Source organism: Dactylosporangium sp. NPDC048998, assembly GCF_043197855.1.
In the GTDB taxonomy this organism is placed as follows: Bacteria; Actinomycetota; Actinomycetes; order Mycobacteriales; family Micromonosporaceae; genus Dactylosporangium.
Genome location: NZ_JBICTV010000004.1, coordinates 1 through 452941, shown reverse-complemented (window position 1 = coordinate 452941; position 452941 = coordinate 1). Strand labels below are relative to the sequence as shown.

Here is a 452941-nt window from a genome sequence, read left to right as displayed (position 1 = left end):
CCGCCTGTTCCGCCCCGAGCCCACCCGCGCCGCCCTTGTCGGCGGCATGCGCTGCGCCCAGCTCGTGATCCTGCGCGCTCTGGCTACCGGCGCGCGGGTCGTGGTCCAGTCGACGAGGCCGCACGCGTGGGAGTCGTTCCAGCGCGGCCTGGGCACCGCCGAGGCGCTGGCGTTCCTCCCCACGGGTCGGCTGGGCGAGCCGCCGGCGGCCACCGCGACCAGCCCCCAGCTGCTGGTCCTCGACGTGGGCCCGGTCCCCGGCCGCGCGGTCCCGGTCCCGGAGGGCGCCTGGCGCACCATCCTGTTCCTGCGCGACGACCTCACGACGGCCGACATCGACCTGCTGACCCGCTCCGACCTGGCCCTGCTCCAACCACTGACCCCGCACGAGGCCGCCCTGGCCGGCCAAGCCCTCGGCCTGGGCGACTCCCAAACCTGGCTGACAAAGATCTCCCCCGAAATGCTCGGCGTCGTCGTCAATCGCCAAACCGTCCGCTGGACCCGACTGTCAACAACCCCGATCGAACACCAACTGACCGGCGGCCCCGCCCGCTGAACCCCGCCAACCGACCCGACCCGGCGACCCCGCGGCCCCGCGCCACAGCGACCGACGGCGCGGCCTGGCACTGCACGGCACGGCGGCGGCGTAGCCCGGCGGCGCCGCGCGGCACGGCGGCGGCAGCCCGGCGGCAGCGGCACGGCGGCGGCAGCCCGGCGGCACGGCGACGGCTCAGAAGGCAGGGGGCCGTCGGCCGGCGCTCAGCGGGTGAGGCCGCCGGGCGGCCAGCTGGCGGGGCTCGCCGGCCCGGGCCCAGCTCACCGGGCCAACCGGGCGCCGCCTTGCTGTGCACCGCGCCGGGTCGCACCGCCAGCCTCGTGCCGCACTGCGGGGCCATGCCGCCAGCCCGGTGCCGCGCGGGGCCGCGCCAGGGGTCCGCGGCACCGGGCTGCGCCGCTGTGCCGGGTCGCCGGGCCGGCACCAGGGCCACGGGGCCGGCGGTGTGTGAGAACGGCGGGGTGACGCGAAGGGCAGGGCACGCGGCTCGCGAGGTGGACGATCGTCGGAGGGGTGGGTGGGCGATCGGCGGAAGAAGAGGTGATAGCGGGGTGTTCCGGGCTGGCGCGGGCATGGCACGATCACCCGCATGGGAATCCTCATCCGGCTCGCCGTGAGCGCGTTTACGGTCTGGCTGGCCACGCTGGTGATCTCGGGGATCACCGTCGAGGGTGACACCGGGCGCAAGGTGCTCACGCTGGTCGCGGTCGCGGTGATCTTCGGGGTCGTCAACGCCGTGTTGCGGCCGATCATCAAGACGATCGGGTGCTGGGCGTACATGCTGACCCTGGGGCTCGTGTCGCTCGTCGTGAATGGGGCGCTGCTGCTGCTCACCAGCAAGATCGCCGAGGCGCTCGACCTCTCGTTCCGTGTTGACAGGTTCTGGCCGACCGCCGTGCTCGGGGCGCTGTTCATCGGCGTGGTCAGCTGGCTCATCAACTTCCTGATCCCGGACCGCGGGGACAAGGATCGCAAGCGGAACGACCGCCGGCAGGTGGGGCCGCCTCGGCAGCAGTACGGCGGGGGGTACCAGAACTACCGGTGACGAACGCCATTGTGTGAGGGGTGGGCAGGCTCCTGCCCCTTACGGCGTCAAGGCCTACGGTGTAGGGCGTGGACCCGCTGCGCCGTGGTTATCTCTCCGCGTTCTCCGCCAACCTGCTCTGGGGCATCTTCCCGCTGTACTTCCATGCCCTGCGGCCCGCGGGAGCCGTCGAGGTGCTCGCGCACCGCATCGTGTGGTCGCTCGCCTGCATGGCGGTGCTGCTCGCCGTGGTCCGGCGCTGGCGCGAACTCGGCGCGCTGCTGCGAAACGGGCGCCTAGTCGCGGGCATTTCGGTCGCCGCGGTGTTCATCGCCGTGAACTGGGGCGTCTACATCTTCGCGGTAAACACCGACCGGGTCGTCGAGGCCTCCCTGGGATACTTCGTCAACCCCCTCTTCGTCATCCTGCTCGGCGTCCTCGTCCTGCGTGAGCAGCTCCGGGCCGCGCAGTGGGTCGCGCTCGGCGTCGGAACGGTCGCGGTGCTGATCCTGAGCGTCGACTACGGCCGGCTGCCGTGGATCGCGCTGACCCTCGCCGCCACGTTCGGCTGCTACGGGCTGATCAAGAAGCGGCTCGGGCTGCCGGCGGCCGAGGGGCTGTTCCTCGAGTCGGGCGTGCTCACGCTGCCGGCGCTCGGATACCTGGCGTGGCTGACCGCGCACCATCAGTCGACGTTCGGCACGGTGTCGACGGCACACACGATCATGCTTGCGGGCTGTGGCCTGCTCACCGCGATGCCGCTGCTGCTCTTCGCCGAGGCCGCCAACCGCGTGCCGCTGTCCGGGCTCGGCATCATGCAGTACCTGACGCCGACAATCCAACTGGTCCTCGGCGTCGTGGTGTTCGGCGAGCCGCTCCCGCCCGTGCGGCTGGTGGGGTTCGCGATCGTGTGGTGCGCGCTGGCGATCTTCACGTGGGACGCGTTCCGGGCGGCGCGCCGGAGCCGGGCCGAGCGCGGCGCCGGGGACGTCGGTGTGACCGAGCCGTCACCGCAGCGGGACACCGCCCCGGCCACAGAGTCGGTGTGAGCAGGGACAAAACTAGGCGGTGAGCGAGAGCAAGGGGGTGCCGTCGCCCTTGCGGATCTCGATCCGCTGAATGTCGGAGCGCGGGATCGAGCTGTGCACGGTCAGCTGCAGCTCGTCGCCCGAACGGGCCGTCCAGGTGTCGATCTCCTCGGGGTCCCCGGACTTCGGTACGACGACCAGCTTGTAGGTCCACTTCGCGTACTCGGGCCCCTCGCCGGCCTTGTACGCGCAGCGCATCCGCACCACCGTGCCGTCCGGCGCCGAGTCCAGCGCGAGCGACGCGGTCACCGGCACGGTCGCGGCGACCTCGCGCATCGCCTCGTAGTCCGGTTGCCCGATGCCCAGGGCTCGAACCCCGATCACCGCGACTACGCCCAGGAACGCGGCCACGAGCGCGGTGCCGGCCGTCCGCCAGCGGCGCCGCCGCCGCTCGGTGCGCCGGGCGCTGCGGGCCCGGTCGAGCACCCGCGGGAGCAGGGGGTCCACGGCCACGCCGTTGATCTTCGCGGCGGAGCCGGCAGCGACGGAGTCCCCGGACCCGGAGACCGTGGAGCCGGAGGTCGTGACGCTCGGCCCGGCCCAGCGGGACGGCGAAGGCGAGTCGGGCGGGTCCGACGCCAGGGCGATCTGCGCGGCGATCTCCGGATCCAGCCGGCCGAGCAGGCCCGGCAGGTCGGAGAACTCCGCCACCTCCGCACGGCACTCCGCACAATCGGCGAGATGCCGCTCGTATGCCTCGCGCTCGGGCGGCGACAACGCCCCCAGCACGTAGACAGCCGAGTCATGGAGGTGTTCACACCTCATCGCGTCACCCCCAACTCCTCCAGGACGACTTTCAGCGAACGCAGTGCGTAATACGTCCGCGACTTGACCGTGCCCGCCGGCACGCCCAGGCGCTCCGCCGCCTCGGCGACGGAACGGCCCTGGTAGAAGCACTCGACCAAGACCTCGCGGTGCGGTCGGGAGAGGCGGGTCAACGCCTCGGCGACGACCCAGGACTCCACCGCGCGCTCGGTCTCGTCGACCACCACCGGTGTCTCCGGCATCTGGTCGGTGAAAACCTCGCCCACCCGCGCGGAACGTCGCCGCCACGCGTCGATGGCGAGGTTCCGGGCGGTGGTGAAGAGCCACGCTCGGACCGAGCCACGGGCCGGGTCGAGCCTCTCCGGGTGTTGCCAGGCCCGCAGCAGGGTCTCCTGCACCAGGTCCTCGGCCCGTTGGCGGTCGCCGCCGGTCAGTCGCAAGGCATGGCCGAACAGCGCGTCTCCGTGCTCCGCATGGAGCGCCCTCAGCAGTTCAGCATCGTCTCTACTCACGCCTCGCTATGCTTCCGATCCCTTCCACCAGCTTGTACGCACGAATACGCACAGAGGTTCAGCCGGAGGAAACATGTCCCCGATGCGACATGACCTGAGCGTATGCCGAACGCGCCCTACTCGGCGAGCGCGGTCGCCAGGTGGTGGGCGGTGGCGAGCAGTCGGGTGCGCACGACCTTGGCCGACGACATCAGCTCAGCCGGCGGCAGCGCGCAGGCCAGCACGACCCGGCGGTCCGGGTCTCGGTCGTTGACGACCATGACGGCGGCGCAGGCCAGGCCCTGCCGGAACTGGCCGATCTCGATCTGCATGCCCCGGCGGTCACCGGCGGCCAGGTCGGCGTCGAGCGCCTCCGGCGACGTGAGGGTGGCCGAGGTGCAGGCGCGCATGCCGTACTCCTTGAGGAACCGCCACCGCTGGTCGGGGCTCATCGTGGCGAGCAGCGCCTTGCCCAGCGCGGTGGCGTGCGCGGCCTCGTCGTAGCCGGGCACCAGGTCGTCGAACGGCGGCGTGCGCGGGCCCTCGGCCATCGCGGTCACCGCGATCCGCCCGCCGACGAACCGGCCCAGATAGTGGCTGTACCCGGTCTCGGCGGCGGCTCGGCGCAGCCGGTCGATGACGGCGTCCGGCCCGCGGAAGGCCAGCACGAGCTCACGGTAGCGGTCGGCGATCTCCAGCCCGACCACGTAGGTGCCGTTCTCCCGGCGGATCACATAACCCTCGTAGGCCAGCGTCCGGACCAGGTGATAGGTGGTGGCCACGGTGAAGTCACATCGTCTCGCGATCTGCTTCACCGTCAGGCCGCGCGGCGACTGACCGACCGCTTCCAGCACTCGTAGGGCCCTCGAAACGCTCCGGATGAGATCCGAGGGTTCGGCTTGTGGATCTCGCACCGCCGCCCTCCCCAGCCGCAGCAGTAACTGGAGTCACACCATATGAAATCGGAGAGGGTCGAGGGAACAATCTGATCATTTGTGGCGCGAGGTGGGGGGATGCCGGCCGTCAGCACATAGCGATGAATACACCATACTGGACACTACGATCGTGATCGACCCGTGGCGACACGCCGAAGAACTTGAGTAGTACGTCACAGTCGATCTTCGCACCTGAGTAAGTAATGGTGCCGTGAGTGAGTGGTTGGACCCAAAGTGCGCATACGCCGCTCCGGCCCGTCATCGCGTCGTAGCGACTTGTCGTCGGCCCGGGTACCGCGCCAGATGGCATTGAGCAACGTGCACTCCGGCAGCAAAAATCGGTACATGCCGTGCGAAGGCACGAAAAATCCGACCGACGCCGAGTGAAATCAACATTGACCGGCGTCGGTCGGAGCGCTATTGCGTCAGTTGGTCCGATCGGCGATGAAGTCGCACAGGGAGTCGAGCGCGGCGCGGGCCGGCACGTCCGGCAGCACGGACAGCGCGGCGCGGGCCTTGTCGGCGTAGCCACGGACGGTCTCGCGGGCCTGCTTCAGGGCCGCGGACTCGCGCAGCAGGCCCAGCGCCTCGGCGTGCAGTGCGTCGTCGGTGACCGGGCCGGCCGAGAGGATCTCGCGCAGCCGCACGGCGGCCGCGTCGTCGTCGGAGGAGGCCAGCGCGTAGAGGACGGGCAGCGTGGGCACGCCCTCGCGCAGGTCCGTGCCGGGCGTCTTGCCCGACTGGCTGCCGTCGCTCGCGATGTCGATGAGGTCGTCGGAGAGCTGGAACGCGATGCCGAACGTCTCGGCGAAGGTCGCCAGGGCGTCGACCTGATCCGGGGTGCAGCCGCCGAACATCGCACCGAACCGGGCGCTGGCGGAGATCAGGGAGCCGGTCTTCTGCTCCAGCACGCGCAGGTAGTGGCGGATCGCGTCCTCGCCGTCGAGCGGGCCAGCGGTCTCGGCGATCTGGCCGTGCACGAGCCGCGAGAAGGTGCTCGCCTGGATCTTCACGGCCTCCAGGCCCAGCTCGGCGGCCAGGTCGGCGGCGCGCGAGAAGAGGTAGTCGCCGACCAGGATGGCCAGCGCGTTGCCCCAGCGGGAGTTGGCGCTGGGCGCGCCGCGGCGCACGGGGGCCTCATCCATGACGTCGTCGTGGTAGAGGGTCGCCAGGTGGGTCAGCTCGACCACGGCGCCGGCGATGACGACCTCGCGGGACTCGCGGGACGTCGGGTCGCCGAACTGCGCCGCAAGGCCGACCAGCATGGGGCGCATCCGCTTGCCGCCGGCGTCGACCAGGTGCCGGGCCGCCTCGGTGACCAGCGGGTTGGCGCTGTGCACGGAGTCGATCAGCACCGCCTCGACGTCCCGGAGGATCGCGGCGACGCTGCTCTCCAGCTCCGGATCGGCCAGGGTCAGGCCGACGGAGGCACTCGACTGCACGGTTCCCGTACTCACCACAGCTCCAACGATGCCATATGCACTTCGGTCTCCGGAGACAGGGACGTCCCCACGTGGAAGCCCACGGGGGACGTCGCTGTCGGTATTACACAAACAGCAGCTAACTGAGGAACTTTGCGGCGTTCTGCGTCACATCGAGCAGCGCGCCCGGCGCGACGCCCAGGACCAGCGTCGCGACCGTGCCGATGACCAGCGCGGCCGCCGTCATGGCGCCCGGGATGGACACGGCCGGCGTGGTCTCGCCCGGCTCCGACAGCCACATCATGACGACGACGCGCAGGTAAGGGAAGGCGAGGATGGCGGAGCTCACCACGCCGGCGATCACCAGCCAGGTCTGGTGGCCGTCGACCGCCGCCGCGAACACGCCCACCTTGGCGGTGAACCCGCTGGTCAGCGGCAAGCCGGCGAAGGCCAGCAGGATGAAGGTGAAGAGCGAGGCGTACAGCGGCGAGCGGCGGCCGAGCCCGGCCCAGCGTGACAGGTGGGTGGCCTCGCCGTCGGCGTCGCGCACCAGCGTGACCACGGCGAACGCGGCGAGCACCGTGAAGCCGTACGCCACCAGGTAGAACATCGAGCTGGACAGGCCCTTGTCGTTGAGCGAGATCACGCCGATGAGCAGGTAGCCGGCGTTCGCGATCGACGAGTAGGCGAGCAGGCGCTTGATGTCGGTCTGGGTGACCGCCAGGATCGCCCCGATGAGCATCGTCAGCACCGCGATCGTGCCCAGCACCGGCTGGATCGTCACCTTGGTGCCCTCAAATCCCACGTACACGAGGCGCAGCATCCCGCCGAACGCGGCGACCTTGGTGCAGGCCGCCATGAGCGCGGTGATCGGCGTCGGCGCGCCCTGGTACACGTCGGGCGTCCACACGTGGAACGGCACCGCCGCCGCCTTGAACAGCAGGCCGATCGCCAGCATCGCCAAGCCGACGTAGAGCAGGATGTCGTCCTTGCCGCTGCCGCCGGCATGGATCGCGGTGGAGATCGACTTGAAGTCCACCTGGCCCGCGTAGCCGTAGACCAGCGCGATGCCGAACAGGAAGAACGCCGAGGCGAACGAGCCGAGCAGGAAGTACTTCATCGCGGCCTCCTGCGACAGCAGCCGCCGGCGGCGAGCCAGCGCGCAGAGCAGGTACAGCGGCAGCGAGAAGACCTCGAGCGCGACGAACATGGTCAGCAGGTCGTTCGCGGTGCTGAACAGCAGCATGCCGCCCAGTGCGAACATCGCCAGCGGGAAGACCTCGGTCGCGCCGCCGACGCGGGCCGCCTGCTCGCGGTCGCGATCGGTGTTGGCGGTGACCGCGGCCTGCGCGACGAACGCGCCGCCCGGCTCCAGCGTGCGCTCGCCGATGAGCAGCAGCGCGACGATGCCCAGCACGATGATCGCGGCCGACAGGAACAGGCCCGGCTTGTCGACCGCGACCGCGGTCGAGGCGGTGATCACCGGCCTGTCGCTCTGCCGGATGACCATGACCAGCGCGGCGACCAGGCCGGCCAGGGCCAGCGTGAGCTGGACGCTGTGCCGCACCCGCCGGGGCACGAAGCCCTCGACGAGGACCCCGACGCAGGCGACGCCGAAGAGGATCAGCATCGGCGCGAGCGCCGCGTAATCCAGGTGCGGCAGTTGGAGAGTGTCGTTCACTTGCCGGCCTCCACGGTACCCACGGTGGCTTTAGGGTCGGTCTTGCCGACGTCGAGCATGGTCGCCTTCACCGCCGGGTTGATCACGTCGATCACCGGCTTGGGGTAGAAGCCCAGCAGCAGGATCAGGGCGATCAGCGGGGCGACCACGACGGCCTCGCGCAGCGAGAGGTCGCGGCCCATGGCCTTGATCTCGGCCAGCTTCGGGTTCGGGGTGCCCTGGGTGGTGCGCTGGATCATCCAGAGCACGTACCCGGCCGCCAGGATGATGCCGGCGGTGGCGATGATCGCGACCGTCTTGTTCACCGTGAACGTGCCGATCAGCACCAGGAACTCGGAGACGAAGGGCGAGGTGCCGGGCAGCGCCAGCGAGGCGAGACCGGCGATGAAGAAGACGCCGGCGAGCACCGGCATGAGCTTGCCCGCGCCGCCGAAGTCGGTCACCAGCGCGCTGCCCCGGCGGGCCACCAGCATGCCGACAACCAGGAACAGCAGGCCGGTCGCCAGGCCGTGGTTGACCATGTAGAGGACCGCGCCGGTGCCGGCCTGCGTGGTGAAGGCGAAGATGCCGATGCCGATGAAGCCGAAGTGCGCGATCGACGTGTACGACACCAGCCGCTTGAGGTCCTTCTGCCCGATCGCGACCAGGGCGCCGTAGATGATGCCGACGAGCGCGAGCGTGAGCCCGAGCCACGCGAAGTCCTTCGACGCGTTCGGGAAGAGCGGGATGCAGTACCGCAGGATCCCGAACGTCCCGACCTTGTCCAGGACGCCGACGAGCAGCGCGGCGGCACCGGCCGGCGCGGCGCCACCGGCGTCCGGCAGCCAGGTGTGGAACGGGAAGAACGGCGCCTTGATCGCGAACGCGATGAAGAACCCGAGGAACAGCCACCGCTCGGTGTTGGCCGAGAAGTCGGCGTGGACCAGGGTCTGCCAGTCGAACGTCTCCCCGCCCAGCACCCACAGCCCAACCAGCGCGGCCAGCATGAACAGGCCGCCGAGCAGCGAGTACAGGAAGAACTTCACCGCGGCGTACTGCTTGTGCTGCCCGCCGTAGGAGCCGATGAGGAAGTACATCGGCACGAGCATGACCTCGAAGAACACGTAGAACAGGAACACGTCCTGCGCGGCGAAGACGCCGATCATCGTGCACTCGAGCGCCAGCAACAGCGCGAAGTACGCCGGGACCGACCGCTTGCTGTTCTCCGCGTCGTGCCAGGAGGCCAGAATGACCAGCGGCACGAGCAGGGCGATCAGCGCGATCATGACGAGCGCTATGCCGTCGACGGCGAACGTGAACTTCGCGCCCCACTGCGGGATCCAGGTCCAGGAGTCGCGCAGCTGGAATCGGTCCCCGTTGGGCTTGAACTGCGCCCAAAGGCCGACGCCGAGCGCCAGGACCACGACCGACCAGGCCAGCGCGGCGCGCTTGGCGAGCTCGGGCTTGTCCTTGGGCAGCAGCGCGACCCCCGCCGCGCCGACGAGCGGCGCGGCCGTGAGGACGGTCAGGTAGGGGAAGTGGCTCATCCGAACCTCACCGCAAGCGTGGCGGCCACCACGAGCACCGCACCTCCGAGGATGGACAGGGCGTACGAGCGCACGAACCCGGTCTGGGCCCGGCGCAATCGGCCCGACCCGCCGCCGACGCCAGCGGCCAGGCCGTTGACCAGCCCGTCGATGCCGCGGTTGTCGAGGTAGACCAGGGCGCGGGTCAGATAGCGACCCGGCGCCTCGAACACGATCTCGTTGAACGAGTCGGTGTAGAGGTTGTTGCGCGCGGCGGTCACCAGCGGGCCGGCCGGCTGCTCCTCCAGGGCGGTGCCCTTGTTGAACAGCGCGATCGCGAGGCCGGCGCCGGCGAAGGTCAGCACGATCGACAGCGTGGTGATCAGCCAGTGGGCCATGACCGGCTCGTGCGCGACGCGCTCGGTGCCGTAGACCGGGGTCAGCCAGTCGGGCACCGAGGTCGACAGGAGCCAGCCGGCGAACACCGAGCCGACCGCCAGCAGGATCAGCGGGATCGTCATGACCCGCGGGGACTCGTGCGGGTGCTTGATGTCCTCGGTCCAGCGCTCCGGGCCGTGGAACGTCAGCCAGAACAGCCGCGTCATGTAGAACGCGGTCAGGCCCGCGCCGAGCAGCGCCGCCCCACCGAAGAGCCAGGCCGTCCAGCCCTCGCGCTCGAAGGCCGCGGCGATGATCGGCTCCTTCGAGAAGAAGCCGGACAGGCCGGGGAAGCCGATGATCGCGAGCCAGCCGAGGCCGAACGTGGCCCAGGTGATCGGCATGTACTTGCGCAGGTTGCCGAAGCGGCGGATGTCGGTCTGGTCGTGCATGCCGTGCATGACCGAGCCGGCGCCGAGGAACATGCCGGCCTTGAAGAAGCCGTGCGCGAGCAGGTGGATCAGGGCGAGCGCGTAGGCCGCGCCGCCGAGCCCGACGCCCAGGAACATGTAGCCGATCTGGCTGACCGTCGACCAGGCCAGGACCCGCTTGATGTCGTCCTTGGCGCAGCCGATGATGCAGCCGATCAGCAGCGTCAGCGCGCCGACGGCGACGACCACGGTCTGCGCGTCGGGCGACTGGTCGAAGATGGGGTGCGCGCGGGCGATCAGGTAGACGCCCGCGGTCACCATCGTCGCGGCGTGGATCAGGGCCGAGACCGGGGTCGGGCCCTCCATCGCGTCGGGCAGCCAGGCCTGCAGCGGGAACTGGCCGGACTTGCCGGCCGCGCCCAGCAGCAGCAGGAGGGCGATGGCGAGAACCACGCCGCTGCTCAGGGCGTGCACGTTGTTGGCGACGCCCGCGTAGTCGACGCGGCCGAGGTAGGCGAACATCATGAAGATCGCGATCGCGAAGCCCGCGTCACCGACGCGGTTCATCAGGAACGCCTTCTTGCCGGCCGTCGCCGCGCTGGGGCGCAGGTACCAGAAGGAGATCAGCAGGTAGGAGGCGAGGCCGACGCCCTCCCAGCCGAAGTACAGCATCACGTAGTTGTTGCCGAGGACCAGCAACAGCATCGCCGCGATGAACAGGTTGAAGTACCCGAAGAACTTCCGCCGGCCCGGGTCGTGCTCCATGTAGCCCACCGCGTAGAGGTGGATCAGGGAGCCGACGCCGGTGATGAGCAGGACGAACATCGCCGACAGCGGGTCGAAGAGCAGCCCCAGGTCGACGTGGAAGCTGCCGACGCCGATGTAGTCCCAGAGCTTGATCTCGACGCCGTTGCGGTTCTCCAGCCCGCGCAGCGAGAAGAAGTACGTCAGCCCGAGCACGAACGACGCGGCGACGCTGAGCACGCCGAGCCAGTGACCCCAGCGGTCGGCCCGCTTGCCGAGCAGCAGCAGCACTGCCGCGCTGGCCAGCGGGATCGTCGGGAGCAGCCAGAACGAGCCCAGCCACCCGCTCGCCGCCGAGTAGGCGATTGGTTCCACAACCCGCTCCTTAGTACTTCAGCAGGTTCGCGTCGTCGACGCTTGCCGAGCGCCGAGTCCGGAAGATCGACATGATGATCGCCAGGCCGACGACGACCTCGGCCGCCGCCACGACCATGACGAAGAACGCCATGATCTGCCCGTCGAGCGTGCCGTTGATCCGGCTGAACGTGACCAGCGCGAGGTTGGCCGAGTTCAGCATCAGTTCGATGCACATGAACAACACGATCGCGTTCCTGCGGACGAGCACGCCCACCGCGCCGATCGTGAACAGGATCGCCGCGAGGACGATGTAGTACGTCGGAGTCACTTCTCGGTCCCCTTCGGTGCGACGTCGGCGGACGTCAACTCCCGCGTCGGCAGGATCTTGGAGATGCTGCGCTCGGACGGCGTGCCGTCGGGCAGCCGGGCCGGGGTCGCCACCGAGTCCGAGCCGGCGAAGACGCCGGGGCCGGGCTTCGGCGCCGGGTAGTTGCCCGGGCGGAAGCGCGCCACCATGCGTTCCGGCTGGCCGACCTTGTCTTCCTTGCGCTTCTCGAGGTGCGCCAGGATCATCGCGCCGACCGCCGCCGTGATCAGCAGCGCCGACGTGATTTCGAAGACCCAGACGTACTTGGTGAACAGCAGCCGGGAGATGCCGACCACGTTGCCGGCCGCGTTGGCCTCGGCCAGGCCCTTCGGGCTGATGCCGCCCAGGGCCCGGTAGAGCCCGATGCCCAGCAGCAGCGCCAGGCCGAGGCCCAGGATGCTGGCCGCCATCCGCTGCCCGCGCAGCGTCTCGATCAGCGAGTCCGAGGAGTCGCGGCCGACGAGCATCAGCACGAACAGGAACAGCATCATGATGGCGCCGGTGTAGACGATGATCTGCACCATGCCGATGAACGGGCCGGCCTGCAGGACGTAGAACACGCCCAGGGACATCATCGTGATGATCAGCGACAGCGCCGAGTGCACCGCGTTGCGCGCCCAGACCATGCCGATCGCGCCGAGCACCGCGAGCGGGGCGAGGATCCAGAAGGTGACGGCCTCGCCGCCCTTCACCTCGCCGGCCGAGGCCAGCGTCTGCAGCGCCAGGGTTCCGGTCATGAGTGGACCCCCTTTGACCGTTCAGCGCCGGCGGAGGTGCCGGGGTTCTCCAGCGCGCCGACGTAGTAGTCCTTCTCGGAGTCGCCCAGGCGCATGTCGTGCGGCGGGCGCTCCATCCCCGGCAGCAGCGGAGCGAGCAGCTGCTCCTTGGTGAAGATCAGGTCGCGGCGGTTGTCGCGGGCCAGCTCGTACTCGTTGCTCATGGTCAGCGAGCGGGTCGGGCAGGCCTCGATGCACAGCCCGCAGAAGATGCAGCGGGCGTAGTTGATCTGGTACGTCTGGGCGTAGCGCTCACCGGGCGAGAACCGTGCGTCCTCGGTGTTGTCCGCGCCTTCGACGTAGATCGCGTCCGCGGGACACGCCCACGCGCACAGCTCGCACCCGATGCACTTCTCGAGCCCGTCCGGCCAGCGGTTGAGAATGTGCCGGCCGTGGTACCGCGGGGCGGGCGGCTTGCGCTGCTCCGGGTACTCCTCGGTGACCACCTTCTTGAACATGTGCGAGAAGGTGACCCCGAACCCCTTGAGGGTTCCACCAATAGACACGTCAGCTCTCCTTGCCGGTCGGGACGGTTTCCCGCTCGACGATCACGCGCTTGGCCCGCGGGCTGGGCGGCACCTCGAGGTTCAGCGGCGGCAACGGGAAGCCGTTCTCGCCACCGACGCGGCCACCCGGGTGCGGCTGCGGCAGGTCGGCCAGCGGGGCGCGGCGGGCGCGCTGCAGGCCGGCGAGCACCAGCACCAGCACGACCAGTGCGGCGATGCCCACGATCACTCCGGTGCGCGCGCCCGTGCTCAGGTCCCCGTGCGTCTGCACCAGCCGGATGCCGGACAGCGCCAGAATCCAGACCAGGTTGGCCGGGATGAGCACCTTCCAGCCGAAGCGCATGAACTGGTCGTAGCGCAGCCGGGGCAGCGTGCCGCGGAGCCAGACGAACACGAACAGCAGCAGCAGCAGCTTGATGGTGAACCACAGGACCGGCCACCAGCCGTGGTTCGCGCCGTCCCAGATCGAGATCGGCCACGGGGCGCGCCAGCCGCCGAGGAACAGCGTGGTGCACAGGCCCGAGACGGTGACCATGTTGACGTACTCGGCGAGGAAGAACAGCGCGAACTTCAGCGACGAGTACTCGGTGTGGAAGCCGCCGACGAGCTCGGACTCGGCCTCCGGCAGGTCGAAGGGCGCCCGGTTGGTCTCGCCGATCGCGGACGTGAAGTAGATCAGGAAGCTCGGGAGGAGCAGCACGGCGTACCAGGCCGGCAGGTGCCAGGTCATGCCGAACACGTCGGCGGTGCCGTTGCCCGCCTGCGCCGCGACGATCTCCGAGGTCGACATCGAGCCCGCCACCAGGAAGACCGAGACGATCGACAGGCCCATCGCGACCTCGTAGGAGATCATCTGGGCGGTCGAGCGCAGGCCGCCGAGCAGCGGGTACGTCGAGCCGGAGGCCCAGCCGCCCAGCACCACGCCGTAGATGCCCATCGAGGAGCAGGCCAGCACCAGCAGTACCGCCACCGGGATGTCGGTGAGCTGCAGCGGGGTATGCGTGCCGAACACCGACACCGACGGCCCGAACGGGATCACCGAGAACGCGGTGAACGCGCAGATCGTGGAGACGACCGGCGCGAAGAAGAAGACCACCTTATCCGCCAGGCGCGGCATGATGTCTTCCTTGAAGGCCAGCTTCAGGCCGTCGGCGAGCGACTGCAGCAGGCCGAACGGCCCGTTGCGGTTGGGGCCCGGGCGGACCTGCATGCGGGCCACGACCCGGCGCTCGTACCAGATGGCGAAGAGCGTCATGACGACCAGGAACGCGAAGATCACGATGACCTTCGCGATCACCAGCCACCAGGGGTCCTTGCCGAACTGGTCCAGGTTGCCGTAGGCGAGAGGCGTCATTTTGCGCTACCCCCAGTGCTGATCTCGACCAGCGCGCCCTCGGTGACGCCGAGCGTGCGCCGCAGGGTCGAGCCCGGTGAGTTCGTCGGGATCCAGACAACCCCGTCGACCATGTCGGTGACGAGCGCCGGCAGGGTGATCGCGCCCCGCTCGGTACCGACCGTCACCGCGTCCCCGTCCACCACGCCGAGGTCGGCCGCGGTGCTCTTGGAGATCCGGACCACGGCGGGGCGGGCGGTGCCGGCCAGGTGGCCGTCGCCGTCCTGCAGCGAGCCGCCGTCGAGCAGGTGGTGCCAAGAGGCCAGGATCGCCTGGCCGCTGCCCGGCTTGGCCGGCGCGGCCGGCTCGACGTCGGGCGCGGTGCCGCGAACGACGCTCGGGTTGCCGGCGCCGACGGTGCCGGGCAGCGGCAGCTGGGCCAGCGCGGCCAGCTGCGCCCGGACCGCCGTCACGTCGGCGACGCCGAGCTGGACGCCGAGCTCGCGGCCCAGCGTGTCGAGCACGCGGGCGTCGCTCATCGCCTGGGTCTTCAGCACGGTGCCGAACGGGCGGACCCGGCCCTCCCAGTTGACGTAGGAGCCGGACTTCTCGACCGCCGGGGCGATCGGCAGGACGACGTCGGCGCGCTTGGCGACGGCGCTCATCCGCAGCTCCAGGCTGACCAGGAAGCCGATCTTGTCCAGCGCCTCCTCGGCGGCGATCGGGTCGGCCAGGTCGGACGGGTCGACGCCGCCGACGACCAGCGCGCCGAGCCGGCCCTCGCGGGCCGCGGCGACGATGCCGTCGGTGTCGCGGCCCGAGGCGCTGGGCAGCACGCCCGCGTCCAGGCCCCAGGCGATGGCGACCTCGCTGCGCATGGCCGGGTCGAAGACCTGGCGGCCGCCCGGCAGCAGGGTCGGCAGGACGCCGGCCTCGACCGCGCCCCGGTCGCCGGCCCGGCGCGGCACCCAGGCGAGCCGGGCGCCGGTGGCCTCGGCCAGCCGCGCCGCGGCGGACAGGCCGCCCGGCACGCTCGCCAGCCGCTCGCCGACGAACAGGATCGCGCCCTCGGCCGACAGCGCCTCGCGCAGCTGCTCGGACGCGCCGAGCACCTCCGCCTCGGCGCCGGGAGCGGTGAGCAGGACGGTCGCGCCGAGCTTCTCGAAGCCGCGGCTCACGAACGGCGCCACCGCGTAGCTGGGCAGGGCCCGCTTGAGGTACGCCTTGCGCGCCCGCAGGAAGATGATCGGGCACTCCTCCTCGGGCTCCAGCCCGACGAAGACGACCGCGGGGGCCTGGTCGATGTCGGCGTAGGTGACCTCGGTCCGCCCGACGACGTGGGAGCCGAGGAACTCGGTCTCCTCCGCCGACAGCGGCCGGGCGCGGAAGTCGATGTCGTTGGTGCCGAGCGCGACCCGGGCGAACTTCGCGTACGCGTAGGCGTCCTCGACGGTCAGCCGGCCGCCGGCCAGCACGCCCACGCCGCCGTTGTCCTTCGCGGCGGCGAGCCCAGCCGCGGCGACCGTCAGCGCCTCCGGCCAACTGGCCGTGCGCAGCTCACCGGTCTTCTTGTCGCGGACCAGCGGGGTGGTGATGCGGTCGGTGGCGTTGACGTACTGGAACGCGAAGCGCCCCTTGTCGCAGTTCCACTCCTCGTTCACCGCCGGGTCGTCGCCGGCGAGGCGGCGCATGACCTTGCCCCGCCGGTGGTCGGCCCGCTGGTCGCAGCCCGCGGAGCAGTGCTCGCAGACGTTCGGCGTGGAGACCAGGTCGAAGGGGCGGGCCCGGAAGCGGTACTGCGAGCTCGTCAGCGCCCCGACCGGGCAGATCTGGATCGTGTTGCCGGAGAAGTAGCTGTTGAACGGCGCGTCGTCCTCGGGCGAGTCGGGGTCGCCGCGGAACACGCCGATCTGCTCGTTGGACGAGCGCTCCATCAGGTCGATGAACTTGTCGCCGGCGATCTCGTCGGAGAAGCGGGTGCAGCGCTGGCACAGCACGCACCGCTCGCGGTCGAGCAGCACCTGGGTGCTGATCGGCAGCGGCTTGGGGTACTCCCGCTTGTGTTCGACGAACCGGGACTCGGCCTGGCCGTTGCTCATCGCCTGGTTCTGCAGCGGGCATTCGCCGCCCTTGTCGCAGACCGGGCAGTCGAGCGGGTGGTTGATCAGGAGGAACTCCATGATTCCCTCCTGGGCCTTCTTGGCCACCTCGGAGGTCATCTGGGTCCGCACGACCATGCCCTCGGCCACCGGCTGCGTGCAGGAGGCCACCGGCTTGCGCTGGCCCTCGATGTCGACCAGGCACTGCCGGCAGGCACCGGCCGGGGCCAGCAGCGGGTGGTCGCAGAAGCGCGGGATCGAGATGCCCACCTGCTCGGCGGCCCGGATGACGAGCGCGCCCTTCGGCGCCTCGACCTCGATGCCGTCGATCGTGAGCTTCACCGTCTCCGTGTTGGGAACCACGTCGGTCATCAGTGGGCTCCTACCAGCTCGCCGGCGAACATCGGCGCCTTGCGGCCTTCGATGTAGTCCAGGTAGTCCTGCTTGAAGTACTTGATCGAGGACGTCACCGGGCTGGTCGCGCCGTCGCCGAGCGCGCAGAACGAGCGGCCCAGCAGGTTGTCGCAGGCGTCCAGCAGGGTGTCGAGGTCCTGGTGGGTGCCCTGGCCGGCCAGGATGCGGTGCAGGATGCGGACCATCCAGTAGTTGCCCTCGCGGCACGGGGTGCACTTGCCGCAGGACTCGTGGTGGTAGAACGCGATCCAGCGGTACGTGGCGTAGACGATGTCGTCCTGGTCGGAGAAGACCTGCACGGCGGTGGTGCCCAGCATCGTGCCGGCCCCGGCCATGCCCTCGAAGTCCATCGGCGTGTCGAGGTGCTCGTCGGTGAGCATCGGCGTCGACGAGCCGCCGGGCGTCCAGAACTTCAGCGTGTGCCCGGGCTGCATGCCGCCGGCCAGGTCGATGAGCTGCCGCAGCGTGACGCCGAGGCCGCACTCGTACTGCCCGGGCTGGTTCACGCGGCCGGAGATCGAGTAGATCTTCGGGCCCGGCGACTTCTCGGTGCCCATGCTGCGGAACCACGCGGAGCCGCCGAGCACGATGTACGGCACGCTGGCGATCGTCTCGACGTTGTTGACGACCGTCGGGGAGGCGTAGAGGCCGTGCGTCGCCGGGAACGGCGGGCGCAGCCGGGGCTGGCCGCGGTAGCCCTCCAGCGAGTCCAGCAGCGCGGTCTCCTCGCCGCAGATGTACGCGCCGGCGCCGCTGTGCACGACCAGGTCGAGGTCGAAGCCGCTGCCGAGGATGTTCGTGCCGAGGTACCCCTTGGCGTATGCCTGCCGGACCGCGGCGCGCAGCCGGCGGGCCGCGTGCACCGCCTCGCCGCGGATGTAGATCGCGGCGAAGTTGGCCCGGATCGCGTACGACGCGATGATGACGCCCTCGACCAGCGCGTGCGGGTCGGCCATCATCAGCGGCAGGTCCTTGCAGGTGCCCGGCTCGCCCTCGTCGGCGTTGACCACGAGGTAGTGCGGCTTGCCGTCGTTCTGCGGGATGAAGCCCCACTTCATGCCGGTCGGGAAGCCGGCGCCGCCGCGCCCGCGCAGGCCGGAGTCCTTGACCAGCTGGATCAGGTCGTCCGGGTGGGCCTTGAACGCCTTGCGCAGCGCCGTGTAGCCGTCGAGCCGCTCGTACACGTCGATCTTCCACGCGTCGGGCGACAGCCAGCGCTTGGTGAGCACCGGCGTCAGCTTCGACAGCGACTCCTGCGAGGGCTGGTGGTGGTCCAGCGTCATTTCTTCGCCTCGTCCTTCTTGGCGATGGGCGTCTCCGGGTCGAAGCCCGGCACCGAGATCCCGAAGCGCTCCGCGAGCCGGTTGCCGGCCAGCGTCGGCTCCCCGGCCGGCCCGTCGGCGATGACTTCGTCGCCCCGGTCGTCGGCGAAGCCCGCGAGCTGCACCGCCATCTCCTTGAGCGTGCAGAGGCGGGTGCCGCGGCTGGGCTGCGGGCGGTCGCCGTTCTGCAGCTGCTTGACCAGCGACAGCGCGCTGTCCTCGGTCACACCGTCGAAGAACTCGTAGTTGACCGTCATGACCGGCGCGTAGTCGCAGGCCGCGAGGCACTCGGCGTGCTCAAGGGTGATCTTGCCGTCGGCGGTCGTCTCGTCGTGCCCGACACCGAGATACTCGCTTAGCGCTTGATAGGCCTGGTCGCCGCCGAGCACGCCGCACATCGTGTTGGTGCAGACGCTCACCAGCCAGTCGCCGGTCGGCTTGCGCTTGTACATGGTGTAGAACGTCGCGACCGCGCCCACCTGGGCCTTGGTGATACCAAGGACCTCGGCGCAGAACGCGATGCCGTCCGGGGAGACGTACCCCTCCTCCGACTGCACCAGGTGCAGCAACGGCAGCAGCGCGGAGCGCGAGCGGCCCTCGGGGTAGCGCGCGATGATCTCACGCGCGCGCTCGCGCGTGACCTCACTGAACACCATTAACGATCACACCCACCCATGACGGGGTCGAGCGAGGCGCCACCCACGATGACGTCGGCGAGCAGACCGCCCTCCGCCATCGCCGGGATCGCCTGCAGATTGATGAAGCTGGGCTCCCGGTAGTGCACCCGGAACGGGCGCGTGCCACCGTCGGACACCGCGTGCACGCCGAGCTCGCCGCGGGGCGCCTCGATCGGCACGTACACCTGGCCGGCCGGCACCCGGAAGCCCTCGGTCACCAGCTTGAAGTGGTGGATCAGGGCCTCCATCGACTGGCCCATGATCTTCGCGACGTGCTCGAGCGAGTTGCCCAGGCCGTCGCCGCCGACCGCGAGCTGTGCCGGCCACGCGATCTTCTTGTCGGCGATCATGATCGGGCCGGGCTCCAGCCGGGCAAGCGCCTGCTCGATGATCCGCAGCGACTGGCGCATCTCATTGAGCCGGACCTTGTAGCGGCCCCACGCGTCGGCGGTCGTCTCGGTCGGGACCTCGAAGTCGTAGGTCTCGTACCCGAGGTACGGCTGCTGCTTGCGGATGTCCCACCCGAGCCCGGCCGAGCGCAGCACCGGGCCGGTGATGCCCAGCGCCAGGCAGCCGGTCACGTCGAGCACCGCGACACCCTGGGTGCGCTCGCGCCAGATCGTGTTGCCGGACAGCAGGTCCTCGTACATGTCGATGCGCTCGGGCATCCAGCCGAGCAGCTCGCGGATCTTGACGATCGCCTCGTCCGGCAGGTCCTGCGCGAGGCCGCCCGGGCGCACATACGCCATGTTCATCCGCAGGCCGGAGACGATCTCGAAGATGTCCAGGATGTACTCGCGCTCGCGGAACCCGTAGATCATCATCGACAGGGCGCCGAGCTCCATGCCGGTCGTGGCGAGCCAGACCAGGTGGGAGGAGATCCGGTTGAGCTCCATCATGAGGACGCGGATCGTCGTGGCGCGGGCGGTGATCTGGTCCTCGATGCCGAGCAGCTTCTCGACCGCCATGCAGTAGCCGGTCTCGTTGAAGATCGGCGCCAGGTAGTCCATCCGGGTCACGAAGGTGGTGCCCTGGGTCCAGTTGCGGAACTCCAGGTTCTTCTCGATGCCCGTGTGGAGGTACCCGACGACGGTCCTCGCCTCGGTGACGGTCTCGCCCTCGAGCTCGAGCACCAGGCGGAGCACGCCGTGCGTGGACGGGTGCTGCGGGCCCATGTTGACGACGATGCGCTCTTCGGAGCCGGCCTCGTTGACGACCGTGTCCCAGTCCCCGCCGGTGACGGTGAAGACCCGGCCCTCGGTGGTCTCGCGCGCGGCCGCGTAGTCGGTGGTCATCGGGATCCCTCGCTTCGCTCGGCGGTCCGATGACCTGACACCTGAGTCATCTGGTGACTCCGCATTCGCTCCGTCACTGGTAACTCCTCCGCTGGTCCGGCGGCGGGATCTCCGCACCCTTGTACTCGACCGGCACGCCGCCGAGCGGGTAGTCCTTCCGCTGCGGGAAGCCCTCCCAGTCGTCCGGCATGAGGATCCGGGTCAGGTTGGGGTGGCCGTCGAAGATGATGCCGAACATGTCGTAGGTCTCCCGCTCCTGCCAGTCGGCGGTGGGGTACACCTGAGTCACGCTCGGCAGGTGCGGGTCCTCGGCGGTGACCGCGGCCTCGAGGCGGATCCGGCGGCGGAAGGTCATCGACGTCAGGTGGTACACCGCGTGCAGCCGGCGCCCGTCGGAGCCGAGGTAGTCCACGCCCGACACCGAGGAGCACAGCTCGAAGCGCAGCGCCGGGTCGTCCCGCAGTGACTGGCAGACCTCGGCGATGCGCTCCGGCAGGATGTGCAGCGTGAGCTCGCCGCGGTCGACCACGATGCGCTCGATCGCGTCGTCGAAGCCCGGGTATGCCTCCTCGAGGGCGTCCACGACCTCGTCGAAGTCGCCGCCGAAGGGCCGCGGCGAGTCGAGCTCGGCCGCGCGCCGGCGGCGCAGGCCGCCGAAGCCCGAGGTGTCGCCGGTGCCCTGCACGCCGAACATGCCGCGCCCGGCCCCGTTGGACGGCGGGGTCTGGGCCGTGGCGCCGAGCTGCGCGCCGACCGGCTCTACGTCAGTCACTTGTTGCCCCCCTTGGTTGCGGGGTTCGTCAGGTTTGCCCGCTCTTCCATCCACTTCTGGATGCGCAGCTGCTCCTCGCGGCCCACGGCGGCGGCCTTCGTCCACTCGGCGCGCTTGACCTTGTCGAACCGGTAGCTCGACGGCATCGCGCCGGGCGCCACCACGGGCGCGCCCTCGCGCTCGACCCGCGCCTCGATCGCGCGACGGCGCCGGTCGCCCAGCGGCTCGGCCATGACCTTGTCGTGCAGGCGCAGGATCGCGTCGATGAGCATCTCCGGGCGCGGCGGGCAGCCCGGCAGATACATGTCCACGGGGACGATGTGGTCCACGCCCTGGACGATCGCGTAGTTGTTGAACATACCTCCGCTGGAGGCGCAGACGCCCATGGAGAGCACCCACTTGGGCTCCGGCATCTGGTCGTAGATCTGGCGCAGGACCGGGGCCATCTTCTGGCTCACGCGGCCCGCGACGATCATCAGGTCGGCCTGGCGAGGGCTCGCCCGGAAGACCTCCATGCCGAAGCGCGCCAGGTCGTAGCGGGCGGCGCCGGTCGCCATCATCTCGATGGCGCAGCAGGCCAGGCCGAAGGTGGCCGGCCAGAAGCTCGCCTTTCGCGACCAGTTGACCAGCTTCTCAACGGTGGTCAACAGGACGCCGGTCGGTACCTTTTCCTCGATGCCCATGGCTCAGTCCCAATCCAGCCCGCCGCGGCGCCACACATAGGCGAACGCGACAAACACGGTGACGATGAACAGCACCATCTCCACAAACCCGAAAAGGCCGAGCGCGTCGAAGTTCACGGCCCACGGGTACAGGAAGATGATCTCGATGTCGAAGACGATGAACAGCATCGCGGTCAGGTAGAACTTGACCGGGAAGCGGCCACCGCCGATGGGCTGGGGAGTCGGCTCGATGCCGCACTCGTAAGCGTCGAGCTTCGCCTTGTTGAACCGGCGCGGCCCGACGAACGGCGCGACCGCCACCGAGAACAGCGCGAATGCGGCGGCTAGGGCGAAGAGCCCGAGAATCGGTACGTACGGCGCGAGCGACATCGTGCTGCTCCGTCCTTTCGGCGAGCCCGCGGGCCGGTCAGCCCTCGGGACCACTCTGTATGCGGGTTTAACACTATTCGGTAATGCCTCGACGGCTTCGTCCGGGGCACCCCAAATGTGGCCTTGGCCAGTGCCTTTGGGGTCAGGCGGCCGGCGCCAGCCGGGTCATCGCGTTGATCACGCGGTCCATGGCGTCCCCACCCCGCGGGTCCGTGAGGTTGGCGAGGAGTTTCAGCACGAACCGCATAAGGGTCGGGTGTGGCATGCCGTGCTTGGTGGCGATCCGCATGATTTGCGGATTGCCGATGAGCTTCACGAACACGTTGCCGAGCCGGTAGTACCCGCCGTAGCGGGCCTTCAGCTCGGACGGATAGTTGGCGAGCACACGCTCGCGCGCGGTGCCCTGCGGCCGGGCCAGCGCCTGGATGGCGATCTCCGCCGCCAGCTCGCCGGACTCCATGGCGTAGGCGATCCCCTCGCCGTTGAAGGGGTTGACCATGCCGCCGGTGTCGCCGACGAGGAGCACGCCCCGGGTGTAGTGCGGCACCCGGTTGAACCCCATCGGCAGCGCCGCGCCCTGGGGTTTGCCGTCGGCGTTGGCCGGGTCGGACAGGCCCCAGTCGGCCGGGGTGTTGTCCAGCCAGTCGGCGAGCAGCGTCTTGTAGTTGGTCTTGCCGTAGGCGACGCTGCTGTTGAGCACGCCCAGGCCGACGTTGACCCGGCCGTCGCCCAGCCCGAAGATCCAGCCGTAGCCCGGCAGGAGCTTGTCGCCCGACTCCCGGCTGCGCAGCTCCAGCCACGACTCGAGGTAGTCGTCGTCATGGCGGGTCTGGCTGAAGAAATACTGCCGGACGGCCACACCCATCGGCCGGTCGTCGCGCTTGGCGATGCCCAGCGCCAGCGCGAACCGCCCGGAGACGCCGTCGGCGGCGATGACCAGCGGGGCGCGGAACTCCAGCGGCTCCCGGTCCTGGCCGGTGGCGGTCACGCCCACGACCCGGCCGGTGCGGTCGAGGATCGGGCCGGTCACGTTGGTCCCGCTGCGCAGCACGGCGCCCGCGTCGGTCGCGGCCGTGGCGAGCATGTGGTCGAAGTCCATGCGGGTGCGGGTCAGCCCGTAGTCCGGGAAGCTCGCGAGGTCGGGCCAGTCCAGCTCGAGGCGCACCCCACCGCCGATGACGCGCAGGCCGCGGTTGCGCAGCCAGCCCTTCTCCTCGGTGGTGTCGATGCCCATCTTGATCAGCTGCTTGACCGCGCGGGGCGTGAGCCCGTCGCCGCACACCTTCTCGCGCGGGAACTCGGTCTTCTCGAGCAGCAGGACCTGCAGCCCGTGACGGGCGAGGTGGAACGCGGCGGCCGAGCCGCCCGGCCCGGCGCCGACGACGATGACATCCGCATCCTTCGCGGTGTCGCTCATGGCCGTTACACCCCCTGCCCGTTCAGCAGTTGCCGGTTCAGCTTCTGCTCGTTTTGCGTTCGTGAAAGTCTTCACAAAGTCATCCGTGGAGCAGTCTAGAACCGTGAACAGCCCAGCTGTCGGTAAGGCGACCCTAATTTTTCACCCGGACGGTCATACCGCGGGTCGCATCCCCCGGCGCGGACGGGGTTGTCCACAGGCCCAGCTTGTACGTCGACAGGGCGTCACCGTCCGACGATCCTGAGTAGTCATGGATGTCGCAACCCGCCATCTGGCGACCCGCGCTCTGCGCCGGGCCGGCCTGTGGGCCTGGCGCTACGACCAGCCGATTGCCGACCGCTGGGGCGAGATCATGGTCGCGGACGTGGCGTTCGCCACGGCCCGCCTGGCCGTCGACCTGGGTATGTCCCACTTTGCCGGCGTTTTTCCGGACCTTCCGGGCGTCCAGGGCAACGCGGCACGCGCGCGGCTCCGCCTGGCCGCCGCGGGCTGGACGCTGGCCACCTTCGCGCGGGCCGACCTGGAGCAACGCCCCTCGGAGCTGGCCCGCGAGATCCGCGCCGTGCTGGACCGCCTGACCCCGACCCGCTTCCCGTTCTCTTGATCACTGCCAGGACGGCACGGGTTCGTCAGATGCGGAAGCCGCGGTGCAGCGCCACGACGCCGCCGGTCAGGTTGCGCCACGCGACCTTCCGCCAGCCGTTCTCGCCGATCCGCGCGGCCAGCCCGGCCTGGTCCGGCCAGGCGCGGATCGACTCGGCCAGGTACTCGTACGCGTCCGGGTTGCTCGAGACCCGCTTCGCGACCTGCGGAAGCGCGCCCACCAGGTAGCCCTGGTAGACGGCGCGGAACGGGCGCCACGTCGGGGTGCTGAACTCGCACACCACGAGCCGGCCGCCGGGTTTGGTCACGCGGGCCATCTCGCCCAGCGCCGCGTCCGTGTCGGCGATGTTGCGCAGCGCGAAGGAGATGGTCACCGCGTCGAAGGTCTCGTCGGCGAACGGCAGGTGCAGCGCGTCGGCGGCGAGCAGCGGCACCTCCGGGCGCTTCGCCCGGCCGGCCTGCAGCATGCCGACCGAGATGTCGGCGCCCACCGCGAGCGCGCCCGACCGGCCGAGCTCCAGCGTCGACACGCCGGTGCCCGCGCCCAGGTCGAGGACCTTCTCGCCGGGCTTGAGGCCCAGCGCGAGGCGCGTCTCGCGGCGCCACATGCGGTCGCGGCCGCCGGAGAGGACGGTGTTGGTGACGTCGTACCGGCGGGCCACGCCGTCGAACATCGCGGCGACCTCGCGCGGCTCCTTGTCCAGCGATGCACGCGTCATGCCGTCACCTCCGCTTCGCTCCGGCGCCGGCATGCCGGAAGACTGAGCACATGATGAGCGGCTCCTACGCTTCGCTCCGGACCGTTCATGCCGTCACCTCCGCTTCGCTCCGGACCGCTCATGAGTTCACCGGGGTCAGCGGGAGCGAGCGACCGGTGCCGCCGCCGGGGATGGCGATGGACGAGAAGTGCGACTGCACGCGCTCGTCGGTCGGATCGTCGGCCTCGGTCCAGTGGACCTTGAGGTGCCGGTACTGCGTGTCCCGCTGCGCCGGGATGCGGTCCGCGCCCCGGATCATCTGGACGAGCTCGGTGAGGCGGGAGCGGTGCCGGGCGCCGGCGGAGGAGATCACGTTCTCCTCGAGCATGATCGAGCCCAGGTCGTCGACGCCCAGGTGCAGCGAGACCTGGCCGACGTCCTTGCCCGTGGTCAGCCAGGACGACTGCAGGTGGGCGATGTTGTCGAAGAACAGCCGCGCGACCGCCACCAAACGCAGGTACTCCAGGCTCGTCGCCTGCGTGCGCCCCTTGAGGTGGTTGTTCTCCGGCTGGTACGTCCACGGGATGAAGGAGCGGAACCCGCCCACGGTCCCGGCCAGGTCCGCCTCGACGGAGTAGCCGTTGGCGATCGCGAGGTCCTGCACGTCCCGGATCAGCCGCAGGTGCTCGATGCGCTCGGCGTTGGTCTCGCCGGTGCCCATCATCATCGTCGCGGTCGACGAGACGCCCTGCCGGTGCGCGGCCGCCATGACCTCCAGCCAGCGCGCCCCCGACTCCTTCAGCGGCGCGATCGCCTGCCGAGGCCGTTCGGGCAGCATCTCCGCCCCGGCGCCGGCGATCGATGCCAGGCCGGCCGCCTTGATGCGGGCGATCGCGTCCTCGATCGACACCCCGGAGACCTTGGCCATGTGCAGCACCTCGGACGGGCCGATCGAGTGGATGACCAGGTCGGGGAACTCCGTGTGCACCGCCGAGAACAGCGACTCGTAGTACTCCACCCCGTACTCCGGGTGGTGCCCGCCCTGCAGCATCACCTGCGTGGCGCCCAGGTCGACCGCCTCCGCGCAGCGGCGCAGGATCTCCTCGGTGCCGTGCGTCCAGCCCTCGGCGTGCTTCGGCGCCCGGTAGAAGGCGCAGAACTTGCACGCCGTCACGCAGACGTTCGTGTAGTTGATGTTGCGGTCGATGATGTAGGTGACGACGTTGTCCGGGTAGCGGCGGCGGCGCACCGCGTCGGCGGCCTCGCCCAGCTCGTGGAACGGCGCGTCCGTGTAGAGCAGCAGCGCCTCGTCCGGGCCGATCCGCCCGCCTTCGGCGGCACGCTGCAGAATCTCGCTGATCACCGGAGTCGTCACACCCAGAGCGTACCCAGAGCGCCGCCGCCGTCGAGCGGGCGTGCCTAGGATCACGAGAGTGACTGACATGCACTACCGGCGCCTCGGGCGCTCGGGCCTCGCCGTCTCGGTGGTGGGCATCGGCTGCAACAACTTCGGCGGGCGGATCGACGCGGCCCGCAGCGCCGAGGTCGTGGACGCCGCCCTCGACCACGGCATCAACCTGTTCGACACCGCCGACGTGTACGGCACCACCGCCGGCGCGTCCGAGGAGGCGCTCGGCGCCGCCCTCCGCAAGCGCCGCGACGACGCGATCATCGCGACCAAGTTCGGCATGGACACCCGCGGCGCCAACGGGCCCGACTGGGGCGCGCGCGGCAGCCGGCGGTACATCCTGCGCGCCGCCGAGGCGTCGCTGCGCCGGCTCGGCACCGACTACATCGACCTGTACCAGATCCATCGCCCCGACCCGGAGACCCCGATCGAGGAGACGCTCGCCGCGCTCGACGACCTGGTCCGGGCGGGCAAGGTGCGGTACGTCGGTCACTCGAACTTCGCGGGCTGGCAGACCGCCGACGCGGCCTGGACGGCCGAGACCCACCACCTGACGCCGTTCGTGAGCGCGCAGAACCGGTACTCCCTGCTGGACCGCTCCGTCGAGGCCGACCTGGTGCCCGCGCTGGAGCGCTTCGGCCTGGGCCTGCTCCCCTTCTTCCCGCTCGAGCTGGGGCTGCTCACCGGCAAGTACCGGCGCGGCGACGCGCCGCCGCCGGGCTCCCGGCTGGCCCGCGACGGCTTCGACCGTGTGCTCGCCGAGGCGCCGTGGGACCGCATCGAGCGTCTCGCCGCGTTCGCCGAGGAGCGGGGCGTCGACCTGCTGACCGTCGCGATCGGCGGGCTGGCCGCGAAGCCGACCGTGGCCAGCGTGATCGCCGGCGCCACGTCGGCCGGGCAGGTCGCGGCCAACGCGGCGGCCGCCGCCTGGGTCCCCGGCGCCGAGGACCAGGCGGCGCTGGCTGAGATCTAGCGTCCCGACGACGTTGGCGTGATCCGCGTCATGCGTCGAAGTCGGCCACGACCCTTTCCGTGATCGGCATCGACTGGCAGGTCAGGACATACCCGGCGGCGAGCTCGTCCGGCTCGAGCGCGAAGTTGCGGGCCATCTCGACCTTGCCCTCGACGATCTTGGCCCGGCAGGTCGAGCAGACGCCGCCCTTGCACGCGTACGGCAGCTCCGGCCGCACCCGCAGCGCCGCGTCGAGGATCCGCTCGTCGTGCGCCATCGTGAAGGTGCTCTCGCGCCCGTCGAGCAGGATGCTGACCTCGGCGTCCTGCCCGGCGGCCTCGGGAGCGGCCGGGCGCGCGACCGGGGGCGCGTCGTCGACGTGGAAGAGCTCCGTGTGTACCGCGGCGTCGTCGACCCCGCGCACGCTCAGCGCCACCTTCGCGTCGAGCACCATCCCGTGCGGCCCGCACAGGAACCACTCGTCGACGGTGCCGGGCGGCAGCAGCGCGTCGAGGATCGCGCCGATGCGGGCCTCGTCCAGCCGGCCCGACAGCAGCGGGGACTCCTGCGCCTCGCGTGACAGCACGTGTACCACGTGCAGCCGCTCCGGATGGCGGTCCTTGAGGTCGGCGAGCTCCTCGGAGAACATCACGGTGCCGGCGGCCCGGTTGCCGTAGAGCAGCGTGACCCGGCTCCCCGGCTCGGTCTCCAGCGCGGTGGCGGCCAGCGACAGCACCGGCGTGATCCCCGAGCCGGCCACGATCGCCGCGTAGTGCCGCGCCCGGTCCGGGTCGAACGCGGTGGTGAAGTGGCCCAGCGGCGGCAGCACGTCGACCTCGTCGCCCGGGGCGAGCTCGGACAGCGCGAACGTGGAGAACGCACCGCCGGCGACCCGCTTGATGCCCACCCGCAGCAGGCCCTCGTCGCGCAGCAGCGCGGGGGTCGAGCAGATGGAGTACGACCGGCGGATCTCCTCCCCCGACTCCGGGTGGCGGCGCACGGTCAGATGCTGCCCCGCCCGGAACGCGAAAAGCTCCCGCAGCGCGGCCGGCACGTCGAAGGTCACCGCGACGGCGTCGTCGGTCAGCCGCTCGACGTCAAGGACCGCGAGGCGGTGGAACATCGGCCGGCGCTTCACGGGCCGCCGAATCGAAGAAACGGTCATGCCGTCACCTCCGCTTCGCTCCGACTGCGGCATGACCTGAGCCTGCGTTCATGATGACCGGCCCCTCCGCTTCGCTCCGGACCGGTCATATTGTCTTCACTCGCTCGAACGGCTCCCGGCACGCCCGGCACCGCCAGAGCGCCTTGCAGGCCGTGGCGCCGAAGCGGGACAGCTCTTCGGTGTCGGGCGACCCGCACCGGGGGCAGCGCACGGTGAGCGTGAGTGCCACTGCCGCGCCGCGCGCCGGCGGTGCGACGCCCGCCGCGGCCAGCTTCGCGAGCCCCTCGTCGGTGATCCAGTCGCTGGTCCAGGCCTCGGCGAGATCGGTGTCCACCTCGACGTCGTGGTATCCGCCGGCGTCCAGCGCCGCCTCGATGTCGGCGCGGATCGCGTCCATCGCCGGGCAGCCCGAATACGTCGGCGTGATCGTGACCGTGACTCGTCCGTCACGCTCTGCAACACCCCGCAGGATGCCCAGCTCCTCGATGGTGACCAGGGGCAGCTCCGGGTCGCGCACCGCTGCCACCAGCTCGCGCGCGCTCACCACGTCGCCCCGGGGTGCGCGCGGTGCAGCACCTGCATCTCGGCGAGCAGCTTGGACAGCTCCTCCGTGTGTACCCCGCGCCGCCCGCCCGAGGGCGCCCAGCCGTCGGCCGGCCGGGTCAGCGTCGCCTCGTCCAGTACCGCGGCGACCTCGGCCAGCCAGGGCTCGCGCAGCGCGGCCGCGTCGCCCTCGAAGAGCTCGTGCGTGTAGGGCCACAGCGCGTCGACGGCCGCCTGCATGCGCTGGTGCGACTCGTCGGTGCCGTCGCCGAGGCGCACGGTCCACAGCGCCGCGTGCTCGGCGTGGTACGCGGACTCCTTGCGCGCCTTCGCCGCGATCCCGGCCAGCCGCGCGTCCTCGCCGGCGCTCAGCCGCTGGTAGGCGAGCCGCTGGTAGACGGCGAGGAACAGCAGCTTGCCGATGGTGACCGCGAAGTCGCCGTTGTCGAGCTCGACCAGCAGCGCGTTGCGGAACTCTCCGTCGTCGCGCAGGTACGCCAGGTCGTCCTCGTCCCGCCCGCGCCCCTCGAGCTCGCCCGCATACGTAAGGAACAGCCGCGCGGCGCCGAGCTGGTCGAGCGCGATGTTGGCCAGCGCGATGTCCTCTTCCATCTCCGGCGCGCGCGAGCACCACTCAGCGAGGCGCTGCGCCGCGATGAGCGCGTCGTCGCCGAGCGCCAGCACCCGCTCGAAGTCCGTGCTCATGCCGACACCTCCGCTCCGCTCCGTACCGCTCATATGTGCTCCGCGCCTTCCGGTACGGCGTAGAAGGTCGGGTGGCGGTACACCTTGTCGGCCGCCGGCTCGAAGAACGCGTCCTTCTCGTCGGGGCTGCTCGCGGTGATCGCGGCGGCCTGCACGACCCAGATCGAGACGCCCTCCTGGCGGCGGGTGTAGACGTCGCGGGCGTTGCGCAGCGCCATCTCGGCGTCGGGGGCGTGCAGGGAGCCGACGTGCGCGTGCGACAGCCCGCGGCGGGGCCGGACGAACACCTCCCACAGCGGCTCGGACCGCAGCTCAGACATGGGCCACCGCCTTCTTGGCGGCGTGCGCCCGGGCCGCCTCGCGCACCCACGCGCCCTCCTCGTGAGCGCGGCGGCGGTGCGCCATGCGCTGACGGTTGCAGGGACCCTCGCCCTTGATCACGCGCATGAGCTCCTCATAGTCGGGCTGGGTGTAGTCGTACGCCCGGCGCTCCTCGTTCCAGCGCAGGTCCGGGTCGGGAAGGCGCAGGCCGAGCACCCCCGCCTGCTGCACGCACATGTCCACGAACCGCTGGCGCAGCTCGTCGTTGGAGAACCGCTTGATCTTCCAGGCCATCGAGCGCTCGGAGTGCGTCGATTCGCCGTCGGGCGGGCCGAACATCGCCAGCGACGGATACCACCAGCGGTCGACCGCGTCCTGCGCCATCTCCCGCTGCCGCGGGGTGCCGCTGGACAGCGTGTGCAGGATCTCGTACCCCTGCCGCTGGTGGAACGACTCCTCCTTGCAGATGCGGATCATCGCGCGCGCATACGGCCCGTAGGAGCAGCGGCACAGCGGCACCTGGTTGACGATCGCGGCGCCGTCGACGAGCCACCCGATCGCGCCGATGTCCGCCCAGGTCAGCGTCGGATAGTTGAAGATCGAGCTGTACTTCTGGCGGCCCTCGAGCAGCATCTCGACGAGCTCGTCGCGGGAGATCCCGAGCGTCTCGGCCGCGGCGTACAGATACAGCCCGTGGCCGGCCTCGTCCTGCACCTTCGCCAGCAGGATCGCCTTGCGCTTGAGCGAGGGGGCGCGGGAGATCCAGTTGCCCTCGGGCTGCATGCCGATGATCTCGGAGTGCGCGTGCTGCGCGATCTGGCGGATCAGCGTCTTGCGGTATGCCTCCGGCATCCAGTCCCGGGGCTCGATCTTCTGGTCGGCCGAGACGATCGCGTCGAAGTATTCCTGCAGCTCACCGCGGGCCTCGACGCTCACCTCGGAGGCCGCCTGAAGGTCCCGTTCGGCGCTGTCGACCTGGTCGAGCAAAGGGGCGAAGTCGTTGCCGTACACGCCCCAAGTGTTACAGCATCCGGCACTTCCGGCAAGGAGATGTCACATGGCATCGGGCCAACTACCAGGGACTTTTGAGGGCAGCCGGGATGTGGCACCGAGGGTTGAAGGCGAGACTCATCGGGCAAAACCACTCACGTCGGGTGACCCCCCAATCGCTGACGACGTGTTGACGCCGGCAAAACCCGCTCATGACCGGTGGCCGGTGGAGTGGGCGCCGACCGCCAGGGAAGGACCACCGACCCATGCGCAAGCGTGTCGGAATGACCACCTTCGTGCTGCTCGTCGCCGCCGCCCTGGTCGGCGTGCCCTTCGTCTGGGGCAGCGACATGCTCAGTGCTTACTCGGCCCACTCGGCCGACTCGGAGGCGGCCGAACCGGCGTCCGCCATCATCGAGAGCCCGGTCGCGAGCGAGTTGCCGACCCGCAAGGCGGCCCCGGCCGCGCCCACCGCCCCGACCCTGCCACCGGCGTTGCTGCACCCCGCGCCCGTGACCGTCGACGCGACCGGGTTCTGGTCCTGGACGGTGCTGGACCGGCGTACCGGCGCGACGGCCGGCTCACCGGACGCGAGCACCCCGCAGCGGACCGCCTCGATGATCAAGGCCTGGCTGGCGTCGGACTACCTGCGCCGCAACCCCGACCCGAGCAACTCGAACCTGTCCCAGCTCAGCCTCATGATCCGCACCAGCGACAACGACGCCGCCTCGTACTTCTGGGACCTCGACGGCAAGTTCGCGAGCATCTCCCGCCTCGTGCAGATCTGCGGCCTGACCGACTCGAAGGCCTACATTGACTGGGCCAGCACCCTGGTCTCGGCCCGCGACGCGGCGCGCATGGGCGCGTGCATCGGCGACGGCCGCGCGGCCGGCGCGAAGTGGACGGACTGGGTGCTCAACGAGATGCGCAACGTGGCGAAGGACCAGAAGTTCGGCATCACGCCGGCGCTGCCCGCCGCGGAGCAGGCCTCGACGGCGGTCAAGAACGGCTGGATCGCCCGCAGCGACGGCAAGTGGCACGTCAACTGCCTGGCGATCGGCACCGACTGGGTCCTGAGCGTGCTGACCGTGTACCCGACGTCGAAGGGCCAGGACTACGGGGCCGACATCTGTCAGAGCGTGACCCGGCAGCTCCAGGCCTGACCGGTCCTCAGCCCTCGAAGAACGCCGGACCGCCGTCCGGCAGCGGGGGCACGGCGCCGCGTGCCGCGGCCCGCCGGGCGAACTCGCGCACGCCGGCGACCTGGCGCTCGCCGAGGGAGAAGTCCAGCACCCGGAAGTAGGTCGCCAGCGTCTCGGCCGAGAGGGTCTCCCAGCGCGCCGCCGCGGTGGCCACCTCGTCCAGCTCCGTGAGGCACAGCTCCCGCGAGCGCAGAAACGCCTCGTGCACGTCCTTGACCAGGCCGGGGTGCGCGGCGGCGAAGTCGCGGCGCACCGCCCACGCGGCGAAGACCATCGGCAGGCCGGTCCACTCGCGCCAGGCCAGGCCCAGGTCGGTCACCCGCCAGCCGTGCTGCGGCGCGTCGTGCATCGCGCGCAGCGCCACGTCGCCGATGATCACGGCGGCGTCGGCCTCGTCGAGCATGCGGGCCACGTCGGGCGGGCTGTTGAAGTACTTGGGGCGCACACCGATGCTGGACTCGAGGTACATCTGCGCCAGCAGTACGCCGGTGCGGGAGGTCGCGCCGAGCGCCACGCGGCGGCCGTCGAGCGACTCCAGCGGTACCGTCGAAACGGCGTTGACGGACAACACGGGCCCGTCGCTGCCGACCGCGAGGTCGGGCAGGAGCAGCAGGTCGTCGGCGTTGCGCAGGTATTCGACGAGCGAGATCGGGCCGATGTCGAGGTCCCCGGCGACGAGCGCGGTGTTGAGGCGCTCCGGCGAGTCCTTGAACAGGTCGACGTCGATCAGCGCGCCCGATCGCATCAGGCCCCAGTAGATGGGCAGGCAGTTCAGAAACTGGATGTGGCCGACACGGGGCCGCTGCAATGCAGGCACTACGCCATGGTGCCCCAATCGCGGCCGCGCACACGGGCGGGGCGGTCATTGTCACAGCGGTTACCCTCGTGGGATGCGACGCCCCCTCGCTGTGCTCGGCCCTCCGCTCGCGCTCGCCCTGCTGCTCGTGGCCGGGTGCAAGCCCGCGGCACACGACGGCCGCACGCCCGCCGCGGCGACCGCTGTCGAGTCGCCGGACACGGTGCAGAGCGCCGACGAGAGCCCGAGCGCGGCGCCGTCGCCGTCGTTCACCGGGCCGCTGTTCACGCCGACGCAGCCGGTGACGATGAACGTGAAGGGGTTCTGGTCGTGGGCCTACTACGACCACACGACCGACCGGATGTACGGCTCGACGCCCTATACCACGAGCGACACCGCCTCGATGGCGAAGGCCTGGGTGGCCGCCGACTGGCTGCGCCGCCAGGGCGAGCAGAACAAGCAGCCCAGCAGCACCGCGCTCGCCGAGCTCAGCCGCATGATCCGCGACTCGGAGACGGAGAACACCTTCAAGTACCACGTCCAGAACGGCAACCTGACCTCGATCAAGCGCATGATCACGCTCTGCGGCCTGACCGAGACCAAGGGCACCCAGAACTCCTGGAGCCTGACCCAGATGTCCGCCCGCGACGTGGCCCGGCTGGCCAAGTGCATCGGCGACGGCCGCGCGGCCGGCCCGAAGTGGACCGGCTGGCTGCTCAACGAGATGCGCAACGTGCACGGCCCGGGCCGGTTCGGCCCGATCGAGGTGCTCCCGGCCGACGTGCAGAAGACCACGGCGATCAAGAACGGCTGGCTGGCCCGCGACGACGGCCAGTGGCACATCGCGTGCATGGCGGTCGGCGACGGCTGGAGCCTGGGCATCATGGCGCACTACCCGAGCTCCCTGGGCAAGGACTACGGCGTGAAAACCTGCCGCGAGGTGACGAAACAGCTCCTGACGAGGCACTGACTGGCCTCGGGCCGGACCGTTCGACTAGGTTGGGCCGGTCGATTCGAGGGGGTCCGTTGGCGCAGCCGAACCCGCCGTCGTTCGGACTGGACGACTTCAGCCTGGACGACCGGATGCGGCTGTTCAGCTACGTCACGGCGGACAACCGGACGGCCTACCTCTGGGTCCTGCGCTCCCTTGACGCCGCCCGCTCCAGCTATCAGGTGGTCCTGCACACCTCCGAGGTGGCATCCGCCATGACGGGGCTGGCGGCGACCTACCCCGAGTGTCCGGACCCCGCCGGGCTGGAGCTTCCGCGGCTGCTCGATGCGCTCGTCGACTGGGGTGTGCTGGATCGCGGGCAGGACGGCGCCCGCGCGGCGACGCTGGCGGAGTACCGCAACCGTCACTCGGTGTATCAGTTCACCGAGGCCGGCTACCGCGCGCACCGGGCAGTGGAGTCGGTGCTCGCCGCGGGTGTCGGTGACAGTTCCCTCTCCCGGCTGGTCTTCGCCGACCTGCTCGCCGACCTCAAGGCGCTCGCCGCGGCGAACGCCGAGGGCGACGCGGAAGAGGTCTACCGCAAGCTCAGCCGGCTGGACCGGGCGCTGGCGGACATCGCCGAACGCGCCGCCCGCTTCTACCACATGCTGGGCGACCTCGGCCGCACGCCGGACGTTCGGCCCGAGGCGTTCCTCGCGCACAAGGACGCGCTGCTGACACACCTGCGCGACTTCCACGACGAACTCCAGCGATACACCCCGCGGCTGCGGGAGGCGGTCCACGAGGTGGAGGCCACCGGCCTGGACCGCATGATCGAGGCGGCCGCCGAGGCGGACGAGCGGCTGTTCACCACTCCGGCCGAGCGGCTCGACGACTGGCGCCGCCGCTGGGCCGGCCTCCGGTCGTGGCTCGCGCCCCCGGCCGACGGGGCGCTCAGCGAGGCCGACCGGCTCGCCGGGGCGACGATGGCGGCGATCGGTGACGTGCTGGCCCTCCTGCGACGGGTCACCGAGGCCCGCCGGGGTGGGGTCAGCCGCGAGTCGCAGCTGCGTCACCTCGCCGCGTGGTTCACCCGCGTCGGCTCCGTCGAGGTCGCGCACGCCCTCTTCGACGTGGTCTTCGGTCTCGGCGCCCCCCGCCACGTCGGCGTCGCCCACGCCGACCCGGAGCTCATCCCGACCCGCCTGTCATGGTGGGAGGCGCCACCGGTCGAGCTGTCCCGCACGCTGGTGCAGTTCGGCCGCGCACCCGGACAGGGCAACGGCCGGCCGGCCCGGCTCGACCGGTCCCATGGGCAGCGCGACCGGCTCCGGGAACGGCAGCTCGCCGAGGAGCGCCGCAGCGCGGCGGCCGCGGCGCGACTCGTCGAGCAGCACGCCGGCGACGACCCCGCGGCCGACGTGCCGCCGCTCGACGAACCGCAGACCGCGGTATTGCGCCGGCTGCTGGACGTGGCCCTGTCAGCGCGGGCGGCCGGACGCGCCGACGCACCGCTGGCGGCGGCGGCCTACGGGGTGCGGCTCACCCTCACACCCACCCCGGGCCGCTTCACCACCGTGTCGACGACCACGGGGCGGCTGCACCTCGACGGATACGCGCTGAGCGTGTCGCCCGCGGAGCACACGGTGGCCAAGCGGGCCGAACCGGCGCCCGAGCTGGCGGTCGTGCCGTGAGGTTCGCGGCAGACGTGTCCGAGCTGGACCTGGCCGATTATCAGCGGGCGGTACGACTCGTCCTGCGCCACCCGCTGATCACCCCGACCTACCCGGACGAGCGGGCGCTCGTGCGGGTCCGGCGGTTCGCCGCTGAGCTGCGCCGCGACCTCGCGGAGGCGTTCGGGTACCGACTGGAGCTGCACGGGTCGACCGCCCGCCTCGTGCGGACCGCCGACCACCTCACTCCCGACCGGCCGGCCGCCAGCCGCACCGGCCGCCCGTTCGACCGGCAGCGCTACGCGTACCTCGCGCTGTGCCTGGCAGCGCTGGGCCGGGCCGGCATCCAGACCACGGTGAGCGAACTGGCCGACGCCGTTTCCGCCGACGCGAACCGGATCGGCGGCCTCGGACTCGACCCGGACTCCGGCGCCGACCGGCGCGCCTTCGTCGACGCGGTGACCTGGCTGGAGGAGCGGGGGGTACTCCGGCTGGCCGACGGGTCGAGCGCGTCGTGGGCCAGCGATCCCACGGCCGGCGAGGCGCTCTACGACATCGCGCGCGACGCCCTCGTCGCGCTGTTCCACCCGCCGCGCGTGTTGCAGCACGTCGACACCGTGACCGCCCTCCTGGAACGCCCGGCGACCACCAGCGGCAACGCCGAGCGGCGGGCGGCCGCGCAGGCCGCGCGCCGAGCCGTCGTCGAGTCGCCGATCGTGTACTTCGGCGACGTCGAGGCCGCCGTCGCGAACCATCTGCGCGGCGCGGCGCTGCCCGGCGACCTGCACCGGCTGACCGGCCTGCGGGTCGAGCGGCGCGCGGAGGGCGTGTTGCTCGTCGACACGCTCGGGTTCTCTGCGGAGCGGTTTCCGGGGACCGGTTCGGTGGCGCAGGCCGCGGTGCTGCTCGCGGTCGACCTGGCCGAGCGGGCGCTGGACCCGGACGGCCGGCGGGTCAGGCGGATGCCGGGCCCGGACCCCCGTGAGCGGCAGGCCGCGCTCGTGGCCGCCGCGGACGCCGGGCTGCCGGAGCCGACCCGGATGTTCGCGGACGACCGGGACCGCGCCGGCGACGCCGACCGGACGGACGACACCGGCGAGTCTGACACCGAGCCCGCACGGCTGCCGTTCGTCACCGACAGTTTTCTGCGCGAGGCCGTCGCGGCGATCCTGCAGCGCTACGGCTCGGCCTTCGGGGCCGCCTGGCACGCCGACCAGGAGCGTCTGCGCGTCGAAGCGGTCGAGCTGCTCGCGAGATTCGGCGCGGTGACGCCGGTGCCGGGCGGAGTGCTGGTCAGGCCGCTGATCGGACGGTACCGCGGAACCGTCGCCCGAATGCGCCAACGGACCCTCTTCTAGGAAGACGCGATGACGCGATTCACCCCGACCCGCGCCGGGATCATCAACCTGTGGGACTACCGCGACGAGGAGTTCATCTTCGTCGACGGCTGGCTGGTGCTGCGCGGGCCGAACGGGTCCGGCAAGACCAAGGCCCTGGAGGTGCTGTTCCCGTTCGTGCTCGACGGGCGGATCGAGCCGCGCCGGCTCAACCCGTTCGCCGGCGAGGACCGCACGATGAAGTCGAACCTGCTGTACCGCGGACAGGAGACCGCGCACGGGTACGTCTGGATGGAGTTCGGCGACGGCGCCTCGTTCGTGACGATCGGCATCGGCCTTCGCGCGCACCGGCACAACGATCGAGTCACCCGGTGGCACTTCGTCGCCGACGGCCGGATCGGTGTCGACCTTTCGCTGCTGGACGCCGAGGACCGGCCCGTGTCCCGCAAGGACCTCGTCGAGCAGCTCGGCGCCGACGCGATCCGCGACTCGACGGAGGAGTACCGCCAGCTGGTCGACGCGAAGCTGTTCGGTCTCGGTTCGGCCCGCTACGAGCAGCTGCTCGACCTGGTGCTGACCTTGCGGAAGCCGCAGCTGGCGAAGGACCTCAACCCGGCGGAGCTGTCCCGCACGCTCCAGCGCGGCCTGCGGCCCGTCGAGGACCACCTGCTCACCGAGGCCGCCCGGTCGTTCGACGACATGGAGGCGGTGGCCCGCACGCTGGAGGGCCTGGTCGCGGCGGACGCCGCCACGTCCGCGTTCCTCGGCGTGTACGCCACCTACCTGCGCACCCACGCCCGCGCCGCCGCCGACGCGCTGACCACGCGGCGCGCCGACGCCGACCGCCGTACCGGGGAGCTGGCCCGGGCCGAGGCGGCGTCCGAGGCGGCCGGGGAGGCGGCACGGACCGCACTCACGACGCTCCAGGCGGCCGAGACCGAGCCCGGCCGGTTGCGCGCACACCTCGACCGGTTGAAGAGCTCGGCCGCGTACCGGTCCCACGAGCAGCTCGCCGACCTCGAGCGGCACGTCGACGACCTCGCCGGGGCGGCTCGCGACGCCGAGGCGGCCGTGCGCGTCGAGGAGACCACCGAGCAGCGCCGGCGAGGCGAACGCGAACGGGCGGCCGTCGCGGCCCGTGACAGCCAGGCGCTGGTGAGCCGGCTGGCTGACGAGGTCGCCGGCGACGCCCACCTCGCCGGCATCGACTGGGGCGAGGGCGCCGCCGACGTCGACGGGCTGCCGGCCCGGCTCGCCGCCCGGTCGACCGCACGCCGCGACGACCTGCACACCGTGCGCGAGCACGTGGCCCGGCTCGCTCAGGCCGACCGCGACCACGAGCGCGCCGCCGAGGCCGACCGCGCCGCCCGGGCGGCGTCGGACGACGCCGCGCTCGCCGAGTCGCAGGCCGCCGCCGCGGTGGCGAACGCACACACCGCGCTGATCGACGACCTGCACACGTGGGCCGCGCGGTGGACCGCGCTGCTCGCCCAACTGGGCGTGGCGGACCTGCCGGATGCGCTCGTCGACGCCGCCGATCGAGTACCGCTCAAGGACGTCTACGCCGAGGCCGTGACGCCCGCGCTCGCCGGCCGCCGGGACACCCTGGCCGCACTGGCCGTTGAGCGCGCCGCGGTGGAGTCCGAGCACGCCGACGTCGCCGCCGAACGCGAACGGATCGCCGCCGAGCAGGACGATGCCCCGCCGCCGTCCACGACCCGCCCCGCGCGCCGCGACGGCCGTCCCGGCGCGCCGCTGTGGCGCCTGGTCCGCTTCGCCGATGACGTGTCCGAGGCCGACGCGGCCGGCATCGAGGCGGCGCTGCACGCCGCGGGGCTCCTCGACGCCTGGCTGTATCCGTCCGCCGGCGACACCGCCGAAGCGCTCGACGCGGGCGTGGAGGACAGCTACCTGAGCGCCGGCGCGCCGGTCGACGGCCCCAGCCTGGCCGACGTGCTCGTCGCCGAGACCCAGGAGTACGTGGCCGCGGCCCGGATCGACGCGGTGCTGGCATCGGTCACGCTCGGCGACCTGTCCACCCGATCGGGCGTCGACACGACGGGCCGATGGGCGCAGGCGCACGGCGCCGGCCGGCTGAGCAAGGGCAGGTGCGAGTACATCGGGGCCACCGCACGGGCCGCACGCCGCGCCGCGCGGCTCGCCGACTGCGACCGCCGGCTGCGCGCCCTCGAATCCGACCTGACCCGGCTCGACGGGGCACGCGCCGAACTGCTCGACGTCATCGACCAGGCCGACCGCGCCGGCAAGGCGCTGCCGACCCTCGACCGGCTTCAGGCAGCCCAGCGCGACCACGACCGGGCGGCCGCCGCGCTCGCGGTCCGCCGGGAAGCGGCCGTCGAGGCGGCCGGGCGCCTCGACGCCGCGGTCGCCGTCCGGGCCTCGGCCGGAGTCGCGCTGCAGCGCGCCGTCGCCGAGCGTTCCCTGCCCGTCGCGCAGCTCGAGGCCGTCGCCGAGGCAGTCACCCGGTTCGAACGGACCGGGCTGCGCCTGGAGGCCGCGCACCAGGCCGCCGCCACCGCCGCCGACCGGTCCGCCGAGGCCGGTGAGCGGCACGAGGAAGCCGTCGATCGGCTGGCGGCCGCGCGGGCCACGGCCTCCACGGCCGCCCGCCGACACCTGGAGAAGGACGAAGAGCGGCGTACCCTGCGCGACGCCATCGGCGCGGAGGCGAAGCAGATCCTGGCCGAAGTCGCCAAGGCGGGCGAGGACATCACCATCGCCGAGGCCGCTCTGGTCGCGGCCCGCGAGGCGTACACCGAGACGGTCCAGCAGCGCTCCGCCGCGCAGGCCAGGGTCGAGCTCGGCCAGCAGACCGTCGCCACCGCGCTGCGCGAGGCGCGACAGGACGCCCTGCGGCTGCGACCGTACGCCCGGCCCGACCTCTTGGGGCTGATCCGCTGCCCGACCCACCTCCAGTGGCCCGCCGTCGACACCGCCGGCGACGAGCTCGACCCGGCCGTCGTCGCCCTGCACGAGGCGGTGCTGGCCGCCACCCGGGAGCTGACCCCGACCGAGACCTCCCTGAAGCAGAGCGCGACGCGCCTCACCACGGCGCTCGGCGAGTTGCAGGCGCAGCTGCCGGCCGCCGGCCTCGACCATCGACCGGAGTGGGACACCGACGACGGTGTCATCGTCGTGCGCGTCGCCGACGAGCAGGGGCTGACGCCGGTCGCCCGGTTCGCGGAACGGATCGCCGCAGACCGCCGCGACCAGGAGCATTTGCTCACCGACGCCGAGCAGCGGGTCTTCGAAGACGCGCTCCTCGGCCAGCTCGCAGGGCAGATTCACCGGCGCACGATCGAGGCGCGAGACCTGGTCGCCGCAATGGACACACAGATGCGGGCCCGGCGCATGTCCTCCGGGCTCACGGTCGGCGTCGGCTGGCGACTCTCCGACGACCTCGACACCGAGCAACGCGAGATCTGCAAGCTGCTGGAGCGGGACCCGGCGCGGCTCGGACCGGCGCAGCTGACCTCGATGCGGCGACACTTCGCCGGCCGGATCAAGGCCGCCCGGTCCGCCGCCCCGGAGAAGCCCTACCGGGAGCTGCTGGCCGAGGTCCTCGACTACCGCCAGTGGCGGGAGTTCGCATTCACCCTGCACCGGCCGGGCGGTACCGCGGAACCGCTGACCCGCGCCCGGCACAGCCAGCTCTCCGGCGGCGAGCAGTCCGTGTCGCTGCACCTGCCGCTGTTCGCCGCCGCGAACGCGCTGTTCGGCTCGGCCCGGCCCGACGCGCCGCGCCTGCTCGGCCTCGACGAGGCGTTCGCCGGCGTCGACGACAACGGCCGAGGCGAGCTGATGTCGCTCGCGAAGCAGTTCGACCTGGATCTCTTCATGACCGGCTACGACCTGTGGGCCACCCATCCGGCGGTGACCGGTGCCGCGCACTACGATCTGTCCCACTCCGCGGTCGACCACACGGTCTCCGCCGTGCTGCTGGTGTGGGACGGCGCGATGAACATCGCCGACTTCGACGGCACCCTGGCGCGGGCGCTCGGCTCGCCGGAGACCCGGCATGCACCCACCCTCACCGCCTGATCCGGTGACCACGCCGGGCTGGCAGCGCCTGCTCGACGCGGCCCGGCGCAGCCTGGAACGCACCGGCGGCAGCCTCGACGGCAACGTTTCGATCGCCGCACCTACCGAGGACGAACGGCTGGTCGTCATCGGCATCACCGGGGTGTACCGCCCGACCGGCGTGGCCCGGCTCACCGTGCGCCTGGCCGATCTCGACGCGCACCTGCGGGCCGCCCACGGCGCCGGGCTCGTCGCGGTCCTCGGCCCGCTGCGCGACCGCCCCGGTGAGCGCCGGCGCGCCACCGTCGAGCGCGACGCGCTGCTGGCGGTGGCGGCCGGCAGCCGTCACGCCGCGTCACCCTGGTACGAGGAGTGGGTCGAAGGACTGCGCCGCGACGGTACCCTCACCCGGATCGCCCGCGGCGGGATCGACTTCCAGGCGGTCGTCACCGTGCTCGACGCCCTGCCCGCCGCCGAGGAACCGATGCCGGCGTTCGCCGAGCGACTCCTGGGCGACACCAAGGCGCTCGCCGACGGTCCCCTGCGTGGCCTGACGCTGCGCGCCCTGGCGTCCTGGCACCAGGTGCCCGTGCCGGCCGGCGCCGAGGAGGAACGGGCACTCTGGGACCTCGCCGGCGTCGTGCCCGACGACCTCGCCAGCCAGGTCCTGGTGCTCAACGTCCCGGCCGGCGGCGGGCTGCTCGGCTCGTGGCTGACCGACGCGGCCGCCGCGCGGGTCCCGGTGCGGGTGACCCTGCACCAACTGCGGCTCGCCCCGATCACGCTGACGTGCACGGAGGTCTTCGTCTGCGAGAATCCGGCGGTACTGCGGGCCGCCGTCGCCGCGACGTCACGGCCGCTGATCTGCACCGAAGGCGTGCCCTCCACCGCCGTCCACGCGCTGCTCAGAGCCGCCGGACCGGACACGGTGATCCGGTGGCGCAACGACTTCGACTGGACGGGAGTGCGGCTCACCGGCGCCGCACTCGCCCGCTACCCGACGGCCGTGCCGTGGCGTATGGACGCCGCCACGTACGCGGCCCACGCGGCGAGCGGCGTCCGGCTGTCCGGCACCTCAACCGCAACGCCGTGGGAGCCGGCGCTCGCCGACATGATGATCCGCTCCGGCCGCGCCGTCATGGAAGAACGGATTCTTCCGCTGTTGCTGCACGACCTGTCCTGAGTTGCCGTGGCGCGCTACGCATGGAATCCGGCGGCGTCGAGTGTCTTCATCAGGGTCGGCCTGCGGCGGTGTCGTTCGCGGAAATCGGCCAGGTAGGCGGCGAAACGATCGTCCTGTCCAGCCGCCCGGCAGGCCGCCTGCAAGGCCGAGAGCAGCGGCAGCGCCCGGCGGTACCGATCCTTGTCGCCGCTGTCGCCGACCTGCTCCTCGATGAGGTGCTGATACGGCTCGATCACCTCGGCCGGCTCGGTCGCGCTCCGCCGCTCGAGCAAGCCGAGCCAACGCTGCCGGCCGAGCCGGTCGGCGTTCGCCCGGCCGATCGTCCAGGCTTCGCCGTGGGCGCCGACCGCCGTCAGCACGTCGACCAGTTCGGACACGTAGAGGGGCTGCTCGGCGACGCGCTGCCGTAGCCGCTCGATCGCCGCCGGTGTCGGGTCGGCGGCGCCGGCCTGCACTGCGGTGCTCTCCCATGCCCGGAAGGCCTCGAGCGTCGGGTGCCGCTCGAACTCGGCCCGCCGCACCGCCAGCGCGGCCTCGCTGTCGCCCTGTTCGAGCAGCAACGCCACCAGCGTGTCGAGGAGCTGGTCGGCATGCGGCCAGCCGGCTTTCTCCGCCAGCCCGCGCCGCGCCCAGGCGATCGCCTCCACCGTCCGGCCGGCCGCACGCAGCGTGTCGACAATTCGCGCGTACTGCACGGCGTTGGTCAGATGCTCGGCCAGCACTTGGACCTGCCGGTCGATGTCGCCGGACACCTCGGCCAGCTGCTCGCGCAGATCCCGAATCGCGAACAGCCCCGTCCAAGACTCGGGATCCGCTGTCGCGGCCCGGTCGGCGACCAGCCGCTCCACCTCCGCCAGCCCGGACGCACCGAGCGCCGGGGCGAAGTCGCGCAGCACGATCCGCGGCCAGCCCGGGCCGTCGCACTCAAGTTTCACCAGCCAGCCGGCGAGCCGTCTCGGGTTCTGGGGCGCCGCGATGCAGGCCTGCGCGTACAGCTCCATGATCTGCTGCAGGTCGTCGCCGACGACACCGGACGAGTCGTCCATGTACATCAACGCGGCCGTCATCCGATCGACGGCCTTCCGCAGCACGGGAACCACCGTCGCCGCGGCCCCGGCGTCGATCAGTACGGCACACCGGTCGGCCAGATCGCGGGCCGCCTGCGAATATTCGCGCCGGCCCCGGTACGGATGCGTGCGGCGATCGCGACGGAGCCGATCGACCAGCCCGGTCAGATCTCCGGTGCCGTTATCCATGTGGTTGCATCCAGCAGGTCCAGGTAGCCGTGTGCCGCGTCCCAGAGGTGACTCCCCGGATAGGTTCCCATTCCGCGGTGGGCCGAGCGCCAGTTGCGCTCCCAGAAGCCTCCCTCGACCCGGCGTAGTGCGCAAGGCTCGCGGCCGGCTCGGCCGTCAATTCCACTCGACCGGGGCCATCGAGACCCGCGACTCCGCTGCTGCTCAGCGGCCTGATGTAACGCTTACCCGCTCGACTGCGCTCGTTCACGGACGTTGTGTTACAGCGCGACGTCGATCGGACAGTCCGACGGAAAGGTTCACCGTGAGACTATCTCGTCGCAAGGCACTGGCAGCCGCATCCGCCGCTGCGGTCGGTGCCGGCGTCCTGGCCGCCGCAGCGTTACCGACGCAGGCGTTGGCGGCAGGACCGGAAAACACGTACATCGTGCTCGCACCAAACGGTCAGTCAACGGCTCGTGCGGCAGACCGGGTCGTCGCGGCCGGCGGCACGGTCGTGGCGAACTACAACCAAATCGGCGTGCTCGTGGCCCGCTCGACCAACCCGGCGTTCGTGACCGCGGTATCGGGTTCGGGCGTGGACGCCGTCGCGTCCACCGCGGGCCTCGGCACCGCGCTCGACGACAGCGAAACCGTTGAGGTCACCGACCCCGCCGTGCTGCAGAGCACGGGCGACCCGACCGGCGAGCCGCTGTTCGGCCAGCAGTGGGACATGATCCAGATCAATGTTCCGCAGGCGCACAAGGTGACCATCGGCAGCCCGAACGTGGTCGTCGGGGTCCTCGACAGCGGCATCTCCAGCACCCACCCCGACCTTGCCACGCAGATCGCGAAGGACAAGAGCGCGTCCTGCATCGGTGGCGTGGTCAACACCTCCGAGGCCGCCTGGAACCCGACCACCTCCGACCACGGCACGCACGTCGCCGGCACCATCGCCGCCGCCATCAACGGGATCGGCGTCACCGGCGTGGCTCCCGGGGTGAAGGTCGCCTCCGTCAAGGTGGTGAACGACGACGGCTTCATCTACCCGGAGGCCGCGGTGTGCGGCTTCCTCTGGGCCGCCGACCACGGCATGCAGGTCACCAACAACAGCTACTACATCGACCCGTGGGAGTTCAACTGCCGTAACGACGTGCGGCAGCGCCCGGTCTGGCAGGCCGTCCAGCGCGCGATCCGGTACTCGCAGAACAAGGGCGTGCTCAACGTCGCCTCGGCGGGCAACTCCAACGTCGACCTGCAGCACAAGTTCATCGACAGCGGCAGCCCGAACGACGGCAGCTTCCCGGTCGAGGACCGCACGATCACCGGCGCCTGCCTCGACCTGCCGGCCGAGGCGCCCGGCGTGGTGACCGTGTCCGCGGTCGGCCCGACCCGGTCGAAGAGCTACTACTCGTCGTACGGCCAGGGGGTCGTGTCCGTCGCGGCGCCCGGTGGCGACACCCGGTTCCGGACGCTCGGCCGCTCGTCGACGCTGACCGACGCCGTCCTGTCGACCACCTTCAACACCACGACGAAGACCAACGGCTGGGGCTACAAGCAGGGCACGTCGATGGCCGGGCCGCACGTGGCCGGCGTCGCCGCACTGGCGCTCTCCGCCCACCCCAACATGCAGCCGGGGGCCCTGGCGTCCTTCCTGCAGCGCACCGCCGACGCGCTGCCCTGCCCCAGCGGCGTGTACAACCCGGTCCCTCTCCTGCAGGGCTACGAGGCCACGTGCTCGGGCGGGAACCGCAACGGCTTCTACGGTGCCGGTGAAATCAACGCGTACAACGTCGTGCGATAGCACTGGCAGTACCACGGTGGGGTCGCCTGCCCACAAGGCCGGCGACCCCATCCGCCGCCGTTTGCGGGTCAGGCGAGGCCGGACAGCGCCGCGTTGATCGCTTCGGCGTCGAACCGCTCAGGGGTGAAGTCGGCGATGTCGTCGATACCCACCCACGCCATGCGGTCGCGGTGCTCCGGATGATCGGGGTCGCGTAGCACGTCGACCAGCTCGAGATAGCCCCAGATGCCGCCGCAGTCGTCGGGTGGCGCGGCTCGCCGTCCGCCGGTGCACCTTGGATACCGTACCGCCGGGTCACGGTCGAAGACCTGCTCGACCAGCAGCTCGTGCTGCCAGTCGTCCCCGAAGTCGTAGACGTATCGGATCTTGCTCTTGACCGCCGGAGCGACCTGCTCGAGAGTGACCGACCCGTCCGAACGGTAGCCCAGATCACGATCCGCGACACCGAAATCCCCGAACGGCGTCTCGAACACGTGCAGGTGACTGTCGTTCCAGCCGAACGCCGCCTGGATGATGTTGTGCAGTCCCGCCAGGCTGACGTCCGCCGGCACTTCGAGGCGCCGCCAGATCGGCGGCTTCGCGCCCTTCAGCCCAACCTTGACCTGGTAGATCGGGGCCGGTCCGGCCAGCTTCCGCTGCTTGGGCGACAACTCGAGAGCCGCCGCGAAACCACCATGCGGCGCCGGAGGCTTGTCGGATTCGGGCAGCGCGGCCATGCGCGCACGGACCAGCGTCGCGAACACCGGATAACCGGGTCCCTCCGCACCGAACAGCTCCGACGAGTCCTCGTCGACGTCCTCGGCGTCGTGGACGTCCCGGGCATCGAGGGCGTTGTCGATCCACCAGCGCAGCTCCGCCGGCTCCATCGACTCGGTCCTGATGTCCAGGCCGTTCTTCCTGCCTGACGTCCGCATCGCCTGCAGTACCTCAGGGAGGTTCTCCGCGTCCACGAACGTGATGTCCACGGCGGCGTCACAATCGGTGTGGTCGACGGCCACCACGAGCGCGTGCCCGCGCTCCGCCCGCCGCAACGAGCAGACCAGCATGGACGCGTTGCCCTGCAGGTCGAAAACGCGACGACATTCCTCGACGGTGACCGGCTCGGCGATCTCGTCCGCCCATGCCGGTAGTGCGACCCCGGCCCGCGCCAGCCTCTCCGCCGCCGCGCGCGCCGCCGCGCCGACGTCACCCAGCGCGACCGACCCGACGGCCAGCAGCATCCCGAGCGTTCCCGCGTTTGCCCGGCTCTCGAACTCCACGAGCAGATCTGCCAGGGCTGCCTCGGCGTTCGCGGAACAGATCGCCAGCAGCGTCGCCGCACCGATTTCGGCGTCCAGCGGGTCATCGACGGCCGCCAGCCCCGACATGGCGTCGGCGAGTTCCCCGAAGGCCTGCTCCTGATCGAAGCCGGGGTCCGTGCAGGCCGGACAGTCACACGAAACCGGCTCACCGACAACGCGGAGCACCGCCGATCCTCGCCCGGCGTTCCGCTTCTGCCTGCCCTTACGGCCGCGACTGACAGGGCTCATAGGCCCAGTCTGTACCAAAGCTCACACCAAGGCGAACCGGGGGCGATGTCGAGTCGCCCGGCGCACGTCACGGGGTGACGGTTGCGTTCCAGTCGATCCGATAGCCGTGCACCGGACCGAACATCTTCTCCGGTTTGAGGAACGTCTTCATCGCGATGGGCATCAGCACACTCATCAGCGTGCTACCCACCGGGCCGAACGCCTTCTGCCTGTTGTTCTTCGCGGCGTTCGCGGCGATCTTCTCGACCCGGTCCCGGCGGAGTCGTTCGTAGACGGTGAAGGCGGTCGGCAGGTCGGGAAGGTCGCGCAGGCAGCGGGCCAGTTGGATCGCGCTCTCGATGGACAGCGACGCGCCCTGGCCGGAGCTGGAGGACGGTGCGTGCGCGGCGTCGCCGACCAGCACCATCCGGCCGCGATGCCAGTGCGGCACCTTCGGCAGGATCTCCAGCGAGCCTACGACGAGCAACTCGTCGGCGTTGGCCTGCTGGAGCACCTGGTGGGCGGGTACGTCGTCGGCGTGGATCTCCCGCAGCCGGCGTAGCCAGTCCGCAGGGGGTACCTCACGGGCCTGAGCCATCGTCATCGGCTGCCGGTGCGGGAGGTTGCTGAACCACATGGTGCGGCCGTCCGGCCCGGTCCAGTAGCCAAAGAACGCGCGCTTGCCGAAAGCGAAGTGCATGGCATCCGGCCGCGCCAGAGCGGCGCCCTCGACGACGTGGTCGCCCAACCCGCCGAACCCGAGCAGACCGACGTACTTCGGAGAAGGTGCGTCCGCATCGATGAGCGTCCGGACCGTGGACCGGATGCCGTCGGCGCCGATGAGCACGTCCGCGCTCGCGGTGCTGCCGTCGGCGAACCGCGCGGTGATGCCGCTCCCCGTCTCGTCGACGCCGATGAGGCGCTTGCCGTGCTCGATCCGGATGCCTTGTGCCACCGCATGCTCGTGCAGCACGCGGTGCAGATCGGCACGCCACATCGCGAGGCTGGGCAGGCCGGGCAGTCCGGCGAACTCACCGGACTGCTTGCCGCTGCCGTACTCCATGACCATGCGTTGGATCGGCTGTCCGATCGCCTGGACGGCTTCGTCCAGGCCGATGATGCGCAGTGCGTCCAGCCCGTTCGGCGCGACCATGAACACGCCGCCGACGCCGTCTGCCCGGCCCTCGTACGCCTCGTACACGCTCGCCTCGATGCCTGCCTTGGCTAGCGCCAACGCCGCCACCGGTCCGGCAATGCCTCCCCCGATGACCAGCGCGGTCTTGACCTGTGCCATGTTTCCTCCCGAGTTTTGGCGGATCACCGTGCGGCCGGGCGGGTGGGGTCGTCGACGGTCGGCATGTCACCGTCACGGTGCGCCCGCTTGAGATCTTCCAGGTACGCCCGGGAGAACATGGCGGACAGCGTCGCCATGCCGCCGCGGTGGATGCGGATCTCTCCGCCGTGCACGCGTCCGGTGATCCGCACCCGCCGACCGCCCTGGGCCCCGGGTGCCTCGCCGTCCTTGACCCTGCCGGCGCCGGTCCATTGGATGCCCCACTGGTCGACGGTGGCGTCGGCGGGCAGCAGCACCTTGAACATGCCGTGGTCGATGTCCACGTCCAGCTCGATGTCGCCATCGGCGATCTTCGGCGAGCGCAGGTCGATGACGGCCGCGCCGCGACGGACGCGGACCTGGAAGGTGCGCGCGGTCGTCCAGTGCCCCAGCTGCTTGGTCATGGCGTGGTCGGCGTGAACGCGGACCACCTCGGCGGTGGAGTGCGCAAGCGATGTCATGCAGAGATAGTGACACGGATACTAGTGTCATGGCAACTAGATATCTGGAGACTAGTGTAACTTCGACCTATGACCACGACCTTCCGTCGCTCGCCGCTGGCGCTGGCCATCCTTGGCCTTCTGGAGGACGGCCCCCTGCACCCGTACGCCATGCAGCAGCTGATCAAGCAATGGGGGAAGGATCAGGTCATCAACGTCGGGCAGCGCGCCAGCCTGTACAAAATGATCAACCGGCTGTGTGAGTCCGGCCTGATCAAGGTCCGCGAAACCACCCGCGACCACCAATATCCGGAACGTACGAGTTACGAACTGACCGACGCCGGGCGAGCCGCGAGCCGGCAGTGGATGGCCGAGATCCTGTCCACGCCCCGCAACGAGTTTCCGGAGTTCCCCGCGGCGCTGTCGTTCTTGCCCATGCTGACCCCGGACGCCACCTTGGGCCTTCTTGCCAACCGGCGGGAGCTGCTCGTCCAGCGTCTGGCCGAACGCGATGCGGCGATTGCGACGGAGCTCGAAGGCTTCCAGATTCCCCGCGTCACGATGCTGGAGACCGAATACCTACGCGCGGTCACCCAGGCCGAGCTGAACTGGATCGACGAAATCCTGGCCGGCCTGCGCGACGGAACCATCACCTGGAGCCGCGAGCAACTCCAAGCCGTCGCTGCGCAATGGGCAGACCACGCCCGGTAGGTCTGCCGGCTTCTGGGGGTTCGGGGTTCCCGGTTCCGCACCGGACGCCGATCGGCTCAGCGGGTCGTCATCCACGCGCGCAGGTTGCCGACGAGCAGAACGCAGGCTGCGAGGATCAGCACGGCAGCCGCTCCGGCCCGCCAGTTACGGACGACGACCTCGACGACGCCCAGAACGGCGAACACGGCGGCGCCGGCCGCAGCCATGGTTGCCGTGAACCGCACCAGCCGGCCGCGGGCGGCCGCCTCGATCGCGAGCATGAGCGCCATCAGCCCGGCGAACGACCAGACGACTCCGATGGGCGGGCTTATCACGACGAGCGCGACTCCGGCCAGCATGACCGACACCGATGCTGCCGACCATATCGCCAGGAACCGCCGGCGTGGGGCGTCGGCGGTGAGCGGAAGAGCACGGCGGCGCAGATGGGCGTGTGGAGCCTCGACAGGCGGCTGGGTTCTCGCGCGGACGATCGCATCGAGTTCCTCGCGGAGCGCGGTCTGCTCGGTGTGCAGCCGCGCGATGGTCTCCCTGCCCTCCCGGCCGTCGCCCGCCTTGTCACGGCGTTGGGTCTTGTCCGCACCGGCGTGGCTCGCGTAGGCCGCCACGGCCCGGTCGCCGGCACGCAACTCCCGCGACATCTGCCGATGGACGTCGATCTCGACGCCGATCTCGGCAAGGCGTCGTTCCAGCCGGCTCGCGCGGCGCTCCCGCAACACGGCACCGTGCTCGACGGTCGGGTACTCCTCGTCGAGGCCTGCCCACGCCACTGGGTTCGCCCAGCCCGGCCGGACCGTTCCGTCGCGCTCATACCGGGGCCCGGCCGGTGCCCGCTCGCCGCCGAAATGGTCCCGGGTGTCCAGCCCCCACAACCCTCGGTAGGCGCGAATCCATGGAGTGTGGTCGTCGATCAACACCGGATGCCACGCCCTGCGCTCGCCCACCCCGATGCCCGGGCCATCGCCGCGGTGGTAGTCGATGAACGGGATGCCGGCGGTCGTCTCCGGCATGTCCCTGGCCCAGGGCAGTAGCGTCCGGGCCACCTGCCGCAGCCCGGCCGCGAGGCGGTTCGGCCACGTCAGGGCGACGGTCGTCACGTATTCACCGGGTAGGTAGGCACCGGCGTGCGATCCGGCCCCCGCGTACACCACCGGATGCGTGCCGACGAACTCGATGTCCGGGTCGTCCCAGCGTCTACGCAGGTCGTCGCCGACCTCGTCGTGGGCCGAGAACGCCACCCAGGCCGGGCGCAAGGAGCCGCTGAGTGTCTCACCGAGAAAGATCGTCACCTGTTCCCAGTCGGCTTCATGGTCGTTGACGCCGCTGAACGTCGAGCGCCAATCGTTCATCGGGTAGAAGTACCAGTACTGCAGGGCGACGTAGCCGCCGTCTCGGGACACTCTCGCGTAGTAGGGATGGTCGTTCGCCTGCATGTGCGTGACGTACAGACGGTGCGCCGCCGCCCGGGTGCCGCCGGGTGTCGTCCCCCGCAGGAGCAGAGACAGGCGGAGCCCGGCGTCGACGAGCCGCGCGAACAGCCCGACGACGGCGAAGCGGCTACTCGGCCGGAACGACGGCTGCGCTCCCTCACGGCGCCACCGCCGGTACTCGGCACCATGCATCGGGCGGTCGACGAGGCGCAGGTACAGGCCGTCCCCGGCGAACCGCTCGCCCTCCGCGGCCAGACGCTCCAGCGTCAGCTCACCGGGCTGGGCCAGGCATTCGTCGCGCCGTTCACCTGGGCGCCGATGCCACAGACTGGCCTGGCCGACGTAGGCGTTGACGGCCGTCGGCAGGAACAGTTCACCGGCTGTGTACCGGATCACCGGCTCGTACGCGCGCAGCAGGGCAAGGTCACCCTCACGGGTACCAGGCTCGACGGAGATCTCCGGCCAGTCCCCCGCCTGCTTCGCCGGCTGATCAGCCCAGCGGTCCGGAGCGGGTCCAGCCCCTGGGCCACCATCGGCGGCAGGCACCGCATCATCCACGTCCATAACTCGACCTCTGACCGGATCGCGCCGATTCGGCCTGGTGGAGGATGCGTCCTACGCCCGAGCTCAGCCTCGACCCGGCCTGCTGCCGCCCCACGACGCCGACCATGCCGATCCCCTCCTCACGGTGGATTCGGCTCATCCCGCTACCCACGGCCAACTGGTTCATCCGTCCGGCAACCCACACCACGGATGCAAGGAGCGGATCCGACAGCAGCGGCAAAGCTTCTCGACGACGCGTCTTGACGCTGTCGCACCGGGTTCGTTCGGCTACGTGTGGGTGTCGCGCTGGTCGATCTGTGTCGCACCCAGCAGGTCCAGGTAGCCGTGTACCGCGTCCCACAGGTGATTCTCCGGGTAGATTCCCAATCCGCGGTGGGCCGAGCGCCAGTCGCGGTCCCAGAAGCCTCCTTCGACCCGGCGCAGGTGGGCAAGACTCGCAGCCAGTTCGGCCGTCAACTGCTCATGCAGTTCGGCGTCGGTTGGGGCTGGCAGGCGCAGGTCTTCTGCCTCACCGCGGTCGAGCGCGTCCAACGCGGCGGTGTCCGGCCCATCGAGCGACCAGACGCGCAGCGGGCGGCGAATGACATGGTTGGCGACCGGCCATTCCGACGGGCGCCAGTACCACTCCACCGGAGCCTTGTCGATCTCCAGCAGACTCGGCAACCCGACGCACGACTGCGGCTGCGCGCACCACGTCAACTCATCGGCAGGCATGTCCAGCACGAACGCCATCTGCACCACGGGCACGTCGGTGCCCGGCTCGAGGACCGCACCGAAGACATACACGCCGACCAGGACCGGCTCGCCACGCGAGAACTCGCTGAACCGCTGACAGCCTTCCACGACCGTTCGCACACGGCGTACCGCAGTCTGATAACGCACACGACCATCCTGCCGGAGGCCTGAGCAGGACGTGTTGGTCCGCGCCGACCTGGACGAATCCATCTGCGTGCAGGGGGCACCGGGGACCGGGAACCCGGAATTCGGCACTATTCCAGCAGGGCCCGGATGTCGGCGGCGGTCAGCCGGGCCGACGCGAAATCCCCTCCGTCGAGGACGCTGCTGAACAGTTCCGCCTTGCGTGCCTTCAGCGCCATGACCTTCTCTTCGATGGTGTCCTTCGCAACCAGCCGGTAGACCATGACCGGCCGCGTCTGTCCGATTCGGTGCGCCCGGTCGACCGCCTGAGCCTCCGTCGCGGGGTTCCACCACGGATCGAGCAGGATGCAGTAGTCGGCTTCCGTCAGATTGAGCCCGAACCCCCCGGCCTTGAGACTGATCAGGAAGACCGGATCGGTGCCGGTCTTGAACTCGTCAATCACCGTGGCCCGGTTGCGGGTCGACCCGTCAAGGTAGCAGCAGCGAACGCCGATCTGCTCGAGGCGGTTCCGCGCGGCGGTGAGGAAGGTGGTGAACTGGCTGAACACCAATGCTCGGTGTCCCTCGGCGACGAGCCCGGTGATCTGCTCCTCGAGCATGTCCAGCTTTGTGGAGGAAACGCCGTGGTGGCGAGGATCCACCAGGGTGACGTCCAGGCTCGCCTGGCGCAGGAGCGTCAACGACCGGAAGATCTCGAACCGGTTCTTCTCCAGATCGCCGAGCAGGCCGAGCACCTTCTGACGTTCCCGCTGCAGGTAGGTCTGGTACAAGCGGCGATGCTTCGCGTTGAGTTCGAGTTCGATCACCTGCTCCTGCTTCTCCGGCAGGTCACCGGCGACCTCGCCCTTTCCACGGCGTAGGACCAACGGGCGGATACGCCGCCGCAGCTGGGCGAGCCGACCGGAATCTTGGTGGCGTTCGATGGGGTTGCGGTAATACTCGGTGAACCGGTCCAGGCGCGGGAACAGGCCGGGCGCGGTCACCGCGCACAGCGACCACAACTCCGCCAGGTTGTTCTCCATCGGGGTGCCGGTGATGGCGAGCTTGAACGGTGCGGGCAGCCGCCGGGCGCACCGGTGCGCCTGGGACTGGGAATTCTTGATGAACTGGGCCTCGTCCAGCACCAGCCCGCTCCACTTGACGGCCTCGTAAGCGTCGTACTCGAGTCGGAACAGCGTGTACGAGGTGATCACCAGATCGGCGCCGTTGGCTACGTCGGCCATATCGATGCCTCGGCGCGTCCGGGCCTGGGTGACGACCCGGGCCGTGAGATCCGGCACGAACCGGTGCGCCTCTGCCGCCCAGTTGGACACGACGCTGGCGGGCGCGACGACGAGGAAGGGCCCTCCGGCACCGGGCTGCTCCCGGACGCTGCACATGAGCGCGAGCGCCTGAACGGTCTTGCCCAGGCCCATGTCGTCGGCGAGAATCCCGCCCAGGCCGCAGTCGTACAGGGCGGTCAGCCAGGCGAACCCGTCGCGCTGGTACGGGCGGAGGTCGGCGTCCAGCCCGGCCGGCTCCGGGCGCCCGACCGGCTCGACGTTGGTCAGTGCCCGGATCGATTCCTGCCACGCGCGGGCCCGGCCGTCGACCTCGCCCAGGTCCGCCAAGTCCTGCCAGACTCCGAGCTGGAAGCGCCCGACGCGAATCATCCCCGGCGGGACGTCCTCCAGCGCCCTCGACTCCTCGATCAGCTCGCGGAGCCGCTGGAATTCCGGACGGTCCAGCCGGAAGTACGCCCCGCTGGGCAGGGCGAGAAACCGGCGGTCCTCGGCCAGCGCGACGAACAGCTCGTTGAACGCGACATTCTCGCCGCCGACGGCGACCCGGATCGCGAGATCGAACCAGTCACTGCCATCGGCCCCGTCGGTGTCGACGAATGCGATGGCGGGTGACTCCTCGAACTCGCGGAACTCCGGCCCGGTCGTCCTCACCTCCACGCCGTCCAGTTCCGCGAGCCGGGGAAGTACGTCGGCCGACAGGTGGATGACCTCGTCTCCCGACACGACCGTCGCCGCGGCGAGCTGCATGCCGGTTGCGGCCGGCGCCAGCAGCGACGGCGCGTCTCCCGCAACGATCCCCGTCACCCGGTCGATCAAGGTCTGACGGCGTTGCACGTCCGAGGCCGCGGGTCCATTGAGCGGCTCGAGCCGGTCCTCGCCGCCGACGGTCCGCACCCAGTGCCAGCCGAGACTCATCCGCGGTCCAGACAGCCGTTCGACCGCGACCAGAAGTCGAACCGGGCCCTCCGTCGGTAGCCGAACCGCCGCGCTCGCGGCAACGACGGAGATCCTCCCGGTCAGCTCCGGATAGACGTCGCGGAAGAACCGATCCTCGTCCGCGGGCGGTATACGGATCGCCGGAGCATCAAGCGCCTTCGCCATCGCCGGGGTCAACGGCTCGGCCAGCGGCGCCAGTCGCAGCAGCCGCTCGCCCGGCCCGCGGCTGTCCCACCACGCGACGCCGTGCGGCGGTCGCCCGACGAACATGCGCCCCTCGTCGTCGATGGTCGCGCCGTCGACCACCAGCGCCGCAGACAGCACCATCGCATCATCGGCCCGGTCAGCAGCCAGCGACACGCGACCCGGCGACCTGGTCACCGTCACCGGCCCCTGCCCGCCGCTGGACTGCATCATCGGCAGGCCTACGTCCTGCGCCTCGGACAGCAGGTCCCAGATCCGCCGACCGACGAATCCGTCGAGGAAGATCGTCTGAGGTACGTAGCCGTAATATGAACTACCACCGTCGATGCTCGACAGTGTGACGATCTGCTGGAGTAGCCGCTTGTGGCGCTCGGCCCGGTTGCTGCTGCCGAATCGGGTGTAGCCGAGCGATGACCAGCTCACCCCGGTGCGCACCCAGCCCTTTCGCCCGGGTATCACAGGGCGTAGAACGATACGCCAGGACGGCGCCGCGCGGCCCGTGGCCGGCTGTTGCAGCGGTTCGAACTGCAAACCCAGAGTGGGTGGTTGCCCGTCATCCTCCTCGTTCCCTTGCGGGGGTGCGACGGCACTCACCAGCTTGGACACGGCACCTTCCCAGGCCGGCGCCTTGACCACGCGATCACGGCCGCGCGGCTGCTTCGCAACAGCGGGCCGGTCGGTCTCGCCGGGGCGAGCGCCCTCGGCCGACGCAAGCAGCGCCAATGCCTCGGGGTGGACGCAGTCGGACCGGTCGGCACACGTGCACGAGCCCTCGAACCGGATGCACTCACCGTTGTCGATCGAGAACGTCGCGGTCACCGACGCCGAGCGAGGGCTTGCCAACCGCCCCTCGTACCGTCCCTGCTCCGGCAGCCACCGGACCTCGACTACCTCGCCCCGCTCGGCGCTCTGCCGGGCACGCAGGAAACGCGCGGCGCCGAAAACCGCCCGTAGCGCTGCCTCCGCCTCGGACAGCAACAGCCGCATGATCCGGTACCTCCGTCGCTCCGCCGATCAGCCCCGACCACCGTAGCGACAACACCCAACGCTCATGACGCGACTCCTCGACCGAAATTCGGTGGAGCGGCGGACACACCGCGGCGTAAAAGGATGGCCGCTTGACGGCCGCGGTGAGGTAGGCACCGCAGCGGACGTCCCACGCGCCACGGTGTGTCACCGCTGGATACGCGAGCGAGCCGACCGATCTCGACCGAGGATCACCTGTGCCCGCACTGGAAGAACAGCTCGCCGCCGAGCGAGCACACCTCGACGCATCACGAACAGCGCTCCGCCGGATGCGCGAACGCGCCGAAGACCTCTACGCCACCGGCGACCAGGTCGCCGGAGACCCGTTCGCCGCCGAAACGCTCGGACGGGCCCTCGCCCGGCGCATCGCCGACCTCGCCGACAACCCCGACACCCCGCTGTTCTTCGGACGCCTCGACATCGACCACAGTCGCTACCACGTCGGACGCCGACACGTCACCGACACCGCCGGCGAACCCATGGTCCTCGACTGGCGCGCCCCACTCTCCCGCAAGTTCTACCAGGCCAGCGCCCACGACCCCCAAGACGTAGCAATACGCCGCCGCTTCGGCTTCGTCAAAGGCGAACTCACCAGCTTCGAAGACGAACACCTCGGCCGCGGCGAAGAACAGGCCGTCAGCCAGATCCTCCTCGAAGAGATCGAACGACCCCGCGTCGGGCCCATGCGCGACATCGTCGCCACCATCCAGCCCGAGCAGGACGTGCTGGTCCGCGCCGAGCTGGACGAATCCATCTGCGTGCAGGGAGCGCCGGGGACCGGGAACCCCAACCCCGGAATCAGGCACGCATTACGTGTGCGACCGTTGGTTCGAGTCCCGCGGTGTCGCCTTGTCACCTGGTACGCCGACGGTAGCAACAGTGGTAGGAAGGCGGTAAGATCGTAGGTATGAAGGTCAGCGTGAGCCTCCCCGAGGACGACATCGACTTCGTGGATCACTACGCCCGCGACCGTGGCACGACTCGGTCAGCCGTCATCCACGAAGCAGTCCAGACGCTTCGGCGCCGCGACCTTGTCATGGATTACGCGGCGGCCAGCGACGAATGGGTAACCAGTGGCGAGGCCGACGTCTGGGACGCTGTTACGGGTGACGGACTGCGGTGAGGCGGGGGGACGTGTTCCTCGCCGACCTCAATCCGGTGATCGGATCAGAGGCTGACAAGCGCCGGCCCGTGATCGTCGTCAGCAATAACGCGGCCAACCGCAGCGCCGTCTCGCGAGGACGTGGTGTCGTCACGGTCGTTCCAGTCACCAGCAACACGGCGCATGTGTATCCCTTCCAGGTACGACTGCCGGCAGATCCCGCGATCGGCTTGACCATCGAGTCAAAGGCCCAAGCTGAACAGGTCCGCTCGATCGACGTCACGCGCGTCGGCCGGCAGCTCGGCACACTTCCACCGGCTTTGACGCGTCAACTGGACGAGGCACTCCGGCTACACCTGGACCTTTAGCGCCGCCGACCTCTACGCCGCGCTGACCCGACGCGAAGACCGCCCCACGAGCAACACAAATTCGACGCCCGAGCGGCTCGGGCTGAGACGGGAGTGCCACCGCTCTGCTCGGAGCGGTGGCACCTGTTCGAATCCGGTGTGGCCGGCGGGGTGTGGGTCCAGGCTCGGCGACTCGGGCCCCGCACCTCGCTGGTGGGGTGTTGGAGGAGGGTCAGAGGAGGATGCGGGCCAGGAGCACGGTGTCCTGGCCGTCGCGGGCCGTGGTCAGGCCCATGGACTTGATCGGGGCCATGTCGGCGGAGCCGGGCACGTAGATCGCGGCCGTCGGGTTCTGGAGGGCGCCCTGCATCGTCTGCTTGAAGAGCGGGGTGGAGGAGAGGGGGGTCTGGGCGCCGGCGTACTTGGCGGTGCGCAGGATCAGGTGGTCGCCCTGGACGGTGCAGGTGGCCTTGGCGGTGGTCACCACGGTGGCCAGGTCGTTCTTGAGCTGAGTGGCGGCGGCCGCGGTGGGGAGCTGGAGGTCCAGCTGGACCGGGAGGCCGTGGTCGTCGGTGTCGGGGCCGGCGACGGTCAGGGTGAAGGACTTGGTGGTGGGGAGGGCCTTGGCCAGGGACTCGCCGCCCTTGAGTGCGGCGGGGTCGCCCATGGAGCCCGCGAGGAGGTCGGTGAAGAGCTCGGGGTGCTCGTTGAGGTACTTCTCGACGGCCTCGTCGTCGTTCGGGTCGATGTTCGGCGGAAGTTTGAACGGGGGCTCGGCGGAGGCGGTCGGCTCGGCGGCTCCCATGAGGGCTTCTGGGAACAGGAACGCGGTGAGGGTCATGCCCCCGGCGCCGAACGCGGACAGGTCGCCGGAGAGGCTGTCGGCCGCGGCGGCCATCCGCGCGTCGGAAGGGAGCGCACCGAGGTTGGCGATGAGGTCGGCGCCGTTGCCCGGACCGGTGAAGGGGATGTTCTTGGTGTTGATGAACCGGGCGCGCAGTTCGAGCGCGTCGTCGGTGGCCTGGAGGCCAGCGATCAGGGTGCCGGACATCTCGGGCAGGGGTGCGGCGCCCGCGGTGTCCGTGAGCTCGTTCGGCCCGCCGAACGGTGCGCCCGGGCCGCCGAGGGACTCGGCGAAGACCAGGTCGGAGACGGTGGACTCCAGGGCGGCGGCGCGGCTCAGGTCGGCCCAGGCGAGGCCGGGCTGGTCGGCTGGGAGCTTGGCGAGGGCGGCCGTGAAGGCCGGGTCGGCCGACAGGTGCGGGGCCTTCGCGGCGCCGTCGGCGGCCTGCTGGGAGTCCTTCTTCGCGAAGGCGAGCAGCGCGTAGCCGTCGAGCATGGCGAAGCCGAAGTGGTCCGATCCTTGCTTCTGCTGTACGGCGGCGAGGCTCTTCTTCGCCTTCTCCGAGTCCTTCGCGGCGACGGCGGCGAGCACCGTGGGCTTGCCGGCGGCGTCCGGCCAGACGGCGATGCCGATCCGGTCGTCGAACCAGGCGGCGACGTCGTCGTAGGAGATCGGGGCCTGGAGGTCGCCGAACGCCTGGCGCTTGGTCTCGTCGACCGACTTCGGGCCTCTGCCGCCCGTGCGGCGCAGCAGGGCGTCGAACTTGACCCGCTGCCCGATGCCGGGCGCCAGATCCAGGCGGGCGAACGCGGCGACCGAGGCCGGCATTACCGCCTCGGGAAGGGTGCCGACCGGGCCGCTCCAGTAGCGGACGACGGCGAACGCGCCGCCGGCCACGAGCACCGCGGTGGCGACGCCAGCGGCGGCCAGGATCGCGCCGAGGCGGCGGCGGGGCTTGAGCGGGGCCGGTGCGATGCCGTCCTGGAGCGGGGTTCCGTCCGCGAGCATCACCCCGGCGGACGCGGGGACGCCGGCGAGCAGGGCCGCGGCCCCCGGCGCCGGACTGTCACCGAACGCCGGACCGTTGCCGAACGCGGAGCCGTCGCCAAACGCCGGACCGTCGCCGGCCGCTGGAGCTTCGCTGGACGCCGGACCGAAGCCGGACGCCGGACCGGACGCGGGAGCCGGGGCACCTCCGGGCGACAGGTCGGCGCCGGGAAGGGCCGGGAAGTCGCCCGGTGCCGGGGCAGCGGCGGCCTGCGAAGCAGGAGGACCCTCAGGAGTTTCGGAACCGGGCATGGACATGCGGCGTTGCCTCCCCCGTGGAATGTGATCGGCATCGTAGCGAGGAACCTCCATGTCCGAGTCCCCCGAACAGTCACGTGTCAGCCGATGACGAGCCGAGCCAGCATCACCGTGTCGGCGCCGCCGGGCGTCGTGCTCAGCCCGAACGCCTTGAGCGGGATCCCGAACGCCTCGCCGTCGACATGGAAGAGCGCGGCCGTCGCCTGCTACAAGCAGGACATACCGACCGCCCGTGCCCGAAGGACGGTCGCGGAAATGGGTGGAGGGTGGGCACCTAGCGGCGTAGTCTCAATGGCCGCTTGACGGCCGCGGTGAGGTAGGCACCGCAGCGGACGTCCCACGCGCCACGGTGTGTCACCGCTGGATACGCGAGCGAGCCGACCGATCTCGACCGAGGATCACCTGTGCCCGCACTGGAAGAACAGCTCGCCGCCGAGCGAGCACACCTCGACGCATCACGAACAGCGCTCCGCCGGATGCGCGAACGCGCCGAAGACCTCTACGCCACCGGCGACCAGGTCGCCGGAGACCCGTTCGCCGCCGAAACGCTCGGACGGGCCCTCGCCCGGCGCATCGCCGACCTCGCCGACAACCCCGACACCCCGCTGTTCTTCGGACGCCTCGACATCGACCACAGTCGCTACCACGTCGGACGCCGACACGTCACCGACACCGCCGGCGAACCCATGGTCCTCGACTGGCGCGCCCCACTCTCCCGCAAGTTCTACCAGGCCAGCGCCCACGACCCCCAAGACGTAGCAATACGCCGCCGCTTCGGCTTCGTCAAAGGCGAACTCACCAGCTTCGAAGACGAACACCTCGGCCGCGGCGAAGAACAGGCCGTCAGCCAGATCCTCCTCGAAGAGATCGAACGACCCCGCGTCGGACCCATGCGCGACATCGTCGCCACCATCCAGCCCGAGCAGGACGTGCTGGTCCGCGCCGACCTGGACGAATCCATCTGCGTGCAGGGAGCGCCGGGGACCGGGAAGACGGCGGTCGGGCTGCACCGGGCCGCGTACCTGCTCTACCTGCACCGCGAGCGGCTGCGCCGCGCCGGGGTGCTGATCGTGGGGCCGAACGCCGCGTTCCTGCAGTACATCGCGAGCGTCCTGCCGACCCTCGGCGAGATCGAGGTCCGGCAGTCCACGATCGACGGGCTGCTCGGCACGCCCGTCCGGGCGGTGGACGACGAGCGCGCCGCCGAGGTGAAAAACCAGGACAAGATGGCGGTCGTACTGCAACAGAGGCTGCTCGCCAAGATCAAGCGGCCCGAGGAGCCGCTCACGGTCTCCGACGGCTCCTACCGCTGGCGGATCTCGGCCGACGCGCTGCGCCGGATCGTGGACGACGTGCGGCGGGAGGCGCCGCCGTACGCGATCGGCCGTGAACGCGTTCGGGCCCGGATCGTGTCGCTGCTCATGCGCCAGTCGGAGGCGCGGCGGGGCGACTCGCCGGGCGAGGCCTGGCAGCGGCGGATGGGGCGAGCGGCGCCGGTGGTCGAGCTGCTGGATCGGGTCTGGCCGGCGACGACCCCGGAGCAGCTGGTGTTCGAGCTGCTCAGCCGGCCGGACGACGAGCTGCTCGACGAGGCCGAACGGGAGGCGCTGCGCTGGGCGAAGCCGCCGAAGACGGCCAAGTCGGCGCGCTGGACCGCCGCCGACGCGGTGCTCATCGACGAGGCCGCCGGGCTCGTCGACCGGGTGCCGTCGTTCGGGCACGTCGTGGTCGACGAGGCGCAGGACCTCTCCCCGATGCAGGCCCGGGTGATCGCGCGGCGCAGTGAGCACGGCTCGATCACGCTGCTCGGCGACCTCGCGCAGGGCACCGCGCCGTGGGCCGCCCGCGACTGGCGCACGCTGCTGTCGCACCTCGGCAAGCCCGGCGCCCGGGTCGTGCCGCTGACCACCGGGTTCCGGGTGCCCGCCGCGGTGGTCGCGCTCGCGAACCGGCTGCTGCCGGCGCTGGGTGTGGACGTACCGGCGGCCCGGTCACTGCGCGCGGACGGCGCGCTGACCCTCAGTACCGTTGCCGAAATGGACGGATCCGTCGTCGACGCCGCGCGCGCGGCGCTGGACCACGCCGGCTCGGTCGGCGTCATCGCGGCCGACGCCGCCGTGGACGGGCTCGCCAAGGCGCTGCGGGTGGCCGGCCTCGCCGTCGCCGACCCCGCCGACACGGAAAGCGATGCCCGGGTGACGGTACTGCCGGCGAGCCTCGCGAAGGGCCTGGAGTACGACCACGTGATCGTGGTCGAGCCGGCCGACATCGTGGCCGCGGAGCCGCGCGGGCTCAACCGGCTCTTCGTCGTGCTGACCCGAGCCGTGTCGCGGCTCGACGTGCTCCATGTGCGGCCGCTTCCCGCACCGCTGGACAGGCTGTCGTGATCTCCGATGGGATGTCACTATCTCGAAACAGTGTTACAAGCGGAAGGACGCGGAATGCGAGTGCGGGGTTACGCACCGGGTACGCCGTGCTGGGCGGAGCTGGTCAGCCCTGAGCCGGCGGTGGCCGGCGAGTTCTACGCCGGGCTGTTCGGCTGGCGCCGTAACGACGACGGGCACTTCACGCTCAACGGCCGGGCCGCCGCCGGCCTGCGGCAGGGACGCCCCGACGGCCGGGCCGCCTGGCTGATCTCGATCTCCACCGACGACCCGGCCGGCACCGCCACCGTGGTCGAGCGGGCCGGGGGTGCCGTGCGCGTCCCGCCGGCCAGCGTGCGTGACCTCGGTACCGCCGCGACGTTCGCCGACGCCGGCGGCGCACTCTTCGGCACGTGGCTGCGCAGCCGCTTCGTCGGCGCCCAGGTCTCCTTCGAGCCGGGCGCCATCTGCTGGTACGAGCTGGCCGCGCACGACCTCGAGGCGACGGGCACCTTTTACAAGGAGGTCTTCGGCTGGCACACGGTCGAGGCCGACAGCGAGGGCGAGCCGTACTTCGAGCTGCACCACAACAACGACACCGTCGGCGGCCTGGTGCCGATAGACCACCGCTTCCCCGCCGGCGTGCCCGACCACTGGACCGTGTGCTTCATGGTCACCGACTGCGTCGCCGCGTGTGAGCGGGCCACCGAGCTCGGCGGCTCGGTGGCCCGGCGCCCGCACGCGGCCTCGGCCGGGTACTACGCGCGGCTCGCGGACCCGACCGGGGCGCACTTCGCGGTGATCGAGTTCACCGAGGACTGGATGCCCTAGCGCGGGCAGTACTGCTGCTTGCCGATGACGCGGTACGTGCAGTCGGCGTACTCGGCCAGCAGCAGGCTCGGACTTGTCGGACTCGCCTCGGCGGGGTTGACCGTGACGAGCGTCACCAACCCCACCACGGCGAGCGCCAGCACCGGAGCGACCTTGCGCCCCCTTGGAGTGACCAAGCACCATCCAAGGTTTAAAGGGCTTTAGTCCGCTTTGGTGGCGCTTTCGCCCCCATCATCATCCCCGTTGAGGGCGGCACGCAGCCGTTCCCGCTTATCCGCACGCCGCTGGGCCATCCCAACGGCCTGCACGGACGCCTCCTCGCGCAGCCCCTTCAACAGGAAGAAGGCCAGCACCGCGGAGACCAGCACGGCGATCATCAACTTGAGCGTCACGCTGACGTCGATCGGCACGGCGAGGACGGTGAGCGCGACGAGCCCGAACAACCCGAGGCGGGCCAGCGAGTACTTCACAAACGGTGACATGGTGTACCCAGCGTAGCCTCAGGCCCAGACCTGCTGCGGCTCGGAGCGGCGCTCGGCCAGCGGCGTCGGCTTGTCGTACTCCCGCACGACCTCGTATCGCGTGTTGCGCTCGACCGGCTGGAAGCCCGCGTCCCAGATCAGGTTGAGCAGGTCCTCGCGGTGCATGGTGTTGGGCGTGCCGTAGCTGTCGGCGTCGTGCGTGATCTTGTACTCGACGACCGAGCCGTCGAGGTCGTCGACGCCGAAGTTCAGCGACAGCTGCGCGACCGACAGGCCGTGCATCACCCAGAAGCACTTGACGTGCGGCACGTTGTCGAAGAGCAGGCGCGAGACGGCGAACGTCTTGAGGCTCTCCGCCGGCGAGGCCATCTTGGTGCGCGCCTGCAGCCGGTTGCGGATCTTGCCGTCCGCGGAGTCGACGAAGTCGTGCTGGTAGCGCAGCGGAATGAAGACGGTGAAGCCGCCCGTCTCGTCCTGCAGCTCACGCAGGCGCAGCACGTGGTCGACGCGGTGGCGGGGCTCCTCAATGTGGCCGTACAGCATCGTCGATGGCGTGCGCAGGCCCTTGCTGTGCGCGAGGCGGTGGATGCGCGACCAGTCCTCCCAGTGGGTCGCGTGGTCGACGATGTGCTGGCGGACCTCCCAGTCGAAGATCTCCGCGCCGCCGCCGGTCAGCGACTCCAGGCCGGCGTCCATGAGCTCGTCGAGGATCTCGTCGGCGGGCAGGCCGGAGATCTTCTCGAACCACTGGATCTCGGTCGCCGTGAACGCCTTGAGGTTCACGCCCGGCAGCGCGCCCTTCAGCTCGCGCAGGACCTTCGGGTAGTACTTCCACGGCAGCGTCGGGTGCAGGCCGTTGACGATGTGCAGCTCGGTGAGCTGCTCGCCCTCCATCTCCTTGGCCTTCGCGACGGCCTCGTGGATGCGCATGGTGTATGCGTCCTTCTCGCCCGGCTTGCGCTGAAACGAGCAGTACGCGCAGCTGGCCGAGCAGACGTTCGTCAGGTTGAGGTGCCGGTTGACGTTGAACATCACCCGGTCGCCGTTCTTCTCGCTGCGCACCTGGTGGGCCAGCCGGCCGAGCCAGACGAGATCGTCACTCTCATAGAGAGCGATGCCGTCTTCCCTGCTCAGCCGCTCCCCGGCGGTGACCTTGGCCTCGAGTTCGCGCTTCACACCTGCATCCACGCCGCCAGCGTACGTCGGCGTACTCGTTACCCTTGCATTCACCTGGCCTCGACGAACCTGACATTGATCACCCCTCGACGGGCGTCACCTCCGTACGGTAAGAAAAAACCTGGATAGGAACACGGTCGGGCGGCAGACCGACTGATCGATCGATAACGATCGACCATTGGCATGGCTAACCGACTGGGGACGGTGGCGATGAGCGGGCTGGTGCTGAGGGCGGCGTATCCGGGCGAGTTTCCGGCGTCACCACCGGTGGAGACGCCTGTTGTCAGGGCGAGCACGACCGAGCCGCGGCCCGGCGTGCGGTTCCGCCGCGGGCCCGTGGTGGCGGCCGCCGTCGTGTGCACGATGCTGTGCTCCCTCGTCACGCGCCCGGCCTATGCCGACCCGGGCGGCGATATCCCGGACACCGGCTCCCGCCCGATCGCCTCGGGCCAGCTCGTCCTGCCGGGCCAGGGCGCCACGACCGCCCCGCCGGCGAGCACCACGACCCGCGGCCCGAAGGCCGCCGAGCTGGCCCAGCTCGAGATCACCGTCGCCCAGCTCGGCGAGAAGCGCAACAGAGCCTCGCTCGACCTGGAGACGGCGCAGAGCTCGCTGACCGACGCCCAGGCCAAGCTCGACGCCGCGAGCCGGAAGGTCGAGGACCTCGAGGCGAAGGCCGACTCGGCCGCCGCCGAGGCCTACAAGCGCGCCGCCGGCCTGGGCCCCCTGGACGGATATGCGAACGACCTGCACCAGTTCGGGCTCCTCGCGCCCGGCCTCGGCGGCCAGCCGGGCGGGCAGGAAGCGGCCCGCGACCTGCTGCGCGCCCAGGAGGTCGAGTCCACCGCGCGCCAGGAGGTCCAGACCGCCCAGCAGGCGGTAGAGCTCGCGCAGACCGCCTACACGCCGATCGACGCCGACTTCCAGGCCCAGAACACCCACTACCTGCAGGTGCGCGCCGAGAACGACGCCCTGGTGCTGCAGATCGAGGCCCAGCAGGACGCCGCCGAGCAGGCGCTGAGCCCCGGCCTGGTCGACAACCCCATCGTCGACGGCATGGTGGCCAACCCCAAGGCCATCCAGGCGCTCAACTACGCGCTCAGCAAGGTCAACATCGCCTGGTACGTCTGGGGCGACGAGGGCCCCGACACGTTCGACTGCTCCGGCCTGGCGTACTGGGCGTACGGGCAGGTCGGCGTGCGCGTCCCGCGCGTGGCCGCCGACATGTACCACGGCACGCACGCGATCCTCCCGACGAAGAACAAGCTCGGCGATCAGCTGCTGCCCGGCGACCTCGTCTACTTCGCCACCGACAAGAGCGACTGGCGCACCATCTACCACATGGGCATCTACATCGGCGGCGGCAAGATGGTCAACGCCCCGACGAGCGGTCAGAAGGTCAAGATCGCGGAGGTGCGCTGGTCGAAGCTCTTCGGCGCCACCCGCATCTTCGACGCTGTGCCCGCGCCCGGCCACACCCAGCAGCCCTCCAACACCGCGACGACCACCGCCCCGGCCGGCGGCGGCTCCACCTCGGCGTCCCCGACCAACACGAAGTCGCCCACCCCGACCGGCAGCGCCTCCCCGACCGGCAGCGCCTCGCCGACCGGCAGCGCGACGCCGAGCACCAAGCCGTCGCAGTCGAGCTCGCCGTCGCCGACCGCCAAGCCGTCGACCTCGCCGTCCGCCGACCCGACGACACCGCCGCCGTCCCACGAGCCGAGCAACCCGGCGCCGGCCGCTTCGTCGCCGCCGGCCGCCGTGGAGTCCTCGGCCGCCGGCGCCAGCACCGCGGCTCAGGTGACGACCAGCGCCTCCGGCAACTGACGGCCCCGCGGGCAGGTTGAATCCCGGCGGTAGATCCAAAACCCGACGGACTCCGACCCGGCGCTGCGTGACTCGATGTGGCACCGTGGACCCGTGACCGACGAAAGGGGGCCGTCGGCCGCGCGATGATGCCCGTCTAGGGCACCGGTTCATGGAGGGCAGCGATGGACGAGCGCGAGACGCGCGACGGCGCACGCGGCGAGGCGGTTCCGACCGGCCCCACGTTCGGCGGCTCGCCCCCGGCGGGCGGCATGCCACCGGGCAGCCAGCCACCCCCGGAGGACAGCGCCGACCTGCCACCGCTGCCGCCCCCGCCGCCGGTCGGCGCGGAGCTGCCCCCCGAGCCGACGGACGAGGATCTTCCCGACCGGGCGTACGAGCCGCCGCCCACCCCGGTGGACGGCGCCCTGTGGCCGGGCGGCGACCCGTTCGGCGGCGCCGCGGACGAGGAGGAAGACCCCGAGGTTGCGGCCCTGATGGCCGCCTTCTCCGACGGCGGTACGGCGGGAGCCGCCTCCCCCGCGGACGTGCCGGCCGCCGCCCCCTCCACCGGCGCCGCCTCGGACGCGCTTTCCGTGAGCGAGCCGCCCCCCGCCGCCTTCACCATGCCGACCTCCGAGCCCTTCGCCGGTGTGCAGCCCGGATCGCCGGTTTCCGCTCCGCCCGTCTCTGGCCCGCCCGTCTCTGGCCCGCCTGCCTCCGGCGCGCCGGTTGCCGGTCCGCCCGTTGTCGCGGACGGGCCGGACGTGTTCGCCGCGCCGGGCGGGGAGCCCGACGAGGATGTGATCGCCGCGGCGGTCGACGGTGCCCCGGCCTATCAGCTGCCGGCCCTCGAGCCGGCCCCCGGCATCTACGGTCCGCCGCCCACCGACCCGACCCCGCTTCCCGCCGTTCCTCCGGCCCCTCGCGCCGAGGGCGAGGACTCGGGCGGCCTGGCCGACCCGTTCGGCCCGGCCGCGCTGGCCGCCTTCGCTCCCGCCGCCGACGGAGAACCGGACGGATCGGATTATTCCGAAATCTCCGGCCCGTCGGAGGACCCGGCGGCGGACACCCCGATCACCCCGACGCCGGTGGTGGGCCGCGCGACGGTCGCCTCCGTGAGCGCACCCGAGGGAGATCTCGCGGAGAGGCGGCACGAGGCCGGCACGTACCGCGCCGGAGCCTTCTCCATCCCCGGCATCGAGCCCCCGTCGGGCCCGATCGCCGCCTCGCCCGAGCCGCCCGCCGCCTTCGAACCCCCAGCCGCCACTCCTGAACCGCCGGCCGCCGCCTTCGAACCACCCGCTGGCGTGTCTGAACCGCCCGTCGCCGAGCCGCCCGCGCCGTTTTTCCAGCCCGCTGCCGCCGCTGAGCCGCCGGCGCCGGTCCAGCCGCCGGTCATCGGTACCGAGCCGCCGCTGCCGAGCCGTCTGCGGACCCCACGCGTGCCGATGGAGTCGTCCTGGGACGCGTTCGCGAAGCCTTGGACCGCGGCCGCCGCCGAGCCGCCCGAGGTCCCGCTGCCGCCGGAGCCGCCCGTGGTGCCGGCCCCGGCCGCGTATCCGCTGCCCACCAACGACCCGGCCCCCTCCTACGGTTCGCCGAGCGACGCCGCGCCCTCGTACGCGCCGCCCGCCGAGCCCCCCGCGTACGAGCCGCCGCCGGTCAGGCACCCGTTCGCGGTGCAGAGCCGCCCGACCTCGCCCGCCGCCCCGGAGCCGGCCGCTTTCCAGCCGCCGGTGGTCCCCGCGTTCCCGGGCACCTACCCGCCGCCGATCCCCGAGCCGTCGATCGCCGCAGCGGCCCCGCCCGCCGACCTCCCGGCATTCGACCCGCTCGCGGGCGACCCCGCACCCGTCTCGACGGCGGGCAGCGACGCACCGATCGCGGGCGGCGACGCCCTCGGAGTCGGTGCCGCCGCCGTGGTCGCGGCCGCCCGGGCCAGCGCCTCCGTGCCCGGCCTGCACACCGTCAGCGCCGAGGAGGCCGCTCAGGCCGCCCGGGGCGCGACGACGATCCCGAAGGTCTACCGCGGCGGCGCCGCGAGCGCCGAGCCCCCGGCCGCCGACCAGCCGCCGGCCGAGCCCGAGCCCGCCGACCCCGAGCCGGCCGAGCCCATCCCTGGCCCGACCCCCTCGCCGTTCCCGAGCCCCGAGCCCGTACCGCGGCCCGAGCCCACCCCGTTCCCGCCGGCACCGACCCCGGAGCCGATCCCGAAGCCGTTCCCACCGGCCCCCGAGCCCGAACCGATGCCCGAGCCGGAACCGACCCCGCAGCCGGGCCCGACGCCGGATCCGTTCCCGCACCCGCAGCCCCGGCCCGAGCCCCAGCCGTTCCCGTCGCCGTCGCCGTTCTCGCCCAGCCCGTTCCAGTCCCCGGACGCCCCGCCGGCCCCGCCGTTCGGCACCCAGGAGGCGCCGCAGGCCCCGTCCTACGGCGTCCCGGACGCGCAGCCGGCACCGTCGTTCGGCGCCGCACAACCGCCGCCACTCCCCGGCCCACCGCCGCTGCCCGGCCCACCGCCGATCCCCGGCACCGCCGGTGGATCGGCCGCGCCCGCCTACGGCATCCCGAACGCGCAACCGGCACCGTCATTCGGTGCCGCACAACCGCCGCCGCTGCCCGGCCCACCGCCGATCCCCGGCACGCCCGCGCCGGCCGCACCGGCGTACGGCGTCCCGGACGCGCAGCCCGCACCGTCGTTCGGCGCCGTGCAACCGCCGCCGCTGCCAGGTCCGCCGCCGATCCCCGGCACGCCCGCTCCGGCCGCGCCCGCCTACGGCATCCCGGACGCGCAGCCCGCGCCGTCGTTCGGTGGTGCGGGCGCGCCCGCGTACGGTGTTCCCGACGCGCAGCCCGCGCCGTCGTTCGGGGGTGTGCAGCCGCCGCCGATTCCGAGCGCGCCCGCGTACGGGATTCCGTCCGCGCAGCCGGCGCCGCCGTTCGGTGGGGCGGACCAGCCGCCGCCGCCCGTGTCCAGCTCGCCCTTCCTCGTGGCGGAGGAGCCGCCGCCGCTCCCGGCCGATGCCGCCCCTGACCAGCCGATCGGCGGGGCGGAGACCCCCGAGGCGCCGGCGGCGCCCGCGTACACGACGCCGTCGGCCGAGCATCCCTGGGGCCACAACGACTCCGCGGCGCCGGCCGAACAGGCGCCGCAGTGGCCGGGCGGACCCGCGCAGCAGGGCTGGAACCCGCCGCCCGGCCGGCCCGGATGGGGCGCGCCGCCGCAGGGTCAGCAGGGCTGGGCCCCGCCCAACACCGGACAGCCGGGCCAGCCCGGACAATCGGGACAGCCGGGACAGCCTGGCCAGCCGTGGCAGCCCGGCCAGGCCGCACACCCGGGCCAGCCCGGTCCCCTGGGTCAGCCAGGGCAGCCGTGGCAGCCCGGCCAGCCGGCCTACCCCGGGCAGCCGGGGCACCCCGGTCAGCTGGGGCATGCGGGCCAGCCGGGCTATCCGGGACAGCCAGGTCAGCCGGGCTACCCCGCCCATCCGGGCCAGCCCGGCCAGCCGGCCTGGGGTCAGCCTCCGGCCGCCCAGGGCTGGAACCCGCCGCCGCAGCAGGGCTGGCAGCAGCCGCAGACCCCGCCCGGACAGCCGGGCTGGAACCCGCCTCCGGGGCAGCCGGGTCAGCCCGGGCCGCAGCCGGGCTGGGGCCAGCCGCCGGCGTCGAGCCCGCCCGCACAACAGGCCTGGGGCCAGCCGGGCTGGAACCCGCCCGCGTCGGCGCCCCCGGCGCAGGGCTGGCAGCCCGGCGGCAACCCGCCGGCCCAGCAGAGCTGGACGCCGCCGCCCGCCTCCGTACCGCCGGCCCAGCCCGGCTGGAACCCACCGCCGGGACAGCCGGGCCAGCAACCCGTCTGGGCCCCGCCGCCCGCGCAGCAGGGCTGGACCCCGCCCCCGACCTCGACCCCGCCCGCGCAGGGCTGGGGCCAGCCGCCGACGTCCACCCCGCCGGCGCAACAGGCCTGGGGACAGCCGCCCACGTCGACCCCGCCGGCCCAGCAGGGCTGGGGACAACCTCCGACGTCCCCGCCGCCCGGGCAACAGGGCTGGGGACAGCCGCCCACTTCCACGCCGCCCTCGCCGCAGAGCGCGCCGCCGGCGTGGGCTCCACCCCCGATGCCGGGTACGGGCCCCGGTGCACCTGGAACGGAGAACGACGATCATGGCGTACAACATCAATGGCCCGGGCGTGGGGACTTCCCGCCGCCGGCCAACCGCGCGCCCGGCGGGGGCTACCCCTCGACCGGGGCGCCCGCGCAGCCCGCGCCGGAGCACCAGCAGCCCCCTGCGATCCCCCCGCCCGACGAGGAGCCCGCTGTAGAGAAGGCCCCAGCGGCCGAAAGCTACGGAACGTGGGCCCGGAACCAGCGGGCCTCCGCCGGCACTGTGTACGGCGGGAAGGGCGGCGCCTCGCCGTCGCCCCTCTCGACCGACGGCGGGGGCAGTCCCCTGGAGAACACCGGCTCGCTGACCGGGCACATCCTGAGTCAAGGCACAGCAGAGTCGGACGACGACGAGGAAACCCCGTCGAAGTCCGGCAATCGGCGGGTGATCATCATCATCGCGGTGATCGTGGTGGTGCTGGTCCTCGGCGGGTACTTCAGCGTCACCCTCGCACGGGACTACATCGACAGCGTGTTCGGCGGAGTACCGCAGAAGTGAGCCGCAGCACGGCGGCTGGGACCCGGCGACGGGGATCGGATAGCCTTAGCCGTTCTCCAATCGGAAGGTCCCAGCTCCTTGCTGCTCGCTGACCCCAGCTCATTCCCCTCGATCTTCGACACGGCCGATGCCCCGGCGGGCCACACCGGACCCGGTTTCGCGGGACTCGGCCTGCCCCACAAGCTGGTGCGGACGCTCGCGACCCAGGGCATCACCGAACCGTTCCCCATCCAGTCCGCGACCGTCCCCGACGTGCTCGCGGGCCGCGACGTGCTCGGCCGTGGCCGCACCGGCTCGGGCAAGACGCTCGCGTTCGGCCTGCCCATGCTCGCCCGCCTGGCCGCCTCGGGCCGCTCCCGGCCGCACGCGCCGAAGGCGCTCGTGCTGGTGCCGACGCGCGAGCTGGCGATGCAGGTCAACGACGCGCTGACCCCGCTGGCCAAGACCATGGGGCTGTACTGCAAGACCGCGGTCGGCGGCGTGCCGTACGACCGGCAGATCTGGTCGCTGGAGCGCGGCGTGGACGTGCTCGTGGCCACCCCGGGGCGGCTCGGCGACCTGATCAAGCGCGGCGCGTGCCGGCTCGACGCGGTGGAGATCACCGTGCTCGACGAGGCCGACCAGATGGCCGACATGGGCTTCCTGCCCGAGGTCACCGAGATCATGGCGCAGACGCCGGCGGCGGGGCAGCGGCTGCTGTTCTCCGCGACGCTGGACAAGGACGTCGACGCGCTGGTCGCGCGGTTCCTGATCGACCCGGTGACGCACTCGATCGAGCCGCCGGTGGCGTCCGTGGGCTCCATGGACCATCACGTACTGCTGGTGCCCCCGAACGACAAGGTGGCGATCGCGGCGTCGATCGCGGCGCGCAAGGGCCGGACGATCCTGTTCGTGAAGACCCAGATGGCCGTCGACGAGCTCGTGGAGCAGTTCGCCCGGGTGGGCGTGCGGGCCGGCGCGCTGCACGGCGGCAAGTCGCAGCGGGTGCGCACCCGCACGCTGGCCGAGTTCCGCGAGGGCACCGTGGACGTGCTTGTCGCGACGGACGTGGCCGCGCGCGGCATCCACATCGACGACGTGTCCCTGGTCGTACACGTCGATCTGCCCCGTGACCAGAAGGACTACCTGCACCGGGCCGGGCGCACCGCGCGGGCCGGCGCGGCGGGCACGGTCGTGACGCTGGTGCTGCCCCGCCAGCGGCGCCGGGCCGCGGCGCTGCTGGCCAAGGCCGGCGTGACCCCCAACGAGCTGCGCGTCCGCGCGGGCGACCCGGCGCTGGCCGAGGTCACCGGCGCCCGCCAGCCCAGCGGGGTGCCGGTGCGCGCCGTGCACCACGGCCCCGCCCCCGCACCGGGCCGCCGCCGGCAGAACGACCGCCGGCCGCCGCGGAGGCGCTGAGGGGCGAGCCGCCAAGGGCGAGGTTGGGGAGCAGCGCGAACGCACGCGGTCGGATACGGTCCGGGGATGACCGTGCTACCGCGGGCGTTCGCCTGGCAACGGACCGACACCACCGGCGGCGAGTTCGTCACCCTGGACGACAGGCGAGGCCTGCGCGCCAAGGGCCTCGCGTTCGCCTCGGACAACACGCTGTATTCCTGCCGATACGACCTGCACACCGATGACGCCTGGGCCAGCACCCGCCTGGAGGTGGCCGTCGAGGGCGGGGGCTGGCTGCGCACGCTGCGCATGGAGCGGGCGGCCGGCCGCTGGCGGGTGACCACCAGCGAGCAGGGCAACCTCGAGCGGGCGCTGCCCCACGCGCCGTGGTCGGGCATCGAGGAGCCCGACCGGCTGCACGCGGTGCTCGACGTGGACCTCTACAACTCGCCGCTGACCAACACGCTGCCGGTGCGCCGGCTCGGCCTGCACCGAGCGAGCCCGGGCACGGTGGTGCGGATCGAGGCCGCCTGGGTACTGCTGCCGAGCCTCGCCGTGCTGCCGGTGGAGCAGAGCTACGAGGTGCTCGGTCCGCGGCGGGTGCGGTACCGCTCGGAGAACTTCACCGCGGACCTCGAACTGACCGACGACGGCTACGTGGCCGAATATCCGGGACTGGCGACGCTTGCATGATGCGCTCAACTCGCCGGCTGCGCCCGGCCCTCCCATTTCGTGGAAAGCGCGACGGTGGTGCGGGTGCGCGCCACGCCCTTGACGCGGTTGAGATCGACAATCAGCCGCTCCAGATCACCGATCGTTTTCACCCTGGCCTTGCACAGAAACGATTCCTCGCCCGCCATGAAGTAGCAGGATTCGATCTCGTGGCGGGCGCGCAGGGCATCGAGCACCGCGTCGGTGTCGCCGCTGCTGTCCTGGACGATCCCGATCACGGCGGTGAGCGGAAGCCCCAGCGTCTCGGGCTCCACCTCGGCGCGGTATCCGCGGATCACCCCGGCGGATTCGAGCTTGCCGACACGCTCGTGCACGGCCGGGGCGGAGAGGCCGACCTGCCGGGCGAGCTCCGCATACGAGAGCCGGGCGTTCTCCCGCAGGAGGTCGATAAGCTGCCTGTCGATCGCGTCCATCGCGACAAGCCTAACGGTCCGGCTTTTAACACAGCTAATTACCCAGAAGTGCGTTTTCCTCGTTTCCCGGACACGGCACGTGAGCGGTGCTGTAATGGGCGTACATCCCAGGATGACTCGCGCTTTCAGCTTCGCAGCATGGGGGTGCGCGGACCCGGCGAGCCACCCAGGGTAAAGGAGGGGCCGTGGAGACGGGAGATCGTCTGCTGACGCCCGGTGAGGTCGCTGCCTTGTTTCGCGTCGATCCTAAGACGGTGACGCGTTGGGCCGCGGCGGGCCGGATCAGCAGCATCCGAACCCCGGGTGGACACCGGCGGTTCCGGGAATCTGAGGTGAGGGCATTGCTCGAAGGAGACGAAGCCCTGGATGACACCTCTAATGGGAACGGGAACGGCCGAGGTCACCCGACCAACGAGTGAAGAGGCTGTGCGATACGCCGGCGGCGTCGAGGACCTTGCCGGCGACGAAGTCGACCAGCTGGGCGGCCGTGGCCGCGGCGCCGGCGGCATAGAAGCCGGGGCTCGCGGGCAGGATCACCGCACCCGCGTCGTGTAGTGCGATGAGGTGCTCCAGGTGACTTCGGGTCACCGGGGTCTCGCGTGGCACGATCACGACCGGGCGGCGTTCCTTGAGGTTCACCTCAGCGGCGCGCTGAAGGAGGTCCTTGGACAGTCCGATGGCGATGCCGGCGCACGCCGCCGTGCTCGCCGGCACGATGAGCATGCCCTTGACCGGGTAGGACCCGCTGCTGGGGCCCGCGGCCAGGTCGCCGGCCGGCCAGTAGGCCGCGTCCGCGCCGTCCAGCGGGCGGCCGAGCCATGCCGCGAGGTCGTCCTTCCAGTGCGAGTCACGGAAGGACACGCCCGTCTCGTCGAGGACAGTCAGCCGTGCCGCGCGCGAAACGACGAGGTCGACGGCCTCGCCGGCGTCGAACAGCGCCCGGATCACGGCCGCCGCATACGGCGTGCCCGACGCCCCGGACACCCCGACGACCCACGGCCTGCGCTGATCCACGCACCAACTGTGCCATGGCGGAGGGGCGGTCCCCGGCCCGGAGCGCCCCCCTTGAACCGCTGAACCACGCGTCGCGCCCTATTCGACGCCGCCGTCCTTCGGCGCGACCAGGACTATCCGGCGCCGTCGGGCCGTCACGAACAGCGCCGCGCCGCCGGCGAGCAGCAGCGCGCCGACGACGGCGACCGTCGCGGTCTTCGCGCCGGTCACCGGCAGGCCGCCGCCTTCGCCGCCACCGTTGCCGGTCGGGTTGATGACGACCTCGGCGATGTCGTTCGCCGGGTTGTCGTCCTTGCGCTCGTACTGCAGGAAGGTGTTGTTGAACGACACGGTGCCGGTCGACCCGGCGATCACCTGGGTGATCTTCAGCCGGAACTCGGCCGTGAAGGACTCGCCCGGCGCGAACAGCTGGTCGTGGTTGCCGCACTCGTAGAACCGCCCGCCCGGCACGGGCTCGGCGCTGTTGCCGTTGTCGCCGTGCGACCAGGCGAGACAGTTGGCCGGCACGTCGAGGACCTCGGTGCCCTCCGGCACGACGAAGTCGAAGGACCAGGAGGGTTCGCCGCCCGTGTGGCTGACGTCGATCGTGGACGGGCCCACGTTCTTCGCGCCGACGGTGACCTTGACCACGTCGCCGACCTTGCCCGAGGCGGTGGCGCCGAGCGCGGCGACGTCCCTGGTGCTGGCGATGTTCCAGGTGGCCTCGTCGAGGTTGTCGTACTCGTTGAGGTCCTTCGGCTGGGCGGCGAGCGCGCCGAACCTCTTGCCGCTGGTCGCCTTCCTGGCCTGCAGCCTGGACAGCGGGTCGGCCTTCCCGGCGCTCGGGTCGGCGAGGAACACGCCCGCCTTGTGGCCACCCGCGGTGCCGGCGACCCTGACGCTCATGCCCGGGTGGCCGTCCTTGGTGCCGTCGTCGGTGACGAACTTGACGGCGTCGCCGGGCCCGATCGGCCGGTTGAAGGGGCAGACGACGGCGATGCCGAACGCCCAGGTGCCGTAGGTGCAGCCGGCGTACTGGTCCGGCACCAGCCCGTCGTCGAAGAAGAACACGAAGGCCCCGGTGCCCGCCGCTGGGCGGTTGCCCTCGTTGAAGACGACCGCCTGCATCCACAGGGTGTCGCCCGGCTTGGCCGGCTGGTCCTGCTCGTTGGCCGGAAACGCGACGAGGTCGGCGCCGTCGGCGATCGTGACGTCCAGGTGGCCGGCGCTCGGCATGTCGAAGCCGTCGGCCCTGGTCGCCAGGTCGACCGAGCCCTTGGCGCCCGCCGTCGAGCCGGCCGCGGAGGTCAGCGTGAACCACTCGACGCCCGTGTCGTAGGTGCCGTCCGGCAGCGCACAGGTGATCTTCGCGCCGGCCGTCTTGCAGGCCCCGGTGTCCCGCGGCGTCAGCGTGCCGACGCCCGACAGCTTCGACGTGTCGATGATCAGCTGCGGGTTCTTCGCGTTGCCGGCACTGACGAAGAACGCGACCGCCTTCTTCGCACCGTGGGAGCCGACCTGGACGGTGGGGTGGATCGGGTTGACGAACACGGAGGGGTCGGCGGCGTGGGCCGGGAGGGCGGGCGCCGCGACGAAGGCCAGCGTGGCCGCAGAGACGGTGGCCCCCAGGCGTACTGCACGGGAGCGGAAGGATTTGCTCATGCTCATCCTCGGGATCCGGGTCGGACGGCGGCATCGTAGACGAAAGCGAAACGTTCTCACCGTCCCGTGCGGGCGCCGATCGGATCGACCCTGCCGGCCGTTCGGGGGAGGCCGGGCGGGCGGGAGGAGGCCGCTGCGGGAAATGTCGTACCCGGTTGGGAGGATGACGGCATGGCGCGCGGATTTCCCTATGCAGACCTCAACGAGTTCCTGGCCGACCTGCAGAACGTGGGCGAGCTGCACCGGGTGGCCGCGCCCGTCGACCCGCACCTGGAGATCAGCGAGGTCGTCACCCGCACCGTCCGGGCCGGCGGGCCGGCCCTGCTGTTCGAGCGGCCGACCCGCGGCGACATGCCGGTCGCCATCAACCTGTTCGGCACCGAGCGGCGCACCGCCATGGCGCTCGGTGTCGAGCGGCTCGACGAGGTCGGGGCGCGGATCGGCGAGCTGGTGCGGCCCGAGCTCCCGGTCGGCTGGGCCGGGATCCGCGACGGCATCGGCAAGCTCATGCAGCTCAAGTCGGTGCCGCCGAAGCACGTCAAAACCGCGCCGTGCCAGGAGGTCGTCCACAAGGGCGACCAGGTCGACCTCAACCGGCTGCCCGGGCTGCAGGTGTGGCCGGACGACGGCGGGATCTACCACAACTTCGGCCTGACCCACACCAAGCACCCGGAGACCGGCAAGCGCAACCTGGGGCTTTACCGGCTGCAGCAGCACAGTCACAACACGCTGGGCATGCACTGGCAGATCCACAAGGACTCCACGGCGCACCACGCGGTCGCGGAGCGGCTCGGGCAGCGGCTGCCGGTGGCGATCGCGATCGGGGCCGACCCGGTGGTCTCCTACACGGCCAGCGCGCCGCTGCCGTCCGACATCGATGAATACCTGTTCGCCGGCTTCCTGCGCGGCGAGCGGGTCGAGATGGTCGACTGCCTGACCGTGCCGCTGCAGGTGCCGGCCAACGCGCAGATCGTGCTCGAGGGCTATCTGGAGCCGGGCGAGCGGCTGCCCGAGGGCCCGTTCGGCGACCACACCGGCTTCTACACGCCGGTCGAGGACTTCCCGGTGCTGCACGTGGAGTGCATGACGATGCGCCGCCAGCCGATCTACCACTCGATCATCACGTCGAAGCCGCCGCAGGAGGACCACGGCCTGGGCAAGGCGACCGAGCGCATCTTCCTGCCGCTGCTCAAGCTGCTGATCCCGGACATCGTGGACTACGACCTGCCGGCCGCCGGCGTGTTCCACAACTGCGTGATCGTCTCGATCCGCAAGCGGTATCCGAAGCACGCGCAGAAGGTGATGAGCGCGATCTGGGGCGCCCACCTGCTGTCGCTGTCGAAGCTCATCGTGGTCGTGGACGAGGACTGCGACGTGCACGACTACGCCGAGGTGGCCTTCCGCGCGTTCGGCAACGTCGACTACGCGCACGACCTGCTGCTCACGCAGGGCCCGGTCGACCACCTCGACCACGCCTCCTACCAGCAGTTCTGGGGCGGCAAGGCGGGGCTGGACGCGACGCGGAAGACGCCGGCCGAGGGCTACCATCGCGGCTGGCCGGAAGAGATGGTCATGTCGCCCGAGGTCGTGGCGCGGGTCGACAAGCGCTGGAGAGAGTATGGGTTCAAGTGACGCTCGCTGAGGCACCTGAGGCACCCTCGAGCCGGGTCAAGGCCTTCCTGCGGCTGGTCGCGATCGAGCACTCCGTGTTCGCGCTGCCGTTCGCCTATCTGGCCGCCCTGACGGCGATGACGACCGGCCCGCACGAGGGCGGCCACCCGCACGTCGCCTGGCTCGACCTGCTGCTGGTGACGATCGCCATGGTCGGCGCCCGCACGTTCGCGATGGCCGCCAACCGGATCATCGACCGGCGCATCGACGCGCGAAACCCGCGCACCGCCCGGCGCGAGCTGGTGACCGGCGCCGTGAGCGTGCGCACCGCGTGGACCGGCGCGGCCGTCGCCCTGGTCGTGTTCCTCGGCGCCGCGGCCCTGCTCAACCCGCTCTGCCTCGCGCTCGCGCCGCTGGCCGTGGTGCCCCTGGTCGTGTATCCGTACGGCAAGCGCTTCACCAACTGGCCCCACGCGATCCTGGGCCTGGCGCAGCTCGTCGGGCCGGTCGGCGCGTGGCTGGCGATCACCGGCGACCTGCGCGGCTCCGGCCCGGCCTGGGTGCTCGGCGCCGCGGTCGGGCTGTGGATCGGCGGCTTCGACCTGATCTACGCCTGCCAGGACACCGAGATCGACCGGGAGATCGGCGTGCACTCGGTCCCGGCCCGCTACGGCGTCCCGTTCGCCCTGCACCTGTCGACGATCGCGCACGTCGTGACCTTCGCCCTGTTCGCCTGGTTCGGCCAGCTGGTCGGCCTGGGCTGGCTGTGGTGGATCGGCCTGCTGGTGACCGCGGTGGCCTTCGTCTACGAGCACGCGATCGTGCGCCCCGGCGACCTGTCGCGGGTCAACCGGGCGTTCTTCACCGCCAACGGGTTCGTCGGCATCGCGCTGTTCGTGTTCGCCCTGCTCGACCTGGTCGTCCGCGGCGGGCTGAGGCCCTGACATGACCGGTCCGAAGCGACGTGCAGCGGCCGCTCATCGGGAGCCCCGGTCCTCGTGCCGCGGCCGGGGTGCAGTCGAGGTGGCCCGGTGAGCGCCTCGACCGTGCCGCAGCCGGATGCGGCGGAGGAGATCCGGGAGCCGGCTGCGCCGGAGGCGGCCGACCGGCCCTGGCGGCGGGCCGTGCTGTCCGGGCTCGGGATCTTCGCGGCGAGCAAGGCCGGGCTGGCCGCGGTGTCCACCTTCGCGTGGATCGGTGAGAAGCGGCCGAACGTGACCGCGACGTACGTCGCGGCGCAGTGGGCGGCCCAGTGGGACTCCGTGTGGTTCCGCGACGTCGCGAAGATGGGCTACTACGCGGATCCGTACAACGCGCCGGCGGCGTTCTTCCCGCTGTACCCCATGCTCATCCGCGCCCTCACGCCGCTGTGCCTGGGCAAGGACTGGGTCGCGGCGCTGCTGGTGGCCAACGTGGCGACGCTCGGGGCGCTGATCGTGCTGTACCGCCTCGTCGAGCACGAGTTCGACCGGTCCAGCGCCGGGCGCACCGTGTTCTACCTGGTGGCGTTCCCGACCGGGTTCTTCCTCACCGCCGCCTACAACGAGGGCCTGTTCATCGGCCTGATGGTCGCCACCGTGTACTGCCTACGCCGGCAGCACTGGTGGTGGGCCGGCGCGTTCGGGGGGCTCGCCGCCTTCACCCGCTCGGCCGGGATCCTGCTGGCCGGCGCGTTCGTCTACGAGTACGTCCGGGTCAACCGGCTCGCCGTCCGGCGCAACGCGCTGGCCGTGCTGCTCATCCCGCTGGGCGTGGTGGGCGTGGCCGCCGTTTCGCTACACGCGTACCACGAGCCGTTCGCGTTCCTGCGCGCCCAGCGCTACTGGGGCCGGCACCTGGACTGGCCGTGGGCGCCGGTCTGGCGCGGGTTCGGCTCCCTGCACAACGGGGCGAGCCTGCGCTTCGGCTTCAGCGACCTGTGGGTGCACAACCTGCTGGAGCTCGCGTCGGTACTGCTGATCGTCGCGATGCTGGTGCTGATGTTCGTCGGCCCGTGGAAGGTCCGCCGCGACCAGTGGATCCTGCCGCTGCTCGGCGTCGCGCTGACCCTGCTGATGATCAGCTTCCCGTCGTCGCACCAGCCCTATCCGCTGTACTCCGCCTCGCGCCTCGGGCTCGAGGTCTTTCCGGCGTTCATGCTGCTCGGCCGGCTCGGCGCGCGCCCGGCGCTCGATCGGGTCGTGCTCGCCCTGTTCCTCATGCTGCAGGGGATTCTTGCCGCTTACTTCGTGCGGGGCGGCTGGGTCGCGTAATCGTAGGAGTGTGCAAATGCGCAGCGGTGCCTTCTCCGAACAGCCCGCGGCGGCGCCGACCAGCCGTCGCTGGCGGGTGTCGCCGGGGTTCACGGCGCTCAAGTGCGCCCTCACCGTGGTGCTGGCGCTCGCCGCCGTCTTCCTCGCCGAGGACCGGCCGGCGCTGAGCGCCGCCCTGGTCGCCACCGTCGTCGCCGGCGCATACGCGCTGCGCGACCTGCTGGCCCCCGTCCGCCTGGAGGCCGACCCGGACGGCGTGACCGTCGTCGCCGGCTACGCGGGCCACCGCCGCCTCGAGTGGTCGCAGATCGAGCGGGTCCGGGCCGAGTCGCGGACCCGCGCCGGCCTGCGCAGCGAGCTCGTGGAGATCGACACCGGCGACACGCTGTACCTGCTCAGCAGCTACGACCTGAACGCCCGCCCGGCCGACGTCGCCGACGAGCTCGTCCGCATCCGGACCGCTGGTGGGAGCGGCTGACGGCCCCTGGCGGCGGGCGCTGCTGTCCGGCCTCGCTGTCTTCGCCGCGAGCAGGGCCGGCCTGGCCGCCGTCTCGGCGTTCGCCTGGATCGGCGACCAGGGCCAGAACCGCTCCGCCACGCAGGTCGCCCGGCTGTGGGCCGCGCAGTACGACTCGCCCTGGTTCATCGCGATCGCCGAGCACGGCTATCAGCGCACCGCGGACGACTCGCCGGCGGCGTTCTTCCCGCTGTACCCCGTGCTGATCCGGCTCTGCACGCCGCTGTGCCTGGGCCGTTCGTGGGTCGCGGCCCTTCTGGTCGCCAACGGCGCCCTGCTCGCGGCGCTGATCGTGCTGTTCCGGCTCACGGAGCACGAGCTCGGCCGCGCCGCCGCGGGCCGCACGATCTTCTCCCTGGTGGCCTTCCCGACCGGCTTCTTCCTGAGCGCCGCCTACAACGAGGGCCTGTTCATCGCCCTGCTGGCCGCGACGGTGTACTGCCTGCGCCGCGAGCACTGGTGGCGCGCCGGCGTCCTCGGCGCCCTGGCCGCGGCGACGCGCTCGGCCGGGATCCTGCTGCTGTTCGCGTTCGCCTTCGAGTACGCCCGCGCCCACGGCTATCTGCGCCCGCGGACCTATTTCCGCTCGCAGAGCTACTTCCGCACACGCATCTACGTCCGCGCTCGCGCCCTTGTGCTGAACCGGAAAAGCCGGATAAATCCGGACACATCATCATTGGCCGCCCCCGACGCCCGCGGTGCCATGTGGGAGGAAGACAGGCCCGGCACCCATGCCGCAGCGCGCGGGCCCCGCGCTGAAGCCGACTCACTCGGAGCCGGCGCATACGCTCCAGCACACAGGACCACCGCTGACGTCGCGGCGGAGGGCACCGACGCTCAGGTCGCGGCGCACGGGGGCGGGGCTGATGTCGCGGCGCACAGCGAAGGTGCGCATCGGGCCCGGACGGGGCTGCGCCAGCGGGTGGGGCCCGGCGGCCTGGAACGGCGCGAACGGCGCGAGATCGACCGACCCGCGCACGGCGGTCGCGAGACCCCGCGCGGCGACCGCGAGCAGGGCCGCCGCGGCCGCATCGCGGCGAGCGCGCCGGCCGCGCTGCTGATCCCGCTCGGCCTGGGCGCCGTGATGATCGCCGATCGGATCGCGTACGGCGACGCGCTCGCCTTCTCGCACACCCAGGCCGCGCACTGGGGCCGCCATGCGGCGTGGCCGTGGCGCGCCCCGATCGACGCCGCCCGGGCCCCGGGGCCGCCGTTCACCGAGATCTGGGCCCACAACCTCCTGGAGCTCGCCACGGTGGCGCTGCTGGGTGTACTGCTGGTGCTCGCCCTCGCCGGCCCCTGGCGCCTGCGCCGCGATCAGCTGCTGTTTCCGCTGCTCGGCGCCGCCCTGCTGATCTTCATGATCAGCTTTCCGAGCCGGTACACGGCCAACATCCCGTACCCGCTGTACTCCGCCTCGCGGATCGGCCTCGAGGTCTTCCCGGCGTTCATGATGCTCGGCCGGATGGGCCGCAACCCGTGGCTGGACCGGACGCTGCTCGCCGCGTTCCTGACCACCCAGGGCGTGCTGGCCGCCCACTTCCTGCACTCCGGTTGGGTGGCGTGACCCAGCGTGACTCAAGCGTGACTCAACCGTCGTTGCGCACCGCGAAGATGGCGATGTCGTCGCGCGGCGACTCGGGCGAGAAGCTCAGCGTGCGCGCCCGCAGCCGGGCCACCACCACGTCGGCCGAGAAGCCGGCCAGGTTGGCGGCCTCGTCGCGGAGCCGGTCGACGCCGAAGAGGTCGATGCCCCGGCGCCGCTCGGTGACACCGTCGGTGAAAAAGATGAGCGTGTCGCCGGGGTCGAGCGAGACCTGCGTGCGCGGGGTGCTGATGGTGTCGAGCAGGCCCAGGGCCGTACCGCATGCGCCGACGAGCTCGGTGCGCCCGTCCGCGCGCAGCAGGACCGGCTGATCGTGGCCCGCCAGGTGCAGCGTGACGTCGAGCCGCCCGTCCTGGCGGCGCAGCACCTGGGCCAGGCAGAGCGTGCAGAAGCGCCCGCCGCCGCGCTCCAGCAGGGTCTCGTTGAGGCGCAGCAGCACCTCCGGCAGCGGCCGGCCGTCGCGGACCAGCACCCGGGTCACGTCACGGACCAGGCCGGTGACGGTCGCGGCCTGCACGCCCTTGCCCGAGACGTCGCCCACCACGACCAGCCAGCGGCGGCTGGAGAGCGGGACCACGTCGTAGAAGTCGCCGCCGACCTCGACACCCTCGCCCGTGGGCACGTACTCGGCGCCGAACTCGACCCCCTCGGCCTTCGGCAGTTGGGGCGGCAGGAGGGAGCGCTGCAGGGCCTGGGCCACGCTGCGCCGCTCCGCGTGGATGTTGGCGTTGTCGATGGCGAGCGCGGCCCGGCGGGCCACGTCCTCGACGACCGCCACCTCCTCGGCGTGCTGCCAGGTGTCGCGGTTGCCGCCGACCGTCAGCGTGCCAAGGTGCTGGCCGCGGGCGATGAGAGCGACGACGTAGCCCTCCAGCGGCGGCGCCAGCGGTACGACGGCATCGGTCCCCATCGCCTCCTTCAGCTCCGGGGTGGCCTGGGCGAGCGCGTCGAGCAGGTCGCCGACCAGCGACTCGTCGGCGTGGGCGGCGGCGGCCAGGCGCAGCTCGCCCCCGGCGTCGGCGGTGTGGATCACGCACCACCGGCCGAGCCGCGGCACCATGAGCCGGGGGATCAGGGCCAGCGTGAGCTCGGCGTCGAGGGACTGGGCGAGCAGCTCGCTGGCCTCGGCGAGGAACGTGAGCCAGGTGCGCCGCTCGGCGTCGGCGCGGCGCAGCCGGTGGTTCTCGACCAGCAGCGTCAGGCGGTCGGCGACGAGGGCGGTGAGCGGGAGCGCATACGGGCTGTTCCCGCCGCCGGCCACGAGCAGCTCGGCGCGCCAGGGCCGGGCGACGCGCAGCGGCACGCGGCGGCCGGTGTCGGTGGAGCCGCCGACGCGCCCGTACGCCGCGGCGGTGCGCGGCCCCTCGCCCTCGTCGACGGTGAGCGCCGCGCCCTGCGCGCCGATCACCCGGCACAGCCGCTGCAGCAGCTCCTCGGAGATCTCCTCGAGCGAGGTACCTCGCCCCGACCAGGTCAGCGCGTCGACCGCCGACGGCAGGTCGATCGCGGGCGCGACGGCCGGCTCGCCCGCCGTGCCCGGCCGCGGCGACGGCCGGTCGAGCCGAAACCAGACGCCCTTGCCGCCGGGGAAGTGCAGCGTTCCCCAGGCGGTGGCCAGTTGCTCGACGAGCAGCAGGCCGCGGCCGCGCTCCGGCAGCTCGCCGGTGGAGTCGGGAAAGCTGGGCGTGACCGTGCCGGGCCGGAAGTCCAGCACCGATACCGTGAGCGAACCATCACTCGCCGTGATATCCAAATCGACCTCGGTGCCGGCGTGCACGACGCTGTTCGTGGTGAGTTCGGTGACGAGTAGCAGCGCCTCGTCCAGGACCGCGCCGAGGTCCCGTTCGTGCATGATCGTCCGGATCGCCTCGCGGGCCAGACCGGGAGAGCTATGGTCGGCCGGGAGCCTGATCCTCCGGACGGTCTGGGTTGTCACACATCGCAGTCTCCACTGAACGGTGGTAACAATCCAACCTGAAGGACGACGATGGGTGGACACCGCCTGCCCCCGACACCGGTGGAGACGTTATGACCACAGTCGAAGAAGTCACCCAGAAGAGTCCGGAAACACTGCTGCTGGAGGAGCTGTCTTCGGCGCTCGACCGATTGACGGCCGGCGATCTCAAGATCCGGTTGAGCCGGCGCGATGGGCTGCCTGGGGAGGTGGTCGAGCGCTTCAACCGGCTGGCGGAGATGAAGCAGCGGCACACGCGAGAGGTGCTGCGCATCAGCCGGGTCGTCGGGCGCGAGGGTCGCATGACCGAGCGGCTCGACGAGGAGGGCTTCGAGGGCGCCTGGCTGGACCGCATCCACGCGGTCAACTCGCTCATCGACGACCTGGGACGCCCGACCACGGAGATCGCCCGCGTGATCGTGGCGGTGGCCGAGGGCGACCTGTCGCAGCAGCTGGCGCTGGAGATCGACGGGCGGCCGCTGCGCGGCGAGTTCATGACGATCGGCCGCACGGTGAACACCATGGTCGACCAGCTCTCGTCGTTCGCCGACGAGGTCACCCGGGTGGCCCGCGAGGTCGGCACCGAAGGCAAGCTCGGCGGCCAGGCCCAGGTCACCGGCGTCGCCGGCACCTGGCGTGACCTCACCGACTCGGTGAACTCGATGGCGGCCAACCTGACCGGCCAGGTCCGGTCGATCTCGACGGCGGCGACGGCCGTGGCGCGCGGCGACCTGTCGCAGAAGATCACGGTGAGCGCGAAGGGCGAGGTCGCCGAGCTGGCGGAGACGATCAACTCGCTGGTCGACACGCTGCGGATCTTCGCCGAGCAGGTGACCCGGGTGGCCCGCGAGGTCGGCACCGAAGGCAAGCTCGGCGGCCAGGCCGACGTGCCGGGCGTGGCCGGCACCTGGAAGGACCTCACCGACAACGTCAACTCGATGGCGTCCAACCTGACCAGCCAGGTCCGCAACATCGCCCAGGTCGCCACCGCCGTGGCCCGCGGCGACCTGTCGCAGAAGATCACCGTCGCGGCGCAGGGCGAGATCCTGGAGCTCAAGGACACCGTCAACACGATGGTCGACCAGCTCTCCTCGTTCGCCGACGAGGTCACCCGCGTGGCCCGCGAGGTCGGCACCGAGGGCAAGCTCGGCGGCCAGGCCCAGGTCACCGGCGTCGCCGGCACCTGGCGAGACCTCACCGACAACGTCAACTTCATGGCGTCCAACCTGACCAGCCAGGTCCGCAACTTCGCCCAGGTCTCGACGGCGGTGGCGCGCGGCGACCTGTCGCAGAAGATCACGGTCGACGCCCGCGGCGAGATCCTCGAGCTCAAGTCCACCGTCAACACCATGGTCGACCAGCTCTCCTCCTTCGCCGACGAGGTCACCCGCGTGGCCCGCGAGGTCGGCACCGAAGGCAAGCTCGGCGGCCAGGCCCAGGTCACCGGCGTCGCCGGCACCTGGCGAGACCTCACCGACAACGTCAACTTCATGGCGTCCAACCTGACCAGCCAGGTCCGCAACATCGCCCAGGTCGCCACCGCCGTGGCCCGCGGCGACCTGTCCCAGAAGATCACGGTCGACGCCCGCGGCGAGATCCTCGAGCTCAAGTCCACCGTCAACACCATGGTCGACCAGCTCTCCTCCTTCGCCGACGAGGTCACCCGCGTGGCCCGCGAGGTCGGCACCGAAGGCAAGCTCGGCGGCCAGGCCCAGGTGCGGGGCGTCGCCGGCACCTGGCGGGACCTGACCGACAACGTGAACTTCATGGCGTCCAACCTGACCGCCCAGGTCCGCAACATCTCCCAGGTGGCGACGGCGGTGGCCCGCGGCGACCTGTCGCAGAAGATCACCGTCGACGCGCAGGGCGAGATCCTGGCTCTGAAGTCGACGGTGAACACGATGGTCGACCAGCTCTCCTCCTTCGCCGACGAGGTCACCCGCGTGGCCCGCGAGGTCGGCACCGAGGGCAAGCTCGGCGGCCAGGCCCAGGTGAAGGGCGTGTCGGGCACCTGGCGCGACCTGACCGGCAACGTCAACTCGATGGCGTCCAACCTCACCAGCCAGGTCCGCAACATCGCCCAGGTGACCACGGCGGTGGCCCGCGGCGACCTGTCCCAGAAGATCACGGTCGACGCGCACGGCGAGATCCTCGAGCTCAAGAACACCGTCAACACGATGGTCGACCAGCTCTCGTCGTTCGCCGACGAGGTCACCCGCGTGGCCCGCGAGGTCGGCTCGGAGGGCAAGCTCGGCGGCCAGGCCCAGGTGCGCGGCGTCTCCGGCACCTGGCGCGACCTCACCGAGAACGTCAACCAGCTCGCCTCGACGCTGACCACCCAGCTGCGCGCCATCTCGCAGGTGTCCACGGCGGTGACCCGAGGCGACCTGACCCAGCGGATCGCCGTGGAGGCGCTCGGCGAGGTGGCCGAGCTCAAGGACAACATCAACCAGATGATCGTGACCCTGCGCGAGACCACCAAGAAGAACGCCGAGCAGGGCTGGCTCGACTCCAACCTGGCCCGCGTCGGCGGCCTGCTGCAGGGCCAGCGCGACCTCGGCGAGGTCTGCCGCATGATCATGGCCGAGGTGACGCCCCTGGTCGACGCCCAGATCGGCACGTTCTTCCTGTCCGGCGCCGACGCCGAGAGCGGGCTGCGGCTGCGTCTCGAGGCTTCGTACGGCTTCGTGGCCCCCGGCACCGACATCAGCTTCGCCCCCGGCGAGGGGCTGATCGGGCAGGCGTCGCTCTCGCGCCGGGCGATCCGGGTGAAGGCCGCGCCGGACGGCCGCCTGCAGGTGCGCTCCGGCCTCGCCGAGACCCCGCCGACCGACCTGGTCGTGCTGCCCGTGCTGTTCGAGGGCGAGCCGCTCGGCGTAATCGAATTCGGCAGCGTGTCGCCGTTCAGCGACCTGCACCTGGCGTTCCTCGACCGGCTCGTGGTCACGATCGGCGTGGCGCTCAAGACGATCCTCGCCAACCGGCGCACCGAGGAGCTGCTGTCGCAGTCCCAGCGGCTGGCCCTCGAGCTGCAGGACCAGTCGGCGGAGCTGCAGCGCACCAACGCCGAGCTCGAGGAGAAGGCGACGCTGCTGTCGGAGCAGAAGGGCAACATCGAGAAGCAGAACCGCGAGATCGAGATGGCGCGCCTCGGCCTGGAGGAGAAGGCGCAGCAGCTCGCGCAGGCCTCGCAGTACAAGTCGGAGTTCCTGGCCAACATGAGCCACGAGCTGCGGACCCCGCTCAACTCGATGCTGCTGCTGTCCCGCCTGCTCGCCGACAACCCGGACAGCAACCTGACCGCCCGGCAGATCGAGTTCGCCGCGACGATCCACAACGCCGGCTCCGACCTGCTCGCGCTGATCGACGACATCCTGGACCTGTCGAAGATCGAGGCCGGCCGGATGGACGTCGAGCCGGGCGAGGTCTCGTTCGAGGAGATCCGGGCGTACGTCGAGCAGGCCTTCGCCCCGCAGGCCGAGGACAAGGGCCTCGACTTCACCGTGGTGGCCGACCCCGCGCTGCCCCCGGCGATCGTCACCGACCCCCAGCGGCTGCAGCAGATCCTGCGCAACCTCATCTCCAACGCGGTGAAGTTCACCGACCACGGCTCGGTGACGCTGACCATCGGGGTCGCGCCGGCCGGGCTCGTCTTCTCCGCGCCGACGCTGGCCGGCGCCCGCCGCGTGATCCAGTTCGCGGTCTCCGACACCGGCATCGGCATCTCCGACGACAAGGTGGCGCTGATCTTCGAGGCGTTCCAGCAGGCCGACGGGACGACGAGCCGCAAGTACGGCGGCACGGGGCTCGGCCTGTCGATCAGCCGCGAGCTGGCCCGCCTCCTCGGCGGCGCGATCGGCGTGACCTCCGAGATCGGGAGCGGGGCCACCTTCACGCTGTATCTGCCGGACGTCATCGCGACCGAGGTGATGCCGGCCATCCACCCGGTCCCGGCCCAGCCGCAGTCCCTGTCGCCGTCCGGCCGTCAGCTGCCCGCCGCCCCGGCGATGCTGCGCTCGCTGGGGACGCCGGAGCGCCGCCCCACGGCCGCGGCCCACCAGCTCGACGGCGCCACGGTGCTCATCGTCGACGACGACGTGCGCAACGTGTTCGCCCTGACCAGCGCGCTCGAGCTGCACGGGATGACGGTGCTGTACGCCGACAACGGCACCGACGGCGTCCGGATCCTCTCCGAGCACCCCGGCGTGGACATCGTGCTGATGGACGCGATGATGCCCGACCAGGACGGCAACGAGACGACCCGCGCGATCCGCCGCAACCGCCGCTTCGCCGACCTGCCGGTGGTGTTCCTGACCGCGAAGGCGATGCCCGGCGACCGGGAGTCGTCGCTGGCCGCGGGCGCGAGCGACTACATCACCAAGCCGGTCGACCTCGACGAGCTGCTTGACGTGATGGCCGCTTGGGTAAATGGAGAGGGTCGGGCGGTGTAGGTTGCCTCACGCGACACCGGGAGACTCTGCGAAGGGAGCGGCATCCTTGACTGGACCGGATCGGCCGGCGAAGGTGCTGCTCGTCGATGACCGGCGGGACAACCTGCTGGCCCTGGAGGCGATCCTGCAGGGCCTGCCGGTGCAGACCGTCGGCGCCGACAGCGGCGAGGACGCGCTCAAGTGCCTGCTCGTCGACGACTTCGCGTTGATCCTCCTCGACGCCCAGATGCCGACGATGGACGGCTTCGAGACGGCCCGGCACATCAAGCGCCGCGAGCGCACGCGCCACGTGCCGATCATCTTCCTCACGGCCGCCGACCGGGACTCGCATCTCGCGCTGCGCGGCTACGCCGCCGGGGCCGTGGACTACCTGACCAAGCCGTTCGATCCGTGGGTACTGCGCGCGAAGGTCTCCGTCTTCGTCGAGCTCTGGACGATGACGCAGCAGCTGGCCGCCCAGTCGGAGCTGGTCCGGATGCGCGAGACGGAGCTGCGCCACGCCAGCGTGGCCGTCGACGAGGCGACCGCGCTGCTGAAGGGCGCCCTGGCCGCGGACGGCGAGCTGGGCCGCGAGCAGGTCGAGAAGGCGATGTCCGCCCTGGCGAAGGCCCGGGCCAAACTCTGACCGCCGGCCTCCGAAGCAGGCGGGGCGCTATGCCTCTTGGATCATCAGCGCGTTGCGCAGGCCGGTGATGTCCAGGACGCGGATCAGGAAGGCGCCCACGTTGACCAGGACCAGATAGCTCTGCGCCAGGGTCGCCTTGCGGCTGAGCACCACCAGCGTCCCGAGCCCCTGCGAATCGCAGAATGTCACCCCGGCCATGTCCAGCACGACCCGTGCCGGGGGCTCGTTCAGCACGTCGTCCACGGCCGCGGCCAGCCGCGGCACCGTCGACATGTCGATCTCGCCCGTCAGCGACACCACGGTTTCGGTCGGGGTGCGGTGTACGGAAACGGAGAGATCGGGGCGATCCACCGCCACAGCCTATATCTGACCGGCCCCGCAGTGGTGTCGGGCACACGGGCGCGAGGGCCGCGCGTCGCCAGTCTGGCGAGGCTGTCAGAATGGGCAGGCTGTGACCGATTTTGACGCCGCCGGTCTCGGCCCGCACGCGGGTGACGCGCCGGCATCGCAGGCCCTGTTCGACCGTGCCCAGGCCATTGTGCCGGGTGGGGTGAATTCACCTGTCCGGGCCTTCCGGGCGGTGGGTGGCACCCCGCGCTTCATGGTCAGCGGCTCCGGCTGCTGGCTCACCGACGCCGACGACCGGCGCTACCTCGACCTGGTCTGCTCGTGGGGGCCGCTGATCCTCGGCCACGCGCACCCCGAGGTCGTCGCGGCGATCACCGCCGCGGCCGCGCGCGGCACCAGCTTCGGCACGCCGACGCCCGGCGAGGTCGCGCTCGCCGAGGAGATCGTCGCGCGCACGCCCGTCGACCAGGTGCGCCTGGTCAACTCCGGCACCGAGGCGACGATGAGCGCCCTGCGGCTGGCGCGCGGGTTCACCGGACGGCCGAAGGTGGTCAAGTTCTCCGGCTGCTACCACGGGCACGTCGACGCGCTGCTGGTCGCGGCCGGCTCCGGGGTGGCCACGCTCGCGCTGCCCGACTCGCCCGGCGTGACGGGCGCGGCGGCCGGCGACACGCTGGTGCTGCCGTTCAACGACGTCGCCGCGGTCGAGGCGGCCTTCGAGGCCCACGGGGACCAGATCGCCGCGGTCATCACCGAGGCGGCGGCCGGCAACATGGGCGTCGTCGCCCCGCGCGACGGGTTCAACGCGAAGCTCGCCGAGGTCGCGCACCGCCACGGCGCGCTGCTCATCCTCGACGAGGTCATGACCGGCTTCCGGGTCAGCCGCTCCGGCTGGGCGGGGCTCGAGCCGGTGGACGCGGATCTGTACACGTTCGGCAAGGTCATGGGCGGCGGCATGCCGGCCGCGGCGTTCGGCGGGCGCGCCGAGATCATGGGGCGGCTGGCCCCGGCCGGCCCGGTGTACCAGGCCGGGACCCTCTCCGGAAACCCGCTGGCCTGTGCCGCGGGCCTGGCGACGCTGCGCCTGGCCACCCCGGAGGTCTACGCCCGCCTGGATGCGACCGCGGTCACGGTCGGCAAGCTCGCCTCCGAGGCGCTTTCCTCCGCGGGTGTACCGCACGTGCTGTCCTCCGCCGGCAACATGTTCTCGATCTTCTTCACCGACCGGCCGGTGCACTCGTTCGCCGACGCGCAGACGCAGGACGTGGGCGCGTTCCGGGCCTTCTTCCACGAGATGCTCTCCCGCGGCGTGTATCTCCCGCCGAGCGCGTACGAGTCCTGGTTCGTCTCCACGGCGATCGACGACGAGGGGCTCTCGGTGCTCGAGGCGGCGCTGCCCCACGCGGCGCGGGCCGCGGCGCAGGCTGGGACCCCGCGGGCATGAAGACCGTCGTTCACATGCTGCGCCACGGCGAGGTGTACAACCCCGACAAGGTGCTCTACGGCCGCCTCCCCGGCTTCCGCCTCTCCGAGCTCGGCGTACAGATGGCCAAGGCCGCGGCCGAGTCGGTGGCCGGCCGCGACGTCACCTACCTGGTGGCGAGCCCGCTGGAGCGCGCCCAGCAGACCGCCGAGCCCTTCGCCGAGCAGCTCGGCCTGACGACCGCGATCGACGACCGGCTGATCGAAAGCGCCAACTTCTTCGAGGGCAAGCGGGTCGGCGTGGGTGACGGCGCGCTGCGCGACCCACGCAACTGGTGGGTGCTGCGCGACCCGGTGACCCCGTCCTGGGGTGAGGCGTATACGGCGATCGCGGCGCGCATGTTCGCCGCGCTGATGGCGGCCCGCGAGGCGGCGGAGGGGCATGAGGCCCTCTGCGTCTCGCACCAGTTGCCCATCTGGACCCTGCGCCGGCACGTGGAGAAGAAGCGGCTGTGGCACGACCCGCGCCGCCGCGAGTGCTCCCTGGCCAGCCTGACCAGCTTCCACTTCGAGGACGCCAAGATCGTCGGTATCGGGTACTCCGAGCCGGCCGCCCACCTCGTGGCGCTCTCCGCCTCGGCCCGCCAGGCCAAGGGGGCATGACGTGCGCCGCCTCCTCGCCGCCGTCGCGGTGACCGTGACCCTGCTGGCGCTCGCGGCCTGCGGCGGCAGCGCGCCGAAGAACGCGCTCGGCAGCCGCCAGATCGGGGTCGCCGACCGGGTCGCGGCGCCCGCGATGCGCGGCGAGCTCATGAACGGCGGCGGCCGGTTCGACCTGTCCCAGCACAAGGGCCAGGTCGTGGTCGTGAACTTCTGGGCCTCGTACTGCGCGCCGTGCCGCACGGAGGCGCCCGAGCTGGAGAAGGTGCTCGCCGCCACGAAGGACCAGGGCGTCGCCTTCATCGGCGTCAACGTCCACGACCAGCGCGACCCGGCCAACGCCTACCTGGCCGACATCAAGCCCACGTACGGCAGCATCTTCGACCCGTCCGCCTCGCTCGCGCTGGAGTTCGACGTGCCGCCCAACTCGATCCCGGCCACGCTGGTGATCGACAAGGCCGGCCGGATCGCCGCCGTCATACGCTCCGAGGTCGACCAGCGGCTGCTCGAACCGGTCGTCCGCGACCTGCTGGCCGAACGGTCCTGAGGATGGACTTCGGCAGCATCACCGCGGACGGACCCCTGCTGGGTGCGATGGCGGTGGCCGTGCTCGCCGGGCTGGCCAGCTTCCTGTCGCCCTGCATCCTGCCCCTGGTGCCGGGCTACCTCTCCTACGTGACCGGCCTGGCCGGCGCCGACCTCGACTCGGGTCAGCGCCGCGGCCGGGTGCTCGCCGGCGTCGGGCTCTTCATCGCCGGCTTCAGCGTGGTGTTCATCGCGCTCATCGTGCTCGCCACCCGCGCCGCGATGTCGGTAGCGCTGCACCGCCGGCTGGTCGAGGTGATCGCCGGCGTGGCCGTGATCGTGCTGGGCCTGGCCTTCATGGGCCTGGTGCCGGGCCTGGAGCGGCAGTGGCGCATCCGGCGGCTGCCGGCGGCCGGCCTCATCGGCGCGCCGGTCTTCGGCATGGTGTTCGCACTGTCCTGGGCGCCGTGCACCGGCCCGACGCTCGGCGCCGTGATCGCGCTCGGCTCGACCAGCGGCTCGCAGGCGCGCGCGGTCACGCTGGCCGTCGCGTACTCGCTGGGCATCGGCATCCCGTTCATCGCCGTCGGGCTGGGCTTTCAGCGGCTCATCGGGGTCGTCAAGTTCATCCGCCGCAACAGCCGCTGGGTGACCCGCGTCGGCGGCGCGCTGCTCGTGCTGGTCGGGCTCGCCCTGGTGACCGGCGTCTGGAGTTCCCTCATGATCGCGCTGCAGGCCAACATCGGGCCCGGATCGGTGCCGATCTGATGCGCTGGCTCTATCACACCGCCGTGGCCGTGAGCCGGCGCGCCTGGCGCCAACTGACCAGCATGCGCACCGCGCTCGTGCTGCTGTTCCTGCTCGCCGTGGCGGCGATCCCCGGCTCGGTGCTGCCCCAGCGCAACGTGTCGCCGGAGAAGGTCCGGACCTATCTGGACACGCACCGGCAGTGGGGGCCGACGCTCGACCGGCTCTTCTTCTTCGACGTGTACGGATCGCCGTGGTTCTCGGCGATCTACCTGCTGCTGTTCGTCTCGCTGGTCGGCTGCCTGGTGCCGCGGTTCCGCTCGCACATCACGGCGCTGGTGAAGCGGCCGCCGAAGGCTCCGAAGCACCTCGACCGGCTGCCCGCGCACGCCACGCTGCCCGGCCCGGCCACGCCGGAGACCGCCGAGCGCATCCGCCGGGTCCTGAAGCAGCGGCGGTTCCGCACGGCCGTGCGGCAGGACGGCGACGTCACCGAGATCTCGGCCGAGAAGGGCTACCTCAAGGAGACCGGCAACCTGGTCTTCCACTTCGCGCTGCTGTCGCTACTCATCGGCGTCGCGTACGGCTCGTGGTTCGGCTGGCACGGCAACCGCCTGCTGGTGCAGGGTGACGACTTCGCGTTCTGCAACACGCTGCTCAACTACGACGAGCACGCCCTGGGCGCGCAGGTCGGCGAGAACGACCTGCCCCGCTTCTGCCTGCGCCTGGACAAGTTCACCGCGACCTACCTGCCCAGCGGCCAGCCGGTCACGTACAAAGCCGACGTGAACGTCAAGCAGAACGGGCGCGAGAGCGAGAAGCTGCTGCAGGTCAACGACCCGCTGCGGCTCGACGGCGCGAACGTGTCGCTGCTCGGCCACGGATACGCGCCGATCCTGAAGTACACCGACAAGTACGGCAAGTCGTCGGTCAACGTGGCGCCGTTTCTGCCGAGCGACAAACTGCTCACGAGCAACGGCGTGGCGACCTTCCCGGACGTCAACATCAACCCGGAGACGCGCACCCGCGACGAGAAGTCGCAGGTCGGGTTCTCCGGCGTCTACGTGCCCACGCTCCCGTCCGACCCGTCGGTGAACTCCTCGGCGTTCCCGGCCGAGAACGACCCGAGGATCATGCTGCAGGCGTACCGCGGGGTGCTGGGCTTCGACGCCGGCGCGCCGCTGTCGGTGTACACGCTGGACACCCGCCAGATCGAGGCCGGCCGGCTCACGAAGTTCGGCGCCCCGATGGCGCTCAAGCCCGGCCAGACCGGCACCCTGCCGGACGGCACGACGGTCGAGTTCGCCGGCACGGTCCAGTGGATCAGCATCTCGATCCGCCACGACCCGGGCCAGCCGATCGTCCTCGGCGGCGCGGTCGCGCTGCTGGTCGGCCTGCTGGGCTCGCTGAGCGGCAAGCGCCGCCGGGTCTTCTTCCGCATCGCGCCCACCGGCGTCACGGCGGGCGGCCTGCCCCGCAGCGACTACCCCGGCTTCGCCGACGAGTTCGACGAGATCGTGCGCGCGGCCGCCCCTGCCGCGAGCGTCCCGCAGCAGGTGCCGCAGACTGAGAACGTCGAGGAGGTTGTGTGATGGGTGGGCTGTCCAACCAACTGCTGGTCGTCACGATCTTTTGCTACGTGCTCGCGATGATGGCGTACGCGATCGAGTACGCCTTCGGCGGCCGCAGTCTGGTCGCGCGCGCGGCGATGCGCGCGGCGGTCCCCGCCGCCGTCCCGGTCGGCGTCGGCGCGGGCGGCTCGCTCCCCCCGGCCGACCTGACCGAGATCCCCGAGAGCCCGGCGACCCTCCCGGAGGCGTCGGAGCGCTCGAGCGGCGCGCACCGGGCCGGCGTGGCCGCGGTCGTGCTGACCCTGCTCGGCTTCGCGGCCCACCTCGGCGCCCTGGTCACGCGCGGCATCGCGGCGGAGCGCGCCCCGTGGGGCAACATGTACGAGTTCGTCATGACGGCCACCCTGGTCGGCGTGACGGCGTGGCTGGTCGTGCTCGTCAAATGGACCAACCTGCGCCACCTGGGCCTGTTCGTCACGATGGTCGCCGCGATCCTGCTGTCGATCGCCGGCATGACCCTCTACGTCCAGGTCGGCCCGCTGGTCCCCGCCCTGCACTCGTACTGGCTGGTCATCCACGTCGGCGCCGCCTCGGTCGCGTCGGGCACCTTCCTGGTCGGCTTCGTGTCCGCCGCGATGCACCTGATCCGCTCGGGTCACGACGCCGGCAAGACCCGCTTCCCGTACTCCCTGGGCCAGCGCCTCCCGGAGGCCGCCGCGCTGGAACGCGTGACGTTCCGCGTCCACGCCTTCGGGTTCCCGATCTGGACCTTCGGCGTCATCGCGGGCGCCATCTGGGCCGAGGCCGCCTGGGGCCGCTACTGGAACTGGGACCCGAAGGAGGTCTGGTCCTTCGTCGCGTGGGTCGTCTACGCCTGCTACCTGCACGCCCGCTCAACCCCGAGCGTGAGCCGCCGCCTGACGAGCTGGATCGCCGTGGTCGGCTGGGCGACGATGCTGGTCAACCTGTTCGGCGTCAACCTGGTCGCCAACGGCCTGCACTCCTACGCCGGCGTCTGATCGGATCGGCCGCCGCTACCGCGCGGCCCCGTGCACCGCGACGTCATCGGCGCCGGCTGAACCACGGCGGGTCCGCGGGGTGATCGGCACGGCGCGGGGCGGCAGCCGTCGCACGACGCCGCGGCGCACGCGCAGCGCGGCGAGCACCAGGGCCCGGGCCGGCGCGGGTGGCGTCCGCAGCCCGACGGCGGCGCGCGTCGCCGGGGCGAGCAGGGTAGCGATCACCGGGCCCACCAGCGGGCGCAGCCACGGGCGGACTCGCGCGCGGGCCATCGCCAGCGTGCGGTCGCTGCACACGCGGCCCGCGGGGGTGTAGGCGAAGCCGGCCTCGCAGCGCTCGAGGTAGGCGGCCAGCCCGGCGTAGTCGCGCGGCAGGTCCGGGACGCCCATGCGGCGGCCCAGCTCGGCGTAGAAGGTGACGAGCGCGGCCCCGCCGAGCGTAAGAGGCGTCCCCAAACGAGAAAGGCGCTGCTACTTCGTCTTCGTGATCGACGTGGCGGTGACGGAGCCGTCGGCGCTCTGGCCCTGGACGGTGACCGTGGAGCCCGCGGTCAGGTCCTTCAGCGCACCGGGCGTCGAGACCGTCGTCGTGTCGCTGGTCTTGACGATGACCGTGTTGCCGTCCGCGGTCTCGATGTACACCGTGGTGCCGTCGACGAGCTTGACCGTGCCGGTGACGCCGCCACGGGTGCCGCCCCCGGTGCCGGTGCCGCCGTTGCCGCCGCCCGGGAAGCCCTGACCGCCTCCTGGGAAGCCCTGACCGCCGCGGTTGGCGAAGGCGCTCGCCAGGGCGGCCGGGTTGGCCCCGCCGGGGGTCGCCGCGGCCGGGGCGGTGCCGTAGCTCTTCTGCACCTGAGCGCCCCCGACGAAGCCGGCGACCACGAGCGCCAGGCCGGCCAGGACGTACGTGGCGCGGTTGGCCAGGCGCCGGGGCGCGGCCTTCGAGAGCCGGTCGTTGAGGTCGTCGTCGAGCGCCGGATCCGCGAGCAGATCCGGCTCATCCGGTACCACCGAAATATCCGAAAAATCGGGCACCGGCAGCATCTCCGTGTCCGCGTCGGCGTCCACGTGCGGCGGACGGCTGTACGGGGAGGAGTCGACGGACGGGTGCGCGTCCGGACGGCGGAAGGGCGAAGCGGCGTGGGTCACGGAAAACTCCTCGTCGACTGCCGCGCGGGTGGGACCGGGCCGCGGTGCCCGCGGGGAGTCGGGCACCGCGACCAGGACCCGCCCACACGGAGGCTGGTGTCACTCATAACGAAGGGCCTCGATGGGGCGGAGCCCCGCCGCCCGGCTGGCCGGGTAGCTGCCGAAGAACAGGCCGATCGCCACCGAGAAGCCCAGCGCGAGGGCGACCGAGCTCGGCACGATGACCGGCTTGATGCTGACGATCGTGAACTGGCTGCCGATGACCGCGGCGAGCACGCCGAGCAGGCCGCCGATGACCGAGAGCACCGTCGCCTCCACCAGGAACTGGGTGAGGACGGTGCGCTTCGGGGCGCCGAGCGCCTTGCGGATGCCGATCTCGCGGGTCCGCTCGGTGACGGTCACCATCATGATGTTGGTGATGCCGATCCCGCCGACCAGGAGGCTGATCCCGGCGACGGCGCCGAGCAGCAGCGTGAACGTCTGCGCGGTGTTCGCCCGGGTCTCCAGCAGCTGCGACTGATTGAGGATCCGGTACGCCGAGTTCGCCGACGAGCCGCTGATGTTGAGCTTCTCGTTGAGGATCGCCGTGATCTCCGCCTGCGCCGCGCTGACCGTGTCCGGCGAGGTGGCCTGCACGAGGAGCTGGTTCAGCGAGCCGTACCCGGTCAGCGACTCCTGCACCGCGCTCACCGGCGCCATGGCGACGTCGTTGGGGTCGTTGAAGCCGCTGCCGCCCTTCTCGGCGAGCACCCCGACGACGGTGAAGAGCTTGCCGGAGACGGTGATCTGCTTGGACAGCGGGTCGACGTTGCCGAAGAGCTCCTCGGCGACGGTCGAGCCGATCACGACGACCTTGCGGGACTCCTTGACGTCGTCGTCGGTGAAGAGCGCGCCCTTGGCGATCTTGAAGTTGGACGCGCCGACATATCCCGGATAGGTACCGACGAACTGCAGGATGGTGTGATCGGTGCCCTCGTAGGTCGCCGACTGCGACCCGTTGACCACCGGCGACACGCTCTTGACGTGCGGCGCCTCGTCCTTGTTCTCCAGCGCCGGCACGAGGTCCATGCTCAGCGCCGTGTTCTGCGTCGACGCGGCACCGCGGGCCCCGCCGCCGCCACCGGCCGTCACGGTCAGCGTGTTGGTGCCCAGCGACTCGATCTGCTGCTGCACCGCCTGCGCGGAGCCGTTGCCGACCGCGACGAGCAGGATGACGGCCGCCACGCCGATGAGGATGCCCAGCACGGTGAGGCTGGAGCGGAGCTTGTTCGCGGTGATCGCGCGAAGCGCGAAGCGGATGGTCTCGAAGATGTTCACTTCAGCCGCTCATCCTGGACGATGCGTCCGTCGACCAGCCTGATCAGTCGCTTCGCGCGCTCCGCGACGTCCGGCTCGTGGGTGATCAGCACGATGGTCCGGCCCGAGTGGCTGAGCCGGTCGAACACGGCCAGCACGTCGTTGGTGGACTGGGTGTCGAGGTTGCCGGTCGGCTCGTCGGCGAGCACCAGGGCCGGCGCGGTGACCAGCGCCCGGGCGACCGCGACGCGCTGCTGCTGGCCGCCGGAGAGCTGGTTGGGCTCGTGGTCCTCGCGGTCGGCCAGGCCGACCATGCCCAGCGCCGCCCGGGCCCGGCGGCGCCGCTCGGCCCCCTTCACGCCGGCGTAGGCGAGCGGCAGCTCGACGTTGGCCAGCGCGGTGGTGCGGGCGATGAGGTTGAACGCCTGAAACACGAACCCGATCCGCCGGTTGCGCACCAGGGCGAGCTGGCGGTCGGTGAGCCGGCTGACGTCGACGCCGTCGAGCAGGTACCGCCCGGTCGTCGGGATGTCGAGACAACCCAGGATGTTCATCAGCGTCGACTTGCCGGAGCCGGACGAGCCCATGATCGCGACGTAGTCGCCGCGCTCGACGGTGAGCGTCACGCCCCGCAGGGCGTGCACCTCGGTCTCGCCCTGCCCGTAGATCTTCTTGACGTTGCGGATGTCCAGCACCGGCTTCACGGCCGGCCCCGGCCAGGCACCCGCCTCGGCGATCGTCTCCACACTCATGTCAGTTGCCCCTACGAACCACGCCGCCGCCACCGCCCGGGAAGTTGCCACCGCCGCCGCCGGGGAAGTTGCCGCCGCCGGGGAACTGCTGGATGTTGGGGCCCGAGGTCGACGTGCTCGTCGTCGTGGTGATCACGACCTGGTCGCCGGCCTGCAGCCCGGACTTGACCTCGACGAAGCCGCCGCCGGTGATACCGACCTCGACCTGCCGGTCCTCGTTCTGCCCGTTGACCTGCACCGTGACCGTGCGCTGGCCGCCGGCGGTGCGCAGCGCCGTGCTCGGGATGCGCAGCACGTTCTGCGCCTCGGCGACCGTCACCACCGCGGTCGTGCTCTGCCCCAGCCGTACACCGGCGGGAAGGGAGTCCAGCGTGATCACCACCGCGTAGGAGTTGACGTTGTTGCTGGTCGTGGCCGTGGGCGAGATGGTGCTGACCTTGCCCGTCGCCCGCGTGCCGCTCAGCGCGCTCCACGTGATGTCGGCGGTCTGGCCCGCCTTGAGCTTGGTCGCGTCCGCCTCGGCGAAGCTCGCGTCGATCTGCATCGTCGACAGGTCCGCCAGCTGGATGAAGCCGCTGCCGGAACCCGAGCCGGAACCGGCGCCGGACGAGCCGTTGCTGCCGCCCCCGCCGCCCGACGAGGACGAGCCGGACGACGACGAGCCGACCGCGCCGTTGACCGCGGTGACGGTGCCGGCGATCGGCGCCGTCAGCACCGTGCCGTTGACCGTCGCCTGCGCCGAGGTGACGTTGGCCTGCGCGGTGGCGACCTGCGCCTCCGCGGAGGTGATCGTGGCGTCGTCGGCGCTGTTGTTCTGGTCGCGGGTCAGCGCGGCCTTCGCCGCGTTGAGGTTGGCCTTCGCGGTGTCCAGCGCGGCCTGCGCGGCGGTCGGGTCGACCTTCGCCAGCGTCTGGCCCTTGGTGACGACGTCGCCGACCTTCACGTCGACCTCGGTCACGGTGCCGGAGGTGGTGAAGTTGGCGTTGGCCGTGGAGGCGCTCGCCACCGAGCCGGACGCGGAGACGGTCTGCGAGACCGTGCCCTGCGTGACGGAGACGATGCGGGTGCGCGTGGTGGTCGTCCCCGTGTCGGCGCTGGCGGCCGGTCCGCTGATGATCTGGTACGCCCAGAAGGCGCCACCGGCCGCGGCGAGCACGAGCACGGTGTTCACGAGGGTCACGGAGTTGAGCCGTGGCCGGCGCAGAGACGGCAGCGACAAACGCATGAGGGGAATGGTCGTGGGCGTCGCTCGGAGCGACCCTCAGCGAACCTCGGAGTTCCCTCGGAATCCGGTTGCCCGCTTTTCAACGGATTCGTCCGAGGCCTCATCGAGTGCGTCATCGAGGTCGATGTCCGCCGCGTCGGCGGCGTATTCGTCCTCGTCGTCGCCGTCGTCGAACTCCGGCATGTCCAGGGCCGGCAGCAGTACCCGGAACGTCGCACCCTGCCCGGGCGCGGTCCACAGCTCGACGCGCCCGCGGTGCGCCTGCACGATCGACGCGACGATCGACAGCCCGAGGCCGGCGCCGCCGGTGCGCCGCGAGCGGGAGCTCTCCGCGCGGTACAGCCGCTCGAAGACGCGCACCGCGTCCTCCGGCCGCATCCCGGGCCCGGTGTCGGTGACCTCGATGGCGCCCAGCGCGACGCCCTCGGGCAGCACAGCGCCGACCGTCGCGATCGGCAGCATCTTCGGCGGCCCGGCGCGGCCGACCCGGACCACGATCCGGGTGTCCTCCGGCGTGTGCTGCAGCGCGTTGCTGATCAGGTTGGCCACGACCTGGCGCAGGCGCGCCTCGTCGCCCTCCACGGTCACCGGCTCGAAGGTCACCGAGCGCTCGTCGAGCGCGGCGAGCTGCACGAACCGGGTCGGCACCCGCACGTGCGCGTCGCGCACCGCGTCGGCGGCGACGGCGAGCAGGTCGACGGGGTGCTGCTGCAGCGGGCGCTCCTCGTCGAGCCGGGCCAGAGTCAGCAGGTCGTTGACGAGCAGCCGCATCCGGCTGACCTCGGCGTCGATGCACTCCATCGCCTCGTCGAGAGCCGGACCCGGCGGGGCGCCGCCCCGGCGGTACAACTCGGCGAACCCCTGAACGCTGGTGAGCGGCGTCCGCAGCTCGTGCGCGGCGTCGGCGAGAAACTGCCGGAGCCGCCGCTCCGAGGCGGAGCTTTCGTCGACCGCCCCCTCGATGCGGGTCATCATCGTGTTGAGCGCGATGCCGAGCCGCCCCGACTCGGTGTGCGAATCGGCGTCGTCGACGCGCCGGGACAGGTTGCCGGCGGCGATGTCGGCCGCTGCCTCCTCCATCCGGGTCAGCGGCGCCAGCCCGACGCGCACCAGCGTCGCGGTGGCGAGGCCGACGAGGATCAGCAGCGCCGCGCTGACCCCGGAGGTGTACTGGACCATCTGCTCCCGCGTCGCCTTGACGTCGGCGAGGGAGATGGCGAACGCCCAGTAGCCGGCCCCGTTCGGCGCCAGGAAGACCCGGACCCGCCACTGCGCCTTCGGCCCCTCGACGGTGAACGGCTCGGAGCGCGTCGCGCGCTCCTCGATGTCGCCGAACAGCTTGGGGTCGACCAGCGGCATCTCGGTGTTCTCCAACGCGCCGTCGGCGTTGAAGCGGTAGATCTGGAAGTCCGGGCCGGGCGAGAACACGCCCTCGGGCCGCTTGTTCTGCGCCGTGTATTGCGTCGCGCCGTTCACCGGCCGCACGCGTGGCGGGGCCATGAGCTGCTGGTCGACGCGCTGCATGAGGTACCAGTTGAGCAGCAGCACGCCGATGACGTTGGCGACGATCAGGGCTACCGCGGCGATGGACACGACGGAGACGACGATCCTGGTGCGGACCGTCCAGTGTCTCCACGGCCGCAGCGTCACGCCTCGGTTCTCGGCAATCGCAGCGCGTAGCCGACGCCGCGCACCGTGTGGATCAGCGGCGGGTCCCACTTGTCGATCTTGCGACGCAGGTAGTACACGTAGGACTCGACGATCCGCCCGTCGCCGCCGAAGTCGTAGTTCCAGACGCGGTCGAGGATCTGCGCCTTGCTCACCACGCGGCCCGCGTTGGTCAGCAGATACCGCAGCAGGTTGAACTCGGTCGGCGACAGGTCCACCCGGTTGCCGCCGCGGCGCACCTCGTGCGCGTCCTCGTCCATCTCCAGGTCGGCGTAGCGCAGCACGCCGCCGTCGACGAGCTGCTGCTGCTCGCCCAGGCTGCGGCGCAGGATCGCGCGGATCCGCAGCACGACCTCCTCGAGGCTGAACGGCTTGGCGACGTAGTCGTCGGCGCCGACCGTGAGCCCGGAGATGCGGTCCTCGACCGAGTCCCGCGCGGTCAGAAACAGCACCGGCACCGGCCGCCCGCTGGTGCGCAGCCGCTGCGCGACCTCGAAGCCGTCCAGGTCGGGCATCATCACGTCGAGCACGACGAGGTCCGGGCCGTACTCCGCGGCCGCGGCCAGTGCCTCGCGCCCGCCGGTCGCCACCCGCACCTCGAAGCCGGTCAGCCGCAGCGTGGCCGACAGCAGGGCGCGGATGCTCGCCTCGTCGTCGACGACGAGGACCTTCGGCTGGCGTTCGGTCGTCTGGGACACGGTTACGGGCATCGGCTCCATCGTCACTGACCCGCCGTCAGGATCTCGTCGCCTTGGGCAAGTCCGCTCTTGATCTCGGTGTTGACGTCGCCGCGCAGCCCGGTCTCGACGGCTCGCTCCTCGTCCTTGCCGTTGACCCGCACCGTCACATAGCCGTTGTGCACGGCGGTGGAGGGCACCGAGAGCACGTCGTCCACGGACGCGGTGACTACAGCGACAGTAGCGCTCTGACCGTACAGGAGCGTATCGGGCACCTTGTCGAAGGAGATCAGGGCCGCGTACCGCACGAGGCGGTTGGACACCGTGCCGGCGGGATCGATCTGCATGACCTTCCCGTCGTACTTCGAGCTGACGTCGTTCGGCAGCGTGATCGTCGAGACCTGGCCGACCTGCAGGTGGGCCACCTCGGCCTCGGTGAACTGCGCCGTGACGACCACGTCGCCGGCGCCGGCCAGCGTGATGACGCTGGAGCCGGCCTGGCTGCCGACGCTGCCGTTGACCGCGAGGATCTTGCCGCCGACGGGCGCCGTGATGACGGTGCCGGCGAGCTTGGCGTTGGCCTGGGTCAGGGAGAGCCGGGCGTTGTTGAGCCGCTGCTGGGCGTTCATCAGGTTGTCGCTGGTCGACTGGATCTGGTTGGACCGGTTCTGCGCGGCGTTCTGGGTGCCGGAGCCCCCCTGGGTGCCGTTCCCGCCGTTCCCACCGTTCCCGCCGTTCTGCCCGGTGCCGCCCTGCGGGGTGCCCGCTTGCGTGCCGCCGCTCTGTGCGCCACCGCTCTGGGTGCCACCGCCTGGGGTGCCGCCCGTGGTGCCGCCGGCGGCGCGGGAGGTGGCGGTCGACGGCGTCGGGTTCGCCGTCGGCAAGGCGAGCGCGGCATCGTGCGCCTGCTGGGCGCGGTCCAGCGAGTCCTGGGCGCTGGAGACGTTCTGCGAGGCCTGGTCGACCGCGTCCTGCGCGGACGAGGCGTCGATCTTCGCGAGCACCGCCCCGGCGGCGACCACGTCGCCGGCCTTGACGTTGAGCTCGGTGAGCGTGCCGTTCGACGTGAAGCCGAGGCTGCGGCTCGCCAGCGCCTGCACCGTGCCCGAGGCGGACACCGTGGTACTCACCTGACCACGCGTCACCTTCACGGTGCTGACCTTCACCGGAGCCGGCTTGTCGTCGCCGGTCAGCACGACCGCCGTCACGGCCGCGGCCGCGAGCACGGCGGCGCCTCCGGCCAGCCACCACACCTTCATGGGTCAGTAGTTCAGCCGGTTCTCCTCCCGGCTACCTTGGCCGGACCTCAAAGTTCCCTGAGAGCCGCGGGCCGGGTGGACGGCCGGGCAATTCGCCGCATACCCCAGCGGATCACCCCGCCGGTTGTGAGGCAATTTTGAGGTTCGGTCGACTTCGCGTCGAGGTTGGCGCCGTTCCATCACACGAGTGATGAACAAGCGGATCAGTGGCGCCGCGCTCGCGCTCGCCGCGGTGGCCCTCTTCGCCGCCGCCTGCGGCTCCTCCGACGACAAGGCTCCGGCCGCCGCGGGCGAGTCCGGCGGCAGCGACTACGCGTCGTGCCTGCGCAACAACGGCATCGACCTCCCGCAGTTCAACGCGTCGAACCGCCCGACGGCCCGCCCGTCCGGCTTCCCGACCAACCGCCCCTCCGGCGAGCCCCGCCCGTCGGGCGGCGGCTTCCGCGGTGGCGGCCCCGGCGGCTTCTTCGGCACGGCCGCCCCGAACGGCGTCGATCAGCAGACCTGGGAGAAGGCGCAGAAGGCGTGCGAGGCGCTGCGCCCGACGGCGTTCCCGGGCGGCGGCAACGGCAACGGCGGCGGGGGTGGTCGCGAGGCGGCGTACCGCAACTGCCTCACCGAGCACGGCGTCACCGTGACCGGCCCGACGGACCAGCTGGACACCGCGGACGCGAAGGTCGCCGCGGCGATGCAGGCCTGCGCACCGCTGAAGCCCAGCCCGCGGCCGGCGGCCTCCTGACCCGGCTCTGCTTCGACCGGCCCTCCTGTAGCCCGGGCGTTCGTGCTCTCCGCCGACGCTCGTCTCGGCCGCCCGCCCGGGCGGTCGCCGGACTCGACGGGACCCCTCCGTCGGGTCACTGCGCCCGGCGACCGCCCGGTCGGGCCTTCGGACTCGACGGTCCGCTCCCGGCGGGTCACCGGGAAGCCGGATCGCCGGTGGGCCGTCCGGGCAGGTCGCCGCTCCACCGGCGGCTTGCTCGGGCGGCCCGCACCACACCACGAGCCGCACGACACCTCAAAGGTCCGGACCTCAACGCGACAAGGCGTGGCAGGCTTCACTCGCGGGTGCGTCGGCGTCGCACCCCCTGTGCGCCGGTCTTGCGGCCGCAACCAGGCGTAATCCTGACATCGTGGGAGTGTCGGGACGCCGCGGTCGCGAGATCGGCGCCGGAAATGCGTGTCGGTCCGCGAGGCGGGTCGTTGCCCACGGTATGGAAGCGCTGGACACCTTCTCGCGGACGTTCCTGCCGGCCACGGCGCTGGCGAAGCTGTCGGGCACCACGGTCGCCCGGCACGTCCAGGTGCTGCGCCGCTGCGCCGGGGACCGTGACGCGGTCGCCGTCGTCGCGCGCTGCACCACGCGAGGGCGGCGCCGCAACGTGCTCGCGTGATCGAGCCGGTCCGCCAGACCGTCCGGCACGCCGCGGTGGCTACCCGCCCCGAACTCCGCCTCGCATAGCAGCGCGAGCGATTCCCGAACACGCTCCGAACACTGGACGCGCGCCGCAACCGTCAAAATGGGACGGTGGTGGATCAGGGCAAGGGCCTGGTGCTCGTCGTCGAGGACGAGAAGCCGATCGCCGACCTGCTGCGGATGTACCTCGCCCGCGAAGGCTTCGGCGTGCACGTCGAGCACGACGGCACCGCCGGGCTCGCCGCGGCGCGCAAGCTCCGGCCGGTCGCGTGCGTGCTCGACATCGCGCTGCCCGGCAGAGACGGCATGGACGGCACCGAGATCTGCCGCCGGCTGCGCGAGGCCGGCGACTGGACGCCCGTGCTCTTCCTGACCGCCCGCGACGACGAGGTCGACCGCATCCTCGGCCTGGAGCTCGGCGGCGACGACTACGTGACGAAGCCGTTCAGCCCGCGCGAGCTGGTGTCCAGGGTGAAGGCGGTGCTGCGCCGCACGCAGGGGCCGCCCGACGTGGCGCAGGTGCGCACGGTCGGGCCGATCACGATCGACCCCGCGCGCCGGGAGTGCCGGGTCGACGGCGCGCCGGTGAGCCTGACGTCGACCGAGTTCTCCTTGCTGGCACACCTGATGGGCCGGCCCGGCCGGGTGTTCACGCGCGAGGAGCTGCTGGGCTCGGTATGGGGGTACGCCGCACACAGCGGCACCCGCACCGTCGACGTCCACGTGGCCCAGGTGCGCGGCAAGCTGGGCGGCGCGGCCGCGGTGATCCGCACCGTGCGCGGCGTCGGGTACACCGCCGATGCTTAGGTCGCTCGCCGCCCGCACCGCGCTTGTCACCTGCATCGTGGCGGTGGTGTCGGTCCTGGTCACCGCCGCGGTCGGCATCCCGCTGACCGCGACGCAGGCCAACCGCGACGCCCGCAAGCGGCTCGCCGACGACACCGCGCTCACCGCCGAGCTGATGCGGCCGCGGTTCAACAACACGCCCCGTATCACCGCCGACGAGGAGACGATCGCCAAGCGACTCGGTGCGCGCGGGATCGCGGTGTACCTCATCCACGCCGGTCAGGCCGACCGGGCGGGCCTGCCGGCCGGCACGGTCAAGTCGATCGCGGCCGGGCGCAACGTCGAGGTCCACCTGACCCGGGTCGGCGGCAAGCTCCAGCTCGTGGCCGGGCAGGCGATCGGCCGGGACGGCAACGGGGTCGTGCTCACCGAGCCCCCGCCCGGCGGCATCCTGGCCCGGTTCTTCAGCCAGCTGTGGATCGCCCTGCTGGCGGGCCTCGCCGCCGGGCTGCTCGCCGGGCCGCTGCTGGCCCGGCGGATCTCGAGGCCGATCCGCACCGTCGCCGCAGCGGCGAAGCGGCTCGGCGACGGCGACCGGACCGTCACGCTCTCGCCCGAGGGGCCGACCGAGGTCGCCGAGCTCGCGCATGCGGTCAACGGGCTCACCGCGGCGCTGGCCACGAGCGAGGGGCGGGAGCGGGAGTTCCTGCTGTCGGTGTCGCACGAGCTGCGCACGCCGCTGACCACGATCCGCGGGTACGCCGAGGCGCTCGCCGACGGCGTGGTCGGCGAGGAGGGCGCGCAGCGGGCCGGCAAGACGGTGCTCGACGAGGCCGAGCGGCTCGACCGGCTCATCGCCGACCTGCTCGTGCTGGCCCGGCTCGAGGCGGCCGACCTGCCGATCGAGATGGTCGAGGTGGACCTCACGCAGCTGCTCGCAACGGCCGCGGAGGCGTGGGGCGGGCGGATCGCGGCGGCCGGGCTGGTGCTGCGCACGGAGCTGCCGCCGTTTCCGGTCCCGGTGGTCACGGACCCGGGGCGGATCCGGCAGATCATCGACGGCCTGCTGGAGAACGCACTCCGCGTGGTACCGGCGCAGGCTCCTCTGGTCTTGGCTCTCTACACCGGCCCGTCGGCCGCGTGGCTGGAGGTCCGCGACGGCGGCCCGGGCTTCACCGACGAGGACCTCGCGGTGGCGTTCGAGCGTGGCGCCCTGTCGCGGCGCTACCAGGGCGTCCGCAAGGTGGGCAGCGGCCTCGGACTGGCGCTGGCCGCCCGGCTGTCCCGCCGGCTCGGCGCGCGTATCGACGCCGGCCACGCGCCCGAGGGAGGGGCCAAATTCACGGTGACGTTCCGGTTGAGCGCCATGCCATGATGCATGCCTATGCATACCTGGTGGATGGTCCTGGGGCTCGGCGGCGCCGGCGCGTCGCTGGGCATCCTGCTCGTCCAGGTGCTCTTCTGGCAGCGCCTGCGCCGGGTGGGCACCGATCCGGTGGGTGTCTTCACCCAGGGCGTGGCGCTGCGCTGGGTCGGCGTACCGCTGGCCGCCCTGCACGTGGCGCTGTTCCTGCTCCTGACGCGGCTGGACCAGCCGGGCTGGTGGCTCGGCGGCGTGGTCATGGTGCTGTCGGTCCCGGTGCGCCGGCTGCTCAACCTCAAGGCGATCGCGGTGATCGTGCGCGGGCTCGACTACGAGCACGGCCCCGTCGTCGACCGTGACGGCGCCCAGGTCGACGCGCAGTCCTACTGGCGCCTGGTCCGCAGCTGGTTCCGCCACGAGTACACCGGCCGCGGCGTCGGCGACGTGATCACCATCAAGATCCTCGTCCTGCTGGTCCACCTGTTGTTCTGGCCGCTGGCCGCGGTCGGCGCCCAGGCCTCGCACGTGCTGATGTGCCAGGACCCGGCCGACGCCCTGGGGCACTCGACCGACGGCCACGAGCGCCCGGGCGACGCCTATCGGGCGCTGGGCACGCCTTATGTCAGGTTTGCCGCACGGGAACCGAGGTAATCGGGCCGGTCGGCCCGATTCCGAGGAAGTTGGTCCAATCGTCGTGACGACGGCTCACGAGACGACGCGAACGAAAAGTCCGGCGACCGCGGCCACCGGACTTTTCGGATATTTCACGATTTAACCGCGCAACTCGGCGACGCAGCACTTCACGCTGCCGCCGCCCTTCTTCAGCTCCGTGAGCTCCACCGGCAGCGGCGTGTAGCCCGCCTCCCGCAGCCGCGCCGCGAGCGCCGTAGCCTCGCTGCTCAGCACCACGTTGCGCCCGTCGGACACGAGGTTGAGGCCGAACGCGAGCGCGTCCTCCTCCGTGGCGAGGATCGCCGACGGGAACAGCTGCCGCAGCACGCGGCGCGACGACTCCGAGAACGCGCCCGGGTAGTACACGACGTTCTCGTCGTCCAGCGGCGCGAGCGCCACGTCGAGGTGGTAGAAGCGCGGGTCGACCAAGCGGAGCGAGACCACCGGCCGGCCCAGCGCCTCCTGCGCCTCGGCGTGCGCGGCGACCTCGGTGCGGAAGCCGTGGCCGGCCAGCACCAGCCCGCCGAGCGCCCCGGGCAGGTAGGTGAAGTCGCCCTCGCCCTCGTTGGTCTCGGACGGCGTGACGAACCGCCAGCCGAGCGTGTCGTAGAAGCGGCGGTGCGCGGCGGCCTCGGCCATGCGCTGCGGGTACTTGAACCGCGCGCCGAACACGACGCCGTCGACCGAGAACGCGCCGTTGGCCGCGTAGACCATGTCCGGCAGGCCGATCTCCGGCGTCAGAACGTGGACCTCGTGGCCGAGGCGGACCAGCGTCTCGCGCAGGCCCTCCCACTGCTTCACGGCCAGCTCAGTGTCCACCGGAGTGTTGGTGTCCATCCAGGGATTGATCGCATACTCCACCACGAAGTGCTCGGGTGGCGACATCAGGTACGACCGCGTCACGAGATCAAACGGTAGATACCCTGTGTTTCACAAAACAGCGAGAAAAGTTGCTTTCAAGGAGGGATTCGTTGCGCCTCGACATCATCGACCAGCGAATCATTGCGCTTCTGCAGGAGGACGCCCGTTCATCGTATGCGGAGATCGGCGAGAAGGTGGCGCTGTCCGCCCCGGCGGTGAAGCGACGCGTCGACCGGCTCCGATCCAGCGGAGTGATCCGCGGCTATACGGCCCTCATCGACCCCGGCGCGGTCGGATGGACCACCGAGGCGTTCGTCGAGCTGTTCTGCACCGGCCGCACCTCGCCGCAGCAGATCCGCGCGGCGGCCAAGCGCCACCCGGCGGTCGTCGGGGCGTACACGATCTCCGGCGAGGCCGACGCGCTCGTCCACCTGCGGGCGATGGACATGGCCGGGCTGGAGGAGGCACTGGAGAAGCTGCGCGCCGAGCCGTTCGTGACCTCCACGCGCAGCATGATCGTACTGTCTCGGCTGGTGGAGACCCTCGCACCGCGAATGGCGACGGAACCGGGAACCGCGGCGGCCCCGCCGCCGTCCTAGTGCCATGAACCGCGCCGCCGTCACGCTGAGCGCCGCCTGCCTGGTCCTGGCCGGCTGTACGCCGGGCCCCGCGACCGCCGAGAAGGCGGGCCCCGCCACCCAACCGGCCGGGCCCGCGCCCGCCCTCCGCCTCGTCGCGTACGACTCCTGCGACGACCTGCTCCGCGGCCTGCGGACGGCGACCCAGGAGGCGGTCACGCCGTGGGGGCTGCCGGGCGGCGTCCGCCTGTTCAGCGGCGGTCCGCTCACGAGGGCCGGCGGGCCGGAGGCCGCGGCGGCGCAGGCCGACACCGCGGGTGCGGCCGAGCGCCAGGCGGGCGCCGACCAGGCGTACTCCGGCACCAACACCCACGAGGCCGGCGTCGACGAGCCGGACATGGTCAAGACCGACGGCAGGCGGATCGTCACCATCACCCGCGGCGGCACGCTCACCGTCGTCGACGCCGCCTCGCGCAAGGTCGCCGGCACGCTGGCACTCTCCGGCACCGAGGAACAGCGCAAGGCGGCGGCGAGCGAGCTGCTGCTGTCCGGCGACCGCGCGCTCGTGCTCGGCTACGACTACTCCGACCCGCGGCTCGCCGGGGCGCTCCTGACCCTGGTCGACCTGGCCGGCGCGCCGAAGGTCGTGGGCAGCTACCGCATCGACGGCACGCTCGTCGATGCCCGGCAGGTCGGCAGCGTCGCCCGGGTCGTGATCCGCTCCAGCCCGCAGTTCGACTTTCCCGACTTCGCCAACATCGTGGATGGCGACGGCGACGAAGACGGCCGGCTGGCCGCCAACCGGTCCGTCGTCGCCGCCGCGCCGATCTCGGCCTGGCTGCCCCGGTGGGCCACGGTGGACGCGTCCGGCAAGCGCACCGAGGGCCGGGTCGACTGCGGCGCGGTGAGCCTGCCGGACACGTACTCGGGCACGTCCATGCTCACGATCGCCACCTTCGACCTGGCCGCGGCCGCGCTCGGCACCGGCGACCCGGTCTCGGTCGCGGCCGACGGCGGCTTCGTCTACGCCAACGGCCCCAGCCTGTACATCGCCAACGACGAGCGCTGGCGTACGGTCTCGCCGATGATGGCCGTGCGGGCCGGCGGCACCCCGGTGGCGCAGCGCACCCAGCTGTTCAAGTTCGCGATCGGGGGCGCCGCGCGGCCGCGGTACGTCGCCGCCGGCGAGGTGCCCGGCTGGCTGCTCAACCAGTACTCACTGTCGGAGTGGGACGGCCGCCTGCGGGTGGCGACGACCGGCAACGACGCATCGACCGTCTACGTGCTGGAGCAGCGCGGGGGCGCGCTCGCCGAGGCGGGCCGGGTCGGCGGGCTAGGCAAGGGCGAGCGCATCTACTCCGTACGCTTCATCGGCACCGCGGGCTACGTGGTCACATTCCGCCAGACCGACCCGCTCTACACGCTCGATCTCTCCGACCCGGCCCGGCCCCGCGCCGTCGGCGAACTGAAGATCACCGGCTACTCGGCGTATCTGCATCCGGCGGGCGGCGGCCGGCTCATCGGCGTCGGGCAGGAGGCCAACGAGAAGGGCCGCGTGCAGGGCCTGCAGGTGTCGCTCTTCGACGTGCACGACATGGCCGCCCCCGCCCGCCTGGCGCAGTTCCAGGTCCCGGGCGCGTCGTCACCCGCCGAGTTCGACCCGCACGCGTTCCTCTACTGGCCGGCGTCGGGCCTGCTCGTCGTGCCGACGTATGCCGGCGGGGGGCCGAAGGCCCTGGTCCTGACCGTGGCCGACCGGTCGCTCGCACAGGCGGGCGCCATCACCCATCCGGTTCAGCAGTCCGGGATCCAGCGCTCGCTCGTCATCGGCGGCACCCTGTGGACCCTGTCCGACCAGGGCCTGCAGGCGAACGACCTGGCGACGCTCGCCCAGCAGGCGTGGATCGCGTTCTCCTAGAGGTACATCCCGGTGCGCTCGCTGTCGCCGCTGATGGCCTGCTTCGGCTTGTCGCCCTCGCCGAAGAACCGCTTGCCGCCGAACTCGCCGTGCAGCCGGTCGTCGAGCTCGTCGGCCAGCCCGGTCATCACCTGCACCGCGAGCATGAGGTGTGTGGCCTGGAAGTCGCGCCCGAACACCGGGACGCTGGCCCAGACGGTGTCGTTGGTGCAGTACAGCCGGCCGATCGGCATCCGGTTGGTCAGCTCGGACAGCTTCACGTAAAGCCGCTCGGTCGGCTCGACCTCGGTGAGGATCGGCGAGAACACGTCGACCAGCGGCGGGTTGTCGCGCACGCGGACGAACACCATCGCCGAGCCGGACCGGATGCCGATGTCCCCGTCGGGGTCGATCGGCAGCTCCTCGGGCGTGGTCTTCATCAGCCGGGCGACGACGGTGGTGACCTTGTCGTACAGCGGGAGGTCCTCGGTCTCCGCCGCGATCTCGGCGAGGGCGCTGCCCGCCCCCGGCCGGACCACGTCGACGACCCCGTCCCCGTCGGCATCGACCAGCGACGCGAGCGACCGCGCGACCCCGAGCGACGGCACCGGGGCGACCCGCCCCTCGCCGTCGTGCGCCAGGTAAGTGAGGAACGCCGGGTGCGGCGCACCGTAGATGTCCCGCAGCGTGCGGGTGATCAGGCGGCTCAGCTGCGCCGAGTCGCTCTTGCCGACCCGCAGCCCGAACGACTCCCCCGACCCGGCCACGACCCCCGGCGGCGACCAGCCGAGCGCCACGATCTCCGCGATGACGGTGCGGTCGAGCCGATACGCGGCGGGCAGGTCCGCGTTGCTCACCGCGGTCGCCGCGAGCTGGTCGCCGTCCTCGCCGGTCACCTGGATCGAGTACACCGCATCGCCGGTGCCCGAGGCCGTGGGGTCCAGGGTCAGGTCGAGCGTGGTGCCGGCCGACAGGTCGCGCAGCCCGTCCACCAGGTGCCGCGCGAAGTCCCGCCACGCCTCGGCGACCTTCTCCTTGAGGTTGCCGCCCGCGGGGTCCTCGTCGTCGAACAGCGCGTTCTCAAACGACGCGGCGTCGTCCCGCTCACCAGCCATGATCGCCTCCCTATCCCCCGCCCTCACCCTATCCAGAGGCGATCGCTCACTCGGAACGGGTGGCCAACCGGCTCAGCTCCTCCCGCATACGCTGCAGGTCCGCCCCACGCCCCACGGCCACCCCCAGCAGGAACGCCGTCAGCGGCGCCCCCGGCCGGGCAACGTTGTGCGCCACGTCCCGGGCGAGGTCGAGCACCTCCGCCCGAGCCGCCGCGTCGGGCGCCTCGACCCCGAGCACGCTTGCGGCCTCGACCAACCACCGCTCCAGCACGTCGTCACTCACCCGCACTCATCCTTCGCAGATCCTCCTCGGTATCGCAGTCGAAGTAGGGCGGCCGCGGCCGCTCCCACAGCACTTCGCGCACATCGAGCCCCGCGAAGAGCGCGCGCAGCGAGGCCCCCTCCACGACGCCGTGCCGGGCGATCGCCTCCGCCAGGGCCGGGGTCCGCCAGACCCCGCACAGCAGCTGCCGCCGCCCCTCCCCGTCGAGGAACATCGCCCCGTCGACGCCGCCCTCGTCCACGGCCCGCACCAGCACCTCGAGGCTCTCGCCCGTGAGCAGCGGCAGATCCGCCGCGAGCAGGGCCACCAACCGGGGGGCGGCCCGATCGCGCCGAGGTGGCACGGGGCGCGCCAGGACGCCGAGCTCCGCGAGTCCGGCAGCGGCCGCGGCGACGGGCCCGCCCCCGGCCGGCTCCTCCCGCACGACTCGGACGTCACCGGGCAGCCCCTCCCGCCCCGGCCCCACGACGACCCGGGGCGCCGCGCCCACCTCGGTCACCGCGGCCAGCACGCGGTGGAGCATCGGCACCCCGCCGACGGCCACCATCGGCTTGTCCCGGCCACCGAGCCGCCGCGCCCGCCCACCCGCGAGAATCACCGCCGCGAGCCGCGCGGGCGCCGGATCCAGGTGGCCGTCGCGCATAGGCAGAACCTACCGTCGAGCGAGAACCGAAACACGCTCCGGCAGAAGGGCGGCACCATGGGCCGCGTCACGCAACGCCGCACCATCGTCCGCGTCACCATCGCCCCGGCCACCCCGCCCCTCGCTACGCCAGCACCGCACACCGAACAAGCCACAACGCCCGACAAAACGGACGCAACACCCGGCCAAGCGCAGTCCGAAGCGCACGGCGCAACGTCAGCCGGGCAGGCCGGGACGACGCAGGCGGGGCACGGTGGGACGCACGCGGTGGTTGTGGAGGCGCGGATCGGGCCCGACTCGCTCGCTGCCGAGGAGCCGCTCGAGATCCGCGTCGGGGGTCCGCTCGCGGTCACCATGCGCACGCCCGGGGACGACCTTGACCTGGCCATCGGCTTTCTGCTCACCGAGGGTGTCATCCGGCGGACCTCGGACGTGCTCACGGCCAAGCTGTGCTCCGGCGACGAGGAGCCCAACTCGTACAACGTTGTGGACGTCAGGCTCGACCCCAGCGTGCCGGCGCCGGACGCCGGGCCGGCGGCCCGGAACTTCTACACCACCTCCTCCTGCGGGGTCTGCGGCAAGGCGAGCATCGAGGCGGTGCGCACCCGGTCGGCGTTCGACGTCGCCGCCGACCCGGTCACCGTGGCGCCCGCCGTGCTCGCCGCGCTGCCCGACGCCCTGCGCCGCAGGCAGCGCGCGTTTGAGACGACCGGCGGGCTCCACGCGGCGGGCCTGTTCACCGCGGGCGGCGAGCTGGTTTGCCTGCGCGAGGACGTGGGCCGGCACAACGCGGTCGACAAGGTCGTCGGCTGGGCGGTGCGCCAGGAGCGCCTCCCCCTCGCCGGCCACGTGCTGATGGTGAGCGGCCGGGCCAGCTTCGAGCTCTGCCAGAAAGCGTGGATGGCCGGCATCCCGGTGCTCGCCGCCGTCTCGGCGCCGAGCACGCTCGCCGTCGACCTGGCGACCGAGGCCGGCCTCACCCTGGTCGGCTTCCTGCGCGGCCCGACGTTCAACGTCTACTCCGGCGCGCATCGCGTGCAGGGCGTCCCGGCTGCCCCGCCCGCCCGGCTCCTCCCGGCGGCCCGCCCCGCTCCGGCCCGTTGAGCCGCTCCGAGGCGTTTCCCGGCCCGCAGTCCCCGGCCGGTCCCGATCCCGGACCGGCGTCCGGGCCCGGCGCCTGACGGCGGTCGGGAGCGGCGCGGCGCGGGCGGGTCGGCAGGGTGCCGCGGCCCGGGCGGGTCGCGGCGCGGCGCGGCCTCCCCGGCGGGCGGCGCCGGCGGCGAGCCCCCGAGATGGCCGGCACCTGGGCCGGGGACAGGCCGCGGCCCAGGATCTCCGCCATCAGGCCGGCGGCGGAGTAGTCCGGGTCGGCGTCCAGCGCCCGGTCGAGCGCGATCGACGCGTGCAGGCCGTTGCCGTCGCGCCAGCTCAGGTAGGACAACAGCGTCGCCGCCGGCGCCACCGAGCACGGCTCGCAGCGGCGCACCAGGTCGGTCCACAGCAGGCGGTGGTGCTCCGCGCCGGCGCCCCCGCGGCGCACGTCCCGGTCGAGGCGCTCCCAGGCGCGGTCGCGGAAGGCGACCACGTGCAGCAGGACCTGCAGCCACGCCACCTCGTCGTCGGTCAGCCGGCGGCCCGCGGCGTAGCGGGCGAGCGCCGCTTCGAGCGCGGCCCGGCCCGCGGCCACCACGACCGCACGGACCGCGGCGGCGTCGCGGCCGGTGACCAGGCGCAGGATGCGCAGGTTGGCGCGGTTGCCCGCCTCCTCCATGGCCGCGAGCGCCGGGCCGGTCGGACCCGCGAACCGGGCCGCCATCGCATCGCGGTCGGGCAGCGCGACGAGCCCGGCGAGCGTGGCCTCGGCGGCGACGATCGACGTCTCGGGGTCGAACGGGCGACCCTCCGGCGGGCAGCAGCCCGGCGCGTCGCACAGCAGCGACCAGTAGCGGCCGTCGTGCGTGCGCAGCATGTCGAGGATGGCGATGCCGCGGCCGGCCAGCGCGGCGCCGACCGCTCGCAGGAACGGCTCCGCCCGGCCGGGTGGCCCGTATCCGATCAGCAGGGCGCCTTCGATGCCGTTTCGGCGGAAGAGGCGGGCGTAGTGCTCGGCCAGGACAGCGCCCGCGTCGCCGTCGTCGGGCAGGTCGCCGCGCAGCTGCAGGTGCAGCCCCGAGCCGCGCAGGCCGAGGGCGACAAGGCTGTCTGAGGGGTGGAAGCCCATGAGATAGGGCATGGCCGAGAGGAGTTCGGCGGGGCCGCGCAGGCGCATTGGGGAAGCCATGCACATGAGCCTGGCGCCGATCCGGCCGCGGGTGAACGACGGTTTTCGGCTGTGGATAACCTCGAAAATCCATCCACAGCCCTGGCGGGAACAGCGGCGAGCTGCTAACCGTCAGTACCGGAACCGAAGATCATGCAGGTCGATACCGTCCTGCCAGACCGAACCCTTACGCCTGAGATCGATCGCCAGGGTCACCCGGGACAGCGCGTCATACCCCGCCGCATGCAAGCACCGGATCGCGTCCCGGTTGCGCGCCGCCGGCGAGATGCTCAACTGCCCGAGTCCCCGCCGCCGGGCCTGATCGGCCACGTGCGACAGCAGCGCCCGCCCGATCCCCTCGCCGCGCCGCGCCGACGCGACGACCAGCGGCTCCACCTGCCCGCCGCGCCCGTCCAGCAGCAACCCCACCATGCCCACCACGAGGTGGGCGGCGTCCACGGCCACCCACATCCCGGACAGGTCGAGCCGCGTGAGGTACTCCTCGAACGCCGCCCCCGAGTCGTCGTTCGACGTCGCCCCGTAGAGCCCGGCGTCCGCCGCGGTCATCTCCGCCCACAGTTGGCGGCACTCCCGATGGTCGGTCGGGCGGTACGCCCGGATCGTGAGCGCCGACGCCTCGGTGGCCTGCGACACCTGAGAGGTCATAACCCATAGTTACCCCGTCGGCCCCCACCACGACACCCACATCGCAGGATTGCTACCGGGCCCGATTCGCAACTTTTTGCTGGATCGCGCACTGAAGAGCATGAAGTTTCGGCCACACCCAACCGGGCGTTAACATGAAAAACGGCTCGCAGCTACGACGAAGGGACGGCCGGTCGGGGCCGTCCCTTCGCTGTTAGCCATGCGGTTCAGCATCACTCCGAGCCGACGGGCCGGAGATCCCGGTTACGGAAGGCGGAACTCGCCGTCCTCGTCGACCGCGGCGAGGAAGGTGTCCCATTCCGCGCGGGTGAAACGCACCAGACCCGCGTCCGGGGCGTTGGAGTTGCGGACCTCGACGACGCCGTCGACGAACCGCGCCTCGACGCACTGTCCGTTGTTACCGCTCCGGGTGGGCTTGTGCCACCGCTCGTTCAGCGCAGCCATCTGCGCACTCCTTCGGGGTCAGGGCCGGGCTCAGTGCGCAGAATCCTCGATCATTTTGATCGACTCCAACGGGCTGAGCGCGGCAGCTCGCAGATTCTCGAACACGTCGTGATACCGCTGGACGTCGTCGGCTTCCGGGTAGATGTCGCCGGCCATGGCCTCGGCATATACGACGCTTGGTGCATCTTGGAACCTGAGGATCGCGAAGGATCCAGCCATGCCGGCATATGCCCCTCCGGAGAAGGGCAGGATCTGGACCGTCACGTTCCTCGCCCGGCCCATGTCGGCCAGGTGCTTGAGCTGCGACCGCATGACGTCGGGTCCGCCGATGCTGCGCCGGATGACGCTTTCGTCGAGGACCGCGATGAGCTGCAATGGCTGGCTGGGGCGGGTGAGCAGGTTCTGCCGCTCGCGGCGCGCCTTGACGTGCGCCTCCACGGCGTCCTCGGACTCCCCGGGCGAGGCGGCGAGCAGCGCCCGCGTGTACTCCTCGGTCTGGAGCATGCCGGGCACCACGAGCGCCTCGTAGTCGCGCATCTCGATGGCGTTGTACTCCAGCCCGATGTATCGGGAGTAGCTCGCCGGAAGGTCGCCGTAGCGGGCGAACCAGCCGCGCGTCTTTCCTTCTTTCGCCAGGATGACCAATGTGTCGATCAGTTCCTGATCATGGACCTCGTAAATCTCGAGGAGGCGCTCCAGCGTGCTGCGCCGGATCCCGACCTTCCCGCCTTCCATCCTGCTGATGGTGCTGGGGGAGCAATCCAGTTGCAGCCCGACGTCCTCAGTGGTGAGCCGCACGCGCTCGCGCAACTCGCGCAGTTGCTTACCCAACTGGAATCTAGGGAACGTGGGGCTGTGGGCGCTGGACACCGCTCACCTCCATTACTCAGGACGAGTGTGTCCGTTACCGGGTTGGTGCGCAAGCGTCCCCAGCGTCTGAGCGAAAGGCTTGCTCTACTCAACTTCACCGCGGCGTATTGCCGCCCGAAACCTGCACGTGCATTCTGGACGCGTCAGATCGCTCCCGGTCGGAGGGAGATCAGTGGTGTTCGAGGACGACACGCTCCTGCTCGAAGGCGCACCACGACTCTTCGGCATTGTCGCCGATCCACTCGACGACGACCACCCGCAGGTCGTCGCATGGGGCCACGAACTGCCCGATCAGGCCGTCCTCACCTGGCGCCTCGGCAACGGCAAGACCGAGGTGGCCGTGTTCCGATCGGCCGAGGCGGCACTCGCCACGGCGCAGCAGCTCTACAACGCCCGCCTGCTCTGGACCGCACCCGCGGCACAGGGCTTCTGAGGGGCATCAATGGCCATCATCTACGACCACGCGGTCACGGACGCGCGGCGCCGCGTCGAACGGCACCGGCCCGTTCGCGGCCGGCACGTCACGGCCTGCGCGGCGGGGTGCGCGCAGTGGCCCTGCAAGCCGTTCTCGACCGCATGGGCGGTCGTCACGCACAACTCCAACACGCGAGCCGGACGGTAGCCCCGAAGCGCCGGATCGGCCGACCGGAAATGACCGATCGACCGACCGCGATGGATACCGTATCTCCGAGGCAACGGGCCTTCGCCAGGCGACCGCGGACGACTCTTCCGTGCCCCGCAGCCCGCTGTCCCAGCCCGGCCAGGCCCGATCCTGCATCGGCGTCCCCGGTGGCGACATCTCCACGACCGCCGGCGGCGAGGACTGTGCGCGACGGGGCGGCCCACTCACGGTACCGCCGCCGGATCCACCGCCCGTCCCGCCGGAAAGCCGGGGAGTCACCCGCGGGCGGACCGGGCTGCGGATCGGCGACGACGGGCGACCGGATGGACGACGCGCTGTCCAGCGTCGCGCTGCCGGCCGCCACGACGATCATCGTCGGCAGCGAGGTCAGCAGCACCAGCAGCGCGGAGATCAGCAGGGGCCGCCGGTTGGGCGAGAACGGCCGATGGTTGCGCACGTCCGATGACAACGGGGCTCCAGACAAAAGAGAAGGCATCCGGACTAACGCGACGTAACCGCAAGAAGATCTGCCCGACTTAGGGGATTTTTCGGGATTAGCGCCTCGATGAGTCGGGACTCCATGGTGTCGATCGACGCGCCTTCTGCGATGCTGGACACACACCGGCAACGGGGCCGTAGCCTCCGCATACCCTGCGAGGCAGAGCCCGGGGCCGGCTCCCGGGCATGATCACGGTCATGCCCAACCGCGACGCGCCGACCCCACCGGGTCGCCGCGTGGCAGCCACCCCCGCTGCGCGGCAGGGTCACCCCCGCTGCCGACGCGAGAGACAACAGGGAGATACGGATGGCGAAGGGCGAAGTGAAGGCCCGGACGCACACGAAACGGGCCACGCCTGAACCCGCGTTCGTGCAGCTGCTCACCCCAGAGGGCGATCGTGTCGAACACCCCGACTACACGGTCGACTTCACCGACGAGGAGTACCGCTCGCTCTACCACGACCTCGTCGTGGTCCGGAAGCTCGATGCCGAGGCGACCGCCCTGCAGCGCCAGGGCGAGCTGGGCATCTGGGCCAGCCTGCTCGGCCAGGAGGCGGCCCAGGTGGGCTCGGGCCGGGCGCTGCGAGCGCAGGACATGGCATTCCCGACATACCGCGAACACGGCGTCCTCTACTGCCGCGGCATCGACCCGATCATGCCGCTGAGCCTCTTCCGCGGGGTCGACCAGGGCGCCTGGGACCCCAACGAGTTCAAGTTCAACATGTACACGATCGTCATCGGCGCGCAGACGCTGCACGCGACCGGCTATGCGATGGGCGTGGTCAAGGACGGCAAGGTCGGCTCCGACGACGGCGAGGCCGTGATCGCGTACTTCGGCGACGGCGCCACCAGCCAGGGCGACGTCAACGAGGCGTTCATCTGGGCGTCGGTGTTCAACGCGCCGCTGGTGTTCTTCTGCCAGAACAACCAGTACGCGATCTCCGAGCCCCTGGAGCGCCAGACCCGCGTGCCGCTCTACCACCGGGCCAGCGGCTTCGGCTTCCCCGGCCTGCGCGTCGACGGCAACGACGTGCTCGCCTGCTACGCGGTCACGCGCAAGGCGCTCGACGACGCCCGGCACGGCCAGGGCCCGTCGCTCATCGAGGCGTACACCTACCGCATGGGCGCGCACACCACCTCCGACGACCCGACCCGCTACCGCATCGCCAGCGAGGTCGAGGCCTGGCAGGCCAAGGACCCGATCAAGCGGCTCCGCGCGTTCCTGACCAAGCAGGGCATGGCGACGGACGACTACTTCGACGCCATCGACGAGGAGGCCCGCGTGGCCGCCGTGAGCCTGCGCGAGCGGGTGCTCGACATGCCCAACCCCGATCCCATGACGCTGTTCGACCACGTGTACCCGCACGGCTCCCCCGAGCTCGCGGAGCAGAAGGAACAGTTCGCCAAGTACCTTGCTTCGTTCGAGGGGAGTGGTCACTGATGGCCGCCGCGGAGAACCTGACCCTCGGCAAGGCGCTCAACACCGGCCTGCGCCGGGCGATGGAGCGCGACCCGAAGGTGCTCATCATGGGCGAGGACGTCGGCAAGCTCGGCGGCGTCTTCCGCATCACCGACGGACTGCAGAAGGACTTCGGCGACGATCGGGTCATCGACACCCCGCTGGCCGAGTCCGGCATCGTCGGCACCGCGGTCGGCCTCGCCATCCGCGGATACCGGCCGGTCTGCGAGATCCAGTTCGACGGCTTCGTGTACCCCGCGTACGACCAGATCGTGTCGCAGGTGGCGAAGCTGCACTATCGCTCGCAGGGCAAGGTCAGCCTGCCGATCGTCATCCGGATCCCATTCGGCGGCGGCATCGGCGCCGTCGAGCACCACTCCGAGTCGCCGGAGGCCTACTTCGCACACACGGCCGGCCTCAAGGTCGTCTCGTGCGCCAACCCCGACGACGCGTACTGGATGATCCAGCAGTCGATCGAGTCCGACGACCCGATCATCTTCCTGGAGCCCAAGCGCCGCTACTGGGAGAAGGGCCCGGTCAACGTCGACAGCGCGAGCCTGCCGCTGCACGCCTCCCGCGTCGCCCGGCCCGGCACCGACGTCACCGTGCTCGCCTACGGCCCGATGGTGCGCACCGCGCTCGACGCGGCCACCGCCGCCGCGGAGGACGGCCGCTCGCTGGAGGTCATCGACCTGCGCACGCTGTCGCCGCTGGACATGCGCCCGGTGTACGACTCGGTGCGCCGCACCGGCCGCGCGGTCGTCGTCCACGAGGCGCCCGGCAACGTGGGCCTCGGCGCCGAGGTCGCGGCCCGGATCACCGAGGAGTGCTTCTACTCCCTCGAGGCCCCGGTCCTGCGCGTCACCGGCTTCGACACGCCCTACCCGGCCGCCCGCATCGAGGAGGAGTACCTCCCCGACCTCGACCGGGTGCTCGACGCCGTCGACCGCTCGTTCGGGTTCTAGGGGGCGCACGGATGACCAGGGTCAAGGAGTTCAACCTGCCCGACCTGGGCGAGGGTCTCACCGAGGGCGAGATCCTCAAGTGGCTGGTCGGCGAGGGCGACACGATCGCGCTCAACCAGCCGATCGTCGAGGTGGAGACCGCGAAGGCCGCGGTCGAGATCCCGGCGAAGTGGGCCGGCAAGGTCACCAAGATCTTCCACCCCGAGGGCACCACGGTCGAGGTCGGCCAGCCGATCATCGCGATCGACACCGACCCGGGCGCGGGCGACCTGCCCGCCCCGTCCGCCGCGTCGCTCGCCGCCGTCGAGGTGGCCGGCGACGCGCCGGTCGAGCCCGGCCTGATCGGTGGTCCCGCCCCGGGCGGCCGCACCGCCGTCCTGGTGGGTTACGGCCCCAGGACGACCGTGGCCAAGCGCCGCCCGCGGGCCGAATCGGCGTCCGCGCCGGTTCAGCAGCCCCCGGCCGTACGGCGTGAGCCGGCCGCACCGGCGCCCGCACCCGCCCCGGAGCCGCGCCCGGCACCGGCCCCGGCGGCGGCGCCGCGCAGCGGGGCCGTCCTGGCCAAGCCGCCGGTGCGCAAGCTGGCCCGGGACCTCGGCATCGACCTGGTCGGCATCGAGGGCACCGGCCCCGGCGGCTCGATCACCCGCGACGACGTGCTGGGCGCGAAGTCGGCCCCGCCCGCCGCCGCGGCGGTGCGCGTCCCCGGCGAGCGCGAGGAGCGCATCCCGGTCAAGGGCGTGCGCAAGCTGACCGCCGAGAACATGGTGGCCAGCGCGTTCACCGCGCCGCACGTGACCGAGTTCCTCACGGTCGACGTCACCCGGTCGATGAAGGCGCTGGAGCGGCTCAAGGGCATGCGCGAGTGGCGGGACGTGCGCGTCTCCCCGCTGCTCATGGTGGCCAAGGCCGTGCTGCTGGCGCTGCGCCGGCACCCGATGGTCAACTCGACGTGGGCGGGCGACGAGATCGTCGTCAAGCACTACGTCAACCTCGGCATCGCCGCCGCCACCCAGCGCGGCCTGATCGTGCCGAACATCAAGGACGCCCAGGAGCTGACCACCCGGGAACTGGCCGACGCCATGACCGCGCTCGTCGGGACGGCCCGGGAGGGCAAGACTCCTCCCGCGGACATGGCCGGCGGCACGTTCACGATCACCAGCGTCGGCATGTTCGGCGTGGACTCCGGGACCCCGATCCTGCCCCCGGGCGAGTCGGCGATCCTGGTCTTCGGCGCCGTACGCGAACAGCCCTGGGTCCACAAGGGCAAGATCAAGGTTCGCCAGGTGACGACGCTGGGCCTGTCCTTCGACCACCGCATCATCGACGGCGAGCTGGGATCCAAGTTCCTGCGCGACGTCGCCGCGTTCCTGGAGGACCCGGAGGGCGCCCTGCTGGCCTGGGGCTGAGCAGGCCAATTCGCCCCCAGTGGCCCCGTGCTCCGGCACGGGGCCACTGTCATATGGCCGACGAACAGGGCGTTTGAGCCGCTCATCAGCCTACGAATCGTCGGCCGGTGTGCCGGATCACCTCATATTCGCTGGATTTGGATCTTCCTGCGGGCGTGTAATGGATGCGAACCAGACACCTCCTTACACCGACCCGCAGGAGCCGACCGTGAACACCTTCCTCGAGCGCTACAAGGCCCGCCGCAACGCCGCCCGCCGCCTGGCCGCCATCGAGCGCGCGATCGCCAAGAGCCCGTCCAGCGCCCTCCGCAACGAACTCCACGCCATGATCAGCCGCGGCTAGTCGTGGGTGTCACCCGAAAGACTTCTTCCGAACCGCCCCGGTCCGCTCCCTCCCCGGACCGGGGCGGTTTTCTATGCGTTGCCCGACCCTGGTTTGCTTGCTCCAACCGACGAACCTCGGTACCGGCTCTGCCATGGCCGTCCCCGGTCGACTACGGTCGCAAGGGTCTGACCAGAAGGGTCTGACCAACAGGAGGCGCGCATGACGTCCGACCAGCAGCACCCGTCCGAGCAGCCGGACGAGAGTGCGGCGAGCACGCCGCCGGTCGGCAGGGCGCCGGCCGTCCGCGCGAAGGCGTCGGTCCCCGTCCCGTCCTCACCCGCCCCGGCCCAGCCCCAGCCCGCGACGCCGGAGGCCGGCGCCGACGACCCGTCCACCCGCCCCGGCCCGTTCCCACCGGCCGGCCCGCTGCCGCCCCGCGTGCCGCAGATGCCCCCGAGCGCACCCACCTCGGGCGCGGGCGCGTCGGGCAAGGCCTCCGTGCCCGGCCAGTACGGCCAGGCGCCGCCCCCGGGCCCGGTCGGCAGTTTCCCCGGCTTCACCCCGGCGGCCCCCGCCGCCCCGCCACCGCCCGCCCCGGAGCCGAGCCCCTGGGGCGCCCCGCCCGCCCCGGAGCCCAGCCCCTGGGGCGCCCCGCCCGCGCCGCCCCAGGCCGCACCGTCCTCGGGCGCCGGCGCACCCGGCGCACCGGCCTCGGGCACCGCGCGCGTCCCGATCGGCAGCGCCCGAGTGCCGACCGGCAGCGCCCAGGTCCCGCCCCCCTCCGGCAGCGCCTCGGTCCCCACCGGCTCCGCCCAGGTCCCGAGCGGCAGCGCCCAGATCCCGACGGGCTCCGCCCAGGTCCCCTCCGGCAGCGCCCAGGTCCCGTCGTCCTCCGGTAGCGCCTCGGTTCCGACCGGGTCCGCGCAGGTGCCCGGCCCGGCCGCGCCCGGCGTGCCCACTTCGCCGATCCTCGGCCAGGTCCCGCCGGAGTCCGGCCAGCCGCCCCGCACGTACCAGGCCCGCGCCCAGGTCTCCGTCCCCGGCTCCCCCACCTCGGCCCCGCCCGCCGGCGCGTACCCGTCGTCCGCGCCGCCCGCATCCGGCTCGGCCGGCGTCTACCCGTCGTCGGCCCCGCCCGCATCCGGCTCCGCGGGGGTCTATCCCTCCTCCGCGCCACCCGCGTCCGGCTCGGCCGGGGTCTACCCGTCCTCCGCGCCGCCCGCATCCGGATCCGCCGGCGTCTACCCCTCTTCCACGCCGCCCGCGTCCGGCTCCGCGGGGGTCTACCCGTCCTCCGCGCCGCCCGCGTCCGGGTCGGCCGGGGTCTACCCGTCCTCCGCGCCACCCGCGTCCGGCTCCGCGGGGGTCTACCCGTCCTCCGCGCCTCCGTCGAGCGCGCCGCCGTTCGGCGCGCCGCCCGCCGCCGGGTCGGCGTCCGTCAGCGAGGCCGGCACCGGGATGTACCAGGCGTCCCCGCCGCCGGGCGCGTATCCGGGCTCGGTGCCGCCGGCAACCGGGGCCTACCAGGCCTTCGCGCCGCCTACGACCGCGGCGTCCTACCAGACCTCGGGGCCACCTACGACCGCCTCGGCGTACCAGACCTCGGCGCCGCCCGCGACCGGGGTTTACCAGGCATCGGCACCGAAGTACAGCGACCTGGTCACGATGCCGGTCGAGAACCCGCCGGACGCGCCGCTCGGCGGGGAGGCTCCGCCGCCGACGCCCGAGCCGCCCGCCAAGAGCCGGCGCGGGCTGCTCGTCGGGCTCGCCGTCGTGGTCGCGATATTCCTGATCGCCGTCGCGGGCACGGTTATGGTCGTCAAGCTCAGCAACGCCGGCGGCACCAGCTTCGCGGTCAACTCGTGCGTCAAGCAGGACGGCGAGTCGGCCAAGGGCGCCGACTGCGCCGACAAGGACGCGTTCCGGATCGTCTCGAAGGTCGAAAAGCCGGAGAGCTGCTCGGACGCGAGCCAGCCGTACATCGTGCTGCAGCACAAGGGGCAGAAGGAGCAGGTCCTCTGCCTCCGTCCGGCGAGCCAGAAGTGACCGCCGACTCGCCGCTGCTCAAGGCCCGCGTCCGCGCCCCCGAACTGCGCGGGCGCGGCTGGCTCAACACAAATGGGGAAAATCTCCATTTGTCCGACCTGCGCGGCAAGATCGTCCTGCTGGACTTCTGGACCTTCTGCTGCATCAACTGCCTCCACGTGCTGGACGAGCTGCGGCCGCTGGAGCAGCGCTACGCCGACGTGCTGGTGACGATCGGCGTGCACAGCCCCAAGTTCGAGCACGAGAAGGACGCCGGCGCGCTCGCCGCCGCGGTCGAGCGGTACGGGGTCGACCACCCGGTGCTGGACGACCCTGAGCTCGGGATGTGGCAGCAGTACGCCGCGAAGGCCTGGCCCACCCTCACGGTCATCGACCCCGAGGGGTACGTCGTGGCGAACATGGCCGGCGAGGGCCACGCCGAGGGGCTCGCCCGGCTCGTCGAGGAGCTGATCCGGGTCCACGAGGCCCGCGGGACGCTCCGGCGGGGCGATTCGCCTCATGCGGTACAAAATCCGGATCTGACGCTCCTGAGGTTTCCCGGCAAGGCCCTCGCGCTGCCCGACGGGCATTTCCTGGTCGCCGACTCCACGCATCAGTCGCTGGCCGAGCTCGACGCCGACAACGAGACGCTCGTGCGCCGCATCGGCACCGGCCGGCGCGGCCGCAAGGACGGCACCGAGCCCGAGTTCTCCGAGCCCGGCGGCCTGTGCCTGCTGCCGCCGCACGTCGCCGAGGTCGCCGGGTATGACGTCGTGGTCGCCGACACCGTCAACCACCTGCTGCGCGGCCTGAAGCTCGCCACCGGCGAGGTCACCACCGTCGCCGGCAGCGGCCGGCAGTGGCGCGGCACCGTCGACTTCGACGCGCACGACTCGCTGGCCGTGGACCTCTCCTCGCCGTGGGACGTGGCCTGGTACGACGACCGCGTGGTCGTCGCCATGGCCGGCGTCCACCAGCTGTGGTGGTTCGACCCGGTGAAGCGCACGGCCGGCATGTACGCGGGCACGACCGTCGAGGCGCTCAAGGACGGCCCGCTGCACGAGGTCTGGATGGCCCAGCCGTCCGGCCTGTCCGCCTCGCCCGACGGCCGGCGGCTGTGGATCGCCGACAGCGAGTCCTCGGCGGTGCGCTGGATCGAGGACGGCGAGATGCACACCGCCGCGGGCCAGGGCCTGTTCGACTTCGGGCACGTGGACGGCCCCGCCGACCAGGCGCTGCTGCAGCACCCGCTGGGCGTGCTGGCGCTGGCCGACGGCAGCGTGCTCGTCGCCGACACCTACAACGGGGCGGTGCGCCGCATCGCTGGCGGCCAAGTCTCGACCGTCGTCGATGGCCTGCGCGAGCCGAGCGACGTGGTGCTGACCGCGCAGGGCGACATCGTCGTGGTCGAGTCGGGCGCGCACCGCCTGGTCCGGCTGGGCGCCGGCACCCTGCAGGCGGCCGGGATCGACGTCACCGGCGTGCGGCACCGCACCGAGCGCCCGGCGACGATGCTCGCCCCGGGCGAGGTCGAGCTGGACCTGATCTTCGAGCCCGCGCCGGGCCAGAAGCTCGACGAGTCGTTCGGCCCGTCGACCCGCCTCGAGGTGTCGGCCTCGCCGCCGGAGCTGCTCCTGGAGGGCGCGGGCGTGAGCACGGACCTGCGCCGCCGCCTGGTGCTCTCGGCAGCTGTGGCCGAGGGTGTGCTCCAGGTGGTCGCCCAGGCCGCGACCTGCGACATCGACGCGGAGTTTCCGGCCTGCCACCTGACCCGCCAGGACTGGGGCGTGCCGATCCGCGTCACCGGCGACGGCGCGAGCCGGCTGCCCCTGATCCTGCGCGGCATGGACGCCTGAACAGACGCCTGAGCGGACCCTAGACGAACGGGGCGAGCGCCACGCCGGCCTCGGCCAGCGCGGCGCGCACCGCGAGCGCCATCTCGACCGCGCCCGGGGTGTCGCCGTGCACGCACAGCGACTCGACGGGCATCGGGATGAGCGACCCGTCGACCGCCTCGACCACGCCGTCGACGACCATGCGCACGGCCCGGGCGCTCACCGCGGCGACGTCGGTCACGAGCGCGCCCGGCGACGTGCGCGGGACGAGCCGGCCGTCGCGCTGGTAGGCGCGGTCGGCGAACCCCTCGGCCACGACCCGCAGCCCGCGCTCCGCGGCGTGCCGCGCCAGGACCGAGCCGGGCTGGCACAGCACGGGCAGGCCGCCGGCCTGCTCGGCGGCCGCGACGACCGCGGAAGCGTGGCCCGAGTCGACCGCCGCGGCGTTGTAGAGCGCGCCGTGCGGCTTGACGTAGGCGACCGGCCCGAACGCCGACAGCGCGCCGATCTGGTACAGCAGTTCATCGGCGAGTTCGTCCGGCGGCACCTCGATGCGCCGCCGGCCGAAGCCGACGAGGTCGTGATAGCTCACCTGCGCGCCGACGCGCACGCCGCGCCCGGCCGCGCCCGCGCTGACCCGCCGCATCGTGGACGGGTCACCGGCGTGGAAGCCGCAGGCCACGTTCGCGCTGGTCACGATCGTCAGGAGGGTCTCGTCGTCGCCGAGGCGCCACACGCCCAGGCCCTCGCCGAGGTCACTGTTGAGGTCTACCACGAAATCGAACGGTATCGCCCGGGCGCGCCTGTGCCAGCAGCGGCAGATCGGCGGCATCGACGACCGCGACCACCGGGTATCCGCCGGTGGTCGGATGGTCGGCGAGGAAGACCAGCGGCTGGCCGTCCGCCGGGACCTGCACCGCGCCGAGCACGATGCCCTCGCTCGGCAGTTCCCCGGCGTCCGCGCGGGTCAGGGCCGGACCGGACAGCCGGGCCCCGACCCGGTTGCTCTCGCTCCGGATTCGGTACTCCGTGGAGCCCAGCACCTCGACGTCGGTGAACCGGTCGGCTCGGGGCCCCCACGTGATCCCCAGGACGATCGGCCCGCCGAGCGCGGCCCGGGGGACCACGTCCACGGCGGCCGGTTCGCCGGCGGCGGGGCCGAGCGGCAGCCGGTCGCCGGGGCGGACCACGGGCGGGCCGAGCAGCGACAGCGTGTCGGTGGAGCGGCTGGACAGCACCGGCGCCGGGGCGAGCCCGCCGTCCGCGGCAAGGTACGCCCGCAGGCCCAACACCGCCCGCCCGACCTCGATCCGGTCTCCGGCCCGCACCGGCACCGGCGCGTTCAGCGGCGCCGGCCGCCCGCCCACGCGCAGCGGCGCGGCCGCCCCGGTGAGCGCGACGGTGCCGGCCCGGCACGCGACCGCCGCGAACGGCCCGAGCGTGATCTCCAGCCCGGCCGCGTCCGGCGGGTTGCCGACCAGGCGGTTGCCGAGCAGCAGCGCGGGCCGGTCGAGGGCGCCCGAGCGCGGGACGCCGAGGTGCGCGTACCCGGGCCGGCCGAGGTCCTGCACGGTGGTGAGCGGCCCGGCGACCTCGACCAGCAGGTGCGCGGCGCTCACGCGGCCCGGAACCGGACGGCGCGGCCGGGCGTCAGCAGCGCGGGCGGCCGCCGGTCCACGTCGAACAGCTCGGCGTCGCAGTGCCCGACGATGCGCCAGCCGCCCGGCGACGGGGTCGGGTAGATGCCGGCGAACCCGGCGGCCAGGGCGACCGATCCGGCCGGCACGCGGGTACGCGGGGTGTCCAGCCGCGGCACGTTCCACCGCAGCCCGCCGAGGTAGGCGAAGCCGGGCGCGAAGCCGCAGAACGCGACGGTCAGGTCGGTGCCGGTCAGCTCCTCGATCACGGCCTCGACCGTGGTCCCGGCGTGCTCGGCGACGAACGGCAGGTCGACGCCGTCGAAGCGGACGTCGACGAGGGCGGGGGGTTGATGCGCTGCCGAGGCCGGATCGATCGTCCAGTCGCGCAGCCGGCTCGCCAGCCCGGCGGGGTCGGCCACCCCGTCGAGCAGGACCGTGCGGGCGCCGGGCACGATGTCCATGACCGCCAACCGGCCGGCGGCCCGCTCCGCGTCCAGCGCGGCGAACCAGTCCAGCGGGGTGTCCACCTCGATGAGGAGCGCGTCGGCGCCGACAGGGCGAAGCTGCACTCCGTCACGATAGACGCCCGTATGATACTTACGAGTAACCTACGGTACCGTAACCTGGAGGGCGTGACCGTGAAGACCGAAACCCGCCTGCGCCCGGTCGACCTCGGCAAACCGCGGATGCGCGGCTGGCTGCACGCATACGCGGCCGGTGTCGCCGTCGTGTGCGGGATCGTGCTGTGCTCGCTCGCGGCCGCCCGCCCGGGTTGGGCGCCGTTCGTCAGCTGCGCTGTCTACAGCCTCACCGTGGTCGCCCTGTTCGGCACCAGCGCCCTGTACCACCGCCGCGTGTGGTCGGAGCGCGGCTACACGATCATGCGCCGGCTCGACCACTCGATGATTTTCGTCTTCATCGCCGGCACGTACACCCCGTTCAGCGTCCTGCTCCTGTCCGGAAACACCCGCGTGGCGATCCTGGCCACGGTCTGGAGCGGCGCCGTGCTGGGCGTGACCATGAAGCTGCTCGCGACGGCGATGAGCAAGCGCCGGTGGCTCTCCGCGCCGTTGTACATCGCGCTGGGCTGGGTCGCGGTGGCCGTACTGCCGGACATCCTGCACACGGGCGGCGTGACGGCGCTGGTGCTGACTCTGGCGGGCGGCGCGTTCTACACGGTGGGGGCGGTCTTCTACGCGCTGCGCCGCCCCAACCCGTGGCCGACGGTCTTCGGCCACCACGAGTTCTTCCACGCGTGCACACTGGTCGCCGCGATCTGCCACCACATCGCGATCTATTTCGCCCTGTACGCCCGCTGACGAAAATCCGGACGCCTTCGGCATCCGGATTTTTCGGACTTATCACGATTTAACAAGTCGTCTGGTGGCTGGGCGTCATTGCCCGGTTCAGTAGCGGCGCGTGCGGCGCTCGATGACCTCGTCCGCGGACGGCGGGATCGCGGTGCCGTCGACCGGCGGCGGGGGCGGCGCGGCGGTCACGACCGTGCGTCGGCGCGAGTTCCAGAAGTACAAGGTCAGGACTAGGCCGACAAACCCGGCAATCTGGAGGATCCAGCCGATCGTGTCGAGGTTGAACGGCCCGACATCCGTGTCCTTCAGCCCGAACGTCAGGACCGCGCCGACGACGATCAGAAGAATGCTTCCGCCGATACCCATCGAAGGCCTCCCGAGGCTGTCTGTGGGTTGCTGTCTGTTCGTGGGTACCCACGCGCGTCATTCTTCAATCGGGCAGGCTTGTTCCCATGACCGTGCGCACGCTCATCCTGCTCCGGCACGCCAAGGCGGCGAACCCGGACGACTACGCCACCGACATCGAGCGTCCCCTCACCGCGCGCGGGCACCGCGACGCCGCCGCGGCCGGGCACTGGCTGCGCAAGGCCGGCCTGGCGCCCGACGCCGTGCTGTGCTCGACCGCGGTACGCACCCGGCAGACCCTCGACGAGCTGCGCCTGGCCGGCGAGGTCCCGGTGACGTACGAGCACCGCATCTACGTCGGCCCGTCGGACGACACGCTCGACCTGATCCGGCACGTGGACGTGACGGTCGCAATCCTGCTGCTCGTCGGCCACAATCCCACTATTTCCGATTTATCCGACATGCTGGCGCCGCGCGCGCTCACCGACGGCGGGCTGGCCACCTCGGGCATCGCGGTGCACCGCTTCAAGGGTTCCTGGCGCGATCTGGAGTCCGCCGGGCTCACCGACGAGCACACGGCCCGCGGCTGACAGCGCGAAAAGGGGGGAGGGCGCCATTGCCCTCCCCCTTGGTCAGCGGTACGACCTAGAAGGCCGTCTCGTCCAGCTGCATCGCGTCGAGCGTGGTGGACTCGATCACGCGGCGGTCGGCGCCGATGCGCGGCAGCACCTCGTGCGCGAAGAACTTCGCCGCCGCGACCTTGCCCTCGTAGAAGGCCTTGTCCGCGGGCGACACGTCGCCGGCGAGGGCCTTGAGCGCCACCTCGGCCTGCCGCTGCAGCAGCCAGCCGACCAAGACGTCGCCGAGGCCGAGCAGGAACCGCCGCGAGTTGAGGCCGACCTTGTACAGCGCCTGCGGGTCGCCGGACTGCGCCTCGCCGAGCCAGCCGGTGAAGATGCCCAGGATCTGCTGTACCTCCGCGAGGGCCTTGCCCAGCGCGACCCGCTCGACCTTCAGCTGCCCGTTGCCGCCCTCGGCCTCCAGGAACTGCTGGATCTCGCCGGCGACGGTGAGCAGCGCCTTGCCCTGGTCCTTCACGATCTTGCGGAAGACGAGGTCGAGGCTCTGGATCGCGGTCGTGCCCTCGTACAGCGTGTCGATCTTCGAGTCGCGCACGTACTGCTCGAGCGGGTAGTCCTGCAGGAAGCCCGAGCCGCCGAAGGTCTGCAGCGACTCGTGGCCGAGCAGCTCGTACGCCCGCTCCGAGCCGACACCCTTGACCAGCGGGAGCAGCAGGTCGTTGACCCGCTTGGCGATCTTCGCGGCCTTCTCGGCGCCCGACGCCTCGGCCAGCGCCACCTTGTCCTGCCAGGTCGCCGTGTAGCAGACCAGGGCGCGCAGGCCCTCGGCATACGACTTCTGGATCAGCAGCGACCGGCGCACGTCCGGGTGGTTGATGATCGCGACCCGGGGGGCGGCCTTGTCGTTGCTGGTCAGGTCGGCGCCCTGGACGCGACTCTTGGCGTAGTCGAGCGCGTTGAGGTAGCCGGTCGACAGCGTCGCGATGGCCTTGGTGCCGACCATCATCCGGGCGTACTCGATGATGAGGAACATCTGCCGGATGCCCTCGTGCACATCGCCGAGCAGCCAGCCCTTTGCCGGCACGCCGTGCCCGCCGAAGGTGATCTCGCACGTGGTGGAGACCTTGAGGCCCATCTTGTGCTCGACGTTGGTCACGAACGCGCCATTGCGGTCCTTGAGCTCGCCGGTCTCGGCGTCGAAGTGGAACTTCGGCACCACGAAGAGCGAAAGGCCCTTGGTGCCGGGGCCGCCGGCACCGGGCGTGTCGACCGGCCGCGCCAGGACGTAGTGGACGATGTTCTCGGCCAGGTCGTGCTCGCCGCTGGTGATGAAGCGCTTGACGCCCTCGATGTGCCAGGAGCCGTCGGGCTGCGGGATCGCCCTGGTGCGGCCCGCGCCGACGTCCGAGCCCGCGTCCGGCTCGGTCAGCACCATCGTGGAGCCCCACTGCCTGTCGACGAAGAGCTTGGCCCACCGCTTCTGCTCCTCGGTGCCCTCGATCCGCAGCGTGTTGGCGAAGGAGGGGCCGGAGGCGTACATCCAGATGGGCGCGTTGGACCCGAGCACCAGCTCGGCGATGGACCACCACAGCGCGCGCGGCGCCGCGGTCCCGTCGAGCTCGGCCGGCAGGTCCAGCCGCCAGAACTCGGCGTCCATGAACGCCCGGTAGGACTTGCGGAACGACTCGGGCATCCGCACCGAGTGCGTGGCCGGGTCGAAGACGGGCGGGTTGCGGTCGCCGTCGGTGTAGCTGGCCGCGAGGTCCTCGCGCGCCATGCGGTCGACCTCGCCGAGGATGCTGCGGGCGGTGTCCACGTCGATGTCGCCGTAGGGGCCCTGACCCAGGACCTGGTCGACACCGAAGACCTCGAAGAGATTGAACTCGAGGTCCCGCAGGTTGCTCTTGTAATGGGTCATCGCGGAGTGGCCCCCGTCTCTGGGTCGCAGCTGTTCGATCGCGCCGTGTCGAGCATGGCCGACCGAGGTTACCAGTCGGTAACAGCCATCTTATTACTGACTGGTAACGTCGGACAACCCACACCGGCGAGTGAAGCGGGCCACATTCGCTCCTGCTACGTGCCCGCAGGGTGCAGATGAGTAGCGGACACGCCGTCACCGCCGGGTGACGCGGTCGTTGACCGGTTACTCGCAGTCAAGAGGAGGGCCGCGCGATGATCGTCCGTCTCATGGGCTCGCTCTTCGCCCCGAAATACCCGCGCTTCTACACCGGCCGACACCGCGCCCCGATGCGCCGCCCGGTCCCCCGCCAGCGCCCGATCGAGACCACATAGCACAGAGCCGCCATAACCGAAATTGCCGGCATTTTCTGACTCCGCCAGGAGTCGGGAAATGCCGGAAACAAGGGGTGCTACGAGGAGGCCACTCCCGCGCCACCGATCTCCCAGCTCGGGACCGGCGCCGGCGGCTTGACGCCCTGATACTCGACCAGCACCAGCGCGATGTCGTCGTCGAGCCGCCCGCGCACCCACTCCAGCAGCGCGCTCTCGAGCGACTTCAGCCCGTCGGCCACCGTGCCGTGCCCCAGCAGGCGCTGCGCCCGCTCCGCCGTCGGGAAGAACTCGCCGTCGCGGCGCGCCTCGGCCAGGCCGTCGGTGAAGAACAGCAGCCGGTCGCCCGGCTCCAGCCGCTCCACCCGCGGCTTGACCACCGGCATGAAGCCCAGCGGCGGCGCGTTCGCCGGCGGCTCGAGCGGCACCACCCGGCCGCGGCGCAGCAGCAGCGGCGCCGGATGGCCGCAGTTGACGATCGTCAGCGTGCCGCCGCGCTCCTCGATCAGCGCCGCGGTCACGAAGTCCTCGTCGCCGAGCGAGCGGGCCACCGCCCGGTCGAGGTCGGCCACGATCGCGCGCAGGTCGGCGCGCTCGAAGGCCACATGACGGTAGGACCCCAGGACGATACTCGCCAGGCGGACCGCGTCGAGGCCCTTGCCACGCACGTCGCCGATGATCATGCGGACGCCGTAGGGCGTGTCGAGCGCCTCGTAGAGGTCGCCGCCGATGTCGGCCGCCGCGCTGGCGGAGATGTACCGCGCGGCGACCGTGAGCGGGCCGACCTGCGGGCCGAGCGGGCGCAGGACCGCGCCCTGGGCCACGGAGGCGAGGCGGGACAGTTCGGCATACCGCGCGATCTGCCGCTGCCGGATCGCCCCCACGGCGGAGGCGATCCCGCTCGCCACGATCACGCCGCCCAGGTTGAGCATCAGCACCAGCGCGCGATCGCGGCTGTGCATCAGCTCGACCGAGCAGAACAACAACGCGAGCAGCGTCGAGGCGCCGCCGACGGCCAGCACCTCGGGCCAGGACGCGAAGGCCGCCGCCAGGAAGGGCGCCGCGGCCAGCAGGCCCACGTAGTCCGCCCGGAACCCGTCGGCCACCTCGGCGACGGTCACGAGCGCGAGCAGCACGAAGGCCGCGCCGACTCCGGCGCGGGCCTCGGGAAGCAGCTGACGTTTCATAGGTCCGGCCAACAGCATGCCACCAACCGACCCTCGGACCGCTCCATCAAACGGCCGGGTCTGTCTTACTTGAGTACCTCATACTTCGCGTTGATGACACCTGCGCTCACCGACGCGATCTTCACGAAGGCGCCGCGCGCCAGATCAAGGCAGCGGCCCGCTACGAAGGGTCCCCGATCGTTGATGCGTACGTCGACGGACTTGCCGTTGGCCAGGTTCGTGACCCGGACCATCGTGCCGAACTTCAGCGTCTTGTGCGCCGCGGTCAGCCCGTCGGGGTTGAAGGGCTCACCGCTGGCGGTCGTCTGGCCGTCGGCGTAGAACGACACCTCGCACGTGCCGCTGCTGGCGACCCCCGCCGGCGCGGTGGTGGTCGCGGCCGTCGTCGGCGACTTGGTCTTCGACGGGCTCTTGGTCGCGGCCGGCGAAACGGCCGCGAGCTGCTGGGTCGTCGCCCCGTCGGACGGGGCGAGGCTCGGCTCGGCCGACGGCGAGGGGCGCTGGCCGCGGTCGGCGCGCTCCTGTGGGCTGCGCGCGGCGTCGATGGCCGAGGTCGGCTTGTCGTTCGAACTGAGATTGACGGTCGCCACCGCCCCGCCCACGAGCACGACCACGGCACCGATACCGGCGATCAATGGGACGAGGTGACGGCGACGCGCGACGGAATGTCGGCCGGACAACGTCTACACCCTTCGTCGACAGCAAGGCCGTGACCGAACGTATCGGCCACTCCCGGACACCAGTCAAACCGAAGCGGGGTGCATATCCCAGTTTGCTCGCATAGGTCCGGCCGAACGGCTGACCCGACAAGGAGCCGTTCGGCCGATCCTGCAAGAACTCACCGTGAGGCGGTGACGGCGGCCTGTACCGCCGCGACGGCCCCGTCGGCCGCGACCTCCTCCTTGGACCCCGACCTGCGGTCGCGGATCTCGACCATGCCGTCGGCCAGCCGCTTGCCCACCACCACGATCGTCGGCACGCCCAGCAGCTCGGAGTCGTTGAACTTCACGCCCGGCGAGACGTCCTTGCGGTCGTCCAGCAGCACGGTCAGCCCCGCCGCCTCCAGCCGGGTGGCCAGCTGCTCGGCGCCGTCGCGGATCTCCTCGGTCTTGCCCGCCGCGACCACGTGCACGTCCGCCGGGGACAGCTCGCGGGGCCAGCACAGGCCGCGCTCGTCGGCGGTCTGCTCGGCGATCACGGCGAGCGCGCGGGTCACGCCGACGCCGTAGGAGCCCATCGTGACGATCTGCGCCTTGCCGTTCTGGTCCAGCACCGACAGACCGAGGGCCTGCGCGTATTTGCGGCCGAGCTGGAAGATGTGGCCGATCTCGATGCCGCGGGCCTGCTGGAGCACGCCGCCGTCGATCGGGCAGATGTCGCCGTCCTGGATGCGGACCGCCTCGACCGTGCCGTCGGGGGTGAAGTCCCGGCCGGCGACGAGGTGCACGACGTGCTTGCCCGGCTCGTCGGCGCCCGTGATCCAGCTCGTGCCGCCGACCACGCGGGGGTCCACGAGATACCGGATTCCGGAGGAGTTCTTCTCCCCGAGCACGCCGGGGCCGATGTAGCCCTTGACCAGCGCGGGGTGCTGCGCGAACTCGGCCTCCGACATCGGCGCCACCTCGGCCGGTGCCACCTGGGCCTCGAGCCGGCGCAGGTCGACCTCCCGGTCGCCGGGCACGCCGACGGCGAGGGGCTCGCGCTTGCCGTCGGGCAGGGTCAGCATGAGCATGACGTTCTTGAGCGTGTCGCCGGCGGCCCAGTCGCGGTCGGCCCGGCGCAGGTCCTCGCGGGTGTTGAAAAGGTCGACCAGCGTCTCGATCGTCGGCGTGCCGGGCGTGTCGACGACCTGCGCCGCCGGCCGGCCCTCGATGGGCTGGGCCGCGGGCGGCGGGGTCACGACCGCCTCGACGTTGGCCGCATAGTCGCCGTTGGCGCAGCGCACGAACGTGTCCTCGCCGATCTCGCAGATGGCCAGGAACTCCTCCGACGCGCTGCCGCCCATCGCGCCGCTCATCGCGGAGCAGACGACGTAGTCCAGGCCGAACCGGTCGAAGATCTTGATGTAGGCCTCGCGGTGGCGGGCGTAGGCGGCGCGCAGGCCGTCGTCGTCGACGTCGAAGGAGTACGAGTCCTTCATGACGAACTCACGGCCGCGCAGGACGCCGGCCCGGGGGCGCGCCTCGTCGCGGTACTTCGTCTGGATCTGGTACAGCGTGAGCGGAAGGTCCTTGTACGAGGAGCACATGTCCTTCACGGCGAGCGTGAACATCTCCTCGTGGGTGGGGCCGAGCAGGTAGTCGGCCTGCCGGCGGTCCTTGAGCCGGAAGAGGTTCGCGCCGTACTCCGTCCAGCGCCCGGTCGCCTCGTAGGGCTCGCGCGGCAGCAGCGCGGGGAACTCCAGCTCCTGGCCGCCGATCGCGTCCATCTCCTCGCGGATCACCTGCTCGATGTTGCGCAGCACGCGCAGGCCCATCGGCAGCATGGTGAAGATGCCCGGCGCGACGCGGCGCACGTAACCCGCGCGGACCAGCAGCCGGTGACTGGTCACCTCGGCGTCGGCGGGATCCTCGCGCAGCGTCCGGAGGAACAGCGAGGACATCTTCAGGACCATCTGTGTCCACCTTCTCAAGGCCGTTTCCGTCACGTTGGACGATACCGAACGTGCCCTTTTCCGGTCTTCCGGGCTTGCGGCCCGGAAGTACACCTGTTCATGTGCGACCTGTCATCGGGTTCCCGGGTGATGGCCCTGCTCGCCTACACTCCCACGGGTGACGATTCGGGGGCGAATTTCCGCCAAGGCAGTCGACGCACTGGTGATGCTGGGCTATGTCCTGGGCGCCGTCTACGTGTTGCATCGCCTCTGGGCCGATCCCAACGGGCGCTACCTGACGCTCAACTTCCAGGACAGCTTCACGTTCGAGTGGTTCCTGACCCACGCCACCCACCTGTTCACCCAGGGTGAGTCGCCGTTCTTCTCCGACGACATCAACTCGCCGCTCGGCGTGAACCTGATGGCGAACACGTCGATCCTGACGCTGGCGCTCCCGCTGACCCCGGTCACGCTCTGGCTCGGCACGGGCGTCACGTTCGCGATTATCTCCACGCTGGCGCTGGCCGGCACCGCCGCCGCCTGGTACTGGGTGCTCACCCGCGACTTCGGCCGCTCCCGCCTCGCCGCGGGCGTCGCCGGCGCCTTCCTCGGCTTCGCGCCGGGCATGATGTCGCAGGCGATCGGCCACCCGAACATCGCCGGGCAGTACCTGATCCCCCTCATCGTCGCCGCCGTACTGCGGATGCGGCAGCCCGGCAAGGTCTGGCGCCACGGCCTGGTCCTCGCCGCCCTCGTGGTCGCCCAGGCGGGCATCAACGAGGAGATGCTGTTCTTCACCGCGATGGCGCTGGCCGTGTTCATCCTCGCCTACGTGCCCTGGCGTGAGCTGCCCGCGCACGCGAAGGTCATGCTGCCCAAGTGCGGGGTGACCCTTCTCGCGGCCGGCGCGGTCCTGGCCTATCCGCTGTACTTCCAGTTCACCGGGCCCCAGGCGTACCACGGCCTCGACGAGGGCGTGCGCAGCATCAACCTCGACGTGCTCTCCTACGTCACCCTCGGCCGCTACTCGATCGCCGGCGATGTCGCCGAGGCCACCCGGATCAACCGCGGCAACGCGGCCGAGGAGAACAGCTTCTTCGGCTGGCCGCTCGTCCTGCTGCTGGTCGCCGGCGCGATCGCGCTCTGGCGCAACCGGCTCGCCCGGTCGCTGTTCGTCACCGGCTTCGTCTTCGTCGTCTGCTCGATCGGCAGCGTCCCCCGCTTCAACGCTGTCGAGCGCACCAACTACCACGGCCCGTGGTACTGGATCAGCCAGCTGCCGCTGTTCGACTCGGTCGTGCCGACCCGGCTGGGCCTCATCGTCACCACGGTCGTCGGCGTCAGCCTGGCGCTCATGATCGACCGGCTCGTCGTGGACCGCCTGCGGCCCGTCGCGGCACCGGTTGCCGAGCCCGTCGAGGCCCCCGAGCCCGAGCCGGACCCGGTCCCCGCGCTCGTCGGCTCGGGCCCGTCGAGCGACGGTCCGTCGGGCGACGGCGGGCTGCCGATGGTCGAGGCGTCCGTCGCCGCGCCCCGGCGCCCGGCGGCACCCGCCCCGGCCCCGGTGCGGCAGCGCCCGCTGGCCGCCGCCGTGTGGAGCGCCGCGATCCTCGCCGCGATCCTGCCGCTCGTCCCGAAGCCGCATCAGGTGTCCGAGCGCCCCGCGCTGCCGGCGCTGTTCACCGACGGCAACTGGCGCACGAAGCTGCCCCCCAACCCGGTGGTCGCGCCGCTGCCGGGCGGCTGGGGCGACGACATCCTGATGATGCGCTGGTCGACCGAGACCAACTTCGAGGTGAAGCTCACCGCCGGCTACTTCCTCGGCCCCAACGACACCAACCCGGACGACAAGTTCGCGCACTTCGGGCCGGGCGAGCGCAAGACCGTCGCGTACCTCACCCAGGTCAAGGGCCAGCTGACCTCGCCCGACGTCACCACGCAGGCGCGTGCCGACATGCGTGCCGACCTGCAGTTCTGGAAGGCGACCAACATCGTGATGGTCGTCGGCTACCCCAACGAGAACGTTATCCGCGAGACGATCGACAAGCTCGTCGCTCCTGAGGTGGCCCCCGGCCGCGCCGTCGACGGCGTCTGGGTGTGGGACGTGCGTGCGATCAGCGGCGCCGGCTGAGCACCAGCTCGGCGGCCCGGCGGGGGTGCAGCTCCGGGATCCAGTGGTTCACGCCGCGCAGGATCTCGAAGGTGTACTCCCCGTCGACCCATCCGCCGCAGCGGCGCGCCAGCCGCTCGGTCACGAACTCGTCCCGGTCGCCCCAGGCGTACAGGGTCGGCACGGTGACCCTGGGGAACCGCTTCCCCGGCAGGGTCATCGCGCGATACCAGTTGAGCGCCGCGTCCAGCCCGCCGCGCGCCCCGCGTTCGGCGTAGCGGCGGGCGTGCTCCTCGTCGAGCCCGCTACGACGCAGCCGGCCCGCGATGCCCCGGGCCAGCGCGCGCTCGGGCAGCGCGGGGAGCTGGAAGAAGCCGATGTACGCCGAGTGCCACAGCTGCGTGCTGCGCAGCGCCGCCTGGGCCCAGGCCCCGCGGTGCGGCACGGACAGCGCGGTCAGCGTGCGCACCCGGTCGGGGAAGGAACCGGCAACGTGGAACGCGAGCGCCGCGCCCCAGTCGTGCCCGACGAGGTCGAACCGCGCCAGCCCGGCCTGGTCGGCCAGCGCCAGCACGTCGGTGGCGAGGAGATCCAGGGTGTACTGCCGGCGGTCCCGCGGGCTGGCGCCGGGCGAGTAGCCGCGCAGGTCCGGCGCCAGCACCCGCAGGCCCTCGGCGACGAGCACCGGCGCCACGCCGGCCCACGCGGTGCGGTCCTGCGGAAACCCGTGCAGCAGCACGACGCCCGGCGCGCCGGGGTCGCCGAGATCGTCGACGTCGAAGACCAGCCCGCCATTGACGAACCGCGTGATCACGGCTCCATGAAACCACTGGCACGTTTCCGGGATTCGTCGTGATCTGCGCGCCCCTACTGTTCTTCTCAACGGCGACAACGAAGACTTCAGACTTCAAGGGGATACAGATGAGCGACATCGACACCGGCTACGACGGCGGGCACGACGTGGACTACGGTCACTACGAGGCGGGTCAGGAGCACGACGCTCTGAACCAGCTGCACCAGGCCCACGGCTCGGAGGCCGACTACAACAGCCAGTTCGGTCAGTACGAGCAGGACCACCACGCGGCGGAGTCCACGGACTTCTCGCAGGGCCACCACGTCGAGTACGACCAGCCGGGTGCGGTGCACTTCGAGTCGGACGACTACACCAACTACAGCCACAACGCCGAGGTCGACGACCACGTCTTCGCCGCCGAGGGCAGCGAGCACGCCCACCAGGCCGACTTCTCCCAGCTCGACGCCCTGCAGCACCGCTTCGACGCCGCCTTCGCCGAGGGCACCCAGTTCCACGGCGGCGCCGGCGAGCTCGGCATGGCCTCCAACTAAGCGTCTTGCGATCAGCCGGTCACCCCGTTCGGGGTGGCCGGCTCTTTGCTTTTGGCACCGCGGATCCGGCAGGGAGACGCGCCAGCGTCGACCGGTGTCTCACGGGAGGAACGGTCGTGCGTTGCACGGACCGGAGTCATATGACTCTGCCGTGTCATGCGGAAGGGCGACCGCGGGCCGGAACCACCGCGGCGGCCGCGCGGTTCGGGGAATCATGTCCGGTTATGCGCCGACAACGACGGTTGTTGCTGTATGCCGGGCTTGCCGCCCTCGTCATTGCCGCGCGGGCCCGCAGGGTTTCTCAATCCGGGGCGCGCGGAGTTCGGCTACGGCGCGAGTGTTCTGATCCGGTCCGATGAGACTTCCAAGGGCGCCAATGTCATGCAAAAAGGGTTCTCGATCGGTGACAGTCAGTTCAAGCTACAGGTCGACGGCGTGGCCGGTCGGCCGAGTTGTGTGATTGTCGGCACTGGGTCGCCTACCATTTTTGTAGCGCTGGCATCGCGGTCCGTCGCTGACGGGAGGTGGCACCGGATTGCGTGTTCACGCGGTAACGCGCTGCTCACGGTGGCCGTGGACGGGGCCGAGGTGGGACGGACCGCAATTCCTTCGTCACTGTCCATAGTGAACGACGATCCGCTGTCTATTGGCGGCAAGGGAACCAGCGCGAACAACGATCAGTTCGTGGGTGTAATCGACGACGTGTACGTCACTCGAATCGCGTGACCTTTCGGAACAAAACGGACAACAATCGATCGTTGACTTGAACCTGGGAACCGGTCCCCCTTAACGTGAATTCCCGTCGGCTGGATGTCCGCGCCCACCACGGGTGCGCCAGGCGGCACCGCCGAGTCGAATCCGAGCCGGGGACCCACGCGCTCAACCGGGGTGAATCCGCGAACTTGTGCGCGGTAGGGCGACCTTCCCGCCCGAACCCGTCAGCTAACCCGGTAGGCGGCCATGGAAGAAGGAGTAACTCCTCAGTGGAGACCCATCTGAGGTGGACGAGGCGGCCCCACCGTCTGGTACGGCTCCTCGTTGCCATCCTCGGCGGTCTGTCGCTCGCCGTCGGTATCACCGGGCTCGCGCATGCGGACCCGACCCCGGGCGAGATCGAGAAGCAGATCGACGACAAGTGGAACCAGATCGAGCCGATCATCGAGCAGCACAACCAGCTCAAGATCGAGCTCGCCGCCAACAAGACCAAGCAGAATAAGCTCGAGGCCCAGATCGCGCCGCTGCGCGAGCAGGTCGACGCCGCCTTCGACAAGGTGAGCGCGTTCGCCGTGATGCAGTACAAGACCGGGCGCATCTCCAAGCTCGACGCGATGCTCACGACCGGCTCGCCCGACACGTTCATCAACCAGATGACGATGCTCAACATGCTGGCCAAGGACGAGCAGGCGCGGATCCAGGACGTGATCACGGCCAAGGAGGAGTACGACTCCCAAAAGGCGCCGATCGACGAGCTGGTCGCCAAGCAGGCCGAGCAGGAGGCCGCGCTGGCGCAGCAGGAGCAGAAGATCAACGCCGACATCAAGACCCTCAACGACATGCGCATGAAGGCGTACGGGTCGAGCGGCGGGACCGGGAACCTGCGGCCGGTGGCATGCCCGTTCGAGTACACCGGCGGCCCGGGCGCGAAGGCGGCCCAGGTGGCGTGCGCGCAGATCGGCAAGAAGTACGTGTGGGCGACCGAGGGGCCGAACACGTTCGACTGCTCCGGCCTGACGCTGTACGCCTGGAAGCAGGCCGGCTACACCCTGCGGCACTACACCAAGTGGCAGTACCAGGACACCAAGCGCGTGTCGCGGAGCGACCTGAAGGCCGGCGACCTGGTCTTCTTCTACAGCGACCTGCATCACGTCGGCCTGTACGTCGGCGGCGGCTGGATGGTCCACGCACCGAACCCGAGCGCACCGGTGCAGATGAAAAAGATCGACGCTGAACCGATATCCGGCTACGGCCGGGTGGCATGAGCAGGGCGGGCCCGCGGGCCCGCCCTTTCACTTGGTGGGCTTCACTTGGTCGGCTTCACTTAGTCGGCCAAGTCCGCCAGTTCTGCCACGAGCGGCTCGGGGTAGGGCCGCGCTGGCCCTGGTACCGCGAGCCGTAGACCGCTGAGCCGTACGGGTGCTCGGACGGCGACGAGAGCCGGAAGATGCACAGCTGACCGATCTTCATCCCCGGCCAGAGCCGAATCGGCAGGTTGGCCACGTTGGACAGCTCCAGCGTCACGTGGCCGGAGAAGCCGGGGTCGATGAAGCCCGCCGTCGAGTGCGTGAGCAGCCCGAGCCGCCCGAGGCTGGACTTGCCCTCCAGGCGCCCGGCGAGCTGATCCCCGAGCGTGATCACCTCGAGCGTGGAGGCCAGCACGAACTCGCCGGGGTGCAGCACGAACGGCTCCCCGTCGTCGACCTCGACCATGGACGTGAGCTCGTCCTGCTGGATCGCGGGGTCGATGTGCGTGTACAGGTGGTTGTTGAACACCCGGAACCACCGGTCGAGCCGTACGTCGATGCTGGACGGCTGCACCAGCGCTGGATCGAACGGATCGAGGCGCAGCTGGCCGCCCTCGAGCTCCTTGTACAGGTCACGGTCGGATAGCAGCACCCTCTGAGGTTACGGTGTCGGCTTCATCCGCCGCCGCGCGAGCTTGCCGGCTGCCGTCACGGCCTCGGTTTGCCTCGTTCGGGCAACTTGGCCACGATAGAACAGATGTACGAGTAGATTTGATGCATGGCATCGTGGGCTGATTTCGCCGCGGCCGAGCCCGAGCTGGCGACGGCCATCCGCACCCTGGTCTGCCAATACGGCCCAGGCCTCGGCTACCTGGCCACCGTCCGCCCCGACGGCGGCCCGCGCATCCACCCCGTCTCCCCGGTCATCACGGACGAGGGCCTCTACTGCTTCGTCCTGGCCTCCCCGAAGCGCCACGACCTGGACCGCGACGGCCGCTATTCGCTGCACAGCTTCCCGTCCACGGACTCCGACGACGAGGCCTACCTGTCGGGCCACGCCACCCCGGTCACCGACGAGCCCCTGACGGCCCGCCTGGCCACGACGATGCGCGCCGCCCCAACAGTCGACTGGCGCCTGTACGAGCTGACCGTGGACGTCGCGATGGTCGTCCGCCACGAGACCCCGACGACCTCGACCCGCACCGTCTGGAAGGACCGCCCCAGCCACGTCCCAAAAGCAAGACAGAATGATCCGTGCACGGAGGCCGTGGATTCGGTACAGTAGGCGTCACTTGCGGGTGTAGTTCAATGGCAGAACATCAGCTTCCCAAGCTGACAGTGAGGGTTCGATTCCCTTCACCCGCTCCACCGGAAAAGCCCAGGCCAGGCGGCATGCCCGACCTGGGCTTTCGTTTATGCCGGTCGCTGTCGTTTCCCGGCGTGCCCGTTACGTGCCCGATCGCGCTGTCGGGTGATCTGCCCGCTGAGCGCGTCGGCGCGGCTTCGTCGTGGCGACCGGCGCCTGACGGCCGTGACTGTCGACCGTGATCCACGACGTCATCATTTTTCGCGTTGCCCGTAACCGGCGACCGACTGTCCCGGCGTCGTAAAGGTCATGACAATCGACTGGACACTCCGCCTGACCCACGGGCAGGGAGCGTCTCAGATGCTGCCGGTGGCGCCTGTTGGGTTCACCCCGCCCGTCGACCTGCACAATGCTGTCGCGGCCGGTAGCCGTCGTGCGGTTCCGGTCACCTTCACCTCGCCGACCGGTGCCGCCGTGCAGCAACTGTCGGTGGAATTCGCCTTCGACGACGGTGCCACCCGGCGGACGGTGCCGCGCGCGGCCGACGGCCAGGCCGTCGTGATCGACCCCGCGGCCGGTGCGCGGTTCGTGTCCCTCCAGGCACACGCCACCGACTCCGGTGGCTCCACTGCCCGCCGGACCGTGCTGCCCGCCTACCGGATCGCGGCGTCGTGAAGAACATCGACCGGGATTTCGAGGCGTTCGTCCAGTCCCGCGCCCATGCCCTGCTACGGGTGGCCTACCTCCTTGTCGGTGACGAGCAACTTGCGCAGGATCACCTGCAGGACGTGCTCATGCGGATGTACCAGCGGTGGCCGCGCGTCCAGCAGGAACCCGACCGGTACGCGCGAGCGGCCCTGGTCAACCGGACGACCGATCACTGGCGCCGGCGTAGTCGGCGCCGCGAGGCCCCGATGCCCGACGGACTCACGCTGGTGGCGGCCGACGACACGACCGCCATGATCGGTCGGCGAACCGTCCTCGACGCGCTGTCCGTCCTGACCGCGCGGCAGCGCGCCGTCATCGTGCTGCGCTACCTCGAGGACCTACCGGTGGTCGAGGTGGCCGCCATGCTGCGCTGTTCCGAGGGGGCGGTGCAGAGCCATGCCGGTCGCGGCCTCGCGAAGTTGCGCGAACTCCTCCCAAACCTTTCCGCCGCGTTGAACGGAGACTCTCATGCCTGAACTCAGCGAGCGAGACGATGAGCACCTGCGCGTGATGCTGCGTGACACGACCGATCACCTGCGCCTGCCCGAGCGGCTCACGGACACCGCCCGGACCGGTGCGGTGCGCCGCACCCGCCGCCACCGCGCGCTCGGGGCCGGGCTCGGCATCATCGCCGTGACCATGGCCGTGACCGCCGTGGCGATGTGGCCCGGGTCGGACGACGGGCCGACGACCGCGGCGGTCGGCGCGAACACCTCGCCCACGCCGCGTGGCACTCTGCCGGACAAATGCCTCCTGCACGTGCTGGCGACCCCGGCGAACGCCCAGTTCAGCTCCGTGACCGGCGGCGATCCGTCCGGTCGGTACCTGCTGACTCGCAGCAGCCAAGGTGCGGCGAAGCAGATCAGAATCTGGAACGGTGACTCGTCGCGCGTAGTGGCGATGACCGGCGAGGATGCCGAGTTGAATGACGTCAACGCTGCCGGGACCGCGGTCGGTTCCAGCTTCGTCAACGACTCGCCGACTGCCTGGCTGTACCGTAACGGCGCCGTCCAGCGGCTGGCCGGTGACAGCGTCAGCGCGAAGGCGATCAACAGCGGCAACCTCGTGGTCGGCCTCCGGGTGTCGGGCCCCGGTCTGGAGCAGCCCGTCGTCTGGCGAGCGCTCGACCGGCCGGCGGAGCAGCTACCGCTGCCCGACGGCGCCCTCGGCGGCAGGGCCGTCGACGTCGCCGAGGACGGCACCATCGTCGGCGTGGTGCACCTCCCGGGCGGCGCGAACCAGGGTTACGTCTGGCTGCCCAACGGCGAACACCGGCAGCTGCCGCCGCCCATGGTCGCAGGTCGCCAGGCCGCGGGTTACTGGCCGACCAGCATCCACGGCACCGTCATCGACGGCACCGCGGACGTCGCCTTCGATCAACCGAAACGGCGAGCTATGGAGCCGGTGATGTTCGACCTGACGACCGGCACGTTCACCCCCTACCCGGAGCACCTCGTGGAGCCGGTGGGTAACGGCCGCGGAATCCTGGCGGGCCAGGGCGACGGCGGCGCGCTGCTGTCCGACGGCCGGCGGCACGTGAGGCTGGACCCGCTAGCTACGCAGACCGGCGCGCCCACCGGCGTGCCCACCGACGCGCCCACCGCTCCCAGCCTGGTGCCGACGGTCGTCTTCATCAGCGACGACGCCCGTACGCTCGCCGGCCGGGCCGCCGACGCGAACGGCCTGACGAAAGCCGTCGTCTGGCGCTGCCAGTAAGCCTGTGGCGCACTGAGCGCGGCGGCGTCGAGGTACGACGCCGCCGCGCCTCCGTTCCACCTGCTGCCGATCAGTACAGCGGAAGCGGTGAGCCTCGACCGCTGGGAGCTGTCGGTCCTCAAGCTCCCCGGCATGGTGTGCTGGTGGTGGACGAGACGGGGTCAACCCGCCCCTCGACCGGCCGATCGCCTGCGCAGCACGTGATTCATCCGCACTCGGCCCCCTTTATGGGCACCCGCCGCGTGCGCGTCCGTTGTAGCGAGTCGTCGGAGCTCAACGACACCCCCGATGCCGGTCGCGGGAGCCCCGGATCAGGCCGTGGTGATCGCGGTGACGGTCAGCGTGGCGGAGTACAGGCCGGGCTGGGTTCTCGACGGAATCTTCAGGTCGATGGTGGCGCCGAGCGTGCTGGTGCCCAGGCCTCCCGCCGCCGGCGCGGCCGCCAGGACGCTGCCGGCGAGGACCGGGGACGGCTGGACCGGTTCGCCAGCCCGTCCAAGCCCTCCTCGCGATACCAACCGATCCAGCGATGCACCGCCTGCCGCGACACCCCGAACCGCTCCGCGACCTCGATCACCGGAATCCCGGCATCGACTTCCAGCACAGCCCGGTACCACTGTTCCGTCATGGTCAACTCCACCAGCACTCGGCGGAGTGTCACGCATGTCCTGATACCGATGTGTCACGCAGGTCCCGAGACCGGACAGCACCTGGTCACGTGCCGTGTGATGAATTTCTGTACGGGGTCAAGGCGCCGCTGACGCGGCGCACCGCGGCGCCTGGGGGTCGCTTCGCGCCCTGCCGCTTAAGCCTTCGGCGACGCGGCAGGCAAGCCCCCGCGCCCGCACCACATCAACGGCGCCGAGCAGAGAATAAGAGAAGAACAGCTTGCCGCGACCAGGCCCGGGACCGACCGCGCGCTCCGTGGACGCCAGTGGTTGCGGCCGGGCATCTCCCTCCCCGCCGCCATTGTTTTTGACGGAGAGCCGAGCACCAGTGAGGGAGCCGCCCTCAGTGCGAGACCGGCCCGGAAGAACCCTCGGTCGCCCACCGTCGCCGGCTTCGGCCTCGGCGCTGTCGGCAACGGCCGGAAGCTGTCAGATCTGGTGGATCTTCGCTGAGCGAGCCAGCTTGTGCTGAAGTTCCCGGAGGGTTCTGATCGTTGCTTCGTCGGAAAGCCCGGTGGTCGTAGACCACTCATAGCCGGATCCGAAGACGTCGCTAGCGAAGACAAACTCGGTTGCGATCAGGGCGCGTCGCCAGTCTCTGCGACTGAGTGACTCGTTCGTGCGGATGGAACGGGCAATGCGACGAACTTCAAGAAGCAGGTCTTCGGTGTTCTCGAAGCCCATCGCTACGGCGAGGCTGTCCGTGCTGTGAGCGGGTCCGCCCCACTCGGCGAGGGCTCGGACGAGCAGATGGCGCTCATCGTCGGTTAAGTCGATCGCCACGCGTTCCTCGGGCCCCATGATCTGATGATGGCGCATCCGTGCCCTGCGCGCGGTGCCTATCTCGCGAGGAGCATCCGTCGACAGGTGGTCAAGATTCAAGCCGCCCTTGGCGGGCGTCAACCAACAGTTGACACGTACGTGTCACGCGCGTCTGCTTGGAAGATCCAGGAGTCCGCACGTTTGACGGCCGACGCGGCGACAGCACGTGCCCGAACCGTGCCCGATCGCATGGGCTTTACGGGTCTCTAACGGTCAACGCACAGCCCGAACATCTACGCTCCGTGTCCGCAAATAGCGGCCGTCGGTCACTGACAGTAGAGATCAACGCGATTCCCAAGCTGACAGTGAGGGTTCGATTCCCTTCACCCGCTCGGACCTAGGGACCCTCTGTCCACGGAAAGCGTGGACCGGGGGTCCTCGCCATTTCTCCTAGGGCCCGAGCCCCAGACCCCACGGTGGGGTGGTCGCCGTACGAGCTCGCGGTTGGCCGCGAATGTCGCTCCCGGGTTCATGGTGCCCTGCGTCGCTGTCGGCTGGTGAGAGTTCGTACGGAAGCAGTACCATTTTCGTATGACTCGCACGATCGAACTCCCGGACGACCTGGCGGCGGCCCTGAAGGAGGTCGCGGCGGCTGAACATCGCTCGGTTCAGCAGACGCTGGTCCTGGCCGCTCAGGAGTACGTCGAGCGGCACAAGCTGCGTTCCCGGGTTCGGGAGAGTGGGCGCAGGATCATCGAGCAGGACAAGGAGTTGCTGGATCGGCTCGCCCAGTGATCGTCTACCTCGATCTACCGTCCCTGCTGGACCTCGCTGAGCTGATCCTTGACACGCCGCCACCGGTCCGCGACATGGGCCTGCTCGCTTCGGCCGCTGCGCGACCGGCGACGGTGGCGTTCGGTGTCGAGGCGTACGAGGACATCTGGACGAAGGCGGGCGCATTGCTCCAGTCCATTGCCCTGAACCATGCCCTGATCGATGGCAACAAGCGTCTCGCCTGGGTGGCTGCGCGTGTATTCCTGGACCTCAATGGCGTGCCGCCAGTCGTCGTTGACGTGGACCAGGCCGAAGCCTTCGTCATCCAGGTCGTCACGCATGAACTGGACACGGTTGAAGAGGTCGCGAAGGCTTTGATCGCGCTCTACGCCGACGGCGCGAACCAGTAAGAACACAGGTTGGGCGACGTGCCATTGGCGTGCCATTAACCGAGGCCACTGCGAGTCACTCCAGGCCACTCGTAACCGCAGCGACGTGCTGGTAGGTGCCTGTGGCAGGTGTATGTGTACGGTTCCCAAGCTGACAGTGAGGGTTCGATTCCCTTCACCCGCTCCAACGGTCAGGCCCTGGTCAGGACAGCCGTCCCGACCAGGGCCTCGTGCATGTCAGCCGACTCGAAACCACCCGTGCGCCATTAGTTGGGCCATGGCAGCGACTGTCAGCTGTGCCGCTGACGCTGACGGCGTCTGGGTGCCATCGCGACACTGCCGGGGTTGCCCGTCCGGCGATGCATTGGCGCGCCTCGGTGAGCGCCGCGATGACCTGGTCCAGGGCCTCGGCGTCGAGGAGTGCCCCGTATTGGTCAGTGTGCGGTAGGACGCGCAGGTCAACGGCGGCGCCGCCCCGATCCTGCTTAACCATGACGGTGATCAGGTTGAGCTGGCCCGGCGTCGGTTGGACGCTGATTGCGCCGGTCGCGCGGAGATGTGTTTCGTGGGGGTCGTCGCGTTCGATGGTGCACCAGGACGGGCACCGGGCCTGGAATGGCAAGACTGAGACAGGGGCATGCTCGACGGTGACGGCCTGGCGGCCCGGCAGCTGGGTGACGCTCATGCTGGATCCTGCACGGCGTGTGGACAAGTCGGTGAGCGTGGCGTGGACAGTCAAACCTCGGGCCTCCTGGGGCTCTGCCGAGGGTCCGGGTCCGGTTGATTGCCGTGCCTGGGCTTCCTCGACGTTTGTGGTGGGTTGCCTTCAAGGCCGACGGCAGCTCGCCGCCACCTATAGCATCGATGCTATGGCCTGGGGTACCGTTGAGTTGGAGCCAGAAGTTCGGAAGTGGCTCGAAGAGTTGGCGACTGTGCAGTTCGCGCGGGTGGCTTTCTACATCGACCTATTGGCGGCTAATGGACCACTGCTCGGCGAGCCGTACACGAAACAGCTCGACGGCAAGCTCCGGGAGCTGCGATTTCATCTTGAGGGTGAGGCGGTGCGGATCACCTACTGGATCGCCTCCGGGGAGCGGATCGTTCTCCTGACGGTGTTCCGGAAAACCCGCGACCGCGAGACTCGTGAAGTTCAGCGGGCTCGGCGGGCGCTAGCGAGGTGCGTCGCCGAGATGCATACCGTTGAGGAAGAGGTTGAGGGATGAGCGGCCGCAGCGATTGGAACGAACTGCGCAGCCGGCGAATGGCCGAGCCGGGGGCTGCCGAGGCATACGAGTCGACCAAGCTCGCGTTCGAGTTGGGGCGGGCGGTTCGGGAGCTTCGCGAGCGTCGCGGCTGGAGTCAAACCGAGTTGGCAGAGGCTGCCTCTATGACGCAGTCCGCGGTCGCGCGCTTCGAGGCTGGCGGCACGGTGCCGACGTTGCCGGTTCTGGAGCGGCTAGCTCGAGCCCTCGACGTTGAACTGGCGGTCGGATTTCAAGCCAGGTCCGATGCAGCATGATCGAGTCGACGTGCCATTAGCGTGCCATTACGACAGGCTCCGTGAGGTCGTTCCAGGCCGCTCCGGACAGGCTCGACAGTCGGTTGTGGGCGTTTGCGGCACAGGGCCTGTCCGGTTCCCAAGCTGACAGTGAGGGTTCGATTCCCTTCACCCGCTCCACACCGAAACGCCTGGTCACGGCCCATGCCCCTGACCAGGCGTTCGTCGTTCCTGACGACTGTCAGCTCCCGACGGGCCATTAGCCGGGCGCTTGGCGGCTGACAGCTGCGGGTGATCCCTCCGGCGCCTCGCTGGACCGGGGTTCGCCCGGTGATCGATTCGTAGATCTCGTCACCACTGGCCCGGCTAGCAGCCGGTCCACCTGCTCGCTCTCTAGGCCTCGGGGCCTCGCGGCCCGCGGCGTCGAGCGGGGCTACGAGCCACGACATTTCTCCGTTCGGAGGTAAACCTTTACCGGGGGTCTCGGCCTCTAGTCGGCGACATTTGCTGAGGGAGCCGACGATGGGACATGACCCTGCGGCCGAGCAGGAGTTTCGGGAGTTCGTGGCCGCGCGTTCCGCCGCGTTGCAGCGAACCGCCTACCTGCTGGTCGGCGACTGGGGGCTGGCCGAAGACCTCGTACAGACCGCACTGATCAAGACATACCTGGCCTGGCGCAGGCTGAGCGACAGTTCGGCCGCCGAGCCGTACGCCCGCAAGATCCTCGCCAATACCGCGATCCGCTGGTGGCGCAGGCGCTGGCGCGGCGAGCGCCCGACCGGGCAGCTGCCAGATCGGCCGATGTCCGTCGACGGCGTCGAGACCTGGATCGAGCGGAACCGGGTGTGGCAGCTCGTGCTGACCTTGCCCGCACGGCAGCGGGCGGTGCTGGTCTTGCGGTTCTACGAGGATCTCACCGAGGCCGACACCGCGCGGTTGCTGAACCTGTCGGTCGGCACGATCAAGAGCCATACGTCACGAGCGCTGGCGTCGTTGCGCCAGCGGATCGACGCGCCGGACCCGGTTGGCGCGGCGACGAAGGGAACGAAGCGATGAACATCCAGGACGTGGTGCGCGAATCGCTGCAGGCCCAGGTGTACCAGCCTCCGGCGATGCGCGACTCCGCCGACCGGGCGGTCCGAGGAGCGCAACGGATCCGGCGGAGGCGCTCGTACCTCACCGCCGGCTCGGCGGCCGTCGCGGTGGTCGCGATCGTGATCGGGCTCGCCGCGCTGCTCGATGGACAGCATCGGTCGACGCCGACCCCCGGTGTCAGCGCCGGACCGACCTCGTCAACGGTATCGGTGCCACCGTCGCCACCCGCGACGACACCGACCCTCCCGCGGGTCGGGGTGCCGCTACTGGAGCGCTCGACGATCGTGCTGCCAGACGGTCGCACGATCTCGCTCGGTGGCGTCGGCGGTGATGTGCTCAGCGCGTACCAAACAATGGACGGGTTCCTAGTGAACGTCTCCAACCCGGACGGGGCTACGACGTCGCTGTGGCTGGTCAAGCCGGACGGGACCACGCGCCGGCTGGTGGAGCGATCCGACGAGCCGGTGGCGGTGGCCGGTGACGGGCGGCATTTCGCCTGGCGCTTCAACGATCGCCTCCAGATTGCCTCGATGAACGGCGACGCGACGGTCACGGCGGGTCCGTCGACTCCGGCGCCCGCTCAGGGCCTGCCGCTGGCCATCGCCGACACGGCCGTGCTGCTTGGGTACTCGCAAACCGGCGGCGGCCTCGACACTTTCGATGTGTGGCTGTCGGCGAAGGGGGCGTACAGCGCGTCGTGGGACAAGACCACCCACGTGGTGGCGGTCTACGGCCCGTCGCCCGACCGAAAGTCCTTCCTCGGTCTCGTCGACGCCGGCGATGGCAGCAAGGCGGCCTGCCTCGCCCTGCTCGACCCGGCGAACCACCTGCGGGCCACCGCCAAGGCCTGCGGCGTGACCGGGCGGGTCGACGATCGCGGACCGGTCTCGCCGGACGGGCGCTACCTGGCATTGCAGGCGGAAAGCGCCGACGGTGCACCGCAGGTCGCGGTGGTGGACCTGGAGCGGGTGTTCCAGAAGCCCGAGGCGGCGACGGTGTGGGATGCCCAATGGCCGGGTGTCTGGGCGGACGCGACGACCATGGTCACGACGGCCAACAACGGGAGGCTCTGCCGATTCCGTGTCGGTCAGACCACCTGCGAGCAGGTGGCGGCGCCGGGCGTCGCGTCGGCACCGGCATACCAGTTGATACCTCGGCTGGCCGGCTGAAAGGGCTGGTGATCGCGACCGCAGGCGTGACGGTGGTGCCGGCGGCCGGCGGTTGTGCGGCGGTGACGATGGAGGTGGTGCTCACACGCATCGACGCCTAGAGCGAGCCCTTGGCTGCGACCCACTCGACAGGTTGGCCCGTGATAGCAGCGATGCGGTCGTAGTCGGCGTCGTAGTGCAGCACGATCGCACCGTGCAGTTCGGCGGTGGCCGCGATGATGAGGTCGGGCAGGCGGAAGTGGCGGTGTTGACTGGTCTCCGCGAGTGCGCGATGCGTATCAAGCGCTCGGGTCATCGCCTGTGCGGTGACGTCGATCCAGCGATGCCCGTGGAGTGCAGCCCACAGTGCTTCATAACTCTTCGGGTCGGGTGCGTTGTTGAGGTATTCAAGGGAGGTCATCTGGCAGGCGGCCAGTCGTCCCTCCGCAAGCAGCATTTCGAATCGGCGGCGGACTTGCGGGTGCCGGCCTTGCAGCACGTAGATCGACGTATCCGCCAGATAGATCGGGCCAGGCATTAGGCCGCGTCAGCCTCTCGCGCGTTCTCGGCGAGCTGGGACAGGTCACGCCCACCGCCGTAGTGCCAGCCCTGCCCTGAGTCGCTGAAGTCGATCTGCACGCTGTCGAACGCGGCAACGATCTCGGCGGCCTTACGCCGCATCGCGAACGCGTGAAGAGCGGCGTTGATTGTGGCGACCTTCGTGTCGGTGCCGAGCTCCTCGCGGGCCGCGTCCAACCACTCGTCGTTGACGTCAACAGTGATGCGTGTCATGAAGCAACTCTAGCACCAGAAATTCCGCTCCAGAGACACCAAGATCACAGAATTCGAAGCACCATCGCGCGACGGTGCGCTCCCGGCGGTCCAACCTGGTGGACAGTCGGGCCATGAGCGATCACCCTCCGTGTTGCGACGTTGATCAGTTGCGGTTCGCGGCCGGTGGGCGCGCCCAACTCAGGTGGGCGGTCAGTTGCGGTCGGCCGACGCGTTCATGAGGTCGTCGAGGCCTGCCCGGTACCACATGCGGTTGCGGAAGGCATGCAGGTCCGGTCCTCGGCAGGTGGAGCGCAGGCGCTGCGCCTCCATGCCGTCCGGAAGAACGAGCCGGCATTGCTGACCGGCCGCCTCGAAGCAGTCCTTGCGAAGACGAAACGGAGTAACCAGGTCGTATTCAGGTCCCGGGCCGTTGATCAACGCGCCGTCGCTGCCCTGGACGAGTAGGCCATGCGCCGACCGGTAGGGCGCGGCACCCCAATCGGTCGCAGTGTCGCCCTCGACGGAGACGAGATGGAAGTCGGTGTAGGCGCAGCAGTACGCGCGCTCTCCCTGGACATTGAGTGCGTAGCAGTCGAAGACGATGGGGAGCCCGGCGTCGAACGGATAGAGCCAGTCCGGGACGAGGTCCTGTGTGAAGCGAACCAGGCCATGGCCCTGCGGGCCGCCTCCGCCCAACGCCTCGTCAAAATAACCGACCCACACGTTGCCCGACGGCGTCGTCAGCAGCTCCTCGATGGCGTCGCCAAGATGACCGGTACGGACGAGGTGACCGTCGGCAGTCCACACCTGCGCGTTGGGCGTGCCATTGCGTTGGGTTCGCGCGTCGGCCAGGAGGATGCGCCGGTCGCGGACGTGGGCTGCGGGCCGGGGCACGTGACCGCGCACCTGCATGGGCTGGGCGTCGACGCGTTCGGGATCGACCTCTCGCCCGGGATGATCGACGTGGCTCGGCGGGACCATCCGGGTCTGCGGTTCCGGGTCGGCTCGATGACGGATCTCGACCTCGCCGGGCTGCTGGCCTTCTGGTCGTTGATCCACGTTCCCGACGACGAGGTCCCCGCGGTGTTCGGGCACTTCCATCGGGCACTACGTCCGGGCGGGCCGCTGCTGCTCGGCTTTCATGCCGGTGAAGGGTCGCGGCTCAAGACGCAGGGATACGGCGGCCACCCGATGCGGGTACACGTGCACCGCCGAGCGCCGGGCCGGGTGGTGGACTGGCTGCGCGACGCGGGGTTCACCGTCGAGACGCAGGTACTCCTCGCCCTTGACCAGAGCGTTCCGGGAGCAGCGCTGTTCGCGCGCAAGGGCTAGTTCAGGCGGGCTGCGTCGCCGGCCTCGGCTCGCGGGCCACCGGCTCGCCCACGACGGCGGTCAGGACGTCGTCCAGCGTCACCACGCCCAGCGGTATCCGGCCGTCGCTGACCAGGACGATGTGCTGGCGCTCGCGGCGCATCGACAGCAGGAGTTCGGCCAGGGTGCGGGTCGGGGGGACTATCCCCAGCGGTCGGATGAGCTCGGGCGGGATCGGGGCGCGGCGCTGCGGGCCGACGAAGCCCAGCACGTCCTTCACGTGGACGAAGCCCAGCACGCGGCGGCTGGCGCGCTCCACGACCGGGAAGCGCGAGCGGTTGGTGCGCGTGGCCAGGACCTCCAGGGAGGCCGGGGACACGTCCTCGGCGATCGTGGTGATCTCGGCCCAGGGGCGCAGGGCGTCGCGGGCCGTGCGCTGCGACAAGGCCAGGGCGCCCGCGATGCGCGCGTGCTCCTCTGGGGCCAGCAGGCCCTCGGTGGTGGCCTGCGCGGCCAGGCCGGCCAGCTCCTCGGCGGTGAAGACCGTCTTGACGGAGCCGGTCGCCTCGATGCGCCACAGGGACAGGATCGTGCGCGAGGCCCACTTCATGGCGACGAGGACGGGCCTGGTGGCCATGCAGAAGGTGTACATCGGCGGGCCGAGCCACAGCACCGCGCGCTCCGGGGAGGCCAGCGTCAGGTTTTTGGGCACCATCTCGCCGACGACCGTGTGGGCGAACACGACCACGCCCAGGGCCAGGCCGAACGCGACCGGGTGGACGAGGCGCTCCGGCACGCTCAGCGCCTCGAACGGGCCACGCAGGCCGTGCGCCAGGGCCGGCTCGGCCAGCGCGCCGAGGGCCAGCGTGCAGATTGTGACGCCGAGCTGGGCGCCGGCGATCATGAGCGGGATCTCGTTCATCGCGCGCAGCGCGGTGCGGGCGCGGCGCGAGGTGGCGGCCATGGGCTCGATCACCGTGCGGCGCGAGGCGATCAGCGAGAACTCGGCGGCGACGAAGAACGCGTTGCCGAACAACAGCAGGATCGTGACCAGCAGCTCAGTCATCGACCGGCACCTCCGGCCGCACGATGCGGACCTGCTCGATGCGGCGGCGGTCGACCTCGACGACGGTGAACTCCCAGCCGTCCTCGTTCCAGGTCTCGCCGACCGCCGGGATGTGGCCCAGCCGCGCCATGAGGAACCCCGCCAGCGTCTCGTACGGGCCCGGTGGCACATGGAACCCGGTCAGCTCCGCGAGCTCGTCCTCGCGCAGCACGCCGTCGACGAGCAGGGTGCGCTCGTCGCCGGGGGCGGTGAGGTCGGGCATGCCGTGCGCGGTGGTCGGCTCCTCCTCGACGTCGTGCTCGTCGACGATTTCGCCGACCAGCTCCTCGACGAGGTCCTCGACGGTCACGACGCCGTCGGTGCCGCCATACTCGTCCACGACGATCGCGACGTCCGAGTTGCCCTTGCGCAGGGCCTCGAGGACGCCGTCGAGGTCGAGGCTCTCCGGCACGAAGACCGGCTCGCGGGCGACCGCGGCGACCTTCGTCGTGGGGCGGCGCACCGGCGGAACGCTGAGCGCGTCGGTGACGGTGACGACGCCGGTGACCTGGTCGAGGGTCTGCACGTAGATCGGGAAGCGGCTGTAGCCGGTCTGCACCGAGGTCGCCAGCAGGTCGGCGACGGTGGCGTCGGCGCGCAGCGAGACGACGTCGACGCGCGGGGTCATCGCCTCCGCGGCGCGCTTGTCGCCGAAGCGGATCGTGCGCTGCAGCAGCACCGCGGTCTCCTTCGGCAGCGCGCCGGCCTGGGCCGAGATCGCGGCGAGCAGCCCGAGCTCCTCGGGCGAGCGGGCGCTGGCCAGCTCCTCCTGCGGCTCGACGCCGAAGCGCCGGACCACCCAGTTGGCGGTGCCGTTGAGCAGCGTGATGAGCCAGGAGAACAACCGGGAGAACATGCGCTGCGGGCCGGCGGTCGCGCGGGCCACCGGCATCGGCTTGGCCAGCGCGGCGTTCTTCGGCACCAGCTCGCCGAAGAGCATGGACAGCAGCGTGGCCACGATGAGGCTGGTGGCGTGCGCGGCGCCCTCGGTCACCGAGCCGAACACGGGGCGCAGCAGCGGCGAGAAGAGCCGGGACAGCGCGGGCTCGGCCAGGTAGCCCGTCAGCAGCCCGGCGAGGGTGATGCCGAGCTGTGCGCCGGAGAGCTGAAAGGACAGCTCGCGCAGCGCTTGGCGGACCGTGCGTGCCTTGCGGTCGCCGGCGTTGGCCCGCTGCTCGATCTCCGCCCGGTCGACGGTCACGAGCGAGAACTCGGCGGCGACGAAGCCCGCGTTCGCGGCGGTGAGCAGCGCGAACGCCAGCAGGGGCAACAGTGTGGTCAACACGCTCGCGCGACGATCCCTTCAGGTGTGCCCCGATTGTTCCACGTGAACCCAAACCCCGCCCATGGCAGCCCCGCAGATCAGGATCACAGTCCGGAGCCGTACGCGCCACGCAAAGATCGAGATATGTGGATCACCCTCCCACTTTCGGGGGCTTTGCGCCGACTTGCGCAGCACTGATGCCGATGCGAGCAGGCACGTCGAGGCGTTGAGGGAGGCCCGATGGGAGCGGCGCTGATCGGCGCGTGTATCGCGCTCGCGGCCGGCATTGCGATGGGCAGCGCGGGCGCGAAGGCCAAGCGGGCCCGCCTGGACTACGCGCGCACGAAGGCGCTGGTCCCGGGCGCGCGCAGGAACGCCTGGGTCGAGAGCCTGCGCGGCCTGCGGGTCGCCGCCACGGCGGCGGCCGTCCTGGTCGCGCTGGCGCTGGCCATGAACGTGATCGGCCAGCACTGAACCAGGACCAAACCCGCTAAATCATATGATTTGTCGGATTTGTCGCGGCGCGGAGCGCCCGACAAATCTGGACCGCCCGGCGAATCGAAGGCTGCCGGCAAATACGAAGAGCCCGGCGAAACCGGGCTCTTGGCACCGCGGACCTGGAGCCTCACGGGAGGAACGGTCGCAAGTTGTACGGACCGGAGCCATGAAATTCCTATTGTTGTACGGCCCGCAGCAGCACCGACGCCACGTCCACGACCTCGACGTCGTCCGGGGCCGCGCCCGCGGCCTTCTTGCCCGTGACGCCGTCACCGAGCATCGTCAGGCAGAACGGGCACGCGACCGCCACCGTCTTCGCGCCGGTCGACAGCGCCTCCTCGACCCGCTCGACGTTGATCCGCTTGCCGATGCGCTCCTCCATCCACATGCGTGCGCCGCCGGCGCCGCAGCAGAAGGAGCGTTCCGCGAACCGGTCCATCTCCACCAGGCCGGCCCCGTCCGCGGCCGGGCCCGCGACCGCGCCGAGCACCTCGCGCGGCGGCGCGAAGACGCGGTTGTGCCGGCCCAGGTAGCAGGGGTCGTGATAGGTCACGGCGCCGTCGAGCGGCTGGACGGGCGTGAGCTTGCCGGCCGCGACGAGCTGGGCGAGCAGCTGCGTGTGGTGAATGACGTCGTAGTGGCCGCCGAGCTGGCCGTACTCGTTCGACAGCGTGTTGAAGCAGTGCGGGCAGGTCGCCACGATCTTCTTCACGCCGGCCTCGTTGAGGGTCTCGACGTTCTGCTGGGCGAGCATCTGGAAGACGAACTCGTTGCCGATGCGCCGGGCCGGGTCGCCGGTGCAGGTCTCGCCCTGGCCGAGGATGGCGAACTTGACGCCGGCCTCGTGCAGCAGCGTGGCGACGGCCCGCGTGGTCTTCTTCGCCCGGTCCTCGAAGGCGCCGGCGCAGCCGACCCAGAAGAGGTACTCGAAGTCGCCGTCGTCCACCTCGGCGACGTTGGGCACCTCGAAGCCCAGCCCCTTGGTCCAGTCGTCGCGGGTGGACTGCGCCGCGCCCCACGGGTTGCCCTTGTTCTCGAGGTTGCGCAGCATCACGCCGGCCTCGGTCGGGAAGTTCGACTCGATGAGGACCTGGTAGCGCCGCATGTCCACGATGTGGTCGACGTGCTCGATGTCGACCGGGCACTGCTCCACGCACGCGCCGCAGGTGGTGCACGACCACAGCACGTCCGGGTCGATGACGCCGAGCTCGTCGGCGCCGCCGATGAGGGGCCGCTCCGCCTCCGCCAGCGCCAGCACGTCGATCTTGGCCAGCTGCTCTTGGGTAGCCTTCTCCTCGCCGGTGAGCGTCTTGCCACCACCGGCGAGCAGGTACGGCGCCTTCGCGTAGGCGTGGTCGCGCAGGTTGAGGATCAGCAGCTTCGGCGACAGCGGCTTGCCGGTGTTCCAGGCCGGGCACTGCGACTGGCACCGCCCGCACTCGGTGCAGGTGGTGAAGTCGAGCAGGCCCTTCCAGCTGAACTGTTCGACCTGGGCGACGCCGAACTGGTCCTTCTCCGGGTCGGCCTCCTCGAAGTCCAGCGGCTTGCCCTCGCTGGTCATCGGGCGCAGTGCGCCGAGGCCCGAGCCCTTCCGGCCGGGGCTGCGCTTGAAATAGATGTTGAAGAACGCCAGGAAGCGGTGCCACGCCACGCCCATCGTGATGTTGCTGGCGATGACGATGACCCAGGCCATCGAGACGATGATCTTCAGCATCGCGATCAGGCTGACCGCGGCCGGCCAGGCCGGCAGCACCGAGCCCAGCGCGTGGCTGACCGGCGCGGCCCAGGCCGGCCACTCCAGCTCGTCGTTGGCGGCCTTGAAGCCGCGGATGAAGAAGCCGCAGATCAGGACGGCGAGGATCGTGTACTCGACGTAGTACGCCTGCCACATCGTCGAGCCGGCGAAGCGCGACCGCCGCTCCGGTTTGCTCGGCAGGTTGCGCAGCCGGATGCCGATCAGCACCAGGATGCCGATGAAGCCCAGCACGCCGATCCACTCGGTGACCAGGCCGTAGATGTTCCAGGCGCCGACCAGCGGCAGGCCGTTGGAGGGCTTGACGACCTCGAAATAGGCCTCGAGGACCAGCAGGGACAGCACGATGAACGCGATCATCACGAACCAGTGCGCGGCGCCGATGACGGTCCACCGCAGCATCCGGGTGTGCCCGAGGGTCTCGGCCAGCATGTTCCGCAGCCGCAGGCCCTTGTCGCCGCCGCGGGTCGGGTCGGGCTGGCCCAGGCGTACCACGGCCAGCATCCGCCGCACGGTGCGCACGACGAGGATCACCGCGACGACGGTGATGGCCGCCGCGACGCTCGCAGCCACGATCTGCACTGCACCCATGCCGAAGCCTCCCACGGTCTTCACGGCCTTGGCCTGAACCACTCCTCAGGTGACCTTAGTCCCTGTTGTTACCCGTGGGTAACGTGAAGTTGGTCGCAGCAAACGCTAGGCCACCGGACGCGCGGGATCACTCCTACACGGCAAGATGTGACGCATTTGCCCCCTCGGCGGACCGAGGGGGCAAGCGGCTCAGTGGCTCAGCGCCACTTGGAGAAGACGCCGAGCGACGCCACCAGGAACCCGAAGCCGATGGCGAGGTTCCAGTACTTCAGGTCGGCGAGCGTCGACAGCCAGTCGACGTCGAAGAACCCCTGCGTCAGGTAATACGTCACGAGCCAGGCGATGCCGACCACGACGAACGCCACCGCAAGCGCCGGTACCCATACCGGGCTCGGCCGCCGCTGGGCTGCCGCCGTCTCCTGCGGGCGCAGCTCCGCGGGGGGCGTGTAGACCTTCTTCTTGCGAACTGTCGACTTCGGCACGGCGCTCTCCTGGAGGGGTTCGTCTGGCCAACACTATCCATTGACGCCGCCACCTCCGCCAGCGTCGGCCTGAATAATGTTCTGTGACTAGCGTAGTCAAGTCGGCACGCGCGCGTGGGGAGGGGTCGTGGTGGAGTACACATCGGGCGGCTCCTCGTGGACGCGCGCCCTGCGCCGGCTCGGTCGCGCTATGCTGCCCCACCGCCGCCCGAGGCGCAGTTTTGCCTGGTCGGTGCTGACTCCGGTGGTGCTCGCGGTGGCCGGGATGCTCTTCTCGCTGAGCGCCGCGACCGCCAAGGGCACCGACCTGCGCAACGACCGGCGGCCGGAGCTGACCAATCTGATCGGCGCGCGCAAGCAGGAGATCGCCGCCTCCCGGGAGCGGGCCGCCCGGCTACGCGCCGAGATCGACGCCCAGCAGCGGCGCCAGGCGGGCACCGACGGCCAGGTCGACGGGCAGCGCAAGCGCGGCGACGCCGAGCAGGCCGCCGCCGGGCTCACCGCCGTGCACGGCCCCGGCGTGGTGGTCGTGCTCGACGACGCCCCGCGCCGCGCCGACGGCTCCCGCCCGGCCGGCGCCACCCCCGATGATCTGGTCGTTCACCAGCAGGACGTACAGGCCGTGGTCAATGCGCTGTGGTCCGGCGGGGCCGAGGCGATGACGTTGATGGGCGTCCGAGTGATCGCGACGAGCGCGGTACGCTGCGTGGGTAACACGCTGCTGCTCGACGGGCAGGTCTATTCGCCGCCGTTCGAGATCGCCGCCATCGGCGACCAGGCAGGACTTCAGCGCGCGCTCGAAGCCTCCGAGGGGGTCCGGTTGTTCAGGGAGGCCGCCGATACCTTCGGGCTCGGCTACCAGGTGCGCGTGGAGGCGAACGTGCAGGCCAGGGCGTATGACGGCTCGACGGCGCTGCGCGCCGCGCGGTCCGGGTCGTGATCGGGGCGCCGGCATGGACCATCGCCCCCGCCACCGGGCGCTCGACCAGGACGACATCGCGACCGCGATGCTGCCCCGCATCAAGGCCGAGGATCCGGGCGACGCGACCGCGATAATTCCGAAAGTTGCCCCGGAGACCGGCGAAACCGCCTATATTCCGAAATTCAGTGAACCTTCCGCGGACCCGACCGCGGTGCTGACGAAACTTCCACCGAAGCCCCCCTCCGACAGGCCCGCCGAACCGGCCCCGCCCACCCCCGAGGACCAGCCGGACGCAGCCGCCGCGCCCAAGGGCGCCATCGTGGTGCCGCTGCGCCCGGTCCGCACCGAGGAAGGGTACCGGAGCGTGTACTCCGAATATACGAGGACCAGTTTCGGCTCGGTGGCGCGCGCCATCAGCCGGGGCACGGGCGAGGTGCTCATCACCTTCGGCCTCATCGTGCTGCTGTTCGCGGGCTACGAGGTCTGGGGCAAGACGGCGATCGTCGACGCGCACCAGGACGAGCTCAACCACCAGCTCGAGCAGCAGTGGGCGCGGCAGCCGACAGTCGGCCCCAGCGCGACGCCGACGGTGGTGAAGCCGCCCAACGGCGCCGTCATCGCCTCCGTGCACATCCCGCGGCTGCAGAAGAAGTGGGCGATCGTGCAGGGCGTCACGCCGGCCGACATCCGCTACGCGCCGGGCCACTACCCGGACACGGCCCTGCCGGGGCAGGTCGGCAACTTCTCCATGGCCGGGCACCGCACGCCGGCCATCTGGTGGGACCTCGACCAGCTCAAGCCCGGCGATCCGGTGATCGTCAAGACGGCCGACACCTGGTACGTCTACCTGGTCACCGGCCACGAGATCGTGCTGCCGACCGCCGTGCAGGTGGTGGCCCCCGTGCCCGACAAGCCCGGCGAGACGCCGACCAAGGCGATGCTGACGATGACCACCTGCAACCCGAAGTTCAACAACTACCAGCGGCTCGTCGTGCACGCCGAACTCAACCGCAGCCAGCCCGTCTCCGACGGCGACCCGGCCGAGCTGAAGGGCTGAGCGCGTGTACTCCTGGATCTGGCGGCACATCCCGTTCAAGCAGTGGCAGCTCAAGGCGCTGGTCTCGGCGGTGCTCATCACCGGCGCCGGCGCCCTGCTGTGGTATGAGATCTTCCCCGCCGTCGAGCCGATCCTGCCGTTCTACGACGTCCAGGTGGAGAGCACCGACCCCGGCGCGGACATCAACGTGGAGAGCCCGGCGCCGCCGCCCTCAACGGGCCCCACGGCCACGAACCCGCCCGTCGTACTACCGAGTTAGGTGAGCGGATTGCGCGTCCTCGTCATCGACAACTACGACTCCTTCGTCTTCAACCTGGTGCAGTACCTCGGCCAGCTCGGCGTGGAGTGCGACGTCCGCCGCAACGACGAGATCACCGTGGCCGACGTCGGTGCGGCGAGGCCGGCCGGCGTGCTGCTGTCCCCCGGCCCCGGCACGCCGGAGCGGGCCGGAATCTGCATGGCGGTAATCGAGCAGTACGCCGGAAAGCTGCCGATCTTCGGCGTCTGCCTCGGCCATCAGGCGTTCGGCGCGGCGTTCGGCGCCACCGTGACCCGCGCCCCGGAGCTCCTACACGGCAAGACCTCGCTCGTGGAGCACGAGGGCCAGGGCGTGCTCGCCGGGCTGCCGGACCCGTTCATCGCCACGCGGTACCACTCGCTCGCGGTCGTCGAGTCGACGCTCCCGCCGGAGATCGAGGTGACCGGCCGCACCGAGTCGGGCGTGGTGATGGCGATGCGCCACCGCGAGCTGCCGATCGAGGGCGTGCAGTTCCACCCGGAGTCGGTGCTCACCCAGGGCGGGCACCTGATGCTGGCCAACTGGCTGGCCGTCTGCGGGCTGCAGAACGCGCTGGAACGGGCCCCGCAGCTCGTCGCCGAGGTCGAGGCCCGGCGGGTCGCGGCGTTCGCCTAGCGGCCCCGGCTGTGCACAACCCTGTGGATAACTGGCCAGTTATCCACAGGGTACGCAACGTAGTGACGCCCCGGAATTGATCAGGGGGTCGCGCTGCCGCTCGGCTTGGCCGACCCCGACGGATTCGCGGTCGGCCCGCCGTCGTCGAACTGGCCGATCCGCAGCACGATCGGCTCGCTCTTCGCGAGGGCCTTGCCAGCCGGCTTGTTCGTACTGACCACGAGCCCGTCCTTCGCCTGGTCGGCGACCGAGACGTTCTGTGTGGTGACGTTGGTGAAGCCGGCCTGTTCGAGCGCCGCCTCGGCCTGCGCCAGGCTCTTGTCGACCACGTTGGGCATGGTCGCCTGGTTGTACTTCGACACGTAGATCGTGACCGTCGAACCCGCCTTGACCTGGGTGCCGGCCGGCGGGTCGGACTGGACGACCTCGTCCTTGGGCTCGACTCCGTCCCGCTCCTGCACGTCCGGCGTGAGCTTGAGCTGCCCCAGCTGCTGGATCGCCTGGTCCTTCGAGAGCCGGACCAGCGGCGGCACGGTCACCATCGCCGGCGCGCCGCACACCGTGTAGTCGATCTGCGTCCCCTGTTTGACCTGCTTGCCCGGCTCCGGGCTCTGCGTGAGCACGGTGCCGGTCTGGCAGTCCTGGGAGGGGTCCTGCCGCGGGTCGCCGCTCAGGTTGTTCTGCCGCAGCGTGTTGTCCGCCTCGGCCTGCGTTCGCCCGGTGATCCGCGGGACCGGCACCGTCTGATCCCGGTTGGCCAGGTAAAGGCCGATCGACAGCGCGGCGACGGCGAGCAGGGTGAGCGAGGTCAGCGCGACCACCACGCCGGTGGAGCTCTTGCGTTTCTGCCGCTGGTTGGCCCGGGCGGGCTGACGCGAGGCCGGCGGCGGCCGGTAGGCGGTGTTCTGCGCCGCCATGACCGAGGCCATCTCCTCCTCGGTCATCACCGGCGGCGCCGACACCGGACGTCCGGCGGCGGCACGCATGACGTCCGCGCGCATCTCGCCGGCGCTCTGGTACCGGTTGAGCGGGTTCTTCGCCAGCGCCTTGAGCACGACCGCGTCGATCTCGGGCGTGACGTCGCGGTTGCTGGTGCTCGGCGGCCGCGGGTCCTCCCGGACGTGCTGGTACGCCACCGACACCGGGTTGTCCCCGACGAACGGCGGATGGCCGCACAGCAGCTCGAACAGCACGCAGCCGGTCGCGTAGACGTCGGAGCGGGCGTCGACGGGCTCGCCGCGGGCCTGCTCCGGCGAGAGGTACTGCGCCGTGCCGATCACCGCCGACGTCTGCGTCATCGTCGTCGCACCGCTGGCCAGCGCCCGGGCGATGCCGAAGTCCATCACCTTGACCTGGCCGGTCTGCGTGAGCATCACGTTGCCCGGCTTGATGTCGCGGTGGATGATCCCGTGCCGGTGGCTGAACTCCAGCGCGGCGCAGATGTCCGCGGTGATCTCCAGGGCCCGCCGGGGCATGAGTCGCCCCTCGACCGCAAGTACCTCCTTGAGGGTGCGGCCGTTGACGAACTCCATGACGATGTACGGCAGTTCCTCGCCAGCCGGGCCGCGCTCCTCGCCGGTGTCGTAGACGGCGACGATCGCGGGGTGGTTGAGGGAGGCGGCGTTCTGCGCCTCCCTGCGGAACCGCAGCTGGAAGGTGGCGTCGCGAGCGAGGTCGGTGCGCAGCGTCTTGATCGCGACGTCGCGGCCGAGCCGCAGGTCGCGACCCCGATGGACCTCGGCCATTCCGCCATAGCCGAGCAACTCCCCGACCTGGTAACGGCCGCCGAGGAGGCGCGGCTGGGCGGTCATGTCGTGTCGTCCTTCGGTCATCGACTATTACCTTGCCACGTCTTGCGACAAGAAGACATTCGGGTCGTTCCGGTCAGTCTGGATCAGTCTTGATCGGTCTGGATCAGTATGGGTCAGTCTGACGCACTGGTCCGGGGCGCGGGGGACTGAGACTGACCGGTGTTGCCGGTCTGCTCGCCCGCGGGCTCCGAGGGCTGGTCGTCGATCGCGCCCCGGTTGGCGTAGACAGTGATCGTGGTGCCCTCCGCCACCGGGCCACATGGCTGGACATCGACGACGCTGTTCAACATGAAGCCCCGGGTGGGCTTGTCCTCGATGTTGACGATCATGCCCTTGCGCTCGAGATCCCTCTTGTAGAGTTCGGCCAGCTGAAACTTCGGATGGCAATCCACCGTCACCAGTTTGCCGGTCGCCTTGGCGCTGGTCGGCGCGACGGCGGACGCAGCGGGCGAGTTGGTGCCGCCGACCTGGTTGTCCGGCGTGCCGTCGTTCTTGGTGGCCAGGTAGATGCCGCCGATGCCGACCAGCACCAACAGCACGACCGCGGCGATGCCGACGAGCACCAGCCCGTTGCGGCCGCCGCTGGGCTTGCGCGAGCCCGAGTCCATCGGCGGGGGCGGCGGCTGGTAGCCGCCGGTCGAGCCGAGGAACGTCGCCGTGTCGCCGCTGGGCGGCGGCGGGGGCACGCCGGCCGCGCCGCGCGCCTGGTGGCCGCCGAGGCCCGCGGCCGCGCCGGGCGGCGGCGGCATGGCGCCGGGCATGATGCGCGTGCCGGCCGCGCCGGAGGTCGGCGGGCCGGACATCGGCGAGCCGGACGTCGGGTGCCCGTAGCCGGGCGAGACGGGCGAGCCGGAGATCGGCGGCCCGGAGACGGGGTTGCGCTGGCCCGCGGGCGACCCGGGCGGGCCCATCGGCATGCCGGCCGGCGGCGAGACCGCCGGGCCGGTGGCCGTGCCGCCGCCGGACAGCTGCGCGGAGACGCGCCGGGCGGCCTGGGCGAGCGCCGCGGCGCTGGGCCAGCGGGCGGCCGGGTCCTTGGCCATGGCCCGCTCGACCAGCTGCGCCACCGGCGGAGGGATGTCCGAGGGCAGCGGCGGCGGCATGTCGCGCACGTGCCGCATCGCGATCTCGAGCGGGTTTTCGCCCTCGAACGGCCGCACGCCGGACAGGCACTGGTAGGCCACGACGCCGAGCGCGTATACGTCGGACAGCGGGGTGGCCTGGGCGCCGGACGCCTGCTCGGGCGAGATGTAGGAGGCGGTGCCGAGCACCGAGCCGGCCGCGGTGAGCTGGGCGACAGCCGCCGAGCGGGCGATGCCGAAGTCGGTGAGCACCAGCGTGCCGTTGGGGCGCACGAGCAGGTTGCCGGGCTTGACGTCGCGGTGGACGATGCCCTTCTCGTGCGCGGCCTGCAGCGCGTCGGCGGCCTGGGCGATGAGCGCCATGGCGCGCGCCGGGGTGAGCCGGCCGACCCGGGAGAGGGTGCGGGAGAGCGCGTCGCCCTCCACATACTCCATGATCAGGAAGGCGGTGCCGTTCTCGCTGCCGTAGTCGTAGATGTCGACGACGCCCGGGTGGTTGATGGTCGCCATGGTGCGCGCCTCGCCCCGGAAGCGCTCGGCGAAGCCGGGCTCCTCCAGCAGCGCGGGCAGCAGCACCTTGATCGCGACCGTGCGGCCGAGCACCTCGTCGGTGCCGCGCCACACGTCACCCATACCGCCGCCGGCGATACGTTCGTCCAGGCGGTAGCGCCCACCCAGGGTGGTGCCGGCGCTCAACATATCGCGCACCTCATTATCGAATGCCCTTTTCGTCCGCGTATGCCTTCATGACCAGACCGGCGATGCGAGCCGCCTCGGCGCTGCCACCTTTGCCAGCGTTCTGGAGGAAAACCGCGACCGAGACGATCGGCTTGCCGTCCTTCAGGGCGAAACCGATGAACCAGCCGTGGTCTGCTGCCTCCTCACCGTCCTGCGCCGTACCGGTCTTACCACCGACCTGCAAGCCCGAGATGCGAGCGCTCTTGCCCGTGCCGTCGTCGGCCGACACGACGCTGAACATCATGTCCTGCAGTTCGTGGGCGACGTCGGCGGAGATGGGGGTGCGCAGCAACTTGGGCTCGGTGTGGTCGGCGATCGACAGGTCGGAGTTCTGCAGGCGGTCGACAACGTACGGGCGCATCTGCTTGCCGTCGTTGGCAACCGTCGACGCAATCATGGCGCCTTGCAGCGGGGACATCTTCACCTCGCGCTGTCCGATGCTCGACTGAGCAACGGCGGGCGGGTCGACGCGGTTGTCCGAGCCGGCGGTCATCGGGCCGGTGTGGCTGGCCACGATGCCGCAGTAGTTGCGGTCCTGGTCCTCGACGAGGCGGGGCTCCTGCTCGAAGCCGAAGGCCTGGGCCATCGACTTGAGCTTGTCGGCGCCGATCCGCTCGACGCCCATCCGGGCGAACACCGTGTTGCACGACACCGTCAGGGCCTGCTTCAAGGTGATCTGGTCGGGGCAGACGCCGGTGTGCGAGTTCTTGATCTGGAAGTCCGAGACCTGCGGCGGCTTGTAGAACTCGCCGCCCGGCACCACCGAATCGGGGGTCAGTGACGGGTCCGCGGTCATCGCCGCCGCCGAAGTGATGATCTTGAAGGTCGACCCGGGCGGATAGATTTCCGACACGGCCCGGTTCAGCAGCGGCTTGCCCGGGTCACCGTTGAGTGCCTTGTAGTTCGCCAGGGCCGTGCCGGCGTCGTGGGTGCTCAGCAGGTTGGGGTCGTAGCTCGGCAGCGACACCTCGGCGAGGATCGCGCCGGTCGTCGGGTCCATGGCCACGACCGCGCCGTTCTTGACCTTGAGCTTGTTGTTGCCCAGCGCCTGGTAGGCGGTGTCCTGCGTGGCCTTGGAGATGCTCAGCAGCACGTTGCCGCCGGCCGGCTCCTTGCCGGTGAACAGGGCAGCGATCCGGTCGGCCGCCTGCTTGTCCGAGGTGCCGGCGAGGAAGTCGTTGTTGAGCTTCTCCAGGCCGGTCGCCGACAGAGGATTGACCGGCTTGTAGCCCAGCACGTGCGCGTACTCCTCCTTGAGCGGGTATGTGCGCAGGTACTTCAGCGAGTCCCCGGTGGACTCGGCGTCGGCGAGCACGGTGCCCTTCGCGTCGGCGATCTTGCCGCGCGGCCGCGCGTATTCCGCCGACTGCACCCGCGTGTTGTGCGCGTTGGTGCGGTAGTCGTCGGCCTTGACCACCTGCCGGTAGTTCAGGTTCAGGAACAGCAGGGCGAACAGGACCATCACCACGACGCCGACCCGGCGCAGCGGGGCGTTCATCGCACAACCTCCGTGGGCATCTCTTTGATCTGGACCGGCGCGCCGCCGCCCCCTCCGGTCGCGATGCCGCCGAGCCCGATCGCCGGCGCCCCGCCGGCCGGGCGGCGACCCGCATCGGAGATCCGCAACAGCATGCCGATCAGCAGCCAGTTGGCCACCAGCGACGAGCCTCCCGCCGAGAGGAACGGCGTGGTCTGCCCGGTCAGCGGGATGAGCTGGCTGATGCCGCCCACGATGACGAACAGCTGCAGCGCGATTGTGAACGAGAGTCCGCCGGCGAACAGCTTGCCGAAGGAGTCCCGCACGTTGATCGCGGACCGCAGTCCGCGCTCGACGAGCAGCAGGTAGACCACCAGCAGGGCGGTCAGGCCGAAGAGGCCGATCTCCTCGCCCATGCCGGCGAAGATGAAGTCCGTGCGGACCTCGGGCACCTTGGTCGGCTGGCCGGCGCCGGGGCCGGCGCCGGTGAGCCCGCCGGTGCCGAGCCCGAGTAGCGACTGGACCAGCTGGTAGCCCTTGTCGTTGGCGTCGCCGAACGGATCGAGCCACGTGGTCGCGCGCTCGGAGAAGTTCAGGAACGGCCCACCGATGGTCTTGCCCAGGAAGTACGCCAGGAACGCCCCGCCGAGGAACAGGACCAGGCCGATGATCAGCCAGCTGACCCGCTCCGTGGCGACGTAGAGCGTCACGACGAACAGGCCGAAGTACATCAGCGAGGTGCCCAGGTCCTTCTCGAACACGAGCACCATCAGCGACATCAGCCAGACCAGCACGACCGGCCCGAGGTCGCGGCCGCGCGGGAAGTCGATGCCGAGGAACCGCTTGCTCGCCAGCGAGAGCACCTCGCGCTTGCGCACGAGGTAGTAGGCGAAGAAGACCAGCAGGAAGATCTTGGCGAACTCGCCCGGCTGGATCGTGAACCCGGGCAGCTTGATCCACAGCTTCGCGCCGTTGATCGCCGAATATCGCGCCGGGAGCATCGCCGGGATCAGCACCAGCACGATGCCGGCGAGGCCGAGCGTGTAGGAGTACCGCGACAACGACCGGTGGTCCCGCACGATCGCCAACAGCGCGACCGCGCCGACCACGGCGGCCGCGGTCCAGCCCAGCTGGCGGAAGCCGTCCCCGCCGAACACGCTCAAACTCGCCCGCAGCGGCGCCTTCACGCCGGCCAGGTCCAGCCGGCGCAGGAACGCCACGCCGAGGCCGTTGATGAGCGCGACCGCGGGCAGGATCACCGGATCGGCGTACGGCGCCAGGAACCGCACCCCTACGTGGGCGACGCCGAAGATGCCCGCGATGATCGCGGTCTGCACCCAGAAGTGCGAGGTGACCTCGCCGGCGGCGTTGCCCTCCACCACGGCGGCGAACACGGTGAGGATGACGATGACGAAGAGGAGCAGCGCCAGTTCGACGTTGCGCCGGGTGCGCGGGCGGGCGGGCGCGGAAACGCCCGCTCCGCCGCTCATGGGCGACGGGATGGCGGTGGCGGTCACAACTGGCTTCCTCTTCCCCTCAGCACGTCAGTTCGGCCCCGGCACGGTCAGCAACTGGTCGCGGGGGTCGGGGTCGGCGCGGAGGTCGGGCTCGGCTCGGAGGACGGCGCCGACGGACTCGCCGGGTCGCCGGCCGGCGCGGAGGCGCTGCCGCTGGAGGACGCCGCCACCGAGACGGACGCCGAGGACGACTCCGAAGGATGCGGCGTCGGGCAGTCCTGCTTGCGCGAGGGATCGCTCGGGTCCTCCAGCGCGGCCATCTTGTCCTGGGCCTGCTCCAGGGTCTCGACCTGGATGCCCTGCTTGACGGTGCCCTGAGCGGCCGGCGTCAGGTCGTCGAGCGTCAGCGTGGCGCTCTCCTGGTAGACGTGCCCCAGCTTCAGCCACGCGATCTTGCCGGGCACGCCCTTGAAGATCGCGACCCGGCCGCCTTCGGTGGCGCCCACGTAGTACCGCGACTGCGTGACGTTCCAGCCATACCAGAGCCCGCCGCCGAGCAGCCCGAGCAGCACCACGAGGAGGATGGCGGTGCGCACCGGATGGCGTCGGGAGCGCTGCTCCCCGTCCTCGCGGTGCCCCGCGACCGGGTCATGCGAGCGCGGCTGCTCGTCCTGCGGCACCGGCGGGCGCGGCGCGGCGAGCGCGGCGCCCCGAGCCGAGGACATCGACTGGTCGGCGGAGGTCGCCATGCCCCGGTCCTGCGCCGCGGCCCCGCCCACGATCGGCCGTGCCTCGACGATGTCCTCGTCGGTGACGTCGGCGACGATCACGGTGATGTTGTCGGGTCCGCCGCCGCGCAGGGCCAGCTCGATGAGGCGGCCGGCGCACTGGTTGGGGTCGACGTACTCGCGCAGCGTCGACTCGATGGTCTCCGCGCTGACCACGCCTGACAGCCCGTCGCTGCAGAGCAGGTACCGGTCGCCGGGCTTGACCTGGCGGACCGAGTACTCCGGGTCCGCGTCGCGGCCGTCCAGCGCCCGGGTCAGCAGGGAGCGCTGCGGGTGGCTGTTGGCCTCTTCGAGGCTGATGCGGCCCTCGTCGACGAGCATCTGGACGTACGTGTCGTCCTTGGTCACCTGGGCGAACTCGCCGTCGCGCACCAGGTACGCGCGGGAGTCGCCGATATGGACCATGCCCATCTTGGAGCCGGAGAACAGCATGGCGGTCAGGGTCGTGCCCATGCCCTCCATGGCCGGGTTCTCCTCGACCGCATCCCGGATCTGCTGGTTGGCCAGGTCGACCGCGCTGCGCAGCGTGTCGATCATGGCGTTGCCGGGAACGTCTTCGTCGAGCGGCGCCATGGTGGCGATGACGATGTTGCTGGCGACGTCACCGGCGGCCATGCCGCCCATGCCGTCGGCAACGGCAAGCAGCCGTGGTCCGGCGTAGACGGAGTCCTGGTTCCCGCTCCGGATCAGACCGCGGTCGCTGCGAGCCGCATAGCGCAAGGTGAGGGTCATGGCCGTAACTCGAGAGAAGTGCGGCCGATGCGAATCGGCACGCCGAGGGGGACGGGGGTGGGTGCGCTGACCTTGGTCTTGTCGAGGTAGGTCCCGTTGGTCGAGCCGAGATCCTCGAGGTACCACTGGCCTGCGCGCGGTACGAGGCGGGCGTGCTTGGACGAGGCGTAGTCGTCGGTGATCACCAGCGTCGAGTCCTCGGCCCGGCCGATGGTGATGGGCGCCTCGCCGAGGGTGATGCGAGTGCCCGCCAGCGCACCGGCGGTGACGAAGAGCTGGTTTGCGGTCTTGCCGCGCTTGACCTTCGCCGGACGGCCGGGAGCCGTCACCGCACCAATCCCCCGAGGTGCGGCGACGATCCGGCTCGAACGCGAGCCAGCGAACAGGTCCCGGCGGATCACTCCCACTACCGTGAACACGAAGATCCACAGCAGCACGAGCAGCCCGTACCGGGCAACCGTGATGACGAATTCCATCTACGACGCGCTCATTCAGATCCGCCTACGTGAAGTACGGTCATCCATCCACGCGGTAGGTCAGCGTGGTCGTGCCGAGCTGGATCATGTCACCCGGGTTCAACGCGACCGCAGAGACGCGCTGTCCGTTGACCATCGTGCCGTTCGTGGAGCCGAGATCAGTCAGCACGACCTGCGCTCCGTCGAAGTCGAGCCGCGCATGGCGCCGCGAGATGCCGACGTCGGGGAGTCGCATGTTGGCCTGGTCGCCCCGGCCGATCACGGTCGAACCGATCGACAGAGGGTAGCTTCGCCCGTCGCCGGACACCAGTCGGACGTTGCGGCCGGGGCCGCCGGGCGGGGGGCCGTAGCCGCCGCCACCCTGGTCGTAGCCGCCGCCACCCTGGTTGTAGCCGCCGTACGGGTCCGGGGTCGGCGGCGGTGCGACATCGCCGCCGGTGTAAACCTCCGCGGTCACCCGGAACATGCCGGTGTCCAGGCCGTCGCCGCGCTCGATCTCGACGATGACGTCGCCGTACACCGTCCAGCCCTGCTCGCCGATGAACTCCGCCTGCGACTGAGCGAGCTCCTGCGCGAGCGCGGCGGCATACGGGGCCAACCGACTGTGGTCATAGGGCGACAGGTCGATCACGTAGCGATTCGGCACGAGCGTGCGCCCGCCGGCCAGAATCGCCTTGTGGGCTTCCGCCTCCCGTTGCATGGCGTTGAGGATCTCCACGGGGTGGACGACCCCCTTGAAGACCTTGGCGAAGGCCCCCTCAACCAGGCCCTCTAGGCGCTTCTCGAAGCGCTGCAGCACACTCACCGGTTCCTCCTCGGGTTCCGAGGTCATGATGGTATCCGGACGTCGCACGCCCGTATGCAAGCTGACCGGTCGGCCCGTGCTACTCTTCCGTGGCGCCCAGGGAAGCCTAGTGCCTACCCGGTGATTTCGCCGAGTAGGAGCGAGGTATGCTCTGACGCGCCGGGCACGAGATTTCTCGTGACCAGGGGAAGTGGCGGAATGGCAGACGCGCACGGTTCAGGTCCGTGTGCCCGAAAGGGCGTGAGGGTTCAACTCCCTCCTTCCCCACCTTCGAGGTGGCTCCTGCTCAGTGGCGGGGGCCACTTTCGCCATTTCGGCGGTGGATCCTTCGCGCTCGCTTCGCTCGCTCCAGGTGGGGGGCTTCGCCCACCCACACCCCCTTCTCGGTGGCTGGGGTTCGTGCGTGCCTCGCTCTCCTCGCCTTCGCTTCGCTCGGCTTCGTCCGTTCCCGGTGGCTGGCGTCCGTGCGTGCCTTGCGCGTCCTCGCCTTCGCTTCGCTTGGCTTCGTCCTGTTCATGACTCTGGTCCGCGCAACTTGCGACCGTTGCTCCCGTCAGACAGCGGTCGGCGCTGGGGCGCCTCCCTGCCCTGCTCGCGGTGGCAAGGGCCCTGCCTCTCGGCGCGGGTATGCTCCTGTCGGTTCTTGTATGTCTTCCTGGTGGGGGTGGGCTCGTGGGTGTCGCGCTTGTTACCGGGTCGGCCGGGCTCATTGGGTCCGAGGCTGTCCGGCACTTTGCCTCGCTGGGGCTCGATGTCGTGGGGATCGACAACGACATGCGGAAGCGGTTCTTCGGGGCCGAGGCTTCGACCGCTTGGAATGTTGTCCGCCTTACGAGTGACCTCGGGGACTCCTACACGCACCATGACGTCGACATCCGGGATCGCGATGCGGTCGCGGGGATCTTCAAGCGGTACGGCCGGGACATCGCCGTCGTGATTCACACGGCAGCGCAGCCGTCGCACGACTGGGCCGTACGCGACCCGTTCACCGACTTCGACGTCAACGCGGGCGGGACGCTCAACCTCCTGCAGAACGTGCGCGAGCACTGCATCGAGGCGCCGTTCATCCACTGCTCCACCAACAAGGTCTACGGGGACCGGCCCAACTCGCTGCCCTACCAGGAGCTCGAGACCCGGTGGGAGATCGAGCCGGGGCACGAGTACGAGAACGGCATCAAGGAGAACATGTCGATCGACGCCTGCCTGCACTCCGTCTTCGGGGCCTCGAAGGTCGCCGCGGACGTGATGGTGCAGGAGTACGGGCGGTACTTCGACATGAAGACGGCCTGCTTCCGCGGCGGCACGCTCACCGGGCCGGCGCACTCGGCCACCGAGCTGCACGGGTTCCTGGCCTACGTCATGCGCTGCAACATGGAGCGGCGGACGTACCGGATGTTCGGGTACAAGGGCAAGCAGGTTCGCGACGCCATCCACAGCCACGACGTGACCAGCGCGTTCGAGGCGTTCTTCCGCAACCCGCGGTCCGCGGCCGTCTACAACCTCGGCGGCGGCCGGCACTCCAACACCTCGATGCTGGAGGCGTTCGCGCTCGCCCAGCGGATCACCGGCAACGAGATGATCACCGAGTACCACGAGGCCAACCGGGTCGGCGACCACATCTGGTGGATCGGGTCCAACGAGCGGTTCCAGCAGGACTACCCGGACTGGAAGCAGGTCTACGACGTACCGATGATCTGCCAGGAGATCTACGAGGCCAACGTCGGCAAATGGACCCCGGAAGCCTGAGCGGGTCGTGATCGACAGTGATTGACAGAGGCAAGCGGAACGTTCTCGGCGTCGAGGTCAGCGCCGTCGACTACGACAGCGCCGTCGACAAGGTGATGGGCGCGGCCCGCGAGGGGCGTGCGCTCGCCGTCACCGCGCTCGCCGTGCACGGCGTCATGACCGGCGTGCAGGACAAGGCACACGGCGCCCGGCTCAACTCGTTCGACCTGGTGACCCCCGACGGCCAGCCGGTGCGGTGGGCGCTCAACCTGCTGCACCACGCCCGCCTCGCCGACCGCGTCTACGGCCCCGACCTCACGCTGAAGGTCCTGGAGGCGAGCGCCGCGGAGGGCCTGCCGGTGTACTTCTACGGCTCGACCCAGGAGACGCTGGACCGGCTGGCGCAGAAGCTGCAGGAGCGGTTCCCAGCCCTGAAGGTCGCCGGCATGGAGCCCTCGAAGTTCCGCCCGGCGGAGGCCGGCGAGCCGGAGCAGATCGCCGCCCGCATCAAGTCCTCGGGCGCGCGCGTGGTCATGGTGGGCCTCGGCTGCCCGCGGCAGGAGGTCTTCGTCTACGCGATGAAGTCCCTCGTCGACGCCCCGATGCTCGCCGTGGGCGCCGCGTTCGACTACCACGCCGGCGGCCTGAAGAACCCGCCCGCGTGGATGCAGAAGTACGCCCTGGAGTGGCTCTGGCGCCTCGGGCTCGAGCCCAAGCGGCTGTGGCGGCGGTACATCCTGCTCAACCCGAACTATCTGGCCCGCCTGGGCGCGCAGAAGGCCCGCCTGTGGCGCGCGGCCCCGCCGCCGGCGGCCACGGAACCCCTGAAGACCTTCGCCGTCTGAGCCTCGAAGGGGCGCCTGAGCTGCGAAAAGCCTGTGAATAGCCCCTGAAGAACCTCTTGAGAACTCCGATGGGCGCCCGCTTGGGCGCCCATTCGCGTTGTTCGGCGGCACACATGCTGTCCGAAATTGCCGGAAATATCACACCAAGGCGGGGCCGATCGCCGCCGTGGCGGGCTCTCAGCGGCCCGTGATGGCGTCGACCTTGGCGGTGCGGCGCTTGAAGGTGCCCCGCTTGTCGAAGGCGCGCTCGGCCGGCCACAGCATGAGCGCCAGCGGCGCGGCGATGTACCAGCGGTCGAGCATCACGTAGGCGACGATGTTGGCGACGACGCCGAGCGCGTACAGACCGATCAACCAGTCGACCCGCTTCTCGCCGAGACCGCGCTTGTTGTAGGCGTCCAGCACGCCGAAAGCGCCGATGCTCAGGGCCAGCAGGCCGCTACCGCTCACGAAAGCGAAGATCAGATCTGACACGTCACTCACCCCTGCGTCCCCGTTACAACCGGCAAACTCCGACCCAAGCTAAGCGGACATTTCAAGATCGACCATCAACTTTGCGACATGCCCCCCGGCCGAACGTTGCGCGACCAATCGGACATTCGGCCGATTTCACTGATCTTGCGCAACTACCCAAATCGGCCGCTATCCGGCGGTCTTGAGGGAAATCCGTGCCCGGCTCGCGGGTGCCGGCGGCGCCCCACGGGTCGAACCACGCCGGCGCGGCGGAGCGGGGTGCTCATGACGGGCTCCGGCCGCGCGGTCGGCGCACCCGGAGCCCGTCCGACCTCCCCAGGTCGAGTCCTCCCTGCTTTTTACAGGGTGCGGATCGACCTGTCGATAGACGGCAGGTGCGCACGCTCGCGTTACTTGAGCGGCCGCGCCTCCTGCGAGTAGATCAGCTCGAGGATGCTGCGGGCCGCCTCGAACCAGCGGTCCAGCCGGTCCTGCTGCGGCATGGTGCCCTTCGGCGGCAGCTCCATCAGAGCAGGCCGCGCAGCAGCGGGTGGTCGGCCATCGAGCCGCTCGGTGTGTCCAGCCACGAGTCGCGGCCGAACATCGGCTCGGTGAGCGGCCCGCCACCGAGCGAGCCGGCGCTGAGCGAGCCCCCGGTGAGCGGTCCGAGGTCCGCGACGAGCGAGGACTCGGGCAGCTTGGGCGGCGTCATGTCCAGCGGCATCGACACCCGGTCCAGCGGTGAGCCGTTGCGCGGGGACAGGTCGTCGAGCGGCCCGTCGCCGATGCCGTCCCGGCGACCGCCCGGACGGTAGCTACCCAGTTGCCCGGAGAAACGGTCGTCGGTCTTCGACGATCCGTTGCCGAAGTTTTCGGGGCCAATGTTCACGGTAGGAAGCCTTATCTCACTCGGGGGAAGTACCGCAATACGGTGCGATTCGCGGCACTCATACCTACAACGACAATCCGGGTGCAACGGCCACGCTCACCGACAAAAACGGTCGGCCCGCCCCGCAGGCGTTACGCCGCGGAAACGGGCCGGCCGGTCGCGCCCGGCGTCCAGTCACGCCAGGTCGAACTCACCGTCCTTGGTGCCGTCGACGAAGGCCAGCCACTCCTCCGGGGTGAACAGCAGCACCGCCCCGTCCCTGTCCTTCGAGTCGCGGAGGGCCACCGCGCCACCGACGAAGGCGACCTCGACGCAGTTGTCCGAGTATGGACCGCTACGGGTGCTCTTGCGCCAGACTGCACCGTCGAGGTTCACGGTGAACCCCTTGGCTTCGATTTTCACTACAGCTCCTTTGTCAGCTTCACGAACATCGACACTGACTCGTCAGGACGGAGTGCGTTGGCGCGCAAGTAGTCAAAGATGAATCCGTAGCGCTGAAGCTCGTCGTCCTTCTCGAGAAAGAGCCCGCCGGCCGCATTCGAGGCGAACACGAAGTTCTGCCCGGCAGACTCGTCGTACAGCAACATCGTGAATGCCCCGTCCATCCCGGCGTGCGCGCCGGCGGAGAAGGGCAGGACCTGCAGGGTCACGTTCGGCCAGGTCGCCACCAGGCTCAGGTGCTCGAGCTGACGGCGCATGACCGCACCTCCACCGACCGGGCGGCGCAGGACCGCCTCGTCCAGCACCACCCAGAGATCGATCGGGTCATCCTGAGTAAGTAACGACTGTCTGCTCATACGGACACGCACCCTCTTCTCGACATCGGTGGCGCCGATGTCGGGGCGGGCGGCATGGATCATGGCCTGGGCGTACTCCTCGGTCTGCAGCAGGCCGGGGACGACCAGCGCCTCGTAGGAGCGGATGTGGTCGGCGGCGGCCTCGAGCCCCACGTACGCGCCGGTGAGCACGTCACCGTACAGCTGCCACCAGCCCTTCTGCCGGGCCTCACGCGCGATCTTCAGCAACTGGTCCGCGTACTCGGGATCTACGCCGTAGATGTCCAACATGTCCCGCACGTCGCGCGGCGTCACACCGGTCTGACCGGTCTCGATCCGCGAAATCTTGGATCCGGAGCACTCCAGCCGCTCGGCGACATGGTCGATGGTCACGTGGGCGGCCTCGCGCAGCCGCCGCAATTCCATCCCCAACTGCCTGCGCCGGAGGGTCGGGCTGCCTCGTCGACTGGACACGTTGTCGCACCTCCGCGCTGCCGGACCTACGTAGATAACTTACGTATAGATCAGCGCAACATCGTAAAGCCACGCAAGGCGGCTCGGCAGGACATTCGGCGACTCCATACCTCTGGTGGAAACTTCGTCTTGCAAGTTGCATTGATCACCGTTCTCGGGCAACCTGTGCGTGTGGCTGGGGTCACGGATTGTTCACTAGACCGATCAATCCGCCTCAGGTGGACGCAGCGAAAAACGATCGACCGATCGGCGGTTACGGACCCGCCCCGCGACGAGCGCCGTAACCGGACCTTCCCCACAAGCCGACCGAAGACGGGAGTCCCACTGTGTTACCGAGGACCGGTGACGTGCTGCGCGTGACCAAGGCCGCGAGTGTCCAGTTCACGCAGCCCATGCTGTTCCGGGTGATCAGAGTGCACGACTGGCAGACGTACGACGGATGGGCCTGGCTGGACGGATACCAGCTCAACGCGGCGGGCGACGCGGTGGAACGCCGCTCCATCTTCGTCCAGCTCCAGGGCCTGCAGCCGGGCTTCGTGGCCCGCCCCCAGCGCACCACTCCGGCGCGCGCGGGCGTGCCGGTCGCGGTCGGCTGACCGCTCGCCGGGGTCGGCCGCCCGGCGGCCGACCCCGCGCCTTCCTGTTCTCCGCTGTTCCGCCGTCGCGCCGCGCGCTGCGCGTCCGTCGCCCGTGCGTCCCGGCGCCGCCGCGGGTCAGTCGCTGACGGACGTGCTGGGCTGCGGTTTCGACGGTGCCGGCGACGGGGCGGCCGCGACGATCAGGGTCACCGTGTCGCCCGCCGTCACCGTCTCGCCCTCGCCGGGCCGCGACGACAGCACCTCGCCCGGCGGCAGCGAGTCGTCGACCCGGCGCTGCACCTCGACGTTGAGCCCGAGCACCTGGAGCTTCACCGTCGCCTCCGCAAGCGTGTCCCCGCGCAGCGGCGGGATCACGACCGGCCCGGGCGGCGGCGCGGCGCTCGACGTGGCCGGCTCCTCCGAGGCCGGCGCCGCCGCCGACTCGGGCGGCGCGCTCGATGGCGCCGGCGGCGAGGCCACGGTCGTGGCGGGCGCCGGGTCCACCCCGCCGGGCGCGTTCTGCCCGCTCGCGGTGGCGCGGTAAATGAGGTACAGCCCGATGCTCAGCGCCCCGACGAGCACGAGCGCGATGAAGCCGACGATCACCGGGCTGAACCAGGACCGCCCCTCGTACGGGTCCTCTTCCTCGTCCGCCCACTCCTGCGGCGCGGGCCGCCGCAGCGACGGGTCGCCGGGCGCCGGAACCCCGGCCCGCGCCGACCACCGCCCGGCCGCGTGCTCGTCCCGGCCCGTCGGCCGCTCCACCCGCGTCGCATCCGGCGGCCGATAGGCCCGCGTCGTTTCCGAAGGCCGGCTCACCTGCGTCGTGTCCGGCACCCCGCTGACCTGCGTCGCGTCATCGTCCAACGGGCGATGCACCTGCGTGGCATCGGCGTCCTCGTGCCTCTCGCGCTCGGGTTCGTCGCCGTGGTCGTCCTGTTCGCCGCCCTCGCCGAACGGCCAGAAGGGCTGCGTCGAGGACTCGTCGTCGGGCGACCGGTCCGGGCTGTTCGCCATGCCTCCAGTTCACCACCTTGACCGGCCCGCACGCCCCTCCCGCCGTCAGATATCCATCCGCGCCGCCGCCTAACACACCGGCGGTCGGGCCGCTGACGTTCCCGCGACTTGGACTCGCCCGGGTGGACGGCTGGGCGTACGCTGCGCGGCATGGCGGCACGAAGCTGGGCAACCTCAATATTCACGGCGATCGGCGTCGCGGCCGGCGCGGGTGCCGCGCAGCTCGGCCTCGGCTACGGCCTGGGCATCATCTCCTGGCAGCCGACCGGCGACAGCGCCACCGTCTGGGTCAGCAGCCTCGCCTGGGTGACATGGCTCGCCGCCTCCTCGAGCGTCATCGGTGCCATCTGCGCCGACCGGCTCGCCGGCGCCGGGGCACCCGTCCCGGCCAAACCGGACAGCGTCGGCGGCCAGGCCCTGATCGTGGCCTGGCGGATAGTCATCGCGCTCGCCTCCGCCGTCGGCTCGCTGATCATCGTGCCGCTGGTCGCCATCCCGGCGCGCACGCCACGGCCGGACAACGCCGCGCCGTACTTCACGGCGGGCGGATATGCGATCGCCGGCCTCATCGTCGGCCTACTGATCGCGGTCGGCGCGCTCGCCGCCCGGGCGATCGCCGCGAACATCATCGCCTCGTCCGCCTGGCTGTGGACCCTGGCCGTGGTCGCCGTCGCCGACGTCGTGCGCGCCGACGGGGCCACCGCCACCGCCGCCCAGCTCGGCACCTGGCAGTTCACCGACGCGACCTGGGTCAATGGCATGGTCAACCTGCCCAGCGGCCTGCTCATGCTCGCCATCGCACTGGTCATCGGCGCCCTCGCCGCCTGGCCCGCCAGCCGCCGCGGCGACAACCGCGTCGGCGTGGCGCTCTCCGGCCTGGCCGGCCCGCTACTGGTGGCCATCGCCTACTTCCTGGCCATGCCCGCCCTCGGCGAGCACGACCAGCACCTCTCGGCGTTCGTGATCGCGCCGTACGCGATGTTCACCGGCCTCGCGGGCTCGGTCATCGTGTCGGCGATCGGCCCCCGCGGCTCCCGCGCCAAGGCCCGGGCCGACCGCCACGCCGCCGCCGCCGAGCGCGATGCCCGCTCCGCCGCCGAGTACTCGAACTGGACCGCCGCGCTGGCCGAGGCCGACGCCGCCCAGTCCCGCAGCAGCGCCGACGCCGAGCCGGACACCGACTCACCGCGCTCGTCGAGCGGCTCGACGGGCTCGGGAGGCTCAGGCAGCTCGGACGGCTCCTGGTCGCGGGAGCCGGTCGCCGTCGGGGCCGAGCTCGATTCCGCCACCGACCTGGAGTCCGACGCCTACGCGCCGTCGCGGGCCTACGGCAGCGCCGGGTCCACCGGCCGCACGTACACGTCAGACACCGCCAAACGCGCCTACGCCGAGGACACCATCGACGAGGAGCCCGCCCCGGCCGGCTCGTCATCGCCGGCCCCGTCCTCGACCAGCGCCGGCCGCGCTGCCGTTGCGCCGCTCTGGCCGACCGAGTCGACCACCAACACCGCGCCGGCCAAGTCAACGTCCCGGACCAAGCGCGGCCGCGGAAAGCCGGCCGAGTAGCCGGACAGAACCTCCGGCGGTCAACGTCCCGGACTACGTGCGGCCGCGACAAGGTCGCCGGGTAGCCGGACGGGCACGATCACCGACCACATCCAGGTTCCCGGCGAGGCGATCGCCCAGCTTCCCGCGAAGTACCGGCGCAGAATCCTCATGCGGGTCAACGGAGCCGGCGCCACCCACGACCTGCTGCAACACCTCGAGCAGATGAACCGGCTGTGGCGCACGGTGAAGTTCACCGTCGGGTGGTCTATCACCGACGCCTGGCTGCTGCGGCTCGCTCATCCTGACGCTGGCGCTGATCAACGCTTGACACTGCTCAGTCTGCTCAGCGTCTGCCACCGACGCCGCGCGCATTAACTCCTCCTCTTCCTCCTCCTCGACGTCCTCGCCCTGGTCGTGGCGTTTGGCGATTTTCGGTATGCCTCGAGCCGGTGGCGCCCGCACCAGCGTTGGCGGACGATGAGCAGGTGCGGTGATTCCGCCCAGTTGGCGCGCAGGAGCCCGGGACGTGCGCAGGCGGAGGTCCCTTTTTCGCCGCCAGCCGAGAGCAGGGTCATTGCGTTGTTGGGTAGCTGCTGGCCACGGCGGTGATGAGGTCGTGTGGGCGGCGGTTTGCGCGTCGGGTGGCGCGGGCGATGTTGGTGTCGCCATTGGTGCGGTGGTAGCCGATTACGGTTCCGGGCCGTGGGCGGTTGGGGTGGGATGCCTTCCTGCCAGCCACCGACCCAGGCAAGCCGAGCAGACCAGGGCCAGGGTGCCAAGGTCGTAAGTCCGGTAAGGCACTTCACCTTGTCACCCTGGCCCGGTCCACGGAGTGTGGGTCGGCGGCCAGATGGGATGGCGGCCAAGGCCACTGGTTACGTCACTACCCTTGAACCGGGGCTTTGGCCCCTCAGTCAGAAGGCGAGTTGCATCGCCGTGGTGCCGTTGGCGTTGACCCAGTCATGGATCACCATGACCTTGAAATGGGTGTTGTCCGCGACATTGGTCGCGATCGTCTTCCATGAGGTGCTGAGCTCGGTCCAGTAGTTGCAGTTGGGGGTGTGATCAACGAAGATCACACATGCTTGCACACTCCACGTTGCGGTCGTCGACTTCCGCATGTTGATGTCAAGGCATCGCGTCGTGGTGGTAAAGGCGGTGTTACCAGGCGCGCCCAGCGTGATCGGGCTGACCGACGTGTACTGCCAGATGGCGCCGTCGTAGCACGTAACCTGGAGGGAGTTGGGCTGGTTGATGGCATCAACCGCTGGCGCGACACCATTGAACTCGAACACGTCGATCTGCTTGCCCTGCTGTGTAGCCTGCTGCAGCACGTCCATGGGAGCGGCGGCTGCGGGGCTGGCGACCCCCTGGGCCCCGGCCGCGCCCACAATGATCGCGAGTAGGGCAACGCAGTAGCGCGTAAGGTAACGTTGCACGACATTCCCTTCAGCTTGGCCGGGTTCAATGACGCCGGCTGCGTGAGACCCCCGATGGTCGGCTCCGACCACCTCACCGGGTCGGTACATATATTGTACTGCATCGATTAGTCGAAGATGGCGATTCATCAAAGAGTTTTGATCACTTCCTGACCGTTTCGGCTTGACCGATTGTTTGCCTGTGGTGAATGCGGGATGGCCGCGTGCCGCTGCGGATGCGCCGGTTCTCCACGTCCGGGAACTGTCTTTCTGCTGGTAGGACCCCTCCAGGTCGGTAAGTTTCTTCACGTGGCGGGCGGCGGGCCGGGTCCGCCGCACGATCAGCCGCAGCCCACCGATCCAGTTACCGGCACCTGGTTGAGGCCGGTCAGTTCGCCGACCTGCGCCTGATCGGTGGCGGTGCCGTCGGGCTGCAGGCTGTCGGTCCACGCTGCGTCGGGCAGGGCGGCGATCGCGGCCCGGCGCTCGGCGGGTTGGAGGATGCCCCGCCACGCGGAAGACGCGGGCCCGCGGTCGGTGGATCATCGTCGTGTCTAGCTGGCGGCGACGATCGCCGGCGCCGTCTTCGGCGGCGGCCTGTTCGACCGGCTGGTCACCACGAGCACCAATCGCCCGGACAACGAATCCGCCGTGGGCAAGCAGCGCATCGACGAGCTGGCCCGACCGGCTCGCTGGTGATCGCGGTCGTCCTGCGCGGCATCACGCGCTCGGACCCGGTCGTCACCGCCGCCGCCGTCTGCATCGGCATCGTCTTCCTGGCCTCGCCGTCGGCGGCCTGGTGGCCGTCAAGGAGATCGGCGTCGGCCTGACGGTGGCCGTCATCATCGACGTGACCGTCGTCCGCGGCCTGCTCCTGCCGTCCCTGATGACCATGCTCGACAAGTGGAACTGATGGGCCCCGCGCTTCCTGCGCCGATGCCGCGAACCGGCCTTGACTGTGCGATATTGACAATGGTCGTGGTTCCGACGCGTGCCTGTTTCGGACCCCCGTCGCTCAGTACCCTTCCACAACATGTCTCCAGTTGCGGATCATGATCCGCGCAACGCCGGAGCGGGTTTCGCCGCGACGCTGCGATCCCGCCGCCTAGCCAGGGGACTGACCCAGGACGAACTGGCCACGCGCGCCGGCCTGGGCGTGCGCACCCTCCGCGAGCTGGAGCGCGGCCGCGTAGCGCGCCCGCAGCGCAACACCGTGTCGCTGCTCGCCGACGCACTGGACCTCACGGGCGCCGACCGCGAGGCGTTCCTGACCGCCGCCACGGGCCGCCCACCGATCCCGAACCCGCGCGGCCCACAGCCCACCCACGCCGGAACCGACGAGGTCGCCCACGCCGGCCCCGCCCCACCCGCCACCGCACCGCCGTGGCCCAACCCACCCGGCGCCCCGACCGCACCCCCATCCGCGACGCCATGGCACACACCGCCCGGCCACCCCTCGATGGCTCTGTCGCCAAGCCGCCCGCCAGGCCCCACGAGCGCGCCCCAACATACGAACAGCGGCCCGATGAACACCGGCCCGCGAGCCGCCGCAGGCCATGACAGCCCGATGCGCCAGGTTCGCACCCGGAATCCCGCAGCACCGGCCACCGGCCGATCCCCCGGACACCGCCACTCCGAACCACGCGGACAACGACCGGACGAAGCGCACGGCCCGACCCTCGGCGAGCGCGGCGCAACGCCGCGCGCGGCACCGACCGGTGACCGCGGCCCGACACCGCCGCAGGGAGCACCGATCGGCGATCCCAGCGGAACACCACCGCACGAAGCACCGACCGGTGACCGCGGCCCGGCACCGCTACGCGGCACGACCATGGATCCGGCCGTGGCCGCTACGCCCGGTGGGCCGCCGACCACCCTGCCGCTGCCGACCCTGCCGCCGCTCATCGGCCGCGACGCCGACATCGCCGAACTGCTCACGCTTCTGGGCGCGCCGTCCCCGGGTGCGCCCCCTGGTCATCACCCGCTCCGAGGAGCGGTGACCCAGGGAGCGGCGGGCGTGAACTCCGAGCGAGCCGACAGCGGGCTCCATGGCGCCGCGGGCGAGAGCTGGGGCAGGGGCGTCGCCGGTGTGGGGGGAGCATTCCCGCGACCCGGATCGGCCGCCGAGCTGATCGCGCTCATCGGCATGGCCGGCGTCGGCAAGACCGGCCTCGCCCACGCCGTGGCGCACTCGGCGGCGGCGTCTGGCTGGACCGCCGTCTCAGTGACCGTCACCAACATATCCCAACCCACCGACATTTTTTCCGCCGTCGCCGCCGTGTTCGGGGTGGCGCGGGCCGAGGAACTGGCGGAGCGGTACGCCGCCGCCACGCCCGCCGTGTTCGGAGTGGCCCGGGCCGAGGAACTGGCGGAGCGGTACGCCGCCGCCACGCCCGCCGTGTTCGGAGTGGCCCGGGCCGAGGAACTGGTAGACCGGCATGCCGCCGCCACGCCTGCCCTGCTCGTCCTCGACGGCATCGACCGCTCGCCCCGCGCCGCCGTCGAGGCGATCGGCTGGCTGCGGGCCCGGGTGCCGGCGGTACGCATCCTGGTCACGAGCCGTCGGCCCGTCGCGGCCGAGTTGGCCGGGGCCGTCGACTGGCAGGTCCAGCCGCTGGAGGTGCCGCCCGGACGGCCGCTCGACGTGGCCGCGCTGCGTCGCGTGCCGGCGGTGGCGCTGTTCGTCGAGCGGCTCCGGCTGGTGCGCCGCGAGCCCGCCCGCGACGACGAGATCCCTCCGATCGCGGAGCTGGTGCGCCGGCTCGACGGGCTGCCGCTGGCGATCGAGCTTGCCGCCGCCCGCTGCCGGGTGCTGGAGCTGCCGGAGCTGCTGTCGCGGTACGGCAACCGGCTCTTGGATCTTGCGCCCACGGACCCGGCGGGGCGGCGGCTGCGTGACGCGGTCGCGGCGAGTTACCAGCTGCTCGCCGAGCGGGAGCAGGCGGCGCTGCGGCGGCTGGCGATGTTCCGCGGGCGGTGGTCCGTGGAGCTGGCGGAGGCGCTGCTCGACGGCGTGGTCGAGGACGTCGAGGCCGTCCTGGACCGGCTCGTCGGCCTCGGCCTGGTGAGCGTGCGCGGGCCGGGTGACCTGCGGTTCCGGCTGCTCGACGTGGTGCTCGACTTCGCCGTCGAGCGGTGCGCGGACGCGGGCGAGCTGCGTGTCGCCCGGCTGCGGCACGCCGAGGTCGTCACCCGCGTTGCCGTGCGCGTCTCGGCCGAGCTCACCGGCCCGAACAGCGCGGCCGCGGTCTCCCGCCTGGACTACCTCAACAGCGACATCCGCACGGCGCTGCGGTACACCGCGGTCCGCGAACCGGAGATCGCCCTTCGCCTGGCGGGAGCGATCCCGCGCTGGTGCCGGCTGCGCGGCCGGGACGTGGAGGCGCACCGGCTGCTGCGCCGACTGCTCGACGACCGGCGCACGCGGGAGTGCGATCCCGCCGTACGCGCCTGGGCACAGATCGGCGCCGCCATGCTCGCCACGGCGCACGGCCGCGGGGTGAGCGAGCTGTGTGCGACCGAGCAGGCACTGTTGGTGATCGCCGAGCGCGGCGACGTGGCCGGAGAGCTGACCGCGAGGGCCCTGCTGGGCGGGATCTGGCAGGCGCTCGGCGGCACCGACGAGGCGCGCCAGCACAACGAGCAGGTGCTGGGCCTGGCCATCCGCACCGGCCGGGTGCGCGAGATCGCCGTCGCGCAGAACAACCTCGCCTGGAACGACGTGCTGGCCGGCGACCTCGCGGCGGCCGCGCGCCGCCTCACCGCGGCGGGCCGGCGCGCGGCCGAGGCCGGCGACGCGCGGATCCGGGCGCTCACCGAGGCCAACCTGGCCGAGATCGCGCGGCTGGACGGGCGGTTCGACGAGGCCGTCGACCTGGCCCGCCGCGCCGCGGCCGCGATCGCCGAGGTCGGCGACCCGACGCACCGCGTGCGCGTGCTCGGCACCCTCGGCCAGGCGTTCGCGGAGACCCGCCGCCCGGCCGAGGCGGCGGCGGTGCTGGCCGAGCTGGCCGCGGTGCCGGGCAGCGCCGGTACGGCGGCGATGATCGAGGGCTACCTGGCGCTCGCCCGGGACGACCATTCTGCCGCGGCGAACGCGTTCGAGTCCGCCGCCAATCTCCTCGCCGGCCGCGACGACGTCCGGGACGTGCTCGAGGCCCTCACCGGCCTGGCCGCGACCGCCGGGCCGGACCGGCGCGACCGGGCGCTCGAGGATCTGGCCGGCCTGCGGGAGCGCGCCGACGCGGCGCTGCTGCCGCGCGAGCACCGGCTGCTTTCGGCCCTGAAGGGCACGGACGAAGACCCCCTGGCCGCGTTGGCACGCCTGCCCACCTAGCTTCGCCCGTGCCGGCCCCGCCGGGGCGCCGAGCCTCCCCGGCGGCGAACGTTATCTCAGCCGAAAGGCCAAAAAACCGAAATTTCCGACTTGTACCCCATGACAAACCCGGACCTGCCGGTAATTCTGCCGGTGCGCACCTTCGACCCGGCGCGAGCACCCACCAAACGCCAATGAAAGGGTTCAAGCATCGAGCGCCGCGACGATCAGGCGGCGGGGCGCATCGCCGGGACGCCCGAGGTGGCCTCCGGCCGGACCGCGTCGCGGATCGTGCGCAGGCCGCGCAGCAGGGTGTCCAGCTCCGCCGGGCTCAGCCGTCCGGTGAACCACTCCTCGATCAGCGCCAGGTGCCCGGGCAGCACGTCACGCATCTTCGCGAGGCCGGCCGGCGTGATCACCGTGAACGAGCCGCGCCGGTCCGTGGGGCAGGCCCGGCGCGTCGCCAGGCCGTCGCGCTCCAGGCGGTCCACGACCCGGGTCACGCCGCTGGTGGACAGGCCGGTCTGCGCGGCCAGGTCGGTCATCCGCAGCTCGCTGCCGGGCGAGCGGGCCAGGCGCACCAGCACCTCGAAGTCGACGCTGCCGAGCCCGTGCTCGGCCAGCTGGACGTTGAGCCGCGCGTTCACCCCGGTGAAGGCCTCCACGAACAGGCCCATCGCGGTGATTCGCGGATCTTCCAGCATCTCGTCGGTCACACCCCCAGACTAGCAGAGAACTTGACGAACGAGACTCTGCCGCGTGTATATTTGCCTCAGCAATCTTCTTTGGCGCCGCACAACTGAGGGAGTCATCATGACGGCACCTGCCAACATCCGCGAGTACCAGGGCCTCACCATCCCGACGCCGGGCAAGTTCGAGCTCGACCCGGCGCACACGCGGGTCAGCTTCACCGCGCGGCACATGATGGTGAGCAAGGTGCGCGGCGGCTTCACCAGCGCCAGCGGCAGCATCGTCATCGCCGAGAACCCGCTGGAGTCGCACGTCGAGGTGAGCATCGACGCGGCGAGCATCGACACCGGCGTGGCCGACCGCGACGGCCACCTGCGCAGCCCCGACTTCCTGCACGTCGAGCAGTGGCCGACGCTGACCTTCAAGAGCACGCGCGTCGTGGGCCTGTCCGGCAACGAGTTCAAGCTGGTCGGCGACCTCACGATCCGCGACGTTACGCGCGAGGTCGAGCTCGACGTCGAGTTCGAGGGGCACGCGAAGAGCCCGTGGGGCCAGGAGGTCATCGGCTTCAGCGCGACGACCGAGATCGACCGCGAGGAGTTCGGCATCACCTGGAACCAGGCCCTCGAGACCGGCGGCGTCCTCGTCGGCAAGAAGGTCAAGATCGAGATCGGCGCCGAGGGCGTGCGCCAGTCCTGAACCGCCGCGTTCCGGGAAGATCCAAGAAGTTCCATGAACCTGGCAAACCGGAAACTTCCGAAGTGCCGGAGTTTGGCCATCGTGCAGAGGGTGGGCGAATTCTCCCACCCTCTGCAAGGTTTTGCTCACCCTCGGCTGCAGTGATGTCCGTTTTGTCCCTAGCGGTGCCCCTCGACTGCTCTTAACGTGAGGGGTCCAAGAGGGGCCAGGGGGCAAGCATGGGCCAGGACGTCACACGGGGAGCCTTCTCGCGTGAGGACCGCGCTCGCTACCGGCGGAAGGTGCGCCGCTGCCTCGATGTCTTCGCGCTCATGCTCAACGATTTCCGGTTCGACTCCGATCGGCCGATGACCGGCCTGGAGATCGAGGTCAACCTCATCGACCCGGACGCCCAGCCGGCCATGCGCAACGCCGAGGTCCTCGCCGACCTCGCCGACCCCACGTTCCAGACCGAGCTGGGCCAGTTCAACCTCGAGATCAACGTCGCGCCGAGGGTGATCGAGGGCGACGGCCTGGACGTGTACGAGCGGGAGGTCCTGGCCAGCCTCGTGCACGCCGACGAGCGCGCCGGCAAGTCCGACGCCCGGCTGGTGCTCATCGGCATCCTGCCCACGCTGCGCCCGGAGCACCTGGTCCTGGCGAACATGTCCGACGACCCGCGGTACCGGCTGCTGAACGATCAGATCATCAACGCCCGCGGCGAGGACATCACGCTCGACATCCGCGGGCAGGAGCGGCTCGAGGCCCAGTCGGACTCGATCGCGGGCGAGTCGGCGTGCACGAGCGTGCAGTTCCATCTGCAAGTTGCACCCGAGGACTTCGCGATGTACTGGAACGCGTCGCAGGCGATCGCCGGGGTGCAGGTGGCGGTGGGGGCCAACTCGCCGTACCTCTTCGGCAAACGCCTGTGGGCCGAGACCCGCATCGCGCTGTTCGAGCAGGCCACCGACACCCGGCCGGAGGAGCTCAAGGCGCAGGGCGTGCGCCCGCGCGTCTGGTTCGGCGAGCGCTGGATCACCTCGATCTTCGACCTGTTCGAGGAGAACGTCCGGTACTTCCCGCCGCTGCTGCCGATCACCGAGGAGGAGGACCCGGTCGCCGTGCTCGAGGCCGGCGGGGTGCCGCGCCTGGGCGAGCTGCGCCTGCACAACGGCACGATCTACCGGTGGAACCGCCCGGTGTACGACATCATGAACGGCCGCCCGCACCTGCGCGTCGAGAACCGCGTGCTGCCGGCCGGCCCCACCGTGGTCGACCAGCTCGCCAACGCCGCGTTCTACTTCGGCCTGGTCCGCGGGCTGTGCGAGCAGGACCGGCCGATCTGGACGCAGATGCCCTTCTCGGCGGCCGAGGAGAGCTTCCACACCGCCGCCCGCGAGGGGCTCGACGCGCTGGTCTGGTGGCCGGAGCTCGGCGAGGTGGCGGTGACCGACCTGGTGCTGCGCGAGCTGCTGCCGCTGGCCGAGACCGGCCTGGACCGCTTCGGAGTGCGGCCGCAGACGCGGGACCGGCTGCTCGGCGTCATCGAGGGTCGGTGCCGCACCGGGCGCAACGGCGCCGCCTGGCAGACCGAGGTGGTGCGTTCCTTACAGGAGCACCATCGGCTCGACCGGCCCTCGGCGCTGCGGCAGATGCTGCAGCGGTACTCCGAGGGCCTGCCCGAGAACGTTCCGGTCCACACGTGGCCGGTGTAGACGGGGCTCCTACAGCCCGATCGAGCGCGAGATGATCATCCGCTGGACCTCGGAGGTGCCCTCACCGATCTCCAGGATCTTCGCGTCGCGGTACATCCGGCCGACCGGCGTCTCGTTCATGAAGCCGTACCCGCCGTGCACCTGCGTCGCCTCCCGCGCGTTGAGCATCGCCGCGTCGCTGGCGGAGAGCTTCGCGATGGCGGCCTGGCGCTTGAAGTCCCGCCCGTTGACGAGCCGGCTCGCCGCGTCGTAGTAGGCCAGCCGCGCGGTGTGCGCCCGGCTCTCCATGTCCGCGATCTTGAACTGGATCGCCTGGTACTCCCCGATCGCCCGGCCGAACGCCTGCCGCTGCCTGGCGTAGGCGACCGACTCGTCGACGCAGCCCTGCGCGAGCCCGACGCCGAGCGCGGCGAACGCGACCCGGCCCTCGTCGAGGATCCGCAGGAACTGCGCATAGCCGCGGCCCCGCTCGCCGAGCAGGTTCTCCGCCGGCACGCGCACGTCGTCGAAGCTGAGCTCGTGGGTGTCGGACGCGCACCAGCCGACCTTGGAGTACCCGGGCTGGACGGTGAACCCGGGCGTGCCGCTCGGCACGATGATCGCCGACAGCTCCTTGCTGCCGTCCGGGTTGACCCCGGTCACCGCGGTGACCGTGACCAGCGCGGTGATGTCGGTGCCGGAGTTGGTGATGAAGGCCTTCGACCCGTTGATCACCCACTCGCCGGCCGCCTCGTCGAGGACAGCGCGGGTCTGGGTGCCGCCCGCGTCGCTGCCGGCGCCGGGCTCGGTCAGGCCGAAGGCGGCGAGGGCCTCGCCGGAGGTGAGCCTGGGCAGCCAGTGCTCCTTCTGCGCCGCCGTGCCGTACCGGAAGATCGGCATGGCGCCGAGCGAGATCCCGGCCTCCAGGGTCACCGCGATCGACGAGTCGACCCGGGCGAGTTCCTCCAGCGCGATGCACAGCGCGAAGTAGTCGCCGCCCATCCCGCCGTACTGCTCCGGGAAGGGCAGCCCGAACAGCCCCATCTTGCCCATTTGCCGGACCAGGTCGTAGGGGAAGGCGTGCCGCTCGTAGTAGTCGCCGATCACCGGGGCGACGACCTCGTGCGCGAAATCGCGCACGCTGGAGCGCAGCGCCTCGAGCTCCTCGGTAAGAGTGAAGTCAACCATCGTGATCCTCTTTGGAAGTCGGCCCTTCAGACGGGTGTCACGCCGTGACGGCGGCGGGAGAACGCGCGGTCCTTGGTCCGGGCCGCGGCGAAGCGGCGCACCAGCTCGCCGCGCAGCGCCGCCGGCTCCACGACGGTGTCCACGACGAGCTCGCTGGCCAGCCGCATGATGTCGATGTCGCGCTCATACTCGGCGCGCTTCGCGGCGACGAACGCGGCGCGCTCGTCCTCGTCGGCGATCGCGGCGATCTTGTTGGCGTAGACGGCGTTGACGGCGGCCTCGGCGCCCATGACCGCGATCTTGGCGGTGGGCAGGGCGATCGTGGCGTCGGGCTCGAAGCCGGGGCCGGCCATCGCGTAGAGGCCGGCGCCGTAGGCCTTGCGCACGACCACGCAGATCTTGGGTACGGTCGCCTCGGAGATCGCCGTGATCATCTTGGCGCCGTGCCGGATGATGCCCTGCTTCTCCACCGCGGAGCCGACCATGAAGCCCGGCACGTCGGCGAGGAAGAGCAGCGGCACGTTGAAGGCGTCGCAGAGCTGGACGAACCGGGTCGCCTTGTCGGCGGAGTCGACGAAGAGCACGCCGCCCTTGAACATCGAGTTGTTGGCGACGACGCCGACGGTACGCCCGTCGAGACGGCCGAACCCGACGGTGAGCTCGCGCGCCCAGAGCGCCTGGATCTCGAAGAACGACCCCTCGTCGAGCAGGCCCTTGACGACCTTGCGCATGTCGAAGGCCTGCCGCTCGTTGCCCGGGATCTCGGGCAGGCCGGTCTCGGCCCGCGCCTCGGCCGCCGGCGGCTCCGACGTCCAGCTGGACGGGAGGTAGGACAGATAGCGGCGTACGGCATCGATGGCTTCTTGTTCGGTCTTGCACAGAAAGTGCCCGACGCCGCTCTCGGCGCAGTGCACGCGCGCGCCGCCCATCGCCTCGAGGGTCGTCTTCTCGCCGGTGACCATCTCGACCATGCGGTCCGAGCCCAGGTACATCGACGCGTTGCCCTCGACCATCGCCACGACGTCGCAGAACGCGGGGATGTAGGCGCCGCCGGCGGCGGAGGGCCCGAAGAGCGCGCAGGCCTGCGGGATGCTGCCGCTGGCCCGCACCTGGGTGTGGAAGATGCGCCCGGCGCCGCGCCGGCCGGGGAAGAGCTCCACCTGGTCGGTGATGCGCGCGCCGGCGGAGTCCACGAGATACACCATCGGCACACCGGTGGCGTAGGCCTTCTCGATGATCCGAATGATCTTCTCGACGGTCCGCGCTCCCCAGGACCCGGCCTTGACGGTCGAGTCGTTGGCCATGAGGCAGACCGGCCGCCCGTCGACCGTGGCCGAGCCGGTGATCACGCCGTCGGCCGGCAGCCCGTCGGCCAGCGCGTTGGCGAACAGCCCGTCCTCGACGAAGGACCCCTCGTCGACGAGCAGAGCGACGCGCTCCCGGGCGAAAAGCTTGCCGCGCGCGGCGTTGGCCGCGTGGTACTTCTCCGCGCCGCCGGCCTCGACCCGCTTGCGCGTCTGGTTGAGGGCGTCACCCTCCATGATGCAACCTCCGCGTCGGCTGCCTGAACGATCGTTCATGCCTAACGATCGTTCAGGTTAGCCGACGCGGAGGCGAAGTTCCAACGTTCGCGGCGGACCACTTGCGGACACGGGTCGGCGTACGCCCCACGGTCGCGGTACCCCCTGCGGATCAGGGGGTACCGCTACCAGCGTCAGAGGAGGTCAGCAGGAGTAGGCCAGCGCCCCGCCCAAGCTCGAGGCGGCGCGCGCGGCGCGCGCGTTGCTGTTGCCGTTGGTGTCCGGGCCGTAGCCATCGTTGTTCTGCCCGTTGCCGTAGCCACCGTCGCTCCTCGACTGGGCCATGTCCGCCTCTCAGTACGGCTCAATGTCGGGCATATGCCCAAATGTGACTCTTTCCGCACTAAGCAACGAACCGCCCCGGGGACACGCCAGAACAACGGGCGAATCGGGCACAAGCCTCATAAGGGGAGCCGTGGCCCCGCTTTCAGCACCCCGGACGGCAGCTCCCGGCCGACGATCTCCTGCGCCAGCCGCGCCGCCTCGATGAGCGCCTTGAGGTCGATCCCGGTCTCGTACCCCATGTCGTGCAGCATGTGCACGACCTCCTCGGTGGCCACGTTGCCGGTCGCCCCCGGCGCGTAGGGACACCCGCCGAGCCCGCCGACGCTGGCGTCGAACTCGGTGATCCCCAGCCGCAGCGCGGTCAGGACGTTGGCGAGCGCGGTGCCGCGCGTGTTGTGGAAGTGCAGCAGCAGCGGCAGGTCCGGGTGCCGGTCGCGGACGCGCCCGACGACCTCCTCGACCCGCCGGGGCGTGCCCATGCCGGTGGTGTCGCCGAACGCGACCCGGTCCGCGCCGTCGGCCACCACACGGTCGACAATCCCGGCCACCCGATCGGGCGCGACGTCGCCCTCGAACGGGCAGCCGAAGCTGGTCGAGATGATCACCTCGGCGGTGGCGCCGGCCCGGTGTAGCAGGTCGATGAGGCCGGCGATGTCGTCGAGCGACTCGTCGGTCGACCGGTTGACGTTGCGCCGGTTGTGCGTGTCGGAGGCGGACACGACGACCTCTATCTCGGTGAACCCGGCGGCCAGCGCCCGCTCGGCGCCTTTGGTGTTGGGCACCAGGGCGGAGTAGCGCACAGCCGGGTCCTTCGCCGCTCGTTCCCAGACCTCGGCGGCGTCCGCCATCTGCGGGATCGCCTTCGGGTGTACGAACGAGACCGCCTCGATCCGGCGTACACCGGTCGCGGAGAGCGCGTCGAGGAGCCGGACCTTGGCCTCGGCCGGCACCGGGTCCTCGTTCTGCAGGCCGTCGCGCGGCCCGACCTCGCGGATCGACACGAAGCTCATGTCAGCCCTTCTTCGGTTCCCGCATCCTGCCCACGATGCCGGTGTCGTAATCGCCGGAGGTGAACTCGGCGTTGTCCAGCAGCTCGGCGAAGAACGGCAGGTTGACCTTCGGCCCGACGACCTCGAACCCGGCCACCGCGGCGCGCAGCTTCGCCAGCGCGTCGGCGCGGTCGGCGCCGTGCACGATCAGCTTCGCCATCAGCGAGTCGTAGTTCGGGGTGACGGTCGTGCCGGCCGCGTACCCCGCGTCGACCCGCACTCCGTCACCGCTCGGCTCGACCCAGGTCGTGATCGCGCCCGGGCCAGGCAGGAACCGCTTCGGGTCCTCGGCGTTGACCCGCAGCTCGATCGCGTGGCCGGTGACCGTCAGCGCGGCGGGGTCGAACGCCGGCTCGAGCCCGGAGGCGATCCGCAGCTGCTCCTCGACCAGGTCGACGCCGAACACGGCCTCGGTGACCGGGTGCTCGACCTGCAGGCGGGTGTTCATCTCCAGGAAGAAGAACTCGCCGCCGGCCGGGTCGAACAGGCACTCGACGGTGCCCGCGTTGCGGTATCCCACCGCCTCGCCGGCGCGCACGGCGGCGGCCAGCAGATCGGCGCGCTGCGCCGGGGTCAGCGCGGGCGACGGGGTCTCCTCGGCGAGCTTCTGGTTGCGACGCTGCACAGAGCACTCGCGCTCGCCGAGCGCGATCACCCGGCCGTCGGCCAGACCCAGGATTTGTACCTCGATGTGCCGCACCCGCGGGAAGTAGCGCTCGATCAGCACGGAGCCGTCGCCGAACATGCGCTCCGCGAAGCCGCGGACCTTGTCGTACTCGGCGCGCAGCCCGTCGGCGTCGTTCGCGACCGCCATGCCCATGCCCCCGCCGCCGGCCGCGGCCTTGACCATCACCGGGAAGCCGATCCCACTCGCGGCCTCCAGCGCCTCGTCGGCCGTCCGCGCCGGGTCGGTGGTGCCCGGCGCGACCGGCACCCCCGCCGCCGCCATCAGGTTGCGAGCGTTGATCTTGTCGCCCATCGCCGTGATCGCGTCCGGCCCCGGGCCGACCCAGATCAGGCCGTTCTCCTCCACCGCCGACGCGAACGCCGCGTTCTCCGACAGGAACCCGTACCCCGGGTGGATCGCCTCCGCGCCGGTGGCCTTCGCCGCGGCCAGGATCGCCTCGGTGTTGCGGTAGGACTGGGCCGGGCTCGCCGGCCCGATCAGCACGGCCTCGTCCGCCTCCACCACGAACGGCAGCGCCGCGTCCGCCTCCGAGTACACCGCGATGGTGCGAATCTGCAGGCGGCGCGCGGTGCGGATGATCCGGCGGGCGATCTCGCCGCGGTTGGCGACGAGCAACGATCTCAGCATGCGGACGGTTCTCCTGTGGATAACTCTGTGGGTACGAATGCGGCGAGCCTGTGGATAACCGGGCCGGATCACCCGGAATCGCCCGGAGTCACCCCGGAGGGTCACCCCTGCAGCGCGGAGAGTGTCGCCGCCCGCAGCAACTCGGCCCGGCGCGCCCGGTCGACCTCGCCGCCGAGGAACGGGGTCGAGTTCATGAGACCGAAGGCGGCGTGCGCCAGCACCCGGGCCTCGCCGTCGCTCAGCTCGCCGTCCCGCAGCGACGTGAGCGTGCCAACCCACTCTTCCACGTAAAGCCGTTGGAGACGGCGAATCTGCCGACGCGGCTCCTCGGGCAGCCGGTCAAGCTCGTGCAGGTGCAGCGCGATGACCGCCGGATTCGCCAGCGCGAACTCCACGTGGAAGTCGACCAGCGCGGCGAGCGCCGCCGCCGGGTCGTCGCCGGACTCGGCGATGCGGGCCTGGCCGCCGGCCAGGAGCTGCTCGCTCACCGGGATCAGCGCCGCGGCGAGCATCGCCTCCTTGCCGGCGAAGTGGTGGTACAGCGCCGGCCCGGTGACGCCGGCGGCCGCTCCGATATCGTCCATGGAGACGCCGTGGTACCCACGCGTGGCGAAAAGCCCGACGGCGATCTCGAGAATCTCGTCCCGCCGGGAGCGCCGCCGCGCCTGCTGGGCCGCCGGCTGACCGGCGGGCCCCGCGCCACGGGACTGAGCGGGCGGTCGGACGGCTTGCCGTTCCAGCGTCATGGGGAAAGCCTAACCTCGTGTCAAGCAGTACACTGAACGCTCGTTAAGTAAATCACGACCCATCTTCGTGACAACCCCTCAATCACGCACCCACCCGCCGCGAGCCCGCACCCCGCGGCGAGCGGGGGCATGGCCCGCTACTGGCTCAGATACTCGCCGCGGATGCGTTCGGCCTCGTCGGAGCGGCCCTGGGCCTCCAGCGACTCCGCCAGCATCCATGCCGAATTCTGCTCGATCTGCGAGCCCCGCGGCGCCGCGCCCAGCACCGAGCGCAGCCTGGGCTCCGCGCCGGCCGGGTCGCCCAGGCGCATGAGGGACTCGGCGTGCAGGAAGTCGGCGTCGAGGGCGTCGCCGAGCGAGCCGATCGAGCGCAGCGCCTCCGCCGCGCCCGCGGAGCGGTGGGCGGCGTCGTCGAGCCGGTCGGCGCCGATGAAGACCCGGGCCGCGTCGCAGTCGAGCATCGCCCGCTGCCAGACCAGCCACGGTTCGGCGGCGTCGACGGTGCCGTAGAGCGAGCGCGACAGGGCGTCGGCCTCCTCTAGCGCGGCGAGCGAGCCGCCCATGTCGCCGGCCCAGCGCCAGGGCGCGCATCCGCCGGGCGTACATCTCGGCCTGCACGACCCCCGCGGCCCGGAACGCCTCCGCCGCCGCGGCGAAGCGCTCCGCGGCCTGCGCGTCCCGGTCGGCCTCGTAGAGCAGCTGCGCCGCTTCCTGCAGCATCCGGCCCCGGGCCGGCAGGTTGTCGTATCCGTCGAGGTTGGTCGCGAGAGCCTCGAGCAGCCCGAGCGCCAGGTCGGTCTCGCCGAGCTCCCGGTAGATCCGCGACAGCACGTATCGCGTCTGGTCGGCCTGCTCCTGCGCCCCGGCCCGGTCGAGCACGTCGAGCGCGCTCTCCGCCGCCTCGGCCGCGTCGAGCGGCTGCCCGGCGTGGTTGTAGGCGGTGGCCAGGTCGTATCGCAGCAGCGCCGCCGGCAGGTCCTCCCCCTGCGCGACATGGTCGGCGACCGCCTCGACGAGATCGTCGATCGCGTCCGCCGGGCGGTCGGCGGCCAGCCGCGCCCGAGCCCGCCCGACCAGCGCCGACAGCCGCAACGACCGGTCGGCGGCGAGGGCCAGGGCGGCGTCGAACGACGTGACGGCCTCGTCGAAGCGCTCGAGGTTGCCCAGCGCGTGCGCGCGGATCAGCGAGGGGATGCCCGCGGGCGGCGGAGTGCCGAGCGCCGTGTATTGCTCCAGCGACTCGTCCGCGCTGGCCAAGGCCTCGTCGTAGCGCCCGAAGACGAGCAGGCCGCGGGCGCGGCGGGCGCCCAGCTCGGCGCGCAGCGACGGCCGCTCGGGGCCCTCCGCGATCGCCGCGTCGACCGCCGCGAGCGCCTCCTCCACGCGCTCGAGGCGCAGCAGCGCCGACTCCGCCCGCAGCCGCGCCTCGGCGCGCACGTCGGCGTCGGCGCCCTCGTGCGCGACGATCCGCTCGATCAGCGCGACGAGGTCGGCGAGCATCGCCTCGTCCGCTTGGCGGCACAGCACCGCCCGGGACTGCGCGGCCAGCCCCTTCAGCTCCTCGCCGAGGGCCCGGTGGGCGGCGGCGACCTCGAGGAACAGCGCCTCGGCGGCCGGGCCGCCGTCGTCGCGGATCGCGATCAGCCGGGCGCGCCCGTCGAGCCGGCGCACGGCCAGCTCGGGCGGCGGCTCGGGGAGCAGCTCGTCGAAGCGCTCGAACGCGGCGGCCGCGGCGTCCATGCGGTGCTCCTCGTAGAGCTGCCAGGCCCGGTCGAGCAGCGCCGCCGGGTCGGTGGGCAGCTCCCGCTCCGCCGGGGCGGCCAGGGCGGCCCCGACCTCGACGCCGGTCTCGGCGCGGCGGCGGGCGACGGCGCTCAGCGGCAGGTGCTCGACGAGCGGCGGCGCGCCGATGGTCGCCTCGATGCGGCCGGAGATCGAGGAGGTGCCGTTGCGCTCGTCGAACTTCGCCGCCCAGTCGCGGGCGCGTGCCGCGAGCCGGGCGCCCAGCTCGCCGGCCGTGGTGTCGCCGAGGGGCAGGCCCGGGTCGAGCCGGCCCAGCAGCAGCGCGGCGGATGCCGAGAACCACATCTCGGCCTGCGGGCTGGGCGACCGCTCGAGCCATGGCAGGTGCCGCTGGACGAGCTCGAGGCCGCGGGTCTCGTTGCCGGTGCGCGCGCAGAACCCGATGTGCTCGCTGATGCTCTGCATGTCCGCGAGGTTGCCCCGCATCCGCCGGTACGCCTGCCGGTGCGCATCCGCGGCCTCGCTCAGCCGCCCGGTGCGCACATACGGCACCATCAGCGAGGTCAGGATCGACTGCGGCTGCTCGATGCAGGTCAGCCGCCCGGCGAGGACGGGCCGGGCCATCTCGACCGCCTCCTCGTCGCGGCCCAGGCCGACCAGGTGTTCGACCTTCTCCCCCGGGTCGCAGCCGGCGCAGTCGGAGTTGTGGTCGCGGGGCGCCGCGTTCCATTTGGCATACCAGTCCTCCGCGGCCGGGTCGCCCAGGTGCGCGGCGACCAGGTACCGATACGCGTAGACCGCGTGCAGGCTGTGCCCACCGGCCCGGAAGCGCCGCTCCATGTCGTCGAGGACGTCGTAGGTGCGCGCCAGCGGCACGGCCGGAAACTTCAGCAGCCCGTTGACCATGTACTTGAAATGCCACAGCAGCGTGTGCTCGTCTTCGCGGTCGAAGCGCTCGGGGTGCGCGTCATACTCGGCCCGGCACCATGAGAAGGTGACGAACGACTTGGCCGGCTCGCCGCCGTGCACGTAGGCGGTCGTCGCGAACAGCCGCGAGGCGAGGCGCAGCTCGTCGTGCCCGCCCGCGTCGGCGTGCTGCATGACCTGCTCGACGAGCGCGATCTGGGCGCCGCCGTAGGGCATGTGGTAGGCCTCGCGCAGCAGCGACCACAGCTCTTCTTCACTCTTCATGTCCGACCGCCTTGTTGAGCAGGCCCAGGAACGAGCCGTTGAGCAGCGCGGCGTCGGCCGGCCGCAGCGGATGGTGGCCGAGCAGCAGGGCCTGGCCGTAGAGCCCCTCGACCGCCAACCGGACCAGGTCGGCGTCGGGGATCTCGGTGACCCGCCGCACGAGCGGGTTGCGGTAGTTGAGGACGAGCTGCGAGCGGTCCTGCTCGTCGGTGCGGGCCAGGGCGTCGAGGACGTCGGCCCACACGTCGTCGACCCGCTCGCGGGTGGCCCGCAGCTCGGCGGCGAACGAGGCGCTGCGGCTGGTGAGGTACATCGCCGGGACCCCGGCCGGGTCGTAGGAGCGCAGCACGACCTCGCAGCCGAGCCGGTCCAGCGCCCGCTGCGCCAGTTGCAGGAACGGCCGCTTGGCCAGCTCCACCTCGGGCTCGAGGGCGTCGAAGGCGGTGCTGAGGTCGCCCGGCTCGACCCGCTCGATGAGCGCGCCCGGCTCGACCTGCGGCAGCCGCTCGATGATCTCGGTGTCGTAGATGTATCCGCCGTTGACCAGCGGCATCCCCTGCGCCGCGGCGACGGCGCCGATCTGGCGGAACTCGTCGAGCTGGGCCGAATAGCGCACCAGGCCGTGCTGCGCGCGGAAGTCGGCCAGCGTCATCCGGCCGGTGTTGGTCTCCATCGGCCACCAGCGCTCGACCAGCCGCAGCATCTCGTCGTCGTGCAGCGCGAGCGCCTTGACGCCGAGGTGGTGCACGTCGAGGAACTCGCCGAGCCGGCGCGGGTTGCGCCCGGCCAGGCTCATCAGCCAGCCCCGCAGCTGGTCGCCCAGCGCCTCGCGGGTGGTCTCCAGCAGCGAGTCCTCATACAGCGCCTCGCGGCTGGCGGTCGGGCGCAGCTCGCCGGCGTCGATCACGCAGCGGGCGAAGAAGGCCCACGGCGGCAGCACCCCCTCGGCGCCCTCGGCGAGCAGCATCCGCTTGAGGTACACCCGATGACCGGCCCGCGCCGCCGGGTTGGCCGGCGTCGGGAGCACGAACGCGACCCCGGTCAGCCCGGCCTCCGGCACCGCCAGGTCGATCACGTCGAATGGAACGAACCCGAAGACCTCCCGGCAGTACTCCTGGAGCCGCTCCCGCCGCCCCGACCCGCCCGCCTGCCACGGCGGCCCCTCGCCGCTGACCGGCACGCCGGCGACCTCCACCCGGACCGGCAGCAGCGACCCGTAGAGCGAGGCGAGCTCGGCCACGGTCCGTCGCCGCAGCCAGTCCTCGGCGTCGCGGCGCGGCACCAGCGTGACCGTGGTGCCGACCTCGGCCCGCCGCTGGTCCTCGGTCTCGACGCTGTAGCGGCCGTCGGCGAACCCGCGCCACAGCACCGCCGGGGCGCCCTCCGCGCGGGTCAGCACCCGGATCTCGTCGGCGACCAGGAAACAGGAGAGCAGTCCGATGCCGAACTGGCCGAGGAAGTCGTGCCGGGCGAAGCCGAGGTCATCGCGCTTGGAGCTGCGCCCGATGGTGGCCAGGAACTGGTGCACCTGCTCCTCGGTGAGCCCGATGCCGGTGTCGATGACCCGCAGGGTGCCGTCGCCGGTGACGTCCGGCGGCTCGATGCGGATCACGGGGAGCGGCCCCGGGCCGGGCGAATCCGGGCCGGCCGGGCCCGCCGACCGGCGCGCGGTGATCGCGTCGACGGCATTCTGCAGCAGCTCCCGGACATACACCCGGGGGCTCGCGTAGAGGTGGTGGCTGAGCAGGTCGACGACGCCGCGCAGGTCCACTTGGAACGTCCGATCCACGCGGGCACGCTACCGCGTGGGTCTGACATTTCCGCCCTGTGCCTGGTCTCGATGTGATCGATCGTCGGCGAGATCGTCGCGGCCAACGTCGGCGAGGCTGGAATTCCCGCGAATGGATCGACGCCCGCGAACCGCTGCTCGAATGGCTCCAGAGTCCATGATCACAGTACGTGAGCATTGGCCGATCGCGCAGGCGAATGCATATATTGACCATCGCCTACCTCAAAGACCGGGTGATATCCTGTATGAGCTGCAGGAGAGCATGATCCGACCCCACCCCTCATCCGGCCGTATGAAGGTTTTTCGGCGCCGTCGGGGGTAACAATGTGTCCATGTCACACCCTGCCGCGACCTATCGACTCGGTATCGTGTCGACCTATCTGCCACGCCAATGCGGTCTTGCGACGTACACCGCTGACCTGCGCGAGGCACTGGGAGTCGCCACCGACGATCTGGAAACAGTCGTCGTGGCCATCGACCGTGACGGGCTCACCTACGGCGACGAGGTCGTCGCCACCATCAACCAGGACCGCATCGAGGACTACTCCGCAGCGGCCCGCGTCCTGCGCGAGGCCGGCGTCCACGTCGTGCTGATCCAGCACGAGTACGGAATCTTCGGCGGGCCGGCCGGCTCGCACCTGCTGGAGCTCACCCGGGCGCTCAACGCCTGTGGTATCCCGTACCTGCTGACGCTGCACACCGTGCTGCCCCGGCCCTCGCCGGAGCAGGCCGCCACGCTGCGGGCGCTGTGCGCCCGTGCGGCCCGGGTGACGGTGTTCACCGAGACCGCCCGCCGGGTGGCCATCCGCACCGGCGTCGCCGCCGGGCACCAGCTCGTCGTCGTTCCGCACGGGGCGCCCGAGGCGATGCGCCGCCCGCCGGAGACCTCGACGCTGCGGCCCGAGCTGCGCGACCTGCTCGACGCGGTGTGGGGCAAGCCGACGCTGACCACGTTCGGGCTGCTGGGCAAGGGCAAGGGCATCGACATCGCGATCGACGCGCTGGCCGAGGTGGTCAAGAAGCACCCGGACGTGCAGTACATCGTGGCCGGCACCACCCATCCCGAGATCAAGCGGCAGGAGGGTGAGGCCTACCGGGAGGGCCTGCAGACGCAGGTCCAGCAGCTGGGCCTGGCCGGCAACGTCCACTTCGTCGACGCCTTCCTGGGCCTCGACGAGCTGTCGGCGATCCTGCACGCGAGCACGCTCTTCGTCACGCCGTACCGCCAGCCGGAGCAGATCTGCTCGGGCGCGCTCACCTTCGCCCTCGGCGCCGGGCTGCCGGCCGTGTCGACCGCGTACAGCTACGCCGAGGACATGCTCGCCGGCGGCGCCGGCCGGGTGGTGCCGATCGGCGACGGCGGCGCGCTCGCCGCGGAGATCATCGACCTGCTCGACGACCCACGGGCGCTGGCCGCGGCGAAGGCGGTCGCGGAGGCGTGCGCGTCCTGGCTGCCCTGGCCCGCCGTCGCGGCCCGGGAGGCGGACCTGTTCATCGACGTCGTACGCCAGGCCGAGGCCGCCTCGTCCCGCCCCGGCCACGCGACGGCCGCCGCGCCGGTGCTCAACCTCGACCACCTCGACCGGCTCACCGACGAGATCGGCATCATCCAGTTCTCCCGCGGCCCCAACCCGGACCTCTCCTCGGGCTACTGCGTCGACGACGTCGCGCGGCTCGCGATCGTGGCGGGGGACCTGCTCGCGGTCGGCACCGACGCGCGGCAGACGGCGCTGGCCACCCGGTGGCTGCGGCAGTCGATGCGGTTCCTCACCGCCGCCTACGACCCGTCCGGCGCGATGCACAACGTGCTCAGCTACGGCGGCACCTGGCAGGACTGGCCATACATGGGCGACCACGTCGGGCGGACGGTCTGGGCGCTGGGCGTGCTGGTGGGCACTCCCGCCGTACCGGATGACATCAGGAGGCCGGCGGCGGCGCTGCTGGACGAGCTGGGCCCGCGCACCGAGGCGCTGCCCGGGCTCAGCCTGCGCTCGGCCGCGTACGCGCTGATCGGCCTCGCCCGCGCCGGCCGCGTCGAACAGGCGGCGCCGCTGCTGGCACGGCTCGACGAGGCGCTCGTCGAGACGTCGGCGGTCGACCCGGCCTGGCGCTGGTTCGAGCCCGAGCTCACCTACGACAACGCGCGCCTGCCGCAGGCCATGCTGCTCGGCGCCGCGCTGCTAGAGGACGACGCCGCGGCCGCCCGGGCCATCGCCGCGCTCGACTGGTACGTGCAGCACGTGGGCCTCGCCGACGGCACCCTGCGCTGCGTCGGCAACCACTGGCACCGCCGCGGCGAACCGCCGGCGCTGTGGCTGGCCGACGACGGCGACGAGCAGCCGATCGACGCCGCGGCGATCACCGAGGCGCTCGTCGACGCGTGGCAGCACACGGCCGAGCCGCACCTGGCGCGGCTGGCGGGCTGGGGCTTCACGTGGTTTCTGGGGCGCAACCGGGTCGGGGCCCGGCTCTACGTGGACGCCACCGGTGCCTGCCATGACGGTTTGTCTGCTACTGGGCCAAATGGGAACCAGGGCGCCGAGTCCACGCTAGCCTATTACCAAGCGCTCCTCAGCCTCCTCAGGGCCGGTTTGGCCGCGTTGCCGCACCCCGTGGCGGCCACGACGCCGGTTCCGACCTCCCTGCCGGTCGCCACATTGTCCAAACCCACCAACAAGGGACGCGTGGTAGGCCGGGCGTCGGCGGGGTTCAGCGCGACCGCCAAACCGCCCCGTCTGCGCACCACGGAGGACCATTCCGATGCATTTTGACGCGGAGCTGTTCCACCGGGAAACCACCAATCCCCTACTCGGCGCCGGGGACTGGCCCTATCCGATCAACAGCGTCTTCAACCCGGGCGCCTGCCTGCACAACGGCGACACCGTCCTGCTCTGCAGGATCGAGGACCGCCGGGGCATCTCGCACCTCACCGTCGCCCGCAGCAAGGACGGGCGAACCAACTGGGTCGTCGAGGGCAAGCCGCTCATCGCCGACGACCCGACCGACGCGCGCAGCTGCTGGGGCGTGGAGGACCCCCGGATCACCTACGTCGAGGAGCTGCGCGCCTACGTGATCGCATACACGGCGTACGGGCCCGGGGGCCCGTGCGTCGCGCTCGCGAAGACCGAGAACTTCCAGACCGTGGAGTCCCTGGGCGTTGTGATGCCGCCCGAGGACAAGAACGCATCGCTGCTGCCCCGCAGGATCGACGGCCACTACGTGCTCTTCCACCGGCCGGTGTCGGTGCTGTCGGCCCGCGCCGACGTGTGGCTGTCCAAGTCCGCCGACCTGCGCTCCTGGACCACCCCCGAGCCGGTCATGCAGTCGCGCTCCGGCCCCTGGTGGGACGCCACCCGCATCGGGATGGGCCCGCCGCCGATCGAGACCCCCCACGGCTGGCTCGCCGTCTACCACGGCGTCAAGGTGATGGTCGCGACTTCCATCTACCGCGTCGGGCTGGTCATGCTGGACCTCGACGACCCGACCAAGGTCATCCGGCGTACCCCCAGCTGGGTGCTCGGCCCCGAGACCGACTACGAGCGGATCGGCGACGTGCCGAACGTGATCTTCCCGACCGGCCTCGTCCACGACGAGTCCCGCGACGAACTGCGCCTCTACTACGGCGCCGCCGACCTCACCGTGGCGATGGCGAGCGCCCGGTACTCGGAGGTCGTCGACTACCTGGTCTCGCTACCTTCCGAGGACGAGTGAGCCGCCCGGGGCCGTGCGTGCGCGCGGCCCCGCTGCTTTTTCACCCGGCTGTTCGCCCGGCCCTACTTCGGCTCGGTGCCTTTGACCACGGGCACGCGGACCAGGTTGCCCCACTCCGTCCACGAGCCGTCGTAGTTGCGCACGTGGTCGTAGCCCAGCAGATGGGTCAGCACGAACCAGGTGTGGGACGAGCGCTCGCCGATGCGGCAGTACGCCACGATGTCGTCGTCCTTGCGCAGGCCGAGCTCGTCGGCGTAGATCTGGCGCAGCTGGTCGGCCGGCTTGAACGATCCGTCGTCGCGAGCGGCCTGCCTCCACGGCTTGCTCACCGCGCCCGGGATGTGCCCGCCGCGCAGCGCACCCTCCTGTGGGTAGTCCGGCATGTGGAGCAGCTCGCCCGAGTACTCACCCGGCGACCGCACGTCCACCAGCGGAAGCCCGGCCTTGATGTGCGCCATGACGTCCTCGCGGAACGCCCGGATCCGGTCGTCATTGCGCGGTACGACCGGATATTTCGTGGCCTCGCGGGCCGGGACGTCCCTCGTGATCGGACGCCCCTCGGCGATCCACTTGGCCCGGCCGCCGTCGAGGATGCGCACGTCGCGGTGGCCGAACAGGGAGAAGACCCACAGCGCGTAGGTGGCCCACCAGTTGAAGTTGTCGCCATAGAACACGATCGTGTCGTCGGCGCCGATGCCCTTGGCACCGCAGAGGGCGGCAAACCCCTCGGAGTCGACGTAGTCGCGGGTGACCTGGTCATTGAGCTCGGTGTGCCAGTCGACCTTGACCGCGCCGGGGATGTGCCCGGTGCCGTAGAGCAGCACGTCCTCGTCGGACTCGACAACGACCAGCCCCGGGTCGTCGAGATGCTCGGCAAGCCAGGCGGTGGTGACCAGCCGGTCCGGATTCGCATACGCGCCCAGCTCGGGCGCTGGATCGGAAGCAACAGGCATGATTCCGACCCTAGCGCTCCGCCGGACGGCTTCAGCCCTTCTTGCGCCAGGCCCACCACAGTCGTTCCGAGCGATTCGCCCTTTCGCGAGGCCCCGTTGTCGAGGCGGGCCCGGCTCAGCCCTCGTTGAGCGGAGCCAGCTCGGGCCGTTTCGCGGTCACCATGTCGCCCGACGAGCGGCCGGTCAGCCGCCGCTTCACCCACGGCGCCAGGTGCTGGGTGGCCCACCTCGCGTCGGCCGCCTTGCGCGACATCCAGGACAACTCCTCGGGCGGCGGCGGCGCGGCCAGCCACTCCGGGTCGCACGTCACCCCCAGCTTCGTCAGCACGTGCGCCGCCACCCGCCGGTGCCCGGCCGGCGACAGGTGCAGCCGGTCGATGCCCCACAGCCGCGGATTGGCGAACTCGGCGTCGTCCCACAGACTCACCACGTGCGCGCCGTGCTTGGTCCCGACCGACTCGATCGCGGTGTTGAACAGGTCGACCCGCGCTCGGAGCATCTTGCCGCCCGGCATCCTGCCCGTAAGGTCGGCAAAGCGGAACAGCACCACGTCGGCCCCGGTCGCGCGCAACCTCTCGATCGTCTTGTCGAACCGCGCGACGAGCGTCTCCGGCTCGAACGACCGCCGCAGTGCATCGTTGCCCCCACCGGCGAACGAGATCAGGTCCGGCTTCATGGCGACCGCGAGCGGCACCTGCTCGGCGGTGATGTTGTCGAACAGCCGCCCGCGCACGGCAAGATTGGCATACCGGAACTCGGCGACGTCCTCGGCCAGCACCCCGGCGACGAGATCGGCCCAGCCGCGATACCCCGGCCCGTCAGGCCGCGGGTCGTCAAGCCCCTCCGTGAAGCTGTCGCCGACCGCCACGAAACTCGCCCACTGCGCCACGTCTGTTCCTCCCCGTCCGTCCGTCCCGGGCGTCCCCGTTTCGCATCCTGTCAGGGCCCCTGGACCGACGAAAGCAAGTTTGGCTGAGACCACACTGGCTGGCAGTTATTGGCCGGCGCGCGCTTCGCGCGGGCGCGGCGGGGGTCCCACCCCGCACCTGAGCAAGAGAGCCGCCCGGTCGCTGTCGCGGCCGGGCGGCTCGGGTCTTGCAGGTGTTCCTTATTTACTTGTCGCTATTGACTTGTCGGTGCTGCTTACTTGCCGAAGGTGTTGGTCGCCCAGATGACGCCGTGGTCGCTGTTGCGATACAGGACCAGGTTGCCGTCGTCCTGGAGGACCAGCGTGCCGGCGCCCTTGCCGTAGGTGTTGGAGGCCCAGGCGACGCCGCCCTCAGACTTGTAGGCGACCATGTTGCCGTCGGGCTGGTTGACGAACCACGAGTCCTGGCGCATGCCGAACGCCCACAGCGCCTTGGTGCCGTTCTTGTACAGCACCAGGTTGCCGTCGAAGTCCTGCAGGACCAGGGTGTAGACGCCGTTCGGAGAGGTGATCTTGCCGCCCAGGACCAGGGCCTTGCCGTTGTCCAGCTGGTGCGAGCCGGCCGCCTGCAGCGGCGGCGGCGCGCCGTGGCAGCACGTACCCGTGCTCCACAGGGCCTTGTGGTCGCTGTCGCGGTAGAGCACCGCGTTGCCGTCGTTCTGCATCACCAGGGTCGACTTGCCGCCGCTGGTGTTGGTGGCCCAGCCGGCGAAGGCCCCGCTGCTGCCGTAGTCCACGACGTTGCCGTCGGGCTGGTTGAGCAGCCAAGCAGCGCCGCTCTTGACACCGCTCGCCCAGAGCGCCCGCTTGCCGTACTCGTACAGCACCAGGTTGCCGTCGCCGGCCTGCAGCGTCAGGGTGAACCGACCGTCGGGCGAGGTGATGGTGTTGGAGCCCGCCGGGCCGTTGCGCAGCAGCGCCTCGCCGGTCTTGAGCTGGTTCGGGCTGGACGGGCCCTTGGGCGTCACGGTCTTGCTGACGTCCGGCGTGTACAGCAGGAGGTTCGCCGAGCCCTTCGGGTCGACGATCACGTTCTTGGTCGCGGCCGCGATGATGGCCGCGCGAACCTCGGCCGGCGTCGCGCCCAGGTTCTTCTGCAGGTACAGCGCCGCCGCGCCCGTCACGTGCGGCGTGGCCATCGACGTGCCGAAGCCGTAGACGTCGTAGTAGGGCAGGTTGACGGGGTCGAGCTTGGGGTTCCAGGTGGACAGCACCCATGAGCCCGGCGCGAACAGGTTGACGCAGGACCCGTAGTTGGAGGCACCGCCGCCGTCCCAGACGGCGCGGGTGTCGGCCTCGTCGCTCGCGCCGACCGTGAGGGCGTTCGCGACCCGTGCCGGCGACCCGGTGCACGCGTCGACGTTCTCGTTGCCCGCGGCGACGGAGTAGGTGACGCCGGAGGCGATGGACCGGTTGACGGCGTCGTCGAGCGCCTGCGACGCGTTACCGCCGAGGCTCATGTTGGCCACGGACCAGGGCGCGTGGTTCGCGGTGACCCAGTCCACGCCGGCGATGACGCCGGACGTGGTGCCGCCGCCGTCGCACCCCAGCACCCGCACCGGGACGAGCGTCACGTTCTTCGCAACGCCATAGGTCGTGGAGCCGACGGTGCCCGCCACGTGCGTGCCGTGGCCGTCGCAGTCGTCGGTGCCGTGGCCGTCGCGAACGCTGTCGTACCCGCCCTTGACCCGGCCGTGGAAGTCGGGGTGGGCCGCCCAGATGCCCGTGTCGATGATGTAAGCGGTGACGAAGGAGCCGTCCGCCGTGTAGTTGTACTTACCGTCGAGGTTGTTGCTGCGCTGGTCGATCCGGTCGAGGTTCCACTCCACGCCGGGCTGCGTGACCTTGGTCGTCACGTCCGGGGTGGCCTTGATCACCTGGTCTGGCTCGACGTATGCGACGTCGGGGTCCTGGCGAACCTTCGCCAGCTGCGCCGCGTCCAACGTGGCGGAGAAGCCGTTCAGCGCGTGCTCGAACTGCTTGTCGACCTTCACGCCGAACTTCTGCGCCCGCGAGGCGACCGAGATGCTTTCGGCGTGCAGATCACCCTTGACGGAACTGTCGGACTTCAGCACGACGATGTACTTACCCGCAATCGCCTTACTGGTCGGCGCCTTCAAGGGCGCCAGCGTCGGCGTCGTAATGCCGGCCATCGCCTCCGGGGACGCCACGACCATCGCCGCGACGAAGCCGGTCAGCGTGATTAGCCATCTTTTTCCTACAGACATCTCCCGCTCTCTCCATTGTGGACGGTTCGCGGTCTGTGCCGGAGCACTGTATGCCCTGGCGCCTTTTCGCGCTGCCCCGCTTTTCTCAGGAAGGAGCGGCTGCTGAATTCACCACAACACCCGATTCACCGGCGACTGGGAGGACGCGGTGAATTCGGACGCGTCATTTCGGTGGAGTTGCCATGCACGGCGGGTTACGAAAGCCGTGAAACGGGAGGTCTGGGAGCCGTACCGAATCCCGGCGGCCCGGCGACGAGTGGCGACACCGCCGAAACACTGCGTCAGCGAGAGTGACGAAAGTCACTACCACAGGATTGGTTAAGGTTTGGAAATGATCCTCGTGCCCTACCACCTGGACGAACGCCTGGACGGCCTCGAGGCCGATCTGCCGGGGCCGCCCGACACCGTAGTGACCGCCGAGCTGCCCGACGGCGACATCTGGGCCCGGCTCGGCACGCTGTACGACCGCGTCGCGGACCGAGTGGCCGCCGAGGTCACGGCCGGCGGCCGGCCCGTGGTCGTGTCCGGCGACTGCACCGTCTCGCTCGGGACGGTGGCCGGCCTGCAGCGCGCCGGCGTGGAGCCGGGCGTGGTCTGGCTCGACGCGCACGGCGACGTACAGACGCTGGAGACGACGACCTCCGGGTACATCGGCGGCATGCCGCTGCGGATCCTCGTCGGATATCGACCGGAGCTTATTGCTGAACGGCTCGGCCTGCGGCCCGTGCCCGAGGAGCGGGCGGTGCTCGTGGACGCGCGGGATCTCGACCCCGCCGAGGCCGAATATCTCGCCGTCGCACGGCTCCAGCGGTACGACATCGAAAATGTCCGGACGCCCGACGGACCGCTCCTGGTCCACGTTGACCTGGACGTCGTGGATCCGGCGGACGTACCGGGGTTACTGTTCCCCGTCGGCGGCGGCCCTTCCGCGGCCGCCGTCGTGGGGGCGGTCGCCGGCCTGATGGCAACGGGCCGGATCGTGGCGCTGGACCTCGCGTGCACATGGCGGCCGGACGGCGGCGACGAGCGGCGACGGAAATTGGTTACCGCCCTTACTAAGGGTCTCTAAAGCAAACCCACAGGGTTTTCAACTCAAAGTGATCAAGGGAGTGCGGAGTGTACTCGCCGCGCGTTGACACGTGTGACGAATGGCCGAACGCGTGACCCACGAATCGCTTATCTAGGGAATATTGGTAACCGTGAGAGGACGGCATCGGGCGGCGGACCTCAGGAGCAACGGGTTCACCGCCCTCGCGGCCGGCATGATCCTTCCCCTCGTCGCCATCGGTGCCGTCTACGGCGGATATCGGATCATGTCGACGTCGGGCTGCACGGGGACGGTGCGCCTGTCCGTCGCCGCGAGCCCGGAGATCGCGCCGGTCATCAAGGACGCCGCGGTCCGCTGGGTGAAGACCGGGCCACGCGTCGACAACGAGTGCATCACGGTCGACGTGACGGCGGTCGCCTCCGCCGAGGTCGCGGCTGCGGTCGCCGGCGAGGGCGGCGCCACCGTGCCCGGCCTCGGCCAGGCCGACGGCAAGACGCAGGTACCGCAGGTCTGGATCCCCGACTCCTCCATGTGGCTGCAGCGGATGCGCTCCGCCCGCGAGGACCTCGTGCCGCTGGCCGCACCGTCGCTGGCCCGCAGCCCGATCGTGCTGGCCGTGCCGGAGCCGACCGCGAAGGCGCTCGGCTGGCTGGAGAACCGGGTGACCTGGAAGCAGGTGCTCGAACAGATCGTCGGCGACACCCGGGTCAACTCCGGCATCGTCGACCCCAATCGCGATTCGGTCGGCGTGTCGACGCTGGTGGCCATGGCCTCGGTGCGTGAGCAGTTCGGGCCGGAGGGCGACTCGCTGACCGTCGGCGCGGTGAAGTCGCTCATGTCCGGCAAGTCGGAGCAGCCGTCCGGCCTGGTCGCGCGCTTCCCCCGCGATTCCGACCCGAAGACGCTCGCCACGGCGGTGACGCTCGCGCCGCTGTCGGAGCAGGCGCTGCACGCCTACAACGCGGCGAGCCCGGCGGTGCCGCTGATCGCTGTGTACCCCGACCCGTCCCCCATCGCGCTGGACTTCCCGTACACCGCGATGCCCCGCCTGTCGCCCAACCGGGCCGCTGCGGCCGAGCAGTTCCGCACGGTGCTCGCCGGCGCCTCGTTCCGCAACCTGCTGGCCCAGCACCAGCTGCGCGCCAACGACGGCACGGTCGGCACCGGGATGACGCTGAGCCCGAGCGCGCCGGTCGGCGGGCAGGTCACCCCGGTGCCCGAGGCCGCGGTGATCTCGAAGGCCCTGCAGATGTGGGTCGAGATCACGCAGCCGTCGCGCATGCTCGCCGTCGTCGACATCTCGGCGACCATGAAGTCGCCGGTGCCCGGCGCCGGCGGGCTGACCAAGGAGCAGGTCGCCGTCAGGGCCGCCCAGGGCGGCCTTGACCTGTTCCCCGATTCGTGGGCCGTCGGGCTCTGGTGCTTCTCCACCAACATGCCCGGCGGCCGTGACTATCAGGAGCTCGTGCCGATCGGCCCGCTGACCTCGCAGCGCGACCAGCTGCGCGGCGCGATCGGCGGCCTCAAGCCCAACCCGAAGGGCGGCAGCGGGCTGTACGACACGATCCTCGCCGCCTACCAGACGGTGCTGCAGGGCTGGGACTCCGGCCGGGGCAACTCGGTGGTGGTCGTGACCGGCGGCCGCAACAACAACCCGAGCGGGCTGTCGCTGGACGCGCTGGTATCTTCGCTGCAAAAGGCGGAGCGCGCGGACCAGCCCGTACAGATCATCATCATCGGCGTCGGCACCGAGGTGAACCAGGCCGAGATGCAGAGGATCGTCGAGGCCACGGGCGGCGCGGTCTTCGTCGCTTCCGACCCCTCGAAGATAGGTGAGATCTTCATGAAGGCGCTCGCGCTGGACGACGGGCGCTGACGTTGCGCCTCGAGCTCTCCCCCGCGCTGTCCGCCCCCTCCCTGCTCGCCCCGCCGGTGCGCGACGCCCTGCCGCGCCTGCCCGACGCGGCGGCCGTGCGGGTCGCGCCGATCGACCCCGAGCTCGCCGACACCGCGGCGTTCTGTGCGGCGTACGACGTGACGCTCGAACAATCCGCGAACTGCGTGATCGTCCTGGGCAAGCCCGCCGGCATCTACGCCGCGTGCGTGATCCTCGCGACCACGCGCGCCGACGTGAACGGCACGGTGCGCCGGCTGCTGGGGACGCGCAAGGCGAGCTTCGCGCCGATGGAGAAAGCCGTCGGCATTTCCGGGATGCAGTACGGCGGAATCACGCCAATCGGCCTGCCCGAGGACTGGCCGGTGTTCATCGACGCGCGAGTGCCCTCCGTCGCGGACGCGGTCATCGGCAGCGGGCTGCGGGCCAGCAAGATCGTCCTGCCCGGCGCGCTGCTCGCGTCACTGCCGGGCGCCACCGTCGTCGACGGCCTGGCGCAGTGACACCTGGTTCTTGAGCCGCTGCAGGATCGCCGTCCCACCGCGCACCCGCAGCGGACTGATCGCGTTGGCCAGCCCCATGCGCTGGTAGAGGTCGTTCGGCACGGCGAGCACCTCGCCGACGCTCGCGCCCTCCAGCCCCTCGGCCAGGATCCCGGCGAACGCACGCGTGGTCGGGGCCTCGGGTGGGCAGTCGAAGTACAGCTCCACGGCCCCCTTCGGCGTGACGTCCGCCTTCAGGAAGAACGGCGTCTGACACTCGGGCACCTGCTCCATACCGGCGTGACCCTCGAACTCGGGCGGCAGCGGGCGGACCGCGTCCGAATACTCCAGCAGCATCTCCAGGACCACGTCCCGCGGCGCGGAGGCGAACTCGTCGACGATCGCGGTCAGCTTGTCGGGCATCTCCACACTGCTAACGTACCGCTGTGCCGTCGTTCGCCGAGGACGTTGTGCTTCCCGGAACGCTCACCGCGATGCCGCAGCCGACCCTTCCCGCCGACGGCCTGACCCTGCGCCCCTGGCGCGCCGAGGACCGCCCGGCCGTGGTCGCCGCCTACGCGGACCCGGCCATCCGGCAGTGGCACTGCCGGACCATGAACGACGACGAGGCCGCGGCCTGGCTGTCGGCGTGGCCCACGCGCTGGCGCGCCGAGTCGGGCGCCGGCTGGGCCGTGACCGACGGCGACGAGGTGGTCGGCCAGGTCGGCCTGCGCACCCTCGACCTTCCATCCGGCCTCGCCGAGGTGTCGTACTGGGTGCTGCCCTCCCGTCGCGGCCGCCGCATCGCGCCGCGTGCCCTGGCCGCGCTCACCGCCTGGTCGCTCGGCCCGCTGGGCCTGCACCGCATCGAGCTGCGCCACTCGGTCTCCAACCCCGCCTCGTGCCGGGTGGCCACGCTGACCGGCTACGCCCCCGAGGGCATCCAGCGCGCCGGATGCATGCACCCGGACGGCTGGCACGACATGCACCTGCACGCGCGCCTCGACACCGACGTCTGAGGCCGGCACCGAGGCGCGCTGATCGCTGATCTAGTTGTTGGGTTGAGCCTTGCTGATGCCGCCCAGCACCGAGTCCGGGTCGATCTCCTCGGCCAGGTCACCGATCGACACGATGCCGACCAGGCCCTTGGTGTCATCGCAGACGAGAACCCGCCGTACGGCCTGGTCCCGCATGAGCAGGGCGGCCGAGTGAATCGAGTCCTCGGGCCGGACCATCACGAGGTTCTTGCTCAGGATCTCGCCGATCGTCGTCGCCGCGGGGTCGCAGCATTCCGCGACCGCCCGTACGACGATGTCACGATCGGTGACCAGCCCGGTGAGCTCCGGCCCGTCCGCCACCACCACGTCGCCGATATCCTGCTCACGCATGGTCCGCGCGGCCTCGGCCAACGTAGTCTCGCTGGGCAGGTAGACCACGTCCGTGGTCATCACGTCCCGGACCGTCTGCATCGTCATGGCTTGACCTCCTGACGTTCAAATGCAGACGTGTTACCCAGCACGCCATTCACGTAACGATCATGCCCGCCTGCCAGCCGGCCGCCTGCTGGCAGACCAGGACTTGCCCCCGGCGGCCACGGTGCGCGGGTTCCGTGATCACGGAGTGAACGTGCTGCTCCTTGTACGTGTTCACTCCGGGATCATGGCGAAGGCTCAGCGACGCCAGAATTGACGTGGCGCGAACCCTTCACGTCGCAGCCAGTGTTCGGTATAGACGATGCGCTCCGCCTCAACGACCACGAGTGTGTCCTCGGGCGGCTCCGACAGCGGTCGCCCCCGCTCGGCATGCTCGTTCTCCCATCGGAACGCCGCCCAGTAGTGCGCGCGGTCCGGATGCTGCGTGTCAAGCACCCTGGCGGTTCCGAAGAGCTGAGCCCCGCGGCTGCTGGCCAGCCCGACCAGCGGCGCGAAGATGCCGACGGACACGCGCGGGTCGGTAGCGATATTGCGCATCTTCGGCGAACGCGGCGCGGCGGTGAAGACCACCGCGAAGCCGAGCGGGTAGTACCGCACCGGGGTGGCCAGCGGCCCGTCCGACCCCGTGGTCGCGAGCACGCACATGTTCTGCGACGACAGTAGGTTGAGAATGCGCTCTTCAAGCCGTTCACGATCGAGCCGCTTCCCCGGCGTCGGCCCGCTCAGCCACGGATTCGTCAACGGCATGCAGCATCCTCAATCATGGCGAGCACCCTACCCATACCCCGGCGGTACTGGGTGGAGACCAGGGGACTCGAACCCCTAACCATCGACGGTGTTTGAAGATCGCCCGTATCGGACAGATCTTACTGATGAGCTGGGTAAACGTTGTCAACGCTTGCGGACGCTTGACAGCGCTTCTCAACCTCATTTGGTCCGGATTTGGTCCCGACGATCTTGCGCGTCTCGTCACTTGGTGATCCGGTCATGCGATGATTGCGACATGATGAGCATCCGAAAGGACCATGGCGCGTAGGTCTCCCGCGCACGTTCGCGCGGCAACGCCGTACCCGCGACTGAACTGCCCCGTCCGAATGTTGCCCGGCCTCTCCCCCAAGGGCGTGGCCGCGATCGTCCGACTCGAACGCGAGCGACTATGGGCTGGCGCCGCGTATCACGTGGTCGACGCTTGGACGCGGTTCCTCCGCGACCCATATCACCGGCTCTTCGACTCCCAGTACGGATGCGGGGAACTGATGTGCTGCCCAGACCCCATCGAGCTGCACAGCATCATCGAAACGATCACTCGCGCACTACCCAAGAGCGACGCACGCACGTTGCGCCAACGCCTGTCCATCCTCGACGACCAGTGGTGACGAACTCGCACCCCTTCGCCGTCACGCGTCACCCGAGCCCCTCCGTGTACCCGTCGTCCACCCTTCGGGGAACGGGCCGGCGGCGGGGGCTGCCCTCGTGAGTACGGACCGTGACGTCCGTGCCCACGCCGGATCCCAGCAGCAGCCAGTACTCCGACTCGACATCCAATCGTCGCTTGCGCCCACGCCTGCTCATCAACACATCCCTCTAACGATCAAGGAGGTGTTGCGACAAGCACTAGAACTCGCGCGTCGACACGGGGTCATTTTTCACGCGTCGCCGACAGGAGCAGGTACTTCGCAGGCTCGACGCGACTCCGCGACGGTACCGCGCGGCAATCTGGCTCGGCCCTGGTGAGGGTCTGCGAGTCGCGGAGGCACTCGGTGTGGAGGACGGGAGCGTTGTTTCGGCTTCCCGGACGAGGAGCTGCACGTCGTTCAGCAACTTCGCTACTCGCCGAAGGAGCATGGCGGGTTCTACCTAAGCAAGCCGAAGTCAGGCTCGTCCGGAACTGTCGACCTGGACGCGGTCGTTGCGGAGCAGATCCGGGAGCACGTGCGCGAGTTCCCGCCGGTGCCGGTGCAGCTGGTCGACATCATCTCGGGTGAGCCGGTCCCGCGGACGGTGCCGTTGTTGTTCACGACCGGGCGCGGGAATCGGATAACCGACAAAATCTGGTCCCGCGAGTGGGGCAAATGGCGGGCGGTCGCTGGCTGGCCGAACACCGAACACCGAACACCGAACACCGAACACGCGGGATTCCACGCGCTGCGGCACTTCTTCGCCACGGTGCAGATCGCGAACCACGTCGAGCCGCAGGAGGTTCAGCGGGCGCTGCGACACAAGACGCTGACGATCACGCTGGAGACCTATGTGCACTGGTGGCCGAAGCGGACTCGACAGCGCGGGCTCATCGGCGCGGCGCTCAGACGGGCGGCTGGGCGCAAATGAACGCGGACCAGACTGGGTTGGTCCCAATTTGGTCCGGACGATCTTGGCGAGGCCATAACCGCAGGTCACGGCCTGCGAAAAGTGGAGACGAGGGGACTCGAACCCCTAACCCCCGCCTTGCAAAGGCGGTGCTCTGCCAGTTGAGCTACGCCCCCGCTGGTCGGGGTGAGGCGGACCGAAGCCCGCGCCAGCTAGAGACTAGCGCAGATCCGGGGCCGTGGTCGCCTCGTGCCACAGGGCGCGCTCTTCGCTCGCGGCCTTGACCCGCTTGGCGACGTAGGCGGCGGCTCCGACGACGGCGACCACCAGAAGCACCTTTTTCCACATGTGGGCCTAGCTGGACTCGAACCAGCGACGTCGGTGTCGATCGCCGTGCGCACCCGAGGTCTGCGCCTATCCCAGCCAGCACAAAAGATCGAGTCTCCGCGCTGACTGACGGAGCTTAGCACCGCCGCGGCGCCGTCGAAGAGGGGGGCCGTCAGTCGGAAATCAGCTCGTCGCGTGGCGTATCAGCAGACTGACGTCGCGCTCAGTGAAAGAAACGGCACGCAATGCGCGATCACGGGAGGGGACATGGCGGTTTTCGGCTGGGATGCCAGTGACTTCGATTGGGACCGCGGGCCGATGGACCTCGGTGCCGCCCGAGCCGCCGGCATCGACTTCTTTACGCACAAGGCGACGGAGGGCATCGGCACTCGGCACCGGCACTACGGCGAGGCGCTCGCGCGGGCCAGGGCCGCCGGCGTGCCGTTCCTCGGTGCGTACCACGTCGTGCGCTCGACGTCGTCGGTCGCGGCGCAGGTGGACTTCTGCCTGGCGTACGTCGACGCGAAGACGCCGTGGTGGCGGGAGCATCCGGGCTGGTTCTTCCAGTGCGACCTCGAGCACTGGCCGTACGACAAGGTCGCCCCGTCGGTCGGGGTGGCCTGGTGCGAGCGGATGGAGGCCAGGACCGGCCGCCGCGTGCTGCTCTACGCGCCGCGCTGGGCGTACGGCGACACCATCGGCGGCGGCGCCCCGCTCTGGGCGTCGAACTACGTCCCCGGCAGGGGCGGCTTCCGCGAGCTGTACCCCAACGACACCTCGACCCGCTGGCGGCCGTACAGCGGCCGCACTCCAGTGATCCTGCAGTACAGCAGCAATGCCACCATCGGCCGGCAGCCGACCTGCGACGCCAACGCCTTCCGCGGCACCGTGGCGGACTTCGCGCGGCTCATCGGCGCTGAGCCGGACGGCCTTCGGGCGGTCGGGCAGGCAGGAACCCAAGCAGAAGCGAGAGGAGACAACGACATGGCGATCATCGCGAAGGACGCCGGCGGGCAGCACTACCTGTGCTTCCTCGGCGGGTTCCGGAGCTTCCCGATCCAGGCGGACAAGATCGGTGACATCAAGTACCTCGCCTCGCAGGGCGCCTTCGCGCTCGCGCACGGCGTCGACGGCGAGGAGTGGGAGGGCGGCGGCTGGATCCGCAAGGGCTGGAGCCCGGAGATCTTCGGCGCGGTCGCGCAGTAGCCGGCGAAACGACAAACGGCCCCTGCCGCGAAGCAGGGACCGCCGACGTGAGTGGAACGTGGGGCTAGCTGGAATCGAACCAGCGACCTCAGAGTTATCAGCTCTGCGCTCTAACCGACTGAGCTATAGCCCCGCTGAACCTTGGCTGCGCTTGGAGGGCGCCCCGCGGTGCGAACAGAAGGTTACCGTACCCCGGGCGCCCGCCTCAAACCGGTTACCCCCTGACGCGGCGTGGCGGCGCCAGGGGGCCCGAAACCGCAGGTCAGTCCTTCTCGGCCAGCGTGAGCTCGATGCCGCCCACCAGGTCGGCGCACACGTTGTAGATGAAGGAGCCCAGGGTCGCCAGGGCGGTGAAGAGCACCACGTTGACGATGCCCAGGAGGGCGGCGCCGCCGATGACGCCCTTGGCGGTGATGCGGAACGAGTTCGCGCTCGAACCGCCGGTCGAGCTGACCAGGTCGGCGAGCAGCTTGTTGATGCTCTTGAAGACGTCCATGGCGTCGAGGGCCAGGTAGAGCACCGAGGTCGCGACGATGAGGACGACGAAGAGGACGAAGCTCACGGCGAACGCGAACTTCATCACGGACCACGGGTCGATCCGCTTCAGGTGCAGCCGGGCCCGCCGGGGGCCGCGGCCCACGGCGGAACTGACCGTCTTGCGGGCCGCGCGCACGGCCTCCGTGACCCGGGCCGAGCCGCTGACCGCGGGCGCAGGCGTGTTGATGGCCTGCGTGGCGGCGGCGGCCGGCGTCCGGACGGCGGCGCGGGCGATCGCGGAGACGCTCGCCGTGCCCGTCGCGGACCCGCTGGCCGGCGCGGCGGAGACCGGGATCGAGACCGGCGGCGGCGTGGGGCCGCTCGACGTCGACGAGGGTGTCTGAATCGGCACCGTGAGCGAGTCGGGGGGCGCCGCCATGCCCGGCGCACGCGTGAACTTCGGCATGCCGCCGCTCGTGGTTTCGCCTGGCGCGCCGCCGTTGATCGCGCCAACCTCACCGCCGGCGGCAGGCGCCCCCGAGTCAGATCCCGTCATGGCAGCCTCTCCGGCCTTTCTGGCCTCATCGGTTGCCGAGGCGGTCCCCGACTTCGCCTGTGTGTCTGTCATCAACTAGTCCTGTTCGTCGGGCTCATCGGCGTTGCGGGCGATCGCGACGATGGTTACACCCTCGGGAAGGTCCATGAGCTTGACCCCCATTGTGTTCCGATCCCTCGTACGCCGTACAGGCTTCACGGGAGTCCGGATAACGCCACCATTTGAGGTGATGGCGAACAACTCGTCATCCGGACTGATCACCACCGCGCCGACGAGACCACCGCGCCGCGACGTGATTTTAGCGGTGAGGACGCCCTTGCCGCCGCGCCCTTGCACCGGATACTCCTCGATGGGGGTCCGCTTGGCAAAACCACCGTCGGTGGCCACCAGAACGTCCAGATCCATCCCCTCGCGCACCACTTCCATGGCAAGCAGCTCGTCGCCGTCGGTGAACCGCATGCCGATCACGCCGGACGTCGCGCGGCCCATCGGGCGCAGCGCCTCGTCGTTGGCCGTGAAGCGGATCGCCTGGGCCTGCTTGCTGACCAGGAGGAGGTCGTCCTCCGGGCCGAGCAGCGCGGCGCCGACCAGCTCGTCGTCCTCGCGCAGGTTGATCCCGATGATGCCGCCCGACCGGTTGGAGTCGAACTCCTCCAGCTTGGTCTTCTTCACCAGGCCTTCCTTCGTCGCGAGGACGAGGTACGGCGCTACCTGGTAGTTCGGAATCTCGATCACCTGCGCGATGTGCTCGTCGGGCTGGAAGGCCAGCAGGTTGGCGACGTGCTGACCCTTTGCCGCCCGGCTGGCCTCGGGCAGCTCGTACGCCTTTGCCCGGTAGACCCGACCTTTATTCGTGAAGAACAGCATCCAATCGTGCGTGGAGCACACAAAGAAGTGGCTGACGATGTCGTCCTGCCTCAGTGTCGCACCCGAGACGCCCTTCCCGCCGCGCTTCTGCGAGCGGTACAGGTCGGCCTTGGTGCGCTTCGCGTAGCCGGTCCGCGTGATCGTCACCACAACGTCCTCCCGGACGATGAGGTCCTCCATGGAGACCTCGCCGTCGAACGGGATGATCTGGGTGCGCCGATCGTCACCCCGGCGGGCGACGATCTCGGCGAGTTCCTCGGAGATGATCTGCCGCTGCCGCGAGGGCTTGGCCAGGATGTCCTTGTAGTCGGCGATCTCGATCTCGATCTTGGCCAGCTCGTCGAAGATCCGCTGCCGCTCGAGGGCGGCGAGGCGGCGCAGCTGCATGTCGAGGATCGCGGTGGCCTGGATGTCGTCGATCTCAAGCAGGTTCATCAGGCCGGTCTTCGACTCCTCCGCGCTCGGGGAGCGGCGGATGAGCGCGATGACCTCGTCGAGCATGTCGAGGGCCTTGACCAGGCCGCGCAGGATGTGTGCGCGCTCCTCGGCCTTGCGCAGCCGGTAGCGGGTGCGCCGGACGATGACCTCGATCTGGTGCGTGACGTAGTGCCGCACGAACTGCGCGAGGTTGAGCGTGCGGGGCACGCCGTCGACCAGCGCCAGCATGTTGGCGCCGAACGTCTCCTGCAGCTGCGTGTGCTTGTAGAGGTTGTTCAGCACGACCTTGGCCACGGCATCGCGCTTGAGCACGATCACCAGGCGCATGCCGGTGCGGCCGGAGGACTCCTCGCGGATGTCGGCGATGCCGGCGAGCTTGCCCTCCTTCACCAGGTCGGCGATGCGCTCGGCCAGGTTGTCGGGGTTGACCGCGTAGGGCAGCTCGGTGACGACCAGGATGGTCCGGCCGCGGGGGTCCTCCTCGACCTCGACGACCGCGCGCATGCGGATCGAGCCGCGGCCGGTGCGGTAGGCGTCGACGATTCCCGCGGTACCGACGATGAGGCCCTTGGTGGGGAAGTCCGGCCCCTTGACGATCTTGATCAGCTCGTCGAGCGTCTCGGCCTCGTCGGCCTCCGGGTGGTCGAGGCACCACTGGACCGCGGCGGCGATCTCCCGCAGGTTGTGCGGCGGGATGTTGGTGGCCATGCCGACCGCGATGCCGGTGCTGCCGTTGACGAGCAGGTTGGGGATGCGCGACGGCAGGATGGTGGGCTCCTGGGCCCGGCCGTCGTAGTTGGGGACGAAGTCGACGGTCTCCTCGTCGATGTCCCGGAGCATCTCCATGGCCAGCGGGTCGAGGCGAGCCTCCGTGTACCGCATGGCGGCGGCCGGGTCGTTGCCCGGAGAGCCGAAGTTGCCGTTGCCGTCGATCAGCGGGTATCGCAGCGACCAGTTCTGCGCCATGCGCACAAGCGCGTCGTAGATCGAGGCGTCGCCGTGCGGGTGGTAGTTGCCCATCACGTCGCCGACGACGCGAGCGCACTTCACGTAGCCGCGGTCGGGGCGGTAGCCCCCGTCGAACATCGCGTAGAGGATCTTGCGGTGCACCGGCTTGAGGCCGTCGCGCACGTCGGGCAAGGCCCGTCCCACGATCACGCTCATCGCGTAGTCGAGGTACGAGCGCTGCATCTCGACCTCGATGCCGACCGGCTCGATACGGCTGGCGACCGCCGAGCCACCCTCATCCGGAGTTTCTGGGGTGGAAGTCGGTTCCGTCACGCTCTTATATCCCTTTTCTCAGTGTCCGCAGATCAGATGTCGAGGAACCGGACGTCCTTGGCGTTGCGCTGGATGAACGAGCGGCGCGCTTCCACGTCTTCGCCCATCAGGACGCTGAAGAGTTCGTCCGCGGTTGCAGCGTCGTCCAACGTCACTTGGCGCAGCATGCGCGTCTCCGGGTTCATCGTGGTCTCCCACAGCTCCGGGTAGTTCATCTCGCCGAGGCCCTTGAAGCGCTGGATGTCGTCCGGCTTGGCGTTGGGCTTCGAGCGCTGCCGCAGCTCGATGAGGCCGTCGCGCTCGCGGTCGGTGTACGCGTACTGCGCGTCGTCGCCCTTCTTGTTCCATTTGATCTTGTACAGCGGGGGCGCCGCGAGATACACGTGCCCGAGCTCGATGAGCGGGCGCATGAACCGGAAGACCAGCGTCAGCAGCAGGGTCTGGATGTGCTGGCCGTCGACGTCGGCATCGGCCATGAGGATCAGCTTGTGGTACCGCAGCTTCTCGATGTCGAACTCGTCGTGGATGCCGGTGCCCAGCGCGGTGATCAGCGCCTGGACCTCGTTGTTCTTCAGCACGCGGTCGATACGCGCCTTCTCCACGTTGAGGATCTTGCCGCGGATCGGCAGGATCGCCTGCACGCGCGGGTCGCGGCCCTGCTTGGCCGAGCCGCCGGCGGAGTCGCCCTCGACGATGAACAGCTCACACAGCCGCGGGTCGTTGGACTGACAGTCGGCCAGCTTGCCCGGCATCGAGCCGGACTCGAGCAGCGACTTGCGCCGCGCCAGCTTGCGCGCCTGCGAGGCGGCGATGCGCGCCCTGGCGGCCTGCGATGCCTTGGTGATGATGGTCTTGACCTCGGCCGGGTTGCGGTCGAACCAGTCGACCAGCCACTCGTTGCAGACCTTCTGCACGAAGCTGCGGGCCTCGGTGTTGCCGAGCTTGGTCTTCGTCTGCCCCTCGAACTGGGGGTTGGACAGCTTGACCGAGATGATCGCGGCGAGGCCCTCGCGGATGTCCTCGCCGGTCAGCTTCTCGTCGCCCTTGAGCAGCTTCTTGTCGGCGCCGTACTTGTTCACGACCGTGGTCAGCGCGCTGCGGAAGCCCTCCTCGTGCGTGCCGCCCTCGTGCGTGTTGATCGTGTTGGCGAACGTGTAGACGCTCTCACCGTACGACTCGTTCCACTGCATCGCGATCTCCACCGCGATGCCTTCGCCGTCGGAGCCGAACTCGATCACGGAGCGGTGGATCGGCGTCTTCGTCGCGTTGAGGTGGCGGACGAAGTCGGCGATGCCGCCCTTGTAGCAGAAGGTGACCTCTTTCTTCTCCTCCGGCACGTCGGCGCGCTCGTCGCGCAGCACGATCGTGAGGCCCCGGTTGAGGAAGGCGTACTCCTGGATGCGGCGGTAGATCGTCTCGTAGACGAAGGTGGTCGTCTCGAAGATGGTCGCGTCCGGCAAGAACGTGACGCTGGTGCCGGTGCGGTCGGTCGACTCGCCCTTCTGCAGCGGCTCGGGCTTGGAGTTGTTGTACCGCTGGCGCCAGACGTAGCCGTCCTTGTGGATCTCCAGGTCGATGCGCGTGGACAGCGCGTTGACGACCGAGATGCCGACGCCGTGCAGGCCGCCGGAGACAGCGTAGGCCTGACCGTCGAACTTGCCGCCGGCGTGCAGCACGGTCAGCACGACCTCGACGGTGGGCCGCTGCTCCTTGGGGTGGATGTCGACCGGGATGCCGCGGCCGTTGTCCACGACCCGAACGCCGCCTTCCGCCAGCAGCGTGACCTCGATGGTGTCGCAGTAGCCGGCCAGCGCCTCGTCGACCGCGTTGTCCACGACCTCCCACACCAGGTGGTGCAGGCCGCGCTCGCCGGTCGAGCCGATATACATGCCGGGCCGCTTGCGGACCGCCTCGAGCCCCTCGAGGACTGTGATCGAAGAGGAGTCGTAGGACTGTTCGGGCTTGTGAGCTGCCACCCTCGGTCGCTTTCTCGCACTGGCCGGCCGCGCTGTGGGCGCCCCGGGTCTCGTGCGGAGTCGGTGCGAGTGCGCCCGGGGCAGGAGAAGGCACGCCGGTGTCCGGCGCCTCTCTGGCAAGCGCCCTGACCACCGGCGGGCCGACCACCGCTGTGACGCACACGCGGGATGTGATCGACTGTTCTATGAGCCGATGCAATCCTACTGTGTCCGGGCGACAATTTCGCACCGGGACGGCGCCTGTAATCCACGTAGCGGCCCGAACAGTGCGGTCCGAAGGTCCCCCTACGCAGGAGGGGTCTCAGTGCCTGGTGGCGGGCGGCACAGGCAGTCGGGGATCCGATTGCGGCTTTCGGAACTTCCGGGGGGTCGCGCAAGAGGCCGTTCGTGCCGTATGTTCCCCGCCGCGGGGGCGGGTGTGCGGGATATAAAAGCAGTGGGATGAGGGGTGCGCGATGGGGCTTGACAACGTCGCCGTGCAGTGGCCGCGCACCGGCCGGTTCTACGACCCGGTCGCACCGGCCGAGTTCGTCGACTTCGCGGAGCTGGCGGAGACGCTGCCGCTGCACGCCGGGCCGGCCGCCGCGCTCGCCGATCACGTGGCCAAGACCGGCACCGTCCGCGTCACCGGGTACACGGAACTCGTCGACCTCCTCTTCGGGCTCAATGGCGTGCTCTTCGCCACAGACGCGGCCGCCGAGGACGAGGACCCGGTGATCAGCCCGGACGACTGCGCCTGGATCGCCGGCGGGCTGGAGCGTTTCGTCAACGGCCACCAGGAATACGGCGACGAGATCACCTTCGAGACCGTGAGCTCCGTGCTGCGCAAGGCGCTGGAGGGCTCCCGCCTCGCCGAGCAGCAGCTGCGCTGGCTGCAGAGCCGACTGGACGCGCTGCGTGACGACTCGGGCAACGCTCCGCAGTGGAGCTACTCGATCTCGGAGCTCGACGTGCTGGCGAAGTTCTACCGGCGCTGCGCCAATCGCGGCTTCGCGGTGTATGCAGATTTCTAAGAGTGGGCCGCGACGTGGCCAGGCGCGCTGTCAGCCGTAGGTGTCGCGCGGGCCGCGTCCGCGGATGCGGCGGGGGCCACGGTCCCACGACGGGGTGCTCGGGCCGTGGATGTGGAGGCGCTTGACCACGTTGTGGCCGATCTCCCGCGCGATGCCGGCCAGCAGCCGCGCGGCGAGCATGCGCAGCTGGGTGGCCCAGGCGGTGGACTCGGCCTCGATGGTCAACTCGCCGTCCTCGAGCTTGAGCGGCCGACTGTGTGCGGCGATGTCGGCGCCGACGACCCGCTCCCACTCGCCGAAGATCCGGGCCTCGGCGGTCGGGCGTGACCAGCCACGCTGCTTGACCAGGCGATCGAGCACCGTGCCGAACAGTTGCGGGTCGCGGGGGTCCGCGCCCGGGCCGGTGTACCCGCCGCGGCGGCGCGGCTGCGAATCGAGCGCGGATTTCCGGCGCGGCTTGGCGCGCTGCTTCGCCAGCGCCGCCTCGACCGCGGCCCGAGCCAGCTCGGGACCAGACTTTTCCGAATTGTCGGAGCTTTCAGACACGCCGGACCTCACCCCCGCCGACCTCGAAGCGCAGGCCGCGCAGCGTCGACGGGACATCATCCTCCACCGCGCAGGTCACGATCACCTGGCTCGCGCCGCCGACCAGCGCGGCCAGCCGGTCCCGGCGGCCGGCGTCCAGCTCGGCGAACACGTCGTCGAGCACCAGCACCGGCTCCACCCCGTCGTCGCGGAGCAGGTCGTACGCCGCCAGGCGCAGCGCCAACGCGTAAGACCACGACTCGCCGTGGCTCGCGTACCCCTTCGCCGGCAGCTCCCCGAGCGTCAGCGTCAGCTCGTCGCGGTGCGGCCCGACGAGCGTCACGCCGCGCTCGATCTCGGACGGTCGCGATTCCGACAGCGCCGCCAGCAGCGCCTGCTCGAGGTCGTCCTGCGGCGCGAAGGAGGCGCTGTACGCGATTCGGGCGTCGGAGCGGCTCGCGCTCACCGCGGAGTACGACTTGGCCACGTGCGGCGCGAGCGCCGCGACCAGGTCGAGCCGGGCGCGGACGAGCTGCGCGCCGTGCCGGGCCAGGTGCGTGTCCCACACGTCGAGGGTGGACAGGTCGCCGCCGCGGCTGCCGCCGGTCTTGCGGGCCAGATATGCGCTGCGCAGGAGCGCGTTGCGCTGCTTGAGCACCCGGTCGTAGTCGGAACGGACCCCGGCGAAGCGCGGCTGGCGCGCGACGAGCAGCTCATCGAGGTACCGGCGGCGCTCTGAAGGGTCTCCCCGAATCAGCGAGAGATCCTCGGGCGCGAAGAGCACGAGCCGGAGGGCGCCCAGGATGTCGCGGGTGCGGCCGACCGGCGAGCGGCCCAGCCGGGCCCGGTTCGCGCGGCCCGGCTCGATCGAGAGCTCGATCAGCAGCTCGCGCTCCTCGTGCACGACCGTGCAGCGGATCACGGCGCGGCCGGCGCCGAAGCGCACCAGCGGCGCGTCCGTGGCGACCCGGTGCGACTCCAGGGTCGCCACGTAGGCGAGGGCCTCGACGAGGTTGGTCTTGCCGACCCCGTTGGGCCCGACGAGCACGCACGGGCCGGGGCCCAGCTCGACGACGACCCGCTCGTAGCTGCGGAAGTCGACGAGCTCCAGGCCCCGGACGTACAAATTCAGTCCTTCTTGACGGCGTGCCCGCCGAACTGGTTGCGCAGCGCGGCGACGGCCTTCATCGCCGGCGAGTCGTCCTGCCGCGAGGCGAACCGGGCGAACAACGAGGCGGCGATGACGTTCATGGGCACGGCGAGGCGGATGGCCTCCTCGACGGTCCAGCGGCCCTCGCCGGTGTCGTCGGCGTAGCCCTTGATCCCGGCGAGCTCGGGGTCCTCGTCCAGCGCGCGGTCGAGAAGATCCAGAAGCCACGACTGTACGACCGAGCCGGCGCGCCAGCTCTTGATCACCTCGGGGATGTTGTCGACGTACTCCGACGCCTCGAGCAGCTCGTAGCCCTCGGCGAAGGCGTGCATCATCCCGTACTCGATGCCGTTGTGGACCATCTTCGCGTAGTGGCCGGCACCGGGGCCGCCCGCGTGCGCGAACCCGAACTCGCCGGCCGGCTTGAGGGCGTCGAAGATCGGCATGCAGTGCTCGACGTTCTTCTTCTCGCCGCCGACCATCAACGCGTAGCCATTGGTCCGGCCCCAGACGCCGCCGGAGACGCCGACGTCGAGATACCCGATGCCCTTGGCGCCGAGCCGCTCGGCCCGCGGCCCGTCGTTGCTGAACCGCGAGTTGCCGCCGTCGATCACGATGTCGCCGGCGGAGAGCAGGCCCGAGAGCTCCTCGATGGTGGGCTCGGTGTACTGCACCGGCACCATGATCCACACCACGCGCGGCGCGGCGAGCTTCTCGACCAGTTCGTTGAGGGATGACACGTCGGTGACGTCGGGGTGACGGTCGTAGCCGATGACCTCGTGCCCGGCGGCGCGCAGCCGCTCGCGCATGTTGAAGCCCATCCTGCCCAGGCCGATGAGACCGAGCTGCATTTGTGGTGCCTCCGAATCAGCTGCCGATGCGAACCGGCATGATCAAGTACCAGTACCCGGGGACAATTTCTCCATCATCCTTGGCCGGCGACATGACCGCAGGCTTCTTCGGGTCGGTGAACGACAGCACCGCGATGGGCGCGTCGAGCGCCTTGAGCCCGTCGAGCAGGTACTGATGATTGAAGGCGATCGTCATCGGCTCGCCCTCGTACTGGCAGTCCATCGCCTCGCTGGCCCGCGCGTCCTCGCTGCCGCTGGCCTCCACGACCAGGCCGTCGGTGCTGAACGACAGCCGCACCGGCGTCTGGCGCTCCGCGACCAGGCCGACGCGCCGGACCACCTCGTTGAGCGCGGCCACCGGGACCCGGGCCTGCGCGCTGTGGGTGTCGGGCAGCAGGGCCCGGACCTTCGGGAAGTCGCCTTCCAGCAAGCGGGAGGTCGTGCGTCGGGAGCCGCCGGCGAACCCGATCATCCCGTCGCCCAGCTTGCCCCGCGACAGCGCGACCGACACCGCGCCGCCGAGCGGGCCGAGGGTCTTCGCGGTGTCATCCAGGGTGCGGGCGGGCACCAGGGCGGCGACGCTCATGTCGGGCTCGTCCGGGCGCCACTCGAGCTCGCGCACGGCGAGCCGGTACCGGTCGGTGGCCAGCAGGGTCAGCGTGCTGCCCTCGAGCTCGATCCGCACGCCGGTCAGCATCGGCAGCGTGTCGTCCCGGCCGGCGGCGATCGCGACCTGGGACACCGCCTTGGCGAACACCGCGGCCTCGACGGTGCCCGCGGACTCGGGCATCTCCGGCAGCGTCGGGTAGTCCTCGACCGGCATCGTCGGGAGCGTGAACCGGGCGCTGCCGCACGTAATCTCGACGTGCGACCCGACCGCCGCGACGTCCACCGGCTTGGCGGGCAGCGACTTGGTGATCTCGGCGAGCAGCTTGCCGGACACCAGCGTCGCGCCGTCGGCGTCGGCCTGGACCTCGACGGTCACCTGGCTGGACACCTCGTAGTCGAAGCTCGACACCTGCAGGCGGCCGTCGGCCACCCGCAGCAGGACGCCGGCGAGAACTGGCACCGAGGGGCGGCTGGGCAGGCTCTTGGCCGTCCAGGCGACGGCATCGGCGAGCGCGTCGCGCTCGACTCGGAACTTCATCGCGGTCCTCCCGCATTCTCTTCGGTACTTCATGTTCGCCGCTCGTCGCGCGCCAGGTCCCGCGGCCGCGGGCATTTCGCTCCGGGGCGTACGTCCGGCCGCAGGCGCTGGGCGGCGCCGGTGCTGCGTCGGTCTGGTGTGTGGTCGTGCGGTGTGCCGTCTGATTCTCGCCGGTTCGGGCGGCTCGATGGGGACCCGGCCCCGGCGGCTCCGGACGGAGCTGTTGGCAACGGAACTGATGGCAAGACGGATGGCAACGGTCTGTGGCGATGAGCGTTCGAGCGGTGGCCTTCGGTTCGCCGTGCGTCCGGTCAGGCTCGCTCATCGAACCTTAGGGCCTCCTGGCGACGGTCGTGCACCGACCCCGCCAAATCCGGCCGGCCGAACTTGTCCACCAGCCGATGATTGTTTTTCTTCTCTTCTTAAAAGAAATTTCCTTCGTAGTAGTAGGGGGTGTGGATTCTGTGGAAAACCCCCGTATCCGCAGCTCAGCGCCTGTGTGTACCGGTGGATGAGCTGTGCATGAACCGGTGTGTACAACCCTGTGGATTGTGGACAACAGGTTATCCACAGGCGTTGTCCACCGGTTGTCCACCGGTAATCCCCAGGGTTTGTCCACTCCTGTGGATAACGTAGGGCCAGAACTCTGGTCACGGCTTGTTGTCGCCAAGTCACTCTCCGGAATCATCCACATGGCGTCCACATGAAGTCCCCAGGAGTTATCCACAGGCTGTGGGTAACTCCTGGATGCAACCGGTAGTCACCCGATGACTCACCCCCGAAATTTGGCACAAACGAAGTTATCCACAGGTTTTCTGTGGACAGCGTGTGGATTCTGGGGACAACCGCACGGGGAATGGCCCGAACTGGCTGTGGATCGCCTGGGGACGAGGTGTGGATATCTTATGGCCACATGGCGACTAGTGCGAGGTCAGGTGCCTGTGGAGGCGGTGGATAACCCGGTTGTCCACACCCTGTGATCAACGCCGGTGGACGGCCGCTGCCTGTGCATAACCGGCTCGCCGCCGGTTGTACACAGGCGGCTCAGGTCGTCTGCTTGATGCGGTTCGTCAGCTCGGCGATCTGGTTGTACAGCGACCGCCGCTCCGCCATCTGCTGCCGGATCTTGCGGTCGGCGTGCATCACCGTCGTGTGGTCGCGGCCGCCGAACGCCTGGCCGATGCGTGGCAGGGAGAGGTCGGTCAGCTCGCGGCAGAGGTACATGGCCACCTGGCGCGCGTTCACCAGCACCCGCGACCGGCTGTGCCCGCGCAGGTCCTCCAGGCTCACGCCGAAGTAGTCGGCCGTCGACGCCATGATCTGGTCGGCGGTGATCTCCGGGCCGGAGCCGTCCGGGATGAAGTCGCGCAGCACCTCCTCGGCCAAGCCGAGCTCGACCGGCGACCGGGTCAGGTTCGCGAACGCGGTGACCCGGATCAGCGCGCCCTCCAGCTCGCGGATGGACGAGGCGATCCGCGACGCGATGAACTCGAGCACGTCCGGCGGCGCGAACAGCCGCTCCTGCGCCGCCTTCTTCTGCAGGATCGCGATGCGGGTCTCGAGGTCCGGCGGCTGGATGTCGGCCAGCAGGCCCCACTCGAACCGCGTGCGCAGCCGGTCCTCGAGCGTGGCCAGCTGCCGGGGCGAGCGGTCCGAGCTGATGACGATCTGCTTGTTCGCGTTGTGCAGCGTGTTGAACGTGTGGAAGAACTCCTCCTGCGTCCGCTCCCGGCTCTCCAGGAACTGGATGTCGTCGATCAGGAGGATGTCGACGTCGCGGTAGCGGCGCTGAAACGCCTGGGTCTTGTCGTCGCGCAGCGAGTTGATGAAGTCGTTCGTGAACTCCTCCGTCGACACGTACCGCACGAACCGCGCGTTGCCCAGCATCGTGGCGTATTGCCCGATGGCGTGCAGCAGGTGCGTCTTGCCGAGCCCGGAGCCGCCGTAGATGAACAGCGGGTTGTAGGCCTTCGCCGGCGACTCGGCCACCGCGACCGACGCGGCGTGCGCAAAGCGGTTCGACGAGCCGATGACGAACGTTTCGAAGGTGTACTTCGGGTTGAGGCGGTTCCCGGCCGAGTCCCCGGCCGGCGTGGGCGCACCCCGGCGGTCGTCGCGGCCGGTGCCGGGCGTCGACGGGCGCGGCGGCGGCAGCGCGTCGCGTGGCTGCTCGCTGCGCGTCAGCTCGAACTGCGCCTGCTCGTACCGCCCGGCCTCCGACGCGGCCGCCTCGACGGCGGTGCCGGAGTACTCGCCGCGCCACGAGTCGGTGGCCGGCTTTTCGCCGGGAAGGTCGAACAGCCGGTCGTGCTCCGGCCGCGATACCTCCAGGGGCGCGCGGTTGTCCAGCGCGGACCGCTCGTCGGCGGCGTGCTCCGGCCGGCCGTCCAGCGGCAGCGGGTCGCGCAGCTTGTCCACCGGGGGTAGCGGGTCCCGCAGGGTGGCGGACGCGCCGTTGGACCAGTGCGATGCGGACGGCGCGGGCAGGGCCGGCGCGTCCTCGGGCGGCCGGACCGTCACGGCCACCTGGATGGCGCGGCCCAGCAGCCGCGAGAGCGCCTCGGTGATGACCGGCCGGAGCCGGCTCTCGATCATGTCGCGGGAGTACGGGTCGGGCACGGACAGCAGCGCGGTGTCCTCTACGATCGCCCGCAGCCGGGTCATGCGCAGGTACGCACGCTGCTGGGCCGAGTCGATCCCGTCGGCGAGCTGGTCAGTCGCTGCATGCCAGATCGCTGCGAGGTCGGTGTCCGTCACCGTTCGCGCACCCCCATCATCATTCGCGGCCCCCACCGCGAGTGGACGGTGCCCGGATACTTCCCGCCGCCCCGGCACCATTGTCCACAGGTTTTCCACAACCTGTGTATCAACGAATCATGTGCCATGGACGGATCGTCCTGTTTCCCTCTTGCCCGCGCTGACTGTGCGGTGATCAGCGCGTACGTCGAGGTGGTACAGGTCAGGCGCGGCCCTTCTCCCCCTTGCAGAGCGCCTGTTTGACCCAGAAAGTCCGTTGTGCCCCGTCGCCGGCCGTCGCGGTGTCTACCGGCAACCGGGCACGTTAACAGCGTTGTCCACAACCACTCAACCGTTGTCCACAACGAACCTGTGGATTTCCTCTCTGACCAGGGGTTTTGTACCCTCGATCCGGTGGATGCGCGACGCTCGTCGCTGATCGTTGACGGTCGGTGAGGTGGCGCGTACCCTGTTTCGGTTGGAGCACCGGTCCCTGGTAAACTCCAATCACCGATCGACATCCCGTGGGCGCGCCGCGTCCCGCCAAGTCACGAAGACGGAGCCCCGACGTGAGCAAGCGCACCTTCCAGCCGAACAACCGCCGGCGCGCGAAGACCCACGGCTTCCGGCTGCGCATGCGCACCCGCGCCGGCCGGGCGATCCTGTCGGCGCGCCGCGCCAAGGGGCGCGACCGCCTTTCGGCCTGAGCCTGAACCACCACGACCGGGCCCTCCGGGAGGCAGCGTGCTTGCGGCCGCACAGCGACTGCGGCGGCGGGAGGACTTCGCCGCCACCATTCGCAACGGCCGGCGGGCCGGCCGGGGGGCAGTGGTCGTGCACTTCCTGAACCCCGGGCCGTCGCGGCCCGGGGTTGCTCCGTTTGAGCCCTTGCGTACCGACATATTGCACTTTGCGTCTTCTTCGGAACCGGCGTCTTCCTCGCACCCGGCTCCGTCCTTGCCTGCGCCGTCCGCTGTTGGCGGTTCGGCCTTCTCCGAGTCTCGTGCCGCGACGCCGTCCGGAGATGTGCCGGGCGGACGGGAGCCACAGGCCGATCATCCGCACGCCGACCCCGATCATGTCGTCGCCGCGCCTGACGAGCCTGACGAGATGGAGCGGGTCGAGCCGGTGGCGCCGGGGCCGGGGTCCGCCCGGGCCGGCTTCGTCGTGTCCAAGGCCGTCGGCAACGCCGTCGTGCGCAACGCCGTGAAGCGGCGGCTGCGGCACCTCGTCCGGGCGCGCATCGCCGCGCTGCCGGCGGGTTCGGTGCTCGTCGTGCGGGCGCTGCCCGAGGCGGCGGGGATGCGGTACGACATGCTTGAGAGAGACCTCGACGCGGCGCTGGAAGCCGTGCGCCGACCGAAGAACCGAGGTGGCCGTCGATGAGCGTCGGAGCCCGGATCGTAGCCGCTCCCATCGTCGCGTACCGTCGTTGGATAAGCCCGGCGTTGCCGGCGCGTTGTCGGTTCTACCCGTCGTGCAGCGCTTATGCCCTGGAGGCGGTCAGCACCCACGGCGCGATCCGGGGAATCGGTCTCGCGATCTGGCGGCTGCTGCGCTGCCACCCATTCCACCCCGGTGGGTTCGACCCGGTGCCTCCGCGCCGGGGACACTCGCCCGAGCCCGAGTCGACGTGACTGGAGCAGTGTCGTGATTAGCAAGCTGATGGGCGGGATCTACTGGCTGATCTCGAAGGTGATGCTGTTCTGGCACACCGTCTGGGATTCGATCATGTCCGACCACCGGGTCGTGGGCACGAACTGGCAGTGGGTCCTGGCGATCGTCTTTCTGGTGATCACCGTTCGGGTCGTGCTCTTCCCGATCTTCGTCAAGCAGATCAAGTCGCAGCGCGCGATGCAGGCGATCCAGCCCAAGATGAAGGAGCTGCAGGAGAAGCACAAGGGCGACCGGGAGACCCTCCAGAAGGAGGTCATGAAGCTCTACCAGGAGGAGAAGGTCAACCCGCTCATGGGCTGCCTTCCGATGTTCCTGCAGATCCCGGTGTTCATCGGCCTCCTGCACGTGCTGCGCCACCTCAAGCCCGGCACCTCCGACCACCAGATGCAGCTGTACGGCTGGTCGAAGGAAGAGTTCCTCAGCGCCGTCGACGCCCGCCTGTTCGACGCCCCGATCGTCGCCAAGTTCAGCAGCAGCACGGCCGACCTGATCAAGATCGACGCCAGCTCGACGGCGGTCAAGATCGTGGCCGCCTGCCTGGTGGCGCTGATGATCACGACGACCTACCTGACGCAACGTCAGATGATCAAGAAGACCGGCTGGAACACCGACCCGCAGCAGCGCATGATCCAGAAGTTCATGCTCTACGGCATCCCGTTCTTCACGCTGACCTCGGGCTGGTACTTCCCCATCGGTGTCATCATCTACTGGGTCACGAACAACGCGATCACGCTTGCTCAGCAGTACTGGGTGCTGCACAAGTACCCGCCGCCCGCCAGCGCGTCGGTCAACACCGTGCCGTTCAAGAGCGGCGGCACGGCCAAGGTGAGCGAGCCGAAGCCGAGCGGGTTCGCCGCGCTGTTCAGCCGGGCCAAGGAAGAGGCCGCCGCGCAGCGGGCCAACGGCAAGGGCACGGTGAAGGCGACCGGCGGCAAGGCGACGGGCGCCAAGGCGACCGGCGCGCAGGCCACCGACTCCGCCGCCAACGGCGCCCCGTCCCGCGCCCCGAGGCCCGGTGCCAAGCCGATCAACCCGAAGAAGGGTGGCGCCGCGAAGCGGCAGTCGGGTTGACGCGACCCCGCCGGGCCCACCCCTTCAGCGGCCCGGCGCGAGGCGCTCCCCTGAAGCAACCACCCCTCACCGACGACCTGTGACGGCGCCTCGGCGCCCCAAACATGCGGAGATGAGTTTCGTGACCGATACCACCAGCGATCTCGGCGCCGAGGCCTTGGACAAGGACGCGGACCAGGCCCTGGAGCAGGACGCCAACCTGGATGCCGAAGAGAGTGACGACGAGGACGAGGAAGGCGCCGAGGACGAGGAAGGCGCCGAGGCCCCGGCCGCCGGCGGCTCCGGCCGCGCCGCCGCGGACCTGTTCCGCGAGAGCGAGATCGCGGCCGACTACGTCGAGGGCCTGCTGGACATCCTCGACTACGACGGCGACATCGACGAGCTGGTCGTAAGCGGCCGCCCGGTCGTCGAGGTCGTCGAGGGCGGCGACGGCTCGGGCAAGCGGCTTCAGGCCCTGGTCGGCCAGCGGGGCGCCACGCTCGAGGCGCTGCAGGAGCTGAGCCGGCTGGCCGTGTTCCGGCAGACCGGCTCGCCGAGCCGCCTGCTGCTCGACGTCGGCGGCTATCGGGCGCTGCGCCGCAAGGAGCTCGGCGCGATCGCCAAGAACGCCGCGGAGAAGGTGAAGGAGTACGGCGAGGCCGTGCGCCTGGAGCCGATGAGCGCCTTCGAGCGCAAGTGCGTGCACGACGTCATCAACGCCCTTCCCGGCGTGGAGAGCGAGTCCGAGGGCGTCGAGCCGTCCCGGCGGATCGTGGTCCGCCCGACGGCGTAGCGCCGCATCGCAGTTTCCTCACCGCCCCCGAGCCGCCAGCCACGGTTCGGGGGCGGTGCTGTTTATCCGGTTCGTACGCCCACCCGCCCCGCCGTGCGGCCCAGCGCGCTGCCTGGGTGCGCGGCGCGGTCGCGCACAATGCGGTCGGGCATAATTGGGGTAGACGCGACTGGCGGCACCAAGGATGGGCAACCATCGGGAAGCCTCGTCGTGGGAGTCGACCGCCTGGGCTCCCACGTTGAGCGAGGGGTCGTATGCCCGAGTCGCCCAGTGCCCTCTCTTCTCCCGTTCCTGCGCCCACGCCTGCGTCCACGTCCACGCCTGCGCCTGCGCCCGTCTCATCTGGGTCCACCGCGTCCGCCCCGGTTCCGCCCGCCTTTGTCCCGGCCGCGTCCGCGCCCGTTCCGTCCGCGCCCACCGTGTCCGTCCCTGTTGGGTCCGGCGGCGCTCGCCCCGCCGGCTCTGGCGACGCTCAGCTCGGCGGTCCCGGCGATGCCCCGTTCGGTGGCTCTGGTGATGTTCGGCCCGGCGGCTCCGCACGACTGCTGCCCGGCGGCCCGGTCGCGGACCAGATCCTCGTGGACGTCGAGTCCCGGGTGGCCGCCCTGAAGTCCCGCGGCATCACCCCGTCGCTCGCCACCATCCTCGTCGGCGACGACGACGCGAGCGCCGGCTACATCCGCATCAAGCAGCGCCAGGCGGCCGCGCTCGGCTTCGCCTCCCCGCACCGCCACCTCCCGGCAACGGCGAGCCAGGCCGACCTCCACGCCGCGATCGACGACTTCAACGCCGACCCCGACGTCCACGCCCTCCTGATCCAGTACCCGACGCCGCAGCATCTCGACTACGACGCCGCTCTCATGCGCGTGGACCCGGACAAGGACGTCGACGGCATGCACCCGCTCAACCTGGGTCGCCTGGCCGCCGGCATCCCGGGCCCGCTGCCGTGTACGCCGGCGGGCATCGAGGCACTCCTCGCGTACCACGGCATCCCCGTCAGCGGTCGCGAGGTGGTGATCCTGGGCCGCGGCGCGACCCTCGGCCGGCCGCTGGCGATGCTCCTGGCCCAGAAGCGCCCGACGGCGAACGCGGCCGTGACGGTGGTGCACACCGGTGTCCCCGACTGGCCCCGGTACACGCGCCGCGCCGACATCCTCATCGCCGCCGCCGGCGTTCCGGGCATCATCCAGCCGGAGCACGTGAAGCCCGGCGCGGTCGTGGTCGGCGGCGGCGTCCGCTACGAGGGTCGCCGTCTGCTCCCAGACGTCGCGGAGTCGTGCGCCGCGGTGGCCGGCGCCATCACACCGCGAGTGGGCGGCGTAGGCCCCACCACCGTGGCCATGCTCTTCCGCAACGCCATCGAGGCGGCGGAGCGCCGTTTCACGTGAAACAGCGCGGGGGCGCGCCACGACCGCTGGCGCGCCCCCGCACGTCTCTCCACTCTCGACTCCCACGCTTTACCCATTGCCCCGGGCGCCTCAGCCCCAGTCGTCGTACCCCGCCGTCACCGCGCCCGCGATCCCGCGCACCCTGTCCGCTGTCTCCGTGATTCCAGCCGGTCGCGTCGTGCCGCCGCCTGCGCCCCCGCCCCGGCCCTTTGCCCCGTGGCCACGCCCCGGCGCCCGCCCCCAGCCGGAGGCTCCTCGGTCGCTCGGCCTGGTATGACTTACCGCCCCAGGCGCAGGCATGATTCGGGGACGTTGGTGGACCGCTGATAGGGATCCGGCCGCCCGTGTGGGGTTGGTCTTCGCAACGTGGGTGCGGCAGCCCGACGCTCAACCAGCGACCGGGGACCCGCCGCGACGTATGGCAAGTACGGCGGCTGGTCGACGGGGTCCTCGCCGCACTCGGTGAGCAGACCGTGGCCGTGCCCCGGACCGGCCGCCGCGGAGACGATGCTGCCCCGTCTGGCCGGTTCGCTGGCGCGAGGTGGTGCGCCAACGCGCCCAGGTTTGCCGACCAGGTCGAGGGGGCGCTTGATGCGCATCCTCGAGCCCGGGTCCTGACCTCGACGCCCGGCACCGGCGCCAGGACCGGTGCCCGCATCATGCTCGACGTCACCGCCCTTGCTCGCCCCTGGGCCACCCGGCCGCCTATGCCGGCCTGGCCCCAGTCACCCGTCGCTCCGGCAACTCGATTCGCGGCGACCACCCCAACGGCGGCGACTAGTACGGCAGACGCACTTCGTGACTTCGTTGGGCGATGGCGAGGGATGGCTGCCGTGCGGAACCTCAATCGGCAGGTCGGTTGATGGTTGCTCTGGTTTGGCGTCGCTTGACGCGCCATCTGGTCCAGCCGTATGCGAGTAGCAGCCAGGCGCCTATCAGCAGTGCGAGCGCCGAGCCGATAAGCCAGGTCAGCAGATGTTCCCACTCGGCTTGCTGAGCGGTCGGGTCGTGCCATGGCGGCTGGGGTTCCAGGATCGCCGGGAGCCAGCAGCCCACCAGGCAGGACAGCACCAGTAAGGCACTGCCCGTGACCAACGCCAGACGTGTTCGCAGCATCGCACCTCGCTGAACGGATCCCGAGTTGGTCGACCGAGCTCGACGTGACCCCATCGTTCCAAGAGCATCGGGATGTCGTGTGTCGAAGGTGTGCCTCTTGTGTGGTCACCATGAAGACGGCCACCGCGAGATCATCAATGGCTTGTGGAGTCAACTGAAGATCGTGCGGTGGCCGCGGGCCACAGGATAGACCCTGCCGGTTGGCAGGCGGTACTGGACGATGTGCTGGGCCGGTTCGCCGGCCGGTTCTCGCGGGTGGAACCGCGTCGGACGGCGGCGGCGTTCGTGTCGGGGCTGATGTCAGAGATCGAGTCCAAGACCTGTTGGGGCCTGGCGGAGCAGGCCGGGTATGTCCGTCCGGATGCTCATCCGGCGCAACACCAGTACCGGGGAGCTGGCCTTGCTACCGCTGCTGGACACCCCGCCCGGCCACCCTGGCCGCGCTCGTCGCGGTTGCCGGGATCCGGTGGAGCGTGGAGGAATAATTCCAGGCCGGCAAGAGCCAGATCGGCCTGGACCAGCACCAACTCCGGCAATGGCAGTGCTGGCAGCGGTTCACCACCCTGGCCATCGCCACGCTCGCGGTTCTCGCCGCCTGCGCCGCCAACGACCGGCCCACTCCACCCGTCGGACCCCTACCACCACGCCCGCGCCAGCAACGGCCCGATCCCGTTCACCGTCAAGATCCGCCGCTTGCTCATCACCTTCATCATCGCCACCGCCCGTGGCGTCATTCACCGGCTGAACTGGACCAACTGGCGCGGCGAGCACCAAGCCCGCCCCAGCCGCGCCCACTACCAACGACGCCTCAGAACCGAACTTGGCTCCTGATCACCAAGTGCGACTGCCGTACTAGGAGCGACCGTCATTTGGCTGGTGGAGCCAGTCCGTCAGCAGGTCGCCGTGATCATGCGCTCGACGGCCGCGGTGCGCGGGGTCTTCCGTGATCACGGAGTGAACGTGCTGCTCCTAGTACATGTTGACTCCGTGATCACGGCGGACCGCGCACGTCGGTCGGCGCGGATTGCACGCCCGTCCAGCGCCGGCTTGGACTTGGCTCCTCGAGATGCCAACGGCCCAATTGGGCGGTCGCTCCACGAGCTCAACGCGCGTTCTCCCTCGCCGCGTTCGCGTCGCTGTCCCATCCGCCCTCCTGCGCCTACGACGACCGCAAGCGAGCCGAGGGCAAACACAACGCCGCCCTCATCTGCCTGGCCCGCCGCCGCGTTGACGTCCTGCATGCCATGCTGCGCACCAAGCCCCGTACCGACTCCCTACCGACTCCCTACCGACGAGCGGTCGTAAGCGGCCTGACCCCGTCCGCACCGCCATCCCCAGACGAAGTCCATGTGCGAAGTTGACGACGATGCCCATGACCCGAAAGGACCATGGGGCGTAAACACCCGGGCGCCATCCGTGCCCGGCGCCTGCGCTTCGCGCCTCGCGTCCCACGTCCGCGCTTCGCGCGTCCTCGCATCCGCGTCCTCGCCCGCGCATGCGCGTCCTCGCATCCGCGCCCGCGTTCCGTGCTCCTCCTCCGGTCGCCGTCCCGCGTCGCGGCCCTGACGCGCGCTGCGCGTTCGGCCATCTCCGTTGCGCGCGTCCGGACCCCGTGCGGTGTGCTGCGCCGGCCGGGAACGTGGACAGCCGCCGTTTGTTTCACGTGAAACACGGGCTGCCGGATGGGTGGCCCTCCGACCCGAGCCGGGTGGGGCGAAGGACTGTCCCCCGCGTCCCGAGCCTCGCGGCGGAGCATGGTTTGCTTGACGGCATGGACGGTGCAGTACCCAGCGAAATCCTCCCCGCCGCGGAGAAGGTCTTCGGCGATCGTCTCCCCGTGGCGCACCGGTTCGCGGAGCTCCTCGTGACCGACGGCGTCGTCCGGGGCCTCATCGGGCCCCGGGAGGCCCCGCGCATCTGGGAACGCCACCTCCTCAACTGCGCCGTCGTCGCAGATCTCATTCCGTCGGGCGCCACGGTCGTCGACGTCGGGTCCGGGGCCGGTCTGCCCGGTATGGTGCTGGCGGTGGCTCGTCCCGACCTGTCCGTCACCCTGGTCGAGCCGCTCGCACGACGTACCGCATTCCTTTCCGAGGCGGTGACGACCCTCGGCCTCGACCGGACCACCGTGGTTCGCGCCCGGGCCGAGGAGTGCGTCGGCAAGCTCTCGCTCGCCGACGTCGTCACCGCCCGGGCAGTCGCTCCGCTCGACCGGCTCGCCGGTTGGTGCCTCCCCCTCACCGCCATCGGCGGTCGGCTGCTCGCGATGAAGGGTGCCTCCGCCGCGGCCGAGATCGCCGAACACGCGGAGGCGCTCGCCCGGCTCGGTGCGGGGACCCCGTCGGTGCGCACGTGTGGGGATGCCCTCCTCGCCGAGCCCACCACCGTGGTCGAGATCGTGCGTGAGCGGGAAGCCGCGCGCTCCAAGAAACCCGGGGGGCGCCGCGGCCGGTGACCCGGGGGCGGAACCGCGGCCCCGGGCAAGGGGAACGCGGAGGCACTCATGGGGGACGGCACGGCGGTCGGCATCGGTTGGCCGATGTCGCCGATACAGCGACTCGGCGGCCTGCTCCGCCGGGTTGACGGATTTTTGGTCTTTTGGCGCACGAGTCGGGGTGACAAGCCCAACGACGCGCCGGTCAGTCATGGCTCAGCCAGGCGAAGCGCCGTAGGCTGGCCCCGCGCCACTCTTCTGTCCGACGGAACGGGCCCTGAGGAAGCCGGCCTGGACGGAACGGATCCGAGCGGAACGCGCTCCAAGAGAGCGAGTGAAGACGGATTCGGTACCGACGGGACGGGTCTCGACGGGCCGAGCTCCGACCGGCGGGCTTCCGGCGGGCCCGGTTCGGTTACCCACACCTCAGGTACACCGGACCCCGGCTCACCGAGCGGGCCGGCACCGGAGCGCGCTCCATCGGGTTCGGCGGACGAGGCGGCCGAGGGTGCACATCTTTCCGAGCGGGACGGGACTGACATGGTGCGCGACAGCGGTGATGGTCCGGGCTACGGCGATGCAGACGGTCATGTTTCACGTGAAACGGGGATTGAGGGCTGGGGCGTCCGCCCCGCCGGACGAGCGGTGCCGCAGCCGCGGGTCGACGGCGTCGAGACGCCGCGGCCCGTCGAACCGGGGCGCGGGCCGGAGCCGGGGCGCCTCGAACCGGGGCGCGTCCCCGAGGCCGGGCGCGCGCTCGAGCCGACACGCGGGGGCACGGTGGAGTTTCACGTCACCGCACCATCCGAGCGATCATCAACCGGTACCCTTTACGGCCGGGGAGTATCGCCAACAGTCGACGCTTCTCCGGCCGAGGTGAGGCCCGAAAGACGGAACCCGCCATCCCCTCGGCCGCACCCGTCCGTCGTCACCGCGGATACCGAGGGCGCCATGACTGACGCGTACGTTGCACGTGAAACCGAAGACCCCCCGCTGGCACAGGAGGCAAAGCGCGCCGTGGAAATTCTCAATCCGAGCGGGGAGATCACGATGCCCCGCCCACCACGGCGTCGCACGATGTGTGTGGCCAATCAGAAGGGCGGCGTGGGCAAGACGACCACTGCGGTGAACATCGCCGTCGCCCTGGCGCTGCACGGCAACCGCGTGCTGGTGATCGACCTCGACCCGCAGGGCAACGCCTCCACCGGACTCAACGTTCCCCACCACTCCGGCGTCCCGGACGTGTACGACTGCCTGATCGACGGCGCCCCGCTCGACGCGGTGACCCAGCAGGTCGAGGGCATCCCGAACCTGTGGGCCGTACCGGCGACGATCGACCTCGCCGGGGCGGAGATCGAGCTCGTCTCGGTCGTCGCCCGCGAGTCGCGGCTCAAGCGTGCGATCGAGGCGGGCGGCAACGACTACGACTACATCTTCATCGACTGCCCGCCGTCGCTCGGCCTCCTTACGGTCAACGCGCTCGTCGCCGCCGAAGAGGTCCTCATCCCGATCCAGTGCGAGTACTACGCGCTCGAGGGTGTGCAGGCGCTCACGAACAACATCGAGCTGGTCCGGTCTCACCTCAACCCGAAGCTGGACATCACGACCGTCCTGCTGACGATGTACGACCGGCGCACGCGCCTGGCCGACCTCGTCGAGCAGGACGTGCGCAACCACTTCGGGGAGAAGTGCCTGAACGCCGTCATCCCTCGTAACGTGCGGGTGTCCGAGGCGCCGAGCTACAGCCAGTCGGTCATGACGTACGACCCCGGGTCCCGGGGTGCGGTCAGCTATTTCGAGGCGGCGCAGGAGATCGCGCTGCGCGGTGCGCAAGGTGCGCAGGTGGGAGGGATCGCATGAAGTCGAACCGACGTGGAGGTCTTGGGCGGGGGCTCGGGGCCCTCATTCCCACCGCCGCCGCGCCGGCCGATGGCGCGACCGGCACCGCGACCGCGCTCGCAACGCCGCCGCTCCAGGAGGTCCCCAACGGCGCCGTCGCCGCCGAGCCGGCGGCCGAGACGCTCGCCCCGGTGCCGGGCGCCCGCTTCGCCGAGATCCCGGTCGGCTCGATCGTCCCGAACCCGAAGCAGCCACGGCAGGTCTTCGACGACGAGGCGATCGAGGAGCTGAAGACCTCGATCCAGGAGGTCGGCTTCCTCCAGCCCATCGTCGTACGCGAGCTGCGCGAGGCGGACGGCGAAAACCAGTACGAGCTCGTGATGGGCGAGCGCCGCTGGCGGGCCGCCCAGGCGCTTGGCAAGGAGGCCATCCCGGCGATCGTCCGCGAGACACGCGACGACGCGATGCTCCGCGACGCGCTCCTGGAGAACATCCACCGGGCCAACCTGAACCCGCTCGAGGAGGCGGCCGCGTACCAGCAGCTGCTCGACGAGTTCGGCGCGACTCACGAGGAGCTCGCCAAGCGCATCGGCCGCAGCCGGCCGCAGATCTCGAACACCATCCGCCTGCTGAACCTCCCGGCCCCGGTCCAGCGCCGGGTCGCGGCCGGCGTCCTCTCGGCGGGCCACGCCCGGGCGCTCCTTGGCCTCGACGACTCGGAGGAGCAGGAGACGCTAGCGACCCGGATCGTGGCGGAGGGCCTGTCGGTGCGCGCCACCGAGGAGCTCGTCTCGCTCGCGATCTCGGAGGGCGGCTCGACCAAGAAGCAGGCCTCCCCGCAGCGGCGCGCGAAGCCGCATGCGCCGGCGCTGTCCGATCTCGCCGACCGCCTCTCGGACCGGTTCGACACCCGAGTCAAGGTCGACATCGGCCGCCGCAAGGGCCGCATCACGATCGAGTTCGCGACGGTCGACGACCTCGAGCGGATCGTCGGCATCATCGGCGTGCCCGACGAGTCCTCGGCCGGCCAGCGGGAGCAATAGCCCCGCGACCCGCTCCGAATCGAGGGCCGGACCCGCAAAGGGTTCGGCCCTCGATGTTTGAGCAGCCAAGCTTCGACCGAACGCCCAAAACGGGCCGTTCGGAACTCGCGGGGCTGAAAATCCGGGCAGTTGCGAATCTTGAGAGAACGGCTCTCAGGGAATCCTGTCCACAGGAGTTATCCACAGGCTCACCGGTTTCACGTGAAACCAGGTGCTAGATCGACCGCGGCCCTGTGGATGAACGCAGGCCCAGGCGGAGCGCCGAGGAGCCGTTATCCACAGGCGACATCACTCAGCCTGTGGATAACTCCCCGACACGGTGTCGGCTGTCCACAGGGTACGGACACCGGGGCCCCGATTCGGCTAGGGTCGGCTTCGTGCCTGAGACGCCAGCAACCCCGGCCACGCCCGCGCCCGGGACGCCCACCAATCCCGCACACGCGTCGGCCCAGCGGTCGCCCCAGCAGCTGCCGGCCTTCACGTACTGGCCGACATTCCCCTTCGAGGGCGACCTCCGGGTCAAGCGCCTCCTGGAGCCCGTGCCGATCGAGCCGCCGCGCCACGGCGACAACCCCTCGGAGTGCCGGGCGTGCTCGGCGCCCGACCAGGCGTACATCTGGGTGAGCGACCGCTGGCGGGTCCGCGCGCTCGATCGCCCCACGGGCCTGCCAGCCGTGCTGATCCTCGAGTCCCGCTCGCACCTCGACCTCGGCGACCTGCCGAACATGCTCGCCGCCGAGCTCGGCGTGATGACGGTTCGGCTTGAGCGTGCGATCCGCTCGCTCGACGGCGTCGCCCGGGTTCACGTGAACCGGTGGGGCGACGGCGCCGCGCACCTGCACGTGTGGTTCCTCGCACGGCCGTATGGGCGGCTTCAGCTCCAGGGCACGTTCCTCGCGCTGTGGGACGACATCCTCCCGCCGATCCCCGAGGACCGCTGGCGCGAAAACCTGGCGCTGGTCGCTGCGTGGCTCGCCGAGTTCGGCGGTCGGCCGCTCGCCGAGCCGCCGCGCATCAACTGGACCGCGCCGACGACGCTCGCCACGCGCGAGCGCGACGACGCGCTGGAGCCGGCCGCGGCTGCCGAGGAGAACGACGACGTCGTGGTCCCGGAGCCGGCCGAGGGCAACGGGGACGCGCCCGACGACGTCACGGAAAATCCGAAGGACGAACCCGGGCGTCAGGGGTAGAACGAACCCCGGGGGTAGAAAGGTATGGGGTCCGACGGAGTGGGGCCGGATCCCAGGGATGAGGAACTGTAGGCGGATGGCTCCCGCGGTGGATCGTGAGTGCGTACCATCATGACGAGCTAATGCCGGGTGCGGTGGAGATGGGCCAATGTCGCGACGTCTCGTCAGTCTGACGCTCGACACCCTCGAGGATCTTCCTCGATCGTGCCGCGAATGCGTGTTCTGGGAACTCGATCCGGTCGCGGCCGACCGCGCCTGCGCCAACGGCGATCCGGGTCTCGAGAAGGAGGCCTGGGTCTCGCAGACGCTGCTCGAGTGGGGCTCGTGCGGCAAGCTCGTCTACGTCGACGGCATGCCGGCAGGGTTCGTGATGTTCGCCCCGCCGGCATACGTGCCGCGCAGCATGGCGTTCCCGACCTCGCCGGTCTCCGCCGACGCGGTACTGCTGATGACGGCGCACGTCGTCCAGCCATTCGCCGACGGCGGGTTGGGCCGGATGCTCGTCCAGGGCGTCGCGCGCGACCTCACCAAGCGCGGTGTGAAGGCGATCGAGGCGTTCGGCGACGCGAAGTTCGGCGAGGTCGACGAGGCGGGCCGCAACGAGCGCGGCTGCCTCGCGCCGGCCGACTTCTTCCTGTCGATCGGCTTCAAGACGGTAAGGCCGCATCCCCGCTATCCGCGGCTGCGCCTCGAACTGCGCACGGCCCTGTCGTGGAAGTCCGACGTCGAGTACGCGCTCGAGAAGCTCCTCGGCTCGATGAGCCCGGAATCACTGCTTCGCCCGGTTCTTCCGGTTCGCCCGGCAACACGCGAAATGACCTCGCCCTGAGGCCGGCGGTCGTACGCCGGCCGTCAAAGGCCAAAGTCAAAGGCCAAAGAGGCCCCAGAAGCAAGCGGGGCAGGGATCAGGCGGTCGGTGCCGGGGACGAGCTGGTCAGCGCCCGCAGGAGGCTGACGTCGATCGAGCCTGTCGGCACGTCCGCCTCGACCGGCAGGTACATCCGCTGTACCGCGGCCATGATGGCCTCCACGACCCGGTCGCGAAACGCCGGGTCGATGAGCTGCTGCCGGTCGGAGGGCGAGGTCAGGTAGCCGACGTCGACCCGCACCGCCGGCATCTTGGTGAGCCGCAGCAGCTCCCACGTCTTCGCGTGCGTGTGGCAGTCCCGCAGCCCGGTGCGCACGACGATCTCGCGCTGGACGAGCCCGGCGAGGCGCTCGCCGACGACCGAGGTCGGGCCGGTGACCGACCCGTAGTGGTACGTGGCCACGCCGTCCGCGGCCGGGCTGTGGTGCCCGTCGATGTGGATGGAGATGAGCAGGTCGGCGCCGAGATCGTTGGCGAGCTGTACCCGGTCACGATCGCTCAGGACGTTGATGGGCTGCGGACCCCTGGTGAGGTTCACCCGCATCCCCGCGGCCGCCAGGCGGCCCTCCAGGCGGGCCGCAAGGTCGTACACGAGGTCGGCCTCCACCCACCGGAGCGGGCCGTCGGGGACCACGTTGCCCGCATCGGGGCCGCCGTGCCCGGGGTCGATCACGATGCGCTTGCCGAGCAGCGTCGGGCCGGACTCGCGGAAGGTCTCGGCCTCGCGGAGGAGCTGCGGGCGCCCGCCGATGACCTTGCGGCCGAGCCGGCGCAGCGCGCCGACCGTGGCCGGCCCGCACTCGCCGTCGGGGCGCAGCCCGACCTCGCGCTGGAACTGGGCCACCGCGTGCGCGGTGCGCCCGCCGTAGATGCCGTCGGCGCGGGCGGGGTTGTACCCCATCTCGAGGAGGCGCTCCTGCAGCTGACGCACGTCGTCGCCGATGTAGGGGTCGGCGACGGTGTGGAACAGCGCGCGCTGGCCGAGCCGCCACCGGGCCGCGTCGAGCGCGCGCCAGGTCTCGTCGCCCACCTCGCCGTCGACGGTCAGGCCGCGGCTCTGCTGGAAGGCGCGTACGGCCCGCTCGACGTCCGCGTCGTACTCGGGATCGCCCGCGGACGGATCCGAGGGCAGGAGGGCTTCCAGCAGCTCCAGCACGACAAGAATGCCGCGGATCTCGGCTACCGCCGCTCCCCGCGCCCCGCGCCGGATTGCCCGCATATGGTCCTCCTGAAAAGCCTGTGGCCCCGCGACGGAAATCGTACGTGCCCGGCCGAGCACACCGTTATGGGGCGAATTACCCATGCGGCGCCGCGCTTGCGAGGCAGCGTACTCTCACCACCCCAGCGGCGCGCCCCAGAGCAAGGCAGGCCGAGCCGAAACACCGACACCGCCCATGCCCAGGCAGGCGCGACCCACACCAACGAATCGCCCCGCCTCCGCGAAGTCGGGGAGGCGGGGCGGGTGTCCGGGAGAGCGGGTCAGGCCGGGTCGAGCGCCGACTCGATCAGCCGTACCAGCGCGCTCTTCGGTTTGGCCCCAACTTCTGACCGGAACGGCTCGCCGCCCTTGAACACGGTCAGCGTGGGCACCGAGAGGACCTGGTAGGCGCGGGCGATCTCGGGGTTGCTGTCGATGTCGACCTTGACGATCTTCACCTTGTCGGCGAGCTCGCCGGCGGCGATCTCGTTCAGCATGGTCTCGATCTTGCGGCACGGCTGGCACCATTCCGCCCAGAAGTCCACGAGAACCGGAATATCCGATTTGAGGACGTCGACCTCGAAGGTCTTGTCGCTGACGGGCTGGATGGCTCCCATGCGCTCTCCTTCTCTCAAGCTTTCGAAAACCGCTGCTTACAGCGCCGCGATGAACCGCTCGGCGTCGAGGGCCGCGGCGCAACCGGTGCCGGCGGCGGTGATCGCCTGCCGGTACGTGTGGTCGACGACGTCGCCGGCGGCGAACACGCCCTCGATGTTGGTCCGGGTGCTCGGCGCGGCCACCTTCACGTAGCCCTCGTCATCGAGCTCCACCTGCCCGCGGAACAGCTCACTGCGCGGATCATGGCCGATCGCCACGAACACGCCAGCTACCGGCAGGTCGGTCTCCTCGCCGCTGACGACGTTCTTGACCCGCACGCCGCCGACGCGGCCGCCACCGTCCAGGACCTCCGTCACGACGCTGTTCCAGAGGACCTCGATCTTCTCGTTCGTCAGCGCCCGCTCGGCCATGATCTTGCTGGCCCGGAACTCGTCGCGGCGGTGGATGATGGTGACCTTGGTGGCGAACCGGGTGAGGAAGGTCGCCTCCTCCATGGCCGAGTCGCCACCGCCGACCACGACGATCTGCTCGTTGCGGAAGAAGAAGCCGTCACAGGTCGCACAGGACGACACGCCGCGGCCGAGCAGCTCCTGCTCGCCGGGGACCTGCAGCGGGCGCCACGCGGAGCCGGTGGCCAGGATGACGGCCTTGCCGCGGTATTCGGTCTCGCCGACCCACACGCTCTTCACCGGGCCCTCCAGGGCCACGCGGGTCGCGTCGTCGGTGATGAACTCGGCGCCGAAGCGCTCCGCCTGCTTGCGCATGCTGTCCATGAGCTCGGGCCCGTTGATCCCGTCCGGGAAGCCCGGGAAGTTCTCCACCTCGGTGGTCGTGACCAGCGCGCCACCGGAGGTGACCCCCTCGATCACCAGCGGCTTGAGGTTGGCACGGGCGGCATAGACCGCAGCCGTGTATCCGGCCGGACCGGACCCCACGATGATCAGGTTGCGGACCTCGTCCACGGTCGACTCCTCGAGTTTCAGCCTGTGCCAGCAAAACGTCATCCTACGAAGCGGCAATTCCCGCTGGGAGGTGACTCGTGTGCCACATCACCGCTACGGGGCGGTGGTCCGGTACCGCTCGTCGGCGATGGCGCCCCCGACGCCGCAGTCGGGCCCGACCACGACGATGAGCCGCTTGCCGGCCCCGACCCGCGTGCCGTCGACGACAACCACGAGCGCGGCCTGGCCTTCGAACGCGGCGTAGTCGACAAGCGACACCTGACCACCGTATTCCTTGGTGATCGCGGTGAGGCAGGCGGCCCGGGCGGCGGGCGCGCTTAGCCGGGCCAGCGGGCTCGGCACGGCCGTCGGCGCGCTCGCGACGAACGACGCGGTCCCGGTGGCGCCCTCGCCCTGCACGTTGTCGTTGCCGGTCTTGGGCACGTCGCCAGGCTGGCCCTCGGCGAGCTGGCCGAGGGTGCCACGCCCGTAGTCCCGGCCGCTGCTGATCACGGGCGAGTTGCCGGTCGCTTTGCCGTCCGACCCCGCGCCCGAACGGGTCTGGCCGCCGTCCGGCGCGGCAGCGACGCCCGGCACCCCCGACGAGGCGTCCTCCCGGGCCGCGGTGCCCATCCGGATCGCCTGCACGCCCACGCCGCCGCAGACGACCACCGCGGCCGCCGCGGCGAGCCCGATGGTCCAGCGTGCCCGGCGCCGTCTGCGTGCCTCCCGCGCCCGCGCCAGATCAACGACCGGGGCGTCCGCCGGGGGCGCGGTGATCGCCCCGGCCAGGGCCGCGTCCAGCCGCTGCTGCACATCCAGCGGTACCGCCGGAGCTTCGGCGCCCAGCGCGTGCAGCTCGTCGCGCATGGCGGCGTCGGCGGTCACGAGCATCGCGTATGCCTCGGCCCAGCTCGTCTCGGTGCTCACCAGGTGGCGTACGTCGTCCGCCTCCGGGGTGCCGTCGAGCGCCCCGCCGACGAAGTCGGCGAGCCGGTCGAGGTCGGCTTCGGAGAAGGCCGTCACGCGCCACTCTCCTTTCCGGACGCGGATGGGACGTCGCCGGCGACGTCGGTCGCCGGCTCGGCCCGGGCCTCGGCGGCGGCGTCGGCCCGGACCGGGGTCCGCACCGGCGCGGCAGCGTCGGCCCGGACCTCAGATGGGACGCGGCCGCCGTCGACCGGGTTCCGCAGATGACCGAGGAGCACCGCCAGCCGGGCCCGGCCGCGCGCGCACCTGCTTTTGATGGTGCCCTCCGCGACGCCGAGTATCACCGCCGCCTCGGCGACCCCGTAGCCCTGCACGTCGACCAGGACGAGCGCCGCGCGCTGTTCGGCCGGGATCTGCTGCAGCGCCTGCCGCACGTCCATCACGGTGTCGCGGTCGGTGGCCGGCGCCGGTGTGACGTCGGTCTCAGGCAGGGGTACCGTCGGGCGGGCCTGCCGCCGCCGGACACGGTCCAGGCAGGCGTTCACCACGATCCGGTGCAGCCACGTGGTGACGGCCGAGTCGCCCCGGAAGTTGCCCGCCGCCCGGAACGCCGACAGCAGCGCGTCCTGCAGGGCGTCGGCCGCCTCCTCGCGATCGCCGAGCGTGCGCAAGGCGACGGCCCACAGCCGGTCCCGATGGCGCCGCACCAGCTCGGCGAAGGCGTTCGGATCGCCCGACGCGTGGGCGCGCAGCAGCCACGCGTCGTCGCGCACCTCGCGCGCGCCCGGCTTCGCAGCGTCCACGGCACGCACCCTATCGACCGGAGCCGGTCCGTGGGGTCACTGCACGCGGACGGTTATCTCTCCGATAGCCACCCGGTATCCGCCGGAGTTCTCCTTGGGCAGCTTCGTGATCCACACGAGCAGGTATTGCGTCTTCTGCTCCGGCCCGTTGAAGAGGGTCGTGGAGCTCATGCTCTGGCGCGGCTGGCCGACCACCGTGTATTGCGCCACGGTCGCCGCGTCCTGCGAGCTGCCGCTGCCGAGGTCGGCGGTGCCGGTGCGCAGCTCACCGTCCGCGCCCGGCGTCTGCAGCATGACCTGCACCGACACGACCTTCTTGGGCTCGCCGAGGTCGATCCACACGCCCATGCCCGGCTTCTTGCCGCCGAAATCGGCCCTCGTGTACCGCTCGGTCTTCCACACCGTGCTGGGATCCCCGTCCACGGTGTTCGCCGCGTCCTTGACCTCGGAGCGGCTGCCCCCCGGGGGGTCGACGATGCGGACCTTGCTCGGGTCGATCTTCAGCTCGACCGGCTGTCCGGGCGGCTGGGCCTGCTGCGAGGCGCTCGCCCCCGGCGGCGTGGTGGCCGGCGTCTCCGGCGGGGCCGGGTCGCCCAGCACCCGCGCCGCAGCCAGCGTGCCGGCCAGCGCGAGCACCAGCAGCCCGACGACGCCGACGGCCAGCTTGCGCCCGGCCGGCTTCGGCGGTGCGGTGGACGCGGCCGCGGAGTCGAAGGCGTCGAAGTCGACGCGCCCGCCCTCCTCGCCCGCCATCTCCTCCTCGTCGAAGCTGCCGAACGACGCGAGCTCGCCCGCGAGCGACTCGGCCGAGGGCAGCGGAAGATCGGGGTTGAGCAGGTCGGCGACCAGCGAGTCCAGGTGCGCCGGAACGCCGGCGCGCACCTGCCGCGGCGTCTGCAGCGCCCCGGAGGAGTCGCGCACGCCGTCGGGCACCGAGTAGGAGCCCGCCTCCGCGTGCGGCCAGTATCCGGTCAGCGCGCAGTACAGGATCGCGCCGATCGACCGGATGTCGGTCTCGGGCGTCGCCCCGTCGTCGGCCCGCGCGTCGGTGAGGACCACCCGCCCGTCGTGCGCGACCAGGACGGTCCCGGGGTGCACGTTGCCGTGCGCCATCCCGGTCCCGTGCAGCGCCGCGACGGCGTCGGTGACGGCCCATGCGATGGCGACCGACCGCCCGGCGTCCAGCGGCCCGGACGCGACGATGTCGCGCAGCGCGATGCCGTCCACCCATTCGCGCACGACGTAGGCACGATGGCCCTCGTCGATCGCGTCGTAAACGCCGACCAGGTGCGGATGCACGATGCGGCTGGCGGCGACCGCCGCGGCCAGCATCTCCTTCGCGCTCCCCCCGCCGGGGTGGCGCAGGACCACCGCCACCGGGCGGCGCAGGATGACGTCGATGCCGCGGTACAGCTGGCGGCCTAGCGAGTCGTTGCCGATGTGCTCTTCGAGCTGGTATCGCTCGGCCAGGATTTCACCGACGGATGGGGTGCCGAAGGTCAGGACCTGGGGGATGCCCCCCGAAGCCTGAAGCCCTTCGTCGAGCTCAGCCACCCGTCCTCCCTTCCGATCCGTGTGCCGACCTGTGGCGTCTGTCGTAACGCGAGTCGCAGTCACTAAGCCTAAGCGCTTCGGCAGGGCGCCGGGGTTGACCTTACCTGCCGCCAGTTCGGTCTCCGACACGTCATCATCTCCGGACCACCCCGCGTGAGGCCAATTGATCACCCATGCCGGGACATCGCCGTCATTTACCTTTCACCGACTTTTCACCGATTCGTCGCGGCCACAGGCCCTCAGCCCGCCCGCCCAGCAACCCGGGCCGAGACAGTCCACGCGCATTGGCCGAACACGACAAATCGCCAATCTCCGCACAACCCGCGATGCACGCAGGTAAAAGGCACCACCAGGTTCCCGCGCAACATCGACCTGCAGAGTTCACGCGCGCGGCTGACTCGGCATCCACTGTTCTTGGTGGGCCGGCTCCCAGTTCCCCGGGCCGCGCCCGTGCCCACTCCGGCTCGTCCCGCCGACGGGACCCAGTGTCTGCCCGCCGTATCCGCGACTATGCGTCTCGGCAGCCTCGGCCTTCCCGGCTCGGGGCGCGCCGACCCCCTGCGCTGCGACGACCCGCCAGCGCGGCCCGCCCCGGTGGCGCGAGGTCGGTCAGCGGGGCGCGGGCGCCGTCAGCGACCCAGCCGCGAGCGCACCATGCCCGCGAACTGCCGTACCTCCGGGACCTTCAGGAACACGGCGCCCGCCGCATACCCGGCCAGCAGCACCGCGCTGCCGACCAGCAGCTGCACGATGCCCTGCAGCTTGCCCGGGTCGATGATCTGGCCGATCACCCACGAGGTCCCCAGCGCGAGCAGGCCGGCGGCGGCGGCCGCCACCCCGAGGCGGATGAGGGTGTCCAGCAGGCGGCGCAGGCCCAGACGGCCCAGACGGCGGCGCAGGAGCACGTAGCCGACGATGAGCGCCGCGATGTACGACAGGGCCGTGCCCACCATCAGCGAGGTCGTCACGACCGCGACCGGCAGGATGAAGTAGAAGCCGATGTCCAGCACCAGGCGGACGGCCACGCCGCCGATGTTGACCAGGGCCGGCGTCTTCGTGTCGCGCATCGCGTAGAACACGCTCGTCTGCATCTGGCTCAGCGCGAACGGCACGAGGCCCAGGCCGGCCGCGGCGACCACCGAGCCCGTCGCCAGCGCCTGGTCGTAGTCGTAGCTGCCGAAGTTGAACAGCGTCACCGCGAGCGGGCGGCCGAGGACCACGTAGATCGCGGCGGCCGGGATGAGGATCACCGAGGCGAGCCGGCTGCCCTGGGCGAGCTGGTCGGTCACGTCGCCGAACCGGCCGTCGGCCGCGGCGGCGGAGATGCGCGGCATGATCGCGGTAATGACGGACACGGCCACGATGCCGTGGGCCATCATGAAGATCAGGAACGCGTTGTTAAACACGGCGGGGCCGGCGCCGCCGTGGAGCTGGGTTTGCTTCGCCAGCGCCATGACGACGGTGATGCCCAGCTGGTTGACGCCGACGTAGAGCAGCATCCAGGCGCCGAGCTTGCCCAGCTCGCGCAGGTGCAGCTTGCGGAAGTCGAAGCGCCACTTCCAGCGGAATTCGGTCTTGCGCAGCGCGGGCCACAGGCCGGCCGCCTGGACGACGATGCCGAGTGTGGTGCCGACGCCGAGGACCAGCACCTGGGTGAGGGTGATCGTGTCGGGGGTCGGCCGCCCACCGTCGCGGACCAGCATGAACACGCCGGCCGTGAGGATGACGACGACGTTGTTGAGGATCGGCGTCCACATCGGCGCGGCGAATTGCCCGCGCACGTTGAGGATCGCGGCGAAGATGCCGGCCAGGCCGTAGAAGAAGATCTCCGGCAGCAGCAGATAGGCCAGCAGCGTGACCAGGTCGCGGTCGGCCGACGTCACCTTGTCGTTGCCGAGCGTGTAGATCGCCGTGATCAGGGGCGCCGCGACGACCACGATCAGAGTGGCCGCGCCGAGGGCGACGGCGGCCAGGGTCAGCAGCCGCTGGGCGTGCGCCTGGCCGCGGTCGGGCTCCTCCTTGCGGGCGCGCACCAGCGTCGGGATCAGGACGCTGGCGAGCACCCCACCGAGCAGCAGCTCATACACCTGGTTGGGCAGGTTGTTGGCGAGCGTGTAGTCGTCGCCGACCACCCCGCCCCCGATGGCCGCCGCGATGGCCGCCGCCCGTACGAAGCCGGTCGCCCGGCTGACCAGGCTGAGGATGGCCATCGTGCTGCTGTTGCGCACGACGGTGCCGGTGCTGTCGTCGTCGGCCGCGGACGGCGGGGCGGACTCCTCCACGACCGGCGCGTCGACGACCACCTGCGGGCGCGGGGTGATCAGTGGCAGGGCGACGGTGGGCGCGTTGGCCGGGTCGAACGTCATGCCCTCCGGCCGCTGGCCGACGTGCAGCCGGACGGTCTGACCAGGGTCGGGCGGGGCCGGTGTGGCCGGCCGCGGCTCGGGGGCCGGCGGCAGCACCTGGGTCGGCTCCTCAGGGACGCGATGGGCGCCGCCGGTCGGGTGTAGCCGGACGGTGGGCTCGTTCCAGCCCCCGCGCTGTGCCGGGTCCGTACCGGAATCCATTCACCACACCTCGACTCGGCCGTACTTCCGTTCGCAGCACAGACCATAGTGGCACCCACCGACACTTTGGCGGCCCGGCGGATTTCGCGCGACGGGACGAGCACGCGGCCGCTACCCTCGGTGCCTGCTCACCCCGTAGCGATAGGCTGTTCGACCGATGCCCGAGACCACGCGTATGACGATGTCCGACTCCGCCCGCGCCCTGACCGAGGCCCAGCGCCGTGCCGTGCACGAGCTGCTGCGCGTCTCCCCCGTCGCCGACGAGCTCGGCCGCCGGTTCGCCAAGGCCGGCCGGGAGCTGTATCTCGTCGGGGGCTCGGTCCGTGACGCGCTGCTCGGCCGCCTGGGCGACGACCTGGACTTCACCACCGACGCCCGGCCCGAGGAGACGCTGCGGATCATCGACGGCTGGGCCGAGGCGGTGTGGACCACCGGCCAGGAGTTCGGCACGATCGGTCTCGCCCGCCGCGGGCTGCGCATCGAGGTCACGACGTTCCGTGCGGACGCATACGACCGCGTCAGCCGTAACCCGATCGTGTGCTACGGCGACAATCTCGCCGACGACCTGCGCCGGCGCGACTTCGCGGTGAACGCCATGGCGGTGTCGGTGCCCGGCCACGAGTTCACCGATCCGTACGGCGGCCTGGCCGACCTCGCCGATCGCGTGCTGCGCACGCCGGGCGAGCCCGAGGAGTCCTTCGCCGACGACCCGCTGCGCATGCTGCGTGCCGCCCGGTTCGTCAGCCAGCTGGGCTTCGCGGTGGCGCCGGAGGTGCGCTCCGCGATGACCCGGATGGCGGGCGACCTGTCCCGGATCACGGCCGAGCGGATCCGCGACGAGTTCGTGAAGCTCATGTGCGGCGCCGACCCGATCGCCGGCCTGCGACTGCTGGTCGACACCGGCCTGGCCCAGCAGTTTCTGCCGGAGCTCAACGGCCTCAAGCTGGAGATCGACGAGCACGCCCAGCACAAGGACGTCTACGAGCACACGCTGATCGTCGTGCGCAACGCGATCGCCCACGAGCGCGAGGGCGCCGACTTCACGCTGCGCATGGCCGCCCTGATGCACGACATCGGCAAGCCGGCGACGAAGGCGATCGGCCCGGACGGCGGCGTGAGCTTCCACCACCACGAGATCGTCGGCGCCCGGCTGACCAGGCAGCGGATGAAGGCGCTGAAGTTCCCCAAGGACGTGATCTCCGACGTGGCCGAGCTCGTGGCGCTGCACCTGCGCTTCTACGGGTACGGCCGGGGGGAATGGACGGATTCGGCCGTGCGCCGTTACGTCACCGACGCCGGCCCACTGCTGTCCCGGCTGCACAGCCTCACCCGGTCGGACGTGACCACGCGCAACCGGCGCAAGGCGGCGCAGCTGGCGGCCGACTACGACGCGCTGGAGGAGCGGATCGCGCGCATCGCCGCCGAGGAGGACCTCGCGAGGGTGCGGCCCGACCTCGACGGCAACGCGATCATGGAGCTGCTCGGGGTGCCGCCCGGCCCGATCGTCGGCCGCGCGTGGCGTCACCTCAAGGAGCTGCGCCTGGAGAGAGGCCCGCTCGAGCACGACGAGGCGATCGCGGAGCTGTTGCGGTGGGCCGAGGCCGAAGGCATCACGCCACCCGGATCTCGCTGATCTGCACGGCGAGCTTGGGCGGTCCGTCCGGACGGCCGGTCGTCGTCCCGGCCGCGGCGGCCGCGCTGCTGGTCGCGGGCCCGGCGGTCAGCGGCTCGCCGACCTGGGGCGCCGGGCCCCGGCCCGAGGCGCCGCCGCTCGGGGAGCTCACCGATCCGCCGATGGACTCGACCGACCCGCGCCCTGAGGCGGACGCCAGATAGGCCACCACCGCGCAGACCGCCAGGGCGAGCGCCGCCCCGCCCGCGACGGGCACGTCCCATCGGGGCCGGCCAGGGGGCGTCGGCCCGGGTGGCGGACCGGCAGGCGGCGCGAACTGCGGATTCTCGCGGGTGGAGTCCGGCGCGGCGGCCCGCGGCGACTCGGGCCGCACCGCGCCGGGGACCCCCGGCTCGGGCGCGGCGGTCGGCAGCGGCTCGGCGAGCTCGGGCGGCCGCACGGTGTCGGGCTCCGGTTGTGTTGACATTTCGTAATCGTAAGACTACGGAAAGCGACAGACTTATCGCTAGTTGCTCGTTGTCGGAAGCCCGACCCCGGTGCGTCGTGCATGTGGCGATTCAGCCGGTTCTGTGTGTAGACCAGGTCCGCTACCGTCGCTAGCACGAATCCCCCCGTCGGCCGCAACCCCCTGGGCCGGTAACCCCGGAACTACCTGATATCTGGAGGCAGACATGCAGCCGTGTCCCAACTGCGGCGGCATGGGCATTGATGCGAACGGCTACTGCACGCAGTGCCGCACCTATCGAGGCGTCCCACAGGCGCCACAGCAGCCGACGAGCGGCACGCCCTACAGCGGCGCACCGTACGGCGGACAGCAGCCCTATGCCGGATACCCCACCAGCTCCGGACCGTCGTACTCGGCTCCGCCGTCCTACTCCGACCCGGTCAGCGCCCCGCCCACCGGCTACGGCGCGACCTACGGCGGCTCGTCCGGCGGGTCGAGCCGCAACAAGTTCCTGACGCCGATCCTGGCGCTCTCCGGGGTGCTGGTGGTCCTGGTCGTCGCGATCGTCGTGGTTGCCCTGGTGAAGAAGGGCGGCGACGACAACAAGACCACGCCGCAGGCCAACTCGACCACCGGGCCGGCCGCCGCCACCACCAAGGCGAGCGCGAAGCCGACGGCCGCGATCGACGAGTGCCTGGTCGGAACGTGGACGACGAAGACCTACACCGAGCAGATGCCGATGGACGGCGTCGGCAACGTCCCGATCACGCTGCAGAAGAACGGCTCGACGTTCAAGTTCACCCCGGACGGCAAGCTGAGTCAGACGTACAAGGACAGCACTTTCACCGCGAACCCCACCATCCAGGGCAAGCAGGTGCCGATCACCATCACGGTGAACGCGACGGCGACCTCGGACGTGGCCACCACCAGCGGCAGCATCGCCTACTCCAACGTCCAGGCGACGGGCACGATCAACACCAAGGCCCCGTCGATCAACTTCGACGAGACCAACCCGTTCGAGACGGACGACAACCCGGCGAAGTACACCTGCAACGGTGACAACCTCACCATGACCAATTCGCAGGTCAGCCTGACCGCGACGAAGACCAGCAGCAGTTACTGAGCCGCGGGCTTCACCGCCCCGCCGGGGTCGGCGATGTCGTCGCCGACCCGGCGGGCCCAGCGGCCGCCCAGTGCCGCATATCCGGCCGCGGCCAGCACATATCCGGCCGCGACCGCGATCAGCACCGGCGCCGACCGCCCGTTGTCGGGCAGGGCGAGCGCACCGAGATACATGCCGGCGACGAGCGTCACGTTGAACGCGGTGTCGTTGATGCTGAACACGCGACCGCGGAACTCGTCGGCGCACTCGTGCTGCAGCGACGTGTCGGTCACGATCTTGATGCCCTGCGCGGCGAGGTTGATCATGAACACCGCGCCGAGCAGCGGCAGCGGGTCGAAGGGCAGCCCGAAGGCGAGAATGCCCGCGCCGGTCGCGGCGAGCAGGATCGTCACCCAGCGCCAGCCGCCGATCCGGCGCGTGACCGGGGGCGTCACGAACGACGCTATGAGCATGCCGACGCCGCCCGCGGCAAAAGCATTGGCGATGGTACCGAAGGAGCCGCTCACGTCGTCGCCGTGGTTGAACACCGTGCGGAAGAGCAGCAGGCTGGCGAGCAGGATCACGCCGTACAGCAGCCGGAACATCGCCTGCGCGAGCATCAGGTAGGCGGCGCCGCGCTTGGCCGCGAGGTGCCGCACGCCGGCCGCCGTGCCGCGGCTGGTCTCGTTCAGGGCCGTGAGGATCGAGCCGTCGCGCCGGCTCTCGGCGTCCGGGCCGAGCTCGTCGGGGTCGAAGGACGCCCGTCCGACGAGCGCCGAGGCCAGGTAGAAGACCGCGGCGACCGCGGCGACCAGCGCATATCCGTGGAACGACGTGGCCAGGACCGTCTTGATGAGCACCGCGCCCGCGCCGATGCCGATCGAGAAGCTCAGCGAGCCGAGCGTGGCGGCGAACGAGTTGGCGGTCACCAGCATGGAGTCGGTGACCACGTGCGGCGTGGCGGCGGACAGGCCGGCCAGGAAGAACCGGTTGAGCCCGATGACCACGAGCGCGAGCAGGAACGTTATCGGTGACTCGTTGCCCCGCCAGATGTACAGCGCGATGGGCAGCACGAGCGCCGCGCGGACCAGGTTGGCGACGCTGACGATCGAGCGGCGGCGCCAGCGGTCCAGGAACACCCCGACGTACGGGCCGATGAGCGAGTACGGCAGCAGCAGGATCGCGAAGCCCGCCGCGATCGCCATCCCCCCGGCGCGCTTCTCGGGGTTGAACAGCACGCTGCCGGCCAGCGCGCCCTGGAACAGCCCGTCGCCGACCTGGGCGATCATCCGTACGGCTATCAGCCGGCGGAAGCCCCGCTGCCGTAGCACGGCGCGCACGAAATGCGCCTGGGCTTGGACGACGACGGTGGCGGACACGGCAAAAGCCTACGGCGCCCGGACCACGGCGCGACCCGCGCGAGCCGAAGAGGGCCCGCGCCGTGCGGCGCGGGCCCTGGAATCACTTCCGCATCACTCTGTCGTTCAGGACTTCGGCGCCTCGACGGCGGGCCGGCCGTTGACCGGATCGGCCCCGTCCGACAGGCCACCCAGCCGGCTCAGCAGCTTGGGCAGGTCGATGCCGGTCAGGTCGGTGCCCAGTTGCAGGCCCTGGGCGACGTTGTTCGCCACCGACTTGGTCAGCGACGACGCGCCGTCGGTCGAGATCACCGTCATCTTGTCGATGTTGCCCATCGGGTCGCTGGCCGCCTTGACCACGTCCGGCATCACCCGGACGAGGAGGTCGAGGATCGCGGCCTCGCCGTAGGTGGCGAAGGCGTCGGCCTTGAGCTTCATCGCCTCGGCCTCGGCCTGGCCGCGAGCCAGGATCGCCGACGCCTCGGCCGTGCCCTCGCGCTCCAGCGCCTCGGCGATGGCGATGCGCCGGCGCTGCTCGGCCTCGCCCTCCTTGGCGCCCTCGATCGCGTTGGCCTCGGCGAGCGCGGCGCGGCGGGACCGCTCGCCCTCACCGGTGAGGCGGGCCTGCTCGGCCTGCGCCTGCGCGGCGGCGATGGTCGCCTGCCGCTGCGCCTCGGCCTTGGCGATCGCGGCGTTCTTGGCCGCCTCAGCCTCCTGCTCCACCCGATACCGCTCGGCGTCGGCCGGCTTGCGCACCTCGGTGTCGAGCTGGCGCTGCTTGAGCTCGGCGTTGCGCTCGGCCACCTTCTGCTGCTCGGCGAGGATGGCCTGGTCGCGCTCGGCCTGGGCGAGCGGGCCGGCGGCCGCCGACTTCGCCTTCGCCGCGTCGATCTCGGCCTGGATCCCGGCCTGCTTGAGGGCCAGGTTCCGGTTGGCCTCGGCGATCGCCTCCTCGGACTTGAGCCGCTCGGACTCGGCGGCCTGGCGTGCGTGCGCCTCGGCGATGGCTGCGTCGCGCACCACCCGGGCGGCCTCGGGCCGGCCCAGGTCGGCGAGGTAGGAGCCCTCGGCGAAGATGTCCTGCAGCTGGAAGGTGTCCAGCACCAGGCCCTGGTTGGTCAGCGAGTGCTCGGCCTCTTCGGCGACCGCGCTGGCGAACGCCGTGCGGTCGCGGATGATCTCCTCGATCGTCAGCCGGCCGACGATCGCGCGCAGCGCGCCGGCCAAAACCTCGCTGGTGAACAGGTCGATGCCCTGCTGCTGGTTGAGGAAGCGCTGCGCGGCGGCGCGGATGGCGTCCTCGGTGCCACCGACCTTCACGATCGCCACGCCCTGCAGGTTGGCCCGGATGCCCTGCTTGCTCACCGCGCCGGTGATCTCGACGTGGATGCGGCGGCTGGACAGGTCGAGCACCTGCAGCCTCTGCACGATCGGCACTACGAAGACCGATGCGCCCATGACGACCTTCTGCCCGGACAGGTCCGTCGAGCGCGTGCCGTCGACGGCCTGCACCGACTTGCCCTTGCGGCCGGTGATGATGAACGCCTCGTTCGGGCCGGCCACCTTGATCCGCGAGACGATGAAGAGCAACAGGAACAGGGCCAGCAGCACTGCGCCGCCGATCGCGACGAGCAGAACGGTATCCATCTGCTTCCTTCTTTTTTCCGAGGGGGTTTCTTCCGACGATTTATAGGGGGGTTTCTTCGACGATCACGCTCGTGGGGCTGGTCGCCTGCACCACGAGGACCCGGGCGCCGAGCGGGATGGGCCGGTCCGCGCGGGCGTTGAGCTTGACCGGCTGGCCGCCCAGGGAAATACGCACCTCGCCGAAGCCGTTGCTCAAGATGGGCGTGACGACCACACCGGTGGTGCCGATCATGTCGCGCTGGGTGGGGGTCGCGTCGGTGCGCATGTTGATCGCCATGCGGGCCAGCCGGGTGGCGATCCAGGCGGTGGGCAGCGCCGCGACCAGGCCGGCGACGGCGGGCACGAGCGGGCCGTCGGAGCCGGTGAGCGCGCCGACGGCCGCGCCGGCGAAGCCGAAGGCGCCGATGAAGCCGGCGACGGCGGGCAGCGAGAAGGGTCCGTCGGCGTCGGGATGGCCGAAGTGGAGGAGGTCGCCGATGAGCAGGGACAGGGCCAGCACCGCGACACCGACGCCGCCGATGATGAGGAATGTCGTCTCCACCGTGCCCTCCCCTCAACGACAACTGCAGGGTAACCCTGCCGCGCCACCCGGGTCGTCCGACGAAAGGGGCACAATGGGCGTCGTGCGGTGGGTCGAGGTTCAGGCGCCGATCGATGCGCTCGGGGTCGCGGTCGACGAGACCGGCGTATGCCGAGTCCAATTCGGGGGCGTGCCGCCGAACGTGACGGTCTCGCCGCCGGACGAGGTGCTCGCGCGCGCCACCGACGAGCTCACCCGCTATTTCGCCGGCGAGGACGTCGCATTCACGGTGCCGTTGTCGGTGCGCGGCGGCTCGGAGTTCGAGCGCGCGGTGTGGCGGCAGCTCTACGCCATCCCCTACGCCGAGATGCGCACGTATGGCCAGATCGCGGCCGCCGTGGGCGAGCCGGACGCGGCCCGCGCGGTGGGCACCGCCTGCAACCGCAATCCGATCCCGGTCATCATTCCCTGCCACCGGGTAGTCGGCGCCGACGGCAAACTGGTCGGCTTCGGCGGCGGCCTGTGGCGCAAGAAGGTCCTGCTGGAACTCGAGGCCCGCGTGCGCATCGAGCGCGAGTTCGGCCTCGGCTGAAAACACTGACATGAAAAGGGCCGGCTCGCGTTCGCGGGCCGGCCCTTTCGCGGTACCGAATGATCTAGCGCTCGATCTCGCCCTTGATGAACTTCTCGACCGAGTCGTGGGCGTCGTGGTCGTTGTACTGGACCGGCGGCGACTTCATGAAGTAGCTCGACGCCGACAGGATCGGGCCGCCGATGCCGCGGTCCTTCGCGATCTTCGCGGCGCGCAGCGCGTCGATGATGACGCCGGCCGAGTTCGGGGAGTCCCAGACCTCGAGCTTGAGCTCCGCGTTCAGCGGCGTGTCGCCGAACGACTTGCCCTCGAGGCGGATGTACGCCCACTTGCGGTCGTCGAGCCACGGCACGTGGTCGGACGGGCCGATGTGCACGTCGGACTTCACCATCTCGTGCGGGATCTGCGACGTCACCGACTGGGTCTTCGAAATCTTCTTCGAGACCAGGCGCGTGCGCTCCAGCATGTTCATGAAGTCCATGTTGCCGCCGAAGTTGAGCTGGTAGGTGCGCAGCAGCTCGACCCCGCGGTCCTCGAAGAGCTTGGCCAGCGCGCGGTGCACGATCGTGGCACCCACCTGGCTCTTGATGTCGTCGCCGACGATCGGCAGGCCGGCGTCTTCGAACTTCTTGGCCCACACCGGGTCGGAGGCGATGAAGACCGGCAGCGCGTTCACGAAGGCGCAGCCGGCGTCGATCGCGGCCTGCGCGTAGAACTTGTCGGCCTCGTCGGAGCCAACGGGCAGGTAGGACACGACCACGTCGACCCGCGCCTCGCGCAGGGCGGCGGCCACGTCGACCGGCTGCTCGTCGGACTCCTCGATGATCTCGCGGTAGTACTGCCCCATGCCGTCGAGCGTCGGGCCGCGCTGGACGGTCACGCCGGTGGGCGGGACGTCGCAGAACTGGATGGTGTTGTTCTCGCTCGCGCTGATGGCCGCGGCGAGATCCTGGCCGACCTTCTTCGCGTCCACGTCGAACGCCGCCACGAACTCGACGTCGCCGACGTGGTAGTCGCCGAACTTGACGTGCATCAGACCCGGTACCCGGTCATTCGGGTCGGCGGTGCGGTAGTACTCCACGCCCTGGATCAGGGACGAGGCGCAGTTGCCGACACCGACGATGGCAACGCGGACGGAGCCCATCGCGGATGCCTCCTTCTTGTTGTTCACGATGACCGCTCCGGATCCTGTGCCGAAGGCGGCTGAGGGGTCGTGCCATTGCGTTCGTTCGCAATGAGCTCTTCGAGCCAGCGAACCTCGCGCTCGCAGGCATCCAGGCCGTGACGCTGCAGTTCGAGCGTGTACGCGTCGAGTCGTTCGGCGGCCCGGCTGAGCACGTCGCGCATGCCCTCACGACGCTCCTCGACGCGACGACGGCGGCCCTCGAGGATCCGCAGCCTGGTCGCGGGGTCGGTGCGCGCGAAGAACGCAAAGTGCACCCCGAAACCGGCCTCGCTGTCGTAGGTCTCGGGGCCGGCGGCGCTGAGCAGATCCTGGAACCGCTCCTTGCCTTCCGCGGTGATCGTGTAGACCACGCGGCCCCGCTTGCCGGTGAGCAGGGGCACCTCTTCGGTGCTGGCCGGCATGCCCGCCGGCGCACCCTCGGTGATCCAGCCGTCCGCCTGAAGGCGGCGCAGCGTCGGGTAGAGCGAGCCGTAACTGATGGCGAAGCGGAACGCCCCCAGCTTGGTCGTCAGCTGCTTGCGCAGCTCGTAACCGTGCATCGGGGACTCGTGCAGGAGACCCAGGATCGCCAGTTCGAGCACTCCCGGCCTCCTTCCCGTAACCGGCCCGATGTATCGGTCCGATACATCGAACGGTAAGCCTCTACCCCGAACGGATGCAACAAAACTGACCAAGTGGGTTCGAACACAGCGCTGGTCGTCTATCGGACGGTTACCGATCGTGACCGAGGTCGCCCTCGGCGGCAGGACCGCGTACCCTCGGGCGCATGCGTACCCAGCGTCAGGTCGTGGACTTCTCCTTGCGGAGACGCGCCCTGCTGCGTGAGGTGCAGTCGGGCCGCGTCGGCACCTATGAGGTGTGCGACGCATCGCCATATCTGAAAAGTGCAGCGAAGTTCCACGGCGAGCCGACGGACGAGCTCTGCCCCGTCTGCCGCCGCGAGAACCTCACCCATGTGCATTACATCTATGGGGACGAGTTGCGGCAGTCCTCCGGACAAGCCCGCCGCCTCGCCGAGCTGCCGATCCTGGCGATGACGCTGAGTGAGTTTCACGTCTACGTGGTGGAGGTCTGCCGCGAGTGCGGCTGGAACCACCTCATAGAGCAGTACCTCCTGGGCCGCGACGGGCTCGCGGCCGGGCAGGACGACGGCGAGCGGCCGTCGCGCCTGCGGGGAGGGACGGCCGAGTGAACCTGCTGCGCGTGTCGACGCGTTGTCACGAGGACGAGAGCGAAGGCGCGGACCCCCTGCTGGGGCCCGCGACGCGTGGCAGCGGCGCCGCGACGGCCAGGCCGCCCGACGAGTGGCTCAGGTCACAGACATGATGGCGACGGAGCATGCGACGACGATGCAACCGGCAAGGTGGGACGAATGAACTACGGTGACCCGAGCAACCCCCAATCGGGCCGCGCGCAGGTTCCTGGGATCCAGCCGGAACCCCCATCCTCCGGCCCGCCGGCCGGGCGGGCCCAGGTCGGGCGCGCAAGTGTGGGACGGGCGAACCCCAGCGGCGCCAGCGGCTCCGCGAGCGTCGGTTCAGCGAGCGTGGGTTCGGCACGCGTGGGCCCGCCAGGCGCCGGCGGCTCCGCGAGCGTCGGCTCTGCGAGCGTGGGTTCGGCACGCGTGCCCCCGAGCGAGCCGACGACCGGTCGCGCCTCCGTGACCGGCTCCGCGTCGGTGTCGGGCGCGGCGGGCCGTGCCACCGTCGGCCGCGCCGTTGTCGGCTCCGCGTCGGTCGGCGCGCCGGGCGCCGACATCCTCGACGGGCCCGGCGGCCCGGGCGACTTCCCGCCGGGGCGCTCCGGCGGCAGGGGCGGCTCCGACGGCCCGAGCGGCCGCAGTTCGACCGCCAAGGCCAAGAAGCGCCGTCGCCGCAACATCCTTATCGCCTCGATCGCCGCCTTCATCATGATCGCGGGCATCGGCATGGTCAGTGGTACGTACTACTTCGACCAGGTCGCACTACCCGACGACATCACGTTGAAGCAGTCGACGACCATCTACTACTCCGACGGCGTCACCCCGATGGGGCGCATCGGCGAGAACCGCACCGTCCTGCCGCTGAAAAAGATTCCGCAGGACGTGCAGCACGCGGTCGTCGCGGCCGAGGACAACAGCTTCTACACGAACGACGGCGTCGACTACAAGGGCGTCGTCCGCGCGGCCTGGAACAACGTGACCGGCGGCGACCGGCAGGGCGCCTCGACGATCAGCCAGCAATACGCGCGGCACTGGGCCGACCTCGAGGGCGTCACCTACGGGCGCAAGGTGCGCGAGGCCGTTATCGCACTGAAGCTCAACCAGCAGTACAGCAAGGACGAGATCATGGCGATGTACCTCAACGTCGTCTACTTCGGCCGCGGCGCCTACGGCCTCGAGGCGGCCGCCCAGGCGTATTTCGCCAAGCCCGCCGAGAAGCTGACGATGGCCGAGGGCATGGTCCTGGCCGGCCTGATCAAGAACCCCGAGGGTAGCAACGCCAAGGGCAGCCCGTTCGACCCGAACATCAACAAGGCGCAGGCGCAGGACCGGTTCGACTACATCAAGCGGCAGATGCTTGCGCTCAAATTCTGCTCCGAGGCCGACGCGCCGACCCTCATGAAGTACCCGGACAAGGTGATCACACCGGCCGAGTGGCGCGCCAACTCCGGGCAGTCGTCGAACCTCGACAAGCCCGAGGGCCTGATCATCCACCACGTCCTCGGCGAGGTCGCGGCGCTGACCGACCCCAAGACCGGCGCGCTGATCTACGAGGACACCGACGCCGACGGCAAGAAGAACTTCGACAGGATCCGCAACGGCGGCCTCAAGATCGTGACCACGATCGACAAGGACATCCAGCCGATCGCGGTGCGCGAGGCGAGCCGCAACAAGGAATCGAACATGAACGGCCAGCCGCCCAACCTGCAGGCCGCACTCGTCGCGGTCGAGCCGGGAACCGGCGCAGTGAAGGCGTATTACGGCGGCGACAAGGGCAGCGGCAACGACTACGCCGGCTACTACAACGATCCCGTCCTGGGCGACGGCAAGGACAGTTGCTGCGGCGGCCACCCGCCGGGCTCGACGTTCAAGGTCTACACGCTCGCCACCGGCCTGATGGCCGGATACCGGATCGACTCCGGGTGGAACGGCGAGTCACCGGCGGACTTCCCGGACAGCGGCCGCACGATCAAGGGCGGAAACCCGGTCAAGAACGCCGGCGACGGCTCCCCGTCGTCGCCGAAGTGTGAATCGGGCAGCGGTAAGTGGTGCACCCTCGCAGAGGTCACCGAGATGTCACTCAACGTGCCGTTCTTCGCGCTCACCGAGAAGGTCACCGCGGCCAGGGTGATCGACACGGCCCGCGCCGCCGGCATCACCGACATGTGGGCGACCGTCGGCGGGAAGTCGCAGAAGATCGACCTGGTGGCCAATGACGGCGCCAAGGTGTCGCCGAAGTTCTTCCAGACGGAGGTCGGCTTCGGTCAGTACCCGGTGACCGTCCTGGAGCACGCCGGCGGCATCGCCACCTTCGCGGCCCGCGGCGTCGCGGCCAAGACGCACTTCCTCAAGGAGGTGTGGTCCGACGGCAAGAAGACCTACGGCGAGGTCATCAACCCGAAGCGCATCCCGGGCTTCACCGACCAGATGGCCGACGACCTCAGCACCGTCCTGCAGCGAGTGCCGAAGCACTACAAGCTCTATGCGCACGATCAGCGCCAGCTCGCCGGCAAGACCGGCACCTGGCAGTTCGGCGGCAACAACGGCGCGGGTGGCAACGCGCACGCCTGGATGGTCGGCTACAGCGCCTACGACCCGGCCAAGAGGTCGCCCGGTCTCGCGGTCGCGGTTTGGGTCGGCAACAAGGGCGACGAGCAGCCGATCAAAAACAAGTCCGGTAACGCCATCATCGGTGGCACGCTGCCCGGCCCGATCTGGAGAGACTTCCTCGACGCGGCGCTGACGCAGCTCAAGGAGCCAAAGGTCAACTTCAGGCCGCCGGCGAACACCGGCCGGATCGACGTCGGCAGCGGCGTCTCGCCGCAGCCGACCATCGACCCGTCGATCGACCCGAACAACCCGGGCGGCTTCCCCGGTGATGGCAACCAGGGCAACCCTGGCAACCCTGGCAATCCGGGTAACCCGGGCGGCAGTCAGGGCCCGGGAGGCAACGGTGGCGGCATCGTCCCGACCATCGATCCGACCCGAAGACGCTGACGGGTAGCGGGGCAGCGGTGTGCGGCCACGGCACCGGCGGTATGTTCGCCGGGACCGTGGCCGCAGTCTTTGGGGGTGTGCGTTGGACACGGGCAGGCGCAGGGCTGTCCGGTGGGTGCTGCTCGGGCTCTTCGTGGCGCTGGTCGTCTACGGCCACATCTGGTACCGCAACCGGCACGACTGGTTCGACCTTGGCATCTACCGACAGGCCGTGAACTTCTGGCTCGACGGCCACGACATCTACGACTACGTGAAGCCCGACGACACCCAGGGCTCGCTCGGCTTCACCTACCCGCCCTTCGGCGCGCTGGTCCTGGTGCCGTTCGCGGTGCTGTCCTGGATGCCGGCCGTGGTGCTCTACAGCGCGGTCACGGTCGTGGCCGTGCTCGTCACGACGTACTGGCTGGTCGCCCCGGTCGCCCGCGGCAAGGGCTGGGAGTTGCCGTTCGCTTTGGTTCTGGCCCTGACGGTGATCAGCGCGCTGGAGCCGATTCGGGAAAATTTCACGTTCGGCCAGATCAACATGGTGCTCGTTCTGCTGGTCCTCGCCGACCTGCTCGTGCTCATGCCGAGGGGCAGCCGGTGGGCCGGTGTGCTCATCGGCCTCGCCACCGCCATCAAGCTCACCCCGGGCATCTTCATCGTGTATCTGCTGATCAGCCGCCGGTACCGGGCCGGGCTGACCGCCATGGCGAGCGCCGCCGCGGCGAGCCTGGTGGCGCTGGCCGTCATGCCGCGCGGCTCGGTGCACTTCTGGACCGACGCGCTGTGGCAGGGCGAGGGGATCGGCAACGCCGCGTACACGTTCAACCAGTCCTTCTACGGCATGCTCGCCCGCCTGGCCGCCCCGCACGACCCGAACCGGCTGCTCTGGGCCGCGTTGGTGCTGCTCACGCTCGGGTTCGGGCTGTGGCGGGCGCGCCGGGCGGCGCTCGCCGGCGACGAGGTCGTCGGCCTGACCATCACCGGCATCGTGGGCTGCCTGATCAGCCCGATCACCTGGGTCCATCACATCTACTGGTTCGTGCCCGCGCTGATCGTTCTCGCTGCGGCCCGCCGCCGTGCCTGGTTCGCGGTCGTCATCGCGGTCACCGTCGGGCTTGGCCTGGTCTCCTGGTTCGAGCAGGGGCTGCCGCTGGACCCCTGGAGCCACGGGGTGCAAGGGTTCCTGATCAAGAACTGGTACCTCCTGCTGATGGTGGCCCTCCTGTTCGCCCTGCCGATCCGCGCGGATTCCCGCTTCGAGCCGGGGCTTTCACCCACATCCGAGCCGGCGACGGTACGGTGACACGATGCCGATGAGTTTGGGCCAGCCGAGTGTGCGCCCAGAGCATCTAGTCGACGAGCCCGCCAACTCCGACCACTTCATCGCCGGCCTCTCCGAGTCGATCGGCGGCCCGCTCGGCACCCATGCCGTGCGGTCCCGCGTCCGGCTGCCCGGCGGTGGCCGGTTCTGGACCCCGGCCCGCGTCGTACTGCTGCTCATCTGCGCCATGCTGAGCTTCCACTGGGTGCAGAAGTCCCCCTGTCGCGACGCTGCCTGGGTGGACATGAACCAGTACAAGTACTTCTGCTATACCGACGTTCTCGCGCTGTACTACGCCGAGGGCCTCAACGAGGGCCAGGTGCCCTACGCCGACCACCAGGTCGAGTACCCGGTGCTGACCGGCGCCTTCATGGGCGTCCTCGGCCTGCCGGTGCACGACCTGCACCAGCGGGGCATCGTCCAGAACGACGGGCAGACCTTCTACGACGTCAACGCCATCGTCCTCGGCGCCTTCGGCGTCGTGGCCGTCGCCGCGACGCTCGCGGTGCGCCGCCGCCGGCCCTGGGACGCGGCCCTGCTCGCGGTCGCCCCGGCCTTGTTCGTGTCGGCGACCGTCAACTGGGACCTGTTCACGGTCGGGCTCACCGCCGTGGCCATGGCCTACTGGGCGAAGCGAAAACCCGTGCTCGCCGGCGTGTTCCTAGGCCTGGCGACAGCGGCGAAGTTCTATCCGATGCTGATCATCGGTGCGTTGCTCGTCCTGAGCATCCGCACCGGCAAGTGGCGAGACTTCTTCGTCGCCGTGGGCACTGGCGTCGCCACCTGGGTGGTGGTGAACGCGCCCGTCGCGTACTTCTTCTGGGACTCGTGGGTCAAGTTCTGGCAGTTCAACCAGCTGCGCGGGATCGACTGGGGCACCCTGTGGTACATCGGGGCGCACTTCCCACGCGGGTCCGGGCAGTACGGCCTGCCCTTCTTCCAGAACCTCGACCTCGACCCGGAGCACTCGACGCTGAACACCCTGTACCTGGGGCTGTTCCTCATCTGCTGCGCGGGCATCCTCATCCTCGGGCTCACCGCCCGGAAGGAGCCCCGCCTGGCGCAGCTGGCGTTCCTGATCGTGGCGGCATTCCTGATCACGGGCAAGGTGTGGTCGCAGCAGTACGTCCTGTGGCTGATCCCGCTGGCCGTGCTCGCCCGACCACGCTGGGGCGCGTTCCTGGCCTGGCAGGTCGCGGAGGTCATCTACTTCGTGTCCTTCTACGGCGAGCTCATGGGCGCCTCCGGACGGCAGGTCTTCCCGGAGGGCGTCTTCGTGCTCGCCTCCCTCCTGCGCCTGGTCACCCTCGCCGTCCTGGTCGGGTACGTCATCCGCGACATCCGGCAGCCCGAGGAGGACGTGGTCCGGCAGACGTACGAGGGCCAAGACCCCGACGGCGGCGTCTACAACGAGGATCCGATCCACGACGACCTGCTCGAGCCGCCACCGGCCCCGGCGCTGGCCCGGGCGGGTTAAGTCCGTTTCACGTGAATCAACGGCCCGGCTCGAAGCGTGCTTCGAGCCGGGCCGTCGTAGTTTGTCGCTTTCATGCTCACCGGGTGAATTGGCCGTCGGCGCCCCGAGAAGCCAAGCCCGATCGGCGCCGGCCGCGCCCGCGACCTGCGCCGGCCGGCCAGCACGTTCTCCATGATCCCGGAGTGGAAATGTACAAGGAGCAGCACGTTCACTCCGTGATCAAGAAGAACCCCGCACACCGCTGCCGCCGAGCGCATGATCACGGAGACTTGCTTACGGCAACGCCGTTGCGTTTGGCGGTTGGCGGCTGTGTCAAGGGCCCGTGTTTGGTGCGAACGGGACTTCTGGTAGATCAACTTGTGTCGAGCAACTTGATCGTCTTCCAGGAGTCCCGTTGCAGCAGCAGTCTGTCATCACCAGGCCGATCACGGTGGCCGGGGGTGTGTACGCGCCAGGCCATCTGGGCGAACTGACCCAGATCATCGACTTCGACCTGGTCGACGCGGTGCTGGAAGAGACCGGGACCCGGCAGCGGCGGCTGCGGCTGCTGCCATCGCGGGTGGTGGTGTACTTCGTCCTGGCCCTGGCAATGTTCGAGCACTCCTCGTACCAGGCGATCTGGGGCAAGCTGACCGCGGCCCTGACGGGCCTGTCCCTGGCCCGGCCGAACGTGTCCTCCCTCGCGCGGGCCCGGCGGCGCATCGGCGCCGCGCCGCTGCGCCGGCTGTTCGAGACCCTGGCCGGTGTCGTGGGCCTGCCACGCCAGCCCGGCGTGTGCTACCGGGGACTGCGCACCGTGGCCATCGACGGCACCAGCCTGCACGTCCCCGACGAACAGCAGATCACCTGGCGCTACCCCAAACGCACCGGAGAACAGCGGGAGTTCGGCTACCCGCTGCTACGGCTGCTCGTACTCATCGAGTGCGGCACCCGGGCCCTGCTCGCCGCCGCGTTCGGCCCCGAGACCGACGGCGAACTCGTCTACGCCGGCCGGCTGCTGCACGCCCTGGACCGCACCATGCTGCTACTGGCCGACACCGGCTTCGACGCCGCCACCTTCCTGCACGACGTGCACACCACCGGCGCGCAGTTCCTCATCCGCGGCGGCGCCCAACGCCGCCCCACCATCCAGCACCGCCTACCCGACGGCTCCTACCTGGCCCGAATCGGCTACCGCGTCCTGCCCAACCTGCTCCCGGTCCGCATCATCGAAGCCCGCATCACCCTCACCCTGGCCGACGGCACCGTCCGCCGCGAGCAGTGGCGGCTGATCACCAGCCTGCTCGACCACACCCGCCACCCCGCCCACGAACTCATCGCCCTCTACCACGAACGCTGGCAGGCCGAAACCACCTACTACTCGATCAAGGCCACCATGCTCGACGGCCGGGTCCTACGCTCCCGCAGCATCCCCGGCATCGAGCAGGAAGTCTGGGCCCTGCTCACCACCTACCAGGCCCTCATCCGCGCCGCCGGCGACGCCGCCGCCACCCGACCCGGCCTGGACATGGACCGGATCAGCTGCACCGTCCTCGTCCAGACCGCCGCCGACACCATCACCACCGCCACCGCAGTCCTGCCCACCAGCCCGACCGACCCGCTCGGCGCCATCGGCCGCGCCATCCTCACCAACCTCCTGCCCGCCCGGCGCCGCCAACGCCACAAAGCCCGCACCCGCAAAAACCCCACCAGCAAGTACGGCCCGAACGCCGGGCAACACCCCAAAACCGCCCAGACCTACACCATCAACGCCACCATCACGATCTTCGAACAGGGACTTGCCAAACGCCGACACCGCTAAACGCAACGGCGTTGTTGCTTACGGACTGCCACTGCCAGCCGATTGACGGTCGCTCTTAGCGCTCAGCTCGCTCCTCGAAGACACCCCGCGAACGCCCGCCCCGCGAGCTCGCGCCTCGGCCCGCCCCCTCGCCGCCCGTCGCCGCCTCGGTCCCCGCGCGTCCGCGCCCTGCGCTCCGCGCGTCCTGCGCGCCCTGAGTCCTGCGCGCCCCGCGCCCTGCGGCCTGGGCTGCGCCCTGCACGCCCCCGCCCGCGCCCTGCGCCCTGTACACGCCCGCCCCGCGCCCTGCGGTCCGTGGGCCACGTGCTCCGGGGCCCATGGCCTGCGGTTCCCGGGCCCTGCGCCCTCCGCGGGCCCTGCGCCCTGCGGGTTCCGCGGGCCCGGGGGACTGCGCTCCGCGTCCGCGCGCCCGTGGGGTGGCTGCGTCGGGCGGCTGTGTTGACGCAGCCTGCGTCCCTCGGCCGCTGGCTCTCACCGGAGCAGCGGCCGGTTCGAGCCTTGCCGGTCTCCTCCGGTTTCAGCCGTCGATCTTGTACAGGATGACGTTGCCCTCTTCGGTGCGGCTGATGCCGAGGCCGTCGATCGGGGCGTCGATCGCTCGCGCGTATGGGGTGCCGGCGGCCTCGTTGCGCAGGACCACCACCGTGCGGATGTGCAGGCTGCGCAGCTGGGCCACCGTGGACTCGTCCGGGAACTGCTGCATGTTGAGCCGCAGGATCTCCTGGTCGGAGGGGGTGAAGCCGCTGCCGCCGTTGGCCATCTTCGGCAGGCCGTCGGTGCTCCAGAGCATGACGTTCATATCGAAGAGCTCGCTCGTCGGCAGCACCATCAGCGGCGCCTGCAGGGTGCTCATCGCGACCGGCGCGGGCGGTACCTCCGGGTTGGCCTCCCACTTGTGCATGCCCTCGCCCAGCACCAGTACGAGCGGAATCAGGGTCATCACGCGCCAGGCGCCGGCCCGGTTGCCGACGTCGGACTGCGTGCGGTCGGCGAACAGCTCGACGGCCCGCTCAGAGAGCGTGCCCACCGCGCCCGCCGCGAGCAGGGCCAGGAACAGCGTCACCCAGACCATCAGCCGGCCCGACGTGCGGATGCCCTCGAAGCCGGGGAGGATGCGGTAGAGCGTCATATACCCGATGTCGCCGTCCATCGGCCCGTTGGTGCCCATCGCGAGGATCGTCGTGCCGACCACGCCGACGCCGAGCAGGATGCGGTGCTGCAGCCGCCACACGGACACGAACAGTCCGACGAACGCCAGCCCGTACAGGAAGAACCCGGGCAGCAGCGCCATCTCCGGCGCCCACCCGAGCGTGGACCGGGCATTCGCATAGACGTCGCCCCACCACATCGACTCCGGCGGCGAGATGAAGAAGCCCTTCAGCGGCGGCGAGAACAGCCCGATGATCTCCGCGCTGCGCTTGGCCTCCGGGTGCTGCTTGAGGACCTGCAGATACGGGTAGGCCATCATGGCGCTCACCCCGGTGAACGCCAGCCCGCCGCCGAGGTTGGCGAAGAACAGCTTCCAGCCGAACGGTCGGCGCACGTTCCGCCACCGCAGGTGCTTGTAGCCCCACGTGATCGCGGTGGCCAGCACGATGGTCAGCAGCGCGTAGGCGAACGGGATGCCGATGCCGAATCCGAGACTGATCTGCCACGCCGCGACCAGCCAGCCGCCGAGCACCCAGCCCCACCGCCGCTTGTCCGGCTCGTAGCCGCGGCGCAGCGAGAACCCGTGCCCGCGCGCCAGCATCGCCAGCGCCAGCGCGATGCCGCCGATCGACAGCACGTGCAGGTGGCCGGCCTGACCGAGCCGCCACGGCGCATACGCGAACGCGGCCCCGGCCACGGCCGCACCCGTGCGCCCCACCCCGAGCTGCCGCGCCAGCGCGTAAGCCCCGAAGAAGGCGAAGGCGAAGATGAAGACAAAGATGATGTTGTACCGCACGACCGCCGCCTCGGGCCCCGAGCCGATCATGCCGGCCGGCGCGTATCCGAGCAGCGTGTCCGAGAAGGCGTAGCTGTACTGATCCGGGTAGAACGCGTTCGCGTGCCACAGCTGCAGCGGATCGGTGGTCAGGATGTGCCCGGCCCAGGACATCTGCCAGGCCTGCAGCGTCGGGTCCCAGATGTCCTGCGGGATCGTGGTCGCCGGGTGGAACAGCGCCGGCCAGGTCATGACCGCGGCGAGCGCGATCGACACGAGCGCCGCGATCGTCCACTCGTGCGAGAAGAACCTCGTCAGCCCCGACCCGGTCCGCCTCGCGATCCGCCCGAACCGCCCGGGCACGAACTCCGGCTCCGGCGCGAATGCGGAGAACGGATCGGCCGGCTCGGCGGGCTCGGCGTCGTCCGGCTTCCCCTCTTCGCCCTCGCCGCCCGCGTCAGTTTTCGCGCGGTCGGTCTCACCGTCCCCGTCCTTGTCCCCGGTGCCGTCGCGGCTGGCCCCATCCGCGCTCGCCCTATCGCCGCCGGCCGGGTCGCCGCCGTTGGCCCCGACATCGCTGTTGCCCCGGGCGCGGCTGCGTTTGGCGTTGCCGCCGCGGGCCTTCTTGCCGTTGCTGGCCTCGGCGCTACTGCCGGCGCCGGTCGCGCGGTTGTCCCCGGCGGGGCTGCCATCGTCCTCGGCGTCCGCGGCCACCTGACTGTCCCCGAGCTTTGCCCGGGTCTCGCCCGCCGCGTGGGCGTCTGCGGTCCCGTGGTTGTCGGTCTCCGCCGCGGCACGCCGGCCGTCGACGGCGTCAGGGTCTTCCCGTGTGGCCGAGGGGGTTTGGGGGGCTGCCTGCGGTACCGAATCCGGGGTGTCTTCTGGTGTGGGCTCCTCGGACACCGTCGGCTCCGACGAAACGTTGCTCACGCCAGCCGCTCCCGCAGGTAGGTGATGTCGGCGCCCTGGCCCTCGGCGCCGCCCGGTGTCTCGACGAGCGCCGGCGCCCCGGCCGCGCGGATGACCGCCACGATCAGGTCGGGGTCGATCTCGCCGGAGGTCATGTTGTCGTGCCGGTCGCGGCCGGAGTCGAAGCCGTCGCGCGAGTTGTTGGCGTGGATGAGGTCGATGCGGCCGGTGATCGCCTTGAGCCGGTCGACGATGCCGAGCAGGTCTTCGCCGCCGGCGTGTGCGTGGCAGGTGTCGAGGCAGAAGCCGACCTCGTAGTCGCCGATCGCGTCCCACAGCCGGGCGAGGTTGTCGAAGCGGCGGGCGCAGGCGTTGTCGCCTCCGGCCGTGTTCTCGATGAGCACCGGGGTGGCGAATCCGCCCTGCTCCGCCGCATAAGCGAACGTCTTGCGCCAGTTGTCGAAGCCGGCGTCGAGGCCGTCGGCCTTCTCGACGTGGCCGCCGTGGACGATCAGGCCCTTGGCGCCGACCTCGGCCGCGCCCGCCGCATGGCTGAACAGCAGCTTGCGACTGGGGATGCGGATGCGGTTGTTCGACGATGCGACGTTGATCCGATATGGCGCGTGGATATAGACGTCGATCTCGGACGCACGGATCGCCTCGGCGTCGGCGCGGGCCTTGGGGTCGGTCCAGCCCTGCGGGTCGGTCAGGAAGAACTGAATGAGGTCGGCGCCGCGGGCGGCGGCCTCAGCCAGCGGCTCAGCGGGGTCGACGTGAGCACCGATTCGCATGCCGCAGAGCCTACGACGTGGGTGTGACAGTTCGCGCGACCCATCTCTCGGCGGCGACCGAAGGGTCCGGAATGCGGTGCTTCCGTCACCGTCCCGTCGGGCGCCTCGTTACGCACGTAGCCGCCCGTGATCGCGCAGTCGATCGCCCGGGCGCTCGCACAGCCCCATGAAACTTCCCCCAAATCGTTCCCCCAACCCTGGATGGCTACTGGATGGCTACCTTGTCTGGACACCGATCGGCCGTCCGCCTGGCGGCTGCCGCCGGGGCGCTCGCCGCCGCGGCCCTGACCGTGGGCGCCAGCCCGGTGAGCGCCGCCCCGGCCGTGCCGACGGTCGAGTTCTCCGGCGGCAGCGTGGCGCGACCGGCACACCGGCGAGTTCGGTACCGAGCCCATCGACCCGACGCTGCTGGACCCGAGCAGCCTGGCGGCGCCGGCGGTGGGCGCCGGCCCGAGTATGTCCGTCGACGACCGGGTCACGGTCGAGGAGCCGGTGGCGGCCAGCGGCCCCGCGCGCAACGGCCCGGCCGGCCTGCTCGCGCTCGTCGCGACGGTCTGCGTGGTCGGCGTTGGAATCGCCGCAATTCGGGCTATTATTGCTCAGCGGGCATCACGCGCGAGCTTCGCTTAAGGTACAATTTCCCTAGGCTCCGCGGGGCGCCGTCATCCAACGCACCGGTGTGGTCGTTCCTCCCCAGGTCCCACCCAACGAAGCGGATGACGCGCCCCGCGGTCTTTTTCTGTCTTGACACGTCAGCGTGTACTCTTGTTCGGTCCATCAGCCTCTGTGCAGGTGGACGACGCATGACCTCCTGCCGCGGATGGACCGCGGCCGCTTAGCCCGTAGGAGGTGAGAACGTCTTGCGTCATTACGAGATCATGGTGATCCTCGACGGAAGTCTCGAGGAGCGCACCGTCGCCCCTTCGCTCGACACGTATCTCAACGTGATCCGGACGTCGGGTGGCTCGGTGGAGAAGCTCGACGTGTGGGGCCGCCGGCGCCTCTCGTATGAGATCAACAAGAAGACCGAGGGTATCTACGCCGTCATCGACCTCCAGGCGTCGCCGGAGTCCGTGGCAGAGCTGGACCGTCAGCTGCGACTCAACGAGTCCGTGCTGCGCACCAAGGTCATCCGGCCCGAGGTCCGCTAAGCGGATTCCGGGCGAGATCGATCTGCTTCGCCCGGCCACGCGTCACGGGGCGTGACAGAAAAACTGTCGTACCCCTGTGACATGGTGGCCATACACCAGCGCGCGAGGAGTTGACTCACATGGCAGCGGGAGATACCACGATCACGGTCATCGGCAATCTGACCGACGACCCTGAACTGCGTTTCACTCCGTCTGGAGCGGCGGTCGCCAAGTTCCGGGTGGCATCCACGCCCAGGTTCATGGACCGTCAGACCAACGAGTGGAAGGACGGCGAGCCGCTGTTCCTGGCCTGCACGGTGTGGCGGCAAGCGGCGGAGAACGTCGCCGAATCGCTGACCCGCGGGGCCCGGGTGATCGTCTCCGGTCGGCTCAAGCAGCGGACCTACGAGACGCGCGAGGGTGAGAAGCGCACCGTCATCGAGCTGGAGGTCGACGAGATCGGCCCTTCGCTGCGTTACGCGACTGCCAAGGTGCAGAAGATGTCGCGCAGCTCCGGCGGTGGCGGCGGCTTCGGTTCCGGCGGTAGCGGCGGTGGCGGTGGCGGCGGGTATGGCAACGATGACCCGTGGGCCAGCGCGACCCCGGCCGGCGGTGGCGGCAGGTCGAACTCATCCTTCGACGACGAGCCCCCGTTCTAATGGCATCAGGAGCAAGAGCAATGGCGAAGGCTGCGGCCCTGCGCAAACCGAAGAAGAAGGTGAACCCTCTCGACAAGGAGGGCATCGCCTACATCGACTACAAGGACACCGCGCTGCTGCGGAAGTTCATCTCCGACCGCGGCAAGATCCGCGCTCGGCGGGTGACCGGCGTGACCGCCCAGCAGCAGCGGCAGATCGCGCGCGCCGTCAAGAACGCGCGCGAGATGGCGCTGCTGCCCTACACCGCGACCGCGCGTTAAGGGGCGGCCGACATGAAGATCATCCTCACCCAGGAGGTCACCGGCCTCGGGACCCCCGGCGACATCGTCGAGGTCAAGGACGGCTACGGGCGCAACTACCTGCTGCCGCAGGGGTTCGCGATCCCGTGGTCCAGGGGCGCGGAGAAGCAGATCGTGACCATCAAGCGGGCCCGTTCGGCCCGTGAGATCCGCGATCTCGGCCACGCCAACGAGGTCAAGACCCAGCTCGAGGGCCTCACCGTCAAGCTGTCCGTCCGGGCCGGCAAGGAAGGCCGCCTCTACGGCTCGGTCACTCCGGCCGAGGTCGTCGAGGCCGTGCAGAAGGCCGGCGGCCCGCAGCTGGACCGGCGCCGCCTCGAGCTGCCCGGCCACGTCAAGTCGGTCGGCGACTACAAGGTGCAGATCAAGCTGCACCCGGACGTCGCTGCGGTCTTCACGCTGAAGGTCACCGCCGCGAAGTAGCTCGGGAAAGGGGCCCTGGTTCGCCGGGGCCCCTTTCGGAAGGCCGGCGCCGACGCCCGCACCGCATGAGCCCGCGCTCCGGCCGGGACGGCGTCGGTGACAAACGTCAGTCGTACAGGGAGACGGCGGCGGAGATCACCTCGGACAGCTCGCGGATCTGGGTGCCCTCGCCGGCGTCCCTGGCGAGCGTGCGCAGGTCGGTGAGGCGGACGTCGCCCGCGTACCGGCTGCCGCGGAGCACCTCGGCCAGGTATGCCGCGACGTAGCAGACCCGGACCGGGGCCGGGGCCTCGTCGAAGGTCTGGTCCAGGGCACTCACCGTCACCGGCTGGGCGAGCTCGCTCGCCTCCCGGGTCTTCGGGTCCAGCCACCGCACGCGCACCTCCGCGAGGTGCCCCTGGGCGCCCGGGCGCAGGTGCAGGGCGTACAGCGCCGTCACCGCGTGGCCGGGGCCCACCTCGCCGCCGTCGACGCGGTCGTTGCGGAACGCCGAGGCCGAGAGCACCCGGTCGTCGTAGCCGATCAGGCGGTACGACAGGACGGTCTTGGAATCGAACTCGACCTGCGCCTTCGCGTCGAGCGCGCGCAGCGCCACCGTGGCCGGGAGCTGCTGGACGAAGATGCGGTCGGCCTCGGTCTGTTCGCTGACGTACACGACGTAGCCGTCGCCCTTGTCGGCGAGCTGTTCCATGAAGCGGTCGCCGTAGTCGCTGCCGACGCCGACGCCGAGCAACGTGATCTGCTTCGCGGCGGCCTCCTGGATCTCGCGCACGAGCGGGGCGGCGTCGGTGGTGCCGACGTTGGGCAGGCCGTCGGAGAGCAGGATGACCCGGTTTGTTGCGGAAGGCCGGAACGCCTTGCGGGCCGTGTCGTACCCCAGCAGGAGGCCCGCCTCCAGGTTCGTGCTCCCGGCGACCCGCAGCCGCCCGATCGCGTCGTGCAGCGCGTCGCGGTCGCGCACCGGCGTCATCGGGCGCAGGAGTTCGGCCCGGTCGGAGTACGCCACCAGCGCCACCGAGTCCGTCGGGCGCAACTGGTCGACCAGCGTGTTGAGGCCGTGCTGCACGAGATCGAGCTTGCCCGGCTCGTCCATCGACCCCGACACGTCCACGACGAACGTCAGCGCCGCGTCCGGGCGCGAGGCGCCGGACTCCCCACGCGTCTGCAGCCCGACGCGCAGCAGCCGGGTGTCGTCATCGGCGCCGCGATGCGTCTGCGGCATGCGAGTGCCGTCGGCCGTGATCGCGAAGCCGTTGCCGTCCGGTTCGCGGTACCGCTGATCGAACGAGTTGACGAACTCCTCCGGGCGGATCGTGTTCGCCGCCGGCCGGCGCCCGGACAGCAGGGTGCGCCGCGCGAAGCCGTACGAGGCCGTGTCGACGTCCACCGCAAACGTCGACACGGGCCGCTCGGCCGCCGAGACCTCGCCGTCCGCCGGCCGGTCGGCGGCCTCGCCCGTCGGCGTCGCCGCGCCTCGGGCCAGCCCCTCCGGCGTGCCCGGGGTGCCGCCGTACCCGGTGGCCGGCACCGCCTTTTCCCCGCCGGAATCCGCGGCGCCGCAGGCTGTCAGGACGGCTGCGGCGAGCGCCAGGACAACGGCGACGCGCAGGTGCTGCAGAGAGTTCCGGCTGGCCATTGATGCCTCCCTCGAGGGTGTGTGGCCAGTCAGACGGCCGCACCCCGCGGTCGGCTCCGGGCGTGACCGGACGGTGACCCAACGGTGATCGAGGCGTTTGAAAAAGCCAAGATCAAAATTGCGTCTTCAGTACCGCGAACAGCACGGTCGCCACGCCCGCACCCAGCACCGCGCTGGCGAACCCGATCGCGAACGGCCGCCAGCCCGTCGTCACCCGGCCCAGGAACATCGCGATCGTGATGCTCAGCGCCATGGCCACGGCGAGCTGCGGGACCTCGTTCATCAGGCTGGTCAGCACCTCGGTCCGTGGCGCCGGGCACGGCAGGCCGAACGCGTTTGTGCACCCCGGCCGCGGATCCGCCGACAGCGTCAGCGACCACCCGGCGTACGCGGCGAGCGGCACCAGATACCACAGGGCCGTCGAGATGAAGGAACCGATGTACACCCGGTGCTGGTCCGGCTCGTTGTCGTCGTCGTCCTCGTCGTCGGGCGGCGGCGGGGGCGGCGACGACCGGCGGGCCGGCGGACCCGGATCGTATCGCCGCTGGTAGCCGGTCCCCCACTCCTCGTGGTCGAGGACCCGGCCCTGCCCCGGACGGCGGGGATCCGAACGCGCCGGGAACGGCTCGATGCCGAAGTCGTCCTCGTCGGGCGGGCGCTGCTGAGGGATCCACCGCTCCTGTCGCAGATCCCAGCGGCCGGTCTCCGGCGCCTGGCGATCCCGGCCCTCGCGTGACCTCTCCCACTCCGGGTACCCCACCGGCGGAGCGTCACCCGTTCGTGACTTTTCCGCCATCGGCCGTCCAGTTGAAAAATCTGCGGGCCTCTTTCTTCCGCACACAGGCTGTGGATTACGTAAGAGCAGGTCAGGAGGCATTCCTGGGTGCAACTTCGGGAGTTATCCACAGCCGTGTGCACAGTGTTTCCCAAGGCACGGGCCCCCGGTCCACAGGTTGTCCATAGCCTTGTCCACCGGCTAACTTTCGTCGAACGCCAGTCGCCCCATACCGTTGCGCGGGCGCGTCGCGCGCCGGCGAGTTTTTGTCATACCCGCGAGGTCTACTGGTCCACGCGGGTGTGGCGTTGGGGGGCGAAGTGTCGATCACCGAAGACAGGCGAACGGATCCGTGGGACGACGCGCCCCCGCCCGAGCCGCGCGGCGGTGGTGACCGCGCCGAACGACCCTCCGGCGGCGCCGAGACCTTCGAGCGCACCCCACCCCAGGACATCGCCGCCGAGCAGAGCGTCCTCGGCGGCATGCTGCTGTCCAAGGACGCCGTCGCCGACGTCGTGGAGATCCTCAAGACCAACGACTTCTACAAGCCGGCCCACAGCACCATCTTCGACGCGATCCTCGACCTGTACGGCCGCGGCGAGCCCGCCGACGCCGTCACGGTCGCCGCCACGCTCGCCGACTCCGGCAACATCGCGAAGATCGGCGGCGCGCCATATCTGCACACCCTGATGACCACGGTCCCGACCGCCGCCAACGCCAGCTACTACGCCCGCATCGTCGCCGAGCGCGCCGTCCTGCGCCGCGTCATCGAGGCCGGCACGCGGATCGTGCAGCTGGGATACGGCTCCGGCGGCCAGGGCGGCCGCGACGTCGACGACGTGGTCGACCTGGCCCAGCAGGCCATCTACGACGTCACCGAGAAGCGCGTCAGCGAGGACTTCGCCGTCCTGGCCGAAATGCTCCAGCCCACCCTGGACGAGATCGAGGCGGTCGGCGCCCAGGGCGGCATGATGACCGGCGTCCCGACCGGCTTCAGCGACCTGGACCGCCTCCTCAACGGCCTGCACGCGGGCCAGCTGATCATCGTCGCCGGCCGCCCCGGCCTCGGCAAGGCCCTGGCCCTCGACACACCGCTGCCCACCCCCGACGGCTGGACCACGATGGGCCAGGTCAAGGCGGGCGATCGGCTGCTCGGCGCCGACGGCCGCCCGACGACCGTCGTCAACGCCTTCGAGGTGCTGCACGATCGCCCGTGCTACGAGGTCGAGTTCTCCGACGGCTCAGTGATCGTCGCCGACGCCGAGCACCTGTGGAAGACCACAACCCGGACCGGCCGGAGCCAGCGCGCCGAGGTCGCGGCGGCCCCGGCGCGCGAGATCGGCGCGGCGGGCGTGGCGACCCTCCAGTTGATGCGATCGGGCCGGGCGCGGCGGCGGTCCGTGCGGGCGTATTCGCGGCAGGCCCTGCTGACCGCGCTGCGCGGGCGGGTCAACCGGACGACGAACGCCGAGACCACGGCGGCGCACCCGGGCACCGTTACGACCGCGGAGATCGCGGCAACGCTGCGTCATCCGGTCGACGGCCGGCTCAACCACGCCGTGGAGAACGCGGCCGCGCTGCAACTGCCCGAGCGGGATCTCCCCGTGCCGCCGCACACCCTGGGCGCCTGGCTGATCGCCGCGGATCAGCAGATCGTCGCGACCCGCGACCTGCGTGCGATCGGCGTCCTCGGCGACAAGCACATCCCGGCGCAGTATCTTCGCGCCTCCGAGCGGCAGCGCCGGGAACTGCTGGCCGGGCTGCTCGGCACTGACAGCACCGTCACGCCGACGGGCGACGTGCGGTTCACCTGCACCGCCGAGCGCCTGGCGAACGACGTGTTCGAGCTGGTGGTCGGCCTGGGCTACCGCTGCACGATGACCGGGGGAGCGACCTACAACGTCAACTTCACGACCGGCGACGCGAGGACGGGCGCGCGGTTTGTCGTCGCGGTGCGGCCGGTGCCGAGCGTGCCGGTGCGCTGTGTGCAGGTCGACAACGCCGACCACCTCTACCTCGCCGGCCGCGCGATGATCCCGACCCACAACTCGACGGCCGCCATGGACTTCAGCCGGGCGGCCTCGGTCAAGCACAACATGGCCTCGGCGATCTTCAGCCTGGAGATGTCGAAGGTCGAGATCGTCATGCGGCTGCTGTCGGCGGAGGCGCGGGTGCCGCTGCACGTGCTGCGGTCGGGGCAGCTGTCCGACGACGACTGGACCAAGCTCGCGCGGCGCATGGGCGAGATCAGCGAGGCGCCGCTGTTCGTCGACGACACGCCCAACATGAACCTCATGGAGATCCGAGCCAAGGCGCGCCGGCTCAAGCAGCGGCACGACCTGAAGCTCATCGTGGTCGACTACCTGCAGCTGATGACGAGCCCGAAGCGCACCGAGAGCCGGCAGCAGGAGGTCGCCGACCTGTCCCGTGGCCTGAAGCTGCTGGCCAAGGAGGTCGAGTGCCCGGTCGTCGCGGTCAGCCAGCTCAACCGCGGCCCCGAACAGCGCACCGACAAGCGCCCCCAGCTGTCCGACCTGCGTGAGTCGGGATGTCTCACGGCCGGCACGCGGATCATGCGCGCCGACACCAATGCCGAAACGACAATCGGCGAGCTGCTGAGGTCGGGCGCTCGGGACATTCCGGTCTGGGCCCTCAACGAGAAGCTCCAGTACGTCCCGCGAACGATGACGCACGCCTTCTCGAGCGGCCGCAAGGAGGTCTTCCGGATGCGGCTCGCGTCCGGAAAGGTGATCGAGGCGACGGCCAACCATCCGTTCCTGGCCTTCGCGGGGTGGACCCCGCTCGGCGAGCTGCGGGTGGGCGGTCGTATCGCCGTCCCACGTCATGTTCCGCCGCCGCTGCGGATCGAGCCTTTGCCGGAGCCCGAGGTGGTGCTGCTGGCGCACCTGCTCGGCGACGGCTCGCGGTCCCACGAGAAGGTTCTGCCGGAACGCCTGCACTCGCTGCCCAAGGAGCAGGTTCGGCTCTTCCTGCGCCACCTGTGGGCTACCGGCGGGTCGGTGACGGTCCGGCTGGACGGCGGTGGCGGACGAGTTCATTTCGCGTCCGCGAGCGAGGCGATGCTCAACGGCATCGCACGCCTGCTGCTCCGCTTCGGCATCACGTCCACGATTCGTACTAGCACGCCGGGCCCGGATCGGCCACGGCACACCCTGGAGGTCTCCGGCCGCGACGACCAGCTTCGCTTCGTCCGCGAGATCGGCGTTCACGGCGAGCGGGACCGGGCCTGCGAGCGGCTGCGCGCTCGGCTGGAAGCGGCGCATGACAACACCACCGTCGACACGATCCCCGCCGACGTGTGGAACTCCGTCCGGGCCGTGCTGCTGGAGCAGGGCGTTTCGCATCGGGAGTTCGCGCATGCCACCAGGACCTCGAACCGGTCACGGCTGTCACGGATCGCGGCGGTGCTGGACAGCGCGGACCTCGATCTGCACGCCACCAACGACGTCTGCTGGGACGAGATCCGATCCATCGAGAGCATCGGCGAGCAGGAGGTCTACGACGCGACCGTGGCCGGGGTGCACAACTTCGTGGCCAACGGGATAGCCACCCACAACTCGATCGAGCAGGACGCCGACGTCGTGATCCTGCTGCACCGCGACGACTACTACGACAAGGAGTCGCCGCGCGCGGGCGAGGCGGACTTCATCGTGGCCAAGCACCGTAACGGCCCGACCGACACGGTGACGGTGGCGGCGCAGCTGCATCTCTCCCGGTTCGTGGACATGGCGATCTAGGTCGGGCTACGAGAGCAGGCGGGTCACGTCGGAGTCGGCCAGCTGGCGGAAGTCGTCGTAGTAGCGGCTCACCGCGCCGAAGTCGGACTCCTTCAGGAGGCAGACGACCTCGTCGGCCAGGCTGGTCAGGCGGGTCACGGCGGCGGTGGCGCCTACCGGGGTGGCCAGGACGACGCGCGCGGCGGACAGGGTGCGGGTCACGGCCACGGCGGCACCGGCCGTGGCGCCCGTGGCCAGACCGTCGTCGATGATGATGGCGGTGCGGCCGGTCAGGTCCAGGGGCGGGCGGCCGAGCCGGAAGAGGCGCTCGCGGCGGCGCAGTTCCATGGTCTCGTGGCGGACCACCAGGTCGATCTCGTCCTCGTCGAGGCGGGCGGCGATGTCCTCGTTGAGGACCTGGACGCCGCCCGGGCCCAGGGCGCCGAACGCCACCTCGGGGGCCCACGGGACGCCGAGCTTGCGGACGACGAGGACGTCGAGCGGGATGCGCAGGCGGCGGGCGACCTCGGCCGCTACCGGGACGCCGCCGCGGACCAGGCCCAGGGCCACGGCGTCGGGGCGGTCGGCGTATCCGGCCAGGCGATCGGCCAGCGCCGAGCCGGCCTCGACCCGGTTGCGGAAGCCCATACCTCCTGTGTACGCCGAGTGCGCGCCCCGCGTCACGGGGTCATCGACCGGCTTCCCCCGGCCGGGCGAGTTCGGGCGGGCGCAGCGACCACCACAGGGCGAGGAAGGCGACCGGGTACAGCAGGTAGCCGAACCTCGTGCTCGGCGTGAGCATGATGGCGGCGGTGAGGCCGGCGGCGACGTACGCGGCCGCGGTGCCCGCGGTGGTCGGGGGGCGACGCAGCAGGCGGACGGCGATGGCCACGCCCGCGAGCAGGAGCAGGGCGAGCGCGATCGCGCGGCCGCCGGCGACGCTCGTGGCGATGAGGTGGCCGGGCAGCGGGGACTGCGCGGGGCTGGTGACCAGGCCGTGGCCGGCGGGAAAGCGCAGCGCGTTCTCGATGTAGGAGTCGGCGTCGACGAGCAGCGCGGGCACGAGGGCGAGCAGCGGGATGCCGAACGCGCCGGCGGCGAACCAACCGGCCGTCCGAGAGATCGTGAACCGGTCGAGGAGCCGGGGCGCGGGCGGGGAGTCCGGGTCGCGGGCGGCCAGGACCAGCGCGAGCAGGACCAGCGCGACCGGGAGGGCGAAGAGCTTGAGCGCCCCGGCCAGGCCAGCGGCGACGCCGGCGGCGACGAAGCGGTCGCGGGCGGCGAAGGCCAGGGCGAGCAGGCAGAGCGTGAGCACGGGCAGGTCGTCGCCGCCGGTGGCGAGGGTCAGGGTGCACAGGGGCAGCACGGCCACCGCCTGGGCGAGGCGCAGGGACCGCTGCGGTGGGGAGCCGGGGCGGAGCAGGCTCATGCAGTACACCAGGCAGAAAACGGTGACCACCGCGAACCAGACGCGGGCGTCGGTCCACCACGCCGCGCCGAAGGCGGCGCGGGGCAGACCGAAGAGGGCCATGCCCGGCTGGTACGGCGCGTAGCCGAGCAGTCGCTCGTCCGCGGGCAGGCCGGCGATCGCGGTGTGGCTCAGGTATGGCGTGCCGGCGTCGACGAGGCGGGCGCCCATCTGCTCGACGACGAGGACCTCCTCCTGCGCGCGGTCGGTGCGGCCGGCGGCGCGCTGCGCGGCCTCGACGGCGAGCGGCAGGAGCGCGGTCGCGGCGAAGGCGAGGGGCACGACGCGGAGGCGGCCGATGACGAGGACGGCGAGGGCGGCGGCCGCGTAGCCGATCCATGCGATGGCGCCCCACGCGCGGTGCGGCAGGAGGGTGGAGGTGAGCGCGGTGACGCCGGCGAACACGGCGCAGAGCGCGTAGCCGGCGGCGTCGAGGAGGCGGGGGCGCAGATCGGTGGCTATGCGGACCATTCTGGTGCAGGGGGATCCGGTGCAGGGGATCAGGTCGACTTCTCCCGGCCGGGGGGCTCGCCGCCCATGCTCATCCGGCGCGCGCGGCGGCTGCGCGACATGCGGATGACGGATCCGGTGTCGTGCAGCGGGTCGGCGAGTCGGCCGTCGCCGCGCTGGAGGGCGGCGAGGAGCCGATCGGCGGGCATCGCGCGGGCGAAGAGGTGGCCCTGTCCGGCCGGGCAGCCGAGCTCCCAGAGTTGCTGGCGCTGGTCCTCGCGCTCGACGCCCTCGGCGACGATGAGCAGGTCGAGGCTGCGGCCGAGGTCGATGGTGGAGCGGACGACGGCGCCGGGGGCGGAGGCGTTCATCGCGGCGACGAAGCTGCGGTCGATCTTGAGCTCGTCGACGGGGACGCGGGCGAGGGTGGCCAGCGACGAGAAGCCGGTGCCGAAGTCGTCGAGGGCGAGGCGGACGCCCTGTTCGCGCAGGGCGGCGAGGACCTCGTCGACGACCTCGAGCTTGCTCATCGTGACGGACTCGGTGAGCTCGATGACGAGGGAGGAGGAGGGCACGCCGCGGGCGGCGAGGCGGCGGGCGACGGCGTCGGGGAAGGAGGGGTCGAGCAGGCTGCGCGGGGAGACGTTGACCGCGACGGGGACGGGGTAGCCGGCGTCGCCCCACTGGGTGACGGCGATGAGGGCCTGGTCGAGAACGGCGTCGGCGAACGCGGCGAGCTGGCCGGAGCGCTCGATGGCGCCGAGGAACCGGTCGGGGCCGAGGTGCCCGCGGTCGGGGTGGTGCCAGCGGGTGAGCGCCTCGGCGGCGATGACCCGCCCGCCGGCGAGGTCGACGATCGGCTGGAAGTGGACGGTGAACTGCTGCTCGGCCACGGCTCGGGCGAGGTCGCCGCCGAGGGTGAGGCTGCCGATGTCGGCGGTGTCGCGGGCCCGGGCGTAGACGACGACCCGCTGCCCCTCCTGTTTGGCCTGGTAGAGCGCGACGTCGGAGCGGCGCAGCAGCTCGCCGACGGTGCCGCCGCTGCCGGTGGTCACGCCGCAGCTGGCCTCGACGCTGATGCGCATGTCGTCGAGCTCGATCGGCGGGGCGAGCGCGTCGAGCATGGCGTGGGCGTGCAGCTCGGCGAGGGCGGGTGCGCTGAGGCCGGCGAGGACGACGGCGAACTCGTCGCCGCCGAAGCGGGCGACCAGGTCGCCGGGGCGGGCGGCCTCGGCGAGGCGCTCGGCGACGGCGATGAGGACCCGGTCACCCTCGGCGTGCCCGAGGGTGTCGTTGACCTCCTTGAAGTGGTTGAGGTCGATGAGCAGCACGCCGACGACGCCGACGCCGGAGCCGGCCGCGAGGATCTCGTCGCCGTACTGCTGCAGCCGCCGCCGGTTGGCCAGGCGCGTGAGCGGGTCCTGCGCCGCGGCGCGCGCGTGGCTGTCGGCGAGGCGCTGGGTCTCGGCGAACGTGGCGGCGTTGCGGATCGCGGTGCACAGGGCGGCGGTGAAGGTGCGCAGCGTGTACTGCTCACGCTCGGTGAACCGGACCGGGCCGGCGCCGCGGAAGCGCAGCCGCAGCTCGCCGAGATCGGCGTCGCCGCGGTAGCTCTCCAGCGCGATGGGAATCAGGAAGCCCTCGGCGGTCGGCGCGTCGCCGGGCGAGCCGTCGAAGAGGATCCGGGTGCCGTCGCTGCGGACCAGGCGCGCGCCGCCGTTCGGCGGGTGGATCTCGACCTCGGCCTCGTCCGTGGAGAAGATGTCGGCGGCGCGGCGGACGGCGGCGTAGAGCACCGCGGTCTGGTCGACGGAGTTGAACTCGTCCGTGGCCTCGGCGAGGCGCTGCCAGGCCTCGTTGCCCTGGCGGGTGCGCATCTGGTTGGCCGCGGCGAGGTGGATCGCGTACACCAGCGGGGGCAGCACGAGCAGCAGCCACTCGCTGATCCGGTACGCCGCGACGGTGGCCAGGGCGACGGCGAAGAGGCCCAGCCGGGTGATCACCCGCACGTCGCGTTGTGCCAGGAGGCGCTGCCGGAACGAGGTGTGCGTGACGATCGCGAACAGCGCGTGCGACACGATCTCGTCGACCAGCGCGTAGGCGACGAGCGCGGCGAAAGCGCCCGGTATGACGCCGGGGATGCTGAATCCCGGATTCAGCAGAATCGGCACCTGGCCGATGGCGGCGACGGCGAAAACGGCGGCGGTCGCGCCGATCGTCTCCTTTGCCACATTGAAGCTGATTTTTACCGGATCGGTGCGGCGCTGTGCCAGCAGATGGAGAAAGGTGCCGCAGGCCGTACCGAGAATCACCGGCGGCGGCGGGAGAAACACGGCGGCGACGGTGAGCACCGCGGTGGTCGGTGTGATGAGGGTCGAGGTCGAGCGGATGCGGACCTCGACGATGGCGAAACCGTTGCCGATCAGCACGATGGTGAGGACCGCCATGGCGCCGGCCAGGCGGCTGTGGTCGGCGATGTGCCAGAGCGCCCAGATCGCGGCCCCGGCCCCGCCGACGACGACGGGACCAACGAGACGCCACAGGCGCCGGTTGGTCGCGTCGTCGGTTCGCGGTTGTTTCTGCATTGCCGTCGAGCTTCATCGTGGCCGATGCCGCTCCAGGCTTGTCAACCCGTCGAGCGGGTTCAGCCCCAGAGGTAGTCCTTCTTCTGCATTTCTTCCCCAAAGGTCGTTCGCGGATACGACCCCCGTGTTCCCGCTCAGTCATCGAAAGTCATCGAAGTCCCGAGCGCTGAACGCAGCCTAGGGTGCAAAACGCAAGGTGCTCAAGGCGATTTGTCGGTCGAATCATAGTTTGCGAACTATAGTGGGCATTGTCACGATTTAGTGAGGTGAACGTGACGCTCTGTATAGCGAATTCGACGCAACTAGCCCCTAGCGTGCATGATCAACTGGGCTTCCGTGCGGGAGGATTAAGCTCACCAAGTGCCAGAAGAGCTGACCCACGTGGACGCTTCGGGCGCCGCCCGGATGGTCGACGTGGCCGCCAAGGACGTGACCACGCGGCGGGCCGTCGCGGCGGGATTCGTCCGCACCACAAGCGAAGTGGTCGACCTGTTGCGTGACGGCGCACTGCCGAAGGGTGACGCGCTGGCGGTCGCCCGGGTCGCCGGGATCATGGGCGCGAAGCGCACCCCGGACCTCATCCCGCTATGCCACCCGATCGCCCTGCACGGTGTGACGGTTGAGTTAACACTGTGTGACGATATGATTGAAATCGAGGTCGTGACGCGCACCGCCGACCGCACCGGCGTGGAGATGGAGGCGCTCACCGCCGTGGCGACCGCCGGCCTCGCGCTCATCGACATGATCAAGGCCGTCGACCCGTCGGCGTCGCTGGAATCGGTGCGCGTGCTGCGCAAAGAGGGCGGCAAGACCGGCCTGTGGGAGCGGTCGTGAAGGCCGTCGTCGTCGTGGCCTCCAACCGGGCCGCGGCCGGGGTGTACTCCGACACCAGCGGCCCGATCCTCGTGGCCGGCCTGCGCGAGCTCGGCTTCTCCGTCGGCGACCCGGTCGTGGTGCCCGACGGCCCGCCCGTCGAGGCCGCGCTGCGCGAGGCGGTCGCCGCCGGTGCCGACGTGGTGCTGACCAGCGGCGGCACCGGGATCACGCCTACCGACGCCACCCCGCAGATGACCCGGCGGGTGCTCGACTACGAGGTACCGGGCATCGCCGAGGCGATCCGCGCGGCCGGCGCGGCCAAGGTCCCGGCCGCGATCCTGTCCCGCGGGCTGGCCGGCGTCGCCGGGCGCACGCTGATCGTCAACCTGCCCGGCTCGCGTGGCGGGGCAAAGGACGGCCTGGCGGTCCTCGGCCCCGTTCTCGCGCACGCCGTCGACCAGCTCCGTGGTGGCGATCACTGACGGACACCGGTCAGCTCCACGTTGACCGTCTAGGCTTTCGTCGTGACGTTACCGATCGCGTGGGCAGCCGCCCGCGAGGCGGTGTTCGAGGCGGGCTCGGCGGCCGCGCCGGGTCCGATCCCGGTCCCGCTCGCCGAGTCCGACGGCCTCACGCTCGCCGCGCCCCTGGTGACCCTGACCGACCTGCCGGCCTTCCCGACCTCCAGCGTCGACGGCTGGGCGGCGCGCGGCCCAGCCCCGTGGCGGATCGTCGGGCAGGTGCTCGCCGGCGACACCGCGGCGCCGCTGACCGAGGACGGCACCTGCGTCGAGATCGCAACGGGCGGCATGGTGCCCGTCGGTACCGCCACGATCGTCCGGGTCGAGGACTCCACCATCGCCGACGGCGCCGTCACCGGCGAGCCCCGGCGGCTGCCCGACTGGCGGGAGCAGGGCGAGGAGGCCGCCGCGGGCGAGGAACTGCTGCCCGCCGGCACGCCGGTCACGCCGGGCGTCATCGGGCTGGCCGCGTCGTGCGGGTACGACACCCTGACCTGCCGCCCCGCCCCACGCGCGGCGCTGCTGGTCTTCGGCGACGAGCTGCTCACCACCGGCACCCCCGGCGCCGGCCGGGTCCGTGACGCGCTCGGCCCCTCGCTGCCGTCCTGGCTGCGCCGGGCGGGCACCGAGGTGATGCACACGCGCGTGCCGGTTGCCGACACGCTCGAGGAGCACGTCGCCGCGCTGCGCGCCGCGATCGACGCGGGCGCCCAGCTGATCTGCACCACCGGCGGCACCATGCACGGGCCGGTCGACCACCTGCACCCGGCGCTGGCCGAGCTGGGCGCGACGTACGTCGTGAACACCGTCGCGGTGCGCCCCGGGTTCCCGATGCTCGTCGCGCGGCTGCCCGGCGGCCAGTTCGTCGCCGGCCTGCCCGGCAACCCGCAGTCCACGTTCGTCGCGCTCGTGTCCCTGGTGCTGCCGCTGCTGGCCGGGCTGACCGGCCGACCGATGCCGGCACTGGGCACGGTGACGCTGGGCGCCGACGTGCCCGGCCGCGGCGACTTCACCCACCTCGCGCTCGTCACGCTCGCCGGCGGCCGGGCGCACCCGGTCGCCCACGTCGGCTCGTCGATGCTGCGCGGCCTCGCCAACTCGGTGGGGTTTGCGGTGATCCCGCCGGGCGCCGAGGGTCACGAGGGCACGGTGGCCCAGCTCGTAACGCTGCTGGACGGGGAACGATCGTGATCAGGGCCGAGGTGACCACCGAGCCGCTCGACGTGCGCGCGCACGAGCTCGCGGTCGCGCACCGCGCCGCCGGGGCCGTCGTGTCGTTCGCCGGCGTCGTGCGCGACCACGACGGCGGGCGCGGCGTGCTCGAGCTCGAGTACGAGGGGCACCCCAGCGCGGGCGACGTCCTCGCCGAGGTGGCCGCGGAGATCGCCGCGGACCCGGCGGTGCACGGGCTCGCGGTGTCGCACCGGGTCGGCCGCCTGGAGATCGGCGATGTGGCGCTCGTCGCCGCGGTGTCGACCGCGCACCGAGCGGAGGCCTTCGCGCTCTGCGCCCGGCTGGTCGACGAGGTCAAGGCCCGGCTGCCGGTCTGGAAGCGTCAGGTGTTCACCGATGGCGAAGAGGAGTGGGTGAACTGTCCCTGAGGCGCCGCTTCGCCCGTCGCAGCGTCCGCTTCGCCGCGTGACCGGCCCGCCAGCGCAGGTCCGGGCGGCCCTCGTGGTCGAGCGCGGCCAGCAGCAGGCCGCCGACCAGCCCGATGTTCTTGAGGAAGTGGATCCGCTGCGTGGCGCGCTCCCGCGGGTCCTCGACGCTCCAATACGGGTGACCAGCCAGCGTGGTCGGCACCAGCGAGCCGGCCAGCAGCAGCGCCGCCGGGCGGGCCGCGTGCCCGGTGGCGAGCAGAATCCCGCCGGCCATCTGGGCGGCGCCGTTGACCCGCACCAGCGTCTCCGCGTCGGTCGGCAGGCTCGGGTGCAGCGCCTTGATCGTCGGTTCCATCCGGTCGGTGACCGGCCGGGCGCGCTCGGCGAGCTTCTCCGGGTCGCGGAACGCGGCCCAGCCCTGGACCACGAAGATCGCAGCGAGCATCGAACGGGCCGCGGTACGCACGGGTCTCATGGCGGCAACATACCCACCCGAGAAATGTCGTACCCCCTCACTACGGTTAGCAGCATGGCCGAAGCAACGACGGTCACCACGGTCTGGACCACCGACCAGGTGATGGCGCTGGCACCCGACTCGTCCGCACAGCGGGCGGCGCGCGGGCTCGCCGGCGACCGCTCCTGGCTGGAGACCGGGCTGAGCGCCGCGGACGACATCGACCCGACCCTGTGGGGCCTCTGCCAGGGCAGCGGCAGCACGCCCTATCAGACCGCGGTCGACCTGACCGAGCCCGCCTTCAAGTGCACCTGCCCGAGCCGGAAGTTCCCCTGCAAGCACGCGCTGGGCCTGCTGCTGCGCTGGTCGTCCGGCGCGGTGCCCGAGGCCGTCGCGCCCTCGTGGGCGAGCGCGTGGCAGGCGTCACGGGCCGCTCGCGCCAATCGCGCCGCCGCGCCCGCGTCGGAGCAGCCCGCATCCGGGGGCGGTAGTGCGAGCAGGTCCGCCCCCAGCGAGAAGGCGCAGGCCAGGCGGGCCGACCGGATCGCCGCCGGGCTCGAGGAGCTGGACCGCTGGCTCGCCGACCAAGCCCGCTCCGGCCTGGCCGGGGCCGGCCGCGGCGGCGCCTCCTGGGACACGATGACCGCCCGGCTCGTCGACGCCCAGGCCGCCAGCGCCGCGGGGATCCTGCGCCGCACCGCCGCGGTCATGGGCTCGCCGGAGCGGCTCCTCGGCGAACTCGCCCGGCTGCACCTGCTCGTCGGCGGCTATCGGCGCCTTGCCGAGTTGCCCGAGGACCTCGCGGCCAGCGTGCGCATGCGCATCGGCGTGCCGATCGCCACCGAGACCGTCCTCGCCGGCCCCGCCGTGCGCGACCGCTGGCAGGTGCACGGCGTCCGCGACGAGATCGAGGACCAGCTCACCGTCCGCCGCGCCTGGCTGCGCGGGGCCGGCTCCGGCCGCCCGCTGATCGTGCTGTCGTTCGCCGTCGCCGGCCAGTCGCTGCCGATCGACCTGCTGCCGGGCACCGAGTTCGACGCCGACGTGTGCCTCTACCCGGGCGGCCGGCCCGAGCGCGCCCTCATCGCCAAGCGCCACGCCCCGCCCGAGCGTATGCAGGCCGTCGCCGGCCGCGCGGGCATCGAGGCCAACCTGCGGGCCCACGCGGAGGCCCTGGCCGGCGACCCCTGGCTGGACTACTGGCCGATGGCCGTCGACGCCGTCTGCCCCGTCCGCGACGGCGCCGCCTGGCTCCTCGCCGACGCCGAGGGCAACGGGCTGCCGTTCGACCCGGCGGCGGGTGAGCCGTGGCGCCTGGTCGCCGTCACCGCCGGCCGCCCCGCCACCGTCACCGGCGAGTGGTCGGCGGCCGGCTTCCGCCCGCTGGGCGTCTGGTCCGACGCCAGGCTGGTGCGGCTGTGACCTCCCCGCCGTCGACCCCGGGCGCCCCCGGGGTCGCTCCGCCGCCCGCGCCGCCGCCCGCGCCGTCGTCCGAGCCCCCGGCGCATCGCAGTTCGTCCAGGTCACCGGGGCTTCCCGGCCAGCGCGCGCCGCTGCCCGAACCCCCGCCGCCACCGGAGACCTCGACGGACATTTCGGACTTGTCCGGTCTTCCCGACTGGGGGGACGTGCTCGCGACCGCGCTCGTCGGGACGCAGCGGCGCACGCTGCCCGCCGGGGTGGGCGCGCCGGGCGAGGATCCGGCCGAGGCGCTGCTGGATGCGGCGGGGACGCTGACGCTGTACCGGCGGGCCGGGTTCCGGGCGCGCACCGGGCTGGTCGTGCCGGCGCCCGCGCCGGACGACTCGGACATTCCGCTCGTGTCCTGGTCCGCGGCGGCCCGGGCGGCCGACCTGCTGGCGGTGGACGCGGCCGGATACGGGACCAGCAACGCCGTGCCGGTCCGCGACGCCGACGGGCGGCTCGAGCTGCTCGCCGAGTGGCTCGGGGCGATCGGGCACCGGCGTGTCCCCGGCGAGCTGCTGCCCGCTTTGCTGGAGATCGGGCGGCGGCACCGCGCGCTGCGGGCGCTCATCGCCGCGGCCGGTGGGCCGCGCGCCGCCTGGCTCGCCGCGCAGCGGCCCGACTGGGGATACCTCGACGCCGCCGCGGTCGAGGCGCCCGCCGACGACCCGCAGGGCTGGGATCTGGGCTCGATCGGCCGGCGGGTCGGCATCCTGACGGCCGTGCGCCGCGGCGGGCCGGAGGGCGAGCAGCGCGGCCGCGACATGCTCGCCGAGGTCTGGGCGAGCGAGACGCCCGACGACCGGGCCGCACTGCTGGGCGCGCTGGCGACCGGGCTGTCCGGCGCCGACGAGCCGGTGCTGGAGGGTGCGCTCGACGATCGGCGCAAGGAGGTGCGGCTCGCCGCGCTCGACCTGCTCGCGCTGCTGCCGGACAGCTCCTACGCCCGGCGGATGATCGAGCGGAGCACGGCCTGCGTGCGGGTCGTGGGCGGGCGTATCCAGGTGGTGCCCCCCGTGGCGTGCGACAAGGGTATGCGCCGCGACGGCCTCGTGCCGCGGCCGCCGGCCGGGGTGGGCGAGCGCGCCTGGTGGCTGGAGGAGCTGCTCACGCGTACCCCGCTGCGGGTGTGGGGCGAGCCGGAGGAGTTCCTGAGCCTGCCCGTGACGGACGAGTGGGCCGTGGTGCTCCGCCGCGGGCTGGCTCGCGCCGCCGCCGGGCAGCGCGAGCCGGGCTGGGCCACGGCGCTGACCGGACGGCTGACCGAGGAGGTCGTCGCGGGCGGGCGGCCCGACGACCGGCTGCTGCTCGAGGCGCTCTACGACGCGCTGCCACCCGAGGCGCTGGCCACGATCGCGGTGGAGGTCCTGCGTCGCGGGCTGGCCGGCGCGGCCGCGGTCGGGGTCGAGCACGTGCTCGAGCTGTGCCCGCGGCCGTGGCCGCCCGCGCTGGTCGAGGCCGTCTTCGGCGCGCTCGACGACCTGGGCGGACGCCGCTCCGCCGGCTGGCGACTGGCGGGGCTGTGCGAGCTTGCCGCCCTCCGGCTGCCCGCCGGCACCGCCGCGCGCGCCACGGCGCTGGCCGCGGGGCTGCCCTCCGACGATCCGATGTCCTCCATCGTCGGCCGCTTCGCCGACACCCTCCGGTTCCGCCACGACATGCTCGAGGAGCTCGCGTGACCACAGTCGATGTCACAGCCGCCCACGTCGACGGGGCGCCCGTCGCCGAGACGGTGCAGCGGCGGCACGCCGAGGACGAGTTCGCCGCGGAGCTCGTGGCGCTCGCGGCCGGCGACGACCGGCCGCGGCCGCCGGGGTGGCGGCTGTCGCCCGCGGCGGTCGTGACGTATCTGCTCGGCGGCGAGGCGGCCGACGGGACGCTGATCGCCCCGAAGTACGTCGGGCCGCGTCGCCTGATGGAGGTCGCGGTTGCCACGCTCGCCACCGACCGGGCGTTGCTGCTGCTCGGCGTGCCGGGCACGGCCAAGACGTGGGTGTCGGAGCACCTGGCCGCGGCGATCAGCGGCGACTCGACCCTGCTGGTCCAGGGCACCGCGGGCACGCCGGAGGAGGCCATCCGGTATGGCTGGAACTACGCCCGCCTGCTCGCCGAGGGGCCGAGCCGGGGCGCGCTGGTGCCGAGCCCGGTCCTGCGGGCGATGGCCGACGGGCGCATCGCGCGGATCGAGGAGCTGACCCGCGTGCCGTCCGACGTGCAGGACACCCTCATCACGATCCTGTCCGAGAAGACCCTGCCGGTGCCGGAGCTGGGCCAGGAGGTCCAGGCCCGCAAGGGCTTCAACGTGATCGCCACCGCCAACGACCGGGACCGGGGCGTCAACGAGCTGTCCTCGGCGCTGCGCCGCCGGTTCAACACGGTGGTCCTGCCCGTGCCCGCCGGCGTCGAGGAGGAGGTCGACATCGTGGCCCGGCGGGTCGCGGCGCTGGGCAAGGCCCTGGAGCTGCCCGAGCTGCCGCCCGCGGTCGACGAGATCCGGCGCGTGGTCACGGTGTTCCGCGAGCTGCGCAACGGCGTCACCGAGGACGGCCGGACGAAGCTGAAGTCGCCCAGCGGCACCCTGTCGACCGCCGAGGCCATCTCGGTGGTCACCAACGGCATAGCGCTGGCCGCCCACTTCGGCGACGGCGTGCTGCGCGCCGGCGACGTCGCCGCCGGCATCCTCGGCGCCGTGGTCAAGGATCCGGTGTCGGACCAGGTCGTCTGGCAGGAGTATCTGGAGACGGTTATCCGCGAGCGTGAGGGCTGGCGAGACTTCTACCGAGCGGCCCGCCGTGGCGAGTGAGCCGCTCCTGCTGGGCGTGCGCCACCACGGCCCGGGCTCGGCGCGCGCGGTGCGCCGGGCCCTGGCCGCGTTCCAGCCGGAGGTCGTGCTGATCGAGGGGCCGCCCGAGGCCGACCCGCTGGTGCCGTATGCCGGGGACGAGGACATGCGCGCGCCGGTGGCCCTGCTGGCGTATCCGGCCGACAACCCCGACCCGAAGTTGCGCGCGTCGTTCTGGCCGCTCGCCGAGTTCTCCCCGGAGTGGCAGGCGATCCGGTGGGCGGTGGCGCGGGAGGTACCGGTGCGGTTCATCGACCTGCCGGCCGCCATCCGCCTGGCGTCCCCGCCGGCTCCGGCGGCCCCGGCGGATGCCTCGGACGACGACGCGGTGCGCATCGACCCGATCGGCGCGTTGGCCGAGGCGGCCGGGTACGACGACCCCGAGCGCTGGTGGGAAGACGTGGTCGAGCACCGCTTCCAGACTGCAGGACCACCGACGCCAGCCGATGAATCCGACATTTCCGATTTCGGCGCGATGGGGGGCGTCGGGCTCTTCGCCGCCGAGCCCGACGTGGACGAGGCCGAGCTGCGGGCCGCAACGGCGCCGTTCGCCGCGATCGCGGAGGCCATGACCGTCGTGCGGGCCCACGCACCGCGGCCGCCCGAGGCGGAGCGCGTTGACGAGGAGCGGCGCGAGGCGTACATGCGGACCGGGCTGCGGACGGCGATGAAGGAGTTCGAGCGGGTGGCCGTGGTCTGCGGCGCGTGGCACGTGCCCGCCCTGACCGCGCCGCTGCCCAGCGCCTCGGCCGACGCGGCGACCGTGCGCGGGCTGCCGAAGATCAAGGTGGCCATGACCTGGGTGCCGTGGACACACGCGCGGCTGGCGTCGTGGCAGGGGTACGGGGCCGGGGTGCGCTCGCCGGGCTGGTATCACCACCTGTTCACCTCGGTCGACGAGCACGTCATCGAGCGGTGGCTGGTGCGGGCCGCGGGCGTGCTGCGCAAGGACGGCGTCCCGGTCTCGAGCGCGCACGTCATCGAGGCGACCCGGCTGGCCGAGGCGCTGGCGACGATGCGCGGCCGGCCGCTCGCCGGGCTCGCCGAGGTCACCGATGCGGCGCACGCCGTGCTGTGCGACGGCGACGACCTGCGGCTGGCGCTGATCAACCGGCGGCTGGTCGTGGGGGACCGGCTCGGGCGGGTACCGGATCAGACGCCGGGCGTGCCGATCGCCCGGGACGTGGCCGGCAGCCAGCGGCGGTTGCGGCTGCCCCCTCGGGTCGAGCGCCGCGAGCTGAAGCTCGACCTGCGCCAGCCGTTCGACCTGGAGCGCAGCCGGCTGCTGCACCGGCTGCGGCTGCTCGGCGTCGGGTGGGGCAAGGTTCTGGCCGCGGCCAAGGGCAAGGGCACGTTCCGCGAGGAATGGGAGATCGCCTGGCAGCCGGAGTTCGCGGTCGACCTGGTGGAGGCGGGGGCATACGGCACGACGGTGCTCGAGGCCGCCACCGCCCGGGTCGCCGAGCAGGCCGCGGCCGCGGCGACGCTGGCGGACGTGACCGCGCTGGTGGAGCGGTGCCTGCTGGCCGACCTGCCGGACGCGCTGCCGGGCGTGCTCGACGCGCTCGACGAGCGGATGGCGCTGGACGCCGACGTGGCGCACCTGATGGACGCGCTGCCGGCGCTGGCGCGCACGCTGCGATACGGCGACGTGCGCGGGACCGACCTGTCCGCGCTGCGTGAGGTGACCCTCGGGATGATCACCCGCATCTGCGTCGGGCTGCCGGCGGCGGTCGGCGGGCTCGATGACACCGCCGCGGCGGTCATGCGGGACCGGATCGACGGGGTGCAGGCCGCGCTCGCGCTGGTCGACGACGCCGAGGCGCAGGCGCGCTGGCAGGCGGTGCTGGCCGGGCTGTCCACCCGGGACGACCTGCATGGCCTGCTGACGGGGCGGATGAACCGGCTGCTGCTGGACGCCGGCGCGGTGGACGCGGACGAGATCGGCGCCCGGATGGCGCTGGTGCTGACGGTCGGCGTGCCGGTGGCACGCACGGCGGCGTGGATCGAGGGGTTCCTGGCCGGCGACGGGCTGCTGCTGGTACACGACGAACGCCTGCTGGCGCTGGTCGATGCGTGGCTGACCGGCATACCGGCGGAGGCGTTCGTCGAGGTGTTGCCGCTGCTGCGGCGCACGTTCAGCGACTACCCGGCGCCGCAGCGCCGGATGATCGGCGAGCGGGCGGCGCATATCGGCACCGGGCGCCCTGGCGCCCGCGAGGACGAGGACGTGGACTCCGCCCGGGGTGCGCTGCTGCTGCCCGTCGCGGCCCGGCTGCTGGGGAGGGAGCTGCATGTCTGAGCAGGACGAGGCCGACGAGCGGCTCCGGCGCTGGCGGCTGGCGCTCGGCGGTGCGCCGGGGGCGGAGGGGACCGGGTATGCGCTGAGCGGCACCGATGCGGCGGTCGACGCCGCGCTCGGCGCGCTCTACGACGGGGGCGCGGACGGCGAGGCGAGGCAGCGCGGGGCGGGGCTCGGCGCGTCGGCGCCGCGGGTCGCGCGCTGGCTGGGCGACATCCGGCAGTACTTCCCGTCGACCGTCGTGCAGGTCATGCAGGCCGACGCGATCGAGCGGCTCAACCTCACCCGGCTGCTGCTCGAGCCCGAGATGCTCGACGCGGTGGAGCCCGACGTGCACCTGGTCGGCACGCTGCTGTCGCTCAACCGGGTCATGCCCGACAAGAGCAAGCGGGCCGCGCGCAAGGTCGTGGCCAAGGTCGTCGCCGAGCTGGAGCGGCGCATCGCGCAGCCGACCCGCACCGCGCTCAGCGGCGCGCTCAACCGGGCCGCGCGGATCAACCGGCCGAGGCACCGCGACATCGACTGGAACCGCACGATCCGGGCGAACCTCAAGCACTACCAGGCCGAGCGGCGCACGATCGTGCCGGAGCGGCTGATCGGCTACGGCCGGCGGGCGCAGGCGGTGCAGCGTGACATCGTGCTGTGCGTGGACCAGTCCGGGTCGATGGCCGCCTCGGTCGTCTACTCGGGGGTGTTCGCCGCGGTCCTGGCCTCGATGCGCTCGCTGAAGACGTCGCTGGTCGTGTTCGACACCGCCGTGGTCGACCTGACCGACCGGTTGAGCGACCCGGTCGACGTGCTGTTCGGCACCCAGCTGGGCGGGGGCACGGACATCAACCGGGCGATCGCGTACGGCCAGCAGCTGGTCACCCGGCCGCGGGACACCATCTTCGTGCTGATCAGCGACCTGTACGAGGGCGGCGTGCGCGAGGAGATGCTGCGCCGGGTCGCGGCGATGACGGCGGCCGGGGTGCAGGTGATCACCCTGCTCGCGCTGTCGGACGAGGGCGCGCCCGACTACGACCGGGAAAACGCCGCGGCGCTCGCCGCGCTGGGGGTGCCGGCCTTCGCGTGCACCCCGGACGTGTTCCCGGAGCTGATGGCGGCCGCGATCGAGCGCCGCGACCTGCGCGGCATCATGGAGCGCGCGGCGGCGAAACCTACTCCGCCGGCTGGGTCCGCAGGTAGCGGGCGAAGTGGGGGACCGTGAAGGCGACCGTGCCCCGCTCGCCGGAGTAGATGAGGCCCTTTTTGATCAGCGCGTCCCGGGCCGGGGACAGGCTGGCTGGCCGGCGGCCGAGCGTGCGGGCGATCTCCGAGGTCGGCACCGCCTCCGACACGTCGACGGCCGGGAGCAGCGCGGCCATCGTGCGCATATATTCGCGCTCGGCCGGGGTCGCGCGCTCGTAGCGCGAGCCGAAGAAGCCCACGGCCAACTCCGCCTCCGCCTCGGGCGCGGCGACCCGCACGTCGGCGGCGGTGATCGGCGAGCGCGGCGCGTGGTCCCAGGTCGCCTTGCCGTAGGCCTGGACGAAGTACGGGTAGCCGCCGGAGGCCTCGTAGAGCGCGTCGAGGGCCTTCGGCTCGTACTCGACCTCCTCGCGCTCGGCCGGCGCCGTGAGCGCCAGGTCGGCGGCGATCCGGTCGAGGCGGTCGATGCGCTGATACCGGAACAGCCGCTCCGAGTACGACTTCGAGGCGGACAGCAGCGCGGGCACGTGCGGCAGGCCGGCGCCGACCACGATGAGCGGCGCGCCGGTCTGCGACAGCTCGTGGCAGGCCGCGCACAGCGCGGAGATGTCGTCGGCGGCCAGGTCCTGCAGCTCGTCGATGAACAGCGCCACGCCGGTGCCCACGTCGATGGCGACGCTCGCGGCGTCGGTGAACAGCTCCACGAGGTCGATCTCGATGTCGCCGGAGTCGGCCCGGCCGGTCGCGGCGGGCACGTCGATGCCCGGCTGCCAGCGGTCGCGCAGCTTCGAGGGCGGCTTGCGCGGGTCCTCGCGCAGCGCGAACGCCTTGAGCACGCCGAGGAACTCGTCGATGCGGTCCGGCGCGCGATGGTGCGGCGCGAGCTCACGGACGGCCATGTGCAGGGCGGCGGAGACCGGCCGGCGCAGCGACTGGTCGGGCCGCGCCTCGATCTTGCCGGTGCCCCACAGATGCGAGATCGCCTCGGAGCGCAGCGTGTTGAGCAGCACGGTCTTGCCGACGCCCCGCAGCCCGGTGAGCATCAGCGACCGCTCGGGCCGGCCCCGGGCGACCCGCTCGAGCACCACGTCGAAGGCGTGCAGCTCACGGTCGCGCCCGGCGAGCTCCGGCGGGCGCTGCCCGGCGCCGGGCGCATAGGGATTGCGAACCGGGTCCACGAATCGCACAGTATCGGGCTTTCTAGCGCGCAGGCTAGAACCGCGTAGAGGAACCTCTACGGCGTGTCGTCGTGGAATATCTACGGCTTTCTAGCGCGCACGCAAGACAGCCTTATAAGAGCGCATCGAACGCGCGTTCGATGCCAGGCTCGAACTAATGTACTACACCCCCGCGGAGCCCCGTCGCAAGGGGGGCCAGAAAACCGCCGGCCCAGGCGAGTGCCCGGGCCGGCGTCCGCGAAAGGGGGTTGCTCACTTGCGCAGCTTCAGGCAGAGCACGAAGTCCTGCGAGTCGACGGGGCTGTCGAAGAAGAAGTCGTGCGTGTACCCCTCCGTGCCCGCGCACTTGCTCTTGTCAGTCGTGTTGGGAATCCTCTTGAGCACCTCGTAGGTGCCCGCCGTGCACTGCACCTTCTGCATCTGCGGCTTTTCGTTGCTGGGGCCGACGTTCTTGATGCACTCGCCGACCTTGACGGTCGCCGCGTCGCCGGCCTGGACGCCGCCCTTGCTCGGGCCGGTCGAGGGCGCCGCGCTGCCGCCCGCCGACGGGGCGTCGCCGCCCGCGGAGCTCGACGAGCCCGGGTTCGTCGAAGACCCGGCCGTCGGGGTGTCCTTCTTGTCGCCCTTGAGCACGTAGTAGTAGACGCCCACGCCGCCGCCACCGCACAGCAGCAGCACGACGATCGCGGCCAGCGCGATCATGCCGCCGGAGCGCTTCTTCTTCGGCGGCTCGGCCGGCGGCGGCGGGCCCCACGGCGGCTCGTCGTTGTAGCCCGGGGGCTCGTTACCGTACGGCTGGTAACCGCCCGGCTGCTGGTAGGTGCGGTCGTCGCCGTAGCCGCGCCGGTCGTCGTACCCGCCCGGGCCCCCATAGCCGCCCTGGTCGCCGTAACCGCCCTGCCCGTAACCACCCTGGTTGCCGTAACCGCCCTGGCCACCCTGCCCGTAGCCGCCCTGGCCGTAGCCCTGGTCCGACTGGCCCCACGACGGCTGGCCGTGTTCCGGCTGCCCATAGGGGTCCTGCTGACCGCCCTGCTGCCATGGGTCCTGAGGTTGACCCCGGTACGGTCCGCCCGGCGGTCCGTAACCCGACATGATGTCCTCCTGGTCCTCGGCCGTGGTCGGCGTGGTGAGCCTATCGGCGCGAATGCAGCTACGGTAGCGCCACCCCCCAATACCGTGACCTCACGAATCCGCGCCAAAAAGCGGTTCAGATCAGGCGCAACTGTCGATCTTTGGGCTTCCGCGGGGCCGCCGGGCCGCGCCGCTCGAGCAGGCCCGGATCGATCGCGGAGAGGAACGGCGACGGCGCCATCTCCCGCTCGGAGCCGTGCCGGAACCGGATGCGGCTGTGCGAGACGAAGAGCCGGTCCTGCGCCCGGGTGAGGCCGACGAAGAACAGCCGGCGCTCCTCGGCGACGTCGTCCTGCGACTGGCGCGCGCCCGCGAACGGCCGCAGCGGCAGCAGCCCGTCCTCACAGCCGACCAGGAACACGACCGGGAACTCCAGGCCCTTCGAGGCGTGCAGGGTGAGCAGGTTCACCCGGTCCGCCCGCGGGTCCCAGCCGTCGACCTCCGCGCCGGTGGCCAGCGCGCCGAGGAACTCGTCGAGGTCGCTGCCGGCGCGCAGGGCGGGCGGCGTCATCAGGTCGACCGCGTTCCACACGTCGGCCTCGGAGAGCCCGATGAGGTCGCTGTCGAGCTGGCCGCAGCGGCCGGCGACGACCTGACCGGCCAGGCGCACCCGGGCCGCGATCGAGCCGCCGAGGCCGTCGGCGAAGCGCAGCTCCCGGGCGATCGCGGCGACGCCGGGGCGGTCGAGCAGGCGGTCGTGGGAGCGCTTCTGCACCGGCACGCCGGCCCGGGACAGCGCGTCGACGACCGGCGCGGCCTGGGCGTCGGTGCGGTAGAGCACGGCGATGTCCGAGAACGACATCGCCCCGACCGTGGCGCGGGAGTCGACGCGCCCGTCGTGCGAGCGATGGGACAGGCCGCCGACCAGCTCGTCCACGGTACGCACAACGAAGTCTGCCTCGTCGGCGACCGACGCGGCGGGGTACAGCCCGACCATCGGCGCCTCGAGGTCGAGCCGCGCCGGGTCGAGCCGGCGCCCCGGCACCAGCGTCGTCGGGGCGATCGCCTGCACCGCGGCGGCCAGGATCGGCGCCGACGAGCGGTAGTTGCGGGTCAGGCGCACCACCCGCGCGTCGACCTCGGGCGTGGAGAAGTCGCCGGCGAAGCGCAGGAAGAAGGAGACCTCGGCGCCGCGGAAGGAGTAGATCGCCTGGTCGGGGTCGCCGATCGCACACAGGTTGCCGCCGGGCGGGCACAGCAGCCGCAGCAGCTCGTACTGCACCGGGTCGACGTCCTGGTACTCGTCCACGAAGATCCACTGCCAGCACGCCCGGTAGCGGTCGACCAGCGCGGGCGTCTCGGCCAGCAGCTGGACCGTCAGCGTGAGCAGCTCGTCGAGCGACACCAGGTCGCGCGCCCGCAGCGCCTTGGCCAGCGACTCCCGCGTCGCCGGCTCCATCGCGGCGAGCGCCTTGCGGGCCTCGCGCTCCGGCAGCGGCTCCAGCGCGGCCAGCAGGTCCGCCTCCTCGGCGATGCGGAACTGCGGGGTCAGCCCGACGGCGGCCGCGTTCTCGCGCAGGATCGACAGGCCCAGCGCGTGGAACGTGGATACCGTCACCGCCTCGGTCACCGGCCCGAGCAGCACCTCCAGCCGCTCGCGCAGCTCCTCGGCGGCGCGCCGGGTGAACGTGATCGCCAGGCACTCCTCAGGAAACACGCCGAGCTCGGCGCACAGGTATGCGATGCGGTGCGTGAGTGTCCGGGTCTTGCCGGTGCCCGGCCCGGCCACGATGAGCAGCGGGCCGCCGGGCGCGGAGGCCGCCACCCGCTGCAGCGCATCGAGCCGGTCGAGCAGGCCGGTGCCGACCTCCTCCATGCCGGCCAGCATGGGCTCGAGGGGCTCGTGCGGCGAGGGCGGGGGCGCGATCGGCGGTGGGGGCGGCGCGGCCTCCGCGGGTTGGGGCCGGCGCCGCTTCGCCTGGGGTTTCGGGGCCGCTTCCGCTTTGCGCTGCTTGGGCAGCTCCGGCATCGGTACCTCGAACAGCACGTCCTCCTGCACGCTCCCGCGCAGCTCGGCGGGCTCGAAGAGCCGGATCACGCCGTACTCGCCGTCGTAGCCGGGCGTGCGGTGCACCTGGCCGCGCCGCAGCCGGGCGATGCCCTCGCCGAGCAGCTCGCCGCCGGCTCGGGCGATGTCCTCGACCGGCACGTCGCGCAGGATGGCGAGCTCGGGGCCCAGTTCGGCGACGAGTGCGGCGAGCTTCTCGTCGACCGTTTTCGACTTCGGCCCCACGCCGTTGATCTCGCCCAGGATCTCGTGCAGCTGGATGAGGTGCGTGACCCCGGGCGCACCCGCCGGCACGTAGCCCTCCGGCCGGTCGGCGAGCTCCTCGACCCGGTGCAGCACGCCGACGGTCAGCGGCTTGGCGCACTCCGGGCAGCGCCCCTGCGCCTCGCGGGTGCGCGCCGGCGGCCAGTTGACGTCGCACGCCCGGTGCCCGTCGGCGTGGTACTTGCCCTCCTCGGGAAAGAACTCCAGCGTGCCGACCAGCCCGTCGCCCGTGCGGAGCATGTCGCGCACGCCCGTGTAGGACAGCTCGCCCCGCAGTACCGTGGCCTCGCGAGCCAGCGCGGGAGCGGAGTGCGCGTCGGAGTTCGACACCAGGCGGTACCGGTCCAGTGACGACACCCGCCAGTTCATCTCCGGGTCGGAGGACAGGCCGGTCTCGACGGCGAAGATGTGCTCGGCCAGGTCGGCGTAGCAGTCGGCGATCGCGTCGAAGCCCGACTTCGAGCCGAGCGCGGAGAACCAGGGCGTCCAGATGTGGGCCGGGACCAGAAAGCCGTCCGGGCTCGCCTCGAGCGTGATCTCCAGCAGGTCGCGCGAGTCCAGCCCGAGGATCGGCCGGCCGTCGGAGCCCAGGTTGCCGATGCGGCCCAGCGCCGCGTTGAACCGGCCGACCGCCTCGAAGTCCGGCTGGTAGATCAGGTGGTGGACCTTGCGGGTGCGGTCGCCGCGCTTGTAGATCGTGGAGATCTCGACCGACAGCATGAATCGCACGGCCCGATCGGCCACGCCCGTGACGCGGCCGAGCCGCGGCGGCAGCCGGCGCAGGACGTCGGCCTCGCGGTCGGGGTGCAGGCGGAACAGGCCCGGCTCGGCCGGCACCAGCGCCTCGCGCAGGTGGTCGTGCCAGGCCGGGTGCGTGAAGTCGCCGGTGCCCAGCAGGGCGATGCCCTTGCGCCGCGCCCACCAGGTGAGCGTCTCGATGCTGAGGTCGCGACTGCACGCCCGGGAGTACCGCGAGTGGATGTGCAGGTCGGCCACAAACGAGGGATCTTCACCGAACGAATCGGGGGCGTTCGAGGGCACGCTGCATCCTGCCACAGCCGCCACGGGCGGCGCCGGTTACGCGCCGTGCAGTTCGATGACCGAGATGTCCGGCGGTGCCCCGAAGCGCACCGGCGGCCCCCAGAACCCGGCGCCCCGCGTGACGTACACCTGCGTGCCGTCGACGTTGCCCAGCCCCGCGACGATCGGCTGCTGCAGCCCGACGAGCAGGTTGAACGGCACCATCTGCCCGCCGTGGGTGTGCCCCGACAACTGCAGGTCGACGCCGTGCCGGGCGGCCTCGTGCGCCTGGACCGGCTGGTGGGCGAGCAGCACCACGGGCCGGGCGGCGTCGCGCCCGTCGAGCGCCTTGCCGAAGTCGGGTGCGTCGCCGACGCCCGCCCCGCTCAGGTCGTTGATCCCGGCGAGGTCGAGCCCTTGCACGTCGACGCGCTCATTGCGCAGCACGCGGACGCCCAGCGAGTTCACCTCGTCGATCCACTCCTGGTAGCCGGAGAAGTACTCGTGGTTGCCGGTCACGAAGAAGCTGCCGTGCCGGGCGCGCAGATCCTGCAGCGGCTCGGCCGCCGCCCCGAGCTCCGCGACGCTGCCGTCGACAAGATCCCCGACGACCGCCACGAGGTCTGCGTCCACGGCATTGATCATGCGCACGATCCGCTCGGTGTGCCCACGCCCGAGCAGCGGCCCGAGGTGAATGTCGGACACCAGCGCGATCCGGAAGCCGTCCATGCTCGCAGGAAGCTTGGCGAGCCGGATCGGCACCCGCTTGAGGTTAGGCGCGCCCATCGCCTGGAAGACCCCGATGCCGACCGCGCTCGCGGAGAGTGCCCCCGCGGTGACGGCGAGCGAACGCCCGAGCAGCAGCCGCCGCCCGGCATTGAACCGCGCGTCGACCGGCGCCACGGGCTCGACGGTCGCGACGGCCGCCTCGCCGGGAGTTTCGGATTTGTCCGCCACTTCGCGCCTGGCAAATCCGACATTTCGGTTATCGGAGGAATCTCCCCACCCGGCACTCGGGGCGGCGCCGGACCCAACGGCGGACGCGGTCGCCAGGGCGGCGGAGTGGGAGCGGCGCTGCCACAGGATCACGGCCAGGCGCGGGATCTCCAACATCGCCAGCGTCACGAGCAGGTAGAACATCAGCGCGAGCCACAGGAAACCGGGCCACGCGACCAGCGCCTGCCGCGAGTGCGGCAGCGCCCGCGAGAGTGCCAGCGTCGCCGGGATCACCAGGGCCAGCAGCACGGCGAGCGCGGTGCCGACGCGGCGGGCCCGCCGGGTGCGGGTGGTGTCCTTGACGAGGCGCTTCCAGAGGTACCAGTGAATGGCGCAGGTGATGACGAGCACCACCGCCAGCAGGACGACGATCACCCGGTCAGCCGCCTGCGAACGGGGGCAGCACGTCGACCGTCGCCGTGGCCGGCAGGGGAGCCTCGCGGTCGCGCCACGAGGTGCCGTCGACCAGGAACGAGCACGCGGTCAGGACGGAGGCGAGGCGCGGGCGGTCCGCGGTGATCGCCGCGACCAGCTCGGCCAGCGTCGCCGCCTCGGCCTTTTCCTCGGTCCGGCCGGCGGCCGCGCGGGCCCCCGCGAAGTAACGTACGAGCAGCACGTGGGTCAGTCTCCGATCGCGAGCGCGGAGGCCGCGCGAAGTGGGCGTGCGGGGAGCACGGTGGTCAGCCTCCGATCGCCGACATTGGGCGGGCCGGCTGCAGGAACCTCGGGTCGTCGATGCCGTGCCCGGCCGGTTTGGCCCACATCGCCTTGCGCCAGAGGTCGGCGAGTTCCTCGTCGCTCGCCCCGCCGCGCAGCGCGGTGCGCAGGTCGGTCTCGTCCTGGCCGAACAGGCACGAGCGCACGGCGCCGTCGGCGGTGAGCCGGGTGCGGTCGCACGCGCCGCAGAACGGGCTCGACACGCTCGCGATCACCCCGACCCTGGCCGGGCGCCCGCCGATGCCGGCGTGGCCGTCGACGAGCCACGTCTCGGCCGGGGCGCCGCCGCGCGCGTCGGGGTCGGGCCGCAGGGTGAACGCCCCGCGCAGCTGCGCGAGGATCTCGGCGCTCGTGACCATCTCCTCGCGGCGCCAGACGTGCCCGGCGTCGAGCGGCATCTGCTCGATGAAGCGCAGCTCGTAGCCGCGATCGAGGGCGAACCGCAGCAGCGGCACGGCCTCGTCGTCGTTGACGCCACGCAGGAGTACGGCATTCATCTTCACCGGCACGAGGCCGGCCTCGGCCGCGGCGGCCAGCCCGGCGACCACGTCACCGTGCCGGTCGCGGTGGGTGAGCTCCTTGAACCGGGCCGCATCGGTGGTGTCCAGAGACACGTTCACCCGGTCCAACCCTGCCTCGGCCAGCGTCGCGGCGAGCCGGCTCAGCCCGATGCCGTTGGTGGTCAGCATCATGCGCGGCCGGCCGGGCAGCGCGGCGACGGCGCGGACGATCTCGGTCAGCCCGCGGCGCAGCAGCGGCTCGCCGCCGGTGAACCGCACGTCGGTGACGCCGAGGCGGTGCACGGCGACGTCGATCAGGCGCACGACCTCGGCGTCGGTGAGCAGGGTCGGGCTGGGCAGCCAGTCCAGGCCCTCGGCGGGCATGCAATACGTGCACCGCAGGTTGCACCGGTCGGTCAGGGAGACCCGCAGGTCGGTCGCCACGCGGCCGTGCCGGTCGGCCAGGCCTGCCCCCGGCGGCTCGAGCGGAACCTGGTGGGTCATGGTTCGAACGGTACCCGAACGCGTGCCCCGGTTCAGAGTGCGCGCAGCAGCGATCGGACCGAATCGCCGTACGCCGCGCCGAAGAGGGCGGTGTGGACCAGCATGAGATAGAGCCGATGCAGCGGTACCCGCTCCTGCCAGCCGTCCGCGAGCGGCCATGACTCCCGGTAGGCGGCCAGCAACCGGTCGTGGTGCGGCACGCCGCCCCACAGGCCGAGCAGCGCCAGGTCGGTCTCGCGGTGCCCGCCGTGCGCGGCCGGGTCGACCAGCCAGCCCCGGCCGCGGCGGTCCCACAGCACGTTGCCGGGCCACAGGTCGCCGTGGATGCGCGAGGGCGGCTCGTCCCCGCCGTACGAGGAGATTTCCGACATCACCCGCTCGACGCCGGCGATGTCGTCGCGGGTCAGCGCCCCGGTCTGGGCGTTGATCGACGCCTCCAGGAACGGCCGCAGCCGGAACTGCGCGAACCACGGGCCCCACGACAGCGGCGAGGGCTCGTTGGGCATCCACAGCGTGCCGATGTACCCGGGCCAGGGCGCCCCGAACGCCTCCGCGCCCGAGCGATGCAGCCCGGCGAGCCCGCGCCCCAGCTCCTCGGCGCCCGCCGGGGTCGCCTCGCCGTGGTCGATCCACTCCAGGGCGAGCATGGACGGCAGCTCGGCGATGATCTCCGGTACCGGGGCCGCGTTCGCCGCCCGCAGCCAGCGCAGCCCGGCGGCCTCGGCGGCGAAGAAGCCCTCCGGCGGGTCGGCGAGGGACTTGGCGAAGACCGAGCTGCCGTCGTCGAGGGTGAGCCGCTGGGCGGTGCAGATCGAGCCGCCCGGCACCGGCGTCTCGCGGATTCGCTGGTGCTGGATGAACACGGGCAGCTGGGCCGGGTGCTCCCGGAGGTACCGCAGGTCCATCAGCCGGCCTCTTCCAGGTGGTGGGTGGCCGCGAGGGCGGGCGGCGCGAGCGCCCCGCCGACCAGGCTCAACAGGCTCAGCACCCGATCGGTCGTGCCCATGTGCCCGGCGTGCAGCGCGTGGTAACCGAAGTGCAGGGTCCCGAACACCGCCGTCGCGAGCCCGGCGAGCCAGCTGACCGCCGGTCGGTCCACGATCGCCGCGCCGAGGAACAGCACGGCGAGCGTCAGCATAGTGGCGCCCAGATCGACGATCAGATGCTGGTTGTACGGCGGGTATGCCGCCGTCCAGTGCAGGCCGAACCCGGGGAACGTGGCGAAGAAGTGCGACGGCGCAGCGACGGCCCACCCGCCCCACACGAGGTTGACCAGCCCGAGGGCGCCGAAGCCCAGCCGGCGGATCGAGCGGACGAGCAGCGGTCTCCTAGACGGCGGCAGCGAGGGCTTCACGCGCGTCATCGTACGAGCGCAGCACCTCCTGCACCGGCGCGACGATGTGCGTGCCCGCGACGGCGGCGATCGACTCGCGCAGCCGGCGCTCCGCCCGGGCCCGCGCGCGGCGCGCGGCGATGCCGACGAAGGGCCGCACCACGATCGCGAGCAGCAGGCCGAACAGCAGGCCGCCGCCGAGGAGCACGGTCGCCAGCGGTATCCCGGCGCCGACCTTCGGCCCGTCGACGCTGGGCAGGCCGAGCAGCGCGAACACCGCCCGCACCCCCAGCCAGACCAGCCCGGCCAGCGCGGTCGCCGCACCCAGCCACTGCAGCGCGCCGACCAGCCGCCACCACACCGGCCTCCGGTTGAGCCCCAGGTCGGCGGAGGCGACGGCGACGTCGAGCGCGTCGGGCACGTCGTCGACCCGCGAGCGCGACGCGGCGGCGATCGCGGCCGGCCACGGCTCCGGCAGCCCCTCGGAGGCAGCCGCGGCGACCTCGCGCGAGGCGAGCGAGACCGCGGCCTTCTGCGCCGCCGTGGACTCCGGCAGCGAGGTGGCGTCGGGCCGCTCGACCGGGCCCGTATCGAGATGCAGGCGGCGCAGCGGGTCGGGGCGCACCCGGCGCGCCCAGCGCAGCACCGGCCAGCCCAGCGTGCCGGCCGCGCGGTGCCGGTAGGTGCGCTCGGTCGCCGCCGCCACGATCGGGGCGCCCGCGGCGTCGCCGAGCGCGACGGCGAGGCGGTCGACCGTGGCCCGCGGTACACCGGCGGAGGGCCTGGATCCGGAGGCCACGAGTGGCTGCAGACCGGCCACCGCGTCGGTGACGTCGCCGTTGAGGCGCAGCAGGGCGGCCTGCCGCGTCGCGACCGCGCGCTCCAGCGCGGTGCGCAGCGTGGCCAGGCCCGGCTGGCCCTTCGCCGACGTCGCGAACGCCGGCACGCCGGTCAGGCCGTCGGCGTCGAGCAGCCGACGCAGGTCGGCGACGATCCGCTCGGCATCGGCGCGGACCAGCCGGTCGGCCTGGTTGAGCACGACCACGGTCACGTCGCGGTGCCGCTGGAATTGTTCGAGGTACTGCCGGTGCACCACGCGGTCGGCGTACTTCTGCGGGTCGAGCACCCACACCACCAGGTCGACCAGGCGCAGCAGCCGGTCGACCTCGAGCCGGTGCCGCGACTCGACCGAGTCGAAGTCGGGCAGGTCGAGCAGCACCAGCCCGCGCAGCGCGGCCTCGTCGTCGCCGTCGAGGGCGCTCTCCCGGGTGAACCGGCGGTTGGGCGGCACGCCGAGCCAGTCCAGCAGCGGCGTAGCGCCCGCCTGGCCCCAGACGCAGGCGTGCGCGACGCCGGTGGTCGGCCGGCGCACGCCGACGCGGGAGAGCTGGAAGCCGGAGATCGCGTTGAACAGGCTGGACTTGCCGCTGCCGGTGGCGCCGGCCAGCGCGACCACGGTGTGGGCGCCGGACAGCGCGAGCCGCTCGCCGGCCCGGTCGATCACGGTGCGGGCGGTGACGAGCCGCTCCTCGGGCACGTGCCCGTCGGTCGCCGCGACGAACCGGCGCACCGCCTCCACCCGCGTGACCAGCTGATCGGTGTCGACGGGACGCGTCTGCCGCGGGACCACCTGCTTGATCCTCTCCACCAGGCTCACTACGCAATCAACCTCACGTGTCGAACTCGGGGCGTGCCTTGTGGATGGCCACGCTCAGGGCGCGCAGCCGGGCGGACAGTTCCTCGTCGACGCCCGAGCCGGCCAGCGCGCTGCGGAACCGGTCCGCCTCCTCCTCGAACAGGGCGACCACCCGTTCGGCCAGGCCGCGCCGGGCGCGCTCGGCCAGCGACCGTACGGCCTGGTCGCCGAAGATCGCCTCGAGGACCTTCTGGGCCGCGATCGTCGTGCCGCCGGCGAGCGCGATCTCCGCGCCCGTCGGGATGAACGCCGTGGCGGCGAAGACGCTGACCATGACCAGCAGGCCGGTCGCATTGACCGCGTAGGCGCTGGCCTTGGCGACCACCCGCCTGTCGCCGGCCTCCGTGCGCACCAGGTCCAGCACCGAGCGCTGCCAGTCGCGGATCAGCCGGTCGATGCGCTCGTCGAGGTCCTCGGACGGGTGCACCAGGTTGGGTGCGGCGTCCAGCAGCGCCGCCCCGGCCGGGTGTGCCCGCCAAGCGGTCCCAGCTCGCTCCGCGGCGTCGGTCGCGGCGCCCTTGAGCAGCACCGCGAGCCCCGAGCCGAGGGCCTCCTGGAACTGCTCGCCCGGCGCGGGCCGCCCGGTGATGGCGGCGACCGCGCGGTCGCGCAGCTTGCCGACCCGGGCCTGCAGGGCGCGCATGATGTCGCCGGTACCGACGAGCTCCTGCCAGCGGGCCAGCACCTCGCCGCGCAGCAGCGCGCCGTCGTGGATGCCCCTGTCCACCGACTCGGTCGCCGCGCGGTACGCCACGTGCACCGCCTCGCCCAGCGCCGTCGCCGCTGTGACCTGGTCCTCGGCGGCGGCCGCGAGGATGACCACGTCCACGGTGAGCGCGTCGATCGCCCCGCCGACCGTCTGCCGTACGACCGCGGCCCGCGCCTCGGCGTCGCGGGCGAGCCGGCCGAGCCAGCCGCTCAGCGGCGCGATCTGCGCCTCGCCGAGCAGGCCCTGACTGTCCAGGCGGGTCTCCGGAAGCACGAAGAGGGGCACCCCGCCGAGGTCGTGGTCGCGCAGCATCTGGGTGAGGTGCGGGCCGATCTCGTCGGCGGCGCCGCCGCCGGGCACCCGGTCGAGCACGAGCGCGACGGCGGTGCCCCGGTTGCGCGCGGTGCGCAGCAGGCCCCAGGGGACGGCGTCCGCGTACCGGGCGGCGGTCGTGACGAAGAGCCACAGGTCGGCGGCGGCGAGCAGCTGGCCGGCCAACTGCCGGTTGGCGTCGACGACCGAGTCGATGTCGGGCGCGTCGAGCAGGGCCAGCCCGGGCGAGAGCGCCGGGGCCGACACGACCTGCAGCGAGCGCGGGTCGCCGCTCGGCCCGCTCGTGCGGGTGAGCGAGGGCAGCAGGTTGGCCCGGGAGAACCAGGACATGTCGTTGGGGTGGCAGACCAGCACCGGGGCCCGGGTGGTCGGCCGCAGCACCCCGGCCGGGCTGACCGGCGTGCGGATCAGGCTGTTGACCAGGGTGGACTTGCCCGCGCCGGTGGAGCCGCCGACCACCACCAGCAGCGGCGCGTCGAGGCGCTCCAGCCGGGGCAGCAGGTAGTCGTCGAGCTGGTTGACCATCGCCGCGGCGACGGTCCCGGCACGCTCGGCGCTGGGCAGCGGCAGGGTGAACCTCGTCGCCCGCACCGTGTCGCGCAGATCCACAAGGGCGGCAATCAGCGGCTGGTCCGGCCGGCTCGGGCGCGGCGTGTGACCGGAGGACGGGCCATCCGACGAAGGGGCAGCGGCCGTCGCCCGGGCGGACACCGACTCGCCCTGCGTGGTCACGGATAAAGCGTGCACGATGCGGCTCGTCAACGCCATGCGATGTGCGTGAGCATCGATGCGACCCTGCGCTATCACACCCGGGAATCACCCGGACCGGTTTAGGGTTGCGTCTAGCAGACTCAAGGTTCCACTTGACGATCGAGCGTCTCGTGGCACTATTGAGTGACTGTCACTCAACTTCGCAGCCGGCGATCAACGCCGACTGCCGCATGGAGGTCAAGCAGCTATGGCACGTGCGGTCGGCATCGACCTCGGAACCACCAACTCGGTGGTCAGTGTCCTGGAAGGCGGCGAGCCCAGCGTCATCGCCAACGCCGAAGGTGCGCGCACGACGCCGTCGATCGTCGCGTTCGCCCGCAACGGCGAGGTCCTCGTGGGTGAGGTCGCCAAGCGGCAGGCCGTCACCAACCCGGACCGGACCATTCGCTCCGTCAAGCGTGAGATGGGCACCAACTGGGCCATCGACATCGACGGCAAGAAGTACACCCCGCAGGAGATCTCCGCGCGGGTGCTCATGAAGCTCAAGCGCGACGCCGAGGCCTACCTCGGCGAGCAGATCACCGACGCGGTCATCACCGTGCCGGCATACTTCAACGACGCGCAGCGCACCGCCACGAAGGAGGCCGGCGAGATCGCCGGGTTCAACGTGCTGCGCATCGTCAACGAGCCCACCGCGGCCGCCCTGGCGTACGGGCTGGACAAGGGCTCCAAGGAGCAGACCGTCCTGGTCTTCGACCTCGGTGGCGGCACGTTCGACGTCTCCGTCCTGGAGCTCGCCGAGGGTGTCGTGGAGGTCAAGTCGACCTCCGGCGACAACCACCTCGGTGGCGACGACTGGGACGAGCGCGTCATCGACCACCTGGTCAAGACCTTCCGCGGCCAGCACGGCATCGACCTGTCCGCCGACAAGATGGCGATGCAGCGGCTGCGCGAGGCGGCCGAGAAGGCCAAGATCGAGCTGTCCGCGGCGACCACGACCTCGATCAACCTGCCGTACATCACCGCCGGCCCCGACGGCCCGCTGCACCTGGACACCCAGCTGTCGCGCTCGGAGTTCCAGCGGATGACGCAGGACCTGCTGGACCGCACCAAGGTGCCGTTCGAGCAGGCGGTCAAGGACGCCGGCATCAACGTGGCCAAGCTCGACCACGTCATCCTCGTCGGCGGCTCGACCCGTATGCCGGCCGTGACCGACCTGGTCAAGCAGCTCACCGGCAAGGAGCCCAACAAGGGCGTCAACCCGGACGAGGTCGTCGCCGTCGGCGCCGCACTGCAGGCCGGCGTCCTCAAGGGCGAGGTCAAGGACGTCCTGCTGCTCGATGTCACCCCGCTGTCGCTGGGCATCGAGACCAAGGGCGGCATCATGCACAAGCTGGTCGAGCGCAACACGACCATCCCGACCAAGCGCTCCGAGGTCTACACGACCGCGGACGACAACCAGCCCTCCGTGCTCATCCAGGTCTTCCAGGGCGAGCGGGAGATGGCGGCGTACAACAAGCGCCTTGGCACCTTCGAGCTGACCGGCATCCCGCCGGCGCCGCGCGGCGTCCCGCAGATCGAGGTCACCTTCGACATCGACGCCAACGGCATCGTGCACGTGTCCGCCAAGGACCTGGGCACCGGCAAGGAGCAGTCGATGACGATCACCGGCGGCTCGGCGCTGCCGAAGGACGACATCGAGCGGATGATGCGCGACGCGCAGGACCACGCCGATGAGGACAAGCGGCGCCGCGAGGACGCGGAGACCCGCAACCTCGCCGAGGCCCTGCAGTGGCAGACCGAGAAGTTCCTGGCCGAGAGCGGCGACAAGATCCCGGCCGACGCCAAGGAGCAGATGAACGAGGCGCTGGGCGACCTGCGCAGCGCGCTCGGCGGCAACGACACCGAGCGGATCAAGGCCGCGCACGAGAAGCTCGCCCAGGTCTCCCAGCAGGCCGGCAGCGCGCTCTACGAGCAGCAGCGGCAGCAGGCCGGCGGCGACGCCGGCGGTGCCACGGGCGGCGCGAGCGGCGCGGGCGCCGGCGCGCAGGCCGGCAACGGGCCGGACGACGTGGTCGACGCCGAGATCATCGACGAGGACAACAAGAAGTGACGGATGCTCAGGAGCCGGCCGCGCCGGAGGCGCCCGAGGCTGAGGCCATCGAGGCCATCGACGCGGTCGACGCGGTCGACGAGACCGTCGTGAAGGCCGAGGCCGCTGACGAGCCGGAAGAGGAGAAGCCGGTCGAGGGCGAGATCGTGGACGAGGAGTTCACGGTCCATGCCACCGATTCGGCCCACGCGGAGGAGGCACCCAACCAAGCGGCGGCGCAGGGCACGACCGACGACGCGCACCAGCACGGGCTGGGCGCGGAGCTGGCGGCCCTGCGCACCGAGCTCGACGAGCGCACGCGGGACCTGCAGCGGGTCACCGCGGAATACGCCAACTACCGCAAGCGGGTCGACCGCGACCGGGCGTTGGTGGTCGAGCAGGCCAGCGCCAACGTGCTGGGCGCGCTGCTGCCCGTCCTCGACGACCTTGACCGGGCGCGCGATCACGGCGACCTGGTCGGGCCGTTCGGGGCGGTGGCGGATTCGCTCATCGCCGAGCTGACCAAGTTCGGGCTGACCGTTTTCGGGGCCAAGGGCGACCCGTTCGACCCGACCCGCCACGAGGCGGTGGCCCACCTGACCTCGGCCGAGGTGTCCGAGCCGACCTGCATCGACGTGATGCGGCGCGGCTACCTCCTCGGCGAGCGGCTGCTGCGACCGGCCCTGGTCGCGGTCGCCGACCCGGAGTAGACGAACGCCTGGAGGAGGTGGCGCAATGAGTTCGAAGGACTGGTTGGAAAAGGATTTCTACGCGGTTCTGGGCGTCACCAAATCCGCTCCCACCGACGAGATCAAGAAGGCGTACCGCAAGCTCGCGCGCGAGCTGCACCCCGACCGCAACCCCAACAACGCGGCGGCCGAGGAGCAGTTCAAGGCGGTGTCGGAGGCGTATGACGTGCTCTCCGACCCGGCGCGGCGCAAAGAGTACGACGAGATGCGGTCGCTGTTCGGCGCGGGCCAGTTCCGCCGCAACGCCCGGGCCGGCGGCCCGGCGGGGGCGGGTGGTCCCGGGTTCGACTTCAACGACCTGTTCGGCAACGCCGGGGCGGGCGCGGGCGGCCCGTCCCCCGGCGCCGACCGCCGCTTCGGCGGTGCCGGCTTCTCGGACCTGTTCAGCTCGATCTTCTCGGGTGGTGGAGGCGGGCCGGCGACCGGACGCCGAAGCCGCGGGCGTGACGTCGAGACCGAGGTTGTGCTCAACTTCGTCGACGCGGTGCAGGGTGCGACGCTGCCGATCACCCTGCGCACGCCAGGCACCTGCGAGACCTGCCACGGCAACGGCGCGGCACCGGGCACGTCCCCGCGGTCCTGCCCCAAGTGCCGCGGCCTCGGCGTGGTGAGCAGCAACCAGGGCTCGTTCAGCTTCACCGAGCCGTGCCGCGAGTGCCAGGGCGTGGGCACCATCGTCGATGAGAAGTGCCCGGAGTGCCACGGCACCGGCGGGGTCACCAAGACCCGCACGATCAACGTGCGGATCCCCGCCGGCGTCTCCGACGGCCAGCGCATCCGGCTGGCCGGCCGGGGCGAGCCGGGCACCCGGGGCGGATCGCCCGGCGACCTGTTCGTGCTCATCAAGGTCCGTCCCGATCCGGTCTTCGGCCGCAGCGGCGACGACCTGACGCTGACGGTGCCGGTGACGTTCGCGGAGGCGGCCCTCGGTGCCGACCTGCGCGTGCCGACGCTCGACGCGACCGTGCTGCTGCGCGTGCCCCCGGGCACGCCGAGCGGCCGGACGCTGCGGGTGCGCGGCAAGGGCGTCGCCCGGCGCGACGGCAACGTCGGTGACCTGCTGGTCACCATCGACGTTCACGTGCCGGCCGAGCTGTCCGAGGCGGCCCGGAAGGCCCTGTCCGACTATGCGGCCGCGGCGCCGCCGGCTCCACGGGAGCGGCTCGAGGCGATCGCACGGGAGCGCAGCAGCTATGAGCGATGACGACGGCATGAACCAGCACGAGATCTTTCTCAGCTTCGAGGCGGTCTCCGACGCCAAGGTGCTGATCATCTCGATCGCGGCCCGGCAGGCCGGGATGCACCCGCAGACCCTGCGGCAGTACGACCGCATGGGCCTGGTGCAGCCCGGCCGCACCTCCGGCGGCGGCCGCCGCTACAGCGAGCGCGACGTGGCGCTGCTGCGCGAGGTGCAACGGCTGAGCCAGGAGGAGGGCGTCAACCTCGCCGGCATCAAGCGCATCATCGAGCTCGAAGGCCTGGTCGGCGACCTGCGGCAGCGGGTGGCCGAGCTGGAGGCCGAGCTCATCCGGACCCGCACCCGGCTGGCCCAGATCGAGGCCGCGGGCTTCCCGCGCCGCGACCTGGTCCCGACGAACCAGCAGCAGACGGCCCTGGTGGTGTGGCGCCCGTCGAAGAACGTTTGACCCGGGCGCCGCGAGGGCATCACAGCGTCAGGGAATGGTGCGGTCGTTCCGTAGGCTGCCCGGAACATACGCGCAGGGGCGTCGCCGGCTGAGGCGGCGCCCCTCCGCGTTCAGCTCAGTCGTCTCGGTTGCCTTACCAGGCCGCCCTCGCACCAGTCGTGGTACTCGAACAGCTCGGGGCGGGCCAGGAGCATTCGCGCGTTGTGGGCCCACGTCGTGAGCAGCTCGTCGCCGTTCTCCTCGGCCTGCTCCACGAACTTCTTCAGCCGGCGCTTCGGGTGGGCCCGGAAGTGCGTGCGAATGCCGTCCGCCGCGTAGATGTACAGGCAATGCAGCGCGAACCGGCGCGCCGGGCAGGCCGGGTCCATCGCGAGGTCGAACAGGGTGCCGATCAGCCGGTCGCCGGCGATCAGCAGGTCCCAGTCCGGGGGCATCGTCTGCAGCAGCGAGGCGTCGGGGTGATAGGCCCACGCGCGCAGCTCAGCTGGGGTAGGGTCGACCGGGTTCTGGAAGCCCCGGAATCCCGCCTGTGTCACGCTCACCATCTGCTCCCGTGGCCAGCGGGTGGTCACCAGCGATGCCGTCACATCGCCAGGCTCCTGGTTTCGGCGACAACTTAGCCCGTCACCAGGTTGCATGGGAAGAGGTGATGATGCTGCTTACTTTCGGTAAGCCGCAATAAGTCCCCATTTTTCCACCCGAAACGGGCGGCGAAACGCAGTATGTCAATGACTCACGATGGGGTCTACAGTGTCGTCGTGAGCACGGACCGTCCGGACATGCGTATCTCCGACGCCGAGCGGGAGCTTGTGGTCGCCCAGCTCAACGCCGCTGTCGCGGAGGGCCGGCTGACGCTCTCGGAGTTTGAGGAGCGCGTGGACGGCGTGCTGCGGTCGCGCACGTTCGGCGAGATCGAGCCATATGTCGGCGACCTGCCGCAGAAGGGGCCCATCGCCGCCCCGGAGGAGCGGGAGATCCGCAACCGCTTGTCCAGCCTCAAGCGCCAGGGGCGCTGGACGGTGCCGCGCCGGCTGCTGATCAGCACCGAGGCCGGCTCGGTCAAGCTCGACTTCACCGAGGCGGTGTTCACCAGCCAGGTGGTCGAGGTCCAGATCGAGTCGCGGACCAGCTCGATCGACCTGGTCCTGCCGCGCGGGGCCACCGCCGACATCGACAGCATCGCCCCGCATGCGAGCTCGCTGAAGCAGAAGGTCCCGGCGGTGTACGACCAGCCGGGTCAGGGCGTCGTCTTCAAGATCAACGGCGAGGTGCGCAGCAGCAGCGTGCGCGTGCGCTACCAGCGCAGATTCTGGCGCTGGCGTTGGTAGGAGCGAAGCGCCGGGGCCTTGTCGTCGCGCTGGCCGCAGTGCTGCTCGCGACGCTGAGCGCCGGCTCGTGCGCGCCGAACGGCACCGCCGAGCCGCAGCAGACCCCCGGCGACGACGTCTCCTACGAGGACGTGCCGGCGACCCCCGGCGGCTCCGAAGACCCGCACAACCGGCAGAACGTGGTGCCGGCACCGAAGGGAACCTCGCCGCGCGGCGTCGAGTTCGCCGACCCCAACACCGGATACGCCCTGTTCACCTCGTGCGTGGCCGGCCAGCCCTGCCAGGTCGGGCTGGTGCTCACGCTCGACGGCGGCGCGAGCTGGGTGGAGCGCGAGCTGCCGTTCGACGACGCGATCGACGTGGACATGCGCCTGGGCCGCGGCAATGTGCTGATCATCAAGGCGGCGCCGGACGGGTACTTCGTCTCCCGCGACACCGGCCGCACCTTCGAGCGCCGCCCGCTGACCCCGCCGCCCGTCGAGCTCAATCTCGCCGAGCCGCAGTACTCGGTCGGCTGCCAGGACACCGCCGCGAGCGGCTGCGCCGACGCGCAGCCGTGGATCATCGGCGACGACGGCAACCGCGCCCCGCTGCCCGCGCGACCGTCCGGGAGCCACTGGTACACCGGCCTCACCTCCGCCGCGGACGGCACCCTGTGGCTGACCACCCAGGCCGTCAGCGCGGCCTCCCCGGCGGCCGGCTCCACGATCACCGTCTGGAGCAGCGCCGACCACGGCCGTACCTGGCAGCCCCAGGGCACCGCGCACGCGACGGACCCGACCGTCGTGGTCCGCCCGGTCGTGGCCCCCGACGGCTCCGACGTCTGGCTGATCGGCCCCCGCTTCGCCGCCCGCCGCCAGCCCGGCACGACCGGCTCGGCCTCCGTCTGGACCGAGGCGACCGCGATGCGCGAGGTGGCCGAGCTGTTCAGCGCCGAGGTCCTGCCCGGCGGCGCGGTACTGATCGCCAGTAACCAGGGCGTCTGGGTCCTCGACCAGCAGCAGCGCACCCGCGACCCCGGCGCCCGCCTGATCTTCCGCCTCCGAAGGCTGGACGACCAGACCATCCTGGGCTACCCGGCTCAGCAGTCCGGCGAAGTCTGGCTCTGCACGATAAAAACCAAGACCTGCGACTGGACCCACGTAGCCGTAAGCGCTCGCTAGCCAGAAACCGGACTTGAGTGGAATAGACTCAACCTCGTTGGTGTCGTACCTCCTGACGTACGCACTGGAACGAGGAGTCGATGAACGCCGAACGCCTGACCACCAAGAGTCGCGAGGTCATCAAGGCCGCCGTGGACGCGGCGAGCCAGCGTGGGCACGCGACCGTTGAATCCTGGCATCTCCTGCTGACGCTGCTGGACACGGGCGGCTCGACCGCCGCCGGCCTGCTGCGCGCGGTGGGCGCCAACCCCGCCGACGTGCGGCGCGCCGCGCTGCACGCCGTGGAGCGGCTGCCCAGCGCCCGCGGCGCGAGCGTGGTGGAGCCCAACGTGGCCCGCGAGTTCGCCAACGCGATCGCGGCCGCCGAGCAGATCGCCCGGCCGCTGGGCGATGAGTACACCTCGACCGAGCACCTGCTGGCCGGCCTCGCCCGGGTCGGTGGGGCGGTCGCCACGCTGCTCAAGGACTCCGGCGCGACCGAGCAGACGCTCGTGGCGGCGTTCCCGCAGGTGCGCGGCGGCGACCGGAAGGTCACCTCCGCCGACCCCGAGCAGACCTTCCAGGCGCTGGAGAAGTACGGCGTCGACCTGACGCAGGCCGCGCGGGACGGCAAGATCGACCCGGTGATCGGGCGTGACGCCGAGATCCGCCGGGTGATCCAGGTGCTGTCCCGGCGTACCAAGAACAATCCGGTGCTCATCGGCGAGCCCGGCGTCGGCAAGACCGCGATCGTGGAGGGCCTGGGCCAGCGGATCGTGGCCGGCGACGTGCCCGAGTCGCTGCGCGACAAGCGGCTGGTCAGCCTGGACCTGGGCGCCATGGTCGCCGGCGCGCAGTACCGCGGCCAGTTCGAGGAGCGCCTCAAGTCCGTGCTGGAGGAGATCAAGGGCTCCAACGGGCAGGTCATCACGTTCCTCGACGAGCTGCACACGGTCGTCGGCGCTGGCAAGGGCGAGGGCTCGATGGATGCCGGCAACATGCTCAAGCCGATGCTCGCCCGCGGCGAGCTGCGGATGGTCGGCGCGACGACGCTGGACGAGTACCGCGAGCACATCGAGAAGGACCCGGCGCTGGAGCGGCGCTTTCAGCCGGTGGTCGTGGGCGAGCCGTCGACCGAGGACACCATCGGCATCCTGCGCGGGCTGAAGGAGCGCTACGAGGTGCACCACGGCGTGCGGATCACCGACGCCGCCCTGGTCGCCGCGGCCACGCTGTCGGACCGGTACATCACCGAACGCTTCCTGCCGGACAAGGCCATCGACCTGGTCGACGAGGCCGCGTCCCGGCTGCGCATGGAGATCGACTCGCGGCCGACCGAGGTGGACGAGGTCGAGCGCAGCGTGCGCCGGCTCGAGATCGAGGAGATGGCGCTGGCCAAGGAGCCCGACGCCGCCTCCGCCGAGCGGCTGCAGCGGCTGCGCGCCGAGCTCGCCGACCGGCGCGAGCAGCTGACCGCGCTCACCGATCGCTGGCAGAACGAGAAGCAGCACATCCAGAAGATCTCCAACACCAAGGAGCAGCTGGAGCAGCTGCGCGGCGAGGCCGAGCGGGCCGAGCGCGACGGGGACCTGGCGAGGGCCTCCGAGCTGCGGTACGGCGTGATCCCCGGCCTGCAGCACGAGCTGACGCAGGCGGAGAGCGAGCTCACCGCCCTGCAGTCCTCGGGCGCGATGCTCAAGGAGGAGGTCTCCGCCGACGACATCGCCGCCGTGGTCGCCTCCTGGACGGGCATCCCGGCCGGGCGGCTCATGGAGGGCGAGACCGCGAAGCTGCTGCGCATGGAGGAGTCGCTGCGCAGCCGGGTCGTCGGCCAGGAGCGCGCGATCCAGGCCGTCTCCGACGCGGTGCGCCGTGCGCGGGCCGGCATCGCCGACCCGGACCGCCCGACCGGCAGCTTCCTGTTCCTCGGCCCGACCGGCGTCGGCAAGACCGAGCTGGCCAAGGCGCTGGCGGAGTTCCTGTTCGACGACGAGCGCGCGATGGTGCGCATCGACATGAGCGAGTACGGCGAGAAGCACACCGTCGCCCGGCTGGTCGGCGCACCGCCCGGCTACGTCGGCTACGAGGAGGGCGGCCAGCTCACGGAGGCGGTACGCCGCCGCCCGTACACGGTCGTGCTGCTGGACGAGGTCGAGAAGGCGCACCCGGACGTGTTCGACGTGCTGCTGGCGGTGCTCGACGACGGCCGGCTCACCGACGGGCAGGGTCGCACGGTCGACTTCCGCAACGCGATCCTGATCCTCACGTCCAACCTCGGCTCCGAGGTGCTGGCCGACGATCCGACGCTCAACGCCGACCAGCGCCGGGACGCGGTCATCGCCGCGGTCCGGGGCCATTTCAAACCGGAGTTCGTGAACCGGCTCGACGACATGGTGGTCTTCGACGCATTGTCCCAGGCGGATCTGCGTGCGATCGTAGAGATCCAGCTCAATGCGTTGGGCCGGAGACTGGCCGATCGCCGGCTCGCGCTCGAGGTCTCTGACCAGGCGCGTGACTGGCTGGCCAGTCTTGGGTATGACTCGGTGTACGGCGCGCGTCCACTGCGCCGCCTGGTACAGACGTCCATCGGCGACCAGCTCGCCCGGGCGCTGCTGGCCGGCGAGATCAGGGACGGCGACCGCGTCGTGGTCGACCTCTCGGACGACAAGAAGGCGCTCACCGTGACCGCCGGATAACGCTGTGGAAGGGCGCGGCAGATGCTCTGGAAGAAACACGCGTTCGACGACGAACTGCGTCAGCTCTCCGACGCCGACACGCTGGCGTTCGGCGGGGTCGGCATCGCCGGCACCCTTTTGCCGGCCACCAAGGCCTACTTCGCCGTCGAGGAGGGACTCCGCGAACACGGGGACGAGCTGCGTCCCCTCCTGGAGGCCCTCCTCGACCGCGCCACCCCGGCCGGCCGGGTCTACGCCGCCGAGCTGCTGACCCACGCCGACGCGGCGGCCGGCCGGGCCGCCTGGCGCCGGCTCGAGGGCCAGAGCGGCGAGATCAAGACGTTCAGCGGCTGCATCATGAGCAGCACGACGGTGGCCCGCTACGCCGAGGAGCGCCTGCGGGAGTGACATCCACTCCGGTCGACGCCCCCGGGTCCGGCTGCGCGATGAGCGCGGCATCGATACGGTGATCAGGGATTCCCTGGGAGGAGAGCCAACCCGATGTCATTCGCCGTCCCGGCCCCGGCGCCACGCGCCCGGCCGTCCACCGTCAGCCTCGCCGCGACGCTGCTCTTCGCGGCCGCGGCGATCGAAGTGATCAGCGTGGTCCTCTCGCTGCTGTACTCCGGCAAGATCGCCGACGCGACGAAGAGGGTCTACGAGCAGGCCGGCGCGCCCACGAACAACACGAGCCTGACCATCGGCTCCACCATCGGGGTCGTCGTCGGCTTCCTGATCATCGTGATCGCCGTTCTGCTCGGCTACTTCGTCAGCCGCGGCAGCCAGGTGGCCAGGATCCTGACCTGGGTCTTCGGCGGCCTGTTCTTCTGCTGCAGCCTGGTCGGAGTCGGCTCGATCCTGTTCGCCCAGCCGTTGTGGGACCAGGCCCGCAAGGCCACGCCCAACCTGCCCACCTGGGCCGAATACCAGCGGATCATCTACTCCGGGGTTCCCGGCTGGTACCAGCCCGTCACGACGGTGCTGAGCATCCTGATGATCCTGGCGATCGTGGTGCCGATGATCCTGCTCGCCCTGCCGGCCTCGCACCCGTACTTCCGCAAGCCGCAGCAGGAGTGGGAGCCGCCCGTGCCCGGCGGACCCGGTGGCTTCCCGGGCCAGCCGGGTCAGCCGGGTCAGCCCGGCCAGCCGGGCGACCCCGGTCAGCCCGGGCCGCCCGGTTACGGACCACCCACCGCCTGAGCGCCCAGCGGAAAGGGCCGGACGAGGTCGTCCGGCCCTTTCCGCTACATTGCCGCGGTGACCGAACGGCGTACCGCGCTCGTGACCGGAGCCACCGCGGGCATCGGGGCCGCCTTCGCCCGGGAGCTCGCCGCCGAGGGCTTCGGGCTGGTCCTGGTGGCCCGCGACGAGGAGCGGCTGCGGGGCCTCGCCGCCGAGCTGCCCGTGCCCGTCGAGGTGCTGCCGGCCGACCTCGCGACGGCCGAGGGGTGCGACGCCGTCGCCGCCCGGCTCACCGATCCGGGGCGCCCCGTCGACCTGCTCGTGAACAACGCCGGCCGTTCGCTCAACCGCTCCTTCCTGCGCTCGACGGTCGAGCTGGAGGAGGAGCTGCTGCGGCTCAACGTCCACGCCGTCATGCGGCTGACGCTGGCCGCGCTGCCCGGGATGGTCGAGCGGGGGCGCGGCGAGATCGTCAACGTCTCGTCGGTGTCGGGGTTCGCGGCGCTGATGCCGGGCACGACGTACCCGGCGAGCAAGGCCTGGGTCACGAACTTCAGCGAGTCGCAGGCGCAGCTGGTGCGCGGGATGGGCGTGCGAATCATGGCGCTGTGCCCGGGGTACACCCGCACCGAGTTCCACGACCGGGCCGGCATCGACATGAGCCGGATGCCCTCCTGGATGTGGCTGGACGCCCGGGCCGTCGTGCGCGCGGGGCTGCGGGACCTGCGCCGTGGGCGGATGGTCAGCGTGCCCGGCTGGAAGTACAAGCTGGCGGTCTTCGGCATCCGCCACGCGCCGCGCGGCCTGCTCCACCGCGTGGCCCGGGACACCAGGGGACGCATCGGGCACGAGGAGCGTTAACGCCCGGGCCGCGGCAGATCCGTGCACTAGTGCAAGCATTGAATTTGCTGTGTATCGAGCATGATTGTGATCACGTACATTCGGATGATGGCCGATTGGTACCATTCGCGTGGGCGTTCGGTCGTCACGGGACCCGCCGTTTGGATGTTTCCGCAGGTCAGCGGCTTGTATCGAGCATTGCAACGATCTAATGAGAGCAAGATTCGGATTCGTCGCCCGGACGTCGGTAGATCGTCATCCTCGTCACCGTCACCCCTCGCGTCACTCGTGGTGATCGCTGCGATCACCTTCGTATTCGCCCTCGTCCACTTGACGGCTTTAAATTTGGCCGAGAGTGCGGGTCATCGATTCACCGCGGAGATTTAGCGCGTACGCTTCGGTCATGACCGACCGTGACGACCTGCTGAAACTCGTACGCGATCTGGCCGTGGTGCGCGGACGGGTCACGTTGTCGTCCGGACAAGTTGCCGACTGGTACGTGGACCTCCGTCGCTTGACGCTGCACCATGCAGGTGCGCCGTTGGTCGGCCAGGTCATGCTCGATCTTGTCGACGACTGGCAGTTCGACGCCGTGGGAGGGCTGACCCTCGGCGCCGATCCGGTGGCCACCGCGATGCTGCATGCGGCGGCCGCCCGCGGGGGACGGGCGCTCGACGCGTTCGTCGTCCGTAAGAGTGACAAAGCTCATGGTCTGCAACGCCGGATCGAAGGGCCCGACGTTGCCGGCCGCCGCGTTCTCGCGGTCGAGGACACCTCCACCACGGGTGGAAGTGTGCTGACAGCCGTGGAGGCGTTGCGAGAGGCGGGCGCCGAGGTGGTCGGTGTGGCCGTTATCGTCGATAGAGGCGCGGAAAAGGCGGTTCGCGCCGCGGGGCTGAGCTATCGCTCAGCATTTTCGTTGGCCGACCTCGGCCAACAGGGCTGAAAAATTGTCGATTCGGACCTGCGCATATGCAGGCGGGTCGATGGTGTTGGTGGAAGGATGGAAACGTGGGAACTGCGCTGGCTGAGATGACCCTGCCCCAGATCTCGCCGCTTGCCGGCGAGCCGATTGACCGCGCCGATGCCGAGCGTCTTGCCGGCGTCCTGAAGGCACTTGCCGACCCGGCCCGACTCCGGCTCCTGAGCCTGATCCAGTCGGCCCCCGACGGCGAGGCGTGTGTGTGTGACCTGACGGCCCCGCTCGGGCTTTCGCAGCCGACGGTGAGCCACCACCTGCGAATCCTGACCGAGGCTGGGCTGCTGGAGCGCGAGAAGCGGGGTGTGTGGGCGTTCTACCGCCTCGTGCCCTCCGCGATCGGCACCATCGCCGACCTTCTGACGCCGCCGCGCAAGCGCGCGACCAAGAAGGCGCCTCGCTAACAGTGTCGGGTAGGGCCTCGCGGCACTACCCGACCGGGGACCTCCGCGACCAGCTCGCCCATGTCGGGCAGGCGGTCGTGCAGGCCGGACTCGTCGTGGGCTCGGGTGGCAATCTCTCCGCCCGGGCACCAGGCGCGGACGAATGCTGGGTAACCGCGGCCGGGACATGGCTCGAACGGCTCGACCGGGGTTCATTCGTTCGGATCCGAATCAGCGACGGCGCGGCTCTTGACAGCAATGCCAAAGCCGCGCCGTCATCGGAGCTCGCGCTCCACCTCGCCACCTACCGCGCCCGGCCGGACGTCAACGCGGTCGTGCACCTGCACCCGCAGACCGTCCTGCTCCTCGACGCGATCGGCGAGCCGATCAGGCTGGCCACCACGGACCACGCCTTCTACCTGCGACGGGTGGCGACCACGCCGTTCGTGCCGCCGGGCCGCCCCGAGGTGGGCACCCTGGCCGCCGAGGCGTGCGCCGACGGCACCGACTGCGTCGTGCTGTCCCGGCACGGCTGCTCAGTCGTCGCCGACACCGTCGAACTCGCCCACAAGCGGGCGTTCTACCTCGAAGAGGCCGCGCGGCTGACGTACCGCGCCCTGGCCATCGGCCGCACGCTGGAACCGCTGCCGACCGACTGGCTCACCACGCCCGGCGCCACCGCCTGAGAAAACCTGGGCCTACACTCGTCCTCCTCCGGTTGAGCCGCAGGTCAAGGGGCGTGAACGTTGGACGTACAGCAGCGTGGCAGGTCGTCCAGGTCGCTCAAGACGCTCAGGGCGCCCATCGCGGCCGGCGTCGTGGTGGCCCTCGTCGCCATCACGTTCGTGACGGTCCGCGCGATGGCCGGCGGCGACGGATCGTGCTCCCGCGGCGTAAAGCTGCTCGTCGCCGCCGCTCCCGAGATCGAGCCCGCGGTCCGCGAGGTCGCCGGCCGGTTCGCCGCGACGAAGCCCAAGGTCCACGGCGACTGCATCCAGGTGCGGGTCAAGTCGGTCGAGCCGGCCGACGTCGCCGACCTGCTCGCCGCCCGCGTCGGCGGCACGATCACGGGCGGCGGCTCCGCCGCGTCCCCGGCCGGCACCGAGGTGCCGGCCGTGTGGATTCCCGACTCGACCGCATGGCTCACCCGCGTGCAGGGCGCCGACCGGCAGGCGTTCGAGGCCCAGGTCAGCCCGGTCGCCACGAGTCCGGTCGTGGTCGCCGCGGCCGAGCCGGTCGCCGCCGCGCTGGGCTCACGCACCGTCGGCGCGGCGCAGGTCGACACCCTGCTGGCCAAGGTCGCCGGCAAGGAGCTGCAGGTGGGCTCGCTCGACCCGCGGCGCAGCACGGCCGGGCTGGCCGGGGCGGGCCTGCTGTACGACAGCATCGCCACCGACCCGAAGCGGCTCGTGGACCTGGTCCGGGCGTACCGCTCGATCGCCATCGCCCCGGACCGGCCGACGCTGCTCAAGAACGCGGCCGGCGGCGGCCAGGCGGTGCTCACCAGCGAGCAGCAGGTCCTCGCGTCCGCCGCCGGGCTCACCGCGCTGCCGCTCGACCCGCCGGTGACGCTGGACTACCCGTTCGCCGTGGTCGGGGGCAGGCCCGCGGCCGACCTCGGCGCCGCCGAGCTGCTGCGCGCCGCGCTCCGCGACGTCGCGAACCGCGAGGCGTTCACCCGGCTCGGCTTCCGCGGCCCGGACGGCTCAACCGGCGCCGCGTTCCCGACCCCGCAGGGGGTCTCGCTGGCCACGGCGCTGGTCAAGCCGCTGAGCGACGAGGAGAAGGTCGCCGGAGTACTCGGCTACTGGAACGCGACGACCGCGCCGTCGCGGGTGCTGACGCTGATCGACATCACCTCGTCCATGAACCGGCCGATCGCCAAGGGCGGCCCCTCCCGCCTGGAGGTGCTGCGCAGGGCCGCGACCGACGGGCTGAGCCTGTTCACCGACGACAGCGAGCTGGGGCTGTGGGCGTATGCGTCCGGCCTGCCCGGCGGCAAGGACTACCAGCAGGTCGTCCCGGTCAGCCAGCTCAACGAGGGCCAGCGGGCGCGGCTGACGTCGGCGGTGTCCGCCGCCCGGGCCGTGCCGACGGACGTCTGCGGGCTCTACGAGACGGTGCTCGCCGCGTACCAGTCGCTCAAGGAGGGCTACAAGGACGGGCGCTCGAACACCGTCGTGGTGTTCACCGACGGCGCGAACTCCAAGCCCGGCATGAGCCTGGAGACCCTCAAGCTCGAGCTGGAGCGGGCCACCGACCCGACCCGCCCGGTGCGCGTGGTGCTGCTCGGCATCGGCCCCGACGTGAACAAGCCGGAGCTCGACGCGATCGCCGCGGCAACGGGCGGGCGCGCGTTTGTGGTGCAGGACCCGGACCAGATCGGCAACATCTTCCTGCAGGCCCTGATCCGGTCCAGCTGAACCCGGTCCAGCTGACCTCGGGCTGACCAGGCGTCTAGTCGCGGACGCGGTGGCTGCCCGGTCGGTCGGTCGGGCGGATCGTCGGCAGGACCTCGGTCGGGGCATTCGCCGGGTCGTGCGCGGCGGCGGGGGCGTGCCCGCCGCTGCGCCGCTCCTGCCAGCCCCTGAAGATCTCGATGAAGATCGGCAGGGCGGAGATCAGGACGATCACCAGCACGGCGGGCAGCAGGTACGTGTCGATCTTCTCCGGCGGGATCAGCGCCCGGATCTGCTTGGCCAGGGCCCAGCCGCCGAAGATGATGCCGTCGGTCCACAGGAAGCCGCCGACCACGTTCCACACGAAGAACTGCCGGGCGGGCATGCCCACGACGCCGGCGACCGGGTTGAGGAACGTGCGCACGATCGGGATGAACCGGGCGAGCACCACGGCCTTCGCCGGGCCGAACTTCGCGAAGTAGTGCTCGGCCTTCGCGACGTACTCCTTCTTGAAGATCTTCGAGTCGGGCCGGTCGAACATCCGGCGGCCGTAGCGGGCACCCAGGAAATGACCCAGCTGGGCACCCGCGATGGCGCAGATCGGCGCGCCGATGAGCAACTGCGGCAGGCTCAGCCTCGTGCCGAGCAGGTCGGAGGCGGCCGGCGACGAGGCGACGCCGGCCAGGAACAGCAGCGAGTCACCCGGGAAGAAGAAGCCGACGAGCAGGCCGGTCTCGACGAACATGATCAACCACACGCCGATCACGCCGAACGTGCTCAGCAGCCCCTTCGCGTCGAGAGGGTTGAGCGAGAGCAGGTCGCGCACGGCGCTCGTCTTTTCTTCCACGGGTCACCAGGGTACGTGAGCATCCTTACAACCGTGGATCCACGGGCTCGCTTTCACAGGCGAGCACCGCGAACACGAGCTGGTGCACCCGCCAGGCGGGCGCGCCGGCCGCCAGCAGGTCGAGTGCGGCCAGGCCAAGGCCCTGCTCGCGCAGCGCCAGGCCGCGCTTGCGGCCGAGGTTGCGGCTGCGCAGCGTGGCGAGCCGCTCCGGCTCCGTGTAGTCCGGACCGTAGATGATCCGGAGGTACTCCCGGCCGCGGCACTTGATCGCCGGCTGCACCCGCGGCCCGGCGTCCTCCGCGGGCTTGACGACCATGCCCTCGCCGCCCGCCCCGGTCAGCTCCAGCCACCAGCGCGTGACCGCCGCGATCCCGTCCGGGTCGGCGGGGTCGACGACCAGCCGCCGGGTCGTCGTGAACAGCTCCGGTTCGGCCGCGACCAGCCGGTCCAGCAGCGCCAGGTGCCACTCGTGCCCCCGCCGCGCGTGGTTCGCGCCCTCGGCGGCCAGCACATGGAACGGCGCCACCCGGACGCCGGCCAACCCGTCGGTCGGCCAGCAGTAGCGCCGGTACACGTCCGCGAACGCCGCGATCGACCACTCCCGCGCCGTGAAGCGCCCGGCCAGGTCGCCGACGTCGACGCCGCGCCCGGCGGCCGCGACCAGCGCCGCGCGCGCCGCCGGCAGGGCGGCGCCAGCCGCGGCGGCCACGCTCGCGTACTGGTCGCGGATGAGCGGCTCGGCCTTCGCCGACCAGGGCAGCACCTCGGCGTCGAGCAGCAGCCAGTCGGTGCCGAGCTCGTCCCACAGCCCGGCGCGGCCGATCGCGGCGACGACCCGCTCGACCAGCGGGGCGGCGTCGGCGAAGAACGGCCGGCCGGTGCGGGTGTACACCGCGCCGGAGCCGTCGCGGCGCACGTTGAGCACCGCGCGCGACCCCATGTGCTTCTCCTGGCAGACGACCCGCGGCACGCCGGCCCGGGCGTAGTCGGCCAGCGCCTCGACCGGGTGCTCGAGGTACCCCTCCTGGACCGAGGTCGACGCGGGCGTCATCGTCGGCGGGAGCCAGACCAGCCAGGCCGGGTCGACCGCGAACCGGCTCATGACCTCCAGCGCCGCCGCGGCGTTCTCGGCCGCGACCGTGACCCGCCCGGCCGGCGTCTCCAGGCTCCGGCGGCCGGTGATGTCGGCGAGGTCGAGCCCCTCGAAAGCCGAGCCGTCCGGGCCGCTCGAGCCGGCCGGGCCGCCCGGGTCCGGCGCCAGCGGCCGGACCGGCGCGTAGTACTCCTGCTCGGCCGGCACCGAGACCAGTTCGCGCGAGGGGTACCGCAGCGCGGTCAGCGAGCCGCCGAACACGCAGCCGGTGTCGATGCAGATGGTGTTGTTGACCCACTCCGGGCTCGGGGTGGGGGTGTGGCCGTAGACGACCATGGCCCGGCCGCGGTACTCGGTCGCCCACGGGTAGCGCACCGGCAGGCCGTACTCGTCGGTCTCGCCGGTGGTGTCGCCGTAGAGCGCGAAGGAGCGGACCCGCCCCGAGGCGCGGCCGTGGTACGCCTCTTTGAGCCCGGCGTGCGCGACGACGAGCCGGCCGCCGTCCAGGACGTAGTGGCTGATGAGCCCTTCCAGAAATTTCGCGGCATGTGCTGAGACATCCGGATCGTCGGCGAGCTGGGTCATGGTCTCGGCCAGGCCGTGCGTCAGCCGCACGTTGGCCCCGCGCAGCTTGCGCAGCAGCTTGGCCTCGTGGTTGCCGGACACGCACAGCGCGCTGCCGGCCTCGACCATGCCCATCACCAGGCGCAGCACGCCCGGCGAGTCGGGCCCGCGGTCGACGAGGTCGCCTACGAAGACCGCCGTGCGTCCCTCCGGGTGCGCCGCGCCGGCGGCCCGGCCCAGCGAGTCGCGGGTGATCGCGTAGCCGAGCCGGTCGAGCAGGAGCTCCAGCTCGGCCCGGCAGCCGTGCACGTCGCCGATCACGTCGAAGGGGCCGGTGAGCTCCCGGCGGTTGTTGAACAGCGGCTCGTACTCGATCGTGGCCGCGTCGACCTCGGCCACGCCGCGCAGCACGTGCACCTGCCGGAAGCCCTCCCGGGCCAGGCCCCTCAGCGACCGGCGCAGGTCGCGGTGCTGCCGGGCGACCACGGGCCGGCCGAAGTCGCGGTCCGGGCGGGCCTGCGTGCGCGCCCAGCACTCGTCCTCCGGCACGTCCAGCACGATCGCGACGGGCAGCACGTCGTGCTCGCGGGCGAGGGCGACCAGCGCCTCCCGCGCGTGCCGCTGCACGTTGGTGGCGTCCACGACGGTGAGCCGGCCGGCCCGCAGCCGCTTGCCGGCGACGTAGTGCAGCGCGTCGAAGGCCTCGCCGGAGGCGGACTGGTCGTTCTCGTCGTCGGCGACCATCGCCCGGAAGGCGTCGGAGGACAGCACCCGCGTGGGCGCGAAGTGCCGCCGGGCGAACGTCGACTTGCCCGATCCGGAGACGCCGACGAGCGCCACGAGGCAGAGCTCGGGGATCTTCACTTGCTGAACACCGCCATCTGGGTAGGTGTGCCGGCCCCCGTGTCCTCGGGGCCGATGCCGGAGCGGGTGACCGTGTAGCCGTAGCGGGCCGCGACCTCGTCGCACCAGGCGCCGAACTGCGCGCGGTCCCACTCGAAGCGGTGGTCGGCGTGGCGCAGGTGGCCGTGGGCCAGCCCCGGGTACAGCGCGTTGTACTCGACGTTCGGCGTGGTCACGACCACCGTCGCGGGGGCGGCGTGACCGAACACGCTCGCCGCGAGCGCCGGCAGCCGCGGCGGGTCGACGTGCTCGATCACCTCCATGAGCACGGCGGCGTCGAAGCCCTTGAGCCGGTCGTCGCGGTAGGTCAGCGCGGTCTGGAGCAGCCTGAGGCGGGCTCGCTGCCGCTCCGGAAGCCGGTCGAGGTGCAGGCGGCGGGCGGCCATCTCCAGTGCGACGGCGCTGACGTCGGCCCCGACGATCTCCGTGTACCGCCGGTCGCGCACGAGCTCGCCGAGCAGCGCGCCGGGGCCGCAGCCGAGGTCGAGCACCCGGGTCGCGCCGGACTCGGCCAGGGCGCGCAGCACGGCGGCCCGGCGCAACTGGTGCAGCGACTCCGGGCGCGGCGCCGGCTCCTCCGGCAGCTCCGACGTCTCCGAGTCATCGCAGAGCCTTGCCAGGGCCGCCGAGGTGAGCGACGCGCGGTGCGCCAGGTACCGCTTGGCGATGTGCGCCTTGCGCGGGTGCCCGGCGAGCCAGCCCGTGCCCGCCCGCAGCAGCTTCTCCACCTCGTCCGGGGAGACCCAGTAGTGCTTGGCGTCGTCGAGGACCGGCAGCAGCACGTACACCTGGTTCAGCGCGTCGGCGAGCCGCAGCGTGCCGGTGAGGCGCAGGTCGACGTACCGGCTGGGCCCCCACTCGGGGTGCTGGGCGTCCAGCGCGATCGGCGTCGCCTCGACCGCCCAGCCCAGCGGCGCGAACAGCTCCTCCGCGCTGCCCTTGCAGCGCAGCGCCGGGATGCGCAGCTCGAGCGGGATCGGCGTGGCGGCGAGCTCGGGCCGGTCCCGGGAGTCCCCGCGCAGGGCCGAGCGCCATACCCGGCCCAGCGCCGCGGAGAGCAGGCTCGACGCCGCGTACGGCCGGTCGTTGACGTGCTGGTGCAGCGTGAACGTCTCGCCGTGCTGCCGGGTGCGCAGCTGCGCCGCGTCGATCTCCAGCAGCAGCGCCGCGGTGCAGCGCTCCTCGCTCGCCTCCGGGTAGAACACGTGGGCGCGGCCGGCGGAGACGCCGAAGGTCTGCAGCCGGTCGGGGTGCTTCACCAGCAGGTAGCCCAGGTCGGTCGCCGGGCGATGGGTGGTCGTGACGGTCAGTAGCACTCGATCATCATGGCGGCCGGAAAAGCGACGGCCGAGGCAATTACTGCGGGCTAGGCTGGAGCAATGGCGGTGGTGGCTACCGCACACTGGCACCGGCTCGATGACGGGCGGGTCCAGTGCGACGTGTGCCCACGCAACTGCCGGCTTCACGAGGGCCAGCGCGGCTTCTGCTTCGTCCGCCAGCGCGAGGGCGACCAGATCGTCCTGACCACCTACGGCCGCTCGTCCGGCTTCTGCGTCGACCCGATCGAGAAGAAGCCGCTCAACCACTTCCTGCCCGGCTCGCCGGTGCTGTCGTTCGGCACGGCCGGCTGCAACCTCGGCTGCCGCTTCTGCCAGAACTGGGACATCTCCAAGAGCCGGGAGATCGACACGCTCGGCGCCGCCGCCGGCCCGGAGCAGCTCGCCGCCTCGGCCGAGCGCCTGGGCTGCCGCTCCATCGCGTTCACGTACAACGACCCGGTGATCTTCATGGAGTACGCCATGGACGTCGCCGACGCCTGCCGCGAGCGCGGGATCAAGTCGGTCGCGGTCTCGGCCGGCTACATGAATCCGGCGCCGCGCGAGGAGTTCTATCGGCACATCGACGCGGCCAACATCGACCTCAAGGCGTTCAGCGAGCAGTTCTACACCAAGATCACGTTCTCCAAGCTGGACAAGGTGCTGGACACGCTGGAGTACCTGCGCGGCACCGACGTCTGGTTCGAGGTCACCACGCTGCTCATCCCCGGCCACAACGACGGCGACGACGAGCTGCGCCGGCAGTGCGACTGGCTGCTGACCCACCTCGGCCCGGACGTGCCGCTGCACTTCTCCGCGTTCCACCCCGACTTCAAGATGCTCGACGTGCCGCCGACGCCGCCGGAGACGCTGCGCCGCGCGCGGCGGATCGCGCTCGAGGCCGGGCTGCGCTACGTGTACACCGGCAATGTGCACGACCCCGACGGCCAGACCACGCGCTGCCCGGGCTGCGGCGCGGCGGCGGTCGTGCGCGACTGGTACGAGCTGGTGTCCTACGCCGTCACCGACGACGGCCGCTGCGCGGCATGTGGCCACGCGATCCCCGGCGTGTACGAGGGGCCCGCCGGCGGGTGGGGAAGGCGGCGCCTGCCGGTGAGCATCGGTTGAGGCCGCCGGCCGTGGCCGGCAGCTTCTACCCGGCCGACCCGACCGAGCTGCGCGGCACGGTGGAGTCCCTGCTCGGCACCGTGCAGCGCGAGCCCGAGCGTGACGTCGATCAGGCGTTCGCATACGTCGTTCCGCACGCCGGATACCGCTGGTCGGGCCCGACGGCGGCGCACGTCTACGCGCGGCTGGCCGGCCGGGACGTCGACCGCGTGGTGCTCCTCGGCCCGTCCCACCGCGTGCCGCTGCGGGGGATCGCCGTGCCGGCCGAGGGGCGCTGGTCGACGCCGCTCGGCCCGGTCGACGTCGACGCCGAGGGCGCCCGGGACCTCGTGGCGGGCGGCCTGGCGGTGGCCGACGACGAGCCGCACTCGCTTGAGCACTCGCTCGAGGTACAGCTGCCGTTTCTGCAGGTCCTGGGGTTTTCCCGGGTGCTGCCGGTGTGCGTCGGGTTTGCCGAGGTCGACGCCGTGGCCGCCCTGCTGTCGGTCGTCGCGGTGCCCGGCTCGCTCGTGCTGTGCAGCACCGACTTGTCCCACTATCTGACTTGGGAGCAGGCGCGGCGGGCCGACGCGGCGACCGCCGACGCGATCGTGCGGCTCGAGCCGGAGCGGATCGGCGAGGGGGACGCGTGCGGACGGTACGCGCTGCGCGGCCTGCTGGCGTGGGCTCGCGACCTGCGCCCGACGGTCCGGTTGCTGCACCTGGCGACCTCGGCGGACGAGGGCGGGCCCCCGGAGCGGGTGGTCGGATATGCCGCCGTCTCCCTGGCCGCGTGACGCTGCGTAGCCGTCGTTGGCACACCGACGTCATGACGGTCGATTTCGTTGCCGTCGATTCGTCCAAAATACCGTGACCGAACGGCCGACCTCTGTCGAGGCGCCCGGACACGTCTTTCCCGAGGAGGCGCCTGCGGACGGCGCCGGAACGGGAGACGGGGCATGTCTGCGACGACGACTGCCGGGGTGGGAACGGGCACCGGCTGGGCGCCGATGACGAGCGAGCAGCGCGAGCAGTTCGACACGGACGGTTACCTTGTGCTGAAGGGCGTGCTCAGCCCGGACGAGGTGCGCCACTACGCGTCGGTGCTCGACGTCGCCCACGCCACCCACCCGCGCGCGGCCGACGGCTCGCTGCACCTGCTCAGCGCCGTCACCAGCTGCCCTGAGCTGGTTGACCTGATCGACCACCCGGCGACGCTGCCGCTGGTCTGGTCGATTCTCGGCTGGAACGTGCACATCTACCACTCGCACCTCGACGTGCACCCGACGATCACCGGGCCGAAGCCCGACTGGTGGCACTGGCACCAGGACGGCGGCCGGCAGAACCGTGAGATCGAGACCGACCCGCGCCCGCGGCTGTCGGTGAAGCTCGCGTACTGGCTCTCGGACGTCTCCGAGCCGGGCCGGGGCAACCTCACGCTGATCCCGGGCAGCCACAAGACCAACTGGCTGCCCGGCCCGCCGACGCGTGACGTGCCGTGGCCGGTCCCGGCCGGCGCGACGCAGGTCCAGGTCGACGCGGGCGACGTGGTGTTCTTCGACCGCCGCATCTGGCACGCCCGCTCGGACAACCGCTCCGAGATCACCCGGCGCTGCGTGTTCCTCGGCTACACGTACCGCTGGATCAGCATCCGCGACGAGGTGGCCGGGCTGCCCGCGAAGCCCTGGTGGCCGCGGCTCAACCAGGTGCAGCAGCAGCTGCTCGGCGGCGTCGGGGTCGGCGACGGCGACCACCACTGGGGCCACTACCCGGAGTCGACGCCGCTCTACGTCGCGCTGCGCGACCGCGGCCTGCTCGACCCGAGCTACCCGCCCCTGATTCCCTGACCGCTGCGAATCCCCGGGTGCCGCAATGTTCGGCCGGTCTCGATCCGTCATAGGGTCGGGACCGGACGGGCTGGCGGACGGGTCGGCGGAGGGGTCGGTTGACGTTCGAGGAGTTCGTCGAGGCGCGGCTGCAGGCGCTGCTGCGCTATGCGGTCATGCTGACCGGCGACCCGCACACGGCGCAGGACCTCGTGCAGGAGACGATGATCCGCGCGCAGCTGCAGTGGCGCCGGATCTCCGCCGCGGACCTGCCCGAGCGATACGTCAAGCGCATGCTCACCAACGTCTACGTCGACCTGCACCGCGGCTCTTGGCTGCGCCGGGTCGTGCTGCGCGGCGTCGACCTCGACGAGACGCTGGCGGCGCGCACGGTCGGCGACCACGCGGACAACCTGGCCGAGCGCGACCAGATGTGGCTGTGGCTGGGCCGGCTGCCGCGCCAGCAGCGGGCGGCCCTGGTGCTGCGCTACTACGAGGGCCTCACCGACGCCGAGATCGCCGAGGTGCTCGGCCGCCCGGTCGGCACGGTCCGCTCGTGGATCTCCCGCGCCCTGAGCACGCTGCGCGCGCAGGTCTCGCCGGCCATGGCCGGCGGTGATGCGCCGTGACGGACCAGCTGCCGCGCGACACGTTCCCCCGGCTCTCGTCGCCATGGCCGGCGGTGACGCGCCGTGATTGACGGATTGTTGCGCGACACCTTCGCCCGGCACGAGGAGCTCGTCCCGGCCGCCCCGCCCGGACTACGCGCGGCGATCCTGACCGGCGCCCGCCGGCGGCGCGTCCGCCGCCGCTGGGCCTGGACCGGCCTGCTGACCGGCGTCCTCGTCATCGTCGCGCTGCTCGCGGTACCGGTCACGGCGCTGCCCGGGCAGACGGCGCACCGGCAGGTCGCCGCGCCCTCGGCCCCGATGCACCTGCTGCTCGTCGGCATCGACCACGCCGGCGAGGAGCCCGCGGCCCAGGTGCGCGCGGACGCGATGGTGCTGGTGCACATCGACCCGGCGGCCCGCACCGCGTATGCGGTCATGGTCCCGCGTGACCTGATGCTCAACCTGCCGGGCCTGGGCCGCCAGCGCGCCGACGGCGCCTACCTGGTCGGCGGCTACCGGCGCGCCGCGGATGCGATGGCGCGGCTGACCGGCGTGCCCCTCGACGGCGGCGTGGTTGTCGACATCGCCGCGATGGAGTCGATCACCGGCGCCGCCGGGGGCGTCGACCTGTGCGTCGAGCGGCGCATCCAGTCGCGCCACCTCGCCTACGACGGGCAGGGCGGCGTGGCGGAGCCCGCCTACGGCCGCGCGCCCGTGGTCTACGAGCCAGGCTGCCGTCACTACGACGCCCGCGAGGCCGTCGACTACCTGCGCGAGGCCGCGGGCGCCGGCGACGAGCGCGGGCTGCGCCAGTACCTGACCGCCATGGCCGTCGCGGCGTCCGATCCGGTCCGGCTGCCCGCGCTGCTCGCCGCGGCGGGTGCCGGCGTTGAGCTGCACCTCGGCGCCGGCTCGCTCGCCGGCCTGGCCGGCACGCTGCGGGGCATCGACCCGGGCCGGGTTTCCGGCGTACGCCTGCCGTCGACCCCGTCGGACACCGGCCAAGAGCCCTTGCCCGACGGCGACGGCCTCTACGACGCCCTGCGCGCCGGGCGGGTCGGCTCGTGGCTGGCCGCCCACCCGCAATACGCGGCCTGACGGTCGGTGCCGGGGTCAGTACTCGTCGTTGAGATCGACCTCGCGGTCCTGCTCGATGGCGTCGTACTCGTTGGCCTCCCACGGGCGGGAGTGCGGGGTCTGGGGGCGTTCCAGCGGGTTGGCCGGCAGGGCCTGCTCGGCGGCGTCCGCCGGCGAGGCCTCCGGGTCGCGCACGTCGGGGTCGAGGCGGTCGTCGAGGGTCAGCAGTTCCTCGTCTGGCTGGGTCATCGCCGGGGCTCCCTGTCGCTCGTGGTCTCCCGTGGTCTTCGCGCTCGGGCTCCGTTCGGGCCGCTCTCAACCGTACGACTGTTCCGCCCGGTTCGCCCCCGGGCCGGGCAATTCTCTGCCCGGTCTCCCTCCCGGGCCGGGCACGTCACCCGGCGTCGAGCGGTCCGTGCCGCTGCGAGATAATCCAGGTAGGACAGCGCGGTCCGCGTGGAGCCGTGCCTGTCGGCTCCAAAAACCGCACGATCCAAACAGTCAAGGAGCGCCGTCATGCCCATCGCCTCGTCCGATGTCTACGCCGAGATGCTCGACCGCGCCAAGGCCGGCGCGTTCGCCTACCCGGCGATCAACGTCTCGTCGTCGCAGACGCTCAACGCGGCGATCCGTGGTTTCGCCGAGGCCGGGAGCGACGGCATCATCCAGGTCTCGACCGGCGGCGCGGAGTACCTGTCCGGCCCGACCGTCAAGGACATGATCACCGGCTCGGTCGCGCTGGCCGCGTTCGCGCACGAGGTCGCGAAGAAGTACTCGGTCAACATCGCGCTGCACACCGACCACTGCCCGAAGGACAAGCTCGACGGGTTCGTCCGCCCGCTGCTGGCCATCTCCAAGGAGCGCGTCGCCAAGGGTGAGGAGCCGCTGTTCCAGTCGCACATGTGGGACGGCTCCGCGGTCCCGCTGACCGAAAACCTGGAGATCGCCGAGGACCTGCTCGCGGAGGCCGCCGCGGCCAAGGTGGTCCTGGAGATCGAGGTCGGCGTCGTGGGCGGCGAGGAGGACGGCGTCGTCGGCGCGATCGACGAGAAGCTGTACACCACCGTCGAGGACGGCCTGGCCATGGTCGAGAAGCTGGGCCTCGGCGAGAAGGGCCGCTACATGGCCGCCCTGACCTTCGGCAACGTCCACGGCGTCTACAAGCCGGGCAACGTCAAGCTCCGCCCGGAGATCCTCAAGCAGATCCAGGACGCGGTCGGCGCCAAGTACGGCCAGGAGAAGCCGCTGTCGCTGGTCTTCCACGGCGGCTCGGGCTCGCTGCTGTCGGAGATCCGCGAGGCGCTGGACTACGGCGTGGTGAAGATGAACATCGACACCGACACGCAGTACGCGTTCACCCGCCCGGTCGCCGGCCACATGTTCAACAACTACGACGGCGTGCTCAAGGTCGACGGCGAGGTCGGCAACAAGAAGGCGTACGACCCGCGCTCGTGGGGCAAGGTGGCCGAGGCCGGCCTGGCCGCCCGCGTGGTCGAGGCCTGCGAGCACCTGCGCTCGACCGGCACCACGCTCGCCAAGTAAGGCTCAGGCCAGACTCAGACAGACTCCGACAGAATCGGACAGAACGGCCCGGCTGCTTCCAGCCGGGCCGTTCTTCGTGCGTGCGCACCGCGGCTACTCGTTGAGGAAGTTGACGTAGCCGTCCGCGCTGATCGGGCTGGTGATGCTGTTGGTGACGTCCATGATCGTCACTGGGCGCGTACGCCGGTGCCGAGGCCGTTGGGGTCGTTGCTGACGTCGGGCGTCGTCACGGTGAGGGTGGTCTCATTACTCATCGTATTGGTGAATCACCCTCACTTAGGCGGTCAGAATTTCGGCCGCCTCCGCCACGTCGTCGGTGATGTGCAGCAGCGAGCGCAGGTCGCCGACCGGCGAGGCGGCGAGCAGCGGCTCGAGCAGCCCCCGGATCGGCAGGCGGTCGGTCCAGTGCCGGACGTCGAGGAAGACGAACGGTCCGCTCGCGCCGTCGGTGGCGTAGAACGTCTTCGTCGCCGCCTGGAAGATCTCCTGGACCGTGCCGGCCATGCCCGGGGCGAACACGATGCCGCCGCGCGACAGGCGCAGGACCGTGTCCTCGCGGATCGCGTTGGAGAAGTACTTCGCGATCTTCGCCGCGAACAGGTTGGCCGGCTCGTGGCCGTAGAGCCATGTCGGGATCGCCAGGCCGCCGCGCCGGGCCCAGGTGACCGGGTCGCCGGCCGCCTGGCCGGCCGGGCCCGCTGCCGCGTATCCGGCGGAGTCCGGCGTGGGCGGGACCGGGCGGGCGAAGCTGTCGCGTACGGCCAGGGCCGCCTGCGTGTAGGGATCGTGATCGTGGAAGTCGGGCGCCTTCGCCAGCGTGTCGATCGCCTCACGCAGTGTGTCGAGCGGGTGCTCGGCCAGGAACGCCCCGAGGTTGGCGGCCTCCATCACGCCTGGGCCGCCGCCGGTGACGACCAGGCGGTCGGCGCGGGCCAGGCGCCACGCCAGCTCGGCGGCGCTGCGGTACTCCGCCGCGCCGCGCAGGGCCGCGTGCCCGCCCATGATGCCGATCGCCGCCGACGGGCCTCGCGCCTCGATCCACCCGGCGGTCACGTTGGCCAGGGCGTTGTCGATGCCGGAGTCGTGCATGCGCTGCGCGATCGCCTCGCGGATCTCAGGCGTCGCGCCGCCGGTGGCGCGGAAGTGCCGGTAGACGACGGTGTCGAACATGCCCTCGAAGCCGTCGGAGACGAAGCCGGCGGCGAGGTCCTCCGGGCCGTACAGCTGCGACGGGTGCGTCGGGTACGGGATGCCGGCGAACTCAGGGACCACGACCGCGCGGCGCAGCAGCAGGTCGACGACACGGTCGAGGCCGGCGAAGTGGCAGCCGATGAAGAGCGAGTCGGTGACATCCACGGCGGACAGGTCGACGGCGGCAAGGTCCAGCCCTTGGACGATCTTGCCGGCCAGGGTGTTCCGGTCGAGGTGGAACCGCAGTTCCTCCGGCGACTCGATCTCGTCCGGGGAGTGGTCGTGCAGGGCGACGACATCGGGGGGTGGCGGGGTCGGCACGGGACCATCCTTGCAAATACCCACAAAGGGCGATGGCCCGATCCGGAGGATCGAGCCATCGCTTAACCGGGTCCTGGGGAGGCTCCGGACCTTTATTTGTAGTACGTGCCGTGGGTGCGCACACCCCCCGTGCGCTGGAACGCGGCCTCAACCGTTCAGTCAGGCCGCCTCTGGTGTAATTGCGGCATGCAGAACCTGCTGCCCGAGCCTGCGCCCACCCTGCTCCCCACCGATCCGCATGCCGCCGAGCTGCTGGCCAAGGCCGACACCGAGGAGGCCGTCAAGGCGGTCGCCGCGGCGTTCCCGGCGTACAGCGCCGCCTGGGCGCGCCTGGCCGAGCTGGCGCTGGCCGCCAGCGAGCCGGTGACCGCCTACGCGTATGCGCGGACCGGGTACCACCGCGGCCTTGACCAGCTGCGGCGCAGCGGCTGGCGCGGCGCCGGTCCGATCCCGTGGGCGCACGAGCCCAACCAGGGCTTCCTGCGCGCGCTCCACGCGCTGGGCCGGGCCGCCGAGGCGATCGGCGAGGCCGAGGAGGCCGAGCGGTGCGCCACGTTCCTCAACGACAGCGACCCGGCCGCCACCAGCGCGCTCGCCGGCTGACCTGGGCTTTCCTGGGCTTTACAGGCCCTCGGACACGGCCGCCGCGACCTTGAGCCAGGCGTCGCGGCTGGCCGTGGACAGGCCCGGGTAGTGGATCGGCTCGCCGGAGTCGATGAACCGCTCGTAGGGCACGATCACTACGGTGCGCGTCCGGGCCGCGAAGTGCCGGGTGATCGCGGGCACGTCCACGTGGCGCCGGCTCGGCGGCATCGACACGACCGTCACCGCCTGGCGAACTAGCCGCTGCCGGCCGTGCTGCTCCAGGTGGTCGAGCATCCGTGAGGCGGTCTCGGCCGAGTCGTTGCGCGCCGACATCGTGACCACGAGCTGGTCGGTCGCGTCGATCGCGGCCTGCCAGTTCTCCGCGCGCACGTTGTTGCCGGTGTCCACCACGATCAGCTTGTAGAACCGGCTCACCACGTCGCGGATCTCGCCGAACGCGTCGGCGGTCAGCATCTCGCCGGCCGTCGCCGACTCGTCGGAGGCGAGCACGTCGAACATGCCCTCGCCCTGCGCCCGCACGTATTGCGACAGGTCGCCGACGCGCCCCTGCGCACCCTGGAAGTTGGCCAGGTCGTGCAGCAGGTCGCGCACGGTGCGGGTGTGGAAGTCCTGCTGGGCGCGCATGCCGAGGGTGCCCTGGGTCTCGTTGTTGTCCCAGGCCAGCACGTATCCGCCGCGCTTCTGCCCGAACGTCATCGCCAGCAGCAGCACGGCCACGGTCTTGCCGGCGCCGCCCTTCGGGTTGACCACGGTCACCTGGCGCAGCCCGCCGAAGTTGCGGCGGACCATCTCGACTTCCTGCCGGTACTCCATCTCCCGCCGGCCGGGCGGCAGCGCGACGAGCCCCAACGTGCTCTTGGACAGCGCCGCCCGCATGCCGCGTGAGGCCACCGGGTCGGCGGGCCGGGCCTGCCGGCGCCGGGCGAACTCCTCGGCGGTCGGGCTGCTCCCGTCGTGCCAGTGCTCCTGCGGCATCGGGGGCAGCGGCGGTACCGCGGGTGGCCCGGCGAGCGGATCCGCATAGGCCATCGGCGGCGCCGGATACGGCATTTGTCCGTTATCGAGAGGAAATGGCGCCGCGGCTGGGGGTGGAGGCCCCTGCAGCGGAGGTCTTTGCAGCGGCGGTCCCTGTGGCGGCGGTCCCTGGGGCGGAAATCCTTGCGGCGGTGGCCCCTGCGGCGGGAGTGGCCCCGGATGCGGCGGAGCTTGCGGGGGTGGCCCCTGTGGCGGTTGCGGATGCGGCCCGGGATGCGCCGGGGGCCCCAGCGGCGGAGCTTGCGGCGGTGGGCCCTGCGGTGGTTGCGGCAGCGGTTGCGCCGGGGGCCCCAGCGGCGGAGCTTGCGGCGGTGGGCCCTGCGGTGGTTGCGGCAGCGGCATCGGATGCGGAGGCAGTGGCGTCGGATTGGGATGCGTCGGCGGGGCCTGCGGCGGGCCGGAGACCGGGCCGGGCAGCGGCGGCCCCGAGACGGGCTCCCGGGGCGCCGGGAATGCGGGCGGTGGACCCGCGAACGGCCCGCCGACCGGAATGCCGCCGGACACCGGAATACCACCGCCGCCGGACACCGGGATCGCCCCCGAGCCGGACACGGGGATGCCCCCGCCGCCGGGCGAGGACACCGGCTCCCCACCGGTCGGCACGTGCGGCACCGGCCGGCCGTGCTGCAGGCCCGGCGGGCTAGTGGGCTGCCCGAGCTGAACGGGCTGTCCGAGTTGTCCGGGCTGTCCGTGCTGTCCGAGCTGTCTGGGGTCGCCGGGTCGGTCCGCTTGGCCGGCCTGCCCCGCTTGGTCCGCTTGGCCGGTCTGGTCCGCTTGGTTCAAGCCCTCGGGGCCCGAGCCGTCGCGGACGGGCCACGCCAGCGGATCCACGCTGCCGGGCGGCTGCGACCACGGCGAACCGACATGCTCGGGGCCGGGCTGCGCCGGCCGCCCGTCGATGTTCTCGTCCGGCGGCCAGATCATGTCGTTCACGATCGCTTCCCTCCCAGCCGTGCTCTACCACCGTAAGCGACAGGTCCGCGGTACGACACGTCTGTGGGGGACAGGGGTGCGAAGGGCCCTATGGCACGTAGACAGCCCAGGCGCCGCGCTCCATCCACCACGATCGCTTGCGGGTGAGTGTGCCCTCCACGCCGTCGTCGACGAACGGCACCTCGGCCCGGGGCGAGATGGCGACCGCTCGGCCGTGGGCGCGGCGGACCTGGATCTCCACGCGCGGGCGGCGGAAGAGCCCGCGGGAGGCGACCGGCACCGCGACCGCCACGTCGAGCACGCCGTCGTCCATGGCCGGCGCGGTGACCAGCGGCAGGCCGTCGACGGTTGCGTACCGCGCGGCGTTGGCGATGACCGACATCAGCACCGGCTCGGTCCCGTCGGCCAGCACGGCGTCGTCGACCTCGACGCGGGCCAGGTAGGTGTTCGCGGAGCCGCCGGCGTCCACGCCGCCGAGCAGGGCGCCGTCGAGCGTGACCGAGCCGCCGTCGTTGCGCAGCAGGTCGAGGCGGCGCACCCGGCCACCCAGCACCGCGGCGGCGACCTCGGCGGGGGCGCGCGGCAGGCCCAGCCGGGTGGCCAGGTCGCTCGCGTCGGGGCCGAGCGGCAGGACGCCGATCGGCGGCAGGTCGGGGATGGTGCGTCCCTCGGCGAGGGTCTCGGGGCGCTTGCTCGGCGCCGGGGCGTACATCCGCACCAGCCGGCGCATGACGGCCCGCAGCTGCCCGTCGGCGGCGGTGGCCACGATCAGCCGTGACTCGGGCAGTGCCCGCAGTGCCGCGTCGATCTCCGCGTCGTCGTGCGCGACGACCGTCCGGACCTCGGCACTTGCCGTGCGCAGCGCGTCGCGGCAGGCGAGAATGGGAGTACGGGTGCCGCACGCGCCATTTTCGCAGGCGCACTGCGAGTCGTCGCCGAGCGCGAGCAGCACGATGTCGACCACCGTTGTCAGCCTGCCTTTCCGAAGGTTGTTAGCCTGGCACTCCGGGCGAACGCGGGTCGCCCGACCTTGGAGGGGCGAGCAGACATGCCAGCGATCGTGCTCATCGGCGCACAGTGGGGCGACGAGGGCAAGGGCAAGGTTACCGACATGATTGGCGGCGGCGTGGACTACGTCGTGCGCTACTCGGGCGGGAATAACGCGGGTCACACCGTGGTGACGCCCGACGGACAGAAGTTCGCCCTGCACCTCATGCCGTCCGGTGCCCTGTGGCCCAACGCGGCCATTGTGATCGGCAACGGGGTCGTGGTCGACCCCAAGGTGCTGCTCACCGAGATCGACGGGCTGGCCGAGCGCGGCGTCGACGTGTCCCGCCTGATGATATCGGGTGACGCACACCTCATCATGCCGCACCACCGGGCGCTTGACCGGGTGGTCGAGCGCTACCTCGGCTCGTCCCGCATCGGCACCACCGGCCGCGGCATCGGGCCCGCCTACGGCGACAAGGTCGCGCGCATGGGCATCCGGGTGCAGGACCTGCTCGACCCGGGCATCCTGCGCAAGAAGCTCGAGATCGTGCTGCGCGAGCGCAACCAGGTGCTGTTCAAGGTCTACAACCGCAAGGAGATCGACGTCGACGCGGTGGTGGAGGAATACCTCACCTACGCGGAGCGGATGCGGCCGTACATCACGGACACCCGCCAGGTGCTGTGGAAGGGCCTGGAGGAGGGCCGGACGGTCCTGCTGGAGGGCGCCCAGGCGACCATGCTCGACATGGACCACGGCACCTACCCGTTCGTGACGTCGTCCAACCCGACCGCCGGCGGCGCCTGCGTCGGGGCGGGCATCCCGCCGACCGCGATCACCCGGGTCATCGGCGTGACCAAGGCGTACACCACCCGCGTCGGCTCCGGCCCGTTCCCGACTGAGCTCTTCGACGAGAACGGGGTCCACCTGCGCAAGGTCGGCCGGGAGTACGGCACGACGACCGGCCGCGAGCGGCGCACCGGCTGGTACGACGCCGTGGTCGCGAAGTACGCCACCCGGCTCAACGGCATCACCGACTTGGTCGTGACCAAGCTCGACGTGCTCTCGGGCCTGGAGACGGTGCCGATCTGCGTCGCCTACGAGGTCGACGGCAAGCGCACCGACGACATGCCGATGACGCAGACCGAGTTCCACCACGCCACGCCCGTGTACGAGGAGCTGCCGGGCTGGTGGGAGGACATCTCGCAGGCCCGCACGTTCGAGGACCTGCCGGCCAACGCCCGCCGGTACATCGAGCGGATCGAGGAGCTCGCCGGCACCCGCGTGTCGATCGTCGGGGTGGGACCCGGCCGGGACGAAAACGTGATCCGGCACGCGCTGATCTAGTCTGTCCAGGTGCGCGTACTTCTCATCGGTACCGGCGGTCGCGAGCACGCGATCGCCACCGCCCTGGCCGCCGACCCGGCCGTGACCGCCCTGATCTGCGCGCCCGGGAATCCGGGCATGGCCGCGCTGGGCGAGCTCGCCGATGTCGACGCGCTGGACCCGGCCGCCGTCGCGGCGCTCGCCGTCGAGCTCGCCGCCGACCTGGTGGTCGTCGGGCCGGAGGCGCCGCTGGTGGCCGGGGTCGCCGACGCGGTGCGCGCGAAGGGCATCCCCTGCTTCGGCCCGTCGCAGCAGGCGGCGCAGCTGGAGGGCTCGAAGGCGTTCGCCAAGGACGTGATGCGCGCGGCGGGCGTGCCCACCGCGCGCTCGTTCCTGTGCACCACTGCGGAGGAGCTGGGCGCGGCGCTGGACGAGTTCGGGCCGCCGTACGTGGTCAAGGACGACGGGCTCGCGGCCGGCAAGGGCGTCGTGGTCACCGACGACCGCGAGGCCGCGCTGGCCCACGGCGTGGCCTGCGGGCGGGTCGTGGTCGAGGAGTACCTCGCCGGCCCCGAGGTGTCACTGTTCGTGGTGACTGACGGCGTGGCCGCGGTACCGCTGCAGCCGGCCCAGGACTTCAAGCGCATCTTCGACGGCGACCGCGGCCCCAACACCGGCGGCATGGGCGCCTACTCGCCGCTGCCGTGGGCGCCGCCGGACCTGGTCGAGCGCGTCATGGCGACGGTGGTCCAGCCGACGCTGGCCGAGATGCGGGCCCGCGAGGCGTCGTTCAGCGGCACGCTGTACGTCGGCCTGGCGCTCACCGCCGACGGGCCCAAGGTCATCGAGTTCAACTGCCGATTCGGCGACCCGGAGACGCAGGTCGTGCTGGCCCGGCTGGAGACCCCGCTGGCCGGCGTGCTGCACGCCGCCGCGGTCGGCAAGCTCGCCGAGGACCCGCCGCTGGCGTGGCGCTCCGGCGCCGCCGTCTGCGTGGTCATGGCCAGCGCCGGCTACCCGGAGTCGGCCCGTAAGGGCGACGTGATCACCGGCGCCGACGGCGTGCCGGGCGTGCTGCACGCCGGCACCGCCCGCACCGCCGACGGGGCCCTGGTGACGGCCGGCGGCCGGGTGCTGACCTGCACCGCGCTGGGCGCGACGCTGGCCGAGGCCCGCGAGGCCGCCTACGCGCTGGTGCGCGGCGTCGACTTCGATGGCGCCCAGTTCCGCACCGACATCGCGTTCGCCGCGGCGGAGGGAAGAATCCTCCTGCCGTAGGCAACCCCCGCCCGCCACGCCTCCGTTTCCTCCGTGTACCCACAGGGAGGATCGCGGATGACGCCGGAGCAGACCTATCGCGAGTACGTCGCGAGCAACCTCGATCGCCTGCGCCGTACCGCGTTCCTGTTGTGCGGCGATTGGCACACCGCCGACGACCTCGCCGCCACGGTGCTGGTGAAGCTGTACCGGCACTGGCGGCGAGCGGCGCATGTCGAGCATCTCGACGCGTACGTGCGCCGCATGCTCATGCGCGCCTGGCTCGACGAGCGCCGCCGCCCATGGCGTCGCGAGACGGCCACCGCGGCGCTGCCCGAGCCACGGCCCGGCGTCGCTCCCGACGCCGACCGGCGCCTCGCCGTGCTCTCCCTGCTGGGCTCGCTGCCCCCGCGCCGCCGGGCCGTGCTGGTCCTGCGGTACTTCTGCGACCTGTCCGTCGAAGAGACGGCCGAGGCGCTGGGGTGCAGCGAGGGGACCGTGAAGAGCCAGGCGGCCCGGGCGCTGGAGACGCTGCGGGCCCATCTCAGTGAGGGAGAAGCGTCGTGGACCTGAGTGAAGCGCTGCACGAGGCGAGCGAGACCCCACCGCCCACCGCCATCGACGTCGACCGGCTCATCGCCGGCGAACAGCGCCGCGCGTGCCGGCTGCGGCTGACCGGCGTCGTCGCCGCCGTCGCCGTGGTGGCCCTCGGCACCGTCACGCTGCCGCGGTACTTCGGGGAAAGCCAGGCCCCGCCAGTCGCCGGCGCGCCGGACAGCACCGCGGCGGCGAGCCCGCGTCGCGCCCCGTCGCCCTGTGTCACGCCGTCGCCGACCGGCCAGGTGATCGTCGGTGGCGGCACGCCGATACACCCGGTGAGCGAGGCGTGCGGTGCGGCGATCGCGCGACTCAGCGAGGCAATCGGCACGCTGCTGGCCCGCGAGCTGCCCGGCCTCGAACCGCGCAATATCCGCGACGGCGGCGCGATGCCGCCGTTGGTCGAGCGGGATCCGCATTGGGCCGCCGCCTACGTGGCCGGCTTCGACTTCGACGACGGCGGTCGGCGTTCGTACCTCGGCCTGACGGTGCACGCCAACTCCGCGGAGCCCGCCGCGGCCGCTTCCGGACTGGCGTGCCGCGGTCAGGAGGCCGGCTGCAGCGAGCAGATGGTGGACGGCGCGATCGTGCTGGTCCATCGGGACCGGGTGCTGACGGACGGCTTCCAGATCAACGTGTTCCACCCGGACGGCACCGCGATCATCCTCATCGCCCGGGCCGCCGAGGAGGGGTACGATGCGCCGTTCACCGAGGCCCAGCTGGTGAAGATCGCCGCGGCGCCGGAGCTGACGCTCTACCCGTGACCCGCGCGGGCGCCGGTGACCGCACCACCGCGCCCGCGCGAAGCGCGCGCCAGGGCTATGACAGCCACCGCCGCACGACCTTGCCGGTGGCGTTGCGGGGCAGGGCCGGCACGAAGTAGACGTCGCGGGGGACGGAGAAGCGGGCGAGGCCGGACGTACTCGCGCACCGCGTCGGCGTCCACGTGCTCGCGTGGGTGCAGGGCGATCCACGCGGCCAGGCGCTGGCCGAACTCCTCGTCCGGCACCCCGGCCACGGCCACCTCGCGCACCTGCGGCAGTTCGGCGATCACGTCCTCGACGGCGGCCGGGTAGACGTTCTCGCCGCCGGAGATGACCATGTCGTCCTCGCGGCCGTCGACGAAGAGCAGGCCGTCGCGGGTGAGGTGGCCGACGTCGCCGGTGGCGATCAGGTCGCCGTGGAACTCGCGGCCGGTGCCGTTGGTGTAGCCCTCGAAGAGCATGTCGTTGCCGACGAAGATCCGGCCGACGGCGCCTGGCGGCAAGGGGGCGCCGTCGGCCGACAGGATCGCCACGCGCGTGCCGTGCGGGGGGCGGCCGGCCGTGCCCGGGGCCGAGCGCAGCTCCCTCGGCACGGCGATCGAGGCCCACGACGCCTCCGTCGAGCCGTAGAGGTTGTACAGCACGTCGCCGTACACGTCCATGAAGCGCGTGGCCAGCGGGCCGGTCAGCGCGGAGCCGGACACCGCCACCACCCGCAGCGTCGGCGCGGCGACCGCGTCGGGTGCCTCCAGCAGGCGTTGGAGCATCACCGGTACCGCGAACAGCGACGTGCACCGGTGCGCGTTCACCGCGGCCAGGGTGCTCGCCGGCGCGAACCGGCGGGTCAGCACGATCGTGCCCCGCAGCGCCAGGCACAGCTGCAGCGCGGCCAGGCCCCAGGTGTGGAACAGCGGCGCGGCGACGAACATACGCTCGCCGGCGTTGAGCGGGATGCGCGACACGACCGAGGCCAGCGGGCCGAGCCCGGCCGGGTTGCGCCGCCGCGCGCCCTTCGGCGCCCCGGTCGTACCGCTGGTGAGCACGACGATCGACCCGGGTTCCCGCGGCGGCTCGAGCTCGCTCGACGGCGACCGCCGGATCAGCGAGTCGAGCCGCTCGGTCGACAGCCGCGGCAGATTCGGCGGGACCGCGGCGAGCATGCCCAGGAACGCCTCGTCGTGCACCAGCAGTGACAGTCCCTGGTCGTGCGCGACGGACTCGACCTGCGCGTTGCCCAGGCCGGTGTTGACCAGCACAGCATGGGCGCCGAGCGCGACGACCGCCAGCAGCGACTCGATCATCGCGGCGGAGTTCTCGCACAGCAGCCCGACGCGGTCGCCGGGGCGCACGCCGTGCTCGGCGCGCAGCGCGTTGGCCAGGCGGCGGACGCGCAGGTCGAGGTCGCCGTAGGTGACGCTGCGCCGCTCATCGGCGATCGCCACGCGGTGCGGGTCGCGGGCGGCGGCGGAGCGCATCTCGCCGAACACCCCGAAGCCCCAGCGGCGCAGGGCGTTGAGCTGGCGGACGACCCGGGTCGGGCCGGCCGGGTTGAGGATCTTGCGGCGGGCGAGCGTGCGGAGCACGAATCCGGCGTCCATGGCGGGGACTCCTCGTTCCTTTTGTCGAATAAATCCGACAGCCTGACTGCCGCCGGATTCATCCGATAACTTGCCGCGTCGCTGTTCAGCGGATGTAGCTGCCGGAGATCGCGCGGGACACCACCAGGCGCTGGATCTCGCTGGTGCCCTCGAAGATGGTGTAGATCTTGGCGTCGCGGTACCAGCGCTCGACCGGGTGTTCGCGCAGGAAGCCCGCGCCGCCCAGGATCTGCACGGCCTTCTCGGTCACCGCCACGGCCACCTCGCCGGCCTTGAGCTTGCTCATCGAGCCCTCGCCGGCCTCGAACGGGCGGTTGTTGCGCCCCATCCAGGCGGCGCGCCACACCAGCAGGCGGGCGGCGTCGATCTCCATGCGCATGTCGGCCAGCGCGAACGCGATGGCCTGGTTCTCGATGATCGGCCGGCCGAACTGCACCCGGCCCTTGGCGTACTCCAGCGCGTACTCGTACGCGGCCCGGGCCACCCCGAGCGCCTGCGCGCCCACGGCCGGGCGGGACAGCTCAAACGTGCGCATCGCCGCCTGGCCCTGCGCCTTGCGCCCCTCGCGGGCGCGGGCGAGCCGCTCGTCGAGGACGTCCTTGCCGCCGAGCAGGCACGCGCCGGGCACCCGCACGTCGTCGAGGAAGACGTCGGCGGTGTGGGAGGCGCGCAGGCCGAGCTTCTTGAGCTTCTTCGCGCCGTTGAGACCGGCGGTGCCGGGCGGCACGACGAACGCGGCCTGGCCGCGCGAGCCGAGCTCCGGCTCGACGCTCGCGGTCACCACGTGGACGTTGGCGATGCCGCCGTTGGTGGCGTAGGCCTTCTGGCCGCTGAGGATCCACTCGTCGGTGGCCTCGTCGTAGCGGGCGCGGGTGCGCATCGAGCCGACGTCGGAGCCGGCCTCGGGCTCGGTGGTGCAGAACGCGCCCACTTTCGGGTCGGCGGCGTCGCCGAAGCACTGCGGGACCCACTCGACCATCTGGTCGGGGGTGCCGCTGCCGTAGATGGCGGCCACGGCGAGGCTCGTGCCGAAAATGGCCATGCCGATGCCGGCGTCACCCCAGAACAGCTCCTCGTTGGCCAGGCACAGCGAGAGGCCGGACGGGTCCGCCCAGGCGTTGGCGAGGAACTCGAAGCCGTACAGGCCGATCTTCGCGGCCTCCTGGATCACCGGCCACGGCGTCTCCTCGCGGGCGTCCCACTCCGCGGCGGCCGGGCGCACGACGTCGGCCGCGAAGCCGTGCACCCAGTCGCGCAGGTCCCGCTGTTCCTCGTTCAGGTCGAGCGAGAACTCGGGCATGGGTCAGCCCTTGGGGATGTCGAAGAGGTTCGCGATGTTCGCGGCCAGGCCCAGGTCGCCCTTCGCCTTGAGCTTGCCGGTCATGAACATCATCATCGGGTTGCCGACGCCGGAGACGACCTTGAGGAAGTCGACCGGGCCCACGGTGATCGCGAGCTTGGGGTCCTGCTCCGGGCTCGGCGACAGCGTGCAGGCGCCGTCGGCGATGACCAGCTCGTAGGAGTCGGCGCCGCCGTCCGGTGCGCCGGTGATGCTCCAGTGGATGATCGCGTTGGTCGAGCCGGCGCGGTCGGCCCGGAACAGCTCGGGGAACCGGGAGAAGATCGCGTCCAGGACGGTCTTGCGCTGCGGGCTGTTCATGATGTCGGCCAGCTTGGAGTCCGGCGCGCTCTTCACGAGCTGCGCGAACTGCTTCGGGTCGACGCTGGTGAAGTCGCCCAGCGCGTCAAGATCGGTCATGACTGTGTCCTCCGTTGATACTAAGCTACTCACGCGTAACCTTACGCACGAGTAGGTAGGGTGGCAAGGTGCTGAAACGGCTTCCACGCGTGGTCCGCGAGCGGCAGATGCTCGACGCCGCGGTGAAGGTCTTCTCCAACCGGGGCTTCCACGCGGCGTCGATGGACGAGATCGCGGAGGTGGCCGGCATTTCCAAGCCGATGGTGTACGCCTACCTCGGCGCCAAGGACGAGCTGTTCCTGGCCTGCCTGCAGCGCGAGGCCACCCGCCTGATGGAGGCGGTCGCCGGCGGCGTGCGCCCGACCGCCCGCCCCGACGAGCAGCTGTGGAACGGGCTGCGGGCGTTCTTCGCCTTCGTCGGCGCGCACCGCGACGGCTGGCGGGTGCTCTACCGGCAGGCCCGCAGCGAGCCGCACTTCGCCGGCGAGCTGGCCGGCATGCGCACCCGGATCGTGGAGGTGGTCGCCGGGCTGCTCGCGGGCGCCACCGCGCAGTCCGACGCGCCGATGCCCAACCGGCCCGACGGCTTCCTGGCGATGGCCTACGCCTACGTCGGCGCTGCGGAGTCGCTGGCCGACTGGCTCGCCGACCACGAGGAGCAGGACCCCGAGCTCGCCGCGACCCGGATGATGAACTTCATCTGGGTCGGCGCCGAGGCCATGCTGCAGGGCCAGGTCTGGCACCGGCCCGGGTAGCCCGCGGCCGGCCTAGCCGATGAGGTCGGTCGTCCGCCAGGCGACCAGCACGGCCAGCAGCAGCGCCAGCACCACGAACGCGGCGACCTGCACCAGCGTCCGGTGGTTGCGTGGCGCGTAGGCCAGGCCGATCGCGGCCAGCGTGCCGGTGATCAGGCCGCCGATGTGCCCGCCGACGGAGATGTTGGAGATCGAGAAGGTCAGCACCAGGTTGAGGATGAGCACCGGCACGATGCCGGCCACGCTCAGCCGCATCCGGCGCCAAACCACGATCAGCGCGCCGAAGAGGCCGAACACGGCGCCCGACGCGCCCGCGTTGATCACGTTGGGCGCGGTGAAGGCGTAGGCGGCCACGTTGCCGCCGATCCCGGCGATCATGTAGAGCGCGAAGTATCGCGCGCGGCCCAGGGTCTGCTCCAGGGGCCGGCCGACGGACCACAGCACCCACATGTTCAGCGCCAGGTGCAGCAGCCCGAAGTGCAGGAACATGCCGGTGACCAGGCGGTAGTACTCCCCGGCGGCGACGCCGTGCAGCGGGCCGCCGCCGGGGTAGGTGGCGGCGCCGAGCATGCCGAGGCCCTCGTGCAGCGGCGTTTGCTGACCCAGCAGCCCGCCCCAGCCGCCGCCGGCCACCGCGTCGGTGCCGCCGGAGCTGATCACCGTGGCGATGAAGGCCAGGATGTTGACGACGATCAGGGCGATCGTCACGGTGCCGGCAGACCCGGCGCGCGAGCCGCCGAACGCGGTCTGGGCCGGCCGCTGCGTGCGGGCGCCCTGGCGGACGCAGTCCGGGCACTGGAAGCCGACCGATGCCTCGTTCATGCAGTCGGGGCAAATCGGCTGGTTGCACCGGGTGCACCGGACATACGTCTCGCGGTTGGGGTGCCGGTAGCAGACGGGGACCACGTTCGCCGGCGGCTGAGTCATGCTGACAAGGTTAGCCAGGCGTCACCGTGGCTCACCCGCGGCCGACTGACTATGCGGTGCGCTCGATGTCGACACGCTCGATGACGATGTCGTCCACCGGGCGGTCCATGCGGCCCGTCCGGGTGGTCGAGATCTGGTCGACGACCTTGCGGGAGTCGTCGTCGGCGACCTCGCCGAAGATCGTGTGCTTGCCGTTGAGGTGCGGCGTCGGGCTGACCGTGATGAAGAATTGCGACCCGTTGGTGCCCTGCCCGAAGCGGATGCCGGCGTTGGCCATGGCCAGCAGGTACGGCCGGTTGAAGGACAGCTCCGGGTGGATCTCGTCGTTGAAGTTGTAGCCGGGGCCGCCGGTGCCGGTTCCCGTCGGGTCGCCGCCCTGGATCATGAAGTTGGCGATGACGCGGTGGAAGATGACGCCGTCGTAGTACGGCCCCTTGCCGGCCTCGCCCGTGCGCGGGTCCGTGTAGTCCTTGGTGCCCTCGGCGAGCTCCACGAAATTGCGCACGGTCTTGGGCGCGTGGTTGGGGAACAACTCAACCCGGATGGGACCGACGTTGGTGTGCAGCGTCGCGAACAGTTGCTCGGCCACCAGTTCTCCCTTTCCTTGGTGACATTCTGTCATCACCGTATCTGACGTTGATTCTGCCGGATCCGGGTGTACGGGCGGCCCGTTCGTTGCAGGATGACCCGGAGCGGACCTGCTCCTGAGGTTCTCCCTGGTCGGATCGGGGTAACCGGGGACGGACGGGTTTCCGCGCCTCGGGAGGTGGAGCAAGTGTTTCGACGTCAGGTGCAGACGCACCGCCGGCTCGTACGCGACGAGCTCGGGGAAAGCCTCGATCACCTGCGAATGGCCGCGGCGCACGCCGCCGATGGCGCTTCGGGCGCCTTGGCGCCGCGCGTCGACGCCGCTCGCAGGGCCATGAAGCCGCACCTGGAGAGCGGCATGAGCCGTGCCAAGGGCGGCGTGGACACGGTCATGATCATCGCTCGGGACCGCTCGCGGCTGGCCGGCCGCAAGACGGCGAAAATGGGGCGCAAGGGGAAAGTCGGGATGATGAGAAACGGGGAGAGGTCGTCGCGCCGCTGGCCGACGATGATCGGTGGCCTTCTGATGGCTGGCGCCGCCGTCGGCCTGGCGAGCGCGATGCTGCGCCGCCGCCGCGACCAGCAGGGTTGGGACGAGTACGGCGCGACCCGCACGACGAGTGACAGCGGCTCGATGCTCGAGTCCGCGAAGTCCACGATGGACGCCGGCAAGGACAAGGCCAGGACGATGGGGGAGGCGGCCAAGGACCGCGCCTCCGACCTGATCGGCCACAAGGGCACCAACACAGGCCCGACCAGCAGCGGGGAACAGTCCCCGATGTCGCCGGCCGCGTCGAAGAACAGCCGCTCTTAGCGCGCGCGATCGCATAGGCGGGCCGTCCCCGGCCACGGGGGACGGCCCGCCTATGTCCAGCGTCTACAACCAGCCGCTGCGGCGGAATCCCCAGAACAGGGCCGCCGAGCCACCGACCATCAGCGTCATCACGCCGGGATAGCCGAACATCCACTTCGTCTCGGGCATGTATTCGAAGTTCATCCCGTAGATGCCGGCGATCGAGGTGACCAGGGCGGCGATGGCGGCCCAAGCGGCGATCTTGCGCATGTCGTTGTTCTGGTCGACGCTCACCTGCGCCAGCCGCGCCGCGAGCACCGAGTTGATCACGTCGTCGAGGTAGAGCACCTGCTCGACCGCGCGGGCGAGGTTGTCGCCGACGTCGCGGAAGTACCGGCGCATCTCGTCCGGCATGTCGGCCAGCTGCCCGGTCACCAGCCCGGTCATCGGCCGCTGCAGCGGCAGCACCGCCCGCTTGAACTCCATCAGCTCACGCTTGAGCTGGTAGATGCGCTGGATGCGGTCGGCGCTGTGGCGTCCGCCCTTCTGCGGGCTGAAGACCTGGTCCTCGATCGCGGCGACGTCCTCCTCGATCCCCGTCGCGACCTCGACGAGCGCGTCGACCACGCTGTCGGCGACGGCGTAGGCGACCGCCCAGGGCCCGCGGGCCAGCACCTCCTGCCGGCGCTCCAGCCCGGAGCGGACCGGGGCGAGCCGGCTCGCGTCGCCGTGCCGGACGGTGATGATGAAGTGCTCGCCGATGAACATCAGCACGTCGCCGGTCTCGACCACCTCGCTGGTGTCGGTCAGCTCGTCGTGCTCGACGTACCGTGCGGTGCGCATGGTCAGGAAGGTCATCTCGCCGTAGCGCTCGACCTTCGGCCGCTGCCGCGACAGCACCGCGTCTTCGACGGCGAGTTCGTGCAGCTGGAACGTCTCGGCGATCGCGGCCATCTCGGCCGCCTGCGGCTCCTTCAGGCCGATCCACACGAAGCCGCGGTGCCGCCGCGCGGCCTGCAGCGCCTCCGTGTAGTTGCGGTTGGCGGGCTGGCGCACCCCGTCGATGTACAGCGCGCAGTCCACGATCGCGCTCTGCTCCGGCGGCTGCGCGACGGACTTGACCAGTGGCGCGGAGCTGCTGAGCATTCGCGACATGGCCCGCACCGGCCGGGACAGCGCGCGCTGCAGTGGACGGGCGCCGGGCTGTTGATCGTCGGCCATCTCGACCTCCCTGGGTGAGGCGAGGTCGGCCCGCCCAGGCCAACAGCGACCCGAAAGTTGGCACCGGGTGGACCGACCGCAGGTGGGGGGTGGGGGCGCGGTCGGCCCACCCGGTGCCGTTGGGGGGCGGGGGGTGATGCCTGCAGCGCGATTCGCAAAGCGCGCCGGGCTGGATTTTGATCCATCCGATACCGCCTGGGGAACCACCCCCACCATCACGGTTTGGTGTCAGCTTGCTTGGAATTGCTGCGAACGGGAATGCAACCGGCCTCAGCCGGCCTTGCGCACCGCCTCGATGGCCGCCGCGAGGCGCTCGACACCCTCGTCGACCTGATCCGTGAGGACCGCCGAGAACGCGAGCCGGACCGAGTGCCGCCCGCCCTCGAGCAGGAAGTCGCTGCCCTTGACCACGGCAACGCCGAAGTCTCGGGCCGCCACCTTCTCCAGCTCCGTCGTGTCGACGTCCTCGGGCAGCTCCACCCAGAGGAAGTAGCCGCCGTCGGGCTCGACGAACGTCGCGTCCGGGATGTGCTTGCGCAGCCCATCGGCCAGCAGCCGGGCCCGCTCGCCCAGCGTCGCCGACACCTTCGCGATCGAGCGCTCGATGTCGCCGCTCACGCAGAACTGGTGCGTGATCGCCTCGGCCACCATGCTCGGCGAGATGTAGAGGTTGGTGGCCCGCTTCGCGATCGGGGCGATCGTCTCCTGCGGGCCGACCAGGTAGCCGACCCGCAGGCCGGGCGCGATGGTCTTGGTGAACGAGCTCGCGTGCACCACGACGCCGGCGGTGTCCTGGGACAGCATCGTGGGCAGCTTCTCGCCCCGCCAGCGGATGTCCGCGTAGGGGTCGTCCTCGAAGATCGTGAACCCGTACTGCTCGGCCAGCCCGACCAGCGCGCGGCGCTTCTCGGCCGACAGGGTCACGCCGGCGGGGTTCTGGAAGTTCGGGATGATGTGCGCGAGCCGCGGGCGGACGCCGCTCTCCAGCAGTGTGCGCAGCTCCTCGACGTCCAGGCCGTCCTCCTGCACCGTCACCTGGTGCACGGTGGCGCCCAGGTTGCGCAGGTTGAGCAGGGTGCGATCGTAGGTCGGCTTCTCCACGACCACGGCGTCGCCGGGCTTGACCAGGTGCTCGAAGAGCAGCGCGTCGGCCTGCAGCGAGCCGTTGGTCACGATGACGTGGTCGGGCTCCACGCCGTGCTTCGCCGCGATCCACGAGCGCAGCGGCAGGTAGCCGACGGACGTGCCGTAGGCGGTGATGCCGGCCGGGTCGGCCTCGAAGGCGCGTACCGCGGCCGCCTTGAGCCCGTCGATGTCGATGATGTCGAGACTCGGCGCGCCACGGGCGAAAGAAATCAACTGCATGATGGCAGCCTACGCAGCCGGGTGAGCGCCGTTCAGCCGAGTTCCCCGCCCTCCACCTGGAGGGATGGGCGCCCTGACCGGCGTTTTTCCGGCACGGCGACCTCGCCGGGGCCGATTCCTCGCCCCGGATGGACGATCACGCCAGGATTGCCGTCTGAACCCAGACACGAATGATGTCGCGCACAGAAATCACCCCGAGCACGTCGTCGCCGTCGAGGACCACCAGATGGCGGAAGCCGCCGCGGACCATGGCGGCCGCGGCCTGCTCGATCGTCCACGAGGGGCTCGCGTAGACGACCTCCCACGTGATGTGGTCGGCGGCCCGCTCGACGTCCGGGTCGAGGTCGGTGCCGATCGCGTTGAGGATGTCCCGCTCGGTGATGATGCCCACGCCGGCACCGTCGGGATCGATGACAATTGCCGAGCCGACCTTCCGCCCCGACATGAGCGCGGCGGCCTGGCGCAGGGTGTGGTCCGGGCCGAGTTGGACGACAGCCGTTGACATGGCTTCGTGTACCTGCATGGCGCATCAACTCCTCGCAAGGCACGGTACGGACATCGTCTCGCCTCGGAGACGAACTCTCAAGACTTGCTCACCCGCTGGTGCGCTCGCGATACAGTTGCACGACGTGCGGTTTCTCAACGACCAGACGCCCGGGCACGATCTCACCTACGACGATGTCTTCATGGTGCCGAGTCGCTCGGCGGTGGAGTCGCGGATGCAGGTCGACCTCACCACGCACGACGGCAGCGGCACCACGATCCCGATCGTCGTGTCGAACATGACCGCCGTCGCCGGCCGGCGCATGGCCGAGACCGTCGCCCGCCGCGGCGGCCTGGCGATCATCCCCCAGGACATCCCGATGGACGTCGTCGCCGAGGCGGTCTCCTGGGTGAAACGGCGGCACCTGGTGTACGACACCCCGATCACCCTCGGCCCGACCGAGACCGTCTCCCTCGCCCTGGACCTGCTGCCCAAGCGGGCGCACGGCGCGGTGATCGTGGTCGAGGACGGCCGCCCGATCGGCGTGGTCACCGAGGGCGACTGCGCCGACGTCGACCGCTTCAGCCAGCTGGGCAGCGTCATGTCGCGCAACCTGCTCACCCTGCCCGACGACGCGACGCCGGAGGAGGCGTTCAACCGCCTGGCCGCCGGTCACCACAAGCTGGCGCCGGTGATCGACCCGGCCGGCCGGCTCGTCGGCATCCTGACCCGCAACGCCGCGCTGCGCGCCACGCTGTACTCCCCGGCCGTCGACGCCGAGGGCCGGCTGCGCATCGGCGCCGCGATCGGCATCACCGGCGACGCGGCCGGCCGCGCGGACAAGCTCATCGCCGCCGGCGTCGACGTGATCGTGGTCGACACCGCGCATGGCCACCAGGAGCGCATGATCGGCACGCTGCGCGCGGTGCGGGCGCTCGACCCGGCCGTGCCGGTGGCGGCCGGCAACGTGGTCACCCGGGAGGGGACCGCCGACCTGCTGGCCGCGGGGGCCGACATCGTCAAGGTCGGCGTGGGGCCGGGTGCCATGTGCACGACCCGGATGATGACGGGGGTCGGCCGCCCGCAGTTCTCCGCGGTCCTCGAGTGCGCGGCCGAGGCGCGCCGCCACGGCGGGCACGTGTGGGCCGACGGCGGGGTCCGCCACCCGCGCGACGTCGCCCTGGCCCTCGCCGCCGGCGCCTCCAACGTGATGATCGGCTCCTGGCTGGCCGGCACCCACGAGTCGCCCGGCGACCCGCGCCGCGACCCCGACGGCCGGCTCTACAAGGAGAACTTCGGCATGGCCTCGGCCCGCGCGGTGAGCCGCCGCACGGCCGACGACACCGCCTACGAGCGCGCCCGCAAGGCGCTGTTCGAGGAGGGGATCTCCTCCTCCCGGATGTACCTCGACCCCCGCCGCCCCGGCGTGGAGGACATCCTCGACGAGATCGTGGCCGGCGTGCGCAGCGCCTGCACCTACGCGGGCGCCGCCGACCTGGCCGAGTTCGCCGAGCGGGCGACGGTCGGCGTGCAGAGCGCCGCGGGTTACGCGGAGGGTAAACCGCTCGACGTGAGCTGGTGATTGCGGCAAAGGTCGGATGGTCCGGTCACCCGCGGTCACGTATGGTGCGTCTCGTGAACCTCGCTCGCGACCCTATCGGCTCGTGAATCCACGCCCGTTGTTGCGCCGCTTGCAGGGGCTGGGCGGCGCTTCCCGTTTCGTCGGTGCGGGCCTGCTCGACCAGGTGGTCATCGCCGCAGCCAACTCGGCGAATACCCTCCTGGGCGGCATCCTGCTGCCGAAGGAGCAATTCGGCGCGCTGGCGCTCGCCCTCGCCGTGGGCTACTTCGCCATGTACATGAACCGCGCGGTCGTCGGCGACGTGCTGCTCGCGCTGGCGTCACGGTATGACGGGGAGCCCCGCGTGCGGCTGGCCCGCAACGGCGTGGCCACCGCGCTGTGCTCCGGCCTGCTCACCACCGCGATCTTCGTGGCGCTCTGGGCGACCTGGCCCAACACGGGCGAGATCGACCTGCACGAGCTCATCTGGCTCGCGCCCTTCATGGTGCCGATCATGCTGCACGACACGGCGCGCTGCGACTACCTCGCCGACCGGCGCCCGGACAAGGCCCTCGGCATCGACCTGGTGTGGGCGGGCACCCAGGCGGTCATGGTCGTCGTCATGATCGTCACGCACACCTCCAGCGCCGCCGGCCTGCTGGCGGTCTGGGGCCTCGGCGCCACCGCCGGCGCCTCTGTGTACCTGGTGCGTGAGCGCCGCCTGCCGTGGCAGGGCAGCCCGCGGGCCTGGCTGTCGGAGACCCGGCACCTGTCCAGCTGGTTCACCATCACCGCGATCGTGGCCCAGGTGCAGGTGCTGGCGATCAGCTTCATCGTCGCCGGTCGACTCTCCAAGGTCGACCTGGCCAGCCTGCGCTTCGTGCAGACCGTCCAGCTCTCGCCGATGCAGAACCTGATCACCGCGATCCAGAGCCTGCTCGTCCCGCGCGCCTCCCGCAACGCCGCGGCCGCCGCCAAGCCGGGCCCGGAGGGCATCGAGGCCGCTCTCGCGCTGCGCCGCCAGACCTACCGGCTGGCCACCGCCTTCGCCTGCCTCGGCGCGCTGATGGTGCTGATCGTCTGGCCGCTGGTCTCGTTCGTGCTCGTGCACACGCACAAGTTCGCCGAGGCCGCCCCGCTGGCCCTGCCGATCGCGCTTCAGGGCGCGGTGTACCTGCTGCAGGTGCCCTTCACCGCGGCGATGCGCGGGATGCACCGGGCGCGGATGCTGTTCCTGCAGTACGTCGTGTTCGCCACGGTCTCGCTCAGCGGCCTGACCCTCGGCGCCGACTGGGGCGGGCTGCACGGCGCCGCGTGGGGCCTGCTGACCGGCTCGACCGCCGGCCTGATCTGCATGGTGATCCTGTACGCCTACGCCCTGAAGTGGGTCGGCCCCCCGCCCGGCACGCCAGCGCCGGTGCGGGAGGACGTCCCGCAGAAGCCCAGCGGGGCTCCGGTCTGAGCAGCGCCTACGACCGGCCCGCGTTGCGATCAAGGACCGCTCGGTAGACGCCGATCAGCCGCTCGGTGAGCACGTCCGGGGCGAACTGCGACTCGTAGCGGGCCCGCGCCACCGGGGCCAGCGCCGCCGCGCCCTCATGGGCCTTGCGCAGCCCGTCGGCCAGCGAGGCGGCGTCGGGCTCGACGACCCAGCCGGCCTCGCCGGTCAGGTACGGCATCCCGCCCCGGTCGGTGACCAGCACCGGGCGGCCGCCGGACAGCGCCTCAAGAATGATCGTGGGGAGCACGTCGTGCCAGGTGGAGGCGGCGATCACGCAGGCGGCGCGGGCTATCTCGGCGCGCACGGTGGCGTTGTCGACCGGCCCCAGGTAGGTGACGTCCCCGCGCTCGGCCGCGGCCCGCTCGGCGCGCGGACGCAGCGGCCCGTCGCCGATGATCCGCAGCGTGCCGAGCGCCCCGTCGTCGTGCCGCGACCAGGCGTCGAGCACCAGTTCGAGCCCCTTCTCCGGGGTCAGCCGCGCGGCGTAGAGGAAGCCGCTGCCGGGCTCGGTCGCCGCGCCGGCGTCGGGGATGCCGTTGGGCTTCACGGTGATGCGCTCGGCGGGGATGCCGAAGTCGGCGAGGTGGGCGGCGATGCGGTCGGTCAGCGCGACGAAGTGGTCGACCTGCTTCCAGGTGCCGCGGTGGTACGCCAGGGTGGCCGCCATGACCGCCGACTGTGCCTTGGAGCCGCGGTAGCACGCGTGCGTGACGGCCGGCGTCGGGAACGCGCGGCCCCGGCACTCCGTGCAGATGTGCCCGTCGCGGAAGTACAGGCCCGGCGCGCAGACCTGACGGTAGTTGTGGACGGTGTGCACGACCGGGACGCCGTGGGCGTGTGCGGTCTTCACGATCGAGGGGGAGATCAGCGGATACGGATTGTGTAGGTGTACCAAATCCGGCTTTTCCGCTTTTATCACCGCGGACAGTGCGCGCTGCGACGCGCCGTTGCGGAGCGGGGAGAGCGGCAGCAGCACCTTCTGCGCCGTCGAGAACGTGCCGATCTCGTCCGAGCTGCGCAGGAAGGGCAGCACGGTGACGCCGGCCGCGCCGAGCTGCGCGATCTCGGCGTCGACGATCACGTTCTCGCCGGACGGCTGCCCGGACGCGTACCGGTTGTGCGCGACGACGACCTTCATGGTGCCAGAAGCCTACGGACCGTGTCTTGCGGCAGACTGTACGGGTGCCCGAGCTTCCCGAGGTCGAGGCGCTCGCCGCGTTTCTGCGGGAGCGCGCCGCCGGCCACACCGTCGACCGCATCGAGGTCTCCGCGATCAGCGCGCTGAAGACCTTCGACCCCCCGATCACCGCCGCGGCGGGCCGCCCGATCACCGGCGCCTCCCGGCACGGCAAGTTCCTCGACGTGCATATCGGCTCCGATCTTCACCTGGTCGTCCACCTGGCCCGCGCCGGCTGGCTGCACTACCGCGACTCCTTCAACGCCAAGACACCGCTCAAGCCCGGCTCCGGCCCGATCGCGCTGCGCGTGCGCCTCGACGACGAGTCCGGCTTCGACCTGACCGAGGCGGGCACGAAGAAGAGCCTGGCGGCGTACTTCGTGACCGACCCGCGCCTGGTCCCGGGCGTGTCCCGGCTCGGGCCGGACGCGCTGTCGGTGAGCGCCGAGGACTTCGCCGCGGCCATGCGCTCACGCCGCGGCCAGATCAAGGGCGTCCTCACCGATCAGACCATCCTCGCCGGGGTCGGCAACGCGTACTCCGACGAGATCCTCCACGCGGCCAAGATGTCGCCCTTCGCGCTGACCAACAAGATCACCGACGAGGCGATGGCAGGACTGCATGCGGCCATGCGCACCGTGCTGACCGACGCGGTGGCGCGCTCCGTCGGGCAGAAGGCCGCCACGCTGAAGTCCGAGAAGCGCTCCGGGCTCGCCGTGCACGCGCGCACCGGCCTGCCCTGCCCGGTCTGCGGCGATACGGTGCGCGAGGTGTCGTTCGCGGACACGTCGCTGCAGTATTGCCCCACGTGCCAGACCAACGGCAAGCCCTTGGCGGACCGCCGGCTCTCGAAGCTCGTACGCTGAGCCGCGTGCGCCGTGCGTTCGTCGTGGCTTTTGCCGCATTTTTTCTCCTTGGTACCGCGTGGGCCCTCGCCCTGCCCGTAAACGGGACATACGACGAGAAGCAGCACCTCGTCCGCGCCTACGCCGTCTGGACCGGCCAGTGGCTGCCCCACGAGCGCGTCCCGGACGCGAGCGGGATCGAGACGAACGCGTTCGTCGGCCCGCGCAGCCTGCTGCCCGACAACGCGGACTGCACCTGGATCGACAAGCCGGCGTACCACCCGGCGTCCTGCCTGGTCACCAACGGCGATCGGGCCCATACGCTGGTACCCAGCGCTGCGGCGCGGTACAGCCCCGTCTACTACGCGCTGGTCGGGCTGCCGCTGCGGATCAGCCCCGACGGCACCGGCCTGATCTGGGCCCGGCTGCTGTCGGCCGCGCTGTCCGCGCTGCTGCTCGCGTGGGCCGTGGTGCTTGCCCTCACGGGCGGGAACCGGCTGCTCGCGCTGGCCGTGCTGCTCGTCACGACGCCGATGCTGGCCGACCTGGCCGGGTCGATCAACCCCAACGGGCTGGAGATCAGCGCGGCCGCGCTGCTGTTCGTCGCGCTGCTGCGCCGGCACTGGGCCGCGGCCGGGTTGGCCTCGGTGCTGCTGTTCACCGTTCGCGATCTCGGCCCGTTCTTCGTGCTCGCGGTGCTCGCGCTGTCGCTCTTCGTGACCCGGACGCACCCGCGCGAGCTGCTGCGCCGCGCGTTCCTGGTCCCGGCCGCGCTCGGCGCCGCGTTCGCCGTGTTCTGGGCCGCCGTCGCGTCCCGCGGCAGCGACCTGGACCAGGGCCGCCCGGTGCCGCCGACGACCTCCGGGGCGATCCTGAGCGACATCGTGCACAACCGCGCCGAGTTCTGGGCCCGCCAGATCATCGGCCAGTTCAACTACGGCGAGACGACGATCTCGATCGCCGTGATCGGGCTGTGGTACCTCCTCGTCGCCGCCCTCGTGGTGCCCGCCGTGTGGCTCGGCGACCGGCGGCTACGGCTCGGCATCGCGACCGCGTTCGCCGGCAGCGCGGCGTTGCTGGTGGCCCTGGAGCTGTACTTCGCGCCGAAACTCGGGACGCACTTCGCGCACGGCCGGTACGTCATGCCCCTCGGCGTGGGTGTGGTGCTCCTCGCGCCGTCGGCGGACCGTTACGCACGGTGGTTGTCGGATCGCGGGTGGCTGGATCGACTGGTGCTGGTGTGTGCCGCGCTCGCGGTACCGATGCAGCTCTATGCCCTGGCCAGGGTCATGACCCGGTTCGAGCGGGGCATCGCCGCGGGCCTCAACCCCTTCGGCGGCAGCTGGACGCCCCCGGTTGGCAACGTGGCGCCGCTTCTGTGTGCTTTGGTGGGCGCTGTGCTACTCGGGGTGATTGTCACACGCAGTTCTGTCCGCCCTACGCCAGTGCACTCGACAGCGAATACGTTGAGCAACTAGTGTCGGCCGGTCATCATTGGTAGCTCCGGCCGCCGTGGGACACTTTGCACAGGCTTTCCGGTGTCCGTGAACCAGCAGACCGCACGGACTTGAAACGCAACCGGCCGAGCAGAGCAGTGCCGCGATCCGCGCATCGCGGTGCGAGAAAGCGCCGCGATGTTCGCATCGCGGTGCGAGAGGACGCACTGAGGTGACTGCTAGTCTCCAACGTCCGGCCACTTCGCCGAGCCGGAGATCGACCTTGGGTGAACTCGACAGCTTCGAGATTCTTCCCGACCACGCGATGACTCCCCTGGGCGCCAACGGAGTGCCGCGCTCGGCCTGGCAGCGCACCAAGCGCGCCGCGCGCTGGCACCGTCCGTATGCGGCGATCCTGGTCCTGCTCGACGCGACCGCGGCGGCGCTGGCGTCGCTGACCGCCGCCGCCAACCTCCCGAAGGCCGACTCCGGCTTCCAGAACAGCCCGCAGCTGTTCGACCTCATCGCCTTCGTGGGGCTGCCCGCGGTGTGGCTGCTCGTGCTGTGGGGTCACGGCGCCTACGACCGCCGCTACCTCGGCGCCGGCACCGACGAGTTCAAGCGCGTGGTCCGCGCCTCCTGGACGGTCGTGGCCATCGTCGCGTTCGCCGCGTTCGCCTTCAAGGTCGACGTGTCGCGGTTCTCGGTCGGCGCCGCGCTCGTCGGCGGGCTCGTCTTCGTGCTGATCCTGCGGTACGTCGCCAGGCGCGCCCTCGCGTTCGCGCGCACGAAGTTCCACCTGGCTACCCACCGGATGCTGCTCATCGGCACCCTGCAGGAGGCCCTCGAGGTCCACGCGGCGATCGCCCGCGACCCCGCCTCGGGCCTCGTGCCGGTCGGCATCCACCTCACCGAGGGCTACGCCCCGCGGGCGAGCACCGTCACGCCGGTGCCCGTGCACGCCGGCCGCGACATCCTCTCGCTCGTGCGCGAGCTCAACGCCGACACGATCGCCGTCTGCGGCTCGGCCAGCGCCGAGCCGGTCGAGCTGCGCCGGCTCGCCTGGCAGCTCGAGGGCACCGGCATCGACCTGGCCGTGGCGCCCCAGCTGACCGACATCGCCGGCCCGCGCGTGCACATCCGCCCGATCGAGGGCATCCCGCTGCTGTACGTCGAGGAGCCGAAGCTCTCCGGCCTCGGCTGGCTGTTCAAGAACGTGATCGACCGGGTGCTAGCCCTGCTGGGCCTACTCCTCGTGCTGCCCTTCTTCCCACTCGTGGCGCTGGCAATCAAACTTTCCGACCCGGGCCCCATCTTCTTCCGCCAGCCCCGCATCGGCCGCGAGGGCAAGACGTTCCGCGTGTGGAAGCTGCGGACGATGTACGTTGATGCGGAGGAGCGGCTGGCCACGCTGCACGACCAGAACGAGAGCGACGGCCTCCTCTTCAAGATGAAGAACGACCCGCGCATCTTCAGGGTCGGCAAGTGGCTGCGCGCGACGTCGATCGACGAGCTGCCGCAGCTGATCAACGTCCTCATGGGCGAGATGTCCCTGGTCGGCCCCCGCCCCCTCCCCGCCGAGGACGGCGACTTCCTGGGCGACGTCCGCCGCCGCCTGCTGGTCCGCCCCGGCATCACGGGCCTGTGGCAGGTCTCCGGCCGAAGCGACCTGAGCTGGGACGACGCGGTGCGCCTGGACCTGTACTACGTGGACAACTGGTCCCTGGTCCTGGACCTGCACACCCTGTGGCGCACGGTCGGCGTGGTCGTCTTCCGCAAGGGCGCCTACTAGGAGCGGCCGCGCGGTGGCGGGCGGCCGATTGAAGGTTCGGACCGGTCGATCTATCCAAACGCGCGGGTGCGGGGTCACCATGGCGGCGTGGGAGGGAATCTCGCGGCCGGGCTGGTCGTCGTCGTGCTTGCCGCCGCGCTCGGCGGGGCGGTGTACGCGGTCATCCGGCTGCGCGGCCGGCGCGCCATCGCGACCGCGGCGCAGCGGGCGACGTACGACGTGCTGCACATAGCCGAGCTCGCCGCCGAGCCGTTGCGCAACGGACTCACCGAGGCGGCGGCCGGCAAGGCGATCCGGCATCTGCGCACGCTCACCGGGGCGGCGGGGATCGCGGTGACCGACGCGAGGCGGGTGCTGGCGTTCGACGGGGCCGGCGAACACCACCGCGAGCAGGCCGCCGCAGCCGCCGCCAAGGCCGTGACGGCCGGGCGGCCGACCGTCCTGGGCAGCCGCGAGCTGCCGTGCGACGTGGTCGACTGCCCGATCCGCGGCGCCGTGGTCGTCCCGCTCGCCCAGCGGGAGGGGGCGCTGGTCGCGCTGTCCGACGGGCCGCCCGCCCCCGGCCTGGTCCAGGCCACGGCCGAGACCGCCCGCTGGGTCGGCACCCAGCTCGCGCTGGCCGAACTCGACACGTCGCGGGCCCGCCTGGCCCGCGCCGAGGTGCGCGCCCTCCGCGCGCAGATCAGCCCCCACTTCATCTACAACGCCCTGACCGCGATCGCCAGCTTCGTGCGCACCGACCCCGAGCTGGCACGGGAGCTGATCCTGGAGTTCGCCGAGTTCACGCGATACTCCTTCCGAGCGCACGGCGAGTTCACCACCCTCGCCGAGGAGCTGCGTTCCATCGACCGGTACCTCACCATCGAGCGGGCCCGCTTCGGCGAACGGCTGCAGGTCCGGCTGCAGATCGCCCCCGAGGTACTGCCGGTGACCCTGCCCTTCCTGTGCCTGCAGCCGCTGGTCGAGAATGCCGTGCGGCACGGGTTGTCGCGCAAGCCGGGCATGGGAACGGTCAGCATCGTGGCGCGGGACGCGGGGGCCGAGTGTCACATCACCGTCGAGGACGACGGCGTCGGCATGGACCCGGCCGCGCTGCTCGACTCCGACGACGCGGTCGACGCCGGACAGCACGTGGGCTTGCGCAACGTCGACGATCGGCTACGTTCGGTCTTCGGTGACGGCTTCGGAGTGGTGGTCGAGACCGCGCCCGACGCCGGCACCAAGGTGAGCATGCGCGTACCGAAGTTCCATCCGGGAGTGAGGAGCGGCCCGTGAGCGAGCACCAGGGATATCTGCGCGTGCTTGCCGTCGACGACGAGGTGCCGGCCCTCGACGAGCTGGCGTACCTGCTGCGCGCCGACCCGCGGGTCGGGCGCCTGCACACCGCCGGTGACGCCACCGAGGCGCTGCGTGTACTACGCGACGCCGACGTGGATGCCGTCTTTCTCGACATCCGCATGCCGGGGCTGGACGGCATGGAGCTGGCCCGCGTGCTCGGCCGGTTCGCCAAGCCGCCGGCGGTGGTCTTCGTGACCGCGTACGACGACCGCGCCGCCGAGGCGTTCGACCTCGGCGTTGCCGACTACGTGCGCAAACCCGTCCGCCGCGACCGTATCGCCGAGTCGCTGCGCCGGGTGCTGGCCGCCCGCCTGGTGCCCACGCACCCGGCCGTCGCTGCGCGCCGCGACCGCCAGGACGACCCGACGATCCCGGTGGAGCTCGCCGGCACGACCCGGATGCTGCCCCGCTCGTCGGTGCGCTGGGTCGAGGCGCAGGGCGACTACGCCCGCCTGCACACCGCGGACGCCTCGCACCTCGTCCGGGTCTCGCTGGCCACGCTCGCCGAGCGCTGGGCCGATGCCGGGTTCGTCCGGATCCACCGGTCGTACCTCGTGCAGCTCAAGCTCATCACCGAGCTGCGCATGACGAACACCGGTCACGTCGTGTTGATCGGCGATCACGAACTGCCCGTGTCGCGCCGGCACACGCGCGAGCTCAAGGATCGCCTGGTACGCGCGGCCAAGTCCTGGACCTGACACCCGCGCCGCCGAGTCGCGGGCTCCGACGGCCCGGCTTGTCGTGACATATCCGGATCGTGCCCGGCCCGGCACGCACAACGGCGGCCGAGGTCTCCACAATCCCTCCACATCGCCGACCGAGTGCCTGCACGACGTGCGAATACGCTGCATTGCATGAACGCAGGAGGGGAGCGCCGCCGCGTGCTCGTCGTGGACGACGAGCGCATGATCGCGGAGTCGATCGCGGTACGGCTTCGCGCCGAGGGCTTCTCCGTGGACACTGCCCACGACGGGCCGTCCGCGGTCGCGGCGGCCAAGCTGATGCGGCCCGACCTCGTCGTGCTCGACGTGATGCTGCCCGGCTTCGACGGCCTCGAGGTGTGCCGGCGCATCCAGGCCGAGCGCCCCGTCGCGGTACTGATGCTGACCGCGCGCGACGACGAGACCGACATGCTCGTCGGGCTCGCCGTCGGAGCCGACGACTACCTGACCAAACCGTTCTCGATGCGCGAGCTCGCCGCCCGCGTGCACGTCCTGCTGCGGCGGCTCGAGCGCCTCGCCCAGGTACAGCCGGATCCCAACCAGACCCCGATCGTCCTCGGCGACCTTGAGATCAACCGGGCGCAGCGGCGGGTCACCCGCGCCGGCATCGAGGCGCACCTGACGCCGACCGAGTTCGATCTGCTCGTCAACCTGGCCACCCGCCCGCGCACGGTCCTGCCCCGCGAGCGACTGCTCGCCGAGGTGTGGGGCTGGGCGGACGCGTCCGGCACCCGCACGGTCGACAGCCACATCAAGGCGCTGCGCCGCAAGCTGGGTGCCGACCTCATCCGCACGGTCCACGGCGTCGGCTACGCGCTGGAGTCCATATGAGCGGTACGGAGCGAAGCGGAGGTAACGGCATGAACCGCGGCATGAAGAAAATTATCGATCTGCTGCCGCGCCCGCTCGACCCGCTGCGGTCGATCAAGCTCAAGCTGGCCGTCCTGCTGCTCGCCTCGGCCAGCGCCGGCCTCGGCGTGTTCTGGATCGGCATCGGCTGGATCCCGCCCAACACGACGTACATCGCGCTCACCGCCGGCCTGGTCACCTCGCAGGTGCTGGCGCACGGGGTGACCCGCCCGCTGCGGGAGATGACCGCCGCCGCCCGGGCGATGGCCCGCGGCGACTACTCCACCCGGGTCCGCGCCACCTCGAAGGACGAGGTCGGCCAGCTGGCCGTCGCGTTCAACCAGATGGTCAGCGAGCTCGCCAGCGCCGACCAGCAGCGCCGAGAGCTCATCGCCAACGTCTCCCACGAGCTGCGCACCCCGATCTCCGCACTGCAGGCGGTGCTCGAGAACATCGTCGACGGCGTCGCGGACCCCGACCCGGCCACGCTGCGCACCGCGCTGGCGCAGACCGAGCGGCTGGGCCGGCTGGTGACGGAGCTGCTCGACATCTCTCGGTTGGATGCCGGAGTCGTACCCCTGGACCGCGAGCTCTTCCACGTCGAGGACCTCCTCCACGAGGTCGTCGCCGAGGCCGAGGTCAAGGCGGTGGCGGCCGGCCACAAGGTCGAGTACCTCTCCTGCTCCTTCCCGGAGAACGCGCTGGTCAAAGCCGACCGGGCGCGCCTGCACCACGTCCTGACCAACCTCGTCGACAACGCCACCCGGCACAGCCCCGACGGCGGCACGGTGACGATCCTCGGCCGCCGCGATGCCGGCCGCGTCATGATCGAGGTCGCCGATGAGGGCCCCGGCATTCCGCACGCCGAGCGCGAGCGCGTCTTCGAGCGCTTCACCCGCGGCGCCCGCGCCTCCGGCGGCGGCACCGGCCTCGGCCTGGCCATCGCCCAGTGGCTCACGCAGTTGCACGACGGCACGATCGCCGTCGTCGAGCAGCCCGACAACCTGCCCGGCTGCCGGATTCGCGTGACGCTGCCGGCCTGACGCAGTACCTCCCCCTTCCGCGACCCGGGGCGCCCCCGGCCGCGCGGATCCGCACGCCCTCGTTCAGGAGCCGCACCATGTCCGAAACCCCCGGCAACTCCGGCAGCGACCGGCCGAGCACCGAAGAGTCCAAGCCCGAGCCGACCGGCCCACCGTCAGCGCCCCGCGTGCCCGCGATGGCGGGCGCTGACGTCCACCCGGCCACCCCCGGCCCGTCGGCGCCGCCGGCACCGTCCGGGCCGCCGGCGCCGCTCAGGCCGCCGCATGTGCCGCCTGGGCCTTCGCGGGCGGCCATGCTTCCGGCCTCGCCGTTCCCCGGCGTGCCCAATCCTGCGGTGATGAGCCCGATCCGGCTGGGCCCGCCCGCCCCGACGCTGTGGGAGCGGGCCTGGCCCCGGCGCGACCCGGCGGCCGGTCGCGGCGCCCTGTACGGCTCCCTGGCCACCGCCCTGATCGCCGCCGTCAGCATCCCGCTCGACCGCCCCGGCCTGGGCTGGCCGATCGCGGGCCTCGGCCTGCTCGTGCCCCTCGCCCTGTTGCTGAGCCGGCCGGGGCCCGCGGGACCGGTACCGGACGCGGCGCGGGACGGGCGGCGGACGCTTGGGGCACGAGCGGAGTCGCTGCTCTGGTGCGTCGCGGCGCTCGCCCTGCTGTCGGTGGGCTTCTTCCGCGCCGCGGGCTGGCTGTTCGCGCTCAGCCTGCTGTCGGCGTTCGGCTGCGTCGCCCTGGCCGTCGGGCTGCACCGGCGGGTGCCGGCCGTGCTCGTGGCGCCGTTCACCCTCGTCTTCGCCGCGTTTCGGGCGATGCCGTGGGCGCGCCACGGCCTGGGAAGGGCCGGCCGCGCCGCCGGGTCCGAGGGCGGGGCGGCCCCGGACGGCGCGACCGGCCCCAACCCCGGCGCCGCTCCGGGCGCCGGTACCACTCGCGGCTCCGGGACCGGGACCGGGAGCGGTGCCGGTGCGGGGGCGGAAGGGCCGAGCAACGCGCTGCGACTGCTCGCCTCGATCGGCATCGGCATGGCGCTGCTCCTCGTCTTCGGCGCGCTGTTCGCCAGCGCCGACGCGGCCTTCGGCCGGGTCGTGTCCGAGATCGTGCCCGACCTCGACGCGGACGCGGTGTTCCGCTGGCTGTTCGTCGGCGTCGTCGGCGGCGCGCTGGCGCTGGGCGCGGCGTTTCTGGTGGCCAATCCGTCGTCGATCGGCGACGGGGCGCCGCGTTTGGGCCGGCCGGTGCGGCGCATCGAGTGGCTGGTTCCGGTCGGCGCGCTGCTGGTGCTGTTCGCGCTCTTCGTGGCCGTGCAGCTCGCGGTGCTGTTCGGCGATCGCGACTACGTCATGCGCACCGTCGGGCTGACCTTCGCAGAGTACGCCCGCAAGGGCTTCTGGCAGCTGCTCGTGATCACCCTGCTCACCCTGTGCGTCATGAGCGTGACCGCGCGCAAGGCGCCGCGCGACACGGCCGCCGACCGGGCGCTGCTGCGGCTGGTCCTCGGCCCGCTCGCCGCCTGCTCGCTCGTGGTCGTCGGCTCGGCGCTGTGGCGGATGAACGTGTACGAGCAGGCGTACGGCTTCACCCGCCTGCGCGTCTTCGTCAGCGCGGTGGAGCTCTGGCTCGGCGGCCTGTTCGTCCTGGTCATGCTGGCCGGCGCGACCGGGCTCCGGCGCCCGGCGACGTGGCTGGCCCGCGCGGCCGTCGGCCTGTGGGTGGTCACGCTGCTCGGCCTGGCCGCGCTCAACCCCGACCGGCTCATCGCCGCGCACAACGTGGACCGGGCGAGCGCCGCCCAACACGCGAGCAACTCCGACATCTGGTACCTGCGCACGCTCTCCGCCGACGCGGCCCCGGAGCTCGACCGGCTGCCGGCCGGCGCGCGGGAGTGCGCACTCTCCGACATCGCCGACGACCTCGCCCGCGACGAGGACGACTGGCGTGGATGGAACCTCGGCCGGGCCGCCGCGCGTCAGATCGTTCCACAGCCGGTAATCGTGCAGGACTACCCCTGCTACCGGCGGTACTGAGGAAAAGAGCGGGGCCGACGTTCGGACGGGGGACGTCGGCCCCTTGCTTTTGTTTCGCGGACGTTGCAAGACTGCCGTCCATGGAGCCGCCAACTCCGCGCGTACGCGTGGTGCTCGGTGACGTCTCCCGCGCCCGGATCCGGCCCGCGCGAGCCCGCGCGGAGCTGGAGGAGCAGAGCCCGGTCGGCGCGGCGCTGGCCCGCGGCCTGGTGCGGGCGCAACTGTCCGTGGCCGTCCGGCTCGCCGCCGTGGTCGCCGTCGGGCTCGGCGGCCTGCCGCTGCTGTTCGCGGCCGCACCGGCCGTGGCGCACGCCCGGCTCTTCGGCGTCTCGCTGCCCTGGCTGCTGCTCGGCGCGGTCGCGTACCCCTTTCTCTACGTGATCGGCGTCGTCTACGTGCACCTGGCCGAGCGCAACGAGCAGGAGTTCCTGGCATTGGTCGAGGACCGCGGCCAGCAGCCGCCCGCATGAGCTCCTACTCCGTGACGGCCGTCGTGCTGGTCACGCTGGTCACGGTCGCCATCGGCATCTACGGGCTGCGCTTCGCCCGCACCACCTCGGACTTCCTGGTCGCCTCGCGGATGGTCAGCCCGACCTGGAACGCGGCGGCGATCGGCGGCGAGTACCTGTCCGCGGCGAGCTTCCTCGGCGTCGCCGGCCTGGTGCTCAAGCACGGCGTCGACGTGCTGTGGTACCCGGTCGGGTTCGCCGCCGGCTACCTGGCGCTGCTGCTCTTCGTGGCCGCGCCGTTACGCCGCTCGGGCGCCTTCACCCTGCCGGACTTCTGCGAGGTCCGGCTGCGCTCCAAGCGGCTGCGCAAGCTCGCCACCGCGTTCGTGATGTTCATCGGCTGGCTCTACCTGGTCCCGCAGTTACAGGGCGCTGGGCTCACGCTGCGGACGGTGACGGGCGCGCCGTACGCCCTCGGCGCACTGCTCGTCGGCGTCGTCGTGACGCTCAACGTGGCGCTCGGCGGGATGCGCTCGATCACGTTCGTGCAGGCGTTCCAGTACTGGCTGAAGCTCACCGCCCTCGCCATACCGTTCGTGTTCCTGCTCATGCAGTGGCAGCACGACGGCCGGCCGGCCCTCACCGCCCCCGACGGGCCGCGCTTCGCCGCCGCGACCACCGTCGCGATCGACCACCCGACCCGGCTGACCGTGGCCGAGCCGACCGAGGTCACCGTGCGGGGCGTCCTCGACGACGCCCCGCTGGCCGGTCCGATTGTGCTCACACCCGGCGAGCACACCGCCACGAAGGGCACGGTCCTGATCTTTTCACAAGCCGCGGCTGTACCCCGGGTGTCGGCGGTGTCCGACGACTCCCCCGCCGACTGGCTGCTTCCCGGCCAGCATTCCCAGGACCTGTTCGCCACGTACTCGCTGATCCTGGCCACGTTCCTGGGCACCATGGGCCTGCCGCACGTGCTCGTGCGCTTCTACACCAACCCCGACGGGGCGGCCGCGCGGCGTACCACCCTCGTCGTGCTCGGCCTGGTCGGCGTGTTCTACCTGACCCCGACCCTCTACGGCGTGCTCGGCCGCATCTACACCCCGCAACTGCTCATGACCGGCAACACCGACGCCGTCGTACTGCTGCTGCCGCACGCGGCTCTCGGCGGGAGCGTGACCGGCCGGCTACTCAGTGCGCTGGTCGCCGCCGGCGCGTTCGCCGCCTTCCTGTCGGCCTCGTCCGGCCTGCTCACCAGCGTCGCCGGCGTGCTGTCCACCGATGTGCTCGGCCACGGCTCGGTCCGCGACTTCCGCCGCTCGGCGCTGGTCGCCGGGGTGGTACCGCTGGTGCTCGCGCTGTTCGTGTCGAGCCTGGACGTCTCCCAGGTGGTCGGGCTGGCCTTCGCCGTCGCGGCGTCGAGCTTCTGCCCGCTGCTCGTGCTCGGCATCTGGTGGCGCGGGCTCACCGCGCTCGGCGCCGCCGCCGGGATCGTCGCCGGGGGCGGGGCGGCGGCCTTCGCGGTACTGCTGACGGTTCTCGGCGGCCCGCTCGACGGCTGGGCCGGCGTGCTCACGACCCAGCCGGCCGCATGGTCCGTACCTTTGGCCTTCCTGGTGATGATCCTGGTCTCACTGCTGACAAGGCACCGTCTGCCCGCGGACGTCGGAGCGATCATGCTTCGGCTGCACGCGCCCGACGCGCTGCGCATGTAGCGGAGCGAGTGACAGCGGTGGACAGAGTGGCCTACGTTCGAAATGTGACAGATCCCGAGCCGAGTTCGGCCCTCGCGCTGCGGGGGCTCACCAAGCGTTTCGAGGACAAGGTCGCGGTCGCCGGCGTCGACCTCGACGTGCCGACCGGGTCCTTCTTCGGCCTGCTCGGGCCGAACGGGGCCGGCAAGACCACCTCGCTGTCGATGGCGGTCGGGCTGCTTCGCCCCGACGCCGGCCACGCCTACGTGCTCGGCCACGACGTGTGGTCCGACCCGGTCGAGGCCAAGCGGCGCCTCGGCGCACTGCCCGACTCCGCCCGGATGTTCGACCGGCTCACCGGTGCCGAGCTGCTGGCGTACACGGGCCTGCTGCGGGGGCTGCCGGCGGACGTGATCGACGCGCGCGCCGCCGAGCTGCTCGACGTGCTCGGCCTCGCCGACGCCGGGCGCACCCTGGTCGTCGACTACTCCGCCGGGATGAAGAAGAAGATCGGCCTGGCGTGCGCGATGCTGCACGCGCCCCGGCTGCTGGTCCTCGACGAGCCGTTCGAGGCGGTCGACCCCGTTTCCGGCGCGCTGATCCGGGACATCCTGGTCCGATACGTGCGCAACGGCGGCACGGTGATCTTCTCCAGCCACGTCATGGCGGTCGTCGAGCGGCTGTGCACGCACATCGCGATCCTGGCCGACGGGCAGATCAAGATCGTCGGTACCACGGAGGAGGTGCGCGGGGGCCGCGAGCTCGAGGACGTCTTCGTCGACGTCGTCGGTGGCCGCGTGGCCACGGGCGCGGAGCTGTCGTGGCTGTGACGCCAGCGCCGGGCCCGGAGGCGCAGGGCCCGGGGGCGTCGGGCCCGGAGACGCAGCTCCCGCAGCAGCGGCCGGCGCCCGCGGAGGCGACGCGGCCCGAGCTGCAGGCGCCGCCGGCCGTGGGCGATCGCGGACGGCCGCGGGTCGCCTACTTCGTGCGGCTCAAGCTGCGCATCCTGCGCAACACGCTGCGGCCGGGCCGGCGGCAGCTCGGCGGCCGGTCGCGCTGGTTCGGCCGGCACTCGCGGCTCATCGTCTTGCTCCTCGGCGCGCTGTTCGGGCTGTGGGCGGCGTTCCTGGGCTTCGCCGCCTTCGCCGGCAGCAGCGTGGCTGACCCCCACCTGCGTCCGACGGTCGCCGCGTTCGCCGGCGCCGCCGTGGTGCTCGCCTGGATCTTCATCTCCCTGCTGTTCGGCATCGACGAAACCCTGGACCCGGCCCGCTTCGCGTTGTTGCCCGTGCCGCGCCGCACGCTGGTGCTGGGCATGCTCGCCGCCGCGTTCATCGGCGTGCCGCCGATCGTCACGCTGCTCGCCACGCTCGGCTCGGTCGTCGGCGCCGTGGACAAAGGTCCGGCCCCGGCGATCGTCGCGGTGCTCGGCGCGCTCGTCGGGCTCTGCGTCTGCGTCGCCGTGAGCCGCGCGGTGACCAGCGCGTTCGCCCGGATGCTGCGCTCGCGCCGGGTCCGCGACCTCGCCGCGCTGCTGCTCGCGCTCATGGGCATCTCGTGCAACCCCGTCTTCCAGCTCATCTTCGCGCTCGTCGGCCGGGGCGAGTCGCCGCAGGCCACCGCGATCGCCCGGGTGCTGTCCTGGACGCCGCTCGCCGCGCCGTACGTCGCCTACGTCGACGCCATCGACGGCCGCTGGGCGTTCGTCGCCGCCCGTCTGCTCATCGGCGTGGCCGGCGTCGCGCTGCTGCTGTGGTGGTGGCTGCAGACGATCGAGTCGGCGATGGTCGGCAGCGTGGCCGGCCCCGGTGCCCGACGGTCCGTCGCCGCCGAGAGTCCGGTGCGCGCCCTCATCCCGCGCGCCCTGCGCTTCATGCCGCAGACCCGCTTCTCGGGCCTCATCGCCCGGGAGATGCGGTACTGGCTGCGCGACCCACGCCGGCGGGCCAGCCTCGTCTCCCTGCTGGCCACCTCCGTGGTGATCCCGTTCGCGTTCACGCTCGGGCTCGCAAACCCCGGCCAGCACAGACCGGCCGGCCACGGCGCCATCGTGTTCTCCCTGATGGTCGCGGGCGCGTTCGTCGGCCTGGCGCTGGTCAACCAGTTCGGCAACGACGGCACGGCCTACGCGCTGCACATCCTCGCTGGCGTCCCCGGCCAGGTGGAGCTCGCCGCCCGCGCGCTGGCGGTCGGCATCCTGACGTTCCCGCTGCTCAGCGCCGTCACGGTCGTGGTGGCGATCGTCGGCGGGCACACCGCCCAGCTGCCAGCCGCCCTCGGGGTGGGGCTGTGCGCCTTCGGCATCTCGGTCGGCGCGGCCGGCATCACCTCGGTCCTCGCCCCCTACCCGATGCCCGACACCAACAACCCGTTCGCCATGAACACCGGTCGCGGCGGCGCGAAGGGCTTGCTGTCGTTTGTGAGCATGTTCGCGACCTGGGCGCTGACCGCGCCGCTGACGATCGCGTTCCTGCTCCTGCCGGGCGCCGTGTCGTGGGTGTTGCTGCCGGTCGGCCTGGCGTGGGGCTTCGCCCTCGCCTGGCTGGGCACCCGGCTGGCCGGCAACCTGCTACAGCGCCGCGCGCCGGAGGTCCTGGCCGCCGTCACCCCCAAGCGCGCCTGACGGGCGGCCGGGGTCCGGCCCCAGAATGGGGGGCGTGAGCATCCACGCCTCCGATCCGTTCGCCACTCCGGACGAGCTGAAGTCGCCGGTCCGGCGGCTGCGCGGGCGGCTGCCGGCCGCCGTCACACTGTGGACCGCCGCGGGCGAACGACAGGGCGACAAGGGCCTGACCGTCTCGTCCATGCTGGTCGTCGACGGCGATCCGGGCCGCGTGCTCGGCCTGGTCGACGAGGAGAGCGACCTGTGGGAGGCCGTCGAGTCGGCCGGCCGGTTCGCGGTCAGCCTGCTCGAGGAGGAGGACCGCCAACTCGCGGACAAGTTCGCCGGGCTGATGCCGGCGCCCGGCGGGCCGTTCGCCACGGGCGAGTGGGAGCGCACCGAGTGGGGCCCGGTGCCGCGCGGGCGCAGCTGGGCCGGCTGCCGCCTGGTGGGCGCTACCGAGAAGGGCTGGTCGCTGCTGGTTGAGGCGGTCATCGAGCGGGTCGAACTTGCCGCTGCCCACGCCGCGCCGCTGATCCACGAGCGCGGCCGGTATCGCCGCGGCTGACGCCCGAGGGCCTGTGCTTCTCCGTCGCAGCCGGCCGTTCATGATAGGGCGTGCCTCTTACCCAGCTCGCTGTTCTGCTTCCGGTGACGCTGTTGCTGGGCTTGGTGGTGGGTTCGTTCCTCAACGTCGTGATTCACCGCGTGCCCCGGGGCGAGTCGCTGGTGACACCCCCGTCGCGCTGCCCCACTTGTGGCAACGGCATCCGGCATCGGCACAACATCCCGGTGCTCGGGTGGCTCGTCCTTCGTGGCCGGTGCGCCGACTGTGGCGTGCGGATAGGCGTGCGGTACCCGCTTGTCGAACTGACAACGGCCGTACTCTTCGTCGCGGTCGCGCTGCGCATGCACCAACTGCACCTGCTCAGCGCATTGCCCGCGTACCTCTACGTCGCCGCGGCGGGCATAGCGCTGGCCGTGATCGACCTTGATTCGCGCCGGCTGCCGAACGTGATCGTCCTGCCGTCATACCCGATATTGGCGATCCTGCTGACGCTTTCGGCGGCCTGGGAGCAAGACTGGTGGGCATTGGCGCGCTCCGCGATCGGTGCGGCGGCGCTGCTCGCCTTCTTCTTCACGCTGGCGTTCGTTTATCCGGCCGGCATGGGACTCGGGGACGTCAAGCTGGCCGGAATCCTCGGCGCCGTGCTCGGCTATCTGTCCTGGTCCGCGTTGGTGATCGGCACGTTCGCCGGCTTCCTGCTGGGCGCCGTGGTCGGAGTCGGCATCATGATCGGCGGCAAGGGCGGCCGCAAGACAGCCATCCCGTTCGGCCCGTTCATGATCGCCGGGTTCCTGGTGGCCCTCTTCGCGGCCGCCCCGATCGCACAGTTCTATGTGGACCTCATGGCGGTCTGAGCGTCCGACTACCGCTGCACGCTCCAGTTGTAGACCGTGATCTCCCGCTTGCCTGCGACCGGCGTGTCCGATCGATCGACAATCCCCACGGTCGCCTGCAGACGGAAGGCAATGTCGGCGGCACTGCACGTGGCGGCGCCTGGGCAGACGTACACCTTGAGGTTGACGACGGTCCGCAGGTCGGAGCCGGGAGAATCATCCGGCACCTCGATCACGGCGCCGGTCAGGTCCGCACTGCCCGTGGGCGTGATGAAGAGGCCGCGGGCTATCACGCCGTATCGGAAGACCTGCCCCGTCAAGTTGTTTAGGGAAATGTCCAGGACCGCTTTCGGCACGTACGTGGTGCCCTGGATGTACAACCTGCTGTTGGGCGAGTTATCCGTCTTGATCACCGCGCAACCCGACGAGTAGGGGACGGAAGTGATGCAACCACTCTGCGCAGGCACAGTGGCACTGCCACTACCGACCGGTGTCTTCAGCCCGTACACCGCGAGGGGTGGGCTGGTTTTGGAGTAGGTGCCACAGATCTCGACCTGCGCCGCCTTGACCCGGATCCGGCTTGCGCCGCCGAACACGAACTGCACGCCGGCATCGGGACCCGGCTGGGTCCAGCCGCCGGCCGGGATCGGGTTGGGGGGAATCGGGGTCTGGCACGACCCGGGGATAGTCGGGGCCTTGCCGTCCGCAAGGGGTGTGGTCGGGGTCCCGGCGACCACGGCCCCCGAGTCGATCAACCACTCGCCGCCGAAGTCGAAATAGTAGGTGCCGGGGTGAAACCAGAGGGTGCCGCCCTTGCAACTGGTGCCATCCGTCAAGCCGTTTAGCGACGCGAGGTCGGTGTACAGCCCTGCCGAGAACTCCACGACCTTGCCCCTGGCGCTGCACGTCGGGACGGCCCGAAGCGTCGGGGTCGTTGTCGGTGCTGGGTAGTCGGGATCGACCGTCGTCTTGCCGGTGTTGCAGTTCCTGGCCGGGACGCTGGTGATCGTGCCGGTGCAGGCAGTCCGCGCGCTCACGCTCGCGTTGGTCTGGAGCGTGCCCTGGGAGACGGTGATGTTGGAGTTCGAGACGATGCTGCCATGGACCTTCAGCGTCCCGTTGCCGCTGACCTTGAGGTTGATGCCTTCCTCGGTGGAGGACCCCAGCGTCAGGACCGCGCTGCCCGGCTTGTTCGCCGCGTTGATCGCCACCGAGGACGCGGCACTCTTGGCCTTGTCCACATCGCAGGTGACGTAGGCGGAGTACGCCGAACCGGATGACGCCTGGTAAAAATTCGGCAGCGGTCGGCTGGGCTTCCTATCGCCGAAGCAGTCTCCGTCGGCGCCCTTGAACGTCCCCCGTCGCAAATCGTTGATCGCGATCTGAGCCGCACCGTCGGCGGCGGCGGCCTCCGCCGCCTGATCGCGTAGGTTCACCGTGGTTCGAATGCTCGTGTCCGCGAACGACAGCACCGTCGCGATGACCACGGCGACCACCGTGATGAAAACGAGCGCGAGGACCAGGGCCGCGCCGCTGTCATCGGGGTGCTTGACCCTCGACGTCATGTCTGTCTCCGCTGTCCTTTGAGGGTGACGGTGAGAGGCTGCTGCCCGCCGCTGGCCTTGATGATGACGGTCAGTGTCACACTCTGCGGCACGGCAGGCGCTGCGGAACAGTCGGTCGAGCAGACCAATTCGGGAACCCCGTCGACGTTGTGGGCCAGCACGATGTCCGAGTCCACTGTCGACGATCCCACACACTTGATGCGGTGCAGTTGACGCTCTCCGCGCGCGGTCTTGACCACATAGGACACTCGAACGGGACCGGAGGTCCCCGGGCCGTCCCAAACAAGACGGACAACTGCCTTCGGAGTGTCCGAAGCGCCGCATGGATAAAGAAGACTGTTGTACTCGACATCACGGAAGATCGATTGTTTGAGCGGGAACCCGTCCCCGCCCCAGTCCCGCACCCCGACGCTCTGCACGTCTTGGGCGAAGTAAGCCACCATGATCTGTGCGTCGTGTGACTCGTTCAGGCGCCTGGTGGTGTCGTCGGTGCTGCGGACGAAACTGATCACAGCGTTGCCGAGGGGAACGATGATGATGCCCAGAATGACGATCGCGACCAGCACCTCGACGAGGGTCAGACCGCGTTCGTCGCGTCTCAGTTGAGAGTGCATGGCAGGTCCGAGAAGTCGGTCGTCGAACGGCACGGTTTGCGGATGATGACGTCGAGGGTCTCGGCGACCCTGTTGTCGATGGTGCTGACCTTGAGCGATACCTTCTGGACCCCGCTGTCGCTGGTGCACACGGTCGCGAAGGTCGAGTTGTTCCAGTAGCTGACCGTAATCGTGGGAATGTAGGTCGGATTGCCGTCGAGGGCGGTGTAGGCGGGCTTGTACGTGTCTTTCCCGGCGCAGTCGGTGTAGTGGGAGTTTGTCACCCACGTCTCGATCGCCTCGCCGAAGGCACGCACGTAGGCGCCCGCTTGGGCCTGCTGGCGGTGGATGTTGGACATCCGGATGCTGGTCGCGATGCCGCCGACGAGGGCGACCACCGCGATTCCTACGATGATCACCGTGACCAGCAGTTCGATCAGGGTCTCACCCCGATCGTTCGGGTCCGTCTTCATCTATACAGTCACCTGATTGAAGATGCCGTACATCGCCGACACCAGCGCGACAGCCACGAATCCGACGATCAGTCCCATGACGATGATGACGGCCGGCTCGAACAGCGCGGTCACCTTCTTGAGCTTGTAGTCGAGTTCGCCCTCGTAGTAGCGGGCGGTGACCTCCAGCTGAATGTCGAGGGTGCCCGTTTCCTCACCGACGCGGATCATCCGAGCGGCGGTCGCAGGGAAGAGTCCGGTGCTGGACAGCGGCTGGGCCAGGCCTTCACCTTCGAGCATCGCTTCGCCCACCTGGGCGAGCGAACGCATGAATACCAGGTTGCGCAACGATTCCGTGGCCACCCGCAGCGCCTCCGGCAGAGCGACGCCGGCGCTGGCCATGGATGAGAGGATGCGGCAGAAGCGCTCGACGAGCGCGAACCGGACCGCTGCACCAATCACGGGTAGGCGCAGCACGAGGCGGTCTCGCGCATATCGGCCGCCTTCCGTACGCAGCGTGAGGTAGATGCTCACCGCGATGACGGCCAGGCCCGCCAGCACGGCCCACCACCACTGCATAAAGAAGTCGGTTATTGCCATGAGTATTCGCGTGGGCAGCGGTAGCTCGGCGTGCAGGCCGGCGAAGAAGACCTTGAACCGGGGCAGGACGAACGAGGCCAGCACCACCACGGTGACCAACGACATGAGTGCGATCATCGATGGGTAGATCGCGGCTGCTTTGATCTTGCGTTTGGCCTCGAGGTCCCGCTCCAGGTATTTCGCAAGCTGTTCCAGGACCGTGTCGAGCTGACCGGTGAGCTCGGCCGAGCGCAGGATGCCGCGGTAGAACTCGGGGAAGATTTTCGGGTGGCGGTCGAAGCAGTCCGACAACCTCTCCCCGGCGCGCAGCCCTTCCTCGACCTCGCTCATCATGCGCCGGATGCTGGAGTTCGTCGCCTCCTCGCCGATCGCGCGAACGGCCTCGATGAGCGGCAGCCCGGCGCGCACGAACGCCCCGAGCTGGCGGGACAGGTGCATGACCTCTTCCCGCTTGACGCGGGGCGGGGAAAGCTCGATCTGCAGAAAGCTCTTCTTCTCGCGGACTTTGCCGTCAGGCAACTTCTGCTCGTGCGACGTCCGCGCGTCCGGCATCCGCTCCTGCGGCGCCCGCTCGTGTGGCATCCGCTCGTGCGGCGTCCGCTGGGGGGCCCGTAGTTCCTGTGTCTGGTCCACATCAGTGGCGTGCAGTCCGTCCGGACGGAAAGCGGTGTAGCCGTACTCGGTCACCTCAGGCCCCCACCACATAGATTGAACGCAAAATTTCGGCCAGGGTGGTCACGCCTGCTTCGACAAGGCGAGCGGCCTCCTCCTGGAGTGTGCGCATCCCCTCGGACCGCGCCACCTTACGAATGTCCTCGTGCGATGCGCGGTCGAGGATCATTTCGCGAATCCTCCCCGTCACGGTCAACATTTCGTAGACGCCGGTTCGCTCGAGATAACCGGTGTGCGTGCAGAAATTGCAGCCGTGGCCGCGCACGAAGCCACCGCTCGGCGGCAGCCCCTGGATCGCGTGCAGTAGGCCCATCTCCTCGGCGGAGGGGGTGTACAGCTCACGGCAATGGTTGCAGATGCGCCGCACGAGGCGCTGCGACAGTACGGCGGTGACCGACGACGCGACCAGGAAGCCCTCGATACCCATGTCGAGCAGCCGAATCAGCGCCGATGGGGCATCGGTGGCGTGCACGGATGAGAGCACGAAGTGTCCGGTGAGTGCCGATTGGACGGCGATGCGGGCGGTTTCGACATCGCGGATCTCACCGACCAGAATTACGTCCGGGTCCTGCCGCAGGATCGACCGGAGACCGCCCGCAAAACTGATACCGGCCTGCTCGTTGATCTGAATCTGGTTGATTGACGGAATGCGGTATTCGACCGGATCCTCGATCGTCGTGACGTTACGCTCAGGAGTGTTGATCTCGCTCAGCGATCCGTACAACGTGGTCGTCTTGCCGCTGCCCGTCGGACCGGCACAGATCACCATTCCGTACGGCGAGCGCAACAACGCCGAGTACCGAGCGGCCATGTCGTTGGGCATGCCCAACTGCTCGAGGCGGAACAGTGGGCGGCTCTTGTCCAGCAGTCGCATGACCACCTTCTCACCGTCGATGACGGCAGTGGTGGACACCCGGATGTCGACGCCTCGGCCCTCGATGTCCATGCTGATCTGCCCGTCCTGAGGGCGGCGACGCTCGACGATGTTCATCCCGCCGAGGATCTTGATCCGACTCGCCACGACGGGCCCCATGGCCGCGGGGAGGTCGAGGACATCGTGCAACGCACCGTCGATGCGGTAGCGCACCCGGACCCGCTCCGGGTGCGGTTCGATGTGGATGTCGGACGCGCGGTCCCGCAATGCCTGCGTGATGATGAGCTGGACGACCTGCACCACGGGCGCATCGTCGTTGGCGGCGGCAGGGTCGAGCCGGGCCACCTCTTTGCGCAATGACTGTTGCGCCTCGAAGACCCTGACCTGGGAGCCGACCGCGGAAAGTGCACGGTAGCTGTTGGTGATCACGCGGGTGATGTCCGAGCGCGACGCGACCTTGACAATCAGCGGCCGGCCGATGACCTCATGCAGCGCCTGCGCGGTGGCAGGGAAGGCAACCGCGATCAACACGGCCTCCCCGCGCAGCGCCAACGGGATGGCGACCAATTCGCGGGCGGTCACGTCGTCGAGCAACTCGGTTGCCGCGGGGTCCGGAATGATCTCGCGGAGGTCGATGGCGTCTAGCGAGTACTGCGCGCCGACCGCCCACGCGAGGTCGCGCTCGCTGAGCGTGCCGAGCTCGACCAGGTGTTCGCCCAGAAACTTTGCTGGACCGTGCTGCAACTCCGTCAAGGCCGAAACGACCTGCTGGGGAGTGACCACGTTCGCCTCGACGAGAATCTCGCCGAGGCGACGGCCGCCCGGTTGCACAGTCAGGTCGTCGGGACGGCCCGGTACGATCCGCTGTGCGCGTGTCGTCGGTGTCGCCTCGACGGACTCGGCCGACTGTCCCCAATTCCTCAGTCTCATGCCGTCGCGCTCGCCCGCGGTCGGGGATGGCTCTCGATGTCCTTGGGATACAGACTGCGGGCCACGGCGTCGTCGATGGTGATCGTGCCGGCTTGGACGAGCGACGAGAGCGATTGTTCGAAGGTGACCATGCCGTCCCTGTGGCCGGTCACGAGCGAGTTGCGCAGCTGGTGGGTCTTGCCCTCCTTGATGAGGTTTCGGACCGCGCTTGTCGCGACGAGCACCTCGTACGCGGCGATCAAACCTCCGCCGACCCGGGGAATCAGCCTCTGGTACACGATCCCGGTGAGCGCTGCCGCGAGCTGCGTGCGGACCTGGGCCTGCTGCTCCGCCGGGAAAACGTCGATGATGCGGGCGAGGGCCTGGGCTGTGTCGTTGGTGTGCAACGACGCAAAGACCAGGTGGCCGGTCTCGGCGATGGTCAGGGCGAACCGGATCGACTCCAGATCACGCATTTCGCCTACGAGCAGGACGTCCGGGTCGCCACGCAGCGCGGAGCGCAACGCGTCCGGAAACGACGCGGTGTCCGAGCCCACCTCGCGCTGGTTCACCATGGCGCGTTTGTGCTCGTGGATGTACTCGATCGGATCCTCGATGGTCAGGATGTGGCAGGCCCGGTCGCTGTTGATCTGGTTGATCATCGCGGCGAGCGTGGTCGACTTGCCCGACCCGGTCGGCCCGGTGACCAGCACCAGCCCCTGATGCTGGCGGACGAAATGCCATAGAGCAGGGGGAAGGCCGAGTTCGGCCATCGTCGGAACGCGATGCGAGATCATCCGCAGCGCCACAGCGGTCTGTCCGCGCTGGTTGAAGGCGCTGCCCCGGATCCGGGCAAGGTCGCGCCAGCTGAAGGAGAAGTCGTATTCGCGGGACGCGTGCCAGGCCAATGTCTGCTCGGCGGTAAGCATCGCAGCGAGGAAGGCGTCGGTGTCGCGTCTGCTGAGCACCTCGTGCCCTGCCACCGGGCTCAGCTCACCGTGCACACGGATCTGCGGGGGCATGCCTACGGTGAGTAGCAGGTCGGTACCGCGTGCCCGCCATAACGTATCGAGCAGCGCATCGAGGTGATCGCTGACGGCGGGGTGATCGTACATACCAACCTCCACAGGTGCCGCACAGATGTCGGAACGCAGGTAGAGAGGGCCGCTCTCGGCGGCCCTCTCTACCTGGTCGTCAGAAGCTTGTGCAGACCGGGTTCGCGGTCACCGTGCCGTCGGTCCATGTCACATCGATCGTGTAGCCATTTCCCCCCGGCTTTTCCTTGAGGTACGTGGGGACCAGCTTGTCCCAACCGCTCGGAAGAGCGTTGTTGTTCTGGGCACGATAGGCCTCCACCGCGACCTCGACGTTCTTCAGGTCGGTCTTGCACGCGGCCGCTTTACCGCGGTCGTTGAAGGCGCCAACGGCGAAGACCACGATGCCGGCGAGGATGCCGAGGATGACGATGACGATGAGGAGTTCGACGAGCGTGAAGCCACTCTCGTTCTCACGGGCCGCACGGAGGCGCTGAAGCACTGAATTCTCCTTCAGGGAAAGGCAACTGGGCGGGACCGCCAACTGATTGACTTCAGGCGTCGACGGAGCCGGCCCCGGGGTGGGGGCATTACTTCTGTCGGTATTGAACCGGCTGCATTTTGCCGGCGAATCGACCGAATACGGCGACGCCCTGAAGACGAGCTGTCTGTCAATGCCAGCGCTGGAACAGTCGTGGCTGTGGAATCTCAACAGATGTTGTCTACGTCCTCACCAATGACTTCCAAGCGCTCTAGCTCCGGCAACGTCCGCGTCGGCGACGCTACAACACCGAACGTCATTCGGGATCGAACGAACAGCCAGTCGAGTCGCCTAATCAGCTGCCGACGCGCATTCGAGTGGGCCGGACGCGCCGCCCGCACGTCCGAACACGACTGCGTCGACAAATGGACAATCGCGTTCAAATCTCCACACCACCACGGCGGTTCCGGTCGAGGCGGCTCCGCCGTCGAGCCGGAAGACTCGCGGATGCTCGTCGGCCCGTTTTCCGCATTCTTGACCAATTGAGACGATCTCAGTAGAGAATGCGTTGATTGCGGTGACGCAGACGTATTGCCCGAAGATCATGGCGGTGCCTGGGTCGCAGGCCGCGCCGGTAAGCGGCGTGAACCATGTCACCGGGCGCACCGGTGCTGCCGTTCGGCGCACGTGGCGTACCGATGCCGGGAAGAGATCTTTGTAGATGCCTGCCGGGTTCTTAGCGTGCGCGATTACCCGCACGCACCCCCAACCGCAGGTGGTGATCACCCATGAGCACCGAGACACCGGCATCCGCGGACACCGGCGAGAACCGTTACGTCGCCGTCGCCCGCACGCCGGAGTTTGACGCGTTGCGCCGCACCCTGCGCCGCTTCGTGTTTCCGGTATCCGCCGCGTTCCTCGTCTGGTACGCGCTGTACGTCCTGCTGTCCGCATACGCCCGCGACTTCATGAGCACCAAGGTCGTCGGCCACATCAATATCGCGCTGATCTTCGGGCTGCTGCAGTTCGTGTCGACGTTCCTCATCGCGTGGCTGTACGCGCGGTATGCGGACCGGCGCATCGACCCGCTCGCCGACGACCTCCGCGCCAAGATCGAGGGAGCCGGCGATGAGTGAGCCCGTGTACCTCGCCGCCACCTCGGTCGGAACCCAGCGCACCCTCACGCTCACGCTGTTCGTGATCCTGGTCGGCGTCACGCTCGCGATCACGATCTGGGCCAGCCGGCAGACCCGCAACGCCGCGGACTTCTACGCCGGCGGCCGCTCGTTCACCGGCTTCCAGAACGGCATGGCGATCGGCGGCGACTACATGTCGGCGGCGAGCTTCCTCGGCATCGCCGGCATCATCGCGCTCAACGGCTACGACGGCTTCCTGTACAGCATCGGCTTCCTCGTCGCCTGGCTGGTCGCCCTGCTGCTGGTCGCCGAGCTGATGCGCAACTCCGGCCGGTACACGATGGCCGACGTGCTGGCGTTCCGCATGCGGCAGGCGCCCGTGCGCACCGCCGGCAGCATCTCGACCATCATCGTCTCGATCTTCTACCTGCTGGCCCAGATGGTCGGTGCCGGCGCGCTGGTCGCCCTGCTGCTGGGCATCAAGGCCGGCGACACGTTCCTCGGCATGAGCGCCGAGACGGCGAAGATCGTGACGATCGCGCTGATCGGCGTGCTGATGATCGTCTACGTGACGGTCGGCGGCATGAAGGGCACGACGTACGTGCAGATCGTCAAGGCGTTCATGCTGATGATCGGCGCGCTGGTGCTGACGCTGATGGTGCTCGCGGCGTACAAGTTCAACCTGTCGAACCTGCTCGGTGAGGCCGCGGCGAAGTCGGGCCGCACGCCGCCGGAGTCGTTCCTGCAGCCGGGCCTGCGCTACGGGCGGGAGTTCGCGAACAACGCCACGGCGACGCTGACGAGCAAGCTGGACCTGATCTCGCTCGGCCTGGCCCTGGTCCTCGGTACCGCGGGCCTGCCGCACATCCTGATCCGGTTCTACACCGTCCCCAACGCCAAGGCGGCCCGCAAGAGCGTGGTGTGGGCGATCGGTCTCATCGGCGTCTTCTACCTGATGACGCTGGCGCTGGGCTTCGGCGCGGCGGCGCTGGTCGGCCGCTCGGCGATCGTCGCGCAGGACGCGGCCGGCAACACCGCGGCGCCACAACTCGCCCAGGAACTCGGCCGGCGGTACCTCGGCGGTGACTTCGGCGGATCGCTGCTCTTGGCGATCATCGCCGCGGTCGCCTTCGCCACCATCCTGGCGGTCGTCGCCGGGCTGACCCTGGCGTCGTCGTCCTCGCTCGCGCACGACCTCTACGCCAACGTCATCCGGCGCGGCCAGACGGACGAGCGGCAGGAGGTGGTCGTCGCGCGGTACGCGGCGTTCATCATCGGCGCGGTCGCCATCGTGCTCGGCATCGGGGCCCGCAACCTCAACGTCGCCTTCCTGGTGGCGCTGGCGTTCGCGATCGCCGCGTCGGCCAACCTGCCGGCGATCCTCTTCTCGCTGTTCTGGAAGCGGTTCAACACCCGCGGCGCGACCTGGGGCATCTACGCGGGCCTCATCTCGGCCGTCGGCGTGGTGCTGCTCAGCCCGATCGCCTGGGGCGGCGTCAGTGACGCGCGCACCCCGGCGACGCTCACCGCGGCGCAGGCCAAGGAGTGTGGTGTACCGCAGAACTCCAAGGAGGTCTCCAACGCCACGGCGCTGTTCAGCTGCACGACGGCGGCGCCGATTCCGCTGGAGAACCCGGGCCTGATCTCGATCCCGCTCGGGTTCATCTTCGCCGCGATCGGGGCGATGACCAGCAAGGAGCGCGACCCCGACAAGTACAGCGAGCTGGAGGCCCGGTCGCTGACCGGGGCCGGCGCGCACTGATCCGAAACCGGTGCACGTGCCGGGCCCGGGGGCGCTGCCGACCCCCCGGGCCCGGTGCGGAGACACGCTAGGCTGTCCGTCATGGTCGTTGCGCAGCGTTACGGTGAGGGACATCGGATCCTCTTGACCGGTGGCGCCGGATTCGTCGGTTCCCACCTCGCCGATGCCCTCATCGCACGGGGCGCGCACGTCGTTGTCGTCGACAACTTCCTCACCGGGAGTAAGGACAACGTCGCGCACCTGCACGATCACCCGCGGTTCACCCTCGTCGAGGCCGACGTCACCGAGCCGCTGCCGGCGGTGGAGGCGCTCGCCGGGCGGTTCGACGCGATCATGCACTTCGCGTCGCCGGCCAGCCCGACGGACTTCGCGCACCTGCCGGTGGAGATCCTGCGGGTCGGCTCGGTCGCCACGCTGCAGCTGCTGGAGCGGGCCGTCGCCGACGGGGCGCGGTTCATCCTGGCCTCCACCTCGGAGGCGTACGGCGACCCGCTGGTCCACCCGCAGCCGGAGTCCTACTGGGGCAACGTCAACCCGGTCGGCATCCGCAGCGTCTACGACGAGGCGAAGCGCTTCTCGGAGGCGGCCGTCATGGGCTACCACCGCGGCCGCGGCGCCGACGTGGGCATCGTGCGGATCTTCAACACGTACGGTGAGCGCATGCGCCCCGACGACGGGCGCGCGATCCCGACCTTCATCTCGCAGGCGCTGCGGGGCGAGCCGATCACCGTGCACGGCACGGGCACCCAGACGCGCTCGATCTGCTACGTCTCCGACCTCGTCCGCGGGATCATTCTGCTGCTCGACTCGACCGAGACCGGGCCGATCAACTGCGGTACCGAGCACGAGATGACCATGCTCGAGCTCGCCGAGTCGATCGTGCGGCTTTCCGACAGCACCTCCCGCGTGGCGCTGGTGGCGCGGACCGCGGACGACCCCGAGCGCCGCCGCCCCGATCTGAGCAAGGCGCGTGAGCTGCTCGGATACGACCCGGTCGTCGGCCCGGAGGAGGGCCTGGCGCGCACGGTCGCGTATTTCCGCAGCCGCTGACTCTCCCGGGTTCGTGCCGCGCCCGTCGTGGTTACGTGGCGCGACGGCATCGGCTTCGTATGGTGGTCTCATGCCCACCACGCCTGCTTCACGAGGCCCGTCCTCGGGTCGGGCCTCGGTGCCCGGCGCGCGCGCACAGACGTCGGGCGCCCGCGCCCGCGTCTCCGCGGCCAACACCCCGACCGGCCCCGCCACGCCCGGCGTGTCCGGCCGGCCGGGCGGTCCCCCGCCGAACCGGCCCGGGCGCACGCCCGGCAACGGCGGCGAGTACTCGGGCCGGAAGAAGATCCGCCCGCGCTGGGGCCGCATCGCCCTGGTCGCCGGCTGTGGGGTCCTCCTCCTCGCCCTGCTCGCCGGCCTGGGCGGCGTCATCTACTACAAGTACGTCGACTCCGGCCTCAACCGCGACGACCCGTTCTCGCAGATCACCGACGGCCGGCCACCCAAGGTGGTGGACGGCGCGCTCAACATCCTGCTGCTCGGCAGCGACTCCCGCGACCCCGACAACAAGGGCAAGGCGGGTGAGTGGCGCACCGACACGATGATCATGCTGCACATCCCGGCCGACCACAAGCACGCGTACCTGATCTCGATGCCGCGCGACCTCTACGTGCACATCCCCAAGAGCAAGACGACGCAGTACGGCAACACCAACGCCAAGCTCAACGCGTCGTTCTCGTGGGGTGGCACCCCGCTGACCGTGCAGACGATCGAGGAGTACACCAACGTCCGCATGGACCACGTGCTGCTCATCGACTTCGGCGGCTTCAAGCAGGTGATCGACGCGCTCGGCGGCATCGACATGAACATCGAGAAGGACATCACCTCGATCCACCCGCCGAAGCGGCAGTTCAAGAAGGGCATGAACCACCTCAACGGCGACGAGGCGCTGGACTACGCGCGGCAGCGCTACCAGTTCCCCGACGGCGACTTCGCCCGCATGCGGCACCAGCAGGAGATGATGAAGGCCATCCTGGACAAGGCCGTCAGCTCGGGCACGGTGACCAACCCGGCGAAGTTCAACGCGTTTCTCAAGGCGGTCACCAAGGCGATGACCGTCGACAAGGACTTCTCGCTCGCCGACATGGCGCTGCAGTTCCGAAACCTGCGCAGCGACGACCTCACCTTCCTGGTGAGCCCGCACGACGGCAGCAAGATGATCGGCGGTGAGGACGTCGTGGTGCCGAACCAGGAGAAGGCCACCGCGCTGTACGACGCCGTGCGCAATGACAAGATGACCGACTGGATGGCGGCCAACGGGCCGAAGCCGTCCACGGCGCCGTCGGCGAAGGCTAGTACCAAGCCGAAGTGAGAAAAGGGGCAAGCCCGGGCATGTCGCCCCCGAACGAGGTTGCAAGCCCGGGCTGTCGCATAGATCTCATTGCCGAAACCGGCCGTCAGCGAGTAAAAATCGCCTGTTTGACGGCTTTCCGGGGGATCGCGCGCCGAGCTCGCGGCGCGCAGACTTGTCGCCGCGAACGTAGACTCGGATGAATCCCCGCCTGACGTGCGGGCGGGCCGGCTCGGGGGCAGTGAATGCAGAAGGAGTTCGACGGCAACGCCGAAGCTTCCGAAATCTCCGGATCCGTCGCGCGACCAGCCGCCGCGGCGAAGGCCGGCAAGCGGGGCGGGTCGAAGAAGATCAAGCTCCCCGGGCACGATCCCATCTGGGCGCGGCTGCTCATCGTGCTCGGCGCCACGATCGTGCTGATCTCCGGCACCGCGGTCGCCGGCGTCAACATCCTCAACCAGCGCTACACCTCGAACATCAACCAGCGCACGCTGCTCGGTGAGAACTCCCGTGCGGGCGACCCCGACGAGACGCGGCACAGCGACGTCGAGGGGCCGCTCAACTTCCTGCTCCTCGGCTCCGACCTGCGTGCGCTCGACCCCCAGGACGGCCAGCGCTCCGACTCGATCATCATCCTGCACATCCCGGCCACGATGGACCGCGCCTATCTGCTGTCCATCCCGCGCGACCTGCGGGTGAAGATCCCCGCGTTCCCGCCGACGAGCTTCCGGGGCGTGTCGCACGAGAAGATCAACGGCGCGTTCCAGTACGGCGGGGGCGGCGAGGGCGGTGTCCAGCTGCTCTCGGAGACGCTGCACGACCTGGTCGGCATCCGGTTCGACGGCGCCGCGATCGTCAACTTCGACGGCTTCAAGGCCGCCGTCGACCTGCTCGGCGGCGTCGACATGTGCATCGACCAGAAGGTCACCTCGATCCACCTCGGCTGGGACGACAAGGGCAACTACCTCTCGCCCGCCGACGGCGGCCACCCGGCCGTCTACGAGCCCGGCTGTCACCACCTCGAGCCGTACCAGGCGCTCGACCTCGTCCGGCAGCGCAAGAGCCTCCCCAACGGCGACTACGACCGGCAGAAGAACCAGCAGAGGTTCATCCGGGCGATGCTCACCAAGGCCAAGGAGAAGGGGCTCACCACCAACCCGATCGCGGCGGACCGGTTCATCCGCGCGATCGGCCAGGCGCTCACCGTCGACACCAACGGCGTGTCGCTGGCCGACCTGATGTTCGCGCTGCGCAACGTGAGCCCCGACAACCTGATCGGCCTGCAGGTGCCCTCCGAGCCGCAGGACATCGGCGGCATCTCCTACGTGGTCGCGCTGCCCGAGTCCGAGGGGCTCTATACGGCACTGCGGGGGGACCTGCTGGACTCGTGGGCGGTCGAGAACCCTACGTGGGTCAACCACATGTAGCCGGACGGCCACGGGTAGCCTGATCCGGTGTTCAGGGGACCTTCCATCCCGACCACCACGGTCGGGGACATAGCTAACGACGCCTTCATCCTCGACGTGCGCGAGGACGACGAGTGGGCCGCCGGCCATGCGCCGGACGCCCTGCACGTGCCGATGATGCAGATCCCGGCGCGGATCGAGGACATCCCCGAGGACCGCGACGTCGTCGTGGTCTGCCGGGTCGGCGGCCGCTCCGCCCAGGTCGTCGCGTTCCTGCAGCAGAACGGGCGGGACCGCACGATCAACCTCGACGGCGGCATGCAGAGCTGGGCGGCCTTCGGCCGGCCGATGGTGAGCGAGGACGGCGGTGCTCCCCGGGTCGTCTGAGCAGCCGCCCGAGCACTGGCGGCCGCTGGTCTTCGCGCACCGTGGCTCGTCGCGCCGGCACGCCGAGCACACCCTCGACGCGTACCTCCTCGCCATCGTGGAGGGCGCCGACGGGCTCGAGTGCGACGTCCGGCTCACCCGCGACGGTCACCTGGTGTGCCTGCACGACTCGCGCATCGACCGCACCAGCGACGGGCGCGGCCGGGTCAGCATGCAGACGCTGGCGGAGTTGAACCGCTTCGACTTCGCCTCCTGGCGGTCCGACCTGCCCGACTCGCCCGACGACCTCATCGTGGACCGCTACCAGGTCGACCACCGCTGGCGCGGCAAGGTCCTGACGCTCGACCGGCTGCTCGGCGTGGCGACCGACGCCGGCCGCCCGATGCGCCTGCTCATCGAGACCAAGCACCCCGTCCGCTACGGCGGCGCGGTGGAGGTCGAGCTGCTCAGGCTCCTGCGCCGGTACGGCCTCGACCTGCCCGATCCGGACCGCCCCCTGCAGGTGACCATGATGTCGTTCTCGTCGACGGCGGTCCGGCGGGTGCGTCAGCAGGCGCCCGGGCTGCCGACAGTCATGCTCATCGACGTGTGGTCGGTGCCCAGCCGCATCGGCTGGCTCCCGCCCGGCAGCACGATCGGGGGGCCCGGCGTGCAGTTGCTGCGCGCGTCCCCGGAGCTGGTGGAGCGCCTGCATCGGCGCGGATATCCGGTGTACGTCTGGACGGTCAACGAGCCGGACGAGGTCGACCTGGCGGTGAAGCTGCGGGTCGACGGCATCATCTCGGACCGCCCGGCGTATGTGATCGACCGCCTCCGCGAGATGGGCCTGCGCGACTAGCATGCATGAATCCGTGGTGACGGACGCCTTGTGCGACTGAATCAAGCCTCGACAACTTTTGTCGACAACCTTTCAATGCGCCGCCCGGAGAGGCAGACTCGCACCATGGTCGATGCTGGTCCGCTGATCTTCGGCGGTCTCGCCGAGGTGGCCGAGGAGCTCAACTCCGGCGGCGGCGGCCTCACCGGCCTGCAGCGCTCGGTCGAGGTGGCCGCCGTGGCCACCGGCGCGACGGGCGCGGCATTCATCGAATACGCGCAGGACAACGGCCGGGTCATCGCGGTCGCCGGCGACCTGGACTGGTCGCTCGGCCGGCCCATCGACTTCATCCACCCTGCCGTGCGGGGGCTGCTGCGGTTCGGCTCGAGGGTCCGCGAGTTCCCGAGCAGCCTGATCGGCACCTCGGGCGGTCAGCAGCTCGACAGCCGCGGCCTGCACCGCGTCATGGCCGCCGAGGTGACCGCCAACGGCACCGGCGTCGGCGTGCTCGCGGTCAGCTACACCGACGCCGAGGGCGCCGCCGACGAGCAGCAGCGCGCGGCGCTGAGCTTTCTGGCTTCGTTCGTGGCGTTGCAGTACGGCCTGGGCCGGGGCCTGCCCGTCTACAGCGACGGCAACGCCATGAGGTCGGCCGCCGAGCCGTTCGCGCTGCTGGACGCCGAGCACCGGGTGCGCTCGTGGAACCCGCCGGCCGCGCTGCTGACCGCCCGCCCGGCGGAGACCGCGATCGGCGAGCCGTGGCCCTTCCCGCTGCCGGCCGGCGACGAGACGGTCGAGCACCAGATTCCCTCCGGCACCTGGATCGAGATCCGCGCCGCCCCCGTGCCGGCCTCCAGCGACCTCGCGGTCTCCTTCCGCGCCCGCCCGGTGCAGCCGCCGGACGGCCGCGACCTGTTCATCGCGCTCACCGGCCACGAGCTGCGCACGCCGATCACGGTGATTCGGGGGTACGTCGACACGCTCGTCGACCACTGGGAGTCCCTGGCCGAGGACGCGCGCCGCGAGGCGATCAACGTCGTCGGGCAGCGCGCCCGGGAGCTCAGCCGCCTGGTCGACCGGCTGCTCAACGCGGTCGGCGACGACGGCCCGTCGGTGGAGTCCACCACCCTGCTGCCATTCGACCTGGTCGAGTCGCTCAGCGCCGCGGTCGATGAGCTCAACGCCGAGCAGCGCCGGTCGCTGAGCGTGTCGCTGCCCCCCACGCTGCCGAAGACGCGGGGCGACCGGGCGAGCCTGGCGACGGTGCTGGCGGAATTGGTGACCAATGCGGGTAAATACTCCCCGAACTGGGTACAGGTCGAGCTGACGGCCGGGGCCGACCCGCAGACCGTCTGGTTCCGCGTCTCGGACCGGGGTATCGGGATTCGTCCGGAGCACGTCGAGCGGGCGTTCAACCGGTTCTGGCAACTTGAGACCGGCGACCAGCGCAGGGGCGGGGGAGTCGGCCTGGGCCTGTATCTGGTGCGCAGAATCGTCGAGCGCCAACATGGATGGGTATCATTGCGACCACGTCGAGGGGGAGGCACCGTCGCCGAGGTGCGATTGCCCCGAGCTGACGCCGAGGGCCCCGGGGAGGCTTGAGAGCGTGTCCACAACCATCGCGGAACCACGCGCCTGGTGCGTCGTGGTGCCCCACCACCCCCGCGGCGCGCACGTCGCCCGGCACCGACTCGCGGACGAGCTCGACGCCCTGATCTCGGCCGACCGCCTCGACGACGCGATCGCGATCGCCGCCGAGCTGGTCGGCAACGCCGTACGCCACGCCGCCCCCCTGCCGGGCGACGTCATCCGCGTGGCGTGGCGCCTGCTGCCGGACGACACACTGGAGATCCGCGTGACGGATGGCGGCTCCCCGGCGGGTCCGCAGCTGCGCGTGGCCGCCCCCGACGCGCTGGACGGCCGCGGCCTGACGATCGTGGCGGCGCTGTCCACGGGCTGGGGGGTCGAGCGCGACGGCCTGGGCCAGTGCGTCTGGGCGACCCTCTGATCCGGTGACGTTCGCGGCCATCGCGATCGCGACTCGGTCGCCGCGTTTTGGGCGACATTTCGGAAATGTCCGAAACGGTGGAACCGGAGCGGGTGAGTGACGCGCCCGGCGGTGGTGGTGTGCACCCGTGGCGGAGCGTGAGCGCCTAGGCTGGATCGCCGTGAGCAAGCGTGCGAAGACCCCCCGTGGCCGTGCCAGCAGCGGCGAGAAGCGCGAGAAGATCCGGGACGTGTACGTCGGCCGGCCGTTCGAGGGCCTGGCCGACGAGCCGGATTGGATTGCCCTGCGGGAACTGGTGCCGGCCGCCTCGGCACCCCTGAAGCTGGCGCCCGCGTTCGCCGAGAAATACGGCGACCGGCCGGTGACCCTCGCGACCGTCCTGCCGATGGCCTGGCCCGCCATGACCAAGCCCGACGGCCGCGTCATGATCGGTCTGCAGCGGCACGTGCAGTCCGGCGACGTGTCCCGCGACCTCGCCGTGGCCCTGCAGTGCGCGCTGGAGACCCCGCCCGGCAATACCGTCGACATCCCCGCCCTGCCCGGCCTCGGCGACCGCCTCCAGGATGTCATCGAGAACGCCCCGCTCGACATCACGGTGCACACCGGGTTCGAGTTCTGGCTCGACGACAACGCCACCGACGACCCCAACGTGCGCGCGTCGCTGGAGCGGGCCAACGCCAGCATCTTCCCGACCGTGAAGCTGGCCGCCGCGCCGGCCACGTACTGGTGCCGGGTGACCGACCGCTCCCACGTGCGCCTGGTGCTCGGCGACGACGAGGACCGCGCGCTCGACGCGCTGTCACGCCTGTCGGCCGGCGGCGGGCTGCTGCTCGGCGACAACACCAAGTTTGCCGGGATGTTCCGCGCGCACGGGCTGCTGGCGCCGGTCTGGGACCTGCCGCTGGAGGTCGAGGCCGAGCACTGGGAGGCGCCGGTGGCCGAGTTCGCCGAGCGCTACCGGGAGGCGTTGGCCGTCACCGAGCCCCTCAGCGCATCCGAGCGCCGCAGCAAGCAGGGCCTGATCGGGCGGCTACAGCCGCTGCGGTAGCAACCCTAGGCCCGATGGATCGGGGCGGACATGCATCGCGGTCCGCCCCGTCCCGACCCCAGCTCCGAACCCGGGATCCGGATGACCTCGATGCCGTGCCGCTCCAGCTGCGCGTTGGTCTCGACGTTGCGCTCGTAGGCCACGCACAGCCGCGGTGCGATCGCGAGCGTGTTGTTGCCGTCGTCCCATTGCTCCCGCTCGGCGGTCACCGGGTCGAGGCCGGTGTCGATGACCCGCAGCGTGTCGATGCCCATCGCCGCCGCGGCGGCGCTCAGGAACGGCGCCGGGCCGGTGCACGACTCGGCCGTGAGCGTCCACGCCTGCAGCGTGCTCGCCATGTTGGGGTACATCACGACGGCATCGACGTCGACCATCGTGCACACGGTGTCGAGGTGCATCGTCGCGCGCTCCTGGGCGATCGGCACCACCAGCACGGTGTGGGCGAGCCCGGCGTCGAAGCAGCGCCGCGCGAGCCGCTCGGCGCCCGAGGGGCGGGTCCGCTCCCCGACGCCGACCGCGAGCACACCGGGGGCGAGCAGCAGCACGTCGCCGCCCTCCAGGTGCTCCAGCGAGGGGTCGTACAGCAGCGCGGTACCGCTGAATCGGGGATGGTGCCGGTAGATCGCGTGCGTCAGCGTGGTCTCGCGCTCGCGGGCGCGCATGGCCAGGCTCGTCACGGCCACGCGGGGGCCGATCCACGTCGACGAGTCCCGCGTGAACAGCAGGTTGGGCAGCGGGTCGATCACGAAGTCGCCCGGCGCCATGAGGGCGTGCACGAGACCACCGCCGCGCCCCAGCTCGGCCCGCGACAGGCCGGCCACGAGGGTGGTGGCCAGCTCCGCCGGCGACAGCTCGGCCAGGTGCTCCGCCACGTGCCCGCGCAGCGTGTCGCCGAGCCGGACGTCGGCCAGTGCCGCGGCGCAGACCTCGGCGCGCGCCGCCTCGACGGTGAGCGTCTCGGCCAGCAGTGAGGCCACGTACAGCACCTCGACGCCGTGGGAACGCAGCGCCGCCGCGAACGTGTCGTGCTCCTCCTGGGCGCGACCGACCCACGGGATGCCGTCGAACAGCAGGGAGTCGTTGTTGCGCGGCGTCAGGCGCGCGAGCTCCGGTCCGGGGCGGTGCAACAGCACGGTGACCAGGCGTCCGACCTCGTTGTCGACACTCATGAGGTCAGCCTATCGGCCGATCCGATATCGGTCGGTTGGCGCTATGTGAAATTCATGGGGCGTCGTGAATGCGGTATTCATCCACTTCATTCCATGTCATTCCGGCTTCCTGTCATGCCGAGTGGCCGTCCGCTCACGTACGGTGTCTGGACACACACGCAACCGAAGCGGCGACATCGGAGGTGTGCGAGATGACCGACGTCTTGTACCGCGGTCAAGATTCGCAGCCCGAAGGGTACGAGCAGCGCGTCATCGTCGACGCCGGCCGGACGACCCCCATCGACTGGGTTCGTGCTCGTAGGGCAGAACGCGAAACGCGCCGGGAGGAAGCGGCACACAGCCGGCTGTACCGTCGCATCGGCACCCTCATCGGCAACCTCGGCGAGGAATGGCACGTGCTGGACCTGCGCGAGCTCGGCGGCGCGGAGCGCATCGGCTTTCTCGCCGTGGGGCCCGGCGGCGTCTTCGCCGTGACGGTCAAGGACCACGGCCGCAGCCGAGTCTCGTTCGCCGGGGACGTCGTCCAGATCGACGGCAAGCGCCCGCGGTACGTCGAGGCGGCCCGCCGCGAGGCCCGAGCCGCCTCCGAGGCGCTGTCCCGCAGCGCCGGCGTCTCGATCCCGGTGATGCCCGTCCTCGCGTTCGCCGGCACCGGAAAGATCAGTTTTTACGGTGTACCCAAGGGCTGCCTGGTCACCGCGTACCACGAGCTGCCCCGAGTGCTCAACGCTCGCGGCCACCGGCTCGCCGCGGAGACGGTCGACAAGGTGTTTGCGCTGGCCACGCACCCCGGGACCTGGTATCCGGCGGAGTACGACGACCTCGCCGAGGGCTACCGCTGGTACCGCGACGGAGAGCAGGTGGGCACTGACAAGCGGGGTCACGCGGAGTAGCCTCTTCCGCGTGGCCGGAAGCGATGCGATGAAAAGTCACGATCGGGCCGAAATGCCGGGTGTTCGCATTCGCACGACCGGTGCCTGAGGAGGCGCTGTGGCGCAGCACGTCGAGTTCTCCATCTCCGACCCCCACCAGTCCCGCGGGCAGATCCGCTCCATTGATCCGGCCGAGTCGGCCCTGGACCGCTGGGGCGCGACCGTCGACGGCGCCGCCGAGCCCTGCCTGGTGGTCGACTCGGACGTCATCGTCGTGGCGATGTCGGCGTTGTTCGAGGAGATGCTCGGCCTCGTCGAGTCGCCGGTCAACCGGCCGCTGCTCGACGGCGACGGGGTGCTGCAGGTGCTCGACTTCGGCGACGGCAACCCGCTGGAGAAGACCGAGGTCGCGCGGATGCCCCCGCTGCTGGCCCTGTCCTCCGGCCGGCTCGCCCGCGGCCTGATCCGGATCCGCTGCGCCACCGGACCGTGCACGTTCGACGCCATCGCGGCGCCGCTGACCGACGGCGGCAAGGTCGTGGGCTCGTTGACATTCTTCTCCGCGATCCAGTAGCCCGCGCGGCGAAGGGCAAAAATCTAAAGTTCGTCAATACGGAGTTACTGTCGTCACCCGCGCCGCCACGGTGCGCGTTGGGGCCGTACGCTCCTTGTCATGCTTGACCTCTCGCTCCTGCCGGGCGACTACGCGATCTGCCGGCTGCCGGCCGGATCGCCGATGCCCGCCGGGTTCGCCGAGGCCGCCGCGTCGCGCACGAAGGTCATCTCGGTGACCTGGACGCCGGAGGAGGTGTCGATCCTCTGCCCGGCCGAGTGTGTCCCCGAGGGCGCCGCCGTCGAGACCCCGTGGCGCTGCCTGCGGGTCGCCGGGCCGGTCCAGCTCGCATTGACGGGCATCCTTGCGTCCATCGTCTCGCCACTGGCTGACGCGCGGGTGAACATCTTCGCGTTCTCGACGTACGACACCGACTATCTGCTGGTCCCGGCGGTGCGGCTCAACGAGGCCCTGGCGGCACTGGGTGCGGCCGGTCACCGGGTCACCACCTGACTTCCGGCCGCCGTCCCGCGCTCCTACGATGTGCGAATGCGAACCGCGGCCACCGCGCTTGCGATCGTCAGCCTTGGATGCCTGCTGAGTGCCTGCCGGCACCCCACCGAGGCCGCGGCGCCCCGCCCGTCCCCGAGCGTCATCAGCCAGGGACCGCTGGTGCCGCCTGCGACCTTCACGCCGGAGCTGGCGAGCCCGACCACGTCACCGAGCCGTAGCGCCTCGCCGAGCCCCGCCGGCTTTCCCGAGGCGTACGTCACCTACTGCAACGGCCGGCCCAGCGGCGAGCAGGTCATCGCCGTGGTCCGGCGCAACCGCAGCAACCTGCCGGCCGGCAACGGCGTGACCGTGCAGAGGGCGCCGGTGTGCGCGGGGATCTGGCAGTACACCGTGCTCACCGTGACCGGCAGCGAGCCCCTGCGGGTCATCACGAAGGGTGACCCGGCCGCGCTCACGGTCGTTACGATGGGCAGCGACCCGTGCACCGTCGAGGTCCGCGCGACGGCACCCCCCGCCCTGCTGGCCACCGTGGACTGCTGACTACGCTGGGTGGCATGCCTGGTGTGCCGCCGATGCGGTTCGTGTACCTGGGTCCGGAGGGAACCTTCTCCGAGCAGGCACTCAAGACGATCCCGGCCGCCGAGCGCGGGGTGCTGACTCCGGCACGCAGCGTGCCGGAGGCCCTCGACGCGCTGCGCGGCGGCGAGGCCGACGCCGCGCTGGTCCCGCTGGAGAACTCGATCGGCGGCCAGGTCGGCGTGACCCTCGACGAGCTGGCGAACGGCGAGCCGCTGGTGATCACCCGCGAGGTGGTCCTCCCGGTGCAGTTCGTGCTCGCCGCCCGCGAGGACAGGCCATTGGATTCGGTACGGTCGGTCGCCGCACACCCGCAGGCCGGAGCGCAGTGCCGCAAGTGGCTGCGCACGCACGTGCCGGGCGCGGCGGTGATCGACGTGCTGTCGAACGCGACGGCCGCGATCGGCGCCGCCGAGGGCGAGTTCGACGCGGCCGTGTGCGCGGAGTTCAGCGCCGCGCGGTACCGCCTCAGCATCCTGGCCAAGGACATCGCCGACAACCCGGGCGCGATGACGCGCTTCGCGCTGGTGTCGCGCCCCGGCCCGCCGCCCCCGCCGACCGGCGACGACCTCACCACGCTCGCCGTCTACATCTCGCACGACCGGGTCGGGGCGCTGCTGGCCGTGCTCACCGAGCTGTCCGTCCGGGGCGTCAACCTGACCCGGATCGAGTCCCGCCCGACCGGCGAGCGCCTGGGCCGGTATGTCTTCTTCCTGGACTGCGGCGGCCACGTCGCCGACCGGCAGATGGGCGAGGCGCTGCAGGGCCTGCGCCGGATCTGCGCGGACGTACGGTTCCTGGGCTCCTACCCGCGCGCCTCCGACGGCGACCCCTCGCCCCGCCCCGCCCCGGGCCTGTCCGACGACGACTTCGCCGACGCGGCGTCCTGGCTGCAACGACTCCGCGCCGGCGAAACGAACTGAGCCACCCCCACCGGCGCCCGCGCGAAGCGAGAGCCAGGCTAGAAACAGCTCAACCTCAGCCGCCCAGGAAGCCGCCGCCGCCGCTCTGCTGTGCCGGCGACGGCCTGCCCTCGCTCGGCTGCACGATCACGAAGCCCTGACCGGCCAGCGCCAGCTGGAACAGCTCGCCCGAGCCGCCGCGCAGCATCGACTTGAGGCTCTGGTTCTTCTGGATGCTGGTCTGCAGACTGCTCGACCAACCCACGACCGCGTCCGTGTCCACGCACACCGGGGCCTGCGGGGTCACCGGGATCACGATCGGCGGGCCCTCGGAGGCGATGGCGAGCCGGCCCTGGCCCGTGAAGACGCAGTTGAAGACGCCGCCGCCGAACATGCCGGCGCCGCGGACCATCTGGATGTCGTACCGCAGCGAAGGATCGAAGCAGAGCACGTTGCGCCCGTTGATGGACAGCGCGTCGTTCGGCTCGAGGTCCAGGATGAAGCAGTCGGCCGCGCCGGAGGCGAACCATACCTCGCCCTGACCCCGGACGCTCATCAGCGACACGCCCTCGCCGGTGACCGCGCGCTTGAGGAAGTTGCCGACGCCCTGGCTCTTCACCTCGAAGCCGAGATTGCCGCGGAACGCGACCATGGCGCCCTGGCGGGCCAGGACCTCGCCATTGACGGCGTACTTGACGCACTTGGAGTGCTGCAGGCTCATGCCTGCCTGGGTCGGGGGCTGGGCCATATTCTCGGCCTTGAAAATGTCACCTCGCACGGAGCGCAGCGTAGCGAACCGGAATGGGCCCGCCACCAGCGCGTGGAGGACCCGGAACCGGTTTGCGCAACCCGATCAGTCCCACCCCAGTGCGTGCAGACGCTCGTCGGAGATGCCGAAGTGGTGCGCGATCTCGTGCACCACGGTGATCGCCACCTCCTCGACGACGTCGTCCTCATCGTCACAGATAGCGAGGATCGGCTTCCGGTAAATCGAGATCCGGTCGGGCAGGACGCCCGCGTAGTCCCAGCCGCGCTCGGTCAGCGCGTGCCCCTCGTACAGGCCCAGAAGGTCCGGGTCCTCCGGCGGGGCGTCGTCCACGACCAGGATGACCACGTTGTCCATGAGGTCGAGCAGCTCCTCGGGCACCTCGTCGAGGGCCTCGCCCACCAGTTCCTCGAACCGCTCTTTGCTCATGCGTACCGGCATGCGAAGAGGGTCCCCGAAAACGGGGACCCTCTCAACAACGATTGGTGGAACGTCAGACGAGCCGGGCGTCGAGCGTGATCTCGACGGCGGCCAGCGCCTTGGAGATCGGGCAGCCCGCCTTGGCGTCCTGCGCCTGCTTCTCGAACTCGGCGGCGTCGATGCCCGGAACGTCGCCGCGCGTGGTCAGATCGATACGGGTGATGGCGAAGCCGCCGTCCACCTGGCCGAAGTGGACGGCCGCGGAGGTCTCGACCGAGGTCGGCGTGAAGCCGGCCTTGGCCAGGCCGTTGGAGAGCGCCATCGAGTAGCAGGCGGCGTGCGCGGCGGCCACCAGCTCCTCGGGGTTGGTGCCCTCGCCGCTCTCGAATCGGGACGGGAAGGAGTACTGGCCCTGGAACGTGCCCGAGCCGGTGGAGACCGTGCCGGAGCCGGACCGGAGGTCCCCCTCCCAGCGGGCGGATGAAACGCGAGTTGGCATGAACCAGACGCTAGCCCATGGCGGCGTCGCCGTTGGGACTAGCTCGGCATTCGGAGGGCGGCGAGTTGACGCAGCGCACCGCGCCACCGGCACCCGGCCGACGCGTCCGGGCTCTACCATGCGGCCTATGCCTGAGCAGCCCCCACACATGCCGGATCTTCTCGCCCCTGTCGCGTTGGAAGAGCCAAGGACAAAAACCCCGGATTCGGTACCGCAGGAGCCACGCCGTCCGAACGTGCTCGCGCTCGGGCTCGCGGCGGTCGGGCTCGGGCTGGGCATCGCCGCGCAGTACATGCCATGGAGCATCTACCACCTGTCGGGCTCGCCCCGAATGTTTCAGGACGAGCCGGTGGACACGATCGGTGCCGGAAATGCAACCCGGACCGTGGAGCTGCCGCTCGCCACGCTCAGCGTCGGGCACGTGGCCATCTACCTGGTCACGCTCAGTTTCGCGCTCGTCGCCCTCGCTGTGGTGCTGTCCGTGACCGGCCCGGTGCGCCGCGTCGCCGCGGGCGTCACCGCCGGCCTGCTCGCCGCCAACGTGATGGTGCTGGTCGGGCTGCAGAGCGCGCTGGACAGCATATCCAACACCGACTACCAGCTCCTGCTGTACGGCCTGAACAGCAGCCGCAACGAGGTGGACACCGGCTCCGGGTACCTGCTGGCCTATGCCACCGTGCTGGTGCTCGCCGCCGCGCTAGTCGTGGCGATCCGGCTGCCGATGGCGGCGGGCCCGATGTTCCGGGCGCGGCGCCGCGCCGACGAGCCCGAGGGTGGCGAGCCGCTGGAGCTCACCGTGACCCCCGTACCACCGGCGTTCCAGTAAACGTTCGGTCGAGTTTTCCTCGCAGCCTGTCACCGGTGCGGATCCGGGAGGTACGTTTGCTGCCCCGCGAATGCGCCTGGGGCGGTCGGCCGGCGTCAGTGCGCCTGACCGACCTGGGCGAGGAAGGAGCAGCGGATGCGCGGTTCAGGGCTACCGAAGCTGATCGCCACGGACCTCGACGGCACCCTCGTGCGCAGCGACGAGACCGTGAGCGACTACACGCGCGAGGTGCTCCTTCGGGTCAGGGCGGCCGGCATCCACGTGGTCGGCGCGACGGGCCGCGGCCCCCGCCTGACCGAGCTCGTCCGCCGGGACATCCCGGCCGCGGACTTCCTCGTCATGGGCGGCGGCAGCCGGGTGCTCGACGTGCGCGACCCGGAGCACCCGCTCGTCCTGCGCGACGAGCGGCTCGACGGCGGCGTGCTCGCCGACGTGCTCGCCCGGCTGGAGCGCGAAATCGGCACCCTGTCGGTGCTCATCGAGGCCGGCGACCACCACGACGCCCCGCTGTGGGGCGACGCCGACCCGCACTGGCGCTACGACGCCGTCGAGGCCCGCGTGCGCGCCGAGTGCCTGACCGGCCCGGTGATCAAGGGCTTCGCCCGCCACCCCGAGTGCGACGTGGACGACCTGCTCGCCACCGCCCAGCGGCTGATCCCCCCGGACCTGGCCGCCGTCACCCAGGCCGGCCTCGGCTACATCGAGATCTGCCCGCCCGGCGTGGACAAGGCGACCGGCCTGATGGTCGTCGCGACGGTGCTGGGCATCGACCCCGGCGACGTGCTGGTCTTCGGTGACATGCCCAACGACATCCCGATGTTCCGCTGGGCCGGGTTCTCCCGCGTGGCCGTGGCCAACGCCCACCCCCAGCTGCGCGCCCTGGCCGACGAGACGACCCTCACCAACGACGAGGACGGCGTCGCCACATACCTGGAAGCTATGTTGAGGCTGTGAAACTGGTCGCTACGGATCTGGACGGCACGCTGGTCCGCACCGATCGAACGGTCAGCCCCCGCACCGTCGCGCTCTTCCGCCGCCTGAGCCGCGACGGCGTGGTAATCGTGCTGGTCACGGGCCGCCCGATCCGCTGGATCGCTCCCGTGTACGAGCAGCTCGGCATCAGCGCCCTGACGATCTGCGTCAACGGCGCCGCGACGTACGACCCGGGCACCGACACCATCGTGCACAGCGCCCCGCTCGAGGCCGGCGTCCTGGCCGAGGCGTGCGCCCGCCTGCGCGCCGCGGTCCCGGGCGTGGTGTTCGCCGTGGAGCGTGACGGCGGCCGGCAGATGCGCCACGAGCCCGACTTCCCGGTCGGCTCGTGGGAGGTCGACCACCACTCGGTCGGCCCCGCGTCGCTGGACGAGCTGCTCACCCGCCCGGCCGCCAAGCTGCTCGTCCGCGCCGGCGTCCAGCCGGCCGACGAGTTCACCGCGCGGGTGGGCGCGTGCCTGCGCGGCCTGGCCGAGGCGACCAACTCCTCATCGAGCGGCATGGTCGAGGTCTCGGCCGCGGGCGTCACCAAGGCGTCGGCGCTGGCCCGGGTGGCCCGCACCCACGCCGTGGAGGCCGCGGACGTGATCGCGTTCGGCGACATGCCCAACGACCTGCCGATGCTGGCGTGGGCCGGCCGCGGCGTGGCGATGGCGAACGCCCACCCGGCCGTGCGCGCCGCCGCCCACGACGTCACGGAAGCAACGAACGAGGACGACGGCGTCGCCGCCTACCTGGAACGCGTCTACGCCTACTGATCCCCCATTACCGGAGAACGGCGCGCCGCTTAGAGATACTGGCCCGTCCCCGAAGGGGAGTGGCCCGGTTGACCCGGCACGCCGCCCGGGCCGCCGGTCAGGGCCGGGCGGCCGCGCATCTGCTCGAGCTGCACCCGCGCCGCCATCTGCTGCGCGACCAGCGCCGCCTGGATGCCGTGGAACAGGCCCTCCAGCCAGCCGACCAGCTGGGCCTGTGCGATGCGCAGCTCGGCCTCGCTCGGGGTCGTGTCGTCGTCGAACGGCAGAGACAGCCGCTCCAGCTCCTCCCGCAGCTCAGTGGCGAGGCCGTCCTCCAGCTCGGTGATTGAGCGGCGGTGGATCTCCTTGAGCCGCTGCCGGCCGGCCTCGTCGAGCGGGGCGGCGCGGACCTCCTCGAGGAGCTGCTTGATCATGCTGCCGATCCGCATGACCTTGGCCGGCTGCTCGATCAGCTTGCTCGGGTCTTCCGCGTTCTCGTCCTCGCCCGTGGACATCGTGCCCAGCGGCCGCCCGTCCGGCCCGACGACCAGCACGGTGCGCGACTCGTCCTGCGCCTCTTCTGCCATGGTTCCTAGTCTGGCGTACCGCGCTCGGGCCCGGCCACCAAGGGGTACCGGACGGGCCCCTGTTGCCACCCTTCGTAACGCGATAACGTCTGCCGGTGACGAGCAATCCGCGAGACGTGCTGAGCCGTCCGGCGCCGCCGCCGGACTTCACGCTGCGTTACGGTGAGCATCCGGACCATGTCGCCGACGTGCGGCTGGCCGAGACGCCCAATGCGCCGCTCGTCCTGTTCGTGCACGGAGGGTTCTGGCGCGAGGAGTGGGACCGGGCGCACGCCGGTCCGCTCGCCGCCGACCTCGCGGCCCGCGGCTACGCCGTCGCGACGATCGAGTTCCGCCGCACCGGGCAGGCCGGCGGCGGCTGGCCCGGCACGTTCTCCGACGTGGCCGCGGCGGCCGTGGCCGTACCGGATCTGCTGGCGAAGGAGATCGCGCACCGCGGACTCCTGCCCGTTTCGGTGGACCGGCCCATCCTGGCCGGTCATTCGGCGGGCGGGCACCTCGCGCTCTGGTATGCCTCGGTCGCGCCCGACGCCATCGGCGGGGTCGTCGCGCTCGCGCCCGTCGCCGACCTGGCCCGGGCGTACGAGCTCAACCTCGACGACGGCGCGGTGGCGGACCTGCTCGGCGGGGCGCCCGGTGCGGTGCCCAACGCCTACGCCTCGGCCGACCCGATGGTCAACCTGCCGTCGGGCGTGCGCACCGTCGTGGTGCACGGCGCCGAGGACGACCTCGTGCCCGTCGAGTTGTCGCGTGACTACTGTCGGTTGGCCCGCCGGGCCGGCGACGACACCACGCTTGTTGAGCTGGCCGACGTGGAGCACTTCGCAGTTATCGATCCGCAATCGGCCGCCTGGCCCGCCGTACTGGCTGCATTCGGCACGGTGACCAGGGGCGAGGCCACCGGTGGCAATTGACTGTCCGCCGCGATGGCGGTAAAACGCAGCGTGGGCTGTAGGCTCGTGGCTCGCGAGAGCCAAGTAACGACGTCGAGCCAAGATTCACGCTGTGTGTCGACTCCCGCGCTGTTCGGGGTCCCGGGGAGGAAAAGCACGTGTCCCACCTCAACCGCCGCCAGGCGCTCCGGCTGTTCGCGGCCGCGGGTGCGGCGGGCCTGACCGCGCCGATCCTGTCCGCCTGCAGCTCCGGCAACGGGGCCGGCTCGAACAGCGTGCCCAGCGGGCCGCCGATCAAGCTCGGCATGATCGTGCCGCAGACCGGCATGTACAAGGACCTGGGCAACGAGCTCGACAACGGCTTCAGTCTCTATCTGCAGCTGCACGACAACAAGCTCGGCGGACGCCAGGTCAACCTGGTCAAGGTCGACGAGGGCGAGAGCGCCGACAGCGGCAAGGCCGCGGCGGAGAAGCTCGTCAAGGAGGAGAAGGTCCTCGCGCTGACCGGCGTGGTCAGCCCGCAGGCCATGCTCGCGATGAAGGACACCATCGAGACCGCCCAGATCCCGCTCGTCGGCTCCAACGCCTCGCCGGCGTCGCTGCAGGGCGCCAAGTACATCTGGCGCACGTCGTTCGTCACGACCGAGCCGGGCCAGGCGATGGCGCGCTGGGCCGCGGAAAACGCGGGCGGCACCATCGCCGTCGTCGGGCAGGCCGGCCCGGGCGGCGACGAGGAGGAGGTCCGCTCGTTCGTCGAGTTCCTCAAGGGCGCCGGCGGCGACGTCGAGGGGCAGGCGAAGACGACCCCGTTCGGCGGCAAGGACTTCGGCACTGTGCTCGCCCAGGTTAAGCAGTCGCGCGCGGCGGCGATGTACGCCAGCTACGGCGGCGCGGCGGCCGTCGAGTTCGTCAAGCAGTTCCGCGGCGCGCGGTTCCCCGGCGGCTTCAAGCTGTTCGCGCCGGGCAGCCTCACCGAGGGGTACGTGCTCAGGCAGCAGGGCGACGCCGCCAAGGACATCTACACGGCGCTGAACTACTCGCCCGACCTCGACAACGCCGCCAACCGCCGCTTCATCGCCGACTACCAGAAGGCGTTCGGCGCGATCCCCACGACGTACGCGATGGCCTCCTACGACGCCGCCGCCGTGCTGGACAAGGCGATCACCGACGCGACGAGGAGCCTCGACTCGTTCTCGCTGAACGCCGCCATCGGGCGCCTCGGCCAGATCGACAGCCCGCGCGGCGGATGGCAGTTCACGCAGAACCGCACGCCGCTGCAGCGGTGGTACCTCAGGCAGGTCCGCGCCGACGGCGCGCTGCTGTCCAACGTGCTGACCGCGGAGCTGGCCACGCAGGGCTGAGCCGACCCGGCGGGACTCTACGCCGCGCCGCGCCGCTTCAGCGTGGCGACCGCCGAGCCGGCCAGCGTCAGCAGGCACTCCGGCAGCTTGCCGTCGACCAGCGCCACGGTGAACAGCGCCGTGGCGCTCGGCACGTCCTCGTTGGCGTATGCGCTCACGAACCGAGCCACCCAGCGCTTGTCGTAGTTGGCGTCGTCGATGTCCGGGAATTCCAGCCGCCACGGCCCGCGGGCCAGGTTGTCGCCCACCATCTCGCCGGCCAGGCGCCACGCGACGTCATACGCGGCGCTCATGCCGCGCCGGTCCACCACGGAGTCGAAGGTGTGGGTCACCGCGTCCTCGTCGCCCGCGAGCGCCCACTCCAGGACCTGAGCGGCGTCCTGATACGTCTCGTCTCCCGGGTCATCCACGCCGCAACCGTATGTCGCGCGGTCAAGGCCCGCCCGTCACTCCCGGCATTTCTTCGGTACCGCGAAAATCGCCCGGACCCGCGACGCGACCTCAGGACCGGCGCAGCGCGCAGGTGAGCCGGGCGGTGCAGACGCGCTCGCCGCCCTCGTCCGTGATGGCGACCTCGTACGTGGCGATCATCCCGCCCAGCCGCAGCGGCGTCGCCACGCCCGTCACCAGGCCCGCGCGCGCCGACTTGTGATGCGTGGCGTTCACCTCGATGCCGACCGCGATCCCGTTGAACAGCCGCGCCGCGTGCAGGGCCGCACCGATCGAGCCGAGCGTCTCGGCGAGCACGACCGAGGCGCCACCGTGGAGCAGCCCATACGGCTGGGTGTTGCCGGCAACGGGCATCGTCGCGACGACTCGCTCGGGCGACGCCTCCAGCAGTACGATGCCCATCCGCTCGGGCAGCGTGTCCTGCATCGACATGCCTTCCGGCAGTTCGTCACCGACAGTGATCCCGGGCTCGGTTCCTGCATCCGCCATGCCGGGAAGCGTACCCGCGCCCCGGCTTAAGTCCCGGAGCCGTCCGCGCTAAGGTGCGCACGGACCTTTGGGGAGGAGAACGCCCATGCGCGCACGGTCGGCCACCGCCATCGTGGGAGCGATCACCGCGATTGGAGTGCTGCTGGCCGCATCCGGCTGTGGTTCCAACGCGGAGAGTGACGGGAACACCGCCAAGCCTGCGGATATCCGTCTCTACGGCACGGACGGCAACATGGCCAACTCGTTCGGTGAGGCGCTCAAGGACTCCCCGGGAGTGCTGGCGGGCATGAAGGGCACGACGCCGCTGACCCCGCTCAGCGAAGATTTCAAGCGGCGCGTGAAGGCCTTGGACCCGACGCTGACCGACTTCAACTACGCCGGGGAGTCGTATGACGCGGTCGTGATCGCCGCCCTGGCCGCCGAGGCCGGCAAGTCGACCGAAGGCGGCTCGATCGCCAAGCAGATCATCGGCGTGACGACCGGCGACAACGTCTGCGACAGCGTGGCCGCGTGCCTCAACGCCGCCAGGTCGGGCAAGTCCTTCAAGTACCGGGGCATCTCGCTGCGCGGCAGCGGCTTCACCAGCGTCGGCGAGCCCTCCTCGGCGATGTACGGCGTGCTCAACTTCGGCACGACCAACACCATCGACGACGCCAAGACCGAGTTCGTCGGCGCCGGCGACGAGAAGACCGAGGACAAGACGCCCCCGCCGGCCGCCGGCAACGCCGGGAAGACTCCGAAGCCCCCGCTGAAGTACGGCCTGCTGCTGCCGAAGACCGGCGCGCTCGGCTTCATGGGCGCGCCGATGTTCGCCGCCTCCAAGCTCGCGATCAAGGAGATCAACGAGGCGGGCGGCGTGCTCGGCCAGCCGGTGCAGGTCGAGGAGGGCGACGACGGCACCAACCCCGACGTGGCCAAGGCGACCGCCGCGCAGTTCATCTCCAAAGGCGTCGCCGTGATCATCGGCGCGGGCGCCTCCGGCGTGACCAAGGCCGTCATCCCGCAGGTCGCGCAGGCCGGGCGCGTGATCATCTCGCCGTCGGCGACCTCCGACGAGCTCACCAAGTTCGACGACAAGGGCTTCTTCTTCCGCACCTCGCCGCCGGACGTGCTGCAGGCCAAGGCCGTCGCCGACATCATCATGCGCGACGGGCACACCAAGGTCGCGATCATCGCCCGCGACGACACCTACGGCAACGGCCTGGCCCAGGGCGTGCGCGCCGACCTGACCGCCGCGGGCATCAAGCCGGACAACATCCTGATCAAGATGTACGAGGCCAAGGACAAGTACGAGAAGGACGACGGCCCGCGCCTGTTCAACAAGATCGGCACGGACATCAAGGCCTTCGGGGCGACAGGCATCCTGGTCGTCGGCTTCGACGAGTCCGCGCTGGCCATCAAGGCGCTCGTCACGCAGGGCGTCAAGCAGGGCCCCAAATCCTGAGCCGGTCGGACCCGGCCCGGGCCCGGCGGCGCCGCCGGGTTTCTGGACGGCCGGTGCTCGCGCGCCGGGGGCCCAGGGCCTACGGTGAACGCGATTGCCCCCGAGTGAGGTGAGAGGACCACCGGATGAGCGAGAACGAGACCGTCGAGACCCGCGGCCATGAGCGCGTGGAGCTTCTGGTCGGCGACACCAACAACGACGGCAAGCCCGACCTCTGGGCGGTCGACACCGACGGGGACGGCAAGGCTGACCTGTTCCAGTTCGACACCGACGGCGACGGCAAGGTCGACATCACGATGAGCGACCTCGACCAGGACGGCACCCCCGACGAGGTCGTCGACGGCGACGGCGGCCAGCCCCCGGCCTGATCCCCCCGGCGCCGGAAACACCCTTCGAAGCAGCGTAGACACCCCGTCTACGCTGCTTCGCCACGCAGGCCTATTTGCGCTGCTTCGCCACGTAGTCGCGCCACTGCTGCTCGAGCTGGGCCTGCCCCACCCCGAGCACCTCCCGCGACACCGACTCGGTCTCCGACATCCGCATGAAGCCCTCGTAGAACGCGATGAGCTTCGCCTGCCCGTACGTCTCGGCGATCATCCGGCACGCGAGCCACCCACTGATGTAGTTACGCGGCTCGTCGTAGAACTGCTTGTCGGTCGGAAACTTGTCGATGGCCAGGTCACCGAGCGCGGCCCGGATGCCAGCCGCGTTGTACCCGCCGGCCCTGTACGCGACGTACTCGGCGAACCCCTCCACCACCCACCGCGGCGTGTACGGCCCGGTGACCGGCCCCATCGCCGCGTGCGTGAACTCGTGGGTCAGGTCATGCTGGAGCTCGGCCTTGGGCGCGGTCAGCTCCGTGGGGTTGAACACCACGCGCGTGGTCGCGTACGTTGGCCGCCCCGACCACTCCGCCACCGAGCCGTAGTACGGCACCGCGATCGCCGCCACCTGCGCCACCCGGTCCTGCGACTCGGCGAAGTACGTGTCGAAGATCTGCTTGTCGGTGACCGCCGTGAGCAGCACCTTGCCGTCCCACCCGCTTGACCGCACCTCCGCCACCTGCCGCAGCCCGGTCTCGGCGAGCTGCAGCAGCGCCTTGCCGTTGTCCGCCGCGCCGGCCGACAGCACCGCCACCACGCGGTCGTCCCGCACGACGCTGATCGGCCCACTGGCGTCCCACGGCTGCCCCTCGGCCCCGGTGGGCATGTCCTTGCCCGCCCCGTCCCCGGCGATGACCCACCGCCCGCCGGCGTACCCGAACACGGCCAGCCACGGCGTCGCCACCGGCACGCTGTCCACCCCCTCGATCCGGTGCCGCACCGTGACCGCGATGACCCGCACGGCCGCGTGGTACCGATCGAAGAGCTGCGAGGGCAGATAGGCCGCCATCTTCGGCGCGGACTGGACCGTACGCTCGAAGCTGAGCTCCGCGAACGGCAGCTTCGTGAGATTCTCGAACTCCTGCCGCTGCCGCTTCACGAACGCCGGGTCACTCTGGTCGACGTCCGCCATCCACGCGTCGAGGCTCTTGCTCCTGACCGCCGCCGCGTGCCGGGTCAGCACGTCGTCGATGGCCTTGCCCCCGACCTCGGGCCGCACGTCGACCCACGTGGAGGCGGTGGGCGCACTGCCCCCGCCCCGCAAAACCCAGGCGGCCGCCCCCGCCCCGCCGACCGCGAGGAGCATGCTCACCACGAGCAGCGTGGTGAGCACGGGCCAGAAGTAACTCCGCCGAGGCTGCGGCGGCAGCTGCGCCACCCACCCGTGCCCCCACACCCCCGGCGCGGGCGGTTGACCCTGCGGATACCACGCCCCCTGAGGAGGCGGCCAAGCCCCAGGGAGATGGCCACCGCCCGTGTACCGGGGAACGCCCTGCCCCGGCACGGCCTGAACCGGGCTCCCGGCGAACGCGGCCGACGAGATCAGGCCCTGGGCAGGCCCAGCGGGCACGCCCGCGATCGGGGCGTGGGACTGGGCGGGTGCGACGAGTGGGACCGTGGCGCGGGCGGGCGCGACGGGCGGGGCCACGGCGTGGGCCGGCGGGACCGCAGCCTGGGCGGGCGCGGCGAGTGCGATCGTGGCCTGGGTCGGCGCGGCAGGTGCGACCGGGGCCTCGACCTGGGGCCCGACCGCGGCGACAGGCTCGACCACAGCATCCGAACCGGCTGGCGAGGCCGCCGCGGCAGCCGCAACAGGCGGCGTCGACGCAGTCGGCTCGGCCTCCGCCTCCGGCATGGCCGGCGGGGCCGGCGCGGCCCCGGCCTCCGGTGTGGCTCCTGCCTCCGGCGCGGCCCCGGCCTCCGGCGTGGCTCCTGCCTCCAGGGTGGTCGGCGCGGCCAGTGTGGTCCCGACCTCCGGCGTGGGCGGCGCCTGCAGCGCCTGCGGCGTGGGCGGCGTCTGCGGCGTGGGCGGCGTTTGCGGCGTGGCTGGCGCGGCCGGTGTGGCGGGCGCCTGCGGCGCGACCTGAGACGGGTCGGGCGGGGCCGGTTGAGAGGTTGGGTCCGGCTCGGGGTTCGAAGGCGGCTGGGGCGAATCGTCCGGCTTCCGCTGCTGCGGGATCTGCCCGGGGAACTGCTGGGCGGCGATCGAAGCAGCGGTCGGTTCGGGGATGGTCACATTGCCTGCCGACGTCGGGAAACGGAACCACATCCTCCGCCAGGGTGCGCGCCCTTGTCGACCCCCGCCGGTCGGGCCCTTCGGCACGCCCCTGCCCAGGTCAGGTGATCTTCAGTTGGTGGGTGCGGCTCCCCTCCGGGTTCACCCGTTCGAGTGGGGTGGGTGATATTTGGGTGAGTAAGGGCCCTATGTTGTTGCATTGTGCATGTGCATGTCTGAGGATCTGTGTGTTCGTCGTTACCGAGCGTTGCGGCGCCCGAGCCCCCCGATCGTGTGCAGACAGAGGGGTCCGCGCGGTCGGGTGAACGGGCGGGCGCCCACATGCGCCAACTGGCTTGGTGGCTATGGGCGCCCGCCCCCCTTGATGCAGCGTACGAGCGCATGAGAGTCGATGAGTTGATGCACTATTCGCAGCTTGCCACCGGCCGCATCGCGGCGGCGCAGAACGTCATCTCGCTCCACCTTCCCTCGCTGGCCGGGGACCGCTGCTCCGCCTGCGGTCACGCGTTTCCGTGCCCGTTTCGCCGAGCCGCCGACGGAACGCTGGACGCCTACGGTCGGCTGCCCCGCCGCGTCCCGGGCGCCGCACTCCGCGCCGCCGGGGTCCGCGTCGGCGCCCGGGGCCGACCAAAAACCACCGGCAGCCAGTCCTTCGTCAACGGCGGTGGGCTGTGGCCCGTAAACCGGGCGAGCGCGGCAGACCGAAGCGAGGACCCGTGGCAGGACCGGCCGGGAGCGGCGCGGCGCGGCTGGTTTGAGGCGGTCGTCAACCCGGCGGTCGGGGTGGCCCGGGTCCCGAACCCGCCGCCCGCGACATCCGCGGACGACTCCGGACGCCGGCCCCGGTTCGTCCCGATTCAGCGGTCAGGATCATGACGCCGGCGCCCTCCTCCAGCCGTGGCGCCGCCGCACCGTCGAGAACCGCGGCGGCGCCCGAGCCGGGGTCTTGCGGGGCGGCATCGCGGAAGCCGCTCAGCACCGCCGCGAGCAGGCCGCCCACGTCGAGCGCGTCGGCGGCCGGGATCTCGCCGACCAGCTCGGTCACCACGCGGCCGCGGTCCCAGCCGGTCAGGCGCAGCCCGACCATCCCGTCCGTGATGCAGTGCGCGACCGCCTCGTAGCTGCGCCGGCCATCCAGCAGATCAAGGGTGAGCGTCCTGTCCATGCCTGCACCGTACGGGCGACCACCGACAGTTTTTGCGGGCCGTCACCGAACGTCGAGAGCCAGCGGCGCAGGGTATCGGCGCCGCGCCGACGGCGGCAGTTTCCACGGCTCGTGCACCGCCTTGCCGGGGATGTCCGCGAGCTCCGGCACGTAACGCCGCACGTACTCGCCCTCCGGATCGAAGCGCTCGGCCTGCCGGAGCGGATTGAACCGGCGGTACGGCCTCGTGTCGTTGCCCGTCCCGGCGACCCACTGCCAGTTGCCGTAATTGTTGGCCACGTCGCCGTCGAGCAGCAGGTCGAAGAAGTGGTCGCCGCCGGCCCGCCAGTCCACGCCGAGGTGCTTGGTCAGGTACGAGGCGGTGATCAGCCGGGCCCGGTTGTGCATCCAGCCCTCGGCGAGCAGCTGCCGCATGCCGGCGTCGACGATCGGCACGCCGGTGTGGCCGGACCGCCAGGCCTCCAGCGCGTCCCGCTCGTCGCGCCACGAGTCTTCGACGCCCGGCCGGTACGCGCGGCGGCGCAGCTGCGGGAACGCGAACAGCACCTGGTGGTAGAAGTCGCGCCAGCACAGCTGCCGCAGCAACGGCTCGGCGCCCGGGCGGCCGTCCACCCGCGCCGCCAGCTCGCGCGGCGAGAGGCAACCGAAGTGGAGGTACGGGCTCAACCGTGACGTGCGGTCTGCGGCCAGATCGTCGTGCATCTGGGGGTACACCTGGAGATGCGTCAGCCAGGCCGAGAGCCGCTCGCGCGCCGCGGACTCCCCGGCCGCCCCGTCGCCGGAGTGCGACCGGAACCAGGACTTGGGCAGGTCGGCGGGCAGGGAGATGCGCCTCGGCGCCTCGCACAGGTCGCGCCACGACGCGGCCTGCCAGGCGCGGTGGAAGGGCGTGAACACCTTGTAGTGCGAGCCCCCACCACCCGGCCGTAGCGACCCGGGCGGCACGACGGTCACCCCGGGAAAGGTGCGGAAGGCGATGCGCTCCGCCGAGCAGGCCGCGGCCAGCCGCCGCTCGCGCGACCGCGCGTAGCCGCTCACGTCCGCGGCGACGGCGATCCCCGCGGCGCCGACGGCCTTCGCGACGCGTATCGCCTCGTGGACGGGGTCGCCGTGCAGCTCGACCAGGTCGCCGCCGCGCCGCTGGAGCGCGGAGGCGAGATCGGCGAGGCACCCGGCGAGGAAGCGCCGCCGGGCCTCGCCGGCGGGCAGCGAGGGGTCGTGGACGAACATCGGCACGACGTGCTCGGCGGCGCGCGCCGAGGCCGACAGCGCCGGGTTGTCGTGCACCCGCAGGTCGCGGGTGAACAGCACGGCCGCCACGTTCATGCGGCGGTACCGCGAAGGTCCAGCAGCCCCGCCCCGTCCCGCTGCTGCGGAATGTCGAGAATGTCGGGAATCTCTGAGCTGACCGGCGCTGGCGGGGCGTCCGGGCGCGACAGGACGCATGACAGCGCCACGCCGAGTCGCCGCCACTTCGGGACCGTCGCGCGGCGCACGAACACGTCATGGTCCTGCGCCTCGACCTCGTCGAGGATCCCGCCGTAGAGGCGGTAGGCGGCGCGCATGCACGCCTGCGAGGCGGGCGCCAGCATCGGGATGCCTGGCGCGGCGAGGGCATAGTGTCGCCGGGCGCGGCTCACCTGGTACCGAATCAGGCTCTTGATGCTTTTGGAACCGACCCGGTCCGCGAGCGCTCGCCGCAGGTCCTCGCGCGTGACGCCGAACTCGGCGAGATCCTGCTGCGGCAGGTAGATCCGGCCGCGCTCGAGGTCCTCGGCGACGTCCCGGATGAAGTTGGTGAGCTGGAAGGCGAGGCCCAGTTGGCGGGCGGGCTCGCGCGCGGCGGCCCGGTCGGACGACTCGAGGATCGGCAGCATCATGGTGCCGATGACCGCCGCCGAGCCCTCCATGTACCCGAGCAGGTCGTCGTAGGTCTCGTACTGCGTGACGGTCAGGTCCATCGCCATGCTGTCGAGGAATTTGCGGAAGTCCTCGAGGTCGATGTCGAAGACCTGGATCGTGTGCAGTACCGCCGGCAGCAGCGGGTCGTCGGTGTGCCCGCCGCGCAGCCCGCGCAGGAACTCGGCCGACCACGCGGCGAGCTCCTCGGCCCGCTCCCGCGGCGTGTGGCCGCCCATGCGGTCGACGATCTCGTCGGCGTAGCGGGTGAAGCCGTACAGCGCGTGCACGTGGCGGCGCTTCCAGGCCGGCAGCAGCCGCGTCGCGAGGTAGTAGGTGCGCCCGTGGTAGCGGTGCAGCGCTCGGCACCGCTCGTACGCGGCGGCTAGGGGCGCATCCATCCGACCTCCCGTTTCGCGTCGAATCGACGCAGCAATCGACGCAATCGGAAGCCTACGCTACCCTTGCGTGCCGAGCTACACGAAACCCGGAGAGGACGGCCATGCGAACCGTTACGGGCCCGACGGATCGTGTCGTCGTCGTGGGCGCCGGCCTCGGCGGCCTGGCCGCGTCGATCCGGCTCGCCGCCACCGGGCGCTCCGTCACCCTGCTCGAGCGCCTCGACCAGCCGGGCGGCCGCGCCGGCCGGATCGCCGTGGACGGGTACGAGTTCGACACCGGCCCGACCGTGCTCACCATGCCGTCGCTGCTGGCCGACCTGCTCGGCACCGTCGGCGAGGAATTGGCCACCTGGCTGCCGATGACCAGGCTGGACCCGGCGTACCGCGCGCACTTCCCGGACGGCTCGACGCTCGACGTCATCGCGGACACCGCCCGGATGGCCGGCGAGGTCGCGCGCGTCTGCGGGTCCCGCGAGGCCGACGGCTACCTCCGCTTCGTCGACCACGCCCGCGAGCTGTGGGCGCTGGAGCGCGACGACTTCATCGACCGCAACCTCGACCGCCCGCGCGACCTGGTCACGGCCAACCTGTGGCGGCTGATCCGGCGCGGCGGCTTCGGCCGGCTGCAGTCCAAAGTGGACTCCTACTTCAAGGATCCGCGCACCCGCCGGATCTTCTCGTTCCAGGCGATGTACGCCGGTGTCGCCCCGCACCAGGCCCTCGCGCTCTACGCGGTCATCGCCTACCTCGACTCCGTCGCCGGCGTGTACTTCCCGCAGGGCGGCATCCACGCCGTCTCCCGTGCCCTGGCCGGCGTCGCCGAGAAGCACGGGGTCGAGATCGTCCACGGCGCCGACGTCACGCGCGTCGAGACGGCGAACGGCCGCGCCACCGGCGTGCTGACCGCGGACGGCCGCCGGTTCCCCGCCGACGTCGTCGTGCTCAACCCCGACCTGCCCGTCGCGTACCGGGATCTGCTGCCACCCGCGCGCTGGCGCAGCCCGCTGCTCGGCCCGCTGCGGTACTCGCCGTCGTGCGTGGTGCTGCACGTGGGCTCGCGGCAGTCCTACGGCGCCATCGCGCACCACAACATTCACTTCGGACGGTCGTGGCGCGAGACCTTCGACGAGGTCATCGACCAGGGCCGGCTGATGAGCGACCCGTCGCTGCTGGTGACCAACCCGACGCGCACCGACCCGTCGCTCGCGCCCGAGGGCCGGCAGGCCTACTACGTGCTCGCCCCGACGCCCAACCTGACCGCGAAGCGGCTCGACTGGCGCGGCCCGCTGGCCGGCAGCTACCGCGATGAGCTCATCGCGACGCTGGAGCAGCGGGGGTACGTCGGATTCGGCGACGGCATCGAGGTGTCCCGGTTCGTCACCCCGGCCGACTGGGCCGATCAGGGCATGGCCGCCGGCACCCCGTTCGCCGCCGCGCACACCCTGCGTCAGACCGGCCCCTTCCGGCCGGGCAACCTCCACCCCACACTGTCCAACGTGGTCTTCGTCGGGTCGGGCACCCAGCCCGGCGTCGGCGTGCCCATGGTGCTCATCTCCGGTCGCCTCGCGGCGTCCCGTGTCACGGGGGAGTCCTGATCTTGTCCGGGACGGTGAGTCCCGCCGCCGCGTACTCGGCCGGGGCCGTGGCACGCCGGCTCGGGGTCGCCGTCACGACCCTGCGCACGTGGCACCAGCGGTACGGGATGGGCCCGTCGCTGCACGAGCCGGGGCATCATCGGCGGTACACCGAGCAGGACATCGAGCGGCTCGAGCTCATGCAGCGGCTCATCGTCGAGGGCGTGGCCCCCGGCGACGCCGCGCGCTGGGCGCGCAAGCGCAGCCCGGCCGGCGGCGCCGCGACCGCGGGCGGGGAGGGCGCCGGGGACACCGCGGCGGCCGTGCGCGGCCTGAGCCGGGCGGCGCTGCGGCTCGACGCGCCCGCCGTACGGCAGCGCATCGCCGAGGCGGTCCGGGATCTCGGCGTGGTCGCGGCCTGGGACGGGGTGCTGCGGCCGGTCCTCGTCGCGATCGGCGAGCGGTACGCCGCGACCGGCACCCTCGTCGAGGTCGAGCACCTCGTCTCCGGCTGCATCTCCGCCGTCTTCGGCTCCCTGCCGCGCCCGCCCGCCGGCACGCCCGTCCGGATCCTGCTCGCCTGCGCCGACGAGGAGCAGCACAGCCTGCCGATCGAGGCGCTGGCGGCCGCGCTCGCGGCGGCCGGGGTGCCGGCCCGCTCGCTCGGCGCCAGGGTCCCGTCCGAGGCGCTGCTGGCCGCCGTGCGGCGCACCGGCCCGGCCGGGGTCCTCGTGTGGTCGCACCACCCCTCGACCGCCACCCCGGCGCAGCTGGAGGCCGTCCTCGCCGAGCGCGCCCGGCCCGTCGTGCTCGCCGCGGGCGGGCCGGGATGGGGTCGGCCGTCCGTACCATCGGGGGTCATCTTTCCGGACAGTCTCACAGAGGCGCTGGTGATTCTCACATCCGCACTCACCTAGTTATCTGCGTAAAAGTGCCTTGCCGAGGTACTCCCATGTTCGTGCCATGGACTGAACGTGGGAGGTTGAGTGCGCTCCGGAATCACTAACGTGTGGCTACGTCGGAGAAACCTCAAAGCCCCCTCGGAGCCCCTCATGTCACGCACCCGACTCGCGGCAGGAGCAGTGATCAGCGCCGCCGCCGTCCTGGCCATCGCCGGCTGCGCCTCCACCGCTCCCTCCGCCAACTCGTGGCACGCGTCCGGCTCCGGGTCGGCCCCGGCCGCCGAGAGCGGCGGGCCGATCAGCCACCCGATCGCCGGCGGAGCCGGCTCGTCGAGCTCGTCGAAGCCCGCGGCGTCCACATCGCCTTCCGCCTCGGCCTCCGCATCGGCCCCTGCCTCCGCCCCCGCGTCGCCCTCCGCCTCGACCTCCTCGGCCCCGCCCGTGGACGGCATCCTGCACAACACCGGATCGGGGGCGGTCGCGCTGACCTTCGACGACGGTCCCGGCCCCGACACCCCGAAGCTCCTGGCGATGCTGCGGGCGCAGGGCATCAAGGCCACGTTCTGCCTCATCGGCGTCAATGTGCAGGAGTACCCGAAGTACGTGCAGCAGATCGTCCAGGACGGCCACACGCTGTGCAACCACACCTGGAAGCACGACGAGAGCCTCGGCAAGAAGTCCGCCGACACGATCCGCGCCGACCTGCAGAAGACCAACGACGAGATCCACAAGGTCGTCCCGAACGCACCGATCAAGTACTTCCGCCACCCCGGCGGCAACTTCACTCCGCTCGCCGTGCAGATAGCCAGCGAGCTAGGCATGCAGTCCCTCGGCTGGAGCGTCGACCCGTCAGACTGGAACACCAAGAAGTGGTCCGGCCAGCAGATGACCAACCACATCATCTCCAACGTGAGGAACAACACGAAGCCCGGCTCGATCGTCCTGTCCCACGACGGCGGCGGCGACCGCAGCAGCACGATGGCCGCGTACAAGACCCTCCTGCCGGAGCTGAAGGGCAAGTTCACGCTCATAGCAATGCCGGTCTGACCAGCCAGAACCCTCCAGCCAAGCCACTGACGGATACTCATTTGGTGAACGCGCGTGGGGTCACGTATGCTCTGAAAGCCTCCGGCGGGGCCGGATGGGAGCAACACCGCGAGACTCGCAGAGTATGCGATGATTGCGGGGCCGCCCTCATCGTCTAGCGGCCCAGGACGCCGCCCTTTCAAGGCGGTAGCACGGGTTCGAATCCCGTTGGGGGCACGATTGAATAGCTAGGTCCTGTGGAGCAGTTGGAGTGCTCGCCGCCCTGTCAAGGCGGAGGTCGCGGGTTCAAGTCCCGTCAGGACCGCAAGGCCCACTCGTGGGTCACTCTGGGCAGGTAGCTCAGTCGGTACGAGCGTCCGCCTGAAAAGCGGAAGGTCGGCGGTTCGACCCCGCCCCTGCCCACAAAGCTCTTCGCCGGGCTTTACAGACCCCGACCAGCGGAAACGCGGTCGGGGTCTTTGTTGTTCGTCACCTTGCTACGAAGATCGTTATGTAGCAAGGCCGGGCTTCGGAGCAGCGGACGGTCACCGAGGCGTGCCGCAGTCTGCCTCCCGGCAAGCCGCCGGGCCGCTTGGACGACATCAAAGACCGTGTGACCAGATCGAGCAGGGCGAAGTCGCTCAGCCTGACGATGTTGATTCAGGTCGGCTTCCGCTCGTACCCGAACTCGTCGTGAACCCAGCGATCGAGGTAGGCCGCTCTGTCATGCTGCGTCTCCACAGCTTCCAGCCACTCGGCGGCTGCCTGCTTCATATGGCGCACCGCGGCGGCGTCCTGCTCCGGCGAACCCCTGCCCGGAGCGTCCATCTCATCTGTCAGAGCTCCCCAGATGAGAGATAGAGCCCCCGGCACTTCGGCGATGTACTCGCCTCCAGGCGTCTCGGACATCGCGCTCATGGCCAAGCCCAAAAACCCGATACCCGCATCGTAGGTTGGCTGACCCGCGTCCGCGTCCCGCACGAGGCGCGCCTGGTTCACGGTCGCTGCGAGGAAGTCCTCTGGCCCGGTCTCCGGGTGCCATCTACCTGCCACGGCGCACACAGTATGCGGTCAAGCCTGAAGCACCCGGTCAACTCGACCAGCCCAGAAGTATAGAATTCGCTATACTCTGTGGGTGGCCACACCGGAGTGGGACATCTACGTCGTGAACGAGGTCCGCGAGTGGATCGACGCGTTGGATGATGCGACTCACGAACGAGTCGTCCAGGCACTCGACGCTCTAGCGGAGGGCGGTCCGGGCCTCGGCCGGCCGCTCGTCGACAGCATTGCCCACTCAACGGTCGCCAACCTCAAGGAACTCCGTCCTGGCACCGCGCGCATCCTGTTCGTCTTCGATCCGTGGCGCTCCAGCATCCTGCTGGTCGCTGGCGACAAGGCTGGACAATGGAACGCCTGGTACCAGGAAGCCATCCCGCTTGCCGAGCAACGCTACGAGATCTACTTGAAAGAACGGGCGCAGGAGGAAGGTGGCCAGCGATGAGCAGTTACGTGCGCTGGAGCGACATTCGTGCCGAACATGTCGAGCGGGCCGGTGGCGAGGAAGCGGTCGCGGCAGGTAAGCAGGAACTCCTTGCGACCGTCCTCGGCCATCGGCTGGCCGAGGTCCGCAAGCAGCGTGGCCTGACGCAGCAGGAGGTCGCCGACCGCATGGGCGTCACCAAGGGACGCGTGTCGCAGATCGAGCAGGGCCAGGTGTCGGGCCAGGACGTGGTCGCCCGTTTCGCGGCGGCGCTCGGTGGGCGCCTCCATCAGGCGATCTACTTCGACGATGGTGATATCGCAGCTATCGCCTGACGACATCCGGATGTAGCAACGCGTGTAGCAACGGCCGCGCACGACGGCACTCATCTCCGACCCATTCCGGACCTCACCGCCGCCCGGAACCCCCGCTAACACGAACCTGCGTTGATCTGAAAAGCGGAAGGTCGGCGGTTCGACCCCGCCCCTGCCCACAAGTCCTTCGCCGGGCTTCGGAGACCCTGACCAGTGGAAACGCGGTCGGGGTCTTCTGCTTTCCGGCTTCGCTCCTTGACCGCGGTTACCCCGTTCTGCCCCCTGTTGGCCGTCGCTGGTTGCACGTATGTTGCACGACCCTGAGCGTCCCGCTGGCTGGCTTTAAGCCCTCCGTATACCCGTCGTCCACCTTCCGGGGAACGGGGCGGCGGTGGGGGCTGCCCTGGTGAGTACGGACGGCGAGGGCCGCGATCACGCTTGGCGGCCCCCGCCGGCGGCCCGTTGGCGTCGCCTGGACGACGGGGGTGCGGAGGGCGGCCCACCGGAACCCAGAGGCCCCCGGCTGGAGGCCCCGCCGGAGGCGAAGAGCGCGACTACACGCGGAGTCGGCAGGGAGCCTACCTTCACGCGGTCGATGGCCGAGACGCAGAGATTGCCGCCGCCCTGTCGGCATTGGCAGGGCATGGCAACGCAGCCAAGCTGCCAAGGGCGATCGTGATGAAGCACTAACCCTGCTCTGGAGTAGCACGGCGAGCCGCAGGAGTCTCTGCTGAGCTGACTGGGTGCCGTTATGGCAAGTTATGAAGCCCTTGTTACGGCCGGGCTGGCTGCTTACAAGGGCTTCATAACCTGTCATACTGCCGTCGTGACGATCCGAGTCGGTGCCAAGTACACGGTGCAGCAGTTCGCCGCGCTCATCGAACGGGAGACGTACCAGGTCGAACTGAAGACCGGTGCGAGCCCGAGCAAGCTCCAAGAGGCCATGGTGGCGTTCAGCAATGGTGATGGCGGCGTGCTCTTCATTGGCGTGACGGACAAACGAGAGGTCGTCGGACGCAAACTGGACCAAGGCACTGATGATCAAATCCATGAGGCAGCGCTGGCCGCTCATGATGTTGGCCGCTATACGGTCAAGGAAATTGATGTCGACGGCAAGGCCGTGGTTGCAATTGTGGTCAAGAGGCGTGAGGAAGGATTCGCCCAAACCAGTGATGGTCGGATTCTGGTGCGCAAGGGAGCGCGTAACGTCGCGTTGTTCGGCGCTGACGCCTGGGAATTCATGAGCAGTCGCAAGCTTCGGAGATTCGAGCGGGCAAACGCCGAAATCTCTCTGGATGACTGTGACTCGGACGCCTTGCTTGAGCTATCCGAGGTATATGGATGGTCGCTGTCGTCGCCCGACCTTCCGGATCGTCTTGGCGAGCGCGGGCTGGCGGTTGGCGAGAATCTCACCATCGCTGGGGCGTTGTTCCTTACAACGCCGTCGGATTCGCTACAGCTGAACAAAGCAATCGTGGAGGTCAGAAGATACCCGGACGACGGAACCGACTACGACCGGCGGGAGGTATTCGATGGCCCGCTTCCTGCGCAGGTTCGCGGAGCGACTAAGTTCATAACAGATGAGCTTGGGAGTGATCTGGTGGTGACCGGGCTCTACAGGTACGAAATTCCAAAGCTTCCAGAGGTGGTCGTTAGGGAGGCTATCGCCAATGCGGTAGCGCACCGAAGCTATGAGATCAACCGCACCGCAATTCTGGTCGAGATCCGTCCGGATGTCGTTGTAGTACGGTCTCCAGGCGGCTTGCCCGAGCCGGTCACGGTCGAAACAATCCGGCAGGCACAAGCGGCCCGAAACCCGGACATCATCGACGTTCTGCGACGGTTCAGCCTTGCTGAAGACGCAGGCCGAGGCATCGACGTCATGGAGGACGAGATGGAGGAGGCCCTTCTCGATCCGCCCGAATTCATCGACGATGGCATATCGGTAACGGTGCGTCTCCCGCTGCAAGGTCCGATTACTCCACGGGAGCGCGCATGGGTCTCGGACTTGGAGCGGCAGGGACGAATGTCTGGTTCTGACAAACTACTTCTCGTACATGCTGCGCGCGGCAACGAGCTAACGAACGGGGTCGCACGAGGAGTTCTTAAGACAGAAGACAGTGGCGTCGCTCGTCGTGCGCTTCAGCGACTCCGCGATGCGGAACTGCTCGAGCAAGTTGGCGAGAGGGGCAGTTCGACGTATTACCTTGCTGAGTCGATCGCTCCTCCGGCGGCTTATCGGTTCTCGCTCCATCAGCTTATTGGCATGGTGCTGGACGCAGCGGAGGTCGAGGAACTCTCGAATGAGCGCGTCCGGGAGCTTACAGGACTTAACAGGCAGCAGTCCTTGACGCTGCTTCAGCAACTCGTACGCGACGGTCGTCTCCTGCAAACTGGATCACGGCGTGGAACTAGGTATGTTCTGCCGGCGGACGACGATGAGGGCCTCTTCTAGAAGAGGCAAGCACGCGGCGACGTCAGTTGAAACGCACGGGTGAGCGGAGGATGGGGTCTGACCTGCGAATATAGGTCTCCCTGAAAAGCGGAAGGTCGGCGGTTCGACCCCGCCTCTGCCCACAAGTCCTTCGCCGGGCTTTCAAGACCCCTGGCCAGCGGAAACGCCGGTCAGGGGTCTTTTGATTCAGCGACGATCGCCCATGCCCATGATCGTTATGAAGCAACGCGTGTAGCAGTAGGCATGTGCGGACACCCGCGTCAGCCGCTTGTGGCGGTGCGTTCCTGCGCACTCCGTTCCACACAGAACTCGTTGCCCTCTGGGTCGAGCAGCAACGCCCACCCCGTGCCATCCGGATTGCGGTGATCGGCTTTCAATGACGCGCCCAGGCCAAGCAGCCGCTCGACCTCCTCATCACGAGTGCGGTCGGTCGGTTGCAGGTCCAGGTGCACCCTGTTCTTCGCGACCTTGCCTTCCGGGACCCGCTGGAACAGCATGCCACCCTCGAGGATGTCCGCGCCCGAGAGCAACACGCACTCCTCCTCACCCGGCTTGTTCTCCGGATGGTGACGCAGCCCGGTGGCCTCCGCCCAGAAGCTCGCCGCCTTGAACGGATCGGCACAGTCAAAATCGATCCAGCGCACTCTCGAAGTCATATCCGGCACCCTACGTCGCGCGACCGGCAACTCCTATTTCAGCCGATTTCCGCGTGACCCACGATGTCCCGCAAGATGTGCGGCGGCACGCCGACGTCGAGGACCAGCGTCACGCAACTGTGCCGGAGATCGTGGAAGCGCATCGCCTCGGTGCCGATCATCCGGCGGAGCGGGTACCAACCGCCACCCACCAGCCCCGTCCGCAACCTCAAGGCGAGCCGACCCCGCAAGACGCACAGGACCCCAGGAAGGCGCGATGCTCTGATGAGAAGCCCCTACGACAGTGGCCGACATGCCGAGACCAGCGACCTCGATCGGGTCACCTCACTCGCCGACGTCGCACGCATCGTCGACGAAATGCTCAACGATCTCGAAGCGCACCCGGGCGAATGGGAGAATGCGACGCTGGAGAGCTTCCTCGAAGCCCTATCACGATCCCTCAACGCTCTCCCGCAGCTCTACCGTAACTTCGGCGAGACCTTCCCCGACCCACCCACCTGGAAGCTTTTCGCCGAAGCCCTCGTCATGGCCACCGTCTACGAGTAGCCGCTGCCACGCTCGGCGACGATGGCATTTTCGATCTTGTTCTGGAGCGGCCACGGTGCGTGGATTTCGATGATCACGGAGCGAACGAAGCGCCCGTTCGGCGAGCGCATACTGTGGGCATGATCGCTGTTACGGGAGCCGCCGGGCAGGTTGGGGGGCGCGTCGCTCGGTTGCTTGCCGTTCCGCACATGCTCCTTGTTCGCGATCCGGTCAAGGCGTCAGAAACCGATAAATCAGTAAGGGTCGCCGAATATGCCGATAAATCGGGCATGACCGAGGCGATCCGTGGGGCGGACACGCTCTTTCTCGTCTCCGCGCGCGAGGACGCGAACCGGGTTCAGGCGCACAAAAGCGCTGTCGACGCGGCCGTCGACGCCGGGGTCGAGCGGATCGTGTACATCTCGTTCTTCGGCGCCGCGCCGGAGTGCACCTTCACGTTCGGGCGCGACCACTGGCACACCGAACAGTACATCCGCGCCACTGGGCGGCGCTTCACGTTCCTGCGCGACAACATGTACCTCGAGATGATCCCGCGCCTGGCCGGGGCCGACGGCGTGATCCGCGGGCCGGCCGGCGACGGGCGGGTCGCGGCCGTGAGCTACGACGACATCGCCGCCGCGGCGGTGGCGGTGCTGACCGGCGGGGCGGAGCACGACGGGCGCACATACGAGCTGACCGGGCCGGAGGCATTCACCCTGCATGAGGCGGCGGCGGAGCTGGGCCTGCGATACGAGCCGGAGACCGTCGAGGAGGCGTATGCCTCCCGGGCGCACTACGGCGCGCCCGCGTTCGAGGTTGCCGGGTGGGTCACGACGTACGAGGCGATCGCCGCCGGCGAGTTCGCACGGGTCACCGGCGACGTGGAGCGGCTGACCGGGCGTAAGCCCCGATCGCTGCGGGAATTGAGAGGTGACGGCGGTGCGCCGGTCATAGCATGAGGTGCATGCCTGAAGCCGACCGTATCCCGCAGCGCCCCAGTCTCGACGGACTCGAGGAGAAGTGGGCGCGCGTATGGGAGGTAGACGGCACGTACCGTTTCGACCGCGGCGCCGCCCGCGAGGACGTGTTCGCCATCGACACGCCGCCGCCGACGGTGAGCGGTGCCCTGCACATCGGCCACGTGTTCTCCTACACGCAGACCGACATCGTCGCGCGGTACCAGCGGATGCGCGGCAAGGCCGTGTTCTACCCGATGGGGTGGGACGACAACGGCCTGCCGACCGAGCGCCGCGTGCAGCTGACGTTCGGTGTGCAGTGCGACCCGACCCTGCCGTACGACCCGGAATTCACGCCCCCGGAGCGCCCCGGGAAGGATCGGGTGCTCGTGAGCCGGCGCAACTTCGTGGAGCTCTGTCAGCGCCAGACCGAGATCGACGAGCAGGCGTACGAGCGCCTCTGGCGCCACGTCGGGCTGAGCGTGGACTGGTCGCTGCTGTACACGACCATCGGCGACCGCGCCCGGGCCACCGCGCAGCGCGGGTTTCTCAACAGCCTCGCGCGCGGTGAGGCGTATCCGCTCGACGGCCCGACGCTGTGGGACGTGTCGTTCGGCACGGCGGTCGCGCAGGCCGAGCTCGAGGACCGCGAGCGCCCCGGCGCCTACCATCGCATCAAGTTCGGCGAATTCTTCGTCGAGACGACCCGGCCCGAGCTGCTGCCGGCCTGCGTGGCGCTGGTCGCGCACCCCGACGACGAGCGGTTCCGGCCGCACTTCGGCACCTCCGTCCGGACGCCACTGTTCAATGTGGAGGTTCCGCTGCTGGCCCATCACCTGGCCGACCCGGAGAAGGGCAGCGGGCTGGTGATGGTGTGCACGTTCGGCGACCTCACCGACGTGACCTGGTGGCGGGAGCTGGGCCTGCCGGCCCGCACCGTGATGCAGCGCAACGGGCGGCTCGGGCTGCAGGCGCCGGAGGGCGTGGACGAGGACGACTACGCGCCGGTGGCGGGGCTGACCGTCAACCAGGCGCGGGAGAAGATCGTGGCGCTACTGCGGGCCTCCGGCGAGCTCGACGGCGAGCCGCGGCCGATCACGCACGCGGTGAAGTTCTACGAGAAGGGCGATCGGCCGGTCGAGATCGTGGCGACCCGCCAGTGGTACATCCGCAACGGCGCCCGCACGCCGGAGCTGCGCGAGGCGCTGCTGGCGCGCGGGCGCGAGCTGGAGTGGACGCCGTCGCACATGCGTGCCCGCTACGAGCACTGGGTCGAGGGGCTCACCGGCGACTGGGTGATCAGCCGGCAGCGGTTCTTCGGCGTGCCGATTCCGCTGTGGTACCGCCTGGACGCCGACGCCAACCCGATCTACGACGACCCGATCGTGCCCGAGTCGCTGCCGATGGACCCGAGCAGCGACACACCGCCCGGGTTCGAGGAGATCGACCGCGGGCGGCCGGGCGGCTTCGTCGGCGACCCGGACGTGATGGACACCTGGGCGACGTCCTCGCTGACGCCGCAGATCGCGGGCAAGTGGCTCGACGACCCAGCGCTGTTCGACCTGGTGTTCCCGATGGACATGCGGCCGCAGGCGCACGAGATCATCCGGACCTGGCTGTTCACCACCGTGCTGCGGGCGCACCTGGAGCACGGGGTGCTGCCGTGGCGGCACGCGGCGATCGCCGGGTGGATTCTCGACCCCGACCGCAAGAAGCTGTCCAAGTCCAAGGACAACGCGAAGGACTCGCCGGAGGAGCTGCTGGAGCGCTTCGGCGCCGACGCGATCCGCTACTGGGCCGGCAGCGCCCGCCGCGGCGTGGACACGGCGCTGGACAGCAACCAGATGAAGGTCGGCCGGCGTCTGGCGGTGAAGCTGCTCAACGCGAGCCGGTTCGTGCTCGGCTTCGGCGGCGCGCCCGACCCGGCCGCGGTGACCGAGCCGGTCGACCTGGCGCTGCTGGCCGCGCTGTCCGGAGTGGTCGCCGAGGCCACGGCGGCGTTCGAGGAGTTCGACTACGCCCGCGCGCTCGAGGTCACCGAGCAGTTCTTCTGGACCTTCTGCGACGACTACGTGGAGCTGGTGAAGGCGCGCGCCTACGGCGAGGCCGCACCGTCCGAAGTGGACTCCGCCCGCGCGGCGCTGGCCGTGGCGCTGTCCACGGTGCAGCGGCTGTTCGCGCCGTTCCTGCCGTACGTCGCCGAGGAGGTCTGGTCCTGGTGGCAGGACGGCTCGGTGCACCGCGCGCCGTGGCCGCAGGCCCTGCCCGAGCCGCTGCCCACCGCCGACGTGGCGCCGCTGCGGCTGGCCGCGGAGGTGCTCGGCGCGATCCGGCGGGCCAAGTCGGCCGCGCAGCAGTCGATGCGCGCCGAGGTGGCCCGGCTGGAGGTGGCCGGGCCGGTCGCGGCCCTGGAGCGGGTGCGTGCCGACCTCACCGCCGCCGGCAACGTGCGCGACTGGGCCGTCGTCGAGGCGGAGGAGTTGTCGGCTACCGTCACGTTGTGATGGAACCGCAGGCCATTCCGGCGATCGGGCTGCAACATCCCGCGGTGCGGCAGGTGCAGCACATCCAGAACAACACCGCGCCCAACCGCTACAAGCTCTTCGTCGCCGAGGGGCTGTGGGCGCACAACATGCTGCTGGAGTCCGGCGCGCCGATCGACACGTTCTTCTGGTGCCCGGAGGCGATCTACGCCGACGAGGCGCACAAGCGGGCCGAGGAGATCGCGGAGCGGGCCGAGCGCTCGTTCCGCATCTCCCTGCGCACGCTGGAGAAGATCTCCGAGCGGGACAAGCCCGACGGCCTGCTGTCGCTGGCCGCGCTGCCCCGGTGGGAGCCGCGGGACCTGCGCTTCGGGCGCACGGCGCTGGTGCTGGTCGCCGACGGCCTGGAGATCCCGGGAAACCTCGGCACGCTGATCCGCTCGCTGGACGCCTGCGGGGCGGACTGCCTGGTGCTGACCAATCGCAAGACCCGGCTCACCCACCCGAAGGTGATCCGGGCGAGCCAGGGCACGATCCTCACGGTACCGACGCTGGAGTTCGAAACGGTCGGCGAGGCCGAGGCGTGGCTGGAGTCCCAGCGCTTCACCGTCCTGCTCGCGGACACCGACGAGGCGGTCAACTACCGCCAGGCCGACTACGCCGGGCGCACCGCGCTCGTCGTGGGCAGCGAGCGGTACGGCATCGCCAAGGACTGGTACGGCCGCGGATACCAGCGAGTCGCCGTCCCCATGCTCGGGTCCGGCGACTCGCTCAACGTGTCGGTCTCCGCGTCGATCCTGCTCTACGAGGCCCGGGCGCGGAAGTCGCGCTGGTAGCTCCTCCTACTTGGGCTGGGTGACCTGCCCGCGCAGCGAGATGGCCTGCAGGAAGATGTCGCCGATCTTCGCCGGGTCCTGCGCTACGAAGGTGCCGCCGCCGATCGCGTCGGTGATCTGGCGCATCTGCACCTCGCCGACCTTGTCGCCGATGCCGATCAGGATCACCTGGATGGGCTTGGCCGGGTCGGCGGTCTTCTTGAGCTCGGCGATGAGCTGCTCCAGCGACAGGCCGCCGGCGGGGTCGTCGTTCTCGCCGTCGGTCATGACGATGACCGAGTTGACCCGGCCGCTCTCGTACCCCTGCTGCACCGTCTTGTAGGCGGCCAGGATGGTGTCGTAGAGCGCGGTGTCGCCGTTCCTCTTCGGCTGGATCGTGGACAGGGCCTGCAGGCACTGGTTGCGCTGGCTGGCCAGCGGGCCGATCGGCACGAGCTGCTTGTAGTCCAGCTTGCCGTCCATGAGCGTGGAGAACACCCATAGGCCCAGCGCCCACGAGTCGTCGAAGAGACTCATGCCCTTGCGCGCGGCCTCCAGCGTCACCTGCATCCGGGTGGCGCCGCCGGCGGTGGGCACCGGCTCCAGCATCGAGCCGGAGACGTCGATCACGGCGAGCATGCGGGCCGGCAGCGTGATCGCCTGCCACTTCGTCAGCAGGCCCTCGATCGCGGCGGCGTCGGGCAGCTGGGTGGCGGCCGGCGTGGCGGGCGCGTTGGCCGGGGTCTGGAAGCCCTTGCCGGGCGCGCCGTCGGCGCCGCGCAGCCCGATCGCGCCGAGCTTGTCCCGGAAGCCCTGCGAGTCGAGCGACTTGAGCAGCTCGTTGGCGATGCTGGCCCGGTCGGTGCCGAGCACCGCGTACGGGTAGTCCAGCGCCGGCGCCGCGGGCTCGGCGTAGAGCGCGGCGAGCCGGACCGGGGGCTGCTGGCCGTTGTACTGGATGACCGCCTGCTCCGACAGCGGCGCCACGCTCAGGCCGCTGCTTAGCGTCGTCGCGTCGCTGCCGCGCGGGAACTTCTGCACGAGGTCGGCGCGCAGCGAGGAGCGCCCGGCGGCCAGAGACCGCAGGGCGGCGGTGGCGACCTGGGTGGCCTGGGCGGGGTTGCCGCCGCCCGCGGCCTGCGCGGCGGCGGCGAGCGTGAGCAGGCCGCCGAGGCCGGTGGCGTCGCGGCTCGGCTCGACGATGCCGACCTTGACCTTCTGGTCGGTGGCGACCTTGCCGATCAGGTCGGTGTACGTGATCTGCTTCTCCGGCCAGCCGAACGTGGTCGCGATCGGCTCGGGCATGGCCAGCACGACGGGGCTGCGGGCGATCGACTTGGCGGTCTCCGGCAGGCCCTGCGCGCCGGCCGCGCGCAGGCGCTGCAGCCACAGCGAGGAGTCGGCGACCCAGGCGTCGGGGATGCGGGTCTTGCCGTTGGCCTGCCCGACGCCGGTGAGCGTCTTGTTGGCCTTGCCGGCCAGGGCCGCGGCGACGTCGGCCGGGTCTTCCTCGAAGACCTCGATGTCGACGCAGTTGTGGTCGAGCTTGGCCTGCTCGGACCACTCGGTCGCCTGGGCCTTCAGCGCGGGCACGATGTCGGCCGGCGCGCCGATGCTCAGCTTGGCGGCGTTGCCGCACGACGGCTGGGAGTACTTGCGGAACGCGTACCAGCTACCGGCGAGGACGACGAGCACGGCGACGGTGGCGGTGCCCAGCTTCAAAGCTCCGCCCGACGACCCCGCTGTGCGGTGGCGACCCTTCACGGCTCATACCTTCCGGACCGGCGGCCTCTGCGGCCTTCTACCTTCGGTTGAAAATCACTGACGGTACGCATCCCAACAAACGAACGCCGAATCTACAAGGCAGCGAAGAATCGTAGTTATCCGAACACGGCTCGCAATCGGCGCCGGAGAAGCGGTCCCAACCAGGCATTCCACGCCGACTTAAATCTGCCCTAATCGATCTGCAGGGTGCTGGGCCGGTCGCGCAGAGTCACCACGAGCGGTCGATGGTCGGAGAACGGCAGCTGGGGGCTGGCGACGTCGACGACCCGCGGCAGGCGCTCGAAGCCGCGCCGATCGGCCAGGACGTGGTCGAACTGCACGCGCGGCGCGTGGGCGGGATAGGTCGGTACGCCGGCCAGTCGATGCCAGCCCGAGAACAGTCGCGGCAGCCCGCCGGGCAGGTTCAGGTCGGCGAGCAGGATGCGCGGGGCGGGCATGGCGTGCAGCGTCCGGAGGACCAGCCGCAGCTGCCGCACGTTCCAGCCGGGCACGAACGACAGGTGGGTAGTGGCGATCGTCATGCGCCCGACCGGCGTCTCGACCACGGCGGCGACGAGCACCCGCGGCTCGTCGTCGAGCAGCCGCAGCCGCCCCCGACGCGGCCCCCGGATCATGATCGGCGCGCGCAGCGGCGCCGCGGGCAGGCGGGTGACCCGCCACTGCGTCATCGGGTATCGGCTGACCAGCGCGACGCCGTAGTGCGGATCGGGGCCCTCGCCGTCGGCGTCGGTGGCGACGCGGAAACTTTCGCCGGGCGTGCCGACGACCGCCGGCACGAACAGCGTCTCCGGGGCGCCGAGCGCCTCGGCGGCGATGCGGGCCAGGTCGGCGTGGCCGCTGCGCGGCTGGCCGCGGTCGACCTCCTGCAGGCCGAGCACGTCGGCGTCCAGGCCGGCGACCGCCGCCCCGACCCGCTCGGCGTCGACCAGGCCGTCGGTGAGCGACCGTCCGTGCATCAGGTTGAACGTGCCCAGCCGCATAGGCTCATTGTCGTCGTTTGATCTTGGTTATCGCCGCCCGCGCGATGGTCTCGCCATGACTCATACCGGCATCATCCACGTGTTCGGCGCAAAACGGCCACGATTCCGTGGGAACCGGGGCCGCTCGGTCGCGGGTCAGGGCGCGACGGTCGGCTGCGAGCCCTGGTGCAGCGGGGTGCGCCGGCCGGTGGCCAGGTCGACCGCGACGATCCAGGAGCGGCCGGCGTGGGCGGCGGTGAGCACCCGAGAGGGAACCTTGGGATTTCCATTAAACGGACATAACGGTTGTAGTTGACGACAACGCACGCTGTTCGGGACCGTGTCTCACGCGCGAGGATCGGAGTCGTGACGAACACTGACTTGAACCGCGTGGCCATCGTGACCGGGGCGGCCCGCGGCATCGGGGCCGCGACCGCCATCCGCCTTGCCGCCGACGGGCACGCCGTCGCCGTGCTCGACCTCGACGAGAGCGCCTGCAAGGACACCGTCGAGCAGATCACCGGCGCCGGCGGCCGGGCGCTCGCCGTGGGCGCCGACGTCGGCGACGGCGAGCAGGTGACCGCCGCCGTCGAGCGGGTCGCCGCCGAGCTCGGGCCGCCGGTCGTGCTGGTCAACAACGCCGGGGTGATCCGGGACAACCTGCTGTTCAAGATGACCGACGCCGACTGGGACACGGTCATCGGCGTGCACCTGCGCGGGGCGTTTCTGATGAGCCGGGCCGCCCAGGCGCACATGACCGCCGCGAAGTTCGGGCGGATCGTGAACCTGTCGTCGTCCTCGGCGCTGGGCAACCGCGGCCAGGCGAACTACTCGGCGGCCAAGGCCGGCCTGCAGGGCTTCACCAAGACGCTCGCGATCGAGCTCGGGCCCTTCGGCGTGACGGCCAACGCGGTCGCGCCCGGGTTCATCGCCACGGACATGACCGCGGCGACCGCGGCGCGCATGAAGGTCGACTTCGAGACGTTCCAGAAGAGCGCCGCGGAGCAGATCCCGGTGCGCCGCGTGGGCCGGCCCGACGACGTCGCGCACACGATCTCGTTCCTGGTCAGCGACGGCGCCGGCTTCGTGTCCGGCCAGGTCATTTATGTGGCCGGCGGGCCCCTTGACTAGCAGCCGACCACCGGTGAGCCCGGCGGACCTCGCCCGCGAGTTCCTGACCAGGCACGATCCCGCCGCCATGGAGCCGCGGGAGTTCCTGCGGGCACGCTTCGACGCCGGGCTGGCCTGGGTGCAGTTCCCACTCGGCCTCGGCGGCCTCGGCCTGCCCCGGGCCGAGCAGCCCGCCGTGGACCAGGTCTTCGCCGACGCCGGCGCGCCCGGCAACAACCCGCGCCGCATCGGCATCGGGCTGGGCATGGCCGCCCCGACGATCCTGCGCCACGGCACCGACGAGCAGCGCCGCCGCTGGCTGCGCCCGCTGTGGACCGGCGAGGAGGTGTGGTGTCAGCTCTTCAGCGAGCCGGGCGCCGGATCCGACCTGGCCGGCCTGGCCACCCGCGCGGTGCGCGACGGTGACGACTGGGTGGTCGACGGGCAGAAGGTCTGGACGTCGATGGCGCACGAGGCCAGCTGGGCGATCCTCATCGTGCGCACCGACCCGGCCGTGCCCAAGCACCAGGGGCTGACCTACTTCGTGCTCGACATGACCGCGCCCGGGGTGGAGGTACGACCGCTGCGGCAGATCACCGGGGAGGCCGAGTTCAACGAGGTCTTCCTGTCCGGCGTGCGGATCCCGGACGCCGACCGGCTGGGCGCGGTCGGCGAGGGCTGGGCCGTCGCGCAGACGACCCTGATGAACGAGCGGGTCTCGATCGGCGGCCAGGCCGTCCCGCGCGAGGGCGGCATGATCGGCGTCGTCGCCGACCTGTGGCGCAGGCGCCCGGAGCTGCGCTCGCCCGGCCTGCACGACGCGCTGCTGCGGCTCTGGGTGGACGCCGAGGCGGCCCGGCTCACCGGCCTGCGGCTGCGCCAGCAGTTGGCGGCCGGCCAGCCCGGTCCGGAGGGCTCGGCGTCGAAGCTGCTGTTCGCCCGGCTCAACCAGGAGATCTCGGCGCTGGAGCTCGACCTGCTGGGCGAGGAGGGGCTGCGGCACGACGAGTGGACCATGCGCCGGCCGTCCGTCGTGGACTTCGCCGGGCGCACGGCGGGCTATCGGTACCTGCGGGCCAAGGGCAACTCGATCGAGGGCGGCACCTCCGAGATCCTGCGCAACATCGTGGCCGAGCGCGTGCTGGGCCTGCCGCAGGAGCAGCGGGCCGACAAGGACGTCGCGTGGAAGGACCTGCCCAAGTGACCGATCTGCTGTACTGCGAGGTCGAGGAGGAGCTGCGCGCCTCGGTCCGTGCGCTGCTGCGGGACCGCGTCGACCTGAGCCGCGTCGAGGGGCCCGAGCCGGTCGACCTGAAGCTGTGGCGCACGCTCGCGGCCGACCTGGGCTGCGCCGGCCTGCCCGTGGCGGAGGAGGCCGGCGGGGCCGGCGCCACCTGGCGGGAGACCGCGGTGGTCATGGAGGAGCTGGGCCGCGCGGTCGCCCCGGTGCCGTTCCTCGGCAGCGCGGTGCTCGCCACGGCCGCCCTGCCGGCCGGCGACCCGCTGCTGGCCCAGCTCGCCTCCGGCGCCCGCAGCGCGGCCCTGGCGGTGCCACTGTCGACGGTGCCGATGCCGACGGGGCCAATGTCGACGGGGAACGGCCTGCGGTGGACGGTCTCGGCCCGCGACGGCCGGCTCGACGGCGAGGTCACCACCGTGGCCGATGCCCTGACCGCGGACGTGCTGCTGGTCCCGACCGTGGAGGGCCTGTTCGCGGTCGAGGGAACCGCCGTCGTCCGCACGGCCGTCGTCTCGTTCGACCTCACCCGGCCGATCGCGGACCTGGCGTTCCGCGAGGCGCCGGGGCGGCTGGTGGCCGGGGACGCCGGGCCGCTCGTCGCGCGCGCCCTCGTCACCGGCGCCGCGCTGCTGGCCTCCGAGCAGCTTGGTATCGCCGAGTGGTGCCTGGAGACCACCGTCGAGTACGTGAAGACGCGCCGGCAGTTCGCCCGGCAGATCGGGTCGTACCAGGCGATCAAGCACCGGCTCGCCGACCTGTGGGTGTCGGTCACGCAGGCGCGGGCGGTGGCCCGGTACGCCGCGGACTGTCTCGCCACGGACGACCCGGACCTGCCCGTGGCGGCGTCGCTCGCGCAGGCCTTCTGCTCGCCGGTGGCGATCCGGGCCGCCGAGGAGTGCGTCCAGCTGCACGGCGGCATCGGGTTCACGTGGGAGCACCCCGCGCACTGGTACCTCAAGCGCGCCCGCGCCAACGCCGCCGCCCTCGGCTCGCCGACCCGGCACCGCGCCCTGCTGGCGGAGCTGGTGGACCTGCCCGCGTAGCGGGGAAGAGCAAGACGGCCCGCCTCGAGTCATCGAGGCGGGCCGTTGCGCGATAAGGGAGGCTCAGATCAGCAGGCGGGTCAGGGACTCGGCGACGCAGACCGGCTTGTCGTGACCCTCGCGCTCGATGGTGACGCGGTTCTTCAGCTGCAGCCAGCCCTCGCCCAGGTCGTCGGCGACGAGGAGCTCGACGCCCGCGCGCACCTTCGAGCCGGTGGGCAGCGGCGCGGGGAAGCGGACCTTGTCCAGGCCGTAGTTGATGCCCATCCGGACGCCTTCCACGCGGTACACCTGCGAAACCAGCGTCGGCAGGAGCGACAGCGTCAGGAAGCCGTGCGCGATCGTCGTGCCGAAGGGTCCGGCCTTGGCGCGCTCGGGGTCCACGTGGATCCACTGGTGATCGCCGGTCGCCTCGGCGAAGAGGTCGACGCGCTCCTGCGTGACCTCCTGCCAGTCGCTGGAGCCCAGGTGCTCACCGACCGCGGCCAGCAGTTCTCCGGCGCTGCCAAACGTCCTCATGATTCGATCCTCGGGGCGGCCGGCCCCCGGTGCAAGGGGCCGGCCGCGTTTGTGAGGAACCGTGAGGGTGAAGCGCCCGATCAGGTGCCGGTGCGGTTGATCCGCCCGGTCACGGTGACCGTGCTCTTCACGACCGTCGTGCCCGGCACCGCCGGGGTGACGACGGAGGTGGCGACCTCGCCGGGGCCGGGGATCAGGCCCGTGAGGGTGACCGTGTAGGACGTCGACGCGCCGGGCACCGGGTCGGTGCTGACGATGCGCAGGTCCCCGGTCGGCAGCGTGTTCACCGGCAGACCCTGCCCGCCGGTGCCGTTGACGTTCTCGGCGCCGACCACCATGTCCTGCCCGACGGGCAGGGACTTGAGGGTCGCCTCGTCGTAGGCGAACGTGATGTCCTGCTCCCCGTTCAAGCCGATCCAGACCTGGAACGCCCGGCGCGTCGTCGTGCCGTAGTCGCGCACCTGCCACTCGACGACGACCCACCTATCGGTCCCGTCCCTCAGCATGCTGACGAACAGGCCGGGCGAACCGGTGCCGTCGAGGTCGGTCCAGAAGGGCGCCAGCACGTTGTTCGGTTTCGCCGGGTTGGGGATCGGGGTGATGTTGCAGCAGACGTTGTTCTCGTTGCTGTGGTCACTACCGGGATAGAGGTACCCGTTCGAGTCCACGGTCAGCGAGTTGTACGTGACGCCGTTGTAGAGGAACGACGGCACGTTGAAGCTCGTCAGGGTCTCGTCGCCGATCGCGGTCGGGGTGACACCGAAGATGTCGAGCGGGATGTAGCCGTAGAGCTCGTCCGAGAGCAGCGACGGCGTCCCGGGGACCGCCCCGGCCAGCGCCGCGCCCTTCTTCTCCACCTTGAACGGGTTGACGACCTTGGCCCCGTTCGCCCCGGCGGCCGGCAGGCTGATATCGGTCGTCGTGGTGAAGTCGGCCGTGGTGTCGTTGAAGGTCTCGTTCGTCGCGGTGACCGTGCAGGTGCCGGTCCCGAGCAGCGTGATGGTCGGCGCGCAGGTCTGGGTGACCTTCACGTCGCCCTGCTTCGGCACGAACGCCACCGGCAGGTGCAGCGTCGGGACGCCGCCGGTCACCGGGACCAGGCGGACCTCGCCGAAGAACTGGCCCGTGGGCGCGCTCGACTTGATCGTGATGCTGAACTGCTCCGTCTTGCCCGCCTTGACGGTGAGCAGCGACGGCGACGCCGTGATGGAGGCGCCGGCGGGCGACGTCGTCTCGACGCGGTAGACCAGCGTCTTGTCGGTGACGTTCTTCGCCGTCCGCACCGCGGTGAGCTTGCCCGGCATGACGGGCGCGTTCACCGACGGCAGGTTGATCTGCACCGCGTTGACCGGGTCGTTGCCGAGAGCGAACATCCGCTCGGCCGACTCGTCGAACGTGAGGCCCGGGTTCGCGGCCAGGTTGACCTGGACGCGGCCGGAGCCGAGGTCGAACGGGTCGGCGGGGGTGACCCCGTCGTCCTTGACCACCTTGGTGGTCGCGGTCGTCATCAGCGCCGACTTGATCTGACCCGGGGTGAAGTTCGGGTGCAGCGCCTTCTCCAGCAGTGCGGAGCCGGCGATGTGCGGCGAGGACATCGACGTGCCGGCGATGGCCTGGAAGTACTGGCCGGCCGGGCCGAGGCTCGGGTCGTCCGGCGTCGGGGTGTGCCCGGCGAGGATCTGCGCGCCGGGCGCGGTGATGTCGGGCTTGATGAAGTTGCCGCCCGGCCCGCGCGACGAGAAGTTCGTCATCACGTCGCCCGTGCCCATGACCTTCTCGCCCTGGGTGAACTTCGCGGTCACGTTGGAGTGCGCCGCGAGGTACGCCAGGAACGATGACCCGTCGGCCAGGTGCACCGTCGGCAGCCAGTGGTTGTCACTGAGCGCGTCGGCCTTGGGGTTGTTGTAGAGGATCATGCCGGCCGCGCCGCCCTGCAGGACGTTGAAGCCCTTGACGACCCGGCCCGGGCTGCGCTGGCACGCCACGATCTTGCCGGCGAACGTGCCCGGTGCGGCCGGGTGCGTGCAGGTGGCGTCGCTGTACGGCGCCGCCGAGGCCAGGACGACCGGCAGCGGGCTGCTGACGCCCTGCGTGATCGAGACGCCCGTCAGGGTCGCCGCCGTGCCGTCGGACGAGCCGAGGGTCAGCGTGGACTGGAACGAGCGCTTCTGGGTCGACGCCGCGACGGTGGTGACCCACGGCGAGAGGTGGTCGGTCGTGCCGGCCGCCGGGCCCGAGTTGCCGGCCGAGGCGGCGACGAAGACGCCGGCCTTGTAGGCGTCGAAGAACGCCAGCTCCACGATGTCGGTGTACGGGCTCGAGCCGCCCGAGATCGAGAAGTTGATGACGTTCACGCCGTCCTTGACCGCCTCGGCGACCGCGGCGGCGGAGTCGCTGCTGTAACAGCCGGTGGCGCCGCAGACCTTGTACACCGAGACCCACGCGCCGGGCGCGATGCCGTTGATCGGCCCGCGCTCGATGTTGAAGATCTTCGCCGAGGAGACCGGGTCACCGGCGGCCGTCGACGCGGTGTGGGTGCCGTGGCCGTCGGAGTCCCGGGCGGTGTACCCGTAGTGCTCCATCGGCTGGTACGCGTTGTACGCGTCCAGGAAGCCCTTGCCGCCGATGACCTTGTGGTTGCAGACGAACGGATCGTTCGCAGGGGTCAGCGGGTTGTCACCGAAGTCGCAGGCACGGGGGGTGCCGTCGGCCCTGGCGGGCGGGGCGCCCAGGTTGCCGTTGTCGGCGAAGGACGGGTGCTCGGGCCAGATGCCGGTGTCCAGCGAGCCGAAGATGACGCCCTTGCCGGCGTTGGGTGCGCCGCCGAGCTTCGGGTAGACCTGGTCGGCGCCGATGAACGCCGGCGTCGAGTCGGTCTGGGGAGCGCGGAGCTCGTCGGACTGGACCGCCACGACATTGTCGAGCGTCAGGATTGCGCCGATCTTGTTGGCCGGCACCGACAGCGCGATGCCACCATAGACGGTGCGCAGCCGCTGGCCGATCTTGGCGTCCGGAACCTGCTTCTTGAGTTCCGCGAGGAACTTGTCCTCAATTCCGGTGATGCGGTTTTCGTAGCGCTTTTCGTCGGCGCTTCCGGAAAGCGCCTTCCCCGTTACGGATGGACTTGTCGCCGCATACCCGGCGATGTCGCCGGAATATGTGGCGGTCGAGTCGTAGTCGAGCTTGACCGCGATCGCCACCCTGGTGGTGTCGCTGCGGTTGAGCAGGGACGGGTCGGTCTTGGCCATGCGGCTCGTCGGCGATTTCGCCGCCGAGGTCTGCTTGGCCGGCTTGAGGCCTTGTACCAGAGACAAGTTGCCTGCCGGGATCGGTGCTGCCTCGCTCGGGCCTGCCGAGACGATCACGAGCAATGGCGGAACGAGTGCGGTCGCCATTGCGGCGTGCACCCATCTCCGTCGGCTCATTGTGCCCCCTCTCACTGGACATGTGCCGATGCGCACATATGGGACTACCTCAATGCGCGCCGCCTCAACATGCCAGCTTTTCCACGCCCTGGATAGAGGGCGTGCGGCCGGGGCGACATTCTCGTAACGAGGGGTAGGGCAACGACGAGGGTGAGTCCGTTTATTCCGCAAAACACCCCCCACGTCGGCGTGGGGGGTGTTTTGTCGGCATTTATTGGCGGCGTTCGTCGCCAGGCGGCGACGGCTCCGGACTACTCGTCCATGCCCGCCAGCCCGTGCGGGCTCTCCGGCTCACGCGCGTGCTCCGGGCCGCCGTCCAGCTGCCACGCGAGCGTCACGCTGCAGTGCTCGGAGGCGAAGTCGCCGAGATCGTCCGCGTCGAAGCCGGGAAACGGCTCGACGACGCCGACGGCGGCGCCGCCCGGAGGGGCATGGTCGGACTCGGTCATGCGTCTGTGATACCCCGCGCGGGTGGGTATCACCCAAACCTGACGAAATCTGTGACCGGTGTGCTGTTCGACGGCGCGGCAAGTCGGCGCCGGACATCGTCGAGACGGCGCTGGAGCGCTCCGGCCTGTGCGCCGAGGAGGTCGTCTTCGTCGGCGACTCGGTGTGGGACGTGCGGGCGGCCGGCCGGCTGTCGATCCCGTGCATCGGCGTGACCAGCGGCGGCCTGTGCGCGGCCGAGCTGCTCGACCACGGCGCCGCCGCCGTCTACGAGGACCCGCAGGACCTGCTGGACCACCTCGACGAGGCGCTGACGACCGCGCTCCGCGTGGCGCTCGCCTGAGTGGCCCTACCGCGTCACGACGCCGGCGCGTCGCCGGTCGGGGCCGACTCGGACGAGTCGGAAACCCGGAAAACACGCAGGTTTGCGCGGCCACTCCGCTGGGCACACCGGAAGCCAATCATCTCCGCTACCGGGGGGCCAACCATGCTCGTTTACCAAGAGACCCGTACCCAGGACATCCGCAGCGCGCTGGACGCGCGACGCGCGGAGCTCGCGGAGGAGTACGCCGCCGCGGTCGCGGAGATGACCCTCGCCGGCACGGCCGACTCCGGCGACGACGTCGCCGACCTCGGCACCAAGGCGTTCAACCGGGAGCAGGAGTTCGCGCTCGCGGTCTCCATCCGCAACCGGATGGAGCAGGTCGAGCGGGCGCTGGAGCGCCTCGACGCCGGTTACTACGGCACGTGCGAGACCTGCCGCGAGGAGATCCCGGTGGCCCGCCTGGCCGCCTTCCCGTCAGTCACCCTCTGCGTCAGGTGCAAGAGCCGCAGCGAGCACCGCCACTAGGTCCAGCGCGCGCTGCGGCGCGCTCTGCAGGTGCGGCAGGTACTCGGCCGCCGCCCCGGTGCCGGCGAGGTCCTCGGCGAGGAATGTGGCGTAGTTCAGCACCGCGCCCAGGGCGTTGGACAGGTCGTGGGTGGTGGCGGCCACCGTCGTGCGCAGCGCATCCTCGCCCCATCCGGCCCCCCGCCTGGAAAACGTGTTTCCGGTGATGCTGCTGCTGTTGGTCACGGCGGCGGCGCGCTACCCGGGCGAGCGGGTCTGGCTGCGGCCGGCTGCGACGACTTCCTCGACAAGCCGTACGCAGTCGCCGATCTGGTGACAATGCTCGCATCCCACCTAAGTTGACAACGATGGGTTTGATCCCGACCCCTGCCTGGGTAGGTGCCTGAGGCTCCGCTCATACGGCAAAGGGGAGGGATGGTGCAGACTCTCGCCGCAGGGCTACGCCTGCAGATGAGCGCGATCGACTACGTCCTGCTGGCGCTCTACTTCATCACCGTTCTCGGGGTGGGTCTCGCCGCTCGCCGCTCGATCCGCAACAGCGTGGACTTCTTCCTCTCCGGCCGCTCGCTGCCGGCATGGGTGACCGGCCTCGCGTTCATCTCCGCCAACCTCGGCGCCCTGGAGATCCTGGGCATGGCGGCCAACGGCGCCAAGTACGGCATCATGACGGTCCACTACTACTGGATCGGCGCCGTGCCGGCGATGGTGTTCCTGGGCATCGTGATGATGCCGTTCTACTACGGCTCGAAGGTGCGCAGCGTCCCCGAGTACATGCGCCGCCGTTTCAACCGGCCCGCGCACGTGCTCAACGCCCTGTCGTTCGCGCTTGCCCAGGTGCTGATCGCGGGCGTCAACCTCTACGCGCTCGCGTTGATCATGCAGGCGCTGCTCGGCTGGCCGCTGTGGACGGCGATCGTCCTCGGTGCCCTCATCGTCCTCGCCTACATCACGCTCGGCGGCCTCTCCAGCGCGATCTACAACGAGGTGCTGCAGTTCTTCGTGATCATCGCGGGCCTGCTGCCGATCGCGATCATCGGTCTGGTGAAGGTCGGTGGGTTGCACGGGCTGTTCGACGCGGTACGCCAGACCAAGCTCGGCGACCCAGGCCTGCACACCTGGGCCGGCACCGGCGGCAGCGACAACCCGCTGGGCGCGCCGTGGTGGGGCATCGTCTTCGGGCTCGGGTTCGTGCTGTCCTTCGGCTACTGGACGACGAACTTCGCCGAGGTCCAGCGCGGCCTGTCGGCCCGCAACATGAGCGCGGCCCGGCGTACGCCGATCATCGCGGCCTACCCGAAGCTCGTCATCCCCTTCGTCACCGTGATCCCCGGCCTGGTCGCCCTGGTCACCGTGAAGGGGCTCGGCGCCGGCACCGGCGACCTGCAGTACAACAACGCCATCCCGCTGCTGATGCGCGACTTCCTGCCCAGCGGCGTGCTCGGCATCGCCGTGACCGGCCTGCTGGCGTCGTTCATGGCCGGCATGGCGGCCAACGTGTCCGGGTTCAACACGGTGTTCACGTACGACATCTGGCAGGAGTACGTGGCCAAGGACCGGCCGGACGCCTACTACCTGAAGGTCGGGCGGCTGATCACCGTCGTCGGCGTGCTCATCGGCATCGGCACGGCGTTCATCGCGGCCGGGTACAGCAACATCATGGATTACATCCAGGCGCTGTTCTCGCTGTTCAACGCCCCGCTGTTCGCCGCGTTCATCATCGGCATGTTCTGGAAGCGGATGACGGCGTGGGCGGGCTTCTGGGGGCTGCTGGCCGGCACGCTCGCCGCGTTCGTCACGTACGCCGGGTACAAGTGGTTCGGCTGGTTCTCCTTCGGCTCCGACCTGGACGAGTCGTTCTGGGGCGCCGGCATCGCGTTCGTGGTGGTGACGATCGTCGCGCTGATCGTCACGCCGCTCACCAGGAGCAAACCGGAGTCCGAGCTCGACGGCCTGGTGTACGGCATCGGCCGCCACGACCTGCGCGCCGATGCGATCGCCGGGGACACCGCCTGGTATCGCTCGCCGGTGCTGCTCGGCTCGGGCGCTCTCGTCCTCGCCGCCCTCTTCTACCTGCCGTTCCTGTAGACCCTGCCATTCCTTGGGGTGCATCGCCATGAGTGATCACAAGATCGACACCGCCCGGGCCGCGCGGCTCTTCGACGTCCGCCGGGTCATCGGAGGCCTCTTCACGGTGTACGGCGTGATCGTCACGATCCTGGGCATCTTCGACACGCGGGCGGAGATCGACAAGGCCGCGGGCGTGCGGATCAACCTCTGGATCGGGCTGGGGATGCTCGCCCTGGGCCTGCTGTTCCTGCTGTGGCAGTGGCTGCGGCCGGCCGAGCCACCGGAGGCGTCGGACATCCCGCCGGCGAACCAGGTGCGGGACTAGATTTCCAAACGGGCGGGGGCGCCGCACACTCTCCGGCATGGAAATCCTGTTGGGGGATGCGGCGCCCTCGCCGTCGTTCATGGCGGGTAGCGCCGTCGTCGTGGCCCTGGCCTGCCTGGTCTTCGTGGCCGCGCTCGTCGTGCTGATCGTGTGGCTGGTCCGCCGGACCAAGAACAGCCGCTACTGAAGTGCCAGCAGTCCGATGAGGAGAGAGCTCGCGTTCGCGCCGACCGCAACGACCGCCAGCAGCGTTCTATCCCGTTGTATCGCCTTTATCAGGATCAGCGCCTCTACGGCGGTGGCCAGCGCCTCGGCCGCCCAGAACCTGGCCGGGCCCGGGTGCGGGGCGAGGAAGAGCCACAACGCCGGGTGGGTCACCAGGTTGACCAGCACGCCGAGCAGGGCGGCCCGCCGGATGCCCGCCAGCCGCAGCGCGACCAGGGCCGCCGTGTACAGCGGCACCTCGACCGCCAGGGTCAGCAGCAGGGCGGGGAGCACGCGATGAAGATAAGCCTGCTCTTCGGCCTCGCCGCCGGCGCCGCGCTGGCGGTGGCGCTGCGTGCGCCGCTGGCCACCACCGTGCTCGGGCTGATCGCGTTCGGGGTGCTGCACAACGTGCTCGAGTTGCGGTACGTCGCCGGGCGGTTCGCCCCCGTGCTCGGCGGGCGCTTCCTCGTCGTCCTGCTCGGCCTGATCAGCGCGATTGTCGTGTGCCGCCTCGCCGCCATGTTCGTGGGCGAGCCGGCTCGCTACGCCGAGATCCTGGTCGGCTACGCGGTGCTCGCCGCCGGCTGTGCCCACGCGCTGCGTGGCTGGCGGCTCGGCGCGGCCGCGGTCGTGCTGATCGTGGCGGCGGCGGCGTCGCTGGACTTCCCGGGGTACCACTTCGTGGTCTTGGCGCATTTGCACAACGTGGTGCCGTTGTTCTTCCTGTGGGAGTGGGGCGGCCGGCTGCGCCACGCGGCCGTGTTCCGCTGGACGCAGGTCGCGTGGGTGCTCGGCGTGCCCGCGCTGATCCTGGCCGGCGCGCTCGACTTCGTGCTCGGCGGTGTCTCGCCGTCGACGGTCGCCGCGTTCGCCGGGGATCCCGCCCGGATCATCGCCGCCAGTGCGCCGCCGGGCTCGGCGACGATCGTGGGTGCCCGGTTTCTGATGGTATTTGCCTTCTTGCAGACCATGCACTATTTCGTGTGGGTGTACTTCCTGCCCCGCCACGCGCCCGACGCGGCGCGGGCGTTCGAGGCGCGACTGGGCATGCTGCGAGGCTGGCGGGCGTGGGCGCTCGGCGGCGGGCTCGGGGCCGCGCTCGCCGTGCTGTTCGTGATCGACTACGCCTCCGGCCGGGCGCTGTACGGCGCGTTCGCCTCCTATCACGCGTACCTCGAGTTCCCCGTCCTGCTCGCGCTGCTGTCACCGTCCGGTGCAGCCGGTTCACAGCTGGTTTTCAGGGAAACCGCATCCGAGCGTCAGGAACCGGCGGCAGTCTCTACATGACAAGGGAACTCTGAGGGTATTTGGAGCGAATCATGACGCGGCTGCTTGTGGTCGACGACGAGCCGGACATCGTCGAACTGCTCTCCGCGAGCCTCAAGTACCACGGCTACGACGTCGCGAGCGCCACCAGCGGGCGGCAGGCGATGGAGGAGGCGCGGCGCTTCCGGCCGGACATGATCCTGCTCGACGTCATGATGCCCGAGCTCGACGGCTTCGAGGTGCTGCGCAAGCTGCGCGGCGAGGGCACCCGCGTGCCGGTGCTGTTCCTCACCGCCCGCGACGCGACCGAGGACAAGATCAAGGGTCTCACGCTCGGCGGTGACGACTACGTCACCAAGCCCTTCTCCCTGTCCGAGATCCTCGCCCGCATCCAGGCCGTCCTGCGCCGGGTCGCCGATCCCGCGGGGGGCGCGGCCGCCCAGACCTCCCGGCTGAGCTTCGCCGACATAGAGTTGGACGAGGACACCCACGAGGTCTTCAAGGCGGGCCACGAGGTCCAGCTCTCGCCAACCGAGTTCAAGCTGCTGCGATACTTCATGACCAACCCCGGCCGCGTGCTGTCGAAGGCGCAGATCCTCGACCACGTCTGGCAGTACGACTTCGGCGGCGACGCCGGCGTCGTGGAGTCCTACGTCTCCTACCTGCGCAAGAAGATCGACACCACCGAACCGCGCCTGCTGCAGACCCTGCGAGGCGTGGGCTACTCACTTCGACTGCCCCGCACATGAAGTCCTGGCCGCTGCGCGTCAAGCTCGTCGTCCTGATGCTCGTCCTGCTCGCGGCGGCCCTCGTGACGACCGGCACCGCCGGCGTGTACAGCACGCGCGACTACCTGCTCACCCGCGTCGACGCCCAGCTCCTCGGCAGCGTCAGCCAGGCGGCGATGGCCTGCGAGAGCCGCGACACGAGGCTCGGCGGCCCGGGCGCCGCCCCGATGCAGCGCAACGGCTACTACGTGGCCTGCATCAACCCGGACGGCTCCATCGAGGAGCGCTTCTTCAACCGGATCGACACGAGCCAGGGCCGCCCGGCACTGCCCGCGACCGCTGAGAGCATCGGCCCGATCACGCAGCTCGATAACGACACCTTCGGCGCGTACACCACCGTGTCCCCCGTGGGCGGCGACGGCCACCAGTGGCGCGTGCTCTTCGCCCAACAGGAGACCCAGGGCCCCCCGCCCAGCAACACCGTTTTCGTCCACGCCCCGGTCGTCATCGCCATCAGCCTCGACGACGTCGACGCGACCGTCACCCGCCAGCTCTGGACGAGCGTGACGATCGGCGGCTTCGTGCTCGTCGTGCTGGCAATCGTCGCCTATCTCCTGGTCCGCTCGAGCCTGCGCCCCCTCGTCGAGGTCGAGCAGACCGCCGAGGCGATCGCGGCCGGCGACCTGAGCCGCCGCGTCCCGGAGGCCGACCCGCGCACCGAGGTCGGCGGCCTCTCGCAGGCCCTCAACACGATGCTCGGCCAGATCGAGACCGCCTTCGACGAGCGCCGCGCCTCCGAAGGGCAGGCCCGCGCCTCGGAGGAGCAGGCCCGCGCCTCCGAGGAACGCATGCGCCGCTTCGTCGCCGACGCCTCTCATGAGCTCCGCACCCCCTTGACCTCGATCCGCGGCTTCGCCGAGCTCTACCGCCAGTCGGGCAAGAGCGACGAGACGATCGGCCGCATCGAACACCACGCGACTCGCATGGGTCTCCTGGTCGACGACCTGCTGCTCCTGGCCCGAATGGACCAGCAGCGCCCCCTCGAGAAGAAGCCCGTGGACCTCCTGTCCCTGGCCACCGACGCCCTCATCGACGCCCGCGTGACCGCGACGGGCCACCGCCTACGCCTGCGCACCGCCAGCAGCGACGACGACGAGGCCGACGTGGAACCCCCCATCGTCCTGGGCGACGAGGCACGCCTCCGCCAGGTCGTGCAGAACCTCCTGTCCAACGCCCTGAGCCACACCCCCGCCGGCACGGAGGTCACCGTCTTGGTCGGAACCGACGCCGAGCACGCCATCCTCGAGGTCTCCGACAACGGCCCAGGCATGTCCGCCGAAGACGCGTCGAGAGTCTTCGAGCGCTTCTACCGCACCGACCCGAGCCGTACCCGAGCCCTGGGCGGCTCCGGCCTGGGCCTGTCGATCGTCGCTGCCCTGGTGGCAGCCCACGGCGGCGAGGTGACCCTGCGAACGGCCCCAGGCGAGGGCGCCACATTCCGCGTCTCGATCCCACTGCTCAGGGCCACGCCGCAGCGACCGTGAGACCGGGGGCTACCGTAGCCGAACGCAGAGACCGGTCTCGATGACGGACGGGCCCTCGATTTGACCCTTGCAACTATGCGCATAGGCCGCTGTTGATCTTTCTGTGGCGCGAACAGCCCCTACTCTCTCGCGACAGGTGCATCGAGGCATCGACACGGTTCCTCGGTGCTGACACGCCCCACCAGGGAGGTGCCTGTACCTGAAGACCGGTCCGTACAACTTCGGGTTCGCGGACAAGCCGCAGTACGTCGAGCACTTCCCGTACCAGACCGGCCTGCTGGTCACGTACTGGGACACCTCGTACAAGGACAACAACACCAGCCAGCACCACGGCGCGGGCCTGATCCTGCCGATCGACTCGCACCCGGACCTGATCCTCAAGGGCGACGGGACCCCGTGGCGGCCGCGCATCCAGGGCTTCGACGCGCCGTTCTCGATGAAGCGGACGGACTCGTTCACCCTGCATTACGGGGCGGCCAACACGCCCAGCACGCTCGGCGGCCAGTGGGGCAACCCGCTGTTCGACGACAGCAAGAGCTACTACCGCGAGTACCCGGCGACCAACACCTACTACGGCGTCAAGGTTCCGAACAACGGCGTCAAGATCCTCGCCCTGTTCGAGAACGGCACGTCGATGACGGTGCTCGTCACCGGCTGAGCGGGAACCGAATGAGGCGGGAGGAGGTCCAAGCGGGTATGAAAGCGCCCCTGGGCCTCCTCCTGGCCGTTGTGCTGCTGACCGGCTGCGCCGCGAAGACCGGCGACTCCGGCGACTTGGCCCGGCCGGCGACGGTCCCGGAGGCATCCGGGCCGAGTGCCGCGCCGCCGGCGTCGGCGGTGGCGACCGGCCCGGCGCGCATCGCCGAACCGGCCATCAGCATCCCGCCCAAGGCGCCGAAGACGACCAAGGTCGAGCCGCCGATCGACGACTTTCAGCAGGTGACCGCCCAGGGCCGGGTGCGCGTCACCGGCCCGTGCGTCGAGCTCGTCACCGACGGGCTCACCTGGACCCTCATCGGCCCGGAGGCCGCCCGGGTGCGCGACGGCCAGCAGGCCAGGGCCACCGGCGTGCCCGACCCGAGCCGCGAGACGGCCTGCACCGGCAGCCCGCTGCTGGTGTCGCGGGTCACACCCATGTGAAAAGGGCGCCCCGCCCGGGTGACGTGGCCGGGCGGTGCCCGGCGAACCGTTGAAGAATGACCACGCCCTTCCAGGTCACGGTTCCCCGGCTGGCGGTGCCGGTGGGCCCCGACGACCACACCATCGGCCCGCAGACCGCCCCAGTCTCGCTGGTCGAGTACGGCGACTTCCAGTGCCCGTACTGCGCCATGGCGTACACGATCATGCAGGACCTGCTGCGACTGCGGCGCGAGACTCTGCGGTTCACGTTCCGCCACTTCCCGCTGACGAACGTGCATCCGTACGCCGACCTCGCCGCCGAGGTCTCCGAGGCGGCCGGGGTGCGCAATGCCTTCTGGCCGATGCATGACTGGCTTTTTGACAACCAGCGCAGCATCAACCCCCGCCAACTCATGGTCGGCGTCGAGCGGCTCGGCCTGCCCTCGGCCGAGATCGGCGACGAGGTCGGCGCGCACCTCTACCTCGACCGTGTGCGCCGCGACCTGGTCGGGGGCGTGCGCAGCGGCGTCGCCGGCACGCCGACCTTCTTCATCAACGGCATCCGGCACGACGGCGGGTACGGCCTCGACGAGCTCCTCGAGGCCGTCGACGAGGCGGCCGAGGCGGTCAAGGCCGGGGAGCGGCCGGACGGCTACTGACCGTGGATGCCGCGCGGGGATCCTGCGATCGCGGGGCGTTACTGCAGGTCATCTGCACGTGAATGTTTCACATCGAATTCGGCGGGCGGTGAGATCACCGTCCGCCGATTCTCGTCGCGCATCGGCACTGTTCGCCCAGCAACGATGGGAAACCGCTCTCCGATTCGCCCGCGTCAAAGGTCGGACGTCATCGACTTGACATCGGCTTGACCGGCGCCCGGCTGTTACCCACCGTGCGCCGATATCGGAAATACCGGGCGTCACGCTCCGTGGTCGCTAACCTGTGCGATCATCGTCTATTGGATATTGGTTGACCTGCGTTAACACGATTTAGCATTTTGAGAGTTGCGAACCGACCAACACGCAGTGCATGCTTTCGCGTTGGGTCGCGCGGTCATTTGGGCCCTAACTGTTGTCAACCTCGGGTTTGGGGAACCCGGGGGGAAGCGTCCGGTCCGTGGGGGGCCGGTCGCCCGGACGAAAGAGCGGTGACGTGCGCGGTCGATCGAAGACCGGTCGATTAGAGGCTCGGGCCGATGCTGCTCGCCGATGACTTCTTCCTGATCGCGCACGACGACCGGGACGGCAAGTCCCGGCTGTCGCCGCGCGCGGTGGAGCTCGGGCTGGCCGGCGCGATGCTCGGCGAGCTGGTCCTCGAGCAGCGGATCCTGGTGGAGGGTCCGCGGCTCCGGGTGATCAACCGGGATCCTCCGTCGGACCCCCTGGCGCATACCAACCTGGCCACGATGGTCGCCGAGCTGCAGCACCGCGAGGTGCGCACGTGGCTGCTGTTCCTGGGCCGTACGGCGGTCGAGGCGGTGGGGCAGCGCCTGGCGCGCGTCGGCCTGGTCGAGCAGATCCAGGTGCGCCGGCTGCTGCGCAGCGAGACCCGCTGGCTGCCCGCCGACATCAACCTGCCGGCCGGTCGCGTGGTCCGGCTGCGGCGCCTGCTCACGGGCGCCGAGCCGATGCGGGTGGCGGACACGACCCTCGCCGGCCTGGCCGAGGCGACCGGGCTGACCGGTCACGTCCTGTGGGACCGCGACCCGGCCGGCCTCAGAAGACTTCAACAGGCGATCACCACCCTGCCGCCGCCGCTGCGCGACCTGATCCTCCAGGTCGAGTCGGCGGTCGGCGACTCGGTGCTGTCGCAGCGCGGGTGACGACGCGGTCGGACTTCCCTCTCCCCTTCCCCCTCAAATCCCTGGAGGACCGATGTCCGCAACGTCGCCCACGCGACCGAGCGTGGTATCCCAGGCACTGGCCCGCGACCGGCTGGGCGTGCCTTCTGTCATCATGTTCGCTCTGACGGCGGCCGCGCCGCTGATGGTCGTCGGCGCGCTGGTCTCGACCGGGTGGGGTGTCGTCGGTACGACCGGCTTCCCCCTCGCCTTCGTGATCATCGCGGTCATCCTGTCGCTGTTCAGCTTCGGCTACGTGGCGATGTCCCGGCACATCACCAACGCCGGCGCGTTCTACTCCTACATCGCCCAGGGCCTCGGCCGGCCGCTCGGCGTGGGCGGCGCCATGGTCGCCCTGGTGGCCTACAACCTGCTGCAGGTCGGCCTGTACGGCGCGTTCGGCGCGTTCCTGAAGCAGTTCCTGGCCGACAAGGCCCACGTGAACGTCGAGTGGTGGGTCCTGTCCCTGGCGCTGTGGCTGTTCGTCGCGGTGCTCGGCCTGCTGCGCGTCGACGTCAACAGCAAGGTCCTCATGGTGCTGCTCGGCGCCGAGCTCGTCGTGGTGACCATCTTCGACGTCGTCTTCCTCAGCCACCCGGCCGGCGGCTCCCTCAACTTCGAGCCGTGGACGTGGGGCGCGCTGAAGGACACGGCCGGCCCGGCGTTCGCCGTCGCGGTCACCGCGTTCGTCGGCTTCGAGGCCGCCCCGGTCTTCTCCGAGGAGGCCCGCAGCAAGAACCGCACGGTCGCCACGGCCACCTTCCTCGGCCTGGCGGTCATGGTCGTCTCCTACGCGATCACCAGCTGGGCGGCGTCGGTGAGCATCGGTGTGGACAACACCGTGAAGGCGGCCCAGGACACCCTGGAGACCGGCGGCCCGTTCTTCCCGACCCTCGTGGAGAAGGGCGGCGCCTGGGCCGGCGACGTCGGCAACGTGCTGCTGATCACCAGCATCGCGGCGGCGGCGCTGAGCTACCACAACACGACCGCGCGCTACGCCTTCGCGCTCGGCCGTGAGCGGGTGCTCCCGGCGTTCTTCGGCCGCACCCGGGCCCGCTCCGGCGCCCCGGCGTCGGGCTCGCTGTTCCAGACGATCATCGCCCTCGCGGTCATCGTGCTGTTCGCGGTCCAGGGCTGGGACCCGCTGGTGAACCTGTTCTTCTGGCTGGGCACCTCGGGTGGCATGGGCGTGCTGTTGCTCGTCACGGCGACCTCGCTGTCGGTGATCTTCTACTTCGCCCGGGACGCCCGCGGCGAGGGTGCCTGGGCGCGGCTCATCGCGCCGATCCTGGCCACGATCGCCCTCGGCTACGTCATGTGGCAGGTCTTCAACAACTTCGGCCTCCTGCTGGGCTTCGCCCCGGACCAGAGCAGCCCCGCGACGTGGGCGTTCCCGACCGCCTACGGTGTGGCCGCGGTCATCGGCATCGTCTGGGCGCTCATTCTGCGCGGCATCAACCGCCAGGACTACGACGCGATCGGCCTCGGCGCCCGGGCCAACACCGCCCGGCTCGAGTCCGCGGAGCCGGCCGAGGTCCGCTGACGGTACCGAAGCGACAAACGCCAGAGGGAAGACACACAGCGAGGGAGGCAGGCGGTGGCCTGCCTCCCTCGCTGCTTGCTTACCCGCTTATCGCTTACCGCGGGGTGTTACCCGTAGGTGAGCGCCGCCGTGGGCTCGACTCGGTCGGCAGCCCGGCGAAGCGTGCGGGCGGTGAAGCCGCGCACCTTCTTCATCGTGGCCGATTCCGGACGGCGGTCGTCGACGACGGGGGCGTTCGGCAGGGCCGAGTTGACCTCGGCGCGGACGGCGTCGAGGGAGATGAGCAGTGCGAACGGGGTCATGACTTCTCCTTGAGCGGATTGGGGCCGGTGGTCGCCCTGACCACCAGCGAGACGGGCAGCGTCAGGCGACGCCGCCCCGGGTCCTCGGGCGGGTCGAGCAGAATCTCGCCCGCGAGCCGCCCGCGCTCGACGCTGGGCTGGCGGATCGTGGTGAGCCCGGCCGGCTCGGCCTCCGGGATGTCGTCGAATCCGGTGACCGACACGTCCCGGCCGGGACGCAGGCCCCGCGCCCGCAGCGCGTCGAGCACGCCGAGCGCGAGGACGTCGGAGGTGGTGAGGATCGCCGTGGCCCGGTCGAGCCGGTCCAGGGCGTGCGCCGCCGCGGCCGCGCCCTCTTCGCGGCCGTTGTGCGCCGCGTTGATGAGCAGCACCCGCTCCCACGGCAGGCCGGCGGCCGCGAACGCGTCGCGGAACCCGCGCACCCGCTCGCCGGTGACGTAGTAGCGCAGCGCGTCCGGGTCGGCGTCGACCGGGCCGGTGACGCCGCCGTGGACGATCCAGTGCGCGACGACCGCGATGTCGCGGTGGCCGAGCCTGGCGATGTGCTCGCCGAGCCGGCGCGCCGCCGCGCGCTCGTTGATGCCGACATATCCGGCCTCGGGCCCGAACGCGTCCGGGTCCTCGCCGATCACGATCGGCACCCCGCGGCCGCGGATGAGCTCCAGCGCGCCGTGCCAGTCGGGCACGCAGTACAGGCAGAACGCGTCGACCGCGGCGTTGCTGATCACCCGCCGGCCGGCCTCTTCGTCCTCGGGCAGGTTGAGCAGCAGCAGCGAGGTCTCCCGCGCCGACGCCGCCTCGGCCAGCCCGCGCAGGTAGGCCACCGCGTAGGGGTCGGTGAAGGCCATCGACAGATCGCCGGTGAGCAGCACGCCGATCGCGTTGACCTTGCCCCGGCGCAGCGACCGGGCCGTCGGGTTGGGGCCCGAGTAGCCCAGCCGCTCAGCCGCCTCCAGGATCCTGGCGCGCAGCTCGGGGGAGAGCTGATCCGGCCGGCTGTACGCGTTGGAGACGGTGCTCCGCGACACGCCCAGCTCGTCGGCGATGGTCTGCAGCGTCGCCGCCATGGCGCCGGATCCCCCCTTCCCTCTGTATCGATTCAGAATCCTTCTGTATCGATACAGTACGCCGGGTGGACGCCGGCCGCCAGTCGTTTGGCGGGTCCTGGCCTGTGTGTCGCGACACGTGCCCTGACCAGGTCATTTAACGGTCACGCAATGGGGCGCCACCAGGGTTCAAGTGCCGGTAACGCGTCGATGTCCACCCGGTCACCCGGCCGCGGCACGACGAGCTCGATGTCGCGCGCCCGGGCCTCCTCTAGGAGCCGCTCGACGGGCTCGGACCACGCGTGCAGGGCCAGGTTGAACGTGCACCAGTGCAGCGGGATCAGCACCCTGGCCTGGACGTCGAGGTGTGCGCTCGCCCCGTCCTCGGGCTTCATGTGGATGTCCGGCCAGGCGTCGTTGTACGCGCCGATCTGGATCAGCGACGCGTCGAAGGGCCCGTGCCGCTCGCCGATCTCCTTGTACCCGTCGAAGTATCCGGAGTCGCCGGTGTAGAACAGGCTCCGGTTCGCGCCCTTGACCACCCACGATGCCCACAGCGTGCCGTCGCGGGTGAAGCGGCGGCCGGAGAAGTGCCGGGCGGCGGTCGCGGTGAGCGTGATGCCGCGCACCGTCGCCTGCTCGTCCCAGTCCAGCTCGATCAGCCGATCCTGCGGCACGCCCCAGCGCTCCAGGTGCGCGCCCACGCCGAGGGGTACGAGGAACGGCCCCTGCTGGGTGCGCAGCAGCGCCCGGATCGAGGCCAGGTCGAGGTGGTCATAGTGGTCGTGGGAGATGACCACGGCGTCGATGCGGGGCAGCTCGCCGATCGGCAGCGGCATCGGGTGCAGCCGCTTCGGCCCCACCAGCGACGTCGGCGAGCAGCGCTCGCTCCACACCGGGTCGAACAGCACGCGCACGCCCTCGATCTCCACCAGCGCGGTCGAGTGCCCCAGCCAGGTGACGTGCAGCCCGTCCGGCTCGAGCCGGCCGCCCAGCTCGGGGCGTATCACCGGGATCTCGCCGAGCGGCCGGCGCCGCTGCTTGCCCACGAGCAGCTCCACGAACGCGCCCCGCATCGCGTGCGGCGGCAGCACGTCGGCCGGCACCGTGTTGCGGAACCGCCCGTCGGCGTACTGCGCGGACCGGCGCATCCGCTCGGCCCGCGCGCCCGCCGGCAGCGCCCCCAGCTGCGCCGGAAGGTCGCGTAACGCCCACGCCACGCCACCGGCGGCGGCCGCCACCGCGGCCAGAGCGAGCACTCGAGTCGTCTTCCCCATTGCCCCGTCGCCTCCAGTTGTGGTGAGGTTCAGCACCCGTCCGTTTCGATTTTCTCTCGGTACTCCGGCCAGCCGGACCCCGGTCGTCCCCCTTCGAACGCCTCCGATCTGCGGAAACGTCGTCAGGGGGCGCCCCGTGCGCCCGGCGGTCGCCGCTGGACGCGACCGGCGAGGCTCTGTTGCCGGCCATCCAGGTGTGCAAGGCTGCCCGCGAACTCCCTCTTCCCGCGCTTCCTCGTCGCGTAGGTCACTTCCCCCGGAGGCCTGTCGTGGTCTGGTACACCAACCAGTCACTCCTGTTGATCCTGCTCGCGTTCCTTCTCGGTCTGCTGGTCGGCTACCTCTGGTGGGGCCTGCGCCTGCGCCGGGTCCGGTCGTCCGAATCCGTCACCGAGTCCACCACGCCCGCCGCCCCGGCGCCCGTCGCCGCGCCCACTTCCCCGGTCGAGCCGGTCGCCACGGCCGAGCCCGAGCCGGTCGTCGAGCCGGAGCCCGTCGCTGCCCCTGAGGCCGTCGCTGCCCCTGAGCCCGTCGTCGTCGCCGAGCCCGAGCCGGTCGCCGAGCCCGCGCCGGTGGCGGTGGTCGAGGCCGAGCCCGAACCGGCCACTGTGGACGCCGCGCTCGTCGCCGACGTCGAATCCGCATTCGAGGCGGCCGAGGCGCCCGAAGACGATCTCGAGCGCATCGAGGGGATCGGGCCGAAGATCGGCGCGGCGCTGCGGGCGGCGGGCATCACCACGTACGCGCAGCTCGCCGATGCGGAGCGGTCCACTGTGGAGACCGCCCTGGAGAACGCCAACCTGCGCTTCGCGCCGAGCATCGCGACCTGGTCGCGCCAGGCCCGGCTGCTCGCCGACGGGGACGAGGCCGCCTTCAAGGAGCTCACCGACCGCCTGATCGCCGGCCGCGAGGTCACGGCGAAGCCCGAGCCCGAGCCGGTCGTGGCGGAGCCGACCGTGGAAGAGCCTGTCGCGGCAGAGCCGACCGTGGAAGAGCCCGTCGTTGAGGAGTCAGAGCCCGAGCCGGTTGCCGTCGAGCCTGAACCCGAGCCCGAGCCCGAACCGAAGCCGGTTGCGGTTGAGCCGGAGCCGGGGCCGGTTGCGGTTGAGCCGGAGGCCGAGCCGGGGCCGGAGCCCGTCGTCGTGCCGGTGCAGGCCGCGGCGTCGGCGGAGGAGGCGGGGCCCGCGGACGACCTCAAGCGCATCGAGGGCATCGGGCCGAAGATGTCCGCCGCGCTGGTGGCGGCCGGCATCCGCACGTACGCGCAGCTGGCTGACGCCGACGTCGACACCCTGCGGGCCGCGATCGAGGCTGCCGGCCTGCGGTTCGCGCCGAGCATCGTCACCTGGGCCCGGCAGGCGCGACTCCTCGCCGACGGGGACGAGGAGGGCTTCGCCGACCTGACCCGGCGCCTGGTCGCCGGCCGCGACACCGGGCGGGCCTGATGGCGGGCACGACCCGGAGCACCACCACGAGCGGCGCGCGCTGGCAGGTGCGGCCGCGGCATCCGCTGATCCCGATCGGCGCCGCGGTCGCCGGGCTGGCGGCGCTGGTCTTCGCTTTCGAGGTGCCGCACCGGCACTCGATCGAGGACAATCTCACCGATCGCACCAAGGTGGCGCTGTCCGACGCCGGCATCGACGCCGAGGTCAGCTTCACCGGGCGGGACGGGCGCGTGAAGGTCGGCTCGGCCGACGAGGCCGACAAGGCCCGCGACGTCACGCTCGGCGTCGAGGGCGTTCGCGTGGTCGACGTACAGGCGCCGCCGAAGGTGGAGAAGCCGCCGGCCCCGCCCGAGCCGATCGCGGTCAAGCTGCTGGTCGACGGTGGCAAGGTCACGCTCACCGGCACGGTGCCGGCCGACGGCGACCGCGGCAAGATCGCCGACGCGGCCAAGCAGGCGTTCGGGGCGGAGAACGTGCAGGACGACCTCACCGTCGACGCCAAGCGCGCCGCCGACGACACCGACCTGGCCGGGCTCGGCGCCGTCCTTGCGGCGCTCGGCAAGGACACCAAGGCCGGCGTCGTCGACCTGACCGACCACGTGATCACGCTGACCGGGACGGTGGCCTCGCAGGAGGTCAAGGACAAGGCCGAGGCGGCGGCGAGGGCGGCCACGAAGGGCCAGGCGGTCCGCAACGAGCTCGTCGTCGGGCAGGCGGCCGCGCCCGCGCAGGTGCAGACCCAGTTGGTCGCGCTGCCGACGGTCGAGTTCGAGAACGACAGCGCGACGCTGACCGCCAAGGGCCGGGCGGTCGTCGAGAACGCCGCGTCGATCCTCAAGGCCAACCCGGCGATCAAGGTCAGCATCGAGGGGCACACCGACGTGACCGGCACCGTCGCGCACAATCAGGCGCTGAGCGAGGCGCGGGCCAAGACGGTGCTCGACACGCTGGTGTCGCTGGGCATCGCGCCCGACCGGCTGAGCTCGAAGGGCTTCGGCGAGAGCCGGCCCAAGGTGCAGGGCGCCGACGACGCGGCGAACGCGGTCAACCGCCGGGTCGAGTTCATCGTCCAGCAGTAACGCGGACAAAGGGGAGGGGGGGGGGGGGGGGGGGGGGGGGCCCCCCCCGGGGGGGGGGGGGGGGGGGGGGGGGGGTCGGCTGGGCCGGGGCCGGGGTCAGGTTTGGATCAGGGGGCGGTACTCCTCCTCGG

412 protein-coding genes, 8 tRNA genes, 13 pseudogenes and 2 riboswitches (1 of these 435 cut by a window edge) are annotated in these 452941 nt (G+C 71.0%); of the genes and pseudogenes, 230 read left to right on the top strand and 203 right to left on the bottom strand.

The genetic code is table 11. From position 1 onward, the window contains the following. The 3 genes and pseudogenes from eccE to rarD form a co-directional block, all read left to right on the top strand. Positions 1-556, top strand: partial view of a type VII secretion protein EccE gene (gene eccE, locus ACGFI8_RS12880; RefSeq protein WP_392803725.1) — the 3' end only. Its footprint begins 1355 nt before the window's first position; only the last 556 of its 1911 coding nucleotides appear in the window; its start codon lies beyond the left edge, outside the window; its stop codon occupies positions 554-556. A gap of 589 nt (positions 557-1145) precedes the next feature. Next, a pseudogene (locus ACGFI8_RS12875) lies at positions 1146-1493 on the top strand (phage holin family protein); the annotation flags it as partial. 176 nt (positions 1494-1669) lie between these two features. Further along, a complete protein-coding gene (gene rarD / locus ACGFI8_RS12870; protein WP_392803723.1) occupies positions 1670-2629 on the top strand; it encodes an EamA family transporter RarD in 960 nt (319 codons plus the stop codon). Between the two features lie 12 nt (positions 2630-2641). Here the strand turns inward: rarD and ACGFI8_RS12865 are convergent, their stop codons facing one another. From ACGFI8_RS12865 to ACGFI8_RS12775, 19 genes and pseudogenes are all read right to left on the bottom strand, one after another. Continuing rightward, entirely contained in the window at positions 2642-3433 is a 792-nt protein-coding gene (locus tag ACGFI8_RS12865; protein WP_392803721.1) for an anti-sigma factor family protein, read from the bottom strand. Next, positions 3430-3924 (bottom strand): sigma-70 family RNA polymerase sigma factor, encoded by a 495-nt coding sequence (locus ACGFI8_RS12860; protein ID WP_392804092.1) that lies wholly within the window; start codon positions 3922-3924, stop codon positions 3430-3432. The genes ACGFI8_RS12865 and ACGFI8_RS12860 overlap by 4 nt, the downstream gene beginning before the upstream one ends. A gap of 137 nt (positions 3925-4061) precedes the next feature. Next, on the bottom strand, positions 4062-4838 hold the full coding sequence (locus ACGFI8_RS12855; protein WP_392803719.1) for an IclR family transcriptional regulator: 777 nt from the start codon (positions 4836-4838) through the stop codon (positions 4062-4064). A 446-nt stretch (positions 4839-5284) separates the two neighbouring features. Continuing rightward, a complete protein-coding gene (locus ACGFI8_RS12850; protein WP_392803717.1) occupies positions 5285-6316 on the bottom strand; it encodes a polyprenyl synthetase family protein in 1032 nt (343 codons plus the stop codon). 103 nt (positions 6317-6419) lie between these two features. Next, complete coding sequence (nuoN, locus tag ACGFI8_RS12845; RefSeq protein WP_392804090.1) at positions 6420-7910, bottom strand: NADH-quinone oxidoreductase subunit NuoN; 1491 nt, start codon at positions 7908-7910, stop codon at positions 6420-6422. A 47-nt stretch (positions 7911-7957) separates the two neighbouring features. After that, on the bottom strand, positions 7958-9487 hold the full coding sequence (locus tag ACGFI8_RS12840) for an NADH-quinone oxidoreductase subunit M (protein ID WP_392803715.1): 1530 nt from the start codon (positions 9485-9487) through the stop codon (positions 7958-7960). Beyond that, positions 9484-11394: an NADH-quinone oxidoreductase subunit L gene (gene nuoL, locus ACGFI8_RS12835; RefSeq protein ID WP_392803713.1), complete on the bottom strand. Its 1911-nt coding sequence runs from the start codon at positions 11392-11394 to the stop codon at positions 9484-9486. The genes ACGFI8_RS12840 and nuoL overlap by 4 nt, the downstream gene beginning before the upstream one ends. A gap of 10 nt (positions 11395-11404) precedes the next feature. Next, a complete protein-coding gene (nuoK, locus tag ACGFI8_RS12830) occupies positions 11405-11704 on the bottom strand; it encodes an NADH-quinone oxidoreductase subunit NuoK (protein ID WP_350546253.1) in 300 nt (99 codons plus the stop codon). Then, the gene (locus tag ACGFI8_RS12825; RefSeq protein ID WP_392804088.1) at positions 11701-12468 is read right to left on the bottom strand and encodes an NADH-quinone oxidoreductase subunit J; all 768 of its coding nucleotides are present in this window, start codon (positions 12466-12468) and stop codon (positions 11701-11703) included. Before ACGFI8_RS12825 ends, nuoK begins: the two co-directional genes overlap by 4 nt. Before the next feature lie 8 nt (positions 12469-12476). After that, positions 12477-12977 (bottom strand): NADH-quinone oxidoreductase subunit NuoI, encoded by a 501-nt coding sequence (nuoI, locus tag ACGFI8_RS12820; protein ID WP_392804086.1) that lies wholly within the window; start codon positions 12975-12977, stop codon positions 12477-12479. Between the two features lie 49 nt (positions 12978-13026). Then, positions 13027-14379 carry an NADH-quinone oxidoreductase subunit NuoH gene (nuoH, locus tag ACGFI8_RS12815; protein ID WP_392803711.1) on the bottom strand — a complete coding sequence of 451 codons (1353 nt, stop codon included), beginning with the start codon at positions 14377-14379 and terminating at the stop codon, positions 13027-13029. Continuing rightward, on the bottom strand, positions 14376-16829 hold the full coding sequence (locus ACGFI8_RS12810) for an NADH-quinone oxidoreductase subunit G (RefSeq protein WP_392803709.1): 2454 nt from the start codon (positions 16827-16829) through the stop codon (positions 14376-14378). Before ACGFI8_RS12810 ends, nuoH begins: the two co-directional genes overlap by 4 nt. After that, positions 16829-18154, bottom strand: a complete 1326-nt coding sequence (gene nuoF, locus ACGFI8_RS12805; RefSeq protein ID WP_392803707.1) for an NADH-quinone oxidoreductase subunit NuoF — start codon at positions 18152-18154, stop codon at positions 16829-16831. Before nuoF ends, ACGFI8_RS12810 begins: the two co-directional genes overlap by 1 nt. After that, positions 18154-18849, bottom strand: a pseudogene (gene nuoE / locus ACGFI8_RS12800) (NADH-quinone oxidoreductase subunit NuoE); the annotation flags it as partial. The pseudogene nuoE and the gene nuoF, both read right to left, overlap by 1 nt. After that, positions 18849-20165, bottom strand: coding sequence for an NADH-quinone oxidoreductase subunit D (locus ACGFI8_RS12795; protein WP_392803705.1), 1317 nt, complete (start codon positions 20163-20165; stop codon positions 18849-18851). The pseudogene nuoE and the gene ACGFI8_RS12795, both read right to left, overlap by 1 nt. Positions 20166-20238: 73 nt before the next feature. Beyond that, the gene (locus ACGFI8_RS12790; protein WP_392803703.1) at positions 20239-20937 is read right to left on the bottom strand and encodes an NADH-quinone oxidoreductase subunit C; all 699 of its coding nucleotides are present in this window, start codon (positions 20935-20937) and stop codon (positions 20239-20241) included. Next, positions 20934-21620, bottom strand: a complete 687-nt coding sequence (locus tag ACGFI8_RS12785) for a NuoB/complex I 20 kDa subunit family protein (protein ID WP_392803702.1) — start codon at positions 21618-21620, stop codon at positions 20934-20936. Before ACGFI8_RS12785 ends, ACGFI8_RS12790 begins: the two co-directional genes overlap by 4 nt. A 3-nt stretch (positions 21621-21623) precedes the next feature. Next, positions 21624-21989: an NADH-quinone oxidoreductase subunit A gene (locus tag ACGFI8_RS12780; protein ID WP_392803700.1), complete on the bottom strand. Its 366-nt coding sequence runs from the start codon at positions 21987-21989 to the stop codon at positions 21624-21626. Positions 21990-22131: 142 nt separating this feature from the next. Next, a complete protein-coding gene (locus ACGFI8_RS12775) occupies positions 22132-23406 on the bottom strand; it encodes a geranylgeranyl reductase family protein (protein WP_392803698.1) in 1275 nt (424 codons plus the stop codon). A 250-nt stretch (positions 23407-23656) separates the two neighbouring features. Between ACGFI8_RS12775 and ACGFI8_RS12770 the strand changes: the two genes are divergently transcribed. Then, positions 23657-24010, top strand: a complete 354-nt coding sequence (locus ACGFI8_RS12770; protein WP_392803697.1) for a hypothetical protein — start codon at positions 23657-23659, stop codon at positions 24008-24010. 25 nt (positions 24011-24035) lie between these two features. On the opposite strand, the gene ACGFI8_RS12765 is transcribed toward ACGFI8_RS12770, so the two are convergent. Beyond that, entirely contained in the window at positions 24036-24728 is a 693-nt protein-coding gene (locus tag ACGFI8_RS12765) for a demethylmenaquinone methyltransferase (protein WP_392803695.1), read from the bottom strand. A 118-nt stretch (positions 24729-24846) separates the two neighbouring features. Then, the gene (gene mqnC / locus ACGFI8_RS12760; RefSeq protein WP_392803693.1) at positions 24847-26082 is read right to left on the bottom strand and encodes a cyclic dehypoxanthinyl futalosine synthase; all 1236 of its coding nucleotides are present in this window, start codon (positions 26080-26082) and stop codon (positions 24847-24849) included. Positions 26083-26131: 49 nt separating this feature from the next. Between mqnC and ACGFI8_RS12755 the strand changes: the two genes are divergently transcribed. Further along, the gene (locus tag ACGFI8_RS12755; protein WP_392804084.1) at positions 26132-27088 is read left to right on the top strand and encodes an aldo/keto reductase; all 957 of its coding nucleotides are present in this window, start codon (positions 26132-26134) and stop codon (positions 27086-27088) included. 28 nt (positions 27089-27116) lie between these two features. Here ACGFI8_RS12755 and paaE read toward each other — a convergent pair whose 3' ends face one another. The 5 genes from paaE to paaA form a co-directional block, all read right to left on the bottom strand. Next, positions 27117-28232, bottom strand: a complete 1116-nt coding sequence (paaE, locus tag ACGFI8_RS12750) for a 1,2-phenylacetyl-CoA epoxidase subunit PaaE (RefSeq protein WP_392803692.1) — start codon at positions 28230-28232, stop codon at positions 27117-27119. Between the two features lie 85 nt (positions 28233-28317). Then, positions 28318-28779, bottom strand: coding sequence for a 1,2-phenylacetyl-CoA epoxidase subunit PaaD (gene paaD / locus ACGFI8_RS12745; protein ID WP_392803690.1), 462 nt, complete (start codon positions 28777-28779; stop codon positions 28318-28320). Continuing rightward, positions 28773-29480, bottom strand: a complete 708-nt coding sequence (gene paaC, locus ACGFI8_RS12740; protein ID WP_392803688.1) for a 1,2-phenylacetyl-CoA epoxidase subunit PaaC — start codon at positions 29478-29480, stop codon at positions 28773-28775. The genes paaD and paaC overlap by 7 nt, the downstream gene beginning before the upstream one ends. Positions 29481-29509: 29 nt before the next feature. Beyond that, positions 29510-29800, bottom strand: a complete 291-nt coding sequence (gene paaB / locus ACGFI8_RS12735) for a 1,2-phenylacetyl-CoA epoxidase subunit PaaB (protein ID WP_392803686.1) — start codon at positions 29798-29800, stop codon at positions 29510-29512. Next, entirely contained in the window at positions 29793-30812 is a 1020-nt protein-coding gene (paaA, locus tag ACGFI8_RS12730) for a 1,2-phenylacetyl-CoA epoxidase subunit PaaA (protein WP_392803685.1), read from the bottom strand. The genes paaB and paaA overlap by 8 nt, the downstream gene beginning before the upstream one ends. 245 nt (positions 30813-31057) lie before the next feature. Between paaA and ACGFI8_RS12725 the strand changes: the two genes are divergently transcribed. Beyond that, on the top strand, positions 31058-31954 hold the full coding sequence (locus ACGFI8_RS12725; RefSeq protein WP_392803684.1) for a hypothetical protein: 897 nt from the start codon (positions 31058-31060) through the stop codon (positions 31952-31954). Positions 31955-31961: 7 nt separating this feature from the next. Here ACGFI8_RS12725 and ACGFI8_RS12720 read toward each other — a convergent pair whose 3' ends face one another. Further along, entirely contained in the window at positions 31962-32810 is an 849-nt protein-coding gene (locus tag ACGFI8_RS12720) for a menaquinone biosynthetic enzyme MqnA/MqnD family protein (RefSeq protein ID WP_392803683.1), read from the bottom strand. A 73-nt stretch (positions 32811-32883) separates the two neighbouring features. On the opposite strand from ACGFI8_RS12720, the gene ACGFI8_RS12715 reads away from it, so the two are divergent. From ACGFI8_RS12715 to ACGFI8_RS12695, 5 genes are read left to right on the top strand one after another with little or no spacing between them, the layout of a single operon-like run. Next, the gene (locus tag ACGFI8_RS12715; protein WP_392803682.1) at positions 32884-33759 is read left to right on the top strand and encodes a hypothetical protein; all 876 of its coding nucleotides are present in this window, start codon (positions 32884-32886) and stop codon (positions 33757-33759) included. A 56-nt stretch (positions 33760-33815) separates the two neighbouring features. Then, on the top strand, positions 33816-35414 hold the full coding sequence (locus ACGFI8_RS12710) for a TIGR02677 family protein (RefSeq protein WP_392803681.1): 1599 nt from the start codon (positions 33816-33818) through the stop codon (positions 35412-35414). Positions 35415-35428: 14 nt separating this feature from the next. Next, positions 35429-36751, top strand: coding sequence for a DUF2398 family protein (locus ACGFI8_RS12705; RefSeq protein ID WP_392803679.1), 1323 nt, complete (start codon positions 35429-35431; stop codon positions 36749-36751). A 9-nt stretch (positions 36752-36760) separates the two neighbouring features. Continuing rightward, the gene (locus ACGFI8_RS12700; protein WP_392803677.1) at positions 36761-40792 is read left to right on the top strand and encodes a TIGR02680 family protein; all 4032 of its coding nucleotides are present in this window, start codon (positions 36761-36763) and stop codon (positions 40790-40792) included. Positions 40793-40796: 4 nt separating this feature from the next. Next, complete coding sequence (locus tag ACGFI8_RS12695; RefSeq protein ID WP_392803675.1) at positions 40797-41954, top strand: TIGR02679 domain-containing protein; 1158 nt, start codon at positions 40797-40799, stop codon at positions 41952-41954. A gap of 14 nt (positions 41955-41968) precedes the next feature. Here the strand turns inward: ACGFI8_RS12695 and ACGFI8_RS12690 are convergent, their stop codons facing one another. After that, on the bottom strand, positions 41969-43210 hold the full coding sequence (locus ACGFI8_RS12690; RefSeq protein WP_392803673.1) for a hypothetical protein: 1242 nt from the start codon (positions 43208-43210) through the stop codon (positions 41969-41971). A 427-nt stretch (positions 43211-43637) separates the two neighbouring features. Between ACGFI8_RS12690 and ACGFI8_RS12685 the strand changes: the two genes are divergently transcribed. Then, positions 43638-44993 carry a S8 family serine peptidase gene (locus ACGFI8_RS12685; protein ID WP_392803671.1) on the top strand — a complete coding sequence of 452 codons (1356 nt, stop codon included), beginning with the start codon at positions 43638-43640 and terminating at the stop codon, positions 44991-44993. A 68-nt stretch (positions 44994-45061) separates the two neighbouring features. On the opposite strand, the gene ACGFI8_RS12680 is transcribed toward ACGFI8_RS12685, so the two are convergent. From ACGFI8_RS12680 to ACGFI8_RS12670, 3 genes are all read right to left on the bottom strand, one after another. After that, positions 45062-46459: a plasmid pRiA4b ORF-3 family protein gene (locus ACGFI8_RS12680; protein WP_392803670.1), complete on the bottom strand. Its 1398-nt coding sequence runs from the start codon at positions 46457-46459 to the stop codon at positions 45062-45064. Positions 46460-46589: 130 nt separating this feature from the next. Then, the gene (locus ACGFI8_RS12675; RefSeq protein WP_392803668.1) at positions 46590-47795 is read right to left on the bottom strand and encodes an FAD-dependent monooxygenase; all 1206 of its coding nucleotides are present in this window, start codon (positions 47793-47795) and stop codon (positions 46590-46592) included. 23 nt (positions 47796-47818) lie between these two features. Continuing rightward, complete coding sequence (locus tag ACGFI8_RS12670; protein WP_392803666.1) at positions 47819-48295, bottom strand: hypothetical protein; 477 nt, start codon at positions 48293-48295, stop codon at positions 47819-47821. Between the two features lie 69 nt (positions 48296-48364). Between ACGFI8_RS12670 and ACGFI8_RS12665 the strand changes: the two genes are divergently transcribed. Next, on the top strand, positions 48365-48985 hold the full coding sequence (locus ACGFI8_RS12665; protein WP_392803664.1) for a PadR family transcriptional regulator: 621 nt from the start codon (positions 48365-48367) through the stop codon (positions 48983-48985). A 56-nt stretch (positions 48986-49041) separates the two neighbouring features. Here ACGFI8_RS12665 and ACGFI8_RS12660 read toward each other — a convergent pair whose 3' ends face one another. From ACGFI8_RS12660 to ACGFI8_RS12650, 3 genes are all read right to left on the bottom strand, one after another. Then, a complete protein-coding gene (locus ACGFI8_RS12660) occupies positions 49042-50976 on the bottom strand; it encodes a hypothetical protein (RefSeq protein WP_392803662.1) in 1935 nt (644 codons plus the stop codon). Between the two features lie 267 nt (positions 50977-51243). Next, complete coding sequence (locus tag ACGFI8_RS12655) at positions 51244-51831, bottom strand: hypothetical protein (protein WP_392803660.1); 588 nt, start codon at positions 51829-51831, stop codon at positions 51244-51246. A gap of 134 nt (positions 51832-51965) precedes the next feature. Continuing rightward, positions 51966-55265 carry a DEAD/DEAH box helicase gene (locus ACGFI8_RS12650; protein WP_392803658.1) on the bottom strand — a complete coding sequence of 1100 codons (3300 nt, stop codon included), beginning with the start codon at positions 55263-55265 and terminating at the stop codon, positions 51966-51968. A 236-nt stretch (positions 55266-55501) separates the two neighbouring features. Between ACGFI8_RS12650 and ACGFI8_RS12645 the strand changes: the two are divergent. The 3 genes and pseudogenes from ACGFI8_RS12645 to ACGFI8_RS12635 form a co-directional block, all read left to right on the top strand. Next, a pseudogene (locus ACGFI8_RS12645) lies at positions 55502-56113 on the top strand (AAA family ATPase); the annotation flags it as partial. 98 nt (positions 56114-56211) lie between these two features. Beyond that, positions 56212-56427 (top strand): ribbon-helix-helix domain-containing protein, encoded by a 216-nt coding sequence (locus ACGFI8_RS12640; RefSeq protein WP_392803656.1) that lies wholly within the window; start codon positions 56212-56214, stop codon positions 56425-56427. An 11-nt stretch (positions 56428-56438) separates the two neighbouring features. Next, complete coding sequence (locus ACGFI8_RS12635) at positions 56439-56774, top strand: type II toxin-antitoxin system PemK/MazF family toxin (RefSeq protein ID WP_392803654.1); 336 nt, start codon at positions 56439-56441, stop codon at positions 56772-56774. A gap of 211 nt (positions 56775-56985) precedes the next feature. Here ACGFI8_RS12635 and ACGFI8_RS12630 read toward each other — a convergent pair whose 3' ends face one another. Then, positions 56986-58902 carry a hypothetical protein gene (locus ACGFI8_RS12630; RefSeq protein WP_392803652.1) on the bottom strand — a complete coding sequence of 639 codons (1917 nt, stop codon included), beginning with the start codon at positions 58900-58902 and terminating at the stop codon, positions 56986-56988. Positions 58903-59306: 404 nt separating this feature from the next. On the opposite strand from ACGFI8_RS12630, the gene ACGFI8_RS12625 reads away from it, so the two are divergent. Further along, entirely contained in the window at positions 59307-61289 is a 1983-nt protein-coding gene (locus ACGFI8_RS12625; protein WP_392803651.1) for a HelD family protein, read from the top strand. A 54-nt stretch (positions 61290-61343) separates the two neighbouring features. Then, entirely contained in the window at positions 61344-62096 is a 753-nt protein-coding gene (locus tag ACGFI8_RS12620; protein ID WP_392803649.1) for a VOC family protein, read from the top strand. On the opposite strand, the gene ACGFI8_RS12615 is transcribed toward ACGFI8_RS12620, so the two are convergent. Genes ACGFI8_RS12615 through mqnE form a run of 3 tightly spaced genes read right to left on the bottom strand, consistent with a single transcriptional unit; the run spans position 62093 to position 63766 of the window. Further along, on the bottom strand, positions 62093-62272 hold the full coding sequence (locus ACGFI8_RS12615; protein WP_392803647.1) for a hypothetical protein: 180 nt from the start codon (positions 62270-62272) through the stop codon (positions 62093-62095). The genes ACGFI8_RS12620 and ACGFI8_RS12615 overlap by 4 nt on opposite strands. A 24-nt stretch (positions 62273-62296) precedes the next feature. Continuing rightward, positions 62297-62566 (bottom strand): DUF4229 domain-containing protein, encoded by a 270-nt coding sequence (locus tag ACGFI8_RS12610; RefSeq protein ID WP_392803645.1) that lies wholly within the window; start codon positions 62564-62566, stop codon positions 62297-62299. Between the two features lie 30 nt (positions 62567-62596). Further along, complete coding sequence (gene mqnE / locus ACGFI8_RS12605; RefSeq protein WP_392803643.1) at positions 62597-63766, bottom strand: aminofutalosine synthase MqnE; 1170 nt, start codon at positions 63764-63766, stop codon at positions 62597-62599. Between the two features lie 171 nt (positions 63767-63937). On the opposite strand from mqnE, the gene ACGFI8_RS12600 reads away from it, so the two are divergent. The 4 genes from ACGFI8_RS12600 to ACGFI8_RS12585 all read left to right on the top strand — a co-directional run bounded on the left by ACGFI8_RS12600 (position 63938) and on the right by ACGFI8_RS12585 (position 72297). Continuing rightward, positions 63938-65581, top strand: a complete 1644-nt coding sequence (locus tag ACGFI8_RS12600) for an NlpC/P60 family protein (RefSeq protein WP_392803641.1) — start codon at positions 63938-63940, stop codon at positions 65579-65581. A gap of 164 nt (positions 65582-65745) precedes the next feature. Beyond that, positions 65746-70227 carry a hypothetical protein gene (locus ACGFI8_RS12595; protein ID WP_392803639.1) on the top strand — a complete coding sequence of 1494 codons (4482 nt, stop codon included), beginning with the start codon at positions 65746-65748 and terminating at the stop codon, positions 70225-70227. A gap of 78 nt (positions 70228-70305) precedes the next feature. After that, positions 70306-71625: a DEAD/DEAH box helicase gene (locus ACGFI8_RS12590; protein WP_392803637.1), complete on the top strand. Its 1320-nt coding sequence runs from the start codon at positions 70306-70308 to the stop codon at positions 71623-71625. A gap of 66 nt (positions 71626-71691) precedes the next feature. After that, positions 71692-72297, top strand: a complete 606-nt coding sequence (locus tag ACGFI8_RS12585) for a putative glycolipid-binding domain-containing protein (RefSeq protein WP_392803635.1) — start codon at positions 71692-71694, stop codon at positions 72295-72297. 5 nt (positions 72298-72302) lie between these two features. Here the strand turns inward: ACGFI8_RS12585 and ACGFI8_RS12580 are convergent, their stop codons facing one another. Then, on the bottom strand, positions 72303-72749 hold the full coding sequence (locus ACGFI8_RS12580) for an Lrp/AsnC family transcriptional regulator (protein WP_392803633.1): 447 nt from the start codon (positions 72747-72749) through the stop codon (positions 72303-72305). A gap of 185 nt (positions 72750-72934) precedes the next feature. Between ACGFI8_RS12580 and ACGFI8_RS12575 the strand changes: the two genes are divergently transcribed. Next, the gene (locus ACGFI8_RS12575; protein WP_392803631.1) at positions 72935-73168 is read left to right on the top strand and encodes a BldC family transcriptional regulator; all 234 of its coding nucleotides are present in this window, start codon (positions 72935-72937) and stop codon (positions 73166-73168) included. Here the strand turns inward: ACGFI8_RS12575 and ACGFI8_RS12570 are convergent. After that, complete coding sequence (locus ACGFI8_RS12570) at positions 73125-73763, bottom strand: UbiX family flavin prenyltransferase (RefSeq protein ID WP_392803629.1); 639 nt, start codon at positions 73761-73763, stop codon at positions 73125-73127. The genes ACGFI8_RS12575 and ACGFI8_RS12570 overlap by 44 nt on opposite strands. 78 nt (positions 73764-73841) lie before the next feature. After that, entirely contained in the window at positions 73842-75404 is a 1563-nt protein-coding gene (locus tag ACGFI8_RS12565; RefSeq protein WP_392803627.1) for an LPXTG cell wall anchor domain-containing protein, read from the bottom strand. 171 nt (positions 75405-75575) lie between these two features. On the opposite strand from ACGFI8_RS12565, the gene ACGFI8_RS12560 reads away from it, so the two are divergent. From ACGFI8_RS12560 to ACGFI8_RS12540, 5 genes are all read left to right on the top strand, one after another. Then, complete coding sequence (locus tag ACGFI8_RS12560) at positions 75576-77036, top strand: menaquinone biosynthesis decarboxylase (protein ID WP_392803625.1); 1461 nt, start codon at positions 75576-75578, stop codon at positions 77034-77036. Next, on the top strand, positions 77033-77959 hold the full coding sequence (gene mqnP, locus ACGFI8_RS12555; RefSeq protein WP_392803623.1) for a menaquinone biosynthesis prenyltransferase MqnP: 927 nt from the start codon (positions 77033-77035) through the stop codon (positions 77957-77959). The genes ACGFI8_RS12560 and mqnP overlap by 4 nt, the downstream gene beginning before the upstream one ends. A gap of 87 nt (positions 77960-78046) precedes the next feature. Continuing rightward, positions 78047-79267 (top strand): mannosyltransferase family protein, encoded by a 1221-nt coding sequence (locus tag ACGFI8_RS12550; protein ID WP_392803621.1) that lies wholly within the window; start codon positions 78047-78049, stop codon positions 79265-79267. Positions 79268-79283: 16 nt separating this feature from the next. After that, complete coding sequence (locus ACGFI8_RS12545) at positions 79284-79745, top strand: PH domain-containing protein (protein ID WP_392803619.1); 462 nt, start codon at positions 79284-79286, stop codon at positions 79743-79745. Further along, positions 79732-81351 (top strand): mannosyltransferase family protein, encoded by a 1620-nt coding sequence (locus ACGFI8_RS12540; protein ID WP_392803617.1) that lies wholly within the window; start codon positions 79732-79734, stop codon positions 81349-81351. Before ACGFI8_RS12545 ends, ACGFI8_RS12540 begins: the two co-directional genes overlap by 14 nt. Positions 81352-81373: 22 nt before the next feature. On the opposite strand, the gene ACGFI8_RS12535 is transcribed toward ACGFI8_RS12540, so the two are convergent. Next, positions 81374-83326: a SpoIIE family protein phosphatase gene (locus ACGFI8_RS12535; protein WP_392803615.1), complete on the bottom strand. Its 1953-nt coding sequence runs from the start codon at positions 83324-83326 to the stop codon at positions 81374-81376. A gap of 92 nt (positions 83327-83418) precedes the next feature. Here ACGFI8_RS12535 and ACGFI8_RS12530 point away from each other — a divergent pair, with 92 nt between their 5' ends. Together ACGFI8_RS12530 and ACGFI8_RS12525 are read left to right on the top strand one after the other, a co-directional pair. Continuing rightward, positions 83419-87795, top strand: coding sequence for a HAMP domain-containing protein (locus tag ACGFI8_RS12530; protein WP_392803613.1), 4377 nt, complete (start codon positions 83419-83421; stop codon positions 87793-87795). A gap of 46 nt (positions 87796-87841) precedes the next feature. Next, entirely contained in the window at positions 87842-88420 is a 579-nt protein-coding gene (locus ACGFI8_RS12525) for a two-component system response regulator (protein ID WP_392803611.1), read from the top strand. Between the two features lie 27 nt (positions 88421-88447). Here ACGFI8_RS12525 and ACGFI8_RS12520 read toward each other — a convergent pair whose 3' ends face one another. Beyond that, a complete protein-coding gene (locus ACGFI8_RS12520) occupies positions 88448-88771 on the bottom strand; it encodes an STAS domain-containing protein (protein WP_392804082.1) in 324 nt (107 codons plus the stop codon). 100 nt (positions 88772-88871) lie between these two features. On the opposite strand from ACGFI8_RS12520, the gene hemL reads away from it, so the two are divergent. Genes hemL through ccsB form a run of 6 tightly spaced genes read left to right on the top strand, consistent with a single transcriptional unit; the run spans position 88872 to position 94712 of the window. Continuing rightward, on the top strand, positions 88872-90212 hold the full coding sequence (gene hemL / locus ACGFI8_RS12515; protein ID WP_392803609.1) for a glutamate-1-semialdehyde 2,1-aminomutase: 1341 nt from the start codon (positions 88872-88874) through the stop codon (positions 90210-90212). Further along, the gene (locus ACGFI8_RS12510; protein ID WP_392803607.1) at positions 90209-90853 is read left to right on the top strand and encodes a histidine phosphatase family protein; all 645 of its coding nucleotides are present in this window, start codon (positions 90209-90211) and stop codon (positions 90851-90853) included. Before hemL ends, ACGFI8_RS12510 begins: the two co-directional genes overlap by 4 nt. A 1-nt stretch (position 90854) precedes the next feature. Beyond that, complete coding sequence (locus ACGFI8_RS12505) at positions 90855-91397, top strand: TlpA family protein disulfide reductase (RefSeq protein WP_392803605.1); 543 nt, start codon at positions 90855-90857, stop codon at positions 91395-91397. Then, positions 91394-92143, top strand: a complete 750-nt coding sequence (locus tag ACGFI8_RS12500) for a cytochrome c biogenesis CcdA family protein (RefSeq protein WP_392804080.1) — start codon at positions 91394-91396, stop codon at positions 92141-92143. Before ACGFI8_RS12505 ends, ACGFI8_RS12500 begins: the two co-directional genes overlap by 4 nt. Beyond that, complete coding sequence (locus ACGFI8_RS12495) at positions 92143-93714, top strand: cytochrome c biogenesis protein ResB (protein ID WP_392803603.1); 1572 nt, start codon at positions 92143-92145, stop codon at positions 93712-93714. The genes ACGFI8_RS12500 and ACGFI8_RS12495 overlap by 1 nt, the downstream gene beginning before the upstream one ends. Next, positions 93714-94712 (top strand): c-type cytochrome biogenesis protein CcsB, encoded by a 999-nt coding sequence (gene ccsB / locus ACGFI8_RS12490; RefSeq protein ID WP_392803602.1) that lies wholly within the window; start codon positions 93714-93716, stop codon positions 94710-94712. Before ACGFI8_RS12495 ends, ccsB begins: the two co-directional genes overlap by 1 nt. A gap of 15 nt (positions 94713-94727) precedes the next feature. Here the strand turns inward: ccsB and ACGFI8_RS12485 are convergent, their stop codons facing one another. The 8 genes from ACGFI8_RS12485 to ACGFI8_RS12450 form a co-directional block, all read right to left on the bottom strand. Continuing rightward, the gene (locus tag ACGFI8_RS12485) at positions 94728-95168 is read right to left on the bottom strand and encodes an oxygenase MpaB family protein (protein ID WP_392803600.1); all 441 of its coding nucleotides are present in this window, start codon (positions 95166-95168) and stop codon (positions 94728-94730) included. Positions 95169-95183: 15 nt separating this feature from the next. Continuing rightward, entirely contained in the window at positions 95184-95861 is a 678-nt protein-coding gene (locus ACGFI8_RS12480; RefSeq protein ID WP_392803598.1) for a hypothetical protein, read from the bottom strand. 99 nt (positions 95862-95960) lie between these two features. Beyond that, a complete protein-coding gene (locus ACGFI8_RS12475; protein ID WP_392803596.1) occupies positions 95961-97178 on the bottom strand; it encodes an ABC transporter permease in 1218 nt (405 codons plus the stop codon). Beyond that, the gene (locus tag ACGFI8_RS12470; protein ID WP_392803595.1) at positions 97175-97909 is read right to left on the bottom strand and encodes an ABC transporter ATP-binding protein; all 735 of its coding nucleotides are present in this window, start codon (positions 97907-97909) and stop codon (positions 97175-97177) included. Before ACGFI8_RS12470 ends, ACGFI8_RS12475 begins: the two co-directional genes overlap by 4 nt. A 1-nt stretch (position 97910) precedes the next feature. Beyond that, positions 97911-99134 carry an efflux RND transporter periplasmic adaptor subunit gene (locus ACGFI8_RS12465; RefSeq protein WP_392803593.1) on the bottom strand — a complete coding sequence of 408 codons (1224 nt, stop codon included), beginning with the start codon at positions 99132-99134 and terminating at the stop codon, positions 97911-97913. Between the two features lie 36 nt (positions 99135-99170). Then, on the bottom strand, positions 99171-100784 hold the full coding sequence (locus ACGFI8_RS12460) for a sensor histidine kinase (RefSeq protein WP_392803591.1): 1614 nt from the start codon (positions 100782-100784) through the stop codon (positions 99171-99173). Continuing rightward, entirely contained in the window at positions 100781-101512 is a 732-nt protein-coding gene (locus ACGFI8_RS12455; protein WP_392803589.1) for a response regulator transcription factor, read from the bottom strand. The genes ACGFI8_RS12460 and ACGFI8_RS12455 overlap by 4 nt, the downstream gene beginning before the upstream one ends. An 11-nt stretch (positions 101513-101523) precedes the next feature. Continuing rightward, complete coding sequence (locus tag ACGFI8_RS12450) at positions 101524-102738, bottom strand: efflux RND transporter periplasmic adaptor subunit (protein WP_392803587.1); 1215 nt, start codon at positions 102736-102738, stop codon at positions 101524-101526. Between the two features lie 190 nt (positions 102739-102928). Here ACGFI8_RS12450 and ACGFI8_RS12445 point away from each other — a divergent pair, with 190 nt between their 5' ends. From ACGFI8_RS12445 to ACGFI8_RS12425, 5 genes are all read left to right on the top strand, one after another. Further along, positions 102929-103477: a hypothetical protein gene (locus ACGFI8_RS12445; RefSeq protein WP_392803586.1), complete on the top strand. Its 549-nt coding sequence runs from the start codon at positions 102929-102931 to the stop codon at positions 103475-103477. Positions 103478-103949: 472 nt separating this feature from the next. Further along, entirely contained in the window at positions 103950-104129 is a 180-nt protein-coding gene (locus tag ACGFI8_RS12440; protein WP_392803584.1) for a hypothetical protein, read from the top strand. Between the two features lie 137 nt (positions 104130-104266). Beyond that, complete coding sequence (locus ACGFI8_RS12435) at positions 104267-104959, top strand: response regulator transcription factor (protein WP_392804078.1); 693 nt, start codon at positions 104267-104269, stop codon at positions 104957-104959. Beyond that, positions 104952-106313 (top strand): histidine kinase dimerization/phospho-acceptor domain-containing protein, encoded by a 1362-nt coding sequence (locus ACGFI8_RS12430; protein WP_392803582.1) that lies wholly within the window; start codon positions 104952-104954, stop codon positions 106311-106313. Before ACGFI8_RS12435 ends, ACGFI8_RS12430 begins: the two co-directional genes overlap by 8 nt. Before the next feature lie 9 nt (positions 106314-106322). Beyond that, complete coding sequence (locus tag ACGFI8_RS12425; protein ID WP_392803580.1) at positions 106323-106952, top strand: hypothetical protein; 630 nt, start codon at positions 106323-106325, stop codon at positions 106950-106952. A gap of 120 nt (positions 106953-107072) precedes the next feature. On the opposite strand, the gene ddaH is transcribed toward ACGFI8_RS12425, so the two are convergent. Beyond that, complete coding sequence (gene ddaH, locus ACGFI8_RS12420) at positions 107073-107876, bottom strand: dimethylargininase (protein WP_392803579.1); 804 nt, start codon at positions 107874-107876, stop codon at positions 107073-107075. A gap of 68 nt (positions 107877-107944) precedes the next feature. On the opposite strand from ddaH, the gene ACGFI8_RS12415 reads away from it, so the two are divergent. Next, positions 107945-108433: an Lrp/AsnC family transcriptional regulator gene (locus ACGFI8_RS12415; RefSeq protein ID WP_392803577.1), complete on the top strand. Its 489-nt coding sequence runs from the start codon at positions 107945-107947 to the stop codon at positions 108431-108433. 4 nt (positions 108434-108437) lie between these two features. Next, entirely contained in the window at positions 108438-110330 is a 1893-nt protein-coding gene (locus tag ACGFI8_RS12410) for a beta-propeller domain-containing protein (protein WP_392803575.1), read from the top strand. Here ACGFI8_RS12410 and ACGFI8_RS12405 read toward each other — a convergent pair. The 3 genes from ACGFI8_RS12405 to ACGFI8_RS12395 are packed head-to-tail and all read right to left on the bottom strand — an operon-like array spanning position 110327 to position 112350. Next, a complete protein-coding gene (locus ACGFI8_RS12405) occupies positions 110327-111424 on the bottom strand; it encodes a hypothetical protein (protein ID WP_392803573.1) in 1098 nt (365 codons plus the stop codon). The two genes, ACGFI8_RS12410 and ACGFI8_RS12405, sit on opposite strands and share 4 nt — an antisense overlap. Before the next feature lie 46 nt (positions 111425-111470). Further along, positions 111471-111707 carry a DUF6457 domain-containing protein gene (locus tag ACGFI8_RS12400; protein ID WP_392803572.1) on the bottom strand — a complete coding sequence of 79 codons (237 nt, stop codon included), beginning with the start codon at positions 111705-111707 and terminating at the stop codon, positions 111471-111473. Beyond that, complete coding sequence (locus tag ACGFI8_RS12395) at positions 111700-112350, bottom strand: NTP transferase domain-containing protein (RefSeq protein WP_392803570.1); 651 nt, start codon at positions 112348-112350, stop codon at positions 111700-111702. The genes ACGFI8_RS12400 and ACGFI8_RS12395 overlap by 8 nt, the downstream gene beginning before the upstream one ends. A 267-nt stretch (positions 112351-112617) precedes the next feature. Here ACGFI8_RS12395 and fdhD point away from each other — a divergent pair, with 267 nt between their 5' ends. Continuing rightward, positions 112618-113454, top strand: a complete 837-nt coding sequence (fdhD, locus tag ACGFI8_RS12390) for a formate dehydrogenase accessory sulfurtransferase FdhD (RefSeq protein ID WP_392803568.1) — start codon at positions 112618-112620, stop codon at positions 113452-113454. On the opposite strand, the gene ACGFI8_RS12385 is transcribed toward fdhD, so the two are convergent. The 4 genes from ACGFI8_RS12385 to ACGFI8_RS12370 all read right to left on the bottom strand — a co-directional run bounded on the left by ACGFI8_RS12385 (position 113360) and on the right by ACGFI8_RS12370 (position 116590). Then, a complete protein-coding gene (locus ACGFI8_RS12385) occupies positions 113360-114631 on the bottom strand; it encodes a DUF4192 domain-containing protein (RefSeq protein ID WP_392803567.1) in 1272 nt (423 codons plus the stop codon). The two genes, fdhD and ACGFI8_RS12385, sit on opposite strands and share 95 nt — an antisense overlap. A 111-nt stretch (positions 114632-114742) precedes the next feature. After that, the gene (locus ACGFI8_RS12380; protein ID WP_392803565.1) at positions 114743-115276 is read right to left on the bottom strand and encodes a GNAT family N-acetyltransferase; all 534 of its coding nucleotides are present in this window, start codon (positions 115274-115276) and stop codon (positions 114743-114745) included. Positions 115277-115519: 243 nt separating this feature from the next. Beyond that, the gene (locus ACGFI8_RS12375; RefSeq protein WP_392803563.1) at positions 115520-115720 is read right to left on the bottom strand and encodes a DUF397 domain-containing protein; all 201 of its coding nucleotides are present in this window, start codon (positions 115718-115720) and stop codon (positions 115520-115522) included. A gap of 30 nt (positions 115721-115750) precedes the next feature. Next, on the bottom strand, positions 115751-116590 hold the full coding sequence (locus tag ACGFI8_RS12370) for a helix-turn-helix domain-containing protein (RefSeq protein WP_392803562.1): 840 nt from the start codon (positions 116588-116590) through the stop codon (positions 115751-115753). A gap of 175 nt (positions 116591-116765) precedes the next feature. Between ACGFI8_RS12370 and ACGFI8_RS12365 the strand changes: the two genes are divergently transcribed. From ACGFI8_RS12365 to ACGFI8_RS12330, 8 genes are all read left to right on the top strand, one after another. Continuing rightward, a complete protein-coding gene (locus ACGFI8_RS12365; protein WP_392803560.1) occupies positions 116766-117023 on the top strand; it encodes a hypothetical protein in 258 nt (85 codons plus the stop codon). 512 nt (positions 117024-117535) lie between these two features. Beyond that, complete coding sequence (locus ACGFI8_RS12360; RefSeq protein ID WP_392803558.1) at positions 117536-117727, top strand: hypothetical protein; 192 nt, start codon at positions 117536-117538, stop codon at positions 117725-117727. A gap of 290 nt (positions 117728-118017) precedes the next feature. Further along, positions 118018-119151, top strand: coding sequence for a pyruvate dehydrogenase (acetyl-transferring) E1 component subunit alpha (gene pdhA, locus ACGFI8_RS12355; RefSeq protein ID WP_392803557.1), 1134 nt, complete (start codon positions 118018-118020; stop codon positions 119149-119151). Further along, positions 119151-120134: an alpha-ketoacid dehydrogenase subunit beta gene (locus tag ACGFI8_RS12350; protein ID WP_392803555.1), complete on the top strand. Its 984-nt coding sequence runs from the start codon at positions 119151-119153 to the stop codon at positions 120132-120134. Before pdhA ends, ACGFI8_RS12350 begins: the two co-directional genes overlap by 1 nt. Before the next feature lie 11 nt (positions 120135-120145). Beyond that, on the top strand, positions 120146-121543 hold the full coding sequence (locus ACGFI8_RS12345) for a dihydrolipoamide acetyltransferase family protein (RefSeq protein ID WP_392803553.1): 1398 nt from the start codon (positions 120146-120148) through the stop codon (positions 121541-121543). A gap of 208 nt (positions 121544-121751) precedes the next feature. Next, positions 121752-121886, top strand: a complete 135-nt coding sequence (locus tag ACGFI8_RS12340; RefSeq protein WP_392803551.1) for a hypothetical protein — start codon at positions 121752-121754, stop codon at positions 121884-121886. A gap of 201 nt (positions 121887-122087) precedes the next feature. After that, a complete protein-coding gene (locus ACGFI8_RS12335; RefSeq protein ID WP_392803549.1) occupies positions 122088-123914 on the top strand; it encodes a hypothetical protein in 1827 nt (608 codons plus the stop codon). Then, positions 123911-125749 carry an NHL domain-containing thioredoxin family protein gene (locus ACGFI8_RS12330; RefSeq protein ID WP_392803547.1) on the top strand — a complete coding sequence of 613 codons (1839 nt, stop codon included), beginning with the start codon at positions 123911-123913 and terminating at the stop codon, positions 125747-125749. The genes ACGFI8_RS12335 and ACGFI8_RS12330 overlap by 4 nt, the downstream gene beginning before the upstream one ends. A gap of 19 nt (positions 125750-125768) precedes the next feature. Here the strand turns inward: ACGFI8_RS12330 and ACGFI8_RS12325 are convergent, their stop codons facing one another. Genes ACGFI8_RS12325 through ACGFI8_RS12315 form a run of 3 tightly spaced genes read right to left on the bottom strand, consistent with a single transcriptional unit; the run spans position 125769 to position 127937 of the window. Beyond that, positions 125769-126503, bottom strand: coding sequence for a LamB/YcsF family protein (locus tag ACGFI8_RS12325; protein WP_392803545.1), 735 nt, complete (start codon positions 126501-126503; stop codon positions 125769-125771). Continuing rightward, positions 126484-127428 carry a biotin-dependent carboxyltransferase family protein gene (locus ACGFI8_RS12320; RefSeq protein ID WP_392804076.1) on the bottom strand — a complete coding sequence of 315 codons (945 nt, stop codon included), beginning with the start codon at positions 127426-127428 and terminating at the stop codon, positions 126484-126486. Before ACGFI8_RS12320 ends, ACGFI8_RS12325 begins: the two co-directional genes overlap by 20 nt. Beyond that, the gene (locus tag ACGFI8_RS12315) at positions 127344-127937 is read right to left on the bottom strand and encodes an allophanate hydrolase subunit 1 (RefSeq protein WP_392803543.1); all 594 of its coding nucleotides are present in this window, start codon (positions 127935-127937) and stop codon (positions 127344-127346) included. The genes ACGFI8_RS12320 and ACGFI8_RS12315 overlap by 85 nt, the downstream gene beginning before the upstream one ends. 117 nt (positions 127938-128054) lie before the next feature. Here ACGFI8_RS12315 and ACGFI8_RS12310 point away from each other — a divergent pair, with 117 nt between their 5' ends. Further along, complete coding sequence (locus ACGFI8_RS12310) at positions 128055-128687, top strand: hemolysin III family protein (protein WP_392804074.1); 633 nt, start codon at positions 128055-128057, stop codon at positions 128685-128687. 87 nt (positions 128688-128774) lie between these two features. On the opposite strand, the gene ACGFI8_RS12305 is transcribed toward ACGFI8_RS12310, so the two are convergent. Then, a complete protein-coding gene (locus ACGFI8_RS12305; RefSeq protein ID WP_392803541.1) occupies positions 128775-129044 on the bottom strand; it encodes a DUF6458 family protein in 270 nt (89 codons plus the stop codon). Positions 129045-129130: 86 nt separating this feature from the next. Between ACGFI8_RS12305 and ACGFI8_RS12300 the strand changes: the two genes are divergently transcribed. Further along, positions 129131-129613 carry a SixA phosphatase family protein gene (locus ACGFI8_RS12300; protein WP_392803539.1) on the top strand — a complete coding sequence of 161 codons (483 nt, stop codon included), beginning with the start codon at positions 129131-129133 and terminating at the stop codon, positions 129611-129613. A 55-nt stretch (positions 129614-129668) separates the two neighbouring features. Here the strand turns inward: ACGFI8_RS12300 and ACGFI8_RS12295 are convergent, their stop codons facing one another. From ACGFI8_RS12295 to ACGFI8_RS12275, 5 genes and pseudogenes are all read right to left on the bottom strand, one after another. Then, positions 129669-131522: an acyl-CoA dehydrogenase gene (locus ACGFI8_RS12295; protein ID WP_392803537.1), complete on the bottom strand. Its 1854-nt coding sequence runs from the start codon at positions 131520-131522 to the stop codon at positions 129669-129671. 451 nt (positions 131523-131973) lie between these two features. Beyond that, a pseudogene (locus ACGFI8_RS12290) lies at positions 131974-132771 on the bottom strand (PP2C family protein-serine/threonine phosphatase); the annotation flags it as partial. Between the two features lie 128 nt (positions 132772-132899). Beyond that, a pseudogene (locus ACGFI8_RS12285) lies at positions 132900-133098 on the bottom strand (serine/threonine-protein phosphatase); the annotation flags it as partial. 47 nt (positions 133099-133145) lie between these two features. Beyond that, the gene (locus tag ACGFI8_RS12280) at positions 133146-133715 is read right to left on the bottom strand and encodes a septal ring lytic transglycosylase RlpA family protein (RefSeq protein ID WP_392803535.1); all 570 of its coding nucleotides are present in this window, start codon (positions 133713-133715) and stop codon (positions 133146-133148) included. A gap of 203 nt (positions 133716-133918) precedes the next feature. Next, on the bottom strand, positions 133919-135694 hold the full coding sequence (locus ACGFI8_RS12275; RefSeq protein WP_392803533.1) for a proline--tRNA ligase: 1776 nt from the start codon (positions 135692-135694) through the stop codon (positions 133919-133921). A 157-nt stretch (positions 135695-135851) separates the two neighbouring features. On the opposite strand from ACGFI8_RS12275, the gene ACGFI8_RS12270 reads away from it, so the two are divergent. Next, the gene (locus ACGFI8_RS12270; RefSeq protein WP_392803531.1) at positions 135852-137804 is read left to right on the top strand and encodes a DUF6541 family protein; all 1953 of its coding nucleotides are present in this window, start codon (positions 135852-135854) and stop codon (positions 137802-137804) included. Here the strand turns inward: ACGFI8_RS12270 and ACGFI8_RS12265 are convergent. Continuing rightward, on the bottom strand, positions 137788-138597 hold the full coding sequence (locus ACGFI8_RS12265; protein ID WP_392803529.1) for an alpha/beta fold hydrolase: 810 nt from the start codon (positions 138595-138597) through the stop codon (positions 137788-137790). The two genes, ACGFI8_RS12270 and ACGFI8_RS12265, sit on opposite strands and share 17 nt — an antisense overlap. Before the next feature lie 107 nt (positions 138598-138704). Between ACGFI8_RS12265 and ACGFI8_RS12260 the strand changes: the two genes are divergently transcribed. The 3 genes from ACGFI8_RS12260 (at position 138705) to ACGFI8_RS12250 (ending at position 141106) form a co-directional block, all read left to right on the top strand. Further along, positions 138705-139127: a hypothetical protein gene (locus tag ACGFI8_RS12260; RefSeq protein ID WP_392803527.1), complete on the top strand. Its 423-nt coding sequence runs from the start codon at positions 138705-138707 to the stop codon at positions 139125-139127. Between the two features lie 252 nt (positions 139128-139379). After that, on the top strand, positions 139380-139853 hold the full coding sequence (locus ACGFI8_RS12255; protein WP_392803525.1) for a LamG-like jellyroll fold domain-containing protein: 474 nt from the start codon (positions 139380-139382) through the stop codon (positions 139851-139853). Between the two features lie 109 nt (positions 139854-139962). Next, a riboswitch (cyclic di-AMP (ydaO/yuaA leader) is annotated at positions 139963-140099 on the top strand. Between the two features lie 11 nt (positions 140100-140110). After that, positions 140111-141106, top strand: coding sequence for an NlpC/P60 family protein (locus ACGFI8_RS12250; RefSeq protein ID WP_392803523.1), 996 nt, complete (start codon positions 140111-140113; stop codon positions 141104-141106). Positions 141107-141161: 55 nt separating this feature from the next. Here the strand turns inward: ACGFI8_RS12250 and dcd are convergent, their stop codons facing one another. Continuing rightward, positions 141162-141740: a dCTP deaminase gene (gene dcd / locus ACGFI8_RS12245; protein ID WP_392803521.1), complete on the bottom strand. Its 579-nt coding sequence runs from the start codon at positions 141738-141740 to the stop codon at positions 141162-141164. A 126-nt stretch (positions 141741-141866) separates the two neighbouring features. Here dcd and ACGFI8_RS12240 point away from each other — a divergent pair, with 126 nt between their 5' ends. The 5 genes from ACGFI8_RS12240 to ACGFI8_RS12220 all read left to right on the top strand — a co-directional run bounded on the left by ACGFI8_RS12240 (position 141867) and on the right by ACGFI8_RS12220 (position 144818). Beyond that, positions 141867-142373, top strand: coding sequence for a pyridoxamine 5'-phosphate oxidase (locus ACGFI8_RS12240; RefSeq protein ID WP_392803519.1), 507 nt, complete (start codon positions 141867-141869; stop codon positions 142371-142373). Between the two features lie 9 nt (positions 142374-142382). Next, positions 142383-142456, top strand: a tRNA-Gly gene (locus ACGFI8_RS12235). Between the two features lie 298 nt (positions 142457-142754). Then, positions 142755-143069, top strand: coding sequence for a hypothetical protein (locus ACGFI8_RS12230; protein WP_392803517.1), 315 nt, complete (start codon positions 142755-142757; stop codon positions 143067-143069). Further along, positions 143066-143578 carry a SigE family RNA polymerase sigma factor gene (locus tag ACGFI8_RS12225; protein ID WP_392803515.1) on the top strand — a complete coding sequence of 171 codons (513 nt, stop codon included), beginning with the start codon at positions 143066-143068 and terminating at the stop codon, positions 143576-143578. The genes ACGFI8_RS12230 and ACGFI8_RS12225 overlap by 4 nt, the downstream gene beginning before the upstream one ends. Then, the gene (locus ACGFI8_RS12220; protein WP_392803513.1) at positions 143571-144818 is read left to right on the top strand and encodes a hypothetical protein; all 1248 of its coding nucleotides are present in this window, start codon (positions 143571-143573) and stop codon (positions 144816-144818) included. Before ACGFI8_RS12225 ends, ACGFI8_RS12220 begins: the two co-directional genes overlap by 8 nt. Before the next feature lie 382 nt (positions 144819-145200). On the opposite strand, the gene ACGFI8_RS12215 is transcribed toward ACGFI8_RS12220, so the two are convergent. Beyond that, positions 145201-145464: a helix-turn-helix domain-containing protein gene (locus tag ACGFI8_RS12215; RefSeq protein ID WP_392803511.1), complete on the bottom strand. Its 264-nt coding sequence runs from the start codon at positions 145462-145464 to the stop codon at positions 145201-145203. 451 nt (positions 145465-145915) lie between these two features. Continuing rightward, complete coding sequence (locus tag ACGFI8_RS12210) at positions 145916-146389, bottom strand: hypothetical protein (RefSeq protein ID WP_392803509.1); 474 nt, start codon at positions 146387-146389, stop codon at positions 145916-145918. Between the two features lie 450 nt (positions 146390-146839). On the opposite strand from ACGFI8_RS12210, the gene ACGFI8_RS12205 reads away from it, so the two are divergent. Both ACGFI8_RS12205 and ACGFI8_RS12200 read left to right on the top strand, forming a co-directional pair. Further along, positions 146840-147043, top strand: coding sequence for an Arc family DNA-binding protein (locus ACGFI8_RS12205; protein ID WP_350557985.1), 204 nt, complete (start codon positions 146840-146842; stop codon positions 147041-147043). Further along, a complete protein-coding gene (locus ACGFI8_RS12200; protein WP_392803507.1) occupies positions 147040-147432 on the top strand; it encodes a type II toxin-antitoxin system death-on-curing family toxin in 393 nt (130 codons plus the stop codon). Before ACGFI8_RS12205 ends, ACGFI8_RS12200 begins: the two co-directional genes overlap by 4 nt. A 181-nt stretch (positions 147433-147613) precedes the next feature. Here ACGFI8_RS12200 and ACGFI8_RS12195 read toward each other — a convergent pair whose 3' ends face one another. Beyond that, positions 147614-148096 (bottom strand): DUF6907 domain-containing protein, encoded by a 483-nt coding sequence (locus tag ACGFI8_RS12195; protein WP_392803505.1) that lies wholly within the window; start codon positions 148094-148096, stop codon positions 147614-147616. A 184-nt stretch (positions 148097-148280) separates the two neighbouring features. On the opposite strand from ACGFI8_RS12195, the gene ACGFI8_RS12190 reads away from it, so the two are divergent. The 4 genes from ACGFI8_RS12190 (at position 148281) to ACGFI8_RS12175 (ending at position 151173) form a co-directional block, all read left to right on the top strand. After that, complete coding sequence (locus tag ACGFI8_RS12190) at positions 148281-148634, top strand: type II toxin-antitoxin system RelE/ParE family toxin (RefSeq protein ID WP_392803503.1); 354 nt, start codon at positions 148281-148283, stop codon at positions 148632-148634. After that, the gene (locus ACGFI8_RS12185) at positions 148631-148930 is read left to right on the top strand and encodes a multiprotein-bridging factor 1 family protein (RefSeq protein ID WP_392803501.1); all 300 of its coding nucleotides are present in this window, start codon (positions 148631-148633) and stop codon (positions 148928-148930) included. Before ACGFI8_RS12190 ends, ACGFI8_RS12185 begins: the two co-directional genes overlap by 4 nt. A gap of 501 nt (positions 148931-149431) precedes the next feature. Then, complete coding sequence (locus tag ACGFI8_RS12180) at positions 149432-149965, top strand: SigE family RNA polymerase sigma factor (RefSeq protein ID WP_392803499.1); 534 nt, start codon at positions 149432-149434, stop codon at positions 149963-149965. Then, positions 149962-151173 (top strand): hypothetical protein, encoded by a 1212-nt coding sequence (locus tag ACGFI8_RS12175; RefSeq protein WP_392803497.1) that lies wholly within the window; start codon positions 149962-149964, stop codon positions 151171-151173. Before ACGFI8_RS12180 ends, ACGFI8_RS12175 begins: the two co-directional genes overlap by 4 nt. 97 nt (positions 151174-151270) lie before the next feature. On the opposite strand, the gene ACGFI8_RS12170 is transcribed toward ACGFI8_RS12175, so the two are convergent. The 3 genes from ACGFI8_RS12170 to ACGFI8_RS12160 all read right to left on the bottom strand — a co-directional run bounded on the left by ACGFI8_RS12170 (position 151271) and on the right by ACGFI8_RS12160 (position 152838). Further along, positions 151271-151690 (bottom strand): PIN domain nuclease, encoded by a 420-nt coding sequence (locus tag ACGFI8_RS12170; protein ID WP_392803495.1) that lies wholly within the window; start codon positions 151688-151690, stop codon positions 151271-151273. Then, on the bottom strand, positions 151690-151944 hold the full coding sequence (locus ACGFI8_RS12165) for a type II toxin-antitoxin system VapB family antitoxin (protein WP_392803493.1): 255 nt from the start codon (positions 151942-151944) through the stop codon (positions 151690-151692). The genes ACGFI8_RS12170 and ACGFI8_RS12165 overlap by 1 nt, the downstream gene beginning before the upstream one ends. 192 nt (positions 151945-152136) lie before the next feature. Next, positions 152137-152838 (bottom strand): hypothetical protein, encoded by a 702-nt coding sequence (locus ACGFI8_RS12160; RefSeq protein WP_392804113.1) that lies wholly within the window; start codon positions 152836-152838, stop codon positions 152137-152139. Between ACGFI8_RS12160 and ACGFI8_RS12155 the strand changes: the two are divergent. Next, positions 152785-153258 (top strand): annotated as a pseudogene (locus tag ACGFI8_RS12155) (class I SAM-dependent methyltransferase); the annotation flags it as partial. The gene ACGFI8_RS12160 and the pseudogene ACGFI8_RS12155 sit on opposite strands and share 54 nt — an antisense overlap. A gap of 1 nt (position 153259) precedes the next feature. Here ACGFI8_RS12155 and ACGFI8_RS12150 read toward each other — a convergent pair. Both ACGFI8_RS12150 and ACGFI8_RS12145 read right to left on the bottom strand, forming a co-directional pair. Next, complete coding sequence (locus ACGFI8_RS12150; protein ID WP_392803491.1) at positions 153260-154303, bottom strand: hemolysin family protein; 1044 nt, start codon at positions 154301-154303, stop codon at positions 153260-153262. Beyond that, positions 154296-155624 carry a hemolysin family protein gene (locus ACGFI8_RS12145; protein WP_392804072.1) on the bottom strand — a complete coding sequence of 443 codons (1329 nt, stop codon included), beginning with the start codon at positions 155622-155624 and terminating at the stop codon, positions 154296-154298. Before ACGFI8_RS12145 ends, ACGFI8_RS12150 begins: the two co-directional genes overlap by 8 nt. A 222-nt stretch (positions 155625-155846) precedes the next feature. Here ACGFI8_RS12145 and ACGFI8_RS12140 point away from each other — a divergent pair, with 222 nt between their 5' ends. Beyond that, positions 155847-156080: a hypothetical protein gene (locus tag ACGFI8_RS12140; RefSeq protein WP_392803489.1), complete on the top strand. Its 234-nt coding sequence runs from the start codon at positions 155847-155849 to the stop codon at positions 156078-156080. 199 nt (positions 156081-156279) lie between these two features. On the opposite strand, the gene ACGFI8_RS12135 is transcribed toward ACGFI8_RS12140, so the two are convergent. Further along, complete coding sequence (locus tag ACGFI8_RS12135; RefSeq protein ID WP_392803487.1) at positions 156280-158448, bottom strand: (Fe-S)-binding protein; 2169 nt, start codon at positions 158446-158448, stop codon at positions 156280-156282. A gap of 197 nt (positions 158449-158645) precedes the next feature. Further along, on the bottom strand, positions 158646-158930 hold the full coding sequence (locus ACGFI8_RS12130) for a cell division protein CrgA (protein ID WP_392803485.1): 285 nt from the start codon (positions 158928-158930) through the stop codon (positions 158646-158648). 130 nt (positions 158931-159060) lie between these two features. Between ACGFI8_RS12130 and ACGFI8_RS12125 the strand changes: the two genes are divergently transcribed. Genes ACGFI8_RS12125 through ACGFI8_RS12110 form a run of 4 tightly spaced genes read left to right on the top strand, consistent with a single transcriptional unit; the run spans position 159061 to position 161822 of the window. Continuing rightward, on the top strand, positions 159061-159870 hold the full coding sequence (locus ACGFI8_RS12125; protein WP_392804070.1) for a DUF881 domain-containing protein: 810 nt from the start codon (positions 159061-159063) through the stop codon (positions 159868-159870). 13 nt (positions 159871-159883) lie between these two features. Next, positions 159884-160909, top strand: coding sequence for a class E sortase (locus tag ACGFI8_RS12120; protein WP_392803483.1), 1026 nt, complete (start codon positions 159884-159886; stop codon positions 160907-160909). 4 nt (positions 160910-160913) lie between these two features. After that, a complete protein-coding gene (locus ACGFI8_RS12115) occupies positions 160914-161168 on the top strand; it encodes a hypothetical protein (protein ID WP_392803481.1) in 255 nt (84 codons plus the stop codon). Between the two features lie 9 nt (positions 161169-161177). Beyond that, a complete protein-coding gene (locus tag ACGFI8_RS12110) occupies positions 161178-161822 on the top strand; it encodes an aminodeoxychorismate/anthranilate synthase component II (protein ID WP_392804068.1) in 645 nt (214 codons plus the stop codon). A gap of 80 nt (positions 161823-161902) precedes the next feature. Here ACGFI8_RS12110 and pknB read toward each other — a convergent pair whose 3' ends face one another. The 7 genes from pknB to ACGFI8_RS12075 all read right to left on the bottom strand — a co-directional run bounded on the left by pknB (position 161903) and on the right by ACGFI8_RS12075 (position 171215). Next, positions 161903-163633: a Stk1 family PASTA domain-containing Ser/Thr kinase gene (gene pknB, locus ACGFI8_RS12105; RefSeq protein ID WP_392804066.1), complete on the bottom strand. Its 1731-nt coding sequence runs from the start codon at positions 163631-163633 to the stop codon at positions 161903-161905. Between the two features lie 113 nt (positions 163634-163746). Then, on the bottom strand, positions 163747-165414 hold the full coding sequence (locus ACGFI8_RS12100; protein ID WP_392804064.1) for a serine/threonine-protein kinase: 1668 nt from the start codon (positions 165412-165414) through the stop codon (positions 163747-163749). Between the two features lie 13 nt (positions 165415-165427). Next, complete coding sequence (locus tag ACGFI8_RS12095) at positions 165428-166951, bottom strand: peptidoglycan D,D-transpeptidase FtsI family protein (protein WP_392803479.1); 1524 nt, start codon at positions 166949-166951, stop codon at positions 165428-165430. Continuing rightward, positions 166948-168420 carry an FtsW/RodA/SpoVE family cell cycle protein gene (locus tag ACGFI8_RS12090; protein ID WP_392804062.1) on the bottom strand — a complete coding sequence of 491 codons (1473 nt, stop codon included), beginning with the start codon at positions 168418-168420 and terminating at the stop codon, positions 166948-166950. Before ACGFI8_RS12090 ends, ACGFI8_RS12095 begins: the two co-directional genes overlap by 4 nt. Before the next feature lie 74 nt (positions 168421-168494). Then, positions 168495-169907 carry a PP2C family protein-serine/threonine phosphatase gene (locus ACGFI8_RS12085; protein ID WP_392803477.1) on the bottom strand — a complete coding sequence of 471 codons (1413 nt, stop codon included), beginning with the start codon at positions 169905-169907 and terminating at the stop codon, positions 168495-168497. Further along, complete coding sequence (locus tag ACGFI8_RS12080; protein WP_392803475.1) at positions 169904-170383, bottom strand: FHA domain-containing protein; 480 nt, start codon at positions 170381-170383, stop codon at positions 169904-169906. The genes ACGFI8_RS12085 and ACGFI8_RS12080 overlap by 4 nt, the downstream gene beginning before the upstream one ends. Positions 170384-170423: 40 nt before the next feature. Beyond that, on the bottom strand, positions 170424-171215 hold the full coding sequence (locus tag ACGFI8_RS12075; RefSeq protein ID WP_392803473.1) for an FhaA domain-containing protein: 792 nt from the start codon (positions 171213-171215) through the stop codon (positions 170424-170426). A gap of 157 nt (positions 171216-171372) precedes the next feature. Between ACGFI8_RS12075 and ACGFI8_RS12070 the strand changes: the two genes are divergently transcribed. The 3 genes from ACGFI8_RS12070 (at position 171373) to ACGFI8_RS12060 (ending at position 173758) form a co-directional block, all read left to right on the top strand. After that, a tRNA-Leu gene (locus tag ACGFI8_RS12070) sits at positions 171373-171455 on the top strand. 405 nt (positions 171456-171860) lie between these two features. Beyond that, positions 171861-172934: an NAD-dependent epimerase/dehydratase family protein gene (locus tag ACGFI8_RS12065; protein WP_392803471.1), complete on the top strand. Its 1074-nt coding sequence runs from the start codon at positions 171861-171863 to the stop codon at positions 172932-172934. Positions 172935-172951: 17 nt separating this feature from the next. Then, positions 172952-173758, top strand: a complete 807-nt coding sequence (locus ACGFI8_RS12060) for a WecB/TagA/CpsF family glycosyltransferase (RefSeq protein ID WP_392803469.1) — start codon at positions 172952-172954, stop codon at positions 173756-173758. Between the two features lie 177 nt (positions 173759-173935). Here ACGFI8_RS12060 and ACGFI8_RS12055 read toward each other — a convergent pair whose 3' ends face one another. The 4 genes and pseudogenes from ACGFI8_RS12055 to ACGFI8_RS12040 all read right to left on the bottom strand — a co-directional run bounded on the left by ACGFI8_RS12055 (position 173936) and on the right by ACGFI8_RS12040 (position 176302). After that, positions 173936-174232 carry a hypothetical protein gene (locus ACGFI8_RS12055; protein ID WP_392803467.1) on the bottom strand — a complete coding sequence of 99 codons (297 nt, stop codon included), beginning with the start codon at positions 174230-174232 and terminating at the stop codon, positions 173936-173938. Between the two features lie 389 nt (positions 174233-174621). Further along, positions 174622-175100, bottom strand: a pseudogene (locus tag ACGFI8_RS12050) (hypothetical protein). A 174-nt stretch (positions 175101-175274) separates the two neighbouring features. Beyond that, positions 175275-175502: a DUF397 domain-containing protein gene (locus ACGFI8_RS12045; protein ID WP_392803465.1), complete on the bottom strand. Its 228-nt coding sequence runs from the start codon at positions 175500-175502 to the stop codon at positions 175275-175277. Next, complete coding sequence (locus ACGFI8_RS12040) at positions 175502-176302, bottom strand: helix-turn-helix domain-containing protein (RefSeq protein WP_392803463.1); 801 nt, start codon at positions 176300-176302, stop codon at positions 175502-175504. The genes ACGFI8_RS12045 and ACGFI8_RS12040 overlap by 1 nt, the downstream gene beginning before the upstream one ends. Positions 176303-176676: 374 nt before the next feature. Between ACGFI8_RS12040 and ACGFI8_RS12035 the strand changes: the two genes are divergently transcribed. Beyond that, the gene (locus ACGFI8_RS12035) at positions 176677-176946 is read left to right on the top strand and encodes a hypothetical protein (RefSeq protein WP_392803461.1); all 270 of its coding nucleotides are present in this window, start codon (positions 176677-176679) and stop codon (positions 176944-176946) included. Positions 176947-177063: 117 nt separating this feature from the next. Here ACGFI8_RS12035 and ACGFI8_RS12030 read toward each other — a convergent pair whose 3' ends face one another. After that, on the bottom strand, positions 177064-177945 hold the full coding sequence (locus ACGFI8_RS12030) for a PASTA domain-containing protein (RefSeq protein ID WP_392803459.1): 882 nt from the start codon (positions 177943-177945) through the stop codon (positions 177064-177066). Between the two features lie 150 nt (positions 177946-178095). On the opposite strand from ACGFI8_RS12030, the gene ACGFI8_RS12025 reads away from it, so the two are divergent. Together ACGFI8_RS12025 and ACGFI8_RS12020 are read left to right on the top strand one after the other, a co-directional pair. Then, the gene (locus ACGFI8_RS12025; protein WP_392803457.1) at positions 178096-179511 is read left to right on the top strand and encodes a hypothetical protein; all 1416 of its coding nucleotides are present in this window, start codon (positions 178096-178098) and stop codon (positions 179509-179511) included. A 150-nt stretch (positions 179512-179661) separates the two neighbouring features. After that, positions 179662-179868 carry a hypothetical protein gene (locus ACGFI8_RS12020; RefSeq protein WP_392803456.1) on the top strand — a complete coding sequence of 69 codons (207 nt, stop codon included), beginning with the start codon at positions 179662-179664 and terminating at the stop codon, positions 179866-179868. 539 nt (positions 179869-180407) lie between these two features. Here the strand turns inward: ACGFI8_RS12020 and ACGFI8_RS12015 are convergent. After that, positions 180408-181220 (bottom strand): hypothetical protein, encoded by an 813-nt coding sequence (locus ACGFI8_RS12015; RefSeq protein WP_392803454.1) that lies wholly within the window; start codon positions 181218-181220, stop codon positions 180408-180410. 724 nt (positions 181221-181944) lie between these two features. Between ACGFI8_RS12015 and ACGFI8_RS12010 the strand changes: the two are divergent. Next, positions 181945-182118, top strand: a pseudogene (locus ACGFI8_RS12010) (helix-turn-helix domain-containing protein); the annotation flags it as partial. Between the two features lie 636 nt (positions 182119-182754). Continuing rightward, positions 182755-185247, top strand: coding sequence for an ATP-binding protein (locus tag ACGFI8_RS12005; RefSeq protein WP_392804060.1), 2493 nt, complete (start codon positions 182755-182757; stop codon positions 185245-185247). A 206-nt stretch (positions 185248-185453) separates the two neighbouring features. Here the strand turns inward: ACGFI8_RS12005 and ACGFI8_RS12000 are convergent, their stop codons facing one another. After that, positions 185454-185942, bottom strand: coding sequence for a MarR family winged helix-turn-helix transcriptional regulator (locus tag ACGFI8_RS12000; protein WP_392803452.1), 489 nt, complete (start codon positions 185940-185942; stop codon positions 185454-185456). A gap of 97 nt (positions 185943-186039) precedes the next feature. Here ACGFI8_RS12000 and ACGFI8_RS11995 point away from each other — a divergent pair, with 97 nt between their 5' ends. Then, the gene (locus ACGFI8_RS11995) at positions 186040-186615 is read left to right on the top strand and encodes a YceI family protein (RefSeq protein WP_392803450.1); all 576 of its coding nucleotides are present in this window, start codon (positions 186040-186042) and stop codon (positions 186613-186615) included. Positions 186616-186833: 218 nt separating this feature from the next. Further along, the gene (locus tag ACGFI8_RS11990) at positions 186834-188309 is read left to right on the top strand and encodes a glutamate--cysteine ligase (protein WP_392803448.1); all 1476 of its coding nucleotides are present in this window, start codon (positions 186834-186836) and stop codon (positions 188307-188309) included. A gap of 9 nt (positions 188310-188318) precedes the next feature. Here ACGFI8_RS11990 and ACGFI8_RS11985 read toward each other — a convergent pair whose 3' ends face one another. The 8 genes from ACGFI8_RS11985 to ACGFI8_RS11950 all read right to left on the bottom strand — a co-directional run bounded on the left by ACGFI8_RS11985 (position 188319) and on the right by ACGFI8_RS11950 (position 199174). Next, positions 188319-189476, bottom strand: coding sequence for an acyl-CoA dehydrogenase family protein (locus tag ACGFI8_RS11985; RefSeq protein ID WP_392803446.1), 1158 nt, complete (start codon positions 189474-189476; stop codon positions 188319-188321). Positions 189477-189502: 26 nt separating this feature from the next. Beyond that, positions 189503-191017, bottom strand: coding sequence for an acyl-CoA carboxylase subunit beta (locus ACGFI8_RS11980; RefSeq protein ID WP_392803444.1), 1515 nt, complete (start codon positions 191015-191017; stop codon positions 189503-189505). Positions 191018-191200: 183 nt separating this feature from the next. Further along, on the bottom strand, positions 191201-191341 hold the full coding sequence (locus tag ACGFI8_RS11975) for a hypothetical protein (RefSeq protein ID WP_392803442.1): 141 nt from the start codon (positions 191339-191341) through the stop codon (positions 191201-191203). 116 nt (positions 191342-191457) lie between these two features. Continuing rightward, positions 191458-192351, bottom strand: a complete 894-nt coding sequence (locus ACGFI8_RS11970; RefSeq protein ID WP_392803440.1) for a hydroxymethylglutaryl-CoA lyase — start codon at positions 192349-192351, stop codon at positions 191458-191460. Between the two features lies 1 nt (position 192352). Further along, a complete protein-coding gene (locus tag ACGFI8_RS11965; RefSeq protein ID WP_392803438.1) occupies positions 192353-193705 on the bottom strand; it encodes an acetyl/propionyl/methylcrotonyl-CoA carboxylase subunit alpha in 1353 nt (450 codons plus the stop codon). Between the two features lie 101 nt (positions 193706-193806). Next, positions 193807-194451, bottom strand: coding sequence for a TetR/AcrR family transcriptional regulator (locus ACGFI8_RS11960; RefSeq protein ID WP_392803436.1), 645 nt, complete (start codon positions 194449-194451; stop codon positions 193807-193809). 78 nt (positions 194452-194529) lie between these two features. Next, entirely contained in the window at positions 194530-197385 is a 2856-nt protein-coding gene (locus ACGFI8_RS11955; RefSeq protein WP_392803434.1) for a hypothetical protein, read from the bottom strand. Then, on the bottom strand, positions 197375-199174 hold the full coding sequence (locus ACGFI8_RS11950) for an HSP90 family protein (protein ID WP_392803432.1): 1800 nt from the start codon (positions 199172-199174) through the stop codon (positions 197375-197377). Before ACGFI8_RS11950 ends, ACGFI8_RS11955 begins: the two co-directional genes overlap by 11 nt. A gap of 332 nt (positions 199175-199506) precedes the next feature. Between ACGFI8_RS11950 and ACGFI8_RS11945 the strand changes: the two genes are divergently transcribed. Beyond that, on the top strand, positions 199507-201945 hold the full coding sequence (locus ACGFI8_RS11945; RefSeq protein WP_392803430.1) for a glycosyltransferase: 2439 nt from the start codon (positions 199507-199509) through the stop codon (positions 201943-201945). Continuing rightward, a complete protein-coding gene (locus tag ACGFI8_RS11940; protein WP_392803428.1) occupies positions 201935-202885 on the top strand; it encodes a hypothetical protein in 951 nt (316 codons plus the stop codon). The genes ACGFI8_RS11945 and ACGFI8_RS11940 overlap by 11 nt, the downstream gene beginning before the upstream one ends. A 62-nt stretch (positions 202886-202947) precedes the next feature. Here the strand turns inward: ACGFI8_RS11940 and ACGFI8_RS11935 are convergent, their stop codons facing one another. From ACGFI8_RS11935 to ACGFI8_RS11925, 3 genes are all read right to left on the bottom strand, one after another. Then, positions 202948-203838, bottom strand: coding sequence for a sulfurtransferase (locus tag ACGFI8_RS11935; protein WP_392803426.1), 891 nt, complete (start codon positions 203836-203838; stop codon positions 202948-202950). Between the two features lie 115 nt (positions 203839-203953). Beyond that, on the bottom strand, positions 203954-204727 hold the full coding sequence (locus ACGFI8_RS11930) for an SGNH/GDSL hydrolase family protein (RefSeq protein WP_392803424.1): 774 nt from the start codon (positions 204725-204727) through the stop codon (positions 203954-203956). 254 nt (positions 204728-204981) lie between these two features. After that, a complete protein-coding gene (locus ACGFI8_RS11925) occupies positions 204982-206994 on the bottom strand; it encodes a S8 family serine peptidase (protein WP_392803422.1) in 2013 nt (670 codons plus the stop codon). Between the two features lie 331 nt (positions 206995-207325). Between ACGFI8_RS11925 and ACGFI8_RS11920 the strand changes: the two genes are divergently transcribed. The 3 genes from ACGFI8_RS11920 to ACGFI8_RS11910 all read left to right on the top strand — a co-directional run bounded on the left by ACGFI8_RS11920 (position 207326) and on the right by ACGFI8_RS11910 (position 210439). Beyond that, positions 207326-208063 carry an arginase family protein gene (locus tag ACGFI8_RS11920; RefSeq protein WP_392803420.1) on the top strand — a complete coding sequence of 246 codons (738 nt, stop codon included), beginning with the start codon at positions 207326-207328 and terminating at the stop codon, positions 208061-208063. A 130-nt stretch (positions 208064-208193) separates the two neighbouring features. Beyond that, positions 208194-209918, top strand: a complete 1725-nt coding sequence (locus ACGFI8_RS11915; protein WP_392803418.1) for a substrate-binding domain-containing protein — start codon at positions 208194-208196, stop codon at positions 209916-209918. Between the two features lie 2 nt (positions 209919-209920). Further along, on the top strand, positions 209921-210439 hold the full coding sequence (locus tag ACGFI8_RS11910; RefSeq protein ID WP_392803416.1) for a YbaK/EbsC family protein: 519 nt from the start codon (positions 209921-209923) through the stop codon (positions 210437-210439). On the opposite strand, the gene ACGFI8_RS11905 is transcribed toward ACGFI8_RS11910, so the two are convergent. Then, complete coding sequence (locus ACGFI8_RS11905) at positions 210398-210841, bottom strand: SufE family protein (RefSeq protein ID WP_392804058.1); 444 nt, start codon at positions 210839-210841, stop codon at positions 210398-210400. The genes ACGFI8_RS11910 and ACGFI8_RS11905 overlap by 42 nt on opposite strands. A 23-nt stretch (positions 210842-210864) precedes the next feature. On the opposite strand from ACGFI8_RS11905, the gene ACGFI8_RS11900 reads away from it, so the two are divergent. Next, on the top strand, positions 210865-211437 hold the full coding sequence (locus ACGFI8_RS11900; protein ID WP_392803414.1) for a GNAT family N-acetyltransferase: 573 nt from the start codon (positions 210865-210867) through the stop codon (positions 211435-211437). 30 nt (positions 211438-211467) lie between these two features. Here the strand turns inward: ACGFI8_RS11900 and ACGFI8_RS11895 are convergent, their stop codons facing one another. After that, positions 211468-211893, bottom strand: coding sequence for a CBS domain-containing protein (locus tag ACGFI8_RS11895; protein ID WP_392803412.1), 426 nt, complete (start codon positions 211891-211893; stop codon positions 211468-211470). Between the two features lie 195 nt (positions 211894-212088). Next, positions 212089-212598, bottom strand: coding sequence for a pyridoxamine 5'-phosphate oxidase family protein (locus tag ACGFI8_RS11890; RefSeq protein ID WP_392803411.1), 510 nt, complete (start codon positions 212596-212598; stop codon positions 212089-212091). A gap of 374 nt (positions 212599-212972) precedes the next feature. Between ACGFI8_RS11890 and ACGFI8_RS11885 the strand changes: the two genes are divergently transcribed. Beyond that, positions 212973-213227: a hypothetical protein gene (locus tag ACGFI8_RS11885; RefSeq protein ID WP_392803409.1), complete on the top strand. Its 255-nt coding sequence runs from the start codon at positions 212973-212975 to the stop codon at positions 213225-213227. 28 nt (positions 213228-213255) lie between these two features. Here the strand turns inward: ACGFI8_RS11885 and ACGFI8_RS11880 are convergent, their stop codons facing one another. Next, positions 213256-213423 carry a hypothetical protein gene (locus ACGFI8_RS11880; protein ID WP_392803407.1) on the bottom strand — a complete coding sequence of 56 codons (168 nt, stop codon included), beginning with the start codon at positions 213421-213423 and terminating at the stop codon, positions 213256-213258. Between the two features lie 360 nt (positions 213424-213783). Between ACGFI8_RS11880 and ACGFI8_RS11875 the strand changes: the two genes are divergently transcribed. After that, complete coding sequence (locus tag ACGFI8_RS11875; protein WP_392803405.1) at positions 213784-214179, top strand: tyrosine-type recombinase/integrase; 396 nt, start codon at positions 213784-213786, stop codon at positions 214177-214179. Between the two features lie 82 nt (positions 214180-214261). Here the strand turns inward: ACGFI8_RS11875 and ACGFI8_RS11870 are convergent. From ACGFI8_RS11870 to ACGFI8_RS11860, 3 genes are all read right to left on the bottom strand, one after another. Beyond that, positions 214262-214334, bottom strand: a tRNA-Ala gene (locus ACGFI8_RS11870). Positions 214335-214377: 43 nt separating this feature from the next. Continuing rightward, complete coding sequence (locus ACGFI8_RS11865) at positions 214378-214506, bottom strand: DLW-39 family protein (RefSeq protein WP_345120593.1); 129 nt, start codon at positions 214504-214506, stop codon at positions 214378-214380. 1 nt (position 214507) lies between these two features. Further along, positions 214508-214579 (bottom strand) — tRNA-Arg (locus tag ACGFI8_RS11860). 173 nt (positions 214580-214752) lie between these two features. Between ACGFI8_RS11860 and ACGFI8_RS11855 the strand changes: the two genes are divergently transcribed. After that, on the top strand, positions 214753-215691 hold the full coding sequence (locus tag ACGFI8_RS11855) for a glycoside hydrolase family 25 protein (RefSeq protein WP_392803403.1): 939 nt from the start codon (positions 214753-214755) through the stop codon (positions 215689-215691). Positions 215692-215750: 59 nt separating this feature from the next. Here the strand turns inward: ACGFI8_RS11855 and ACGFI8_RS11850 are convergent. From ACGFI8_RS11850 to gyrB, 4 genes are all read right to left on the bottom strand, one after another. Beyond that, positions 215751-215824, bottom strand: a tRNA-Ile gene (locus ACGFI8_RS11850). A 129-nt stretch (positions 215825-215953) separates the two neighbouring features. Next, positions 215954-216796, bottom strand: a complete 843-nt coding sequence (locus ACGFI8_RS11845; protein ID WP_392803401.1) for a DUF3566 domain-containing protein — start codon at positions 216794-216796, stop codon at positions 215954-215956. Positions 216797-216799: 3 nt separating this feature from the next. After that, the gene (gene gyrA, locus ACGFI8_RS11840) at positions 216800-219310 is read right to left on the bottom strand and encodes a DNA gyrase subunit A (RefSeq protein ID WP_392803399.1); all 2511 of its coding nucleotides are present in this window, start codon (positions 219308-219310) and stop codon (positions 216800-216802) included. A gap of 32 nt (positions 219311-219342) precedes the next feature. Then, on the bottom strand, positions 219343-221286 hold the full coding sequence (gene gyrB, locus ACGFI8_RS11835) for a DNA topoisomerase (ATP-hydrolyzing) subunit B (RefSeq protein ID WP_392803397.1): 1944 nt from the start codon (positions 221284-221286) through the stop codon (positions 219343-219345). Between the two features lie 455 nt (positions 221287-221741). Between gyrB and ACGFI8_RS11830 the strand changes: the two genes are divergently transcribed. Further along, positions 221742-222299: a hypothetical protein gene (locus tag ACGFI8_RS11830; RefSeq protein WP_392803395.1), complete on the top strand. Its 558-nt coding sequence runs from the start codon at positions 221742-221744 to the stop codon at positions 222297-222299. A gap of 30 nt (positions 222300-222329) precedes the next feature. On the opposite strand, the gene ACGFI8_RS11825 is transcribed toward ACGFI8_RS11830, so the two are convergent. The 5 genes from ACGFI8_RS11825 to dnaA form a co-directional block, all read right to left on the bottom strand. Further along, positions 222330-222902, bottom strand: a complete 573-nt coding sequence (locus ACGFI8_RS11825) for a DUF721 domain-containing protein (protein WP_392803393.1) — start codon at positions 222900-222902, stop codon at positions 222330-222332. Then, positions 222838-223950: a DNA replication/repair protein RecF gene (gene recF, locus ACGFI8_RS11820; RefSeq protein WP_392803391.1), complete on the bottom strand. Its 1113-nt coding sequence runs from the start codon at positions 223948-223950 to the stop codon at positions 222838-222840. The genes ACGFI8_RS11825 and recF overlap by 65 nt, the downstream gene beginning before the upstream one ends. Before the next feature lie 2 nt (positions 223951-223952). Further along, positions 223953-224825, bottom strand: a complete 873-nt coding sequence (gnd, locus tag ACGFI8_RS11815; RefSeq protein ID WP_392803390.1) for a phosphogluconate dehydrogenase (NAD(+)-dependent, decarboxylating) — start codon at positions 224823-224825, stop codon at positions 223953-223955. A gap of 16 nt (positions 224826-224841) precedes the next feature. Next, positions 224842-225972 carry a DNA polymerase III subunit beta gene (dnaN, locus tag ACGFI8_RS11810; protein ID WP_392803388.1) on the bottom strand — a complete coding sequence of 377 codons (1131 nt, stop codon included), beginning with the start codon at positions 225970-225972 and terminating at the stop codon, positions 224842-224844. 1044 nt (positions 225973-227016) lie between these two features. Further along, complete coding sequence (gene dnaA / locus ACGFI8_RS11805) at positions 227017-228729, bottom strand: chromosomal replication initiator protein DnaA (protein WP_392803386.1); 1713 nt, start codon at positions 228727-228729, stop codon at positions 227017-227019. 548 nt (positions 228730-229277) lie between these two features. Between dnaA and rpmH the strand changes: the two genes are divergently transcribed. The 8 genes and pseudogenes from rpmH to ACGFI8_RS11765 form a co-directional block, all read left to right on the top strand. Next, positions 229278-229415, top strand: coding sequence for a 50S ribosomal protein L34 (rpmH, locus tag ACGFI8_RS11800; protein ID WP_033360019.1), 138 nt, complete (start codon positions 229278-229280; stop codon positions 229413-229415). A gap of 37 nt (positions 229416-229452) precedes the next feature. Further along, positions 229453-229641: pseudogene (locus ACGFI8_RS11795) on the top strand (hypothetical protein); the annotation flags it as partial. Between the two features lie 93 nt (positions 229642-229734). Continuing rightward, complete coding sequence (gene rnpA / locus ACGFI8_RS11790) at positions 229735-230094, top strand: ribonuclease P protein component (protein WP_392804056.1); 360 nt, start codon at positions 229735-229737, stop codon at positions 230092-230094. Then, positions 230091-230362, top strand: a pseudogene (yidD, locus tag ACGFI8_RS11785) (membrane protein insertion efficiency factor YidD). The gene rnpA and the pseudogene yidD overlap by 4 nt, the downstream one beginning before the upstream one ends. Positions 230363-230373: 11 nt before the next feature. Then, positions 230374-231456 (top strand): membrane protein insertase YidC, encoded by a 1083-nt coding sequence (yidC, locus tag ACGFI8_RS11780; RefSeq protein ID WP_392804054.1) that lies wholly within the window; start codon positions 230374-230376, stop codon positions 231454-231456. Positions 231457-231568: 112 nt separating this feature from the next. Next, the gene (locus tag ACGFI8_RS11775; RefSeq protein WP_392803384.1) at positions 231569-232228 is read left to right on the top strand and encodes a protein jag; all 660 of its coding nucleotides are present in this window, start codon (positions 231569-231571) and stop codon (positions 232226-232228) included. A gap of 155 nt (positions 232229-232383) precedes the next feature. Continuing rightward, positions 232384-232466: riboswitch (ZMP/ZTP riboswitch) on the top strand. 304 nt (positions 232467-232770) lie between these two features. Continuing rightward, complete coding sequence (locus tag ACGFI8_RS11770) at positions 232771-233616, top strand: bifunctional 5,10-methylenetetrahydrofolate dehydrogenase/5,10-methenyltetrahydrofolate cyclohydrolase (protein ID WP_392804053.1); 846 nt, start codon at positions 232771-232773, stop codon at positions 233614-233616. Positions 233617-234047: 431 nt separating this feature from the next. Next, a pseudogene (locus tag ACGFI8_RS11765) lies at positions 234048-234382 on the top strand (transposase); the annotation flags it as partial. Positions 234383-234459: 77 nt separating this feature from the next. Here the strand turns inward: ACGFI8_RS11765 and ACGFI8_RS11760 are convergent. Beyond that, a complete protein-coding gene (locus ACGFI8_RS11760; protein ID WP_392803383.1) occupies positions 234460-234732 on the bottom strand; it encodes a hypothetical protein in 273 nt (90 codons plus the stop codon). A 693-nt stretch (positions 234733-235425) separates the two neighbouring features. Between ACGFI8_RS11760 and ACGFI8_RS11755 the strand changes: the two genes are divergently transcribed. The 7 genes and pseudogenes from ACGFI8_RS11755 to ACGFI8_RS11725 all read left to right on the top strand — a co-directional run bounded on the left by ACGFI8_RS11755 (position 235426) and on the right by ACGFI8_RS11725 (position 242067). Further along, on the top strand, positions 235426-235563 hold the full coding sequence (locus tag ACGFI8_RS11755) for a hypothetical protein (protein ID WP_392803381.1): 138 nt from the start codon (positions 235426-235428) through the stop codon (positions 235561-235563). Between the two features lie 188 nt (positions 235564-235751). Then, a pseudogene (locus ACGFI8_RS11750) lies at positions 235752-236093 on the top strand (hypothetical protein); the annotation flags it as partial. Between the two features lie 398 nt (positions 236094-236491). Beyond that, the gene (gene rsmG / locus ACGFI8_RS11745; protein ID WP_392803379.1) at positions 236492-237187 is read left to right on the top strand and encodes a 16S rRNA (guanine(527)-N(7))-methyltransferase RsmG; all 696 of its coding nucleotides are present in this window, start codon (positions 236492-236494) and stop codon (positions 237185-237187) included. Between the two features lie 519 nt (positions 237188-237706). Then, positions 237707-239026: an AAA family ATPase gene (locus ACGFI8_RS11740; RefSeq protein ID WP_392803377.1), complete on the top strand. Its 1320-nt coding sequence runs from the start codon at positions 237707-237709 to the stop codon at positions 239024-239026. Beyond that, a complete protein-coding gene (locus tag ACGFI8_RS11735) occupies positions 239023-240048 on the top strand; it encodes a ParB/RepB/Spo0J family partition protein (RefSeq protein WP_392803376.1) in 1026 nt (341 codons plus the stop codon). The genes ACGFI8_RS11740 and ACGFI8_RS11735 overlap by 4 nt, the downstream gene beginning before the upstream one ends. A 467-nt stretch (positions 240049-240515) precedes the next feature. Then, on the top strand, positions 240516-241238 hold the full coding sequence (locus ACGFI8_RS11730) for a hypothetical protein (protein WP_392804051.1): 723 nt from the start codon (positions 240516-240518) through the stop codon (positions 241236-241238). 148 nt (positions 241239-241386) lie between these two features. After that, on the top strand, positions 241387-242067 hold the full coding sequence (locus ACGFI8_RS11725) for a GNAT family N-acetyltransferase (protein WP_392803374.1): 681 nt from the start codon (positions 241387-241389) through the stop codon (positions 242065-242067). A gap of 76 nt (positions 242068-242143) precedes the next feature. Here the strand turns inward: ACGFI8_RS11725 and ACGFI8_RS11720 are convergent, their stop codons facing one another. The 7 genes from ACGFI8_RS11720 to murJ all read right to left on the bottom strand — a co-directional run bounded on the left by ACGFI8_RS11720 (position 242144) and on the right by murJ (position 250717). Then, positions 242144-243325, bottom strand: coding sequence for an N-acetylmuramoyl-L-alanine amidase (locus ACGFI8_RS11720; RefSeq protein WP_392803372.1), 1182 nt, complete (start codon positions 243323-243325; stop codon positions 242144-242146). 260 nt (positions 243326-243585) lie between these two features. After that, positions 243586-243921, bottom strand: coding sequence for a thioredoxin (trxA, locus tag ACGFI8_RS11715; protein ID WP_392803371.1), 336 nt, complete (start codon positions 243919-243921; stop codon positions 243586-243588). Positions 243922-243957: 36 nt separating this feature from the next. Beyond that, entirely contained in the window at positions 243958-244884 is a 927-nt protein-coding gene (gene trxB, locus ACGFI8_RS11710; protein ID WP_392803369.1) for a thioredoxin-disulfide reductase, read from the bottom strand. A 93-nt stretch (positions 244885-244977) separates the two neighbouring features. Beyond that, the gene (locus tag ACGFI8_RS11705; protein ID WP_392803367.1) at positions 244978-245889 is read right to left on the bottom strand and encodes a hypothetical protein; all 912 of its coding nucleotides are present in this window, start codon (positions 245887-245889) and stop codon (positions 244978-244980) included. After that, a complete protein-coding gene (gene sigM, locus ACGFI8_RS11700; RefSeq protein WP_392803365.1) occupies positions 245886-246605 on the bottom strand; it encodes an RNA polymerase sigma factor SigM in 720 nt (239 codons plus the stop codon). Before sigM ends, ACGFI8_RS11705 begins: the two co-directional genes overlap by 4 nt. A gap of 27 nt (positions 246606-246632) precedes the next feature. Next, complete coding sequence (locus tag ACGFI8_RS11695) at positions 246633-248150, bottom strand: protein kinase family protein (RefSeq protein ID WP_392803364.1); 1518 nt, start codon at positions 248148-248150, stop codon at positions 246633-246635. Positions 248151-248779: 629 nt separating this feature from the next. Then, entirely contained in the window at positions 248780-250717 is a 1938-nt protein-coding gene (gene murJ, locus ACGFI8_RS11690) for a murein biosynthesis integral membrane protein MurJ (protein WP_392803362.1), read from the bottom strand. Between the two features lie 181 nt (positions 250718-250898). On the opposite strand from murJ, the gene ACGFI8_RS11685 reads away from it, so the two are divergent. Beyond that, entirely contained in the window at positions 250899-252350 is a 1452-nt protein-coding gene (locus ACGFI8_RS11685; RefSeq protein WP_392803360.1) for a CCA tRNA nucleotidyltransferase, read from the top strand. Here the strand turns inward: ACGFI8_RS11685 and ACGFI8_RS11680 are convergent. Continuing rightward, positions 252328-252816 (bottom strand): hypothetical protein, encoded by a 489-nt coding sequence (locus ACGFI8_RS11680; RefSeq protein ID WP_392803358.1) that lies wholly within the window; start codon positions 252814-252816, stop codon positions 252328-252330. The genes ACGFI8_RS11685 and ACGFI8_RS11680 overlap by 23 nt on opposite strands. Positions 252817-253048: 232 nt before the next feature. Here ACGFI8_RS11680 and ACGFI8_RS11675 point away from each other — a divergent pair, with 232 nt between their 5' ends. After that, positions 253049-253918: a hypothetical protein gene (locus tag ACGFI8_RS11675; RefSeq protein ID WP_392803356.1), complete on the top strand. Its 870-nt coding sequence runs from the start codon at positions 253049-253051 to the stop codon at positions 253916-253918. Here ACGFI8_RS11675 and ACGFI8_RS11670 read toward each other — a convergent pair. The 3 genes from ACGFI8_RS11670 to ACGFI8_RS11660 all read right to left on the bottom strand — a co-directional run bounded on the left by ACGFI8_RS11670 (position 253912) and on the right by ACGFI8_RS11660 (position 257443). Beyond that, the gene (locus ACGFI8_RS11670) at positions 253912-255276 is read right to left on the bottom strand and encodes an MFS transporter (protein ID WP_392803354.1); all 1365 of its coding nucleotides are present in this window, start codon (positions 255274-255276) and stop codon (positions 253912-253914) included. The genes ACGFI8_RS11675 and ACGFI8_RS11670 overlap by 7 nt on opposite strands. Before the next feature lie 105 nt (positions 255277-255381). After that, positions 255382-256902 carry an SPFH domain-containing protein gene (locus ACGFI8_RS11665; RefSeq protein WP_392803352.1) on the bottom strand — a complete coding sequence of 507 codons (1521 nt, stop codon included), beginning with the start codon at positions 256900-256902 and terminating at the stop codon, positions 255382-255384. A 40-nt stretch (positions 256903-256942) separates the two neighbouring features. Next, positions 256943-257443: an NfeD family protein gene (locus tag ACGFI8_RS11660; RefSeq protein WP_392803350.1), complete on the bottom strand. Its 501-nt coding sequence runs from the start codon at positions 257441-257443 to the stop codon at positions 256943-256945. A gap of 82 nt (positions 257444-257525) precedes the next feature. On the opposite strand from ACGFI8_RS11660, the gene ACGFI8_RS11655 reads away from it, so the two are divergent. Next, entirely contained in the window at positions 257526-258014 is a 489-nt protein-coding gene (locus ACGFI8_RS11655; protein WP_392803348.1) for a methylated-DNA--[protein]-cysteine S-methyltransferase, read from the top strand. Positions 258015-258078: 64 nt separating this feature from the next. Here the strand turns inward: ACGFI8_RS11655 and ACGFI8_RS11650 are convergent, their stop codons facing one another. Then, the gene (locus ACGFI8_RS11650; protein WP_392804049.1) at positions 258079-259158 is read right to left on the bottom strand and encodes an inositol-3-phosphate synthase; all 1080 of its coding nucleotides are present in this window, start codon (positions 259156-259158) and stop codon (positions 258079-258081) included. 23 nt (positions 259159-259181) lie between these two features. Next, a complete protein-coding gene (locus ACGFI8_RS11645; protein WP_392803346.1) occupies positions 259182-259781 on the bottom strand; it encodes a PadR family transcriptional regulator in 600 nt (199 codons plus the stop codon). A 185-nt stretch (positions 259782-259966) separates the two neighbouring features. Here ACGFI8_RS11645 and ACGFI8_RS11640 point away from each other — a divergent pair, with 185 nt between their 5' ends. The 5 genes and pseudogenes from ACGFI8_RS11640 to ACGFI8_RS11620 all read left to right on the top strand — a co-directional run bounded on the left by ACGFI8_RS11640 (position 259967) and on the right by ACGFI8_RS11620 (position 267982). Beyond that, positions 259967-260392, top strand: a complete 426-nt coding sequence (locus tag ACGFI8_RS11640; protein ID WP_392803344.1) for a DUF5318 domain-containing protein — start codon at positions 259967-259969, stop codon at positions 260390-260392. A gap of 417 nt (positions 260393-260809) precedes the next feature. Further along, positions 260810-263398, top strand: a complete 2589-nt coding sequence (locus ACGFI8_RS11635) for a transglycosylase domain-containing protein (RefSeq protein ID WP_392803342.1) — start codon at positions 260810-260812, stop codon at positions 263396-263398. 82 nt (positions 263399-263480) lie between these two features. Next, positions 263481-264626 (top strand): annotated as a pseudogene (locus ACGFI8_RS11630) (glycosyltransferase 87 family protein); the annotation flags it as partial. Between the two features lie 70 nt (positions 264627-264696). Then, a complete protein-coding gene (locus ACGFI8_RS11625) occupies positions 264697-266181 on the top strand; it encodes a glycosyltransferase family 87 protein (RefSeq protein ID WP_392804047.1) in 1485 nt (494 codons plus the stop codon). A gap of 394 nt (positions 266182-266575) precedes the next feature. Next, complete coding sequence (locus ACGFI8_RS11620; RefSeq protein WP_392803340.1) at positions 266576-267982, top strand: IS4 family transposase; 1407 nt, start codon at positions 266576-266578, stop codon at positions 267980-267982. A 517-nt stretch (positions 267983-268499) separates the two neighbouring features. On the opposite strand, the gene ACGFI8_RS11615 is transcribed toward ACGFI8_RS11620, so the two are convergent. Next, complete coding sequence (locus tag ACGFI8_RS11615; protein ID WP_392803338.1) at positions 268500-270836, bottom strand: hypothetical protein; 2337 nt, start codon at positions 270834-270836, stop codon at positions 268500-268502. Further along, positions 270833-271606: a deoxyribonuclease IV gene (locus ACGFI8_RS11610; protein ID WP_392803336.1), complete on the bottom strand. Its 774-nt coding sequence runs from the start codon at positions 271604-271606 to the stop codon at positions 270833-270835. Before ACGFI8_RS11610 ends, ACGFI8_RS11615 begins: the two co-directional genes overlap by 4 nt. A gap of 456 nt (positions 271607-272062) precedes the next feature. On the opposite strand from ACGFI8_RS11610, the gene ACGFI8_RS11605 reads away from it, so the two are divergent. The 5 genes from ACGFI8_RS11605 (at position 272063) to rplI (ending at position 274117) form a co-directional block, all read left to right on the top strand. Further along, positions 272063-272236 carry a hypothetical protein gene (locus tag ACGFI8_RS11605; RefSeq protein WP_392803334.1) on the top strand — a complete coding sequence of 58 codons (174 nt, stop codon included), beginning with the start codon at positions 272063-272065 and terminating at the stop codon, positions 272234-272236. 230 nt (positions 272237-272466) lie between these two features. Beyond that, positions 272467-272757, top strand: coding sequence for a 30S ribosomal protein S6 (gene rpsF / locus ACGFI8_RS11600; RefSeq protein ID WP_033359943.1), 291 nt, complete (start codon positions 272467-272469; stop codon positions 272755-272757). 119 nt (positions 272758-272876) lie between these two features. After that, positions 272877-273395 carry a single-stranded DNA-binding protein gene (locus tag ACGFI8_RS11595; protein ID WP_392803331.1) on the top strand — a complete coding sequence of 173 codons (519 nt, stop codon included), beginning with the start codon at positions 272877-272879 and terminating at the stop codon, positions 273393-273395. A 20-nt stretch (positions 273396-273415) separates the two neighbouring features. Continuing rightward, a complete protein-coding gene (gene rpsR, locus ACGFI8_RS11590; protein ID WP_033359945.1) occupies positions 273416-273655 on the top strand; it encodes a 30S ribosomal protein S18 in 240 nt (79 codons plus the stop codon). A gap of 12 nt (positions 273656-273667) precedes the next feature. Beyond that, positions 273668-274117: a 50S ribosomal protein L9 gene (gene rplI, locus ACGFI8_RS11585; protein ID WP_392803329.1), complete on the top strand. Its 450-nt coding sequence runs from the start codon at positions 273668-273670 to the stop codon at positions 274115-274117. A gap of 106 nt (positions 274118-274223) precedes the next feature. Here rplI and ACGFI8_RS11580 read toward each other — a convergent pair whose 3' ends face one another. Both ACGFI8_RS11580 and ACGFI8_RS11575 read right to left on the bottom strand, forming a co-directional pair. Then, a complete protein-coding gene (locus tag ACGFI8_RS11580; RefSeq protein WP_392803327.1) occupies positions 274224-275753 on the bottom strand; it encodes a von Willebrand factor type A domain-containing protein in 1530 nt (509 codons plus the stop codon). A 112-nt stretch (positions 275754-275865) separates the two neighbouring features. Further along, positions 275866-276513, bottom strand: a complete 648-nt coding sequence (locus tag ACGFI8_RS11575; protein ID WP_392803325.1) for a hypothetical protein — start codon at positions 276511-276513, stop codon at positions 275866-275868. A gap of 335 nt (positions 276514-276848) precedes the next feature. Here ACGFI8_RS11575 and dnaB point away from each other — a divergent pair, with 335 nt between their 5' ends. Further along, complete coding sequence (dnaB, locus tag ACGFI8_RS11570) at positions 276849-280286, top strand: replicative DNA helicase (RefSeq protein WP_392803323.1); 3438 nt, start codon at positions 276849-276851, stop codon at positions 280284-280286. 6 nt (positions 280287-280292) lie between these two features. Here dnaB and ACGFI8_RS11565 read toward each other — a convergent pair whose 3' ends face one another. Genes ACGFI8_RS11565 through ACGFI8_RS11555 form a run of 3 tightly spaced genes read right to left on the bottom strand, consistent with a single transcriptional unit; the run spans position 280293 to position 284768 of the window. Then, entirely contained in the window at positions 280293-280913 is a 621-nt protein-coding gene (locus ACGFI8_RS11565; RefSeq protein WP_392803321.1) for a phosphoribosyltransferase, read from the bottom strand. 40 nt (positions 280914-280953) lie between these two features. Next, positions 280954-282204: a glycosyltransferase 87 family protein gene (locus ACGFI8_RS11560; protein ID WP_392803319.1), complete on the bottom strand. Its 1251-nt coding sequence runs from the start codon at positions 282202-282204 to the stop codon at positions 280954-280956. Positions 282205-282233: 29 nt separating this feature from the next. Further along, positions 282234-284768, bottom strand: coding sequence for a putative bifunctional diguanylate cyclase/phosphodiesterase (locus ACGFI8_RS11555; protein WP_392803317.1), 2535 nt, complete (start codon positions 284766-284768; stop codon positions 282234-282236). Positions 284769-285173: 405 nt separating this feature from the next. On the opposite strand from ACGFI8_RS11555, the gene moaC reads away from it, so the two are divergent. From moaC to ACGFI8_RS11535, 4 genes are read left to right on the top strand one after another with little or no spacing between them, the layout of a single operon-like run. Then, entirely contained in the window at positions 285174-285602 is a 429-nt protein-coding gene (gene moaC, locus ACGFI8_RS11550) for a cyclic pyranopterin monophosphate synthase MoaC (RefSeq protein ID WP_392803315.1), read from the top strand. Beyond that, a complete protein-coding gene (locus ACGFI8_RS11545; protein WP_392803313.1) occupies positions 285599-286066 on the top strand; it encodes a molybdenum cofactor biosynthesis protein B in 468 nt (155 codons plus the stop codon). Before moaC ends, ACGFI8_RS11545 begins: the two co-directional genes overlap by 4 nt. 42 nt (positions 286067-286108) lie before the next feature. Beyond that, positions 286109-287296, top strand: a complete 1188-nt coding sequence (locus ACGFI8_RS11540; RefSeq protein WP_392803311.1) for a molybdopterin molybdotransferase MoeA — start codon at positions 286109-286111, stop codon at positions 287294-287296. Further along, positions 287293-287706, top strand: a complete 414-nt coding sequence (locus ACGFI8_RS11535; protein WP_392803309.1) for a molybdenum cofactor biosynthesis protein MoaE — start codon at positions 287293-287295, stop codon at positions 287704-287706. The genes ACGFI8_RS11540 and ACGFI8_RS11535 overlap by 4 nt, the downstream gene beginning before the upstream one ends. On the opposite strand, the gene ACGFI8_RS11530 is transcribed toward ACGFI8_RS11535, so the two are convergent. Beyond that, positions 287669-288181: a DoxX family membrane protein gene (locus ACGFI8_RS11530; protein WP_392803308.1), complete on the bottom strand. Its 513-nt coding sequence runs from the start codon at positions 288179-288181 to the stop codon at positions 287669-287671. The two genes, ACGFI8_RS11535 and ACGFI8_RS11530, sit on opposite strands and share 38 nt — an antisense overlap. A gap of 54 nt (positions 288182-288235) precedes the next feature. On the opposite strand from ACGFI8_RS11530, the gene ACGFI8_RS11525 reads away from it, so the two are divergent. The 5 genes from ACGFI8_RS11525 (at position 288236) to ACGFI8_RS11505 (ending at position 295978) form a co-directional block, all read left to right on the top strand. Beyond that, the gene (locus ACGFI8_RS11525; RefSeq protein WP_392803306.1) at positions 288236-289582 is read left to right on the top strand and encodes an SWIM zinc finger family protein; all 1347 of its coding nucleotides are present in this window, start codon (positions 288236-288238) and stop codon (positions 289580-289582) included. 179 nt (positions 289583-289761) lie between these two features. Then, positions 289762-291303 (top strand): DUF5691 domain-containing protein, encoded by a 1542-nt coding sequence (locus ACGFI8_RS11520; RefSeq protein ID WP_392803304.1) that lies wholly within the window; start codon positions 289762-289764, stop codon positions 291301-291303. Continuing rightward, positions 291300-292427 carry an AAA family ATPase gene (locus ACGFI8_RS11515; protein ID WP_392803302.1) on the top strand — a complete coding sequence of 376 codons (1128 nt, stop codon included), beginning with the start codon at positions 291300-291302 and terminating at the stop codon, positions 292425-292427. The genes ACGFI8_RS11520 and ACGFI8_RS11515 overlap by 4 nt, the downstream gene beginning before the upstream one ends. Next, on the top strand, positions 292417-294768 hold the full coding sequence (locus ACGFI8_RS11510) for a DUF5682 family protein (RefSeq protein WP_392803300.1): 2352 nt from the start codon (positions 292417-292419) through the stop codon (positions 294766-294768). Before ACGFI8_RS11515 ends, ACGFI8_RS11510 begins: the two co-directional genes overlap by 11 nt. Further along, the gene (locus ACGFI8_RS11505; protein ID WP_392803298.1) at positions 294761-295978 is read left to right on the top strand and encodes a VWA domain-containing protein; all 1218 of its coding nucleotides are present in this window, start codon (positions 294761-294763) and stop codon (positions 295976-295978) included. The genes ACGFI8_RS11510 and ACGFI8_RS11505 overlap by 8 nt, the downstream gene beginning before the upstream one ends. Here ACGFI8_RS11505 and ACGFI8_RS11500 read toward each other — a convergent pair. The 10 genes from ACGFI8_RS11500 to ACGFI8_RS11455 all read right to left on the bottom strand — a co-directional run bounded on the left by ACGFI8_RS11500 (position 295929) and on the right by ACGFI8_RS11455 (position 309083). Further along, positions 295929-297137, bottom strand: a complete 1209-nt coding sequence (locus tag ACGFI8_RS11500; RefSeq protein ID WP_392803296.1) for an ATP-binding protein — start codon at positions 297135-297137, stop codon at positions 295929-295931. The two genes, ACGFI8_RS11505 and ACGFI8_RS11500, sit on opposite strands and share 50 nt — an antisense overlap. Before the next feature lie 252 nt (positions 297138-297389). After that, entirely contained in the window at positions 297390-298232 is an 843-nt protein-coding gene (locus tag ACGFI8_RS11495) for a hypothetical protein (protein ID WP_392803293.1), read from the bottom strand. Positions 298233-298347: 115 nt separating this feature from the next. Further along, a complete protein-coding gene (locus ACGFI8_RS11490) occupies positions 298348-301584 on the bottom strand; it encodes a UvrD-helicase domain-containing protein (RefSeq protein WP_392803290.1) in 3237 nt (1078 codons plus the stop codon). Between the two features lie 36 nt (positions 301585-301620). Then, positions 301621-302934: a metallophosphoesterase gene (locus ACGFI8_RS11485; protein WP_392803287.1), complete on the bottom strand. Its 1314-nt coding sequence runs from the start codon at positions 302932-302934 to the stop codon at positions 301621-301623. 4 nt (positions 302935-302938) lie between these two features. After that, positions 302939-303175: a MoaD/ThiS family protein gene (locus tag ACGFI8_RS11480; protein ID WP_392803284.1), complete on the bottom strand. Its 237-nt coding sequence runs from the start codon at positions 303173-303175 to the stop codon at positions 302939-302941. 64 nt (positions 303176-303239) lie between these two features. After that, positions 303240-304280, bottom strand: a complete 1041-nt coding sequence (gene moaA / locus ACGFI8_RS11475) for a GTP 3',8-cyclase MoaA (RefSeq protein WP_392803281.1) — start codon at positions 304278-304280, stop codon at positions 303240-303242. A gap of 32 nt (positions 304281-304312) precedes the next feature. After that, positions 304313-305185 carry a fructosamine kinase family protein gene (locus ACGFI8_RS11470; protein WP_392803279.1) on the bottom strand — a complete coding sequence of 291 codons (873 nt, stop codon included), beginning with the start codon at positions 305183-305185 and terminating at the stop codon, positions 304313-304315. Continuing rightward, positions 305185-305634, bottom strand: a complete 450-nt coding sequence (locus ACGFI8_RS11465; protein ID WP_392803276.1) for a hypothetical protein — start codon at positions 305632-305634, stop codon at positions 305185-305187. Before ACGFI8_RS11465 ends, ACGFI8_RS11470 begins: the two co-directional genes overlap by 1 nt. Then, positions 305609-307270: a GTPase gene (locus tag ACGFI8_RS11460; RefSeq protein ID WP_392803274.1), complete on the bottom strand. Its 1662-nt coding sequence runs from the start codon at positions 307268-307270 to the stop codon at positions 305609-305611. Before ACGFI8_RS11460 ends, ACGFI8_RS11465 begins: the two co-directional genes overlap by 26 nt. 13 nt (positions 307271-307283) lie before the next feature. Further along, positions 307284-309083 carry an ABC transporter gene (locus tag ACGFI8_RS11455; protein ID WP_392803271.1) on the bottom strand — a complete coding sequence of 600 codons (1800 nt, stop codon included), beginning with the start codon at positions 309081-309083 and terminating at the stop codon, positions 307284-307286. Positions 309084-309309: 226 nt separating this feature from the next. Here ACGFI8_RS11455 and dnaK point away from each other — a divergent pair, with 226 nt between their 5' ends. From dnaK to ACGFI8_RS11435, 4 genes are read left to right on the top strand one after another with little or no spacing between them, the layout of a single operon-like run. Continuing rightward, positions 309310-311175, top strand: a complete 1866-nt coding sequence (gene dnaK / locus ACGFI8_RS11450) for a molecular chaperone DnaK (protein WP_392803268.1) — start codon at positions 309310-309312, stop codon at positions 311173-311175. Further along, positions 311172-311864, top strand: a complete 693-nt coding sequence (gene grpE / locus ACGFI8_RS11445; protein ID WP_392803266.1) for a nucleotide exchange factor GrpE — start codon at positions 311172-311174, stop codon at positions 311862-311864. The genes dnaK and grpE overlap by 4 nt, the downstream gene beginning before the upstream one ends. Before the next feature lie 25 nt (positions 311865-311889). Beyond that, positions 311890-313107 carry a molecular chaperone DnaJ gene (gene dnaJ, locus ACGFI8_RS11440; RefSeq protein WP_392803264.1) on the top strand — a complete coding sequence of 406 codons (1218 nt, stop codon included), beginning with the start codon at positions 311890-311892 and terminating at the stop codon, positions 313105-313107. Next, positions 313097-313549 carry a heat shock protein transcriptional repressor HspR gene (locus ACGFI8_RS11435; protein WP_392803262.1) on the top strand — a complete coding sequence of 151 codons (453 nt, stop codon included), beginning with the start codon at positions 313097-313099 and terminating at the stop codon, positions 313547-313549. The genes dnaJ and ACGFI8_RS11435 overlap by 11 nt, the downstream gene beginning before the upstream one ends. Before the next feature lie 110 nt (positions 313550-313659). Here the strand turns inward: ACGFI8_RS11435 and ACGFI8_RS11430 are convergent, their stop codons facing one another. Then, a complete protein-coding gene (locus ACGFI8_RS11430) occupies positions 313660-314094 on the bottom strand; it encodes a hypothetical protein (RefSeq protein ID WP_392804045.1) in 435 nt (144 codons plus the stop codon). A 213-nt stretch (positions 314095-314307) separates the two neighbouring features. Here ACGFI8_RS11430 and ACGFI8_RS11425 point away from each other — a divergent pair, with 213 nt between their 5' ends. The 10 genes from ACGFI8_RS11425 to ACGFI8_RS11380 all read left to right on the top strand — a co-directional run bounded on the left by ACGFI8_RS11425 (position 314308) and on the right by ACGFI8_RS11380 (position 324501). Next, positions 314308-314877, top strand: coding sequence for a DUF1707 domain-containing protein (locus ACGFI8_RS11425; RefSeq protein ID WP_392803259.1), 570 nt, complete (start codon positions 314308-314310; stop codon positions 314875-314877). Next, positions 314871-316040: a hypothetical protein gene (locus tag ACGFI8_RS11420; RefSeq protein WP_392803256.1), complete on the top strand. Its 1170-nt coding sequence runs from the start codon at positions 314871-314873 to the stop codon at positions 316038-316040. Before ACGFI8_RS11425 ends, ACGFI8_RS11420 begins: the two co-directional genes overlap by 7 nt. Before the next feature lie 80 nt (positions 316041-316120). Next, positions 316121-318715 (top strand): ATP-dependent chaperone ClpB, encoded by a 2595-nt coding sequence (gene clpB / locus ACGFI8_RS11415; RefSeq protein ID WP_392803255.1) that lies wholly within the window; start codon positions 316121-316123, stop codon positions 318713-318715. A gap of 21 nt (positions 318716-318736) precedes the next feature. Beyond that, the gene (locus tag ACGFI8_RS11410; protein WP_392803252.1) at positions 318737-319102 is read left to right on the top strand and encodes a hypothetical protein; all 366 of its coding nucleotides are present in this window, start codon (positions 318737-318739) and stop codon (positions 319100-319102) included. Positions 319103-319195: 93 nt separating this feature from the next. Next, positions 319196-319894 (top strand): hypothetical protein, encoded by a 699-nt coding sequence (locus ACGFI8_RS11405; protein WP_392803250.1) that lies wholly within the window; start codon positions 319196-319198, stop codon positions 319892-319894. 48 nt (positions 319895-319942) lie between these two features. Then, positions 319943-320737 (top strand): SDR family NAD(P)-dependent oxidoreductase, encoded by a 795-nt coding sequence (locus tag ACGFI8_RS11400; RefSeq protein WP_392804043.1) that lies wholly within the window; start codon positions 319943-319945, stop codon positions 320735-320737. A 382-nt stretch (positions 320738-321119) separates the two neighbouring features. Next, positions 321120-321662, top strand: a complete 543-nt coding sequence (gene pyrE / locus ACGFI8_RS11395) for an orotate phosphoribosyltransferase (RefSeq protein WP_392803247.1) — start codon at positions 321120-321122, stop codon at positions 321660-321662. A gap of 86 nt (positions 321663-321748) precedes the next feature. After that, positions 321749-322099, top strand: coding sequence for a metalloregulator ArsR/SmtB family transcription factor (locus tag ACGFI8_RS11390; protein WP_360097341.1), 351 nt, complete (start codon positions 321749-321751; stop codon positions 322097-322099). A 2-nt stretch (positions 322100-322101) separates the two neighbouring features. Next, positions 322102-322764 carry a class II aldolase/adducin family protein gene (locus ACGFI8_RS11385; RefSeq protein WP_392803245.1) on the top strand — a complete coding sequence of 221 codons (663 nt, stop codon included), beginning with the start codon at positions 322102-322104 and terminating at the stop codon, positions 322762-322764. Between the two features lie 60 nt (positions 322765-322824). After that, the gene (locus ACGFI8_RS11380) at positions 322825-324501 is read left to right on the top strand and encodes a substrate-binding domain-containing protein (protein WP_392803244.1); all 1677 of its coding nucleotides are present in this window, start codon (positions 322825-322827) and stop codon (positions 324499-324501) included. Positions 324502-324535: 34 nt separating this feature from the next. On the opposite strand, the gene ACGFI8_RS11375 is transcribed toward ACGFI8_RS11380, so the two are convergent. From ACGFI8_RS11375 to ACGFI8_RS11365, 3 genes are read right to left on the bottom strand one after another with little or no spacing between them, the layout of a single operon-like run. After that, positions 324536-325324, bottom strand: a complete 789-nt coding sequence (locus ACGFI8_RS11375; protein WP_392803242.1) for a DedA family protein — start codon at positions 325322-325324, stop codon at positions 324536-324538. Between the two features lie 25 nt (positions 325325-325349). Then, positions 325350-327845 carry a polynucleotide kinase-phosphatase gene (locus ACGFI8_RS11370; RefSeq protein WP_392803239.1) on the bottom strand — a complete coding sequence of 832 codons (2496 nt, stop codon included), beginning with the start codon at positions 327843-327845 and terminating at the stop codon, positions 325350-325352. Further along, positions 327842-329200 (bottom strand): 3' terminal RNA ribose 2'-O-methyltransferase Hen1, encoded by a 1359-nt coding sequence (locus ACGFI8_RS11365; protein ID WP_392803236.1) that lies wholly within the window; start codon positions 329198-329200, stop codon positions 327842-327844. Before ACGFI8_RS11365 ends, ACGFI8_RS11370 begins: the two co-directional genes overlap by 4 nt. 63 nt (positions 329201-329263) lie before the next feature. Between ACGFI8_RS11365 and amrS the strand changes: the two genes are divergently transcribed. From amrS to ACGFI8_RS11340, 5 genes are all read left to right on the top strand, one after another. Continuing rightward, complete coding sequence (gene amrS, locus ACGFI8_RS11360; RefSeq protein ID WP_392803233.1) at positions 329264-330328, top strand: AmmeMemoRadiSam system radical SAM enzyme; 1065 nt, start codon at positions 329264-329266, stop codon at positions 330326-330328. After that, entirely contained in the window at positions 330325-331104 is a 780-nt protein-coding gene (amrB, locus tag ACGFI8_RS11355; RefSeq protein WP_392803230.1) for an AmmeMemoRadiSam system protein B, read from the top strand. The genes amrS and amrB overlap by 4 nt, the downstream gene beginning before the upstream one ends. 162 nt (positions 331105-331266) lie before the next feature. Next, entirely contained in the window at positions 331267-332154 is an 888-nt protein-coding gene (locus ACGFI8_RS11350) for a phytanoyl-CoA dioxygenase family protein (protein ID WP_392803227.1), read from the top strand. A 98-nt stretch (positions 332155-332252) separates the two neighbouring features. After that, positions 332253-332762 carry a SigE family RNA polymerase sigma factor gene (locus tag ACGFI8_RS11345; RefSeq protein WP_392803225.1) on the top strand — a complete coding sequence of 170 codons (510 nt, stop codon included), beginning with the start codon at positions 332253-332255 and terminating at the stop codon, positions 332760-332762. Between the two features lie 63 nt (positions 332763-332825). Then, positions 332826-333842 carry an LCP family protein gene (locus ACGFI8_RS11340; RefSeq protein ID WP_392803223.1) on the top strand — a complete coding sequence of 339 codons (1017 nt, stop codon included), beginning with the start codon at positions 332826-332828 and terminating at the stop codon, positions 333840-333842. Positions 333843-333857: 15 nt separating this feature from the next. On the opposite strand, the gene ACGFI8_RS11335 is transcribed toward ACGFI8_RS11340, so the two are convergent. Further along, on the bottom strand, positions 333858-334070 hold the full coding sequence (locus ACGFI8_RS11335) for a hypothetical protein (RefSeq protein ID WP_392803220.1): 213 nt from the start codon (positions 334068-334070) through the stop codon (positions 333858-333860). Between the two features lie 267 nt (positions 334071-334337). Here ACGFI8_RS11335 and fbaA point away from each other — a divergent pair, with 267 nt between their 5' ends. Beyond that, the gene (gene fbaA, locus ACGFI8_RS11330; protein ID WP_392803217.1) at positions 334338-335363 is read left to right on the top strand and encodes a class II fructose-bisphosphate aldolase; all 1026 of its coding nucleotides are present in this window, start codon (positions 334338-334340) and stop codon (positions 335361-335363) included. A gap of 276 nt (positions 335364-335639) precedes the next feature. Here the strand turns inward: fbaA and ACGFI8_RS11325 are convergent, their stop codons facing one another. After that, positions 335640-336875 (bottom strand): LOG family protein, encoded by a 1236-nt coding sequence (locus tag ACGFI8_RS11325; protein ID WP_392803214.1) that lies wholly within the window; start codon positions 336873-336875, stop codon positions 335640-335642. A 186-nt stretch (positions 336876-337061) separates the two neighbouring features. Here ACGFI8_RS11325 and ACGFI8_RS11320 point away from each other — a divergent pair, with 186 nt between their 5' ends. Then, entirely contained in the window at positions 337062-337478 is a 417-nt protein-coding gene (locus tag ACGFI8_RS11320) for a DUF3151 domain-containing protein (protein WP_392803211.1), read from the top strand. 18 nt (positions 337479-337496) lie between these two features. On the opposite strand, the gene ACGFI8_RS11315 is transcribed toward ACGFI8_RS11320, so the two are convergent. Then, the gene (locus ACGFI8_RS11315) at positions 337497-339128 is read right to left on the bottom strand and encodes a MinD/ParA family protein (RefSeq protein WP_392804040.1); all 1632 of its coding nucleotides are present in this window, start codon (positions 339126-339128) and stop codon (positions 337497-337499) included. A gap of 409 nt (positions 339129-339537) precedes the next feature. Next, the gene (locus ACGFI8_RS11310) at positions 339538-340413 is read right to left on the bottom strand and encodes a diacylglycerol kinase family protein (RefSeq protein WP_392803208.1); all 876 of its coding nucleotides are present in this window, start codon (positions 340411-340413) and stop codon (positions 339538-339540) included. Between the two features lie 84 nt (positions 340414-340497). Here ACGFI8_RS11310 and ACGFI8_RS11305 point away from each other — a divergent pair, with 84 nt between their 5' ends. From ACGFI8_RS11305 to ACGFI8_RS11290, 4 genes are read left to right on the top strand one after another with little or no spacing between them, the layout of a single operon-like run. Continuing rightward, the gene (locus tag ACGFI8_RS11305) at positions 340498-341784 is read left to right on the top strand and encodes an adenylosuccinate synthase (RefSeq protein ID WP_392803205.1); all 1287 of its coding nucleotides are present in this window, start codon (positions 340498-340500) and stop codon (positions 341782-341784) included. 9 nt (positions 341785-341793) lie between these two features. Beyond that, positions 341794-343041, top strand: coding sequence for a phosphoribosylamine--glycine ligase (gene purD, locus ACGFI8_RS11300; protein WP_392803202.1), 1248 nt, complete (start codon positions 341794-341796; stop codon positions 343039-343041). A 57-nt stretch (positions 343042-343098) separates the two neighbouring features. Next, positions 343099-343593 (top strand): SigE family RNA polymerase sigma factor, encoded by a 495-nt coding sequence (locus ACGFI8_RS11295; RefSeq protein ID WP_392803199.1) that lies wholly within the window; start codon positions 343099-343101, stop codon positions 343591-343593. Next, positions 343584-344381 carry a hypothetical protein gene (locus ACGFI8_RS11290; protein ID WP_392803196.1) on the top strand — a complete coding sequence of 266 codons (798 nt, stop codon included), beginning with the start codon at positions 343584-343586 and terminating at the stop codon, positions 344379-344381. Before ACGFI8_RS11295 ends, ACGFI8_RS11290 begins: the two co-directional genes overlap by 10 nt. On the opposite strand, the gene ACGFI8_RS11285 is transcribed toward ACGFI8_RS11290, so the two are convergent. From ACGFI8_RS11285 to ACGFI8_RS11275, 3 genes are all read right to left on the bottom strand, one after another. Continuing rightward, the gene (locus ACGFI8_RS11285; RefSeq protein ID WP_392803194.1) at positions 344372-345979 is read right to left on the bottom strand and encodes an AMP-binding protein; all 1608 of its coding nucleotides are present in this window, start codon (positions 345977-345979) and stop codon (positions 344372-344374) included. The two genes, ACGFI8_RS11290 and ACGFI8_RS11285, sit on opposite strands and share 10 nt — an antisense overlap. A gap of 85 nt (positions 345980-346064) precedes the next feature. Continuing rightward, complete coding sequence (locus tag ACGFI8_RS11280; protein WP_392803191.1) at positions 346065-347279, bottom strand: acyl-CoA dehydrogenase family protein; 1215 nt, start codon at positions 347277-347279, stop codon at positions 346065-346067. A 3-nt stretch (positions 347280-347282) separates the two neighbouring features. Continuing rightward, on the bottom strand, positions 347283-347738 hold the full coding sequence (locus tag ACGFI8_RS11275) for an SCP2 sterol-binding domain-containing protein (RefSeq protein WP_392803189.1): 456 nt from the start codon (positions 347736-347738) through the stop codon (positions 347283-347285). Positions 347739-347845: 107 nt separating this feature from the next. Here ACGFI8_RS11275 and ACGFI8_RS11270 point away from each other — a divergent pair, with 107 nt between their 5' ends. Continuing rightward, positions 347846-348433, top strand: coding sequence for a TetR/AcrR family transcriptional regulator (locus ACGFI8_RS11270; RefSeq protein WP_392804038.1), 588 nt, complete (start codon positions 347846-347848; stop codon positions 348431-348433). A gap of 12 nt (positions 348434-348445) precedes the next feature. Here ACGFI8_RS11270 and ACGFI8_RS11265 read toward each other — a convergent pair whose 3' ends face one another. Beyond that, complete coding sequence (locus ACGFI8_RS11265; protein ID WP_392803186.1) at positions 348446-349360, bottom strand: rhomboid family intramembrane serine protease; 915 nt, start codon at positions 349358-349360, stop codon at positions 348446-348448. Positions 349361-349409: 49 nt separating this feature from the next. Continuing rightward, positions 349410-349949: a peptidylprolyl isomerase gene (locus ACGFI8_RS11260; protein WP_392803184.1), complete on the bottom strand. Its 540-nt coding sequence runs from the start codon at positions 349947-349949 to the stop codon at positions 349410-349412. A gap of 186 nt (positions 349950-350135) precedes the next feature. Between ACGFI8_RS11260 and ACGFI8_RS11255 the strand changes: the two genes are divergently transcribed. Then, on the top strand, positions 350136-350762 hold the full coding sequence (locus tag ACGFI8_RS11255) for a hypothetical protein (RefSeq protein ID WP_392803181.1): 627 nt from the start codon (positions 350136-350138) through the stop codon (positions 350760-350762). A 63-nt stretch (positions 350763-350825) separates the two neighbouring features. On the opposite strand, the gene ACGFI8_RS11250 is transcribed toward ACGFI8_RS11255, so the two are convergent. From ACGFI8_RS11250 to ACGFI8_RS11240, 3 genes are all read right to left on the bottom strand, one after another. Beyond that, the gene (locus ACGFI8_RS11250) at positions 350826-351962 is read right to left on the bottom strand and encodes a magnesium and cobalt transport protein CorA (RefSeq protein ID WP_392803179.1); all 1137 of its coding nucleotides are present in this window, start codon (positions 351960-351962) and stop codon (positions 350826-350828) included. 270 nt (positions 351963-352232) lie between these two features. Then, on the bottom strand, positions 352233-353327 hold the full coding sequence (locus ACGFI8_RS11245) for a PLP-dependent aminotransferase family protein (RefSeq protein WP_392803176.1): 1095 nt from the start codon (positions 353325-353327) through the stop codon (positions 352233-352235). A gap of 136 nt (positions 353328-353463) precedes the next feature. Beyond that, on the bottom strand, positions 353464-353850 hold the full coding sequence (locus tag ACGFI8_RS11240) for a cyclic nucleotide-binding/CBS domain-containing protein (RefSeq protein ID WP_392803173.1): 387 nt from the start codon (positions 353848-353850) through the stop codon (positions 353464-353466). Between the two features lie 106 nt (positions 353851-353956). On the opposite strand from ACGFI8_RS11240, the gene ACGFI8_RS11235 reads away from it, so the two are divergent. Both ACGFI8_RS11235 and ACGFI8_RS11230 read left to right on the top strand, forming a co-directional pair. Next, a complete protein-coding gene (locus tag ACGFI8_RS11235) occupies positions 353957-355393 on the top strand; it encodes a GuaB1 family IMP dehydrogenase-related protein (RefSeq protein WP_392803170.1) in 1437 nt (478 codons plus the stop codon). Between the two features lie 82 nt (positions 355394-355475). After that, positions 355476-356834 carry a hypothetical protein gene (locus ACGFI8_RS11230; protein WP_392803167.1) on the top strand — a complete coding sequence of 453 codons (1359 nt, stop codon included), beginning with the start codon at positions 355476-355478 and terminating at the stop codon, positions 356832-356834. A gap of 7 nt (positions 356835-356841) precedes the next feature. On the opposite strand, the gene ACGFI8_RS11225 is transcribed toward ACGFI8_RS11230, so the two are convergent. Continuing rightward, positions 356842-358011, bottom strand: coding sequence for a glycosyltransferase family 4 protein (locus tag ACGFI8_RS11225; protein WP_392803164.1), 1170 nt, complete (start codon positions 358009-358011; stop codon positions 356842-356844). Between the two features lie 44 nt (positions 358012-358055). Between ACGFI8_RS11225 and ACGFI8_RS11220 the strand changes: the two genes are divergently transcribed. The 14 genes from ACGFI8_RS11220 (at position 358056) to ACGFI8_RS11155 (ending at position 374260) form a co-directional block, all read left to right on the top strand. Beyond that, the gene (locus tag ACGFI8_RS11220) at positions 358056-358916 is read left to right on the top strand and encodes an Fpg/Nei family DNA glycosylase (protein ID WP_392803161.1); all 861 of its coding nucleotides are present in this window, start codon (positions 358056-358058) and stop codon (positions 358914-358916) included. Positions 358917-358921: 5 nt separating this feature from the next. Then, complete coding sequence (locus ACGFI8_RS11215) at positions 358922-360373, top strand: DUF2142 domain-containing protein (RefSeq protein WP_392803158.1); 1452 nt, start codon at positions 358922-358924, stop codon at positions 360371-360373. Between the two features lie 241 nt (positions 360374-360614). Then, entirely contained in the window at positions 360615-362123 is a 1509-nt protein-coding gene (locus ACGFI8_RS11210; protein WP_392803155.1) for a sugar transferase, read from the top strand. Between the two features lie 87 nt (positions 362124-362210). Then, positions 362211-363398 carry a sensor histidine kinase gene (locus ACGFI8_RS11205; protein ID WP_392803152.1) on the top strand — a complete coding sequence of 396 codons (1188 nt, stop codon included), beginning with the start codon at positions 362211-362213 and terminating at the stop codon, positions 363396-363398. Continuing rightward, complete coding sequence (locus ACGFI8_RS11200) at positions 363395-364159, top strand: LytR/AlgR family response regulator transcription factor (protein ID WP_392803149.1); 765 nt, start codon at positions 363395-363397, stop codon at positions 364157-364159. Before ACGFI8_RS11205 ends, ACGFI8_RS11200 begins: the two co-directional genes overlap by 4 nt. Before the next feature lie 156 nt (positions 364160-364315). Then, positions 364316-365014: a response regulator transcription factor gene (locus ACGFI8_RS11195; RefSeq protein WP_392803146.1), complete on the top strand. Its 699-nt coding sequence runs from the start codon at positions 364316-364318 to the stop codon at positions 365012-365014. A gap of 41 nt (positions 365015-365055) precedes the next feature. Then, positions 365056-366075: an ATP-binding protein gene (locus ACGFI8_RS11190; protein WP_392803143.1), complete on the top strand. Its 1020-nt coding sequence runs from the start codon at positions 365056-365058 to the stop codon at positions 366073-366075. Between the two features lie 77 nt (positions 366076-366152). Next, entirely contained in the window at positions 366153-368093 is a 1941-nt protein-coding gene (locus ACGFI8_RS11185; protein ID WP_392803140.1) for a DUF4153 domain-containing protein, read from the top strand. An 80-nt stretch (positions 368094-368173) separates the two neighbouring features. Beyond that, positions 368174-368563 carry a hypothetical protein gene (locus ACGFI8_RS11180; protein ID WP_392803137.1) on the top strand — a complete coding sequence of 130 codons (390 nt, stop codon included), beginning with the start codon at positions 368174-368176 and terminating at the stop codon, positions 368561-368563. Further along, positions 368560-370257: a cation acetate symporter gene (locus ACGFI8_RS11175; RefSeq protein WP_392803134.1), complete on the top strand. Its 1698-nt coding sequence runs from the start codon at positions 368560-368562 to the stop codon at positions 370255-370257. Before ACGFI8_RS11180 ends, ACGFI8_RS11175 begins: the two co-directional genes overlap by 4 nt. Before the next feature lie 44 nt (positions 370258-370301). After that, positions 370302-371066 carry an ABC transporter ATP-binding protein gene (locus ACGFI8_RS11170; protein WP_392803132.1) on the top strand — a complete coding sequence of 255 codons (765 nt, stop codon included), beginning with the start codon at positions 370302-370304 and terminating at the stop codon, positions 371064-371066. Further along, complete coding sequence (locus tag ACGFI8_RS11165; protein ID WP_392803129.1) at positions 371057-372859, top strand: ABC transporter permease; 1803 nt, start codon at positions 371057-371059, stop codon at positions 372857-372859. The genes ACGFI8_RS11170 and ACGFI8_RS11165 overlap by 10 nt, the downstream gene beginning before the upstream one ends. A gap of 25 nt (positions 372860-372884) precedes the next feature. After that, positions 372885-373406 (top strand): flavin reductase family protein, encoded by a 522-nt coding sequence (locus ACGFI8_RS11160; protein ID WP_392803127.1) that lies wholly within the window; start codon positions 372885-372887, stop codon positions 373404-373406. An 83-nt stretch (positions 373407-373489) separates the two neighbouring features. Further along, entirely contained in the window at positions 373490-374260 is a 771-nt protein-coding gene (locus tag ACGFI8_RS11155; protein ID WP_392803126.1) for a prepilin peptidase, read from the top strand. Between the two features lie 8 nt (positions 374261-374268). Here the strand turns inward: ACGFI8_RS11155 and ACGFI8_RS11150 are convergent, their stop codons facing one another. The 8 genes from ACGFI8_RS11150 to ACGFI8_RS11115 form a co-directional block, all read right to left on the bottom strand. Continuing rightward, the gene (locus ACGFI8_RS11150; protein ID WP_392803124.1) at positions 374269-375804 is read right to left on the bottom strand and encodes a hypothetical protein; all 1536 of its coding nucleotides are present in this window, start codon (positions 375802-375804) and stop codon (positions 374269-374271) included. After that, positions 375801-376418, bottom strand: a complete 618-nt coding sequence (locus ACGFI8_RS11145; RefSeq protein WP_392804036.1) for a type II secretion system protein J — start codon at positions 376416-376418, stop codon at positions 375801-375803. The genes ACGFI8_RS11150 and ACGFI8_RS11145 overlap by 4 nt, the downstream gene beginning before the upstream one ends. Beyond that, positions 376403-376870: a prepilin-type N-terminal cleavage/methylation domain-containing protein gene (locus ACGFI8_RS11140; protein ID WP_392803122.1), complete on the bottom strand. Its 468-nt coding sequence runs from the start codon at positions 376868-376870 to the stop codon at positions 376403-376405. The genes ACGFI8_RS11145 and ACGFI8_RS11140 overlap by 16 nt, the downstream gene beginning before the upstream one ends. Then, a complete protein-coding gene (locus ACGFI8_RS11135; RefSeq protein WP_392803121.1) occupies positions 376871-378136 on the bottom strand; it encodes a type II secretion system F family protein in 1266 nt (421 codons plus the stop codon). A gap of 1 nt (position 378137) precedes the next feature. Then, positions 378138-379925: a GspE/PulE family protein gene (locus ACGFI8_RS11130; protein ID WP_392803119.1), complete on the bottom strand. Its 1788-nt coding sequence runs from the start codon at positions 379923-379925 to the stop codon at positions 378138-378140. Further along, a complete protein-coding gene (locus tag ACGFI8_RS11125) occupies positions 379922-381019 on the bottom strand; it encodes a type IV pilus twitching motility protein PilT (protein WP_392803116.1) in 1098 nt (365 codons plus the stop codon). Before ACGFI8_RS11125 ends, ACGFI8_RS11130 begins: the two co-directional genes overlap by 4 nt. A 79-nt stretch (positions 381020-381098) precedes the next feature. Further along, positions 381099-381440: a type II secretion system protein gene (locus ACGFI8_RS11120; RefSeq protein WP_392803114.1), complete on the bottom strand. Its 342-nt coding sequence runs from the start codon at positions 381438-381440 to the stop codon at positions 381099-381101. Between the two features lie 330 nt (positions 381441-381770). Continuing rightward, a complete protein-coding gene (locus ACGFI8_RS11115) occupies positions 381771-382205 on the bottom strand; it encodes a hypothetical protein (RefSeq protein WP_392803112.1) in 435 nt (144 codons plus the stop codon). 2 nt (positions 382206-382207) lie between these two features. On the opposite strand from ACGFI8_RS11115, the gene ACGFI8_RS11110 reads away from it, so the two are divergent. From ACGFI8_RS11110 to ACGFI8_RS11065, 10 genes are all read left to right on the top strand, one after another. Then, positions 382208-382555 (top strand): DUF485 domain-containing protein, encoded by a 348-nt coding sequence (locus ACGFI8_RS11110; protein WP_392803110.1) that lies wholly within the window; start codon positions 382208-382210, stop codon positions 382553-382555. Then, a complete protein-coding gene (locus ACGFI8_RS11105; protein WP_392803108.1) occupies positions 382548-384317 on the top strand; it encodes a cation acetate symporter in 1770 nt (589 codons plus the stop codon). Before ACGFI8_RS11110 ends, ACGFI8_RS11105 begins: the two co-directional genes overlap by 8 nt. Positions 384318-384398: 81 nt before the next feature. Beyond that, on the top strand, positions 384399-385367 hold the full coding sequence (locus ACGFI8_RS11100) for a UDP-glucuronic acid decarboxylase family protein (RefSeq protein WP_392803105.1): 969 nt from the start codon (positions 384399-384401) through the stop codon (positions 385365-385367). Positions 385368-385437: 70 nt separating this feature from the next. Continuing rightward, positions 385438-386679 carry an LCP family protein gene (locus tag ACGFI8_RS11095; protein WP_392803102.1) on the top strand — a complete coding sequence of 414 codons (1242 nt, stop codon included), beginning with the start codon at positions 385438-385440 and terminating at the stop codon, positions 386677-386679. 224 nt (positions 386680-386903) lie between these two features. After that, complete coding sequence (locus ACGFI8_RS11090; protein WP_392803099.1) at positions 386904-388085, top strand: LCP family protein; 1182 nt, start codon at positions 386904-386906, stop codon at positions 388083-388085. A gap of 27 nt (positions 388086-388112) precedes the next feature. Beyond that, complete coding sequence (locus tag ACGFI8_RS11085) at positions 388113-388451, top strand: rhodanese-like domain-containing protein (protein WP_392803096.1); 339 nt, start codon at positions 388113-388115, stop codon at positions 388449-388451. Then, positions 388432-389289 carry a glycerophosphodiester phosphodiesterase gene (locus ACGFI8_RS11080; RefSeq protein ID WP_392803093.1) on the top strand — a complete coding sequence of 286 codons (858 nt, stop codon included), beginning with the start codon at positions 388432-388434 and terminating at the stop codon, positions 389287-389289. Before ACGFI8_RS11085 ends, ACGFI8_RS11080 begins: the two co-directional genes overlap by 20 nt. 105 nt (positions 389290-389394) lie before the next feature. Further along, the gene (locus ACGFI8_RS11075; protein ID WP_392803090.1) at positions 389395-390870 is read left to right on the top strand and encodes a sensor histidine kinase; all 1476 of its coding nucleotides are present in this window, start codon (positions 389395-389397) and stop codon (positions 390868-390870) included. A 4-nt stretch (positions 390871-390874) separates the two neighbouring features. Further along, complete coding sequence (locus tag ACGFI8_RS11070; RefSeq protein ID WP_392803088.1) at positions 390875-391276, top strand: ATP-binding protein; 402 nt, start codon at positions 390875-390877, stop codon at positions 391274-391276. Between the two features lie 160 nt (positions 391277-391436). Continuing rightward, entirely contained in the window at positions 391437-392324 is an 888-nt protein-coding gene (locus ACGFI8_RS11065) for a DUF5926 family protein (RefSeq protein ID WP_392803086.1), read from the top strand. A 5-nt stretch (positions 392325-392329) separates the two neighbouring features. Here ACGFI8_RS11065 and ACGFI8_RS11060 read toward each other — a convergent pair whose 3' ends face one another. Beyond that, on the bottom strand, positions 392330-393493 hold the full coding sequence (locus ACGFI8_RS11060; protein ID WP_392803083.1) for an arginine deiminase: 1164 nt from the start codon (positions 393491-393493) through the stop codon (positions 392330-392332). A 191-nt stretch (positions 393494-393684) separates the two neighbouring features. On the opposite strand from ACGFI8_RS11060, the gene ACGFI8_RS11055 reads away from it, so the two are divergent. The 5 genes from ACGFI8_RS11055 (at position 393685) to pheA (ending at position 396930) form a co-directional block, all read left to right on the top strand. Next, positions 393685-394386, top strand: a complete 702-nt coding sequence (locus tag ACGFI8_RS11055) for a hypothetical protein (protein WP_392803081.1) — start codon at positions 393685-393687, stop codon at positions 394384-394386. A 97-nt stretch (positions 394387-394483) separates the two neighbouring features. Further along, a complete protein-coding gene (locus tag ACGFI8_RS11050; protein ID WP_392803078.1) occupies positions 394484-394939 on the top strand; it encodes a hypothetical protein in 456 nt (151 codons plus the stop codon). A 99-nt stretch (positions 394940-395038) separates the two neighbouring features. Then, positions 395039-395431 carry an ACT domain-containing protein gene (locus tag ACGFI8_RS11045; protein WP_392803075.1) on the top strand — a complete coding sequence of 131 codons (393 nt, stop codon included), beginning with the start codon at positions 395039-395041 and terminating at the stop codon, positions 395429-395431. A gap of 36 nt (positions 395432-395467) precedes the next feature. Next, on the top strand, positions 395468-395971 hold the full coding sequence (locus ACGFI8_RS11040) for a hypothetical protein (RefSeq protein WP_392803072.1): 504 nt from the start codon (positions 395468-395470) through the stop codon (positions 395969-395971). Positions 395972-395985: 14 nt separating this feature from the next. After that, positions 395986-396930 carry a prephenate dehydratase gene (gene pheA / locus ACGFI8_RS11035; RefSeq protein WP_392803069.1) on the top strand — a complete coding sequence of 315 codons (945 nt, stop codon included), beginning with the start codon at positions 395986-395988 and terminating at the stop codon, positions 396928-396930. Positions 396931-396985: 55 nt separating this feature from the next. Here pheA and ACGFI8_RS11030 read toward each other — a convergent pair whose 3' ends face one another. The 3 genes from ACGFI8_RS11030 to ACGFI8_RS11020 form a co-directional block, all read right to left on the bottom strand. Beyond that, positions 396986-397687: an AIM24 family protein gene (locus ACGFI8_RS11030; RefSeq protein ID WP_392803066.1), complete on the bottom strand. Its 702-nt coding sequence runs from the start codon at positions 397685-397687 to the stop codon at positions 396986-396988. 75 nt (positions 397688-397762) lie between these two features. After that, entirely contained in the window at positions 397763-398116 is a 354-nt protein-coding gene (locus ACGFI8_RS11025) for a metallopeptidase family protein (RefSeq protein WP_392803063.1), read from the bottom strand. Between the two features lie 52 nt (positions 398117-398168). After that, positions 398169-398594: an OsmC family protein gene (locus ACGFI8_RS11020; protein ID WP_392803061.1), complete on the bottom strand. Its 426-nt coding sequence runs from the start codon at positions 398592-398594 to the stop codon at positions 398169-398171. A gap of 127 nt (positions 398595-398721) precedes the next feature. Here ACGFI8_RS11020 and ACGFI8_RS11015 point away from each other — a divergent pair, with 127 nt between their 5' ends. The 3 genes from ACGFI8_RS11015 (at position 398722) to ACGFI8_RS11005 (ending at position 401171) form a co-directional block, all read left to right on the top strand. Next, positions 398722-399420: a hypothetical protein gene (locus tag ACGFI8_RS11015; protein ID WP_392803058.1), complete on the top strand. Its 699-nt coding sequence runs from the start codon at positions 398722-398724 to the stop codon at positions 399418-399420. A 135-nt stretch (positions 399421-399555) separates the two neighbouring features. Next, positions 399556-400374, top strand: coding sequence for an HAD family hydrolase (locus ACGFI8_RS11010; RefSeq protein ID WP_392803055.1), 819 nt, complete (start codon positions 399556-399558; stop codon positions 400372-400374). Continuing rightward, on the top strand, positions 400371-401171 hold the full coding sequence (locus ACGFI8_RS11005; RefSeq protein WP_392803052.1) for an HAD family hydrolase: 801 nt from the start codon (positions 400371-400373) through the stop codon (positions 401169-401171). The genes ACGFI8_RS11010 and ACGFI8_RS11005 overlap by 4 nt, the downstream gene beginning before the upstream one ends. 29 nt (positions 401172-401200) lie before the next feature. Here the strand turns inward: ACGFI8_RS11005 and ACGFI8_RS11000 are convergent, their stop codons facing one another. Beyond that, complete coding sequence (locus tag ACGFI8_RS11000) at positions 401201-401737, bottom strand: bacterial proteasome activator family protein (protein WP_392803049.1); 537 nt, start codon at positions 401735-401737, stop codon at positions 401201-401203. Between the two features lie 95 nt (positions 401738-401832). On the opposite strand from ACGFI8_RS11000, the gene ACGFI8_RS10995 reads away from it, so the two are divergent. Further along, positions 401833-402651, top strand: coding sequence for an alpha/beta hydrolase family protein (locus ACGFI8_RS10995; protein ID WP_392803046.1), 819 nt, complete (start codon positions 401833-401835; stop codon positions 402649-402651). Positions 402652-402788: 137 nt separating this feature from the next. Beyond that, a complete protein-coding gene (locus tag ACGFI8_RS10990) occupies positions 402789-403991 on the top strand; it encodes an ABC transporter substrate-binding protein (protein WP_392803044.1) in 1203 nt (400 codons plus the stop codon). A gap of 17 nt (positions 403992-404008) precedes the next feature. On the opposite strand, the gene ACGFI8_RS10985 is transcribed toward ACGFI8_RS10990, so the two are convergent. Further along, entirely contained in the window at positions 404009-404401 is a 393-nt protein-coding gene (locus tag ACGFI8_RS10985) for a hypothetical protein (protein ID WP_392803041.1), read from the bottom strand. A 91-nt stretch (positions 404402-404492) separates the two neighbouring features. Then, complete coding sequence (locus tag ACGFI8_RS10980) at positions 404493-404930, bottom strand: PaaI family thioesterase (protein WP_392803038.1); 438 nt, start codon at positions 404928-404930, stop codon at positions 404493-404495. An 85-nt stretch (positions 404931-405015) separates the two neighbouring features. On the opposite strand from ACGFI8_RS10980, the gene ACGFI8_RS10975 reads away from it, so the two are divergent. Both ACGFI8_RS10975 and ACGFI8_RS10970 read left to right on the top strand, forming a co-directional pair. Further along, on the top strand, positions 405016-406374 hold the full coding sequence (locus ACGFI8_RS10975; protein ID WP_392803035.1) for an ABC transporter substrate-binding protein: 1359 nt from the start codon (positions 405016-405018) through the stop codon (positions 406372-406374). Positions 406375-406499: 125 nt separating this feature from the next. After that, a complete protein-coding gene (locus ACGFI8_RS10970; protein ID WP_392803032.1) occupies positions 406500-406742 on the top strand; it encodes a hypothetical protein in 243 nt (80 codons plus the stop codon). Between the two features lie 70 nt (positions 406743-406812). Here the strand turns inward: ACGFI8_RS10970 and ACGFI8_RS10965 are convergent, their stop codons facing one another. The 4 genes from ACGFI8_RS10965 to ACGFI8_RS10950 form a co-directional block, all read right to left on the bottom strand. Then, complete coding sequence (locus tag ACGFI8_RS10965; RefSeq protein WP_392803029.1) at positions 406813-408993, bottom strand: hypothetical protein; 2181 nt, start codon at positions 408991-408993, stop codon at positions 406813-406815. A gap of 766 nt (positions 408994-409759) precedes the next feature. Continuing rightward, a complete protein-coding gene (locus ACGFI8_RS10960; protein WP_392803027.1) occupies positions 409760-410158 on the bottom strand; it encodes a hypothetical protein in 399 nt (132 codons plus the stop codon). Between the two features lie 42 nt (positions 410159-410200). Then, the gene (locus ACGFI8_RS10955; RefSeq protein ID WP_392803024.1) at positions 410201-411484 is read right to left on the bottom strand and encodes a cryptochrome/photolyase family protein; all 1284 of its coding nucleotides are present in this window, start codon (positions 411482-411484) and stop codon (positions 410201-410203) included. Further along, positions 411481-412458 (bottom strand): phytoene/squalene synthase family protein, encoded by a 978-nt coding sequence (locus ACGFI8_RS10950; protein WP_392803021.1) that lies wholly within the window; start codon positions 412456-412458, stop codon positions 411481-411483. Before ACGFI8_RS10950 ends, ACGFI8_RS10955 begins: the two co-directional genes overlap by 4 nt. Before the next feature lie 101 nt (positions 412459-412559). On the opposite strand from ACGFI8_RS10950, the gene crtI reads away from it, so the two are divergent. The 6 genes from crtI (at position 412560) to ACGFI8_RS10920 (ending at position 416383) form a co-directional block, all read left to right on the top strand. After that, on the top strand, positions 412560-414053 hold the full coding sequence (gene crtI / locus ACGFI8_RS10945; RefSeq protein ID WP_392803018.1) for a phytoene desaturase family protein: 1494 nt from the start codon (positions 412560-412562) through the stop codon (positions 414051-414053). Positions 414054-414055: 2 nt separating this feature from the next. Then, positions 414056-414949 carry a MerR family transcriptional regulator gene (locus ACGFI8_RS10940; RefSeq protein WP_392803016.1) on the top strand — a complete coding sequence of 298 codons (894 nt, stop codon included), beginning with the start codon at positions 414056-414058 and terminating at the stop codon, positions 414947-414949. A gap of 135 nt (positions 414950-415084) precedes the next feature. After that, entirely contained in the window at positions 415085-415981 is an 897-nt protein-coding gene (locus ACGFI8_RS10935) for a polysaccharide deacetylase family protein (RefSeq protein ID WP_392803013.1), read from the top strand. Positions 415982-416124: 143 nt separating this feature from the next. After that, positions 416125-416197 (top strand) — tRNA-Glu (locus ACGFI8_RS10930). A gap of 14 nt (positions 416198-416211) precedes the next feature. After that, positions 416212-416285 (top strand) — tRNA-Asp (locus ACGFI8_RS10925). Between the two features lie 24 nt (positions 416286-416309). After that, positions 416310-416383: transfer RNA gene (locus ACGFI8_RS10920), tRNA-Phe, on the top strand. Positions 416384-416620: 237 nt separating this feature from the next. Here the strand turns inward: ACGFI8_RS10920 and ACGFI8_RS10915 are convergent. Continuing rightward, positions 416621-417013, bottom strand: coding sequence for a hypothetical protein (locus ACGFI8_RS10915; protein WP_392803011.1), 393 nt, complete (start codon positions 417011-417013; stop codon positions 416621-416623). 82 nt (positions 417014-417095) lie between these two features. Here ACGFI8_RS10915 and ACGFI8_RS10910 point away from each other — a divergent pair, with 82 nt between their 5' ends. The 3 genes from ACGFI8_RS10910 (at position 417096) to ACGFI8_RS10900 (ending at position 420209) form a co-directional block, all read left to right on the top strand. Next, positions 417096-417461, top strand: a complete 366-nt coding sequence (locus ACGFI8_RS10910; protein WP_392803008.1) for a type II toxin-antitoxin system RelE/ParE family toxin — start codon at positions 417096-417098, stop codon at positions 417459-417461. Next, a complete protein-coding gene (locus ACGFI8_RS10905) occupies positions 417458-417775 on the top strand; it encodes a helix-turn-helix domain-containing protein (protein WP_238014155.1) in 318 nt (105 codons plus the stop codon). The genes ACGFI8_RS10910 and ACGFI8_RS10905 overlap by 4 nt, the downstream gene beginning before the upstream one ends. Before the next feature lie 805 nt (positions 417776-418580). Beyond that, entirely contained in the window at positions 418581-420209 is a 1629-nt protein-coding gene (locus ACGFI8_RS10900) for an ATP-binding protein (RefSeq protein ID WP_392803005.1), read from the top strand. Positions 420210-420469: 260 nt separating this feature from the next. Here ACGFI8_RS10900 and ACGFI8_RS10895 read toward each other — a convergent pair whose 3' ends face one another. Next, on the bottom strand, positions 420470-420865 hold the full coding sequence (locus ACGFI8_RS10895; RefSeq protein ID WP_392803002.1) for a VOC family protein: 396 nt from the start codon (positions 420863-420865) through the stop codon (positions 420470-420472). A gap of 38 nt (positions 420866-420903) precedes the next feature. Then, positions 420904-421026 (bottom strand): hypothetical protein, encoded by a 123-nt coding sequence (locus tag ACGFI8_RS10890; protein WP_392802999.1) that lies wholly within the window; start codon positions 421024-421026, stop codon positions 420904-420906. Positions 421027-421129: 103 nt separating this feature from the next. On the opposite strand from ACGFI8_RS10890, the gene ACGFI8_RS10885 reads away from it, so the two are divergent. Then, positions 421130-421411 carry a hypothetical protein gene (locus ACGFI8_RS10885; protein WP_392802998.1) on the top strand — a complete coding sequence of 94 codons (282 nt, stop codon included), beginning with the start codon at positions 421130-421132 and terminating at the stop codon, positions 421409-421411. Here the strand turns inward: ACGFI8_RS10885 and ACGFI8_RS10880 are convergent. After that, positions 421402-421599: a hypothetical protein gene (locus ACGFI8_RS10880; RefSeq protein ID WP_392804111.1), complete on the bottom strand. Its 198-nt coding sequence runs from the start codon at positions 421597-421599 to the stop codon at positions 421402-421404. The genes ACGFI8_RS10885 and ACGFI8_RS10880 overlap by 10 nt on opposite strands. Here ACGFI8_RS10880 and ACGFI8_RS10875 point away from each other — a divergent pair. The 3 genes from ACGFI8_RS10875 to ACGFI8_RS10865 are packed head-to-tail and all read left to right on the top strand — an operon-like array spanning position 421531 to position 425665. Next, positions 421531-422349 carry an SDR family oxidoreductase gene (locus ACGFI8_RS10875; protein ID WP_392802995.1) on the top strand — a complete coding sequence of 273 codons (819 nt, stop codon included), beginning with the start codon at positions 421531-421533 and terminating at the stop codon, positions 422347-422349. The two genes, ACGFI8_RS10880 and ACGFI8_RS10875, sit on opposite strands and share 69 nt — an antisense overlap. A 5-nt stretch (positions 422350-422354) precedes the next feature. Beyond that, positions 422355-424850, top strand: a complete 2496-nt coding sequence (gene valS, locus ACGFI8_RS10870) for a valine--tRNA ligase (protein WP_392802992.1) — start codon at positions 422355-422357, stop codon at positions 424848-424850. Then, positions 424850-425665: a TrmH family RNA methyltransferase gene (locus tag ACGFI8_RS10865; protein ID WP_392804034.1), complete on the top strand. Its 816-nt coding sequence runs from the start codon at positions 424850-424852 to the stop codon at positions 425663-425665. Before valS ends, ACGFI8_RS10865 begins: the two co-directional genes overlap by 1 nt. Before the next feature lie 6 nt (positions 425666-425671). Here ACGFI8_RS10865 and ACGFI8_RS10860 read toward each other — a convergent pair whose 3' ends face one another. Next, on the bottom strand, positions 425672-427366 hold the full coding sequence (locus ACGFI8_RS10860) for a VWA domain-containing protein (RefSeq protein ID WP_392802990.1): 1695 nt from the start codon (positions 427364-427366) through the stop codon (positions 425672-425674). A gap of 233 nt (positions 427367-427599) precedes the next feature. Further along, positions 427600-428409 carry an endonuclease/exonuclease/phosphatase family protein gene (locus ACGFI8_RS10855; protein ID WP_392802987.1) on the bottom strand — a complete coding sequence of 270 codons (810 nt, stop codon included), beginning with the start codon at positions 428407-428409 and terminating at the stop codon, positions 427600-427602. A 360-nt stretch (positions 428410-428769) separates the two neighbouring features. Between ACGFI8_RS10855 and fabG the strand changes: the two genes are divergently transcribed. The 3 genes from fabG to ACGFI8_RS10840 are packed head-to-tail and all read left to right on the top strand — an operon-like array spanning position 428770 to position 431781. Beyond that, positions 428770-429519, top strand: a complete 750-nt coding sequence (fabG, locus tag ACGFI8_RS10850; RefSeq protein ID WP_392804032.1) for a 3-oxoacyl-ACP reductase FabG — start codon at positions 428770-428772, stop codon at positions 429517-429519. Between the two features lie 13 nt (positions 429520-429532). Beyond that, positions 429533-430702 (top strand): acyl-CoA dehydrogenase family protein, encoded by a 1170-nt coding sequence (locus tag ACGFI8_RS10845; protein ID WP_392802984.1) that lies wholly within the window; start codon positions 429533-429535, stop codon positions 430700-430702. After that, positions 430699-431781 (top strand): acyl-CoA dehydrogenase family protein, encoded by a 1083-nt coding sequence (locus ACGFI8_RS10840; protein WP_392802981.1) that lies wholly within the window; start codon positions 430699-430701, stop codon positions 431779-431781. Before ACGFI8_RS10845 ends, ACGFI8_RS10840 begins: the two co-directional genes overlap by 4 nt. 63 nt (positions 431782-431844) lie before the next feature. Here ACGFI8_RS10840 and ACGFI8_RS10835 read toward each other — a convergent pair whose 3' ends face one another. The 3 genes from ACGFI8_RS10835 to ACGFI8_RS10825 all read right to left on the bottom strand — a co-directional run bounded on the left by ACGFI8_RS10835 (position 431845) and on the right by ACGFI8_RS10825 (position 436174). Further along, a complete protein-coding gene (locus ACGFI8_RS10835) occupies positions 431845-432300 on the bottom strand; it encodes a MaoC family dehydratase (protein ID WP_392802979.1) in 456 nt (151 codons plus the stop codon). Positions 432301-432380: 80 nt separating this feature from the next. Beyond that, the gene (locus tag ACGFI8_RS10830) at positions 432381-435614 is read right to left on the bottom strand and encodes a S8 family serine peptidase (RefSeq protein ID WP_392802976.1); all 3234 of its coding nucleotides are present in this window, start codon (positions 435612-435614) and stop codon (positions 432381-432383) included. A 362-nt stretch (positions 435615-435976) separates the two neighbouring features. Continuing rightward, positions 435977-436174, bottom strand: a complete 198-nt coding sequence (locus tag ACGFI8_RS10825; RefSeq protein WP_392804109.1) for a hypothetical protein — start codon at positions 436172-436174, stop codon at positions 435977-435979. Between the two features lie 47 nt (positions 436175-436221). Between ACGFI8_RS10825 and ACGFI8_RS10820 the strand changes: the two genes are divergently transcribed. Then, positions 436222-436515 (top strand): HAD family hydrolase, encoded by a 294-nt coding sequence (locus tag ACGFI8_RS10820; protein ID WP_392804030.1) that lies wholly within the window; start codon positions 436222-436224, stop codon positions 436513-436515. A gap of 144 nt (positions 436516-436659) precedes the next feature. Then, a complete protein-coding gene (locus tag ACGFI8_RS10815; RefSeq protein ID WP_392802973.1) occupies positions 436660-437022 on the top strand; it encodes a TraR/DksA family transcriptional regulator in 363 nt (120 codons plus the stop codon). Here ACGFI8_RS10815 and ACGFI8_RS10810 read toward each other — a convergent pair. Further along, positions 436972-437166 carry a hypothetical protein gene (locus ACGFI8_RS10810; RefSeq protein ID WP_392802971.1) on the bottom strand — a complete coding sequence of 65 codons (195 nt, stop codon included), beginning with the start codon at positions 437164-437166 and terminating at the stop codon, positions 436972-436974. The two genes, ACGFI8_RS10815 and ACGFI8_RS10810, sit on opposite strands and share 51 nt — an antisense overlap. On the opposite strand from ACGFI8_RS10810, the gene ACGFI8_RS10805 reads away from it, so the two are divergent. The 4 genes from ACGFI8_RS10805 to ACGFI8_RS10790 all read left to right on the top strand — a co-directional run bounded on the left by ACGFI8_RS10805 (position 437156) and on the right by ACGFI8_RS10790 (position 439601). Beyond that, positions 437156-437338, top strand: coding sequence for a hypothetical protein (locus ACGFI8_RS10805; protein WP_392802969.1), 183 nt, complete (start codon positions 437156-437158; stop codon positions 437336-437338). The genes ACGFI8_RS10810 and ACGFI8_RS10805 overlap by 11 nt on opposite strands. A gap of 98 nt (positions 437339-437436) precedes the next feature. After that, positions 437437-439107, top strand: coding sequence for a sodium:solute symporter family protein (locus ACGFI8_RS10800; protein ID WP_392802966.1), 1671 nt, complete (start codon positions 437437-437439; stop codon positions 439105-439107). Between the two features lie 28 nt (positions 439108-439135). Continuing rightward, positions 439136-439414 carry a hypothetical protein gene (locus ACGFI8_RS10795; RefSeq protein ID WP_392802963.1) on the top strand — a complete coding sequence of 93 codons (279 nt, stop codon included), beginning with the start codon at positions 439136-439138 and terminating at the stop codon, positions 439412-439414. 37 nt (positions 439415-439451) lie between these two features. Continuing rightward, positions 439452-439601 carry a hypothetical protein gene (locus tag ACGFI8_RS10790; protein WP_392802960.1) on the top strand — a complete coding sequence of 50 codons (150 nt, stop codon included), beginning with the start codon at positions 439452-439454 and terminating at the stop codon, positions 439599-439601. Here ACGFI8_RS10790 and ACGFI8_RS10785 read toward each other — a convergent pair. Then, the gene (locus ACGFI8_RS10785; protein ID WP_392802958.1) at positions 439595-439912 is read right to left on the bottom strand and encodes a hypothetical protein; all 318 of its coding nucleotides are present in this window, start codon (positions 439910-439912) and stop codon (positions 439595-439597) included. The genes ACGFI8_RS10790 and ACGFI8_RS10785 overlap by 7 nt on opposite strands. Positions 439913-439915: 3 nt before the next feature. Here ACGFI8_RS10785 and ACGFI8_RS10780 point away from each other — a divergent pair, with 3 nt between their 5' ends. The 8 genes from ACGFI8_RS10780 to ACGFI8_RS10745 all read left to right on the top strand — a co-directional run bounded on the left by ACGFI8_RS10780 (position 439916) and on the right by ACGFI8_RS10745 (position 447661). Continuing rightward, the gene (locus ACGFI8_RS10780; RefSeq protein ID WP_392802956.1) at positions 439916-440908 is read left to right on the top strand and encodes a hypothetical protein; all 993 of its coding nucleotides are present in this window, start codon (positions 439916-439918) and stop codon (positions 440906-440908) included. 32 nt (positions 440909-440940) lie between these two features. Next, entirely contained in the window at positions 440941-441636 is a 696-nt protein-coding gene (locus ACGFI8_RS10775; protein ID WP_392802953.1) for a response regulator transcription factor, read from the top strand. Beyond that, positions 441633-443159 carry a sensor histidine kinase gene (locus ACGFI8_RS10770; RefSeq protein ID WP_392802950.1) on the top strand — a complete coding sequence of 509 codons (1527 nt, stop codon included), beginning with the start codon at positions 441633-441635 and terminating at the stop codon, positions 443157-443159. Before ACGFI8_RS10775 ends, ACGFI8_RS10770 begins: the two co-directional genes overlap by 4 nt. Before the next feature lie 193 nt (positions 443160-443352). Beyond that, positions 443353-443817: a hypothetical protein gene (locus ACGFI8_RS10765; RefSeq protein ID WP_392804028.1), complete on the top strand. Its 465-nt coding sequence runs from the start codon at positions 443353-443355 to the stop codon at positions 443815-443817. A gap of 38 nt (positions 443818-443855) precedes the next feature. Beyond that, positions 443856-444299: a hypothetical protein gene (locus tag ACGFI8_RS10760; protein ID WP_392802948.1), complete on the top strand. Its 444-nt coding sequence runs from the start codon at positions 443856-443858 to the stop codon at positions 444297-444299. A 56-nt stretch (positions 444300-444355) separates the two neighbouring features. Beyond that, positions 444356-444937 (top strand): DsbA family protein, encoded by a 582-nt coding sequence (locus ACGFI8_RS10755; RefSeq protein WP_392802946.1) that lies wholly within the window; start codon positions 444356-444358, stop codon positions 444935-444937. A 536-nt stretch (positions 444938-445473) separates the two neighbouring features. Beyond that, positions 445474-446100: a GPP34 family phosphoprotein gene (locus tag ACGFI8_RS10750; RefSeq protein ID WP_392802943.1), complete on the top strand. Its 627-nt coding sequence runs from the start codon at positions 445474-445476 to the stop codon at positions 446098-446100. Positions 446101-446152: 52 nt separating this feature from the next. Then, positions 446153-447661: an APC family permease gene (locus tag ACGFI8_RS10745; RefSeq protein ID WP_392802940.1), complete on the top strand. Its 1509-nt coding sequence runs from the start codon at positions 446153-446155 to the stop codon at positions 447659-447661. Between the two features lie 107 nt (positions 447662-447768). Here ACGFI8_RS10745 and ACGFI8_RS10740 read toward each other — a convergent pair whose 3' ends face one another. The 3 genes from ACGFI8_RS10740 to ACGFI8_RS10730 form a co-directional block, all read right to left on the bottom strand. Beyond that, complete coding sequence (locus ACGFI8_RS10740; protein ID WP_392802938.1) at positions 447769-447963, bottom strand: hypothetical protein; 195 nt, start codon at positions 447961-447963, stop codon at positions 447769-447771. After that, positions 447960-449030: a LacI family DNA-binding transcriptional regulator gene (locus tag ACGFI8_RS10735; RefSeq protein WP_392802935.1), complete on the bottom strand. Its 1071-nt coding sequence runs from the start codon at positions 449028-449030 to the stop codon at positions 447960-447962. The genes ACGFI8_RS10740 and ACGFI8_RS10735 overlap by 4 nt, the downstream gene beginning before the upstream one ends. A 143-nt stretch (positions 449031-449173) precedes the next feature. Next, on the bottom strand, positions 449174-450286 hold the full coding sequence (locus ACGFI8_RS10730; protein ID WP_392802933.1) for an MBL fold metallo-hydrolase: 1113 nt from the start codon (positions 450284-450286) through the stop codon (positions 449174-449176). Positions 450287-450555: 269 nt separating this feature from the next. Here ACGFI8_RS10730 and ACGFI8_RS10725 point away from each other — a divergent pair, with 269 nt between their 5' ends. Both ACGFI8_RS10725 and ACGFI8_RS10720 read left to right on the top strand, forming a co-directional pair. Continuing rightward, complete coding sequence (locus ACGFI8_RS10725) at positions 450556-451731, top strand: helix-hairpin-helix domain-containing protein (protein WP_392802931.1); 1176 nt, start codon at positions 450556-450558, stop codon at positions 451729-451731. After that, on the top strand, positions 451731-452810 hold the full coding sequence (locus ACGFI8_RS10720; protein WP_392802929.1) for an OmpA family protein: 1080 nt from the start codon (positions 451731-451733) through the stop codon (positions 452808-452810). Before ACGFI8_RS10725 ends, ACGFI8_RS10720 begins: the two co-directional genes overlap by 1 nt. Positions 452811-452941 lie beyond the last annotated feature (131 nt).

Bases quoted from the DNA above. Each gene is read 5' to 3' on its own strand.
- ACGFI8_RS12865 (WP_392803721.1), bottom strand. From the start codon at position 3,433: ATGAGGTGTGAACACCTCCATGACTCGGCTGTCTACGTGCTGGGGGCG.
- nuoN (WP_392804090.1), bottom strand. From the start codon at position 7,910: ATGCTGATCCTCTTCGGCGTCGCCTGCGTCGGGGTCCTCGTCGAGGGC.
- ACGFI8_RS12840 (WP_392803715.1), bottom strand. From the start codon at position 9,487: ATGAGCCACTTCCCCTACCTGACCGTCCTCACGGCCGCGCCGCTCGTC.
- nuoI (WP_392804086.1), bottom strand. From the start codon at position 12,977: ATGTTCAAGAAGGTGGTCACCGAGGAGTACCCGGAGCAGCGCAAGCCG.
- nuoH (WP_392803711.1), bottom strand. From the start codon at position 14,379: ATGACGCCTCTCGCCTACGGCAACCTGGACCAGTTCGGCAAGGACCCC.
- ACGFI8_RS12810 (WP_392803709.1), bottom strand. From the start codon at position 16,829: ATGACCGACGTGGTTCCCAACACGGAGACGGTGAAGCTCACGATCGAC.
- nuoF (WP_392803707.1), bottom strand. From the start codon at position 18,154: ATGACGCTGGACCACCACCAGCCCTCGCAGGAGTCGCTGTCGAAGCTG.
- ACGFI8_RS12795 (WP_392803705.1), bottom strand. From the start codon at position 20,165: ATGACCACCGACTACGCGGCCGCGCGCGAGACCACCGAGGGCCGGGTC.
- ACGFI8_RS12785 (WP_392803702.1), bottom strand. From the start codon at position 21,620: ATGGGCATCGAGGAAAAGGTACCGACCGGCGTCCTGTTGACCACCGTT.
- ACGFI8_RS12780 (WP_392803700.1), bottom strand. From the start codon at position 21,989: ATGTCGCTCGCGCCGTACGTACCGATTCTCGGGCTCTTCGCCCTAGCC.
- ACGFI8_RS12775 (WP_392803698.1), bottom strand. From the start codon at position 23,406: ATGAGCGACACCGCGAAGGATGCGGATGTCATCGTCGTCGGCGCCGGG.
- ACGFI8_RS12770 (WP_392803697.1), top strand. From the start codon at position 23,657: ATGGATGTCGCAACCCGCCATCTGGCGACCCGCGCTCTGCGCCGGGCC.
- ACGFI8_RS12765 (WP_392803695.1), bottom strand. From the start codon at position 24,728: ATGACGCGTGCATCGCTGGACAAGGAGCCGCGCGAGGTCGCCGCGATG.
- paaE (WP_392803692.1), bottom strand. From the start codon at position 28,232: ATGACCGTTTCTTCGATTCGGCGGCCCGTGAAGCGCCGGCCGATGTTC.
- paaC (WP_392803688.1), bottom strand. From the start codon at position 29,480: ATGAGCACGGACTTCGAGCGGGTGCTGGCGCTCGGCGACGACGCGCTC.
- paaB (WP_392803686.1), bottom strand. From the start codon at position 29,800: ATGTCTGAGCTGCGGTCCGAGCCGCTGTGGGAGGTGTTCGTCCGGCCC.
- ACGFI8_RS12725 (WP_392803684.1), top strand. From the start codon at position 31,058: ATGCGCAAGCGTGTCGGAATGACCACCTTCGTGCTGCTCGTCGCCGCC.
- ACGFI8_RS12715 (WP_392803682.1), top strand. From the start codon at position 32,884: ATGCGACGCCCCCTCGCTGTGCTCGGCCCTCCGCTCGCGCTCGCCCTG.
- ACGFI8_RS12700 (WP_392803677.1), top strand. From the start codon at position 36,761: ATGACGCGATTCACCCCGACCCGCGCCGGGATCATCAACCTGTGGGAC.
- ACGFI8_RS12690 (WP_392803673.1), bottom strand. From the start codon at position 43,210: ATGGATAACGGCACCGGAGATCTGACCGGGCTGGTCGATCGGCTCCGT.
- ACGFI8_RS12675 (WP_392803668.1), bottom strand. From the start codon at position 47,795: ATGGCACAGGTCAAGACCGCGCTGGTCATCGGGGGAGGCATTGCCGGA.
- ACGFI8_RS12670 (WP_392803666.1), bottom strand. From the start codon at position 48,295: ATGACATCGCTTGCGCACTCCACCGCCGAGGTGGTCCGCGTTCACGCC.
- ACGFI8_RS12665 (WP_392803664.1), top strand. From the start codon at position 48,365: ATGACCACGACCTTCCGTCGCTCGCCGCTGGCGCTGGCCATCCTTGGC.
- ACGFI8_RS12660 (WP_392803662.1), bottom strand. From the start codon at position 50,976: ATGGACGTGGATGATGCGGTGCCTGCCGCCGATGGTGGCCCAGGGGCT.
- ACGFI8_RS12650 (WP_392803658.1), bottom strand. From the start codon at position 55,265: ATGCGGCTGTTGCTGTCCGAGGCGGAGGCAGCGCTACGGGCGGTTTTC.
- ACGFI8_RS12640 (WP_392803656.1), top strand. From the start codon at position 56,212: ATGAAGGTCAGCGTGAGCCTCCCCGAGGACGACATCGACTTCGTGGAT.
- ACGFI8_RS12630 (WP_392803652.1), bottom strand. From the start codon at position 58,902: ATGTCCATGCCCGGTTCCGAAACTCCTGAGGGTCCTCCTGCTTCGCAG.
- ACGFI8_RS12620 (WP_392803649.1), top strand. From the start codon at position 61,344: ATGCGAGTGCGGGGTTACGCACCGGGTACGCCGTGCTGGGCGGAGCTG.
- ACGFI8_RS12600 (WP_392803641.1), top strand. From the start codon at position 63,938: ATGGCTAACCGACTGGGGACGGTGGCGATGAGCGGGCTGGTGCTGAGG.
- ACGFI8_RS12595 (WP_392803639.1), top strand. From the start codon at position 65,746: ATGGACGAGCGCGAGACGCGCGACGGCGCACGCGGCGAGGCGGTTCCG.
- ACGFI8_RS12585 (WP_392803635.1), top strand. From the start codon at position 71,692: ATGACCGTGCTACCGCGGGCGTTCGCCTGGCAACGGACCGACACCACC.
- ACGFI8_RS12580 (WP_392803633.1), bottom strand. From the start codon at position 72,749: ATGGACGCGATCGACAGGCAGCTTATCGACCTCCTGCGGGAGAACGCC.
- ACGFI8_RS12565 (WP_392803627.1), bottom strand. From the start codon at position 75,404: ATGAGCAAATCCTTCCGCTCCCGTGCAGTACGCCTGGGGGCCACCGTC.
- ACGFI8_RS12560 (WP_392803625.1), top strand. From the start codon at position 75,576: ATGGCGCGCGGATTTCCCTATGCAGACCTCAACGAGTTCCTGGCCGAC.
- ACGFI8_RS12545 (WP_392803619.1), top strand. From the start codon at position 79,284: ATGCGCAGCGGTGCCTTCTCCGAACAGCCCGCGGCGGCGCCGACCAGC.
- ACGFI8_RS12530 (WP_392803613.1), top strand. From the start codon at position 83,419: ATGACCACAGTCGAAGAAGTCACCCAGAAGAGTCCGGAAACACTGCTG.
- ACGFI8_RS12510 (WP_392803607.1), top strand. From the start codon at position 90,209: ATGAAGACCGTCGTTCACATGCTGCGCCACGGCGAGGTGTACAACCCC.
- ACGFI8_RS12495 (WP_392803603.1), top strand. From the start codon at position 92,143: ATGCGCTGGCTCTATCACACCGCCGTGGCCGTGAGCCGGCGCGCCTGG.
- ccsB (WP_392803602.1), top strand. From the start codon at position 93,714: ATGGGTGGGCTGTCCAACCAACTGCTGGTCGTCACGATCTTTTGCTAC.
- ACGFI8_RS12470 (WP_392803595.1), bottom strand. From the start codon at position 97,909: ATGAGTGTGGAGACGATCGCCGAGGCGGGTGCCTGGCCGGGGCCGGCC.
- ACGFI8_RS12465 (WP_392803593.1), bottom strand. From the start codon at position 99,134: ATGCGTTTGTCGCTGCCGTCTCTGCGCCGGCCACGGCTCAACTCCGTG.
- ACGFI8_RS12455 (WP_392803589.1), bottom strand. From the start codon at position 101,512: ATGCCCGTAACCGTGTCCCAGACGACCGAACGCCAGCCGAAGGTCCTC.
- ACGFI8_RS12450 (WP_392803587.1), bottom strand. From the start codon at position 102,738: ATGAAGGTGTGGTGGCTGGCCGGAGGCGCCGCCGTGCTCGCGGCCGCG.
- ACGFI8_RS12445 (WP_392803586.1), top strand. From the start codon at position 102,929: ATGAACAAGCGGATCAGTGGCGCCGCGCTCGCGCTCGCCGCGGTGGCC.
- ACGFI8_RS12440 (WP_392803584.1), top strand. From the start codon at position 103,950: ATGGAAGCGCTGGACACCTTCTCGCGGACGTTCCTGCCGGCCACGGCG.
- ACGFI8_RS12430 (WP_392803582.1), top strand. From the start codon at position 104,952: ATGCTTAGGTCGCTCGCCGCCCGCACCGCGCTTGTCACCTGCATCGTG.
- ACGFI8_RS12425 (WP_392803580.1), top strand. From the start codon at position 106,323: ATGCATACCTGGTGGATGGTCCTGGGGCTCGGCGGCGCCGGCGCGTCG.
- ACGFI8_RS12410 (WP_392803575.1), top strand. From the start codon at position 108,438: ATGAACCGCGCCGCCGTCACGCTGAGCGCCGCCTGCCTGGTCCTGGCC.
- ACGFI8_RS12405 (WP_392803573.1), bottom strand. From the start codon at position 111,424: ATGGCTGGTGAGCGGGACGACGCCGCGTCGTTTGAGAACGCGCTGTTC.
- ACGFI8_RS12395 (WP_392803570.1), bottom strand. From the start codon at position 112,350: ATGCGCGACGGCCACCTGGATCCGGCGCCCGCGCGGCTCGCGGCGGTG.
- ACGFI8_RS12385 (WP_392803567.1), bottom strand. From the start codon at position 114,631: ATGGCTTCCCCAATGCGCCTGCGCGGCCCCGCCGAACTCCTCTCGGCC.
- ACGFI8_RS12380 (WP_392803565.1), bottom strand. From the start codon at position 115,276: ATGACCTCTCAGGTGTCGCAGGCCACCGAGGCGTCGGCGCTCACGATC.
- ACGFI8_RS12375 (WP_392803563.1), bottom strand. From the start codon at position 115,720: ATGGCTGCGCTGAACGAGCGGTGGCACAAGCCCACCCGGAGCGGTAAC.
- ACGFI8_RS12360 (WP_392803558.1), top strand. From the start codon at position 117,536: ATGGACGACGCGCTGTCCAGCGTCGCGCTGCCGGCCGCCACGACGATC.
- pdhA (WP_392803557.1), top strand. From the start codon at position 118,018: ATGGCGAAGGGCGAAGTGAAGGCCCGGACGCACACGAAACGGGCCACG.
- ACGFI8_RS12350 (WP_392803555.1), top strand. From the start codon at position 119,151: ATGGCCGCCGCGGAGAACCTGACCCTCGGCAAGGCGCTCAACACCGGC.
- ACGFI8_RS12345 (WP_392803553.1), top strand. From the start codon at position 120,146: ATGACCAGGGTCAAGGAGTTCAACCTGCCCGACCTGGGCGAGGGTCTC.
- ACGFI8_RS12335 (WP_392803549.1), top strand. From the start codon at position 122,088: ATGACGTCCGACCAGCAGCACCCGTCCGAGCAGCCGGACGAGAGTGCG.
- ACGFI8_RS12310 (WP_392804074.1), top strand. From the start codon at position 128,055: ATGCGCGGCTGGCTGCACGCATACGCGGCCGGTGTCGCCGTCGTGTGC.
- ACGFI8_RS12305 (WP_392803541.1), bottom strand. From the start codon at position 129,044: ATGGGTATCGGCGGAAGCATTCTTCTGATCGTCGTCGGCGCGGTCCTG.
- ACGFI8_RS12300 (WP_392803539.1), top strand. From the start codon at position 129,131: ATGACCGTGCGCACGCTCATCCTGCTCCGGCACGCCAAGGCGGCGAAC.
- ACGFI8_RS12295 (WP_392803537.1), bottom strand. From the start codon at position 131,522: ATGACCCATTACAAGAGCAACCTGCGGGACCTCGAGTTCAATCTCTTC.
- ACGFI8_RS12275 (WP_392803533.1), bottom strand. From the start codon at position 135,694: ATGGTCCTGAAGATGTCCTCGCTGTTCCTCCGGACGCTGCGCGAGGAT.
- ACGFI8_RS12260 (WP_392803527.1), top strand. From the start codon at position 138,705: ATGAGCGACATCGACACCGGCTACGACGGCGGGCACGACGTGGACTAC.
- ACGFI8_RS12255 (WP_392803525.1), top strand. From the start codon at position 139,380: ATGCCGGGCTTGCCGCCCTCGTCATTGCCGCGCGGGCCCGCAGGGTTT.
- ACGFI8_RS12240 (WP_392803519.1), top strand. From the start codon at position 141,867: ATGGCATCGTGGGCTGATTTCGCCGCGGCCGAGCCCGAGCTGGCGACG.
- ACGFI8_RS12230 (WP_392803517.1), top strand. From the start codon at position 142,755: ATGCTGCCGGTGGCGCCTGTTGGGTTCACCCCGCCCGTCGACCTGCAC.
- ACGFI8_RS12220 (WP_392803513.1), top strand. From the start codon at position 143,571: ATGCCTGAACTCAGCGAGCGAGACGATGAGCACCTGCGCGTGATGCTG.
- ACGFI8_RS12205 (WP_350557985.1), top strand. From the start codon at position 146,840: ATGACTCGCACGATCGAACTCCCGGACGACCTGGCGGCGGCCCTGAAG.
- ACGFI8_RS12195 (WP_392803505.1), bottom strand. From the start codon at position 148,096: ATGAGCGTCACCCAGCTGCCGGGCCGCCAGGCCGTCACCGTCGAGCAT.
- ACGFI8_RS12190 (WP_392803503.1), top strand. From the start codon at position 148,281: ATGGCCTGGGGTACCGTTGAGTTGGAGCCAGAAGTTCGGAAGTGGCTC.
- ACGFI8_RS12185 (WP_392803501.1), top strand. From the start codon at position 148,631: ATGAGCGGCCGCAGCGATTGGAACGAACTGCGCAGCCGGCGAATGGCC.
- ACGFI8_RS12180 (WP_392803499.1), top strand. From the start codon at position 149,432: ATGGGACATGACCCTGCGGCCGAGCAGGAGTTTCGGGAGTTCGTGGCC.
- ACGFI8_RS12175 (WP_392803497.1), top strand. From the start codon at position 149,962: ATGAACATCCAGGACGTGGTGCGCGAATCGCTGCAGGCCCAGGTGTAC.
- ACGFI8_RS12170 (WP_392803495.1), bottom strand. From the start codon at position 151,690: ATGCCTGGCCCGATCTATCTGGCGGATACGTCGATCTACGTGCTGCAA.
- ACGFI8_RS12165 (WP_392803493.1), bottom strand. From the start codon at position 151,944: ATGACACGCATCACTGTTGACGTCAACGACGAGTGGTTGGACGCGGCC.
- ACGFI8_RS12160 (WP_392804113.1), bottom strand. From the start codon at position 152,838: ATGCAGGTGCGCGGTCACGTGCCCCGGCCCGCAGCCCACGTCCGCGAC.
- ACGFI8_RS12150 (WP_392803491.1), bottom strand. From the start codon at position 154,303: ATGACTGAGCTGCTGGTCACGATCCTGCTGTTGTTCGGCAACGCGTTC.
- ACGFI8_RS12140 (WP_392803489.1), top strand. From the start codon at position 155,847: ATGGGAGCGGCGCTGATCGGCGCGTGTATCGCGCTCGCGGCCGGCATT.
- ACGFI8_RS12135 (WP_392803487.1), bottom strand. From the start codon at position 158,448: ATGGGTGCAGTGCAGATCGTGGCTGCGAGCGTCGCGGCGGCCATCACC.
- ACGFI8_RS12120 (WP_392803483.1), top strand. From the start codon at position 159,884: ATGGACCATCGCCCCCGCCACCGGGCGCTCGACCAGGACGACATCGCG.
- pknB (WP_392804066.1), bottom strand. From the start codon at position 163,633: ATGACCGCCCAGCCGCGCCTCCTCGGCGGCCGTTACCAGGTCGGGGAG.
- ACGFI8_RS12100 (WP_392804064.1), bottom strand. From the start codon at position 165,414: ATGTTGAGCGCCGGCACCACCCTGGGTGGGCGCTACCGCCTGGACGAA.
- ACGFI8_RS12095 (WP_392803479.1), bottom strand. From the start codon at position 166,951: ATGAACGCCCCGCTGCGCCGGGTCGGCGTCGTGGTGATGGTCCTGTTC.
- ACGFI8_RS12090 (WP_392804062.1), bottom strand. From the start codon at position 168,420: ATGAGCGGCGGAGCGGGCGTTTCCGCGCCCGCCCGCCCGCGCACCCGG.
- ACGFI8_RS12085 (WP_392803477.1), bottom strand. From the start codon at position 169,907: ATGACCCTCACCTTGCGCTATGCGGCTCGCAGCGACCGCGGTCTGATC.
- ACGFI8_RS12080 (WP_392803475.1), bottom strand. From the start codon at position 170,383: ATGGAATTCGTCATCACGGTTGCCCGGTACGGGCTGCTCGTGCTGCTG.
- ACGFI8_RS12075 (WP_392803473.1), bottom strand. From the start codon at position 171,215: ATGACCTCGGAACCCGAGGAGGAACCGGTGAGTGTGCTGCAGCGCTTC.
- ACGFI8_RS12040 (WP_392803463.1), bottom strand. From the start codon at position 176,302: ATGGAATTGCGGCGGCTGCGCGAGGCCGCCCACGTGACCATCGACCAT.
- ACGFI8_RS12030 (WP_392803459.1), bottom strand. From the start codon at position 177,945: ATGGCGAACAGCCCGGACCGGTCGCCCGACGACGAGTCCTCGACGCAG.
- ACGFI8_RS12025 (WP_392803457.1), top strand. From the start codon at position 178,096: ATGGCGGCACGAAGCTGGGCAACCTCAATATTCACGGCGATCGGCGTC.
- ACGFI8_RS12020 (WP_392803456.1), top strand. From the start codon at position 179,662: ATGCGGGTCAACGGAGCCGGCGCCACCCACGACCTGCTGCAACACCTC.
- ACGFI8_RS11995 (WP_392803450.1), top strand. From the start codon at position 186,040: ATGACGGCACCTGCCAACATCCGCGAGTACCAGGGCCTCACCATCCCG.
- ACGFI8_RS11990 (WP_392803448.1), top strand. From the start codon at position 186,834: ATGGGCCAGGACGTCACACGGGGAGCCTTCTCGCGTGAGGACCGCGCT.
- ACGFI8_RS11985 (WP_392803446.1), bottom strand. From the start codon at position 189,476: ATGGTTGACTTCACTCTTACCGAGGAGCTCGAGGCGCTGCGCTCCAGC.
- ACGFI8_RS11980 (WP_392803444.1), bottom strand. From the start codon at position 191,017: ATGGAGGGTGACGCCCTCAACCAGACGCGCAAGCGGGTCGAGGCCGGC.
- ACGFI8_RS11975 (WP_392803442.1), bottom strand. From the start codon at position 191,341: ATGGCCCAGTCGAGGAGCGACGGTGGCTACGGCAACGGGCAGAACAAC.
- ACGFI8_RS11970 (WP_392803440.1), bottom strand. From the start codon at position 192,351: ATGAGCTTCGTGTCGATCCGCGAGGTCGGGCCGCGCGACGGCCTGCAG.
- ACGFI8_RS11965 (WP_392803438.1), bottom strand. From the start codon at position 193,705: ATGCTGAGATCGTTGCTCGTCGCCAACCGCGGCGAGATCGCCCGCCGG.
- ACGFI8_RS11960 (WP_392803436.1), bottom strand. From the start codon at position 194,451: ATGACGCTGGAACGGCAAGCCGTCCGACCGCCCGCTCAGTCCCGTGGC.
- ACGFI8_RS11955 (WP_392803434.1), bottom strand. From the start codon at position 197,385: ATGAAGAGTGAAGAAGAGCTGTGGTCGCTGCTGCGCGAGGCCTACCAC.
- ACGFI8_RS11945 (WP_392803430.1), top strand. From the start codon at position 199,507: ATGTCACACCCTGCCGCGACCTATCGACTCGGTATCGTGTCGACCTAT.
- ACGFI8_RS11940 (WP_392803428.1), top strand. From the start codon at position 201,935: ATGCATTTTGACGCGGAGCTGTTCCACCGGGAAACCACCAATCCCCTA.
- ACGFI8_RS11935 (WP_392803426.1), bottom strand. From the start codon at position 203,838: ATGCCTGTTGCTTCCGATCCAGCGCCCGAGCTGGGCGCGTATGCGAAT.
- ACGFI8_RS11925 (WP_392803422.1), bottom strand. From the start codon at position 206,994: ATGTCTGTAGGAAAAAGATGGCTAATCACGCTGACCGGCTTCGTCGCG.
- ACGFI8_RS11920 (WP_392803420.1), top strand. From the start codon at position 207,326: ATGATCCTCGTGCCCTACCACCTGGACGAACGCCTGGACGGCCTCGAG.
- ACGFI8_RS11905 (WP_392804058.1), bottom strand. From the start codon at position 210,841: ATGCCCGACAAGCTGACCGCGATCGTCGACGAGTTCGCCTCCGCGCCG.
- ACGFI8_RS11895 (WP_392803412.1), bottom strand. From the start codon at position 211,893: ATGACGATGCAGACGGTCCGGGACGTGATGACCACGGACGTGGTCTAC.
- ACGFI8_RS11890 (WP_392803411.1), bottom strand. From the start codon at position 212,598: ATGCCGTTGACGAATCCGTGGCTGAGCGGGCCGACGCCGGGGAAGCGG.
- ACGFI8_RS11880 (WP_392803407.1), bottom strand. From the start codon at position 213,423: ATGAGCAGGCGTGGGCGCAAGCGACGATTGGATGTCGAGTCGGAGTAC.
- ACGFI8_RS11865 (WP_345120593.1), bottom strand. From the start codon at position 214,506: ATGTGGAAAAAGGTGCTTCTGGTGGTCGCCGTCGTCGGAGCCGCCGCC.
- ACGFI8_RS11855 (WP_392803403.1), top strand. From the start codon at position 214,753: ATGGCGGTTTTCGGCTGGGATGCCAGTGACTTCGATTGGGACCGCGGG.
- ACGFI8_RS11845 (WP_392803401.1), bottom strand. From the start codon at position 216,796: ATGACAGACACACAGGCGAAGTCGGGGACCGCCTCGGCAACCGATGAG.
- ACGFI8_RS11830 (WP_392803395.1), top strand. From the start codon at position 221,742: ATGGGGCTTGACAACGTCGCCGTGCAGTGGCCGCGCACCGGCCGGTTC.
- ACGFI8_RS11825 (WP_392803393.1), bottom strand. From the start codon at position 222,902: ATGTCCCGTCGACGCTGCGCGGCCTGCGCTTCGAGGTCGGCGGGGGTG.
- gnd (WP_392803390.1), bottom strand. From the start codon at position 224,825: ATGCAGCTCGGTCTCATCGGCCTGGGCAGGATGGGCTTCAACATGCGC.
- dnaN (WP_392803388.1), bottom strand. From the start codon at position 225,972: ATGAAGTTCCGAGTCGAGCGCGACGCGCTCGCCGATGCCGTCGCCTGG.
- yidC (WP_392804054.1), top strand. From the start codon at position 230,374: ATGGGCGGGATCTACTGGCTGATCTCGAAGGTGATGCTGTTCTGGCAC.
- ACGFI8_RS11775 (WP_392803384.1), top strand. From the start codon at position 231,569: ATGAGTTTCGTGACCGATACCACCAGCGATCTCGGCGCCGAGGCCTTG.
- ACGFI8_RS11760 (WP_392803383.1), bottom strand. From the start codon at position 234,732: ATGCTGCGAACACGTCTGGCGTTGGTCACGGGCAGTGCCTTACTGGTG.
- ACGFI8_RS11740 (WP_392803377.1), top strand. From the start codon at position 237,707: ATGGTGCGCGACAGCGGTGATGGTCCGGGCTACGGCGATGCAGACGGT.
- ACGFI8_RS11735 (WP_392803376.1), top strand. From the start codon at position 239,023: ATGAAGTCGAACCGACGTGGAGGTCTTGGGCGGGGGCTCGGGGCCCTC.
- ACGFI8_RS11725 (WP_392803374.1), top strand. From the start codon at position 241,387: ATGTCGCGACGTCTCGTCAGTCTGACGCTCGACACCCTCGAGGATCTT.
- ACGFI8_RS11720 (WP_392803372.1), bottom strand. From the start codon at position 243,325: ATGCGGGCAATCCGGCGCGGGGCGCGGGGAGCGGCGGTAGCCGAGATC.
- trxA (WP_392803371.1), bottom strand. From the start codon at position 243,921: ATGGGAGCCATCCAGCCCGTCAGCGACAAGACCTTCGAGGTCGACGTC.
- murJ (WP_392803362.1), bottom strand. From the start codon at position 250,717: ATGGATTCCGGTACGGACCCGGCACAGCGCGGGGGCTGGAACGAGCCC.
- ACGFI8_RS11685 (WP_392803360.1), top strand. From the start codon at position 250,899: ATGTCCGACTCCGCCCGCGCCCTGACCGAGGCCCAGCGCCGTGCCGTG.
- ACGFI8_RS11680 (WP_392803358.1), bottom strand. From the start codon at position 252,816: ATGTCAACACAACCGGAGCCCGACACCGTGCGGCCGCCCGAGCTCGCC.
- ACGFI8_RS11675 (WP_392803356.1), top strand. From the start codon at position 253,049: ATGGGCATTGATGCGAACGGCTACTGCACGCAGTGCCGCACCTATCGA.
- ACGFI8_RS11665 (WP_392803352.1), bottom strand. From the start codon at position 256,902: ATGGATACCGTTCTGCTCGTCGCGATCGGCGGCGCAGTGCTGCTGGCC.
- ACGFI8_RS11650 (WP_392804049.1), bottom strand. From the start codon at position 259,158: ATGGGCTCCGTCCGCGTTGCCATCGTCGGTGTCGGCAACTGCGCCTCG.
- ACGFI8_RS11640 (WP_392803344.1), top strand. From the start codon at position 259,967: ATGCGTACCCAGCGTCAGGTCGTGGACTTCTCCTTGCGGAGACGCGCC.
- ACGFI8_RS11625 (WP_392804047.1), top strand. From the start codon at position 264,697: ATGAGTTTGGGCCAGCCGAGTGTGCGCCCAGAGCATCTAGTCGACGAG.
- ACGFI8_RS11610 (WP_392803336.1), bottom strand. From the start codon at position 271,606: ATGCGAATCGGTGCTCACGTCGACCCCGCTGAGCCGCTGGCTGAGGCC.
- ACGFI8_RS11605 (WP_392803334.1), top strand. From the start codon at position 272,063: ATGTCCGTCGACGACCGGGTCACGGTCGAGGAGCCGGTGGCGGCCAGC.
- ACGFI8_RS11595 (WP_392803331.1), top strand. From the start codon at position 272,877: ATGGCAGCGGGAGATACCACGATCACGGTCATCGGCAATCTGACCGAC.
- rpsR (WP_033359945.1), top strand. From the start codon at position 273,416: ATGGCGAAGGCTGCGGCCCTGCGCAAACCGAAGAAGAAGGTGAACCCT.
- rplI (WP_392803329.1), top strand. From the start codon at position 273,668: ATGAAGATCATCCTCACCCAGGAGGTCACCGGCCTCGGGACCCCCGGC.
- ACGFI8_RS11580 (WP_392803327.1), bottom strand. From the start codon at position 275,753: ATGGCCAGCCGGAACTCTCTGCAGCACCTGCGCGTCGCCGTTGTCCTG.
- ACGFI8_RS11565 (WP_392803321.1), bottom strand. From the start codon at position 280,913: ATGGGCTTCCGCAACCGGGTCGAGGCCGGCTCGGCGCTGGCCGATCGC.
- ACGFI8_RS11560 (WP_392803319.1), bottom strand. From the start codon at position 282,204: ATGGTCCGCATAGCCACCGATCTGCGCCCCCGCCTCCTCGACGCCGCC.
- ACGFI8_RS11555 (WP_392803317.1), bottom strand. From the start codon at position 284,768: ATGCAGAAACAACCGCGAACCGACGACGCGACCAACCGGCGCCTGTGG.
- moaC (WP_392803315.1), top strand. From the start codon at position 285,174: ATGGTCGACGTGGCCGCCAAGGACGTGACCACGCGGCGGGCCGTCGCG.
- ACGFI8_RS11530 (WP_392803308.1), bottom strand. From the start codon at position 288,181: ATGAGACCCGTGCGTACCGCGGCCCGTTCGATGCTCGCTGCGATCTTC.
- ACGFI8_RS11525 (WP_392803306.1), top strand. From the start codon at position 288,236: ATGGCCGAAGCAACGACGGTCACCACGGTCTGGACCACCGACCAGGTG.
- ACGFI8_RS11505 (WP_392803298.1), top strand. From the start codon at position 294,761: ATGTCTGAGCAGGACGAGGCCGACGAGCGGCTCCGGCGCTGGCGGCTG.
- ACGFI8_RS11495 (WP_392803293.1), bottom strand. From the start codon at position 298,232: ATGTCGGGTTACGGACCGCCGGGCGGACCGTACCGGGGTCAACCTCAG.
- moaA (WP_392803281.1), bottom strand. From the start codon at position 304,280: ATGACCCACCAGGTTCCGCTCGAGCCGCCGGGGGCAGGCCTGGCCGAC.
- ACGFI8_RS11470 (WP_392803279.1), bottom strand. From the start codon at position 305,185: ATGGACCTGCGGTACCTCCGGGAGCACCCGGCCCAGCTGCCCGTGTTC.
- dnaK (WP_392803268.1), top strand. From the start codon at position 309,310: ATGGCACGTGCGGTCGGCATCGACCTCGGAACCACCAACTCGGTGGTC.
- dnaJ (WP_392803264.1), top strand. From the start codon at position 311,890: ATGAGTTCGAAGGACTGGTTGGAAAAGGATTTCTACGCGGTTCTGGGC.
- ACGFI8_RS11435 (WP_392803262.1), top strand. From the start codon at position 313,097: ATGAGCGATGACGACGGCATGAACCAGCACGAGATCTTTCTCAGCTTC.
- ACGFI8_RS11430 (WP_392804045.1), bottom strand. From the start codon at position 314,094: ATGGTGAGCGTGACACAGGCGGGATTCCGGGGCTTCCAGAACCCGGTC.
- clpB (WP_392803255.1), top strand. From the start codon at position 316,121: ATGAACGCCGAACGCCTGACCACCAAGAGTCGCGAGGTCATCAAGGCC.
- ACGFI8_RS11410 (WP_392803252.1), top strand. From the start codon at position 318,737: ATGCTCTGGAAGAAACACGCGTTCGACGACGAACTGCGTCAGCTCTCC.
- ACGFI8_RS11405 (WP_392803250.1), top strand. From the start codon at position 319,196: ATGTCATTCGCCGTCCCGGCCCCGGCGCCACGCGCCCGGCCGTCCACC.
- pyrE (WP_392803247.1), top strand. From the start codon at position 321,120: ATGACCGACCGTGACGACCTGCTGAAACTCGTACGCGATCTGGCCGTG.
- ACGFI8_RS11390 (WP_360097341.1), top strand. From the start codon at position 321,749: ATGACCCTGCCCCAGATCTCGCCGCTTGCCGGCGAGCCGATTGACCGC.
- amrS (WP_392803233.1), top strand. From the start codon at position 329,264: ATGGCGGTGGTGGCTACCGCACACTGGCACCGGCTCGATGACGGGCGG.
- ACGFI8_RS11350 (WP_392803227.1), top strand. From the start codon at position 331,267: ATGTCTGCGACGACGACTGCCGGGGTGGGAACGGGCACCGGCTGGGCG.
- ACGFI8_RS11335 (WP_392803220.1), bottom strand. From the start codon at position 334,070: ATGACCCAGCCAGACGAGGAACTGCTGACCCTCGACGACCGCCTCGAC.
- fbaA (WP_392803217.1), top strand. From the start codon at position 334,338: ATGCCCATCGCCTCGTCCGATGTCTACGCCGAGATGCTCGACCGCGCC.
- ACGFI8_RS11320 (WP_392803211.1), top strand. From the start codon at position 337,062: ATGCAGAACCTGCTGCCCGAGCCTGCGCCCACCCTGCTCCCCACCGAT.
- ACGFI8_RS11305 (WP_392803205.1), top strand. From the start codon at position 340,498: ATGCCAGCGATCGTGCTCATCGGCGCACAGTGGGGCGACGAGGGCAAG.
- ACGFI8_RS11295 (WP_392803199.1), top strand. From the start codon at position 343,099: ATGACGCCGGAGCAGACCTATCGCGAGTACGTCGCGAGCAACCTCGAT.
- ACGFI8_RS11285 (WP_392803194.1), bottom strand. From the start codon at position 345,979: ATGGACGCCGGATTCGTGCTCCGCACGCTCGCCCGCCGCAAGATCCTC.
- ACGFI8_RS11280 (WP_392803191.1), bottom strand. From the start codon at position 347,279: ATGCCCGAGTTCTCGCTCGACCTGAACGAGGAACAGCGGGACCTGCGC.
- ACGFI8_RS11275 (WP_392803189.1), bottom strand. From the start codon at position 347,738: ATGACCGATCTTGACGCGCTGGGCGACTTCACCAGCGTCGACCCGAAG.
- ACGFI8_RS11270 (WP_392804038.1), top strand. From the start codon at position 347,846: ATGCTCGACGCCGCGGTGAAGGTCTTCTCCAACCGGGGCTTCCACGCG.
- ACGFI8_RS11265 (WP_392803186.1), bottom strand. From the start codon at position 349,360: ATGACTCAGCCGCCGGCGAACGTGGTCCCCGTCTGCTACCGGCACCCC.
- ACGFI8_RS11250 (WP_392803179.1), bottom strand. From the start codon at position 351,962: ATGGCCGACGATCAACAGCCCGGCGCCCGTCCACTGCAGCGCGCGCTG.
- ACGFI8_RS11245 (WP_392803176.1), bottom strand. From the start codon at position 353,327: ATGCAGTTGATTTCTTTCGCCCGTGGCGCGCCGAGTCTCGACATCATC.
- ACGFI8_RS11240 (WP_392803173.1), bottom strand. From the start codon at position 353,850: ATGCAGGTACACGAAGCCATGTCAACGGCTGTCGTCCAACTCGGCCCG.
- ACGFI8_RS11225 (WP_392803164.1), bottom strand. From the start codon at position 358,011: ATGAAGGTCGTCGTCGCGCACAACCGGTACGCGTCCGGGCAGCCGTCC.
- ACGFI8_RS11195 (WP_392803146.1), top strand. From the start codon at position 364,316: ATGAACGCAGGAGGGGAGCGCCGCCGCGTGCTCGTCGTGGACGACGAG.
- ACGFI8_RS11190 (WP_392803143.1), top strand. From the start codon at position 365,056: ATGAAGAAAATTATCGATCTGCTGCCGCGCCCGCTCGACCCGCTGCGG.
- ACGFI8_RS11185 (WP_392803140.1), top strand. From the start codon at position 366,153: ATGTCCGAAACCCCCGGCAACTCCGGCAGCGACCGGCCGAGCACCGAA.
- ACGFI8_RS11180 (WP_392803137.1), top strand. From the start codon at position 368,174: ATGGAGCCGCCAACTCCGCGCGTACGCGTGGTGCTCGGTGACGTCTCC.
- ACGFI8_RS11175 (WP_392803134.1), top strand. From the start codon at position 368,560: ATGAGCTCCTACTCCGTGACGGCCGTCGTGCTGGTCACGCTGGTCACG.
- ACGFI8_RS11160 (WP_392803127.1), top strand. From the start codon at position 372,885: ATGGGGGGCGTGAGCATCCACGCCTCCGATCCGTTCGCCACTCCGGAC.
- ACGFI8_RS11150 (WP_392803124.1), bottom strand. From the start codon at position 375,804: ATGACGTCGAGGGTCAAGCACCCCGATGACAGCGGCGCGGCCCTGGTC.
- ACGFI8_RS11145 (WP_392804036.1), bottom strand. From the start codon at position 376,418: ATGCACTCTCAACTGAGACGCGACGAACGCGGTCTGACCCTCGTCGAG.
- ACGFI8_RS11140 (WP_392803122.1), bottom strand. From the start codon at position 376,870: ATGAAGACGGACCCGAACGATCGGGGTGAGACCCTGATCGAACTGCTG.
- ACGFI8_RS11130 (WP_392803119.1), bottom strand. From the start codon at position 379,925: ATGAGACTGAGGAATTGGGGACAGTCGGCCGAGTCCGTCGAGGCGACA.
- ACGFI8_RS11125 (WP_392803116.1), bottom strand. From the start codon at position 381,019: ATGTACGATCACCCCGCCGTCAGCGATCACCTCGATGCGCTGCTCGAT.
- ACGFI8_RS11110 (WP_392803110.1), top strand. From the start codon at position 382,208: ATGAGCACCGAGACACCGGCATCCGCGGACACCGGCGAGAACCGTTAC.
- ACGFI8_RS11105 (WP_392803108.1), top strand. From the start codon at position 382,548: ATGAGTGAGCCCGTGTACCTCGCCGCCACCTCGGTCGGAACCCAGCGC.
- ACGFI8_RS11100 (WP_392803105.1), top strand. From the start codon at position 384,399: ATGGTCGTTGCGCAGCGTTACGGTGAGGGACATCGGATCCTCTTGACC.
- ACGFI8_RS11095 (WP_392803102.1), top strand. From the start codon at position 385,438: ATGCCCACCACGCCTGCTTCACGAGGCCCGTCCTCGGGTCGGGCCTCG.
- ACGFI8_RS11090 (WP_392803099.1), top strand. From the start codon at position 386,904: ATGCAGAAGGAGTTCGACGGCAACGCCGAAGCTTCCGAAATCTCCGGA.
- ACGFI8_RS11075 (WP_392803090.1), top strand. From the start codon at position 389,395: ATGGTCGATGCTGGTCCGCTGATCTTCGGCGGTCTCGCCGAGGTGGCC.
- ACGFI8_RS11060 (WP_392803083.1), bottom strand. From the start codon at position 393,493: ATGAGTGTCGACAACGAGGTCGGACGCCTGGTCACCGTGCTGTTGCAC.
- ACGFI8_RS11055 (WP_392803081.1), top strand. From the start codon at position 393,685: ATGACCGACGTCTTGTACCGCGGTCAAGATTCGCAGCCCGAAGGGTAC.
- ACGFI8_RS11045 (WP_392803075.1), top strand. From the start codon at position 395,039: ATGCTTGACCTCTCGCTCCTGCCGGGCGACTACGCGATCTGCCGGCTG.
- ACGFI8_RS11040 (WP_392803072.1), top strand. From the start codon at position 395,468: ATGCGAACCGCGGCCACCGCGCTTGCGATCGTCAGCCTTGGATGCCTG.
- pheA (WP_392803069.1), top strand. From the start codon at position 395,986: ATGCCTGGTGTGCCGCCGATGCGGTTCGTGTACCTGGGTCCGGAGGGA.
- ACGFI8_RS11025 (WP_392803063.1), bottom strand. From the start codon at position 398,116: ATGCCGGTACGCATGAGCAAAGAGCGGTTCGAGGAACTGGTGGGCGAG.
- ACGFI8_RS11020 (WP_392803061.1), bottom strand. From the start codon at position 398,594: ATGCCAACTCGCGTTTCATCCGCCCGCTGGGAGGGGGACCTCCGGTCC.
- ACGFI8_RS11015 (WP_392803058.1), top strand. From the start codon at position 398,722: ATGCCTGAGCAGCCCCCACACATGCCGGATCTTCTCGCCCCTGTCGCG.
- ACGFI8_RS11010 (WP_392803055.1), top strand. From the start codon at position 399,556: ATGCGCGGTTCAGGGCTACCGAAGCTGATCGCCACGGACCTCGACGGC.
- ACGFI8_RS11000 (WP_392803049.1), bottom strand. From the start codon at position 401,737: ATGGCAGAAGAGGCGCAGGACGAGTCGCGCACCGTGCTGGTCGTCGGG.
- ACGFI8_RS10980 (WP_392803038.1), bottom strand. From the start codon at position 404,930: ATGGCGGATGCAGGAACCGAGCCCGGGATCACTGTCGGTGACGAACTG.
- ACGFI8_RS10975 (WP_392803035.1), top strand. From the start codon at position 405,016: ATGCGCGCACGGTCGGCCACCGCCATCGTGGGAGCGATCACCGCGATT.
- ACGFI8_RS10970 (WP_392803032.1), top strand. From the start codon at position 406,500: ATGAGCGAGAACGAGACCGTCGAGACCCGCGGCCATGAGCGCGTGGAG.
- ACGFI8_RS10960 (WP_392803027.1), bottom strand. From the start codon at position 410,158: ATGGACAGGACGCTCACCCTTGATCTGCTGGATGGCCGGCGCAGCTAC.
- ACGFI8_RS10955 (WP_392803024.1), bottom strand. From the start codon at position 411,484: ATGAACGTGGCGGCCGTGCTGTTCACCCGCGACCTGCGGGTGCACGAC.
- ACGFI8_RS10950 (WP_392803021.1), bottom strand. From the start codon at position 412,458: ATGGATGCGCCCCTAGCCGCCGCGTACGAGCGGTGCCGAGCGCTGCAC.
- crtI (WP_392803018.1), top strand. From the start codon at position 412,560: ATGCGAACCGTTACGGGCCCGACGGATCGTGTCGTCGTCGTGGGCGCC.
- ACGFI8_RS10935 (WP_392803013.1), top strand. From the start codon at position 415,085: ATGTCACGCACCCGACTCGCGGCAGGAGCAGTGATCAGCGCCGCCGCC.
- ACGFI8_RS10905 (WP_238014155.1), top strand. From the start codon at position 417,458: ATGAGCAGTTACGTGCGCTGGAGCGACATTCGTGCCGAACATGTCGAG.
- ACGFI8_RS10895 (WP_392803002.1), bottom strand. From the start codon at position 420,865: ATGACTTCGAGAGTGCGCTGGATCGATTTTGACTGTGCCGATCCGTTC.
- ACGFI8_RS10890 (WP_392802999.1), bottom strand. From the start codon at position 421,026: ATGATCGGCACCGAGGCGATGCGCTTCCACGATCTCCGGCACAGTTGC.
- ACGFI8_RS10885 (WP_392802998.1), top strand. From the start codon at position 421,130: ATGAGAAGCCCCTACGACAGTGGCCGACATGCCGAGACCAGCGACCTC.
- ACGFI8_RS10875 (WP_392802995.1), top strand. From the start codon at position 421,531: ATGATCGCTGTTACGGGAGCCGCCGGGCAGGTTGGGGGGCGCGTCGCT.
- valS (WP_392802992.1), top strand. From the start codon at position 422,355: ATGCCTGAAGCCGACCGTATCCCGCAGCGCCCCAGTCTCGACGGACTC.
- ACGFI8_RS10865 (WP_392804034.1), top strand. From the start codon at position 424,850: ATGGAACCGCAGGCCATTCCGGCGATCGGGCTGCAACATCCCGCGGTG.
- ACGFI8_RS10855 (WP_392802987.1), bottom strand. From the start codon at position 428,409: ATGCGGCTGGGCACGTTCAACCTGATGCACGGACGGTCGCTCACCGAC.
- ACGFI8_RS10835 (WP_392802979.1), bottom strand. From the start codon at position 432,300: ATGAGGACGTTTGGCAGCGCCGGAGAACTGCTGGCCGCGGTCGGTGAG.
- ACGFI8_RS10825 (WP_392804109.1), bottom strand. From the start codon at position 436,174: ATGACCGAGTCCGACCATGCCCCTCCGGGCGGCGCCGCCGTCGGCGTC.
- ACGFI8_RS10815 (WP_392802973.1), top strand. From the start codon at position 436,660: ATGCTCGTTTACCAAGAGACCCGTACCCAGGACATCCGCAGCGCGCTG.
- ACGFI8_RS10800 (WP_392802966.1), top strand. From the start codon at position 437,437: ATGGTGCAGACTCTCGCCGCAGGGCTACGCCTGCAGATGAGCGCGATC.
- ACGFI8_RS10795 (WP_392802963.1), top strand. From the start codon at position 439,136: ATGAGTGATCACAAGATCGACACCGCCCGGGCCGCGCGGCTCTTCGAC.
- ACGFI8_RS10790 (WP_392802960.1), top strand. From the start codon at position 439,452: ATGGAAATCCTGTTGGGGGATGCGGCGCCCTCGCCGTCGTTCATGGCG.
- ACGFI8_RS10780 (WP_392802956.1), top strand. From the start codon at position 439,916: ATGAAGATAAGCCTGCTCTTCGGCCTCGCCGCCGGCGCCGCGCTGGCG.
- ACGFI8_RS10775 (WP_392802953.1), top strand. From the start codon at position 440,941: ATGACGCGGCTGCTTGTGGTCGACGACGAGCCGGACATCGTCGAACTG.
- ACGFI8_RS10770 (WP_392802950.1), top strand. From the start codon at position 441,633: ATGAAGTCCTGGCCGCTGCGCGTCAAGCTCGTCGTCCTGATGCTCGTC.
- ACGFI8_RS10760 (WP_392802948.1), top strand. From the start codon at position 443,856: ATGAAAGCGCCCCTGGGCCTCCTCCTGGCCGTTGTGCTGCTGACCGGC.
- ACGFI8_RS10755 (WP_392802946.1), top strand. From the start codon at position 444,356: ATGACCACGCCCTTCCAGGTCACGGTTCCCCGGCTGGCGGTGCCGGTG.
- ACGFI8_RS10750 (WP_392802943.1), top strand. From the start codon at position 445,474: ATGCTGCTCGCCGATGACTTCTTCCTGATCGCGCACGACGACCGGGAC.
- ACGFI8_RS10745 (WP_392802940.1), top strand. From the start codon at position 446,153: ATGTCCGCAACGTCGCCCACGCGACCGAGCGTGGTATCCCAGGCACTG.
- ACGFI8_RS10740 (WP_392802938.1), bottom strand. From the start codon at position 447,963: ATGACCCCGTTCGCACTGCTCATCTCCCTCGACGCCGTCCGCGCCGAG.
- ACGFI8_RS10735 (WP_392802935.1), bottom strand. From the start codon at position 449,030: ATGGCGGCGACGCTGCAGACCATCGCCGACGAGCTGGGCGTGTCGCGG.
- ACGFI8_RS10730 (WP_392802933.1), bottom strand. From the start codon at position 450,286: ATGGGGAAGACGACTCGAGTGCTCGCTCTGGCCGCGGTGGCGGCCGCC.
- ACGFI8_RS10720 (WP_392802929.1), top strand. From the start codon at position 451,731: ATGGCGGGCACGACCCGGAGCACCACCACGAGCGGCGCGCGCTGGCAG.